The sequence below is a fragment of the Halorhabdus utahensis DSM 12940 genome (assembly GCF_000023945.1).
Taxonomy (GTDB): Archaea; Halobacteriota; Halobacteria; order Halobacteriales; family Haloarculaceae; genus Halorhabdus; species Halorhabdus utahensis.
The window spans coordinates 2,766,846-3,116,795 of the sequence record NC_013158.1; the positions used below are offsets into that span (position 1 = coordinate 2,766,846).

Annotated in this window: 326 protein-coding genes, 6 tRNA genes and 1 pseudogene (1 of these 333 cut by a window edge); 169 read left to right on the forward strand and 164 right to left on the reverse strand. The window is 62.9% G+C overall.

Annotation, left to right across the window (positions count from 1 at the left end; genetic code table 11):
• Nucleotides 1-1,329: the 5' portion of a glycoside hydrolase family 43 protein gene (locus tag HUTA_RS13230; protein ID WP_015790422.1), read on the reverse strand. Its footprint begins 162 nt before the window's first position; 1,329 of the gene's 1,491 nt are visible here — the first part of the coding sequence; the start codon lies at nt 1,327-1,329; its stop codon lies off the left edge, out of view.
• Between the two features lie 419 nt (nt 1,330-1,748).
• On the opposite strand from HUTA_RS13230, the gene HUTA_RS13235 reads away from it, so the two are divergent.
• Nucleotides 1,749-4,103, forward strand: a complete 2,355-nt coding sequence (locus HUTA_RS13235) for a glycoside hydrolase family 95 protein (protein ID WP_015790423.1) — start codon at nt 1,749-1,751, stop codon at nt 4,101-4,103.
• 93 nt (nt 4,104-4,196) lie between these two features.
• The gene (locus HUTA_RS13240; protein WP_015790424.1) at nt 4,197-5,174 is read left to right on the forward strand and encodes an aldo/keto reductase; all 978 of its coding nucleotides are present in this window, start codon (nt 4,197-4,199) and stop codon (nt 5,172-5,174) included.
• A gap of 120 nt (nt 5,175-5,294) precedes the next feature.
• Here HUTA_RS13240 and HUTA_RS13245 read toward each other — a convergent pair whose 3' ends face one another.
• From HUTA_RS13245 to HUTA_RS13265, 5 genes are all read right to left on the reverse strand, one after another.
• Nucleotides 5,295-6,119, reverse strand: a complete 825-nt coding sequence (locus HUTA_RS13245) for an endonuclease III domain-containing protein (RefSeq protein ID WP_015790425.1) — start codon at nt 6,117-6,119, stop codon at nt 5,295-5,297.
• 53 nt (nt 6,120-6,172) lie between these two features.
• On the reverse strand, nt 6,173-6,586 hold the full coding sequence (locus tag HUTA_RS13250) for a DUF371 domain-containing protein (RefSeq protein ID WP_015790426.1): 414 nt from the start codon (nt 6,584-6,586) through the stop codon (nt 6,173-6,175).
• A gap of 84 nt (nt 6,587-6,670) precedes the next feature.
• Nucleotides 6,671-7,816 carry a DUF373 family protein gene (locus HUTA_RS13255; protein ID WP_049941355.1) on the reverse strand — a complete coding sequence of 382 codons (1,146 nt, stop codon included), beginning with the start codon at nt 7,814-7,816 and terminating at the stop codon, nt 6,671-6,673.
• A gap of 69 nt (nt 7,817-7,885) precedes the next feature.
• Nucleotides 7,886-8,776: a coiled-coil protein gene (locus tag HUTA_RS13260; protein ID WP_015790428.1), complete on the reverse strand. Its 891-nt coding sequence runs from the start codon at nt 8,774-8,776 to the stop codon at nt 7,886-7,888.
• A 248-nt stretch (nt 8,777-9,024) separates the two neighbouring features.
• Entirely contained in the window at nt 9,025-10,872 is a 1,848-nt protein-coding gene (locus HUTA_RS13265) for a glycosyl hydrolase 2 galactose-binding domain-containing protein (protein ID WP_049941356.1), read from the reverse strand.
• A 144-nt stretch (nt 10,873-11,016) separates the two neighbouring features.
• On the opposite strand from HUTA_RS13265, the gene HUTA_RS15685 reads away from it, so the two are divergent.
• Both HUTA_RS15685 and HUTA_RS13270 read left to right on the forward strand, forming a co-directional pair.
• Nucleotides 11,017-11,169 carry a hypothetical protein gene (locus HUTA_RS15685; RefSeq protein ID WP_015790431.1) on the forward strand — a complete coding sequence of 51 codons (153 nt, stop codon included), beginning with the start codon at nt 11,017-11,019 and terminating at the stop codon, nt 11,167-11,169.
• 73 nt (nt 11,170-11,242) lie between these two features.
• Nucleotides 11,243-11,971 (forward strand): diphthine--ammonia ligase, encoded by a 729-nt coding sequence (locus HUTA_RS13270; protein ID WP_015790432.1) that lies wholly within the window; start codon nt 11,243-11,245, stop codon nt 11,969-11,971.
• Between the two features lie 86 nt (nt 11,972-12,057).
• On the opposite strand, the gene HUTA_RS13275 is transcribed toward HUTA_RS13270, so the two are convergent.
• Complete coding sequence (locus tag HUTA_RS13275; protein WP_015790433.1) at nt 12,058-13,026, reverse strand: sugar phosphate nucleotidyltransferase; 969 nt, start codon at nt 13,024-13,026, stop codon at nt 12,058-12,060.
• Between the two features lie 164 nt (nt 13,027-13,190).
• On the opposite strand from HUTA_RS13275, the gene HUTA_RS13280 reads away from it, so the two are divergent.
• The 7 genes from HUTA_RS13280 (at nt 13,191) to HUTA_RS13310 (ending at nt 20,210) form a co-directional block, all read left to right on the forward strand.
• The gene (locus HUTA_RS13280; protein ID WP_015790434.1) at nt 13,191-13,829 is read left to right on the forward strand and encodes a helix-turn-helix domain-containing protein; all 639 of its coding nucleotides are present in this window, start codon (nt 13,191-13,193) and stop codon (nt 13,827-13,829) included.
• A 116-nt stretch (nt 13,830-13,945) separates the two neighbouring features.
• Nucleotides 13,946-14,860, forward strand: coding sequence for a cysteine synthase A (gene cysK / locus HUTA_RS13285; RefSeq protein ID WP_015790435.1), 915 nt, complete (start codon nt 13,946-13,948; stop codon nt 14,858-14,860).
• A 100-nt stretch (nt 14,861-14,960) separates the two neighbouring features.
• Complete coding sequence (locus HUTA_RS13290; protein ID WP_015790436.1) at nt 14,961-16,532, forward strand: DUF1508 domain-containing protein; 1,572 nt, start codon at nt 14,961-14,963, stop codon at nt 16,530-16,532.
• A gap of 147 nt (nt 16,533-16,679) precedes the next feature.
• Nucleotides 16,680-17,267 carry a dCTP deaminase gene (dcd, locus tag HUTA_RS13295; protein WP_015790437.1) on the forward strand — a complete coding sequence of 196 codons (588 nt, stop codon included), beginning with the start codon at nt 16,680-16,682 and terminating at the stop codon, nt 17,265-17,267.
• Nucleotides 17,264-18,163: a thiamine-phosphate synthase family protein gene (locus HUTA_RS13300; protein WP_015790438.1), complete on the forward strand. Its 900-nt coding sequence runs from the start codon at nt 17,264-17,266 to the stop codon at nt 18,161-18,163. The genes dcd and HUTA_RS13300 overlap by 4 nt, the downstream gene beginning before the upstream one ends.
• 3 nt (nt 18,164-18,166) lie before the next feature.
• Nucleotides 18,167-18,832 carry a class I SAM-dependent methyltransferase gene (locus HUTA_RS13305; protein WP_015790439.1) on the forward strand — a complete coding sequence of 222 codons (666 nt, stop codon included), beginning with the start codon at nt 18,167-18,169 and terminating at the stop codon, nt 18,830-18,832.
• 139 nt (nt 18,833-18,971) lie between these two features.
• Nucleotides 18,972-20,210 carry a hypothetical protein gene (locus HUTA_RS13310; protein WP_015790440.1) on the forward strand — a complete coding sequence of 413 codons (1,239 nt, stop codon included), beginning with the start codon at nt 18,972-18,974 and terminating at the stop codon, nt 20,208-20,210.
• A gap of 24 nt (nt 20,211-20,234) precedes the next feature.
• Here the strand turns inward: HUTA_RS13310 and HUTA_RS13315 are convergent, their stop codons facing one another.
• The 5 genes from HUTA_RS13315 to HUTA_RS13335 form a co-directional block, all read right to left on the reverse strand.
• On the reverse strand, nt 20,235-21,155 hold the full coding sequence (locus tag HUTA_RS13315) for a sulfide-dependent adenosine diphosphate thiazole synthase (RefSeq protein WP_049941357.1): 921 nt from the start codon (nt 21,153-21,155) through the stop codon (nt 20,235-20,237).
• A gap of 102 nt (nt 21,156-21,257) precedes the next feature.
• Nucleotides 21,258-21,881, reverse strand: a complete 624-nt coding sequence (locus HUTA_RS13320) for a trimeric intracellular cation channel family protein (RefSeq protein WP_049941467.1) — start codon at nt 21,879-21,881, stop codon at nt 21,258-21,260.
• Nucleotides 21,882-21,998: 117 nt separating this feature from the next.
• Nucleotides 21,999-22,652, reverse strand: a complete 654-nt coding sequence (locus HUTA_RS13325; protein WP_015790443.1) for a chemotaxis protein CheC — start codon at nt 22,650-22,652, stop codon at nt 21,999-22,001.
• Nucleotides 22,653-22,713: 61 nt separating this feature from the next.
• Nucleotides 22,714-23,463 carry a 4-phosphopantoate--beta-alanine ligase gene (locus tag HUTA_RS13330; RefSeq protein ID WP_015790444.1) on the reverse strand — a complete coding sequence of 250 codons (750 nt, stop codon included), beginning with the start codon at nt 23,461-23,463 and terminating at the stop codon, nt 22,714-22,716.
• Nucleotides 23,464-23,498: 35 nt separating this feature from the next.
• A complete protein-coding gene (locus tag HUTA_RS13335; protein WP_015790445.1) occupies nt 23,499-24,380 on the reverse strand; it encodes a pantoate kinase in 882 nt (293 codons plus the stop codon).
• Nucleotides 24,381-24,477: 97 nt separating this feature from the next.
• Here HUTA_RS13335 and HUTA_RS13340 point away from each other — a divergent pair, with 97 nt between their 5' ends.
• The 3 genes from HUTA_RS13340 (at nt 24,478) to HUTA_RS13350 (ending at nt 26,552) form a co-directional block, all read left to right on the forward strand.
• On the forward strand, nt 24,478-24,780 hold the full coding sequence (locus HUTA_RS13340; RefSeq protein ID WP_015790446.1) for a UPF0175 family protein: 303 nt from the start codon (nt 24,478-24,480) through the stop codon (nt 24,778-24,780).
• Nucleotides 24,777-25,307, forward strand: coding sequence for a hypothetical protein (locus HUTA_RS13345; protein WP_015790447.1), 531 nt, complete (start codon nt 24,777-24,779; stop codon nt 25,305-25,307). Before HUTA_RS13340 ends, HUTA_RS13345 begins: the two co-directional genes overlap by 4 nt.
• Before the next feature lie 315 nt (nt 25,308-25,622).
• Nucleotides 25,623-26,552, forward strand: coding sequence for a lipase family protein (locus HUTA_RS13350; protein ID WP_169304902.1), 930 nt, complete (start codon nt 25,623-25,625; stop codon nt 26,550-26,552).
• Between the two features lie 85 nt (nt 26,553-26,637).
• Here the strand turns inward: HUTA_RS13350 and HUTA_RS13355 are convergent, their stop codons facing one another.
• Nucleotides 26,638-27,054, reverse strand: a complete 417-nt coding sequence (locus tag HUTA_RS13355; RefSeq protein WP_015790449.1) for a hypothetical protein — start codon at nt 27,052-27,054, stop codon at nt 26,638-26,640.
• A 223-nt stretch (nt 27,055-27,277) separates the two neighbouring features.
• Nucleotides 27,278-28,582 carry an aspartate--tRNA(Asn) ligase gene (aspS, locus tag HUTA_RS13360; RefSeq protein ID WP_015790450.1) on the reverse strand — a complete coding sequence of 435 codons (1,305 nt, stop codon included), beginning with the start codon at nt 28,580-28,582 and terminating at the stop codon, nt 27,278-27,280.
• Nucleotides 28,583-28,716: 134 nt separating this feature from the next.
• Here aspS and HUTA_RS13365 point away from each other — a divergent pair, with 134 nt between their 5' ends.
• The 3 genes from HUTA_RS13365 (at nt 28,717) to HUTA_RS13375 (ending at nt 32,041) form a co-directional block, all read left to right on the forward strand.
• Nucleotides 28,717-29,187, forward strand: a complete 471-nt coding sequence (locus HUTA_RS13365; RefSeq protein WP_015790451.1) for an Lrp/AsnC family transcriptional regulator — start codon at nt 28,717-28,719, stop codon at nt 29,185-29,187.
• A gap of 260 nt (nt 29,188-29,447) precedes the next feature.
• The gene (locus tag HUTA_RS13370; RefSeq protein ID WP_143920387.1) at nt 29,448-29,858 is read left to right on the forward strand and encodes an NAD-binding protein; all 411 of its coding nucleotides are present in this window, start codon (nt 29,448-29,450) and stop codon (nt 29,856-29,858) included.
• A 5-nt stretch (nt 29,859-29,863) separates the two neighbouring features.
• Nucleotides 29,864-32,041, forward strand: a complete 2,178-nt coding sequence (locus HUTA_RS13375; protein ID WP_015790453.1) for an amino acid permease — start codon at nt 29,864-29,866, stop codon at nt 32,039-32,041.
• Between the two features lie 182 nt (nt 32,042-32,223).
• Here HUTA_RS13375 and HUTA_RS13380 read toward each other — a convergent pair whose 3' ends face one another.
• Together HUTA_RS13380 and HUTA_RS13385 are read right to left on the reverse strand one after the other, a co-directional pair.
• Nucleotides 32,224-34,758 (reverse strand): DNA topoisomerase I, encoded by a 2,535-nt coding sequence (locus HUTA_RS13380; RefSeq protein WP_015790454.1) that lies wholly within the window; start codon nt 34,756-34,758, stop codon nt 32,224-32,226.
• A gap of 179 nt (nt 34,759-34,937) precedes the next feature.
• Nucleotides 34,938-35,105 (reverse strand): transcriptional regulator, encoded by a 168-nt coding sequence (locus tag HUTA_RS13385; protein WP_143920444.1) that lies wholly within the window; start codon nt 35,103-35,105, stop codon nt 34,938-34,940.
• Between the two features lie 86 nt (nt 35,106-35,191).
• Here HUTA_RS13385 and HUTA_RS13390 point away from each other — a divergent pair, with 86 nt between their 5' ends.
• A complete protein-coding gene (locus tag HUTA_RS13390) occupies nt 35,192-35,791 on the forward strand; it encodes a DUF5789 family protein (RefSeq protein ID WP_015790456.1) in 600 nt (199 codons plus the stop codon).
• Here HUTA_RS13390 and gatB read toward each other — a convergent pair.
• Nucleotides 35,788-37,275, reverse strand: a complete 1,488-nt coding sequence (gene gatB, locus HUTA_RS13395; RefSeq protein WP_015790457.1) for an Asp-tRNA(Asn)/Glu-tRNA(Gln) amidotransferase subunit GatB — start codon at nt 37,273-37,275, stop codon at nt 35,788-35,790. The genes HUTA_RS13390 and gatB overlap by 4 nt on opposite strands.
• Before the next feature lie 141 nt (nt 37,276-37,416).
• Between gatB and HUTA_RS13400 the strand changes: the two genes are divergently transcribed.
• Genes HUTA_RS13400 through HUTA_RS13410 form a run of 3 tightly spaced genes read left to right on the forward strand, consistent with a single transcriptional unit; the run spans nt 37,417 to nt 42,205 of the window.
• Entirely contained in the window at nt 37,417-37,692 is a 276-nt protein-coding gene (locus HUTA_RS13400) for a DUF7518 family protein (protein WP_015790458.1), read from the forward strand.
• A 54-nt stretch (nt 37,693-37,746) separates the two neighbouring features.
• Nucleotides 37,747-41,313, forward strand: coding sequence for a chromosome segregation protein SMC (gene smc, locus HUTA_RS13405; protein WP_015790459.1), 3,567 nt, complete (start codon nt 37,747-37,749; stop codon nt 41,311-41,313).
• Complete coding sequence (locus HUTA_RS13410; RefSeq protein WP_015790460.1) at nt 41,306-42,205, forward strand: segregation and condensation protein A; 900 nt, start codon at nt 41,306-41,308, stop codon at nt 42,203-42,205. Before smc ends, HUTA_RS13410 begins: the two co-directional genes overlap by 8 nt.
• A 229-nt stretch (nt 42,206-42,434) precedes the next feature.
• Here the strand turns inward: HUTA_RS13410 and HUTA_RS13415 are convergent, their stop codons facing one another.
• Both HUTA_RS13415 and HUTA_RS13420 read right to left on the reverse strand, forming a co-directional pair.
• A complete protein-coding gene (locus tag HUTA_RS13415) occupies nt 42,435-43,403 on the reverse strand; it encodes an AEC family transporter (protein WP_015790462.1) in 969 nt (322 codons plus the stop codon).
• Between the two features lie 75 nt (nt 43,404-43,478).
• On the reverse strand, nt 43,479-44,180 hold the full coding sequence (locus HUTA_RS13420) for a phosphoribosyltransferase (protein WP_015790463.1): 702 nt from the start codon (nt 44,178-44,180) through the stop codon (nt 43,479-43,481).
• Nucleotides 44,181-44,299: 119 nt separating this feature from the next.
• Between HUTA_RS13420 and HUTA_RS13425 the strand changes: the two genes are divergently transcribed.
• From HUTA_RS13425 to HUTA_RS13440, 4 genes are all read left to right on the forward strand, one after another.
• A complete protein-coding gene (locus tag HUTA_RS13425; protein ID WP_015790464.1) occupies nt 44,300-45,796 on the forward strand; it encodes an alpha/beta fold hydrolase in 1,497 nt (498 codons plus the stop codon).
• Between the two features lie 51 nt (nt 45,797-45,847).
• Complete coding sequence (locus tag HUTA_RS13430; RefSeq protein WP_015790465.1) at nt 45,848-46,747, forward strand: PhzF family phenazine biosynthesis protein; 900 nt, start codon at nt 45,848-45,850, stop codon at nt 46,745-46,747.
• Between the two features lie 77 nt (nt 46,748-46,824).
• Nucleotides 46,825-47,874 carry a tyrosine decarboxylase MfnA gene (mfnA, locus tag HUTA_RS13435; protein WP_015790466.1) on the forward strand — a complete coding sequence of 350 codons (1,050 nt, stop codon included), beginning with the start codon at nt 46,825-46,827 and terminating at the stop codon, nt 47,872-47,874.
• Nucleotides 47,875-47,972: 98 nt separating this feature from the next.
• Nucleotides 47,973-48,539 (forward strand): YqaA family protein, encoded by a 567-nt coding sequence (locus HUTA_RS13440; RefSeq protein ID WP_245529174.1) that lies wholly within the window; start codon nt 47,973-47,975, stop codon nt 48,537-48,539.
• A gap of 485 nt (nt 48,540-49,024) precedes the next feature.
• On the opposite strand, the gene HUTA_RS13445 is transcribed toward HUTA_RS13440, so the two are convergent.
• Complete coding sequence (locus tag HUTA_RS13445) at nt 49,025-49,987, reverse strand: cation diffusion facilitator family transporter (RefSeq protein WP_049941359.1); 963 nt, start codon at nt 49,985-49,987, stop codon at nt 49,025-49,027.
• A 194-nt stretch (nt 49,988-50,181) separates the two neighbouring features.
• Complete coding sequence (locus tag HUTA_RS13450) at nt 50,182-51,429, reverse strand: glycosyltransferase (RefSeq protein WP_049941468.1); 1,248 nt, start codon at nt 51,427-51,429, stop codon at nt 50,182-50,184.
• 338 nt (nt 51,430-51,767) lie between these two features.
• Between HUTA_RS13450 and HUTA_RS13455 the strand changes: the two genes are divergently transcribed.
• Nucleotides 51,768-52,889, forward strand: a complete 1,122-nt coding sequence (locus tag HUTA_RS13455) for a DUF4382 domain-containing protein (RefSeq protein ID WP_015790470.1) — start codon at nt 51,768-51,770, stop codon at nt 52,887-52,889.
• Between the two features lie 209 nt (nt 52,890-53,098).
• On the opposite strand, the gene HUTA_RS13460 is transcribed toward HUTA_RS13455, so the two are convergent.
• Nucleotides 53,099-53,173, reverse strand: a tRNA-Glu gene (locus HUTA_RS13460).
• Between the two features lie 138 nt (nt 53,174-53,311).
• Between HUTA_RS13460 and HUTA_RS13465 the strand changes: the two genes are divergently transcribed.
• Together HUTA_RS13465 and HUTA_RS13470 are read left to right on the forward strand one after the other, a co-directional pair.
• A complete protein-coding gene (locus tag HUTA_RS13465; protein WP_015790471.1) occupies nt 53,312-53,758 on the forward strand; it encodes an NYN domain-containing protein in 447 nt (148 codons plus the stop codon).
• Nucleotides 53,759-53,819: 61 nt separating this feature from the next.
• On the forward strand, nt 53,820-54,662 hold the full coding sequence (locus HUTA_RS13470; RefSeq protein WP_015790472.1) for a TatD family hydrolase: 843 nt from the start codon (nt 53,820-53,822) through the stop codon (nt 54,660-54,662).
• Nucleotides 54,663-54,690: 28 nt separating this feature from the next.
• Here HUTA_RS13470 and HUTA_RS13475 read toward each other — a convergent pair whose 3' ends face one another.
• A complete protein-coding gene (locus HUTA_RS13475; protein ID WP_015790473.1) occupies nt 54,691-55,404 on the reverse strand; it encodes a metal-dependent hydrolase in 714 nt (237 codons plus the stop codon).
• Nucleotides 55,405-55,632: 228 nt separating this feature from the next.
• Between HUTA_RS13475 and HUTA_RS13480 the strand changes: the two genes are divergently transcribed.
• Nucleotides 55,633-56,757, forward strand: coding sequence for a S1C family serine protease (locus HUTA_RS13480; protein ID WP_143920388.1), 1,125 nt, complete (start codon nt 55,633-55,635; stop codon nt 56,755-56,757).
• Nucleotides 56,758-56,824: 67 nt separating this feature from the next.
• On the opposite strand, the gene HUTA_RS13485 is transcribed toward HUTA_RS13480, so the two are convergent.
• From HUTA_RS13485 to HUTA_RS13495, 3 genes are all read right to left on the reverse strand, one after another.
• The gene (locus HUTA_RS13485; RefSeq protein ID WP_015790475.1) at nt 56,825-57,748 is read right to left on the reverse strand and encodes a DNA replication complex subunit Gins51; all 924 of its coding nucleotides are present in this window, start codon (nt 57,746-57,748) and stop codon (nt 56,825-56,827) included.
• Nucleotides 57,749-57,767: 19 nt separating this feature from the next.
• Nucleotides 57,768-58,928: a DNA primase small subunit PriS gene (gene priS, locus HUTA_RS13490; protein WP_015790476.1), complete on the reverse strand. Its 1,161-nt coding sequence runs from the start codon at nt 58,926-58,928 to the stop codon at nt 57,768-57,770.
• 108 nt (nt 58,929-59,036) lie between these two features.
• Nucleotides 59,037-59,522, reverse strand: coding sequence for a GNAT family N-acetyltransferase (locus HUTA_RS13495; protein ID WP_015790477.1), 486 nt, complete (start codon nt 59,520-59,522; stop codon nt 59,037-59,039).
• Nucleotides 59,523-59,702: 180 nt separating this feature from the next.
• Here HUTA_RS13495 and HUTA_RS13500 point away from each other — a divergent pair, with 180 nt between their 5' ends.
• The 4 genes from HUTA_RS13500 to HUTA_RS13515 all read left to right on the forward strand — a co-directional run bounded on the left by HUTA_RS13500 (nt 59,703) and on the right by HUTA_RS13515 (nt 64,861).
• Nucleotides 59,703-60,512, forward strand: a complete 810-nt coding sequence (locus tag HUTA_RS13500; protein WP_015790478.1) for a DUF502 domain-containing protein — start codon at nt 59,703-59,705, stop codon at nt 60,510-60,512.
• Nucleotides 60,509-60,919, forward strand: a complete 411-nt coding sequence (locus HUTA_RS13505; protein WP_015790479.1) for an archease — start codon at nt 60,509-60,511, stop codon at nt 60,917-60,919. Before HUTA_RS13500 ends, HUTA_RS13505 begins: the two co-directional genes overlap by 4 nt.
• A gap of 262 nt (nt 60,920-61,181) precedes the next feature.
• Nucleotides 61,182-63,314, forward strand: coding sequence for a catalase/peroxidase HPI (gene katG / locus HUTA_RS13510; protein ID WP_049941360.1), 2,133 nt, complete (start codon nt 61,182-61,184; stop codon nt 63,312-63,314).
• Between the two features lie 86 nt (nt 63,315-63,400).
• Nucleotides 63,401-64,861 (forward strand): RtcB family protein, encoded by a 1,461-nt coding sequence (locus HUTA_RS13515; protein WP_015790481.1) that lies wholly within the window; start codon nt 63,401-63,403, stop codon nt 64,859-64,861.
• Between the two features lie 12 nt (nt 64,862-64,873).
• Here the strand turns inward: HUTA_RS13515 and HUTA_RS13520 are convergent, their stop codons facing one another.
• Entirely contained in the window at nt 64,874-65,326 is a 453-nt protein-coding gene (locus tag HUTA_RS13520) for a type IV pilin (protein WP_015790482.1), read from the reverse strand.
• Between the two features lie 134 nt (nt 65,327-65,460).
• Here HUTA_RS13520 and HUTA_RS13525 point away from each other — a divergent pair, with 134 nt between their 5' ends.
• Nucleotides 65,461-66,495 (forward strand): mechanosensitive ion channel family protein, encoded by a 1,035-nt coding sequence (locus HUTA_RS13525; RefSeq protein WP_015790483.1) that lies wholly within the window; start codon nt 65,461-65,463, stop codon nt 66,493-66,495.
• A gap of 44 nt (nt 66,496-66,539) precedes the next feature.
• Here the strand turns inward: HUTA_RS13525 and HUTA_RS13530 are convergent, their stop codons facing one another.
• A complete protein-coding gene (locus HUTA_RS13530; protein WP_015790484.1) occupies nt 66,540-66,944 on the reverse strand; it encodes a universal stress protein in 405 nt (134 codons plus the stop codon).
• A gap of 264 nt (nt 66,945-67,208) precedes the next feature.
• Between HUTA_RS13530 and HUTA_RS13535 the strand changes: the two genes are divergently transcribed.
• The 6 genes and pseudogenes from HUTA_RS13535 to hmgB all read left to right on the forward strand — a co-directional run bounded on the left by HUTA_RS13535 (nt 67,209) and on the right by hmgB (nt 73,761).
• Nucleotides 67,209-67,409, forward strand: coding sequence for a dodecin (locus HUTA_RS13535; RefSeq protein ID WP_015790485.1), 201 nt, complete (start codon nt 67,209-67,211; stop codon nt 67,407-67,409).
• Nucleotides 67,410-67,498: 89 nt separating this feature from the next.
• The gene (locus tag HUTA_RS13540) at nt 67,499-68,080 is read left to right on the forward strand and encodes a DUF2150 family protein (RefSeq protein ID WP_015790486.1); all 582 of its coding nucleotides are present in this window, start codon (nt 67,499-67,501) and stop codon (nt 68,078-68,080) included.
• Nucleotides 68,077-71,418 carry a PKD domain-containing protein gene (locus HUTA_RS13545; RefSeq protein ID WP_169304903.1) on the forward strand — a complete coding sequence of 1,114 codons (3,342 nt, stop codon included), beginning with the start codon at nt 68,077-68,079 and terminating at the stop codon, nt 71,416-71,418. The genes HUTA_RS13540 and HUTA_RS13545 overlap by 4 nt, the downstream gene beginning before the upstream one ends.
• Before the next feature lie 107 nt (nt 71,419-71,525).
• Nucleotides 71,526-71,773 (forward strand): annotated as a pseudogene (locus tag HUTA_RS15175) (IS1595 family transposase); the annotation flags it as partial.
• 112 nt (nt 71,774-71,885) lie between these two features.
• The gene (locus HUTA_RS13550; protein WP_015790488.1) at nt 71,886-72,332 is read left to right on the forward strand and encodes a type IV pilin N-terminal domain-containing protein; all 447 of its coding nucleotides are present in this window, start codon (nt 71,886-71,888) and stop codon (nt 72,330-72,332) included.
• Between the two features lie 94 nt (nt 72,333-72,426).
• On the forward strand, nt 72,427-73,761 hold the full coding sequence (hmgB, locus tag HUTA_RS13555; protein ID WP_015790489.1) for a hydroxymethylglutaryl-CoA synthase: 1,335 nt from the start codon (nt 72,427-72,429) through the stop codon (nt 73,759-73,761).
• Nucleotides 73,762-73,901: 140 nt separating this feature from the next.
• Here hmgB and HUTA_RS13560 read toward each other — a convergent pair whose 3' ends face one another.
• Nucleotides 73,902-74,612: a helix-turn-helix domain-containing protein gene (locus HUTA_RS13560; protein ID WP_015790490.1), complete on the reverse strand. Its 711-nt coding sequence runs from the start codon at nt 74,610-74,612 to the stop codon at nt 73,902-73,904.
• 127 nt (nt 74,613-74,739) lie between these two features.
• Between HUTA_RS13560 and HUTA_RS13565 the strand changes: the two genes are divergently transcribed.
• On the forward strand, nt 74,740-75,402 hold the full coding sequence (locus HUTA_RS13565; protein ID WP_049941361.1) for a metal-dependent hydrolase: 663 nt from the start codon (nt 74,740-74,742) through the stop codon (nt 75,400-75,402).
• 34 nt (nt 75,403-75,436) lie between these two features.
• Here HUTA_RS13565 and HUTA_RS13570 read toward each other — a convergent pair whose 3' ends face one another.
• Both HUTA_RS13570 and HUTA_RS13575 read right to left on the reverse strand, forming a co-directional pair.
• Nucleotides 75,437-76,678 carry an ABC transporter permease gene (locus HUTA_RS13570; RefSeq protein WP_015790492.1) on the reverse strand — a complete coding sequence of 414 codons (1,242 nt, stop codon included), beginning with the start codon at nt 76,676-76,678 and terminating at the stop codon, nt 75,437-75,439.
• Nucleotides 76,675-77,634, reverse strand: a complete 960-nt coding sequence (locus tag HUTA_RS13575) for an ABC transporter ATP-binding protein (protein WP_015790493.1) — start codon at nt 77,632-77,634, stop codon at nt 76,675-76,677. Before HUTA_RS13575 ends, HUTA_RS13570 begins: the two co-directional genes overlap by 4 nt.
• Before the next feature lie 300 nt (nt 77,635-77,934).
• Here HUTA_RS13575 and HUTA_RS13580 point away from each other — a divergent pair, with 300 nt between their 5' ends.
• Nucleotides 77,935-78,468, forward strand: a complete 534-nt coding sequence (locus HUTA_RS13580; RefSeq protein WP_015790494.1) for an Rrf2 family transcriptional regulator — start codon at nt 77,935-77,937, stop codon at nt 78,466-78,468.
• 136 nt (nt 78,469-78,604) lie between these two features.
• Nucleotides 78,605-79,768 carry an NAD(P)/FAD-dependent oxidoreductase gene (locus HUTA_RS13585; protein ID WP_015790495.1) on the forward strand — a complete coding sequence of 388 codons (1,164 nt, stop codon included), beginning with the start codon at nt 78,605-78,607 and terminating at the stop codon, nt 79,766-79,768.
• Nucleotides 79,769-79,885: 117 nt separating this feature from the next.
• Here HUTA_RS13585 and HUTA_RS15690 read toward each other — a convergent pair whose 3' ends face one another.
• Nucleotides 79,886-80,062: a hypothetical protein gene (locus HUTA_RS15690; protein ID WP_015790496.1), complete on the reverse strand. Its 177-nt coding sequence runs from the start codon at nt 80,060-80,062 to the stop codon at nt 79,886-79,888.
• 304 nt (nt 80,063-80,366) lie between these two features.
• On the opposite strand from HUTA_RS15690, the gene HUTA_RS13590 reads away from it, so the two are divergent.
• From HUTA_RS13590 to dinB, 3 genes are all read left to right on the forward strand, one after another.
• Nucleotides 80,367-80,741, forward strand: coding sequence for a DUF555 domain-containing protein (locus HUTA_RS13590; RefSeq protein ID WP_015790497.1), 375 nt, complete (start codon nt 80,367-80,369; stop codon nt 80,739-80,741).
• Between the two features lie 86 nt (nt 80,742-80,827).
• Nucleotides 80,828-81,370, forward strand: a complete 543-nt coding sequence (locus HUTA_RS13595; RefSeq protein WP_015790498.1) for a CBS domain-containing protein — start codon at nt 80,828-80,830, stop codon at nt 81,368-81,370.
• A 311-nt stretch (nt 81,371-81,681) separates the two neighbouring features.
• Nucleotides 81,682-82,935, forward strand: a complete 1,254-nt coding sequence (gene dinB, locus HUTA_RS13600; protein WP_015790499.1) for a DNA polymerase IV — start codon at nt 81,682-81,684, stop codon at nt 82,933-82,935.
• A gap of 7 nt (nt 82,936-82,942) precedes the next feature.
• Here the strand turns inward: dinB and HUTA_RS13605 are convergent, their stop codons facing one another.
• Nucleotides 82,943-83,296: a hypothetical protein gene (locus tag HUTA_RS13605; protein ID WP_015790500.1), complete on the reverse strand. Its 354-nt coding sequence runs from the start codon at nt 83,294-83,296 to the stop codon at nt 82,943-82,945.
• A 150-nt stretch (nt 83,297-83,446) separates the two neighbouring features.
• Here HUTA_RS13605 and HUTA_RS13610 point away from each other — a divergent pair, with 150 nt between their 5' ends.
• A complete protein-coding gene (locus HUTA_RS13610) occupies nt 83,447-85,189 on the forward strand; it encodes a helicase HerA domain-containing protein (RefSeq protein ID WP_015790501.1) in 1,743 nt (580 codons plus the stop codon).
• A 37-nt stretch (nt 85,190-85,226) separates the two neighbouring features.
• On the opposite strand, the gene HUTA_RS13615 is transcribed toward HUTA_RS13610, so the two are convergent.
• Nucleotides 85,227-85,643: a type IV pilin N-terminal domain-containing protein gene (locus HUTA_RS13615; protein ID WP_015790502.1), complete on the reverse strand. Its 417-nt coding sequence runs from the start codon at nt 85,641-85,643 to the stop codon at nt 85,227-85,229.
• A gap of 767 nt (nt 85,644-86,410) precedes the next feature.
• Here HUTA_RS13615 and HUTA_RS13620 point away from each other — a divergent pair.
• A complete protein-coding gene (locus tag HUTA_RS13620; protein WP_049941362.1) occupies nt 86,411-87,427 on the forward strand; it encodes an SGNH/GDSL hydrolase family protein in 1,017 nt (338 codons plus the stop codon).
• Between the two features lie 171 nt (nt 87,428-87,598).
• Here HUTA_RS13620 and HUTA_RS15425 read toward each other — a convergent pair.
• The 3 genes from HUTA_RS15425 to HUTA_RS13630 all read right to left on the reverse strand — a co-directional run bounded on the left by HUTA_RS15425 (nt 87,599) and on the right by HUTA_RS13630 (nt 89,021).
• Nucleotides 87,599-87,775, reverse strand: a tRNA-Trp gene (locus tag HUTA_RS15425).
• A gap of 41 nt (nt 87,776-87,816) precedes the next feature.
• Nucleotides 87,817-88,044, reverse strand: coding sequence for a DUF5795 family protein (locus tag HUTA_RS13625; protein ID WP_015790505.1), 228 nt, complete (start codon nt 88,042-88,044; stop codon nt 87,817-87,819).
• A gap of 107 nt (nt 88,045-88,151) precedes the next feature.
• The gene (locus HUTA_RS13630; protein WP_015790506.1) at nt 88,152-89,021 is read right to left on the reverse strand and encodes a DUF5794 domain-containing protein; all 870 of its coding nucleotides are present in this window, start codon (nt 89,019-89,021) and stop codon (nt 88,152-88,154) included.
• A gap of 498 nt (nt 89,022-89,519) precedes the next feature.
• On the opposite strand from HUTA_RS13630, the gene guaB reads away from it, so the two are divergent.
• Nucleotides 89,520-91,007 (forward strand): IMP dehydrogenase, encoded by a 1,488-nt coding sequence (gene guaB, locus HUTA_RS13635; protein ID WP_015790507.1) that lies wholly within the window; start codon nt 89,520-89,522, stop codon nt 91,005-91,007.
• Nucleotides 91,008-91,097: 90 nt separating this feature from the next.
• Here guaB and HUTA_RS13640 read toward each other — a convergent pair whose 3' ends face one another.
• Both HUTA_RS13640 and HUTA_RS13645 read right to left on the reverse strand, forming a co-directional pair.
• Entirely contained in the window at nt 91,098-92,105 is a 1,008-nt protein-coding gene (locus HUTA_RS13640; protein WP_015790508.1) for an NAD(P)/FAD-dependent oxidoreductase, read from the reverse strand.
• 806 nt (nt 92,106-92,911) lie between these two features.
• Nucleotides 92,912-92,986 (reverse strand) — tRNA-Met (locus tag HUTA_RS13645).
• A gap of 245 nt (nt 92,987-93,231) precedes the next feature.
• Here HUTA_RS13645 and HUTA_RS13650 point away from each other — a divergent pair.
• Nucleotides 93,232-95,580 (forward strand): DUF2298 domain-containing protein, encoded by a 2,349-nt coding sequence (locus HUTA_RS13650; protein ID WP_079891716.1) that lies wholly within the window; start codon nt 93,232-93,234, stop codon nt 95,578-95,580.
• On the opposite strand, the gene HUTA_RS13655 is transcribed toward HUTA_RS13650, so the two are convergent.
• The gene (locus HUTA_RS13655) at nt 95,558-95,809 is read right to left on the reverse strand and encodes an HAH_0734 family protein (RefSeq protein ID WP_015790510.1); all 252 of its coding nucleotides are present in this window, start codon (nt 95,807-95,809) and stop codon (nt 95,558-95,560) included. The two genes, HUTA_RS13650 and HUTA_RS13655, sit on opposite strands and share 23 nt — an antisense overlap.
• Before the next feature lie 173 nt (nt 95,810-95,982).
• Here HUTA_RS13655 and HUTA_RS13660 point away from each other — a divergent pair, with 173 nt between their 5' ends.
• From HUTA_RS13660 to HUTA_RS13675, 5 genes are read left to right on the forward strand one after another with little or no spacing between them, the layout of a single operon-like run.
• Complete coding sequence (locus tag HUTA_RS13660) at nt 95,983-96,264, forward strand: 50S ribosomal protein L44e (protein WP_015790511.1); 282 nt, start codon at nt 95,983-95,985, stop codon at nt 96,262-96,264.
• Between the two features lie 2 nt (nt 96,265-96,266).
• Nucleotides 96,267-96,440, forward strand: coding sequence for a 30S ribosomal protein S27e (locus HUTA_RS13665; protein WP_015790512.1), 174 nt, complete (start codon nt 96,267-96,269; stop codon nt 96,438-96,440).
• On the forward strand, nt 96,437-97,237 hold the full coding sequence (locus HUTA_RS13670; RefSeq protein ID WP_015790513.1) for a translation initiation factor IF-2 subunit alpha: 801 nt from the start codon (nt 96,437-96,439) through the stop codon (nt 97,235-97,237). The genes HUTA_RS13665 and HUTA_RS13670 overlap by 4 nt, the downstream gene beginning before the upstream one ends.
• Entirely contained in the window at nt 97,234-97,416 is a 183-nt protein-coding gene (locus HUTA_RS15180; protein WP_015790514.1) for an RNA-protein complex protein Nop10, read from the forward strand. The genes HUTA_RS13670 and HUTA_RS15180 overlap by 4 nt, the downstream gene beginning before the upstream one ends.
• Nucleotides 97,417-97,421: 5 nt before the next feature.
• Complete coding sequence (locus tag HUTA_RS13675; RefSeq protein WP_015790515.1) at nt 97,422-98,174, forward strand: proteasome assembly chaperone family protein; 753 nt, start codon at nt 97,422-97,424, stop codon at nt 98,172-98,174.
• Nucleotides 98,175-98,194: 20 nt separating this feature from the next.
• Here the strand turns inward: HUTA_RS13675 and HUTA_RS13680 are convergent, their stop codons facing one another.
• Complete coding sequence (locus HUTA_RS13680) at nt 98,195-99,370, reverse strand: pyridoxal-phosphate dependent enzyme (protein ID WP_015790516.1); 1,176 nt, start codon at nt 99,368-99,370, stop codon at nt 98,195-98,197.
• A 119-nt stretch (nt 99,371-99,489) separates the two neighbouring features.
• Here HUTA_RS13680 and HUTA_RS13685 point away from each other — a divergent pair, with 119 nt between their 5' ends.
• Nucleotides 99,490-100,785: an NAD(P)/FAD-dependent oxidoreductase gene (locus HUTA_RS13685; RefSeq protein WP_015790517.1), complete on the forward strand. Its 1,296-nt coding sequence runs from the start codon at nt 99,490-99,492 to the stop codon at nt 100,783-100,785.
• Between the two features lie 13 nt (nt 100,786-100,798).
• Here the strand turns inward: HUTA_RS13685 and HUTA_RS16020 are convergent, their stop codons facing one another.
• Together HUTA_RS16020 and HUTA_RS13690 are read right to left on the reverse strand one after the other, a co-directional pair.
• Nucleotides 100,799-100,924, reverse strand: a complete 126-nt coding sequence (locus tag HUTA_RS16020) for a hypothetical protein (RefSeq protein ID WP_015790518.1) — start codon at nt 100,922-100,924, stop codon at nt 100,799-100,801.
• 73 nt (nt 100,925-100,997) lie between these two features.
• Nucleotides 100,998-101,684, reverse strand: a complete 687-nt coding sequence (locus HUTA_RS13690) for a metallophosphoesterase (protein ID WP_015790519.1) — start codon at nt 101,682-101,684, stop codon at nt 100,998-101,000.
• 120 nt (nt 101,685-101,804) lie between these two features.
• On the opposite strand from HUTA_RS13690, the gene HUTA_RS13695 reads away from it, so the two are divergent.
• The 6 genes from HUTA_RS13695 to psmA all read left to right on the forward strand — a co-directional run bounded on the left by HUTA_RS13695 (nt 101,805) and on the right by psmA (nt 105,975).
• Nucleotides 101,805-102,569 carry a DUF7839 domain-containing protein gene (locus HUTA_RS13695; protein WP_015790520.1) on the forward strand — a complete coding sequence of 255 codons (765 nt, stop codon included), beginning with the start codon at nt 101,805-101,807 and terminating at the stop codon, nt 102,567-102,569.
• A gap of 43 nt (nt 102,570-102,612) precedes the next feature.
• Nucleotides 102,613-102,759 (forward strand): hypothetical protein, encoded by a 147-nt coding sequence (locus HUTA_RS15695; protein ID WP_015790521.1) that lies wholly within the window; start codon nt 102,613-102,615, stop codon nt 102,757-102,759.
• A 146-nt stretch (nt 102,760-102,905) separates the two neighbouring features.
• Entirely contained in the window at nt 102,906-103,955 is a 1,050-nt protein-coding gene (gene dph2, locus HUTA_RS13700) for a diphthamide biosynthesis enzyme Dph2 (RefSeq protein WP_015790522.1), read from the forward strand.
• Between the two features lie 87 nt (nt 103,956-104,042).
• The gene (locus tag HUTA_RS13705; RefSeq protein ID WP_015790523.1) at nt 104,043-104,681 is read left to right on the forward strand and encodes a class I SAM-dependent methyltransferase; all 639 of its coding nucleotides are present in this window, start codon (nt 104,043-104,045) and stop codon (nt 104,679-104,681) included.
• Nucleotides 104,678-105,157 carry an Rpp14/Pop5 family protein gene (locus tag HUTA_RS13710; protein ID WP_015790524.1) on the forward strand — a complete coding sequence of 160 codons (480 nt, stop codon included), beginning with the start codon at nt 104,678-104,680 and terminating at the stop codon, nt 105,155-105,157. The genes HUTA_RS13705 and HUTA_RS13710 overlap by 4 nt, the downstream gene beginning before the upstream one ends.
• 2 nt (nt 105,158-105,159) lie before the next feature.
• On the forward strand, nt 105,160-105,975 hold the full coding sequence (gene psmA, locus HUTA_RS13715; protein ID WP_015790525.1) for an archaeal proteasome endopeptidase complex subunit alpha: 816 nt from the start codon (nt 105,160-105,162) through the stop codon (nt 105,973-105,975).
• Between the two features lie 80 nt (nt 105,976-106,055).
• Here the strand turns inward: psmA and HUTA_RS13720 are convergent, their stop codons facing one another.
• Complete coding sequence (locus HUTA_RS13720; RefSeq protein WP_079891717.1) at nt 106,056-108,173, reverse strand: DUF4397 domain-containing protein; 2,118 nt, start codon at nt 108,171-108,173, stop codon at nt 106,056-106,058.
• 305 nt (nt 108,174-108,478) lie between these two features.
• Between HUTA_RS13720 and HUTA_RS13725 the strand changes: the two genes are divergently transcribed.
• The 8 genes from HUTA_RS13725 (at nt 108,479) to HUTA_RS13760 (ending at nt 117,385) form a co-directional block, all read left to right on the forward strand.
• Nucleotides 108,479-108,757, forward strand: coding sequence for an ArsR/SmtB family transcription factor (locus tag HUTA_RS13725; RefSeq protein WP_015790527.1), 279 nt, complete (start codon nt 108,479-108,481; stop codon nt 108,755-108,757).
• Between the two features lie 52 nt (nt 108,758-108,809).
• A complete protein-coding gene (locus HUTA_RS13730; protein ID WP_015790528.1) occupies nt 108,810-109,094 on the forward strand; it encodes a hypothetical protein in 285 nt (94 codons plus the stop codon).
• 75 nt (nt 109,095-109,169) lie between these two features.
• The gene (locus tag HUTA_RS13735; protein WP_015790529.1) at nt 109,170-109,895 is read left to right on the forward strand and encodes a ribosome assembly factor SBDS; all 726 of its coding nucleotides are present in this window, start codon (nt 109,170-109,172) and stop codon (nt 109,893-109,895) included.
• 66 nt (nt 109,896-109,961) lie between these two features.
• On the forward strand, nt 109,962-110,804 hold the full coding sequence (locus HUTA_RS13740; protein WP_015790530.1) for a hypothetical protein: 843 nt from the start codon (nt 109,962-109,964) through the stop codon (nt 110,802-110,804).
• Between the two features lie 175 nt (nt 110,805-110,979).
• The gene (locus HUTA_RS13745; protein WP_015790531.1) at nt 110,980-114,117 is read left to right on the forward strand and encodes an oligosaccharyl transferase, archaeosortase A system-associated; all 3,138 of its coding nucleotides are present in this window, start codon (nt 110,980-110,982) and stop codon (nt 114,115-114,117) included.
• 81 nt (nt 114,118-114,198) lie between these two features.
• Nucleotides 114,199-115,092 carry a DUF368 domain-containing protein gene (locus HUTA_RS13750; protein ID WP_079891734.1) on the forward strand — a complete coding sequence of 298 codons (894 nt, stop codon included), beginning with the start codon at nt 114,199-114,201 and terminating at the stop codon, nt 115,090-115,092.
• Between the two features lie 64 nt (nt 115,093-115,156).
• Entirely contained in the window at nt 115,157-116,227 is a 1,071-nt protein-coding gene (locus tag HUTA_RS13755) for a glycosyltransferase family 4 protein (RefSeq protein ID WP_015790533.1), read from the forward strand.
• A gap of 141 nt (nt 116,228-116,368) precedes the next feature.
• Nucleotides 116,369-117,385, forward strand: coding sequence for a hypothetical protein (locus HUTA_RS13760; protein WP_015790534.1), 1,017 nt, complete (start codon nt 116,369-116,371; stop codon nt 117,383-117,385).
• 19 nt (nt 117,386-117,404) lie between these two features.
• On the opposite strand, the gene HUTA_RS15700 is transcribed toward HUTA_RS13760, so the two are convergent.
• Nucleotides 117,405-117,575 (reverse strand): HEWD family protein, encoded by a 171-nt coding sequence (locus HUTA_RS15700; RefSeq protein WP_015790535.1) that lies wholly within the window; start codon nt 117,573-117,575, stop codon nt 117,405-117,407.
• Nucleotides 117,576-117,626: 51 nt separating this feature from the next.
• Nucleotides 117,627-118,055: a DUF5793 family protein gene (locus tag HUTA_RS13765; RefSeq protein ID WP_015790536.1), complete on the reverse strand. Its 429-nt coding sequence runs from the start codon at nt 118,053-118,055 to the stop codon at nt 117,627-117,629.
• A 228-nt stretch (nt 118,056-118,283) separates the two neighbouring features.
• Between HUTA_RS13765 and HUTA_RS13770 the strand changes: the two genes are divergently transcribed.
• The 3 genes from HUTA_RS13770 (at nt 118,284) to HUTA_RS13780 (ending at nt 123,531) form a co-directional block, all read left to right on the forward strand.
• Complete coding sequence (locus tag HUTA_RS13770; protein ID WP_015790537.1) at nt 118,284-119,954, forward strand: type II/IV secretion system ATPase subunit; 1,671 nt, start codon at nt 118,284-118,286, stop codon at nt 119,952-119,954.
• Between the two features lies 1 nt (nt 119,955).
• Complete coding sequence (locus tag HUTA_RS13775; protein WP_015790538.1) at nt 119,956-122,364, forward strand: type II secretion system F family protein; 2,409 nt, start codon at nt 119,956-119,958, stop codon at nt 122,362-122,364.
• Between the two features lie 237 nt (nt 122,365-122,601).
• Nucleotides 122,602-123,531: a ring-cleaving dioxygenase gene (locus tag HUTA_RS13780; RefSeq protein ID WP_049941364.1), complete on the forward strand. Its 930-nt coding sequence runs from the start codon at nt 122,602-122,604 to the stop codon at nt 123,529-123,531.
• A gap of 20 nt (nt 123,532-123,551) precedes the next feature.
• Here the strand turns inward: HUTA_RS13780 and HUTA_RS13785 are convergent, their stop codons facing one another.
• Complete coding sequence (locus HUTA_RS13785) at nt 123,552-123,968, reverse strand: DoxX family protein (RefSeq protein ID WP_015790540.1); 417 nt, start codon at nt 123,966-123,968, stop codon at nt 123,552-123,554.
• Nucleotides 123,969-124,107: 139 nt separating this feature from the next.
• Here HUTA_RS13785 and HUTA_RS13790 point away from each other — a divergent pair, with 139 nt between their 5' ends.
• A complete protein-coding gene (locus tag HUTA_RS13790; RefSeq protein WP_015790541.1) occupies nt 124,108-124,461 on the forward strand; it encodes a winged helix-turn-helix transcriptional regulator in 354 nt (117 codons plus the stop codon).
• 45 nt (nt 124,462-124,506) lie between these two features.
• Here the strand turns inward: HUTA_RS13790 and HUTA_RS13795 are convergent, their stop codons facing one another.
• The 10 genes from HUTA_RS13795 to HUTA_RS13840 all read right to left on the reverse strand — a co-directional run bounded on the left by HUTA_RS13795 (nt 124,507) and on the right by HUTA_RS13840 (nt 133,784).
• Nucleotides 124,507-127,254 (reverse strand): ATP-dependent helicase, encoded by a 2,748-nt coding sequence (locus HUTA_RS13795; protein ID WP_015790542.1) that lies wholly within the window; start codon nt 127,252-127,254, stop codon nt 124,507-124,509.
• Nucleotides 127,255-127,308: 54 nt separating this feature from the next.
• A complete protein-coding gene (locus HUTA_RS13800) occupies nt 127,309-128,244 on the reverse strand; it encodes a metal-dependent hydrolase (RefSeq protein WP_015790543.1) in 936 nt (311 codons plus the stop codon).
• Between the two features lie 31 nt (nt 128,245-128,275).
• A complete protein-coding gene (locus HUTA_RS13805; protein WP_015790544.1) occupies nt 128,276-128,950 on the reverse strand; it encodes a hypothetical protein in 675 nt (224 codons plus the stop codon).
• Complete coding sequence (locus HUTA_RS13810) at nt 128,947-129,567, reverse strand: hypothetical protein (RefSeq protein WP_015790545.1); 621 nt, start codon at nt 129,565-129,567, stop codon at nt 128,947-128,949. The genes HUTA_RS13805 and HUTA_RS13810 overlap by 4 nt, the downstream gene beginning before the upstream one ends.
• Before the next feature lie 67 nt (nt 129,568-129,634).
• A complete protein-coding gene (locus HUTA_RS13815) occupies nt 129,635-130,969 on the reverse strand; it encodes an FG-GAP repeat protein (RefSeq protein ID WP_015790546.1) in 1,335 nt (444 codons plus the stop codon).
• 66 nt (nt 130,970-131,035) lie between these two features.
• Complete coding sequence (locus tag HUTA_RS13820; protein ID WP_049941470.1) at nt 131,036-131,314, reverse strand: 4a-hydroxytetrahydrobiopterin dehydratase; 279 nt, start codon at nt 131,312-131,314, stop codon at nt 131,036-131,038.
• 87 nt (nt 131,315-131,401) lie between these two features.
• Nucleotides 131,402-132,721 carry a glutamyl-tRNA reductase gene (hemA, locus tag HUTA_RS13825; RefSeq protein ID WP_169304908.1) on the reverse strand — a complete coding sequence of 440 codons (1,320 nt, stop codon included), beginning with the start codon at nt 132,719-132,721 and terminating at the stop codon, nt 131,402-131,404.
• A 124-nt stretch (nt 132,722-132,845) separates the two neighbouring features.
• Nucleotides 132,846-133,244, reverse strand: coding sequence for a DUF5778 family protein (locus HUTA_RS13830; RefSeq protein ID WP_015790549.1), 399 nt, complete (start codon nt 133,242-133,244; stop codon nt 132,846-132,848).
• Between the two features lie 148 nt (nt 133,245-133,392).
• Nucleotides 133,393-133,587, reverse strand: a complete 195-nt coding sequence (locus HUTA_RS13835) for a cold-shock protein (RefSeq protein WP_015790550.1) — start codon at nt 133,585-133,587, stop codon at nt 133,393-133,395.
• A 2-nt stretch (nt 133,588-133,589) separates the two neighbouring features.
• Entirely contained in the window at nt 133,590-133,784 is a 195-nt protein-coding gene (locus HUTA_RS13840; protein ID WP_015790551.1) for a cold-shock protein, read from the reverse strand.
• 108 nt (nt 133,785-133,892) lie between these two features.
• On the opposite strand from HUTA_RS13840, the gene uppS reads away from it, so the two are divergent.
• A complete protein-coding gene (uppS, locus tag HUTA_RS13845) occupies nt 133,893-134,822 on the forward strand; it encodes a polyprenyl diphosphate synthase (protein ID WP_015790552.1) in 930 nt (309 codons plus the stop codon).
• Nucleotides 134,823-134,861: 39 nt separating this feature from the next.
• Here uppS and HUTA_RS13850 read toward each other — a convergent pair whose 3' ends face one another.
• Together HUTA_RS13850 and HUTA_RS13855 are read right to left on the reverse strand one after the other, a co-directional pair.
• Nucleotides 134,862-136,001 (reverse strand): aldo/keto reductase, encoded by a 1,140-nt coding sequence (locus HUTA_RS13850; protein WP_015790553.1) that lies wholly within the window; start codon nt 135,999-136,001, stop codon nt 134,862-134,864.
• A gap of 117 nt (nt 136,002-136,118) precedes the next feature.
• Nucleotides 136,119-136,370, reverse strand: a complete 252-nt coding sequence (locus HUTA_RS13855; protein ID WP_015790554.1) for a hypothetical protein — start codon at nt 136,368-136,370, stop codon at nt 136,119-136,121.
• 413 nt (nt 136,371-136,783) lie between these two features.
• Here HUTA_RS13855 and HUTA_RS13860 point away from each other — a divergent pair.
• A tRNA-Leu gene (locus tag HUTA_RS13860) sits at nt 136,784-136,868 on the forward strand.
• Nucleotides 136,869-137,588: 720 nt separating this feature from the next.
• Here HUTA_RS13860 and HUTA_RS13865 read toward each other — a convergent pair.
• From HUTA_RS13865 to HUTA_RS13885, 5 genes are all read right to left on the reverse strand, one after another.
• Nucleotides 137,589-139,418, reverse strand: coding sequence for an FAD-binding protein (locus HUTA_RS13865; protein ID WP_015790555.1), 1,830 nt, complete (start codon nt 139,416-139,418; stop codon nt 137,589-137,591).
• A 4-nt stretch (nt 139,419-139,422) separates the two neighbouring features.
• Nucleotides 139,423-140,352 (reverse strand): succinate dehydrogenase/fumarate reductase iron-sulfur subunit, encoded by a 930-nt coding sequence (locus HUTA_RS13870; protein WP_015790556.1) that lies wholly within the window; start codon nt 140,350-140,352, stop codon nt 139,423-139,425.
• Nucleotides 140,349-140,717 (reverse strand): succinate dehydrogenase hydrophobic membrane anchor subunit, encoded by a 369-nt coding sequence (locus HUTA_RS13875; protein ID WP_015790557.1) that lies wholly within the window; start codon nt 140,715-140,717, stop codon nt 140,349-140,351. The genes HUTA_RS13870 and HUTA_RS13875 overlap by 4 nt, the downstream gene beginning before the upstream one ends.
• Nucleotides 140,718-140,720: 3 nt before the next feature.
• Entirely contained in the window at nt 140,721-141,110 is a 390-nt protein-coding gene (gene sdhC / locus HUTA_RS13880; RefSeq protein WP_015790558.1) for a succinate dehydrogenase, cytochrome b556 subunit, read from the reverse strand.
• A gap of 95 nt (nt 141,111-141,205) precedes the next feature.
• Nucleotides 141,206-143,479, reverse strand: coding sequence for a beta-glucosidase family protein (locus HUTA_RS13885; protein WP_015790559.1), 2,274 nt, complete (start codon nt 143,477-143,479; stop codon nt 141,206-141,208).
• 389 nt (nt 143,480-143,868) lie between these two features.
• Between HUTA_RS13885 and HUTA_RS13890 the strand changes: the two genes are divergently transcribed.
• Nucleotides 143,869-144,969 carry a mechanosensitive ion channel family protein gene (locus HUTA_RS13890; protein ID WP_015790560.1) on the forward strand — a complete coding sequence of 367 codons (1,101 nt, stop codon included), beginning with the start codon at nt 143,869-143,871 and terminating at the stop codon, nt 144,967-144,969.
• 225 nt (nt 144,970-145,194) lie between these two features.
• Here the strand turns inward: HUTA_RS13890 and HUTA_RS13895 are convergent, their stop codons facing one another.
• From HUTA_RS13895 to HUTA_RS13905, 3 genes are all read right to left on the reverse strand, one after another.
• Nucleotides 145,195-145,482, reverse strand: coding sequence for a type II toxin-antitoxin system RelE family toxin (locus HUTA_RS13895; protein ID WP_015790561.1), 288 nt, complete (start codon nt 145,480-145,482; stop codon nt 145,195-145,197).
• Nucleotides 145,472-145,747, reverse strand: a complete 276-nt coding sequence (locus tag HUTA_RS13900; protein WP_015790562.1) for a ribbon-helix-helix domain-containing protein — start codon at nt 145,745-145,747, stop codon at nt 145,472-145,474. Before HUTA_RS13900 ends, HUTA_RS13895 begins: the two co-directional genes overlap by 11 nt.
• A gap of 607 nt (nt 145,748-146,354) precedes the next feature.
• Nucleotides 146,355-146,438 (reverse strand) — tRNA-Leu (locus HUTA_RS13905).
• A gap of 122 nt (nt 146,439-146,560) precedes the next feature.
• Between HUTA_RS13905 and HUTA_RS13910 the strand changes: the two genes are divergently transcribed.
• The gene (locus HUTA_RS13910; RefSeq protein ID WP_015790563.1) at nt 146,561-147,043 is read left to right on the forward strand and encodes a DUF309 domain-containing protein; all 483 of its coding nucleotides are present in this window, start codon (nt 146,561-146,563) and stop codon (nt 147,041-147,043) included.
• A gap of 7 nt (nt 147,044-147,050) precedes the next feature.
• Here the strand turns inward: HUTA_RS13910 and HUTA_RS13915 are convergent, their stop codons facing one another.
• Nucleotides 147,051-147,311: a hypothetical protein gene (locus HUTA_RS13915; RefSeq protein WP_015790564.1), complete on the reverse strand. Its 261-nt coding sequence runs from the start codon at nt 147,309-147,311 to the stop codon at nt 147,051-147,053.
• A 311-nt stretch (nt 147,312-147,622) separates the two neighbouring features.
• Here HUTA_RS13915 and HUTA_RS13920 point away from each other — a divergent pair, with 311 nt between their 5' ends.
• The gene (locus HUTA_RS13920) at nt 147,623-149,329 is read left to right on the forward strand and encodes a glycoside hydrolase family 2 protein (protein WP_015790565.1); all 1,707 of its coding nucleotides are present in this window, start codon (nt 147,623-147,625) and stop codon (nt 149,327-149,329) included.
• Between the two features lie 12 nt (nt 149,330-149,341).
• Here HUTA_RS13920 and HUTA_RS13925 read toward each other — a convergent pair whose 3' ends face one another.
• The 7 genes from HUTA_RS13925 to HUTA_RS13955 form a co-directional block, all read right to left on the reverse strand.
• Entirely contained in the window at nt 149,342-150,142 is an 801-nt protein-coding gene (locus tag HUTA_RS13925) for a CBS domain-containing protein (protein WP_049941365.1), read from the reverse strand.
• 49 nt (nt 150,143-150,191) lie between these two features.
• The gene (locus tag HUTA_RS13930; RefSeq protein ID WP_015790567.1) at nt 150,192-151,835 is read right to left on the reverse strand and encodes a DHH family phosphoesterase; all 1,644 of its coding nucleotides are present in this window, start codon (nt 151,833-151,835) and stop codon (nt 150,192-150,194) included.
• Nucleotides 151,836-151,967: 132 nt separating this feature from the next.
• Complete coding sequence (gene acs / locus HUTA_RS13935) at nt 151,968-153,983, reverse strand: acetate--CoA ligase (RefSeq protein WP_015790568.1); 2,016 nt, start codon at nt 153,981-153,983, stop codon at nt 151,968-151,970.
• Nucleotides 153,984-154,106: 123 nt separating this feature from the next.
• Nucleotides 154,107-154,535, reverse strand: a complete 429-nt coding sequence (lrpA1, locus tag HUTA_RS13940; protein ID WP_015790569.1) for an HTH-type transcriptional regulator LrpA1 — start codon at nt 154,533-154,535, stop codon at nt 154,107-154,109.
• Between the two features lie 99 nt (nt 154,536-154,634).
• On the reverse strand, nt 154,635-155,570 hold the full coding sequence (locus HUTA_RS13945; protein ID WP_015790570.1) for a thiamine pyrophosphate-dependent enzyme: 936 nt from the start codon (nt 155,568-155,570) through the stop codon (nt 154,635-154,637).
• 2 nt (nt 155,571-155,572) lie between these two features.
• Entirely contained in the window at nt 155,573-157,468 is a 1,896-nt protein-coding gene (locus HUTA_RS13950) for a 2-oxoacid:acceptor oxidoreductase subunit alpha (RefSeq protein ID WP_015790571.1), read from the reverse strand.
• A 258-nt stretch (nt 157,469-157,726) separates the two neighbouring features.
• Entirely contained in the window at nt 157,727-158,797 is a 1,071-nt protein-coding gene (locus HUTA_RS13955) for a Gfo/Idh/MocA family protein (protein WP_015790572.1), read from the reverse strand.
• A gap of 115 nt (nt 158,798-158,912) precedes the next feature.
• On the opposite strand from HUTA_RS13955, the gene HUTA_RS13960 reads away from it, so the two are divergent.
• Together HUTA_RS13960 and HUTA_RS13965 are read left to right on the forward strand one after the other, a co-directional pair.
• Nucleotides 158,913-159,944 (forward strand): sensor histidine kinase, encoded by a 1,032-nt coding sequence (locus tag HUTA_RS13960; RefSeq protein ID WP_015790573.1) that lies wholly within the window; start codon nt 158,913-158,915, stop codon nt 159,942-159,944.
• A gap of 81 nt (nt 159,945-160,025) precedes the next feature.
• On the forward strand, nt 160,026-160,439 hold the full coding sequence (locus tag HUTA_RS13965) for a universal stress protein (RefSeq protein ID WP_015790574.1): 414 nt from the start codon (nt 160,026-160,028) through the stop codon (nt 160,437-160,439).
• A 99-nt stretch (nt 160,440-160,538) separates the two neighbouring features.
• Here the strand turns inward: HUTA_RS13965 and HUTA_RS13970 are convergent, their stop codons facing one another.
• The 5 genes from HUTA_RS13970 to HUTA_RS13990 form a co-directional block, all read right to left on the reverse strand.
• On the reverse strand, nt 160,539-161,141 hold the full coding sequence (locus HUTA_RS13970) for a chemotaxis protein CheC (RefSeq protein WP_015790575.1): 603 nt from the start codon (nt 161,139-161,141) through the stop codon (nt 160,539-160,541).
• Nucleotides 161,142-161,237: 96 nt separating this feature from the next.
• Nucleotides 161,238-161,900: an O-methyltransferase gene (locus HUTA_RS13975; RefSeq protein ID WP_015790576.1), complete on the reverse strand. Its 663-nt coding sequence runs from the start codon at nt 161,898-161,900 to the stop codon at nt 161,238-161,240.
• A gap of 63 nt (nt 161,901-161,963) precedes the next feature.
• Nucleotides 161,964-162,908: a mechanosensitive ion channel family protein gene (locus HUTA_RS13980; protein WP_015790577.1), complete on the reverse strand. Its 945-nt coding sequence runs from the start codon at nt 162,906-162,908 to the stop codon at nt 161,964-161,966.
• A 91-nt stretch (nt 162,909-162,999) separates the two neighbouring features.
• The gene (locus tag HUTA_RS13985) at nt 163,000-163,581 is read right to left on the reverse strand and encodes a thioredoxin family protein (protein ID WP_015790578.1); all 582 of its coding nucleotides are present in this window, start codon (nt 163,579-163,581) and stop codon (nt 163,000-163,002) included.
• Between the two features lie 58 nt (nt 163,582-163,639).
• Nucleotides 163,640-163,954, reverse strand: a complete 315-nt coding sequence (locus tag HUTA_RS13990) for a hypothetical protein (RefSeq protein ID WP_015790579.1) — start codon at nt 163,952-163,954, stop codon at nt 163,640-163,642.
• Nucleotides 163,955-164,065: 111 nt separating this feature from the next.
• Here HUTA_RS13990 and HUTA_RS13995 point away from each other — a divergent pair, with 111 nt between their 5' ends.
• The 4 genes from HUTA_RS13995 to HUTA_RS14010 all read left to right on the forward strand — a co-directional run bounded on the left by HUTA_RS13995 (nt 164,066) and on the right by HUTA_RS14010 (nt 170,381).
• Nucleotides 164,066-164,554, forward strand: a complete 489-nt coding sequence (locus HUTA_RS13995) for an Lrp/AsnC family transcriptional regulator (protein ID WP_015790580.1) — start codon at nt 164,066-164,068, stop codon at nt 164,552-164,554.
• Entirely contained in the window at nt 164,551-165,696 is a 1,146-nt protein-coding gene (locus HUTA_RS14000) for a pyridoxal phosphate-dependent aminotransferase (RefSeq protein WP_015790581.1), read from the forward strand. Before HUTA_RS13995 ends, HUTA_RS14000 begins: the two co-directional genes overlap by 4 nt.
• Nucleotides 165,697-165,804: 108 nt before the next feature.
• A complete protein-coding gene (locus tag HUTA_RS14005) occupies nt 165,805-168,348 on the forward strand; it encodes a type II/IV secretion system ATPase subunit (RefSeq protein ID WP_015790582.1) in 2,544 nt (847 codons plus the stop codon).
• The gene (locus tag HUTA_RS14010; protein ID WP_015790583.1) at nt 168,345-170,381 is read left to right on the forward strand and encodes a type II secretion system F family protein; all 2,037 of its coding nucleotides are present in this window, start codon (nt 168,345-168,347) and stop codon (nt 170,379-170,381) included. Before HUTA_RS14005 ends, HUTA_RS14010 begins: the two co-directional genes overlap by 4 nt.
• 12 nt (nt 170,382-170,393) lie before the next feature.
• Here HUTA_RS14010 and HUTA_RS14015 read toward each other — a convergent pair whose 3' ends face one another.
• Genes HUTA_RS14015 through HUTA_RS14035 form a run of 5 tightly spaced genes read right to left on the reverse strand, consistent with a single transcriptional unit; the run spans nt 170,394 to nt 173,667 of the window.
• Nucleotides 170,394-171,254, reverse strand: a complete 861-nt coding sequence (locus HUTA_RS14015) for a DUF7289 family protein (RefSeq protein ID WP_015790584.1) — start codon at nt 171,252-171,254, stop codon at nt 170,394-170,396.
• On the reverse strand, nt 171,254-171,754 hold the full coding sequence (locus HUTA_RS14020) for a DUF7266 family protein (protein ID WP_015790585.1): 501 nt from the start codon (nt 171,752-171,754) through the stop codon (nt 171,254-171,256). Before HUTA_RS14020 ends, HUTA_RS14015 begins: the two co-directional genes overlap by 1 nt.
• On the reverse strand, nt 171,751-172,653 hold the full coding sequence (locus tag HUTA_RS14025) for a DUF7261 family protein (RefSeq protein ID WP_015790586.1): 903 nt from the start codon (nt 172,651-172,653) through the stop codon (nt 171,751-171,753). The genes HUTA_RS14020 and HUTA_RS14025 overlap by 4 nt, the downstream gene beginning before the upstream one ends.
• Complete coding sequence (locus HUTA_RS14030) at nt 172,647-173,219, reverse strand: DUF7288 family protein (protein WP_015790587.1); 573 nt, start codon at nt 173,217-173,219, stop codon at nt 172,647-172,649. Before HUTA_RS14030 ends, HUTA_RS14025 begins: the two co-directional genes overlap by 7 nt.
• A 1-nt stretch (nt 173,220) precedes the next feature.
• On the reverse strand, nt 173,221-173,667 hold the full coding sequence (locus HUTA_RS14035) for a DUF7287 family protein (RefSeq protein WP_015790588.1): 447 nt from the start codon (nt 173,665-173,667) through the stop codon (nt 173,221-173,223).
• A gap of 510 nt (nt 173,668-174,177) precedes the next feature.
• Here HUTA_RS14035 and HUTA_RS14040 point away from each other — a divergent pair.
• The 6 genes from HUTA_RS14040 to HUTA_RS15410 all read left to right on the forward strand — a co-directional run bounded on the left by HUTA_RS14040 (nt 174,178) and on the right by HUTA_RS15410 (nt 184,841).
• Entirely contained in the window at nt 174,178-180,981 is a 6,804-nt protein-coding gene (locus HUTA_RS14040) for a CARDB domain-containing protein (RefSeq protein ID WP_015790589.1), read from the forward strand.
• Nucleotides 180,982-181,445: 464 nt separating this feature from the next.
• Nucleotides 181,446-182,141, forward strand: coding sequence for a DUF7287 family protein (locus HUTA_RS14045; RefSeq protein ID WP_015790590.1), 696 nt, complete (start codon nt 181,446-181,448; stop codon nt 182,139-182,141).
• A gap of 1 nt (nt 182,142) precedes the next feature.
• On the forward strand, nt 182,143-182,760 hold the full coding sequence (locus HUTA_RS14050; RefSeq protein WP_015790591.1) for a DUF7288 family protein: 618 nt from the start codon (nt 182,143-182,145) through the stop codon (nt 182,758-182,760).
• Entirely contained in the window at nt 182,748-183,605 is an 858-nt protein-coding gene (locus tag HUTA_RS14055) for a DUF7261 family protein (RefSeq protein ID WP_015790592.1), read from the forward strand. Before HUTA_RS14050 ends, HUTA_RS14055 begins: the two co-directional genes overlap by 13 nt.
• Nucleotides 183,602-184,084 carry a DUF7266 family protein gene (locus HUTA_RS14060; RefSeq protein WP_049941366.1) on the forward strand — a complete coding sequence of 161 codons (483 nt, stop codon included), beginning with the start codon at nt 183,602-183,604 and terminating at the stop codon, nt 184,082-184,084. The genes HUTA_RS14055 and HUTA_RS14060 overlap by 4 nt, the downstream gene beginning before the upstream one ends.
• Nucleotides 184,077-184,841, forward strand: a complete 765-nt coding sequence (locus HUTA_RS15410) for a DUF7289 family protein (RefSeq protein ID WP_015790594.1) — start codon at nt 184,077-184,079, stop codon at nt 184,839-184,841. The genes HUTA_RS14060 and HUTA_RS15410 overlap by 8 nt, the downstream gene beginning before the upstream one ends.
• 38 nt (nt 184,842-184,879) lie before the next feature.
• Here the strand turns inward: HUTA_RS15410 and HUTA_RS14065 are convergent, their stop codons facing one another.
• Nucleotides 184,880-186,982, reverse strand: a complete 2,103-nt coding sequence (locus HUTA_RS14065; RefSeq protein ID WP_015790595.1) for a DUF7289 family protein — start codon at nt 186,980-186,982, stop codon at nt 184,880-184,882.
• Nucleotides 186,983-187,085: 103 nt separating this feature from the next.
• On the reverse strand, nt 187,086-187,835 hold the full coding sequence (locus HUTA_RS14070) for a DUF5781 family protein (protein ID WP_015790596.1): 750 nt from the start codon (nt 187,833-187,835) through the stop codon (nt 187,086-187,088).
• Nucleotides 187,836-188,047: 212 nt separating this feature from the next.
• Between HUTA_RS14070 and HUTA_RS14075 the strand changes: the two genes are divergently transcribed.
• The 4 genes from HUTA_RS14075 (at nt 188,048) to HUTA_RS14090 (ending at nt 192,273) form a co-directional block, all read left to right on the forward strand.
• Nucleotides 188,048-190,237, forward strand: a complete 2,190-nt coding sequence (locus tag HUTA_RS14075) for an elongation factor EF-2 (protein ID WP_015790597.1) — start codon at nt 188,048-188,050, stop codon at nt 190,235-190,237.
• Between the two features lie 307 nt (nt 190,238-190,544).
• Nucleotides 190,545-191,516, forward strand: coding sequence for an aldo/keto reductase (locus HUTA_RS14080; RefSeq protein ID WP_015790598.1), 972 nt, complete (start codon nt 190,545-190,547; stop codon nt 191,514-191,516).
• Between the two features lie 180 nt (nt 191,517-191,696).
• Nucleotides 191,697-191,912, forward strand: coding sequence for a ribbon-helix-helix domain-containing protein (locus HUTA_RS14085; RefSeq protein ID WP_015790599.1), 216 nt, complete (start codon nt 191,697-191,699; stop codon nt 191,910-191,912).
• Nucleotides 191,913-191,994: 82 nt separating this feature from the next.
• Nucleotides 191,995-192,273: a UPF0058 family protein gene (locus HUTA_RS14090; protein WP_015790600.1), complete on the forward strand. Its 279-nt coding sequence runs from the start codon at nt 191,995-191,997 to the stop codon at nt 192,271-192,273.
• Between the two features lie 106 nt (nt 192,274-192,379).
• Here HUTA_RS14090 and HUTA_RS14095 read toward each other — a convergent pair whose 3' ends face one another.
• A complete protein-coding gene (locus tag HUTA_RS14095) occupies nt 192,380-193,162 on the reverse strand; it encodes an enoyl-CoA hydratase/isomerase family protein (protein ID WP_015790601.1) in 783 nt (260 codons plus the stop codon).
• Nucleotides 193,163-193,266: 104 nt separating this feature from the next.
• On the opposite strand from HUTA_RS14095, the gene HUTA_RS14100 reads away from it, so the two are divergent.
• Together HUTA_RS14100 and sod are read left to right on the forward strand one after the other, a co-directional pair.
• Nucleotides 193,267-194,679, forward strand: a complete 1,413-nt coding sequence (locus HUTA_RS14100; RefSeq protein WP_015790602.1) for a cryptochrome/photolyase family protein — start codon at nt 193,267-193,269, stop codon at nt 194,677-194,679.
• A 244-nt stretch (nt 194,680-194,923) separates the two neighbouring features.
• Nucleotides 194,924-195,535 carry a superoxide dismutase gene (sod, locus tag HUTA_RS14105; protein WP_015790603.1) on the forward strand — a complete coding sequence of 204 codons (612 nt, stop codon included), beginning with the start codon at nt 194,924-194,926 and terminating at the stop codon, nt 195,533-195,535.
• Between the two features lie 109 nt (nt 195,536-195,644).
• On the opposite strand, the gene HUTA_RS14110 is transcribed toward sod, so the two are convergent.
• Nucleotides 195,645-197,357 (reverse strand): histidine kinase N-terminal 7TM domain-containing protein, encoded by a 1,713-nt coding sequence (locus tag HUTA_RS14110; RefSeq protein ID WP_015790604.1) that lies wholly within the window; start codon nt 197,355-197,357, stop codon nt 195,645-195,647.
• Between the two features lie 115 nt (nt 197,358-197,472).
• On the opposite strand from HUTA_RS14110, the gene HUTA_RS14115 reads away from it, so the two are divergent.
• The gene (locus HUTA_RS14115) at nt 197,473-197,745 is read left to right on the forward strand and encodes a DUF5827 family protein (RefSeq protein ID WP_015790605.1); all 273 of its coding nucleotides are present in this window, start codon (nt 197,473-197,475) and stop codon (nt 197,743-197,745) included.
• Nucleotides 197,742-198,545 carry an ATPase gene (locus HUTA_RS14120; RefSeq protein ID WP_015790606.1) on the forward strand — a complete coding sequence of 268 codons (804 nt, stop codon included), beginning with the start codon at nt 197,742-197,744 and terminating at the stop codon, nt 198,543-198,545. Before HUTA_RS14115 ends, HUTA_RS14120 begins: the two co-directional genes overlap by 4 nt.
• A gap of 17 nt (nt 198,546-198,562) precedes the next feature.
• On the opposite strand, the gene HUTA_RS14125 is transcribed toward HUTA_RS14120, so the two are convergent.
• The gene (locus HUTA_RS14125; protein ID WP_015790607.1) at nt 198,563-199,138 is read right to left on the reverse strand and encodes an MBL fold metallo-hydrolase; all 576 of its coding nucleotides are present in this window, start codon (nt 199,136-199,138) and stop codon (nt 198,563-198,565) included.
• 147 nt (nt 199,139-199,285) lie between these two features.
• Between HUTA_RS14125 and HUTA_RS14130 the strand changes: the two genes are divergently transcribed.
• Complete coding sequence (locus HUTA_RS14130) at nt 199,286-199,870, forward strand: response regulator transcription factor (RefSeq protein ID WP_015790608.1); 585 nt, start codon at nt 199,286-199,288, stop codon at nt 199,868-199,870.
• Nucleotides 199,854-200,540: an RAD55 family ATPase gene (locus HUTA_RS14135; RefSeq protein ID WP_015790609.1), complete on the forward strand. Its 687-nt coding sequence runs from the start codon at nt 199,854-199,856 to the stop codon at nt 200,538-200,540. The genes HUTA_RS14130 and HUTA_RS14135 overlap by 17 nt, the downstream gene beginning before the upstream one ends.
• A 30-nt stretch (nt 200,541-200,570) precedes the next feature.
• Here the strand turns inward: HUTA_RS14135 and HUTA_RS14140 are convergent, their stop codons facing one another.
• On the reverse strand, nt 200,571-201,005 hold the full coding sequence (locus tag HUTA_RS14140) for a DUF5788 family protein (protein ID WP_015790610.1): 435 nt from the start codon (nt 201,003-201,005) through the stop codon (nt 200,571-200,573).
• A gap of 88 nt (nt 201,006-201,093) precedes the next feature.
• Between HUTA_RS14140 and HUTA_RS14145 the strand changes: the two genes are divergently transcribed.
• The 6 genes from HUTA_RS14145 (at nt 201,094) to HUTA_RS14170 (ending at nt 206,746) form a co-directional block, all read left to right on the forward strand.
• Nucleotides 201,094-201,291 carry a hypothetical protein gene (locus HUTA_RS14145; RefSeq protein ID WP_015790611.1) on the forward strand — a complete coding sequence of 66 codons (198 nt, stop codon included), beginning with the start codon at nt 201,094-201,096 and terminating at the stop codon, nt 201,289-201,291.
• 18 nt (nt 201,292-201,309) lie between these two features.
• Complete coding sequence (locus HUTA_RS14150) at nt 201,310-201,729, forward strand: type II toxin-antitoxin system VapC family toxin (protein WP_015790612.1); 420 nt, start codon at nt 201,310-201,312, stop codon at nt 201,727-201,729.
• A gap of 123 nt (nt 201,730-201,852) precedes the next feature.
• On the forward strand, nt 201,853-202,602 hold the full coding sequence (gene thyX / locus HUTA_RS14155) for an FAD-dependent thymidylate synthase (RefSeq protein WP_015790613.1): 750 nt from the start codon (nt 201,853-201,855) through the stop codon (nt 202,600-202,602).
• Nucleotides 202,603-202,683: 81 nt separating this feature from the next.
• The gene (locus HUTA_RS14160; protein ID WP_015790614.1) at nt 202,684-203,808 is read left to right on the forward strand and encodes an acetate and sugar kinases/Hsc70/actin family protein; all 1,125 of its coding nucleotides are present in this window, start codon (nt 202,684-202,686) and stop codon (nt 203,806-203,808) included.
• A gap of 418 nt (nt 203,809-204,226) precedes the next feature.
• A complete protein-coding gene (locus HUTA_RS14165; RefSeq protein WP_015790615.1) occupies nt 204,227-206,206 on the forward strand; it encodes a restriction endonuclease in 1,980 nt (659 codons plus the stop codon).
• Between the two features lie 75 nt (nt 206,207-206,281).
• Nucleotides 206,282-206,746, forward strand: coding sequence for an MGMT family protein (locus HUTA_RS14170; protein WP_049941473.1), 465 nt, complete (start codon nt 206,282-206,284; stop codon nt 206,744-206,746).
• Nucleotides 206,747-206,877: 131 nt separating this feature from the next.
• On the opposite strand, the gene HUTA_RS14175 is transcribed toward HUTA_RS14170, so the two are convergent.
• Entirely contained in the window at nt 206,878-208,215 is a 1,338-nt protein-coding gene (locus HUTA_RS14175) for an outer membrane protein assembly factor BamB family protein (protein WP_079891720.1), read from the reverse strand.
• 105 nt (nt 208,216-208,320) lie between these two features.
• Between HUTA_RS14175 and HUTA_RS14180 the strand changes: the two genes are divergently transcribed.
• Nucleotides 208,321-209,697: an acyl-CoA thioester hydrolase/BAAT C-terminal domain-containing protein gene (locus HUTA_RS14180; protein WP_015790618.1), complete on the forward strand. Its 1,377-nt coding sequence runs from the start codon at nt 208,321-208,323 to the stop codon at nt 209,695-209,697.
• Nucleotides 209,698-209,732: 35 nt separating this feature from the next.
• Here HUTA_RS14180 and HUTA_RS14185 read toward each other — a convergent pair whose 3' ends face one another.
• Complete coding sequence (locus tag HUTA_RS14185) at nt 209,733-210,572, reverse strand: CPBP family intramembrane glutamic endopeptidase (protein WP_015790619.1); 840 nt, start codon at nt 210,570-210,572, stop codon at nt 209,733-209,735.
• Nucleotides 210,573-210,574: 2 nt separating this feature from the next.
• Nucleotides 210,575-212,710, reverse strand: a complete 2,136-nt coding sequence (gene lonB / locus HUTA_RS14190) for an ATP-dependent protease LonB (RefSeq protein ID WP_015790620.1) — start codon at nt 212,708-212,710, stop codon at nt 210,575-210,577.
• 171 nt (nt 212,711-212,881) lie between these two features.
• On the opposite strand from lonB, the gene HUTA_RS14195 reads away from it, so the two are divergent.
• Nucleotides 212,882-213,439 carry a nicotinamide-nucleotide adenylyltransferase gene (locus tag HUTA_RS14195; RefSeq protein WP_015790621.1) on the forward strand — a complete coding sequence of 186 codons (558 nt, stop codon included), beginning with the start codon at nt 212,882-212,884 and terminating at the stop codon, nt 213,437-213,439.
• Between the two features lie 63 nt (nt 213,440-213,502).
• Nucleotides 213,503-214,282: an SAM hydrolase/SAM-dependent halogenase family protein gene (locus tag HUTA_RS14200; protein WP_015790622.1), complete on the forward strand. Its 780-nt coding sequence runs from the start codon at nt 213,503-213,505 to the stop codon at nt 214,280-214,282.
• A gap of 33 nt (nt 214,283-214,315) precedes the next feature.
• Here the strand turns inward: HUTA_RS14200 and HUTA_RS14205 are convergent, their stop codons facing one another.
• From HUTA_RS14205 to thsA, 3 genes are all read right to left on the reverse strand, one after another.
• On the reverse strand, nt 214,316-214,786 hold the full coding sequence (locus HUTA_RS14205; RefSeq protein ID WP_015790623.1) for a carotenoid biosynthesis protein: 471 nt from the start codon (nt 214,784-214,786) through the stop codon (nt 214,316-214,318).
• 121 nt (nt 214,787-214,907) lie between these two features.
• Entirely contained in the window at nt 214,908-215,348 is a 441-nt protein-coding gene (locus HUTA_RS14210) for a hypothetical protein (protein WP_015790624.1), read from the reverse strand.
• 113 nt (nt 215,349-215,461) lie between these two features.
• Entirely contained in the window at nt 215,462-217,015 is a 1,554-nt protein-coding gene (thsA, locus tag HUTA_RS14215; protein ID WP_049941367.1) for a thermosome subunit alpha, read from the reverse strand.
• Between the two features lie 318 nt (nt 217,016-217,333).
• Between thsA and HUTA_RS14220 the strand changes: the two genes are divergently transcribed.
• On the forward strand, nt 217,334-218,143 hold the full coding sequence (locus HUTA_RS14220; RefSeq protein WP_049941368.1) for an amidohydrolase family protein: 810 nt from the start codon (nt 217,334-217,336) through the stop codon (nt 218,141-218,143).
• On the opposite strand, the gene HUTA_RS14225 is transcribed toward HUTA_RS14220, so the two are convergent.
• Both HUTA_RS14225 and HUTA_RS14230 read right to left on the reverse strand, forming a co-directional pair.
• Nucleotides 218,144-219,046, reverse strand: coding sequence for a glycosyltransferase family 2 protein (locus HUTA_RS14225; protein WP_015790627.1), 903 nt, complete (start codon nt 219,044-219,046; stop codon nt 218,144-218,146).
• A 70-nt stretch (nt 219,047-219,116) separates the two neighbouring features.
• Entirely contained in the window at nt 219,117-219,821 is a 705-nt protein-coding gene (locus HUTA_RS14230) for a class I SAM-dependent methyltransferase (RefSeq protein WP_015790628.1), read from the reverse strand.
• A gap of 142 nt (nt 219,822-219,963) precedes the next feature.
• On the opposite strand from HUTA_RS14230, the gene HUTA_RS14235 reads away from it, so the two are divergent.
• The 4 genes from HUTA_RS14235 (at nt 219,964) to HUTA_RS14250 (ending at nt 221,857) form a co-directional block, all read left to right on the forward strand.
• Entirely contained in the window at nt 219,964-220,242 is a 279-nt protein-coding gene (locus tag HUTA_RS14235) for a helix-turn-helix domain-containing protein (protein WP_015790629.1), read from the forward strand.
• Between the two features lie 88 nt (nt 220,243-220,330).
• Nucleotides 220,331-220,987, forward strand: a complete 657-nt coding sequence (locus tag HUTA_RS14240; RefSeq protein WP_015790630.1) for a YkgJ family cysteine cluster protein — start codon at nt 220,331-220,333, stop codon at nt 220,985-220,987.
• A gap of 69 nt (nt 220,988-221,056) precedes the next feature.
• Nucleotides 221,057-221,455, forward strand: a complete 399-nt coding sequence (locus HUTA_RS14245; RefSeq protein WP_015790631.1) for a TRAM domain-containing protein — start codon at nt 221,057-221,059, stop codon at nt 221,453-221,455.
• A gap of 153 nt (nt 221,456-221,608) precedes the next feature.
• Nucleotides 221,609-221,857 carry a DUF7123 family protein gene (locus tag HUTA_RS14250; RefSeq protein ID WP_015790632.1) on the forward strand — a complete coding sequence of 83 codons (249 nt, stop codon included), beginning with the start codon at nt 221,609-221,611 and terminating at the stop codon, nt 221,855-221,857.
• A gap of 24 nt (nt 221,858-221,881) precedes the next feature.
• On the opposite strand, the gene HUTA_RS14255 is transcribed toward HUTA_RS14250, so the two are convergent.
• The 7 genes from HUTA_RS14255 to HUTA_RS15755 all read right to left on the reverse strand — a co-directional run bounded on the left by HUTA_RS14255 (nt 221,882) and on the right by HUTA_RS15755 (nt 230,745).
• Nucleotides 221,882-222,484, reverse strand: a complete 603-nt coding sequence (locus HUTA_RS14255; RefSeq protein ID WP_015790633.1) for a winged helix-turn-helix transcriptional regulator — start codon at nt 222,482-222,484, stop codon at nt 221,882-221,884.
• A 129-nt stretch (nt 222,485-222,613) separates the two neighbouring features.
• Nucleotides 222,614-223,744, reverse strand: a complete 1,131-nt coding sequence (locus tag HUTA_RS14260; protein WP_015790634.1) for an SPFH domain-containing protein — start codon at nt 223,742-223,744, stop codon at nt 222,614-222,616.
• Between the two features lie 78 nt (nt 223,745-223,822).
• The gene (locus HUTA_RS14265) at nt 223,823-224,452 is read right to left on the reverse strand and encodes an NfeD family protein (RefSeq protein WP_015790635.1); all 630 of its coding nucleotides are present in this window, start codon (nt 224,450-224,452) and stop codon (nt 223,823-223,825) included.
• A 125-nt stretch (nt 224,453-224,577) separates the two neighbouring features.
• A complete protein-coding gene (locus HUTA_RS14270; protein ID WP_015790636.1) occupies nt 224,578-224,853 on the reverse strand; it encodes a DUF7312 domain-containing protein in 276 nt (91 codons plus the stop codon).
• A 67-nt stretch (nt 224,854-224,920) separates the two neighbouring features.
• The gene (gene metG / locus HUTA_RS14275; protein WP_015790637.1) at nt 224,921-227,014 is read right to left on the reverse strand and encodes a methionine--tRNA ligase; all 2,094 of its coding nucleotides are present in this window, start codon (nt 227,012-227,014) and stop codon (nt 224,921-224,923) included.
• Nucleotides 227,015-227,309: 295 nt separating this feature from the next.
• Complete coding sequence (locus HUTA_RS14280) at nt 227,310-227,993, reverse strand: LiaF transmembrane domain-containing protein (protein ID WP_015790638.1); 684 nt, start codon at nt 227,991-227,993, stop codon at nt 227,310-227,312.
• A 157-nt stretch (nt 227,994-228,150) separates the two neighbouring features.
• Nucleotides 228,151-230,745 (reverse strand): peptidoglycan-binding domain-containing protein, encoded by a 2,595-nt coding sequence (locus HUTA_RS15755; protein WP_015790639.1) that lies wholly within the window; start codon nt 230,743-230,745, stop codon nt 228,151-228,153.
• A 428-nt stretch (nt 230,746-231,173) separates the two neighbouring features.
• Here HUTA_RS15755 and glmU point away from each other — a divergent pair, with 428 nt between their 5' ends.
• Nucleotides 231,174-232,355 (forward strand): bifunctional sugar-1-phosphate nucleotidylyltransferase/acetyltransferase, encoded by a 1,182-nt coding sequence (gene glmU / locus HUTA_RS14290; RefSeq protein WP_049941369.1) that lies wholly within the window; start codon nt 231,174-231,176, stop codon nt 232,353-232,355.
• Between the two features lie 33 nt (nt 232,356-232,388).
• Here glmU and HUTA_RS14295 read toward each other — a convergent pair whose 3' ends face one another.
• On the reverse strand, nt 232,389-236,003 hold the full coding sequence (locus HUTA_RS14295) for an MMPL family transporter (protein WP_015790641.1): 3,615 nt from the start codon (nt 236,001-236,003) through the stop codon (nt 232,389-232,391).
• A 265-nt stretch (nt 236,004-236,268) separates the two neighbouring features.
• On the opposite strand from HUTA_RS14295, the gene HUTA_RS14300 reads away from it, so the two are divergent.
• On the forward strand, nt 236,269-236,880 hold the full coding sequence (locus tag HUTA_RS14300; RefSeq protein ID WP_015790642.1) for a TetR/AcrR family transcriptional regulator: 612 nt from the start codon (nt 236,269-236,271) through the stop codon (nt 236,878-236,880).
• 7 nt (nt 236,881-236,887) lie between these two features.
• Here the strand turns inward: HUTA_RS14300 and leuS are convergent, their stop codons facing one another.
• On the reverse strand, nt 236,888-239,584 hold the full coding sequence (gene leuS / locus HUTA_RS14305) for a leucine--tRNA ligase (protein WP_015790643.1): 2,697 nt from the start codon (nt 239,582-239,584) through the stop codon (nt 236,888-236,890).
• 110 nt (nt 239,585-239,694) lie between these two features.
• Between leuS and HUTA_RS14310 the strand changes: the two genes are divergently transcribed.
• Nucleotides 239,695-240,450, forward strand: coding sequence for an MBL fold metallo-hydrolase (locus HUTA_RS14310; protein WP_015790644.1), 756 nt, complete (start codon nt 239,695-239,697; stop codon nt 240,448-240,450).
• An 11-nt stretch (nt 240,451-240,461) separates the two neighbouring features.
• Here the strand turns inward: HUTA_RS14310 and HUTA_RS14315 are convergent, their stop codons facing one another.
• The 4 genes from HUTA_RS14315 to HUTA_RS14330 form a co-directional block, all read right to left on the reverse strand.
• Entirely contained in the window at nt 240,462-240,866 is a 405-nt protein-coding gene (locus HUTA_RS14315) for a PPOX class F420-dependent oxidoreductase (protein WP_015790645.1), read from the reverse strand.
• Nucleotides 240,867-240,932: 66 nt separating this feature from the next.
• The gene (locus tag HUTA_RS14320; RefSeq protein ID WP_015790646.1) at nt 240,933-242,090 is read right to left on the reverse strand and encodes a sensor histidine kinase; all 1,158 of its coding nucleotides are present in this window, start codon (nt 242,088-242,090) and stop codon (nt 240,933-240,935) included.
• Between the two features lie 68 nt (nt 242,091-242,158).
• Nucleotides 242,159-243,229, reverse strand: coding sequence for an mRNA surveillance protein pelota (locus HUTA_RS14325; protein WP_015790647.1), 1,071 nt, complete (start codon nt 243,227-243,229; stop codon nt 242,159-242,161).
• A gap of 66 nt (nt 243,230-243,295) precedes the next feature.
• A complete protein-coding gene (locus HUTA_RS14330; protein ID WP_049941370.1) occupies nt 243,296-244,201 on the reverse strand; it encodes a DUF7351 domain-containing protein in 906 nt (301 codons plus the stop codon).
• Nucleotides 244,202-244,318: 117 nt separating this feature from the next.
• Here HUTA_RS14330 and HUTA_RS14335 point away from each other — a divergent pair, with 117 nt between their 5' ends.
• On the forward strand, nt 244,319-245,827 hold the full coding sequence (locus tag HUTA_RS14335; RefSeq protein WP_015790649.1) for a M23 family metallopeptidase: 1,509 nt from the start codon (nt 244,319-244,321) through the stop codon (nt 245,825-245,827).
• A 117-nt stretch (nt 245,828-245,944) separates the two neighbouring features.
• Here HUTA_RS14335 and HUTA_RS14340 read toward each other — a convergent pair whose 3' ends face one another.
• Together HUTA_RS14340 and rqcH are read right to left on the reverse strand one after the other, a co-directional pair.
• Complete coding sequence (locus HUTA_RS14340) at nt 245,945-246,787, reverse strand: carotenoid biosynthesis protein (protein WP_015790650.1); 843 nt, start codon at nt 246,785-246,787, stop codon at nt 245,945-245,947.
• A gap of 49 nt (nt 246,788-246,836) precedes the next feature.
• Nucleotides 246,837-248,960, reverse strand: coding sequence for a ribosome rescue protein RqcH (rqcH, locus tag HUTA_RS14345; protein WP_015790651.1), 2,124 nt, complete (start codon nt 248,958-248,960; stop codon nt 246,837-246,839).
• 109 nt (nt 248,961-249,069) lie between these two features.
• On the opposite strand from rqcH, the gene HUTA_RS14350 reads away from it, so the two are divergent.
• The gene (locus tag HUTA_RS14350; protein ID WP_015790652.1) at nt 249,070-249,306 is read left to right on the forward strand and encodes a hypothetical protein; all 237 of its coding nucleotides are present in this window, start codon (nt 249,070-249,072) and stop codon (nt 249,304-249,306) included.
• A 141-nt stretch (nt 249,307-249,447) separates the two neighbouring features.
• Here the strand turns inward: HUTA_RS14350 and HUTA_RS14355 are convergent, their stop codons facing one another.
• From HUTA_RS14355 to HUTA_RS14375, 5 genes are all read right to left on the reverse strand, one after another.
• A complete protein-coding gene (locus tag HUTA_RS14355; RefSeq protein ID WP_015790653.1) occupies nt 249,448-251,112 on the reverse strand; it encodes a tRNA uridine(34) 5-carboxymethylaminomethyl modification radical SAM/GNAT enzyme Elp3 in 1,665 nt (554 codons plus the stop codon).
• An 80-nt stretch (nt 251,113-251,192) separates the two neighbouring features.
• Nucleotides 251,193-253,385 (reverse strand): OB-fold nucleic acid binding domain-containing protein, encoded by a 2,193-nt coding sequence (locus HUTA_RS14360; RefSeq protein WP_015790654.1) that lies wholly within the window; start codon nt 253,383-253,385, stop codon nt 251,193-251,195.
• 73 nt (nt 253,386-253,458) lie between these two features.
• A complete protein-coding gene (locus tag HUTA_RS14365; RefSeq protein WP_049941372.1) occupies nt 253,459-254,043 on the reverse strand; it encodes a YIP1 family protein in 585 nt (194 codons plus the stop codon).
• Between the two features lie 85 nt (nt 254,044-254,128).
• A complete protein-coding gene (locus tag HUTA_RS14370) occupies nt 254,129-254,707 on the reverse strand; it encodes an NADPH-dependent FMN reductase (RefSeq protein WP_015790656.1) in 579 nt (192 codons plus the stop codon).
• Between the two features lie 82 nt (nt 254,708-254,789).
• Entirely contained in the window at nt 254,790-255,767 is a 978-nt protein-coding gene (locus HUTA_RS14375; protein WP_245529111.1) for a branched-chain amino acid transaminase, read from the reverse strand.
• A gap of 141 nt (nt 255,768-255,908) precedes the next feature.
• Here HUTA_RS14375 and HUTA_RS14380 point away from each other — a divergent pair, with 141 nt between their 5' ends.
• Both HUTA_RS14380 and HUTA_RS14385 read left to right on the forward strand, forming a co-directional pair.
• Nucleotides 255,909-256,172: a helix-turn-helix domain-containing protein gene (locus tag HUTA_RS14380; RefSeq protein ID WP_015790658.1), complete on the forward strand. Its 264-nt coding sequence runs from the start codon at nt 255,909-255,911 to the stop codon at nt 256,170-256,172.
• A 112-nt stretch (nt 256,173-256,284) separates the two neighbouring features.
• Nucleotides 256,285-258,201 carry an ABC transporter ATP-binding protein gene (locus tag HUTA_RS14385; RefSeq protein ID WP_015790659.1) on the forward strand — a complete coding sequence of 639 codons (1,917 nt, stop codon included), beginning with the start codon at nt 256,285-256,287 and terminating at the stop codon, nt 258,199-258,201.
• Between the two features lie 42 nt (nt 258,202-258,243).
• Here HUTA_RS14385 and HUTA_RS14390 read toward each other — a convergent pair whose 3' ends face one another.
• The 3 genes from HUTA_RS14390 to HUTA_RS14400 all read right to left on the reverse strand — a co-directional run bounded on the left by HUTA_RS14390 (nt 258,244) and on the right by HUTA_RS14400 (nt 260,974).
• Nucleotides 258,244-259,053: a nucleotidyl transferase AbiEii/AbiGii toxin family protein gene (locus HUTA_RS14390; protein WP_015790660.1), complete on the reverse strand. Its 810-nt coding sequence runs from the start codon at nt 259,051-259,053 to the stop codon at nt 258,244-258,246.
• Entirely contained in the window at nt 259,050-259,883 is an 834-nt protein-coding gene (locus tag HUTA_RS14395; protein ID WP_015790661.1) for a type IV toxin-antitoxin system AbiEi family antitoxin domain-containing protein, read from the reverse strand. Before HUTA_RS14395 ends, HUTA_RS14390 begins: the two co-directional genes overlap by 4 nt.
• Before the next feature lie 170 nt (nt 259,884-260,053).
• Nucleotides 260,054-260,974, reverse strand: coding sequence for an HhH-GPD family protein (locus HUTA_RS14400; RefSeq protein WP_015790662.1), 921 nt, complete (start codon nt 260,972-260,974; stop codon nt 260,054-260,056).
• Nucleotides 260,975-261,106: 132 nt separating this feature from the next.
• Here HUTA_RS14400 and HUTA_RS14405 point away from each other — a divergent pair, with 132 nt between their 5' ends.
• Entirely contained in the window at nt 261,107-261,436 is a 330-nt protein-coding gene (locus tag HUTA_RS14405) for a hypothetical protein (protein ID WP_015790663.1), read from the forward strand.
• Nucleotides 261,437-261,461: 25 nt separating this feature from the next.
• Here HUTA_RS14405 and HUTA_RS14410 read toward each other — a convergent pair whose 3' ends face one another.
• Nucleotides 261,462-261,737, reverse strand: a complete 276-nt coding sequence (locus HUTA_RS14410; RefSeq protein WP_015790664.1) for a PadR family transcriptional regulator — start codon at nt 261,735-261,737, stop codon at nt 261,462-261,464.
• 521 nt (nt 261,738-262,258) lie between these two features.
• Here HUTA_RS14410 and HUTA_RS14415 point away from each other — a divergent pair.
• On the forward strand, nt 262,259-262,978 hold the full coding sequence (locus HUTA_RS14415; RefSeq protein WP_015790665.1) for a DUF7117 family protein: 720 nt from the start codon (nt 262,259-262,261) through the stop codon (nt 262,976-262,978).
• 18 nt (nt 262,979-262,996) lie between these two features.
• On the opposite strand, the gene HUTA_RS14420 is transcribed toward HUTA_RS14415, so the two are convergent.
• Entirely contained in the window at nt 262,997-263,890 is an 894-nt protein-coding gene (locus HUTA_RS14420; RefSeq protein ID WP_015790666.1) for a bifunctional methylenetetrahydrofolate dehydrogenase/methenyltetrahydrofolate cyclohydrolase, read from the reverse strand.
• A gap of 179 nt (nt 263,891-264,069) precedes the next feature.
• Nucleotides 264,070-264,207, reverse strand: a complete 138-nt coding sequence (locus HUTA_RS15710) for a hypothetical protein (RefSeq protein WP_015790667.1) — start codon at nt 264,205-264,207, stop codon at nt 264,070-264,072.
• A 56-nt stretch (nt 264,208-264,263) separates the two neighbouring features.
• Here HUTA_RS15710 and HUTA_RS14425 point away from each other — a divergent pair, with 56 nt between their 5' ends.
• Entirely contained in the window at nt 264,264-265,616 is a 1,353-nt protein-coding gene (locus HUTA_RS14425; protein ID WP_015790668.1) for an IS200/IS605 family transposase, read from the forward strand.
• Nucleotides 265,617-265,672: 56 nt separating this feature from the next.
• On the opposite strand, the gene HUTA_RS14430 is transcribed toward HUTA_RS14425, so the two are convergent.
• Both HUTA_RS14430 and glyA read right to left on the reverse strand, forming a co-directional pair.
• On the reverse strand, nt 265,673-268,165 hold the full coding sequence (locus HUTA_RS14430) for a hypothetical protein (RefSeq protein WP_015790669.1): 2,493 nt from the start codon (nt 268,163-268,165) through the stop codon (nt 265,673-265,675).
• Nucleotides 268,166-268,312: 147 nt separating this feature from the next.
• Nucleotides 268,313-269,563 carry a serine hydroxymethyltransferase gene (gene glyA, locus HUTA_RS14435; RefSeq protein WP_015790670.1) on the reverse strand — a complete coding sequence of 417 codons (1,251 nt, stop codon included), beginning with the start codon at nt 269,561-269,563 and terminating at the stop codon, nt 268,313-268,315.
• Nucleotides 269,564-269,722: 159 nt separating this feature from the next.
• Here glyA and tbsP point away from each other — a divergent pair, with 159 nt between their 5' ends.
• Both tbsP and HUTA_RS14445 read left to right on the forward strand, forming a co-directional pair.
• Nucleotides 269,723-270,541, forward strand: coding sequence for a transcriptional regulator TbsP (gene tbsP, locus HUTA_RS14440; protein WP_015790671.1), 819 nt, complete (start codon nt 269,723-269,725; stop codon nt 270,539-270,541).
• A gap of 37 nt (nt 270,542-270,578) precedes the next feature.
• Nucleotides 270,579-272,291 (forward strand): YcaO-like family protein, encoded by a 1,713-nt coding sequence (locus HUTA_RS14445; RefSeq protein WP_015790672.1) that lies wholly within the window; start codon nt 270,579-270,581, stop codon nt 272,289-272,291.
• 34 nt (nt 272,292-272,325) lie between these two features.
• Here the strand turns inward: HUTA_RS14445 and HUTA_RS14450 are convergent, their stop codons facing one another.
• Nucleotides 272,326-273,477: a DUF63 family protein gene (locus HUTA_RS14450; protein ID WP_015790673.1), complete on the reverse strand. Its 1,152-nt coding sequence runs from the start codon at nt 273,475-273,477 to the stop codon at nt 272,326-272,328.
• 112 nt (nt 273,478-273,589) lie between these two features.
• On the opposite strand from HUTA_RS14450, the gene HUTA_RS14455 reads away from it, so the two are divergent.
• The gene (locus HUTA_RS14455) at nt 273,590-274,345 is read left to right on the forward strand and encodes a hypothetical protein (RefSeq protein WP_015790674.1); all 756 of its coding nucleotides are present in this window, start codon (nt 273,590-273,592) and stop codon (nt 274,343-274,345) included.
• 20 nt (nt 274,346-274,365) lie between these two features.
• Here the strand turns inward: HUTA_RS14455 and HUTA_RS14460 are convergent, their stop codons facing one another.
• The 3 genes from HUTA_RS14460 to HUTA_RS14470 all read right to left on the reverse strand — a co-directional run bounded on the left by HUTA_RS14460 (nt 274,366) and on the right by HUTA_RS14470 (nt 277,431).
• A complete protein-coding gene (locus HUTA_RS14460; RefSeq protein WP_015790675.1) occupies nt 274,366-275,103 on the reverse strand; it encodes a hypothetical protein in 738 nt (245 codons plus the stop codon).
• Between the two features lie 61 nt (nt 275,104-275,164).
• Entirely contained in the window at nt 275,165-275,986 is an 822-nt protein-coding gene (locus tag HUTA_RS14465; protein WP_015790676.1) for an aldo/keto reductase, read from the reverse strand.
• A gap of 71 nt (nt 275,987-276,057) precedes the next feature.
• Complete coding sequence (locus HUTA_RS14470; RefSeq protein ID WP_015790677.1) at nt 276,058-277,431, reverse strand: geranylgeranyl reductase family protein; 1,374 nt, start codon at nt 277,429-277,431, stop codon at nt 276,058-276,060.
• Nucleotides 277,432-277,645: 214 nt separating this feature from the next.
• Between HUTA_RS14470 and HUTA_RS14475 the strand changes: the two genes are divergently transcribed.
• From HUTA_RS14475 to HUTA_RS14500, 6 genes are all read left to right on the forward strand, one after another.
• On the forward strand, nt 277,646-278,902 hold the full coding sequence (locus HUTA_RS14475; RefSeq protein WP_015790678.1) for a hypothetical protein: 1,257 nt from the start codon (nt 277,646-277,648) through the stop codon (nt 278,900-278,902).
• 74 nt (nt 278,903-278,976) lie between these two features.
• Entirely contained in the window at nt 278,977-279,903 is a 927-nt protein-coding gene (locus tag HUTA_RS14480) for a polyprenyl synthetase family protein (RefSeq protein WP_015790679.1), read from the forward strand.
• A 76-nt stretch (nt 279,904-279,979) separates the two neighbouring features.
• Nucleotides 279,980-280,447, forward strand: coding sequence for a hypothetical protein (locus HUTA_RS14485; RefSeq protein WP_015790680.1), 468 nt, complete (start codon nt 279,980-279,982; stop codon nt 280,445-280,447).
• A 1-nt stretch (nt 280,448) separates the two neighbouring features.
• Nucleotides 280,449-280,937 carry a hypothetical protein gene (locus HUTA_RS14490; protein WP_015790681.1) on the forward strand — a complete coding sequence of 163 codons (489 nt, stop codon included), beginning with the start codon at nt 280,449-280,451 and terminating at the stop codon, nt 280,935-280,937.
• Between the two features lie 83 nt (nt 280,938-281,020).
• Nucleotides 281,021-282,565 carry a hypothetical protein gene (locus tag HUTA_RS14495; RefSeq protein WP_015790682.1) on the forward strand — a complete coding sequence of 515 codons (1,545 nt, stop codon included), beginning with the start codon at nt 281,021-281,023 and terminating at the stop codon, nt 282,563-282,565.
• 93 nt (nt 282,566-282,658) lie between these two features.
• Entirely contained in the window at nt 282,659-283,933 is a 1,275-nt protein-coding gene (locus HUTA_RS14500; RefSeq protein WP_015790683.1) for a heptaprenylglyceryl phosphate synthase, read from the forward strand.
• 28 nt (nt 283,934-283,961) lie between these two features.
• Here HUTA_RS14500 and HUTA_RS14505 read toward each other — a convergent pair whose 3' ends face one another.
• From HUTA_RS14505 to HUTA_RS14520, 4 genes are read right to left on the reverse strand one after another with little or no spacing between them, the layout of a single operon-like run.
• On the reverse strand, nt 283,962-284,624 hold the full coding sequence (locus HUTA_RS14505; protein ID WP_015790684.1) for a DUF420 domain-containing protein: 663 nt from the start codon (nt 284,622-284,624) through the stop codon (nt 283,962-283,964).
• Between the two features lie 48 nt (nt 284,625-284,672).
• Entirely contained in the window at nt 284,673-285,347 is a 675-nt protein-coding gene (locus HUTA_RS14510) for a cytochrome c biogenesis CcdA family protein (protein WP_015790685.1), read from the reverse strand.
• Nucleotides 285,344-285,856: a TlpA family protein disulfide reductase gene (locus HUTA_RS14515; protein ID WP_015790686.1), complete on the reverse strand. Its 513-nt coding sequence runs from the start codon at nt 285,854-285,856 to the stop codon at nt 285,344-285,346. The genes HUTA_RS14510 and HUTA_RS14515 overlap by 4 nt, the downstream gene beginning before the upstream one ends.
• Nucleotides 285,857-285,858: 2 nt before the next feature.
• Nucleotides 285,859-286,557 (reverse strand): SCO family protein, encoded by a 699-nt coding sequence (locus HUTA_RS14520; RefSeq protein WP_015790687.1) that lies wholly within the window; start codon nt 286,555-286,557, stop codon nt 285,859-285,861.
• Between the two features lie 101 nt (nt 286,558-286,658).
• Here HUTA_RS14520 and HUTA_RS14525 point away from each other — a divergent pair, with 101 nt between their 5' ends.
• The 5 genes from HUTA_RS14525 to HUTA_RS14545 all read left to right on the forward strand — a co-directional run bounded on the left by HUTA_RS14525 (nt 286,659) and on the right by HUTA_RS14545 (nt 291,886).
• Complete coding sequence (locus tag HUTA_RS14525) at nt 286,659-287,318, forward strand: nitrous oxide reductase accessory protein NosL (RefSeq protein WP_143920390.1); 660 nt, start codon at nt 286,659-286,661, stop codon at nt 287,316-287,318.
• Nucleotides 287,319-287,320: 2 nt separating this feature from the next.
• On the forward strand, nt 287,321-289,222 hold the full coding sequence (locus HUTA_RS14530; protein ID WP_015790689.1) for a NosD domain-containing protein: 1,902 nt from the start codon (nt 287,321-287,323) through the stop codon (nt 289,220-289,222).
• The gene (locus HUTA_RS14535; protein ID WP_015790690.1) at nt 289,219-290,019 is read left to right on the forward strand and encodes an ABC transporter ATP-binding protein; all 801 of its coding nucleotides are present in this window, start codon (nt 289,219-289,221) and stop codon (nt 290,017-290,019) included. The genes HUTA_RS14530 and HUTA_RS14535 overlap by 4 nt, the downstream gene beginning before the upstream one ends.
• 22 nt (nt 290,020-290,041) lie before the next feature.
• Nucleotides 290,042-290,866, forward strand: a complete 825-nt coding sequence (locus tag HUTA_RS14540) for an ABC transporter permease (protein WP_015790691.1) — start codon at nt 290,042-290,044, stop codon at nt 290,864-290,866.
• Nucleotides 290,867-290,929: 63 nt separating this feature from the next.
• Nucleotides 290,930-291,886 (forward strand): alpha/beta fold hydrolase, encoded by a 957-nt coding sequence (locus HUTA_RS14545; RefSeq protein ID WP_049941373.1) that lies wholly within the window; start codon nt 290,930-290,932, stop codon nt 291,884-291,886.
• Nucleotides 291,887-291,919: 33 nt separating this feature from the next.
• Here the strand turns inward: HUTA_RS14545 and HUTA_RS14550 are convergent, their stop codons facing one another.
• Nucleotides 291,920-292,195 (reverse strand): DUF7111 family protein, encoded by a 276-nt coding sequence (locus tag HUTA_RS14550; protein WP_015790693.1) that lies wholly within the window; start codon nt 292,193-292,195, stop codon nt 291,920-291,922.
• Between the two features lie 362 nt (nt 292,196-292,557).
• Here HUTA_RS14550 and HUTA_RS14560 point away from each other — a divergent pair, with 362 nt between their 5' ends.
• The 4 genes from HUTA_RS14560 (at nt 292,558) to HUTA_RS14575 (ending at nt 296,657) form a co-directional block, all read left to right on the forward strand.
• Nucleotides 292,558-293,985, forward strand: a complete 1,428-nt coding sequence (locus HUTA_RS14560) for a flippase (RefSeq protein WP_015790694.1) — start codon at nt 292,558-292,560, stop codon at nt 293,983-293,985.
• A 104-nt stretch (nt 293,986-294,089) separates the two neighbouring features.
• The gene (locus HUTA_RS14565) at nt 294,090-294,917 is read left to right on the forward strand and encodes an inositol monophosphatase family protein (protein WP_015790695.1); all 828 of its coding nucleotides are present in this window, start codon (nt 294,090-294,092) and stop codon (nt 294,915-294,917) included.
• 39 nt (nt 294,918-294,956) lie between these two features.
• Entirely contained in the window at nt 294,957-295,961 is a 1,005-nt protein-coding gene (locus tag HUTA_RS14570) for a DUF5784 family protein (protein WP_049941375.1), read from the forward strand.
• A 69-nt stretch (nt 295,962-296,030) separates the two neighbouring features.
• A complete protein-coding gene (locus HUTA_RS14575; protein WP_218915299.1) occupies nt 296,031-296,657 on the forward strand; it encodes a uracil-DNA glycosylase family protein in 627 nt (208 codons plus the stop codon).
• 154 nt (nt 296,658-296,811) lie between these two features.
• Here HUTA_RS14575 and HUTA_RS14580 read toward each other — a convergent pair whose 3' ends face one another.
• The 5 genes from HUTA_RS14580 to HUTA_RS14595 all read right to left on the reverse strand — a co-directional run bounded on the left by HUTA_RS14580 (nt 296,812) and on the right by HUTA_RS14595 (nt 301,612).
• Nucleotides 296,812-298,278 carry a sodium-dependent transporter gene (locus HUTA_RS14580; RefSeq protein ID WP_015790698.1) on the reverse strand — a complete coding sequence of 489 codons (1,467 nt, stop codon included), beginning with the start codon at nt 298,276-298,278 and terminating at the stop codon, nt 296,812-296,814.
• Complete coding sequence (locus HUTA_RS15415; protein ID WP_015790699.1) at nt 298,271-298,429, reverse strand: MetS family NSS transporter small subunit; 159 nt, start codon at nt 298,427-298,429, stop codon at nt 298,271-298,273. Before HUTA_RS15415 ends, HUTA_RS14580 begins: the two co-directional genes overlap by 8 nt.
• The gene (locus HUTA_RS14585; protein WP_015790700.1) at nt 298,426-299,907 is read right to left on the reverse strand and encodes a sodium-dependent transporter; all 1,482 of its coding nucleotides are present in this window, start codon (nt 299,905-299,907) and stop codon (nt 298,426-298,428) included. The genes HUTA_RS15415 and HUTA_RS14585 overlap by 4 nt, the downstream gene beginning before the upstream one ends.
• 169 nt (nt 299,908-300,076) lie before the next feature.
• Entirely contained in the window at nt 300,077-300,790 is a 714-nt protein-coding gene (locus HUTA_RS14590) for an SDR family oxidoreductase (RefSeq protein ID WP_015790701.1), read from the reverse strand.
• 54 nt (nt 300,791-300,844) lie between these two features.
• On the reverse strand, nt 300,845-301,612 hold the full coding sequence (locus tag HUTA_RS14595) for an SDR family oxidoreductase (RefSeq protein ID WP_015790702.1): 768 nt from the start codon (nt 301,610-301,612) through the stop codon (nt 300,845-300,847).
• A gap of 250 nt (nt 301,613-301,862) precedes the next feature.
• Between HUTA_RS14595 and HUTA_RS14600 the strand changes: the two genes are divergently transcribed.
• The 4 genes from HUTA_RS14600 to HUTA_RS14615 are packed head-to-tail and all read left to right on the forward strand — an operon-like array spanning nt 301,863 to nt 306,953.
• Nucleotides 301,863-302,783: an ABC transporter ATP-binding protein gene (locus tag HUTA_RS14600; protein WP_015790703.1), complete on the forward strand. Its 921-nt coding sequence runs from the start codon at nt 301,863-301,865 to the stop codon at nt 302,781-302,783.
• Nucleotides 302,784-302,785: 2 nt separating this feature from the next.
• Nucleotides 302,786-304,633 carry an ABC transporter permease family protein gene (locus tag HUTA_RS14605; RefSeq protein ID WP_015790704.1) on the forward strand — a complete coding sequence of 616 codons (1,848 nt, stop codon included), beginning with the start codon at nt 302,786-302,788 and terminating at the stop codon, nt 304,631-304,633.
• The gene (locus tag HUTA_RS14610; RefSeq protein ID WP_015790705.1) at nt 304,626-305,711 is read left to right on the forward strand and encodes an ABC transporter permease; all 1,086 of its coding nucleotides are present in this window, start codon (nt 304,626-304,628) and stop codon (nt 305,709-305,711) included. The genes HUTA_RS14605 and HUTA_RS14610 overlap by 8 nt, the downstream gene beginning before the upstream one ends.
• Before the next feature lie 57 nt (nt 305,712-305,768).
• On the forward strand, nt 305,769-306,953 hold the full coding sequence (locus HUTA_RS14615; RefSeq protein ID WP_015790706.1) for a radical SAM protein: 1,185 nt from the start codon (nt 305,769-305,771) through the stop codon (nt 306,951-306,953).
• Nucleotides 306,954-306,976: 23 nt separating this feature from the next.
• On the opposite strand, the gene HUTA_RS14620 is transcribed toward HUTA_RS14615, so the two are convergent.
• Together HUTA_RS14620 and HUTA_RS14625 are read right to left on the reverse strand one after the other, a co-directional pair.
• Nucleotides 306,977-307,951, reverse strand: a complete 975-nt coding sequence (locus HUTA_RS14620; protein ID WP_015790707.1) for an oxidoreductase — start codon at nt 307,949-307,951, stop codon at nt 306,977-306,979.
• 82 nt (nt 307,952-308,033) lie between these two features.
• On the reverse strand, nt 308,034-308,246 hold the full coding sequence (locus HUTA_RS14625; protein ID WP_015790708.1) for a hypothetical protein: 213 nt from the start codon (nt 308,244-308,246) through the stop codon (nt 308,034-308,036).
• Nucleotides 308,247-308,388: 142 nt separating this feature from the next.
• Here HUTA_RS14625 and HUTA_RS14630 point away from each other — a divergent pair, with 142 nt between their 5' ends.
• The gene (locus tag HUTA_RS14630; RefSeq protein ID WP_015790709.1) at nt 308,389-309,732 is read left to right on the forward strand and encodes an FAD-dependent oxidoreductase; all 1,344 of its coding nucleotides are present in this window, start codon (nt 308,389-308,391) and stop codon (nt 309,730-309,732) included.
• A gap of 56 nt (nt 309,733-309,788) precedes the next feature.
• Here HUTA_RS14630 and HUTA_RS14635 read toward each other — a convergent pair whose 3' ends face one another.
• The 4 genes from HUTA_RS14635 to HUTA_RS14650 all read right to left on the reverse strand — a co-directional run bounded on the left by HUTA_RS14635 (nt 309,789) and on the right by HUTA_RS14650 (nt 311,560).
• Nucleotides 309,789-310,295 (reverse strand): hypothetical protein, encoded by a 507-nt coding sequence (locus HUTA_RS14635; RefSeq protein WP_015790710.1) that lies wholly within the window; start codon nt 310,293-310,295, stop codon nt 309,789-309,791.
• A complete protein-coding gene (locus tag HUTA_RS15735) occupies nt 310,295-310,834 on the reverse strand; it encodes a winged helix-turn-helix domain-containing protein (RefSeq protein WP_015790711.1) in 540 nt (179 codons plus the stop codon). The genes HUTA_RS14635 and HUTA_RS15735 overlap by 1 nt, the downstream gene beginning before the upstream one ends.
• 106 nt (nt 310,835-310,940) lie before the next feature.
• The gene (locus HUTA_RS14645) at nt 310,941-311,276 is read right to left on the reverse strand and encodes a DUF5615 family PIN-like protein (RefSeq protein WP_015790712.1); all 336 of its coding nucleotides are present in this window, start codon (nt 311,274-311,276) and stop codon (nt 310,941-310,943) included.
• Entirely contained in the window at nt 311,273-311,560 is a 288-nt protein-coding gene (locus HUTA_RS14650; protein WP_015790713.1) for a DUF433 domain-containing protein, read from the reverse strand. The genes HUTA_RS14645 and HUTA_RS14650 overlap by 4 nt, the downstream gene beginning before the upstream one ends.
• A 115-nt stretch (nt 311,561-311,675) precedes the next feature.
• Here HUTA_RS14650 and HUTA_RS14655 point away from each other — a divergent pair, with 115 nt between their 5' ends.
• From HUTA_RS14655 to amrB, 4 genes are all read left to right on the forward strand, one after another.
• Nucleotides 311,676-312,653: an aldo/keto reductase gene (locus HUTA_RS14655; RefSeq protein ID WP_015790714.1), complete on the forward strand. Its 978-nt coding sequence runs from the start codon at nt 311,676-311,678 to the stop codon at nt 312,651-312,653.
• Between the two features lie 80 nt (nt 312,654-312,733).
• Complete coding sequence (locus HUTA_RS15715; protein ID WP_015790715.1) at nt 312,734-312,895, forward strand: hypothetical protein; 162 nt, start codon at nt 312,734-312,736, stop codon at nt 312,893-312,895.
• Between the two features lie 77 nt (nt 312,896-312,972).
• On the forward strand, nt 312,973-314,721 hold the full coding sequence (locus HUTA_RS14660; RefSeq protein ID WP_015790716.1) for a hypothetical protein: 1,749 nt from the start codon (nt 312,973-312,975) through the stop codon (nt 314,719-314,721).
• Between the two features lie 141 nt (nt 314,722-314,862).
• Nucleotides 314,863-315,714 carry an AmmeMemoRadiSam system protein B gene (gene amrB / locus HUTA_RS14665; RefSeq protein ID WP_015790717.1) on the forward strand — a complete coding sequence of 284 codons (852 nt, stop codon included), beginning with the start codon at nt 314,863-314,865 and terminating at the stop codon, nt 315,712-315,714.
• Here the strand turns inward: amrB and HUTA_RS14670 are convergent, their stop codons facing one another.
• The gene (locus tag HUTA_RS14670) at nt 315,715-316,989 is read right to left on the reverse strand and encodes a tRNA (N(6)-L-threonylcarbamoyladenosine(37)-C(2))-methylthiotransferase (protein ID WP_015790718.1); all 1,275 of its coding nucleotides are present in this window, start codon (nt 316,987-316,989) and stop codon (nt 315,715-315,717) included.
• A 252-nt stretch (nt 316,990-317,241) separates the two neighbouring features.
• Between HUTA_RS14670 and HUTA_RS14675 the strand changes: the two genes are divergently transcribed.
• The 3 genes from HUTA_RS14675 (at nt 317,242) to HUTA_RS14685 (ending at nt 321,944) form a co-directional block, all read left to right on the forward strand.
• On the forward strand, nt 317,242-319,191 hold the full coding sequence (locus HUTA_RS14675; protein ID WP_245529114.1) for a PGF-CTERM sorting domain-containing protein: 1,950 nt from the start codon (nt 317,242-317,244) through the stop codon (nt 319,189-319,191).
• Between the two features lie 263 nt (nt 319,192-319,454).
• Complete coding sequence (locus HUTA_RS14680) at nt 319,455-320,297, forward strand: DUF63 family protein (protein WP_015790720.1); 843 nt, start codon at nt 319,455-319,457, stop codon at nt 320,295-320,297.
• Nucleotides 320,298-320,414: 117 nt separating this feature from the next.
• A complete protein-coding gene (locus tag HUTA_RS14685; RefSeq protein ID WP_015790721.1) occupies nt 320,415-321,944 on the forward strand; it encodes an HPP family protein in 1,530 nt (509 codons plus the stop codon).
• A gap of 44 nt (nt 321,945-321,988) precedes the next feature.
• Here the strand turns inward: HUTA_RS14685 and HUTA_RS14690 are convergent, their stop codons facing one another.
• Nucleotides 321,989-323,155, reverse strand: a complete 1,167-nt coding sequence (locus tag HUTA_RS14690; RefSeq protein WP_015790722.1) for an NAD-binding protein — start codon at nt 323,153-323,155, stop codon at nt 321,989-321,991.
• 111 nt (nt 323,156-323,266) lie between these two features.
• Here HUTA_RS14690 and HUTA_RS14695 point away from each other — a divergent pair, with 111 nt between their 5' ends.
• Both HUTA_RS14695 and HUTA_RS14700 read left to right on the forward strand, forming a co-directional pair.
• Nucleotides 323,267-324,502: a potassium channel family protein gene (locus tag HUTA_RS14695; protein WP_143920392.1), complete on the forward strand. Its 1,236-nt coding sequence runs from the start codon at nt 323,267-323,269 to the stop codon at nt 324,500-324,502.
• Complete coding sequence (locus HUTA_RS14700; protein WP_015790724.1) at nt 324,499-326,088, forward strand: hypothetical protein; 1,590 nt, start codon at nt 324,499-324,501, stop codon at nt 326,086-326,088. Before HUTA_RS14695 ends, HUTA_RS14700 begins: the two co-directional genes overlap by 4 nt.
• Nucleotides 326,089-326,243: 155 nt before the next feature.
• Here HUTA_RS14700 and HUTA_RS14705 read toward each other — a convergent pair whose 3' ends face one another.
• Both HUTA_RS14705 and gatD read right to left on the reverse strand, forming a co-directional pair.
• Entirely contained in the window at nt 326,244-327,242 is a 999-nt protein-coding gene (locus HUTA_RS14705; RefSeq protein WP_015790725.1) for a hypothetical protein, read from the reverse strand.
• A 64-nt stretch (nt 327,243-327,306) separates the two neighbouring features.
• A complete protein-coding gene (gatD, locus tag HUTA_RS14710; protein WP_015790726.1) occupies nt 327,307-328,548 on the reverse strand; it encodes a Glu-tRNA(Gln) amidotransferase subunit GatD in 1,242 nt (413 codons plus the stop codon).
• Between the two features lie 84 nt (nt 328,549-328,632).
• Here gatD and HUTA_RS14715 point away from each other — a divergent pair, with 84 nt between their 5' ends.
• On the forward strand, nt 328,633-329,214 hold the full coding sequence (locus HUTA_RS14715; RefSeq protein WP_015790727.1) for a hypothetical protein: 582 nt from the start codon (nt 328,633-328,635) through the stop codon (nt 329,212-329,214).
• A gap of 1 nt (nt 329,215) precedes the next feature.
• Here the strand turns inward: HUTA_RS14715 and HUTA_RS14720 are convergent, their stop codons facing one another.
• On the reverse strand, nt 329,216-329,866 hold the full coding sequence (locus HUTA_RS14720) for an ArsR/SmtB family transcription factor (RefSeq protein WP_015790728.1): 651 nt from the start codon (nt 329,864-329,866) through the stop codon (nt 329,216-329,218).
• Nucleotides 329,867-330,040: 174 nt separating this feature from the next.
• On the reverse strand, nt 330,041-331,153 hold the full coding sequence (locus HUTA_RS14725) for an ICP22 family protein (protein ID WP_015790729.1): 1,113 nt from the start codon (nt 331,151-331,153) through the stop codon (nt 330,041-330,043).
• A 214-nt stretch (nt 331,154-331,367) separates the two neighbouring features.
• Between HUTA_RS14725 and HUTA_RS14730 the strand changes: the two genes are divergently transcribed.
• The 5 genes from HUTA_RS14730 (at nt 331,368) to HUTA_RS14750 (ending at nt 334,987) form a co-directional block, all read left to right on the forward strand.
• Entirely contained in the window at nt 331,368-331,766 is a 399-nt protein-coding gene (locus tag HUTA_RS14730) for a DUF5802 family protein (protein ID WP_049941376.1), read from the forward strand.
• 26 nt (nt 331,767-331,792) lie between these two features.
• Entirely contained in the window at nt 331,793-332,683 is an 891-nt protein-coding gene (locus HUTA_RS14735; protein WP_015790731.1) for a Vms1/Ankzf1 family peptidyl-tRNA hydrolase, read from the forward strand.
• A 117-nt stretch (nt 332,684-332,800) separates the two neighbouring features.
• Nucleotides 332,801-333,031 (forward strand): AbrB/MazE/SpoVT family DNA-binding domain-containing protein, encoded by a 231-nt coding sequence (locus tag HUTA_RS14740; protein WP_015790732.1) that lies wholly within the window; start codon nt 332,801-332,803, stop codon nt 333,029-333,031.
• Complete coding sequence (locus HUTA_RS14745) at nt 333,032-333,406, forward strand: type II toxin-antitoxin system VapC family toxin (RefSeq protein ID WP_015790733.1); 375 nt, start codon at nt 333,032-333,034, stop codon at nt 333,404-333,406.
• Nucleotides 333,407-333,463: 57 nt separating this feature from the next.
• Nucleotides 333,464-334,987 (forward strand): replication factor C large subunit, encoded by a 1,524-nt coding sequence (locus HUTA_RS14750; RefSeq protein WP_015790734.1) that lies wholly within the window; start codon nt 333,464-333,466, stop codon nt 334,985-334,987.
• A 155-nt stretch (nt 334,988-335,142) separates the two neighbouring features.
• Here the strand turns inward: HUTA_RS14750 and HUTA_RS14755 are convergent, their stop codons facing one another.
• Both HUTA_RS14755 and HUTA_RS14760 read right to left on the reverse strand, forming a co-directional pair.
• Entirely contained in the window at nt 335,143-336,339 is a 1,197-nt protein-coding gene (locus HUTA_RS14755) for a PQQ-binding-like beta-propeller repeat protein (protein WP_245529115.1), read from the reverse strand.
• 154 nt (nt 336,340-336,493) lie between these two features.
• Complete coding sequence (locus HUTA_RS14760) at nt 336,494-337,297, reverse strand: COX15/CtaA family protein (protein WP_015790736.1); 804 nt, start codon at nt 337,295-337,297, stop codon at nt 336,494-336,496.
• Nucleotides 337,298-337,431: 134 nt separating this feature from the next.
• Here HUTA_RS14760 and HUTA_RS14765 point away from each other — a divergent pair, with 134 nt between their 5' ends.
• Nucleotides 337,432-339,687: an NADP-dependent malic enzyme gene (locus HUTA_RS14765; RefSeq protein WP_015790737.1), complete on the forward strand. Its 2,256-nt coding sequence runs from the start codon at nt 337,432-337,434 to the stop codon at nt 339,685-339,687.
• Nucleotides 339,688-339,698: 11 nt separating this feature from the next.
• On the opposite strand, the gene HUTA_RS14770 is transcribed toward HUTA_RS14765, so the two are convergent.
• Nucleotides 339,699-340,322 carry a ribonuclease H family protein gene (locus tag HUTA_RS14770; RefSeq protein WP_015790738.1) on the reverse strand — a complete coding sequence of 208 codons (624 nt, stop codon included), beginning with the start codon at nt 340,320-340,322 and terminating at the stop codon, nt 339,699-339,701.
• Nucleotides 340,323-340,468: 146 nt separating this feature from the next.
• Between HUTA_RS14770 and HUTA_RS14775 the strand changes: the two genes are divergently transcribed.
• Together HUTA_RS14775 and HUTA_RS14780 are read left to right on the forward strand one after the other, a co-directional pair.
• Complete coding sequence (locus tag HUTA_RS14775; protein WP_015790739.1) at nt 340,469-341,566, forward strand: NADH:flavin oxidoreductase/NADH oxidase; 1,098 nt, start codon at nt 340,469-340,471, stop codon at nt 341,564-341,566.
• Between the two features lie 82 nt (nt 341,567-341,648).
• Entirely contained in the window at nt 341,649-342,494 is an 846-nt protein-coding gene (locus tag HUTA_RS14780) for a universal stress protein (protein ID WP_015790740.1), read from the forward strand.
• Nucleotides 342,495-342,530: 36 nt separating this feature from the next.
• On the opposite strand, the gene HUTA_RS14785 is transcribed toward HUTA_RS14780, so the two are convergent.
• On the reverse strand, nt 342,531-343,616 hold the full coding sequence (locus tag HUTA_RS14785) for a galactokinase (RefSeq protein ID WP_015790741.1): 1,086 nt from the start codon (nt 343,614-343,616) through the stop codon (nt 342,531-342,533).
• 134 nt (nt 343,617-343,750) lie between these two features.
• Here HUTA_RS14785 and HUTA_RS14790 point away from each other — a divergent pair, with 134 nt between their 5' ends.
• A complete protein-coding gene (locus tag HUTA_RS14790) occupies nt 343,751-344,698 on the forward strand; it encodes an NAD-dependent epimerase/dehydratase family protein (protein WP_049941377.1) in 948 nt (315 codons plus the stop codon).
• 167 nt (nt 344,699-344,865) lie between these two features.
• Here HUTA_RS14790 and HUTA_RS14795 read toward each other — a convergent pair whose 3' ends face one another.
• From HUTA_RS14795 to HUTA_RS14810, 4 genes are all read right to left on the reverse strand, one after another.
• A complete protein-coding gene (locus tag HUTA_RS14795; protein WP_015790743.1) occupies nt 344,866-346,317 on the reverse strand; it encodes an ATP-binding protein in 1,452 nt (483 codons plus the stop codon).
• Between the two features lie 186 nt (nt 346,318-346,503).
• Nucleotides 346,504-346,578, reverse strand: a tRNA-Val gene (locus HUTA_RS14800).
• Nucleotides 346,579-346,626: 48 nt separating this feature from the next.
• Nucleotides 346,627-346,884, reverse strand: coding sequence for a DUF7553 family protein (locus tag HUTA_RS14805; RefSeq protein ID WP_015790744.1), 258 nt, complete (start codon nt 346,882-346,884; stop codon nt 346,627-346,629).
• A 51-nt stretch (nt 346,885-346,935) separates the two neighbouring features.
• On the reverse strand, nt 346,936-347,475 hold the full coding sequence (locus HUTA_RS14810) for a cob(I)yrinic acid a,c-diamide adenosyltransferase (protein ID WP_015790745.1): 540 nt from the start codon (nt 347,473-347,475) through the stop codon (nt 346,936-346,938).
• A 217-nt stretch (nt 347,476-347,692) separates the two neighbouring features.
• On the opposite strand from HUTA_RS14810, the gene HUTA_RS14815 reads away from it, so the two are divergent.
• On the forward strand, nt 347,693-348,082 hold the full coding sequence (locus HUTA_RS14815) for a response regulator (protein ID WP_015790746.1): 390 nt from the start codon (nt 347,693-347,695) through the stop codon (nt 348,080-348,082).
• 18 nt (nt 348,083-348,100) lie between these two features.
• On the opposite strand, the gene HUTA_RS14820 is transcribed toward HUTA_RS14815, so the two are convergent.
• Together HUTA_RS14820 and HUTA_RS14825 are read right to left on the reverse strand one after the other, a co-directional pair.
• Nucleotides 348,101-348,406 (reverse strand): chorismate mutase, encoded by a 306-nt coding sequence (locus HUTA_RS14820; protein ID WP_015790747.1) that lies wholly within the window; start codon nt 348,404-348,406, stop codon nt 348,101-348,103.
• Nucleotides 348,364-349,215, reverse strand: coding sequence for a shikimate kinase (locus tag HUTA_RS14825; RefSeq protein WP_015790748.1), 852 nt, complete (start codon nt 349,213-349,215; stop codon nt 348,364-348,366). Before HUTA_RS14825 ends, HUTA_RS14820 begins: the two co-directional genes overlap by 43 nt.
• 90 nt (nt 349,216-349,305) lie before the next feature.
• Between HUTA_RS14825 and HUTA_RS14830 the strand changes: the two genes are divergently transcribed.
• On the forward strand, nt 349,306-349,743 hold the full coding sequence (locus HUTA_RS14830) for a DUF5796 family protein (RefSeq protein ID WP_015790749.1): 438 nt from the start codon (nt 349,306-349,308) through the stop codon (nt 349,741-349,743).
• A 43-nt stretch (nt 349,744-349,786) separates the two neighbouring features.
• On the opposite strand, the gene HUTA_RS16025 is transcribed toward HUTA_RS14830, so the two are convergent.
• Nucleotides 349,787-349,921 carry a DUF7128 family protein gene (locus tag HUTA_RS16025; protein WP_015790750.1) on the reverse strand — a complete coding sequence of 45 codons (135 nt, stop codon included), beginning with the start codon at nt 349,919-349,921 and terminating at the stop codon, nt 349,787-349,789.
• Nucleotides 349,922-349,950: the final 29 nt, after the last annotated feature.

Genomic DNA, 349,950 nt, shown 5'->3' on the forward strand with positions numbered 1-349,950 from the left:
CACGAGGAAGCGATACGTCTGCGTGTCAGCCTCGACGGCGAGGTCGGCGGTCGTCCCGACCGGAGTGCGACCGACCACCTCCGTCGCGTCACCGATCCGGAGGCGCACGACGGCTTCCCGGCGGCCGTCCTGCTGGGTCACCCCGACCTGGTAGTGGTGGTCCTCGTTCATCACGAGGGCGAGGCCGGCCTCCTCGTCCTCGTCGGGATCGAAGGCGAGCGTCGCTTCGGCGGAACAGTCGAAGGCGGTCTGTCGGCGACCGACGAACGTGGCCCCGGGTTCGTCCAGGGTCTCCGGGCCGCCGTGGAGGGTGAGTCCGTCCGGCCCCGTCTCGTAGCGCTCGCGGTCGGGGTTGCGGCGGAACTCCCACTCGACACCGAGACCGTCGGCGAAGGTCGTGTCGGTGCGATCGACCGACGTCACATCGCCTCGGGGCTCGCCCGGGAGCGGGGCATCCATCTCGGTGGTGACCGGATCGCCGTCGTTAACGACCGGCCAGCCGTCCGCCCAGGAGACGGGCGCAAGGAAGGTCTCGCGGCCGAGGTGGTGAAAGCGCGGCCACATGCTGTGCTGGCGGATGCCGAGGAAGACGAGCCACCACTGCCCCTCAGTGTCGACGGTGAGGTCGGCGTGGCCGGTCGCGCGGATTTCGTCACGCGGGCGACCCCAGTGAGTCAGGACCGGATTGTCGGGACAGCCTTCGTAGGGACCGGCAGGGTCGTCGGCGCGCGCCGCGACGACCATGTGGCCGGCGTGGGTGCCGCCCTCGGCGACGAGCAGGTAGTAGGTCCCGTCGCGCTCGATGACGTGCGGGGCCTCGGCGTAGGGATCGCGGAACCCCTCCCAGACAGGGTAGGGCTCGCCGAGTTCCCCCGTCTCCAGGTCGAGTTCGGCCTGTTTGATGGGTGCGTCGGGGTCGTCGGCGTGGTAGGTGAAGTAGCAGGTGTCGCCCTCGAAGAAGAGATCCGGGTCGATCCCCGGCGCGTCGACCCACGTCGGGTCGGACCATTCGCCGGCCGGATCGTCAGCGGTGACAAAGAAGTGCCCGCCGTTGGTGACGTTCGTGGTGACGAGATAGAAGGTCCCGTCGTGGTGGCGCAACGTCGGTGCGAAAATCCCCATCGAGGAGCGGGCACCCTCCAGGGGCAGCTGGGCGTCGCGGGTGAGTGCGTGCCCGATCGGTTCCCAGTCGACGAGGTTCTGACTCCGATACAGCGGGACGCCAGGGAAGTACTCGAAGGAACTTGTTGCGAGGTAGAACGTCTCTCCGACCCGGCAGATCGTCGGATCGGGGTGAAAGCCCGGGATGATGGGGTTTTCGTACTGCATGAATGGGGACACTCGAAGCGAAATATTAGTCCTGTCGGTGTCGTGGCTGATGGTGTTCAGATAAGAGATCTAAACTGGAGACAATGCACCGAAAGCCCTCGTGCAGTTCCGGTCCCGCGGCTCGTTGCGGTCCTCACTGCGTTGCGGTCCTTACGTCGCCGGGGTTCCCGGAACTGCACTCGCCCTTTCATCCGCCAGGAGTCAGATTGTGAGACCGTCTACGTGCCTGGTGGATGAAATGGCGAGCGGGGCTCGAACCCTCCTGGACGATGCAAGCACCGACGGAGCGCAGCGAGTCCCGGAGCGGTCGAGCCCCGCGAGGGCTTTCGGCGTCTGCCCTCCAGCAGTCGGTGCTTATCTGAACACCGCCGTATTGTCACTCCATGCGGTTTTAAGTGATTTCTCACGCTTGGCGAACCATGACTCTCGACTTCGATCCGCGGACCACCACGTGGTACGACGAACCGGCGTCGGCGTGGCTCGAAGCACTACCGATCGGGAACGGCCGCCTCGGCGGGATGATCTTCGGCCGCCCCGGGTGTGAGCGGGTGCAGTTCAACGCCGACACGCTCTGGGCGGGTGGCCACGAGGATAGAACCAATCCGGACGCTCGGGAACATGTCGAGGAAGTCCGCCGGCTCCTCTTCGACGGCGAAGTCCAGCGCGCACAAGCCCTCGCCGACGAGAAACTGATGGGCGACCCCATTCGCCTGCGGCCCTACCAGACGTTCGGTGACCTCTCCATCGACGTTGGCCACGACGCCGTCACCGATTACCGGCGTGAACTCGACCTCTCAGCCGGCGTGGCGCGGGTCCGCTACGACCACGAGGGGACGACCTACGTCCGGGAGTACTTCGCTTCCGCTCCGGACGATGCGATCGTGATTCGGCTTACGGCGGAGGAACCCGGGGCCGTCACTGCGACGGTCGGACTCGACCGAGAGCAGGACGCCGACGACAGTGTTCGCGACGGGACGCTTCAACTCCGGGGACGAGTCGTCGACGACCCTGACGACGACCGCGGTGCTGGCGGCGAGGGGATGGCCTTCGAGGCTCGAGCCAGCGTGACCGCCGACGCCGGGAACGTACAGCGAGTGACCGGCGCGGACGCGCCGGAGGAGTCGAGTGTCGGCTTCAGGGCTGAAGCAGCCGATGCGATGACGATCGTGCTAACCGGCTTCACCGGCCACGAGACGGAGGATCCGGGTGCGGCATGTGAATCGGTCCTCGACGCGGTAGCGGACCAGTCATATGACGACCTGCGGGATACCCACGTCGCCGACCACCGGGAGCTCTTCGATCGCGTGGAACTGGATCTGGGCGAGCCCCTCGACCGGCCGACCGACGAGCGCCTCGATCGGGTCGCTACGGGCGAGGCAGACCCGAACCTTACGGCGCTGTACGCCCAGTTTGGCCGGTATCTCCTCATCGCGAGTTCCCGACCCGGGACCGAACCCGCCAACCTCCAGGGGGTCTGGAACCAGGAGTTCGACCCGCCGTGGAACAGCGGCTATACGCTGAACATCAACCTCGAGATGAACTACTGGCCAGCGTTGCAGACGAACCTCGCGGAGTGTGCGGCCCCGCTGTACGACTTCGTCGATGACCTGCGGGAGCCTGGCCGACGCGTCGCCGAGACCCACTACGACTGTGCGGGCTTCGCCGTCCACCACAACTCGGATCTCTGGCGGAACGCCGCGCCGGTCGACGGCGCTCACTGGGGGCTCTGGCCGATGGGCGCGGCGTGGCTCTCCCGGCTGGTGTTCGACCACTACGCGTTCACCCGTGACGAGGATCACCTCCGGGAGACGGCCGAGCCGATTCTGCGGGAGGCGGCAGCGTTCGTGGCCGACTTCCTCGTCGAGCACCCTGCGGAAGAAGGGGAGGCGGAGGACTGGCTGGTGACCGCGCCCTCGAACTCGCCGGAGAACGCCTACGTGACTGATGACGGTCAGGAAGCGACGGTCACCTACGCGCCGACGATGGATGTCCAGTTGACCCGCGACCTCTTCGAGCACACTATCGCCGCCGCGGAGATTCTCGAGGTCGAAGACGAGTTCCACGACGATCTGCGGGCCGCCCTCGATCGGCTCCCGCCGATGCAGGTCGGCGAACACGGCCAGTTACAGGAGTGGATCGAGGACTATGACGAGGCCGACCCGGGGCATCGCCACATTTCGCACCTGTACGGCGCGCATCCGAGCGACCAGATCACATCCCGGAATACCCCGAAGCTCGCGGACGCGGTCGAAACCACCCTCGACCGCCGCCTCGAACACGGTGGCGGTCACACCGGCTGGAGCGCTGCGTGGCTGGTCAACCAGTTCGCCCGGCTGGAAGACGCCGAACGGGCTCACGAATGGGTCAGGACGCTGCTCGCCGACTCGACGGCCCCGAACCTCTTCGATCTCCATCCGCCGTTCCAGATCGACGGGAACTTCGGGGCTACGGCGGGTATCACCGAGATGCTGCTGGGGAGCCACGCTGACGAGATTCGCCTCCTGCCCGCACTGCCCGACGCGTGGGCCGAGGGGTCGGTCTCGGGACTCCGGGCCCGCGGCGATTTCGGGGTCGACATCGAGTGGTCCGGTGGCAGTCTCGATAGCGCGACAATCCGGTCGGGGTCCGGCGAGCGCTGTCGGGTGCGGGCGACATCGGCGGTTCGTGTCGCGACAGCGGATGGCACGCCCGTTGACACGGATCGCGATGACGGCACCGTTGCCTTCGAGACGACGCCGGGCGAGCGCTACCACGTGACTGCACTCTCGGGGTGACTCGGCGACAGTCGAGACGCCCGCGGCGGGCACTCGGAACACGGTACGAACTATCACATCGGACTTATACGCGAGGGACGCTACCCTCTATTCATGGAGTACGTCAGACTCGGAGAGACTGGACTCGAAGTATCGCCGATCGCGCTCGGGACGTGGCGTTTCGGGCTGGAACACGAGGAGACGGGTGTCGTCGAGACGGACCGCGAGGACGCCCATGAGCTTCTGGACGCTTACGCCGAGGCGGGCGGGAACTTCATCGACACGGCCAACGGCTACGGCGGCGGCGACAGCGAACGCTGGATCGGCGAGTGGCTCGACGACCGGGATCGCGAGGACTTCGTGATCGCCTCGAAGTGCTTCTGGTCGGATGTCTCGCGCTTCCAGGAGAACCTCTCGGCGAAGAACGTCCGCGCGGAGGTCGAAGGCTCCCTTGAGAAACTCGACACGGACTACCTCGACATCCTCTATCTTCACCGCTTCGACGACGAGACGCCGATCGAGAAGACACTACGGACTATCGACGACCTGATCAGCGAGGGCAAGGTCCACTACGTCGGCCTCTCGACGGCCGACGCCTGGAAACTCACCAAGGGGCTCTGGAAGGCCGACGTCAACAACTACGAGGCCTTCACCGTCACCCAGCCACAGTACTCGGCGGTCCACCGCGAGCCCGTCGCCGAATATCTGGACGTCTGTGCAGACCAGAACATCGCTGTCTGTCCGTATTCGCCGCTGCACGGCGGCTTCCTCACCGGCAAGTACGAACGCGTCGGCGAGAGCGAGGTCGAGGCTCCCGACGGCTCGCGTGGCGACATCGACGAGCACTTCGCGGACTGGTACCTCCGAGAGGAGGCCTGGGACGTCCTCGACGAGATCCGTGCGGTCGCCGAGGAAGTCGACGCCTCCCCCGCCCAGGTCTCGCTGGCCTGGTTGCTGGCTCACGAGGACCTCACCGTCGTCCCGATCATCGGCGCGCGGACGACCGACCAGCTCGAGGAGAACCTCGGCGCGATCGAGGTCGAGCTCACCGACGAACAGTTCGAGCGGATCGACGCCGCGATCGAAGCGTAATCCGGGGTTTGCGTCGGAGGGGACAGCAATTCGCCTGACTCTTCGTTCGATACATTGGGCGACCGCGAGCGACCGGCCCCTTTCGATACCTCCCGTGTCGGCCAAGGGTCTCCCGTTCTCTCAACGTTCAACTGTCTCAGCCGGATCGACGACATCGCCGCTCGCCGGCTCGATACCGACGCGATCACAGAGATCGTACAGCGGGCACGCCTCGGGACCGTCGAGACACGCCGGCTCCCGGGCGCTGCAGTACTCCCGGCCGAACTGGATGCTCGCGGTGTGACCGAAGCCACATTTCCCCTCGGGCACTTTCTTTTCGAGCACCTCGCGGACTGCCTCGTGATCGGCCCCCGGCGGGGCGATACCGAGGCGGCGGTAGATCCGGTGGACGTGCGTGTCGACGGGGAAGACGCCGTCGCGCCCACCAGCAAAGAGGAGGACACAGTCGGCGGTCTTGGGGCCGACGCCGTTCATCGCGAGCAGTGTTTCCCGGACTGCCTCGGCGGGCTCCTCGCGGACGAACGCGTCGAAGTCGTCTTCGCCGCCGTACTCCTCGCGGATGCGTTGGGCGATCTCGATGATCCGGGCGGACTTCTGGTTGTAGAGGCCGGCCCCGGAGATCGTCTCTGCGAGTTCGGCCTGTTCGGCGTCGGCGAGCGCGTCGACGAGATCGACTTCCTCCTCATCCTCGGACCCGTATCGGTCCATCAACGCGTCGTGGGCCGGCTGGCTCGCCACGTCGCTCGTGTTCTGGCTGAGTATCGTCCGGACGAGACACTCGAAGGCGTCCTGGCCGCCGTAGGTCTTCTGCCAGTACAGTTCGCCCAGGCGGTCGACCACCTTGGCAGCCCGCGTGTCGGCGTCGCTCGGCTCGAAGGTATCCATCGAGCCGCCGCTGCCGGGGCCACCGCTGATGTTCTCGACCGGTTCGGCGTCCTCGCTCATACTGGGGTGTGGGTCGCGGCTTGTCAAAAACGGCCGGCTTCCGTACCGAGCGATCACTCGACGGTGAGGCGCATCGTCACCGACGCCCCGGCGGCCAGCGCGTCGACGAGTTCGCGATCCAGATCCGCCGCAGCGGCGTCGGCGTCGATCATGACCGTTCGGTCGTCGACGTATTCGCTGGTCCGGATCACCAGCGAACGGTCGTTCTCGAAGGAGAGGCCCGGGTGGCCTCGACCGGTGATCCGGGCCTCCTGGTCGGCTGTCGAAAGCGTGGCCGTGATCTCCGCGGTGGCGTCCTGACACGCCTCGACGAACGCCGGATCGAAATCCGCGGGAACGCGATCGGCCTCGATCCCGACGATGCAGTCCCCGGCCGGGGTGAGGAAGTCGTCGCTCGTGAGTTCGAGCGTGCTTTCGTGGGTCGCTGTGACGTGCTCGTGACCGGTGGCGTGAATCACTTCGTCCATACTCGCCGGTTCGGTTCGGCGTACTTCAGCCGTCTGATCCGGCTGCCCGTCTCCGAACACAGCGTGGTTTCACGAGGAGAGGCCTTACTCAGCCGCCCGCTCATCGACCAGTTCCTCCTCGATGTTCGTCTCGCTGAAGTAGGCGGCAAAGCGGACGCCGACGAGACTGACGACGATCCCGGCGATGAGGAACACCGCGAGTCGCGTCCCCGGCGTGAGCGTGAATCCCTCGATGGAGATGATCCCGAGATCGACCGATGAGACCGACATCGACGCGAACACGTCGGCGCGTTCGAGGAAGTATCCGCTGACACCCCGGACGACGAGACCGACCGCGACGACGCCGAACGGAAGGTTGAGATATGCGTTTCTGACGCCGTCCCGGCGGAGCAACTCGTCGAGTAACCGACCGGAGCTCGCTGCCAGGGCAGCTGCCGTCAGCCAGGGTACAGCGTCGAACCCGAACCGCATTGCCAGGATCAGGACGCTGTCGGAGGCCGTCGCCGAGACGCCGAGTGCCCCCACGAACAGGCCGATCAGTCCGAGCCCCGCGGCGACGACGTACGTGACGAGGGACACCTGTCCGGAGTACAGCGCGTTGTGTATCTGGCCGGGCAGCGTCTCGACGTACTCGTCGATCCCCAGTCCCTTGTACAACAGGAGCAGGCCGACGGCCGCGGCGATCGCGCCCAGCGCCATCGTGACGCTGTTGACGACCAGAAGGAGGATCGGCATCGCAAGCAGCGCGGCTCCGATCGGCACCAGGACGGTCTCCCGGAGCTCCTCGTCGGCCAGGAACTGCTTGAGCAGGTAGTACGTCGACTCGATGTCCCGGGCTTGCCGGACCACGACCCGATCGACGGCGTCGACGGCTACCCGGCTCTCGATGATCGGGACGAGGCGTTCGTCCTCCGTACTGTCGGTGACGACGATCGCCGAATCGGGCTCGTGGGCCGAGAGCAACTGCTCGGTCTGTCTGGCGACCGATCGGCTCACGCCGACCGTCTCACCGCTCCCCGAGATGACGGCGACAGTGACCGCTTCGCCGTCGGCTTCGAGATCGCGGGCGACACGCAGCCCTTCAAGCAGGCAGTTGACCCGGCTGTCCTCCGGGTCGTCGATGCCGAACTCGGTGACGAGCGATTCGACTGCGTCGGTCCCGACGATCGGCGGCTCCGCAACGCTCGCCAGGTCACCCCCGCGGTCCAGGCACACCACCAGTGTGCTCACGTCTCATCAGACGCTGCCGATCCATAAAAATCCCAAGCAATCCGGGGTAGAGAGTGAACGAGGTAAAACTTACAGCAGTCCCGTCTTCTGGAGCTTCATCAGGTCCTCGGTGTCGAGGGTCTCGCCGTCTTTGAACTCCTGGTAGATCTCCTCGGCTTCCTCGCGAGCGGCTTCCTGTTTCTCCTCGCGGCGCGACCGTTCTTCCTCTTCCTCTTCCTTGTCGAGTTCGCGAAGTCGCTTCTGGACGCGCACGAAGTCCTCGTGATGCTGGTCGGCCGCTTCCTGGGCCTCGACGAACTTCTCGTGCATCTCGTCGGCCTCGTCGCGGATCTCGTCGGCCTCGCGATAGGCCTCGATCATCTCGTTGTGATGTTCCTGGGCCTCGTCGGCGAGCTCGGTCACCTTCTGGTGGTGTTTGCTCGCCTCGGATCGGATCTCCTGGGCCTCCGCTTTGATCTCGTCGATGTCGTCGGTCTGTTCGAGCTTCTCCTTGCGCTCGGCGAGTTTCTCGCGCTTTTGCTCGATCTTCTCGATGAGTTCCTGCTCGTCCTCGGAGCTCAGGACCTCAGTCTGCTGTTTGAACTCGAGATCCTCGATCTCGTCTTCGAGCTGGTCGACGCTTTTGCCCTCGTCGAGCTCCATCTCCTCTTTCTTGTCCTCGACCTGCTCGAAGAGCTCGTTGGCCTCCGCGTTGAGCTCGTTTCGCTTCTCCTTGTGTTCCTGGACCTGCTCGTTGAGCTCGTCGCGCTTCTCGCGGTGTTCCTGGGCTTCGTCGACCTTCTCGCGGGTCTTGGCGTTGAGATCGTCGCGCTGTGAGGCACGCTCGCTCGCCATCTGGTTGAGGTCGTTTCGTCGATCCCGCAGTTGCCCGGCGAGTTTGATGAGCTCGCCCTTCGATTTGGTCTCGAGATCCTCGTCTGTTACCGATACGTTCTTTGATTCTTCAATCGAGTCTGTCATGATTACTCCTCTGTGCCATTCCCGCTCCGGCGTTCGACAGTACAGTCGCTACCGACTTGCTTTCGCCTTATAACTAGATTCCCTGTCATGTTGGGCGTCGCACGATACTGCCGAACGCACGGGGCGTTCAGGTATTTCGTATTACAGGAGACACTCATTTAAGTATTCCGGTGGATCCAGTCCATGAGTCGGCGTATCACACGTCTCAGGTCCCCTCTCGGGGGGATGTGAACCCGTCACATGAACCTTTATAACTGATATGTGTTTGAGACTGAGTGGCCGGCCAGCGACAGCGTGATCGTCTCGGCATCTTGCGGAATCGAGATCGACGTCACTGTCTCACTGCTCGCAGCGCCGATGGCGACGTCGGCTTCTCCGGTTTCACCGCCAACCTCCCAGGTGAGGCGGTCGGTGACGTCGGTTGGCAGGTCGTTGTGGACGACGACGTCCGATTCTCCACCCGCACGCGGATCGGCAAGCATCGCTTGCACTGGCTCGAAGGCGCTGGCGAGTGCGTCGTGTGCATCCTTGGGTGTACCGTCGCGCGCCAGGACGCCCATGCCGGCGTCGCCAAGATCACGGAGCGATCCAGCCACGAGTACGTCCGTCCCCCGCAGGCGAAGTCGTTCGGTGACCGTCGCGATCACGGACCGCTGGTAGGCCTGGGAGTCCTCGACGCCCCCGGAGACGTGATAGTCGTGAACCTCACGATCGAACCCGTCGACGTCGACGGGGTCTTCGACGCCCAGCGATCCCGCACCGTACTCCCCAACCACGGAATCGAGCGAGGGATTCCGCTCCAGTAGCTGATCGACGTCCACCGCCTGGCCGTATCTCCAGCCGGGATACAGCGACGTCGCGTCCGGCTCGATCCCGGGTGGCCCGACGACTGGCAGCGTGACGATACCGTCGGGAACCTCGGCGGCGACGGTTTCGGCGGGTTCGTGATCGTAGTCCGCCCGAAAACGCCGCCACCGGAGACGCAACCGGTCGAGGAACCCGGACCCGAGCGGTCCGTCACTCACCGTGACCGGATCGTCGTGGACGCTGATCGCGGCGAAGCCGGGGTGATGTTCGTACGCTGAGACGAGTCGACCGGTCAGGTCCCGGCCACGCTCGATGTCGAACGGGCCCGGCCCGGTCAGCGGGAGGTCCTGCCAGACCAAGACGCCGGCCTCGTCGGCCGCCTCGTAGACGGCCGGCGACGGGACGTGAGCGTGTGCCCGGACCAGGTTGGCGTTGAGGTCGACCGCTCGTTCGATGTCCTCTGGCTCGGCTGCGAGGAGACCAACGCCACGGGCCGTCATCGGCGTGTCGTTGACCCGGAGCCCATCGCTTTCGTCGTCGTCGACCGAGCACAGCCCCGTGGTCAGCGTGCGTTCGTCGTCGTCGAGCTTCGCCCGGATGACGTAGCGGTTCTGCTCGCCGAGGTCGTGGGGCCACCACAGGGCGGGATCCCGGATATCGATCGTGTATTCGACCGTCGTCCGTTCGCCGGCATCCGCCTCGATCGCCGTGCGATCCATCATTCCCCGACCACGGCGTGACCCCTCGGGCTTGACGGAGAACGTCAGCCGATCGTCGAGCGCTGTCTCGGCGAGGACGGTCGCCCGGACGTCGAAGCGCGCATCCTCGTCGTCGACCCGCGGGCGGGCCGAGAGATCGAGGATGTGGTGGTCCGTGTATGTCTCGACATCGACATCCCACCAGATACCGGGGACCGCGAGTTCGTCGGGGACCTCGTCGGTTTCGTAACTCCCACCGAAACGGTCCTCCGGCGGTCGGCATTCGACAAGCAGCTCGTTTTCGGCAGCGAGCGCGGCGTCGAGGCGGAGTCGGAGCGGCTCGAAGTAGGCGTCGTGTTCACCCAGAAACGTGTCGTTGAGCCAGACGCGAGCGTGCGCGTAGACTCCTTCCAGGACGAGCGTCGCGTGTTCGTCTTCCGCTGTCGGATCCGCGAACGTCGATCGGTAGGCCACGGCGTCAGCGCCAGCAAATGCCGCCGGCCGCCCCGGCACCTCGACCGGCTCCCAGGTCGCCGGATCGGGCCGGTCGCCGCCCGGCTCGACTCTCGCCGCCCGCCACTCGTTCATCATACGTGTGGCGGGGGCCGCCGCGGGCATATCCTTTACGTCCGCCGACGCCCCTCCTCTGTCTCGTCCCCGGATCGTCGTCTGTCACTTTCAGTTTCACTCCGGGGTTGGCTTGCCTTCATGCTCCTTGGGGGACACTGCTGATACATGCTCGAATCACTCACGCCGACCTGTGAAGCCGAGGGGTGTGATCGGGGGCTCCGCGACGACGATCGGCAGATCGTCTACGATTCGCCGGGCGGCACCCGTCACGTCTACGAGTGTGCGTGTGGGGCCGTCACGGTCACCGTCACGCGCTAGTCGTCGCCGTTTGCCCGCCGTCAGCGCCGGGGACGACCGCAACACTCAACCACCCGGTTCGACTAGCCGGCACATGACCGACACCGCCGACAGCGCGTGGGTGAGTCTCTTCTCCGGCGGCAAGGATTCGTCGTGGGCGCTGTATCGCGCGCTCGAAGACGGCCTGCCCGTTGAGCGACTCGTCACGGTCCACCCAGCCGGGGATTCGTACATGTATCACGTCCCGGCGACAGACCTGGCTCGTCTGGCTGCCGAGAGCATCGACATTCCGCTTCTGGAGATCGAGCCCGATGACTTCGGGGCCGGGGATGTGAGAGACGCCGGCGTGCAGGGCGACCGCGAACTCGAACCTCTGGAGGGTGCCCTGGCGGAACTCGACGACGAACTCGACGGTGGCGTAGCTGGCCTTGTTGCGGGTGCTGTCGAGAGCGAGTTTCAGACCAGTCGCATCGAGGGACTGTCCGACCGGCTCGACGCGGAACTGTTCGCCCCGCTGTGGCAGCGAGATCCCGTCGACCTCGCGGAATCGATGCTCGATGCCGGCTTCGAGATCCGGATCGTCAGCGTCTCGGCGGCCGGTCTCGACGAGACGTGGCTCGGGCGTCGACTCGACGCCGACGCGCTTGCGGACCTCCGGGAACTCAATGCCGAATACGGCGTGCACGTCCTGGGCGAAGGTGGTGAATTCGAGACGCTGGTTACGGACGGCCCGCACATGGATCGGCCGATCGAACTCGACTACGTGACCGACTGGGATGGGACCAGGGGATCGATCCGGATCGAGGATGCGTGGCTCGGCTAGCCCTTCTCGCAGTTAATCCGACAGATCCGGGACACGACGGTGTTTTTGCGCCCGCTGAGGCAGTACTATGGTCCGCTTGGACAGTGTTATGGCCCGTTGGTTATCTCCGTGTGCGCCCCGATGAGCGCCCCGGCGAGGTCGAGATGCTCGACGTGTGTGTTCTCGTCGATGATCGAGTTCCGGATTTCACAGTCCCGAATGGTTGCGTCGGCGAAGACGATCGAGTCCTCGACGGTCGAATCCACGATCTCCGCGTCGGGGAGGATGTGGACGTTGCCGCCGATCTCGGCGTTCTCGACGGTCGCCGAGTTGGCGATCACGCTATCACCGTCCAGGGCCCACTGGATCGCCTCGAGATAGCTGTCGGGCGTCCCGATGTCGAACCACGCCCCGTCGAAAGTAAAGGCATTGACGTCACCGCGGTCGACCAGCCACTCGATGAACCAGCCCGGTTCGTCCGGGTTGTTGCCGCCGTCGAGGTACTCCTCGAACCGGACATCCTCGGCCGGGAACGCGTAACACGCGATCGAGACGAGCGTGCTGTCGGGATCCTCGGGTTTCTCCTGGAAGTCGACGACCCGGTCGCCATCGACGGTGATGAGTCCGTACGCCTTCGCCCGCTCGCGCGAACCGACGTCGTAGGCGGCCAACGTCGGTGCGTCGTTTCGCTCGAAGGCATCGACGAACTCGCTCAGGTCGAAGCTGATGAGGTTGTCGCCGGCGACGACCAGCAGATCGTCGTCGGCCAGCCCCTCGCGGTCGACGAGCTGGGCCAGTGCTCCGATGACGCCGAACTTTTCGTCTTCCTCGACTGTCTCTTCGACGGAGAGCCTCGGTTTCTCGAAGTCGGTCTCGGCGATGTGATCGAGAAAGTCGTCGGCGAAGCGTTCGTTCGTGGAGACGTAGACGTCCTCGATCCGATCGTCGGATTCGAGTTCGCCGAGGACACGATCGATGACGGTCGTGTCACCGATCGGGAGGAGCATTTTCGGGCGATGACGGGTCACCGGCCACAGGCGAGTTGCGTACCCGCCTGCGAGGACGACGGCTTGCATGTCCAACCACTGGTGGCCCCCTGCCAAGTTCTTTTTCCATTCGTTCGCATTTCGATGCGGTATTTCCGGACGCTATTGCCGGATTACCGGCCACGCCGTTCGTTTTCACTGGTTGAGAATGGCCCGTTGGATTATCCCGACAGTTCCCCTATGTGTAGACAGCAATGCCCGGTATGCGCGCGGAGATCGAAGTCCTGTCCCCGGAAGCCTGTCCAGTCGCCGGACTCTCCGAACAGGCGGACGACCCACTGACGTCCGTTTCCCGGGCCGGTAACGCCGAAGGCACGGTCACCGAGGAGTTTACGGTCAGCGGTGACGCGACCCTCACCGACGACCGACTCAGCCAGTTGTTCGAGTACCGCTCTGCGAGCGTCTACCGGTTTCACCACGAGTCCCTGGACTGTGTCTGTGAGTTCGTCGAGGACCACGACCATCCCATCTCGGAGATCCGCGCCCAGGATGGGTCGCTCGTCCTCTCGCTGCACCTGACGACGATCCAGGACCTGCGTGACCTCGTGACGGACCTCCGGGAACGGTACGGGGCCGTCCGGATCCGGTATCTCCTCCAGGTCGAGAGCGACGAGGAGGGCAGTACCGACGTGATCCCGATCGATCGCAGTCGGTTGACTGACCGTCAAAAAGAGGTCCTCGAGACGGCCTACCGGATGGGCTACTTCTCGTACCCACGAGACGCGAACGCGACCGACGTCGCCGCCGAACTCGACATCGACGGGTCGACGTTCACGGAACACCTTGCGGCCGCCCAGTCGAAGCTGATGGACGAACTCCTCGCGGAGATGTGAGCTATCGTCGACGACAGTCGCTTGATCTCGAATCCGTCTCATCCGGGTATTCGAATTCTCGAAGGCTGAGAGTTTCGGCCGGCCTTATTTGTACAGACGGCGGAGCGCCATCCACGATGCACGTCGCAGACGACGTTACCGAGTTCATCGGGGACACACCGCTGCTTCGACTCGATGACGGAACCGGGACGACCGTCCTGGCCAAGGTCGAATCGTTGAATCCCTATTCGGTCAAGGATCGGATCGGCAAGTCGATGATCGAAGCCGCCGAGGACGCCGGGGAGCTCACTGACGACACCGTCGTGATCGAACCGACAAGCGGGAACACGGGGATCGCACTCGCGAGTGTCTGTGCCGCCAAGGGGTACGACCTCGTACTCACGATGCCCGAGTCGATGACCGAGGAACGGAGGCAGTTGCTCGCCGGCCTCGGCGCGGAACTCGAACTCACTGACGCCGACGGTGGGATGAGTGGTGCGATCGACCGTGCCCACGAACTCGCCGCGGAACACGACGACGCCTTCGTCCCCCAGCAGTTCGAGAACCCTGCGAACCCGGCCGCCCACCGCGAGGGAACCGGCCCGGAGCTGTGGGCGGACACCGACGGCGAACTCGACGCGTTCGTCGCCGGGATCGGTACCGGCGGCACGATCACCGGTGTCGGGCAGTTCCTCCAGGAAGATGTCGAGGCCGATGTGGACGTGATCGGCGTCGAACCCGCGGATTCGGCCGTCCTCTCCGGTGAAGAGGCCGGCAGCCACGGTATTCAGGGGATCGGTGCCGGCTTCGTGCCGGACATCCTCGAGATGGATCTCCTGGACGATGTCGTGACTGTGGATCGCGAGGAGTCGATCGCTGAAGCCCGCCGGATCGCCAGCGAAGAGGGACTTGCAGTCGGCATCTCCTGTGGCGCAGCGGCCCACGCAGCCAGAGAGGTTGCGGCCGATTACCCGGACGACGCCGTCGTGGCGACGGTGTTACCCGACACGGGCGAACGGTACCTCTCGACTGATCTGTACGCCGACTCGTAGGCCCCGGACAGTTCTCATCCGTCGTTTTTGGCCTGCCACCGTCCGGTGGTCCGCACCAATTTATAAGTATCTGCCATGTATTTAATCAGACGGATATACTATGGCAGCTGACTCTTCACAGAATACGCGACTCGTGGAGTGGTACGAGGAACGGATCGGACAGCCAGGTACCGACGACGAAGTGACGGGTTACTGGATCTTCGTCCTCGGGCTGTTGCTCGGCATCCTCGGAATCTTCATGGTGATCATCAGCGAGCCAGCCTCCGTGCTCAGGGGCTGGGGGATCGTCGCCGGGGCGATCGCGCTGGCGTTGATCATCGCCGGCCCGCTGGTCCGTCTCCCGCTCGATCAGTACGCTTCGATACTGATTCTGGTCGGGTTGGTCGTCAGTATCGTCGGCGTCCTGTGGTTTACCATGGCGTACCCGGACAACTGGCGAGTGCAATCCAGCCCGATCATCGCGGTGTATGGGGTCGGCCTCCTGATCATGGCCGTCGGGGGCGTCTTCGCCCCGCTGTTGACGACCCGCTCCGAAGCGGAAGCCAGTCGTCTCCGGGACGAACTCGCCGACGCGATCCAGGACGAGACTGACCTGGCGGGCGTCGTCGACGACCTGCGGGCCGCACTCGCGGACGCCGACGCGGACGAGGCCGATCTCGCCGGTGAGATCGACCGCCTCCGGGCGGAGCTGACCGATACTGCCGCAGACGAGGACGATCTGTCCCGCCAGCTTCGGACGCTCCGAACGAGCCAGTCGCGGTTCGAACTCTACGAGGACGCCGGCGGGCAGTGGCGCTGGCGACTCCGCCATCGGAACGGCAACCTGATCGCCAACGGTGGCGAGGGCTACACCCGGAAACACAACGCCCAGAAGGGGATCGCGGGCGTCCGCCGGGACGCCCTCGGTGCGGAACTCCTGTTGATCGAAGCCGAGGAAGACCTCCCGGCCGAAGACGAGACCTTCGAACCGGTGGCGGTCGCCGAGAGCCAGGCCACCTTCGAGGTGTACACTGACAACGCGGGTGAACACCGGTGGCGGCTCCGGCACGACAACGAAAACGTTCTCTGTGATTCCGGTGAGGGGTATGATTCCCGGAGTAACCTCAAGCGGGCGATCGACCGAGTCAAAACATACGCCGGGTCGGCGGCGTACCTCCGGTTCGATCCGACCGGCTTCGAGATCTACGAGGACAACGCCGGCGAGTATCGCTGGCGGTTGGTCCACCGCAACGGGAACGTCCTCGCCGACGGCGGGCAGGGCTACTCGCGGTATCACGACGCCCGACGGGCCGTTGATCGGCTCCGTGAGGATCTCGATGATTACGAGTTCGAGATCTACGAGGACAACGCCGGCCAGTTCCGCTGGCGGCTGACGGCCAGCAACGACCGGATCGTCGCCGACAGCGGCCAGGGATACAACGACCGCGACGAGGCAGAATCGGCGGTCGAGCGGGTCGAGACGTACGCGCCCGACGCTGATGCCCTCGACGTGGGGCCGGCTGCCTTCGAGATCTACGAGGATGCTGGTGGCAAGTGGCGCTGGCGGCTCCGTCACCGCAACGGCAATATCCTCGCCGACAGCGGCCAGGGATACGACGACCGTTCGGGTGCACGCGACGGGATCGAGAGCGTCAAGCGCAACGGCCCGAACGCGGATACTGAAGACGTCTGAGAAACGGGAACGTGGACGTTGAGGGACGTCGCGGAATTTTCGACCGCCGGTTTTCGGATCACGCTGCCATGTCTGCCCGTCGCTGATTTTCGGCGTTCACCGACCCAGACCGTGGTCTTTTATTCGCGTCGGCTCCGAGACGCCGGTATGATCCTCTCAGACGCGGACATCCTCGACCGGCTCGAAGCGGGCGACCTCGTGGTCGAGCCGCTCGACGAACCGGACCTCCAGATCCAGCCTGCCAGCGTCGATCTCCGACTCGGCCGGGAGTTCCTCGAATTCCAGCATGCGAACATCCCGTGTATCCACCCGACGAGCGAGCAGGAGGTCGCCGAATACGTCGAGGAGACTGTCGTCGACGAGGGGGGCGAGTTTATCCTCCACCCCGGCGATTTCGTCCTCGGCACGACCGTCGAGACCGTCGAGATCCCCGACGACCTGATCGCCCACGTCGAGGGGCGTTCGTCGCTTGGCCGTCTTGCGGTTGTGGTGCATGCCACTGCGGGGCTGGCCGATCCGGGGTACCGGGGCCAGATCACGCTCGAACTCTCGAATCTCGGCACCGCCCCGGTCGCGCTCACGCCAGGCATGCGCATCTCTCAGCTGACCTTCACCGAGTTGAGCAGTCCCGCGGAGCGCCCCTACGGCGAGGAGCGCGGCTCGAAGTATCAGGGTCAGGAAGGGCCACAGGCGTCCCGGATCCAGGGCGACAGGGAATTTGGGGGGGACCAATGAAATTCATCGAGGAGGTGGTCGTCGAGGAGTTCCTGCCGACGTTTCGGTCGATGCTGGCCGAGCGTCTACGGGATCGCGGACTGACCCAACTCGAAGTCGCTGATCAACTCGGGATCAGCCAGAGCGCCGTCTCGAAGTACGCACATGGTGAGGTCGATCGCAACGAGCGGCTGCTCGAAGACGAGCGACTCCAGGAGCTGACTGACCGTCTCGCCGACGGACTGGCTGCAGGCGATGTCAGCCCGGTCCAAGCGCTGGCCGAGGCGGAAGTGTTCGTTCGGCAACTCGAGCAGGGAGACCTCCTGGCTCAACTGCACGAGGAGTCGTTTTCACCGCTCGCGGAGCACGCCGGCACGCTCGCGATTCACGATCCCGAAAGTCGGGTGCGCCAGTCCGAACAGGTCCGGTCGTCCGTGCGGCGGGGGCTGGGGATGCTCGAAAACGCCAGCGGGTTCGCCCGGTTGATCCCGGCGGTCGGGTCGAATCTGGTCGAGTGCGTCCCGGATGCCGAGGGGATCGACGACGTGGTGGCCGTCCCGGGCCGGATCCTCGACGTCAAGGGGCGGGCGGCAGTGCCGGGCGACCCCGAGTTCGGCGTCAGCGAACACGTCGCGAACGTCCTCCTCACCGCACGCCGCCAGGGGAGCGACGCGCGCGCAACGCTGAACGTCGCCTACGACCCGTCGGTCGTCACTGCGCTGGAGGCACAGGGTCACGTGGCTGTCGAATTCGATGCCGATACCGACCTCGATGCCGCCTTCGAGGCGATTGACGCCGCCGCCGCAGACGTGCTCTATCAGACTGGTGGGTTCGGCGTCGAGCCGATCGTCTACGTTCTGGGGCCCGATGCACCCACGACTGTCTCGCGGGTCCGGGAGATTCTCGAGCAGGTGTGACGGATGGTCGACGTCGACGCTGTACGCCGGTTCTACGGCCGCTGGGCGAGGTATTACGACGTCCTTGCTGACACGGCACTCGTCGGTTCCTGGCGGCGGCGCGTCGTCGACGGGCTCGATCTCGAAACAGGTGACCTGGTGGTCGAGATGGGGTGTGGGACCGGGGCGAACCTCCCGCTATTGCGAGAGCGGGTTGGTCCCTCGGGCACAGTGATCGGCGTCGATCTCACGCGTGGCATGCTTCGAAAGGCACACCGACGAGTCGAGCGCGGCGGCTGGTCGAACGTGCATCTCGTTGCGGGTGACGCGACTCACCCCCCGACCACCGCCGACATCGATGCCATTCTCGGGACGTTTGTCGTGGGGCTGTTCGACGACCCGGCGGCTGTGGTCGACGAGTGGGTGGATCTGCTCGCCCCGGGTGGCCGTCTCGGCGTCCTCGAAGCCGGGCCGAGCGACCGACCGATCGCGAGACCGATGAACGTCGCATTCCGGGCGTTCACACGGTTCTCCGCCCCGTCTGGCCGCCGAGCTATCGAATCGCCGGCCAGGTCGCTACACCGTCGAATTCAGGACGTGCGTGATCGGCTCGATACCCGGACGACCGACACCAGTCACGACGAGTTCGGGCTCGGGTTCCTGTTCTGTTCGGTCGGCCGTCGTCCGTGAGTCCCTCTGCCTGGCTGGGTCTGACTCATCGTCGGTGAGTCCCGCCAGTCCGGCCGGGGCTGTACACGTGCCCACGGGTTGCCACCGTCTGTCGGGGACCTGAACGTTTATGCGGTCAGCCGACTGCAGTTGCGGGTAGATGGGTTCTCGAGTGGTTCTCACGGTAAGCGTGCTGTTGCTTTTCCTGACAGCTGGCTGTCTCGGGCTTGGGGATGATCCCGATGTCCCGACTGTCACGCCGGCTGCGGTACCGGACGAGGGGACACCGGAGCAAGTTGTTCCGACGGCCGTGACGACTGAGCAGCCGGCCACGTTCACGCCCGAGAACCTCCCGACTGCTGGCCCACTGCAGATGAGCAACCAGGCCTCGACCCCGGTCGCACTGTGGCGACTTCGATCGCTGCTTTCGGTTACGGCCATCGAGCCGACGGTCGACTATCGACTCGGCCCGATGATCGATCCAGGCCCGGACCCGCTCTCGCTTTCGGATTCTATCACGGCGGCCCTCGGACCGGATGTCTCGGCGGACGGCGGGACCCTGTACGGTCGCGTCGACAGCGCCAACGCGACGATCCATCTCGTCAAGGGCATGCACGGGTCAGCCCAGATCGAGTATCACCTTGCGTATTTCCACACACAGGTACTCCAGGAGCGGCTGGGCTGGACAGCGTCGATCCCCAGCCAGGCGAACAGCACGCTCGACGAGCGACTGGTTGCGTTCGGATTGCGTCGTGGGGCTGCCGCGCTTGCGGCAGACGCCTACGCCGAGGAGTACTCGCTTTCGATCGAGGAGCAGATCCGTGAGTGGGACTTTGCCTGGCAGGAGTCGTCCTGGCTCGCACGTGGCGCACTCGATGCCGGATACGATTATGCCGAGGGGCGGACCACTTCGCCAGATTCCCTCGCGGGCGTCTACGCCAATCCACCGAACACGACTGAACAACTCCGCTACGGCCTCCCGCCGGAAAGCGAACCACCGCGACCACTCAACGTGACCGTCTCCGGCGATGGCGACTGGGAACGGACGGCGACCGAGCGGTTCGGTGAGCTCGGCATCCGTGCGTTGCTGTCGACACGGCTGGACCGTGAGGCGGCCGGCCGGGCGGTCAGAGGCTGGGGAACCGACCGCTTGCTCGCGTTCGAAAACGGGACCGCATCCGGGGTTGTCTGGGTTACGACCTGGGATCAGGCCAGCTACGCGGACCAATTCGCCGCCGGATTCGAGCGGTACGCCGCGGCGGGCGATCCGCCACAGGCGTCCCAGCGTACGCGTTCAGGGCCGAAAACGGTCGTCGTCACAGCGGGGTCACCGGCCTTCGTCGATGGCGTTGCGGTGGCAGGCGACAACGAGTCGGTTTCGATCTCACTGCCGGATTGAGGCCTGCCCGTTCTGGTTGTGGCTTCAGTCGTCGGCCGGCGCGGGTGTCGTCATGTCGACCGGGTCGGCGTCAACGCCGAGTTCGTCTAGGGCAACCTGCGCGCCGCGCTTTCCTGACAGCAACATTGCACCGAAGGTCGGTCCCATCCGCGGGAGACCGTGGGCCGTGGCGACCGCCATCCCGGTCGCGATGAGGCCGTCGTGGACGAGGCCAGTGTGCTCGACGACGGCGTCCTCGCTTTCGGCGACCCACATCGAGTCGTGGCCCGGCGAGTCGTGGCCCGGCGCGCCGTAGCTCTCGTCGCCGGTCGCGTCCATGCCGGTGTCGCCTTCCTCGGCGATTCCGTCGGTCTCCAGGACGCCACGCTCGTCGAGTTTCTTGATCGCTAAGGCCTCGTGACCGGTCGCGTCGATCACGAGTTTAGACTCGACGGCGATCGGGTCGACGCAAGTGATCTCCCGTGGCAACGCGTGGACGGGCGTCCAGTTCATCACGATGCCGCCGACGCGGTGGTCTTCGCGGACCACGATGTCGGTGAACTCCGTCATGTTCTGCATCTTCGCACCGGCATCACAGGTCGCCTTGATGAGCCCGGAGGTCGCTTCAGGGCCGTTTGCGACGTACAGTCCGTCTTCCTGTTCGGATTGGGTATACTCGACGTCGAGCTCGTCGAGAACGCTCTGGGCCGGATCGCGGACCGTGACCTTGTTCATCAGGAAGCCACCGAGCCAGAACCCACCGCCGAGATAGTTGTTCTTCTCGACGACCATGGTCTTGACTCCCCGCTCGGAGAGTTCCTTCGCGGCCATCAACCCGGACGGCCCACCGCCGATGATGATGACGTCACTCTCGGTGAAGTCCATGAACTCGTCTGTCCACTCCTCGGTGATCGCGCGGGTGACTGCTGCTTCGCCGACATCGCTGAACTGATCGAACTCGCTCACTTGCATACCACTTAGTGGTACTACTGATAAATATTAAAGTGTTACGATCGCTACACCTGCGTGGCTGGATCGGTCTCTCACAAACGGTGCAAACGGGCTGGTCTATTCTGAGCCGTCGACGTCACGCGCCAGCCCGAGCGTCTGGGCCGTCGGGAGATGCCATCCCCGTGAGACAGCGACCAGGCGGGTTCCAACGGTGACGGTCGCACACATGGCCGCCGCGGGGGCGACCGTCCAGCCAACTGTCGTCACTGCCCAAAACGAGAGGCCGCCAAGCACGGCGGGGCTGGCGTAGAAGTCCTCAAAGAGGATAAACGGGGAGCGATCGAGCAGGATGTCGGCGTACGCACCGCCGCCGACCGCGTTGATGGTGGCGACGGCGACCACACCGAAGGAGGGAATTCCGGCCTCGGTCGCGACGATCGCTCCCGCCGTGGCGAAGGCGGCCAGCCCGATCGCGTCGGCCACGAGCGTGATCGGGTGATCGTCCGGCGAGTCGAGCAGAAAACTCAGCGCCAGTGCGAGACTCACGCCGAGGGTCCCGAGCGCGATCTCGCCGACGTTCTGCAGCGCCAGTGGAATCCGACCCACCAGTACGTCGCGGGTTGCGCCGCCGCCGAAGGCGACCACGAGGCCGACGACCAGGATGCCGAAGACGTCGAAACGCTCGCGGATCGCCTTCGCCGCCCCCACCAGGGCGAACGCGACCAGCCCGATCGTGTTCATCACCGCGAACGGATCGATCAGCACTTCGCCGAGGAACGTTTCGACCACTGACTGACACAACGACGAGTGGGGTCTTGAGCCCTCCGTTCTTCGCAAGTCCCGTCGCTTTCGGCCGGATTACATTTCGTCCGTGATGTCCGTGGACACTGTCGTGTCCTCGCCGACAACCGTCGAGACGTCGATGCCCTGGATCAACTCGACGAGATCGACCAACTTCGGGAAGGTGTAGATCGTCAGCGAGACGTCGTTGTCGCCGTCGCCAGCCGTGATGCGTGAGTCGATGACGAACGCGATGTCCTCGTCGGGCCAGCCCCCCATCTTGTCGACGATGCCGTCAGCTGGCCCGTACGCGAACGACGGCGTCGACATGCCGATCGTCGTATCGAGGACGTTCGCCCACCCGTCGATGTACCCGGAGGTCATGATGTTGCCGATCTCCTGGATCGCCGATCGTTCCATGTCGGTAAACCCGTCGGCGTCGTCGCCACCGCCACCCACGAGCATCCCCGCAAGATCCTTCGCGTCGGCGGGTTCGAGCATAAAGAGGACGTAGCCGTAGGGTGATTCGGTCAGCTCGACGAAGATCCCGACGCGATCCCCGCTGCCCATGTGGGTTCGAACGTCTTCGATGTCGAGGAAGTTGATCTTCGAGACCGCAATTTCGGTCGAAAGCCCCGCCATCTGGTTGAGGTGATCCGAGACTTTCTCCGAGCCCTCCTTTGCGATCTTGTTGAACAGATCGAGTTTCCGGATGTCGACTTCGAGACTCATGTGGGCTCTTTTTCGGTGCGTTCACGTAAGTACTCTGCTGGTCACCGGGTACCGCGCGGGGTTACTCCAGTTCGCCGGATCTAATCGCTTCCTCGGCAGCGCCGAGTGCCTGCGCTGGATCAAAGTCGTCGACTATCTGCTGGAGGGCATCCGCCGGGGTGTCCTGTAGCGATCGGGCATGCGCTGTCATATTTGGCACGGCCCGGAGCACGTTGTCGATGATCGGCACCGCCGCGACCTGTGCCGATCGGGACAGCGGATTGAGGTCGATCACGATCTCCGTTTTCCCCATCTCACCGAGTGCTTCGGCCCGATCGCCGTCCTCAAGTGGAACCACGACCGTGTCGGCATTGTAAATCCCGTCTGCGTCGACCTTCGCGCGTTCGTGATCGAGTCCGGGGATGCGTGCGTCAGCCGTCAGTCCCTTCACCTCGTTTGCGCCGTGCTCGCGGAGGTGGTCGGCGATCGCTTCGATCCGCTGCTCAGTACGATTGAACAGGTTGACCTCCAGGTCGGCTCCCGTCACCGCAGCCAGCTCGACGACTTCCCCGGGGACGAGCGCGGCGACGTTCCCGTTGACCGAGAGCACTGGGTGGTCGGCGAGCAGAAGGTGTGCGGCCCCAACCCGCTCGGCCCGGTCGGCGCTCTCGATGGTCCGCTCGCCCAGCAGGTAATCGAATGCTTCGCCCCGCCCTTGGGCGATGAGACCCTGCTGGCTCGTGATCCCCTTCTCGACGCCGGTTTCGATACGATGGCGGGTCAACAGCGATTCGTACCGTGGGTGACTCTCCGGGACGTCAACCTCGCTCATGGCTCCCGATCGGACCCAGACAGTGAAAAACGTCGCTACTGCGACGCGTTACTCGACAGGGTGGAATTCTCTGTGCCCGCGTGCCTGCCATCGACCAGCGTCGCTCCCGTTGGGTCGACTCGACAGACTGCAGGATCGTATCCTGCCGCCGACAGTCCCTCACCGGTCGCAAAGACTGTCTCCCCGAGCATCGCCATCGAGGCCTCACCGTCGGCCGCTGCGACGTCCATAATCACGTCCCGGACCGTCTCAGTCAGGAGTCCGGCTTCACGAGCGAACCGCCGGGATGCGTACATGAACTGCTCGACGGTCGGCTCTCCGACGACGGTCGAAACCCCCTCGTTTCCAGCTTCCGTCAGCCGGTCGGTGTCACCGCCGATGACTGTGGCCGTGTCGAGTTCGCCGAAGGTGACGTACTCGATTCGAGACTGCGCGGGAATCGCGTCGAGGCGGTTTTCCATGGGTCCACCCGGCTCCAGTCGGAGGCTGATTCCGCCGGCTGCCTGCGCGACGACGTCGCCAAGGCCTGTCCCGGCCTGCACCTCCGCACCGTGGGCGATCGTCACGAGTTCGTCCCGCGAGAGTCGCCGGTCGAACGCGCTATTGGCGGCGAGTGCCGTCCCGAGTGCCATCGCCCCGGAGACCCCGAACCCCGCACCGATCGGCAGATCGGTCTCGCCGGTCACCGCCGCCTCGACTTCCAGGGCGTCGAGAACCCGTTCGACCGCTTCGATCTGAACGGGCTCTCCATCGAGCGTCACCGTCGTCTCGGGTGCGGATTCGACGGTCACTCTGACGCCGTCTGAGAGCGCGATCCCGCCACCGCGTGATCCCGTCGTCGTCGGGTCATCCGTCCGCACGACGGAGAAAAATCCCGTCACGTGCCCCGGGACGAAGGCACTCGCTTTCTCGGTCATCACCCGGGTTTCGGCTGCCGCCCGCTAGAACCCTTCGGGACGCGTCCGGGAAGCCGCCAGATTGATGGGTGTTTACGCTGTCTTCGGACGTATACACATGCCCACAGTCAGTGTCCGGCTTCCCGACGAAGAGAAGGACGAACTCGAAGCCGTCGCCGACCTGCTCGAGGAGGATTGGAGCACGATCATCCGGAAGTCGTTGCGTGATGGTCTGCATGATCTTCGGGTTCGCCACGCGGTCGAGCGCTACCAGTCCGGCGAGGTCGCGGTGAACGAGGCGGCCAGGCTGGCAAACGTCACCGTGGCCGAGTGGCTCGAAATCAGTCGGGAGAAGAATCTGACCGTGCAGTTCCGGCGCGAGGATCTCGAGCGCGAGGTCGAGGCGGCCCACGAACTATGACCCGGATCTACGTCGGGCCAGGCCCACTGGTCGACCTCGGGACGGTCGGCGAGACAACGTTACTCAGGGCGTTCGATGGCGAAATCGTGATTCCTGAGGCGGTCGCCGAACACGTCTCGACCGAACCGGCGAAGACGAACATGGAGAAGCTGATCGCCGACGGTGTCGCGACCCGCGAAGCGGCCGAGACCGAGTTCGAAGCGCAGGCGACGGGTATGCTCGGTGTCGAAGCGCCAGTGGTCGAGAGTCGGCTACTGGAACCCGTTTTGGCGGCAACTGACGATCCATCTGACGACCCACGGGACGACGATCCGACGATCGGACTCGTCACCGACGACCGCCGCCTCCGGACGGTTGCTGCGGGCTTGGGGGCGACTGTCACTGGTACCTTCGGTGTCGTCGTCCGGGCTGCAAGCGAAGACAAGTACCTCAAGACGACACAGGCAAAGCGGATCGTCCGTCGGATCGACAGTCATGGGCTCCATCTCACTGGCGAACTCCGCGCACAGGCTGTCGGTGGTCTCTGATCGACGTCGGCCGTGGGTTTTCCGATTCGATCGAGGTGAATTTGCCACAAGACATCTGAGAACAATTACAATAGATTTATTTTACAGAACGCATTTGACTTTCAATTGGGGGGTAGAATGAGCGAACAGACGAATCATACGTTTAGCGACTCGAATAGCACGGAAGATACAATTTCCCGACGTTCGTTGCTGAAAGCGGCACCGGCAGCGGTGGTCGGGACGGCGGGGCTCGCGACGGAAAGTGAGCCCGCAGCAGCACAGTTTGGGGGATTTGGAGGAATCCCGGAACTGGATTTCTCGAGTGGGACTCCGTCAGTGGACGAAGCGCCGCAGGGCGTTGCTGAAATAGTTTTCAACATCCACGGATTGGGGGCGGGCTCAGTCAGTACGAGTCAGGCTGCCCAGTTCGCCGGGACTGCCGAAAGTGTCGGCTACGACGAGTCTGTGGCTGCGGTGACGTGGTCCGGGTTCATCTCGGGGGCCAGAAACGGCGGCGAGCGGTTCGGCGCGTGGCTCGATGAATACACGCAAGCGAATCCCGAGACGACCATCCGGGTGGTCGGTCACTCCATGGGCGCGGTCGCCTCGATGGCGGCGCTCGACACGGTCGAGGAGACGAACATCGACACGATCGCGCTGATCGGCGGGTATCTGAGCCCCGGCGCGGTCTGTGAGGGTGGGCAATATTACGACGCCATCCGGAACTCGGCGGGCGGGGTGTACAATTATCATTCCCAAAACGACTCCATCGCCACGATCGGCAGCAGTGGAGCGAATTGTGACGGTGGTTTGGGGATCGGCGGTGGCTTTAGCCTCGGCGATAGCAGTAGTTCGGCGGGGGAAGACGATAGTGGCTGGAGCCTCGGTGATGGCAGTGGCTGGAGCTTCGGCGATAGCAGTGGCTGGAGCCTCGGTGACAGCAGTTGGGACTGGGGAGACGGTGACAGCGGTTGGGACTGGGGAGACAGTGACAGCAGTTGGGACTGGGGAGACAGTGACAGCAGCTGGGACTGGGGAGACAGTGACAGCAGTTGGGACTGGGGAGACGATGACAGCGGCTGGGACTGGGGAGACGATGACGGATCCGATTCTGGAGATGATGACGGGTCCGGAGACGTGGGAGTGAGTCCCGATGGGACGCCAGCCAACTATTACGATGTCGACGTGACTGACTCGGTCAGCAGCCACGTCGGCTACAAATCCAGCGAGGAGTGTGTCTCACAGATCGTGGAAAACTTCAATTGAGATACTGGCCCGCGGCGGCATGTGTCGCCTGAGGTCTCCACGGCGACACATCACATTCTCATAGCCTGTCGGATGGCGACGGTGACTAGTACCGTCCGCCCGGTCCGAGTTTGGACTTTTCCAGGATTTCGTCGCCTCCGATCACGTCCGAGACTGTTGCTACCGTCCACGCGAAAAAGACCAACGCCATGACCACTGTCACGGGCCCGATCAACGCCCAACCGAATGGGTCGACGGCGACAAGTCCGAGGGTCACCACGACGAGTGTTGATAGTCCAGCGCGAACGGTTCGTCCCTCGTTGACGGTCTTTCCGACCGCGCTGATGAAGGCAAACACGAACATCGACACCGCCAGTCGCTCGGTCGAGATCAAATTTACAACGGTGACGCCCAGGAGGCTTCCCACGGCGAGGATCCCGCCACTGACGAAGAGAACCCGGTATCCGATTCGGAGGTGTGAGTGCATACGGGGATCGGTTTCGCGTTGTTCGTCTGTATTCATCTATCGTAGTGATCGACACGCTGATACCTTAATGATTGGTGGTTCCCGTCCGCTGTTCTTGTAGTCCCCCACAAAACCGCTGCCAGAATCACTCTCGTTGGCTCTCAACGGTTTCGCCGCTCCCGTGTCGCTTCGCTCCCGCTCGCAACCGAGACCTCCTCGCGGTCGGTCTCGCTACGGACTCAGCCGTTTCGATCTTTGACCGCTGCGAGATCGAGCGACTCTACGGAGAGAGTCGCTGGCGATCTCGCGGGAAGATCACGGCTTCGCGGATGTTCTCCAGACCGAGCATCGTCATGACGAGCCGTTCGCCACCCAGGCCCCAGCCGGCGTGGGGCGGCATGCCGTACTTGAACATCTTGGTGTAGTACTCGAAGGCACCCGGATCCAGACCCTGCTGTTCGAATCCCTCGACGAGGTGGTCGTGGCGATGTTCACGCTGCCCGCCCGAAACGAGTTCCATCGACGGGTGCATCATGTCGAAGCCCGTCGAGAGCTCGGGATCGTCGTCGTGATCCTTGATGTAGAAGGGCTTGATCTCGCTCGGCCAGTCGGTGATGAAGTAGTGCTCGCCGACGTCCTGGCCGAGCGCGTGTTCGGCCTCTGTCGAGAGGTCGTCACCCCACACCAGCACGTCGTCGATCTCGCCCGTGGCGTTGATCCGCTCGATGGCTTCTTCGTAGGTGAGCCGCGGGAAGTCGCCCTCGGGAGCCGAGAAGACCTCGGTAAGGCCGAGCGTTTCGAGTTCGTCGGCGCAGTTCCCTGCGACGCCTTCGTAGGCCGCTTTGACGACCGTCTCGCAGGCGTCCATCGCCTCGGTGTGGTCGTAGAAGGCCGACTCGAAGTCGATCGAGGTGGCCTCGTTGAGGTGCCGGGGCGTGTTGTGCTCCTCGGCGCGGAAGATCGGCCCGATCTCGAAGACTCGCTCGAGCCCGGAACCGACCATCAGCTGCTTGAACAGCTGTGGACTCTGGTTCATGAATGCCTCGCGGCCGAAGTAGGTGATCGGGAACAGCTCCGTCCCGCCCTCGGTGCCCGTGGCGACGATCTTCGGCGTGTTGATCTCAGTCGCATCCAGGTTCCGGAAGGCTTCCCGGACCGAGCGCAGGACTTCCGCGCGGATCTCGAAGATGGCTTTGACTTCGGGCTTGCGGAGGTCAAGCGTCCGGTTGTCCAGTCGTGTCGGGAGTTCGGCGTCGACCTTCCCGGATGGGTCAAGCGGGAGTTCGGGGTCGGCAGGGGCGATCACCTCGATGTCGTCGGGCGTGACCTCGACGCCCGTCGGCGCGCGTTCCTCTTCCTCGACGTCGCCCTCGACCCGGAGGACGCTCTCGCGGTGGACGTCGAGCGCCGTCTCGACGAGCGCCTCGTCGAGTTCGTCCTTCTCGATTTTGACCTGGATCTTCCCGGTCGTATCTCTGAGGATCAGGAAGGCAATACCGCCGAGGTCCCGGATCTCGTGGACCCAGCCCGCGACGGTCGCACTCGTCCCGGGATCGGCGTCAGCAGCGTACGTACGGTCCTGCATACCTCGGTGTTTTTCGCCCGGGGATTAAACTCCGTTTATTCGATTCGAGGGAGGGGGTCGATCGCTGTGGCTGCAGGGGTCCGCTCCCGTCGCCGACCAAAACGCTTCTGTCAGTTCCCCCGAAACACCGAGCAATGGCCGTTCACGAACTCGACGATCTCGACAAGGCGATCCTCTATGCACTCCAGGACAACGCCCGGAAAACCTCGACGAGCACGATCGCCGAGCGCATGGACGTCGCCCCGAGTACGGTGCGGACCCGGATCCAGGCGCTGGAAGCCGACGGCATTCTGACTGGATATCACGCCGAGATCGACTACGAACAGACTGGCCTCCAGTTGCACACGTTGCTCGTCTGTACGGCACCTGTCCCCGACCGGGAGGAACTCGCCGAACGGGCCCAGGAAGTCAGCGGCGTCGTGGCCGTCCGGGAGGTCATGACCGGCCACGAGAACGTCCACATCGAGGCGATCGGCCGCGACGGGGACGATCTCAGCCGGATCGGTCGCGAACTCGACGAGATCGGCCTCACCATCGAGGACGAGGACCTCATCCGCAACGAGTACGAAACGCCGTTCGACGGATTCAGCGTCGAACGGGCCTGATTGTCTGTTTGCGTTGTCGCCGTTTGACCGAGCTGGCCAGCTCTCACAGGACTGTCGTCGTTCGGGGGACTGACACGAATTCAGACGTATCGGATCGTTTTGCCGGGTTTAGATGACGTAACGTCAAAATAATCGACTAACTTATGACGTTCCGTGATTTAGTGTGGGTGTATGGAACGACATCGTCCGTCCACGACAGCAGGGCATCGACGCGCGCGAACGAAGGGCCTGTCGCCGATTTCAGGGGGTTGTGCGCCGGGATGACCGAGGACGTGCTTTCCTCCGTCGACGTGGTGGTCATCGGGACGACCAGCGGCGTCAGAGCAGTTGCAGAGGAACTTGATAGCTCCCACGCGGTCGTCTTCGTCACGGATCGACACAATCAGGCACGGGTGGCCGAGCGTGCCGGAGTGCCGACCCATCGGACGACGTTCGACACGGGCCTTGACCCGGAGGCGATCTCGGCAAAGACCGCGTTCGTCGCGACCGACAGGGACGCGGTCAACCTGCTCGTGGCCCAGCGCCTGCGAATTCACGGTGACGTCGAGACAGTGATCATCAGGGTCAACGATTCGGATCGAACGGCCGCCTTCGATGGGATAGCCACCGAGACGGTGACGCCAGCCGAAGCGAGCGTGCAAGCGGTTCAGGACTCGCTGGAGGCACTCTAATCCCGATGCCGAAGGAACTCGAACGCGATCTCGGACTGTTTTCGGTGCTGGCGATCAGTATCGGTGCGATGGTCGGCAGTGGCATCTTCATCCTGCCGGCGCTCGCCCTCGAGATGGCCGGACCGGCGGTGATCCTGGCGTACGTTCTGGCAGCACTGATCGTCCTCCCGGCAGCACTGAGCAAGGCCGAGATGGCGACGGCGATGCCCGAGGCCGGCGGGACCTACCTCTACATCGAACGGGGGATGGGACCGTTGCTCGGGACCATCGCGGGTATCGGGACCTGGTTCGCGCTCTCGTTTAAGGGCGCGCTCGCGCTCGTTGGCGGCGTCCCGTACCTCTTGTGGTACTTCGAACTCCCGATCAAGCCGGTCGCGCTCGTGCTCGCGGCCGTCCTCATCCTGGTCAACCTCCTGGGCGCGAAACAGACGGGTCGCCTGCAGGTCGGGATCGTGGCGATCATGCTGGCCGCGATGATCTGGTTCGTCGGCGGCAGTGCGGGTTCGATCCAGAGCGCCTCCTTTGATGGATTCCTGGCCTCGGGTGCGGGCGGCATCCTCGAAGCGACCGGCTTCGTGTTCGTCTCCTATGCGGGGGTGACGAAGATCGCGAGCGTCGCCGAGGAGATCGAGGATCCTGATCGGGTGATACCCCGGGGGATGATCTGGTCGCTCGGGTTCACGACGCTGCTGTACGTCCTCGTCGTGATCGTGATCGTCGGCGTCGATCCGTCGGGGATCGTCGGCTCGAACACCCCCGTCGCCGACGTGGCCGAAGCGACGATGTCGACGCCCGGCGTGGCCGCCGTCGTCATCGCTGCAATGCTCGCGCTGATCAGTACCGCCAACGCCGGCCTCCTCTCGTCGTCGCGGTACCCCTTCGCGATGAGCCGCGACGACCTCGCGCCGCCGACGTTCGCGGCCGTCAGTGACCGCTTTGGAACACCGGTCACAGCAATCGCACTGACGGGTCTCGTCATGCTGGCACTGATCGCGTTCGTCCCGATCATGAGCATCGCCAAACTCGCGAGTGCGTTCCAGATCCTCGTGTTCGTGTTGATCAACGTGGCCCTGATCGCCTTCAGGGAGAGTGACATCGCCTACGACCCGAGTTACAAATCGCCGCTGTATCCCTGGATGCAGGGCTTTGGCGTCCTGGGCGGCCTCGTGTTGCTGACCCAGATGGGACTGATCCCGTTCGTGGGGGCGATCGTCATCATTCTCGGGAGCGTCGGCTGGTACTTCGCGTACGCCCACCGCAACGTCTCCCGGGAGGGCGCACTCACGGACGCGATCCGTCGCGGCATGGATCGACGCGCCGTCGATGAGACCCGATCGGTCTGTCACGACGCCGACGAGTCCGACGTGCTCGTGGCGCTCACCGAGGACACGACCGCGGCGGCAGAGGAACGACTCCTCGACGTGGCGATTCCGATCGCTCGCGCCCGGGACGGGACGGTCACTGTCGTCCAGTTCGATCAGGTGCCGGACCAGACGCCATTGTCCTACGCCGAGTCGACCCTCTCGACGGCCGACAAAGCCTTCGAGGAACGGACGGCTGCGCTCGCCCGGGACGCGAGTGTCCCCGTCGAGTACGGCGAGATCGTCAGCCACGACATCGATCGGGCGGTCGAGAACGTCGCCGACCTCCACGGCTACGACTTGGTCGTCGTCGACGAGTCCGGCCCGACCTTCAGCGAGAACCTTTCGGACGTCATCTTCGGACCGACCCGCTCGTTTGACGTTCTGGGCGTCGAGGCAGAGAGCCTGGATGACATCGACCGGATCGCGCTGGTCGACGACGGCGGGCCGTTCGATCCCGAAAAAGTCCGGATTGCGAACCTGCTCGCGACGGCCAACGATGCGACGATCGAACTCGTCCACGGGATCGAGCCGGACGCGACGCCGGAACGGCGTGATTCGGTCGATCGGTACCACGCCGAGTTGGCGGATCTCTGCTCGGCCCCGACCGAGTCGGCGATCGTCGAGGGTGACGACACAGCCGCGCTGGTCCGTGCGACGGACGACGCCGACGTCGTCGTTGTTGCTGACACCGTGGGCGCAGTGCTCCGGGATGGTCCGGGAGACGCCGTCGCGAAACGCGGGAACGCCCTCGTGTTGCATCCGGGAAGCGACGGACAACCCGGGCTGATCGGTCGGCTCGTTCAGCGCGTCGTGTACTGAGTCAGTACACGCCCCGCGTTGGAACTATCGCGTTGTCGGTTCGAAGCGTCACGATACCGGTTCAAAGGGTTAGGGTACTGGTCCGAACAGACACGATACTGGTTCGAAGGGGTACGATACCGGTTCGAAGGGGTACGATATCTGCTCGACGGGTCAATATGTCAAGTCGACAACGCCCACCATCAGGCGGCCAACTCGTCTTGCCATTCCCGGATGCGATCGGCACTGACGCCCTGGACCTCGCCGGCGACGGCGTCCGGGTCCACCTCGTGGAGGTCCTCGGGGTCCGCTACGCCAGCGTCCTGTAGTTTCTCCGCCGTCGCCGGGCCGACCCCGTCGAGGTCCTCCAAGTTTTCGACGGCGTTGCGCGCCTGGAACTCCTCGTAGTTGCAGATCGGACAGCCCAGTTCCCAGGGATCGTCGTCATCGCCGTCGTGGATTTCGATGTGGGGCAGGTCGTGGTCCTCGCAACGCTCGTCGGTCACGACGATCTCACCACGACGGGGGAGCGGGAGCGAGTAATCACAGTCCGGATAGCGCGTACAGCCGACTAGTCGCGAACCCGAGCGAAGGTGTTTGATCGCGAGCTTGCCGCCCTCCCCTTCGGCGGCTTCGCCGCCTTCGTTTCGCTGTCCCTCCGGCGCAGCGCTATCTCCACATTCGGGACAGTGCCCGATCACCTCGTCCTCGCTCTCGTCGGCTGCCTCCGCTTTGCACCGCGGACAGCCGTGGACGAACGTGTCCCGGCCCGCGAGCATCTTGACGTGCCGAAGATCGTGATCCTCGCAAGTTTCGTCGGTCACCTGTGGTTCGCCCGTGCTCGGCAGTGGAAGGGTGAACCGACACTCTGGGAAGCCGTCACACCCGACGAAGTACGATCCCTGGCGACTCCGGCGAACCAGCAGATCCTCGCCACACTCCGGACAGGGCCCGAGCGTTCGGTCGGCCTTCAGCGACTCCTGGAGGAACTCGCCGATCTCCGTGCGGGACTCGCGTAGTTCCTCGAAGATCTCGCCGAGCATCTCCCGGGATTCCGCGGTCACCTCTTCCAAGGTCGCCTCCCCCTCGGCGATGGCGGTCATGTCGGCCTCCAGCTGGGCGGTCATCTCCTCGCTGACGACGTGATCGGCGTACTCCTCGGCGGCGGAAACCACTGCCTCGGCGAGTTTGGTCGGCCGCGGTGGATCGTCCTCGACGTACCCGCGATCGTAGAGTTTCTCGACGATGTTGTGCCGGGTCGCTTTCGTCCCGATGCCCATCTCCTCCATATGCTGGATGAGCCGCGACTGGCCGTAGCGGCGCGGCGGCTGGGTCTGTTTGGCCTCCAGTTCGACCGCGTCGATCGAGAGCTTGTCGCCCTCGCTGACCTCGGGAACGAACGTTTCGCCGGCGGAGGAGTAGGGATAGACCGCGTGGTACCCCTCCTCGAGCAGGCGCTTGCCGTTGGCCTTCAGCGACCGGCCCGCCGCCTCGGCGACGACCCGCAGGTGCGCCCAGGTCGCCGGCTCGGCCACGGTCGCGAAGAACCGCCGGACGACGAGCTCGTAGATCTCCCAGGCGTCCGCGCCGACCTCGTCGCGATCCGGCAGTTCGCCGGTCGGATGGATCGGCGGGTGGTCGGTCGATTCGGTCTCGCCACGGGTCGGCTCGATTTCGTCCTGATCGAGCAACGACGCCGCGTCGTCGCCGAACTCGTAACTGCCTTCGAAGGCACCCAACAGCTCTTCGGGATCGAGATCGTCGGGATAGACGGTGTTGTCCGTCCGTGGGTAGGTCAGGTAGCCGTCCGTGTAGAGTTCCTCGGCCAGCGACATGGCGCGCTGGGCGGAGTAGCCGAGCGAACTCGCCGCGGAGATGAACGCGGTCGTGTTGAACGGCGCGGGCGGGTCGTCGGTACGCGTTCGCCGCCGAACTTCGGTGACGGTGGCCGTCCCGGATTCGGAGAGATCCGCGTAGGCAGCTTCGGCGGCCGCTTCGTCCCAGACCCGCTCGGCTTCGCTGCCGTCGTCGTCGTAGAAGTACTGGGCCTCGAAGCCCTGGCCGTCCTTCGCGAGGTCGGCGAGGATCTCCCAGTAGTCGTCGGGATCGAAGGCCTCGATCTCGCGTTCGCGGTCGACGATCAGCTTCAGTGTCGGGCTCTGGACACGGCCGACAGAGATGAAGTCGTTGCCGAGCTGTTTGGCAGACAGCGAGAGGAAGCGGGTCAGTGCCGCGCCCCAGATCAGGTCGACGATCTGGCGGGCTTCGCCTGCGGCGGCGAGGTCGAAGTCGATCTCGTCGGGATTCTCGAAGGCCTTCTGGACTTCTCGTTCGGTAATCGAGGAGAAGCGAACGCGCTCTACCGGCGCGTCGGTTTCCTCGCGGATCAACTCGTAGGCTTCCTTCCCGATGAGTTCGCCCTCGCGGTCGTAGTCGGTCGCGATCACGACCTCGTCGGCCTTTCTGGCGAGGCTACGGAGTGTCGCGACGATGTTCTCCCGCGTGGGCGTTGTAACGACATCGGCGTCGATCAACTCGGCCGGTTCGACGTCGCGCCACTCGGCGTATTCCGGCGGGAAGTCGACGCCGACGACGTGTCCGGAGAGGCCGACGACGCGCTGGCCGCCCCACTTGTAGACGTTGACGCCATTTCGCCGCTCACCACTCGCCGAGTCGTCGCTGAGGATCTCGGCGATCCGCCTGGCGGCGTTGTCCTTCTCGGTGACGATCAGGCGCACGCCCGATCACCACCGTCTGGCTCGTGACTCATTGTCTCTCGCTACGCGGAGAGCGTCCCATATGTCTTTCGGCGTGTAATCGCAAGAGGGAAGGAGGACAAGGCGCGCACGCGTCGCCCGCTCGCGCTCGGGTGGTCTACGTATCGGCAACAGTCGCTGAACCGCATACCCCGTCGGCGTTACCCCTCGATATCGTCCGTACTCATCCCTCGTCGAATGGCGTTTCTGTGGTTTCTGGCGATCGGTTCAGCAATCCCATTGAGTGGGACGGTCCCCTCACGTCCGGGACTCGTGTCCGCGACGAGCCTGTCCATTCGCTTGATGATCTCGTCAGGTTCGGTTGTCATTTCTTCGGAGTTCTGTCGCATGTCTATTCAATCTAACGTCATATTCGGGCAATAAGTCTATCCGCCTGGGGTTCCAACAGTTAGGAATGGCAGACGACAAGCGAGGCCGGGACAAACAGGCCCACGACGAGGAGCGACGACAGCGCGAGCGCGACCTCGAAACGGAACTACAGCGGCGTGACGAACCGGAGCCACCGATCCCGGCGACCGAACTCGGTGAACTGGAGGACGAACTCGAAACGGTGGCCTTCCCCGCGACCGCGGCCGAGGTGGTCGAGACGGTCGGCGACCGCGAGATTGAATCGCCCGAGGGCACTTACCGGCTCGAAGAACTGCTGCCGAAGTCAGACGCCGAGACCTTCGACTCGCCCGCCGCTGTCAGTGTCCAGGTTCAGCGGCCGACCGTCGCCGCGGCGATGAAGCGCATCATCGAGGCGAGTGACGAACTACAGGAAGCCGACTTCGGCGGTTCACGCCGCGACGCGTATAAAAAGACGCTCAAAGCACTCGCGGCGATCGAGGCGGATGACGACGACGAGGGGATCGACGTCATCACCGAGTGGATCGTCGCGCAGATCGACGAGAAGGGAAAACTCCCCGGCTCGCGGGCGGTTCGCCGCGAGGCCGCGAAATTCTGCCGTTCCAGTGGCTACGAGGTCGGCGTCGACGAGTGGCTCGGAATCTAGTCCTCTAGCTCGGCCCGCAACAGCTGGTTGACGTCACCGGGATCCGCACTCCCGCCGGTCTTTTGCATCACCTGGCCGACGAGGAAGTTGATCGCGCCGCCGCCGCCGTCGTGATAGTCTGAAACGGCGTCGGGGTTCTCCTCGATAGCTTCCTCGACGGCACCCTGAAGTTCGTCGCGTTGGGTCTTGCCGAGTCCCTCGCGGTCGACGATCGTGTCGGGATCGTCGCCGTCGTCGAGCATCCCGCGGAGGACGGTCTCGCGGGCGTTCTTGGCGGTGATTTCCTCGCTTGCGACGAGTTCGACCAGGCGTTCGATCTCGTCGAGTCGATCCGTCACGTCGGTGATTTCCATGTCGCGGTAGTTGAGTTCGCCCAGGAGTTCGTCGGCCACCCACGTCGCCACGAGATCGGGATCGAACTCGCTTGCCAGGTCCTCGTAGAAGTCCGCGACCTGCTTGGTCGTGGTGAGCTTCGAGGCGGCCTCCTCGTTGAGCCCGTATTCCTCGCCGAAACGCTCACGGCGGGCGTCGGGGAGTTCGGGGATCGATAACTCTTCCTTCCAATGGCTGACCTCCAGGGGCGGCAGGTCGGCCTCCCGGAAGTAGCGGTAGTCCTTCTCCTCCTCCTTCGAGCGCATCGAGACCGTGATCCCCCTCGACTCGTCCCAGTGGCGGGTCTCCTGTTCGACCTCGCGGCCACGCTGAACGGCGTTTTTCTGTCGCTGGGCCTCGTAGGCCAGGGCTTTCTGCGCCCCTTTGTGACTGGAGATGTTCTTGACCTCGGTCCGGTTGGCGTCTTCGAGGACATCCTGGTCGATGGAGCCATCGTCGTCGACGTCCGCGGCGTCGACCAGCGAGAGGTTGGCGTCGATCCGGAGCGAGCCGTCCCGCGTCGCATCGAAGATGCCCAGGTACTCGAGGACTTCCTCCAGTTTCGCGAGGAAGGCCCGGACCTCCGTCGCGTCCCGGAAGTCCGGTTCGGTGACGATCTCCATCAGCGGGACGCCGGCGCGGTTGTAGTTCACGAGCGTGTAGTCGGCGGTGTCGATGTTCCCGCCGGCGTGCTGGAGGCTCCCGGGGTCCTCTTCGAGGTGGGCGCGCTCGATCCCGACCGTCCGGCGCTCGCCTTCGACACTGAATTCCAGTTCGCCATCCTGACAGATCGGCGCGTCGTACTGGCTGATCTGGAAGTTCTTCGGCAGGTCGGGGTAGTAGTAGTTCTTCCGGTGAAAGCGGGTTTGCTCGGGAATGTCGGCGTCGATGGCCTTCCCAACCCTGACGGCGGCCTCGACGGCCCCCTCGTTGAGTACCGGTAGCGATCCGGGGAGGCCGAGACACACCGGGCAGGTGTGGGTGTTCGGGTCGGCGTCTTCGAGATCGGTCGAACAGCCACAGAAGATCTTCGTCGCGGTTTCGAGCTGGACGTGGACTTCCAGCCCGATCACGACGGTAAGATCGCGTTCCTGAATGGCTTGGGCAGTCATTGTCCGAATATCCGGCGCGCCGCGATTAAATCCCTCGGTCGCACTCGGGCGTGCCTTCGGGGCCGTCCACGCGGGAGACGTATCAGACATAATGTGAATGTCTGACGTAGGTTTAAGCGGGGCGAGACAGGTTGTCGTGGTATGAGCGACAATCGCGTGGAGGAACTCGAAGCGAAAGTCCGCGACCTGGAAGCGACCGTCGAAGGCCTCACGGACGAACTCGTCGAATCGAAAGTCCGACTGCGTGAACTCGAAAACGCCGTCGACGACGAACTCGGCTTCGAGAAGCCGGTCAACATCGAGACTGACGTCGAGGACGAGACGGAATCGGTTTCGGCCTCGGCCGAAGCCACTAAATCCCAGGAGGTCGAGGACACGGACGACCAAGAGGCCGAATCGGACATCATCATCGCCTGACGGACACCGGGTGCCCACGACCGTCGAGGCGAAACAGCCGCCGAACCCAACCACATGTACATTACAGAGGTCGTCCTCGACAACTTCAAGAGCTTCGGACGGAAGACGCGCATCCCCTTCTACGAGGACTTTACGACCATCAGCGGCCCGAACGGGTCGGGCAAGTCAAACATCGTCGACGCGATCCTCTTCGCGTTAGGGCTGGCCCGTACCTCTGGGATACGCGCCGAGAAGCTGACCGACCTCATCTACAACCCCGGCCATCAGGACGGCGAATCACCGGATCGCGAACGCGAGGCGAGCGTCGAAGTCGTACTGGACAACAGCGACCGGACGCTTTCGCGGTCGCAAGTCGTCAGTGCTGCCGGGAGCGAGAACGTCGGCGACGTCGAGGAGATCACGATCAAGCGCCGGGTCAAGGAGACCGACGACAACTACTACTCCTATTACTACATCAACGGCCGCTCGGTCAACCTCGGGGACATCCAGGACTTACTCGCCCAGGCCGGCGTCGCGCCCGAGGGATACAACGTCGTCATGCAGGGCGACGTTACGGAGATCATCAACATGACTGCGGGCGCTCGCCGGGAGATCATCGACGAGATCGCGGGCGTCGCGGAGTTCGACCAGAAGAAGGCCCAGGCCTTCGAGGAGTTGGAGGTCGTCGAGGACCGGATCGACGAGGCCGACCTCCGGATCGAGGAGAAGGAGACCCGCCTCGAACAACTCGAAGACGAACGCGAGACGGCCCTGGAGTACCAGGAACTCAGAGACGAGAAAGAGGAGTACGAGGCCTACCGGAAGGCCGCCGAACTCGAGGACAAGCGCGACGACCTGGCGGCAGTCCGGGAGGAGATCGCCGAGCTGGAGGAGACGCTTGAGGATCGACAGCGCGAACTCGACGAGCGTGAGGGCAAGGTCGTCCGGCTGGAGGACGAACTCGCCGAGTTGAACGCCGAGATCGAACGCAAGGGCGAGGACGAGCAGCTCGCACTCAAACGCGAGATCGAGGAGATCAAAGGCGAGATCGCCCGACTCGAGGACGCTATCGAGAGCGCCGAGGAGAAGCGTGACGAGGCAGAGGCACGGCGGCGCGAGGCCTTCGTCGAGATCGACCGCAAGCAGGAGACCATCGACGATCTGGAAGCCGATATTCGCGAGACGAAAGTCGAGAAGTCCTCGGTGAAAGCCGAGATCGACGATCTCGAGGTCGATCTCGCTGCCGTCCAGGAGGAGATCGAAGAAGTCGGCGCGGAGTTCGAGGAGGTCCGGGACGAACTCGAAACAAAGAAGGCGAGCCTCGAAGACGCAAAGGAGCGCCGCAACGACCTCCAGCGCGAGCAGGATCGGCTGCTCGACGAGGCACGGCGGCGCTCGAACCAGCAACGCGACCTCGAATCCACGATCGAGGATCTCCAGGAGTCGATCCCCGAACTCGACGCCGAGATCGCGGATCTCGAAGAGGAGCGCCGGAAGGCCGAGCAGAACCGCGAGACGATCACGGACGTCATCGACGATCTCGCCGCGGAGAAACGCGACCTCCAGGCCGAAATCGAAGCGATCGACGACGATCTGGAGGCCGCCCGACAGGAGTACGCCGAGCTCGAAGCCCGGGCCGCGGAGTCCGGCGACGCCTCATATGGTCGGGCGGTCACAACGGTCCTCGATGGGGATCTCGACGGCGTCCACGGAACGGTCGGGCAACTCGGCGGCGTCGATCCGACCTACGCGACGGCGTGTGAGACAGCGGCTGGCGGCCGACTCGCGAACGTCGTCGTCGACGACGACGGCATCGGCCAGCGGTGTATCGAGTATCTCAAGAACCGCAACGCCGGCCGGGCGACGTTCCTCCCGCTGACGGAGATGGACAACCGGTCACTGCCGTCGCTACCCGATCACGATGGTGTCGTCGACTTCGCGTACAACCTCGTGGATTTCGAGCCCGAGTATTCGGGCGTGTTCAGTTACGTCCTCGGGGACACGCTGGTCGTCGAGGACATGGCCACGGCCCGGGAGTTGATGGGACGCTACCGGTTGGTCACCCTCGACGGTGAACTCGTCGAGAAGAGCGGCGCGATGACGGGCGGTTCCTCCAGCGGGTCGCGATATTCCTTTTCGGACAGCGAGGGGCAACTCCAGCGGGTCGCCGAACGGATCACCGAACTCGAAGACGAGCGCCAGGAATATCGTGAAGAGCTATCGGGCGTCGAAGAGCGACTCGAGGACGCTCGCGATCGAAAGTCCGAGGCCGCCGATCAGGTCCGGGAGATCCAGGCCGAGATCGAGCGCCGCGAGCGCGAACGCGAGGAGACCGAGGAGCGCATCGAACAGCGCCGCGAGGAACTCGCGGAGATCGAGGACGAACGGGAAGCTGTCTCCGAGGAGATGGACGAGATCGAGGCCGACATCGAGGCCGTCGAGAGCGAGATCGCCGACCTGGAAGCTGAGATCGCCGACCTGGAAGCCGATATCGAGGACTCACAACTGCCCGAACTGACCGACGAGGCCGAATCCCTCGAGGGCGAGATCGACGAGCGCGAGGACGAACTCGACGATCTGGACGCGGCGCTGAACGAACTCCAGCTCGAAAAACAGTACGCCGAGGACGCGATCGACGATCTCCACGACCAGATCGAGACGGCACAGAACCGCAAGGCCGAACAGGGCGACCGCATCGAGGAACTGAACGGGAACGTCGCCGACGAGGAGTCGAAACTGGCCGACAAACAGGAGGCCGTCGCCGAACTCGAAGCCGAACTCGCCGATCTCAAAGGGGATCGCGAAGACCTCCGCGAGGAACTCAACGCGGCCCAGCAGGCACGTGACGAGCAGAAGGAGCGGGTCAACCAGATCGACTCACAACTCGACGGGAAACGCGAGACCGAGTCCCGCCTGGAGTGGGAGATCGACGAACTCGAAGACGCTGTCGGGGAGTACGATCCCGAGGAGATCCCCGACCACCACACGGTCCAGACCCGGATCGGCCAACTGGAGGCCGAGATGGAGCGGCTAGAGCCGGTCAACATGCTCGCCATCGAGGAGTACGACGAGGTCGCGGCCGACCTCTCGGAGTTAGAGGACAAACGCGGGACACTCGTCGAGGAAGCCGACGGGATCCGTGAGCGGATCGACTCCTACGAGGCGAAGAAAAAGGAGACGTTCATGGACGCCTTCGAGACGATCGACGCGCAGTTTCAGGACATCTTCGAGCGACTCTCGAACGGGACGGGGCGACTCCACCTCGAAAACGAGGACGATCCCTTCGACGGTGGGCTGACGATGAAGGCCCAGCCCGGCGACAAGCCGATCCAGCGGCTGAACGCGATGAGTGGCGGCGAGAAGTCCCTGACTGCGCTGGCCTTTATTTTCGCGATCCAGCGACACAACCCGGCTCCGTTCTATGCCCTGGACGAGGTCGACGCGTTTCTCGACGCCGCCAATGCCGATCTCGTCGGCGAGATGGTCGACGAACTCGCCGGTGACGCCCAGTTCGTCGTCGTCTCCCATCGCTCGGCGATGCTGGAGCGCTCCGAGCGAGCCATCGGCGTCACGATGCAGGGCGATAACGTGAGTAGCGTGACGGGGATCGATCTCACCGAGGAGGTGCCCGCGGATGACTGAGGAGGAATTGATGAGTGAGAACAAACAAGTAGACACTGAGAAGGGGGAACAGACACGGCCGGACGGCGGGACAGATGTGATGACGGGGTCCGGGGGATTTACCCAGCCGTCACTGGATGCGGACGGTGAGGTCGAACCCGTCGAAGTCCTGGTCGGGCTGGCGGAGGACGACGAGATCGACCCGTGGGACATCGACGTGGTGCGAGTGACCGACAAGTTCCTCGAACGTCTCGACGAGGCCGACCTCCGGACGTCCGGGCGGGCGCTGTTCTACGCGAGTGTCCTGTTGCGGCTGAAAAGCGACGCGCTGCTGGAAGACGACGACCCTGCCGAGGAACCTGCGGTGGACGAACTGGCCGATCCGTTCGCCGCCGGCGATCTTTCGGGGGGAGATAGCGATCCGTTCGACGCCTTAGAGGACGAGATGGACCGGCGACTCGACCGCAAACGGGCACGCGGGACGCCCGACACGCTCGAAGACCTCGTCCGCGAGCTTCGGGAGGCCGAGCGGTCCGCCGACTGGAAGGAGTCCAGGGAGTACGACACCAGCGACTCCCCGCGTGGATTCCGCCGCGGGACCCAGGAACTCGACTACCGGATGGACGACGACATGCGGGAGGACGCCGAGCCCACTGTCGAGGACGTGACCGGGACGGCCCACGGCGAGAACGTCGAGGAACTCGTCGAGTCCGTCGCCACGAAGATCGAGACGCAGTTCGACGCCGGGCGCGACGCGGTGTTGTTTGCCGAAGTCGACGGTGCCGCCGGCTCACGCATCGAGTCGTTCCTGGGCCTGCTCTTTCTGTCAAACCAGGGCCGGATCGTCCTCGAGCAGGACGAGTACTTCGGGGACCTGTGGATCCAACCCCCCGAATCGACGGCGGCCGAGTGAACTGCCAACCATTTGTGGCACTTTTCGTCAGCGGATCTGGGGGGCAGTCCCCTCACATTTTGGATGAAAAACCATTATGTTAGTGTGGCTCATACTCACAACCATGACGCCGGAGCGAATCAGCGAGCGCATCGCCGCGAGCGAGGATCGGTTCGACCGGGACCGGTACTACGCGGCGTTGCGATACGTTCACGACGACGGCCGGAAGCGGCGACCCTGACGGGGCCGCCTAGATCACGACGCCGCCCCTGAGGAGTGCGATCAGGACGGTCAGTATCGGGATGCTCAGCAGTGTCGACGTCAGGATCGCGGTGCTGGCGAACTCCGCGGGGCCGATCGGCCCGTCGCCGTGCTCGCTGAATTCGCCCAGCAGAATGATCGGCGTGACTGCGGTGGGGCCAGCTGATTCGAGGATGAATACACGCGCGACCGTCTGATCTTCGAAGCCCAGGACGAACGCGATTCCGACGGCGACGACCGGTGCGACCGTGAGTTTGAGCAGGTTCGAGAGCCCCACCTGGCCGATGGCTGCGCCGTAGTCCGTCCCCGAGAGCTGGATCCCGAGGATGAGTAGCATGACCGGGATCGAGGAGTCGCCGACGAGCCGGAGCGTCTCCATGGCCGATGAACCGGCCGCCGGGGCGAGGCCGAGCCAGCGGACGCCGAGCGCGACGACGACCACGTACACCAGCGGGATCCGGGCCGCGCGACGGACGCCGGCGAGCGCCCCGCCGCTGCCCCGCGCTGCGACGTACGTCCCGAGGGTGTACAGGAGCACGCCCTGGACCGCCGCGTAGAGCACCGCCGTGCTCTCGCCGAACTCGCCGAAGGCAAACTTCGAGAGCGGGATGCCGAAGTTCCCCGAGTTGGCGAAGGCGGCCGACAGGACGAACGCCCCCAGCAGGGGCTCGGTCCGGCCCGCGAGCCGCCCGACCCCGCCGGCGATGGCCAGCATGACCAGCGTCACGGCGAGGACGCCGACGGCGACGAGCAGGACCGTCTCGCCGTCCATCGGCGTCATCACCAGGGTATGAAAGACCAGCGCGGGCACCAGCACGTAGACCGTGATGGTGTTCAGCGGGCCGGCCTCGACGTCTTTGACCCGCCCGAGGACGAACCCGGCGGCTGCGATGGCGATGATCGGCAGGATAGCCGTCCCGAAGATGCCCAGCAGCGAACTCGGTTGGATGCCGAACACTGACGGCTGATTCGTCGGGGGTGATCACAATCCCTTCGACTTCGCTCGAAGCTGTGCGGTCGACCGCGAGCGGCGTCAGTCCTCCGCAGCGAGCCGCCAGGCGTCCTCGCCGGCATACTCGATCACGCCGCGACGTTCCATCTCCGTGAGCACCTCGGCCATGCGGTCGGGCTGGGCGATCTCCATCTCTATCGGATCGACCTCGTGATAGGAACGCAACAGCGACCGGACGTCCTCCTCGCTGAAGGTTTCGGCGTCGGCCTTCGCCATGACGCTACTGATCAGATCGGTCATGTCCTCGATGAAGTTCCAGGGGTAGACGACCCAGACCCACTCCGCCAGGCGTTCGCCGACGAAGTCCGGCTCGAACTCGCTGGTCTGGAGCAACTGCAACGTGGCGGTTCGGACGGCGTTCGGATCGCGCTCGCTCACGTATTCGTAGGCGTGTTCGAGCGACTGGCCGGTGTCGGCGATGTCGTCGACGATCAGGACGTCCTTGCCAGCGACCGAGCCTTCTGGCATCGGGTAGCGAACCTCGGGCTCCTGGCTCTTGGCCGCGGTCCCGACGTAGTGTTCGATCTTGAGGCTCGTGAGGTCGTCCAGTCCGAGAAAGTCACACAGCGTCCGACCGGCGAACCAGCCGCCACGGGCCAGCGACACGACGACGTCGGGCTCGAAGTCGTCGGCCTTGACGTCGTCGCTGACATCCCGGCACAGCCCGTAGATGTACTCCCAGTTCGTGATGGTACAGGGGAATTCCTCCGGCAGGTCGGCCATTCAGGTAGTCACCGGGCGAAGCCAGGGGACGGCCACAATTAGGGTTTTACATGCGAGTCGGCTTCAGCCACTGTAGCTTGGGACATCCGCTTAAGAGGTTCGCCGACGGATGGCTCCGTATGCGAACTCGCCGCCGTTTCCTCCAGACGTGCATTGCCCTCTCCGGGGCGTCGCTGGCCGGCTGTTCGGAGGACGACGAATCGACGACACCGACGAGCACCACGACGACAGCGGTGTCCACGACAGCCTCGACGCCGGAAACCGACACGGCGACACCGGAACCGAGCGAGTCGACAGCGACCGACGAGCCCACAGAAACGACCGAACCGACTGAGACGGAATCCATCGATCCGGAGACACTCAAAGAGACCGGACGGGCGTTCGTCAACCAACTCGCTGCCGGCGAGTACGCCGCGATCATGGACGACTACGCGTTTTCCGAACAGTTCGCCGCCCAGGTTGACGCCGAGCAGCTCGAATCGATCTGGACCACCCAGACTGCGTCCCTCGGGCAGTTCGTCGAACTCGCCGGAGCGGAGTACAGCCGATCGGACGGGTATCACGTCACCGTGGTCCTCGCGCGCTTCACCGGCGGTCGACAGGCGGTCCGGCTCGTCTTCGACGACACCGCAACGATCGTCGGGCTGTTTTTCCCGGCGTCGGGCGGCTCCTATTCCCCGCCGGAGTACGTCAACCAGTCGGCGTTCGAGGAAGTCGATCGAACGATCGCGGCCACCGAAACCTGCTCACTCCCCGCAAAGCTCACGCTCCCGACAGGCGAGGAGTCGATCCCCGGCGTCGTCCTCGTCCACGGATCAGGCCCCAACGACATGGACGAGACGCTGGGGCCGAACAAACCGTTCAAGGATCTCGCGTGGGGGCTGGCGAGCCGTGGCGTCGCCGTCCTCCGGTATGACAAGCGAACGCATGCCTGTGACGTCGATCGGGCCGCGCTCACGCTCGACGAGAAGGTCACTGACGACGCGTTGACGGCGCTTGGCGTCCTCCGTGAACACCCCCGGATCGACCCCTCCCGAACTGTCGTCGTCGGTCACTCCATCGGCGCGATGACTGCACCGCGGATCGCCGACCGCGACGGCTCGGTTGCGGGTGCAGTCATGCTGGCTGGCAACGCTCGCCCACTACTGGACGTCATTCCGGAGCAACAGGAGTACCTGTTCCGTCTGGACGGGGAACTCAGCGACGAGGAGGCGACCCAACTCCAGGCGGTCGAACAAACGGTCGAACGAATTCGGTCGCTGGACATCAGTGAGGATGAGATCCGCTTCGGCCTCGGCGGGCGTCCCTTCTGGCGGACTGTCCAGGAATACGATCAGGTGGCGACGGCCAAGGAACTCGACGTGCCCCTCGCCATTTTCCAGGGCGAGCGTGATTACCAGGTCACGGTCGAGAATGGATACAACCAGTGGCAGCAGGCCCTCGGTGACCGGGAGAACGTCACCTTCCGGTCCTACGCCGACCTGAACCATCTCTTCATGCCGGGCGAGGGCCAGCCGTCACCGGCCGAGTACTTCCAGCCGAACAACGTCTCCCGCGCAGTCGTCGAGGACGTTGCGTCGTGGGTGCGACGGGTGACGGGCGAGGACAATCAGTAGCGCCGGACTGACGTCGGTGGACATATCCCCCTGGTGGTCCCAGCACGTGGTATGTCAACCGAATCGCTCGACGTTTCGCTCGTCGACGCGTTCGCGACGGAGTCCTTCGCCGGGAATCCGGCCGGCGTCGTTCCCGACGGCGAGGACCTGACCGACGATCAGATGCAAGCTATCGCCGCGGAACTCGGCGCGAGCGAGACGGCTTTCGTCCGCTCGGCCGAGGATGCCGACCGGACGCTTCGATATTTCACGCCCGAGAACGAGGTCGATCTCTGTGGACACGCGACGATCGCCGCTCACGCTCGGCTGTTCGAGCAGGGCGACCTCGGCGCCGGCGACCACTCGATTTCGACGAACCTCGGGACGCTCTCTATCGAGATCGAAGCCGACGGCACGGTTTGGATGGCGGGCGACGACCCCGACGTTCGGTCGGTCGACATCGGCTATGACCGGCTGGCCGAGATCCTCGGATTGACCGAGACAGCGTTCGCCGGCGTCGGCATGGATCTCCCGATCGCCCGGGCGTCGACGGGGATGCCATTTCTCGTCGTCCCCGTCAACTACTTCGAGCAGTTGGGTGACATCGCGCCCAACCTGGCGGCGATCGAGCGCCTCTGTGACGAACACGACGCGACCGGGCTGTACGCGTTCACGTTCGACACCCTCGATCGAGAGTCGACAGTGCATGGCCGGCTGTTCGCGCCGGGCGTCGGCGTCGACGAAGATCCCGTTACTGGGACGGCAAGCGGTGCGGTCGCGGCGTATCTTGACCGGTTCGCCGAGATCGACGCCACCACGGTCCGGTGTGAACAGGGGGACTTCCTGGATCGTCCCGGGCGGGTGCAGGTTCGCGTCGAAGACGGCGTCTTCGTCGGCGGGCAGGCCGTGACGACACTGACCGGCGACATTTCCATTCCGGACATCGAGGACGGGGACATCATCGAAGTCTGACCCATCGGTGCGGAGCTGACACCGACAGTACTGCGACGAGCGGAACGGATAAACCGATCAAGCCCGAATATGTGCCCATGCAGCGAGCCGAGCCGCAGGATTTCGAACGCGTTCTCTCCTCGATGTGTACTGAACCACATCCAGCGGCTCGCGAGGCAGCGCAACGATTCCTCGCGACGAACCCGGGCGATCCCGGGACCTACCAGACGGTCACCGACCTCGAACGTCGGGCCGTCGAGCTGTTGGGGGAGATCACCGGTCTCGGCGACCCCACGGGCTACGTCACCAGCGGCGGGACCGAGGCCAACGTTCAGGCAGTCAGGATCGCGCGTAACCGGGCGGAGACAACTGACCCGAACGTCGTCGTGCCCGACAGCGCCCACTTCAGTTTCACGAAGGCCGCCGAAATGCTGGACGTTGAATTGCGCCGGATTCCGACGACGGACTACCGGGCCGACGTCGAGGCGATGGCCGACGCGATCGACGACGACACTGTCGCCGTCGTCGGTGTCGCGGGCACCACCGAGTACGGCCACGTCGACCCGATCCCCGCACTCGCCGACCTGGCCGACGAGGCCGGCGCGTTGATGCACGTCGACGCCGCTTTCGGTGGCTTCTTCCTGCCGTTCACGGACTTCGCGTGGCATTTCGGCCACGCCGAGATCGACACCATGACGATCGACCCACATAAAGCGGGCCAGGCAGTGGTCCCCGCCGGTGGCTTCCTCGCGCGTTCGAGTGATCTCCTCGACGAGCTGGCGATCGACACGCCGTATCTGGAGTCGCGCTCGCAAGTCACCCTGACCGGGACCAGAAGCGGCGCGGGCGTCGCCAGCGCAGTCGCTGCCATGGAGGCGCTGTGGCCCGAGGGCTATCGTCGACAGTACCACGCGTCGATGGACAACGCCGAGTGGCTCGCCGACGCACTCGCCGATCGCGGCTATACGGTCGTCGGCCCCGAACTCCCACTGCTGGCTGCCGACGTTTCGCTCTCGCTGATCGAGCAGTTACGCGACCGTGGCTGGCGAGTCACGAAGACCGGGTCCGGCGAGATGCGCGTCGTGTGTATGCCTCACGTCACGCGATCGATGCTCCGCTCGTTCGTCGCCGATCTCGACTGGTATTGATCCGGCGGGGCTCGTCCGGAACATTAAGGTTTACGACAGTTGACGCGTAAGCGTTCGCCGTGACTGCCGCCCTCCCGCTCGTCGTCACCGGTGACGTCATCGTCGGACTGCTGGCCCCGCTCTGGGATTTCCTCGCGTCCAGCGGTGGGCTGGCCGTTCTCGAGGATATGGTGCGCTCGGCGACCGGGCCGATCGGACTGGTCGTGATCGCGATCTACTCGTTTCTGATCGCCTTCGTGTTGCCACTCCCTAGCGAAATCGTCCTGGTGCCGGCCAGCCACATGCGACTCGGACTGTCGTCCAACTGGACCCTGGCTGTCATCATCCTCGTCAGCGGACTCGGCAAAGCAGCCGGGAGCGTCTTCGCGTTCCATATCGGCCAGGAAGCCAAAGAGTACGGCCCGCTCGTCAAATGGATCCAGGAGTCCCGATTCGACGTCATCGAGTGGTCCGAACGCAAGACGGTCCAGCTCGCCAGGGAGTTCGGCTATGTCGGCCTCGCCCTCGCGCTGTCGGTACCCGGATTTCCGGACACGATCTCGATTTACGCGTTTACCATCCTCGAACGTGACTACGGACGGTTCGCGCTGGCGACGTTCGCCGGGAGTGTGGGTCGACTGGTCGTGACTGTTGGGTTCTTCGGCGGCGCGTTCTACTTGTTCTGAGATGGATTGGCCATGGCGGATACGGTCGCTCTTCGAGAGTCGAGAATCGGAACGGCCTTCGGCATCTCGACCATCATCTCTCAGTTCCAGGAGGGCGTCTTCCGGCCTCCACTCACCAATCTCACGAAGCGCGCCAAACCGCTACGACAGGGCTCCTGTCCTGGTATTATCGCAAAGAACCCACTGGCGTTCGGGCATTGCTCACGACAGTTTGCTGGTGTCTGATCGTGAGGACCATCCGTCCTGAAGCGGCGGGTCGCGTGGGATCTGGTATCGTCTCCGGCTCCATATGACGAGTGACGGGTAAAACAACGCGATACGCTCCACTCCCGTTGCTCGCATCGTACGGCAACACGCTGTCGCCACTGCTATCCATGACTCTGGGAGGCACTTCGGTCTCGACAGGAAATCGGCTGTCGCCAAGACCGGTTCAGAGATCGTGGGCTAGTTTCCCCATTCACACGCCAAAACTACGTCCCCAACAGTCAGTCGTCTTGTGATGGTTTCGTCTCGGGTTCGATGTACACTTTCCGGATATCCGGATACGCGTCGATAATGGCGTTTTCCATGTCCGTGATGTGCGTATCGATCTCGCTGGTGTCGAGGCCGGAACCGAAGGCCACGTCACTGGAGACAAGCACGTTTTCGGGGCCGAAGTAGACGGTCCGAAAATCGACGATTTCGGCGACGCCGTCCCACTCTCGGATGATCTTCCGGAGGCGTTTCTCTTCGGACTCCGGGAGGCTCTCGCCCAACAACAGGCGTTTGTTCTCCCAGGCCAGGGCGATGGCAAAGCCCATGAGCATGAGGCCGATGAGCAGGGCAGCGGTCGCGTCGAACAGCGGATTCCCTGTGAAATCTGTGAGGAACACACCACCGAGGGCTAACACCAACCCGATCAGCGCGATCGTGTCCTCGGTGAACGCCGTGAGCGTCGTCACGTTCGACGTTTTCCGGAACGCCTCGAGGAACCCGTTCCATCCGTATTCGTCGATGTCGGATTGCATACCTGCATATGCCTTGCTAAAGGCCCATCCCTCGAAGAGGATTCCACCGACGAGGACGGTGTAGTTCACCCATATCGCGGGGACCGTCATTCCGAACTGTGTCACGGTGCCGGACAGCGCAGCCGCCTCGTGGTGCATAATCGCGTTGAACCCGTGTTTGGCGCTCTCCCACCCCGCGATGCCGAACAGGAGCACCGACACGAGGAAACTATAGAAGAACTGGGCTTTCCCGTAGCCGAATGGATGCGCCCGGGATGCCGACTTTTTGCCGTACCGGATGCCAACGAGCAGGAACACCTGGTTGCCCGTGTCGGAAATGCTGTGATACGTCTCCGAGAGCATTGCTGGGCTTTGCGTGAGCAGAAAGCCGATGAACTTCAGGATAGCGATTGCCCCGTTCGCAAAGAGCGCAGCGAGGACGACGGATCTACTGTTTGCCACTGACCGACCATTGTCTGTCCCGCTGAAATACCTTTTCAGACCTATCGGATCCCATTTACTTCTCAGCGTTCGGTTCGAGGGCAATCCATGAATCCTGGTGGGGAGTGGTGGGGCTCTGTGGCGTGGCATTCCGAAGCGGACTGCTCGGCAGGATCGATGTGTGTGGCCGAATCCATCGAACGGATCGAGATTGCCTACCCGGAACCGACTTTCGTGGTCACACGGAACCCTTCTGGCGGACTGAGGATTCCCAGGACGGTCCCCAGCGCGTGGACAACCGTGACAAGGGGTGCCAGTGGGAGCGCGAGCATCCAGACGTGGTAGTCCTCGCCGTAGTAGACGACCCCGCGGATAAACCAGAATGCAGTGAACAGCGCCAACCCCAGTGACGCCGCGAGAAAGGCCCCGCTGTGTCCCACGGACGCGCCGAGGGCCGACAGCGGCACCACGACCAGCATGACGATCGGCGACAGCCCCCACGTGTAGTTTCGAACGCGCGTCAGGAGTTCATAGCGGAGGGGGAGAATCTTCGCCGTCTGGAGGTTTCCGGCCGACCACCGGCGACGTTGCTGGAAGAGATCGTACAACGACGGCGGGGCCTCGTTTCGACAGACTGCCGCCGACAACGCGAAATCGAAATCGTGATCCTGGAACGCCGTCCAGACGAAGGCCGTGTCTTCGACGAGCGTCTCGCGATCCCAGGTGACAGTGTCTTCGACCTCGGTTCGGACAGCGATGCCGCCGCCCCAGGCGAACAGCGGGATCGACAGGCGGGCGAACGCTCGCTGTTCGATCTGAACGCCCATGCGGTAGACGTCAGCCAGAAAACTCAGGCTGGAACCAGTCCGTCGGGGCTTCTCACGCAACTGGACGACATCGGCGTCGGGCAACCCGTCGAAGGACTCGACGATGCTGTCCTCGTCCAGGTAGAGGACGAATTCACGATCGGTCGAGAGCGCCCGGCGGGCCCACTCCTGAGCGCGCCCCTTCCGAACGGCCTGACACGCAAAGTCGTCAGGGACGACGTGCACCGTCGCTCCTCTCACGTCGATGGGCTTTTCGGCGATCACGTGAACGTCTGTCAGCTCGTCCGGCACGGAATCGACCGTCTCCTGGACGACCGCTGTGGCGTCGACGGTCATGATTCTCACCTGTACGTCTTCCAGTCCGTACTCGTTCGACGGCGGTTCGTATCCCGATCCAAACACGTAGGTCAGCACAGTCCACAGGAGAGCGGTGCCCCCGAAGAGAACAGTAACGCCCCAAAGCGTGAGACCGAACAACGACCCGAGGCCGCCGTCCGCAGTCGTCGTGGTGGTCACACTGGCTTCCGCCGGTGCGCGCCCAGGTCCTGTCACGATCGTCGGTGCGAGTATGGTAGCGACCCCACCGACGACCAGCAACAGGGTGACGCCGATCAGTCCGATTCGCTCGGTGTTCATCATCGCTGGTTTCGCACTGTGATACCTTGAACCGCCCAGACGCTCCAAATTCGTTTTCACGATTCAGATCGTTCGTGACCCTATCCTCGGTGTCCCAACCAGCGCTTCTTCGAGCACCGCGCCGGGTGTCCCCGTTTCGATCATAGCGCCCATCTCCTGACGGCACACGCGCTGATACGATCGAGCAATCTCAATCGAACGGAGGTTCCGCGATCCAGCGAAACGGAATGAGAGACTGGAAAACGGCGGACGTGGTCGAGTAAACGGAATTAAACAGACGAAACTGAGATGGACGGTCGGCCCGATTCAAATATCGCAGGACCATTCACTCGAGTTGTATGAGACAACATACCCTTCACGCACTGGTTGTCGCTGGTGTTCTCCTCGTGGCTGGCTGTGCCGGTGGGCTCTCCGGCACCCCCGAAAGCGCGACCACGGGTGCGAGTCAGGTCAGTGACTCGCCGACGGGAGCGCCAACTGGCGGTGGATCGGTGGCCTTCTACATCAGTGACGAACAGAACGCGATGGGGGACTTCCAGCACCTCAACGTCACAGTCACGCGCGTCGGCTTCGAACGTGCGGCCGAAGACAAGGGCGGCTGGGTCGAACGTGACGTCGACAACGCGACTGTTGATCTGACCGCGCTCCAGGGACCGAACGCCACACTCATCGGCCAGTACAACCTCTCGAACGGCACCTACTCCACGGTGTTTGTCCACGTCGGTAACGTGAATGCGACGTTGCAGAATGGCGAAGAAGTCCGCGTGAAACTCCCGAGTGAGAAACTCCAGATCCAGAAACCCTTCACGGTCGACAATGGATCGACGGTAGACTTCGTCTTCGACATCACCGTGCACAAGGCCGGCAAGAGCGGAAAGTACATCCTCAAACCGGTCATCGGCGAATCCGGCACGGACGTCCCGATCGAACCGACGGATGACGACGAACGGGAAGACGAACTACAAGCGACGTTCCTCGGCAACGTCACTCGGGGGGACAACGCCACGATCGACGTCAAACGCGGCGGCGAACCGGTCGCCAACGCCACGGTCCTCGTCAACGGCAACACGGTCGAACCGACCGATGCAGACGGACGGACCACTTTCGAGGTCCCGGACGCGGACGAGGTGGCGATCGAAATGACGGCCGGAGACGCCGAGACGGAACTCGAGGCCGAATTCGAAACCCATGAGGCGGACTCAGAGGCCGATACTGCCGACGACGAACTGACTGCGACGTTCGTCGGGACCGTCTCACAGAACGCGACAGTCTCCGTGATGCGGGGCGGCAATCCCGTCGAGAATGCGACGGTCGTCGTGAACGACGAACCGGTCGGGACGACTGGCGTCGACGGCCAACGCACGTTCGAAGTCCCGGACGCGGAATCGCTGACGGTGACTGTTCAGGTCGGTGACGAAGAGATCGAACTCGAACGGGGACTCGAACCTTCCGAAGGGTAACTACCGCTGGACGGTGTGGTGACCGAATCGCACCTGCTGTCCGACACAACGAACTGAGAGTATGGCGCCGCTATTCGGCGTGAGTGTCCGGATGCTTCCCGGCAGGGATTTGAACCCGATGCCAGACCTCGCTTCACTCGGTCTGCCGTGGTTCAAATCCGTTCCTGCGCGTGGATGGTTCTCGCTCACGTTGTTCGCTCGAAAATCCATGCTCGGTCAGGGATTTGAACCCTGGTCCTCGGCTCGAAAGGCCAAGATGATTGGCCGGACTACACCAACCGAGCGTGTCCGAACTACACTCGGATCGACGGACTGGACCCTAATAAATGCCGTCAATTCGTCCCGGGACTGTGCCGTGTTATGCTCACCCAGGAACCGGCCGAGACGGAACCTCCAAGTTCGGCCCCGTCGTCGGGAGGGATATGAGTCTGTTGGGCCGTTTCCGGGGTGACCGAGCGGACGGCGTCGGACTGTACGTCGACGGACCGAACGTCCTCCGGGAGGAGTTCGACGTCGACCTCGACGACCTGCGCGCGATCGCCACCGAATACGGTCGTATTGGGGCGGCCCGGCTCTATCTCGACGAACATGCCACCCCGGGCCTGATCCAGGCCGGCGAAGCCCGCGGCTTTGCGGTCGTCACAACCAGCGGCGACGTCGACGTCAAACTCGCCGTCGACGCGACGAGAGCCGCAAGCGAGGCTCGCATCGAAACGCTGGTGATCGCTTCCCGAGACACTGATTTCAAACCTGCGCTGGAGGTCGCGGCCGATCGGGGCTGTCGAACGGTTGCGATCGCGCCGGGCGAACACGGACGCTCCGATGCGCTGTCGAACACTGCCCACGAGAGCCATTCGCTCGAGGGCTGACGGCGTCGGCCAGACACCCGGAGACGAACGCCTTTTGGATCAAACACCCACAGGGTAGGACATGACCGACGAGCCCGACACGCCGATCCTGGATGATCATCTCCACCTCGATCCCGCGCACGGTCGTGGAATCGACGCCGTCGAGGACTTCGTCAATGCCGGCGGCACGCATCTGCTGGTCGTCAACAAACCCTCCTGGATGCTGGAAGACGTCGGCGACGACGAATCGATCTTCCGGGCGGTGTTCGAGACGACGATCGACGTCGTCGAACGAGCCACCGAGGTCCTGCCGGGCCGTGCTTGGCCGGTCCTCGGTGTCCATCCCGCGCTGATATCGAAGCTGACGGGACGGGGGTACACCCCCGACGAAGCCCGCGATATCATGCAAGCGGGCCTCGACATCGCGGCCGAGTACGTCGCCGAGGGTCCGGCACTCGCCCTCAAATCCGGTCGGCCGCACTACGACGTGGGCGATCCTGTCTGGGAAGCCTCGAACGACGTGATGAAACACGCCTTCGAGTTGGGTGCCGAAACCGGCTGTGCGGTCCAGCTCCACACGGAGGGCGGCCAGGACTTCACCGAGGTCGCCGAGTGGGCCGAAAACCGTGGTTTGCCGGCTGACCGCGTCGTCAAGCACTACTCGGAAGGCCGCCTCGACGGGCCGACCAAGAGCGTCCTCTCGAACAAGGACGAGCTGGAGATTGCCGTCGAAGCGGATGAGCCGTTCCTGATGGAGACCGACTTCATCGACGATCCCGATCGACCAGGGGCGGTGCTCGGCCCGAAGACTGTCCCCCGGCGGGTCGAATGGATGCGGGCGGAAGGCTACGACGATGCGATCCGCACAGCCCACGTCGAGACGCCCGCCGCAGTCTACGGGATCGACACCGAAGCGACGCTGTGACCGGTCGACGGGTGAGCCGTTTTGCTGTTCAGAGCTCGAAGGTCTCGTCGCCGTCGAGAACGTGAACGTCGGCGTCGCTGCCGACGGCTTTGACCTCGCGGGCGAACGCCTCGGCGTCCTGCTCGATCGGCGGGAACGTGTCGTAGTGCATCGGGAAGGCGTCCTCGACGTCGAGCCAGTCGACGGCGACGGCGGCCTGCTCCGGCCCCATCGTGAAGTGATCGCCGATCGGGATCGCCGCGGCGTCGGGTTCGAGGAACGGGGCGATCACGTCGCGCATCTCCGTCATCAGCCCGGTGTCGCCGGCGTGGTAGAACGCCGTCGTCTCGTCGTCGCTCTTTCGGGTCGGTTCGGCGTCGGAGATCACGAAGCCGGCGGGCATCCCCGCCGACCCGATCTCGTAGCCCGTGTTGATGCCGTTGGTGTGATCGGCCCGATGCATCGTCACGAACGCCTCGCCGGCCGCGACTGTCCCGCCGAGGTTCATCCCGACGGTCTCGTTGCCGTGTTCGGCTTCGATATAACTGGCTAGCTCCGGCGTCGCGACGACGGTCGCGTCCGGGAACGCGCCGACGTTTGCGATGTGGTCGGCGTGGCCGTGGGTCAACAGGACGAAGTCGGGGCGCTCGACGTCCGTGGGCGACAGCGACGTCTTCGGGTTGTCGAAGAAGGGATCGATCAGCAAGCGGGTGTCTGCAACCTCGACGCTCCAGGTTGAATGACCATACCAGGTGAGTTCCATGGGTCAGACGGGTTTACTCGCGTCGCACACTTAATCTTGCAGCTGCCGGAACGGTCGATGGATGGGTCGGTAATTGTTGCGTTACCCGAATCGGGACGACCGCCGCGCCCGCGATGAGGCCAGCGCGATGCTGGCTGCCTGGGGTGTTGTCGTCCTCGATGAAACCATGCTGCAGACGGCCGGAGGAGTCAGCCAAGCGTTTATCCGGCGAGATACCGTTGGCTACGTATGCTCGCTGATCGCCCTTCTCGACGGCGGTTTCTGCACTCTCTCGGTGCCATGGCCGTGCTCGGTCTCGCTGGCTGCGTCGAGTCACCGACCGGAGATGTCGCCACGTCTGCGTCCGAGCAGTCGGCACCGACGACGAACACTACCGTCGAAAACCAGGTTGACGAGCCCGCGACCGATGATCGGTCACGGTACGCCGACGTCTACCGATCAGTTAGCGATTCGGTTGTCCAGATCAGGGTCATCACGCCCTTTGGGACGGCGGGAACCGGCAGCGGGTTCGTCTACGACGAGCGCCACCTCGTGACGAACGAACACGTGGTTTCGAACGCCGAGGAACTGTACGTCCGCTATCCTTCGACCGGGTGGCGGGAGGCGTCTGTCGTCGGCACGGACAGCGATAGCGACCTTGCGGTCTTGTCCGTTGACGAGCACCCACCCGCCGCCGGTTCGTTGTCGCTCGTCGAAGACGAACCGGCTGTCGGAACCGAAGTGGTTGCGATCGGGAATCCATATGGACTCTCGGGGTCAGTCTCGGCGGGCATTGTCAGCGGTGTCGACCGGACACTGTCGAGCCCAGGCGAGTTCTCGATCCCCGATACGATTCAGACCGACGCAGCCGTGAATCCGGGCAACAGCGGAGGGCCGCTCGTCAACCTGGAGGGAGAGGTCGTCGGCGTCATCAGCGCCGGCCAGGGTGACAATATCGGACTGGCCATCTCCAGTGCGTTGACACGCAACGTCGTCCCGGCGTTGATCGAGACGGGTTCGTACGAGCATCCCTACCTCGGTATCCGGCTGCTCGACGTCACCCCAGCAGTGGCAGAAGCTAACGACCTTTCGGAAGCCTCGGGTGTCTACGTGACGGAGACCATCGAGGGCGATCCGTCGGACGGTGTTCTGCAAGGCGCGACCGAAGAAACGGTCGTCAATGGCCAATCGATACCCGTCGGCGGCGACGTGATCACGCATATCGAAGGCGAACCGACGCCGACCAGCCAGCAGTTGGGGAGCGTCCTCGCACTCGAAACCCAGGTCGGACAGCCGGCCACGATTCGGGTCCTTCGGGATGGTGCGACCGAGACGCTGGAAGTGACGATCGGATCTCGGAGCGAGGCGGAGTGATCCCGATACGAAGGGCTCTTCGAATAGTGTCGCAACCGCTCGGAAAATAGCCAGCCATTCACGACGTTTACCGGAGCGTCTCCGCAGCCCCGCGCTCGACGAGGGGCTCGGCGTTGGTCGCCGGCAGCGTGACCACGTCTTCGGCCACGAGATCGTAGGTACGCTCGTCGACACCGAGTATCTCGCCGACATCGCTCGTGATCCGGACGGTCGTCCGTTCGACATCGGCCGTTGTGGACGCCGAGCCGTCCCCGTCTTCGGCCACAGAACCGGGCGGACCGCCGTCCCGTCGCGTCGTCGGATCGGGTCCATCGCCCCCAGCCGCCGGCACTTTCGTGTCGTCGGCTGGTGCTGACGACGCTCCAGTATCCGGATCCGTTTGTCCACCGTCGGCTGTCGAACTCCCACGCATCAAGTCGGCCGCGGGCACCTCGTCGTCAGTGGCTGCTGAGCGACTCTCCGCTGGCTCAGGCGGCGCTCCGGTCGAATCCGACGCGTCCGTCGATGACGCTGTCGAGGGCGGGCGCTCCCCAGTTGTTCCTTCCGAGGCGGCCGACGGGTCATCATCGACCGGGGACTCGGTCTGGCCGGCGACAGCCATGGATTCGCCGTCGAGGACGTCGAACACGCGCTGGCGGTTCGATTCGATCGAATCCACAAGATCCTCGAAAAGATCCCGCTCCTCGGTTGTGAGTCCCTCTTCCTCGGTGGGCATGTCCGCGGCCGCGAGCGATGCCATTTTGACGACCTTGCCGACGCGGCGTTCGTAGATGGCCTGCAGCGTCTGTTCGGCCGTGTCGATGTCGTCCGAGAGACGGGCGACTTTCGGAGAGTCGAACGGATCCTCGGCGGCCTCGGCCGCGCGCTCGCGCTCGGCCCGCAACGAGCGGACGAACTGCCCGGCTTCCTCGTAAAACGAATCGCGAAGCTGCTGGAGGCTGTCGGTCTGGCGCTCGCGACTCTGTACCGATTGGATCTCGTCTAAGTCCATGATGTTCGGCGGTTCTCCCTCACTCTTGGCCCTTCTCGGCGCGTCCACGACTCATGAGGAACACGCCGAGGTACTCCGGAACGGAAGTAACTCCCTCCGGGAGTGTAAAGCTATCGCCACCGAGTTCAACGGTTCCAGGAGCTGTCACTTCGACGGTGATCTCGTGGCCGACAAACGTCTCCGGGACGGCATCGACGAGCGGATCGAACTCCGCAAGTTCGTCCCGGGACAGCTTCCGGACGGCAAGGCCACTCCCGCCGTGAAGGCTGCCCGGCAGTCGGATGAGTCGGTTCGTGTCGGTCGTGACCGGTTCGTCGATCGGTGCGTTTTGCCCCTCGATGACGTCCCCGGTGATCGCCTCGACGAGCTTGCGGATCCCCGGCCCGCCCGCCTCCATGTTTCCGTCTTCGATCGCCTCGCGGTTTTCCTCGATCGCGCCACGGATTGTCTTCGCCCGCCCCTCGCCGATCCCCTCCAGGTCCTGGAGTCTGGTCATGGCCTGTTCCTCAGGGAGTGCTTCGACTTCGTCGACGAAGGCAAGCAGTGCCTCGTGGACGCGCTTGCCCCATCCCCCCTCGGTTCGGAGTGTGCGCGCGGTCACATTCCCGCGCATCTCGGTCGTCACGAGCCCGTCCAGATCGAGTCCGATCCCGCGTACGTAATCGACAATCTCGCGTCTGGCTTCGCGTTCGAGCTGTTGAATCCCGTCGTCGCGAACGTGAACGTGATAACCGCGACCGCCCGAGAACACGATCGTCAGGTCCTCGAACCCGAAGTCGTTCTCCAGAAAGTCAAGCAGGCGAAAGAGTGCATCCTTGCAGGCAGCGAGCATCTCGGCGTAGGTGGCCTGGGTGGGATCGACCGACGGCAGGTGGTCGGCGTCCAGATCGAAGACGACGTCCGAGCCGCGCCAGTCCTTGGCGCTCATCGACCCGGCGCCGGGGTCCGTGTACCGGCCGGCCGAGAAGTAGACGTGCCGTGGTCGTTCCCTGGCGAGGAACGATTCGAGGTCGCCCATATCCAGCAGCGACTGGTGGCGAACCATCGTTTCGCCGGGGCTGTCGGTCCAGGGGATGTAGCCCCATTCGCGTTCGTGGGCGTCCGGCGGCGGTAGCGGTTCGGTCCGTCGATAGTAGTCGCCGAACCGGCCCCGAAGATACGCGCGAGTTCGCTCCTCCATCGCTCCCGGGTTCGCGGAGGGGACGAAAATGATTGTCGGTCGGCCAAAGTCCCCGACAGGGAACGACAGCAGGTGCTGGGAGTCGTCAGTGTGGGATCTGCGTTCGCTTCAGCGAGTGAGAAGACCCTGCAACCGATCGATGATGCCGTCGTCGTCCCCGAGCGTGAGGTAGTAGGCGTCGCCACCGTCCTCGTAGTAGTTGTCGATCCGTCGTTTGATCTCGAAGCCGATGTGGCGATAGAACTGCATGGCGGACTGATTGGTCGTCCGTGCGTGACAGGAGACTGATTGGTGATCCTCGGCTGTCCGAGCGATGAGACGCTTGCCGAATCCTTCGTCACGATAGGTCGGATCGACCGCCAGAAAGAGAATGTACCCGTCTCGTCGAACGGCAGCGAACCCGATCAACTCCGAATTGTGTCCCCGGTCGTAGTAGACGTAGACCGTCGAGCGCCGGTAGGCGTTCTCGAAGAACCGGCGTCGTTGTCGCAGAATCCCTTCCTCGGCCCTGATGTGTTCTTTGAGATTCCACGCGGCGTCGACGAACTCGTCGTCGCCGCGTTCGACCCGTGTCGCTTCGACGGTGACGCTCACTGCTGTACAGTATGATCTTGATCCATTTAACTTTTAAGGGGATTTGGGCACGAGCGGCCGCACTCAGTCGGGCCGGCTGGCAACTGCCGGAGCGGGGACCCGATCCGGTCATCCGGGCGGCACTGGGACACTCGATCTGCAGCCACAACGCTTTCAATCACTGCAACAGAGTGTTTTCGTATGTCTGAGCGAATCCAGCCGCCGCATGGGACAGACGTCCGCGAGCGGCTGAAACAGTCGCTGGTGACTGGATTGACGCTGACGGTGCCGCTTTTGATCACTGTATTGGTGGTGAGCTTCATCTGGGGATTCATCTTCGGGACGCTCCAGCCGCTGACGGGGTCGCTCCAACGTGTGCTCGGTCTCAGCGGCGATACCCCGGAGATACTGCTCCAGATCATCTCTGTCGTGGTGGTGCTGGTGTTTCTGGTGATCGTCGGATGGATCGCCGAGTCATATTCGGGTGCCAAGGCGGTCGAACGTCGATTCGACCGCGCGATGGGGACCATCCCGGGTATCGGCAGCGTCTATCAGACGTTCAACGAGATGAGCGAACTGGTACTGGACGCCGACACGGAGAGCTTTCAGGAGATCAAACTCGTGGAGTTTCCGACGGAAGGGTCCTACGCCACGGGGTTCGTGACGGCCGAGACGCCCGACCAGATCCAACAGGACACTGGCCACGAAGGGATGTTGACGATCTACGTCCCGCTGGCTCCGAACCCGCTCATGGGTGGATACGTCCTCCACGTCACACCGGATCGATGTATCGATGTCGATATGAGCGTCGAGGAGGGGCTCAAGGCGATCATGACTAGCGGCGTCGCCGTCGGTGATACCGCGACCGCCGATGTGGAGTCAATCGAGTACCCGGACAGCCTGCCGGACGGGATCGTCGGGACCGAGTGGCTCTCGGGGACGACGGCTGAGGACGAAGCACCTGGAGCGGAACCGTCCCGGACCGACGACGGCCAAGAGGACCAGCCGTGAGCTTCGACCTGCGGGATCACACGGCGGACGTGGCAGTCGAGTCCACGGGCGAAACTATCGGTGACGTGTTTGGCGCGACAGCCGACGGCCTGGCCGCGGCGATGTGTGAAGACGTCCCCTCGAACGGCGACCGATTCGAGCTGTCCGTCACTGCTGAGAGTCGGGAGTCCGTCCTGTTCGATTATCTGGACGAACTCATCTACGAGCGCGACGTTCGGGGCGTCCTTCCGGTCGACAACCGGGCGACGGTCGACCACACCGGCGAGGAGTGGTCAGTCGAAGCCAGCGCTCGGGGCGTCCCACTTGACGCCATCACCGCCCGCGAGGTCAAGGCCGTCACGTATTCCGAGATGGCTCTCGAAGCAACTGACGACGGCTGGCACGCCTACGTCGTCTTCGATGTCTGATCGGAGCGATGCATGCCGGCTGTCCGTTGTTGATCGACGACTTGTCGACATGAGACCGGTCGCCGTCGAAATCCATCCCGCATCAGTTCCAGCACCGACAGAGAGACGACGAGGACGGCGGAATTTTCGGCGGCACTTCTCCCGGACGGGGGAAGAGCCAACCGATGGCGAGGATTATTAAACAGCGTGTATTTCTTTGGGCTCGGCGAAGACAACCTCGCCAAAGCCAAAATTAATGTGCGCCAGGCCCGTTCATCTGATGATGCGAAGGAGTACTCAAGACTGGTGGCCAAACCAGTTGGATCTGACAATTCTCGACCAGAACGCTCGCGACGTCAGTCCGTATGACGCGGACTACGACTACGCCGAAGCGTTCGAAGAACTCGATCTCGAAGCGGTCAAGGAAGATCTCGAAGAGCTGATGACCGATTCGAAGGACTGGTGGCCGGCCGATTACGGCCATTATGGTCCCCTCTTCATCCGGATGGCCTGGCACAGTGCCGGCACGTACCGCACCACGGACGGCCGTGGTGGGGCCGCGGGCGGCAGACAGCGGTTCCCGCCGCTTGACAGCTGGCCGGACAACGCGAACCTGGATAAGGCACGGCGACTGCTCTGGCCGATCAAGCAAAAGTACGGCCGGAAGCTCTCGTGGGCTGACCTGATCGTTCTGGCCGGCAACGTCGCCATGGAGTCGATGGGCTTCGAGACGTTCGGCTTCGCCGGCGGCCGCGAGGACGACTTCGCCCCCGACGAGTCGGTCGACTGGGGGCCGGAAATGGAGATGGAGTCCTCCGAACGCTTCGAGGACGGCGAACTCGAGAACCCCCTCGGCGCGACCGTCATGGGCCTCATCTACGTGAACCCGGAAGGCCCGGACGGCGAACCGGCCCCGGAAGCCTCGGCGGAGAACATCCGGGAGTCCTTCAGCCGGATGGCGATGAACGACGAGGAGACGGTCGCGCTCATCGCCGGCGGCCACACGTTCGGGAAAGTCCACGGTGCCGACTCCGGTGACCACCTCGGTCCCGAGCCCGCGGATGCCCCAATCGAGGAACAGGGCCTCGGCTGGGACAATGAGTACGGCTCGGGCAAGGGCGCGGACACTATCACCAGCGGAATCGAGGGGCCCTGGAACACCACGCCGACCGAGTGGGACATGGGCTACATCGACAACCTTCTCGAGTACCAGTGGTGGCCCGAGAAGGGCCCCGGCGGCGCGTGGCAGTGGACCACCCAGAACGGCGAACTCGACGAGTCCGCCCCCGGCGTCGAGGACCCCGACGACAAGGAGGACGTGATGATGCTCACGACCGACATCGCGCTGAAGCGCGATCCGGATTACCGGGAGATCCTCGAACGCTACCAGGACAACATGATGGAGTTCGGGATCAACTTCGCGAAGGCGTGGTACAAGCTGATCCACCGCGACATGGGTCCGCCCGAGCGTTTCCTCGGTCCGGAAGTACCCGACGAGACCATGATCTGGCAGGATCCCCTGCCGGACGCCGACTACGATCTGGTCGGCGACAGCGAGGTCGCGGATCTCAAGGGGACGATCCTCGACTCGGATCTCTCCCGCTCCCAGCTGGTCAAGACCGCCTGGGCCGCTGCCTCGACGTACCGCGACAGCGACAAGCGGGGCGGTGCCAACGGTGCTCGGATCCGACTGGAACCCCAGAAGAGCTGGGCGGTCAACGAGCCCGACGAGCTGGAGACGGTCCTCTCGACGTACGAGGACATCCAGGCCGAGTTCAACGACTCCCGGTCCGACGACGTCCGTGTCTCGCTCGCGGACCTGATCGTCCTCGGTGGGAACGCGGCCATCGAGGAGGCCGCTGCGGACGCCGGCTACGACGTGACGGTGCCCTTCGAGCCCGGCCGAACCGACGCCGAGCCCGAACAGACTGACGTCGAGTCCTTCGAGGCGCTGAAGCCCGAAGCCGACGGCTTCCGCAATTACGTCGGCGAAGAGGCCGACCGCAAGCCCGAAGAGATCCTGGTGGACAACGCCGAGTTGTTGAACCTGACCGTCCCCGAGATGACGGTCCTCCTCGGCGGCATGCGCCAGTTGGGCGCGACCTACGGCGACACCGAGAAGGGCGTTTTCACCGATCAGCCCGGCACGCTCACGAATGACTTCTTCGTGAACGTCCTCGACATGGACTACGAGTGGGAAGGGACCGACGACGAGAACGTCTACGAGATCCGTGACCGCGAGACGGGTGCGGTCGAGTGGACAGGCTCGCGTGTCGATCTCATTTTCGGGTCGAACGCCCGACTTCGTGCCGTCTCGCAGGCGTACGCCGCCGAGGACGGCGAGGAGCAGTTCGTCTCGGACTTCGTCGACACCTGGAGCAAGGTCATGCAGCTTGACCGCTTCGATCTCGAATAACGGCCGTCTCGCCGCCGCGTTTCTGTCGATCCGACGCCGTCTCCCGCTTCGAACCTTACTTGCTGCCACAGGTTGTACCCACGTGTATGACTACCTACGACGCCGGTGAGTTCACCCTGGAGAAGGTACGGGAGTACGTCTGGGAGATGCCACAGGAAGGCGACATGCGCGTTCCCGCGCGGGTCCTCGCCAGCGAGGAACTCCTCGACGAGATCAGCGACGATCTCTCCTTGCAGCAACTCAAGAACACTACCCACCTCCCCGGGATCCAGCAGTACGCCCTGGCGATGCCCGACGCCCACCAGGGGTATGGGTTCCCGGTCGGCGGCGTCGCCGGCATCGACGCCGAAACCGGCGTTATATCGCCTGGAGCGGTTGGTTACGATATTAATTGCGGCGTAAGGATGTTGAAAACTAACCTTACGTACAGCGACATTCAGGGTCGCGAAGAGCAACTCGTCGACGCGCTGTTCGAGGCGATCCCGTCGGGGTTGGGCGGCGGTGGTGTCGTCCAGACCGACGTCGACACACTGGAGGAAGTCCTCACACGCGGCGTCGAGTGGGCGCTCGACGAGGGCTACGCCGTCGAAGACGATCTCGCCCACTGCGAGGACGAGGGGGTCCGGCCGGGGGCAGACCCCGACGCAGTCTCGAAGAAAGCAAAGGACAGGGGCCGCCAGCAACTCGGGAGTCTGGGCAGCGGGAATCACTTCCTCGAAGTCCAGCGCGTCACGGACGTCTATCGCGAGGACGTCGCCGAATCTTTCGGTCTCAGCGAAGACCAGATCGTCGTCCTGATTCACTGTGGCTCACGCGGCCTGGGCCACCAGGTCTGTACCGACTACCTTCGGGATATCGAGCAGGCCCATCAGGGACTCCTAGAGCAGTTGCCGGACAAGGAACTCGCGGCCGCGCCCGCCGGGAGCCATCTCGCCGAGGCGTACTACGGGGCGATGAACGCCGCGATCAACTTCGCGTGGGTCAACCGCCAGTTGATCATGCACCGAACCCGGGAGGTCTTTGCCGACGTCTTCGACCGCGACTGGCGCGATATGGAGATGGAACTGTTGTACGACGTTGCCCACAACATCGCCAAGAAGGAGACCCATACCATTGAGGGCCAGGATCGCGAACTCTTCGTCCACCGGAAGGGCGCGACGCGCGCGTTTCCCGCCGGTCACCCGGAAATCCCGGCCGCCTACCGCGACGTCGGCCAGCCGGTCATCATCCCCGGGAGCATGGGGGCCGGGAGTTACGTCCTCCGTGGCGGCGAGCATTCGATGGCGGAGACGTTCGGTTCGACGGCCCACGGCGCGGGCCGGCTCATGTCCCGGACGGAAGCCAAGAACACCTACTGGGGCGAGGATGTCCAGGACGACCTCCGCGATCAGGAGCAGATCTACGTCAAAGCCGAGAGCGGCGCGACCGTCGCCGAGGAGGCCCCGGGCGTCTACAAGGACGTCGACGAGGTCGTGCGCATCTCCGACGAACTCGGGATCGGCGATCGGGTCGCCCGGACGTTTCCGGTCTGTAATATCAAAGGGTGATCGCTGCCCGGCCTAGATGCCCGTGTCACCGTTCCAGCGTGAGAGGACGGTCGATTGGTTCAGTGTGGCGTTGTGGTAGATGATCTCGAGGCGGCTGCTCGAGCGGATCCGGTCCCCGTAGGCATTTTGTTCACTGACCGGGACCGTATCGCCCGGCGTCACCAGGGCCGATTCGTTTGATTCGGCCAGTGCAGCCCACGTGACGTTGTTGTTTGAACCCGCGATATAGAGATCACCGCTCCTGAATTCGTCTCCACGATCGTGCTCGATGATGAGAAAGCCACCCTGTTCGTTGAACGTGTACGTGAAGTTGGCCTGGGGTGGCCCGGATGTATCGCCCACAAACAGGAACGCACTGATCCCCACTCCGGCCACGAGAATGAACGCGATGCCGACGAGCGTGACGACCGCAGTCATCTCCGAGATCCCGCGTTCGTCCCAACCCGTCGCAGTGGCCGGTTCCATCACAGGTTCCCTTGTACCCGTGGCGATAAAAAGACTGTTCGCCCTGCTTGCCAGATAGATGCCAGTGCCCCTTGCTCTCGATTCCAGTACCCGTCAACACAACCCTTTTCAGCTATCGGGGTGTCGATTTTCGCATGCAACCGGTGGCCGTCGGGTGGATCGACGTGCTTGGAGCCACGACCACCGAGGCCGCCAATCCGGTCCAGGCATTGGAGTGGGTCCCCGCGTGGATCCCCGACTGGACCCTCGACGTGGTTTCCGTCGTCATTGTCCTCGGACTTGCCTGGGCCGCTAGCCGATTCCTGATCGGATTGCTCGGTCGGCGCATCGCTCGCCGGTTTCGCCGCCCCAGTCTCACTCGGGCGTTCATCCGTGGGATTCGCGCGGGTGTGTTTGGCCTTGCACTGCTGGTAATTCTGCGTATCTTCGGATTAGAGCTTGGAGATATCGCGCTCTCAGTGACCGTGTTTTCGGCGGTGATCGGTGTCATCCTCGCGCCGATCGTTGGCAGTGTCATCAGCGGGATCTTCCTGCTGGCTGACCAGCCCTACGAGATCGGCGACATGGTTGAACTCGCCGACACGGGCCAGCGTGGATTCGTCGAGGACATCACCCTTCGATATACCAAGATATTCACACTCGACAATACGTTTCTGGTCATCCCGAACGGCACGATTCGCGAACGTGACGTCATCAACTACTCCGCGGAAGACAGCCGGGTCCGGGAGTCTATCGACGTCGTCGTTACCTACGAGGGGGATCTCGAAACCGCTCGCGACCGGTTCATCCAGGCTGCCCGGTCGGTCGACGGTGTCATCGGCGGCGGCCCGGACATCCGGGTCGGAGCCGCACGGTATCCGGCGAGCCCAGTGTGTCATATCGGCGAGTTCGGCGATCACGGAATCCGACTGACCCTTCGGTACTGGATCGAGGTGCCTTATCGAATGCAGGCGATCCGGTCACAAATACAGACCGCGATCTGGGAGGCGATCGATGATCTGGATGTCGAGATCGCCTATCCCCACTCGCATCTGGTGTTTGATGATACGAGTGGCCAGTTGCGGGTCAGTCACGACGAAGGGGTCTCGGAGTCACCGGGAAGACAGTCCCCATCTAGGGACGCGGTTGTCGACGACGAACAGTACGAACATCGTGACCGCGCTGAGTGATTACTGTGCAGGCGTTTGCAGTTCGGTCGAAGTACGTTGATTGGCTAATCGACCGAGGCGGTGACGATTCGACAGTCGAGTTCGTTGCTCAGGTACGTCGAGACGTCGGGATCATCGATCAGTCGGCGGACCATCCGTCGCCAACGCCCCACCTGTTTCTTCCCGATCACGACCACGTCAGCCCCTTCGGCAGCGACTTCTTCGAGGATGGTCTCCTCGACGAGCAGCCCGGTCCGGATCGCATATCGCGTCCGTGGCAGCTGACCGAACTCGGACTCGACCGCGGACTTGAGATCCGCCCGCGTGACGTGACCGTTATGTTGATACAGATTGACGTGCAAGATCGTCAGATCCGCGTCCTCCTCGTCGGCGACGTCGATTGCCCTCGCAAGCGTCGCTCGCGAGTGTTCGCTCAATGGAAACCTGACCGGAACCATCACCGTTGTCATCTGGAGTCTACTCGGTCTCCGGGACGCGTCAACGTTTCGTATCGGGACGTCTCTCGGCTCGATGCGTGGTTTCCTGTCATCTCATCCACGCACTGAACCGTGATCGTTGTATGGCATCTCTGAACCGTGATCGTTGTATGGCACGATCTCCCAGCACCGTCGGCAGAGTGCCGGGCAACAATTACAGGGAGGGGGGTCGTTGGGCTACTGTACGGGTGCGTGCTTCCCGGAGAGGCAACGTCCCCGCAACACCAACAGAGCAACATGGTATTCAAGAAAGTTACCCTCGTGGGAACGAGTCCGGACGGCTTCGATGCGGCCACAGACGATGCGATCGATCGAGCACAGGACACCTTAGAGAACGTCCAGTGGATCGAGGTCGACGAACTGGGCGTCGAAGTAGCGACCGCAGACGATCGCGAGTACCAGGCCGAAGTGACTGTGGCATTTGAACTTCAGGACTGAGCGACGTCGGTCGCTCTCGACCGACGTGGTGGTTTCTCGAACGTGATCGCTAGCGAAAGCCATATCCCCCGAGACACGAACGGAGAGGTATGAGCGCTCCGCCGGGGGAGTACTACACAGAGGAACGGTGGCAGAACTGGATTCAGCGGATCGAATCGGAAGATATCGATCCGGAGCAGGAGGATTCGGCCCGTCTCCTGTTGAACCTCCAGGACGATACAGCGATCGCCGTCGCCAAGATCGTCACTGACTACGAGGACGGCGAACTCGAGGCCGAAGCGGCACTCGAAGAGCTCCAGGGCGTTCGCGAGATCGTCCTCGAGGAGGTGGACATCGCCGACGAGGAGAAGCTGATGGTCGTCGACGGCGTCCAGACCTCGCTTGTTTGTGTCTTTTTCGCCGCCGAGGAGTACGTCGCCGGCGGCGTCGCCGAGGCCCCGATCGCGGATCTCATCGCTGCGGCAAGCGAGGCGGAGTCCGAGGAGAACATGGACGCTGCGCTGGGGTACTGCGCTCAGGCTGGGACGCGGATCATCGCCGACGAGGCGGAACTCCCGAGAGACGTCGTCGACGACCTGGAGTTCGGACTGGTCGCCGAATGGGTCAACGGGTTAGACAGCCTGCAAACGGCGATGAGCGACCCGGAAGTCGTCGAAGAAGACGACGAGTGAGCGCGGCCGGATCAGCCACGTTCAGTTCGCTCCGGTGGAGGCGGCAGACAAACTTTTACCCGCGGCCGGCCCACCTAGAGATAATGTCCTTCTGGGGCGACGAGCGCGCGCAAGCGATTCAAATCGGTGCTGTACTGCTGTTCGCTGTTCTCGTGATCTCGTTCTCGCTGTACCAGGCGTTCGTCGTCCCGAACCAGAACGCGGGGATCGAGCTCAACCACAACTCTGAGGTCCAATCACAACTCCAGGAGCTGCGCAACGCCATTCATGGGATCGCGGGCGGGAACCCGGGTTCGGGAGTTACGGTCAATCTGGGCACGACCTATCCCACTCGAGTGGTCGCACTGAATCCTCCACCGCCGTCCGGACGGCTGTATACGGATGGGACGAGGAACCCGTCAGTGAATTTCACGATCGTCAATGCGACCGCTGACGGGGAGACCGGTGATCTCTGGAACGGGTCAGCCCGACCGTACAACACGGGGGGAATCATGTACGCACCCGATTATAACGAGTACCGGTCCCCGCCGACGACGATCTACGAGAACTCGCTGGTCTACAACCAGTTCGAGAGCCAAACGCTGTCGTTGACGGATCAGTCGCTGATCTCCGGAGATCGGATCTCGATCGTAACTCTCAACGGCTCGTTCGATCGGTCCGGATCCCGGTCGATGACCGTCGATCCTGAGCCGATCAGCACCTCCGACCGGACGATATCGGTGGCCGATGGAACCGGCCCGATCACTCTCAACATCACCACGCGACTCTCGGTCGATCGATGGCAGACGCTGTTGAACGACGAGGACAACGTCCTGACGGCCGATATCCGAACTGCCCCCGATACTGACTCGGTTCCGGATCCGTTTCGACGCGTGCTGATCCCATTGAACCGGAGCGAGACCTACACTCTCGGGATGACGAAAGTCGGGGTCGGCTCGGGAGTGAGTGAGGAATCCGGTGAGTACCTCACACTAGTTGATCGGCCGAGTCGGTCGATAAGAAATGGGTCGAGTCACTTCATCACGCTTGAAGTTCGTGATCGATTCAACAATCCCGTATCGGGCTTTCCAGTGAACGCTATGGTGTCCGGAGGCGGGCAGTTCGAAAGCGGCGGAACAAGCGCGTCAACCATCACAAATCCCGCAGGGCAAGCAGTCTTCAACTACACTGCACCGGCAGGCGAGCAATCACCAACCCTCCAGTTCAATATTACTGAGGGGACACCCCAAGCTTACGAGGAAGTGTCGTTCGGTCTCGAAACGTACCTGACTGGCGAGGGTGAAAGTGGTAACGCAACAGCCTCGGTAGACGCGACCTATGGAGGACTTTCAGATTTCGCTTCGCAGTATGATGGGGCCACGAACAGTGCTGAAGAGCTTTTCACACAAGCGAACGGTAAGTGGACGAATGTCAATCAGACTGGGAGTCTGAACCTCAGCGCTGCCGAACCAATCTTGCAAGAAAGTACGGGGCACGACCGACTTGATATCGCCTTCACGCTGCGGGGCGGGTCCACTCCACAGTACAATTACTCCCTCGCGGTCACTGCCGAGATCGCGGCTGACGGCAGTATCAACAGTCGATCGGTGTCACTCCGAAACACGACTGGGACGACAAATTCCCAAAGCAGCGGCTCACTGTCCGATAGTGCCGTTCGAAAATTGCTCGATGGCGGATCCGTCAATCTCCTCGATTCGGGCTCATATTTGAGCTCACCGTCGTGGCTATCGGAAATTCAGCGGCTGGAGACGGCGTCTCCGATCACCTGGCTGACGAACCGGATGGAGGGACGCGTCAACGTGACGTGGCAGAACGCTCCGCCGGTCGCGGATGCTGGTTCGCCGAGCGACATCGAGGAGGGATCGAGCCAAACACTCGATGCGAGTGCAAGCTCCGATCCCGACTTGGATACGCCATTCACCTACTCTTGGACGGTTATCAGTGGACCAGGGAGTATTTCAGGTACTGGTCCGACCCCGACATACAACGCACCAGCAGACGTGGGCAGCGACCAATCTGTCACCATCGAGGTCACGGTTACTGACGCCGACGGCGATTCGAGTACGGATCAAGCCACCTTCACCGTAGAGGATGTCCCTGATAATATCTCACCGACTGCTGAAGCCGGAACATATGCAGACATCGACGAGGGAGGGAGTATTAGTCTCGACGGATCAAGTAGTTCCGACGCGGACGGGACTATTTCGACCTACGATTGGGCTGTCGCTACCGGGCCAGGCTCGATCTCCGACTCAGATAGCTCAACACCGGGTGCGACATACAACGCACCGTCGGACGTGACAAGCGACCAGTCCGTCACCGTCGAACTGACCGTCACGGATAACGAGAGTGCCACCGACACCGACACCGCGACGTTCACCGTTCGCGATAATGCGGAGCCGGCAGCGAATGCTGGTGGCCCGTACACGGTAAACGAAAGTGATTCAGTGACCCTCGATGGGACTGCATCATCAGACGATACCGGGATTACGAGTTACTCTTGGGCAATTACGGACAACGCCTCTGCGGGGAGTCTTTCGAACAGTAACACGGCGTCGCCAGAATTCATCGCCACTTCGACAAGTGGGGGTACGATTGTCACGGTCGAACTTACGGTGACGGACGACGCTGGACAGACCGATACCGATACTGCTACGATCACGATCAACGACCCGCCCGTCGCGAACTTCACGTACTCGCCGAGTTCACCTGGACCAGGCGAGCAGATCTCCTTCGACGGATCAAGTTCGAGTGACTCTGACGGCAATATCAGCACGTACGAGTGGGACTGGACTGGCGATGGGACGACGGACGATACCGGTCAGACTGCGACCCACACATACGATAGCAGTGGGACCTACGACGTGACGCTCCGGGTGACCGACAATGATGGGGCTCAGAACACGACGACCCGGACGATCTCAGTCACGCAAGCAAATATTCTACAGAACGTGGAAGCAGAAGCCCAGACCTCAGGAAACAGCGGAAAAGCGTCTTTCGTGCTTAGCAATAACGGATCCGCTACCGTGACCGTGTCTGGTATACTCTTCAATAGTTCCAATAGTTCGACGTATGTGGAAGCAAACAATCAGAATACGCCGGAGATTGAGGACGATAAGGCATCAACGCCAAGTCCTATCCTCAATGTCCCCGGACAAATGAACTTCAACCAACAGTACTCGTTCAATAACTCCGTTCCGATTGATCCGGGGGAGTCGATTCAATTCAACATTGATCGGTTCAGAAATGATGGGAACATGCAAAGTGCAACACTGACCTTTACCATCTACCTAAACGACGGAAGTCAGGAAACCTACGACATCACATTCTCTAATTAATTATTATTTAAAATATATTAATATTTGTGAAGAAAAATAATCGCGAGAAAGTAGTTTACTGGCAGAGTCAGGGACATTGTTTGACCAGTGACCAAAATATGGGGGACGATCCGTTTAAGAACGACAAGGAGTTTGACCGCGAATACGTCGTCCACGGCGACGGGGTACGTTGATGGAGATGTCCACATCGACATCTGCAAGAACCACGCGTCGCTGGCTTAACCGTGGCTCTCGCCGCACGAGGAGTCTCAAAAGACAAGCTCACACCCTGCTTCAGAGCGTTTCAGTTTCGCAAACGTGACCGCCGGAAACCCGGGGGGACGCACTCAAACCTATCCTCGATACCGCGCTATGACGCCACCAACAATCGCTTACCTATGAGCGACACTATAGTATTATCGGGTCTCCAACAGCAGGGACTGTGAGCGAGAACTGAAGGCTGAAATTTCACAAATGGGTTTGTATTGATGTCACGATTCGCCCGCGCCCAATCCGACGTGATCGGAATCGTCCTCTTGACTGCGGTAGTTGTGATTCTCATGGCACTTGTCGGAACCACGATCCTCGCCACCGTCGATACACAAGAGCGACCGACGGCGGACCTCAAAGTATCGGTCAACGGTACGAGCGGGACCATCACGAACGTCTCCATCGCACACCACGGCGGAACAAGCCTCACGGCCGATGAGGTAACGGTCGCATTTCGGGCGAATTCGACAGATCGCGTCCCACTGACCGACTTTACCGAGCAGCAAGGAGACAGTGACAGTATATTCAACCCGGGAGAACGCTGGGGCTACAATCTCACGACTTCGGAACTGCTTCGCGTCGTTATCGCTCATGGTCCGACCAGTACGGTTCTCGCTGATCACGAGTGTGACGTGCCGACTACTGTCGGCTACACGCGTTGCTGAGTTGTTGTCCCCTGTCCAATCACCGAACTTCGACAATTGACGAATTCACAGTCGACAAAAACATAAGGGGCCTCTCCGTTTCCGGGAACGAATCATGACTACAGTGGGCATCGACGCTGTCGAGATCCGCACTGGGAATCTCAAACTCGACCTGGCGGAGACGTTCGCCCCCGCCAAGGACGAAGACCCGGCGAAATATACCAAAGGCCTCGGCTTGCATTCGAGTTCGTTCCCGGACGTCTACGAGGACATCGTCACGATGGGCGCGAACGCGGGCAAGCGTCTGATGGATCGAAAGGGGCTCGAACCTGACGATATCGGCCGGATCGACGTGGCGACCGAGAGCGCGTTCGATCACTCCAAGCCGGCTTCGACGTATATCGCCGGGTGTCTCGAAGACGTCTACGAGGGGGACTTCCATCACGCGAACAAGGGTGAACGGAAGTTCGCCTGCGTCGCCGGCACCCAGGCGATCGACGACGCGGTCAACTGGATCGGTTCCGGGAAGAACCGCGGGCGAGCGGCACTCGTGATCGCCACCGACACTGCGCTCTATGCACGGGGAGATTCCGGCGAGGCGACACAGGGTGCTGGCGCGGTCGCCATGCTGATCGACGAGGATCCGAGTCTCGTCTCGGTCGATCCCGTCCAGGGCTTTGGCAGCGCCGACGAGACGGACTTCCTCAAACCCAACCAGCAGTTCCCGAGCGTCGACGGCAAGCGCTCGATGCAGGTCTACCTCGCGCGGATGCGCGAAGCACTGACGGACGTCGAACGCCAGCGTGATCTCCACCCGGATGACTTCGCCGTCGTGCCGTTCCACATCCCCTTCCCCGGGATGGTCCGGAAGGGTGCGGCACTCGGCTATCGCCACATCTCTCGCGGGACGGACGTCGAGGAGGAGCTCGCCGAGGAGATCGGAATGCAGCCACGGCGGGAGGACTTCGAGGACGACGAGGCCTTCCGTGACGCGCTGACGGAGTACACGGATAGCCTGACCGAGACCGATCGCTATCGCGAGTGGTACGACCGCACGGTCGAGCCAACGCTTGGTATCTCCCGGCACGTCGGCAACTGGTACACCGGCTCGGTCCACCTGGCGCGGGCATCGGCACTCAAAGAAGCCAGAGAGAGCGGCCGTGATCTCGACGACGAAGAGATGCTGGTCTGTTCGTACGGCAGCGGTGCGCAGGCCGAGATCCACATCGAGACCGTCCAGCCCGGCTGGGAGGACGAGATCGCCGCGCTCAACGTCGACGAACAGCTCCGGGATCGCTACGATATCACTTTCGCCGAATACGAGCAGATCCACGAGGTTCACAACTACGACGAGACCACCGACATCGACGCGTTCACCACGCCCGAAGCGGAGTTCGTCTTCGACGGCTGGGGGCGCATGGGCGAGCGCAAGTACACCTACGTCGAATAGGCCAGGTAGCTTCCAATTCGGTCAATAGACCAGAATCGGCCGATTTCCGTTGGTCCGTGGTTTCGGACCGATAGCGGGAACGGGATGTGGCCGTGGCTGGCCCATCGTGTTCGCGGCCGCATCCCCTCGCTGTCTTCTCTTCAGAACTGCTCGGCCAGTCGGTCGAGCATCGCATCCAGGTCCAGCGTCGTCGCCGCCAGTGCGAACCCGTCGACGCGGGCCAGATCCGCGGCTCGCTCCCAGACGTCCTCGGACTCGATCCCGTGAAGGACGACGGCGTTCGGCGTCGGGTTCACGACCCGCATGGCGACCAGCGGCGACTCACCCCGGGTGACGTTCGTGAACACGAGTGCGCGGTTCGAGCTTTGGCCATAGAGACGGTAGAACTCCTCACTGGAGAGCCGGGTGATCGCCTCGATGCTGTCGATCACTGTGTGGCCCACGACAGTTTCCCGAGAGCCGTCAGCGAGTTTCGTCGCCTCGATGGCCTCGAAATATCGGTCGATCGGGACCGCCGCCGAGAACTCCCGGAGATCCGAAACGATGGTATTGTCGAAGCCGGCCGAGATGACCCGGGCGTGCTGGCGGATGTGTCGACCACCGCGACGCTGGTCGATCGCGAGCAGCGCCGTGACTGTCCGGTCGACTACGGCGATACCGGGATTGTCCCGTCGTCCGCTCTCGTAATCCGAAACCACCGATGGCGAAACGTCGAGTTCGGCGGCGAGTTCCGATTGGGCGATCTCGAAGTCCGTCCGCCACTTGCTGATCGTCTCGCCCGGCCGATCACTCGTCGCGATCTCGCCCGCGATCCGATTCGCGAGCCGGTCGCGGTCCGACCCTCTGTCCATACTGGATAGTGCGCGGTCGTCCCCATAAATCCCGTCGAAGTACGCTTCGACAGGCGACGAATTCCGTGCTCGCTTTCGTCGTCGGTCGCGACACAATTCCTATCTTTATCCGGGACGTCGCATGTGTATGCCCTCGACCGTGGTACACCTTGCCCTGGCTGGGCTGATCGCAGCGGCGCTGCTCGGGCATGCGTTCGACTGGCGTGCCCTCGCCATCGTACTCGCGCTGGTGGTGATCCCCGACCTGGATGCCTTCGGTGGTCTCATCGTTCCGGGTGGGCATCGGGCACTGCTTCACACGCTGTTGGTCCCGGTCGGGCTGGCCGCACTGGTCTATTTTGACACCAGCGTTCGGTCGTCGTCCTGGCTCGCCGATCGGCTCGGTGGACACGGCCCCCGGGTCGCCTGGGTCGGAATCCTGGCGATCGGCTTCGCGGGGATCGGCCCGGATCTGTTCGGAGCCGGGGCGAACATTTTCTACCCGGTCCACGATCAGTTCTACGCGTTCAACGGGAAACTCGAACTCTCGACCCAACGCGGTCTCGTCCAGACGTTCGTCGACCTTGCGCCGGACGCGACCGACGGTGGCGGAACCGCGGTCGGCTCGACCCAGGAGGTCCACATCAGCTCCGGTGTCGATCCGGTACGCGGCCCGGAACCTGCAACCGTCGATCGCGTCTTCCCGATCGCACGGTCGGGTACCAAACTGCTGCTCGTGCTCACCAGTATCGTTGTCGTCGGGATACGGCTGGTCGAAACTCGGCTGGCTGAAACCGATCCCGCGAAGTGATCGCGGTCGCCGAAACCCGACCAGCCGCATGATCTCAATCGCCGAAATCCTGCCAGCGTGTCAGCCGAATGGCGAGGAGCACGAAGACGACGGCCATCCCGCCCAACATGGCGAACGCTGGCCACACGCCCTCGGTGGTTTCGACGATCATGAGCTGGCGGAGTCCGCGATGGAACTGATAGAGCGGCATGAGCCGGCCGATCGTCTGTAACGTCTCGGGCATGATGTCGATCTCCCAGAAGACGCCCGAGAGGAACATCATCGGGAACGCGATCGACCCGCCGAGACTGCTGGCTGCGTCAGGGTTCGGCAGGAGGCTTCCGAGGGTCATTCCGAGCGCCGAAAACGCGATCGCCCCGAGCAAGACGAGCGCGATCGAGAGCGGCCCGGGAATCACGGTCACGCCGAAGAGCATCGCTGCGACGACCAGCATCACCCCAGAAAGCAGGAGGGCGAGCAACGATTGCTGGACGATGTTCGCGATGATCCAGTCGCGCTTTCGCAGGGGTGTCGCCACGAGCCGCTTGAGCGTCCCGTCCTGGTTGAACCCGGCGATCACCCCGGGGACCGTCATCACGCCGTTGATCAACACCAGCGTGGCGATGAACGCCGGCAGGTAGTAGTCGGTCGACGTCAGCCCGGCCGACCCGATCGTTCCCGAATCCAGACTGACGGGCGGTTCGTCGATACCGAGTGACTCCTGATTGAACTCGGCGATGACAGTCGAGAGGATCCCACGGACGACGGGTGCCGACTGGTCGTCCGGTGGAGCGTAAAACGCCAGTGTGGCACCGGTCGCGTTCGTCGCGTTCTGCTGGCTTGCCTGGTCTAAGCCCCGCTCAATGTTCGCTCGCTCGCTCTCGTTCATGTCATCCTGAAACCGGGCGACGGTATCCCGGATGATCGCGATGCGAGCGCGGCCGCTCTGAGCCCGGACCTCCTCGGCGAAGCCGTCGGGGAGAACCAGCACACGACCACCGCCGTCGCTCTCCTGGCTCCATTCGGTCAGGTTCCGATCGGCGTTGAGGTGCTGAACGTCCAGGGGCTCGATCCCCGCCAGATTCTCGACAAAGGTCGAGGAGAGGTTCGTCGCTTCGCCCCCAGCCCCGATGTCCTGGTTCTGGACGACCAGTGCGAACGACGGCGCACTGGACGCAAAGACGGTACTGAAGATCACCAGCAGGATGATCGGAAACAGCACGACAAAGAAGACAGTCTCCCGGGAACGCGACCAATCGCGCAACAGCGCATTGAGCAACGCGGCGATTCGCTTCATTCGATCTCACCCCCGGCGTCCGGCGTCGCCCCGGCCAGTTGCAGGAAGACATCCTCCATCCCGGCACTGATGAGGTCGATCGCCCGGCCCTCGCCCGCTTCCTGGAGGCGACTGTACGTCTCCTGTGCGTGGTCGCGATCCTCGAAGTGGCCGACGAGATCGCCGGTGTCCGTCCGATAGACCTCACTCGCGGCGTCTTCGAGGATTGTTTCAATCACTTCGTCCTCGGCAGGCTCACCCGTGCTCTTGACGACGACCTTGATCGCCCCGCCGTAGCGCTCGATCAGATTCGGCACGGTGTCGATAGCTTCGATCGTCCCGTCGAGGAGCAGTGCGGCGCGATCGGCCAGCCGCTCGACCTCCTCCATGTAGTGGGTCGTGAGGACGACGGTCGTGCCGCGGTCGGCGAGTCCCCGGATCTGTTCCCAGGTCGTGCGGCGTGCGTCGGGATCGAGACCGGTCGTCGGCTCGTCCAGGAAGAGGACTGCGGGATCGCTGACAAGGGCCATCGCCATGCCTGTCCGTCGCTGCAAGCCGCCAGATAGCGACTGGAACGGTGTTTCCGCCCACTCGGTGAGATCGAGTTCTTCGAGTACCGTCTCGACGGCAAGCCCATCGTCGTACAGCCGCCGGATGAGCGCGACGTTCTCCCGGACTGAGAGACGATCGAACGTGTGAAACGACTGTGGGACGACGCCGATATCCGCCTTGATCGAGCGGGCGTCCGTGGTTACGTTCTGGCCGAGGACGGTCGCTGAACCCGCCGTCGGCGTCCGGAGGCATTCGAGCATCTCGACTGTCGTCGTCTTGCCCGCCCCGTTGGGGCCGACCAGCGCGAAGACTTCCTCGGCCCGGATGTCGAACGTCACGCCATCGACGGCGACCGTCTCGCCGTAGGTCTTCCGGAGATCCATCACTTCGATGACTTTCTCGGCCTGATCTTGGGGGGTACTCATGTATCCATTGGTACCGGCACTTCAGTGGGACGTTTGATAAAATATACTATTATCTGAAACGTCCGGCCAGCCCCTGGCGACACCGACGATTTCGGGCGGACGGCCTGCAAAACAAGCAGACTGTCCCGATCACCGTCAGCCCGAACCGAATTCATTTCTTCCGCCTTACATATGGTGCGTGCCCCCTTTCCCGCGAGGGGCATATATCCGGCATTGCCACTGTTTACCCTGGTAAGCCCGGAAGTCACGTCGCCGTCATCCACCGCCGCATTTAATACAGGCTATCACGAAAAATAAGTCATGTCATCAATCGAACTCACGCCGAGTCAGAAAAACATCCTGCAGGAACTCGTCAACCTCTACCGTGACTCCGAAAGTGCGGTAAAGGGCGAGGAAATCGCCGAGCGAGTCAACCGGAATCCCGGCACGATCCGCAACCAGATGCAGAGTCTGAAGGCGCTCCAGCTCGTCGAGGGGGTCCCCGGGCCGAAGGGCGGATACAAACCGACTGCGACCGCCTACGATGCGTTGCAGATCCAGGACATGGACCACGCCGCGGAGGTTCCGCTGTTTCACAACGGTGAACAGATCGAGGAGGCAAACGTCGCCGAGATCAACCTCGCGAGCGTCCATCATCCCGAGAACTGCCGCGCGGAGGTCACTCTCCAGGGCTCGCTCGCCGATTACGACGAAGGCGACAGCGTTACAGTCGGCCCGACGCCGCTGTCGAAACTCCAGATCGTCGGCACGCTCGACGGCAAAGACGACACCAGCAACAAGCTCATTCTCACGATCGACGACATGGTCGCCCCGGCCGAAGCGCCGGAACACTGACGCCACCTCGGTCACGAGCGTTTCTCGAATCTTCGAATCGGTCTCCACGGCGGACCTGATCACGTGACACGCTCGCATGCAACTTCCGCGGCGTGATTTCAAAGGGTTTGTATCCCGGCCTCGCTGAACGACGGATATGACTGAGTCGGTGGTCGTTCTCGGTTCCGGGTACGCCGGCGCGGGCGCGATCCAGCGCCTCGAGTCGGAACTCGGTGATCGGGCCGACCTCACGTGGGTATCTGATCAACCGTATCATCTCGTCCTCCACGAAGTCCATCGCTGCATCCGTGATCCGTCCGTCAAAGAGCACGTGACGATCCCGGTCGACGAGATCAAGTCCCCCTCGACGACGTTCATCGAGGGTCGTGTCGAGACCATCGACGTCGAACATCGAACGGTCGGATTTGCAGACGGCGAGTCGATCGCGTACGATCACCTGTTAGTTGCCATCGGCAGCCAGACTGCCTTTTTCCGCATCGACGGACTCGAGGAAAACGCACTCACGCTGAAAAGTCTCGACGATGCGCTCGCCATCCACGACGCAGTCGAGTCGGAAGCCGACGACGCAACGATGGCCGATCCCGCTCGGGTCGTCGTCGGCGGGGCCGGCCAGACTGGCGTCCAGGTCGCCGGCGAGGTAGCAGCCTACCGTGCGGAGATGTCGGCACCGATAGACGTCGTTCTGGTCGAAGGGCTCGAATCCGTCCTCCCCGGAGCCAACAGTGCCTTCCAGTCAGCGATCCGTGACCGACTCGATAAGCGCTCGGTCGATGTCCAGACGGGCAACTTCGTCAGCAGCGTCGACGACGACGCCGTCTACTTCGACGACGGTCGTGACCTCGCCTACGATGTCCTCGTCTGGACCGGCGGGATCACCGGGCAGCGTGCCATGGAGGACGTCCGCGTCACGAAAGATCACAAGAGCAACCGTCTCAAAACCACGACGACGTTCCAGACCGACGACGAGCGAGTTTTCGCCCTCGGTGACGCGGCACTGGTCGACCAGCCGGGCGAGGATCCGGCCCCGCCGAACGCCCAGGCGGCCTGGCAGGCAGCCGACGTCGCCGCCGAGAACATCGCACGGTCGATCCGCGGCCAGCCACTGACGGAGTGGCGCTACGAGAACAAGGGGACGGTCGTCTCCGTCGGTGACGAGGCAGTCGCGACCGACGTACTGTACAGTCCAATCGAGACGTTCAATGGTCTGGGTGCGGAGTTGTTGAAGAAAGTCATCGCCGCCCGATGGATCGCCGACGTCAGCTCGTTCTCCCGGGCGTTCTCAGCCTGGCCGAACATGTAATGTTGACGCTGTCGTCAACCGGGACCGTCGTCTCCGAGCTGGGTTTTTCTCTCCGCTGAGAAACTCACTTACTGGGGACGGTGGGCCGCCTGCGGTGTCTCCTGTCTCTACCGGCGTTCAGGCCTCGGTCGCCGCTCGATCGTACGCGTTCTTCAGCGAGCCCAGGAACCGGTGGTACGGCAGCGGAACCCCGATCTGACGGGCGAGCAGCGCGACTGGCAACAGCATGATCCCGACGAGCAGCGTCACGTGGTACAGCACTGACAGACCGGCGCGGTACAGGTACGTTTCCATTTGTCCTCTCTTCAGGGTGGTCCGTTTCGAGTATATAAAGGTTGCTGAAGGATATATTATAGTATCGTAGATTATTATAATTCAATACGGCTACGTCATGCGATTCAAGTGGGATTGAACTATGTCCAATCACACAGGATACTGATCGGCCGAAAACATAACAGGCTCGTTGGAACCACGCGGCGTACTCATAAGTTATGGCCATTATCGAGGTGACGTGCGCACGGCCGAGTCGAGAACCTCGTGTCGGGATCGCCATCAGAAAATCATAAAGCACGAATAGGCTCGACGGTAGCATAGAAGTATGAACTACCTCGTGGCATTGGAAGCAGCCTGGCTGGTACGTGATGTAGAGAACATCGACGACGCGATCGGTGTGGCCGTCAGCGAGGCTGGCAAGCGCCTCAACGACCAGGACATGGACTACGTCGAAGTCGAAGTCGGTGCCACGACCTGCCCCGCCTGCGCGGAACCGTTCGACTCGGCGTTCATCGCGGCCGACACCGCCCTGGTCGGACTCGTCCTCGAAATGAAGGTGTTCAACGCCGAGAGCACCGAACACGCCCAGCGGATCGCCAAAAGTGAGATCGGTGGCGCGTTGCGGGACGTCCCGCTGAAGATCGTCGAGACGATCGAGTACGCCGAAGACGAGGACCCACCGACCGAACCGAGCGAGTGACGCGGCCCGCGTGACTGCCCGGCCCGGGCGAGCATCGACCCGGGAGAGCCGGTGGCTTTTTGTATTACCAATGGTTATCACGCGGTATGGAACTGCCGACCCCAGCGGACCTGCGTGAGCGCCGGACGGATCTCGGACTCACCCAGAGTGAGCTCGCCGACCGCGCCGACGTCTCCCAGCCGTTGATCGCCAGGATCGAAGGTGGCGACGTCGATCCGCGACTCTCGACGCTCCGGCGGATCGTCAACGCACTCCAGGAAGCGGAAGGTGGGATTCTTCGGGCCGGTGATCTGATGAACTCGCCCATCGTCAGCGTCGCGCCCGACGACAGCGTCCACGAGGCGAAACAGTTGATGGACAGCGAAGGCTACTCGCAGGTTCCGGTCATCCGCAACGGCCGGCCGGACGGTCTCATCGGCAACACTGACATCCGCCAGCGTTCGGAGGACAACGTCGGGGAACTCCCCGTCGCCGAAGTGATGCACGAGTCGATCACGACCGTCGAACCGGACGCGACGCTGGAGGAAATCGACACCTATCTGGACCATCACGACGCCGTGCTGGTCGTCGAGAGCGGTGAGACTGTCGGGATCATTACCGACGCCGATATCGCCGCCAACGTCAGCTGATTTTTGTCCGGATTCCATGGCATGTTCGTCTGCCGTGCGTACTGGTGTTTTCGACGTCGTCCGTGCTGTCGCTGGGTGATCGCTTCCGGAGAAAACGTTAAGTACTACCATGTGTAACGTTAGCGTGGAACCGCGCCGGGTGGTTCCCGACGGGAACGACCGTCGTGAACGTCCGGGAGACGCACCGTGCGCAAACGACGAGTATCTCCGCCGATTCTCCGGCGGAGTTTCCGTTTTCACCTGCCCAACAGCTCCGACTGTGTCTCTGCCGGTGTGAGAACCTTGGTATGGCTTCGGAGCGAACCCCGTGTATGTCCAGGCCCGGCCGGTTGCCGGTCGAGTCCACACGCGAGGACCGGATCGTGTGCCACGTCGACATGGACTGTTTTTACGCTGCGTGTGAACGGCTCCGGGAGCCCGCGCTGCGGGACGAACCAGTAATCGTCGGGATGGGATACGAGCCGGGCGAGACGTCGGGCGCAGTGGCGACCGCGAGCTACGAGGCACGCGAACACGGTGTTGAGAGCGCACAGTCGATCGAACAGGCGCTCGAACTCCTGCCCCGGCGCGAGACTGCCGATCCGGACGCGGAGCCGACCGCCTACTACCGGCCCGTCGATATGCCGTATTATGAGGACGTAAGTGAGCAGGTCCGATCCATCCTCGCGGAATACGCCGACGTGCTTCGTGCTGTCAGCATCGACGAGGCGTATCTCGACGTGACCGACCGGACCGACTGGGAGTCCGTCGAGACCTTCGCCACTGAACTGAAGGACGAGATCGCCGAGACGGTCGGTGTCGAAGCGAGCGTCGGTGTCGCGCCGACGATGAGCGCCGCGAAGATCGCAAGCGATTACGACAAACCTGACGGACTCACGGTCGTCGAACCCGGTGATGTCCGATCGTTTCTGGCTCCCCTCCCCGTCGCGGCCGTCCACGAGGTCGGCCCGAAGACAGCAACCGAACTCGCCGAGATGGGGATCGAGACGGCCGGCGACCTCGCGGCGGCCGATCCGGCGGCACTCGCCGATCGCTTCGGTGAACGCGGACGAGCGATTTACCGGTACGCGCGTGGTGAGGACGACCGTGACGTGACGCCGGTCGGGCGACCGAAGAGTCTCTCCCGGGAGTCGTCGTTAGCGCCCGCGGAGGGAGACACGGAGACCGTCCGCGAGCAGGTTCGTACGCTCGCCGAAGCAGTGGCCGACCGGGCGAACCGCCGCGACGCGCTCTATCGGACCATCGGAATCAAAGTCGTCTCCCCGCCCTTCGACATCCACACGCGCGAACGATCGCTGTCCGGGCCAGTCGATCGCCCGGACCTCGTTCGTTCCGTCGCGCTCGACCTCCTTTCGGCGTTCGCTGACCGCGAGGTTCGGAAGGTCGGCGTGTTCGTCTCCGGACTTTCCTTTTCGGCGGGTGACCAGGCGAGTCTCGGCGAGTGGGACGACGCTGGCGGCGACACGGAGACGGTGGCCCACGACGACGAAACGGCCACCAGCTTCCGGTCGCCGTCCGGGAACCAGCGGCTCTCCGGGCAGACGACGCTTGCGGACTTCCGGTGAGTCGGGCTCACTCGAGGCCGCTGTCGAGGTTCTCCAGGAGTTTCCCGGCGAACAGCCCCAGCCGTGGCGAGATGGCGTCGGGATCGTCCGATGGAGCGTCGACCGGATGCGTCTCGAGCGCGCGAACGAACTGCTCGCCGTGAGTCATCGCCGCCATCATGTCGACGACGTCGACGGTCAGGCCCTCGTCGGAAGTGTCCATCTCCGGGTGGCGCTCTTTCTCTTCGGACGTGTAGGCGATGGTCCAGGACGGCCCGCCGACGAGATCGAGGACCGCATCGACGCCACCGACCTCGACGCGATCGCCGTCGCTGGCGACGTAGACGGTCCCGTCCTCGATGATTGTCTCGTACCGGGTCATCGCTGGGTGTCTTCACCCTGAAATGACGGCCTACTCGGATATATACCCTCACGTCCAGTCCCGCAGAACTATTCTCACCTGTCGGTCGCGTCGGACCCGCGTCTGACGATGAATTATGGGTGTCGAGGTCCTGGGCTAGAAAAGAAACGCATGGCTGACAGCGATCAGCGGACGATCACCGTCGCGGAACGCAGCGACGGGCACGGCGGGACTGGTGACGTGGGCCGGCCGGTTTCGCTGCCAGTCGTCGAACTGCTCACCGGGCGCGGGTTCATCACCGGGAAATCGGGCAGCGGGAAGAGCAACTCCGCCTCCGTCGTCGCCGAGAAGCTGCTCGACAACGGCTTTGGACTCCTCATCGTCGACATCGACGGCGAGTACTACGGCCTCAAAGAGGAGTACGAGATCCTCCACGCCGGGGCCGATGACGAGTGTGACATCCAGGTCACGACCGATCACGCCGAGAAACTCGCCACCCTCGCCCTCGAACAGAACGTCCCCATCATCCTCGACATTTCGAGTTATCTCGACGAGGACAAGGCCCGGGAGGTGCTGACGGCCGTTGCCCGCCAGCTGTTCGCGAAGGCCAAAAAGTGCAAACAGCCCTTCCTGTTGCTGGTCGAGGAGATCCACGAGTACATCCCGGAGAAGGGCGGCGTCGACGAGTGTGGGAAGATGCTGATCAAGATCGGCAAGCGCGGGCGCAAACACGGCCTGGGGATCGTCGGCATCAGCCAGCGACCGGCCGACGTCAAGAAGGACTTCATTACTCAGTGTGACTGGCTAGTCTGGCACCGGCTCACCTGGAACAACGACACCAAGGTCGTCAGTCGTATCCTCGATGGCGCATATGCCGACGCTGTCGAGGACTTAGCTGACGGCGAAGCGTTCCTGATGACTGACTGGGCCGAAGCAGTCGAGCGCGTCCAGTTTTATCGGAAGAAGACCTTCGACGCGGGCGCGACGCCTGGTCTGGAAGACTTCGAGCGCCCGGATCTCAAGTCCGTCAGCGACGACCTCGTCTCCGAACTGAAGTCGATCACCGACGAGCGTGCGGAGACCGAGGACCGGATCGCCGAACTCCGGGCGGAACTCGACCGCAAGAACTCCCGGATCGCCGAACTCGAACGTGAACTCCAGGACGCCCGTGACATGAGCCGGATGGCTGACCAGTTCGTCGATGCGCTGGTCGAGCACGTCGATGGGCCGAATCCGGGTCGGACCGAACAGGCAAAGCTTCGGGACAGTCATGCACGCAAGCAGAGCCAGGACGCGGACGACACCGACGACGGGCAAGCTACGTTCGGGCCCGACAGCCCCACGGACGACGTCACAGCCGACGGGTCAGGGACAGCCACGCCGGACGGTGCGGGCGGGAACGGCACGGAAGCAACTGTCGCCGATGCCTTCGAGTCCTTTGGGGACTTCGTCCCTGCGGAAGCGTCCGTCGATTCCACCACCGTGACTGACGCAAGTGACGCCCCCGCAGAGGCCGGCGATACCACTGCTGGCGCTAGCGACAACGAGGACACGGCAACGAGCCAGGAAGTCTCGATCGACGAGGTCCCCGACTTCGTGGGCCGACTCCGGGCTGAAGTCCGCTCGCTCGAACCCAAGACCCAGAAGATGCTGTCGTACTATCGCGACCAGGGACCGGCGTCGCCGTTGGACGCCCACTTCGTTGCCGGGGGCTCGGGCGATCGAACCCACGCCTACGCCCGCAATCGGACGCTCCGGACAGCCGAGTTGATCGAACACGTCGGCCAGGGTGCCTACGACTACCGCCTGCCAGCACTCCTCGAAGAGCGCGCCAAGCGTGCGCCCGAGGATGTCGACGACGCGGATCTCGACACCTACGTCGACGTGATCGAAGCGACCGTCGACGAGTTCTGATCCTTGCAAAACGACGGTTCCCGAAGCGGTGACTCGACTACGGCTCCCACGTCGTCAGTGGCTGCGTCTGCGAAGACGTGGGCGACTTCCAGATGAGTTTGACTGCTTCCACATCGCTCAAGCTGTGGGAGGAGGAAGCGTCGAAGTAGTTCGACACCGGCGGACTCCCACTGCCAAAGTAGATTGCCCACGAGTCAGTCGCCGAAATCGATGAAGTGCTCCCGTAGGCCGAGGATCCGTCGGCAAACGCATACCGCTCCTCGCTGCCTGTGTACGAGACCAACGCAACGAGTGTCCCTGCATCCGCAGCCTCCCCACCGTCGTGTTCGATCACCACGGCGTCTGACTGCGCTGAAATGTCCCAACTGGTGCTAGGCGGCTGGTTCTCCGGCATGTCCATGTTCATCACGAACGTGCCGACCACAGCCGCGAGTAACACCGTGATCGCAACCATTAGAATCACTCCAATGACTGGCGATACCCCCCGGTCGTCTACCCCATGGTTCGCGCGCATCGCAATCCGTAATACATTCCGCTAATACAAATATTTTTATATTTATTCATGGAGTATATGGCGCGGTAATAGCTCTGGCGTTTCATTCTGGAATTACTTGGATCCAGGCCGTCACTGCGTGGACGCGATAAGCCGGCCACGGTGGCTGAGTCCGCCGAAATATCGAGGATTTGGACTCGATCGTCCGATAGATCTATTGAATGCGAATATGTTTGTTTCCGCACTACCAGGGTGGTTTGTTATGTGTATGTCTATGAATATTTATAATATACTGCCAACAGCATTTCAATCACGTATGGCAGTATTTTCCGTTTACGTGTGAAAATTACAATATAATTTGGATGGAAGATATTTTGAATGGTATAGTCTTTTACAATATTTGTGTTGAAAATATACGGAAAGTATACATTCACTACAATCATCATATATGATTGGGTCGGTCGTCGCCGACCCAGGCGATACGCCACGGTCCTCGTTTCCCCCGACGTGGACTGACTGTGTGTATCTGGACGACCGGATGCCATTTTCCCCCTCTCCGGTCGTCCATGTTTCCGCCAATCCTCCCCTGTTGGCAGTGGTTGATGGCCCAAGAATCAACGCCCCTGCATCGAATCGGTCTGCCTGATTTTCATTGCCATCGGAGCGTCACCCGCGGTTGCTAGCCAACAGAACCATGTGCTCACACCGTAACTGGTACCATGACGCACATGGACTTTGATCAGTATCCCTCGGTTTCGTTGCACAACGTCGCGGAGATTGAACCTGCCGGGTGGGTTCCGGACGGTGATCGCCTTTGCCGGGTGCCGGCGGCGTACGGCAAAGAGATGAACGAGGATGCAGCACACCGGGTTCGCCATGCCACGGCCAGCGAGGTCCGGTTCGTCCCGACCGAAGAAGACGCGGAGATCGAAGTGACACTTTCGGCGGTCGAAGACACACAATTTCGGACTTTCTGGGGCGTCTTCCAACCGTGGCAGCCGACCGAGGTCGGCCAGACACCGGAAACGTTCACGTTCACCATTCCGGAGCGACTCCGCGAGATCGTGACCACCGATGACACCGGACGCTTCGATCCAGCAGTCTGCCGGATTCGCTTCGAGCGCCGGACTGCGGTCGCGATCCACGACGTCTCCGGCGACTGTCGACCCCCGAAGCCGGATGAACTGCCGGACCAGCGCTATCTGGCCTACGGAACCTCGATCACGGAAGGGGCGGCCGCATCAGCGCTCCACACGGACTACGTGACTCACGTCGCCCGTGATCTGGGGGCCGATCTGCTCAACTTCGGCTGCTCGGGATCAGCCTACGCCGACGCGGCGATGGCAGACTACATCGCTACCCGTGACGATTGGGACTTCGCAACGCTCGAGCTCTCGGTGAACATGGCCAACGCGGATTTCACGCCGGCCGAGTTCCACGAGCGCGTCGAGTATTTCGTCAATACGATCGCGGATGCACACCCGGAGAAACCGATCGCGTGTATCACGCTGTTCCCGTACTTCGACGACCTCGCGGAGTCGGGCGATCAAGACCACGCCACCGCGTTCCGCAATGCGGTGCGCGATGTGGTCGCTGACGCCGCACACGAGAATCTCCACGTGGTCGAGGGGACTGATCTCAACGATATCACCGGGTTGACCGCTGATCTGCTTCACCCCGGGGATGCCGGAATGGAACGGATCGGAACCCGACTGGCCGACCGTCTCGAAGAAATCCTCGACTGAAAGACATCGGCGTCGGCTCGCTATGGCCTGCTATCGCTATTGAACAGGTTCGTTTTCGTAAACGGAATGGCGTCGGAGAGATTGTGAACCACGGTCGCAGCATGCTGCTCCCTGCTTCAAATCCATCCGAATTTCATTGCTGGTGCTCGCGGGTTTGCTCGCAGCAAGAAATGGGGTCGGAGAGATTTGAACTCCCGATCGACTGATATCTCCGGTTGCGCCTCGGAACTCCAGAGGGTCATCAAGGCGTCCGGTGATCAGCCGGTCGCTCAGTATATCAGTCTGGAGTGTCGTCCCGGGCGCGGTGCCTCTGGAGTCAGTCGCCATGCCGGACTTGGCCACGACCCCGCGACTCGTCGTTAGACGATTTCCCCTAAAGGGATTTCGATTCACTCCCTGTCGGTCGTTGCCCATTCACAGTCCTGGCACTTCTCTCCGGTCACGAACTCGGTGATGGAGGGCATATATCCGACTTCCAGGACGTCGCCACCGCACTCGGGGCATGTACGGTCCGCGTCTGCGATCGATTCGGCGTCCATGACGTCGTCGTCCTCGATAAGTTCTGCCAGTTTGACGGCGGTCACCATCCGTCCCTGGACGACTCTATTTTCGGCCATGGAGGATCCAGGCCATCGACACTTCTAAACATTGCCGTCCAGGCAGGATCTCGGTTGTGGCAGCTTCTATCCGACGTGCGATGTCATTCTCTGCCGAATACCGTCCGCTACAGCCACGGAGATCGGTCGTCGCTGTTCTTCGTGTCAGTTCCAACCGTATTGGGTGCGTCGGACTGATCGCCGCCGTCAGGCAGCGACGCTTCGTTTTCTGGCTCTCTACCAGCGTCGTCGGCCGGAAACAGCAGGTCACGATCCGGGTCGAACGCCAGTAGCCCGGCCATCGCAAGGACGGCAAGCGAGAGCGGGGCATCACTGGGGACGAGGCCGTACACTGACAGCGCGAGCACGCCAAGCGCGACGGCACTGCCAAAGCGGAACCGGTCGAGGTCGACGCTCGCTCGCAGCCATGGACCGGTCAGCGCAACCAGGAGCGCAAACCCGACGCCGACCAGCGCCGCTGCCGTCCCGTTGATGACGAGTCCGGGATCCGTTGCGACGGAGAATTCTGCACCGTTGAGATCGAGGCTGGCGACCAGCCCGAACCCGACGATCACAGCCGGCCGTGGGATCACGTCCGCAAGTTGGGAACTGGCCGTCTGGGCGGCGATCGCCAGGATGACCAACCCGGCGAAGCGCTCGAAGATCGCCAGATCGAGCACGCTCGCGATCGTCGGCGCGAGGGCCGCTTCCAGCGCTGCAATGGGGAGCAGGACGACCCCGACGCCAGCGACAGTGAGCGCCTGCTCGCGTGGACTCCCGTCCATGTCGGCGAGGATGACCGCCACCGTGGCACTCCCGCCGAAGACCAGCAACCCGACCTCGAAAATGCCGGAGAAACTCCCGACTGCACCTGCGAGGATGAGTGCCGGAAAGACGCCATCGACCAGCGGGAGACACATCACCGTCGCGAGGAGGCGCCCGTCACCACCGACCCGCCGCTCGATGGCGAGCGCGATCGGATGTTGGGAGCTACTCATCAGCGACGCGGGCCATCTCCCGTGGCCAGTGGGTACTGGGACCGTCTCCGGTATCGTCGCGCGATACCGTGACGGTCGTGCTCCGCCGGCTGACTGGTGCCGTCAGCGCCAAAATTGAACGTTGTCCCCATCGACTTCCATGTATTCGTCACACCGGAGACTGCACGCTGCTCACTGGCGGTCCGCGAACTGATGGGGATGGCGGAAGCCATATGATAAACCACGAAGGATAGAAGTAAAAACGTTGTGTGAGAAGCGCCCGCAAGCGTCGCGTTCCGTGAGAATGACGCGCATAATACGCGCAATTTCGAAAAGTATCGGAGACTCCCGTTCAAATGTAAACGTTCTCCGGCCGAATACGTATCAGCTTCTCATATATTAACGTTTGATTATGAGGTATGGGGATCCCCTGCCGGTCGTGTCGTTTCACGGACGTTGGACCGACATCGAACAGCGACAACTCGCAACGTTTTTGGGCCGGGCTGAACGACCGATTACATGGCGAAGAACAATCGACCGTTTTCGGCGAAACTTGAGGTACCGGAGGCGCTGACGTTCGACGACGTACTGTTGCGACCGAAGGAGAGTCGCGTCGAGCCTGACGATGCGACGACCGAGACCCATGTTTCGAAGAACGTCTCGCTGAACGTTCCCGTTCTCTCGGCGGCGATGGACACTGTCACCGAGAGTGACATGGCGATCGCGATGGCTCGTCACGGTGGCCTTGGCGTCATCCACCGGAATATGGACGTCGACCGGATGGTCACCGAGATCGAGCGCGTCAAGCGCGCCGACGAACTCATCATCCGTGACGTTGTCACGGCCGATCCGGACCAGACTGTCCGTGATGTCGACGCGATGATGCAACGACAGGGTGTCAGCGGTGCCCCCGTGGTGGGTGACGACGACGAGGTGCTCGGTATCATCTCGGCGACGGACATCCGACCGTACCTCGAAGTCGGCGATTCCGACGCTGTCCGGGAAGCCATGACTGACGAAGTCATCACGACGGAAGCTGATGTCTCCCCGCGTGAGGCGCTCGAACTCATGTACGAGCACAAGATCGAGCGCGTCCCGATCGTCGACGAGGAGAATCGACTCATCGGGCTCGTGACGATGCAGGGGATCCTCCAGCGCCGTGAATACGATCAGGCCGCTCGTGACGGGAACGGTCGCCTCCGATGTGGCGTCGCCGTCGGTCCCTTCGAGACGGAGCGGGCCATCGCAGCTGACGACGCAGGTGCGGACGTCATCTTCATCGACTGCGCACACGCACACAACCTCGATGTCGTCGACACCGCTCGCGATATCAAAGCGGAAATCGACGCGGACATCGTCGTCGGAAACATCGGCACCCGGGAAGCCGCCGAGGACCTCGTCGACTTCGCCGACGGACTCAAGGTGGGCATCGGCCCGGGCAGTATCTGTACGACGCGAATCGTCTCCGGTTCGGGGATGCCCCAGCTTTCGGCCGTCGCCGAGGTTGCCGACGTGGCCGCCGACCACGACGTGCCCGTCATCGCGGACGGCGGTATCCGGTACTCAGGCGACGCAATCAAGGCCATCGGGGCCGGCGCGGACGCCGTGATGCTCGGGTCGTACTTCGCGGGCACCGACGAGGCTCCAGGTCGCATCATCACGCGCAACGGCAAGAAGTACAAGCAGTACCGTGGCATGGGCAGCGTCGGCGCGATGAAATCAGGCGGCGGCGAGCGGTATCTCAAGGACGTCGAAGACCAGGAAGAGGAGGACTACGTCCCGGAGGGCGTCGAGGCCGCGACGCCGTACCAGGGACCGGTCGAGAACGAACTCCACCAGATGGTCGGCGGAATGCAGTCCGGCATGGGGTACGTCGGAGCCGAGTCGGTCCCGGAGTTCCAGGAGCGCGCGGAGTTCGTTCGTGTCTCCAGTGCCGGCCAGCAGGAGAACCATCCACACGACGTGCTCATCACCGACGAAGCACCGAACTACAGCCCCGGCGAATGAGGATCGTGCGATAATCACGCACGTCAACTGCTGTTTTTCACCCTGTCCTCTGTCGGAGAAATTCAGGAGGCCACACCGCAAGCATTCGATTTATTGGAGATTTCGACCGGCTTTGAGCCCACTCCGAAGGGCCGATCGCGTCCGGCCGATCCCGGTAACCCAGTCGCCAGCGATCGCCAGATCCGAATCGAGGGCTTGCTCGATGAGTTCCTCGTCAGGACTCCGCGTCGGGATCGCATCGCCCCAGCGCTGGTACTCCCACCAGTTCGGATCGACGAGCCGATCATCGCCGATGAGCTCCCTGGCCCGGTGGGTCGCCGCTTCGGAGGCAGCGGCCGGTGACGTCTGTGGGTGAGTCACGACCCAGCTCGGACCGAACTGAACGACGATCACCGTCTCGCCATCCGGGACGTGGCCGGGCTTGTGGCGTTCGTTCGACACCCACGCGACGTCGTAGACGCTCTCTTCGCTGACGAGCCCGAAGTACGGCGTCTCCAGCTCGAAGGCAAAGTGGAGGGCAACCGTATCCATCGTCCGGTAGGGGATCTGGTTGATCTCGATCGCGAGTTCCTCCCGCAGTGGCGCGTCCCAGTCGGCGGTTTCGAGCAGCACGGACGCCGATGCCGTCGGGACTGCGAGCACGATGGCGTCGAACTCCCGTTCACCTGCTTCGGTCGTGACGCGCCACCCATCGTCAAGTCGTTCGAGGTGCGTGACGCCGACCCCGTCTTCGAGTGTCGCGCCGCTCGCATTGATCATGCCTCGAACGATCTCATCCAGACCACCGCGGCCCGTCCAGCGCGAGTTCTGTGGCGTATCGCCCGGCGTGATCTCCCCGGCGGCATCGAATCGCCAGACTGGCGGTTCGATCTCGACGAGTTTCTCCCCTGCGGCGTCTTCGATCACCTCCTCGAGATCCGGGTCGGCGACTTCGAGATAGTTCGCACCAAAGTCAAAGACACAGCCGTTCCGTCGTCGACTCGCCATCCGCCCCCCGACGGTGTCCATTTCGTAGACGGTGACGTCAGCGTCCGCTAACGCATAGGCCGCCCCAGCTCCAGCGATGCCGCCACCGACGATCCCAATTTCTTCGCGCATACTCGCCCTTCACTGGGGAGTACCTAAAAGTCGGGCTTGCAGGCAGGTACTGTCCCATTCCGTCCGGAACCTGCTGTTGTGACCATGCAACGCCAGAAGTATGGCTGGAGGTGGATTTGAACTACGCTCAGACGTGCTCGCTCACGCCGATCGCTATGCGCGACTGGTTCAAATTAAATTATTATGTCTTTCGCATACGGCGAGCGAAGCGAGCCGTTTCACTCGACCGAGCGTCGCGAGGCTCGAACAAAGTGAGAGCCTCGGTATTACGAACGGCGACCAGCGGGAGCCGTGAGTAGCGAGGTCGAGTCTTTTTGGTCCAGCTTTTTCGAGTCGAGCGGGACCTTCGGTCCCGCTGACCGTGCGAACGGACGCGAGGCGTCCGTGAGCAGAGAGTGGTCGCCGAAGGCGACCCGACGATGAAAAAGGTGGTATAGCGGGAGGTGGATTTGAACCGCGGTCGTTCCGCTTCGCTCCACTTCCTGCTTCAAATCCACTACGGCGACAGCACAGCGAGGATGGCGCAGAGATACACCTCTGCGCCGTAAATTCGCTGAGAAGTAGCGGGAGGTGGATTTGAACTACGCGAAACGCTCGCTACGCTCGCGTTTCTCTATTTCAAATCCACTCTATACGGCTTTTGGCGACGCTGAACTCGTCGCTTCGCTCCTCGTTATTTCGCCGCCAAAAAGTAGCGGGAGGTGGATTTGAACCACGCCCACTTCGGTCGCTTCGCTCCCTCGTGGTCTACTTCAAATCACCGTGACCGATATTCGCCGCTCGCGAGTTTGCGAGCGGCAGAAGTATAGCGGGAGGTGGATTTGAACCACCGATCTGCGGGTTATGAGCCCGCCGGAATCTCCTAGCTATCCCATCCCGCTACCTATCTGTACCCTCGGTCGTCAATTAAGGGTTGTGATTCGGATGCCGTCCGTTAATTCCTACCGTGCCTGGCCAGCCAGTTCGACGGAGCCATTCCGTCGGATACCCGCCAGTGAGCTGATCGGCCCTCGAACTGACGCCAACCCTGCTGTCGACTGGGCGAATCCACGACGAGACTGCCGGTTTCGGGCGTCAGCGGACGATGACACAAGACCTTTGAGGGGGTTGTCCGTTCCCCTGGATGATGGAGCTCGGACTCGTCGCACTGTGGCTGGGGCTGTACCTCCTGTTGCTGTTTGTCGGTCTGACGATCTCGCGTCGAATACTGCCCGGGCTGGCAGACGAAGGAGCCGGGATCGCCATCCCACTCACGCTGACCATCGTCTGGGTGGTCACTTTCCTGGTTGGCCACGCCTCGATCGTTCTCGGGCTCTGGGCGGGGCTGCTCGTGCTTGGACTCGTCGCGGGTGCCGCCCGGTACCGACAGGGGGGCGTGGACACCCGGATCTACCTGGAGACGGCTGCAGTGTTTTCGATCGCGTTCTGCTTCGTCGTGGCGATCAGGGCTGTCGACCCGGCCGTCCACGCTATCGCCGGTGAGAAATTTCTCGACTTCGGGCTGCTCCAGACGTTGCTGCGGGCCGAAAGCCTGCCCCCCGAGGACATGTGGTTCGCCGGCGAACCCGTCCAGTACTACTACGGCGGCCACCTCCTCGCGTCGCTGCTTGCCCGCATGACGGACACTGCCGGTCGGTTCGCCTACAATCTCAACGTCGCCGGTTTTTACGCCATGTTCGTCACGGCTGCCTACGGCCTCGCGAAGAACGTCGCTGCCGATCGCGATCTTCCGGCCCGCCTCGCCGGCGTGTTCGCGGCCGTCTTCGTCGGGTTCGCGAGCAACCTCGTCTCGGCGGTCCACGTGATCGTTTTGATGCTCCCCGACGACGTCGCAACGCAACTCGCGGCGGTCGCCGGCCACGAACTCGACGGCCTGGGGACCGGATTCGCCAACTTCAGTTACTGGACGGCGAGCCGGGTCATCTCGGGGACGATCAACGAGTTCCCGCTGTTCGCGTGGCTCAACGGCGACCTCCATCCTCACATGTTGAGTCCGGCGTTCCTGTTGCTCGCGGCGACGCTCCTCTATGGCTATTACCGAACGCCAGCCAGCCACCGCGCTCGGCGGATCGCGCTGCTTGTCGCCCTCGGTCCGATCGCGGCGCAACTCGCCGCCAGCAACACCTGGTCGTTCCCCTCGATCGGTGGACTCACGATCCTGACCGTCGCACTGGCACCGGCGAGTCCGGTGACCCTCCTGCCGTCGTCAGTCCAGGCCCGCCTCGACGCTCGGAGCCGGATGCGACGGGAAGTGTGGCGACACGCTCTCGCCGGGGTCCTGGGAATGTCGGTTCTCCTGCTCGGCGGGCTCCTGTCGCTGCCGTTCTGGCTGCAATCCGTGAGTAGCCAACAGCACCTGGCACTGTTCCCGGAGCGGAGTGGACTCGGCCCACTCCTGCTGGTTCACGGGGCCTTCCTGGCGGCGTTCGTCTGCTATTACGTCCGATACACGCGTCCGCACGGGACACGACGAATCCGGAGATTGCTGTTGGTGGGTGTGATCGGTCTCTGTGCCGTCTTGGCACCGTTCGATCTGTCCGCAATCGCTCTGTTCGGGCCACTGATCCTGTTGGGCTGGTTCCTCCGTCGCGTCGAGGCGTACGAGGAGGTCCCGACGCCGGGATACGAGACCGTCTTGATCGTGGCCGGGGCTGGGCTCGTGGTGCTCGTCGAGTTCGTCTACGTGAGTGAACAGGCCGGTCCGGGACGGATGAACACCGTGTTCAAGTTCTACGCGCAGGTGTGGGCGCTCTGGTCGGTTGCCATCGGTGTCGTCCTCGTCGAACTCCTTGCTGATCAGCGTCCATCCCTCGGTCTCTCCAGTGACGACTGGCACCGTGGGCTTCGGGTCCTCGTTGCCGTGTTGCTGGTCTCGACGTCGATCTACGGTGCGTTGGCCCTCTCCCAGCACTTCTCGGGATCGTCGGGGACAGCACCACCGGACGAACCGACGCTTGACGCGCTTGCGTTTCTCGAGACACACCATCCGAACGAAGCTCCGGCGATCCACTGGCTGAACGACAACGTCGACGGGCAACCCACCCTGCTGTCCCGACCAACAACCGGGTCGCTGAGTGGGTATTGTACCGCCGACCGGGACCTCCCGAACGGCGTCACGCCGTGGGATTGGGACGTCTACCACTGGGGCAACGCCCCGTCGACGATGACCGGGATTCCGACGGTCGCCGGCTGGAGTCACGAGGTCGGCTATCGCGACGCCTCGGTGTACTGTGACCGCGTCCAGGACACCATCCAGCTGTTCACTGGTGACCCCACAAATCAGCGCCAACTGCTCGCCCGATACGATGTCACGTACGTCTACGTCGGCCCGCTCGAACGGGGGGCCTTCCCGGAGATAACGATCCAGGAACTCGACGTCGTGACGGTCGAAAAGCAGTGGGACGACGTGACGATCTACCGCGTCAACCAGTCGATGCTCGGCTCGAACTATCTCAGGCCGACTCGACGACAGTAATCGCGTCGGCGTCCGCAGAGAGTGTCTCCATGTGCATCGGGATGTAGTTCCGGAGCTCGAAGGTCTCGCGTTCGTCCTCGCTGCCGACCGTACACCACAGCTGGGGTTCGGCCGGGCCATGCCAGTCGCCCTGTTTATTGATCCCGAAGCAGACGTATTCCTCGCCATCGTGCTCGATCACGGCGTCCTTGCGGATGCCGGGGTCGCCGTGGATGATGAGACGCTTCATGTACACCCGAGTTCGACCATTCCGGCATTAAGCGCTTCGGAGCCTGCAGTCTGGGTTCGGGAATAGGGCCGTCACCGGGTCGTGAGAGTCGCTCACGTTCCACAGACGGCGCTCGTGTGGAACCAAACGGGTTTTAAGCCGGGCTGTCTAACCCTCCGGCAAGGTAGATATCCATGCAGATGCCACGCCGATTTAACACCTACTGTCCGAACTGCAACGAGCACCACGAGCACGAAGTCGAGCGGGTCCGACAGGGTCGCTCCACCGGCATGACGAAAGTCAACGGCCGCCAGCGCGAGCGCCAGTCCGGGATCGGGAACGACGGCAAGTTCTCGAAGGTCCCCGGTGGCGACAAGCCGACGAAGAAGACCAACCTCACGTACCGTTGCTCGGAATGTGGCAACGCTCACCTCCGCGAGGGATGGCGCGCCGGCCGGATCGAGTTCCAGGAATAACGATGACAGGAAACTTCTACAGCGTTCGATGTCCGGACTGTGAGAACGAACAGGTCGTCTTCGGCAAGGCGGCGAGTGACGTCGTCTGTGCCGTCTGCGGGAACACGCTCGTTCGTCCGACCGGTGGGAAGGCCACCATCGAGGGCGAGGTACTCGAGACGGTCGAGCAACGATGAAGTTCAGTGGCTGGCCCGAACCCGGCGAACTCGTCGTCGGACGCGTCGACGAGATCGAGGACTTCGGCGTGTTCGTCGACCTCCTGGAGTACGAGGACAAGCGCGGGCTGGCCCACATCAGCGAGGTCGCCTCCGGGTGGATCAAGAACGTCCGCGACCACGTCAACGAGGGCCAGACCGTCGTCGCGAAGGTGCTCGACGTCGATAAGGACGCCCAGCAGATCGATCTCTCGATCAAGGACGTCAACGACCACCAGCGTAAGGACACCATCCAGGAGTGGAAAAACGAGCAGAAGGCCGACAACTGGATGACCATCGCCTTCGGCGAGGACCTCGAAGACGACCGCTACGCCGACATCGCCGAGGAACTAATCGCCGGGTTCGGGTCGATGTACGATGGCTTTGAGCAGGCGGCCATCCACGGCACGGAACCGCTCGAAGAGACAGACCTCGCTGAGGACGAGGTTGACGCGATCGTCGAGGCGGCACGCGAGAACGTCTCCGTCCCGTACGTCAACGTCACGGGCTACGTCGATCTGACGTGCCCCGAGAGTGACGGCGTTGATGCAATCAAGGAAGCGATGCAGGCTGCCGAGGGCAACGGTGAAGTACCAGAGGAGATCGAACTCGACGTCACCTACGTCGGGGCTCCCGAATACCGGATCGAAGTGCAGGCTCCGGATTACAAGACGGCCGAGTCCCAACTCGAGGCGAGTGCCGACCGCGCCACGGCGGCCATCGAAGAACGCGGTGGCTCCGCCGAGTACCACCGTGAGCGGACCACCGACGAGGAATGAAGTCCGACATCCGGGTGTGTTCGGCGTGGCGCGAAGCACACGACCGCCCGGTGTACACGCTCGATGACGCCTGTCCTGACTGTGGGGCATCGGCCAAAAACGCCGTTCCAGCCCCGTTTTCTCCAGAAGACCCGAACGGCGAGTATCGACGCGCTCTTAAACGACGACACCGGCAGTAGGCGGTATGGACGAATACGAGACCGAAGTTCTTGCTGACGTCGACCTCGAGGAGCCGGTTCTGGTTGAGGGATTGCCGGGCGTCGGTCACGTCGGGAAACTGGCCGCCGAGCACTTACTCGAAGAACTCGACAGCACGCCGGTCCGGCGTGTCTACTCCCAGCACTTTCCGCCGCAGGTCAGCGTCGAGGATGGCATCGAACTCGCCAGTGCAACCTTCCACGCAGTCACCCCCGAGGACGGCCAGGATATGCTCGTTCTCTCGGGCGACCACCAGGCCCAGGACAACGTCGGTCACTACGGCCTCGTCGAGACCTTCCTCGACGTCGCTGCGGACTTCGACGTCGAACGCATCGTCGCGTTGGGCGGGGTCCCGACGGGCGAACTCATCGAGGAGTACGACGTCATCGGGGCGGTCACGACCGAGGATCTGGAGACGGAACTCGAGGACGCCGGCGTCGACTTCCGCGAGAACGAGCCAGCCGGGGGCATCGTCGGGGTCTCGGGCCTGCTGCTCGGGATGGGCCAGCGTCGGGAGTGGCCGGCAGCCTGTCTGATGGGCGAGACCTCGGGCTACCTCGTCGATCCCAAGAGCGCCCAGGCGGTCCTCGAAATCCTGCAGGACCTCCTCGGCTTCGAGGTCGACTATGCCTCCCTGGAAGAGCGTGCCGACGACATGGAGGAAGTCGTCCGCAAGATCCAGGAGATGGAGCAAGGTGCACCCAGCAGTCCCGACGAGGATCTCCGGTATATCGGCTGAACGAACGGCTTTTTCGCCCTTCAGATCCCGCGGCTCATCAACTGACTGCGGAGGATGTCGCTCTCGGCAGCGACGGCGAGCGGATCGACGACTAAGACTGACCCATCGGGTTCGATCTCTCCTCGTTCGGCCAGTTCAGAAGTCCCGGCCAGCGCGACACCGCCGGTCGCACTGACCTCGACGCCGGTCGCCGCGTTGGCGTCGACGGCAGCAGCGAGAGCATCGTCGTCCGTCACGGCCACTGCACCGCCGCCGCTGGCCGCGAGTGCGTCGAGGGCGCGCGATCCGACGGCCGGGTCGGGGATTTCTAGGGGACCGATCACGCTGTCCGGTGTCTCCCAGGTCTCGACCTCCCCGCCGTTCTGGTAAGCGGTGACGATCGGCGCACATCCCGCCGGCTGAGCGGCGTACAGCTGCGGAACTGAGCCGACTCGACCGCCCGCCTCGAGCGCTTGCAGCCCGGCGAAGAAGCCAGCGAGTCGCGTGCCGTGGCCGACCGGCAGGACGATAGCGTCTGGCGACGATCCGTCCTGTCCAAAGAGATCCAGCGCAAGCGTGGCCGCACCGAGTTGCCGGAACGGCGAGGCCGGCCCGACCGGGAAACCGTCGGTGTCGGCATCGTCGTAGGCGGCTGCCGCGTCGCGATACCGTCCCTCGACGACCGAGAGCTCGCCGCCGTGGACGTTTGTCATCGCCTTCTCGACGAAGGGTGTCCGGGAGGGGACGTAGGACAGCGATTCGAGGTCGGCGCGGCCGGCGTAGGCGGCTGCCGACCGTGCCGCATTGCCCGTCGATGGCAGAATGATCTGCTCGGCGTCACGTTCAGCGGCGACTGAGACGGCCACGGCCAACTCTCGATCCACGGCACTGCCGGTGGGATTGCGTCCCTCGTCGGCGATCCGGACGCGGTCGACGCCGAGTTCGGCAGCCAGTGAGGGGGCGTCGATGACAGTCTTTCCGCCCGCACCGAGCGAGACGAGCCCCGCAGCCGGGTCGAATCCAAGCGCCGGGGCGAAACGGTCGATTCCGGTTGCGTTGTCCGTTTCAGCCGCAACCACGTCTGTGAGTGCATCGGCGTCGAACACCGGTGTGACAGGGTCGCCACACTCGGGGCAAGTCGTCTCGACGTCCTCCGGGGCGAGGGTGGTTTCGCAGGTCTGGCAATCGAAGCCGTCGATTCCGCCGTCAGTGTGCATACCACGCCGTCAGTCCGCCCCGCTAAAGTGTGGTCCGGTCACGGAGGGGTTCGTTCTCGACAGTCCCATCGCCCACAGCCGACCGGGAGGTTTTGGCCATCCCCGCCGTAGGCAACGACATGACTGACGTGATCGTCGCTGGCGGCGGCCTCGCCGGACTGGTTGCCGCACGCCATCTCGCCGAAGACGGACTGGACGTGACCGCCTTCGAGGCAGATTCGAGCGTTGGCGGTCGAGTCCACACCCACAAAGACGACGGATTTACCTACGATCGGGGGTTCCAGGTCGTCTTCGACAGCTATCCGGCAGTCAAGCGCGAACTCGACGTGGACGCGCTCGACCTGCGGCGATTCGCACCGGGCGCGACGCTCGCACGGCCGGGCGAACGGAGCGTCATCGCTGACCCGCTTCGGGACCCACGGACCGTGACCCAAACGCTGTTCAACCGCGAGATCCCCTTCGGCGACAAGCTTCGCGTCCTCAAACTCCGTCAGGAACTCGCTGGGCGTGATGAAGGCGATATCTTCGATCCGACACGGCCGGATCGGACCATCGAGGCGGCGCTGGCCGACCGTGGGTTCTCCCAAGCTTTCGGCGAGCGGTTCGTCGCGCCGTTCTACGGCGGGATCACGCTGGATCGCACGCTGTCGATGGATGCCCGGATCTTCGAGTACACGTTCGCCAGACTGATCGAGGGGTCGGCGGCGGTCCCGGCTGACGGGATGGCGGCGATTCCGAAGCAACTGGCCCGTCGTGCCCGTGACGCCGGCGCACGGATCGAAACGGGGGTGACGGTCGAGTCGATCGACGCGGATGCTGGTGAGACCGGCGAAACGGGAGACAGCGTGAGGGTGACCGTCGACGGCGAGACCATCACGGCGGCCGGCGCGGTCGTCGCGACCGATCCCGGGACGGCCGGCGAGCTTACGGGCGTCGAGACGCCGACGGAGTATCGGGGGTGTGCCACTGTCTACGCGTCGTTGCCCTCCGAAACGCAACTCGATACGGGCAAACGCCTCCTGTTGAACGTCGCGGACGACCGGCCAAATCAGGTTGCGCCCATGTCGGCAGTGGCTCCCGAGTACGCACCGGACGGCCAGCAGTTTCTCGCCGCGACGTTCCTCGGTGTGCCGGCTGCTGACGACGAAACGCTGTTCGAAGAGACGAGAGATACCCTCTCACAGTGGTATCCCGAGCGGTCGTTCGCGGCGCTCGAACATCGCCGTACTGAACGGGTCCCCTTCGCCCAGATCGACCAGCCGCCAGGGTTCCAGTCGGGGCTGCCCGATCCGGACGACCCGGACGGCCCCGTTGTCCTGGCCGGCGATTACACTCGCTGGAGTTCGATACAGAGTGCTCTCCAGAGCGGTCGAATCGCCGCTGAGACACTCCTAGACGGGCCGGGACTCCCCTGACTGCCCGGCCGACTCAGTGACCGCCGGCGTGATCAGTCGACTCTTCGGCGAGTGCTTTCGGGACGAGCCACCGGGTCAACACGAGCAACACACCGAGTGCAAGCAGGCTCACCAGCAGTAGGATGACGGCAGCTTCCATAGTAACGGGTTCGACGCCCCTGAACAAAACACTGGTGGGTACTGGGGGCAGTCGGTACTGGGTGGCGAGGTCTTCACAGCATCTCCCGAAGCGAGCCAAGCGGCGGGAACTCCAGGGTTTCGGCGGCTTTCTCGTCACGGACGATCGGCCGAAACGCGCCCGCGTTCCGGATGAACGGCGAGTGAAAGTCGGCGGCACGCATCTGGTTTATCCGGACGCCGGCGACGAGTTCGTTGAACGACGGCAGGACGACGACGTCACTCCCGCGGTAGGCGTCGACGCCATGGAGATAACACGGCCGCCTTTGGCCCTCGATCTCGATGGCCGGGTGATCATGGCCGATCAGGTACCGGTCAGCCGATCGTTCGGGCGGGTCGTCACCGTGGAGAACGACGGTCTCCCCGTCTGCGAGGGCGTAGCTGTCGGGTGTCGGCCCGTCCCAGACAGCATCGAGCAGCACGTCGTGGTTCCCGGGCGTGATGATTAGCTCTGTGCCGTGTTCGGCGACGGACTCCCGGAGGTCCGCAAACGCATTCGCGACGCCCGGCGGAAGCGAATCGAAGGAGTGCAACGCGTCGCCGGCGATCACGACTTCCGCGGGATCGTGTGCCTCCAGCAGTGTCTCGATTCGATCACACATGGACGCGTCCGAACCGAGCGATAGCTCGACGTTCGAGGATCGTTCCCGGCCGAAATGCAGATCCGCGACGACGAGCGTCTCGCCGACGATCACGGCCCGGTCCCGAAACGTCGGTTCCATCACTACGCCATCGGCGACCCACGGGCGTAAGGGTGTCGTCGGGATTCGACCGAGCCGAAACGGGAATCGCTCGGGGACGCAACTCCGGGGTTTTTTACCCAGCGCTCCCAGGGTTCGGACATGATCGACGTCCTCGACAACAAGCGGACGGCGACCCGCTTTCGGATCCTCGTCGAGATCGCCGAACGCCAGCCTGCGGTAAGCCAGGGCGAGATCGCCGACGCCGTCGGCGTGACGAGTCAGGCGGTCAGCGAGTACATTCGCGAACTAGTCGAGGACGGCTTCGTCGAGAAAGAGGGGCGCTCGCGCTATCGGGTCACCAACGAGGGCGTCGACTGGCTGTTCGGCGCGGCGACGGACGTCCGGCGCTTCGCCGACCACGTGACCGATGACGTCCTCGGGAGCGTTCAGGAGGACGCCGCGATCGCCCTCAAGCCCGTCAACGAAGGCCAGACCGTTACGCTCTCGATCGCCGATGGCCTCCTCCAGGCGCGGCCGGGCGACGGCGAGGCGACTGGTGTGGCAACGACGGACGCCGAGGCGGGCGAGGTCGTGGGCGTCACTGGGTTCGAGGGCGTCATCGATCTCGAACCGGGGGAGGTCACTATCCTGCAGGTGCCGCCGATCCGTTCGGACGAGGACCCGCCGCTCGATCGGCTCACGGACGCGGTCGAGACTGCTGACCTCGTCGCCGCGGCGGGTGTCGAAGCCGTCGGCGCGCTCCGTCGGATCGACCACGAACCGGCGACACACTTCGGGGCCGGGGAGGTCGCCGCCGACGCAGCGAGTCGCGGCCTCGATGTCGTCGTCGTCGCCACGACTGACGCGGTCGGGCGGGTAACCGATGCCCTCCGTGACAGCGACGTTTCCTACTCGGTCACATAGCTGGTTCCAAAGCCTTGAGAGGCGTCGAACCGATGGCTGTGGTATGAGTGATATCGAAGCTGCGGTCGACGAATTCCTCGATGAGTACGACGCCGCGCGCGAGGACTACGACCGCGGGTACACTGACGCTGATGCCACGCTCAGACTGATCGAATCGCACGTCGAGGAGTTACGCGACGCTGTCGAGTGACGCCCGGGATATCGCGCGACACTGTCGAATGACGCCCGAGATACTCGCGGTGCGAACCCGGTCGCTCGTGCCGCGTGATACCACGGAAACCGGCGTGAGTGCCGGAAGCGCCGTCGTTTTACGGACTGATCCGCTATCGGCTTTCAATGAGTCAGGAGAGCGAGCGTTCCCCCGGCGATCTGACTGCGACGGGGATGGCGCTCAGACACGACCGCGAGTGGGACTACGAACTCGACCGGATCAGCGAGGCCGTCGAGGAGCGAAACGCCAACAGCGTCGGCTTGCAGTTCCCCGAGGGACTCAAGCGCCGCGGCCCCGCCGTGGCCGACGACCTCCGGCGGACCCTCCCGGATGACGTGACGGTCATGCTCTCGGGCGAACCCTGCTACGGGGCCTGTGATCTGGACACCGAACTGATGCGCCACAGTGAGGTGTTCGTCCACTTCGGGCACAGCCCGATGAACGAATCCGAACAGATAATCTACGTACCCCTGTTCTCGAACGTCGACGTCTTCCCGATCATGGAGGAGTCCCTCGCGGAGTTCGAGGACCCCGAGGAAGACGAGGACATCGGGCTGGTCACGACGGCCCAGCACATGAACAAGTTCGAGGAGATGCGCGAATTCCTCGAAGAACGGGGCTATACGGTCCACACCCGGCGTGGCGACGAGCGATTGACCCACGAGGGCCAGGTGCTCGGCTGTAACTACGCCTCGGCTGACGTCGAGGCCGACCAGATGCTCTACGTCGGCGGCGGGAAGTTCCACCCGCTGGGGCTCGCGATGGACCATCCCGAGAAACGCGTCGTCATCGCCGACCCCGTCAACAACGTGGTCGACATCGCGGACGCCGACGCGCTGATCAAACAGCGTTACGGCGCGATCCATCGCGCCATGGACGCCGAGACGTGGGGCATCATCTACTCGACGAAGATCGGCCAGGGCCGCCTCGAACGGGCTCGCCAAATCGTCGAGGACAACGACGACGCCTACCTGTTGACGATGAACAACGTCACGCCCCAGAAGCTCACTAACTTCGGGCTGGACGCCTACGTCAACACTGCTTGCCCGCGGATCACGACCGACGACGGCCCGCAGTTCAAACAGCCCATGCTGACGCCCGGCGAGTACGAGATCGCGATGGGTGAGAAACCGATGGACTCGCTCAGCTTCGACACGTTCCACGGCACCTGGTGAGCCGGTCGGCGAGACGCTGCAGTCCTCTTCTCTGCGTGACCGGAGACACGTCGTGGAGTACTTCACGGGCCCGCCCGAACGAGGCCCATGAAACGAACGCTCGAAGAACACGCCGCCCGGTTCGACGAGCAGGCCGACTCCTACGACGACGGCAACTCCCCCGAGTACCGGGCGTGTGCTAATCTGGTGATCGAACACGCCGATCCCGACGATGGCGATACCGTGCTCGACTTGGGGACGGGCACCGGCGCGATTGCCCTCGCACTGGCTCCAGCGGCCGGCCGCGTTATCGGCCGCGATATCAGCGAGGGAATGCGCGAGCGGGCCCGACAGAAGGCCGCCGATCGCGGTTTGGAAAACACCGAGTTCGGTGAGGGTCGCTTTCGCGAGCCCAACCTGCCCGAAGACGCCGACGTGGATGTCGTCGTCTCGAACTTCGCCCTGCACCACCTCAGCGACGCCGAGAAACGCGAGGCGATCGAGACCATCGCCGGTCTGGACCCGGCGCGGTTCGTTCTCGGCGACGTGCTGTTCTTCGGGATGCCGGACCCCGACGAGCCGTTTTACTCGCCAGCAGTCGACGATCCGGCGACCGTCGGGACGCTGGTCGACGCGTTCACTGATGTCGGGTTCGCCCTCACGGTTGTCGAGCGCGTCCACGACCAGGTCGGCGTGCTGGTCGGCGAGCGAGTGCCAACGGGGACAACTGGCGAGGGCGGCCAATGAAACACCTTCCGAAGCACTTCCGGCAGCGCTGGCGATATCTCGCAGTCGAACTCGAAACCTGGCCGGACGCCGACTTCGACCGCGGGGATTTCCAGCGCCACCTCTGGTTTGCGGCCCAGAACCTGCTCGGAGATGTCGGCTCTGCGGCGGTCGATCTTTCGGTCGTCCGCTTCGAGCAAGCGGGGCCAACCGGCACAGCGATCATCCGAACACGCCGGGGGGAGGTCTCCCAAGCGCGGGCAGTTCTCGCCACGCTCGAATCCGTCGACGCCGACCCAGTCGGCCTCCGTGTCCGAGGCGTCAGTGGCACCGTGCGTGCGTGTGAGGAAAAGTATTTAGGAGGGCGTCCGGAATCCACCGAGCACGACGACGTCGCCTTTGCGGGAACCGATCGACCTGCAGTGATCCGGGCTGGCCGGGTAGATGTACACGTCGACGACGGCTTCATCGGGGCGACGCAACGCGACCTCTCATAACGATGCAAGGACAAAATCAACAGCAGGCCTACGATCGTGGTATCACCATCTTCTCACCCGACGGCCGACTCTACCAGGTCGAGTACGCCCGGGAAGCGGTCAAACGCGGGACAGCGAGCATCGGTGTTCGAACTGCCGACGGCGTCGTCCTCGCGGTGGACAAGCGTATCCGCTCGCCGTTGATGGAGCGCGACTCCGTCGAGAAGATTCACAAGGCCGACGACCACATCGGCATCGCCAGCGCCGGCCATGTCGCCGACGCACGCCAACTCATTGATTTTTCGCGCCGGCAGGCACAGGTCAATCGCCTCCGATACGACGAGGCGATCGGCGTCGAGACGCTCACGAAGCAGGTCACCGATCACGTCCAGCAGTACACCCAGATCGGCGGCGCGCGCCCGTTCGGCGTCGCGCTGATGATCGCCGGCGTCAGCGACGGCGAGCCGTCTCTCTACGAGACCGACCCCTCGGGGACGCCCTACGAGTGGAAGGCACTCGCGATCGGTGCCGACCGGGGGGACATTCGGGAGTATCTCGAAGCCAACTACGACGAGGAGATGACCCTTGAGGCCGGCGTCGGGCTGGCACTGAAAGCGCTGGAATCAGTCGCCGAAGGCGGACTGACGCCTGAGGGTGTCGGAATCGCGACCATCCCCGTCGAGGACGCGGAGTTCCACGAACTCACTGACGCCGAGACGGAGGCGTACCTCAGCGATCTGGACTTGCTCGCTACAGACGAGGATGACGCGACCGCGGACGACGATACAGACACGACGGCAGACGAGGGCGACACTGACGACGATTCGGTCGACGAGTAATCGACCGAGGGGAGTTTTGAATTCACGCGATCACGACGGACTCACGAAGCGGTGGGCCGAAGCGACGGTTCCCGCGGGACTTACATGCTGTTGTCTTGGGCGACGAGCAGGTCGAACGGTGTGTCGGCTGGCTCGTCATCCGGTGTGAGGTAGCCAGCCGCGAAGGCCGTATACACCGTGCCGCCGTCGAGACTGACGTCGAAGTCGGCGGCGACGTCGCCGTCGTTAGTATCGGTATCGCCACGGATCTCGACCGTGTAGTCACCGGCTCCGACAGTCGTGTAGCCAGATCCCCCGAACGGCACGCCGTCGAACAGCACGACGTCGCCACCCGCTGCTGTCACGTCGACAGCGGGCGCATCCGGGGAGGCATGAACGACCCTGAGGCGCGCCTCGTCGTCAGCAACGTCGGAGTTGTCGTCCTCCAGCACGAGCGGGGCGAACGGTTCGTCCGCATCCTCGCCGATCTCCCCTGTCGCAGCGACGGTGTAGTCAGTGTCCTCGGCAACGGTGACCGCCCCCGAGAAGACTTCGGTATCGGGGGAGCCAGCGGGCGTGATCGTCACGTCGTGTTCCTGAGCCGGGACCGACAGGTACGTGCTGACTGCCCCGAAGGGCACATCCCCAAGTGCGACGTCGCCGTTGAGGTAGACGTCGACGTTCGGCGCGTTCGGGGACAGGTGTGCGACGCGAAGTCGTCCCTCGGCTGGCGCAGGTTCCGGGGCGGCTCCCCGACCACTGGGCGTGGTGACGAGAAGGTTGAAAGGCGTCGCGGCTGGCTCGTCGTCGGGGGTGAGATAGCCCCCCGCGAAGGCCGTGTAGCTCTGTCCGCCCTCGAGAGTGACATCGAATTCAGCAGCGATGTCGCCGTCATTCCCGTCAGTATCGCCACGGATTTCGACGGTGTACTCGCCGGCATCGACGGTCGTGGTTCCGCCTGCGCCGAACGGGACACCGTCAAACAGCACAACGTCACCGTCGCCAGCAGTCACGTCGACGGCGGGTGCGTCCGGGGACGCGTGAACGACCGTGAGACGAGCCTCATCGTCGGCAACGTCGGAGGTGTCGTCTTCGAGTAGTAGCGGTGCGAACGGCTCGTCGGCGTCGTCGCCGACTTCACCCGTGGCGGCGACGGTGTAGGCGGTGTCGGCCGCGACGGTTACAGACCCGTTGAAGACTTCGGTGTCCGGCGACCCAGTCGGTGTGATCGTCACCGTATGCTCTGTAGCAGGCACAGAGAGATACTGGCTGACCGCCCCAAAGGGAACATCTTCGAGTGCGACTTCGTCGTTGAGGTAGACGTCGACATTGGGCGCGTTTGGCGACATATGTGCGACGCGAAGTTGCCCGTCGCCCGGCTCGGGTTCCGGGGCGGCACCGCGGCCACTGGGTGTGGTCACGAGGAGGTCGAAGGGCGTCATTGCGGGTTCGTCGTCGGGCGTGAGATAGCCCGCTGCGAACGCGGTGTACGTTTCGCCGCCTTCGAGCGTGACGTCGAAGTCGGCAGCGACATCGCCATCGTTTTCGTCCGTATCGCCACGGATCTCGACGGTGTACTCGCCAGCGCCGACGGTCGTGTATCCGGACCCACCGAAGGACACACCGTCGAACAGCACGACGTCGCCGCCCGCAGCGGTTACGTCGACTGCGGGGGCGTCCGGCGACGCATGCACGACTCTGAGTCGTGCTTCGTCATCGCCGACTTCAGACGTATCGTCCTCCAGTACGAGCGGTGCGAACGGTTCGTCGGCGTCGTCGCCGACCTCGCCCGTCGCGGCGACAGTATAGTCCGTCTCGGCTGCGACGGTCACGGAGCCGCTGAACACTTCCGTGTCCGGCGAGCCCGCCGGCGTGATCGTGACTGTATGATCCTGGGCGGGGACCGAGAGGTACTGGCTGACTGCGCCGAACGGGACGTCCTCGAGGACGGCTTCCCCGTTGAGGTAGATGTCGACGTTCGGCGCGTTCGGCGACATGTGGGCGACACGGAGTCGTCCCTCTCCCGGATCGGACGCCGTCATGTCCGGATCGGATTCGGTCATCCCCGAATCCGTCTCCGTTGGCTCGGGGCCGGCATCGGTCATTGCGTCGTCCATCGTCGTCTCGTCGTCCCCGTCGCTACAACCGGCGAGACCGACCGTCGTTGCCGCGCCCATGCTCAACAGGAGTCGTCGTCGTGTCTGCGTTCGATCCGTCATGTGCGTCTCTGTCTGAGACTGACAGTACATTAACAATTTTCGTGATTTAGGCTCAATTTCGTCGAGAATCTCTCGAAATTCCGTTCGGTGGAGCCTCTCTGTGCCGAATTACTTTCGGGAGATTTGAGTCCAAGTTACCAAAATCCCTATTTCGCTGGTTCGGGTACATCGAGTAATGAGGACAACGCACCGTCGGGCAACCACCGCCCTCTCAGGCGGAACAGCTCTGTGTTACCGCAATGTCGGGCGATCTGTGGGTGTGCGACCGGTGGATTATTCTATCGTGGCGTCGAACCAACGGGCGTATGGAGGCGGTGCTCTGGCAGACGCTCGCAGGGACGCGCGGCGGCCCGAACAGAGTCCGTATCCTCAGCGCGCTCGACGACCGGCCACGGAACGCAAACCGCCTCGCCGACGATCTCGACCTGGCCTACAACACGATCAGGCATCATCTCGACGTCCTGGAGGACAACGATATCGTCACGAGTGCCGACGAGAGCTATGGGACGGTTTATCTGCCGAGCGAGCGAGCGCGACGACACTGGGAGACGATCGAGGACATCATTTCGCAGGTGGAACAATGAACCAACGACAGAGACACGGGAGCATGGCATGGCGACCGGGCGGAGGTGACAGATGACGCTCGTACTCGACGTCGCACGGCTGGCAGCGGTGACAAACATCATCCTGTTGAGCGCGCTGATCGCCGTGTGGGGCCAACTGTACCGCGAGATCAGATCCACGTTTACGCTCGGGTCGATCGTCTTCGCCGTGTTCTTGCTCGCCGAAAACGTTCTGGCGCTGTGGTATTACTTCAATCCGACGCCGGGATTGCCACCGTTCGCCGTCGAGATCATGATGGTCCTTCAGGTGCTGGAAGCCCTCGCCATCGCGACGCTGCTGTATATCACCTGGCAGTAAGTTCGAGCGGTCGGCGTCTCTCAGCCGGCAGTGCGTTCGGAAACACCTTTTACCCGTCCCGAACAGGAGTAAGATATGATATCCCTTGACGAGGCTGTGACGGCCCGTCTGGAAACCCACGGCGAGCGCTTCGAGGTACTGGTCGATCCCGACGCGGCCCTGTCGATGAAGCGTGACGACTTCGACGGTGATCTCGAGGACGTCATCGCCGCCGAGGACGTCTTCGAGAACGCCTCGCGCGGTGACCGCCCGCCGGAGAACGCCCTCGAAGAGGTTTTCGGGACGACCGAACCCTTAGAGATCATTCCAGAGGTCATCCAGGACGGGGAGATCCAGATCACCGCCGACCAGCGCCGGGAGATGCAGGAGCGCAAACACCGCGAACTCGTCCAGCGCATCACCCGGAATGCGGTCAATCCCCAGATGGACGACGCGCCCCATCCCCCGGACCGGATCGAGTCGGCCCTGGAGGAAGCTGGATTCCAGATCGATCCAATGGAACCCGTCGAAACCCAGGTCGACGATGCACTCGATGCACTCAGACCGGTGATCCCCATTCGGTTCGACGAGGTGACTGTCGCGGTTCAGCTCCCCCCTGATTACGCGGGGAGCGGGCAGGCGAAGATCCGGGAGTTCGGCGATCTTGAGAGCGAGGAATGGCAAAGCGACGGCTCCTGGGTCGGCGTGTTGACGTTCCCAGCCGGACTCCAAAACGACTTTTTCGAACTCGCAAACGAGGTTTCCAGTGGTGAAGCCGAAACTCGCATCATCAAGGACGAAGACGACATCAAAACCCGGTAGCTATCTCTCGATTCGAGTTTCTGGCTTGCTCGATTCGATACCACCGCCCTCGAAAACGACAGAGCGATGAATTCCATCTTCCTCGATCGATATCGACGGTCCGAGTACACCGGTAGCAACCGGTGTCTGCCGTGTACGCTGGTCAACACTATCATCGCGGTCGTGATCGCCAATACGGCGTTCATCTGTCTGCTGCGTCTGAACTACCGTCCGGCTCACGCAGCCATCGCCGCGGTTGCGATGCTCGGGATTGCAGCCATCCAGATCTGGCTTCGCGGCTACCTGATTCCGGGGACGCCACGGCTCACCAGACGGTACTTTCCTCCGTGGGTGCTCCGTGCGTTCGGCAAAGAGCCGTTTGTGATCGACGGCGGGCGCGCCGAAAGTGATCTCGATGTCGAACACCACCTCGAGGCGGCGAACGCGGTTACATCCGCGGATACCGCTGCGAACATCGAACTCACGGACAGTTTCGCGGAGGCGTGGCGAAGCGCGATCGAAGACATCGCCTCCGTTGATTCGGCTGTCCGGGACGTCTTTGACGTCGACGGCGTGGTACAGGTGGACGATACCGACCGCTCTGTCAGGGTCTCACTCGATTCCCGTCCGTTCGGTCGGTGGGTCTCGCGGGCCGCGTTGCTCGCCGATCTCGGCGCTGGCCGGGTGTTCGCCGACCAGTATGACGCCTGGCCGGAAGCCTCGACGGCCGAGCGCGGGCAGCTCCTCGGCGGGTTGCGCCGACACATCGCGATCTGTCCCATGTGTGCGGCCGAGACAACGTTCGATGCGGCGACGGTGACTGGCTGTTGTGGGGACGTCCGGGTTGGGATTGTCTCATGTGGGGATTGTGGCGTCCGGCTGTACGAAGTCCCGCTCGAGGGCGGGCCGACGACGGAAGGCTGGTCCTGATCTGTCCAGCCACAGCGCGTACTGTCGATTTGTACTCGGTCGTGGCAGTGTCTGTCAACTCTCCGTGATCCGGTCTGCTTTGAGACCGTCGAGTCAAATCGTTCGTAACTTCATAAGGCTTATGCGCGCGTTGGCAGTTTCCATGCCTAATGAGCGTTCGGAGGGTTCCCGTCGCATGAGTGTATTAGACGAGTATGTCTCTGAGGATTCATCAGCCAGTCGTGCCGCCGAATGGCTCTTCACGTGGGGCCATGGGTTGCTCATCGCCGGCCTGTTTGGCTTCATGTTCTGGGTCCGGGCCAGAACGTGGAACCGATTCGTCGTTGACGGAAAGATTCTGCTCAGTGGCAACGACGCGTGGTATCATCTGCGCCAGATCTCGTATACTGTCTCGAACTGGCCGTCGACGATGCCGTTTGACCCCTGGACGGAGTTCCCAACCGGCACGTTCGTCGGCCAGTTCGGGACGATCATGGATCAACTGATCGCCACGGCCGCACTCATCGTCGGCCTGGGGAGTCCGAGCGAAGAGCTGATTCGGCTCGTCACGCTGTTCTCGCCGGTTGTCTTCGGCTCGGCTATTATCGTGCCGACGTACTATCTCGGCAAGCGGATGGGTGGTCGCCTCGGTGGCATCATCGCCGCAATCGTCCTCGCGCTGTCATCCGGCGTCCTCCTCCAGCGGAGTCTCGTTGGGATTGCCGACCACCAGGTCGCCGAAGCCCTGTTTCAGGCGGTCGCAGTGCTCGGCATCGTGATTGCCGTTCGCGTTGCACAGGAAGAGAAGCCAGTGTATGAACTGTTCGCCGAGCGAAACTGGGGGGCGCTTCGGCGTCCGCTGGGGTGGGGCGCGGTGGGTGGCGTCGGACTGGCGCTGTATCTGTGGCTCTGGCCGCCGGCGATCCTCTTGATCGGGGTTCTTGGCGTGTACGTCACGATCCAACTCCCCATCGTCTACCTCCGGGGCGAAAGTCCCGAACACGTCGGGATCGTTACGGCGACGATTTTCGCTGTGGCTGGCGTCCTCTCGTTACTCTCTATTCAAGCGGTCAATTTCAACATGGTCCAACTTTCGCTGGCCCAGCCCGGACTCTCCTTTGCGGGAGCTGCGTGGTCGCTCGGGCTGGCCTGGCTCGCGCGTGAGTGGGATCGTCGTGAGCTGTCGGCCTGGCAGTATCCGGCAACGGTTTTCGGTGGGCTTGGTGTGGGAGTCGTCCTGTTCGTCCTCGTCTTGCCGGACCTCTTCTGGTACTTCTTCGATCAGATTCTCCGGTTCGTCGGTTTCGCGTTCAATCCACACTCGGATTCAGCCGGCACTGTCGCTGAGGTCACGCCATTACCAGGGGGTATCGATTCACTCTTGCGGTATTACGGCGCTGTTCCACTCATTGCCGGTGCAGGCGTCGGTATTTCTGTCATCCACCAGTATTTCAGCGACGAACTCAAACCGGAGTTGCTGTTCGTCGGGGTGTGGTTTGTGTTCATGCTTGCTGCCACACTCACGCAAAGTCGGTTTGCCGTTTACTTCCCCGTTCCTGCCGCGACACTGAGCGCGCTGGTGGTCACATGGCTGTTCCAGCGGCTTCGATCGGTCTCCGAAAGTAGTGACCTCGAAACGTATCAGGTGCTGACCATACTTGGCGTCGTTACCGGACTCGTCTTGCCGATGGTTCTCGCCTCCCCAACCGTGCTGGAAACGTCAGGCCAAAACAATCCCGGAGGCGTTGCCGGTTGGGAGAGCAGTCTCGACTGGATGAACGAGAACACGCCCGCCGTTGGCAACTACGGTGGGGCCGGCAACGCAGACGAGCTTGACTTCTATGGCACGTACGAGCGCACTGATGACTTCGAGTATCCGGACGGTGCCTACGGCGTGATCTCGTGGTGGGACTACGGCCACTGGATCACGCAGGAAGCTGAGCGGATCCCGGTCGCGAATCCGTTCCAGGGCAATGCCGAGGAGGCTGCGGCGTTCCTCATGGCAACGAACGAATCCCAGGCCGGTGACGCATTGGAAATCGTGAGTGAAAACGAGTCAGATGCAACGACGCAATACGCGATGGTCGACTGGAAAATGGCCACGGCCAACGGAGGCTTCCAATCCTATCGCTGGGGGAAGTTCGGTGCCCCATCGGCGTTCTTGGATAACGTCTCGGCGTCGACGTATTACCGAGTGATCAGAGGGCAGGCACAAGCTGGCGATAGTCGTCCCTCTGTCCTCCAGCAGTGGTATACTGTTCAGAAACAGGCCTTCTACGAGTCGATGGCTGTCAGGCTCTATCGCTACCACGGCAGTGCCGCGTCGACGACTGACGTCCCGGGCATCAACACGAGAGGTCGGATTCCAGTCGTCGACTGGGAGCAAACACAGCTTCTCAACCGAAGAACCGGTGAGACGGAACTGGCAAACGTACCAGCGAGAAACCAGAACGGAACGGCCCAGGCACTCCGATGGTTCAACAGCCGTGAGGAAGCCGAGGCCTACGTTGCTGAGGACGGGACGGCCCAGATTGGCGGCCTCGGCAAGATACCGAGCGAACCCGTCTCCGCACTCAAGCACTATCGCCTGGTACAGGTGAGCGAGCAGAATCAGGGGTCCGTTGTTGCAAGCCAGCCGGGCTTGGGCCTGCTCGTCCAACGGAACCTACAGAATGAGCAGGTGCAGTACCAGACCGGTGTGAATTGGCGAACCCTGCTGAGTGGAACCCTTTCGGAGCCCTACAGCGCCTGGACGAAGACCTTCGAGCGCGTCCCCGGCGCGACCGTCGAAGGAACCGGTCCGGCCAACACGAACGTCACGGCGTCCGTCGAGATGGAGATGCCAAACGCCAACAAGACGTTCACCTACCGCCAGCACGCCGAGACCGGCGAGGACGGCGAGTTCACGATGACGCTGCCGTACTCGACGACGGACTACGACGCGGTGAGCACCGAGGACGGGTACACGAACGTCAGCGTGCGGGCGAACGGCTCCTACGAGTTCGCCACGTCGCCGACACTGGAGACGACCAACGAGACGATGACCCAGTACGTCTACAACGACACCGCCGAAGTGTCCGAGGAGCAGGTCATCGGGACCGACGACTCGGTGGTCGAGGCCGACTTGACGAAATCCGTCATGCTCGAACGGGATATCAACACGACGGCGAGTGATTCGACGAACGAAACGGGCCAGAACACGACAGATGGGTCCGACACGGGCGGGACGGACGACGGCTCGACGAACGAGACCGGGGAGGACACATCTGGCTCGCTGGCACCGGTCGTCGCCAGTGACTCCTCGACCGTTCGACCCGTCACCACTGGAACCTAAACCGTGTCCGCTCCCGAACAATCCCGGCCTGCGTCGACTGACGTTCGCGCCTGGTTAGTGATCTATCTCAAGGGCGTCGCGATGGGGGCAGCCGACTCGGTTCCGGGCGTCTCCGGCGGGACGATCGCCTTCATCACTGGCATTTACGAGCGGCTGATCAGCGCCATCGCCACGCTCGATCCCCGTGCGGCCAGACACCTCCTGCGGATCCACCGGACGAGTGGCCGCCAGGCGCTGGTTCGCCGGCTGCTTGCGATGGATGTGCCGTTTCTGATCGTCCTCGGCTCGGGCGTCATGACGGCGCTCGTGCTCGTCTCGCGGGTAATGCACGCCGCGTTGAACGGAGCCCGTGCACTCACCTTCGCCTTTTTCTTCGGGTTGATCGCTGCCTCGGCGGTGGTGCTCTACGAAAACGTTTCCTTCGGGACGATCGGCCGGATCGGGGCTGCTGTAGCCGGCTTTGGCCTGGCGTTTCTGGTCTCGGGCGTGACCGCTGGCGCGACCCAGTCCCACGCGCTGCCGATCCTGTTCGTCACGGGGGCGATCATGATCACCGCGATGATTCTGCCCGGTATCTCAGGTGCCTTCATGCTATTGTTGCTCGGGCAGTACGATCATCTGACGACCGTCCTCAAACGCTTCGTCGACAGTCTGCTCGGGTTAGTCACAGGGGACGCCTCCTTCGGCCTCGTGGTCGATCTGGGAACGACGGTCGTCGTCGTCGGCATCGGCGCGATGGTCGGCCTGCTCTCGTTCGCACGGGTCATCCGATGGGCGCTGGCGAACTACCGGGCAGCCACGCTCACCTTCCTCGTCAGCCTCATGGTTGGGGCCCTACGACTCCCCGTCGAAGAAGTCCTGGATAACACCGCTGCCTGGGGGCCGACGACCACGGGTCTGACGGTGCTTGCGGCGGGTGTCGGGGCCGGGGCGGTCCTCGTCCTCGATCACTACACCGGGTCGCTTTCGTATTGACGGGCGCTGTTGGCCCGAACCGGGAGTCGGTAGCGTTTTGCCCCCGCTGGGCCTGACAGAGCGTATGCGCGTTCTCAACTATCTCGAACTCGAACGCTATCTCGGTCCGAGCGGCATTCGCACCGCCGCCTCCCAGCAGCGCGCCGCGCTCGAAACGACGGATGTCGACGTGGTGACGTCACCGTGGGACGGGCGAAATCCGGCGACAGCGGCCGCAACGAATCTCGGCAACGGGTCGCTGTGGGCTGATTTTGACGTTGTCCATGCCAACCTCATCGGTCCTGGTACGATCGCCGTCGCGAAGCACGCCAGGCGTCACGATATCCCGCTGATCTTGCACGCTCACGTCACCCGTGAGGACTTCCAGGAGAGCTTTCGGGGGTCGAACCTGGTTTCGAAGCCGCTTGGTTGGTATCTCCGGTGGTTTTACTCCCAGGCCGACCTCGTGCTCTGTCCCAGTGAGTACACGCGCCGCGTCCTCGAATCGTACCCCGTCTCGGCCCCTATCCGGCCGATGACAAACGGCGTCGACCTGGCGAGTCTGGAAGGGTACGGGAAGTTCCGGGCCTCCGCCAGAGAGAAACACGACCTCGACGGCGTCGTCGTCTTCGCCGTCGGGCAGGTTTTCGAGCGCAAAGGATTGAGCACGTTCTGTCGAGTTGCCCAGCAGACCCCCTACGATTTCGCGTGGTTCGGGCCATACAGTACGAGTCCGCTGGCATCGAAGACGGTGAAGCGCTGGACAGAGGACCCGCCGGAGAACGTCACGTTCACTGGCTGGGTCGACGACATTCGGGAGGCCTACGGTGCGGGCGACATCTATCTGTTCCCCACGAAGACCGAGAACCAGGGGATCGCCGTCCTCGAAGCCATGGCCGCCGAGAAGGCAGTGGTTATCCGGGACATCCCGGTCTTCGAGGAGTTCTTCACCGACGGCGAGGACTGTCTGAAAGCCGAGACGGACGCCGAGTTCCGCGAGGCGGTCGAACGCCTCGCCGAGGATCCCGAACTCCGGGAGCGCCTGGGGGAGAACGCCCGTGAGACGGCCGAGGAACACAGTCTCGATCGCGTCGGCGAGGAACTCGTCTCGGTCTACGAGGCACTCCTCGATGGACGCGATCCGATCGAAGACTGATCATCGCTTTCCCCGTGGCGTGTCCCTGTTGGGTCCGTCTGATTCCAACAGTACTACTAACTACACCCGCACAGACAGGGGTACGCATGGATCGATATTCGGACGGCCGGCCGGGAACTCGACGGACAGGAGCGTGGAAGCATGGTCGCTGAGGCGGGGTATTTCGCGATCGAGATGCTGGTGGTCGCTTTCGCCGGCGGCGCGATCGGGGCCGCCATCGGCGGGATGGCGGCGCTTTCGCTCTCGGGGCTGGCACTCGTCGTCGGCGAGGTCGCCAATGCTGCCAGCGGGGCCGCAACCGGCAGCCCCGCCGCGTTCGAACTCACGTCGCTGGTCGGCTACGGGCCGGCGCTCGGCCCGCACGTCGCCTTCGCCGGCGGCGTCGCGGCCGCGGCATATCTCGGCAGACACGAGGAGTCCGACTCGTTCCCCTATCACCGGGCGAAAGACATCTTCACACCGAACGGCGCACAGGTCGATGCGCTGCTCGCTGGCGGGGCCTTTGGCGTGATCGGCTACTGGCTGGCTGCACTCGCGCGGACGTTCACGTTGCCGGTCGATCCGGTCATGGCGAGCGTCGTCGTCTCGGGGCTGTTGGCACGTATCGCCTTCGGGTATCCGCTCGTCGGTTCGATTCGGGACGGGCTTCTCGACATGTCGCCCTACGAGCGTCGCGAGATACGGACCGCACTCGAGGGCCACGAGGACGATGAGGGCACCCGGCTGGCGGTCGAGCCGTGGGCCCCACAGCAACACCGGTGGCTCCAGACGGTACTCCTGGGGCTGGTGGTTGGGATTTTCGCTGCTTACGTGACGTACGTTACCCAGCGCTATTACCTCGCGTTCGGTATCACACTGGTCTTGCTCGGCCTTTCCGTCGCGGGCGTCGATCGCCTACCGATCCTCCACCATATCGCGTTTCCGGCCAGTATCGTCGCGTTGTCGATGCCAGGGTTCGGGATCGAAGTCGCGCTCGGCCTCGGTGCCGGGTTCGGCCTCGCCAGCGCACTGCTCGCTGAATTCGGTGGCCGCGTTCTCTACGCGCACGCCGACACGCACGTCGATCCGCCTGCGATCGCCATCGTGGTGACGACTCTCGCGATCGGTGTCCTCACGACCGCTGGTATCTTCGAACAGGGACTCATTCCAGCGATCTAGGTGGCGGACACTGTCGTCTTCATTCTTCGACGGGATTGTACGCCCCGTTGATGTCCCACTCGTGGAGACAGTGCGGGCTACCGGGTTGGCCGTCGTCGCGCCCGGTCCAGACGCCCCGATCGTCGTCCCAGACTTCCAGGCGTCCACACCGCTCGCATTCACGTTCGTTCGGGGGGACGATTTGAATCATAGACGGATCGAGGGGACCCGCCACCAAGAATGTCTCGGGTCCCCGAGGCGGTCACAGCTCGACGCTGCCCGGGATCAGGCTACAGGATCGACGCAACTGTCCGGTGTCGTCGTACACCAGTAGGGTTTGCTTCTCGAAGCGTATCCGTTCGTCCCCGACGACGAGTTCGATCCGATAGCGGTCGTCGGTGGCTTCGGCGGCATCGACGACACGTTTGACGTCCGCGATGTCGGCCTCGAGCTCGCAGATGAACGCGCCCGTGAGACGGTCTGCGATGCTCAATACGCCGGTTTCCTGTTCGCGCTTTCGAAACGCCACGTCGACTGCGTCCCCCTCGAGTGTCGCCCCATCGTCGTCTGTCAGTCGGTCACGAAGCGGGGCAGCGGCCCCGCTGTGGGTGATCCGAAGCGTCGGGACGTCGGGGGCGTCGGGTTTCTCGCCGGCCCGGACGGCAGTCAGGCTGAAGTGTTCGCGCTTCATCCGGTATATTATGGTATGTGTTGGAATAGCATGAAGGTGACGACGACGTCAGCTTCAGCCGGTTGGCCGTGGTACATGAGCGATCGGCCACCCAGCGGGTTTCGGGACGCGACTGTGGTGTTGCTCACCCACTGGGAGCAACTGGGTCGCTGTGGCGTCTTGATTTAAGTAGCTGGACTCGCAATCCGCAACAAGCACCGGTGTCGCATGCGCCCCACGTGACCGACCATGTCTGAACCCCATCGTCGTACTGATCAGGAGGCGGGAACGCTGTCGGGAACAGCCACAAGCACGGCCGAAGCGGACGAATCGGTCGGCCGCCTGGGTTCGGCGAAAGAGTGGCTCGTCCGGGTCGCGCGCGTCCTCGCCGGATCGCAGGTCGCCGTCGAGAACTACGATCCGCGAAGGCACGATCACCTGACGGATTTCGGCGGGCTTGCGGGGATGGACGAGATCGACCGGTACTGGCTCAACGCCCCGTATGCGTTCGCCTCGATCAACTACGATCCCGAGCGCGACGAACACCGGTATCACGTCGTCGAACCCGGACTCGACGATTTCGAACGTGACCTGCTGGACCGACTGTTCGAGGACGTCCGTGATCCGCTGCTCTATCGCGCCGACGTCGACGAGGACCCGGAAGGGGCCCTGCTTGCGGAACTCCGGGACCGCCTCGAAGAGTACGGCGTCGACGTCCGGATCGAGACGGTCCATCGACTGTTCTATTATCTCTTCAGGGAGTTCCAGGGCTACGGCAAGATCGACCCGCTGATGCACGATCCTGCGATCGAGGACATCTCGTGTGACGGCGCGAGTTTGCCGATCTTCGTCTATCACGACGCTTACACTGACGTCGAGACGAACATCACATACGACGAGTCCGAACTCGAAAATCTCGTGGTTCAACTCGCCCAGCGGTCGGGTCGGCATATCAGCGTCGCCGATCCCGTCGTCTCGACGACGCTGCCGGACGGCTCCCGGATCGAACTCGCCCTGGGGACGGAAGTAACTCCGCGCGGGTCGGCCTTTACCATCCGGAAGTACGCGGAGGACCCGTTCACACCGATCGACCTCCTCAAGTACGGAACCTTCAACCGGGAGATGCTCGCGTATCTCTGGCTCGCGATCGAGCACAACAAGTCGCTGCTGTTCGCCGGCGGGACCGCAGCCGGGAAGACGACGTCGATGAACGCGGTCTCGATGTTCATCCCTCCGCGGGCGAAAGTACTCACCATCGAGGACACGCGGGAACTCTCGCTGTATCACGACAACTGGCTGTCCTCGGTCACCCGCGAGCGCTTCGACGAGGACGACATCTCGATGTACGACCTGCTGCGGTCGGCACTCCGGCACCGTCCGGAGTACATCGTGGTCGGCGAGGTGCGTGGCGAGGAAGCGATCACGCTGTTCCAGGCGATGAACACGGGCCACACGACGTTCTCGACGATGCACGCCGACTCGGTCCAGACGGTCATCAATCGCCTGGAGAACGAGCCGATCAACGTGCCCCGGCCGATGGTCCAGAGCCTGGACATTCTGGCCGTCCAGGTGTTGACGCGTCAGGGCGACGAGCGGGTTCGCCGGGCGAAGACGCTGGCCGAGATCGAAGGCATCGACCAGCGAACGGGCGAACTCGATTACGCCAACGCCTACGAGTGGCAACCGACCGCGGACGGCTACGCGGAGCGTGATTCTTCGCTGCTCGAAGATATCCGTGAGGAACGCGGCTGGAGTCAGGCCGAACTCCTTCGGGAACTCGAGGATCGTGAACGCTTCCTCGCCTATCTCCTGGAGGAAGACGTCACGGACTATCGCCGGTTTACGTCGTTCGTGAACCGATACTACGCCGATAAGGACGCTGTCCTCTCGACGATCGAGGCGCAGCCGGACACGGAGTGATATGAGTCTCACGGGATACCTGCCGCTGATCGGCGCACTCGCGCTGGCTGGAATGCTTGGGCTGACCCGCGTCAGTCCCCATGCCGACAGAGTGTTCACCCGTGTCGCCCGCCAGTATTTCAGCCAGCACATCGAGGAGTCACCGGTCCGCAAGCGTCTGCTGGCGTCGGCATACGTCGAGACGACCTATCGCGTATACGCGGCCAAGACGTACCTCTACACCGCGCTCGCGGCCCTCATCGGCGGTGTCGTCGGGGTCTATGTCGTTGGCGGAGCGCTGGTGGTCATTCCGACGATCGCCGCCGTCCTCGCGGATCTCCCGTCGGTCATGGGCGACGCCCTGGGTAACCGGAATCTCGAGATCGTTCTCCCGGCCGACCAGGTGTTTATCGTCCTGACCGCCGGTGGCGTCGTGCTCGGAGCGCTTTCGGCGGTCGTGACCTACGTGGCACGCTGGCAACTCCCGGCAGGGACCGCCGAGGTTCGCCGTCGCGGCATCAACGAAGCGCTCCCTCGGACGGTCGCGTTCACCTACGCCCTCTCCAGGGGTGGGCTCGCGTTCCCGGACGTGATGCGGACACTCGGACGCAACCGGGAAATCTACGGGGACGCGGCCGACGAGGTGAGCGTCGCCGTCCGGGAGATGGACGTCTTCGGGACGGACATGATCTCGGCGATCAGGCGCACGGCCCACCGGAGTCCGAGCGACACGTTCCGGACGTTCGGCGAGAACCTCGCGAGCGTGCTCGCCAGCGGGCAACACATCCCCGCGTTCCTCGAAGACCAGTACGACCGCCTTCAGGAGGAGGCCGAACAGCGCCAGGAAGAGGTCCTGGAACTGCTCGCAACGATTGCCGAGGCGTACGTCACGACGCTCGTGGCCGGTGTCCTGTTTTTGCTCACGATCCTGCTGGTGTTCGGGCTGACGGTGACCGAAACGCTGCCCTTCCTGCAGTTGCTCACGTATCTCATCATTCCGCTGTCGAATGCCCTGTTCGTCGTCTTTCTCGTCCAGAAACTCGAGGAACTCGGTGTCGCCCGCGAGAGTGGCGTCGCCGCACTCGAGGGTGGCTCCCCGGACCAGAACGCCCCTCAGACGCCGACTGCGACCGCGGATGGGGGTCATCTCAGGCGGTTGTCGGCCGGCCGATCACAGCTCGCCCTGTACGACCGAATCAGTCGATTCAAGCGCGTGCTTCGCCGTCCAGCCCAGACTATCATCTGGAACCCAACCCGGATTTTCTACCTGACCGTTCCGATCGCACTGGTGTGGGTGGCTCTTCGTGCACCGGGGACGATCACGGGCTACGGCTTCAATCTCAGGCTGGCCGACGACCTGCTCGTCCAGACCACGCTCTTTCTGATCGGGACCTTCGCCGTCGTCCGTGAGATCTACTCCCGGCGGATCGATCGGATTGAGGCCGCCACGCCCGAGTTGCTCGAACGCCTGGCGAGTCTCAACGAGGCGGGGATGTCCTTCGTCGAAAGTCTCGACCGGGTGCGTGACTCGGATCTCGGTGTGCTGACTGACGAGGTCGATCGCATCTGGACGGACATTTCGATGGGTGCCAATTCGCCCGACGCCCTCCGACGCTTCGGCCAGCGCGTCAGGACCGCATCGATCGCTCGGGTCGTCACCCTTCTCATGCACGCGATGCGGGCGAGCGGTCGCCTGGGTCCCGTGCTCCGGATCGCGTCCTCCCAGGCCCGTTCGGATCTCGAACTCCGGCGGGAACGTCGCCAGCAGATGTTCACCTACCTGGTCGTGATCTACGTCTCGTTTTTCGTCTTTCTGGTCATCATCTTCGCCGTCGAGGAGGTGCTCGTCCCGAGTCTGCCGGATAACGTCCCGGTCCCCGAATCCAATCGCCTGGGCGTCGACGTCAGCGCGTTCGCCCGCCTCGGGCAGGTCAACAAGCCGGCCTACACGTTGATTTTTCTGCACGCCGCGTTGATTCAGGCCGTCCTCTCGGGATTGGTTGCTGGACTCCTCGGCGAGGGTACCATCAAGGATGGCGCGAAACACGCCGCGATACTGCTCGGGATCGCGTACGTCGCGATCCTGGTCGCGACCTCGCCCGTGGCCTCGCTGACGATGCAGAGCCAGGAGACGCTCGGCGATGGCGTCACGATCGGCTCGGTCTCGACGTCTGAAGGTGGGTTCGTCGTGATCCACGAGCGGACCGCCGATGGCGATATCGTTGGTCACACCGGCTACCTGCCGTCGGGCGAACACACGAACGTCCGTGTCCAACTCGACGAGACGTTACAGCGCCAGACCACGCTCGTGGCCGTGCCGTATCTCGATAGCGACGGCGACGGGCGCTTCACCGTCGGTACCGACCAGCCCTACGCGACGGGCGGCGACCCAGTGGCTGTCGACGCAGACATCACACCGGTCGAAACGTGACGCGAGTCAGTCTCTCGTGAGTAGCGCGGGGGTCGGCCATGTTTGCAGAGCGTTCCGCGGTCGGGACTGCCCCCGCCTGCCCACGACTGCCGTTGCCAGGAACCGCCGGGTAGCCCTCGTCTTGCTCGCCGGGGTCCGCTCGTTTTTCCGCCGGAATCCGCTCGGTTTGCTCGCCGGTCCGGAGTCAGTTTCGCCGGTGGCCGAACGGCTATGAGCGAGAGACCCTTATCGATATCCATGACCGAGACTCCGGGAATTCATCACGTGACTGCCATCGCGAGCGATCCCCAGCAGAACCTCGAGTTTTACACCGACACGCTTGGCCTTCGACTGGTCAAGCAAAGCGTCAACCAGGACGACACGTCCGTCTATCACCTCTTCTACGGCGACCGCACGGGTTCGCCGGGCACCAGCATGACGTTCTTCCCGTACCCGGGAGCGCGGCCCGGTCAGGTTGGGACCGGCCAGGTGAGTACCACGGCGTTCACGATCCCGGCCGACGCCGTCGAGTACTGGGTCGACCGACTCGAGGAGGCGGGCGTCGACGCTGACGAACCCCGCGAGCGCTTCGGCGAGACCGTGATCCCGTTCCGTGATCCCGACGGCCTCCCGCTGGAACTCGTCGGCGTCGCGGACGCGCCGGCAGGCGACCCGCCCGCCGGATCAGTCCCGCCCGAGCGAGCGATCCGTGGGTTCTATGGGGTTGCGCTCTCGCTCGAAGACACCGAAAGCACGGTCAGGCTCCTCGAAGAGATGGGGTACGAGGCCACGGACGAGGAGGGTGAACGGACGCGCTACGAGGCACCCGTCGATCTCGGGGCCGTCGTCGACCTCGTCGCCGAGCCCGACCGCGGCCGTGGGCAGCCGGGGGCGGGGACCGTCCACCACGTCGCCTTTCGCGTAACTCGCGACACGCAGGCTGACTGGCGCGACCAACTCCAACGTCTCGGGCTTCGCCCGACCGAGATTGTCGATCGAAAATGGTTCGAGTCGGTGTACACCCGGACGCCGGGCGGCGTGCTCTTCGAGTACGCGACGGCGGAGCCGGGCTACACCGTCGACGAGGACGTCGAGGAACTGGGCGAGCGACTCGTCCTCCCGGAGTGGTTCGAGGACCGCCGTGAGGAGATCGAGGCCGGGCTACCGACACTGTCGATCGACGAGTGAGAAGCGTCGCTTGAAAGGGTTCAGAACAGCCCGATACCGACGCTATAGGCCCACGACTGGGTTCCCGCGGCTGCGACGACGAGCGCGCCGCCAGCCATCACGAAGTTCTTCAGAAACGCCGTCATCTCGTCTTGCTGGTCTTCCTCGGGGACGGCCCAGAAGTCGTGCATCGTGACGGCCGAAATCAGGAGGAACCCGGCGAGTGCGACCGCGCCGACCACCGGGTAGACGCCGGCGAGAACGCCCACTCCACCAGCGATCAACACGATGCCCGAGGCGATTACCGAGAACCCCGGCGCAGGAAGTCCCTTGTATTCAGCATAGCCTGTCATCTGCTCGCGCTGCATGAAGTGATTGAGCCCCATGAACGCAAGCACAATCCCGAACAGTATCCGTCCGGCGAGTAGTACGATCCCCTCGGTGCCGGTGAACGCCATCAGGCGCGCACCCCCAGTGAGACGGTCGCAGTCTGAGGCCGATCGAGTTTCGATCCACAACCTGGTATCATTGCGTTAGGTAGTTCGAATCCGAACCTACTTATGAATTCGGCGATAAGAAGGTGATCAAGTAACACCGATGTCACCGACGACAGTAGCCGACGAGAAGACGGTCGAGGAGCAAAACGCCGCGGCCTGTCCGGTCGTCGAAGCGGTCGAAGCGATCGGTTCGGAGTGGCGACTCATCGTCCTCCACGAACTCGTGGGCGGCGAGCAACGGTTCAACGAACTCAAGCGATCGACGGGCGCGAGCTCGCGGACACTCTCGCGTGTCCTCGACGACCTGGAGGAAACGGGACTCGTCGACCGCCGCGTCGAGGAGAAGCCGATCGCGACCTACTACTCGCTGACCGACCGGGGACAGGCGCTATGTCCCGTCTTCGACGAACTCGAAGCGTGGGCAGACGAGTGGATCGACGGCATCGAGGCGTAGTTCGGCTGTTTCGCGGGTGGCGTCCTGGGAGCCGATCCGTTCCGCTCACTCGGTGACCGACACGTCTCCAGCCGACTCGCCGATCGCGTCCGTCACTCGCTCGTGGAACTCCTTGAGGACGGCCGACTCGTCTTCCGCCAGAACCACGTCGCTGGCCATCAGCGTCGCCAGCCCGAACGCCCGGGGCGTCGGTGAGTCCACACGGTGATGCACGACCTCGATGTTGCCGGCGTCGATCGCGCCGAGTACGTCCTCGATCGCGTCGACGTTGAGTTTGTCCTCCAGTATTTCCCGATAGGTTTCCTCGATTACCGCGAAGTCCTCGAGATCCTGGGCGAACCCAAGCAACATCTCGCTGTTGACCTGTTGCTCGCTGGCGGACTTCTCGTAGCCCTTGTAGCGTTTGAGGATCATCAGCGACCGCGTCGCGTTGATCCGGAAATAGCGATCGAGCAGGTCAGTTCCGTCGAGACTGGCTCTGAGGTCCGCCCGGACGTCGACCGGGTCGATCGATTCCAGCACGCCCGCCACGTCGACTTTCCGATTGAGCGGCATCGAGAGCGTAAAGCCGTGGTCGGCGACGGCGACCTGGACGTTCGCCGTCGCCTGCTGGGCGACGCGGTAGGCCAGCAACCGTGAGAGCCCGTCGTTGAATCGGCGACCGTAGTTCGAGTGGACGTAGTACCGGCGTTCGTACGATTCGCGATCGCGCTCCTCCTCGATGACGAGCCGTTCGTCGGTGCTGACGCTCTCCGGACCGGCATAGCGCACCTGCTGATCGAACATCTCGACGATGGCGCGGACGCTGTGCTCGTCGAGCGGGAACTCCCGGAGCCAGAGTCGAGCAGCCGATTGGCCGCCTCGCTGCAGTCTGGCGAGCAACTCCCGTTGGAAGGAAAGCACCTCGCGGCCGAGATCGTAGCTGAGGGGCAGCCGCTCGGAATACCAGGAGGGAACGGTCGGTCGCGCGCTGGTATGATCGACGTATACCTTCGATCCCCGGCGATAGCGATACTCGTATCGATCACCCCCCAGCACGAACACGTCGCCCGTCTCCAGGGTATCGAGATAGGACTCGTCGAGTTGTCCGACCCACTCGCTGTCGCCCCGGGTCAGCACGTCACAGGTGAACGAATCGGGGATCGTCCCGATGTTGGTCATGTAGATGACCCGTGCCAGCCGGCCGCGCTTGCCGATCAGCGGCTCGCCGACCGGGAACTCGTCGTAGTGGTACTCCCCGTCCGGTGGGTCGTTTTCGTCCCGCCAGATCTTCGCGTAGACGTTTTCGTCTTCCATGCCCGGATAGTCAGCGGTCAGATACCGGAGCAGTGCTTCCCAGTCGTCGTCCGTGTACGTCCGGTAGGGGTACGCACGCCGGAGGATGCCAGTGACCTCGGATTCGGGGCGGACGTCGTTGATCGCCATGCCGTAGACGTGCTGGGTGGCTACGTCGTGGGCGTTTTCCGGAACGAACACCCGGTCGACGAAGCCTTCCGCGGCCTTCTTGAGCATGACCGCACATTCGATCAGTTCGTCGCGGTCGAGCGCGACGACGCGGCCGGCGACCGTCTCGCCGAGCTGGTGGCCGGCGCGACCGACCCGTTGAAGGAGTGCGGCAACTGATTTGGGCGACCCCACCTGGACCACCAGGTCGATGTGGGGCATGTCGATCCCGAGTTCGAGGCTCGTCGAGGTCGTCACCACGTCTACGTCGCCGGATTTCAGATCGGACTCTATCGCCTCGCGTTTGTCCTTCGAGAGGCTGCCGTGGTGACACCCGGAGTTGTCCTCGTCGTAGGCGTCAAAGCGTTCCCGGAGGTTGTGGAGGACGCGTTCGGCTCCCGAGCGCGTGTTCGTGAACACGAGCGTGTTCATGTGATCGCCGATCAGGTCGTGTAGCTGATCGTAAAACCGGTCGTTGATCGTCGATTGGGACGTGTGGATCAGGTCGTCAGTCGGCGTTGTAAGCTCCATGTCGAACTCGCGGGCGAAGCGAGCGTCGACGACCTCGTAGTCACGGGGATCGCCGCCTGGATCTTCCCGGCCGACCAGAAATTCCGCCATCGTATCCAGCGGTTCGACCGTCGCCGAGCAGCCGATCCGCGTCGGCGATGTCTCGGCCATCGCTTCGAGCCGTTCCAGCGAGACCGAGAGGTGCGTGCCCCGCTTGTTCGCCGCGAGGCTGTGGATCTCGTCGACGATGACGTACTCGACCGTCTCCAGCTTCTTGTTGAACTTCGGGGAGTTCAGCAGGATCGCCAGCGTTTCGGGCGTCGTGTTGAGGATATGGGGCGTCTCTTCGAGCATCGCCTGGCGATCGCTATCGGACGTGTCGCCGTGGCGGATCGCGTGGCGGATCTCGACGTCCTCGCCACGATCCTCGAGGGTCGCCGTGATCTCCGAGAGCGGGACTTCGAGATTCCGGTGGATGTCGTTGGCGAGGCTCTTCAACGGCGAGATATAGAGGCAGTAGACGGCATTCTCGAGTCCGTCGTCGCGGTCCCGGCGGAACAACTCGTTGATGATGGCCGCGAAACTGGCCTGGGTCTTGCCCGAGCCGGTCGGCGCGGCGATGAGCGCGTTCTCGCCGTCGTGGATGTGCGGGATCGCCGCTTTCTGTGGCGGCGTGAAGAACCCGCCGTTGTCCGGGACGTACGGGCCGAAGGTCTCGACCCACCATTCCCGAACGACCGGCTCGAACAGCGCCAGGACATCCCCGTCGTCGATTGACACGGATTCGGGATCGAAACCGAGATCCACGTCCACCCCCTCCAGCAGTTCCCGTCCTCCCATAGAGTGGGTCTATCTAATGATCTGGAGCGTCTTGTGTACTCGGATTGGCAGTGATCAGGCGGCAACCACGAATGCGACGCCGAACCCGAACCAGGCGGCCGTGATCGCCGCGAGCCCGGTAAGCACGACCGTCACGACGCGGTCGCCCGTCAATTGCCGTTTCACGCCGACGAGACCGATCGCGCTGACCGGGAGGATCGTCCCGACGAACCACGCGGCGTTATCGACGCTCGGGCTGTCTAAAACGAACGCCATCGGCGCATAGCCGACACCGAGCATGGCAGCAACGTGGACGTGCTGCCGTGGGTCGATCCCGCGAAGCGCCAAGCCCACTACAATCCCGAACCAGATGACGCCGATCTCAGCCCCGAACGCAACCAGAAGATTCAGCGTCACGTCCGTGAACGGTTCGATCCGGCCGGCAAACACCGTGATTTCCCAGGGCGAGAAAAACGACGGCGGCACGCCCGTCAGCAGATCAGTGAAGGGGTGGACGGCCAGTCCGAGTGCTGCCGTGGCGAAAACCGAACGCGAGGACAGTCCGATTCGGGTCGCGCCGATCGTGATCAGGACGCCAGCGACGCCAAACAGTGCCATGACACCGCCACCGACCACGCCGCCCGTGAGTGCTGCGATGGCGATGACACCGGTCAGGATGATCGCGCCAGCCCACCGCCTGACGGTCCAGACGGCGAAGCCCGCACTCGCGAGAACGGCGACGACCAGCGAGTGGGTCGTCGTCCGGTGGCGCTCGCCCGTCGCCGTCCAGAAGTGATCGAACGCTGTCGACCCCTCCGGGAGCGTGACGACCTGAAAGGCGGCGTGGGCGACATCGACGTCCGGGAGTGAGGCGAACAGTGCGGCCGCCAGCCCGGCGACGACGGCGTACCGGACGGTCACGCCACGGAGTGACAGACGTTCAGCGGGACCGAAACGCCGAGCGAGTACGGCGACGATCCCAAAGGCGAGGAAGGCGTGACCGACGAACACGATGATCTTTGGCGACGGGCGTATATGAACGTCACTCTCCCGGCGGCTCGGACTCTGTCTCGCCGCCCAACACTGTCAGGAGCTGCGTGATGAAGTCGTTGAGGTAGACGGTTCCCCACGTCGCCACGATGACAGCCCCGATGGTGTTGAAGATCAGATCCTTCATCGTGTCCTCGATCCCGTACTGGGTCAACACCGGCGACCCGCCGATGGCGGTCGCGGCGGCGCTCGTGGTGAACTCGATGACTTCCCAGAAGACACCGAACGCGAGGACGAACATCAGGATGAACACGAAGACGAACCGATCCGGGAGATGCACGTCGTTCCAGTGCTCGTCCAGCGCACGGATTGTCGCGTAGCCGGCCCCGGCGACGACCGATGCCGACAGCGCGTGGGTCAGGTGATCGTACCCGGGGATCGACTGATAGAAGCCGGATCCGCCAGGGACGCCGACGGTTCCCAGGGAGTGTAAGAAGACTGCTGTCGTGATCCACAGCGTCAGTCGCGGGTCCATCGGAACGCTGTAGTCCCGTTCGAGCAGCGGCGGGATCTGCAACACGATGAGGCCGATTGCCGCATTGATCGAGATACCGACCGATCGGCGTTCGAGGCCGATAAAGAAGAGACCGGTCAGGACGAATTCCATCACCTTGGTGAGTTGCTGCTGGCGATACGTGCTGAGTCGGAGGCGTGAACGTAGACTCATGCGTTCTCACCACCGTCACGACGGACGCTTGCGTACCGGCGCACGTACAGTTCGAAGACGACCCCGGCGAGCAGGCCCGCGACCGCCGAGGCGACGAACTCCCACATGAGTTGCTCCTCGATAGCGTCATCACTGAGCATGGGATCGAGCAGCAGTGTCGTCCCGAGATGCAGATCAGAGAGCCACCGGGAGACGGCCCACAGCCCCGCGAAGGCCAGCGTCGACACGACGACGAACAGCAGCGCGAACTGGTAGTTCATCTCGACGTTCGTAAAGAGTTGCAACTCGACGGCGACGATCAGGGCCAGCGCAGCCACCGAGAGATACGTCGCGACCTCCCGGAAGGCGACGTTCACGCCGAAGGTGTACCCGAGCAACGGCAACGCGGCGAGGACGAACACCTCCCAGGGGATCATCACCAGCGGGTCGCGGCGGGCAACTGGCGGGAGCACCGCCAGCCCGCCCACGACTGCGGCGAAGCCAGCCCACAAGAAGTTCCCCAGAACGAGGTTCCCGAGGGCCGTCAGCGCGATGATGCCGACCAGCCCCCAGCCGAGTGCCGCATTGATCCGCGACTGACGCAACAACGACGCCAGATTCGACGGGGTTGGTTCCATAGTATTTCTCTCGAACCCCCAAGGGAAAAGCTCCTCCCTCGGATCTGATTGGCGACCCGTTGCGGACTCAATCGAAGACGTATACTGTACCGGAACCGGCCGTCGTGTCCCCGCCCGGCGCACCCACGACTGCCGTAGTCCCGTCGCCGGACAGCGCCAGGGCATCGCCGTACCGACTGCCTCGCCGACTGCTCTCTGCCGTGAGTGCCGTTTTTGCTGTCCAGGACCCCACAGCGTGGGTGAAGACGTGGACGCCGACCGCATTCGAGTCCGAGTCCGTCAGTCCCGGGATGATCGCCGTTTCCCCGTCGCCGGCCATCGCAACCGACGGTCCGAATTTCTGGGTGTGATCGAGGGACAGTTCCGACCGGGACCACGATCCGTCTGCCCGATCGAAGACGATTGCCGATCCGCCAGTATCGTCGCCCGGACTGTTCCCAACGATCACCCTCGACCCGTCGTTCGAAACGCCGATTGCCTCGTCCAGTGGAACCGCTACGCCGTCTGCAAGCGGGAGCGTCGTCGTCTCGGTCCAGGACCCGCCGGCCCGGGTGAACACCGAAACTGTATTTCGCCCGTTCGCACAGATGACGGCCGTCGATCCGCGATCCGCCAGCGCGACGCTCGATCCCAGACCGACCCGTCCATCGGGGTCCTCGGGTCTAACCGTCGCTTCCCGGGACCACTCGCCGTCGGATCGCTCGAACGCGAACGCTGCGCCCGGGACGCGCGCGAGCGTCGATCGGGGAGCGGCGACGACATCCGCCGTGGTTGACCCCCCGGGAAGTGACGCTGTCCCGGCAGTGTCGTCGGACCCATCGACGTACTGTGGCGCGCCGACCAGCGCCGTCTTCCCGTCGTCAGCGATGGCGACGGCCGCGCCGAAGGCGTCGAAATACTGTCCTTGCGCGGGCGTGAACGCCGTGTCGACACTGAGTCGCGCATCCTGGGTCCACCCGTCGTCGGAGCGCTCGAAGACGTACGCCGCGCCGGACACCAGTCCGTCCGTGCGCTCGTCGCCCGTACATCCGATGACGGCCGTTTTCCCGTCGCCCGACAGTGCGACGCTGGTCCCGAACCCACTGAACTCGGCTGTATCCGTGGGCGTGAGGGTTGCTGTCCGGGACCACGAGTCGCCCGCCCGCTCGAAGACGGACACGACACCGGACTCGACCCCGGCGGCAGTGGCCGCCGGCGCGCCGACGATGATCGTCGATCCATCGTTCGACACAGCGATCGAGTCGCCGAACTGGTCCCCGCTGGTGCCGTCTTCCGCGGTCAGTGTCGCCCGCTGTGACCATGATTTCCCCCCGCCCGGGGCGGCGATGCTTCCACATCCGGCAAGGCCCGTTACACCCGCCGCGCCGACGAGTCTGAGGGCGTCCCGGCGGTGTAGATCCATAGTCCCGAATCAACAACGAATGGGAAAAAGCTAGGTGTTCTGGCGGACAGTGGCACAGCCGGCCACTCACTCCCGAAGGTCGTTGAATCGCCCGGCGAGTTCGAGATCGGCGTCAGTGATTCCGTCGGCCTCGTGAGTCGTCAATCGGACCTCGACCTCGCGCCAGCCGATCGTCATCTCGGGGTGGTGAAACGCTTCCTGGGCGAGGCCGCCCGCGGCCGCCGCGAAGCCGACGCCGTCGAGATAGGCGTCGAACTCGAAGGTCCGGACGATCTCGTCTCCGTCGCGCTCCCAACCAGCCGGGAGTCGATCGTCGATCTCGTCGTCGTCGAGTACGTCTGTCATGCGTGGACACACGTCACGCCAGGGGAAGAACGTTCGGACGGGGGCGAAAGCACCCGGATCGGCGAGCTGCTCGCGAACCAGCGTCACTCAGTCGTCGGCGTCGACGAGCCTCGAGAAGCGATCCGGTACGTCTGCATCGACGTCGGCGACACTCGGGGGAAATTCCGTCTCGCCGAAATCGGGATCGAACAGCGCAAGCGCCGTATCGATGGTGGCCCAGTCGTCGGCTTCGGCGGCGTCTCTGAGCGATTTCGTCGGCGCGGCGAGCAACTGGTTGACCAGCGAGTCGGCCATCGCCTCGACGACCTCGCGCTCCTCGTCGTCGAGATCGAGCGATCCGAGCGCCTGCTCGACCTCGCGGGCCTTGACGCGCTCGGCGCTCTCGTACATGGTCGAGATCACGTCGTCGGCTCGCGTCCGTTTGTATCTGGTAAGCAAATGGGCGAGTTCGTCCTCGACGATGTCCTCGACCCTGGCGGCGGCCGCCTCCCGGTTGGCCCGCGTTTCGGCCGTCACGGCTTCCAGGTCGTCGAGATCGAAGACGTCGGTGCCGGGTTGCTCGTCGACGATCGGCGGGATGTCCCGCGGTTGACCGATGTCGATCACCACAGTGTCGCCGGTCGTCTCGAACGCCGCCGGTTCGACGATCGGGTCGGCACTGCCAGTCGCCGAGACCACGAGATCGGCACGGTCGACGACCGACGCCACGTCGTCCAGCCCGATCGCACTCGCCGCCACGTCGACGATGGACGTCACGTGTTCGGCGTGTGGGACGGTCCGGTTGGCCACGTAGAGGTGGGCAACGTCGCTCCGTGCGTCCACCGCTTTGGCCGCAAGCGTCCCGATTTCGCCGGCACCGATGACCAGTGCTGTCGCCGCCTCGAGATCACGTTCGCGTTCGGCGAGTTCAACGGCTGCGCTGCCGAGCGAGACGACGCCCTCGTTGATCGCCGTCTCAGTCCGGGCGCGCTCGCCGACGTGGATCGCCTTTGTCACGGCCTCCTCGAGCACTGGCCCGAGCCCGTCGACGTGGCGGGCGTCCTCGTAGGCGTCCCGTACCTGTCCGAGAATCTGGTCCTCGCCGGGGACGAGTGATTCCAGGCCGGCTGCGACCCGCAGCAAGTGACGAAGGCTCTCCTCGTGACCCAGCGTGCGGACCGTCGAGTCCACCTCGTCGGGCATCGCTGCCTGCAGCGCCGCCCGGCCCGCTTCAGGGTCGTCGCTGACGACGTAGCGTTCGGCACGGTTGCACGTCTGGAGGACGAACGCCTCGGTCACGTGGGGGGCTTCCAGTAACTGTTCGACGCCAGCCAGCTGGCTGTCGGCCGCGGCCGCGTCGATGTCCTCGACGCTCCCGTGTTGATGAGCGACGCTCGCGGCCGTGATGTAGCCAGGTTCCTTCACGATGTATCACCAGTCACGTCCCAGATCACACTTCAGCTATCTCGTGGGTATTGGTCCTGCGGGTATCTAAAGCCTTCCTAACCCGGCCCCCTTTGACGTCATTCTGGTTCGTAACTCTCCCTGGCGGTCACGGTGATTCGACGTCCTCGACGTCGTAGCCCTTCGCCCGGAGGTCGGCCAGGATCGCATCCGTATCGGCGGTGTCCTCGTAGTAGAACACGACGTCGAACGTCCCGTCGCGCATCAGTTGTTGGCACTCCCAGACGAACTCCTCGCCCTCGATCGTTCGCCCCTGATGCTGATTCAGGCCGAACTCGGGATCGTCGGTCCCGGAGTAGACGTACGTGTCGGCGTCCGTCTCGGCATGCTCGGCGATGACGTCACCGATCTCGATCGTCAGGCGATTGAGTTCCGGCTCCTGATCGTTTGCTACGTCCGTCCGGACGATCAGTCCCCGCAGTTCGATCTCGCCCGGCTCGAGTAGTGCTTTCGTCTGTTCGGAGAGGTCGTCGCCCATCGCGTCCATGTATTGATCTCCGGGTCGTCGGTAATACGACTCACGGTATTCGCTCGTCGGATCGACAGTCCAATGGCTCACTGTCGCGAGTGCGGAAGAAAGCGGGGGATCCCGCTTGCCCCGTGTTTATTCGCGTACGGACCGCCCGGGACTGTGCTTACAGTCGGGTGAGGTTCGTCGCACGCGGGCCTTTCTCGGCTTCTTCGATCTCGAATTCGACTTCCTGGCCCTCTTCCAGGTCAGGGCCGCCGACGTCTTCCATGTGGAAGAACACGTCATCGTCGGCGTCGTCGGTCTCGATGAACCCGTAGCCGCCCGTATCGTTGAAGAAGTCCACGGTGCCTGTCGCCATGCTTACAGCCTCGTGAGATTCTTCGCACGCGGGCCCTTCTCGGCCTCTTCGATCTCGAACTCAACCTCTTGGCCTTCCTCGAGGTCAGGACCGCCGACGTCTTCCATGTGGAAGAATACGTCTTCGTCCGCGTCCTCAGTCTCGATGAAACCGTACCCGCCAGTGTCGTTGAAGAAATCAACCGTACCGGTCGCCATTGCAACCTATGCCATGTGGTCAATGTATTAAAACCCTGCGGCTGGACGCCGGGGTGTGGAGGGGCCGGAACGGAAGACTCATGCGGGACGACGACGATCAGCTGACATATGCGCTCGTGGATCCGCAAGCAGGCAACCAGCGTCTACGAGCGCCTGCTGAAACGCGAGATCGACGGGGGACCGACCCACATCGCCGTCATTCAGGACGGGAACCGTCGATACGCCCGCAAGGAGGGCCAAGAGACGTCTGCGGGCCATCGGGAAGGGGCTGAAACGACCGAGGCGTTGCTGGAGTGGTGTGACGAACTCGGTATCGAAGAGCTGACATTGTATGCCTTTTCGACGGAGAACTTCGATCGACCGGCCGACCAGCGTGCAGTCCTGTTCGACCTCATCGAGGACAAACTCTATGACTTCGCGGACAGCGACCGCGTCCACGAGGCGGGCGTTCGAATCAGGGCGATCGGCGAGACTCACCGACTCCCGGAACGGGTGCGGGAGGCGATCGACTACGCCGAGGCCCAAACGCGTGGGTACGACCAGTTTCATCTGAACATCGCCCTTGCCTACGGCGGCCGGGCCGAGTTACTCGGGGCGGTCAAAGATCTGGCAGCGGACGTCGACCGCGGCGACCTCGATCCGGCTACCATCGACGTCGAGACGGTCGAGAACCGTCTGTACGAAGGGCCAACTCGGGACGTCGATCTCATCATCCGGACCGGTGGTGACGAGCGAACGTCGAACTTCCTGCCGTGGCATGCAAACGGCAACGAGGCCGCAGCCTACTTCTGTGCGCCCTACTGGCCCGAGTTCCGCAAGATCGACTTCCTTCGGGCGATCCGGACGTACGAACATCGCGAGGATTCCTGGCGACAGACCAGAGCCAGGCGGGCGCTCACGCTGGTGCGGGCGGTCAGCGACCGCGAACTTCACCACGCAAAGAGCGTCCTCAGACGGTTCCGGGACTCGCTTCCCTCGCGTGAACTCGAAGAAGTCGACGTCTCTATTGACACCGAACACGATCCGGGCGGCGATTGACCCCTCCGGCGAGGGTATATTGACTGCTTGACCCGTAGACTACGCCCTGGCTGCCTCGATATTCGCGTGGGTGTCTTCGAGCAGCGAGATGATCTCCAGGTTCTGGGGACAGGCGTCTTCACACTCCCCGCAAGCGACACAGGCGTCCGCACGTGCCTCAGCGTCCAGATCATCGTACGCGGAGACGACGGCTTCCGGATCGTCACCCATCTCGAGGCGGTTGTACAGGTCGAAGTTGCGCGGGATCTGGACCCCGCTCGGACACGGCATGCAGTAGTCACATCCGGTACAGTCGACGGCCATCAACGCCCGGAACCGGTCACGAGCCCGTGTGACGGCCGTCCGATCGTCAGCAGTAAATTGATTGACGCCGGATCGTGACGCGATCTCGACGTTCTCACGTACCTGCGCCATCGTCGACATGCCGCTCAACACCAGCGAGACCTCGGGCTGATCCCAGAGCCACTGTAGCGCCCATTCCACGGGCGAGCGATCGGTCTCGGCCGCGTCGAACGCCTCGGTCACTGGATCAGGAAGGTCTGTCGCGAGGCGGCCGCCCCGAAGTGGTTCCATGACGATGACGCCGAGGCCCTGGTCGGCCGCGTACTTCAGGCCTTCACGGCCAGCCTGGAACGCTTCGTCGAGGTAGTTGTACTGGATCTGGCAGAAATCCCAGTCGTAGGCGTCGACGATCTCCCGAAAGAGATCGGGGTCGTCGTGGAACGAAAAGCCGATCTGCTCGATCTTTCCCGCGTCGCGAACCGCCTCGAGCCACTCGAAGACATCGACTGACTGGTAAGTATCCCAGAAACCCTGGCCCAGTGCGTGCAGCAGATAGCAGTCGATGGACTCGACGCCCAGTCGGTCGAGTTGGGCGTCGAGGTACTCGTCAAGGTCGTCCTGTGTTTCGATCTCCCAGGATGGCATCTTCGTGGCGAGGTGGATGTCCTCGCGATAGCCGTCTTCGAGCGCGCGGCCGACGACGCGTTCGCTCTCACCGTCGTGATACGGCCAGGCAGTGTCGACGTAGTTGACCCCGTTGTCGATCGCCGTTCGGATCATCTCGATCGCGCGGTCATCGTCGACAGCGCCATCCTCGTCGGTGGGCAGTCGCATCGCGCCGAACCCGAGTGCCGAGGGCTCCCAGTCTATTGATTGACCGAAGTCACGGCATTGCATAGCGTTAGAAGTCCATGCAAGTATTGCCTCTTGAGTGTTTGGGTGCCTGTCGATCACTCTGTTCAAATATCGAACGCTCGGGAAAATCCGTCCAGCAATCGATCAGCGTTTGGCCGATCAGATGTCCTGGCCGCTGTTCTGTCGGAGGCGTTCGTACATGTCGTCCGGCGGGTCGACACTCGCAGTCACGTTCGTTCCGTCGAAGTCGGAGACCCGGAGGAGCTCGGGCCCGTTCGGGCCGATCTGCCAGTAAAACGTATAGCGTTTGGTCTGGGTCAAGAGCGCGTCCTCGGCGGTCTCGTCGGTCGACAGCTGTGTCGTGGTAAACGAGGCTTCGGAGGGCTGGGATGATCGTGATTTGCAGCTCATGTCTATATTTTCCTAAACACCTCTAGACGTATAAGTACCTAGATCCAGATAGCAATAACAGGCGTGTTATCGTTGACCGTGTGACTGATTATACTGGTTATATGCGGACTAAGAGCCAATTTTGCATTATCTTGGAGGAAAAGACAGACACTTTAATACTTTATACATAATATATCAATCAAGTATAGTAGACCATTATAGACAGATATCTTACTAATTTTCGCTGTTGTCGAGTATATAAATCGGCGGGAGATGCGTGACGGGAACAAGCCATCTGAGAGAGACATTCGGGTGGTGATGTGGCTGTGTGGGTGCCACATCGTGGGTCGCATTGGTCGGGGAGAGCCACGTGACGAATCGACAGTCATTTTAATCCCCGTCCACCACGTTGGGATGGAGTTAATCGCAAGAGCGCGTGGGTAGCCAAGCCAGGCCAACGGCGCAGCGTTGAGGGCGCTGTCCCGTAGGGGTCCGCCGGTTCAAATCCGGTCCCACGCACTTCTATCGCGAGCAAAACCGCGAGCGATTGCTGTGCTGATGAGGATTGGTGGGGATGAAGATTCGCCGGCGGGTTCTGACCCTGATCGGCGTAGGTTTCGACTGAGTTCGCTGCAAGACAGCGTCAGGCCCGTCGCGGTCGGCCGTGTTCCACCGTTTGACGGACCGGCAGTACTCCACAGTCACTTCGGAGGGACACAGGAACTGCTGTCGATCGATCCGCAGCTGTGATACAGCCCTTCATCTGTGACAGGCCCTCTCTCATACCTAAAATTTGCCACGTAGTGCGGGCAGTCAAAACCGCACTATTGGAGTATCAGTCTTGATAGCAGATTTCCCGAACCCACTCGCTATCGACGCAACTGAGATCCAAGCCGCTTTCGATACCGAGATCGCGGGAAGCAACGGAATGTGCACTTCGGTATCGGCCTCAGAAGCTTTTCGCTCAACATACCAGGCTCCATTAAAGAATCATAGTTGATAATTCTGGGAAAAGGTTTATTATTGTGCAGCAATGAGCTTTGATTGTGGCACCGCAAGGTGCCCAACTTTCCCACCCCCCACCCCCACCCCTATTCGTTCAGTAGATCACTCGTTGGCTACTGGCAGTTCTCCCAATCCTGTCGATCCTACATCGAACGAGAACGGCGGACCTGATCGACGGGACATCAACAGGCCGTTTTTACGAAACAAGACTCAATAGGAACGAAACTGGACGGCTCAGTAACTTCGATCGACGGGTTCGTAGGTCTTGTTCTCGCCGTCGAGGATGACCGGGACGAAGTAGAGATCGAGGTCGCCGTCGTCCCACGCGATCATGGTGTGTTTGAGCCACTCATCGTCCTTGCGGGTCTGGTGTTCGGCTCGCCAGTGAGCGCCGCGGAATTCCGTCCGGGCAAGCGCACCGAGCGCGATCGTCTCCGCGAGGTCGATGATGTTTCGCGTCTCTAACGTGTGGATGAGATCCGTGTTGAACGTCCGTGACGGGTCCTCGACGGCGACGTCCTGGTATGCTCGGCGGGCTTTCTGGAGTTCTTCGAGGGCGGTTTCCAACCCGTCTTCGGTCCGAAAGACGTTGACGTGCTCGGTCATCGTCTCCTGGACCTCGGCCCGGACCTCGGCGTGGTTGGTGCCGTCGCGTTCGAGCAGGCCCTCGATCCGTTCGCGTTCAGTTTCGACCTCTCGCTCGACGACAGCCGTCGGGTCGGCGGTGACGCCCCCATCGGCGGCCACGTCGTCGCTCGCGCCTTCGACTGTCCCGGGATCGACGGCGGGTGACACGTCGCTGGTTTCGGTGCGGGCGGAGGGGCCGACAGGAATCTCCGCGGCCTTCATGTCCCGGCCTGCGGCGTGATATCCGGCGCGTTTCCCGAAGACGAACAGTTCGGGCAGGGCGTTGCCACCCAGTCGATTCGCGCCGTGCACCGAGACACAGGCACACTCCCCAGCTGCGTACAGCCCCTCGATGCACGTTTCGCCGTTCTCGTTGGTCTCGATGCCGCCCATCTGGTAGTGCTGGCCGGGCTTGACCGGAATCGGCTCTTCGAGCGCGTCGACGCCTTCGAAGTCTGCGGCCAGGTGAACCATGTTCTCCAGGCGATCCATGATGCGCTCCTCGCCGAGGTGACGCATGTCGAGGTGGATGTACTCGTCGTCGATCCCCCGTCCGTCGTTGACCTCGGTAAGCTCCGCGCGCGAGACGACGTCACGGGAGGCGAGTTCGCCTTCGTTGTTCGCGTAGCCGTACTCGAACATGAACCGCTCGCCGTCGTCGTTGTAGAGGATCCCACCTTCGCCCCGGACGGCCTCCGAGATGAGCACGCCAGTCGAGGGCAGCGACGTGGGGTGGAACTGGACGAATTCCATATCTTCGAGCGGCACGCCCGCGCGGTAGGCCATCGCTTGCCCGTCTCCCGTGTTGGCGACGGCGTTGGTCGTGTGATCGAACACCTGGCCGAGTCCACCGGTCGCAAGGATGACCGCCTCGCGCGCCCGGAAGCCTTCGACTTCGCCGGTCTTGATGTCGTAGGCGGCGACGCCATGGCAGGTCCGGTCTTCCGGATCATCGTCGTCAGTCACGGCGAGGTCCGTCACGTACCACTCCTCGTAGACTTCGATGCCACGTTTGACCACCTGCTCGTACATCGTATGCAGCAGATGATGGCCGGTCTCCGCGCCGGCGTAGGTCGTCCGCGGGTACGACAGGCCGCCGAACGGTCGCTGTGAGACTGTGCCGTCCTCCTCGCGGGAGAACGGCATCCCCCAGTGATCGAGCTGGATGACGTCCTCCGGCGCGTCGCTCGCGAGCGTCTCGATGGCCGGCGCGTCCCCGAGGAAGTCCGACCCTTTCATCGTATCGTAGGCGTGATCCTGCCAGGAGTCCTCGTCCTGGAGCGCGGCATTTATGCCGCCCTCGGCCGCTCCAGTATGGCTGCGAACCGGGTGGAGTTTCGTGACGAGGGCCACGTCGGCCCCCTCTTCTTTGGCCGCGATGGCCGCTCGGAGCCCTGCGCCGCCCGCACCGACGACGATGACGTCGTGTTCGTACATAGTATCACCAGAATTTGATGTCTTCCTTGATCGCTTCGCGCTTGAGTTCCTGGATGTGTTCGGTCAGGGGGATGTCCTTCGGACACACCTCCGTACAGGAGAACTGGGTCTGGCACCGCCAGACGCCGTGTTCGTCCTCGACGATTTCGAGGCGCTCTTCCCGCCGCTCGCCGCCTTCCCGCTCGTCCATGATGAACCGGTAGGCCTTGTTGAGTGCCGCCGGGCCGAGATACTTGTTGTCGCCCGCAGCGACGTTACAGGAGGACGCACAGGCCCCACACTGGATGCATCGCGTCGAGAGTTTGATCTTCTCGCGGTTCTCTCGGGTCTGGCGCTGCTCTTCGAGTTCGTCCTCGGGCAACTCGTCGGGCTCGAAGTACGGCTCGACGGCGTCCATCTGCTCGTAGAAGTGCTGCATGTCGACCACCAGGTCCTTGACGACGTCCTGGTGGGGCAGCGGTTCGATCCGGACCGGCTCGTCGAACTCGTTCAACTGGGTCTTACAGCCCAGATACTGCGAGCCGTTGACGAACAGCGCGTCAGAGCCACAGACGCCCTGTTGACAGGAGTGACGAAAGGTCAGCGTCGAATCGAAGTGATCGCGTGCGTAAATCAACGCGTCGAGGACAGTCATCCCCTGCTCGTAGGGGACCTGAAAGTCGTCGAACCGGGGCTCGCTCTTCCCCTCGACCTCGGGATCGTACCGAAAGATCCGGAGGTGGGTCGTCTCCCCGTCGGTCTCGGCAGCCGCCGCTGCTTGTGCATCGCGTTCGGCCATCCCTTCGCGCTTTTCGTCCATCCGACGTTGTTGATGGGACGAGATGTCCGGTTCTGGGACCGCCGGCTCGGCATCGGCGTCAGTCCCCGATTCGACATCCGTCTCGGCCGTCGATTCGGCGTCGGTGCCCGTCTCGGCGTTTGAATCAGTACTCATAGTGTAATCCCTGCCATGGCGAATGCGACACGAATGCCCTGTCCGATCAACAGCACTCCGGCGAGCGTGAGCCCGTATTTTGCGACGCGTTTGGGCGTCCCGGAGATGCCCTGGTTGAGCAGGGCGTTGTAGATCCCGTTGACGCCGTGGAAGGTCGCTGCCACCAGGAAGACGACCATCGTCGTAAAGTAGCCAACCTGACTCATGCGGGCCTGTGTGCCCGCAAGCTCGATCTCGGCAGCGTGGTTGACGAAGTGCAACAGGAAGAAGTGAAAGGCAAGCGTCCCGATCAGAATGACTGCTGTGATCCGCTGGAGGAACCACCGCGTGCCGCCGGATTCGAACGACGAATAGTATTCCGCCATGGATTACAGTCCTCCGAGGAACGTCGGGACGCTGGCGACGGCGATGGCCCCAGTGATCACCAGCGACGCATAGAAGCTCTGATCCTGTCGTTCCAGACCGAGTCCTAGATCGATGAACAGCAGCCGGATCCCGTTCAGAATGTGGAAGACGGCGACAGCTAACAGACCGACTTCGAGTAACCGCACGATCGCCAGTGCTTCGAGTCCCTGCAATGTCGCGTTATACAGCTCCTCGCCGCCCGTCGCCGTACTCAACACGGCGATGTGCGTGAACAGGTAGCCGACGAGCACCCAGCCGGTGAACTTGTGGAGCAGCCAGGCCCACATCCCGGCCGAGAACTCCCGCCACCGACCGAAGTCCTCGACGGCCCCACGGTCGTACGTTTGCGCCATACTGCCATACGACGGTCCGGACTATCATAGTTGTTGTCCCCGGGTAACGATTCGCCGGTTTCCGCGATCGATTGCCGGTATCGGTGCCTCGCGTCCTACTCGACGATCGTCGATTCCTCGATGGCTATTGTCTCTTCGTCGACAATATCCTGGGCGGAGCGACCGACAAGAACAGTGTATTCCCCTTCAGTTGCGACCCACTCGCCCGCCTCGACGTCGTAGTACGCGAACGCTCTCGCGTCGATGGAAAGCGTGACTGTTGTCGTCTCGCCCGCGTCGAGTGTGATGGGTTCGAAGCCGGCAAGCGCTTTCGGCGGTCGTTCGACTGCGGCCTCGGCCGGGCCGAGATACACCTGTACGACATCCCGACCCGGACGGTCACCGACGTTCTCGACTGTCACCTCGACACTCACGCCCGGTTCGTCGCCGCCCTCGATGGTTGCGCCTTCTTCGCCGTCAGCCTCGACTGTCACGTCGGAATACGTGAAGTCGGTGTAGCTCAGCCCGTGCCCGAACGCGAACTGAGGTTCGATCCCCTCGTCGTCGAAGTGACGATAGCCGACGAAGACGCCTTCGTCATACTCGGCTTCTAGCCCGACCCCCGGATACCGTTCCTCGGTCGCCGCCGGGTAGTCGTCGAGTCGCCGACCGAAGGTGACCGGCAACCGGCCGCCGGGATCGCTGTCGCCGAAGAGAATCGCCGCCGTGGCGTGTCCGTCCTCCTGGCCGGGATACCACATCTCGACAATCCCGTCGACATCTTCGGCCCAGGGCATCCGGATCGGGCCGGCGGTGTTACAGACGACGACGGTCCGGTCGGCGGCGTCGGCGACGGCAGCGACGAGTCGATCCTGCTCGCCCGGCAGCCAGAGCGATCGATCCTCGCCCTCGGTCGCGTCGTCCTGGACTACCACCACGGCGACATCCGCCTGCCGGGCAGCAATGACGGCATCGTCACGTTCCGGTGTGTCGTTGCCCAGCACGGTGTCGACCGCTGGCGTTTCCGAAGCCGACAGCGAGAGATCGACGATCGACTCCGAAGCGTCGTGATGATCCTCGATCCGTTCGGTCCCACGGGCGAACGCAACCCGGGTGTCGCCGTCGACGCGCTCACGGACCCCTGCCAGTGGACTGACCGTCGAAGACGGCGTGACCGCGGAACTCCCGCCGCCGCCGATCTTGGCCGTGTCGGCGTTCGGGCCGATCACGGCGATCGAGTCGATCTCGGGCGACAGTGGGAGCACCTCGTCGTCGTTCTGGAGGACGACTGCCCCGCGCTCGGCGACGCGCCGTGACCGGTCGCGATGCTCGGCTGCGTCGACGGCCCCCTCGGGTTGCTCATCGTCGAACAACCCGAAACGGTTCATCTGTCCGAGGACCCGTCTGATCTTCTCGTCTAGCGTCGACTCGGCCACCTGTCCGTGTTCGACGGCGTCCCGCAGCTGCACTTCGAAGGGACTTCGATCGAAGAGGTTCGGATTCACGTTCTCCGGCAACCACGGCGTCGAGACGAGTTTGGCAATCGATCGCTTCGGGAGGGCGTCAGGGAGCCCCTCGATCACGTCGTGGATTCGATTCTCCGTGACGTGCCATTGCGGTACCGGAATCCCCGGCATGTCGACATCGAGGCCGGCGTTGGCGGCTGCCACGCCATCGGTCGTCGCCCACCAGTCGCTGACGACGTAGCCCGAAAAGCCCCACTCGTCTTTGAGGACGTCGCTCAACAGCCACTCGTGTTCGGTCGCGTATGTCCCGTTGATCCGGTTGTAGGCGGCCATCACCGAGCCGACCTCGCCCTCCGTGACCGCCGCCTCGAAGGCCGGCAGGTAGATCTCTCGCAGTGCGCGCTCGCTCACTTCGGCGCTTACCTCGTGACGGTCCTGCTCCTGGTTGTTGGCGACGAAGTGCTTGGCGGTGGCGATCGCGCCGGCGTCCTTTTGGACGCCGTCGATGGTCCCGACGGCGAGTCGACTCGACAGGTACGGGTCCTCGCTGTAGTACTCGAAGCTGCGACCGCACTGGGGCACTCGGATGATGTTGAACCCCGGTGCGAGCAGAACGTCCTGGTCGGCACCCAGCACCTCCCGACCGAGTGCCGCGCCCTGTTCACGGGCGAGATCGACGTCCCACGAGGCGGCCAGGGCGATCGACGCCGGGAACGCGGTCGCCGTCCCCGGTCGGACGCCCAGCGGCCCGTCGACCATCGAGAGCGATGGGATATCGAGCCGCTCGACGCCCGGGAGGAACCCTGTCGCCCGTTCGTCCGGATCGTCCTCACCGTGGACGAAGTCTATTTTCTCTTCGAGCGTGAGCCGGTCGATCAGTGATTCGATCCGATCAGTCGTCGTGTCTGGGTCTTGGGTTGCCATGGCGATTGTCCTGTCGTGGTCCGGACTGACCGCGATCCGTTCCGGGCCACTGACGATAGCTGTACATACCACAGCACCCTACTAGTAGCTGTTGTACTTTCTCTTCGGAGATTATAGCGGGAAAGATAGCGGCGGCCTGCCGGCGCTACACATGACTATGCTCCCCTAATTCGAGATGTGTTGGGGGCGAAGACGTCCGGGCAGGACGAAGTGCTACCGCACAAACAGCATCTGAGAGAGACACAACACCCGTGGATAGCTGTTTTTGACCCGTACGTCGACATACTCTTCCAATTCTCTATTGGGGGGTCGAGTCGCGACTGTTGATTTTCGAACGACGTGATTCGGAGAAACGGACCTGTTAAGGGGACTGATTGCCTCCTTGCCGTATGTATTCCTGGCTCAACGAACTCATCGAAGGGCTGTCGCTACTCGAGGCGACGGTCCTCATCGTTGGCGGCTCCTTCGCTGTCGCGTTCCTCTTCGAGGTCGGGCTCATACGCGGAATACGCGTGTTGGTCCGGCGGACCGAGACGGAACTCGACGACGTCGTGCTCAAATCGCTCCGTTGGCCCGTCGTGATCACTATCGGCCTCGCCGGGATCTGGGGGTTCAGCCAGACGCCCGTCGCGACGGAGACGTTGCTCGACCAGGCGATCCTCGACGCGGTGTTCGCCCGGCCGACGCTCTCGATCATCGTCGTCGCCTGGACCTGGTCGTTTCACCGGGTCGTCGAGCGAGGGCTCGACGTCCTCCAGTCGACGGACCGGCACTTCGACGCTGCTCCAGTGTTCTCGAACGTCTGGACCCTGGCCATGGCAGTCACAGCTATTGGTCTGCTGTTGACCATCTGGGGTATCGAGATCTCCCCGCTCCTCGGTGCCGCCGGTATCGCGGGCATCGCCATCGGGTTCGCGGCCAAGGACACCGTCGCGAACTTCTTCGGCGGCATCGCGCTCTTCTTCGATGATACGTACAAGCTCGGTGACTTCGTGGTCCTCGAAAGCGGTGACAGCGGGTCCGTCGTCAAGATCGGCATCCGCTCGACGACGTTGCTTTCCCGGGACAACGTGATGGTGACGGTCCCGAACTCGATGTTGAACGCCGGGAAGGTCGTCAACGAGTCCGCCCCCCAGAGCCGTCGGCGCATCAAGATCCCCATCGGCGTGGCCTACGGCACGGATCTCGACGCGTTCGAGTCGGCTGTCCTCGACGTCGCCACGGGAAGCGATCACGTGATCGGCAAGCCCGAGCCACGGATGCGGTTCCGGGATTTCGGCGAATCCGCGCTGGAGTACGAGTTGCTCTGCTGGGTCCGAGGCCCAAAGCGGACTGGCCGTGCGAGACACTACCTCCTCCGTGGGATCGATGCCGCCCTTCGAGACGCCGACATCGAGATCCCCTACCCGAAGCGCGATGTCCAAGTCAGTGATCGGTCGATGGATGCCGGGGGTGAGCCAGTGGAAGAGGCGGCCACGGACGGCGACTGATCGGCGAACACGACTTCCGAGCTCTCTCGTTCGCTCCGCTCACGGCTTCCTCTCGCGGGCGCTGAGCGCCCGCTCGAATGGTCCGCGGAACTTCGTTCCGCGCTATCGCCGTTCGCATTTCCGAGACGCTCCCGACGGTCGCGTCTCGCCTCTCACGAGGACCCTACGGGAGCGGAGCTTGCGTCCGTCGCCGTTTCCAGGCTCCACGATAGATCTGCCGAGTTTTCAGTCGTCGGCTGTGTATGCCCCGTCTCGGGCGCGAACGCTCTCGACGCGGAGCAGGCGCTTCTCGTCCAAGAGCCGGCAACCCAAGCGATAGTCACCGACGCGGAGTTTCTTGAATGGAGAGTTCGTCAGCGGTTCCAGATAGTCACCGGGTTCGCGCCACTCCGAAGAGACCACTTCGTCGAGTTTGTCCATGATTCGCTGCTGGGTGTCGTCGTCGAGCTGGGCGAACTGATCCTCCGCACGTGAGGAGAACGCCCAGTCCCACGCGTCGTCGTCACTCGTCATCGTGGCCGTAGGTCGCCCGCATTTCCTCGCTGGAGATCGCCTCACCATCGGTAAGGTCTGCCTCGCTGATCGCCAGGTCTTTCCAGAACCCCGCCCCTTCGGGGTGGTTGACCGCGTCGCGGAGTGCATAGCGAATGAACTCGCTCCGACTGTTGAACCCTCGTTCGCGCCAGGACTCGTCGACGACCTCGAGGAACGACCGCGAGATCCGGAGGTTGATCCGGTCGATCTCGGGGTCGGGATCGTTGGCGTCGGCTTCTGACATACGTGCGTGTGTCGGTCACGCGTACAGAAAGCTGTTTTGGGTGCCCTGCGGGGAGATCGCAAGTCCGTCGCCGTTTCCAGGCTTGACTATCCGTTCACTTCCCTATAAGTAGATTTTGCGAGGGAAGACCGCTCCAGCTCACGGCGCGACGCGCCGTTCGCTTCGAGGTCGCTTCGCGACCTCGCCGATCTTCCTGCACTGTTTGCGAGGGGCCGCGTGGGCCCAGCAGTGCGAGGGATGCGATTTGAACGCATGGACCACCGGAAGACTCACTCTGCTCGCGGTTACACCGCTCGCATTGAGGCGCTCCCTCTGGTCGCGCCTCGCACCGTTCGACTTCCGAGCCCTCGTTCGCCTCGCTCGCGGCTTTGCCGCTCGCTCAAGCCGAGGGCTTACTCCGTTCGCCCTCGCGGCTCACGAGGGCCCTACGGGAGCGGATCTTGAGTCCGCTCTCGTGGATAGATTCAACTACTCGGTTTGTTCCATCGAGAGTTTTGCGAGGGAAGACCGCTCCAGCTCACGGCGCGACGCGCCGTTCGCTTCGAGGTCGCTTCGCGACCTCGCCGATCTTCCTGCACTGTTGCGAGGGGCCGCGTGGGCCCAGCAGTGCGAGGGATGCGATTTGAACGCATGGACCCCTACGGGAGCGGATCTTGAGTCCGCCGCCGTTTCCAGGCTTGGCTACCCTCGCACGCATCCGAATCCAGTCCGTTCTGGGGGTTAAATGGCCCGGTTTCGATCGGGGACGGCGGCGGTCGTTGGGAGTTGTCACAGCCGACGGAATTACTTGTTCGTGCGACGTTTGACCGGGTGATGGACGAGCACACGCGCGACGACAGCGTCGGCCCGCCGGCGGGGTCGCCGACGGGGTGGGACCCCGACGCCGAGCAGTGGGAGCACGCGACCCTCCGGCGTGCGGTCGTCCACGGCGTCGCGCTGTACAACGACGGCGCGTTCCACGAATCGCATGACTGCTTCGAGGACGAGTGGTATAATTATGGGCGTGGGACCACCGAGAGTGCGTTCCTCCACGGGATGGTCCAGGTCGCGGCGGGCGCGTACAAACACGACGACTTTGAGAATGACGATGGCATGCGGAGTCTTTTCGAGACTGCCTTGCAGTATCTGCAGGACGTTCCGCGCGACTACTACGGCGTTGCCATTCTCGACGTGCGGACCACCGTCACGAACGCCATCGCCGATCCGACTGTGCTGGATGGGTGGGTCATTACCCTTGACGGCGAAGCCCCTGAGGCCCGGGACGCCGATTATCAGTACGCCGAAAGCCTTGAGTGAGGAGCGATCAGTCGTCGTCCTCGTCGCCGGGTATGCGCCGAATTGCCTTTCGCCAGTTGTCTTTGGCTATCTCTCCTGGCGAGAGCGGATTGTACGCGACATCCGCCGCGGTCCGGGGATGCTCGTCGTCCCTGTCGGTTAGCTTTCGCCATACGCCAACGACAGCGATGATTGCCAACGACCCGAAGAAGATGACTAACGGCAAGTCGGCCACCCCTTCGACCTGCGGTATCATGATGAGCGTGATCGCGACGAGCGGACCCGCCATGACGACGAAAATGAGAGACCAGATGAGCGAGTTACGCGATATTCCAAACCCACGATTCATTCCTACGCTGGTGCTTCTATATCGAGTCGTATGTTTCCACTGATTTGTGATTTCCATATGATGATAACTCACTTGCTTCGCGCCGATATCGATCAGTCGATGTCAGTAAGGGGGTTGATCAACTGGTCCCCTTCGAGCGATACCGCAAATCGTGCGGCATGAGGCGCTTCAGCGTTCGCTTTGGGGAACCGTCCTCGACAGTCAGCCCCCGGCGAAACCATCAAGTCATGTCTCCGAGATCATCCTGGAGTATGTATCTCCACACCGAGAGCCGCGAAACGACCACACTCGACGGGACCTGGCAGGCGATCCCGGACCCCTACCGATCGTTCCAGGACGGGTGGTTCGACGACCGGGACGTTCCCCTCCTCGAAGACCCGCACGCACCCGCCGATTACGACGTCGATGACGGGTTCCCGGTCGAGGTGCCGGGCTGCGTCGGCGAGCAGCTCCCGGAGTTCGAGTACTACGAGGGGATGGTCTGGCACACCAGACGCTTCGACCGGGAGGACAACGGCAACCGGCTCTTCCTGCGCTTTGGCGCGGTCAACTACGAGGCCGACGTCTGGTTGAACGGCGAGCACCTCCTGACCCACGAGGGAGGATACACCCCCTTTTCGGTGGAAATCACCGACGCGGTATCTCGCGAAGACAACCTTCTGGTCGTCGGTGTCGATAACGAACGACGCGAGGACGGAATCCCAGGCATGCAGACCGACTGGTTCAACTTCGGCGGTATCTCTCGGTCCGTGGATCTTCTCGCCACCCCGGAGACGTTCGTTCGGAACGTGAACGTCGAGACCAGCGTCGACGAGACTGTGACGGCGTCGATCACCGCCTGGATCGACGGGCCGGAACCGGGCGATGTCCACGCGACGATACCGGGCCTGGGTGCAGAGGCCCCGCTCGAACCAGACGATTCCGATGGAGCGGTTACCCGACTCACCGGCGAGATCACGCTCGACCGGGACGACGTCGAGCTGTGGCACCCCGACGGCCCGCGGCTTTACGATGTCTGCGTCGAATCGGAGAGTGACGCCGTCGAAGTACGGACCGGCTTTCGTGCGGTCGACGTCGAGGGCAGCGACATTTTGGTCAACGGTGAGTCGATCGAGATCCGTGGGATCTCGATGCACGAAGAGGCCGCCGGACGCGGGCGGGCGCTGACTCCCGGCGATATCGATCAGCGATTCGAGTGGGTGGCTGAACTCGGCTGTAACTTCGTTCGGCTCGCCCATTATCCACACACGGCGGCGATGGCTCGCCGGGCCGACGAGGAGGGGATCCTGCTGTGGGAGGAGGTCCCGGCCTACTGGGACATCGATTTCGGCGACAAAGACGTCCAGGCGCTGTATCGCCAGCAACTCCGCGAGTTGATCCAGCGTGACTGGAACCGGCCGTCGGTCGCCCTGTGGTCGATCGCAAACGAGACCGATCCCGAGGGCGAAGTGCGAAATCGCGTCCTCCCCGAAATGGCCTCGTTCGCCCGGGAACTCGACGATACGCGGCTCGTGACTGCCGCCTGCTGGTTCGACGAGACTGACGACGGGCTGGCGTTGCTCGATCCGCTGGTCGAGCATCTCGATGTCGTTGGAATCAACGAGTACTACGGCTGGTACGTCGGCGACGCGGGCGACGTTCGTTCGTTCGTCGACGATCCGACGGGCCCGCCGGTCATCGTCTCGGAAACGGGCGCGGGAGCGAAGTGGGGCAATCACGGCGACGAGGACGACCGCTGGACGGAGGAGTTCCAGGCTGCCTACTATCGCGAATCGCTCGAAGCGATCGAGAGCGTCGAGCAGATCGTCGGGACAACTCCGTGGATCCTCTTTGACTTCAAGAGCCCCCGCCGGATGAATCCACACCAGCGGGGCTACAATCGCAAAGGGCTCCTCGACGAACACGGTCGAAAGAAGCGTGCGTTCTCGGTGCTGCGCGATCACTACTGCGACCCGTAGGCGGTGAGTGTGTCACTCGCTGCCCGTCTCGCGTTGGGTCGATTCGACGAGCGGGTGGCGCGCATAGTCGACGATCGTGATGTCGTCGATCGACTGCAGATCTTCCTCGGTCGCGGTCTTGGCCATCTCCAAGTCGACGGGTTCCTCGACGACGATGACGTAGGCGTCCATCTCTTCGATGCCGAGTTCGGCGGCCGCCGTGGTCCGGTGGTGGCCGTCCGCCAGCAGGAGGTCCCCGGCGTTGTCGATCACGACCAGGGGTTCGGCCAGGCCGCGTTCGAGTTCGTACATCCGGCCCTCGAGTTCGTCGCCGTAGACCTTCGTCTGGGTCGGCGTGAGGTCGCCGAGATCGACGACGCGGCGCTCCTGGCGCGCTTCGACGTCGTGGACGTCCTCGATGGTGTCCAGGAGCTGTTCGACCTTGTCGGGCGTCGCCCGTTCGATCTGACTCCGGATGACGTCGGCGTTCGAGATGATCCCGATAAGTTGGCCGTCGTCGTCGAGGACGGGGAGCCGCTGGATCCCCGACCGGAGGATGACCCGTGCCACGTCGTCGAGATCCATGTCGGGATGGGCCACCATCAGATCCGTCGACATCACCTCGGTGACCGGCAGGTCATCGTCGACGAGCAGGAGGTCGCTCGCGCTCACGAACCCCTGTACGTCTCGGTCGTGGCAGACCGGAAACCCGGTGTGGCCACCGCTGTCCGCGATCCGACTCGCGACGTCCGCGACCGTGTCGTCCGGCGCGACCGTCGAGACCTCGTGGGTCATGTAGTCCTCGACAGTCAAAGACTCCTCGGAACTGGCCATCACTATCGGTGAGAGGTCCGCAGGTAAAAATCCCTCGTTGGCAACCGCGTCACGTCCCGTCGTTGTCGTCGCCGACGGTGTCCGAACCATCAGTGGAGCGGGTTTCTGTTTCCCCGTCGGTGTCGTCCACCCGATACCGATCGACCGTGTCCTCGGGCCGGTTCTCAGCCACGCCGTTCCGACGGCCGCTGCCGAGTTGGGGAGACACTGGTGCGGCGTCATCTGGCAGTTCTGTGCCCTCTCCGTATGATTCAGACGGTAGCTGGGACGGATAGACCTCCATCGCGTCCAGGAATCGGTCCGTGACAATCTCCTCGACGATCGCTTCGAGATCATCGTCGTCGCTGATCGTCTCCATGACTCCGAGATCGAGCTGTGCGCCGGCCATGTCGGCGTGGCCGCCAGCACTGCCGATCTGCCCGAACGCGGCTCGCAGCGTTTCGCCGAGGTCGAGATCCGTCCCACGCGACCGGGCCGAAATATAGATCGTGCCGGCGTTGATGCCGTACACCAGCGTGGTCGTCACGCCGTCCATGGCGAGCAATCGATCTGCGGCCTGTGCGAGTGTGTCCCGGTCCCGTAACTCGCCAACGCCGCTCAAAAGCACGGTTCCGTGGCGGTCCCGGTTGTGGATCGCGTCGGCGATCGTCTCGAAGGTGTCCGAACTCATGCTCGGGTCCTCGATCCGTTCAAGCATCCCCAGGTCCGCCTCTCGGAGCAGGAACGCACCGGCCTCGAAATCCGCGACCGAAACCTCGCGGCTGAACTCGTTCGTGTCAACGCGGATTCCGAACAGCAGTGCCGTCGCGACCGTCTCCTCGATGTCGACGTCGAACCGTCTGAGATAGTCCACCAGCAGCGTACTCGTCGCGCCGACGTCACTCCGGAGGTCGGTGAACGCGGCGGTGACTGGCCCCCGTGGGGGATGGTGATCGATCACGATGTCGACGGCTGTGTCTCCGGGAAGCCCGTCGTTCACCCCGGGCCGGGCGTGATCGACAAGCGCGAACCCGCCGTACACATCGAGGTCGGCGTCGGGCTCTAGGGACGTCAGATCGAGATCGAGCAGGTTGACGAACGCACGGTTTTGCTGGTGGTTGATCGACCCATAATAACAGGCTTCGGCCGAACACCCCAGCCGCTCGGCAATCTGCACCAGCGCGATGGCGCTCGCGATGGCGTCCGGATCGGGATTGTCGTGCATGACGACCGCAAGCGTTCCATCGACGTCTTCGAGGACCCGTCTGAATTCGTGGATCGAAATCCCGCCCGTCTCGATTCGATCCTCGAGATAGGAGTCCAAGACCGTGCCGGGGTCGACGACCCGGTCGGCGACAGACCGAAGCTCGGCGAGTCTCTCCGCACGCTGTCCGATCCGGTCATCCTGCACGGTAGCGCCCGCGTATACCAACAGAAAGGCCGACGGAAACGCCCGGCGGGCCGCCCGTGCCACAACCAGATTTTCGGCGGGATTGTCGCTCGCAACGACGACTGTCTCGACGTCCGCCTCGACCTCAGCGAGTTGTGAGTGAACCGTCGGATCGACCGCAAGCACCTCGACAGCGCCGTTCTCACGGAGCGAATCCTCTCGCTCGTCGGATCCAGTGGCCAACAGACGGCCGGGTCGTTCACACAGCGAGCCGATGACAGCGCGTGCGATCGACCCCGATCCCACCACCAACCGGGTGCGCATGTCCCGACCATCGGGCCAGGGGACCTAAAACCCCTGTCTCATCGGTTCAGCTGGTCTCCGGGTTCGTGGCTTTTCGGCGTGCTGGGGATGATGGCCCGCTGTGGCCATTCCGGCGATGGAGTCCCGCTGTGGCTACGAGCGTGGGGACTCGCCACCGTTGGTCTGGATTTGCTCGCGGATCTGATCCGGGACGGACGGGTCACGGAGCGTCGTCGTATCGCCGAGGTCCTCCTTGTTCGAGATGTTTTCGAGGACGCGACGCATGATCTTCCCCGAGCGGGTCTTCGGGAGATCCGAGACAAACAGGACGCGATCGGGGCGGGCGAACGCGCCGATCTCGTCCTCGACGGACGCGATGACCTGCTTCCGGACGTCGTCGCTGGCCTCGACGCCGTCTCTGAGCACGACGTAGACGTCCGGGACGTGTCCTCGCTCTCGATCCTCGCGGGCGACGACGGCAGCCTCGGCGATCGCCTCGACCTCGGCGACGGCGCTTTCCAGTTCCATCGTCCCGAGGCGATGGCCGGCGACGTTCATGACGTCGTCGAGCCGGCCGAGGACGCGATAGTAGCCGTCCTGGCCGTGGACGGCCCCGTCGCCGGTCTTGTACACCCAGTCGCGCCAGTCGTCGCTGTCGGTATCCGAGAAGCGCCGCCAGTACTCGTCGATGAACCGGTCGTCGTCGCCGTAGACCGTCTGGAGCATCCCCGGCCAGGGGCGCTCGATCACGAGGTTGCCGGCCCGACCACTCGCCGCTTCGATCTCCGTGCCGTCGTCCTCGTAGAGTGCCGGTTCGATCCCGGGACACGGTCGGCCTGCACTGCCCGGTTTCATGTCCTCGAGGGCTGGGAGGTTGGTGATGAGGTGGCCGCCGGTCTCGGTCTGCCACCAGGTGTCGACGATGACCGCATCCTCGTCGCCGACATGGTCGTAGTACCACTGCCAGGCTTCGGGCTGGATCGGTTCGCCGACGGTCGTCAGGTGCCGGAAGTCGAAGTCATGGCCCGCGAGGTGCTCCTCGCCCCACTTCATGAACTGCCGGATCGCTGTCGGCGAAGTGTGGAAGATGTCGACGTCGTAGCGCTCGGCGATCTCCCAGAGCCGCGAGCGGTCTGGATAGTCCGGCGTCCCCTCGTACATGACGCTCGTCGTGCCCAGGGCGAGCGGGCCGTAGACGATGTAGGAGTGGCCGGTGATCCAGCCGATGTCCGCCGCACACCAGTAGGTGTCCGTCGTCTTGATGTCGAGGACGTACTTTGAGGTGCCCGCGGCGTACGCCAGGTAGCCCCCAGTTCGATGTTGACAGCCCTTCGGCTTGCCCGTCGTGCCCGAGGTATACATCAAAAAGAGGGGGTCCTCGGCGTCGCGGGCGACGGGTTCGACGTGGGCACCCTGCTTGCCGGCGAGCACATCGTCGACGAGGACGTACGGGTCCTCGCCGGTGAGTTCGACGTCCTCGTGAAGTTCGTCGTGACGCGACCACAGCAGTGCCGTTTCGACGCTGGTTTCCTCGGCCTCGACCGCCTCGTCGGCCTTCGCCTTGTGATCGAGCCACTCGCCACGACGATAATACCCGTCGATCGAGACGACAACGTCACTATCTGCGTCGACGAGGCGGTCCGCCAGCGCGTTCGCCGAGAAACCCGCGAAGACGACCGAGTGGACGGCACCGATCCGGGCACACGCGAGCATCGTGATGGGCAACGCCGGGACCATCGGGAGGTGCAGCGTGACCACGTCGTCCTCCTCGACGCCTACCTCACGCAGGACCGCCGCCATTTCGTTCACTTGCCGGTGGAGATCCTGATACGTGATCGTGCGCTGTTCCCCGCCTTCGCCTTCCCAGATGAGTGCCGCCTGGTTCTTTCGCTCCGCGAGGTGTCGGTCCACGCAGTTGACCGAGGCGTTCAGCGAGCCGCCGACGAACCACTCGAAGAACGGCGGGTCACTCCCGTCGAACGTCTCGTCCCAGCGTTCCTCCCAGGTGAGCAACTCGGCGTACTCACTGAACCCGTCGGGAAACTCGTCGAACCGGTCATACACGTCGGGGTCGGTGACGTTCGCCCCCCCGACGAACTTCGCCGGCGGTCGATAGTAGTCCTGATCGGGCAACCGGGCTTCCAATTCAAGATCTTCATTTTCGTTCATGTTGTACGCACGACCGGGACGTGTACGCTGTCCAACGTGAACGTGCGTGAAGAGGCGACATTACCCTCTATTGGGCGGATATCGAGACAGAGCGGCTGGCTTGTGTATTCTCACTCGAACACTCTACTTCAGTCGCTCCTGCAGAAACGACGGGTGGACGGCAGCAACGCCATCGAGCGAGCCGATCTCCTCGTTGATGACGTCTCCGAGCGCGTCCCCGTCCGGGGCGCGCATCTCGGCCATCAGCGTGTGATCGCCACTGGAAGTGTACAACGCTTCGATGGCTGCAACGTCTTTCAGTGCCCGCGAGACATCGACGTACGCTTCGCTTTCGACGTCGACGCCGACGATGGCGATGGTTTCGCCGGGGAGTTTCTTTGGGTCGACGTCGGCCGAGTAACCCACGATGACGCCTTCCGCTTCGAGTTGCTCGATATACTTTCGGACAGTCGGCTTCGATACACCCACCTGGTCAGCAATCTCGGCGTAGGAGGCCTGCGCGTCCTCCTCGAGAACGTCGAGAATGCGCTCTTCCGTCGCTTCGGCGCTCATGCATGTTCCTTTCCGTTACGTCGAAAAATATCTTCCGAACGTGAAAGAAGTATCCGGCTTCGGACGAGGGGGCCGGTCGGTCGACGGCAGTGAGTGGTGTTACGTGTGGCGTTCGAGGAGATCGTAGCTCCGATCCCACTCGGCGTCCGCGTCGAAGTACTTCTCGGCCAGTGGCTCCTCCGGCATTTCGCCGATCGCCTGCTTTTCCTCGGTGTAGGACGGGCGGTCCTCATCGACGTAGAACCGACCGGTGAGGATCTCGCCCTCGTAGAGTTTGTCCTCGACCTCGTGCATCATCTCGCCGGCTTCCCGGCGGTCGGTGATGTCGAAGTCGTAGTCATCGGAGTCCTGAACGTCAGTGTAGGGGACGTACTGCTTTGCGTCCTTGTTCCAGGTCGGACACTGCGTGAGGAAGTCGACGTGGGCGAACCCGTCGTGTTCGATCGCTTCCACGAGGATCTCCTTCGCCTGGTTGGGATTGACCGCGGCCGTCCGGGCGATGTACGAGGCCCCGGAGGTCAGCGCCAGGCTCAGCGGTCGGATCGGGGACTTGGCACTGCCCGACGGTTGGGTCTTTGACTTGTGACCCTTCGGACTGGTCGGGGAGGTCTGACCCTTCGTCAGCCCGAAGATCTCGTTGTTGAACACGATGTACGTCATATCGTGGTTCTCCCGGGCGGTGTGCATGAAGTGGTTGCCGCCGATGCCGTAGCCGTCGCCGTCGCCGCCCGCCGCGATCACTTCGAGGTCGGGGTTGGCGAGTTTGGCGGCCCGGGCGATCGGGAGCGACCGGCCGTGAATCGAGTGGAATCCGTAGGAGTCGAAGTACGAATTGAGCTTGCTCGAACAGCCGATCCCGGTTACCGTCAGGACTTCCTCGGGCGTGCGGCCGACTTCGGGCATCGCCTGCTTGAGCGCCTTGAGGACGCTGAAGTCCCCACACCCGGGACACCAGGTGGCCTGCGGCTCGATGCCGGGGGTATACTCCTCGCTGTCTATCTCGCGATCCTCGCCGATTGCGCTGAATGCACTCATGATTAGTCACCTGCCGCTGGGACGAACGTGGTCGAATTGCCGGGGAGGTCGGTCTCCTCGTCGATGCTGGCTTCGAAGCCCTCGACGATCTCGGCCGGCTCGAACGGATTGCCGTTGTATTTCAGGAGACTCGAGAGTTTGTCGCCGAAGCGACCGAGTTCCTTCTGGGTCAGCCCCTTGAACTGCCCGCTGGCGTTCATCTCGACGACGATCGCCTCCTCGACGCTCTCTAAGAATTCGGTCATCTCGGCCTCGGGGTAGGGCATGAGGTCGCTGACGCCGATGGCCTTCACCGAGTGGCCTTCGTCGTTGAGGCGGTCGACCGCCTCGAAGACCGTGCCCTGCTGGCTGCCCCACGTGACGATCCCGTAGCGGGCGTCCTCGGGGCCGCGATACGCCTGGTTGGTTTCGCCCTCGTCGAGATCGCCGCGAATGGTATCGAGTTTCTCGAGGCGACGGGACATGTGGGCGACCCGGTTGTCCGGGTCCTCGTCGATGTGCCCGTAGTCGTTGGTCTCGTTACCCGACGTGAGGTGGCGACCGCCCTTCTGGCCAGGGACCGTCCGCGGGCTGACGCCGTCCTCGGCGTTCGGGTCGAAGCGCTGGAACGCGCCCGACTCGTGGTGGGCCGCTTCCTTGATCTCCTCTTCGGAGAGGACCTTCCCGAGGTCGGGGTTGGGCTCCCGATCGAAGAGATCGACCGGAACCGACCGGAGTTCACCCTCGATCTTCTGGTCGTAGACGACGATCGCCGGGATCTGGTAGTCGTAGGCGATCTCGAAGGCTGTCCGGGTCTGTTCGTATGCCTCCTTGACGCCCGCCGGCGCGAAGACGACGCGGGCGGAGTCGCCCTGGCTCGTATACAGGACGTGTTCGAGGTCGCCCTGTTCGGGTTTGGTGGGCATCCCGGTCGACGGACCGGCCCGCATCGCTTCGAGCAGGACGATCGGCGTCTCGGTCATCTCGGCGAGGCCGAGGGGCTCGGACATCAGCGCGAACCCGCCACCGGACGACCCGGACATCGCCTTGACGCCGGCGTGGCTCGCACCGAGCGCCATCGCGGCGGCGGCGATCTCGTCTTCGACCTGTTCGGAGACGCCCCCGAACTTACCCATGTGCTGGGACATGATCGTGAACACTTCGGTCCAGGGCGTCATGGGGTAGCCGGCGATGAACCGACAGCCCTCGTCGATCGCGCCGTAGGCGATCGACTGGGAGCCGTTCATCAGCGCCAGTTCCTGGTCGTTCTCGCCCGTCGGGACTTCCAGATCGTGGGTGAACTCGAACGCCTGGGCCTGCTCGTAGGCGTCGGCCAGCACGTTCAGGTTGTCCTCCTGGATGTCGCCGGACATGTTCTGGGTGATGAGCTCCTCGAAGTAGGAGACGTCCATCCCCAGCAGGGCGGCGGTGATGCCGACCCCGGCCGTGTTCCGCATGACGTCACGGCCGTGTTCCCGGGCGATCTCACGGAGATTGACCGGATACACGTGCCAATTGTTCTCTTCGGCCCGTTCCTCGAGGTTCAACTCGGCGACCTCGTCCTCGTCGAAGAGTCCGGTGTCGTAGACGATGACCCCGCCCTCCCGGAGTTCGTCGAGGTTCTCTCCGAGCGGTTTGCGTTCCTCGTTGCCGTAGTAGGCGTCCTCCGCGGGGTTCCGGGCGAAACTGTCGCCAAGCGACAGCAGGAAGTTATACCCGTCACCGCGCGAGGTGACTTCCTCGTCTTTGGCCCGTACTTCGACGTACGTGTGACCACCGCGAATCCGCGATGGATAGTGGCGGTGTGTGAAAATGTTGAGCCCCGCTCGCATCAGGGCTTTGGCGAAGTTCTGACTCGTCGAGGCGATCCCGTCTCCGGACCCGCCCGCAATTCGCCAGATGAGTTCGGTGTCTGTCATTGGTAAATCATCGGCCCCAGGTGGTGCCGTATTCGTTTCTGGGGTGGACTCACCAAAAGGGTTTCTGTTGTGTCAATTCTGGAATAATTGTGATAATTCCCACGTGAGAATTACGAGATGGTCCCGAAGCCACTAGCGGTGACCGTAAAACGGGCCTCGTGACGGCAAGAACTCGGCTCCGAACACGACTGCGCCCTCGGAACATACCCAAATCTGACAGGTTCGCGCCGGTCAGGCGCTCTCGGGCTGGCGGGCCCCTCAGCCGTCGGGTGTGGTGGCTTCCGGAACCTGGCCCGACCGAACGGCGTCGACGGAAACCGTCGCCTCGCGTCGTGCGGCGGCTTCGGCGGCGAGAATCACGTCGACCGCCCGTCTGGCTTCCCTGCCCGGGACGGCCGGCTCGCGATTCTCACGAACGGCTTCAACGAAGTCGGCCACCCCGCGAACGTGTCCGGCCCCCCATTCGAGTGACTCGACGTCTTCGTCGATGGCTGTCGTCTCTGCCCCGTAGTGGGTCTGTTCGCCCGTGCCGACCTCGAAAGCGACGATGTCTCCACCGGCGAGCGCGATCGAGCCCTCGGTCCCGTTGATCTCGATCCGATCGTCGCCACCTTTCGTCGCCGTCGTCGCCGAGATGGTCCCCAGCGCGCCGTTCTCGAACCGGACGGCCAGCGCGGCCGTCGTTTCACACCCCGCCGCGAGATCGCGGTCGTGCGAGTCGGTCACGGCCCGCACCGATTCGATCCCGCCCACGAGCCACTGCAACCGGTCGATCGTGTGGATCGCCTGACTCATGAGGACACCGCCGTCCAGGTCGCGCGTCCCCTTCCACGTCGCGTCGTCGTAGTACGCCTGCGGGCGGAACCACTTGACCTGGGCGTCGCCCAGCACCGGTTGGCCGAGTTCGCCGGCGTCGATCGCCGCTTTGGCCCGTCGCGTGGCGGGCTGAAACCGCTCCTGGAAGACGCCGGCCAGTGTGACGTCGGCCGCCTCACATGCGTCGATCATCCGATCCATTCGGTCGGCGTAGACGTCCAGTGGCTTCTCACAGAGGACGTCCGCGCCGGCCTGGGCGGCCTCGATCGTGACGTCCGCGTGGGTCCCACTCGGTGTGCAAACACTGACGGCGTCGAGGTCGCTGTCCTCGATCATCGCCGTCACACTGGTGTACCAGGCGTCGAGGCCGTGGTCGTCGGCGAACACGCGCGCACCCGCTTTCGACCGGTTCGCACAGGCCACGAGCGTTGCACCGTCGGCTGACCTGACGGCCTCGGCGTGTGTCGCCCCGATCCCGCCACAGCCGACGATCCCGTATCGAATCTGCGCCATGGGCTGGATCAGTGTGACACAGCCATGAGTGTTCTGACGGCGAGTGCGCGCGTGGGCTCACCACGTGCGTGACCTCGGCGTCACAGTTATCCAGATGTCCGTTCAATCAATCGCTATGGATTTCATCCGTCTCGGCAGCGGGGCGTCGGTGAGCGCGACCGGCGTGTTGGTCTTCGCCATCGCGCTGTCGGTCGTCTGGAACGGCGCGGTCTCGCTGTACGACGTCGCACTGGTCGGCATCGCCCTCGTCGTCGGACTCACACTGGTCGCGGCCGGCGCGGCACTTGTCGTCCTCGACGCACTCCGGACCGATCACGTCCTCCGTGTCGCGGGCTGGAACGCGCTCGGCGTTGTCGTTCTCGGTATCGTCCTCGCCCTGGTCAGCGCCAGCCCGTCGGTGTCGTTGCCACCCGTCGTCGTTGCAGACGTCCTCGGTGTCAGCGCCGTCGCACACGTGCTGATCGGCGTCAACGATGTCCGACGGATCAGAGTCGGTGAGCTGGCCCGGGAGCGACAGAAGCTGGCTGTCCTCAACCGCATCGTCCGGCACAACCTCCGCAACGACGCTCAGGTCCTGCTTGGCAACGCCGAGGCACTGCTCGGGGAACTCGACGACGACCGCCACCGTGGCATGGCCGACTCCATTGCCGGGAAAGCGACCTCGCTTGCCTCGATGAACGAGAAGTTGGGGAAATTCCAGGCCGCGATCGAACACGATTCGTCCGACGAGCGTGCTGTTGATCTCGACGATTTGATCGAGTCCGTCGTCGAAGAGCTGCGTGAGTCCTTTCCCGAGGCGACCATCGAGACTGACGTCCCTGCCGGACTGGCTGTCGAGGCTGACGACAAACTCGGGGATGCCCTCTCGGAAGCGATCGAGAACGCTATTCTCCACGGTGGTGGGGAGGTGCGGGTAGGTGCGACGCGACACGGTGGAGACGTGGATATCACTGTCACCGACGAGGGGCCCGGCATTCCGGAGCACGAACTCTCGTCGATCGCCGCGGACGCAGAGATCACGCAACTCGACCACGGAACCGGTGTCGGCCTCTGGGTTGTCCGGACGGTCGTCGACGCCTACGACGGGACGCTCACCTTCGACACCGAGGGTGGCACCACGATGACGATTCGACTCACTGCTGGCTGACCGGGCAGTGCCCGAATCTATAATTATTAATCGTAAGGTATATGCCCTCCGGGGTTGTAGAGTGCATACAGTGAGCGGAGTATGGGAACAGAAATACTCATTCCGACGGACTGCACGGATCGGTCAGGCCAGCGGCTACGGCGAGCGCTCGACGTCGCACGCCGGAAGGACGCGACGGTCCACGCGCTGTACGTGGTCGACACCCAGCGGTACGGGGAGCCGGCCCTGAGCAGCACCGAAGTGTTGATCGAATGCTTCGAGGACGAGGGACGAGACCATCTCCGCTCGCTCGTAGAGGAAGGCAAGCGCCAGGGCGTCGCCGTCGATGGGCACTGTCGGCGTGGCGATCCGGCCACGGAAGTCGCCCGGGCGGCCGAGGAGTTCTCGGTCGACCTCGTGATCCCGTGTCTGTCGGGTGTCACCGCGTCTCAGCTCCGACACAAAGGCCTCGATGCCGACCGAATCGCCGATCCCCGAGCCCCGGTCACGGCCTGACAATGACACGGCGGACCAGTGCGTAGCTTTCCAGGTCACAGTAGCCTTCGAGGTCACATTTTCGACGCCCGCTCCGGAAGTCAGTGACCGTCCTGGCGCTCAGACTTCGATCTCCTGCATCAGCTCGACGAGTTCGTCGAGTTCGGGGAAGGTATAGACTTTCACGTCGATGTCGGAGTCCAGCGCCTGGACGCGGGAGTCGAACATCAGCGCCATCTCGGAGTCACGCTCGCCGACGAGTTCGTCGACCATCCCGCTTCCCGGGCCGTACGTGAACGTCGGCGTCGAGATGTCGATGGTGGTCTCCAGGACGTTGGCCCACCCGTCGATGAAGCCCGAGGTCATGATGTTGCCGATCTCCTGGATGGCCGATCGTTCCATCTCGGTGAACCCATCCTGTTCCGGATCGCTGCCGCCCATGTCGCCGATCATGCCGCGAGCGAGATCCTTGGCGCTGTCGGCGTTCAGGAGAAAGAGGATGTGGCCGTGGGGCGGCTCTTCCAGCTCGATGCTGATGCCGATCTGTTTGTTGTCGCCGACGTGAGTCTTGATGTCGGGGACGTCGATGAAGTTGATCTTGGTGATCTCCATCTCCGTTTCCATCCCCGTCATCGTACTCAGATGCTCGGCAACAGTGTTGCCACCCTCCTTGGCCATCTTGTTGAACAACGCGAGCTTCCGAATGTCGATCATCAAACTCATGGATAGAGTGAACGTTACCCTCCCCTTCCCCGCCCTGCCTAATAAGTGGTGCACCCGTCGTTCTCAGCGACGAGAACGACACCGTGATCGGACGGGTCAGTCGACCCGAGTGGCGACGACGACTCCTTCGCCGACTGGCAACAGCGACCCAGCGAACCGAGGGTCACCGTGTATTGCCCGAACGAACGAGGCGATCCCCTCGGTCGTCTCGTTGGCCGCCTCGCGCTCGCCAGTCAACAGTTCGCGGACCGCGTCTGCGTCGATCCCGCCGCCGGCGATCGCGTTGTCGGCGACGACGATCCCACCGGGGGCGACTTTCTCGCGAACGGCCTCGAATGCCTCCCGGTATCGGGTCTTCTCGTTGTCGATCAGGACGATGTCGAAGGGGCCGTCGTACGCCTCGACGATGTCGATGGCGTCGCCGTGCTCGTAGTGGATTGTCGTGTCGAAGTCCCCGCGCGCGAGATAGTCTCTCGCAAGTTTCAGCTCGTCTTCGTCGACCTCCGTGAGGACGATTTCCCCGTCGGCAGCGAGACCGCGGGCGAACCAGTACGCCGAATAGCCATACCCCGACCCGAACTCGAAGACCGACTCGGCGTCGACCATGCGGGCGAACTGTTCGAGCCAGCCGCCGACCGCCGGCCCGACGGTCGGGAATCCTTCTGCCGCGGCGTACTCGTCCATCTCTTCGATGACGTCGTCGGGCTCCGGGCCGACGACCATCGCGTAGTCTTCGATCCACGCTGGGACGGTTGGCATATGCTACACCTGGGCTATGTGCGCTAAAACAGCGTCGGTCACTTTGAGACGGTCGGCGGACCGTTACCGGCTCCGGCTGACCGGAAACGCCACGCGGTCGGGATTCTCGTTGAATCGATCGAGGATCGTCTCGTACATGGCGTTGCGAGCGCGGGTTCCTCGACGCGGGTGGACGAGATATCGCAGGCGCAATTCCACCCAGGACTCCGCCTGGCTGATGTTGACTGTCGGCTCCTCGACCACGTCGAGTTCGACGGGCGTTTCGGCGAGGCGATCGCGATACTTCCCGATCTCTTGGGCCATCTCCTCGCCGAGGTGTTCGGTCGCGACGTCGATCATCACCTCGGTCGCGAAGTCCAGCTCTGTCTCGTAGGCGACTTGCACCGATAGCTCGTTCCAGACGTACGGGACGCCCTCGCCGTAGAAGTTGACGACGTGACTCGAGAGGACGACGCTGTTCGGGACGGTGATGATCCGGCCCGACGGCTGGTTCGTGGAGACCAGGTCGCCGTCGATCTCCCAGACCTCAGTGACGAAAAAGCCGATCGAGACGACATCGCCACGCGTGTCCTCGATGGCGATCCGGTCGCCGACCTGGTAGGGACGGTTGACCAGGATGTAGAACCACCCGATCAGCGAGAACAGGGGCTGCTGGAGGGCGAAGGTGACGGCGAACCCGACGACGCCCAGCGAGACGAGCATGCCGACCCACTGGTCGGTCAGCGCGCCCAGCGTCGCGACGGTCGCGACGATCCCGAAGGTGAGCCGAAGCACGTTCCGGGCGTCGTGTCGGCGGCGCTTGTCCACAGCGTGGCCCGAGAGATACGCCAGGACGAGCCAGTACCCGCCGAAGGCAGCCGAGAGGATCGTGACGATCGTCAGCGCCTCGACGAACAAGGCTTCCCCGGCCGGGTCGAACCACGGCACGCCGATCCGACCGACGGCGAGAGCGGAACTCGCGCTGGCGACCGCAAGGAAGACGAGCGCGTACGGAAGTCGTCGCGTCACACACCGCAACTCACAGGGCAGCGGGAAAACCGTTGCCCCGCGGGGCGGCGACCGTCGTCTGGAGTCGGGCACCTTCCGCGGTCGGAGGCGCTCACTCGGGCCGGACGCTGCCGTCCGTCCACTTGATGTTGCACCCGCGCGAAGGCCGGAACTCGTCGGTGAGCTCCCGGCCCGCGAGGAGGTCCTCGACGACGTTTCGCATCTCGAAGGTCTCGGGTTCTTCGTCGGGACTCATCGCGTCGTCGATCCGGCCGTGGTAGGCCAGCCGGAACGCGCCGCCGTCGTTTTCCAGCAGGAATGGGTCGGGCGTACAGACAGCGCCATACGCGCGGGCGATATCTTGGGATTCGTCACGGAGGTACGCGTCGTAGGCGATCGTGCCGTCCTCGACGAGTTCGACCATCTTCTCGAAGGAGTCATCGGGATACTCGTCGCTATCGTTGGCGTTGATGCCGACGACGGCGAGGTCGTCGTATTCGGCCGCTAGTTCGTTCAGCGGGTCAAATTTCGCCACGGCGTACGGGCAGTGATTGCAGGTGAACACCACCAGCACGGCCTCGTGGTCGGTGAAGTCCGCGAGGGCGTGGGTCTCGCCGTCGGTTCCGGGGAGTTCGAAGTCCGGGGCAACCTCGCCGCGTTCGATGGCCTCGCGTTCGGAGTCGAGTGCAGTCATGAGTCGATGACAGTTACTGGCCCGGCATACAAAAACGTGGAGTCACCGGCGAGCAACGTCAGTCCCCGACGAGCCGTTCGGTCGCCATCTCCTCGAAGCGGGCCGCGGCTTCGAGGACCTCGCTCCCCTCGTTGACCGTATAGACGGGCTCGGACTCGGAGTCGACGGCTTCGAGGACGCCGAGGTCGACGAGCTCGGAGACCGTGTCTTCGAGGTATAGTCGCTTCATCGGGACGTCGGCCGCCGTCGCGAGCTCCGAGCGGGTGACGTGTTCGTCCGGATCGAGCTCGACTGTGGCACGAATAAGCGACGCGGCGGCCTCCCTGGTCGCGACGAACTCCCAGCCGGAGGGCGAGTGATTAGCCTGCTGCATGCTCGACGGGTAGGGCAGTCGGCACCTTAAACCGACGGTCTCCGGTCGCCACGCTTGCGGGCCCCGTATGAGACAGCAAACCTTATTGGCCATCCTCGCCGGATCCCGTGTATGGACAGTCGCGACGAACTCCTGGAGTTACTCCGAGAGAACGCCCGCTACTCGACGACCGAGCTGGCGCGGATGGCGGACATGGACGAAGACGCCGTCGAGGAGACGATCGCGGACCTCGAAGCAGCCGGCGCACTCCGGGGCTACCAGGCCGTCGTCGACTGGAACGGTCTCGACCGCGAGCGCGTCCGTGCGACGGTCGAACTCAACGTCACCTTGGACCGGGAGACCAGCTACGGCGACATCGCCGATCGGATCGCCAAGTTCCCGGAAGTCACGACACTGCGGCTGATGAGCGGTGACTACGACTTCCTGATGGAGGTCGAGGGCGACTCGATGAGCGAGGTGTCGTGGTTCATCAGCGAGAAGGTCGCGCCGATCCCCGAGATCACCCAGACCGTCACCCACTACGTGATGGACTCCTACAAGGAGAGCGGCATCGAGTTCGGGGACGGCGACGAGGACGACCGTCTCTCGATCTCACCATGACCATCGAGCTATCCGAGCGGGCCCGGACCATCCCACCGTCGGGTATCCGGCGGTTCTTCGAACTCGCCGAGCAGCAGGACGACATCATCTCCCTGGGCGTGGGCGAACCGGACTTCTCCGCGCCCTGGAGTGCACGGGAAGCGGCCATCGCCTCCCTGGAACAGGGCAAGACCTCCTACACGGCCAATCGGGGCAAACTCGAACTCCGGGAGGCGATCGCGGGCCACGTCGCTGATGCGTTCGACCTCACGTACGATCCCGACGACGAGATCCTGGTGACGACGGGCGTTAGCGAGGCCGTCGATCTGGCCCTGCGGGCGATCGTCGATCCCGGCGACACCGTCGCCGTGGCCAAGCCCGCCTATATCTCCTACGTCCCGGGCGCGATCTTCGCCGGCGGCGACCCCCTCGACGTGGTGACCCGGCGGGACGACGAGTTCAAACTCACTCGGGAGGTGCTCGAAGCCAGCGGGGCGGCCGAGGCCGACGTGCTCGTGATGAACTACCCGAACAACCCCACGGGCGCGACGATGAACCGGGCGGAACTCCAGCCGGTCGCCGAATTCGCGCGCGAGCACGATCTCACGGTCCTGAGCGACGAGGTGTACGCCCAACTGAGCTACGAACACGACCACACCTCGATCGCAACGCTGCCGGGCATGCGCGAGCGGACCATCGTCTTCAACGGCTTCTCGAAGGCCTACGCGATGACGGGCCTTCGGCTGGGGTACGCGATGGGGCCGCCGGACGTGATCGCCGCGATGAACCGGATCCACCAGTACACGATGTTGTCGGCCCCGACCACGCCCCAGTATGCGGCCATCGAGGCGCTTGAACGCTGTGAGGACGACGTCGCCGAGATGCGCAACCAGTACAACCGGCGACGCCGGTTCGTCCTCTCCCGGTTCGAGGAGATGGGCGTCGACTGCTTCCCCGCGAGCGGTGCCTTCTATGCCTTCCCGGAATCGCCCTGGGATGACAGTGACGCCTTCGCCGAAGCACTCCTCGAAGAAGCAGGCGTCGCGGTCGTCCCGGGTAACGTCTTCGGCGATGCCGGCGAGGGCCACCTTCGCGTCTCGTACGCGACAGGGCTTGGCGACCTCAAGGAAGCACTGGCTCGCTTCGAGGAATTTATTTCGTAACGCGGTTGGCAGTTCATGACAGCCGGTGGGATGGTAGTCGTCGTCTGACGGGAACGTGACACGCGTCTTACGTAAGCTTTTTTCGTACGAGTGAGAGAATATTGGACAATGGCAATTGATGACAAAGATGGTGGGGACGGATCACTTCGTTCACGGGCCACCTCGCTGTTTGGGGACAGCGACGACGAGCAACCTGCCGAAGCGGAGGAGGAAGATGCCTACAACTGGGTGGACTTTCGGCGGGAGTTCCACGACGGGGGTGCCTTCGATCGGAGCGAATACCTCGGCTTCGACCCACATCGGACTGCGGCGGTACTCAGAGAGCGCGCGAGTGATGCGGAGACGTTAAACACACACTGGCAGGCCTTCGCCGACCCCGAGACCACACCGGTTCGCAAGGGGGAGTATTACTGGGAACACTTCAAACGGGAGTACTATTACGAGTCCGACGGGTCCGTCCCGCACGACGACGCGGGCGAGAAGATCCCGTTCGAGGAAAGCGACCATCTCGGGTTCGAGCCGGACGAGCTAGCGGGGCGGATGAGCCACGGCCAGAACCTGGCCGAGGAACTCGTCGACCTCGTCGACGAACGGACGGTCGACGTCAACGAGGAGTTAGACGAGGACGCCTTCTTCTCGACGGTCGAGGGCAACACGACGGTCGTCAATCGCTACGACCTCGAACGGGCCGTCCCGATGGAGAAAAAGCGCCACTTCGAGGAAGTCGAGCGCTACTGGGTCAACAAACCCTACGCCTGTGTCGTGCTCTTTCACTCGAAAAAGGAGAACGAGCGCAAGTACTACGTCATCGAGCCCGCGCTCAACGACATCGAGCGCGAACTCAAGGGGTTCCTGGGCAACAAACTCAAGACGGCGATCAAGTACGCCGAGGAGGGTGTCGGCGTCGAAGACGGGGAAGCCGACCGGGCCGCAGTCATCGAACGCGAGGCTCAGGATCTCCTCAAGCGATACGATATCTACGAGGACGCCATCGAGTCGGGGGCGGGAACGGGGTCGACCGACTGGCTCAAGGAGCTGGTGGGCATGGACACCGAGACGGATGCGATCGAGCCGGCAGAGGAGTCCTCGGCGCTTGCGGGCATCGCGGCGCGGCCGGAACCCGCGATCATCGAGGAGGACCCCGACACGCTCACCGAATATCAGGTCGAGAAACTCCTGTACCTGCTCAAACGGGACTACATCGGCTACGGCAAGATCGACCCGATCAAACACGACATCAACGTCGAGGACGTTTCGTGTGACGGGTACAACTCCCGGGTGTTCGTCTATCACACCGACTACGAGCAGATCATCTCCAACGTCGAGCACGGCGAGTCCGACCTCGACGACTTCGTGGTGAAACTCGCCCAACGATCCGGAAAGGGCATCTCCAAGCGCCAGCCGCAAGTCGACGCCACCCTGCCGGACGGGTCGCGTGCCCAACTCACCCTCGGTCGGGAGGTCTCCGATCACGGGACCAACTACACCATCCGGCAGTTCAAGGACGTCCCGTTCACGCCGGTGGACCTGATCAACTGGAACACGTTCTCGTTGGACGAGATGGCGTTCCTCTGGCTCGCGATCGAGAACAACAAGTCGATGATCTTCGCCGGCGGGACGGCATCCGGGAAGACGACCTCGCTGAACGCGATCTCGCTTTTCATCCCCAGCAACGCCAAGATCGTCTCCATCGAGGACACGCGCGAGGTCGAACTCCCCCAGCGCAACTGGGTTGCGTCGGTGACTCGCCCCTCTTTCGGGGAGGACCAGACGGGAGACATCGACGAGTTCGACCTGCTGGAAGCGGCACTCCGCCAGCGGCCGGACTACATCGTCATGGGCGAGGTCCGTGGCGAGGAAGGGCGTGACCTCTTCCAGGTCATGTCGACCGGTCACACCGGGTACTCGACGTTCCACGCCGACACGGTCGGTGAGGTCATCAAACGGTTCACGACCGACCCGATCAACGTCTCGAAGACGCTCTTTACGGCGCTGGATCTCGTCTCGATCCAGACCCAGACCCGGGTGCAGGGCCGGAAAGTCCGCCGGAACAAGACCCTGACCGAGATCAACGAGTACTCCCCGGAGAACGACGAGATCAACGTCAGGGACGTCTACCAGTGGCAGGCCGAGTCCGACGAGTTCCTCCAGATGGGGTCTTCGAGCACCTTAGAGGAGATCAAATTCGACCGCGGGTGGGATCAGGACACCCTCGACGAGGAACTGTTCATGCGAAAGGTCGTCCTTGCGTACCTCATCGAGCAGGGCCTGAACACCTACACCGAAGTGGCGGCGACGCTACAGGCGTTCATCAACGATCCGAAGACGATCATGACGCTGATCGCTAACGATCAACTCGATCACAGCCTGGAGGACCTCCGGGAAATGGAATCCGTCCAGATCACGGTCGACCCGGCAAAGGAGGAGATGGTCCCACGACCGGATCCGCCGGACGAGCTCTTGAGTGAGGCGACGGACGTCCTCGAGAACGCGACGCCGTTGTTTGACCGATACAAAGAACAGGCACGGACGGACATCGTGAGCGCGCTGGCCGACGTCGAAAGTGACGACGCGCTCGCTGAGGACGATGACGACGTTGACTTCGGTCGGTTCGTACCGAAAGCAGGGACTGACGGGGTCGAGGGAGAATGAGCCTGGAGCGCCGGCGCGCGGGGTCACCCATCGGTGAAGCGGGGGGACTCGGCGATACGTTCTACCCACTGTTCGGCCGTCTATTCAACGAAGACGGCGATTTCGTCGCAAACGTCGAAACGAAACTGGCCGAAGCCCGGATGGCGGACAACGTCGAGATGTTCCTCTCGCGGGCCCTGGCTGTCGGGTCCATCGCCGGCACGTCGTTGTGGCTCGTCGGCATGTTGCTCGGCTATCTGCTGGTCGCGACGGTCCTCGCCGGTCAGGTACCGTCCTTTCTGGGGCTGGGCTTCCCGAAGAGCGTGCTCCCGGTTATTCAGGCGCTGAAGCTGCCCTTCCTGATGATCGTTTCGGGCCTGTTGTTCGGCACGATCGGCTTTGCCGTCGGGTTCGGATCGCTGGTTTCGATCCCGTACTTCCGGGCCAGTGCCCGTGAACGCCAGATCAACGTGATGCTTTCGGACGCCGTCTCGTTCATGTACGCGCTGTCGGTCGGTGGCCTCAACCAGCTCGACATTCTCGAGGCGATCGCGGCCGCCGACGACACCTACGGCGAGGTCGCAAAGGAATTCCAGAGTATCGTCCTGGAGACGACGTACTTCGATACGGACTACCGCACAGCGATCCGGAACCAGGCCATCCAGACGCCCAGCGACGAGTTGAGTCAGTTCCTGACGGACATGCTCTCGATCGTCGACTCCGGCGGGGACATGACGTCGTTCCTCGAAGATCAGAAGAACAAGTACATGCGCACGAGCAAGCAGACCCAGGAGCGCATGCTCGAAACCCTCGAGCTGTTCGGGGAGATGTACATGACGCTGTCTTTGTTCCCGCTTCTGTTGATCATCATCCTCGTCGTGATGAGCATGATGGGCAACGCGAGCACCCAGCTCATGTACATCACCGTCTACGGGCTGATCCCGATGATCAACGTCGCCTTCCTGGTGCTCGTCTCGACTGTCACTTCCGATGAGAGCAGCGATGGGTTCTTGCTCCCTGACGATCCAAAGATGCGCGCCCAGATCGAAGGGGAAACGAACCTGTTCAGCCTCGGTCTGATCGAGCAGTACACGGGGAGCTACGACATCTTCGATCGGATCAACGACCGCGAAGGGACCCACCAGGTCATTGATATACTGAAAGCACCGCACATTTTCCTGCGCGACAATCCGCCGTACGTGCTTGCCGTGACGATCCCCATCACGCTGGTTGCTCTGGTGCTCGCCGTGTTGATGGGGTGGGCACCCACCTCTCTGGATGGGATGATCGCCGACCCCCTTCAGGGAACGTTCTTCTGGCTGTACGTGCCGGCGTACATCAATTTCATCCCCCTTGCGATCTTCCACGAGTGGAACGTCCAGTACCGACACTCGATCATCGGGAAGCTCTCGGAGAACCTCCGAAAGCTCTCGAGTGCCAACGAGACGGGGATGACGTTGCTCGAGTCGCTGAATATCGTCGCTCGGACGTCCTCCGGTCGGCTGGCCGACGAGTTCTCGATCATGCACCGGAAAGTCCAGTACGGGACGAACCTCAAGCAGGCACTCCGGGAGTTCAACAACAAGTATCACGTCCCGCGGCTGAGTCGAACGGTCAAACTCATCAGCGAGGCCCAGGAGGCCTCCAACCAGATCCAGGACGTGCTCTCGACGGCCGCCCAGGCCAGTGAAAACCAGGACGACATCGATCGTGACCGCAAGTCCCGGACGCGGATGCAGGTCGTCATCATCATCATGACGTTCCTGACGCTTTTGGGCGTCATCGCCATGCTGAAGGTCCAGTTCTTCGAGACGATGGCCGGTCTCTCACAAACAGCCGACACCGGGGAGTCGATCGGCGGCCAGCAATTCGGTTCGAGCATGCCCAGCAACGACCTGCTCTCGATGCTGTTCTTCCACGCAGTCTCGTTGCAAGCCATCTTCTCGGCGATCATCGCCGGTTACATCAGAAACGTCCGGATCATCTCGGGACTGAAGTACGCCATTGCGCTGATGACGATCTCGCTCGTGGTGTGGATGGCCATCGGCGGGTGATCAGCCGCCGACCTAGTCCAGGGGCTTGCTGAGTTTGATCGTGACGACCCGGATCAACACGTCATCGTTGTTGAGGCATTCTCCTTGCGTGGCTCCGCCGTTCCAACCCCATCCGTTGGCATTCTCGAAGAACCGTTCCCACTGCTCGGGATGGGCCGTCTCCGAGACATCGAGTTTGAGGTCAAGGGTTGTGCTGGCGTCTCGAATCTGTTGGTGGTCGACGCGCTCGGCCTCGAAGGTCGCGTACTCGTTGTTTCCGCTGAAGGGCACCGAGTCTGGGACGTTCGATGGCTTGATCACGATGTCGTTGTTGAACGCTCCTGCCTCGTATATCGAATTGTCTGTCGTCAGATTGACCAGCGAGACGATCGTGGTGCCATCGGGTGAACACGTGATCGAAGGCCCGTACCTCGGCGTGGCGTAGTCCGTTCGAAAGACCCCGCCGCCCTCGTAGGCGACGTAGATCGTCCGATCCGAGCGCTCGAAGCGTGTCTCCAGCGCACCGATCGGGATCTCGGCAGTGTCCGGGTTCCCGTCGAGCGCCGATAGATCGATCTGGGAACTCTTGATAGTGACTTTCGTCTGATTGAAAAACAGGTTCCCGTCACCCGGTGAGATGTCGAACTGTCGGTAGGCGTCGCCGCTTCGGTGGATGTTGTCAAGTGTCGAGGCGACGGCCTGGGTGCCACGGTCGTTGTTCTGGACGTGCTGTGAGCCGGCGAGATCGACGAGTGAGCCGACCGCGAACATCGAGACCAGGGCAACGCTGACGATGATGATCGAGAAGGTGAGTGTGAACGCGACGACGTCGGAAAGCGCTCGCTCGTCGTCCGGACCCCCGTCAGTGTCGCGAGTCAAACGTCGTGGCTCCATCAGGGACACCCCCCGAGCGTGATCGACTCATCACACAGCGAGACGGTGACGTTCGACCCTGTCACCCGTCCCGGGACGATGTCCGCGTCGGTGTCGATCTTCCGGGTGACAGATTGGTCGAGCCGACTCACACTCACTTCGAGCACCCCCTGGCCACTGCCATCCGTTCGTAGCTCAATCCGATAGTTATGGGAGTCGATGATCCGATCGGGATAGTCGAGGGTCAGCGTCATGCTGACGTTTTGGCCGGTCGCTGCGAGACGGTCGACTGTATTGATGTGTGACATCACGTCCCCATTGATCTCCGAGAGCTGGTCGTGACTGATTCGCTCTTCCTGCGTCTCCAACAGGGTTCCCGACGCACTGAGTAAACCGATCAGGAGGACGCCCGTGATCGCAATGGTGAGTCCGTGTGTGATCGCGACCGACACGCCCCGGGTGTCCCGGGCGAAGGACCTGCTTCGCCCGGTGAGCGCGACTAGCACCCTCCAGTCTCTCATGAGTCAGTCACCTCGAATACCGTGATGTTCCCTTCGTAGGTTACGCTTGGATCCGCTGTCTTGAGGATGAACGTCGGCATGAGGTCGATGCCGGACTTATCGACGCAGTCCACTCCGCTTGCCCCACAGTCGGCCTCCACGGCTGAGATTTCGATTGTCGAGCCATTGATGTCCGCACTGTTATGGAGCGTCACGTTGTTGAAATCACCATAGTCGACGCTGAGGTTCCCACAGAAGTCATCGTCCGTGCTGATCTCGCCGGTCCCGTTGTAAAGATCGACCTGGACTACACTACTGCCGGTGAAGTCACAGAGATCACTGCCCTCAAATTCAACGTCACTGTTAGTCACATTCAGGAACCTGGTGCCAGCGTCGGTGTCGTTGAATTCGAGCGCGACTTCCTCTGTGGGTCCCAGCGTCGCGTTCACCGAGACCAGCGGTGCCTCACCAGCCGCATTTTCGAGGAGTCGTTGCGTCCCGCTCAATGATGTGCTCCCGGTGTGAGACACGATCGCCCCCTCAACCGCTGCGCTGTCGTTGTACGTGGCGTTGACGACCATTGCCCGATCACTGGTGAGGAGTTCGTTGTACTCGGTCCCGAACGTTTCGACAACCGTCTTGAAATACTGCTGGTCGACGAACGCGACCCGGTTGTCGTTCGTTGCGATGTCGCTGGCATTGGTGGCAAGAAACGCGGTTCGGAGCTCGTCACGGAGTTCCATCGTGCTTCGTTCTGTCTCGGCGAGACTCGACGCGTCGGAACTGACGGCGACCTCGGGCGAGGAGTGGACTGAGTTGAGCAGGACAACGCTGCCGAGCACCGTCAGCGCGATCATGAGGGCAGCGATTACGACTAGTTGGCCCCGGTCGTCGCCACGGCCGTTCCCGGGCGTCACCATACGATCACCTTGAGTTTGACCATGCCGTAGATCTCACTGTCCGTGTCGTGATCGTCCAGATAGAACTCGTCGCTACTGGCATTCTCGAGTGTCTTCCCCGTTGGGGTGCACGTCCCTCCGGTCCGGACTGGGTCACTATCGTACAGCATCACCTGATCGATGACGGTCCCTGACGCACGCTGTGGGACCGACCGGCTCGACAACGACTCGGTCTGGATGGTCCCGCTGGAGTTGATATACTCGAGGGTGATCGTATACGTTCCTCGGTTCTCCAGGGTCTCTTCCAGCAGCGTTTCGAACGCTGTGTCGGGCGGATCACCGGGATCGAGCATCGCCGGTTCGCCGTCGGTGTCGACACAGGTTGCCGTCGAGCGAAGGAGATTGTCCTCTCTGGCGAGGCTCATCACGTCGGCTGCCTGTGTCTCGATCTCCCTGAGATGGTCGCCGTCGTTGTCCGCCGGCGCGACGTCAACGATCTGCATTCCCAGGATGAGCGCGATCCCGATGATGAGCACGCCGATGACGCCTTCGAGTGCGTAGGCTTGCCCTCTGGTGGTTCCCGTCATGTTACCACACCCTGACGACCAGGTCACAGGCGGTCGTACAGTTGCTGATATCGCTGTTTTGGGTTATCCGGACGGTTCGAACGCTTGTTGCGAGTGGCGCGTCGGACGGCTCGCCTGGACCGGCACTCGCTTCGATCCGTCCGTCTTTGCGGAGCGAAATATTGATCTTGCGCAGGTCCGGGACACCACTCCGGTCACGCAGTTCGCTGACGTAATCGGCATCGAACGTGCCTGTACTCACGTTGAGGGTGCGTTCTCCGGTTATGGTGGCGTTCGTCTCGATGGCTTCGGCCGCGACCTGATCGGCCATGTCATCGCGATCCCCCGACACCGGATCGAAGAACGGATCGAACACCTGGGGAAACAACCAGAAGACTGCCGTTACCGCGATCAGTACCAGCGAGATGCCGAGCAGATAGTCGTATGTCGTCTGGCCGCGGCTACTCATGGTACCTCCGCAGCCGAGGGCGTAGCTGCCGCCAGCCCACCCGGTCGTTTCGTCTTTCTGTTTCCCCCGGATCTAGCTCTTCCGTCAAGTCCCGTACGTTCACGTGTATTACCCCAATCGTTGCGTGACGACGCCCAGAATGCGTTGAACCCGGATGTACTGTCCAATGTGGCTATTCGACACGAAATCCGGATTCCCCCGCTGCATCCGTGTCACGTATATGCGTGTCAATATGTCGACTCCATACTTTAATCCTCCTATCGGGTATTTGTCCAGTCGGTTCGTATTATCTCGTCGTCAGCGTCATCCGACCGATGTTGCGGTACGTGGCCCCTGATTCAGGCAGGCAACATGCTCATTTCTGTCGGTACCGCTTTGACCGAAAGAAGGGGGCGGATCCGGCATTTTCTGAGACTACGATAAAATCACATTTTAAAAGGGCGTAAAAAATACACGTATAGTAAAATAAATAACGTTTATATTTCTACACTGTGTACTGTATTAACTAATATGGGGAATCGAGCAGCCGGGGGACTTTATCGTAAGATCCGTGCAGACGAGCGTAGTGTTTCGGAGATACTCGGGACGGTCCTGATATTTTCGTTCGTAATCTTCCTGTCGGTCGGTCTGATCGTCATCGGGCTCAGCGCCTTCCAGGGCGCGACCGCACAGACCGAGGACCGACTCGCACAGGACTCCATGCAGGAGATGGGCGACCGGTTGCATTCGCTGACTGGCAGTCAGATCGACACCGCAACCGAGTTCGAATTCCCGACCGGAACCGGGGACGATATCAACGCACTTGACGAAGGGGTCGTCAACATCACGATCGAAACACATTCGGATTATGTCGGACTCGTCGAGGCAAGTGATGCCTCGAATTCCACAGAAATAGACCTCGGCACCATCGAGCACGAAGCGGAGGATGGCACGATCACTGCCTATCAAGGCGGGGCACTGTTCGAGAGGCAGGGCGATCTCATCGAGATCCTCCAGGAGCCGACGTTCGATTATCGGGGTGACGCGATCGATCTCTCCTTCCACTCGGTGGACATCGATCAGATTTCGGATGCGGAGTCTATCACGGCAAAACGGCTGCGCAAACAGTCCGAGGACCAGTCCGAAAAGCTTCGGGAGATGATGCGGCCACACTGGAATCTGACGGGCTATAGCGACATCATGGCACCGGTCACGATCACGGTCACGATCGAAAGTGAGTACGCCGACGCCTGGCAGATGTACGCCCAAAACCGGATGACGGAGACGCCCACTGTCAATCGGAATGGAAACGAAGTCGAAGTCGTTTTTGACAAGTTCGACGGGGGGCTTACGTTCAATACGAATCAGACCTTCGACGACGATGTCTTCTATTCGGGAGAGGCAGCATTGACCGGCCTGGTCAACGTCTCGAACGCGACGATCGGTGGTTCGGGCGGGGAAGTCGAGGTCGCCGAAATCGACGGTCATGGTGCAGCATCCCCGAGCCCACATTACATACTGGGCGTATACAACGAAACGGCCAGTGAGTGGATGATATATAATACGACTGATGGTACTGTTCGAACTCTTACGGGAGATGTCGTGACGAACCCGGACTTTCTTGATAGTCCACCTACCCTAAGCAACAACGACACGTACCAGATCGACCCGAAAGACACGTGGACCTGCGTCGTTGATGGGGATCCGAGTAAAACGGATCACGAGGAGTTTGTCGACTACGTCGACACATCCGGTGAGGGCTGTCTCTCGGAGCCGCTGGTCGGGGACGCGCCCGATGATTCGGTGGCCAGTCCACATTTCAACGTGTCGTTCGACGACGTCAGGTTGGCCGGGTCGAAGAACATCAACACTGACGACGTCGTCGCCGGACAGGACAAGATCGAGCTCGATTGGACTGTCGAAAACGACTACGTCAGCAACGGAACGACGCCGGTCGTCCTGCTGTTCAGTGAAAAGGGTTCGAGTGACTGGATCCCGCTTGAGAAGGCGGACGTCACTCTCAACGGGACCGGGGATACCGCATCGGACACGTTCACAGTCAACGCGACGGGGAGCGCCAACGTGACTTTCCAGGTCGCCACGTTGGATACGAACGACAAGTCCCAAGAAATCGAGATCGTCAAACGACCGGAGCGAGGGAAGTTCCAGATCGACAGTCTCTCCGTGAACAAGAATACACTCACCGCCGGCGAGGATCTCCAAGTCGATGTCGAGATCAACAACACCGCATCGATCAGCGACACCCAACTGGTCGAGTTGCAGTTCGACGACAACAGTGGTCCGGCGGCAGTCGCCTGGAAGAAAGTGAGCGTGAACGCCGGAACGACGAAGACGGTGTCGATCAACTGGACGACTACGAACGCTTTCAACACGTCCAACGGCGAGGTGATCGCCGAGACGTATTACGACAACGAATCGGAAACAAACATTACAATCGAAGAGGACACGGGGGCCAACGCCTCTTTCGACGTCACAATTGGAAACGTCAGTCCCGATCCAGCCACGGACGGAGATACCGTCACGGTGGCGACAAACGTCACGAACGTCGGCAACGAGACGTCTGAACAGGACATTGCACTTCTGGCAAACGGAAACATTGCCGACGTTAAACTCAATCAAAATCTTACCAGCAACCAGTCGAAAACCGTCTCTCTGAAATGGGACAGTATTGGATACGGTGGCGAGAATATCATTTTGACTGTGGCCAGTGCCGACGATACGAACCAGACCACAATCTCAGTTCAGGAACTCGAACCGGCGGAATTCCTGATCGACAGCCTTACTGTTCCTAAGACGAACCTCACGGCCAGCGAAGACTTGCAGGCCACCGCCGAAATCAACAACACTGCGAGCCGAAACGAGACGCAGATCGTCGAGATGCAGTTCGACGGGACGCCGGTCGCCTGGAACGAAGTGTCCCTCTCAGCTAACGCAGTTCAGTCGGTGTCTCTCAACTGGACGACGACAAACGCCTTCGAGACCTCCTACGGCACGGTGACCGTCGAGACGTACGATGACAGCGCCGCGGAATCGCCGATCGAGATTCAGAAGGGAATGGAGACGAACGCGACCTTCGCGGTCGATATCGAGAACGTCACGCAACCGATTCACGACGGCGATATCGTCACCGTGGAAGCCAACGTCACGAACGTCGGCAATGAGACGACCGCCCAGGACATCGCGCTCCTCGCGGACGGGAACATCGCTAACGCCACGCTCAACCAATCGCTCTCCCCTGGCCAGTCGACGACGCTCTCTCTGAAGTGGGACAGTAGCAATCGCGGCGGTGAGAATGTCACACTGACTGTGGCGAGTGCTGACGATACGGACAGCGAAACGGTGTCGGTCACGGCGGTCGATCCACCGGATTACAATATTGCCATCGACGACGTGACCGTCGACGGCGATCCGAACGGCGCGGTCGATCCGGGTAATTCCACCGTCACTGTCGAGGCGACCGTCTCCAACAGCGGCGACAGCGAATCCCCGATCGTCTGGCTCGAAGACTTCGAGGATCGCGTCGTGGCGGTCGATGACTCGGTAGGGATAATCGGGATGCGTGCGAGCGATCCTGACAGTACGTCGGTGACGCTCCAGTGGAACGTTCCGTCAGACGTCAATACGACCGACCCGGAGATCACGGTCGCCGTCGATGGTGACGAGGACTCAGAGGAACTCGACATCGAATCCAGGTTTGTGGTTGAGGATATTCAGACGACAAAGGTGAAGAGCTCGGCGTTCAGTGAACTTCAGATCGAAGACGACTCAACTTCTGGAGGGTTTTGGACCTCGGATGAGAGTGAGTTTACCGTCGATTACGAAGTAAATCCGACCTCTGATTTCGACAATGTCACAATTGTGTTCGATGGTGACGGAGGCGTATATGACGAACAAGTATCAACGACTACAGACGGTACTGTGACTCATTCCCGGAATGGGGAATACGGCTCGACGTACGACATTACCGCTCAGATCATGGACGACGGGTCGGTCGTCGAAACAGTCACGAGAGGTGGCGAGGTTGCCGACGGTGACGATCCAGACATGTCTGAGCGGTCCGGTAATCTCGTCGACTCCGTCACTTTCGAGGCTACCATTGAGAATATCGGCGACACGACCGTTTCCGACACTGTCCAGCTATTTGATCCAGCTGGAAACGAGATCGGTGATACGTCAGTTTCCCTTGATGGAGGTGACGATACAACAGTGGTCTTCAATTGGGTTGGTCCTGACCGCACGGGATCAGTGGAGGTCACGACCAAAGACGACTCGGCATCAGAACGCGTGATAATCGAACGCGACGGCCCTGTCTGTGAAGCAGTCTCTTACACCGAAGATTCGGAGGGGCGCTACGAGATCAGCAACGTCGATCAACTGCAGTGTATTAACGAGCACGGCCTCGATGAAGAGTACGTCCTCGTCGACGATATCGACGCTTCAGGAACCGAACACTGGAACGACGGGAAAGGGTTTGACCCGATCGGCCCCGAGGGGCACGATTCTATAAGCATTCCAGAGGATGACCCGTGGGAAACCTTCAGTGGTGAATTCGACGGGAACGGACATACTATTGAAGGACTCTACATCGATCGACCGAGCGAGAACTACGTTGGGCTCTTTGGCGCAACAGATCGCCCGTATGACGATGTACCAGTTGGATACGGTTCGACAGTTGAGAACGTAATACTCGAAGACGTTCACGTCGTCGGAAATATGTACGTGGGCGGACTTGCGGGACAAGCTGGTGGTGAGATTATCAACGCACGTGCTGAGGGTTACGTCGAAGCTGACAAACAGCTGGTCGGTGGACTCATTGGTCTCGGAGCACACGCTGATATAGACAACCGGATCGTTGCTGATGTGGAAGTTGTCGGCGGAAATGTACCGAGCCACCTCAGTGGTGTGCAGGAAGGGAACGCAAAGGGGATCGGTGGGTTGATCGGTCGCGCTGCGTGGGGAACAGAAATCGCCACGGGCTACAGCACAGGAGACGTCACGGGCCCAGTTAATGTTGGTGGGATTATGGGTAGTTCTTCACTGGTCGATTCCGAGTTCGAAGAGATGTACTCGGCTTCCACAGTAACGGCAACTGCTCCTGGTGCTGAGGGCGGTTCAATTGTTGGCATTGTACAGTCTGACGGTGATCGATTTAACGAGGACATGTATTACGATGAGGCTCTCGAGTCTTCTGCCTGGGGAGAAGCAGAAAGATGGACTGGATATTCCATTGTCGACATGGATATTGATGAGGTTGAGCAGACTGACTGGATCGGTCGAACGACCACCGAAATGCAGGGTCTTGACGTGAACGAGCCAGGTCGGTTAGGCAACCTTGACTTCGAAGAAGACGGTGGCCCCTGGGTAGCAGTCCTCGGTGACTATCCCCGCTTCCAGTGGGAGCTTGAGGCCGAAGGCCAGGTCGGAGTCGACATCGACGAAGACAACCTCGATCCCGTCGTGGCAGGTCAGTCACTGACAGTCCCGGTGACACTCACCAACAGCAACTACGAGAACGTTACCCAGACGATCCGGCTCCTCAGTGACGGGACGCCAGTCGATAGCACGAGTGTGACAATCACAGAGCGTACGCCCGGTGGCAATTCCACGACCAAAAACGTCTCTCTCACCTGGAACACGAACGAGGACGACGTCGGACCGACCTCCCTCGAAGTGCGAAGCGAGGACGATACCGATCAGGAAACGATCGAGATTGACGCGCCCGCTGTCGGCGATTACCTTGTCGACTCCGTCAGCGCCAACGATCCGACGACTGCCGGTGACGTTCTCACGGTCACCGCCGACATCAGGTACAACGGCTCAACGAGTCCCAGTCCTGAACTCGTGACCCTCCAGAACTTCGCCGGTGGCGTCGTCGATAGTACGAATGTCACCGGGAACACGACGGTAGCTCTCACGTGGGACACGAGTGAGGGATTGATCTCGGGCGGAAACATCACGGATTCGATCACTGTCGGGACGAGTGACGACACCAATACCACCCAGGTGACGATCGAAGCGGCCGGCGATGGCGAGTTCAACGTGACTGCCGTCTCGACGAACGCTCCCATCACGGAAGGCGAGTCCCTGAACGTCACCGCCGAAATCGAAAACACCGGTACCGAAACCGGCACCCAGGAAGTATTGCTCTGGGACTTCGACGGCAACGCGGTCGATATCGGTGTGGTCAGCCTGAACGCGGGTGACTCGACGACGGTCGATCTCACCTGGCAGACGGCCGTCGGCGACAACGGAACAGGCACAATCGAAGTCATCACCGGCGACGACACGAGGACAGCGACGGTCGACATTACTCCGGCCGGCACCAAGCAATACACCTTCGAACACACCTCAGTCGACGATCCGACCACCGCCGGTGAAACGCTAAATGTTACGGCTGAAGTCTCCTACAACGGCACAGTCTCACCTCCTCCCTCTGAGCCCGTGACGCTTCAGGACTTCGACGGCAATGTTGTCGATCATGAAACAGTCAGCGGAAACAATACCGTGACCCTCCAGTGGGATACCAGCGAGAACCTGGTCACGAGCGGGAGTATCAGCGACGACATCACTGTCGGGACGAGTGACGATATCGAAACGGAGGAGGTTACGATCAACGCCGCAGGCGACGGTGACTTCCAGATTCAGAACCTCGCCACGAACGACCCGGTCACGGAGGGCGATACGCTGGACGTCACCGCTACCGTGGAAAACGTCGGTTCGGAAAACGGCACCCAGAACGTCCTCCTCCGGGACCACGGGGACAACGCAGTCGATATCACATCCGTCTCGCTGGATGCGGGCAATTCGACGACCGTCACGCTCAACTGGAATACGACCGTCGGCGACAACGGTCAGGACGATATCACGGTAACCACCATGGACGACACGGCGACGCAACAGGTCACCATCGAGGAGCAGCCCGAGGAGCAACTCGACGTTGCAATCACGGAAGTGCGGTACAATGGCTCGCAGATCACCAGCGGGACGACGGTAGAGGCAGGAGCCACCCTCGAAGCCGACGTGACAGTCAGCAACGCGACCCAGCAAGTCACGAAGCCGGTGTGGCTCGAGTTCGACGGTGACACGGTTGCGTTCAACTCCGGCGTTACTGTCAATGCAGGTTCGAACACAGACGTAACTCTGACGTGGAGCGTTCACGAGGCGATGAATGGTTCGGATCTCGTTGCGAAGACAGGCCACGATAGTGATCTCTTCGACCTGACGATCGAGCGTGTCCAGACGTCGACGAAGCCGCTGACGTCACCCAGCGGGGAGCCGATCGACGTCGATCTGGAGAAAATCGCGGTCGGGTAATCCTCACCGAATCGAGTTGCCGTTGTGAGGTATTTAGGTGTGAATTCATCTCCGATTCGTCTGATGTACTCTCAGTTGCAAGTTCGAACGGTGTCGCACCCGTCCGATTAGTTGATTCCCGGTGGAGGACATCATCAGCAGAGACAGTCAATCTAAGCTGTCAAAATATCTCAGAAATGTGAATTTTGATAGATCTATGGGGACGATGTTGGGAGTCACTGTTCCGGGTTTTGATTCTGTTCTGTCTGTTTCGTAGTAATCCGATGCTTTTTGCCGCTCCCTCCGGTAGCAGTTGGTAAGCATGGGTCCACGTGAGAATATCACACTGTATAATGCGCCATTTATTGAATTTCATGAAATCATATGAGAGAGTATGACTTTCGAAGGGCTTCGAAAGACGCTCTCTACGGACGACCTTCCTGTCCGTTCCGTTTTATGGAACTCAGTGACTGAGGCTCATACAGATGCAATTCGCAGAGACTATCGTCCCAACGCCGAACTATTCGGGTTGCAAGGCCGGGCGTAGCAGTGCCATCAAGTCAATTCTCGCATTGAGGATCGCTATTACGCGGTTGATTGGGGCCCTCGGAACCCGGATACCGGGAGGCGGACGTGTTCAGCTGCCCTGGGTTGCGGAGCGATCGGCTGTCGAGGACCGTCGTGGTCAGACGAATCTCGACTTTATTCTCGGGGTGACTATTCTAGTCGTCGCCGTTGTATTCGTCTGGTTGTTTTTGCCGAATCTATTCGGCCCGTTCGTCGACGGTGATACCCACAGCGATTCCCTCGCGGCTGAACGGGCAGCAAACAACCTGGCCGAAGACGCGCTCAAGACCCAGCCCGGGGCCGACGAACTTGACGAGGACTGTGTGGTGGCGTTCTTCATGGGAAGCTCATCCGCCCCTGGGTGTGGCTTTTCGGGGAGTACGCTCACGGAACAGATCGGGCTGGGTGAACTCCACTTCGCCAACGTTTCTGCCGAATTCACTAACGGCACGGTCCTTGCGTGGCACGGTCCCGGAGCTGGCGGGTTCAGTGATTCGGGGACGCCGAAACTCAGCAGAGGCGGCACTCACGGGAGTACCAGCGATGTGAGCGTGGCCAGACGCGTTGTTTCGATCGACGGCCAGCGAGCAGTACTCGTTGTAAGGGTGTGGTAACATGGATCGAGGCCAACTGTACACACTCGAAGGTGTGATCGCCGGGATGCTTCTGTTACTGTCATTGCTGTTCGTGGTCCAGGCGCTGGCTGTCACCCCGCAGTCCGTCAACGGTGGGAGCCAGGAGGCCATCAACCAACAGCGAGCAGTCGCGGATACCACACTCCAGTCGATAAACGAGACCACGCTTCGGCGGGCCGTCACGTACTGGGACAGTAGTGATGGCTTCCACTGTACCCCCAGCGATGTCAAATTCTATCCGGGCTACGCCGACACGTCGTCGTGTAACCCGCCGAATCCCGATGCGCTCCCGCCGAATCGATTTGGTGCGATACTGAACGCATCACTCGGGAGCGGCTACAGTTACAATATCGTTGTGTCGTCACAAGACACCTCGAACAATGTCCTGCGTCAGCGAATGGTCTACCAGGGCCAGCCGGGGAGTGGCGCAGTCAGGGCGTCCCGATCGATCCTCGTTTTCGACGACGACCCACTGATTGCAGCAGACGGCTCGGAGAGCGGAACCCAGGCACAGGGTAACCTCTATGGCACCGATAGTCACCCCTCGAACAGCATGTATAACCTTCTGCGTGTGGAGGTGATTGTATGGCGCGGGTGACCGATCGTCGCGGCCAGATGATCCTGATCGGCGGCGTCTTGCTCGCCGTCACGATCATCGCCCTGGCGGTCGTTTTCAACAGTGCGATCTATACCACGGTTCTGGCCGGCGAGAGCCAGGATGATGTTTCGAGCCGTGAACCGCTCGGATTCCAACAGGAAGTCCGCCAACTGGTCGGTGCCACCGTCGAACGCGCGGTACAGCAAAGAAGTTCACTCAATAAGCAAAAGGATTATGTCACGAACAACCTTTCGGCCGTGAGAGAAAATCTCCGTCGGTATCAGGCAGATGCAAACCGTCTTGTTGACGTCTCGGTGGCTTCCAATATTTCCGGTGCATTTATTTATAACTCAACTGGTTCCTTTGTGAACGAAACTGGCCACGATGATTGGGAGGTTGGAACTGGCCTCCGCGTTCGAAACATGTCGTTTGACGTATCTTCGACCTCGGGATTCATTGTCGAGATAACCGGCGATGGTGGAGACGCATACGAGCTCGACATCGGTTCAGACGTCGCTGTGACTGGACCGACTACGTCGAAGACGTGCTCCTGGTCCGGGTCTGGGCACGTCAATATCACTGAAAGCACAATAAACGGTGATCGGTGCAACGCTTTGGACTTCTTCGAGCGTCTCGAAGCACCGTACGACATCCAGTTTCGACAGGGGAGCAATGCTCAGGGCCGATACAGTTTGCTCGTTACGCCATCGGGATCGATTTCAAGTGACGTGGCGAGTCAGGACCGGACTGACCGACTGTTCGGTGTCGATGTTGCGACAGAGTATGTCACCACCGAGATCGACTGGGAAACAACTCTCAGGGTCGCCCCGGGTGAGCCGCCATGACCCCACGACCAGAGAGACGAAAGAAGTGTCGAACGCTCTCCACGGACGACCGCGGCGTCTCCCGGATGATCAGCTACATGCTGACTGTCGGGATCGCGATGGTCCTCATCACCGGATTGTTCACGGCCGGGAGTGCGATTGTCGAGGACCAGCAGGACCAAACGGCCCGGACGCAACTGTCGATCGTCGGCCAGCAGGTCGCCGGGTCGGTCGAAGTCGCTGACCAACTGGTTCGCTCGACTGCTGCCAGGCCGTCTCAGCTTGTCGTGACGCGGTCGCTGCCGGAACGGATCGCTGGATCGGGGTATCGCATCGAAGTTTCCGGCGGTGATACTGTCATTTTGCGCCTGATGGGCGATGATTTGGCTGTCAGTACCCATATCGACGCTGAAACGACAGTGACGGGCAGTGCCCAGGGGGGCACGATCGAAATTGTGCATCAAACTTCAAGCGGAAATCTGGTGATTCAAAATGGGTGAATTTCGCGATCGGGAGCGTGCCGTCAGCGAAGTCTTCGGGTTCATCCTGCTGTTTTCGATCGTCATCTTGTCGATCGGAGCCGTCTCGATTTTCGGTGTGAATAGTCTGAATGAAGGACGAGACGCGGCGCTGATGGATAATATGGAGCGCGGTTTCGAAGGGATGGCGTCCACAATCGATGATCTTGAACCCGGAATGTCACGATCGACGAGTTTGCGTTTGGAGAGTGGGCAGTTACGGATCGGTGAGGAGACTTGGATCAATGTATCAGTTGGAGGGACAAAAGAGATCAAAAACAGCGTCTCCCCGTTGCTCTATACCTTTGACGATGAACGAATAATCTACGTCTCTTCCACAGTATTTCGAGTATCTGAGGAAAGTGGAGTCATCGTCCGGCCACCGGCTTTTGAACTGAGCCAAAGCGGAACTATCATCTCTGTCCAAAATACGATCCCATCACGAGCAATTTCCATTGGTGGTGGAACTGCACAGATGAGATTTACCGCTCAGGCCCCGAAAAACCCTACCGTTGATACAGGTAACTCAGTAGAGATTGATATCGATGCGCCCTCTGAAGCACAAGCAAGTCTGTGGGAATCGGCCTTGGTAGAGCGACTGGTTCGGGGTGGGATGTCAGAATCCACGGCGGAATCTAAATGTAGTCGAGCCGGTAGCAAGGTAGAATGTGTTTACAATGTCAATTCTGGAGAAGATACACTGGTTAGATCAGTCGTGGTATCGGTTGAACTCAGATGAGCAGTTCTCCACACCATCTTCTCCGATGCTATCGTGACTTACTCCTCTTGCACTTCGACTGTCGGATTAGTCACTCGAAGGTAATCAATCTCGTTTGCTCCCGATCCAGAAGAGCCACTACCACCACTACCGCCGCCAGATCGTAATGCGTTGTCAAAGTGGAATTGTGCGTCTTTCGTGATACTGTCAAAGTTTCCGATCATTCCCCCGTAGATGACGGGATCAGCGCTTCCGCTTTTCATCTTCAAGTCGGCATTCGGCGCATCAACCAATCCCGTGAATGTGGAAGCTTTTATACGGAAAGTTTCAGACGGGGGTAAATACCAGGTGAGTGAAGAAGCGGACTGCCTTGGGTTCCTCGTTACGACTTCACTATCCTTATGAATATCCACTTCTCCGTTGGAGTAGATCTCTGCACCGTTCGATCCATTGATTGTGAGGTTCGCTTCTTTCACATCAGTTGGGCCATTTACAAACAGTTGAATAGGGCCATCAGATGTATCAAGTATGATTTTTTCATTTTTTGTCAGATCGATTTCGTCAACGTAGTAATCCCCGGCTTCAAGTTCACATGGACTACAGCCACCATTTTCGATAGCAGAAATATCACCTGATTCGGCAGTGTTGTCGTTTGTGGGGTTCGAAAGTTCGTTGTTTTTCTGGCTGATCAGGTTAGCGTTGTGCTGAATCGAGCTGATGCCCGGGTCTAGTGGGGAATCCGGGGACGAGCTATCTTTTGAAATCGAACCGGAGCTACCACCGACATGAACCTGTCCAGCTACGTTGAGATTACTGGGCTGGCCAGTGATGGATCCGGCCACATGAAGATCTCCCTGAACTCCGACAGTTCCTGGCCCAATATCCAGGTTGTCGCCGGATTCGTCACCGACATAGAAGTCGCCTTGGAACACTTTTCGCTTGTTCGAGGATAGCTCGAGACTACCTTCCGTACTGAAATCGCCATTGACAGTCACTGCTGCCCTCATTTTCGAGTCATCGTCGGACGACGAGATGAGGTCGCCTGCGAAAGTCAGATCACCGCTTCCCGTGATATCCACTTTTCCGGTCGTGAGTACGTGTGAATTGAACGTGTCTCCAGAGCCATCGGCACGAGGATCGAAACTTCCACGAGCGATCGCAGTTGGTAGACCACCATCCCCCTGAGAAGCCGAATACGGACCAACCGTCGAATCGTAGTAATCCATACCCGATTCTGGATCCATCCCAACAGACCCAGTTGACGAGATGGGACCGCTCACTACTGACGGGGTTTTGGGCGACGTCAGCGTCAATTTGACTGTTTTTGAACCAGTTTTGGTTACGTCACCGTCCGCTCTTTTGTTTAAGTACCTCGCCCATCCGTCTGCATACTTGCTATGAACCGTAATCTGAACCTCATTTCCTGGATCTATCGGACCTCTGGGTAGCGTATCTGCCGAAATATTGTTGGATCGGTTGGCAGCGATGCTGTATGATCTCCCCGTCGCGTTCACCCCTTCCAGGGACGTAATCGGAAACGAAAGCGTGGGATTCGGGCCACCCGCATACTCGAAGTCAGGTGGCGACACCATTACGAAGTTCTCGCCGTCGCCCCGCCAGACACCGCCGCCCTGGTACGCAACTTCCTGGCCGTCACGTTCGTACGCATATTTTCCAAGCGTGATCTTCCCCGTCTGATTTTGGACGGTACCCGACGAATCCGTGATTTCGATCTGTATCCAGCCGGAGTTGACGTATTCCCCATCGTCCGGAAGTTTGATAGATGCCTGACTCCCGGAGTGGCCCCGAATAGACGATATCGTCGCGTCGACGTCATTCATCGCTGTCACGGCACTCTCCATCGAAACCACAGACTGGGACTCACTGAGAGAGACTGCCCCGACGCTGACGATGACCATCGACCCCGCAATGACCATGCCAAAAACGAGGGCAAACCCCATCACGCTCGACAGCCCCCGGGACTCTCCCGAACCGTCCGAGGAAAGCCCCATTTTGGAACTCACTATATCAATTACGATAGTCGCCAAGAAATATATTTCGGTGATTGTAGCGGTCTCAAATTCGATTTCGACAAAAATACACTGCTGATAATTTAGGCGTGATGGCTTCCCGGGACTGGTCTCGACTTTCACAGCGGCCATTCGAGATCAGTGTCTCTGACGTGATCGTCCCTCAGTTTCTTCGTGAGCGATATCATTCCGTGCTGCAGTCTGTCCGATGCGACTCCCGGATGCTCGTTTGGCGTCAGTCTGCGACTCGTGTGGTCCGACTCGCGTAAGTGCGGACGAGATCAACCAGTTCCGCGCGGAACTCACTCTCCGTTGGATCGCGGGACAGGGATCGAAAACGCTCCCGGAACTCGTCGAAGCCGATGTGCGGGGCGTCCGTCTCGGCCGCGTATGCCAGGTCGTACAGCCGGTGATCGTCGCCCACGAGTCCGTGGCGTTCGACCAGTGCCAGTGCGAACGCGGCGTTGACCGCGGTGATGTCCGGATCACTCGTAGCCGAAACGCGCTCCCAGGTCACCGAATCGGGCTGGCGATCCGCGACTGCAGCGGCGACACCCGCTTCGAGAAAGTCCACCAGCTTTGCCGCGGGCGCGACGTCGATCCAGACGTCGTCGGCGTAGATGTCCCGTGCGTGATTGGCGATCTGATAACATTGGGTCACCGTGCGTCGTTCGACGCTTCGGCCGGACAGCGCAAGGAACAGTACCTCCTCGGTCGACAGCGAGTGAGAGGGATGGCCCCGCTCTGCGTGATGCATATGTGCAAACTCGTGGAGGATGATCTCTCTCGCCAACGCGCTCGTTGCGGCGTGTCGGGAAATCGTGAGTTGATGCCCATCGGCGTCGTGACTGACGCGCGTTCGCTCGTCAGGCTCACTGGTGATCCGAACTGTCACGGGCCGGTCGAGATCGTGCTCCGTTCGAAAGAGGTCCCGTGCTCCCAGAAACGGGGCTGTCGGCCCTGTGCCGTCGAACTGCAGGTCCATGTGGATAATTACCAAGGGTTTGCTGCGTATGACTCTTCGGGTAGCAGTCGGTCCGCCGGGTTGGGGTCTGCCGACTATCGAAACAGTCGGTGTGTCCGCCGATCTCTCGCTCGGGGGACGCTGTCACCTGGATTTGACCGTTCGCGTGTCTTTGACACGCTTCACGCGGAAACACTACCCTTTTACCGTGCCTGCCGATAGAATCGGGTATCATGGGCCGACGTAAGAAAATCGTACAGGAATGTGAGACACTGATGGACAAGCCGGAGAACATCCGGAACATCGCCATCGCGGCTCACGTCGACCACGGAAAGACGACACTGACTGACAATCTCCTCGCTGGCGCGGGCATGATCTCCGACGAGACCGCCGGAGAACAGCTCGCGATGGACACCGAGGAGGACGAACAGGAACGCGGCATCACCATCGACGCGGCGAACGTTTCGATGACCCACGAGTACGAGGACACTAACCACCTCATCAACCTCATCGACACACCCGGCCACGTCGACTTCGGCGGGGACGTCACCCGCGCGATGCGGGCTGTCGACGGCGCGCTGGTGGTTGTCGACGCCGTCGAAGGGGCAATGCCCCAGACTGAGACGGTTCTCCGGCAGGCACTCCGTGAGGGTGTCAAACCGACCCTGTTCATCAACAAGGTCGATCGCCTCATCTCGGAGCTTCAGGAAGGGCCCGAGGAGATGCAGGAGCGACTCGTCTCTGTCATCCGCGACGTCAACGAACTCATTCGCGGGATGACCGAGGAAATGGACGACATCAACGATGACTGGACGGTCTCCGTCGAAGAGGGCACCGTCGGGTTCGGTTCGGCGCTGTACAAGTGGGGCGTCTCGATGCCCTCGATGCAGCGTACCGGGATGGACTTCGGCGAGATCATGGAGCTCGAACGCGCCGACAAGCGCCAGGAACTCCACGAGCGGACGCCACTCAGCGACGTCGTGCTCGACATGGTGTGCGAGCACTTCCCGAATCCCGTCGACGCACAGCCCCGACGTATTCCGCGTATCTGGCGTGGCGACGCTGACAGTGAGGTTGCCGAGCAGATGCAGCTGGTCGATGAGGATGGCGATGTCGTGCTGATGGTTACTGACATCGGTGTCGACCCCCACGCCGGCGAAGTCGCCGCCGGGCGTGTCTTCTCCGGGACGATCGAGGAGGGCCAGGAGCTGTACGTCTCCGGGACTGCGGGCAAGAACCGCGTCCAGAGTGTCGGGGTCTACATGGGCGGCGAGCGCGAGGAAGTTGAGGAGGTCCCGGCCGGCAACATCGCCGCCGTCACCGGCCTGAAGGACGCCATCGCCGGTTCGACCGTCTCCAGCCTTGAGATGACGCCGTTCGAGTCGATCGAGCACATCTCCGAGCCGGTCATCACCAAGAGCGTCGAGGCCCAGCGGATGGACGACCTGCCGAAGCTCATCGAGACGCTCCAGCAGGTCAGTAAGGAGGACCCGACCATCGAGATCGAGATCAACGAGGACACCGGCGAGCACCTCATCTCCGGGCAGGGCGAACTTCACCTCGAAGTCGTCACCCAGCGCATCGAGCGCAACCAGGGCATCCCGATCACGACCGGCGAACCGATCGTCGTCTTCCGGGAAGCCCCCCAGGAGTCCAGCCGCGAGGTTGAGGGCATCTCGCCGAACCGCCACAACCGCTTCTACATCACCGTCGAGCCACTCGAGGAGGACATCGTCGACGCGATCCAGCTCGGCGAGGCCTCGATGGACATGCCCGAACTGGAGCGCCGTGAAGCACTCCAGGAGGCCGGCATGGACAAGGACACGTCCCAGAACGTCGAGCACATCCACGGGACGAACGTCATCATCGACGACACGAAGGGGATCCAGCACTTGAACGAGACGATGGAACTGGTCCTCGAAGGCTTCGAGGAGGCCCTCAACGACGGGCCGCTGGCTGCCGAGCCGGTCCAGGGCTCGCTCATCCGGCTGCACGACGCCCGCCTCCACGAGGACGCCATCCACCGCGGTCCGGCCCAGGTCATCCCGGCCGTCCGCCAGTCGCTGCACAACGCCCTGATCGACGCCGAGATCCGCCTGCTTGAACCGATCCAGGACGTCCGCATCGACGTGCCCAACGAACACATGGGCGCGGCGAGCGGCGAGGTCCAGGGTCGTCGTGGCCGCGTCGACGACATGTACCAGGAAGGCGATCTGATGGTCGTCGAGGGCATCGCGCCCGTCGAGGAGATGATCGGCTTCTCCTCAGACATCCGGAGTGCGACCGAGGGCCGTGCCTCCTGGAACACGGAGAACGCCGGCTTCCGCGTCATGGCCGACAACCTCCAGCCCGAGACGATCACGCAGATCCGCGAGCGCAAGGGCATGAAGACGGAGCTACCCGAAACGATCGATTACTTCTAGAGACGACCTTTTTACTTCGTCGGGGTCGCGCAAAGCGCGACCCACTCCTCGCAAAAAGCTCGGCCAAAAACATCTGCGAGCGAGTCGGCGACTCGCTCGCAGGGTTCTCGTGAGCGACAGCGAACGAGAGCTCGTCAGAGCTCTGCTCTGACGGTGAAACGACGGCGCAAGCGCCGTCGTATGCAGGCCGACGATTCCGTTCCATTGATTGCAGAGTCCTTCCGATTGTGTCCCGTTGTCTCTTCTCGGAACCTCACCTTGTTCACGCCAGTAGATATATTTCATCGGACATCGTGTGTGGTATGGCATGGAGTACACGACACTCGGTTCGACCGGGATGGAAGTCTCAAAGATCGCGCTGGGCTGTATGAGCTTCGGGAGTCAGGACGACTGGATGCTGGATGCGGAGGAAGGGCGGGAACTCGTCGAGCGGGCGATCGACCTGGGCGTGAACTTTTTCGATACGGCAAACACCTACTCTTCGGGCGAGAGCGAGGAGATTCTCGGGGACGTGCTGGCTGAGTACGACCGGGACGAGCAGGTAGTGGCGACGAAGGTCCGCTTCTCGGGCGCGACGGAACACCGCAATGCGGAGGGGCTCTCACGGAAGACCATCGAGCAGGAACTCGAGCACAGTCTCGACCGACTGGGGATGGACACCGTGGATCTCTACCAGATCCATCGCTGGGACTACGACACGCCGATCGAGACGACGTTACGGGCACTCGACGATGCGGTTCGTCGTGGGAAGGTCCGCCACATCGGCGCCTCCTCGATGTGGGCCCACCAGTTCCAGGAGGCCCTCCACGTCAGCGATCGGGAGGGTCTGGCCCGTTTTGAGACGATGCAGAACCTCTATCACCTGACCTATCGCGAGGAGGAACGCGAGATGTATCCCGTCTGCGAGAAGGAGGACATCGGCGTGCTCCCGTGGTCGCCGCTGGCGGCGGGCTATCTCACGCGCCCGCACGACGAGTTCACGGCGACGACGCGTGGCGAACACGAACTCGACTACGGAACGCCGTATCACGAGGGGCCCGGCAGCGAGGAGATCAACCACCGGGTCGCCGAACTCGCCGCCGACTACGGCGTGACGATGGCCCAGATCGCGCTCGCGTGGCACTTCCAGAACGATCACGTCGACGCGCCGATCGTCGGCACGTCGAGCATCGACCACCTCGAAGATGCGGTCGCGGCCCTGGACATCTCCCTCAGCGCTTCGGACGTCGAGTATCTGGAAGAACCCTACGAGCCGGTGGCAGTGTTCGGATTCGAGTGACAGGGCTGGATCGGCGATCACTCCATCGAACGAAATCTCATCGTGATCGGACCTGTCAACGACCGTGGATTGGTGCGACCGGGGTCGTGAACGGCGAAATCGATCGTTTCTGGCGAGAATTTTTCCTGATACGTAGCCCGTCAGGCTTAACTCCCCCTCCGTCGAAGCCCGGATATTCCGATGCCAGAAGTAGAGATCACGATTCCGGATCATCTCGAGATGCAGATCGCGCAGCTCGTCGAAGAAGGTGAGTTTCTCAACCGTGAGGAGGCGATCGAAGACCTCCTCTCGACGGGACTGAAGGCGTACAAAACCAGCGGCCCGATCGACGACGAGGAGGACCCGGGCCTGGAAGAAGACGGAATGATGGGCCACGACGATGAATACGTGTTCTGAGAGTGGTTCCCGCGGTTCGGCACGTCTGGTAGTTGTTCCCGAGTAATCCTTATGCCGCGCTCCCCCCTACGTGGCCCTAAGAATGCACAAAGACGAACTTCTGGAGCTTCACGAGGAGATGGTGACGATCATGGAGTATTTCGACCGACAGGAAAGTGTCGACAGTGAACTCTTCGAACCCTACAAGGAAATCGACGTCACCCCGGCCGACGTCCACATGTCTAAAAGCGAACACAAGCATGCCGTGTTCGTCCTCGGGAACGCGCTGGCGAACGCGATGAGCGAAGACGAGTTCTCGGACGCCGGTCGTGTCGGCAAGCGCATGAAAGAACTCGCCGAGGACGCCGAGAGCAAGCTATAGCTGTCTGTCGGTTTTGTCCACGGACGTCCCAAGCCGAGTGGTTGCCGGTCGATGGCCGACCGTCTGTGGCGGCCGTTTTCCAGACAACGGATCGACCGACTCCTCCTCAGTCCTGTTTGAATGCCGGTTCACGCTGATCGAGAAAGGCCGACACGCCTTCGACGTGTTCTCTCGTCCCGAATCGCCGCCGCCGGGCAGCGCGTTCGGCTGCCATCGCAGCACGGAGTGACTGTTCAGTGTTTTTGGCGAGCAATCGTCCGGTTTCACTCGTTGCGTTGGTTGGGCCAGCGGCGATCGTTTCGAGGAGTGCGTCGAGCCCACGCTCGAATTCGGCTGGCGGTACCACCCGATTGAACAGCCCCAACGCATCCGCGCGTTCGGCGTCGAGCAACTCGCCAGTATAGAGGAGTTCCGCGGCCGTCGACTCGCCGACGACCCGTGGGAGAAGCGCCGAAACGCCGGCCCCGACGGGGAGTCCGAGGCGGTGAAACCCAAACCCGATCGACCCGTCGTCGCTCGCGACGACTATGTCACAGGCAAGTGCGAGTGCCCCACCGGCACCGAACGCTGGGCCATCGACAGCGGCGATCGTCGGTGCCGAAAACCCGTGGAGGCGCTCGATGAGGGCGTCGATCCGCTCGAGACGATCCATGAACGCGTCTTCGGAAAGCTCGCCCCGTGCGCCGGCGATGACGCCTGCCAGATCACCACCTGCACAGAACGCGTCTCCTTCACCCCGGACGAGCAGACAGTCGACGTCGTTGGCGTCGTCGAGAGCGCTGTGTGCCGCCGTGACGACGTCCGGGGAGAGAGTGTTGCGTGCGTCGGCGTTCGTGACCGTTAGCGTCGCGATGCCGCCCTCGCGCGTCCACTCGACCCCTTCGCTCATGGGTCAGCCTAGCGCGGACGGGTCAAAAGCGTCACTGCTGGACCGGAACTCGCGCCCGCGAAACTCGCCCGTGGATTGACGTGAGTCCCGACCCAGGTCCACGTATGCGCATCCACTGGCATCGGCGGGACCTCCGGCTCGCCGACAACCGGGCGCTCGCCGGCGACGGGATCGAGACGAACGACGAGCAAGTGCTGGGTGTGTTCGTTTTCGACCCCGCCGTGCTCGAACACGCTGGTCCGGCCCGCGTCGTCGCGCTCCTCGACGCCGTAGCGGCCCTTCGGGAGGCTTACCGCGAACGGGGGAGCGATCTCGTCCTCGCGAGTGGCGATCCGGTCGCGGAACTGCCGACACTCGCGACAACGTACGGGGCCGAGCTGGTCACCTGGAACCGCGAGTACAGCCCGCTCGCCCGCGATCGTGATGCGGCTGTCCGGGCGTCACTGGACGACGCAGGTATCGGACGGGACGCCGTTCACGACGCCGTCCTCCACGAGCCGGGGACGATCCGGACCAACGACGGCGACCCCTATCAGGTGTTCACGTACTTCTGGCGGAAGTGGCGCGATCGGAGGAAATCAGCACCGATTGCCCCACCCGATGCGGATTCGCTGGGGGACGTAACCGACGACACGCCGGTTCCGACCTGGGCGGACCTCGACGTGGAGGAGCCGACTGCGTCGATACCGGGCGTCACGCCGGCGGCCGCCCGCGAGCGTCTCGATTCGTTCTGTGCGGGGGACATCTATCGCTACGAGGATCGTCGGGACTACCCGGCCGAGGACTGCACGTCCCGTCTGTCACACCATCTCAAGTACGGCACGATCGGCATTCGCGCGGTGTATGCGGCCACCGAGCGCGCCTGCGAGCGTGGGGAGACAGCGGACGACCGCGCGTCCGTCAGGGAGTTCCAGTCCCAGCTCGCCTGGCGGGAGTTCTACACACAGGTCCTGTGGTTCAATCCGTCGGTGGTCACCGAGAACTTCAAGTCCTACGAGAATCCGATCGAGTGGCGGACGGATCCGGAGGGCTTGCAGGCCTGGAAGGACGGGGAGACCGGGTATCCGATCGTCGACGCCGGGATGCGCCAGCTCGAGACGGCGGCGTACATGCACAACCGCGTCCGGATGATCGTCGCATCGTTCCTGACGAAGGACCTGCTGATCGACTGGCGAGAGGGGTACGACTGGTTCCGGGCGAAACTGGTCGATCACGATACGGCCAACGATAACGGCGGGTGGCAGTGGGCCGCCTCGACCGGCACCGACGCCCAACCGTACTTCCGGATCTTCAATCCAATGACGCAGGGCGAGCGGTACGATCCCGACGCTGCATACATTCGGGAGTACGTTCCGGAACTCGATGGTGTGCCGGCTGACGTCATTCACTCGTGGCACGAACTCGATCCCGGGGCTCGCGAGATGCACGCGCCCGACTATCCTGCCCCGATCGTCGATCACGCCGACCGCCGGGAGCAGGCCCTGGCGATGTTCGAGCGTGCCCGTGGTGATGAGTAGCGATGGGGAGTATTAGCACTGCCCACCGTTTGTACTTGCTTCTGTCGCCAACGTAGACGGTGTCGTCATATCGTCTGTCCTCTATCTATCCGACCACATCCCGGTTGGGAGTCAGTCGAGCACGTCCCCACCCTTCCCGTGTTAGTCGACGCTGTGGACGCTCCCCAACTATGTGGTATGTTACCGAACGTTTCCTCAAGCTTTAACAGATATCCCGCCGTCATGAAACATGGAGGAATTTGACATGTCCGAACACTCAAACCCCGAACTGCCGTCCTTGCCGTACGACTACGACGCCCTCGAGCCGCACATCTCCGAGCAGGTCCTGGAGTGGCATCACGACACCCATCACCAGGGCTACGTGAACGGGCTTGGTGCAGCCGAGGAGACGCTCGCGGAGAACCGCGCGTCGGGCGACCACGGAACGACCGGTGGTGCCCTAGGCAATGTCACCCACAACGGGTCCGGCCACTATCTGCACACGCTGTTCTGGGAGAACATGTCCCCGAACGGCGGTGGCAAGCCTGAGGGCGCTCTCCTGGAACGCATCGAGGAAGACTTCGGCTCCTACGACGCCTGGAAGGCCGAGTTCGAGGCCGCCGCGGGTGCCGCCGGTGGCTGGGCGCTGCTGGTCTATGACCCTGTCGCCAAGCAACTCCGGAACGTCGCGGTCGACAAACACGACAACGGCGCGCTGTGGGGTAGCCACCCGATTCTGGCCCTGGACGTCTGGGAACACTCCTACTACTACGACTACGGGCCGGATCGCGGCAGCTTCATCGACGCCTTCTTCGAGGTCGTCAACTGGGAGACGGTCGCCGACGAGTATCAGAAGTGCCTCGACCACTTCGAGTAACGACGAGTCAGTCTACCGCCGACGTATTTTTCGACTGTGGGTCAGTGCCCCCGCCTCGATGACGGTTCGTTAGGTCCCCCCTGGGCGTACCGTGGTGGTTCGATCGGAGCTACGCCGGTTCCCCGTCGGTTACAACTTCGATCCGCGCGCCGCCCCCCTCCGCGTTGGTGGCCGAAACCGACCAGCCGTGCTGGGTGGCGATCTCCGCGACGATGGAGAGGCCGAACCCGGTCCCGTCTCGGGTCGTCGTGTAGCCGTCCGCAAACACCTTCTCGGTGTCCGCGTCACCGAATCCCGGGCCATCATCCGTGACTGCGAACCCCCGGCGGTCGGGGAGGCACTCGACGGTGACGGTCACACCTTCGCCCCCATGTTCGACGGCGTCCTGACGAGCCTGCGAGTCAGGGCTCGTGGAACCATGTTCCACGGCGTTCCGAAAGAGGTTCTCGAACAACTGGCTCAATCGATCCGGGTCGGCCACAACCGTGAAGTCATCCACAGCGAGTTCGAGCGTCCCGTCAGCAATCTCGACGTAGGACCACGCTGACTCCGCGACTGTCCCCAGTTCGATCCGCTCGCGGTCGAGATCTTCGTCCTGGCGGGCGAGCGCGAGCAGATCCTCGATGAGTCGTTCCATCCTGTCGTGAGCGCGCTCGACCGCCTCGAAGTGTTCCTCGTCGCCGTCTCGGCGCGCGTGTTCGAGCCGGCCAGCCGCTACCTGTAATGGGTTCCGCAGATCGTGGGAGACGACGCCGACGAACCGATCGAGCTGTTCGTTTCGCCGGGTTAGTTCGGCCTCGCGAGCGCGCTCCTCGGTCAGATCGACCATGATGAGTGCGTGACCGACGACATCCCCACGGCGGTCGACCAGCGGCGAGCCCTCGATCCTGATAGAGCGCTCGCCGATGGAGAGGTCACGCGTCCCGGTGTCGTGACCGTCAGTGACCGATTCGTAGACTGGGACGGCGTCTGGAACGGATGTGAGCTGCGTCTGGATCCGCGTGCCGACGGCGTCGTCGTCGATGCCGAGTAACGTTCGAGCGCTCTCGTTGATGTCGACGATGCGGTCCGACGCGTCCACGACGACGACGGCCGTGTCGATGCGGTCGAAGACCACCTCGGTTGCGATGGGCGTGATATCGAGGAACTCCTCGCGGACGACTGCCCAGGTGAACGCGACCCCGGTGACAGTGAAGGCGATGGGTGTGAGGTCGTATTCCAGCCCGAGCGCCAGCGACACGGCGTTGGCTCCCCAGGGAACCAGCGTCGCGACCACGATAGCCATGACCTGTCGCTGGTAGAAATACCGGGACCGGAGCGCGAAAACGACGATCAACAACACGGCGACCGAAAGCAAAAGATACGAATAGGCGGTGTGGACGCCGAACAGTGGCCCGTTGACGGTTTCGAGACCGCGCGGTCCCGTCCCGTCGGCACGCAGCGTTTCCCACACCAGCCTGTGGGCTCCGTTCGTCCAGACCAGCGCCGTGAAGACGATCGGTTCGACCGACAACGCGGCGAGAAGCCGGCGGGTGACCAGCGACTCGCGGCCGGTGTACTCCAGAGCAAACACCAGGAGCGCGGGCACGAGGACGACAACGCCAGCCAGGAGTGCCTTGTTGGCAGCGAGTGCGATGTCCGTCCCCGGAACGACCGTCGTGACCAGGATCGCCACGGCCCAGCCGATCTCAGCCACGAGGACGGCCGTGAGTGGTGTCCCGCCACGCTCGTCGCGATGGCGCCACGCGAGCCCGGCCGCCACGATCGACACCGCGATCGCGACGACGAGTCCCACCTGATACACCAGCAACCAGGCATCCATGCTGACATGTTACACACTCATGGTAATAAAAGTGGAACCGTGACGGCCGAGTGCGCCCGCCAGGGTCGAGCAGTGTTTCGAGGGATTTAGGCGCCGACGAGCGTTAGGACCTGCTATGCCACGACCGAGATCTGACTTCGACGACTTGCGACCCCTGGAGTTTCGTGACCCCGAGGAGGTCCTTGCGGCCGATAGGATGTACACGATCTACGAGATCGCACGGCTGCTACAGGGCGTCGATCCCGACGCAGAACTTGACGTCGAGACCGAGAACGTCCTGCTGGACTGGGCGATCCCCTGGGTGTTGAACCACGCCGATGCGTTCGTCTTCGCCGAGCCGTCGGGCGATACCGAACCGGGCTATTACGGTCTCGCCGCCGATTCATGAACCTACTCGTCGCGGGGGCCGACCGCGTCGACGCCGGCAAGACCACGTTTTCGACTGGCTTGATCGAACACACGGGTGCGCCAGGGTTCAAACCACGGGCGGGCAACGACTACTGGTTCGACCACGACGACTACCGGCAGGCAACCGAATCCGGTCGACTTTACGGGAAGGACGCCAGACGCCTCGCCGATGCCAGTCCCGGCGATCACCGTCCGGAGTCACTGAACCCGATGCACCGACTCTGGCGACCGAAGCCCGGCAGTGGCTCGGGAATGCTGGGCCGATCCGATCGGGAGTTCCTGCTGGATCGCGTCGGGGACCGGTACGTCCGCAATGGGACGGTGGAGTTGCCGGCGTCGGCACGCGAGAACCTTCCCCTCTCCGACGCTATCTCGGTCGCATCCCTCAAGGAGTTCAACGCCGTCATGCAGCGGACGCATCTCCCGGCGCTGGACTCGATCCGCGAGACGATCGCGTCGCGTGACCGCGCCGTCGTCGAATCGTATAGCGACATCGCCCGACCGCTCTCTGACTTCCAGCCCGACGCGGTCGCCGTCGTCGAGCCGCGCCGTGCCCGCATCTACCCGGGACGCCGGTACGAGAAGGCCTGTCGGGTCGCCTCGGGCTCGGCTACCGACGGGCAACTCGAGGAGCGTGTCCCCGCGGTGACTGATCTCATCGAGCCCGTCGCCAGCGTTGGGCTGCCCGCACTCGGCACTGCCAGACGGGATGATCCCGCGAGCGTGGCCGAGGCGTACGACCACGCCTACGACGCCCTCCTGGCTGCGGCCTTCGAGTGACCGCCTCGGAGAGCCCCTCAGAACCTGGCGGCCTGGGCGGCGAGTTCGATATTTCGATACGGGTCGGTCTGGATGCTCCGGCCGTGGCCGGTGTGCATCACTGCCAGGTCTGCATCGACAGTGTCGAGGACCCGCCGGATACTTTCGACGAGGAGCGATCGATCGCCTTCTTCGAGGTCAGTCCGGCCGAACCCGCCGTTCTCGAAGACCAGGTCCCCCGCAAAGAGGATGCCAGACCCGGCGGCGTACAGACAGACGTGGTCGTCCTTGTGCCCCGGCGTGTGCAGGGCCGTGTAGGTGTGATCCCCCATGTCTACGGTGTCTCCGTCATCGATTGCCTGCTCGACGCCGGAGGCATCGGGATCGTACCCCACGACGGGTGCGTCGAAGGCCTCGGTGACGGCGTCGAGATTCCCGACGTGGTCGGGATGGGTGTGCGTCAGGACAACGGCGTCGAGGTCCTCGACGTGTTCGCGGACGCGAGCCACGACGTCGAAATCGTTGCCGACGTCGACGAGCACTTGTCGGTCGCCAGTCACGAGAAACACGTTGCTGGTGAACCCGCCGGCATCGGCGGCGACATTGTGGATCATACAGGTGACCAACGCGTCGAGACGCTTGAGCCGTTCGGGTCTGTGGTCCAGCACGATCACCGCCCGAAAATATCAAGCCGGCGAGGTCGTCCACCCAGACCCACAGGGCTATGTAGCAGGAGGTTATTATCACCAGATAGATGGCCGATGTCAGGTTCCGAACCACCAGTCGTCCTCATCGTTGAAGACGAGCCGGACGTCGCTGAGACGTACAATCTCTGGCTTCAGGACGAATACGAGGTTCGTATGGCCGAAAGCGGGTCCGAGGCACTGGAGATGCTCGATGAGTCTGTAGATGTGGTATTGCTCGATCGGATGATGCCGGGGTTGTCGGGCGACGAAGTGCTGGAGCGGATTCGAGGGAGCGAGAGCAGCTGCCGGGTCGCGATGGTGACCGCTGTCGAGCCGGACTTCGACATCCTCGAGATGGGATTCGACTCGTATCTGACCAAACCGATCCGGAGTGACGAACTCCATGACACCGTCTCGAACTTGTTGGAACGATCGACCTACGATGGTCTGCTCCAGGAGTACTATTCGCTGGTCGAGAAACAGGCGACACTCGAGGCGACGAAGAGTCACGCCGAACTCGCCGAAAGTGACGAATACCAGCAACTTTCCACGCGGGTCGACGATCTCAACGACGAGCTTTCAGAGACACTCGGCGGCGTCGAAGACGACGAGGACTTTATCGCAACGCTTCGGGAGTTGAGCAATGGCGACGAACACTGATCAACCTGGGACAATGTACGATCTCTCATCAGTACTCGACGTAGAGCCCCTCCAGGCTGTCAGGCCCGGCTCCAGCATCCTGATAACCGGTCCTGCGATGACTGGCAAGCAGGGCCTGGCGTACGACATCCTGGCGGACGGCGTCTCCGTGAATCAGGGAGCCATTATCGTTTCGACAGGGGACCGGGCCGAGACCGTCATCGACGAGTTCGCCGGTCGGGTCGGTAGCGACGAGTTCGATCTCGGTGTCATCGACTGTGCCGGCGATCAACAGACCACCGCACCGAACACGGACATCAATGCGTTCACCCACCACGTGGGCTCGCCCGGTGATCTGACCGGTATCGGTATCGGGATCACGGAAGCTCTCGAGGCGCTCCACGGTCGCGGCGCGGATCGGGGACGACTCGCCCTCTCGTCGCTCTCGACGATGTTGACCTACACCGACCGCAAGACGGTCTTCAAGTTCTGTCACGTGCTTTCCTCGCGTCTGGAGGCAGCGGAGTATCTGGGCCTGTTCACCATCGATGCCAGCGCACACGACGAACAGACCCTTCAGGTTATCAAGCAGGCCTTCGACGGCATGATCGAAATCCGCGAGACGGACGGACAGCGAGAAGCGCGCGTCCGCGGATTGACGTCCGAGCCCAGCGAATGGGTCGAACTCTAGGTGTGGACACCACGACGGGACCGGCCCTGTTCAGTCCAGAATATTGTCCAGAAACGAGACCCACCGTCGCGAACTCTCGACTTCGGCCTGTCGGGCGCTGTCCGCGAGGTCCGGCTCGTGGAGGTTTTGCAGCGCCGAGATGGCTCGATCGATGCCGACGATCGACTGGGCGAGGTCCTCGGCTTCTTTCTCCGGCAGGTCGGCCGACTCCAGTCGTTGCTTGCGGTCTTTGCGCTCGGCTGTGAGTTTCGCCCGCACCTCACGGACGCGGTCACGCAACTCCGGTGGGACGGTCCCCTGGCGTTTGGTCTCCCAGACGAACTCTTTTAAATTCATCTCCGTCCCCTGGATCTCGACGGATTCGGGCAACTGCTGACCGACCGTGGCGGATTTTCGCTGGACGCGGTCCAGTAGCTCCTGCCGCCGTTTATGGCTGAGTGGCTTGTCGTCCCCGGTGTCGTCCATACGGGGACTCGGATCTCCGGTGTCGGATATCTTTTGGTCTGGTTTTCTATTCCGAACAGATTTAAGAATCGGTCGACAAGGATATTTTATGAGTGACAAATTTGACGAAATCACGTTTCACGGAGAGCAATTGCTTCGTAAGACACGGACGGATTCACTCAGGGGGCAGATGCGTGCATTTATTTCGAACGTAGAAGATTTTGACCTCAAAGATCGTCGGTCCAGTGTCTCGCGTGGGGAGCAACTTTCCAATATTGTCACGGCGGATCGCGACGAGCGACTCTGACAATGCAATTACTATTCTTTGATACCTCTGCTCTGGCCGCTATATTACGAGGAGCCAGGTACCGAGACTGTCGATGAGTTACTTGAAGATAATCGTACAGTTGTCATATCTTCGCTCGCGGTCATCGAGACGCTTTCGGCGTTTCGTCGGAAGTACAACCGCGGGGAGATCGGAGAGAATGATATGAACGCGTTGTTGGCATCATTTTTTCGTGAAGCGCTAGACGACTTTGTTATTGTGCCCATGGATGAATCTATCCAGCAATTCTCCTTTGACTTGATTCTGGAGGATGATTTGCGAACACTTGACAGTCTACAGCTATCTGCTGCACTCTCGACATCCGGTGAAGACATTGAAGTCGTGTTCGTATCGGCGGACAGGGAGCTCGTGTCTGTCGCCGACAATTGGGGACTCGGAACAGTCGTGCCGTCAAGCTGACCCAAAATATCTCAACCATACTGTTCATCTAATTAATATTTAACCGATCGACGACTTGTCTAACGTACGCTCACTGAGCGGACGAAAAGTGGATTTATCTACCTGCCGGCCGGCCGAGTCTACATGGACGTTCAGTTGCTCGAAGCCACCGAAGATCCCGAGGAACTCATCTGTACGGCCGCCCGAAACGATTACCTCTCGGAGTTCGTCGGCGACAGTTCCTTCGAAGAGATCATGGATTCCGTCGGTGGCGACACCCTCGATGAAAAGAAGGAGACGATCATCCACCACTTGCTCGAACACGGTCACTACGGCCCCTTCGAGCATCCCCACGCCACCTTCGCTATCGAGGGCGTCAGCCGCTCGTGTATGGCACAGATCACGCGCCATCGTCACGTCACCTTCGACATCCAGTCGATGCGGTACGTCTCCTTCGACGAGAAAAACCCGGAGCCGGGCGAGGCGGTCGTCGAAATCCCTGGCCTCTCCGATCCTGGCCTGACTGGCCGAAATGCCGACTTCGCCGCGGAATACGAGGGCCTCGACGACGAAGCCGTCCTGGAGAAACGGGAGAACGCCTACCGGGACGCGCTGCAACAGTCGTTCGAATCGTATCGCGAACTCCTGGACCTCGGCGTGCCGGCCCAGGATGCCCGGATGGTGTTGCCGATCGGCACGAAGGTCAACATCGTGATGACGATGAACGCCCGGATGTTGATGCATATCGGGGACATGCGCGCCGCGGCCGATGCCCAGTGGGAGATCCGGGAGATGACCGAAGACATTCTGGACCTTGCCGCCGAGTGGGCACCGATCACCTTCGCATACTACAACGAACACATGAAAAACCGCAAGAACCGGCTCGCACCCTGATTGTTCGGCACCCGACGCCAGTATCGTTCCTGAGACCAGCGACAGTAAGTATATACTGTCGGAAAGTGAAGCCGGCAGCGTATGAGTGACGACGACGAAACCGACGACGATCCGCCATCTGACGCCGAGGAAACGACTGACGAATCGGCCGACGCCACGGACGAGTCGACTGACGAAGACGCCGAGACGTTGCCTGTCGGCGTCAAACTCGGTAGTACGCGGACTGTCATCTCCTATCCCGGCGACGACGGCGAGATGGAAACGATCCGGACGTTGACCTGTCTGGCCACGTACGAGGATGCGCTCACTGGCGAGGAACGCGTCCTCTACGGTGAGGAAGCCGCCGAAGAGTATCCCGATCGCGTTCAGTTCATGCTCCGGTCGGGGCTGCCCGAGGACGAGGACGGCGCAGCCCTGACCGAGCGCTTCTTCGAGTCGCTTGTCGAAGTACACGACATCCCCGAGGACAGCGGCGTCGTCTACGCCATCCCGACCATCGACAACGAGGCAGGACTGGCCAACCTCCGGTCGGTCGTCGAGAACAGCGCCATCGGCGGGGCTTTCATCGAAAGCTATCCCGAGTCACTGTGCGGCGCGATCCCCGCCTTCGGCGACGATCTCGAGGCCATCAACGAGATCTTCATCGCGATCAACATGGGCTCGACGAACCTCGAAGCCTCCGCCTACCGGCGGGGCGAACAACTCGCGCCGTTTACCACCGGCGCGGTGACCGGCAACGAAGTCGACAGACAGATCACGAATTACGTCGAGGCAGAGACCCAGGGCCGAGTCAACATCGACACCCAGACGGCCCGTGAATACAAAGAGGAACACGCCGACTTCGAGGGCTTCGAGCCGTTTACGGACGTCATCCAGCAACCGGGCGGTGGCTCCCACGAGTTCACGATCGAGCGCAGCGTCATGGACGCCGTTGACGAGTATGTCGACGAGGTGGTCGACGAGTTCGCCAACACGTTCCTGCCCGAACTCGCCAACGACCACATGAAGGTCTATCAACTCGCGCTCGATCGCCCGATCGTCCTGACCGGCGGGATGGCCTGCATTCCCGGGATCGTCGATGAATTTGCCGAGCGAGTGAGCGAGGCGCTGAATCGTGACGTCGAAGTGATCGCCTCCGAGAACCCGGATCTGGCCGCGACTGTCGGTGCCCAGCGGATCGCTACGAGACTCGCTGACTCTCAGTAACGTTCTCTTCGCTTTCGTCTGATTTCCCCGCACTCCAGCACGCGAGCCACGATTCGATCGGTGGCGGCTCGTCCCCTGCATCGTCGGATGCTGGCCGATCACGGCCCGCCCATTCGAATACCGACCGCCAACTGCCCGACGACCGGGAACTGTTGCCCTGAGCCGAACCGAGTTCCGCCGGGAGTGAGAGTGCAAGCCGAGGCATTGACCGTAAGATTTCGACACGGGCTACGTAAATGCCAGTCAGACGTTCGTCAGTCGCTCGACGCACGGCGTCCCAGCCGGCCGCTGACTCTGTTCCATCGACCCCGAGCCAAACGATCGCTCAAACAATGGGGGTCCCCGGCCGGATCCGTCTCTCACCATTACCGTTCCATTCCCCTCATCATTTATTACAGTCCGACGTGAATGCGGATCCATGGCAACCGACGACGAGGGGATCGTCGGCGAAGAACTACTGACCAAGACCGGGAGTGGAGGGCTATTCAGCAGTGGGTATCTCGCCGGAGAGCCGATCGAATCGTATCTCGACCCCAGCGAACAGCCACGGGTCGTCTTCGCAACCGACGGTCGAGGCATCATCGAGGAGAGTCCTCGCGGCCAGACCACGTACGAACCAGGATCGGACTATCGAACGCTGGGGGCCCTGACGACCCGTCGCGTCATCCTCGTCGTCGGCGGTGGGGCAGCCGACGACGGTGACCGCTTCGTCGAGATCGATCTGACCGAGATCGACCATGTCGAGACGGATTCGGAATCGCGGCGGTCGGTCCTCCGGATGTGGGTCGGCGATCACGTCTGGGAACTCTCGCCCGAGACGACCGACCTCCAGACCATCGAAACGTATCTCTCGGCGGCGTCCCAGACTCGAATCCGGTTTGACCGGTTGCTCGGGGACGCCAGAGACGCCATCGTCGACGTCGCCCGATACATACGGTCCGGGCAGTTGGAGTCCGCCGCGGATGCACTCGACCGGGCTGACCGATCGCTCCACGATGCGAGTGAGGCAGCCGAATCCTTCCCTGCGGATGTCCCGGCGATGTCCGATCGGCTCGAAACCCACCGTGATCGGTACCGGACAGAGCAACGGCGCTTGTTACTGGCTCGCGTCGAAGACATGCGTGCGCGTGCCCGGGAGAAGTGGCGGGCGGCGGCCTACGAGCAGGCCGCCGACCGCTATCAGCGAGCGTCCGAAGCCTGTGAGACCTTGCTTGATCGGGGCGACCTCCCGCCGGCGGTAACCGCGGAACTTCGTGAGACCCGTTCCGGCATCGAACGCGACCTCGATCGGCTCAGTGTCGCCCCGCTGGAAGTCGCACGGACATATCATCGCGTAGCGATGGATGCGTCGCTTCCCGAGGACCGTGCCGAGCGCTTCCGGACGGCGTACGAACGTTACCGGACAGTGCTCGAACTGGACTGGGGACGGCCGAATCCACGTTTTGCCGGTGAGACCGATGTGATCATTGATCGACTGGCGACGATCGCGTCCGCGTTGCTGACCGCGCGCTCGCGAGCGGCCGCCCAACACCGACGGGTCGCAATCCGACTCACGCGGATCGGAGCCACCGCCAGCGCTGGGGCGGCGTATGCCGACGCTCGGGACCACCTCGAGGCGGCAATCGAGACAGCGCGGGAGCTGGACCCGGACGCTCTGGAGGCGTTCCGCGAGCGGCTCCAGGTCGTCGAGGATCGGATCGAATCGGTCCCGGAAGACGACGATCGGGGCGGGAGCGCTGACCACGTGTTGGGGGACGTCGCCACCCCGATCCGTCCACTTGCCGACGGCGAACCCTGCGATATTCGGCCGGTTCGAACGGAGGAGGTGCTCCCGGCCGTCCCCAAACGTCCCGCCGATGGTGATACCACACTTGCCGTTGGGACTCCCACGGACGAGCCTCCTCGCACGTTGGCTGTCCGCCAGCCGTATCAGGATTGTAATGGGACGCTTGCTGTTCCACACGCCATTTTCACGCCACGAACCGGGTTCGTTCAGCAGGTTCAGACACTTCAGGACGCAGCACTCATCGACAGCGTGCGGACGATCTGGGAAGCACTCGGCTGGACGGTCGAACGGACCGATTCCGAAGACATGGCACTGCTGGGGACGAGACCGGATGCCGCGACCAGGTTGCGCTTGCGGATTCGTCGTCGCGGGGACCCAGTCGATCCATCGGTTGTCAGCGACCTCGCGCCGGATCGAGACGGACCCGAAAGCGATCTCTGTCCAGTACTCGTGACGACCGATCCCGTCCAGCCAGCGGCCTACGAGACCGCGGCCTCGGCCGGTGTCACGATCGTCGATCGGCACCGTCTGGCCGACCTCTGGTATCTGACGACGGAGAGAGCTGACAGGACGGGCGACGAGCAGGAGCGCGAAGCGCCCCCGCCCTCTTGACTCTGGTGGGAACCCTCGCCGGTCGCCATCGACGTGACGGACATCTTCAAGTCGGTGTCGGTCGTTCGGGAGGATATGGACGAACCAGCCGGCATCTACGCCCGGAGAATCGACTATCTCGACCGAGATGTCCAGCTCGGCGTCGCCGGCGACCGGGTGATCGCGGTCTCGTTCCCGGAGACGCCGGCTGCCGACGCCGGGGACGACCACCCACTCCTGGACCGGATCGAGGCCTACTTCGAGGGGGAGACAGTTGCGTTCGAATCGACGACGGTGGCGCTGACGATGGCGAGCGACCATCGCGAGGTCCTGGAGACGCTGCGGTCGATCCCGTATGGTGAGGGCATCACCGTCGAGCAACTCGTACGGATGACGCCGGGACTCGATCCAGATTCTGACGAGGACATCCGTCTCGTGCGCACGGCACTCGCGGAAAATCCAGCCCCACTCCTGCTCCCCGACCACCGGGTTCGAGACGGTCCAAGCGCCGCGCCGCCAGCGGTCGAGCAGAAACTGCGCTCGATCGAAGGGCTGGCCTGAGGGAGTGATCTGCGAACTGGGCTGCGATCACCGGGGCGACTCCGGGTGACGTCGGTGGTCGTCTGCGATTCGGACCCGTTCGTATCGGCGAGAAAACGAAAAAGCCTCGACCCACTTGGACGGCGACGGCGCTACGAATCGCCGGTCGGGGTGGCTTCATGCGGCGTCGTCTGCCAGTGAACCGATTCGTCGTCGATGTCGATCGCATAGACGTTTCCAGCGGCGTCGCCGACGTAACACAGGCCGTCTTCGACTGCCGGTGGGGAACCCATTTCTAATTCGCCTTCGCTCTCGACGGTGAAGGAGATTTCAGACGCCAGCGTCTCCTCCTCGGTGTCCAACACGTGGAGCCGCCCGGTATTGAACGTATAGTCGTACGTGGCGACGTAGAGGGTTCCATCGTCGAGAAGAAGGCCTGCAGGATCACCAGTGATGCTTTCTCCCCAGGCTTTCGACCCCATGGCCGGGTCGAACGCCACGACCTCGGACGGGTTAGACGTGCAAGTATACACCCGGTCGGCGACGGCGATGTCTTGGGGGGTGCCGTTGCTCTCGCCGGTCCACTCGACGTCCCCGGTATCGAACGAGAGTGCCTTGACGCCGGTTGTGGCCGCCACGTACAGCCAGTCGCTATCGGTCGCTAGCGGGTCATTTGTATACTCGATCGGATCGCTCGTCCAGTAGGTCTCCTGGGCGGCCAGGTCGAGCGCGAACACCCCTCGTCGATTGGTGGCGAAGAGGGCGCCGTCCATCACGACCGGTTCCGTGATGAAAAGAGAGCCTTGATCGAACGTGTGCGACCAGTTCTGAGCGCCGTCCTCGGTCGCGAGCGTGTGGACGCCATCGTCAAGTGCCGCGTAGTGCACAACGTCGTCTCGCACCACCGGCGTGTTGAGCGGCATGCCGCTCACGTCGGTCTCCCAGATGGCCTCCCCGCTGTGACGGTCGACTGCGTATGCGGTTCCGTTACTCTCCCGGATCTCGTTGGAGGTCGCCCCCGGACCGTAATCGCCGGTGTAGACGACGTCGCCTGTGACGGTCGGGGCTTGCACCGTTCCGTCCATTTCGAACCGCCACTCGACGGATCCGCTCTCGCGGTCGAGCGCGTACAGATCGCCGTGCGTTTCGACGACGTACACCAGATCGCCGGCGACCACCGGTCTTCCCTGGATGTTCCGTCTTATCGACGCGATATAAGACTCGCTGTTCCTCCACGAGGTTTCGGTCCCCGTTTCGGTTGGTGTATCAGTAGTTTCATTCTCCGACCCCCCGAACACACTCGAACAACCGGCGACGCCGATTGTTGCGACGGCGACCCCACTTCGTCGGAGGAAGCTTCTTCGTGTTGCCATACAAGCAACGTAATGTCGATCCGATATAAATCCCTGGGACTGTGTGTTCCAGAAGAATACCGTGACCCCGACTCCGGATGGTCGATCACGCCATTCCCGACAGACGGGCGCCAGCATCAATCCCCGCCGAACTCACAACGAAGTCGTTCCGGTTTGGTTCCCGTACCTCCGTTGTGGATCGCTATCACGAACTCTTAACTACCAGCGGTCGCAGCGACCGGCATGGAAGCGGTGACTCGGCGTCAGGTCCTCGGATCGATCGGCGCAGTCGGGGTGGGCACGCTGGCTGGCTGTAATCAATCCGGGGAGGGGTCGGACTGTGGGTTGCGGGGGACGGCTGCCGAGGAGCCGACCGTGCAGGTCGAGGGGGAGTCATTGGTCGGTGACCCGTTTCTCGTTCGACTCGCTGGCTTTCAGTCGAATACTGACGTGACACTCACGTACAGCGCTGTGGACGGGAAGGACACCGAGTTCGAACTCGAGTCGACGCTGACGACGGACAATTCCGGCACCGTGGAGACGGACGCGTGCTCGCCGGGACGGAGTCGGATGATGCTCGACGAGCTCTCGCCGAAAGCGGACGACGGTCAGGACATATTCGTCGCTGGCTCCAAGCAGGTATTCCCGATCGATATCACCGCGAGCGTCGATGACAAGCAGGTCGCGTCCGCGCAAGCCGAGCGACGGTATCGCGATCTCGGGATCGCCGAAACGACGCTGCGGGTCGCCGACGATGGGATCGCCGGTCGCTACTTCAAGCCGCCCGGCGACGGGCCGTTCCCCGGCGTCGTCACGCTTCACGGATCCGGGGCAAACCGTACTGACAGGGAGAGTCAACTACTCGCGACGCAGGGCTACGCCAGCCTCGCGCTCCAGTATTTCGGCACGGCGGGCGTCCCCGCGCAACTGATCGACGTACCACTCTCGTATTTTCAGGACGGAATTGAGTGGTTGCTCGATCGGCCAGCTGTCCGTTCCGAGGGTGTCGGCTTGGTAGGGGTTTCCCGCGGTGTCGAACCGGCGCTTTTCGCCGCCGCGGACTACGACGGCCCGACGGCAGTCGTGGGATATGCCGGCAGCGGGATCGCCTACTCGTCGCCGGATGCGCTGAACTGGGCGTCACCGTGGACGCGGAACGGGGAGCCGCTTCTCACCGACGAGCGGTATCGTCGGCTCTTCAGGGTCGATTACGACTGTGGTGGCTCGTCGTGTGACTATACCGACCCGTCACAGGCGTGTGAATGGGTGAATTGCATGTACGAGACGATGGCGGACCGCGCGCCGGACGCGCTCGATATGGCCATGCCGGCCGTCGAGAACATCGACGGTCCGGTCCTGTTACACACCGGGAAAGCTGATGAAATCTGGGCAGCGCCACGGTGGTCTGAGCTGCTCATCGCTCGGTTTGACGCTGCCGACTTCGAGAACGACTACGCCCACCACGTGTATTCCGGTGCCGGACACATCATCACGCTTCCATACTGGCCGTACCAGTCACTGTCGGACGATCGGTTCGGCGGGACACCGACGGCCAACAACCGTGCCGCGATAACCGCGTGGCCCCGCACCCTCGATCATCTCGATCAGGGGTTGCGATGATACGAAGTACGCCCAGCGGCGGGTGAGTGCCACAGTTACCCCGCTATCGGATCGACGCCCCTCCGCTCGTGAACGAGAAACTCCGTCGCGTTGAGCACGTAGTGGGCGACGATCACCACCAGGAGGCTTCCCGTGGCGATGTACACGCTTGCCAGCGCCAGCCCGAGAACGCCCGTCACGACCACACCGGCCCGACCCTGTGCGCCGTGAGCCACGCCGAACGCGAGCGAGGAGACGACCGCGAGCGCCCACGGCGAGGCGTCGAGTCCGGCCGCCGGGACGCCGATGGCGGCCGCCCGGAAGATGAACTCCTCGCTGGCGGCGACGATCGGCAGGACGACGCCCAAAAGGAGGACCCACTCACCCCGCGTCGTCGGCGTCAGCATGGCTCGCACCCCCTGGTCGTAATCGATATCCGCCCAATCGGCCACCGCGACAGCGAGTTCACTCCCGATCCAGAGTCCGATGCCGAGACCGATGCCGAGACCGACCGCCGGAGCGAGCGCGCCGAGCGATGCAGGACCGACGCCGAACGCCGAGAGCGGGATCGAAAACACGAGCGCACCGACCAGGAGCACGCCGCCGAAAACGCCCTGCGTGAGCACCACGTTGACGAACAGGGCAACGGTGGGGATCGACGCCGGCGAGGCGCGTGGCGACGTGGTTCCGCCAGTCGGCGTCGATCGACCGGCCGGCCGAACCCGAACCCATCGCGACCGCGTGACGGCGGGGTCCAGTCCCGTCGGCTGTAACCGGACGGTCGAGCGTCGGGCCGAAGGCTCCGCGTCGAGGAGCCGTTGGGTGAGGAAAGCAAGAACGACGACGAGGGAAACGACAACGCCGGTGAGGCCGACGAAGGCGGCCCAGCGAGTCACGCTTACTGCAGGCTGGGGTTCGTCTGGCCGATCTTCCGTTCGAGTGCCTGGCCGGTGATCGACTTCAGCCGATCGACCAGGCTGTCCTTTTCGGGTTCGCCAGCCAGCGCGACTTCCAGCACTTCCGAGAGGTGGCTGACGGGGATGATCTCGATCTGGTCCTCGTACTCGTCCTCGATCATCACGTCCTGTTCGTTGGCCTTCGGGATGATCACCGTGTCGAGGCCGGTCTTGGCGGCGGCCTCGATCTTGTGGGTGACACCGCCGACGGGCAGGACGTCACCGCGAACCGACAGCGAGCCGGTCATCGCGAGGTTCTGCTCGACGGGGATGTTCTCTAAGGCGGAGATGACGGCCGTCGCGACCGTCACCGACGCGGAGTCGCCCTCGACGCCCTCGTAGGACTGGACGAACTGGATGTGGATGTCCTTCTCTGAGATGTCCTCGTCTGAGAACTTCTTGATGATCGCGCTGACGTTCTGGACGGCCTCCATCGCGATCTCCTGGAGCTTTCCGGTCGCGATGACCTCGCCGGGACCCTGGGAGGGCGCGACCTCGGCCATGACGGGCATGACGATCCCGCTGTCCTCGCCCATGACGGCCAGGCCGTTGACGCGACCGACGGCGCTGCCCTCGTTGACGGTCATCTTGTAGTCCTTGCGGCGCTCGATGTAGTTGTCCGCGAGCTGTTGTTCGATCGAACGCGAGCGATCCTTGGCCTGCAGCACGTCTTCGCGTTCGGTGAACTCCTTGTCCGCTGCGCGGGCGATGTCGCCGGCGACACGGACGAGTCCGCCGAGGTTCCGGAGTTTCAGCGAGAGGTGCTCCTTGCGGCCGGCCCGGCGACGCGCTTCGAGGATGATCTCCTCGACGGCGTCCTCGGTGAAGTGCGGGAGCCGCCCGTCCTTCTCGACCTCCTGGGCGACGAAGCGGGCGTACTTCCGGCGCATCTCCGGGTCGTCTTCGATGGTATCGTCCATGTAGACTTCGTACCCGTAGCCCTTGATCCGGTCGCGAAGCGCCGGGTGCATGTTCTCCATCGCGTCCATGTTCCCCGCCGCGACCATGATGAAGTCAGTCGGAACGGGTTCGGTCTGGACCATCGCGCCGGAGGAGCGTTCGCTCTGGCCAGTGATCGAGAACTCGCCCTCCTGGATTGCGGTCATCAGCTTCTGCTGGGAACGGATGTCCAGCGTGTTGATCTCGTCGACGAACAGCACGCCCTTGTTGGCCTTGTGGATCGCACCAGCCTCGACGCGGTCGTGGCTGGGCGTCTCCATGCCGCCGGACTGGAAGGGGTCGTGGCGGACGTCGCCGAGCAGTGCACCGGCGTGGGCACCCGTCGCCTCCTCGAAGGGCGCGGTCTGCTCGTTGGCGTTGTTGATCAGCAGGTTCGGGATCATCGAATCGCCACCACGCGCCCCGTAGCGGAACGCCAGATAGATGACGCCCGCTGCGAGCACGCCCAGCAGCGGATTGCCGGCGAACAGCGCGTACCCGATCACGATCGCGATGATGATCCACATCAGGAACGACCGCATCTGGTTGCGCTTGCGGGCCTCCTCCTTGTGGGCGTCGACGATCTGCTCGCCCTTGCCCGCGGGGACCGTCCGGACTTTCGGCTCGTTGCCGTCGTCGGGGTTGTGATAGACCAGAACGTCCTGGAGGTCCTCTTTGGGGAGGAGCTGGCTCATCGCCTTTGCGAGCATCGACTTGCCCGTCCCGGGCGAGCCGATCATCATCACGTGGCGGCGCTGTTTGGCCGCCTTCAGGACGATGTCACGGGCGTGACTCTGCCCGATGACCTGATCGACCAACCGCTCGGGCACCTCGATATCCTCGGTCGAGTCGATGTTCAATCCACCTAGTACATCGTCTTCGTCGTCGACGACTGTGGACTCCTCGTCGTCGAGTGTGACGTCGCTCCCGAGATCGGCCACTTCGTCGTCGGTATCCGACTCCTCGGCCACGTCCGCAGCGTCGGTCTCTTCGACGGGCCGGTCGTCCGTCCCAATGCTGGACGCACCCGTCGATCGCTCGGCCGACGCGTCGGACCCGTCCGTCTGGCCGTCGTCCGAGACGGTAGCCTCCTCGTGCTCGGGCGGCGCATCGTCGGCAGTATCCTTGTTTTCGCTCATTCTAACGGGTCAAGTACGAGAATCCAGGGACTGTCGATTGATATACTTTCTCCTCACGACCGGGTTTGCCGGTCGCTGAAAAACCGACAGATAGCGTACGGATTAGTGGTGAAAATCCGTCGAGCGAGGACTCGCCGGGTTTATGAAAGGCCACGTCCTGGAAGTGGATATATGACACGCGGATTCTACATCGGCCGCTTTCAGCCCTATCACAACGGCCATCACACGATGGTCGAACGTATCGCGGCCGACGGCGAGGTCGATGAACTCGTCCTCGGGATCGGGAGCGCCGGGGACTCCCACACTGTCCACGATCCGTTTACCGCCGGCGAGCGCATCATGATGGTCAACAAGGCCGTCGCCGAATTCGACCTCCCGACCTACGTCGTCCCCATCGAGGACCTCGATCGGCACTCCGTGTGGGTCAGTCACGTCCAGAGCATGTGTCCGAACTTCGATCTCGCGTACTCGAACAACCCGCTGGTGGTCCAGCTGTTCGAGGAAGCTGGCATCGAGGTCCGTCAGTCACGGATGTTCGACCGCGAGCGCCTGGAGGGCAGCGAGATCCGCGAGCGCATCATCGAGGGCGATCAGTGGCGCGACCGGGTGCCCGACGCCGTCGTCGAAGTCCTCGAAGAGTGCAACGGCGTCGAGCGCCTCCGAACGATTTCCCAGTCCGACGTCGTCGAACGCTGGGAGGCGAAAACGAACGACCGCCCGAGCGACTGATCTCGGCCCCGCGACACCCGGAACGCCCGATCCCTTTTATTCGCTCTTCCCTACGACCCAGTGATGATTACGCTCAGCTCGGACTTCGGGACGCCGTATCCAGCAGCGATGAAGGGCGTCCTCGCATCCGGAACTGATGCCCGTTTGATCGACGTCTCCCACGAATTCCCTCGCCAGGACGTCCGGGCGGCCGCATTCTGGCTCCGTGAAGTGCTGCCACACTTCCCGCCGGCGGTTCACCTCGTCGTGGTCGATCCCGGCGTCGGCACAGACCGTGCGGCCCTGGCGATCCGCGCCGGTGAGCACGTCCTCGTCGGCCCCGACAACGGTGTCCTGCTTCCGGCCGCCCGTAAACTCGCTGACGCGGCCGACTCCGAAGCCGATGCGATCGAGGGGTTCGAATACGCATACGACGATCCCGAAAGCGTCACCTTTCACGGTCGTGACGTGTTCGCACCGGCGGCGGCGACGATCCACGAGGCGGGCCGGTCCCAGTTCGAAGCCGGCGATCGATTCGGGCCCGTCGAAGCATACGAGGGCCTGACGTTCCCCGACCCCACGATCCGCGAGGACGGTGCCGACGGCGAAGTCCTGGTCGTCGATGACTTCGGCAACGCGATCACGAACGTTCCGGGCGAGATTCTCACTGAACGCTTCGGCGAGGCCGTGACCGTCAACGGCGTCTGGGCACCGGCCAAGCGGACGTATGCCATGGTCGAAGCCGACAACCGACTCGTCACTGTCGGCAGTCACGGCAACGTCGAACTCGCCGTCAACCAGGGGCGTGGCGACGAACGGTTCAGCGTCTCGACAGGGTCGCGGATTCGGTTGCGATGGACGTGACTCGTGTGATGGCACTCAATATAGGCCATCAACTTACAGAAACGGCAGGGCGACAGCGGCGGTCACCGAACTGACGACAACCCAGCCCGCGTAATTCCACCACGGGACCGCACGGAAGCGCGGGCCGGGTACGTCGTCCGTGTACGTCCAGAGTCCCAGTTCGACACCGCGATGGTCACTACTCACGTCGGCGGCCGTCGCCAGCAATGCCGCCAATACGACTGCAGACGGGCCATCAGTCGCCAGCAACGCAAGCCGAAACGCAACGTAGACCGTCCCGGTCCAGCTCAGGAGGACGTATACCGGGACTCCACGAATCTGCGGATCGACGTGGTGCTCCAGCCAACCCAATTCGATGACGGCGATCTCGGCGACGAACGCGATGAGTGCGCCGCCAGCGAACAGCGAGACCGTCGCCCGCGCCGGCCAGGTGAGCGCGGCGTGGACGAATGCGACCACCCCGATACCGGCGGCGTTGGCGACGAACAGGCGAGCCTGTTGCATGCATCGACCACCGAGACGAGTTCAAAAAGGATACGGGTGACCCGATCGCCTTGCCGTGAGCGCGCGGTCGACGAGCGCAGCGTTTCTGCAGGCTACCGGCACCCCATTTGTGAAATGACGGTCACGTTCGTTCGATTTCAACCTGTAGATCGACCGTTGTCCGTTGGTCGGCGTCGATGAACATCGACCCGCCGCCGTCGGGGTACTCGACGGTTGCCTCGAACGTCGATTCCGCGGATACCGTTTCGATCGTCGATGTCGGCACTCGCGCTCGTTTGATTTGCTCCTCGGAGAAGTAGATGCTCACGGGTCCACCGTCGAGAATTTCGCCGGAGGCGTGGGCGCGCTTCGGGTGGATGTCCGATAAGAGCCACCCGATCGGCTCGCCTTCCAGAATGGTCACTTCACCGTCGAACCGGAAGGGATACGGTGGCGTGACGTGCCAGACGTCCGTCGCGGGCGGAAAGGACGAGACGGGTGTCGACTCGTCGATCGACGAGAGGCTGGTGCACCCGGCGAACAGGGTCGTCCCGGCGACGGCGAGGAACTCACGGCGGCGCATACCGCTTCAAACCAATGCGTGCCGAAAAACCCTCCGTTGCCGTCCGAATATCGACGGATCGTTGCTCGGTAGCCGAAATCGTGGAGACCCAAGAATACCGCTGGACTCTCTGATCAGTTCGCGGCGATGACGTCGTCGATGCGGACGATCATGGTCGCGGCTTCGGTCGCGCTGTCGACCGCTTCACGCTTGACTGCGGCGGGGTCGAGGACGCCTGCCTCGAGGGGATCGGCGATATCGCCGCTTTGCCCGGACGACAGGACGCCCGAGAGCGTGCCGTTTTCGTAGGCGGCCCGGAGATCCACCAGCGCGTCGATGGGATCCATGCCCGTGTTGCTCGCGAGCGTCCGTGGGAGGACGTCGACGGCGTCGGCGAAGGCTTCGACGGCGAGCTGTTTGCGGCCTTCGACGCCGGCCGCGTGGTCGCGAACGTGATCGGCGATGACGATCTCCGTTGCACCGGCACCGGGGACGACACCGCCGCGTTCGATCGCGGCCGTGACGACGTCGAGTGCGTCCCGGATCGATCGCTCGAGTTCGTCGACGACGTGTTCGGTACCACCACGGGCGAAGATCGTGACCGCCTTCGCGGCAGTCCCGCCCTCGATGAAGGTGAGGTCGTCGTCGCCGTAGGACCGGACCGAGATGGACTCGGCGTTGCCGAGTTCGTCGGCTTCGAGGTCCTCGACCGAGGAGGCACGACTCGCGCCCGTCGCGTTGATGATCGCGCCGAGGTCGGAGACGTCGTCGATCGCCAGGACGCCGTCCTTGGCGAGGTAGGAGGCGACCCGGTCCTCGATGTCACCGCTGGCGAACAGCACGTCGGCCCCGAGGTCGACAACATGCTGGGCGCGTTCCCGGAGTTCCGCTTCCTCGGATTCGATCGCGGCGTTGAGCTGGTCGACGTTGTTGACGTTGTACTCGGCGTCGATGTTGCTTTCCTTGAGGTCGAGATCGCCGTCGATTACTGCGATCGACGCGTCCTCGACTGACCGCGGCATATTGTCGTGGACTGGTTCCTCGTCGACGATGACGCCCTCGATCAGGTCCGTCGCGCTGGAACTCGAGCCGACCTGTGCGTTGATCGTGATACTGTCGCGGTCGACACTGCCATCGTCCGTCCGGACGTGGTCGACGGCCTCGACGACCGTTTCCGCGAGCGGGCCGGCAGCGACGTCGCCTGTCCCCTTGCCCGTCATGCTCGATTCGGCGACCGTGATCAGGTCCTCGGCGTCGAGATCGCCGTCGAGGACGAGGTCGTCGATCGCCTCGCGGGCGAGCGAGGACGCCTCGTGATATCCTTCGACGATCGTCGTCGGATGAACGTCGTCGTCGAGTAACTCCTCGGCCTTGCTCAGGAGTTCGCCCGCCAGCACGGAGGCAGTCGTCGTGCCGTCGCCGACCTCCTCTTCCTGGGTCTGGGCGACTTCGACGAGCATGTTGGCTGCCGGATGCTCGATCTCCATCTCGTCCAGGATCGTCGCGCCGTCGTTGGTGATGACGACGTCGCCGTCCGCGACGAGCATCTTGTCCATCCCGCGTGGGCCAAGCGTCGTCCGTACGGCCTCGCTGATGGCCTTGCCCGCGGAGATGTTCGAACTCTGTGCGTCGTCTCCCTGTGTCCGCTGAGAGTCCTCGCTGAGAATGAACATGGGCGATCCACCCATGCGCTGCTGACCGGATTGTGACATATGTGTAGCCTCACTTTATCCGTCGTTTGCGGTTCTATATAAATGTTACTAAGCTGTCGGCGGTGCTCCGATGCGGGGAGATACCCGGTCGGCCACCACGGGAAACTTCCGCAGGCAGACAGATCGATCAGTCACGGCGGTCGTCGGTTGTTCCGGAACTGAGACCGGGAGGCCACCGATCCACGCAACGACTGTCCAGTGTCTTTCTGCCTGGCTGGTAGCTTGGTTCTGTCAATGTGGAAGTCAGTACCCGGAGCGGTGATTTAATAGGAAGACCACTCGATGGTTCGTTCGATGCTGGAGTTGGAGCACGGGTTCAGGGTCGTCGATACGCACGTCCGCCTCGAACCCGAGGCCGACCAGCGGTCGGGAGACGGGCCAGGAACGCCTGAACGTCTCGAACGGGAGATGCACCAGGCCGGGATCGTCCGATCGCTCGTCTATCCGAGTGCGCGCGAGGGATCGTATCTGAAGGCCAACAACGCGATCGCCCGTATGAGCGTGGGCCGGCCGTTCGTCGCGCTGGCTCGCCTCAGCGGCCCCCGTGACCCCGATAGTGGCACGGGCGCGCGACTCCGGAACCTGACCGCCAGCCGTAACGAGGACCATACGGCACCCGGCGAGATCGAACAGTTCGCCTACGACGACCGCTTCGTCGGGTTCAAACTGCATCCGGCGAAGGATGGCCTTCCCGACGAAGCCGTCATCGACGCGCTCGAGTCGGTGGGACTCCCGGTGCTCGTCCACGGTGGCGAGGAGTTTGGGCCGAAAGCGATCGAGCGGACACTGGCGACCGCCGACGTTCCGACGATCGTCGCCCACTTCGGTGGGTATCCCCTCGACCGTGAACGGATGGATCGGACGATCGACCTCCTTGGGGCATACGACGATCTGTACCTCGATACGAGCTTTGTCAGATTTCGGGAGCCCCTCGAACGCGCACTCCGGGAACATCCGGATCGGATTCTCTTCGGCAGCGGCGCACCCAGTGCCCACCCGAGCGTGGCGATCATGGAGATCCTCACGCTCGACGTTCCGGAGGACGCAATGCGAAAAGCCTTCTCGAACAATCCGGGTCGCGTGATCGACGCACTCGCCCCGTAGTCACCGGGAGTCGTAGACTGCTACCGCTCGATTCCGTCTGGTCGACTGGCCACGTGGATTCCGGCGATCGCTCCGATCACGGGCTCTGGCGGCGAGACCGTCTTTGAACCCGACTGGAACCCCAGCCACCACGCCGCGACCCGAACTGAACCAGTCGGTAGCCGGTTTCTCTCCGGCAAAAACATCCCTCAGTGCACTTCTGGCGTCCGACAGGGCACGTTGGGTGATACTTGCGATCACGGCCGGCCGGAGCCCGTAGTTTTTGGCCAGGCGATACGCGACTGATCGATACTCCCGGTTCCAGTCCGTCTCAGTCGTGCCGCCGTCAGCACCCATCGGCCGCTCGACAGCCATGTCGGACCGCCAGGAGACTGCCCGATTCATCCCGGCTGCCCGGTGGGAGAGGTCGCGCGCGTCGTCGACTGTCAGGTACTCGTCGAAGCCGTCCAGATCTGTGAGAACGCGCTGTGTCAGCACCACGTTGTCGGGATTGACGTAGGTGACTGTCCGTCCGGCCACCGTTTGGGCCTCCGTGCACTCGGTCGTTTTGCCGGCCCGCACGCGCCGGTGTGTGGGCCCGGTCACGATCGGGGCTTCCCTGAGGCCCGCCCGGATCGCCCGTTCCCACTCGTCGGTCACGGCCGATCCCTGATTGACGAACGCGATCGCGTCCCCCGTCGCATGATCGATCCCCGCGTTGCGTGCCGCGTTCGTCGGTCGATCCGCGATCTCGACGAGCACGTCGACGTCTTCCCGATCGCGGACCATCCCGGTTGTCCCATCCGCCGAAGGGCCGTTCACGACGATCACCTCGGTCCCGGCGACGTGTTCGCTGACGGAGTCGAGCGTGCGGGCGAGTTGCTCTCGTCCGTTGAGCGTCGGGACGACTACCGAGAGTTCCATATACGTCTATAGGGATTCGGGTAACTAAAAACGTCGCGAGATCGTCCGCCACTGACAATTGAGAGTTATTTCATCCCTGACAGTGCCAGTACGAGACCGATGAGAGCCGCCCGCCACCCGGAACCCGACCGACTGACTGGTCGACTGTCCTGAACGCCGAGGCCAGACTGTCGGGGATCGCTCGATACAGTCCGTACGGAAAGACGAAATCATGCGTCGCGTCGACCAGTTCGAGGTCGGCTTCCCCGAGTAGCCGGTTGACTTCCCACCGGGAATACAACCGCGACCCCATGGGCAACGCCCAGTTGTAGATCGACCGGGTGCTAAAGCGATTGAACGTATCGAAGAACACGACTTCCTTCGAGACGCGTCGCATCTCTGCGAGATACGATGCCGGCGTGTCCGCGAGATGGAAAAACCGCATCGCGATGACGGCATCGAAGTGGTCGTCAGGGAAGGGCAGCCGCCCGGCATCGCCCCGCATGAATTCCAGATGGGACTGTACCCCCGCGGAGCGAGCCTTCTCGCGGCCCTGCTTGAGCATCGCCGAGGAGATGTCGAGACCGACCACGTCCGCGCCTCGCTCGGCCAACATTACCGTGAACCGGCCGGTCCCGCAGGCGATCTCGAGGACGCGCGAATCTTCGACCGGCCCGATGGCGTTCAGTACCGCCTGTTTCTCCCGGCGGTCGATGAGTCGACCCCCACCGGAAAATCGCTTCTCCTCGTAGGCCTCGGCGATCTCGTCGGCCTGGTACCACTCCTGTCCTTTCACGCTATCACTTGTTCACCACGGGGTGATTAAAACGGTATTGGATCCATCCGTGACCGGTGATATAAGGACATCCCATCCAATATTAGGAATCATATTCTCCATATAGCCAATACTTATCAGTTGCTTCCGACTCCGGTAATATATGAGCACAACCATCGAAGACGGGTCGCGGACGGAGATCATTCTCACGAAGGGGGAGTTTCGTGAACGACTTCGTGAGTTGCCGCCGAGTGCGAAACTGATCGCGAAGGTACTCGAGACGGACCAGCCACTCTCCCAGGGCCAACTCGCCACCGAGTCGCTGCTTCCGGATCGAACGGTTCGGTACGCACTCAACCGGCTGGAAGATGCCGATCTCGTCTCCTCGCGATATAGCTACCGCGACGCCCGCAAGCAAGTGTACTACCTGACGACCGAGTGACTGTCGACCGCGTGAGACGGTAGTTGCTGGTCGATTCCTTCGGTGCATACCTCGATGGCCTTTTTGCCCACGCCACGGTAGCCAGTCCATGGATCTCGAAGCCGAGCTCGCAGCCGCCCGTGCCCTCGATGTCGCCGCCATCGCGGACGCGATCGAGTCGATCGGTTTTGAGTGTACCCGCTGTGGACATTGCTGTCGCGGCACCGACGAGGCGGACCATACGGCGACGGTCTTCCCGGACGAGATCAGGACGATTCAGGACGGGGACGAGTACGACTGGCGGGACGTCGCTCGCCCGATGCCGTTCGGACTCACTGAGCCGGACGACGGACCGGCAACCGGCGAGACGTTCGAGTGGGCACTCGCGACCGACGCGTGTGGGGACTGTACGTTCTACGACCGGGAAGGCGAGGCGTGTTCGATCTACGAACGCCGGCCGCTCATCTGTCGCACGTACCCGTTTAGCCTGGCGATCGAGGACGACGGGGCTGAACTGAGCGCACCGATGGGTGAGGTCGTCGATCGTGAAGGGGCAGTCCAGGCTCACGAATGTGAGGGGCTGGGACGCGACATCTCACGGGCGGACGCGATCGAACTCGCTGAAACACTCAAGCGACGCGCCGTTCGGGAGCTGCAGGAAGCTATCGGGGTTCGCGACAACTACGAGCCGACGGATATCGACGGCATCGTGGTTCACGATTCGGAAGGACAGAAGCGCCCAGACGGTACACGGATCCGGGAGTAGCGTCTGACTCGGATGGCGGTCGATAAGTTCTTTAGGGTGGCCTTCGACGCCCGGAACGGTGGTTTAACCTTGGAAATCTCAGAGAAACTCCTCTGTCTGTTCAGTGCGGACGTCACTGCTGAGGACGACCGGTACGTCGTCGAAGTACCGCGACGGGAAATCGAAACGGGGTCGATCGAGCCCGGCGAAACCTATCGGATCGCGCTCATCTCGGGCGATGAGGAATCGACAGACGAGCAACCGAGCACCGACAGCGTCCCGAACGAGCCACAGCCGCCGGTCGAGACCGGCGAGATCCGCTACGTCGAGATCGAAGACATCGGCAAACAGGGCGACGGTATCGCTCGGGTCGAGCGGGGCTACGTCATCATCGTGCCCGGCGCGGAGATCAACGACCGCGTCAAGGTCGAAGTCTCCGAAGTCAAATCGAACTTCGCGGTGGGCGAGATCATCGAAGAAGACATCTGAACGACGGCGTCTTTTCCCGGTCGTACCATTTCCCGGCCGTTCGGGCAACTCCCGGCGGCCCCAGTGACCGTTTCTGAGAGATAATCGCGAGACTGCGGCCGATTAACCGACCATACCAAACCACCTATATCCGTCTCGTTCCATCATCGAAACATGAGCACGAGTGCGGCGGCGACCCAGGACGACGGCCCGCTCTCGAAGAAGCAGCGTCGGATACTCAAATATCTGCGAGCCAACGCTGACGAGCAGACCTACTTCAAATCCCGGCTCATCGGCGAGGAACTCGGCCTCTCGGCGAAAGAAGTCGGGACGAACATGGCTGCCCTCCAGGAGGGCGAATACGATCTGACTGTCGAAAAGTGGGGCTATTCGTCCTCGACGACGTGGATGGTCGACGCGTAGCACGTCTCCGTCGACTGATTCTCCTCACCCGTCGTAGGCGACGTGTTCGTCAGCCTCGGCGGCGAACTCGATCGCGTTCTCGCCGAAGGATTCGGCGTACCTGACCACCAGCATCAACAACGTTTCGGGCTGTCGAAGCCCGTACCCGCTTTCCCTGGTGAGCAGGCCGGCTTCCTCTAGCTGTGTCGCGTGTTTGCTGATTGTCGGGTTCGAGACGTCGAGTCGGTCGGCCAGTTCCTTGGCCGTCGCGCTCGGATCCCTGAGGAGTTCGACGATCATCCCGCGGGCGGTGTCTCGACGAAGATAGCCGAGTGCCGTTCGTTCGAATTCGCTGAACCGATCTGCCGGAAAAAACCGTCGATACTCGCCGTCTCGCTGGCTCTCGATCGCGTCCTCCTGTAACAGCGTTCGGAGGTGATGTTGTGTTTCCCCGGTTCCCAACTGGAGGTCGTCGCGGAGTTTCGAGAAGTGCGCCCCCGGGGTCGCCGAGAGATAGCCGGCGATCGCCCCTGGCGCGGTGCTGTCGCTACTTGAATCTGCCAGTCGAACGAGTGGACTGGCAGCCCCCAATGCGGCGAACCGACGGAGCGTCGCGCGCTTGCTCTCGTCGACACCATCCCCTGGCATTGTCCAAGCCAATGGTACCGAGTTACAAAACGGCTTCGTTATTTTTCTATTACACGATGGCGCAATTGCTTCCGTGCAACGGCACGAAACCGGCGTGTCGCAGAAAACCGGGGTCGAACAGTCTCCGGATTACTCGTCCGTGTTGAACTCGTTGTCCATCTCCTCGATGACCTCGTCGGGGTCTCTGATATCGGCCGTCTCCTTGCCGGATTTGACCGCCTGGGCCTGCTCTTCCATCTCCGCGACGTCGACCTCGGCCTCCTGGTCGATCTGGCCGAGGATCTTCTCGATGTCGTCGAGGCCGAGCATCTCGCGGGTCTCGTCGTCGAAGTCGAGGCCTTCGAGGGCCGATTCGCCGTCCGTCTGGACGTCACTGCCGGTAAGGTGCTTGCCGTACCGGCCGACGAGCGACGTCAGTTCCTGGGGCAGGACGAACTTCGTCGACTCGCCCTTGCCGATCTCCTCTAAGGTCTCCATGCCACGCTCGATGACCGCGCGCTCGCCCATCGCTTCGGCGGATTTGGCGCGCAACACGGTCGAGATGGCGTCACCCTGTGCTTCGAGGATCTGGCTCTGCTTTTCACCCTGGGCGCGGATGATGTTCGATTGCTTCTCACCCTGGGCCTCCTCGACGGCGGAACGACGCTCACCCTGCGCCTCGAGGATCATGGCACGGCGACGGCGCTCGGCGGAGGTCTGTTGCTCCATGGCCTGTTGGACGTCTTTGCTCGGGTTGACTTCCCGAACTTCCACACTCTCGACGCGAATCCCCCACTCGTCGGTGGGTTCGTCGAGTTCCTTGCGGATCTTGGCGTTGATCTCCTGGCGCTTGTTGAGCGTGTCGTCGAGTTCCATGTCGCCAAGCACCGCACGGAGTGTCGTCTGTGCGAGGTTCGAGACGGCGCGCTTGTAGTTGTCGACTTCGAGGTAGGCCTTCTTTGCGTCCATCACCTTGATGTAGACGACGGCGTCGGCGGTCACCGGCGAGTTGTCACGCGTGATCGCCTCCTGTCGTGGCACGTCCAACGTCTGTGTCCGCATGTCGAACGTGTGGGTCGCGGAAACGAACGGCGGGACGAACGCGATCCCGGGTTCGAGCAGCTTTCGATACTCTCCGAGGACGGTGAGGGCTTTCTTCTCCGTGGCGTCGGTGATGACCACCATCTGCCAGACGGTCACCACGGCGATCGCCAACAATACGAGGGCGACGATGGGGAACAGTTCTGCACCCCCCAGTTGTAGCGGGATAGTTCCGAGCATACGCATTTGCGTTGGCAGGAACACAACAAAAGTGTTGGGCTAGTGTTGGAAACTCGGCCCGTCCGGCAGAGCCGGTCTTCAGGCAGACTCCGTTTCGTGATCGAACTCGCCTGTTGGCTCCCCGACGCCCCCGTCTGATGTCTCGCGGGTCGGCGATTCTGCGTCGTCTGCGTGTGTCTCGTCGGTTTCCTCGCGGCCACGGTCGAGTTCCGCTTCGATATCGTCGGTACTCAACGTTGCCATGGATTCGACGGTGACCACGTTGCCACCGCCCGGATCCACCACCATGACTTCTTCACCTTCGGGAATGTCCTCGTCGAACGCCCGCGCCTGATAATGCGGGTTGAATCCACCGCTGTCGAGTTTGACCTCGCCTCCGGTCCCGGTGACGCGCTCGGTCACCCGGCCGGTTTTTCCTTTCAGCGAGTCCGAATCGCTCGTCCGGCCGGTCCCTTTCCCACCGTAGAAGTCGAACTGGCGATAGGCGTACAGTGCCATGCTCCCGACACCCAGTACGAGACCGGCCATGATGACGACCGCGAAAATGCCGAGCGACGGCGGCAAGGCAAGTCCCACGAGACCCGCGACCAGCAGCGCGATTCCGAGGACAATGAAGTGTGCACCTGGCGCGAACGCTTCGCCGATGACGAGTAACGCCCCCACTAACAGCAACAGCAGCGAGAGGTCAGCACCCAGGACGGTTACCATGCGGGCGAGTTAGACCTGAACCGGGTTAACAGTTCGGTCACCTGTTCGGTGAGAAAACGACCGTACTTTCGATCTCTTGGTCGCCGTGAACGGTGATTCTCACTGGGACGAGACAGCCACGACGGTCAGGGGAGTAACTGCCAGATGGCGATCAGTCCCAGGGCGAAACCAAGGGCGACGAACACCGCGTGCTCCGCCGAGGGTGAACCGGCTTTGACCTCGCCATACAGCGAGAGCCCATCGGCGTTGTCTCCCTCCTCGTCGTCCTCTAGATCCGCAAGTGAGAACCGCCACTCGCTGTCGGTCGCCGCGTCGTCTTCGTCTGCTCTCTCGGTATCTGGTCCGTCCGTGGGATCAGTTCCCCACTCGGTCCGGTCGTCGCCCCACTCGTCGTCAGCCATACATCTCCTACCGGATCAGGCGTCTAAAGTGCTCGGTCCGTGATCGGGGTGCCGATCAACGATGCCGTTACTTGATCTTCGATCCGAGCGGTGCATCCTCGTGTGTCGTCAACAGATCGGCCTCCTCGCTGGCGGCGAGCACCATACCGTTTGACTCGTAGCCGAACAGCTCGGCTTTCTCCATGTTCGCAAGCAGGACGACGCGCGTCCCCGGGAGCGTTTCGACGTCGTGGAGTTGCTTGATTCCGGCGACGACTTGCCGCGTTTCGAGGCCGATATCGACGTCCAGGCGGACGAGGTCGTCACTGTCCTTGATGGGTTCCGCGTCGACGATTTTCCCGACGCGAATGTCTAACTCCTGGAAATCATCGAAGCCGATCCGATCCGCGGCGAGCGGTTCGAGGTCCATGTCCGCGGTTTCGGCCTCCTCGGAGTCGTCGCTTTCGGTTTCGCCGTCTGCGTCGTCGCTGTCGGTCGCCTCCGCGACGCGGGCTTCGAGCTTCTCGTTGAGCGCTTCGACGCGTTCAGCGGGAATCTTCTCGAAGAGCTCCGTCGGTTCGCCGAACTCGGCAGGCGGCGATTCGAGCGCGGCATCGAGGGTCACGTCCGCGATCGACCCGTCCTCGTCGAGTTGTGCCCAGAGACGCCGGGACGTGTCGGGTGTCGTCGGCTGGAGCAAGACGGCGACGGCCTTGGCGATCTGGACGCAGTCGCGGATGATCGGTGCCGCTTCGTCGTCGTCCAGATTCCACGGTTCGTGGCGCTGGATGTACTCGTTGCCGAAGCTCGCCAGCTCGACGGCGGCCTGGGTTGCTTTCCGGATCGAATAGTCGTTGACGCCGGCCTCGAAGTCCTCGATTGCGTCCTCGATGCGGTCCTCGACATCCGGTGAGAGATCGGCGTCGGGCGTGCCACCGTAGTTGCGGTCGGCAAAGAGCAGCGACCGGTAGGCGAAGTTGCCGACCGTCCCGACGAGTTCGCCGTTGACGCGCTCGCGGAAGCGATCCCACGAAAAGTCGATGTCGTCCTGGAACCCGCCGACGGTCGTGAGGTAGTACCGGAGGAGATCCGGATGGAAGCCCTCATCGAGGTACTCCCGCGCCCAGATCGCGCGGTTGCGGCTCGTCGAGAAGGCATCACCGTCCAGACTCATGAACCCGCTGGCGACGACGGCGCGTGGCTCGTTGAACTCGGCGACGTGGAGCATCGCGGGCCAGAAGATCGTGTGATGCTGGATGATGTCCCGTCCGATGACGTGGATGATCTCCCCGCTCTCTTTCCAGGTTTCGGCCCAGTCGTAGGCCTCGGGACCGACACGGTCGGTGTACTGCTTCGTCGAGGCGATGTACTCGATCGGCGCGTCGACCCAGACGTACAGGACGAGGTCTTCGGCAGTGTCGTCGCCCGTGTCGTCAACCTCCGGATAGTCGAATCCCCAGTCCATGTCCCGAGTGATACACCAGTCCTGGAGCCCCTCTTCGATCCACTGGCGGGGCTGATTTTTCGCGTTGGCGGTCCCCTCCAGTCGGTCGAGGAACCCAGAGAGATAGTCGGCGAGTTTCGAGACTTCGAAGAACTTGTGCGTGCGCTCGCGGTACTCCGCGGGGTTGCCGGAGATCTTCGAAACGGGATCCTCGATCTCGCCAGGTTCGAGGTGGCGACCACAGCCCTCGTCACACTCGTCACCGCGGGCGGTCTCGCCACAGTAGGGGCAGGTTCCCACCACGTAGCGATCAGGCAGGGGCTGGTCGTCTTCGGGATCCCAGGCGACCTTGATCTCCTGTTCGTCGACGTAGCCCGCCGCCTCCAGGGCCTCGACGATCTCGTGGGTCAACTCCCGGTTGGTCTCCTGGTGGGTGTGGCCGTAGTTGTCGAAGTCGACGTCGAACTCCGGAAACGTCTCCTCGTACTGTTCGTGGTACTCCAGGGCGAACGCTTCGGGGTCGATGTCGTCCTCGATGGCCTGGACTGCAATCGGCGTCCCGTGCATGTCCGACCCGGAGACGAAGGCCGTCTGCTGGCCGAGTTTCTCCAGGGAACGGGTCAACACGTCGCCGCCGACGTAGGTTCGCAGGTGACCGATGTGCAGATCGCCGTTGGCGTATGGCAACCCGCAGGTCACCACTGCGGGATTCTCCGTCGGGAATTCGTCGTGACTCATGCTACGGTGTACCTCCAGTGGACTCATTAACGCGATGGTTTGGGGTCATCGGTATCGATAGATTTCGACTGTGAGTGTATTCATGCGTCGTTACTTTCGACGAACGGAAGGAGTCGAGACGATCGACCGCCGGGCATTCCCGGATCGCGCCGCCCGGGACGGCCCCGGGATCGGATCATGAATCCACCACGGCGAGAAGGGTTCACCCGGCGCTAGGGACGCAGCATACGCATACAACAGGTGGGCGAGTCTCGGATCACACGCGTGGATTCGCACGCAGAGACAAAAACGTTGCTCAATCCGTAACGCTGACGCCACCGAACGCGGCGAACCCGGTCACGACAAGATCGATCTCGTCGTGATTGCGCTCGCGGCGCTTGCGTTCGTCCTCAGCACCACCGAAGATCGGCAGGACATCTATCCGGACGTTCCACTCGGGCGGGACGGCGATCTCACAGCCACCGAACATCGCCGTCGCGTTGATCGTCGCCGGCCGATCCTCGATGCCCGCATCCCGGAGGTCGAGTTCGACGCCGCCGAATATCGCGGTCAGATCCGCGCTCTCGAAGGCGGCCGCCGTCGAGCGCTGCCCGCTGCCGCCGAAGACGCCGATCGCACTGATGGATGCGTCGGATATCTCCCGTGACTGCGATCGTGATCGATAGTGGTTGATGATGAGCGAGAGACCGAAGGCCACGACGAGCAGGGGCCAAAGCTCCGTGATCGCTTCGGCCTGGACGTACTCAAGCGTGACCAGTTGCCAGGCGGCGGCCACGACGATGACGGCGATCGGGCCAAAGAGGTTCCGGAAGCCACTGACGACGAGGGCGTACACTCCGAGGAGGACGAACAACGACGGCACGTATTGCAGGAGGATTTCCGCGTCGTAGACGTCTGTCGTCTCGACCAGCAACGCGAGACCGACGACGATCACGATCGCACCGAAAACGACCTGACTCGTGAGGTTGCGGCGTTTCATGCCGGATAGATCACAGCCAGACCGTATAAACCTACCTCGCGCGGGGGTGTGGGATCCGGCATCTGGCTCCGAACGGGGGTGACCACCGTTCGTCGGGATCCTGCCGGCCGCAGGGGGACCGTCGGTCGCAACGAGCAGTGGGCGAGGACGCCCGCGCTTACCCGTCGTTCGAACTGTCCTCGTCCGAGTCACTTCCGGAGCCGTTCCCATCGTCGTCCTCATCATCCCCAGTCACAATCTTCTGGTTGGCCGCGAGGAGACAGAAGCCTTCGGAGTCACCCGAGTGATGGCCGCCGTAGTGATTGTTGACGATCGTATTGTCGTAGACGGTCATGCTAACGGTGTACCCACAGGGGTTCATCCGGCCGACCGTGCCATTCTCCCAGTCTGTTTTGAGTTCCCAGGTCCCGTCGCCGCCGCCACGGTCCAGTACTTTCGTTCCCGATGTCTCTTCGACGCTGGCATCGTCGGCTTCTTCGTCGGGGTCAAGGTCGAAAGAATACCCTTTCAGACGCTTGTCGTCGGCCCTGAACGTTCCCTCGATGGTGTTTCCGACCTTGAAGAAGCCACAGTCGCCGGCCTTGCCCCCCGATGTGGACCCGGACTTGACGCCCGTTATCGAGATCGAGGCCGTGGGGTCGGTGTTGTCTAACCGGATGAGCATCTTCCGGTCGGTCGTGCCGTCCGGCTCGAACACGACATCGGTGTGGACCGGATCGCCGTCACCCCGCTTTGCCTCGACCTTCAGTTCGTAGAGACCGTCGTCGCTGGTGTACCACTTCGCGAGGACGTCGTTGATCACCTTCGGCACGTACGTATAGAAGCCGTCACTGTCGACCTGCATCCGCCTGTTGATTCGGGGGGCGTCGTAACTCCGGACGGTGAACTCGTTGGAGACCCGTTTCCAGGGGTTGGCGGCGTCGCTAACACCCGGTTTGTAGGGCCGCACCGACACCCGGTACTTGAGGGCATCGGCTCCGCTGGCGTCCGGGTCGATTCCGTCCATCGGCCGGCCGGTGATCGTCACCAACCCGCCGAAGGGTGCCTGTTTGGCCTGGAACCCGCCCATGACGGCCTGGCCGGTAGCGGTCCCGGTGTCGTCGGCGTCTGGCGGCGTCTGTTTGACGTCCGCGGGGAAGATGTTCCCGACACTGCCGACAGCGAGCCGGCCTTCCTCGATCGCCTCGGCACCGGGGGAAACCTGGACGATCGTCTCGTGGTGGTTGCCCCAGGTCGGTGCGAAGTTGGGGTTGCTCTTTGGCGGCTTGTCCTCCCAGGAGAGCACGGCGCGAATACGAACCAGGCTCGGCCCGTCGTGACATGGCTGTCGATGATGACTGAGATCGACGGGCAGGTGGACCGCATACTGGAGACCGTCGCCCGGAATCGAGGGGATGTCATAGACGTTGACCGAGCCGGTCCCGAGGTAGTTCCAGGTCCCGCCCGAGACATCCTTCTCCCAGAACGCGACGTATTCGGTGCTTCCCTGCGTACAGAGCCCACCGGAGTACCCGGCCGGCCGCTTGACGGTGAACACGCCCGTGAGTAGCCCGGATCGATAGCCAACACAGCCGAGCTCTTCGTAACCCGTGTTCTCGAACGTTTCGTCGAGGTTTTCCAGAACCTCGCCGATCTCGATGTCGAGTTCCGGCGGGATGTCGATGGGAACCTCGGGGACTGGTTCAGGGTCGGGTATCGGAATGGGGTCGGGTTCTGGCTCGGGAATCGGAACCGGTTCGGGCTCCGGATCGGGTATCGGGATCGGATCAGGGACGGGATCCGAGAGGGAGATGTCCCCGGGTTGCAGCGCCGACGTGGTGAGATCAAGGCCGGCGGTCGCGGGCTCACGTACGACGGACTTGAACGCGGTGAATCCGCCGCGATGAGGCGGGACGCTGGTGTTCTGGTACGTGAGCAGTGACTGGGACGGACTCAGCTGTGGTGGATCGACCGGGTCCCCTTCGCCCGCGTCGATCCCGTCGATGACCGATTCGGGGAGCGCAGTGTCGACGAGGTCAGGGATGGTCGGCCACTGAGGTTCGATCTGGATGTCGGCATCCAGCCGGTTACCCCACACGGGGAGCTTCTCGGGTTTGTCCTTCGGCTTGCTGTTCCAGCTCAACACCGCTCGGATCCGCGGGAGATATGGCTCCCCGCAGGGCTGTTCGTCCTCGTCGAGTTCGAGCGTGACTGTATACGCGACCGGCTTGGGTCCCGGCAGGTCGTGGACCCGGGTCGAGCCGACGCCGAGGTTCTCCCAGTCACCGTTGCGCTCGCGGTCGATGAAAAATCGGACGAACTCGACGGACCCGTCAGTACAGAGGTCGCCCCCGTACCCGTGGTCACGTTTGACCGAGACAACTGCTTCAAGTTGCTCGGCGGCGGGATCGTACCCCACGTAGGTTAGTTCCTCGAAATCGGTGTTGCTGGTGATGTCGAGGACTGGTTCGTACTCCAGCTCCGGGTGGTTGCCGAAGTAGTTAGGGTTCTCGGCGAGCAACTGCTTGTACTTCGCGCGTTCCGGCGGCACCGCCGGCATGTCGAAGTCGACATCGAGGTCAAGTTCCTCGGCGGTGTCCGGCCCGACCGATCCCGTCGGTTCCAATCCTTGTTCGCGCTGGAACGAGGCCACGGCATCCCTCGTCCGGCGGCCGTACTCGCCGTCGATCTCGCCGACGTCGTACCCGCGCTCCGCGAGCAGTTCCTGGAGTTGCTGTACCGCTTCGCCGTCCGCACCGAGTGTGAGATGCATTGGTGTTCTCCGGCGGCGCAGTCATGGTCTCCAGTGACCGTCCGATACTGACACCCGAGCCCACTAACCCGCGCCTGAGACACAGCAACGGAAGGCGGCTACTAAAATATTCAGGAATATTGACCATAACGGAATATATAATTTTCATATATGACTAATTAGTTTTCACCCCCACGATCACGAAACGGGAGACGGTACGTCATTGAGTACCACGCGGTTGGGACGCATCGAGAGCCCCATGGAAAACACGGTGTCCGATCAGTCACACGCCGGAGTCGTCTGTTAAGCCGATGTGGAAGGCAAAACCGCTCCCGGCGGTTCATGACGTCTCCCCTCTTGCCGAGATGATGACTATTCCGCTCATCCCTGTCGGCGTCCGAGCTGTGCAAGACGACACTGTTAATGGTTGGCCGGTGAACAGATCGACCATGCAGACAGTCATTCTCGCCGCCGGGCAGGGGACTCGGATGGGGCCGCTGACGGAGTCGACGCCGAAGCCGATGCTACCCGTCGCCGGTCGTCCATTAGTCGCACACGTGGCGGACGCGGCCGTGGACGCCGGTGCGTCGGAACTCGTCGTCGTCGTGGGCTACGAGGCCGAGGCAGTCCGGTCGTTCTTCGGCGATACGTATCGCGATGTGCCAGTCACGTTCGCCGTCCAGGCGGAACAGGCGGGCACCGCGGACGCCGTCCGGGCCGCACGCCCGGAACTCGACGGCGCGTTCGCGGTGTTGAACGGCGACAACCTCTATGATCCCGCAGCGGTCGAACAACTGTTCGAAAGCGCTCCCTCACTGGCGACCTACGAGGTCGACGATCCATCGAACTACGGTGTCGTGTCGATCACAGACGGCATCGTCACCGACATCGTCGAGAAACCGGCGGATCCGCCCACGACGTACGCGAACACCGGCGCGTACGTCTTCCCGGAAGCGGCGATCGACTGGCTCGACGTCCCCGAAAGTGAACGCGGCGAGTACGAGATCACGGACGTCGTCGCCCAGGTGATCGACGCCCACGAGGTGACGCCGGTGCCCCTCTCACGCTGGCGAGACGTGGGCCGCCCATGGGAGCTGCTCGAAGCCAACGAGACCCTGCTTGCGGAACTCGATGGGACGGTCGACGGGACCGTCAGCGACGACGCGGAACTGCGGGGGACGGTCGTCGTCGAGGCCGGCGCGACCATCGAACCGGGCGTCGTGATCGAAGGGCCAGTGTACGTCAGTCGCGGTGCGTCGGTCGGCCCGAACGCGTACCTTCGCGGGGGGACCTTTCTGGGAGCGGACGTTCACGTCGGCAACGGCGTCGAGATCAAAAACAGCGTGATCCGCCGCGGGACGAACGTTCCGCATCTCTCCTACGTCGGCGACAGCGTCCTCGGCCAGGACGTCAACTTCGGGGCCGGGACGAACGTCGCCAATCTTCGCCACGACGGTGCGACCGTTCACCTGACAGTCAAAGGCGATCGGATCTCGACGGGACGGCGCAAGTTCGGCGTCGTCGTCGGCGACGGCGTCAAAACCGGCATCAACACGAGCCTGGAGCCTGGCGTCACGCTGTCGGGCGGGACGGTCACCGAACCCGGCGAGCGCGTGCGTCGCGATCGGTGAGAGACCCGCTGATCACTCGCGCCGGCGAGTGTCTCACGCTGGATCCGTCTCGACCCACCGCTCACAGACGGCTTCGAACTCAGCGTCGGTGAGCTGGCCGGTCGCGAAGTGATCGGCGGCGAGGCGAAGGTCGTCGTCGGAGACCTCGTCCCTGGATACCACACGCTCGACGATGTCAGTCTCCACTGTGACGGAATCAGGCCCGTCGATCGGGATGGTTTCGCCATCGACGAACACCGTCCCGTCGAACGACAGCGTGCTCCCGTCGGTGGTGTCCGCGGCGATCGTCGCGTCGTATTCGATAACGATCCGGTCCTCGACGCCCTCGAAGGCCAAAAACAGCGTCGAACCTTGCCCGACGAACTCCGTCGGCTCGGGTGTCACGGAGTACACTGCGAGCTCGCTGCCGGGCAATCGCTCCCGTACGGCGAGTCGATCGGCCGGGTTGTCGACACTGAGTGTCACTGCGACGGTCCCGCCCGGAGCCTGGTGGCTGGGTGCGAGTGTGCGGCTGGCACTCGCTGGGTCGGTATCGGCCGTGTCCATCGTCCCGCTGTCGCCGTCAGCATCGTCAGCGTCGTCCGACGACTCGCCGCCGCCGAACACGTCTTCGGGGCCGAACAGGCGCGTCCAGACCACGAGCAGGCTCGGGAGGACGAGGACGCTCGCGAGGAACGCATAGATGATCGTCAGGCCGGTGATCAGCCCGAACTGCTGGAGCGGCGGCAGGATGGCGAACACGAGGACGCCAAACCCACCGACTGTCGTTGCGGCACTACCCAGCAGTGCCCCGCCGGTCCCGGTGACTGCCCGATCAAGCGCTTCGAAGGCCGAACCGGTTTCTTCGAGCTCCTGGTTGTATCGTTCGCTGAGGTGGATACTGTAGGCGACCCCGAGCCCGACAGTCAGGCTCGTGATCATCCCCGTCATCACGTTGAAAGGGATGCCGAAGGCGTACATCGTCCCGAGGATCCACGCCACGCTGAGGACGACCGGGAGCAGCGTCACGAACCCGAGGGTCGCACTGCCATCACTGATCCGATAGACGACCATCAGGAACGCGAAGACGGCCACGAGCGTGATCAACAGACTCTGGATCACCGTCTCCAGGAGCTGATTCTGGACGATTTCGAAGATGATCGTCTGACCCGTCGCCGACGTTTCCAACCCGTTTGCCGAGAGCGAATCAGCGACCGACCGCATCTGGTCGGTCACGTCAGTACTCGATGCGGTCCCCTGTATCGTCACGACGATCCGGGCAGCCGCGTACTCCCCGTCGTCCCGATAGAGGACTGCCTGGGCCTGCTGGGGGGCGACGTCATAGAGCGTATCGTAGACGCCGGCGACGTTCTCGTCCGGGACGCGGTCATTGTCGGTGTCCGCAGCGGATAACGTCGCATTGAACGTCTCGTTTTGGGCGGCAACGGCCTCTATTACCGACAGCGGTGACTGCACATCGGGTTGACCGCCGGGGAGTTTCTGAGTGACGTCCTTCTCGGCGATCGTCTCACGTGCCTCGGCCAGTTGTTCAGTCCCGTCGGCTGTCGCGACATCATCGCGTATCAGCAACTGGGCCTGTGAGTCTTCCCGGACGAATCGGTCGTTGACGTACTGGAGATTGTTCTTTGCGGTGTATTCACCGGGTTTGAACGGCTCGGGAAGCTCTTCCATCCATCCCGGTGGATCCTCGGCGAGGAAGTCTTCCTGAGCAAAGCTCGTGTCGACCTGTGTCCCTGCGTAGGCACCGCCGACCGAGAGCAACACGGCGAGGACGATAATGATGTACGGGGCCTTCCGTGCGCCGATCGATCCGACTTTGAGTAGTTGACTGAGTCGGCCGCCACCGGTTCCGATCGCTCGCTTGCGGCGGTCGATCCCGAAGCCTTCGAGAACCTCGTCGAGTTCGACTTTGAGCGCCGGGATCAACACGCCAAAGACCAACAGCGCAGCCACGATTCCGACGGAGCTCACGATACCGAAGTCCTGAATCGGGGGGACCGGGCTCGTCAGGTTCGAGAGGAAGCCGATGACTGTCGTCGCGGTCACCAGCGTGAGCGCGACCCCGACGCCGCCGAGAGCGACCCGCATCGCCTCGCGTGGACCGCGGTCCGCGTCGTTGCGTCGCTCGCGATGGCGCATGAAGATGTGGATCGCGTAGTCGATCGAGAGCCCGATCAACAGTACGGGCACGGCGATGAAGATCTGGTTGAAGCTGATGTCGGCCCAGCCCATGAACCCGAACGTCCAGATCAGGACCGCACCGATACCGAATAGACCGAGTACGATGTCGAGAATGTCACGGTACCCGATCGCCAGCGCTGCCAGAACGAAGATCAGCGCGAGCGGACCGACGATCAGCATGCTGTCGGTCATCGAGCGGTTGATCTCGTCGGTGATCAACCCGCTCCCGAAGACCAGATACTCCTCGTCGAAGTCCCCACCGAGGTCCTGCATCGCAAGCTGGGAGTCGACGATCCGGTCGGAGACAGTCCCGCCGGGCGCGACAGCGCTGTCGGTCCGCTGGGTGACCAGCAGCATCGTCGCCTCGGCGGTCGTCGATCCCTGCTCGTACTCCGAGGACATGAGCCCCAGGACGCCGTTCCCGCCGCCGTTCTCGCCACCAAGGACGAGTTCGATCGTCGATTCGAGCTCGGTGGCGTTCATCGACTGCAGTTGGGCGATCTGTTCGTCGAGGCTGATCGCGGAGACGTTCTCGAGGGCTGCACGCTGTTCCTGGAGTTGCGCGCCGAGTTCCTCGAGGCGTTCTCCTTGCTGACGAAGTGACGCACCTTGCTCTTGTAAGGCGGTTCCCCGTTGCTGGAGTGCCTCTCCCCAGGCACGGAGGGACTGCTCTCGTTCACCGAGGGCCTGATATTGCGCCGAAAGCACGCCCCGGGTGCCGAGTTCGTAAGCGGCCTGAATGGACTCCTGGTCGGTTGCATTCCGGAGGTTCTGAGCCGCTGTCCGGAAGGTGACGTAGTGCGTCTCGTTGAGCGTGACCGGTGTGTTCTGTGCGACGGCATCGAACTGATCGCGGACACTCGCCGACGGGTCCTGGCGGAGTGTTGTGAGCGCGCTTTGGAGGCTCTCGGCCGTAGCATTAAGCCGCTGGGCCCGTGTTTCGAGTTGGCGGCGCGACTGATTGAACTCGGTCCGGTTTTGCTGGAGCGCGGTACGTTCGGCCTGAAGTTGTTGCCGTTGCTCCTGGACGGTCGCGTTCAGCGTCTGGAATTCAGCGAGCGTGGCCTGTAACTCGGCCCCGCGCTCGCGCTGGATCGCCGCCGTCGCGATCGCGTTAGCGACGCCGGCTGTCGGCGACGCTCCGGACAGGGTTGGACCGACAGTCGAATTGTCCTTGAGTGTTTGTTGATACTCTAGCGTCTCGATCAGTGTACTGTTGCTGAGGACGTTCTCACCACGAACGATGATCTGCGCGGTGGTCGTGTTGTCCGGTCCTGTTGAGAAGTTTCGCTCGATGTAATCGAGATCCTCCGCTTCTGGTGTGTCTGACTGGAACTGGTCGAGCGAGGACGTCTGCTCGACTTCAGCGGCCCCCGCCCCGATAAGCACAGTCAGAACGAGCATCACCGCGATCGCTGCCTTCGTGTGGTCGGTGATCGCGTCGACGACCCTGTCCGTCAGACTCATTGTGTCCCTCCAAAGCGAAATCTGAAACCGGTCATTCGTTGTACCGCTGTTCCGGCCGAGTCGGTTATAGGCTTTCCGGAATTTACTGAATGTTCGTTCAAATATCGCCGGTTCGGCGATCGGCTGGATCGACAATTTGGGCTTGCTGGCCGTGACCGGGCAGTACACGCGCCGAACCAATCCAAAGATTCATGATTGATCAACCGTTCAATCACCGGCATGGCTCCCGGATTTCGGAATCGAACCGTTCGAAGAGGACGGCACGATGACTGAATGGTTCGACTCGGTCGAGTCGACCGATGAAGCGATCATGGCGGCAACCTACCGGGCACTCTGTACGCATGGCTACGCCGGGACGACGATCTCACGGATCGGCGAGGAATTCGAGAAGAGCCAGTCACTGCTGTACTATCACTACGACGATAAGGACGACTTGCTGGCGGACTTTCTGACCTATCTGCTCGACCGACTCGAAGCCGAGTTATCGGATTGCCAGGCTACTGCTCCTCGGGAGTGTCTCACGTCACTCCTCGAGAAGCTAGCGCCACGCGACCCGGGCGAAGAGCGTCGACAGTTCTTTCAGGCGCTGCTCGAGATGCGCGCCCAGACAGCCCACAAACCCGCCTATCGAGATCAATTCGAACGCTCCGATGCAGTCATCGTGGTCGAATTCACCGAGACGATCGAGGCGGGCATCGAACAGGGCGTCTTCGCCGATGTCGACGCAGAACGGGCGGCAGAGTTCATCTATTCGACGCTGTACGGTGCGCTCGATCGGTCCGTCTCGCTGGACCGGTGGGATCCGCTCGATCGGACCCGCCAGGAACTGGATCGGTACCTCGAATCCCATCTGCTTGCCGCCGGACCGGGCGCGTGAAGGTCACTCACCCGATGTGGATCGCGGGCTTGCCCGGTTGTGCACGCTCGAGTAAGTCCTCGTCTGTCGTCGCGTCGGCCGTCTGGACGCTGACTGGTGCGTCGAACTCCGCACGGAGCAGCCACGCCGCCCGTTCGAGGATGGCTTGCTCCGCGTCGGGCGAGAGGACGGGTTCCAGCGATCGGCGGCGGTCCTGGAGGTCGGCGAGGTACGGACCGGCCACGTCCCGATTGTCGGCCACGAGATCGTCTTCGAAGGCCTGGCTGACGACGGCTCCTTCAGGGTCGGCCCGTCGAACGGTCTCGTAGGCACGGTACTTCCACTCGGGAGCGACGACGAGCGTGATTTCTCCGGGGTCATCGATACCGGCGACCTCACAGATGTCCCGAACGTCCGCTCGTGTCGTGTCGATCAATGCCCGCTCGATCCGGTAGTCACTCACGTTGTCGGCCGGCTCCGGCCACTCGGCCTCGACGGCCAACCCATCACACCGCAGCAGGTTCCAGAGTTCCTCGGCCAGGTACGGCGTGATCGGCGCGATCAGTGCCGTGAGCGTCTTGAGCCCGCGACGGTAGACGGCCTCGTGAACCGGTCCCGCTTCGACGTACTGCCCGAGGACGCCCGCAAGCGATCGAATCTCCGAGATCGCTCGATGGAAGCGGAAGGCGTCGAACTCCTCGGTCGTCGCGGCGATCGTCCGGTCGATCTCGCGATCGAGGTAGTCGTCTCTGGGCTCGCGCTCGCTCCGTCCGGCATCGGCCTCGGTAAACGCCCGGACCATGTCATAGAGTTGCTGTTGAAGGTCGTAGGCTGAACTCACGTCCTTGGCGGTCCACTCGAAGTCCTGTCGGGGGTGGGCCGCCCCGAGGACGAACAGTCGCGTCGTCTCCGGGCCGTACTCGTGGGGCGTAATGACGTTTCCCTTCGCCGTCGACATCTTCTCGCCGCCGTGCAGCACCGTCCCCTGGTTGACGAGCCGCTGGACGGGCTCCGGCTCGTCGAGGAGCCCGAGATCGGCCAGGACGTGGGCGAAAAACCGAATGTACAGCAGGTGGAGGACGGCGTGTTCCTCGCCGCCGACGTAGACGTCGACGGGGAGCCACTCATCGGCCTGTGCCGTATCGAAGGGCGCGTCCCCGTGATCCGCCGTGAGGAATCGCAGGTAGTACCACGACGAGTCGACGAAGGTGTCCATCGTGTCCGTCTCCCGGCGGGCGGCCGCGCCACACTCCGGACACGTGGTCTCGACGAACGCCTCGTTCTCGGCGAGTGGGTTCCCGGCTGTCGGCTCGTATTCGGGCAGCTCCACGGGCAACTCCTCTTCCGGGACCAGGACGGGACCGCACTCCTCACAGTGGACGACCGGGATCGGCGTCCCCCAGTACCGTTGCCGGGAGATGAGCCAGTCGCGAAGCCGGTAGGTGACCGACGACTCGGCACACTCGAGATCGGCGAGCAACTGCTCGCGGGCCCGTTCGGTATCGAGTCCACCGTACTCCCCGCTGTTTTCGAGCGTGCCTTCGCCGGTGTAGGCAGTTGCGCTGAAGTCATGTTCCGCCGAGTTCGATGGACGCACGACCGGCGTGATCGCGAGATCGTGTTCGCTCGCGAAGGCGTGATCGCGCTCGTTGTGCGCGGGGACGCCCATGACGGCGCCGGTCCCCACGTTGTCAAGGACGTATTCGGCGACGTAGACCGGGAGCTCCTCGCCAGTCAGTGGATGGATCGCACGGACGCCGGTGTCGACCCCACTGGCCGTCGACCGTCGCTCAGCATCTGATCGCCCCCGCGTCCCGTCGAGGTAGGCGTCGACCCTATCGATATCCGTAGCCAGGTCCCGGGCGAGATCGTGACCCGGCGATATCGCGAGGAACGTCGCGCCGTAGAGTGTATCCAGCCGTGTCGTGAACGCCTCGATATCGCCGTCCTCGGGCACATCGAAGGTGACGCTCGCTCCCTCCTGCTTGCCGATCCAGTTGCGCTGGATCTCCCGAACGCTCTCGGGCCACCCCTCCAGATCGTCGAGGCCATCCAGCAGTTCCTCGGCGTAGTCGGTGATCGAAAAGAACCACTGATCGAGTTCGCGGGTCTCGACCGGCGTCTCACATCGCCAGCAGACCCCCTGGCTCGAAATCGGCCCACCGACGCCGTCCCTGTCGTGGTCGTCCTCGTCGTCGTCCACTGACTCGACCTGGGCGTCCGCCAGCACGGTCTCGCAGTTGGGACACCAGTTGACAGCGGCGGCCTCGTACTCGACGAGCCCTTCCTCGTAGAAGCGCTCGAAGAACCACTGGTTCCACTGGTAGTATTCGGGGTCGCTAGTCGTGAACTCCCGGTTCCAGTCGTAGCCAAAGCCCATCGCTTCCATCTCTTCGCGCATGTCCTCGATGCACGTGTCCGTCCAGGACTGGGGGTCTGACAGCTGGCGCTCCGCGGCGTTTTCCGCTGGCAACCCGAAGGCGTCCCACCCCATCGGCTGGAGCACCTCGTCGCCGCACATCCGCCGATATCGGGCGTACGCGTCAGTGATTGCGTAGTTGCGCACGTGGCCCATGTGGAGGTTGCCGGACGTGTACGGGAACATGCCCAGCACGTAGGTCGGATCTTCGGTGTCAGCCGGACATGTGTAGACATCTTTGCGATCCCACTCGAACTGCCAGATATCCTGGACGGCTTGGGACGAGTACCGATCTCGATGAGCCATTTCTTGAGTCGTCTTTACCGGAGTCGGGACAAAAACCTGCGGGAGGATCCCTCGATCAATCCACCCGCGTCTGGAGGAAGACTTTTGCCCCGGTGGGCGTACCCATCGCCATGCAACTGACGTTTCTGGGTACCGGCAGCGCCATGCCGACCGGCAATCGGCATCAGACCGGGTTGCTACTGGAAGCCGAGGGCAACCGACTGTTGATCGACTGTGGCAGCGGCGTCCTCGACGCCCTCGCGGCGACCGAACGAGGGTACATTGACCTCGACGCCGTCCTCCTCACCCATCACCATCTCGATCACGTCGCCGACTTGCTCCCGCTGGTGAAGGCTCGCTGGCTGGCCGGGGCGTCCGATCTCTGCATCGCCGGGCCGCCCGGGACTCGCGACCTGCTCGACGAACTGCTCGACGTTCACACGTATCTTCGGAAACATGTCGATCCGGATGCCACCGATATCGAACCCGGAGCAACGACGCTCGCTGGCTTCGACGTGGTTGCTCGGGCGGTACAGCATTCGATGGCCGGCTTTGGCTACCGGGTTTCGCCGGCGGGTGCGGACGCCCCCACGGTCGTCGTCAGCGGCGATACCCGGGCGTTCCCGGCGTTCCTCTCGACGGCCGACGGAGCCGAGGTGCTGGTCCACGACTGTTCGTTCCCCGACGACGTCGAGACCGACACCCATGCGACGCCGGGATCACTCGGCGAGGCGCTGGCGGCGGCCGAAGCGTCCATCGGGACCGTCTATCTCACACACCTGTATCCCCACACTGATGGCCGACACGAGGACATGATCGCGTCGGTTCACGAGCACTACGCCGGTGCTGTGGCAGTCGCGAGCGACGGGCTGTGCGTCGAGGTGTAGGTCGGAAAGCGTCACTCCACGTCGCCCGTAATGACCTCTTTGGCCCGAATTCGGAGGATGACTCGCTCGGTCTCGACCGGCGTGGGATACTCGTCCTCGCCCAGATAGCGCTGTGCGAGGGCGTCGATGTGGTCGCGTGCTCCCTCGGTCGTCGTCGATTCGACCACTCCAGTCACCGATAGAAAACGGTAGGGGTTGTCCGGGTCGACCATGCTCACCGAGACTGTTGGGTCGCGGGCCACGTTCCGTTCCTTGCGTCGGCCGCGCTCGGTGTTGACCAGAATCAGGTCATCGTCGGCGTCGTAGTCGATCCAGACGGGTGTCGTGTGTGGCTCTCCGTCCGCCGTCATCGTCGTCAGGTGGGCGAACGTCTGTTTCTCGAAGAGATCGTGAAATGCTGCGGGAATACTCGCCATGGCTCGACGTTCGCGTCCGAGCGGATAAAGCGTATGGCTGTGAGCCAATCTGCCACCTTTCGTCACTCAGGCGCGTTCGAGCACGACCCGGAAGTCGGCTCCGCCTGCTTCGCTCTCCCTGACTTCGACCGTGCCGCCGTACGATTCAGTTAGCGCGCGAACGAATCCCAGTCCGAGACCGGTCCCCTCACTTTCCGGTCCCTTTCGCCCCATCTCGAAGATCTCGTCACGGACTGCCTCGGGAACGCCCGACCCGTCGTCAGCGAAGCCGACGACGATGGTCTCGGCGTTCGGCTGTTCGAGGTAGATCGAAACCGTCACCGGGTCGTCGTTGTGGATCGCGGCGTTCGAGAGGATGTTTGTGAACACTGAATCGAGCAGGTCGCCACCGTACACCTGGTACTCGAAGTCCGCCGGATCGAACTCGACGGTCAACTCGTCGAACTGTGTGTCGACGGTCGTGACCGTTTCATCGAGTTCCCGCCGGAGCGGTTTCGGTTCGGGTTCGTCTGCCTCTTCCAGCGTCGAGACGATGTCGCCCACTCGCTCGATGAGGTCGGCCGCGTCGTCGGCAGCGTGCTTGATGCGTTCGACGTAATCAAGTGTGTCACCGTCGACGCTGTCCGCAACGAAGTCAGTGAACCCGGAGATCACCTGCAGATCGTTGCCGAGATCGTGTCTGAGGAGGCGGTCGTACAGCTCGACCATCTCCTTGCGCGTCTCGAGGTCCTGGCGTGCGCGTTCGAGTTGCTCCCGCGACCGGATGTTACTGATCGCCGTCGCGGCGTGCGAGGCGAGGATCTCGAGCGGTTCGGCGTGCTCTGCGCCGATCTCGTCGATCGACGTCGCACGCGTCACTAAAACCACCATGACCTCGTCAACGATACTGGCCGGCACGGCAAGCGTAGCAGTTACGTCCGAATCCTCGACAACACCGGCCTCCGCACCCGTGCGACGAACCGTCTCGCCGGATTCGATGGCCTGGGTTACCACATCAGTCACTTCGTCACCTGGTTCGAAGTGGGGGTTCGTGCTGTCAGCCACCTCCGGATGGCCGTTACCGACCACGACGAACGAGGCGTATGGAAAGTCAAACAGCAGTGACACCGCTTCGAGCGTGAGCGAGACGACTTCGTCGACGCTCTCACAGCTGTTGAGTGCCTGCCCGTATCGGTTCAGGTCAGCAACCTGGCTGGCGAAGTCCGGTTGATTTTCGAAAGACATTCGCGGTGAGTATGCTCCGTCGAATAGGAATCACACCCACATCAAAAAACCGTTTTGGAAATTTCCTATCACGATTCGAGGCGATATCGTAACAGTGCCGCGATCCCACCGAGATTCGAGAGTTGCTGGCCCGGGTCGAACTCCCGTGAGAAGACGGTCACTTCACCCCCCTGCTGTTCGGTCCGCTCGATGACGCGATCGACATCGATATCCCAGTTGTCTCCCTCGTCACGCGCCCGACGGAGCGGTTCATCGAGGACGAGTAAGTGCTCGATGGCTCCATACTCGGCGGCTTCAGCCACTGCGTCCGGTCCGTAGGATACTTTCGCGCCGGTCGCGATCCGTTCCATCAACTCGTCGATCAGCGTCGCCTCCTCGGCAATGCGGGTCTCCTCCTGGACGTCCTCGACGGCCCCGCGCTTGAGCACCTCGTGGACACCCCGATCGCCGACGGCGCTGGTGTCGACCGTCCGGATCGAGTCAGCTACCGCCGGTGCCTCGTCTTCGATGTAGGCGAGCGCGTCCTGCTTGGTGAAACCCGGCCCGGCGAGGATGATCGCGTCGGCGTCCGTTCGCTTGAGCACGTCCGTGAGTTCCCCGAACAACTCTTCACGGGGTCTGGCGTATTCGCCTTTGCCGGTCGGCCCCGCAATCGACGCCCGTTCCTCGGTGCCGTACTGTTCGACGGTGTGGACGTAGGCCTGGGCCTCCTCGACGGTCACGATGGCAACGTCCGGGACGTCGGTCGCCTCGACGGCCTCCTCGATCCGATCCATCTGGTCGGGCTTCCACGTCTTCTCGACGTCGAGTTCGTCGTGTTGCTCGACGTTGATCGTGTGATGCTGGCCGAGTTGATCCTCCCGGGAACAGTCACCGATCACGCCGCTGACCCGGAGCCGATCGGCGAAGCGGGCGAACTCGACGTCGTCGACGTCGAGGGCTGCCCAGATGTGTTCTCGCTCCCCGCCCGTGTCCCGCATCTGGTCGTCGTTGCGCTGGATGCGCCGGGTGGTGTCGCCGGCCACCCGGTCGCCCGGCTCGATCACGTAGGTGAGATGCCAGAGGTCGTCGAGGCTCTCGGGGACGAGCGTCAGGCGCTCACGTCCACCCTCGACGCGCTCCCGCTCGGCAATTCGCATACCCGCTTTCGGGCAGCATGCGACAAGTGCCTGCCGTTTCCGCTCGCCGTGCTGCCCTGGCAGAGCTCAGTCTGTGGTCGTCTCGACGGCGCGGACCTCGAGGCCCTCCCCGACCGATATCTCGGCGATGGCCCCCTCGTGTGGAACGGTGACCGTCGCGGAAAACGGCTCCCTTGACTCGACCCGGCCGGTGACGGCCGGGAGGACGCGTTCGGTCGCCCGCAGGCTACTGGTCTCCTCGCGCGGTACCCCGATCTCCACCAGCGCACTCGTCACTCGCGGTTCGAACTGGAGGGCGCTGATGACGTCGACGGTCGCGAGCCAGGAACACGTCCCACACGTCATCTCGACCGTCGGGGTTGACTCACCGTCCAGGCGGTCCCACGGCAGCGTCACGCCCGTGATCCCCGCACAGGACGGACACTGTCCCGTCCGGGCGAGGCCGACGTGGTACATCATTCGATCGTACAGGGCCTCGTAGACGTCGACACCTTCCCGGACGGCGACGCCGTGCTTCGGGAACCGGTAGGTCGCGCCCCAGAAGATGTCGCAGGCCGGGCACTCGACGGTGAGAAACTCCTGTTCGTACTCGCCGTGCAGGTCGGCGTCGCAGTTCGGACAGGTCGCCTCGACAGTGACGTCGGCCGGAACCGACTCAGTCGGGCGGTTCGCGATCATTGCCTCGTACAGCGCGATCGCGCCGGCCGTCGGGACGTATTCCCCGTCCACCGCCTCGACGTACGCGCCGCGGAGTTTCTCCAGATGGTAGTTGAACTTGCCGCTGTCCTGCACGCCGGTGGCATCCATCAGTTCCGCGTACGACAGCGTTCGCCGGTCGCGTAGCTCCGGGCCCGAGGTCGGATCGATCGGCTCGTACCGGTCGAAGAGGGCCCGGAGGATGTCGAGTCTGATCTCGTGACCGAGCAGCGCGAAGGCGTCCTCGGCGACGGCACTCCCCTGGTCGTCAGCCATCGGACGCACGTGGTCCCACACCGCCATTGAATCCAGGTTTCCGGCGAAGTGTGTGGGTCACCGTGTGAAATCAGCTTCACAGAACGCTTACACCGTCGAACGCCCTGTACACCGGTAATGACCGAAACGCGATCCCCTCCAGAGGCGGGGACAGTTGTGGACCGTCTCCGCGAACGGCTTGCTTCGATCAGTCCGCTCTCCCTGGGGATGTTGGGCTTTCTCGGCATCCCCGGAGAGGTCGTGCCCGGCCTCGAAGTACTCAAGCTGTTCTCCGTCTTCTGGCTGTTCTGGCTGTGGCCGTTCGTCGCCATGCTGATCGGCGCTGTGAGGCAGTCACTCGGCGACGACGAGTCGGCTGCGGGCCCGCGTGACTGGCTCGAGATGGACAGTGGCTGGCGTGGGCTGTTCGCCATGCTGTATGGACTTTCGCTGTCGGTGCTGAATCCCCTGATGGGACGCCAGGACGTGATGCAACTGCTGGGCAGCGCCGTCGCCGTCGTGCGACATCGCGGCTCCTTGCCGGCCCCCGAATCGTTCACCCAATCTGGTCAGTACCGACTGCCGGTCGAGGGGGCCTGGACGGTCGTCAACGGCAGTCCGATCAAGGAGCACTCCCACTCGTGGTACCCGGCGACCCAGCGCTACGCCTACGACCTCGTGATCACCGACGACGACGGGCGGACGCGCCCGGCGGAGGCGGACACGAGCGTCGAGAACTACTACTGCTACGACAAGCCGGTCCTCGCGCCCGCCGACGGGGTCGTCGTCGACGTCCGCGACGGCGATCCGGAACTGGGCCGGGCCGGCGGGTTCTCTCATCCCGGCAAGCGCTCGATCACCGGCAACGCCGTCACGATCCGCCACGCCGAGGGTGAGTACAGCAGCCTCGTCCACCTCGTTCCCGGGAGTATCGTGGTCGAACCCGGCGAGCGGGTCGACCGGGGCCAGGAGATCGGTCGGTGTGGCCACTCGGGCAACTCCAGCGAGCCCCACCTCCACGTCCAGCTACAGGATCACCCCACCTTCGAGTTCGCGGCCGGATTGCCGATCAGATTCGAGAACGTGGCCGTCGAGACGCCGGGCGTCGACGTCACCGAAGCGACCGGCTGGGACGCCCCCGAGGGAACTGGGCAGTATATTCACGTCGGCCAGCGCGTCACCCACGTCGCCGACGGGCAGACCGACAGGGCTGACGACGGGTCACGTGACCCCGAGCCAGCGACCGCCCCGGCACTCGGCGGCGTTCGACGGGTCGCCGGACTCGCCAACGGGATCGCGGTCGGTGGGTTCGTCACCGTTCTGGCGGGCGTCGTCGGCGCGTCACTCACGACCGCCGCACTCCTCGTCGGGGGGCTGGCAGGTCTCGGACTGGCGTCGCTGGGCGCGAGGCTAGTGGTCGGGAACGGTAGCGTCCACTCGGCGTCGGTCGGGACGGTCGGCGGCGTGGGCCTGGCGGCACTCGCGGTTGGCGCCTTCGCCGGCCTCTCCGCCCTGCCGACGGTCGCCCCGGTCGCGCTCGGTGCGGGACTGTTTCTGACGGGGGCAGTGCTGTACGGCGGTAGCTGGGAGTACGGTCGCTGGCGCGGGTTTCAGCACGCGGTTCGGTCGACCGTCGCGACCGAGTGACCCGTTGCACCCTTTGAGAACTCCGGTGAGAGTGCGGATCGGAGCTCCGGAGATTCTTCGAGTGGGAGAAGACGGAACAACGACGACCGGCCGGCATTTCGGTTCCGGAACGGGACTTCACCCCTCTCGAAGGCCGCTGAGTGATTTCGGCGGCAGATGGACGAGTACCGAAACCATGAGCATCACGAGACCGATAGCGATGAGTCCGCGGCCGTACCCGAGCCACAGGGCGACGCCGAGAAAGAACACGTGCGTGACGACAGGAATCGCAGCGATCGGTGTCGGCGGGGCGTGGGGCTGCCAGCCCGCTCGCATCACGATGGCAATCGCCAGCGCCACGGTCCCGGCGGTCCCGGCGAGGAGTCCCGCTGTCGGGAACACCAGGACATCGTACACTGCCAGGGTCACCATCAATCCGCCTGTCGGCACGACGATACCACCGACGACGGCCGCCCCAGTGGCCATCCGGCTGAGATCCGGCCACTGACGTTCGACGAACCACCACCAACCCCCGTAGGCGACGGCGACCCAGAACCAGCCCACGAAGTTACCCAGTGGCACGCCGAACCATTCGCCCCATCGTCCCCATTCCCAGTAGGGGACGCGGATCGCGACGGCGTCGATCGCCAGGTCGACGTGCAACGCGAACAGCGCGACGAACAGCGCGGCCGCGATTCCGGTCAGTCCACCGTTCCGCGCGCTCACGTACCCGGCATACAGAACCGACGCCCACAGCAGACCGATCGCCAGCGGCACATTGGCCAGCGTGACGAGGTACTCGCCGACCGGATAGCTGTAGGCTTCGTAGGCGAGGATCGTCAACTGCTCTAAGAGTAGCCCGTAGGCCAGTCCGGACACGACCATCGTCGTTCGACGTCGGTCGGGCCAGGCGTGGGACAGTGCCAGCCCGAAGATCAGCGCGCCAAAAAGCGTGAACGCAGGATAAGCCCACTCGACCATGACCGTGACAGGATAGCGATACGACAAAACGTCACCGGTTCGTCGCCGTTCACTCCTCGACCATCCGGCTGCCACCCGCCGGGAGGAACTCCTGGATCAAATCCGGACTGGCGACCTTCCGGACGAAGGTATCGTCAGCGAAGCGCCCCTTGAATTCCCGGTACAGTCGCTTGGCGATGTCGTTCTGTGCATACCGCCCCGGTTCGACTTCGATCGTGGTCTCGGCCTGCCCGTCGATTGCGCTCGGCGGGCCGCCGATGACGCGCGTCTCAGGTTCGCAGGTGATTCCGACGGCGACGCCGACCGGCGTGTCGTCGTAGTAGGTCCGATCGCCCCGGATGGCGAAGCTCCCCTTCTCCAGATACTCGCCGCTCTCGGGCGTCTTGGTGACCTGGTCGGGGCCGACGCAGTAGACGTCTCCCGCATATTTTCCCTCCTTCCAGAGCGTCGAGTAGGAGATGGCGAACTGGGCGGCCTCCTCCCGACTCGACTCCGGAATCGAGATGTCGTCCGGTGGCGCTTCGCTCGGCCCGGTCGCTTTCAGGATCGTCGCCGGCGCGCCGTGGGCCTGCGTGTGGAAGAACAGATCGCCGCGATCGAGATACTTCTTGACGAGTTCCTCGTTCTGGTCGGCGTTTCGGCCGCCGATCACGAGAAAGCCATCGCTCGTCGTAAACCACCGGAACCGTTCGTACCACTCCTCGCTCGTCCGGATCGGGATCGATTCGCGAGTCAGCCAGTCGACGTCTTCCTGGTCGTCCTCGTGGGTTTCTCCGCTCCCGTCACCGCCATCGTCCCCGTCGCTGGCTTCCCACGCCTCACGCCGTTGTTTGACGGCTTCGAGTTGCTCACGGGTGTTCGCGATCGCCTCCTCCGCGCCGGCCTTCTTCCCCTCGATGCGCTTTGCCTCCTGATAGAGGCGGTCAGCGTTCTTCTCGACGCCGGTATCGGCGTCGAGTTCGATGTGGTGGTCGTCGATCTGCACCGTCACCGTCCCCTCGCTGCCGTCGACATCGCGGACGGCCTCGGCGGCCGGGATCCCCTGGTCCTTGCCAGCCGAAAGCGTCGCCTCGATCTCGTCCCAGGGTGTTTCGGCCGCTCTGGCGTCCTGGACCGTCGAAAGCACCTCGTCGACGAGGTCGTAGTTCGCATAGAGGAGTTCGGCTTTCTCGCGTTCGGCCTCGGCGTCTTCCTCGAAGTCTTCGATGGCCCCTTCCTGCTGTTGGATAATCCGCTTTTGTTTCTCGATCTCCGCCTCGAAGTCCGGTCGATTCGATCCGGTTTCCTCCTCGTCGGGCTCCTGTTCCAGACCGAGGAAGTACGCTTCGAGGGCGTCGTTGAACGAGTCGAAGGACTCGCCTGGCGTGTCTTCGTACTCGACCAGCGGCACCGGCGTCACGTCGACGGGCGTCTCCTGCTCGTCCGTCTCGAAGTAGAGTCGCGGGTCGAGATCGCCCTCGCGGAGTCGTGTCGAGAGGTCATTCACTGCGTCGTACAGCGCCTCGAACTCCGCGTCGGTGGTCTCCCCGATGGCCTGGTTGTAGGGAACGCCGGCCCGCGAGCAGAGTTCCTCGCCGTAGAGCCCGCCGAAGTTGAGCTGGGTCGCCAGCGTCCGCACCACGTCTGCGTCTGACTGTCGCATCCGCTCGACGAACGTCTCGTACTCGACGGTGAGCGGGTTGAATCGCGCTGACGGAAACTCGTATTGAGAGCCCGGCGTGACCGTTCTGGATTGCAGGCGCACCGTCTCCAGGGAATCGATGACGGTGTCTGTCTCGTCGAGCACGGCGAGGTTGCCATCGCCGAATAGCTCGGCGATGATCGTCGTGTGGTCGTCGCTGCGTTCGAAGCGCAACTGGAGGATGCGGTCGAACTCGAACTGCTCGACGCTCTCGAGTTGTGCTCCTTCCAGCCGGTTCCGGAGCATCATCGCGAAATTGGGCGGCCGCTCGGGCGCGTTGGGAACCCGATCCGGAGTGATCGTGTGCACGCGCTTGGGGTCGTCGACCTCGATCAGGAGTTCGATCCGGCCGAAGTTCGGGCCGCTCAGCTTGAGGCGAAGCAGATCGTCGTCGTAGAGATAGGATTTCTCGTGGTACGCGCCGACGAACGCCCGGAGTTCCCCGGCGAGTGCGGCACAGTCCACGCTGGTGAGTTCCCGCTTGCGGTCCATGCCCGGACTGGTCGGGCGCGCGCCGTAAGCGTGTCGCTCGTCGTCCAGCAGTGGCTGCAGATAGTGATTCACCAATTGATTTAACTTTTCTCCGGCTATGGATACTCACATGTCCGTGCCCTCCGGCCTCCAGAAGCGCTACGAGCAGTACCAACAGCTTGAGGGCTATCTCGAGGAACACACACCGATTCAGTGGCTGGTTCTGGTGGCGATTCCCGGAGGGACGTATGCGGTTGCACATATGCTGATCAGCAGTGGCTCTCTCACTGACGCAATCGCTCTCGGTCTTGTGTTCGGTGTCGTATTTGCAACGCTGAAGGTCTTGTTTCAGCGAACCAGCCGCTGACTGTCCTTCCAAGCTGCCGGTAGGCGCTCAGAGCGTCACGAGGTTGTCGAGCGACTCTGGCTTTCGGTTTCCTCCTTTTCCGCGGGTGGTATACAAATCGAAACAAATCGAGCGACGGCAGCATATCGAGAAGTTGCTGGCTCAATCGAGTCGCTTGCTCACGTACGGGCCGTCCTGGCAATACCCGAGTTGGTCGCGGTAGTACTCCCGCGCGCCTATCCCGCTGAGGACGGCAATTTTCCCGTAGCCGGCGTCGGCAGCGAGTGCCTCGGCGCGCTCGATGAGACGCTTCCCGTAGCCCTGGTGTTGCCAGTCGTCGCCGTCCTCGCCTGCCTCGCCGATCGGGATCTCGCTGCCGTAGACGTGTAGCTCTCGGATGACAGCCGCCTCTTCGAGTTCGGGCCGGACGACCTCGCCGGGGAACCGGAGACGTGAGAACCCGACCAGCAGATCCCGGTCACGATCCTCGAAGCTGATGAAGTGCTCCGTACCACCGGCAACCTCGTATTTCTCGACGTCCAGCGTGACTTCATCGGGTTCCTCGTCGCTGTGGCCGACCTCTCGACACCGGATGCACGAACACGACTCGCCGCGGGACTCCATGCGTTGTCGGGCGAGCTGGCGAAGGTTGGATTTCTGGACGCCGGCCTCGATGAGTGGCGCGGGGATATCGCGCTGGACGCGCTGGAGGCGCGTGTACTCCGGGATCATCGGCTTGACGTCGGCGACGAGCTCGGCGGCCTCCTCGCTGGTGAGGGGTTCGAACTCGTCGCGGCGGTGCATATCGTACGTGACGGTCCCGCCGACGACGAGCGTCGGATAGATCTTGAGGTAGTCCGGCCGCCACTCGGGCTGTTCGAACAGCCGCCGGAAGTCCTCCCGGACCATCTCCTCGGTCATGCCGGGCTGACCCGGCATCATGTGGAAGCCGACCTTGAACCCCGCGTCCCGAAGACGCCGGTTGGCCTCGATGGAGGCGTCGACGCCGTGACCGCGGTGCATCTCGCGGTTGATCGACTCGTAGGTCGTCTGGACGCCGACCTCGACCTTCGTCCCGCCGAGCCGAAGCATCCGGTCGACCTGTTCGGGGCCACACCAGTCGGGCTTGGTCTCGAAGGTGGTGGCGACGTTGCGGATCGATCCCGTCTCGTTGTCGGCGATGACGTCCTCGAGATAGCGGAAGTCGTACGCATCGGGATCCTGGGCGAAGCTCTCGGTTTCGGAGGGCTGGGGATCGCAGTCGGGATCGTACTCGTTCATCGCCTGCAGCGCGCGCTTGACGAACCACTCCTGATAGTCGTGACTCCGTGCGGTCATCGTCCCGCCCATGAGGATGAGTTCGACCTTCTCGATCGGGTGGCCGATCTTCCGGAGCTGGTGGAGCCGCAGCGTCACCTGCCCGTAGGGGTCGTAGTCGTTTTGCACCCCGCGAGCAGCGGCGGGTTCCTGGCCGGTGTAGCTCTGGGAACTCTCGAACTCCGAATCCGGCCCGCCCGGGCAGTAGAGACACTTCCCGTGTGGACAGCGTTCGGGCGAGGTCATGATCGCGACCGGCGAGACACCCGAGGCGGTCCGCATCGGCTTGCGACGCACGACGGCCGCCAGCTCATCGCGGCGACCGTCCGGCGCACGGTCGAGCAGATCCGAGTTCTTCGGCACTTTCGGCGAGGAGTGCTTCGAGCAGACGTCCCGCTTGGCGGCTTCGAGGCCGTCGCGATCGAGATCGCCCTCGAGAATCCGTTCGATCAACTCCTCACAGGCGCGTTCGAACGGATCCTCGACTGCCTCGGGCGCGTCGGTGCTCATTGCGTGGCTCAACGTCGCCGTTTCGACCGAATAAGCGTGTCGCTACGGGCGATAGCGAACGGAAGAGAAAGCAGCCGCGATCAGACGCTGTCGACGATCGCGTCGAGCACGGCGTCGACGACCGTCGAGCGCTGGCCGGCGAGGAACTCGATGCGATGCGAGCGGGTGCTGAGCGGTTCGAGGTCGGCCCCCTCGACAGTCTCGTCGGCCGCGTCGACGAGTTCGCGCACGTCGAGTTCGTGGCCGCTCCGGACGTGGAGTTCGTCCTCGTCGACGCCGACGATCGCTGTCAGATCGTCACTCCGGCGGTAGAGTTCGTCGAGCAGCAGCGTCGCCGGCGGGAAGTCATACGTGTGGGTGAAGCGATCGATGTCAAGCACACCGATCGTTTCGTCGCCGACACTGCGTCGGTCGAGGTTCTCCTGGGCGGTCTCGACGGCGACGTCGAGCTTTTCGCGGAACTGCTCGCTGACGTGACTCGCCAGCCCGCGCACGTCGGCGTCGGTCGTCTCGCGGCCGCCAAAGAGCAGGTCCGTGACGAGTTCGCGCTTGTCCTCGTAGGACTGGTAATAGGCTTCAAGCGCAACTGCCTCGCGGATCTCGCTGACGGCCGTCCCATCGTAGCCCGCCTCGGCGGCGGCCGCGGCGTAGGCCTCGGGGACCTCGCCCCAGTAACTCACAGCCGGCAGGTGCGCCAGATCGGGTCGGACGTCTTCCTCGACGTGGGCACCGACCGTCGCCGCAAGCGCGCTCGCGGTCGGCCCGCGGGTCGTTCCGTCGGCGATGGCGACCGAGGTCGCGTCGGCCTTCGGAGCGAGTGCCGCGTCGACCGTGTCCACGATGGTCGATTCGGCGACGGTGTCGATGACCACTTTCGACGCGTCGTAGACATCAAGCAGTTCGAATCCGTCGAGCGACTCTTCGGTGCCACCGGCGGCGACGAACACCAGTAGCGGCAGATTCTCGTCGTGACGCTCGCGGTCTCCGAGCATCCGCGTCACGTCGGTGGTCGCGTCGTCGAGGCCATAGACGTCGCCCTCAATGGGCCGTCGATCGATGTAGTGGTACTCCGCGTCACGACGGTCGTGGCGATCGCGAACCAGCGGCAGGACGGCGCGCTCGATCGCCGCGCCCCCGACGTATCCGTCAGTCGTGGCGCTGTGGCGGACGATCACCGGGCGATCCTCAAGGACGGCCCGCCGGATCTCGCCGACGACGTCCCGGATCGATTCGCTCTCGGCGGCGACCGCCTCGTCGGCGACGAGCGGGTCGATCTCGTCGGGCCGGGCGCGCTCGCTGAGCGTCGCCTCGATCTCTTCGAGGACTGCCTCGCGTTTGTCCTCGTCGAACAGTTCCAGTTCCTCGGTCTCGACCTGGAGCTCGCCGCGACGTTCGCGGACTTCGCCGTCGATCTCGACGACGGCACCTTCCTCGACACTCGGATACGCGCGGACGCCGGCCTCGACGAAGGCCGCACAGTCGACGCTGCCGGTGCCGTCCCGGAGTTCGAACACCGTCGGCCCACTCGTCTGGCGGGCGTCGACGATCTCGCCGGTGATCCGGACGGTGTCGCCGATCCACCCCTCGAGGTCGCCGACGTCGACGCTCGGCGGTTCGGGCGTCCGTTCGGCTTCTGCTGGCTCATCTTCGACGTCTTCGTCGGCAGTTCCTTCGACGTCCGCTGACCCAGCCGAGGCCGATTCGTCCGCAGCTGATGCCGACTCAGACTCTTCGAGGCCGACGGCTCCGCCGCCGGTCTGTGAGTCTTCTCGCGTCCGCACAGCGCCTGTTGTCGTCGCGTCAGTTTGTTTCGAGTCCGTCGATTCGGACTCGGTTGATTCAGGACTCTCGTCGGGCGTCGACTGTTCGTCTATCGGCTCGTCGGTCTCTTCGGGCAACAACTCGTGATCCTCGTCCGGGTCGTCGATCAAGACGCCACGGAACTCGTCGTCGGCCTGCCGGATCGACCAGCTGAGGTCGACGTTACCGTTGTCGCGCACGTTCGTGACGCGCACGTAGACGGTATCGCCGGGTTGCCAGCTGAGACTTTCAAGTCGACTATCCAGTTCGCTCTCGTGTAACAGTCCAGTGACGCTATCGCCGATGTCGACGAAGACGCCGAACTCGGCGAAGCCGTCGACCGTACCGCGGTAGTATCGACCCGGCGTCAGTTCGTCGGGTGTACTCCCGCGAAACTCGAAGACTGCGTCTTCTTCGTGGATGTCACAGATGTGCCCTTCGACAGACGTACCGCAGATGATACACGAACCCATTGATGTCAGAAAACGGGTCCGGCCTAAAACGGTTGTCGAAACGTCGCTGACCCAGACTGACAACCGCAAACACTCAAACGATCGCGCCGACCGCATCGAACCCACCGAAGGCGACGCCATACAGCAGCGCAGCCGGTATCGCGCCGGCGAGCATACCCTTCAGTTGGTTGATGCCATGGACCGTCGACAGGCCCGCGACCAGCAACAGAGATCCGTACCCGGTAGCGGCTACTTGGAGTGGCGGCCACGGGATCCCGGCCACCACGCACGGGGCAGTAGCGTAGGCCAGCACTTGGACTGTCTCGCTGATCCCGGCCCGATCCTCGGTGATCGGCCACAGCAGGATTGTCTGAATCGCCGCCAGAAGGTGGAGTCCGGTCGGCGCGATCAGCACGACCGTCACGAGGACGGCGAGGACAGCTGTCGCCACTGGTCGGTCACTTAGAACGGGCGCCGCGCCCGGAACCAGGGCGTACCGCACGCTCTCTTCGATCGCGACGATCCCGGTCAGAAACACCAGCCCGGGTGCCTGATCACCAGGTGCGACTGCGTTCTGGAAGAACTCACGGGGAGTGGTCATCACCCCGAGCCACGCACGGAGCAATCCCATCGGTCCCCGTTCGCGACCGCGTCCCGTCGGGTCGACCCACTGCGTCACGACACGACCTTGTCCGCCCGGGACTTTGTCGGTTTGGTTCCCGTCAACGTGCCCTTTTCAAGCCGCGCCGACCAGGACGAACTCATCAGTCATCAGCGCCGACGTTCTCGCCGCTCTCGAAGGACGCCGGATCGGGTTCGATGTGGGCGTACTGGACCGCCTCTGCACCGAGGACCTCAATCATCTCTCGAAGTTCATCGTCGACCAGCTTGCCGTCCTCGTAAGCACTCGACGCCCGCGGGATCGCAACCTGATGGGGGATGACCCAGGCATCCAGTGCGCGAGAAACTGTCCGAAGCTGTTCGAGCGCGGTGATCGGGAAGCGCCCGCCGGCGACCGCGAGCAGGCCGATCGTCGTGTCTTCGAACTCGTCGAACCCACAGTAATCGAGCGCGTTCTTCAGCGGTGCGCTGAACGAGCCGTGATAGACCGGCGTGCCGAGGATGACCGAGTCCGCCGCACGCACTCGCTCGCGAAACGCTTCGGCGTCGCCTGCATCGCCCCTGTCGGCGTCGAACACCGGCAACTCCCACTCCCGGAGGTCGAGCAACTCAGTACTCGCGCCGGCGTTCTCGGCCGCTTCGAGCGCGATTCGGAGTGATTTTCGGGTGTGACTATTGTCTCTCAGACTGCCACAGATCGCGACGACGCGCGTTTCGCTCATGATGGCTCACACTGAGGCGTCCGTGAAAGGTTTCGCGATTGCGTACTGAGATGCCGGCATCTACCCGGCGACATCGCAAGCATCAGTGCACGCGCGTGAACCACGCCTCGTGGGTGTCGACCGGTCCCGACACGAGATCGAAAAACCGCGTTTGCAAGTCGTCGGTCACCGGCCCTTTCGATCCCGCGCCGATCGCGCGGTCGTCGACCGACCGGATCGGCGTCACCTCGGCGGCCGTCCCGGTGAAGAACAGTTCGTCCGCCGTATAGAGCTCGCCGCGGCCGATCCGGGCGTCGTCGTGGACGGTGTATCCCGCCTCGCGAGCGAGTTCGATGACGCTTTGGCGTGTGATGCCATCGAGTGCATCCTCGGCGAGGCCGGGTGTGTAGATCTCCCCGTCATCGACGAGAAAGAGATTTTCGCCCGGTCCCTCGGCGACGTTACCCTCGCTGTTGAGCACGATCGCCTCGTCGTAGCCGTTGCGGGCCGCTTCGTCGGTCGCGAGCACGCCGTTGACGTACGCACCGGTGGTCTTTGCCGTCGGCGGGATCTGGTCGTGGCCGTACTTTCGCCACGAGGAGACACCGGCGTCGATCCCGTCTTCCAGGGCCGATTCTCCCAGGTATGATTCCCACGGCCAGGCGGCAATCGCGACACGCTCGGGGAGTTTCGTCGGCGTCGTCGGACTCACCCCAAGTCGGTCGTAGCCGTAGAAGGCGATCGGCCGGACGTAACAGCCCCCGAGGTCCTGGCGTGCCAGAAGTTCCAGCGTTGCCGTCGTCAGCTCTTCGCGGTCGAAGCCGATGTCCAGATCGTACATGGCAGCCGAGTTGTAGAGCCGGTCCAGGTGGGCATCCCACCGGAACAGTGCCGGACCGTCGGCTGTCTCGTAACACCGGACGCCCTCGAAGACGCTCGTCCCGTAATGGAGCGCGTGGGAAAGCACGTGAATCGTCGCGTCTTCCCACGGTATGAACTCCCCGTCCATCCAGATGGTGTCCAGCGTGTCGGACGCCTCGCGTTTTGCCTCGAAGCCAGTCGGCATTGTCCCGTCGGACATGCCCTGGCCGAATCCCGACGGGGTGAAAGTGATTTCGGCCATCTGCGTAAAATGTGCAGATAGAAGCAGCTATCGGCCCGAATTTCGCCCAAAAATCCGAAAACCATCGGCCTTATCTGTTCGTATTGAATAGATGCACTCATGCCGGCACCGATCGACGACGCGACGCGCGCCGATATCGTCTTCCGGGCGGCCCGCGGTGCCACCCGATCGGAGATCGCCGAGGCGCTCGACCTTTCCCGGACGACAGTGCGAAAGTACCTGGAGCGGACCGACTCGGCCGTCGAGGAGAGCGATCGCCCTCGCGAGACGCTGTGTGCCATTATTCGGAACGAATACGACTGGGATCGCGGGGACGGCGAGGCGGATCTCGACATCGACGGCGTCGACTTCATGTCGATGTAGGTGTCCTCGTCTCCGCCCCTCAACCGGTCGATTGCTCGTGATTCTGCGGCTACGAGTCGCGAAAGTGTTAACGGGGGCCTGCTCGGAGAGAGGGGCGTCTCTCTGACCCAGAATGAGCACAGACGATCACGTGGACATCGAGTACATCGAACGATATCGTGACGCGGTCGAACACCCGCTGTGGCAGCTGTTCCAGCGTTACGGCCACGGGAGTCGCCGATGGTTCCTTGTCGGAATCCTGGCGTCGATCGGCTCCCGGTTCGCCTCCCTCGTCCCACCTGTCCTTCTCGGCGTGGCGCTCGATGCTATCTTCGGGAGCGAATCCTTCGCGCTGCCCCTGATTCCAGGGACGGTGCTCCCAAACGAGACGATGGATCAGTTCTGGTTCGTGATCGCCCTCATGGCCGTGTTTATGATCGGCCAGGCCATCCTCAACTTCGTCCGGGCGTCGTCGCTGAACCTCTTCTCCCACCGCGTCAAGCATGAGGTCCGGACCGCGACGTACCAGCGGATGCAACGGCTGGACATGGAGTTTTTCAACGAGGTCCAGACTGGCGAACTCATGTCGATCCTCTCGAACGACACCAACCGCCTGGAGCGCTTTCTCGACAACATGTTCGGGGAGTCGATCCAGCTCGGCGTCCTCATCGTCGGCATCTCCCTCATTCTGTTCTGGTTCAACGGCCAACTCGCCGTGGTCACGCTCGCGGTCATCCCGCTTGCAGCCGTGTTCACGTACTGGTTCATGCGACTGGCCGAGGAACGCTACACCGACGTCCGCCAGTCCGTCGGCGACCTCAACAGCCGCCTGGAGAACAACTTGAACGGCATCGAGGTCATCAAGTCCGCCAACACCGAGGACCACGAGGACAAGCGCGTGCGCGAGCATTCCTATCAGTACTTCCGGCTCGATTGGCTCGCCCTCCGGCTGAACTTCATCTACCGGCCCGGCCTCCAGGCGCTAACCTCCATCTCGTTCATCGCGACGTTTGTCGTCGGCGGGGTCTGGATCCTGGAGGGACCGCCGGGGCCACTCACCGGCGATCTCTCGGAGGGGACCCTCGTGATCTTCCTCCTGCTCACCCAGCGCCTGGTCGAGCCCCTCGCCCAGATGAGCACCATCATCGACCGCTACGAGGACGCCCGCGCCTCGACCAAGCGCATCCTCGGCATCATGAACCTGCCCGTCGACATCCAGGACGCTGAGGACGCGATCGAACTCGAAGCCGTCGAGGGCCACGTCCAGTTCGACGACGTGACCTTCGGCTACGCGGAGCAGGCCGTTCTCGAGGACATCGACGTCGACGTCGAACCGGGCGAGACCGTCGGCCTCGTCGGGCCGACGGGCGCGGGCAAGACCACCTTCGTCAAGCTCCTCCTCCGGCTCTACGACGTCGACGAGGGCGCGGTGCGGGTCGACGGCCACGACGTCCGGGACGTGACGTTATCGAGCCTCCGAAACTCCATCGGCTACGTCGGCCAGGAGAACTTCCTGTTCGACGGTACGGTCGCCGAGAACATCAAGTACGGCGCGTTCGACGCCGACCGCGAGGCCGTGATCGAGGCGGCCAAACGCGCCCAGGCTCACGAGTTCATTACCAACATGCCGGAGGGCTACGACACCGAGGTCGGCGAGCGCGGCGTGAAGCTCTCGGGCGGCCAGCGCCAGCGCGTCGCCATCGCCCGGACCCTGCTCCAGGGCCCGGCGATCACGGTCTTCGACGAGGCGACCAGCGCCGTCGACACCGAGACGGAACTGCTCATCCAACAATCCATCGACGACGTCGCAGCCGACCGGACGACGTTCGTCATCGCCCATCGGCTCTCGACGGTCCGGGACGCCGATACGATCCTCGTCGTCGAGGACGGCCGGATCGTCGAGCGCGGCACCCACGACGACCTGATCGACGCCGACGGCCTCTACGCCAACCTCTGGCGGGTGCAGGCGGGCGAGATCGGGTCGCTGCCGGCGGAATTCATCGAGGAGGCCAGCCAGCGCGTCGCCCAGCAGGGACTGGACGGTGAGTGAACGTGACCGGATTACAGTGACCCATCGAACGCCGATACATTCTCACCGAAGTGATCCGCCGCTTGCCAGCGAATCGACGTAGTCCTCGAGGACGTTGTAAACAGGACCGACTTCGGGGAGATCCCCAACAAGGTCGGGGAGCGTATTCTGCCAGCCGTCGCGGATTTCGTCCCGTTTCTCCCCGGGAAGTCCATCTCCGAGGTTGATGTCCAGACCGTCGTGTTCACACTTTCGCGTGAATGCCGGACGGATAACCGAGTCATCAACGTCTGCCTCGGTAATCATCCGATAGAGATCGTAGTGGTCACGAGCCTTTGATCGCTGATAGAGCGCTCGCAACTTCTCTGCGAAAATCTCCTCTACGCTGTACGCGGTCAACTCGAATTCGGGGACATCCTCGTAGCTGTGCCGATGGTTTACCGAATCGAACACCACGTATTCATCGATCATAACGTCCAGACTCGTTGTGTTCTTGTGGCCGAGAACAGCGTTGTACTGGATATCGATATCGACGTAGTGTGTCGGATACGCTTCTTTCTGTAGCTCGCGGTGTTTGGTCACCTCGAAGTCGATACCGGAGGCTCTGGTAGCGTCTTCCAATACATCTCGCAACTCCACTTCGCTCCCTTGGTACTCTCCCTCGACACCGAAATCAAGATCCTCCGAATAGCGCCACGTCTCCGGGAAGTACAACTTACTGAGCGCAGTGCCGCCCTTGAACAGCAGGTTATCGCCGTACTGGCTCGTGTAGATCGCCCAGAGGATCCACGAATTGACGTAGTTCTTCTCCGCGTAGCCGAGGCGAACGTCCCGCTCTCTGGCCAGCTGTCGGAGTTGCGCTTCGGAAATCACGAGAAGTCCTCCGGCTGGAACGACTCGGGTTCGATGTTCAGGCGGAGCTGGTACGTGCTGTCGCGGGTCCCCGTCGCTTCTCTCGTCGGATCGAGCAACGGGTACCCAGTCGTGAAGTCCGCAACGATCTCGTCGTACTCCGGAAGCACGAGGTCCAACTGGTCGGCGAGGTAGACGATTCGTTTCGTCGCGGCACCGTTCCCGACTCGACGCAGATACTCGACGACCCGCTCCCAGGAACATCGCATTTCTGCTGCGTTCTGCATTGCCTTTGCAAGCTCGTCGATGCCTCCACAGAACTCCGGATGGTCCGCGCAATCCACCAGCGTTTTCTCGATACTCGAGATATTCACCTGGTTTGACCCGACTGCAGTCGGTTGATAACCGAAGAACTTCTGCGTAGTAACTGTCACCGGTCGATAGGTAACCCCGTGGATCTCGCGTTCTTGGGCGCGTTCTGTCGTCACGATGTACACAGTACGGGGCAGCTGCTCTGTAAGCCCATGCTGGTTCATCGCACTCCAGTACCCGATGTACATCGGCTCGACGAGTGCGGACGCGATCACGAACTCGTGTTCGGTATACACGGCGTTCTCACCCGCAGCGAGCGGCAGGATGAGATACTTCCCGTACGCGATCCGCTCAAGCCAGCCTTTCTCCTTGAGCGCATACGCCATGTCTTTAGCCGACTCCCGGGGGATGTCGAGGACATCCGCGATGTCACTGATGGTGATGATCTGTCGGCCCTCACTCGCGAGCCGTGAGAGTGCCTGGGACTCACGCATCGACAGGCTCTTTCTTTGAGTCTCCCCCTCGTTTGTAGGCTCCATAGCCGCTCAGCGTACATAGAATCTAAATCCGAACGGAAATAAAGGTATTCGTTGAGAGTTCGTTCCTGAAAAATCCCTTCTCTGGTCGCTCACAGTACATAGACTCTAAATAGCATGTGAAAAATTCTATTTTCAGCCGTCAGGCGTCGTCCGACAAATCACTGGGCCGGCTATCGGAGTCGAGCGATCGGTTGATCGCTCCCTTCCTCGATCTCGACAAGCCCATCATCGGCTAGGTCTTCGAGGAGGTCCCGGAGCCACTCCCGATCGGCCTCGGCGTCAGCCTCCGGCGCGTAGTCAACTCGCACTTTCGGGCCGAGGTTGTCGATCGCGAGGTGATCGTGTTCCTTTAACGCGGCGATCACCCGCCCGCGCATCTGGCGGCGACTCCCTTCGAAGGTCGACTGTTCGGGCACGTCGGGTGCCGAAAAGTCCCCGTTCGCGTAGGCGTCACACCACTCTCGCCAGGGACAGCCCGCCGCGTCACAGCGCGGCGTCTTCTCGCAGGCCACGCCGCCGAGTTCCATGATCGCGTTGTTCCAGACCCGGGACTCTCCCTCCGACATGAGCGTGCTTGCAGCGTCCTCGAAAGCCGCGTCCTCGTCGGGGATCGAAAAGGCCCGATACAGCACCCGCTTGACGTTGGTGTCGACGACAGCGTCGCCGTTGTTGAACGCGAAACTCGCGACCGCGTTGGCGGTGTAGGGACCGACGCCCATGAGTTCGGACAGTTCGTCGGGCGACTCGGGGAACGCGCCGTCGTACTCCTCGACGATCTGGGTCGCGGCCTCGTGGAGGTACTTCGCCCGATTGTTGTACCCGAGGCTGTGATCCGACCAGAAGCCCACCACATCGGCTCGGTCGGCATCTGCGAGGTCTGCGACCGTGGGCCAGCGATCGAGGAAGTCGTCCCAGGCGTCGACGACACGATCGAGTTGTGTCTGCTGGCTCATGACCTCCGAGACGAGGATCGCGTAGGGGTCATCCGTCTCCCGCCAAGGGTACTCGCGGTGGTCGTCCTGGTACCACTCGATAAGCGCACGCTGGATAGCACCCTGATCGGCTGGTAGATTCTCGAGGGCCTCACTCATCGACGTGTCGTAGGCAATTCCGGCGTTTACTTCTGGCGTCACCGGCAGTCCCCTGGTGGAAAATCCGTCCCGAGTAGTAGTCACCTACCGCCGAGCCGAAAGGCGTTTGCCGGCGGCTCGAGTGGCTCCGATATGACGCTCGACGCGCTGTCCGACGATGTCACTGCTGAGTACGGTGCACTCGGTGAGGAGATCGCCGTCGATCTGGACCGCGAGACCCGCAACGAACTCGCGATGCTCGAGACCGCCCTCGAACCGGAATCGACCGACGAACTCCTCCGGCGTGCAGTCCACATGCTCTTTCAAAGCACTGTCGACACTGGCACGCTCGACTTCCACCTTCGAAGTAGCTACGACGTCACCTACGATGAGTATCTCTCCGGGATGACTTACGACGAGATGACTGGCGCGAACCAGTTCCCCCAGCAAGGCGATCCCGACGACCGCCGCTACCAGTTTTGAACGCCGACGGGTGCAGTACTGCCCTTCAAAGGTCGACGTACTGTCCTTCCCAGTCGCGTCGTGCCTCGATCTCACGGCGACCGCGGCGCGTCAGACTGTAGTAGTTCGTCCGGCGGTCGCGTTGGCCCTTCTCGACGAGGCCCTTGTCGACGAGTGTATCGAGATTGGGATACAGACGGCCGTGATGGATCTCCTTCTCGTAGTAGTCTTCGAGCTCTTCTTTGATCGCCAGCCCGTGCGGTTCCTCCTCCCCCGCGATGACATATAGGAGGTCACGCTGGAATCCTGTCAGGTCGTACATCGGTAAAGTACACATGACGGTTATTATCGAGTTGATATAAATATACCGCTTCGTTCACCAGTATGACCCGCTTTCACCTCGGTATCGCCGGTGACATACGGCCTTTGGAATAGTAAGGAATGTGAGACTTACGATCTATCTTGTGAATCGATGACACTGGCATCTCTCACCAGAAAGCCGACTGGTAAGTTACGTCATTCGATACCGACGGGACGAGTGTGACTGATCGATAATGGTGTCGCTACTATCGTATTAGTCCGAAAGAGTGGAAAGCGATTCACGCGGGGAAAAGCCCGCGTGAACGCTTGCCGCCCTGAATTGGTCCCCGCTGACGCTTCGGCCCTCCAAGCGAAGCGTCATCACATACTCACCGATGGATGAACTTAAAAGTACCGACCTGGAGGGGGAATCTCCGGTCCGAAATCTCAATTTACGATAGATTTAGGCACCTACTACCTGGTTCGGTCGGTCTCGGACCGTGTAGCAGGCCCGTTTTATACTGGGGTCTACATGTTCCACGTATGCGGATTCGCGGCGAACGTGAATGTCAAAACTGTGGCAGCCGGTGGACGTACTACGAGACTGGCAGCGTCGAGTGCCCCGATTGTGGCAGTGTGCGGAGCGTCGGCGTCGACGAACGGACGCGCCACACTGCCAGTCCGGTCACGCTTGAGCTGACTCCCGCTCGCGAGATGATCGACGTCGAACCGCCGGAGAGGGTGGCTGATCGGGCCGCCGAATGTGCAGCCGAGTTCGTCCGCCGCGATGGCTTCATCGACGCAGGTGATCTCCAACCACTTGGGGCCACGTTTGTCGCTGCGATGGAACTCAAACACGTCGGGCGGGCTATCGCCCGATCGATGACAGTCACTGACGACGAGGAACGGTTTTTGCTCGCACTGCTGGATGGCGCAGCATCCGGACAGCGGCCGGCCCCCGACTCAGTCCCCGAGACGCTGGTGCCGGTCCGCGGACTCGCAGCCGCGGCGACCGTCTCCGAGTATCGGCGGGATCTCCGTCAGTATCTCGACGACGACCCCGACGAACGGGCCCGAACCGTTCTCGGGGCCGTCGAAGACCACCGGACGCGGGTGGCTGCTCTCGATGGGGACGTCTCCCCTGCACAGGCCGAGGCGCTGATCGAGGCTGCCCGGGCAGTCGGGACTCATCTCATCGAGGACGATCCGGACGCGCTCGACCGCGCTCGCGACCATCTTTCGGAACTCGATCCGGAACGATAGCGTCAAGCAGTCCGGCGCTCAGGGAAGCGGGACGTCGACGCCGTGCTGGAGACCAGCCGCTTTGACAGTATTGTACAGCAACATGGCTCGAGTCATCGGACCGACGCCGCCGGGGACCGGCGTGATCGCGGTCGCTTTCTCGGTTGCACTGTCGAAGTCGACGTCACCGACGAGTTCGTAGCCCTTCTCGGTGTCTGCATCCACCCGATTGATTCCGACGTCGATGACCGTGACTCCCTCGCTGAGCATGTCGCCGTCGATCATTTCGGGGACGCCCGCGGCCGCAACGACGATATCCGCCGCACGGGTTTTCGCCGCGAGGTCATCGGTCCGGGAGTGACAGACCGTCACGGTCGCGTTGCCGCCGTCCGCTTTCTGCAGCAGGAGATTCGCCATCGGCTTGCCGACGATATCCGATCGACCGACGATGACGGCGTCTTTCCCTTCCGGATCGACGCCGGCGTCATCAAGCAGCAGCTGGATGCCGTGTGGCGTACAGGGCTTGTACCGGGCGTCGCCCGCGACCAGTCGACCGACGTTCTCGGGATGGAACCCGTCGACGTCCTTCTCGGGGTCGATCCGACGCAGGACGGCCTGTTTGTCGACGTGATCGGGGACCGGCATCTGGACCAGAATCCCGTTGACGTTCTCGTCGGCGTTGAGTCGGTCGATCTCGTCGAACAATTCGTCGGCGGGCGCATCGGGGTCGATCTCGACGTCGATCGCTTCGATGCCGACCTCTGCACAGTCGTCCTGTTTCATCGAGACGTAGGTCTCACTGGCCGGATCGTCGCTCATCAGCACCGTCGCCAGCGTCGGTGTTACGCGTTCGTCTTCGAGCGTGTCGATCGCGTCGCCGAGATCGTCCCGGATCGACTGTGCTACTGCATTGCCGTCGATAACGTCTGCCATTACGGATACCAGGGAAGCCGTGGAACATAAAAGACAGTATCCGGACCGGGACTCCGGATCGTCCAGAGGGCGAGCGCCGACGCTTCAGAGAACGCAGGAGAGAGCCCACGACTTTAGTCGTGGGGTGAATCCGTCACTTGTGAATCAAACCACGGTGTCCGCCCGTGGGATGTCCCACGCTACAATTCCTCTTCTTCGATCCGCTTCATGCCCTGTACCAGCAACCCTCTCCACGTCAACCCGTGCTTGTCCTTGAGCCGCTGCATTTTGTCATACTGCTCGTCGTCATCGACCTCGATGTGGATGTTGTTGGTCATACAGTAATAGATAAAACATAGATATTTATATCTGTAGGAAGAATAATAGAACAGCGATGAAGCGCACCAACACGTTCGCCGTGCGCTCGCTCTCCCCCACGGGAGAGCAACTGCTACGGGATCTGTTGGATGCGTCTGCCGCACTCTGGAACGAAACCAACTACGAACGCCTCATCCGATACGACGACGAAGACGGGTACAAAAACGAAGACGTGTGGGACGCCGATACTGGCACTCTCGAAGGCAAATATAAAGCCACCCTCGGCGCATCCACCGCCCAACAAGTGATCCGAAAGAACTCGGAGGCGTGGCGAGGGTTCTTCAGAAACAAGGAGAAGTACCACGATGAGTCAGATACATCGGTCACGGAACACCCTACCCCGCCGGGGTTCTGGGGGAACAAAGACGATGGCCGAAAACTCCATACCGTCATCCGTAACACGTCGTACACCGTCGAATGGGGCGAGCGATCCAGACTTGAAATACTGGTCGGGTCCGAGTTGAAAGACCGGTACGATCACACTGGACGACTCAGATTGGAAATCGCTGGCGAGCCACACTGGCCCGAGTACGAGACGCAGGGCCGGTTGGACCTGTGGTTCGACGAGACCGATGACACCTTCAGAGCTTCGCAGCCCGTGACTGTTTCTGCTGATGCACGGGCAACTCCGCTGGCTGATGAAACAGCCGCTCTGGACATTGGTGCCAACAACCTTGTCGCCTGCACCACGACAACCGGTTCCCAGTACCTGTACGACGGCATCCGTCCGTTCGAACGGTTCCGTGCGACGACCGAACGAATCGCGGAGTTGCAGGCGAAACTCGACGACCAGCGGCGAACAAGTGAGCGGATCGACCACTTGTACGATACGATGTATGCACGGCGCGATCACGCCCAAGACGCACTCGTCCGCGACCTCGTCGAGCGCCTGTACGACGAGGGCGTTTCAACCGTGTACGTCGGCGACATCCGAGACGTACTGGAAACGCACTGGATGCCCGAAGTGAACAGGAAAACGCACAACTTTTGGGCATACCGTCGGTTCATCGACCGCCTCGAATGTGTCTGCGAAGAGTATGGGATAGAGGTCGTCGAAGAGCCTGAGTCGTGGACGACCCAAGAGTGTCCAGAGTGTGGCGAACGCGAGGATACGGAGCGGAACGGCGACCTGTTCCGCTGTGTTTGTGGGTTCGAGGGGCACGCCGATCTCAAGGCGAGTCAACTGTTCCTCGAACGCGAGACTGGTATGATAGTCGGGCTGATGGCCCAGCCCGTGTGCTTCGAGTGGGACGACCACGAATGGTCAGAGAGATCATCCTCTCCCGCGAGGGCAAGTCCCAAAGAAGATCACACAGACCGGAGTACCCACCGTACGGTGGGAAAAGTTGCCTCCGTGGAGTCGGCATAGTCCGACATCCCGACGGAGGAATCCCACGACTTCAGTCGTGGGAGGAGGTCAAGTGTTCATTCCAGGTCTTCGTGGACGTAGACGTTCCAGGACTCGTGTTCGACCGCTACCCCTTCGATAGCGGACACTGACAGGGTGATCGAATCACCGCTTTCGACGACGTCGTACGCATCGGCCCAGGCGTCGGGATACTCCGGTCTGTCCTCATCGCGAAGGACGACGACAACGAGTTTGCTGGGATCGAGTTTCGCCGCAGTGTTCGAGGTGATCGTCAGCGATTCATCCCCCTCGTCGTATTCGAAGGTGAACTCAAGCGGCGGATGGATCGTCTCCGAGAACACTGTTGTCGGATTATCGGCTCCGGTCCACTGGACTCCGACAGTTGACCCGGTTTCAGCGCTCAAGTCGATGCTGTCGCCGTTCGTGATCGTTCCTGTGAAACCTGAAATCGATTCGTCGTCGACGGTAACACTGACCTCCTCGGCGGGCCATTTGCCCCGCCCCGTAAACACCAGCGAGGAGCCATCGAGTTCGAACTGGAGCATATCGCGCACGTGGAGCCAGGTGTAGGTAGTCGGCTCGTCCGGTTCCATCCAGTAGAGGTTGATCGTCCCCAGCTGATCGAGTTCGACTGCCACACTGTCGCCCTTTTCGAGGGTGTCGTATTCCGCGGCGAAGATCGGATCGAACTCGCCGTCGCCGGTCCGAATGGCAAAGGCGTCGGCGTCGTAGGGCTCCTCGCCACCGTAGACGATTTCGAACCCGTTCGTGGTGCGTCTTAACTCGAAGGACGCCGGCGGTTCGACGTATTCGCTGAGCGCTTCCGCCGGCCCGCCCTCGCCGACCCACTCGACGACGACTTCCTCGCTCGGTTCGGCCTTGATCTCCAGCGTGTCCTCCGGTTCGAGGGTATCGTATTTCTCGGTAAACCCATTCGAGAGTTCCTCGCCGTCGACAGTCACCCGGAAGTTCGCCGGGTCGCGAGTTTCTCGCCCGTAATAGGTCAGCGTCGGCGTCTCACCGCTTTCGAGTCGGAACCGACCCGGAATGCGTGCACGGAAGGTATGGACGCTCGACGACATCGATCCGCTGGTGCTCCCTCGCTCATAGGAGTACGTAGCCATCAATGTCACTCGATCACCGAATGTGACGCCCTCGATCGTGATCTCGTCGCCCCTGGTCAGCTGTTCGTACCGGTCTGCCAGCGGTTCGGTCGTCTCCTCGCCGCTTCCGAACCTGTCTTCCGCGCCCTCCCAGTGATTGATCTCGACGCGATCGGTTCGCTCGATCGGCTCGGAACCGGTGTAGGTCATCGTCAGTGTTTTCGATTCGATGTCGTATTCGTTCTCGAAGGTGACGCCCCTGGAGAGCACCTCGTGGAAGACTATCTGTTCGTACTCGGCGTTCTGTGGATCGGTCCACTCGACCATGACCACCGAGAGCGGGTCGGCGTCGACTGCGATCGAACTCCCCGGCTGCATCGGCTCGCCGTTCCAGGCGTTCTCGACCGGTTCGTCGTCGACGGACAGCGTCAACGACTCCGTTTCGAGTGGTTCCTCGCCAAAGTTGTGGATTTCAGCCGACCCAGCCTCCTGGTCGTACTCGACACTGAGGCTCGGATCCGGAGATCGTTCGCGAATCTCCTGGGACGGAGCCTGCACGGTGAGCGTTCCGATACCGACGCGGCCGTCGCGCTCGACCGTCATGTCGTCAGTGTTGCCCGTGCCGACGTTTTTGGCGAGCGTCCTGAATTCCCCGGTGTCGAAGTCCGATTGCTCGGTGTAGACGACCGTGATCGAGATGCGTGCCGTCATCGGATCGAGCCGATCCCCACCGAAGGCGAAGGCCTCGATCACGTCGGTGTTGACCCCGTCGAGCTGCCCAGTCTCGTCCGCAGGGATCGATGGCAGCAACTGGATGACGGCTGACTCGCTGACCTGTGATAACGCGAGTCGGGCGTCCTCGGACAGCGGAAGCTCGCCGTCGTCAGCCGCCTCGGTCGCCGCCGTTACCCCGTTCTTCCAGCCGTCTTTGGTGTCGTCCATCGCCACGATCAAACGGCCGTCCTCGCGATGGAGCTGTTCGATCGGGACATCTTCGGGCAGCGTCGGCTTTTCGGCGTCGAACGAACCGACCATCGTGACGATCTGTGTCTGATAGTCGCCGTATCTGGCAGCCGCGGCACGATCGATCTCGTCCAGTTCGAGACCGATCTGTGACACTGATCCGAACGCCGGCAACCGATTGAAGCTTTCGTCGTTGTCCGGGGATGGGGCAGTGCTCCGGATCCGAGACACCGACGTGCCGTCGACTGATTCCGGGAGCGGATCAAGCACCGCAACCAGATCCTCGGGCAGGGAAATCTCGTCCGCCTCGGGCGTCGGCGTGTCGGTCGCTGTCGGTGTCGGTTCATCCGTCGAGGTTTGCGAATCGGTCTCGTCGGGTGTCGATGCGGGAGGGGCTTCGGAGGGCTCGGCGGCGTCCATACAGCCGGCCAGGGCGGTCGTGGTGACGCCGGCGAGCAGTCGCCGGCGGGTTAGGTCCACCATACCAGTGTGGTTGTGCAAGTTATCGAATAAGCATTTCGAATAGACACAAGTTCGCAAAAACGCTCTCTGCCGCTCCGTGACGCTGTTTCGACGGGGGAATTCGTCGGCGGGATTCCTTGGAACCCGCCAGTCGATAGATTCGCTTTCTCAGTCGTCGTACAGCGGGTATTCGTCGGTCAACTCGTCGACGCGCTCGGACACCTCGGCGATGACGCCCTCGTCGTCGGGTGCGTCGACGACCTCGTAGATCAGGTCGGCGACCTCGCGGCACGCGTCCTCGTCGAAGCCACGGGTCGTCAGGCCGGGTGTCCCGGCACGGATACCCGACGGATTGAACGCCGAGCGTGTCTCGCCGGGGACAGTGTTGGCGTTGAGGACGATCCCGGCGTCTTCGAGTGCTTCTTCGACATCTTTGCCCGGCGTATCGGGATGTGACGGCCGGAGGTCGATCAACACGAGGTGGTTGTCGGTCCCGCCGGAGACGAGTTCGAGGCCGTGTTCCTGGAGGCGGTCCGCGAGGGCCGCCGCGTTGTCGACCGTCTGCTGGGCGTATTCCTCGAAGTCGGCGTCCAGCGCCTCGCCGAATCCGACGGCCTTGCCGGCGATGTTGTGCATCAGTGGGCCGCCCTGCATACCGGGGAAGACGGCTGAATCGATGTCGTCGGCGTATTCGTCGTCGCACATGATGACGCCACCGCGACCGGCCCGGATCGTCTTGTGCGTCGACCCGGTCACGAAGTCCGCCACGCCGACCGGCGAGGAGTGAACGCCAGCCGCCACGAGGCCGGTGATGTGGGCGATGTCCGCGAGGTGGTAGGCATCGGCCCCGTCGGCGACGTCCTGGATGCGTTCCCACTCGACTTCGCGGGGATACGCCGAGTAGCCCGAGACGATCATGTCGGGCTCGAATTCCGCAGCCGTCTCGGCCAGGCCCTCGTAGTCGAGATAGCCCGTCTCGGCGTCGACCTCGTACTGCTCGACCTCGTAGATCTGGCCGGCGAAGTTCGCCGGGTGGCCGTGGCTGAGGTGACCGCCGTGGGTCAGGTCGAGCGAAAGGATCTTGTCACCGGGTTCGAGGACGGCCAGGTAGACGCCCATGTTGGCCTGACTGCCCGAGTGCGGCTGGACGTTGACGTGGTCGGCGCCCCACAGTTCCTTCGCACGGTCGATCGCCAACTGTTCGACGTCGTCGGCGTATTCACAGCCGGCGTAGTAGCGCTTGCCCGGATAGCCTTCGGCGTAAATGTTCGTCAGCGTCGACCCCTGCGCTTCGAGAACGGCCTCGCTGACGTGGTTCTCGCTTGCGATCATCGCCAACGTGTCTTCCTGTCTGTTCCGTTCGCCATCGAGGGCGTCAGCGACGGCCGGATCCGTCTGACGGACGCTGTCTTCGTCCATATCTGTTCCTGGATGGCCACTCTTGAATAAGCTACTCTTTCGCCGTCGCGCCCGTGAGGCCGCTCCCCAGGATTGTGCGAGGGGAGGCGACGGTCGGTGAACGGTATATCTCACTGCCGATACTCTTAAATATAAGTGGCGTATACGACACGTCAGTCTATGTCAACTGACAATCTAATCGCCACCGACATCAGAACAGTCCTTGAGGCGGCTGTGCCGGCTACCGATCGAGTGACGGTCGTCAATCCGGCTCCGGAAACGATTGTTGCACTGGTCTCGACACTCGAAGATCACGATTCAGCTCCGTCTGTCCGTCTTCTCTCCCCGGAGCACGCGCTCAAGCAGGTCATGGGTGATTTCCTCGTCGCGAGTTCGGCGGCGGATCTCATCGACGACGGCACACTATCGTTGCGTGTGCTCGACGAGCAGCCGGTCAACTCGCTCGTCGTAACTGACGACGCTGTCGTCTCGCTGGTGACAGCCACCGACGCGGCGGCCGGACTCACGACCGACGACGGGGAGTTCGTCGCGTCGACCGTCGCATTCTACGACGATGTGTGGGAGACCGCTAGCGAATTCTCGCTTCGGACGCCGCCGCTGTCGCGGGTCCGTTCGACGCTCGCTGCAGAGATCAGCGAAGACGCGCGAGCCGATTTCGATGCGGTACTCGATTCGCTGTCGACCGCCCGTAGCGACGATGGCGGGATCGACGAGGTGACGATCAGTCTCCTCGTCGCCGCACGAAACCGGGAGTTGCTCTATGATATCAGCAAGTGGGGGGAGGATGTCGGCTTGGCGAGCAAAGCGACGTTCTCACGGACGAAGACCCAACTCGAAGACAAGGGACTCCTCGACACCGAGAAGGTCCCGATCGACGTCGGTCGGCCACGTCTGCGTCTCCTCTTGGGCGAGCAGCGACTCCAGGACGCCGACGCGGATGAACTCGCCGACGTCGCCATCGAGTTGCTTTCGAGCTAGCGCGACCTTTTTGCCACTCGGGCATCCACTGGGGAGCATGACTGTTGGTCTCGTGGGTGCCGGTCCAGCCGCAGACGCGGTCGAATCGGCGCTCTCGGACGTCGAGGGCGCTGTGGAGACGGCGGCCCCCGACGAAATCGACGAGTACGAACTGGCTATCGTGATCGAGGTCGCCGGTGCAAACGCCTTCGAGCAGGCAAACCAGCGGGCGATCCAGACAGGCACGTCCTGGATCGCGATCGAACTCGGCGGCGTTGGCGGCGTCCCGGTCGTCGATGCCGCGATCACTGGCTTCGGCCCCGAAACGGCCTGCTACGAGTGTCTTCGCAAGCGGGTCAGGGCGAACGTCGATCCGACCGAGGAGCCGACGAAAGCGCCACCGCCAACCACGGCACGGTTCGCCGGTGCGGTCGCCGGGCGGGCGGCCGCCAGTACACTGGATCGGTCGGTCGACGGTCCCGAGGTGGTCGGATTCGTGAGGGAGATTCCGGACGCGACCCGGCGATTGTTGTCCGTCCCTCACTGTGAGTGCGGTTCGGAACCGTCCCGTACTATCGACCGGACGACGGCCGACCGAGATCTGGAAGCCACCATCGGCCGGGCCGAACAGGGACTCGACGACCGGGTCGGGATCGTCCAGGAGGTCGGCGAGATCGAATCCTTCCCCGCGCCCTACTATCTCGCACGAAACGGCGACACTGAGGGGTTCAGCGACGTGTCATCGACCGGTCCGGCCGCGGGTGTCGACGTCGACTGGAACGGCGCGCTGATGAAGGCACTGGGGGAGGCCTACGAACGGTACAGTGCGGGCGTCTATCGAACGGATCGGCTACAGACAGCGTCGGTCGAGGAGCTGGACAATCCGATCGCGCCGTCCGCGTTCGTGACCCCCGAGCCACCCGAATCGGACTCCATCGAGTGGATCGAGGGCGAGAATCTGGCGACGAGCCAGTCAGTACAGGTGCCGGCGTCCGTGGCGATGTATCCTCCCGCCGGGGATCGGTTCCGACCCGCGAACACGACCGGGCTCGGGTTCGGTAACGCGACAGTCGAGGCGTTGCTGTCGGGACTCTACGAGGTGATCGAGCGGGACGCGGCGATGCTCTCGTGGTATTCGACGTTCGAGCCCCTGGCACTCGACGTCGGCGACGGGGCCTTCGAGACGCTTGCCCGGCGGGTGCGGACTGAGGGACTGTCGGTCACGCCGCTCCTTCTCACACAGGACGTCGACGTTCCGGTCGTGGCTGTCGCTGTCCACCGGGCGGACGGCGACTGGCCCCGGTTCGCCCTGGGTTCGGGAGCACATCTTGATCCGGCTGCCGCCGCCCGATCGGCACTAGCGGAGGCCGTCCAGAACTGGTTCGAACTCCGGCAGATGGGGCCGGACGGCGCAGCCGATGCCGGCGGGGCGATCGGCGAGTACGCGGCCTTCCCCGATATCGTCGCCGACTTCGTCGACGCCGCAGGGACCGTCTCGGCCGACGCTGTCGCGCCCGACGAGCCACTTGCGGGTTCCGAGGCCCTGTCGACTGTGGTCGATCGAGTCACCGCGGCCGGGCTCTCGCCGTACGCCGTCCGGCTCACGCCGCGGGACGTCGAGGCGATGGGATTCGAGGCCGTTCGCGTGCTCGTCCCATCGGCCCAGCCGCTGTTCCTCGGGGAGCCGTACTTTGGCGACCGACTGGAGACGGTCTCGGACCGCCTCGGCTTCGAGGCGCGACCTGACCGACCGTTCCATCCGTTCCCCTGAAAAATAGCGCGACGATGCTCCGGCTCGAATCAGCTCAGATCCCGAAGGCGGCCCGGAGCATGTCACGTGACCCGGGACCGAGTCCGACGGCGACGACTCCCACGAGAAGGACGTAGCTGTATCGTGGATTCTCCTCGATGAACGCCTCGTCGAACAGCCAGACGATGCCCAGGGCCATGCCAAGTTTCACCACCAGGAACGGCCACGCGCTCCCGATCGCGTCGAAGATGCCGGCCGGCAGAACGGCTTCGGTCACGTTCATGATGATTTCGTTGGCCGGATGTTTTGGGTAGTACGAGACGGGCAATCCGAGTGCGTCCGCCCAGTCGGTGATGAGGACGTTCGCGACGCCATCGATCGCATGCGCCCAGAGGACGACCAGTCCGACGTAGCCGGTCCCGCTGTTGATGTAGGGTGCGAACCGATCGGCAAGGACGTAGACGCCGTAGGCAGCCACCGTTGCGCCGCCGACGATGATGAGGAGAACGTGCGGCAGGAAGTCGACGTGCTCGACGGTGAGGCCGAGGACTGTCAGATACCCGAACGTCACGCCGAAGGCGACGGCACCGACCGTGCCCAGTGCCCGCTCGGCCGAGGCGACCACGCCACGATCGGCAAGTCGCAGACTTCCGACGAGGGCGGCGATAGCGAACCCGAACACGGTAAAGTAGACCAGCGGGCTGATGAACAGCGTATTGAACGGGTAGGAGAGCACCGGCTCGACACCGGCCTCCACGGCCGCGTCACTGGCGTCCTCGACGACACGGACGACCCCGCCAAACAACATGAACGGGAACAGTGCGTAGAAGAACTCCCGATCAAGGTCGATGTCGAGGTTCTTCAACAGCAGGTAAACCCCGATCAGGAAGAACAACCCGAGGACCATGTAGCCCGCTTCCGAGACGAGGGTATAGCCCGGTTCGGCGACGATGTGGCCCTGTTCGACGGCGATCCCGCAGTTCTCGGCGAATCCGCTGCCACCCAGGAGTGTCTGGCCCCCCTCCTTGATCGCACAGCCGGCGTTGTGGGCGTCGGCGTAGACCGGCCCCCAGAAGTACTGCCAGATGAATTCGTCCCAGACTGTCCGTGTGAACGCGATCGACGCGCCGACGATCGTGACGACTCCGGCCGCGAACACCGCGAGCCACGCTCGTCCCGGCGTGAGATCGAACCCAGTCTCGTCCATGTTCACCCAGCCGTCAGCCGTCGTGGTTAGCGTTTCGGTCGCGGTTCTCGAATATCCGTGATCGCGCCCGCTCGTCGCGAACCCTTTTGGCGTTCGCCCGCCAACCCGACCCATGGACGGAGCGGTGATCGGCGATCTCACGGCCCCATCACGGCGGAGCGACGATCTCGCGTACCGCGTCGCCGACGACCGGGCACGATCACACACGTACGACAGCGTCTGTTCGACGGCCTGGAAGACCGCGAACCTGCTGCGGCTCTACGGCGTCCACGAGGGCTCGACCGTCGGCGTCGTGGATGCGCCGAAACACCCCGCCGCCGATCCAGGAGTGACACCTCAGCGGACGGGCGAGACGCCGATCCCGGAAGTCATCTTCACGTTTCTCGGCGCGGCGTGTCTCGGCGCGACGGTCCGGTTCGATCCGTCGCCGGCTCTCGAAGCCGACGCCCTGGTCGGCCCCGCCGCCTGGATGGATCACTACGACTCGGGGCCGACATGTACCTCGATCGCCTACGGCGGTCCGCCGGAGAACCCCTCGATCGTGCACTTCGAGACGGAGGTCTGGAGCGAGACGCCGATCGCCCCGCCGGAGACGGTCGAACCGGGCGTTGCTGTCCTTGTCAGTGACGACCGGGCGTTCGACCATCGGCAGTTGCTCGACGCTGCCGAGCTCTTCATCGATCAGCAGGGCCTCACCGCCGACGACAGCGTCGCCGTGGCGGCGTCACTTTCCGAACCGGGTACCGTCGTCGGTGGCATCCTCGCCCCGCTGGCGGTCGGCGGAACCATATTGGTCGGACGTGACGAGGAGACGATCCGGATCGGCGGGGACGGGATCGACCCGGAGTCGATCCATCTCGACGGGTGACGGCGGCGAACGCGATCCTCTCAGCGACCAGGCCGGACGTAATTCGCCAGCGTGACCACGATCCCGAGCAGCCAGCCGACGGGGATCGAAATGCCGAACCACATGGCCGCGTGGGCGATCCCGCGGAGGTCGTACGTACGTCGGAGTCGGTCGTTGATCCCGTAGACGTCGAGGACCGTGTCGTTGATCCAGCGGGCGACGGCCTCGCTTTGGGAAAAGATAGATTCGGCGAGGGTCGGCGAGTACAGCGCGGCAATGACTGGCGGCAAAAGGAGTGCGGTCACGCCGAACGGATACGCCAAGACGACGGTCGTGACCCGCCCGCCGAGGCGGCTGAACACGTACGCCAGGATGCCGGCGATGATCGCCACCACGCTCGCCGCAACGACCGCGATGAATCCGCTCGTCGAGAACTGGTATCTGGCGAACGCACTCAGTGCCCCCCACAGGACGACCAGCACGACGAACACTCCGAGCGCCCCGATTCTGGCCGCCGCCAGGTCGATGCGTCTGGTTTGGGCCCTGAAAACGTAGCCGAGCAATACAAGCGGGTACAGCAGTCCCACTGCGAGCGCGCCGATGGCCCCCCACAGCCGGTAGGTAATCCAGCCACGCCGTGAGTTGGGCGTCCACTTACCGAGGACGGTATCTTCGGCGTTCCGCTGGCGTGGATAGACGACTTCCATCCACGTTTCGTGGAGTCGCTTGAGGTCGATGCGAATTCCGGCGACGAGTCCCGGCGCTGTCCCGCCCGACATGTACATCCAATTCAGTGCGGGTGCGTATAATTGCTACGAGCCTCGACCGGACCGTCTCCGGTCACCAGGAATCCGGTGCCCAGTCAGGGTGAATCTGCCGGTCGGTCCGGTCGATGGCGTCGATCGCGGCGATATCCGCATCGTCGAGATCCAGCGAGACACTCTCGAAGTTGTCCTGGATGTGTGCCTCGCTCGTGGCTTTCGGGATCGCCGTGACGTCCTTCTCTCGCAACCACGCCAGGCTGACCTGTGCCACGCTCGCGTCGTGTTTGGCAGCGATTTCGGCGAGCGTGTCGTCGTCGAGCACGGTCCCGCGCCCGAGCGGCGAGTAGGCAACGAGGTTGAGATCGTCCTCGGCTGCGAACGCCCGTAGTTCCTCTTGTTTCAGGTAGGGATGCATCTCGACCTGATTTGCGAAGAGGGGTGCATCGAGGACTTCCTGGGCACGTTCGATCTGTTCGGGAGTGAAGTTGCTCACGCCCACCCGATCGATGACGCCACGATCGAGCAGTTCGTCGAAGGCTGGGAGGGTCTCTTCAGGGTCGTAGGCGTGAGACGGCCAGTGAATATACAGGAGATCGATCGTCTCGACGCCGAGGCGCTCGGCGCTTTCGATGACGTCCTCATAGGCGAGGTCGCCCGCCCAGACCTTCGTCGCAAGGAAGACCTCCTCGCGTGGGACAGCAGCGGCGGCGATGCCGTCACCGACAGCTGACTCGTTGTGGTACGCCTTGGCCGTGTCGACGTGGCGATATCCCATCTCGAGGGCAGCCCGGACGCTTTCGGTACACTGTTCGGGATCCTCGTTTTGCCAGGTCCCGAGCCCGAGCATCGGCATGGCACCGGCGGCCGGCACGTCGTCGTGCGTTGTCTGGCCTGTCATCGATTGCCCGTAGACGGTGCACCGAAAAAAGGATGCGGATCCGTCGCTCGCAGTCGCCCCGTAGCCGGCAGTCAGTACTTCGGATCGGCACCGAACTCCGCGTAGAAGTCCTCCATGAACCCGTCACGTTTCGCCCGCCACTCCTCGAACCCGCTGGGTGTGGTCGGATACTCGTCGTAGATCGCCTTCAACTCCGAGGCGCGCTTGTTGACCTTGTAGGCGTCGTACAGCGTGCCCCAGTGGCCGAACGTCTGGACCATCGTCTTGAGCTTCAGTCCCAGCCCCATCGAGGACGTCCCGCTCCGTCCGAGGATGTCGATGAGTTGCTGGGCGGGCAGCGCTGCGAGGACGTCCGAGATGTCCTCGACGGTGAGTGTCGTTCCGAAGATGTTGTACAGGTCCATCGCCGCAAACCGCTTGCCGAAATCCGTCAGTACGCGGTGGTTGTACTCCCACAGCGAGGCCTCGCTGACGTCGCCGGCGGCGATGGCATCGGCAGCTACCTCGGCTGCCCAGTGGCCGGCTTTAGCCGCCCCCGGAATCCCGCCACCAGTGGTCGGGTTGACGTGACCCGCAGCGTCGCCGACCGCGATGAATCCCGGCGCAGTCCCTGAGTCGTACGGCCGGCGAGTCGGCAGCGCCGCGCCGAGTTTGTCCGTGACAGTTGCGTTCTGGAACTCCTCGCGGTTCTCGATGTCGTCTCTGAGCGTATCGACCAGTTCCATCGGTTCCTGGTCCATCTGAAAGCCGAGGCCGACGTTGATTTCCGTCGGCGTCCGGGGGAAGTACCACAGATACCCCAGCTCCTCGGTCGGCTTGAACACGATTGCGTCGTCGAAGTCGACGGGTTCCTCGACCTCGATGATCTCTCGATAGGCCGAACAGAACTGCCGATGCGTGACGTTCGTATCGAAGGTCGCCTCGGCCAGGTCGGCCTTGTCCTGGAGAAGCGACAGCGCGCCGGCGGCGTCGATGACGACGTCCGCTGGGTACTCCCGTCGTTCGCCCTTCCGGGTTGCCGTCACACCTTCGACGTGCCCGTCGTCAGTCTGGACGACGTCCTGGACGACCGTATCGAAGTGTAATTCCGCGCCGACGCGGTCGGCCTCTTCGAGCAACACTTCACCGTAGCGCTTCCGATCGACGATCGAGCCAGACCCTGTCGCGAAGGGGTATTCGATAGTCTCGCCGCCCGGTACCTCGAATTGCGCCCGCTGGATGTTCTGGTTGGTGAACGCTTCCTCCCGGAGGTAATCCAGGTCGATCACTTCCGGGAACGTACTTTTCCCCTTGATCGCGTCGCCACACGCGATATGCCCTGCCTCTTGCTCGGATTTTCGCTCCAGAAGGACGACATCGAGGTCCTGCTGGGCGGCACTGGCGGCGGCGAACGCCCCAGCTGTCCCACCACCCACGACCACGATGTCGTACGCGTCTGTCGACATTGACCATGGGTAATCTTGGGGGTCACAAAAAACTGCCGTGTAGCGGCAGGGGATTCGGGGTATTTGACTGCCGGCATACATATTTGTTCCCAGACAGTTCGGCTCGGATCGTCGACGGACTGGAGGGCTGTGACGAAAGGATCATAATCACACCGGCCAGAAACCCACCAATGTGCCGGCGACGATCGAGCCGGATTCCATCGGTGATCTTATAATGAGGACGACACTTCGACGGCGGCTTGCCGGCTGGCTGGCAGAACGGAACAAACTTCCGACGACGGGACAGGCTGTGCTGGGCTATTATGCCGATTCCGGCGTGTTTGATCGGGAAAGCATCCAGCTCAAGCGGATCGTCGATCGGCGGACCCAAGCGATGATCGCTGACGCCTTCGATCCGGTCGAAGACGCGATAGCCAAGGAGTTCGATATCGATCCCGCGGAGGTCTCGTTCAGCTACGATACCAAGCTGACGATGCCGGCCGAGTTGACGCTCGGCCAGATCTACCGGACGGCGAGACACCGTGCAAGCGACGGTGCCGACCCCGTGGCCCTGAGTATGTGGGAGAGCGACCGGGAAACGGCAAGTGATCTTGCGGAAAACGACGTTGCTGGGCCCGTCAGCTTCCGTAAATCCATTTCCGACGCGCAGTGGCAGGCCGGTCCGACGTCCCCGCAGGATCTCGTCGACGGCGGGGACTACCTTACTCGCCTCGTTCTTGCGGCGCTGATCGATGGCGACATGCGAGATGCGATTAACGACGCAGAGTTCGAAGACTTCTCCGTGGCGTTCACGGTTACTCCCGACGAGCGACGCCGGGTCGCCGAGGTCGCCCAGAAGACCCTGGAAGCCGAACTCGAGGACACCTTCGACCGACTGCCCGACGAAGTCCGGGAGATCTACGACTGGGCTGTCGACCTTTCGGAACGACACCAGGATCGCGATCCGCACTTCCGGGAGCTCTTCGAGGCCGCTCGCGATGGTGATTCGGCCGCTCGTGACCGGATCAAGGCGGAGTACCGTGACGTCTCGCTTTCGGCATTCGACGCCGATATCGATCTCTTCGAGGGGGTCGAGACACTCCCGTATCTCAAAACCCAGTACGCGCGCGTCGGCGTGATCTACGACGGGATGATCGAGATGTACCGTCGCGCCGGTCTGCCCGTCGACGAAGCGTTCAAGCGCTCGATCGTGCTGGCGATCATCGGCGCGCAGATCTGGCTCGACGATGTCGACGACTACGCCGACGATCGCGTCGACGGGCAACTCACGCCCGTCACCGCCGAGTATATCCTCGCGGAAAACACCGAGACTGCCTACGATCGGATCGTCTCGATCAGCGAGCAGTACTTCGATCTCGCTGAACGGTTCGCCACCCAGACTGACTCGCCGTTGACCGGTATCGCCACGGAGTACATCTACCGCTCCGGCGACCCCGGCGTATTGCCCGGTGCCGTCGCCGGTGAGGAGTGATCAGGCCCCCATCCAACGGGATCGACCGTCATCGACCGAAAGACCGAGGTTCCCCGCGCCTGACGGTGCAGGTAATGACTGACAGAGATGACGTCTTCGAGTGGCTCCAGGACGAGGTCAAACCGACAGTCGACGATCGGATCCAGCAATGGCTCGAGGAGTTCGAGTACGCCGAGCGGCTCTGGTATCCGATCGATACCGGCGGCAAGCGCATTCGACCGGGACTCGTGTTTCTCATCTCGGAGATGGTCGACGTCCCACGTGAGGACGCACTCGACATCGCCGCGGGTGTCGAACTCCTCCACAACTTCACACTCGTCCACGACGATATCATCGACGGCGACGAGTATCGCCGCGACGAACCCACGCTGTGGGCCAAGTATGGTGAGGGCAGCGCGATCAACCTCGGCGACATGATGTTCGCGAAGGCGATCCTATGTTTCCCACCGGAGACCCGTGATCTCGCGCTCGATACGGTCATCACCGTCACCAACGGCGAGCAGATGGACATCGACTTCGCCGAACGCCGGGATATCACCGTCGAGGAGTACATGACGATGGTTCGGCGCAAGACCGGTGCGCTGCTCGAACTCTGTGTCGACGCCCCGCTCGCGCTCGCCGAAACGGACCTCGACCTCTCGGGGTTCACGTCGCTGGGCCCGGCCTTCCAGATCCGCGACGACCTGCTGGACTTCCAGGAGGGCAAGGGCCGCGAGAAGATCGGCAACGACGTCCGCGCGGGCAAGCGGACGCTGATGGTCGTCCACGCCGACGACGACCGCGTCTACGACATCCTCGACAAACCGTTCGACGAGACGACTGACGAGGATGTTCGCGAGGTCATGCAGATTCTGCAAGCCGAGGGGAGCATGGAGTTCGCCGAACAGCGGATGAACGCCCTCATCGAGGAAGCACGCACGGCCATTGCCGACCTTCCGGACTCACCAGGTCAAGAGAAACTCGAGGCGCTCGGGCGCTTCATCACTGAACGGGACGTCTAACTGTTCAGTTGAGTGAACCGCGGCCAAACTACGTGAGAGCGGTGGCTTTATGGTGATTTGCCGGCGTGACTCGTGCATGCTTCCGGATGCGGAAGAGCTGTTCTGGGCACTGGCCGGAAACCTGATCATCGGCATCGGCGCGGGGACGGCGACGCTGTCGGCGTTCTCGCCGTCGCTGCCGTTGGTTCCCGGGTCGAACCCTGCCGTCAGGGTCGGGGTCGTTTCGATCGGGTTCGCGATCTTCTTTGCGGGCTATCACTTCACCCAGGTCGGCACGTATCTCGGTCCAGACGAATCGTTCACTTCGGCGTTCCTCCCCGCTCCCGATGCCGACTCCGACGCGACTGACTCGGGTGGCGTCGACGGCGTCCTCCTGGCTCGGGGTGGGTTTGTTGTGCTCGGGGTCGTCGGCCTTGGCGCGGGAATGCGGCTGTTCGCGCTCACGATCCAGTCCTGGAGCGCGAAGCTGGGCGTCGCGGCCGGCGTGGTCTGTATCGGCGGGTACATCTTCGGCCACATCGGGATCAACGGGGTGACGCTCTGAGATGGCAGTCGAGACGCACGCTGGCGAGTCACCGCTCGGCCGCGTCGGGAGTGCCATCGGACTGATTGTCGGTCTCGCCATCACGGCTGCCTCGATGTCTTCCGGCTTCATCTGGGCAAGCCAGGGCCAGGTGCTGCTGGTCTATGTCGCCGGGTTCACGTCGTGGTCGGGGTATCTCATTGCCCATTACGCCGAGGAGGGTGTCTTCGTCGACGACATGAGCGAGGAGCGTACCGATAGCCCGACGATGAACGGGGCCGACGTGAGCGAGGCCGACGGCGATGGCATCCTTGGACAGCTCCGGGCGATCCTGCCGGATGGACCGGCGGCGTTCGGCTTCCTTGCGGGGATCGCGATTCTCGTGTCCGGGATCGCGATCCTGGCGTGGTACGTCCGCATGGAGAATCACCTCCTCGGTAACCTTGGCAGTGGGATGTTCCTCGGCGGCTATGTGTTCGCCCACTACTTCGACTCCGGGAAATTCCTATAATTTAATCTATCATATCAATTCCCTTCAAGTCGGTTGGTTCACAGGAACTTTTTTCACAGCGCACGCAGGATAGCTCCCTACGAATGGGCGAGTCGGACGCGACCGGCGAGACGACGGGGCGCGAACACTGGCGTGCTGACCGGCCGGCCGACGACGAACTCCTCGGGTCGCTGTGGATCCGCTGGACAGACGGCGGGAGCGACATGCATCTCCACCGGATCTGTGAAATCGTCCCCCAGCTCACGCGAACAGACACGTTCCCGTTTCTGGCGATCAAACCGGAATCGGGAAACCGACCGACGTTCGAGCGGGTCGAGCGTGATTCGGACGGAACCTACCGCGAGACCGGCGCGGAGGCACAGTTCGCCTTCATCGATGGGATTCCACGACAGTTGCTACGGCACGCACCGCTCGTCATCGCCGTGGCGACTGCGCTGCTCGTTGCCGGCGCGTGGCTTGACCCGTCGGTCGGTCCGGTCACCGACCTGTTCCCGTCGATCGCGGGCCCGGACGCGGGACTGTTCGCGCTTTACCTCGCCATCACGCCGGTGTTGGTCTGGCTGCTGTCGATGGTTGACGTCGTCGAATATCGGGAGTTCCCCTCGGCACTGGCCATCTATGGGCTCGTTGGGGCGCTCGTGGCCGGCGTCGGGATGTCGGTCTTCCTGACGGTTACTGCCGACCACCCCAGTGCCATCGAACCGAACGTTGTGTTCGTTTCGGGATACCTCCTCCTGTTACTCGTTGCCGGCCAGTTCCTCTACGAGGCGACGCTCCGTATCGAACATCTCTTTGTCACGCTCGGCGCCAGATCGAACGACATCGTCGGGGACGAACTGGCCTACCGGCACTTCCTGACTGACCTCCACGACAGCCTCCGGCTGAGGGTCTATGGGCTTTCCCCGTCCCGGGTGTTCGGCGTGCTCGTGGCTGCCCAGTTCGCCATCATCTGGCTGATCGGGAACGGCCCACAGGAACTCGATTACGGGCTCGGGCTCCTCGTCAACGCCTCGTTGAACGCCATTCTCGGCACGGCAGCCTTTCAGTTTCTCGTCGTCGTGCGATACTTCAACCGGCTGTTGAACGCCAGCGGCGAGTACAGCGATGTCGAGTTGACTTACGAGCCGTTTCACGTCGACGGCTACGGCGGCTTTCGTGACCTGGGCCGGTTTGCGATCCGGATCAACATGATTCTCACCATGGCCGGGCTGTATCTGGTTTACCGGTTGTACGTTGTCGGCGGCCGGGCGATTCCGCGCGGGGGAGTCATGGCGATCGGTGATCCGCTGTCGACGGCTGTCTGGCTCATCAGCTTCGTCGGTCCGGTCGTCGGGTACGCCCTTGGAGCCGGCGCTTGGGGGTATTACTCCTTCTGGTCGATGCACGCCAAGATGGTCAGGGACAAACACCGGATCGCCCGGAAATACCAGGGCACGGCGCGTGAGGTCGACAATGACCGGACGCCGGCGGCGGGCGACCGTATCGAGTCCTTCGACGACTCGGAAGGACCAGCATGGGCTGCCCTCCAGGCGGCTCCGACCTGGCCGCTCGAGGTCAACAAGATGGCCAGTCTCCTCTCCTCGAACGTCCTCCCGTTGCTGTTTCCGGTCTCGAACGTCCTGTTTTGAGGGGTGATCCCGGCCATTCGCCTCGACCGGTGGAGTGTGACGCACGGTCGATAGCAGGAGGTATAATAGCGGGGCGGTTCCAATCAGCTACCAATGCCGAGTTTCGACGCTATCGCCCGTACTTTCGAGTCGGCGACGAGAACGATATCGCTGGCCGGACGAACCGTCTTACCTGTTGACACGAACCCCGTGCCGGCGGAGTGGGAGCACATCACGAAGATCGACCCGGAGGAAGCGAAGAAACTCCCGCTGTTGTTTCCGCTCTATCTTCAACACACCGGCGCGCTGGAGGTCGGGGGCTCGAAAGACGTGACCGGACAGAACACCGAAGAGACGCTCGAACTGGTTTCGGGGCGACCGCGCCCCGCGATCCAGGAGCCAAGCGGCGTCCGACAGGTCACCGAACGGACCCGCGAACAGGCCGATTACTTCGCCGTTCCCCAGGTGCTCAACGGCGACACGGAGGCCATTGTCGGGACGCTCGGCTCCGGAATCGAGTACCTCAGGGAGGAACTCGGTCCGGAGTACCTCGACGACAAGCTCCCGATCCCGCTCGGAGAGGGGCTCGAACGGCGGGTCGTCTCGCTGTTCTCGGCGTGGACGCTTCAGGAAGCCGTCTTCGAGGCGTACATCATCATGAACCTCGACAGTGCTGCGGCCCGGGAGGCCTCGGTGACCGAGGACGATCTGCTCAGTCCGCAGGAAGCCAAACAGCGGGCGATGGTTGCCGAGACGGTCTTCGAATCTGAGATCGTGTATCTCGAGTATTCGGGGACGTTCGGCGGCGAGGAAGCCGTCGAGATCCTCGAGGACGTCTCGGATGCGCTGTCGTGGTCGCGGCTCTGGTACGGTGGCGGGCTCGACTCCCGCGAGAACGTCGAGGCTGTCCTCGAAGCCGGCGCGGACGCCGTCGTCGTCGGTAACGTCTTCCACGAGATCGCCGACGAAGAAGCCGATCTGTGTGCCGACGCTGTCGAGGCGCTCTCGGCCGACGCCACGCATGGCGACATCGAGTCCTGGTTGAGCGACGAGTGCGATGTCGCGGAGACGAGTGCGGCCGAGTACCTCTCGACGATCCCGTCGCTGTCGAATCCGACCGCCAGGGCCCGGGAGTATCTGGTGTCGACCATCGAGGCCGCGCTTGCACTGGAGGCCCTCCGGTCCGAGCTGGACGGCGAGGTGACGAGCGAAGCCGAGCTCGCTACTGCGCTGGATCGACGCGACGAACTACCCGGTGGTATCGAACTCTCGAACGTCCTGGGAGACGACGAGCAGTCGTTCCCACGCGATCTCGTGGCCGGCCTGCTCGCCGAAGACCTCGATCTCGACGCCGAGGCGCTGCCGGTCGAGCACATCAGCGTCGCTTGACATCCTCCCGTTCTCGTCGGTTTCGCACCTATTCGCGACCGCCGGATTCCCCGCCCAGATCCCATACCGGCCGTGGCACGGCAACCAGCAGGAGCATTGATTCGCGGGGCACCCAGCCGTAGACGTGGTTCAGCATGACGTAGGTCACGATCCCGAGAAAGAGACTGATCGACCAGGCGGCGACGGCGATCCGGCCGACCCGGGCGTGGGCCGTCGATCGGAGTTCGGCCGGCGTGTGCGTGAGTCCGAGAATCACCGCATAGAGGACGACCGGGACCGCCACCACCGAGAGGATGATGTGGACGGCCAGCATCAGCAGGTAGGCGATCTCCGGGGGGCCGGTGACGGTGATCGACTTCTCGAAGCCGCCGCCGACCTTCCAGAGATAGAGCACCAGGAAGACGGCGATGAGGGCGAACGCCGTCAGCATCGCCGCGCGGTGTTTTTCGACTTCGTCGTGCTTGATGAAGTAGACGCCGGCGAGGATCGCGCTCAGCGCGCTCGCGTTGACGACGGCGATGAGGTGACCAAAGAGGTTGACTGTCGACCGGTCGAGCGGCGGAAACAGCGGGATCGCCCCCGCGAACGCGCCCGCCACGAGGGCGTACCCGATCGCCGAAAGGACGGCTGTCACGCCGAGGGGCCGCTCCCGAGCTACTCGTCGGAGCCAGGAGCCTGAATCTGTCTGCATACGCGACCCTGGACCGCCGGCGGCTTTTGTGTTCGGCTTCCGGCACGCCTAGACGCTGTAGACGAACAGCGCGAGGGCGATCTGGGCGAGGCCTGCCGCGACGAGAATCCCGCCCGCAATCGGCGTCATGCGGTCGGCCAATCCCGCGAACCGATCCGTCGTGATCTCGACGCCGACCGCGACTGCAACGGTGGCTCCGATCATCAGCACCGCCATCCCGGCGGCGTATCCACCCAGGACTGCGGCTGTCCCAGCCGGCCCGAACGTCAGTGCCTGGGAGACGACAGCCAGAAAGACGGGGGCGACGCACCCCGTCGCCGCGATCGCGTAGAGTCCCCCGAACCCGACGAATCCACTGATCGACGTGGTTCTCTCGGGCAGTCGCGCGTGCCAGCCGACCGTCCGGCCTGACAGCGTCACCAGTCCGAACAACATCAGCAGGACGCCGACGACCAGTTCGAGCGTTGAGAGGTGTGCCTGGAGCGGCCGGCCGACCGTGATCGCCGCGACGGCCAACAGCCCGAAGGTCACCAACACGCCGACGCTCGCTGCCAGGCCGCGGACCAGAGCCCCAGTGAGTAGCGCGCCTCCCTCCCTGGACTCGGCCTGCATGTAGTAGCCGACGTACCCCGGGAGTAACGGATAGGCACAGGGCGCGAAAAACGTCGTCGCGCCCGTCGTGACTGCGAACGCGACGGTCGCGCCAAAAGTAAGTCCGCTCATGGCCGGGCGTCGGCGATCGCTTGGCTCACTCGTTCCGGGTCCGGGACGCCCGTCTCCGCCCAGACGACTCGGCCACTCGGGTCCACCACAGCCGTGTATGGCAACGTCGATGCTCCGAGACTCGCCAGCAGGCCCCCCTCGGGGTCGTGGCCGACGGGCCAGGCCCCGCCGTACGCGTCCCACCACGCGAGCACGTCGTCTCTGGAGAGTTCTCCGCCCAGCACTTCGTTGGTGACGGAGACGAACGCGATGTCAGTGGTTTCCGCCTGGACCGTCCTGAGCGCGTCGAGAGCGGGCTTGCACGGTTGACACCACGTCGCGAACAGGTCGACGACGGTGACCTCCCCATTGACTGGAACCCGCAACTCGGCCCCCGCGGTGGTCGACGTATCGAACAGGTCGATGACGGTGGGGTCGATTCGCTCCTCACCGGCAGTGAGTGCCAGATAGCCGCCCGCTCCCACGACGGCGGCGCCGCCGACGCCGGCCAGGAGTTCGCGTCGTCGCATCGTCAGCCTTCCCGGCGCCGAAGCGTCCGGAGGTCCTCGTCGATCGACTGCCACGACGGTGTCGAGTCGGTGTAGGATCGTTCGACGTATCCATCGGCATTGACCAGCAGGATGAGCGCGCGGTGGGAAAACATGTACATCTCCATCTCTTCGGGGTGCGTCCGCTCGAATCGGACGCCGAACTCGTCCATGACGATGTCCTTGGCGTCGTCGGGCGACTCCGGGCGGAGGAACCGCCAATTCTCGTCCAGAGCGACGTTCATCCGGTCGGCGTATCCGCGCAGTCGATCCGCGTCGTCGCGTTCGGGGTCGAAGGTGACCGCCTGGAAGGCCGTCGTGTCGATGCGGTCGTCCTCGATTGCCTTCGCCTGTACGTTCCGCAGGGCAGAGATCAACCGGGGACAGACCGTCCGACAATGACTGTAGAAGAACGTCACCAGCGTGTCACGGCCGTCAGCACCGATCGAAACGTCCTCGTCGGCAATGGGATCCGATAGCGTGACCGCCGGAAGCGACTGTCCGTAGACTGGATACGGGAGACTCTCCGGCTCGGCCCGCAGATCCGGCCTGTCGAGATAGGTGTTCGATGCGTCGATCGAACGCTCGCTCGTCACTGTGGTATCCGACTCGGCGGCCGAACACCCGGCCGTCAGCGCGGCAATCCCACCCGCGACTGTCCCCAGATACGCTCTCCTGTTCACGTACTCGACATTGTGTCGGACGCACTAAACCGTTCCCGAACGCGAAGGATTTGCTGGGAGAGACCACCGGATTAATTGTAGAAGGCTCCCAATACTGAGTAATGGTCGATAGCGAACAGCACGGAGTCGGCGGTTCCTGGGACTCTGCGTCGGGTGGCCGCGTTGGGGATGTCGACTCTCACTGTGACGGCGGCGGTGTTCGGCACGGATGTACCCGACGGCGAGTCCTGTCGGCGGCTGCAACGAGCGGCGTCCTCAGCATGGCGGGCTGTCTCTCCGGTCCCACCCCAGATCCTGTCACCCTGGGGTCCGACGACGTCTGTGACGTGTGTGGCATGATCATCCCACAACATCCCGGACCAACTACCGAGGTGTTCTACCGAAACAACGACCCCTCCGGCCACGACAACCCGGCGCGCTTCGACAGCACCTGGGAGGCATTCCAGTACGATTTCGAGCGCCGCGATCGTGGCTGGACGCGCGCGGCGTTCTACGTGACCGACTATTCGAGCGTCGACTACGAGATCCGCACCGATGCCGGCACGACGTTCATCTCGACCCACCCCGAAGCCGCGGCGTTCGCCGACGCGTCTGCCGTTACGTTCGTCGTTGGGTCGTCCGTCGAGGGCGCGATGGGGCGGGATCTCATTGCGTTCTCCAGCGACGACGACGCAACGGCCTTTGCCGACGAGTACGGCGGCTCGACGGCACAGTTTGCAGACGTCACCAGGTCCATGATCGGTAGCCTGGCCCAGACCTAACGATGCGAGTCACGCTCGTTCTGGCCGGTCTCGCTGTCGTGCTCGCGGGGGCCAGCCTGGCGTTCGCCGCTGATCCGGGCGCGAGCGCGAGTGCAGAGCCGGTTCCGTTCTCCGATACCCTCACGACCGGGCTTGCGGGTGTCGATGTCCAGCAAGCCTACGCCGCCGGCCACGAGATCCCCCGCGTCGAAGTGTTCTACTCGCACTATCAGTACGTCGTGGGCTACTATGGGGTAGCGTCTGCGGTCACGGCAGTCGATCGCGAGGAGACGACCCGGCAGTTCGGTCGCCCCATCGGGATATACGTGAGCGACTACTCCGGTGCCGGCCCTCGGCTCACTGACGAGGGTTATCTCACCGTCACGTCCGATCCCGCAGTCGGGTGGACGCGAGCCAGCGAGGCTTCGTTCGTCGTCGGAAGCGGCGCACGGACCCCTGGCAGTCCGGCGGTTGTCCCGTTCAGTGACGCGGCTGACGCGAGCGACTTCGCCGAGCGCTACGGAGGAGCCGTCCGCGAGTGGGGGGCGCTCGAGCCCCGCGAAGACGAACCGAGGGCATCGTGGCTACGTGAGGCGGCGAGCGATCGCAAAGCGTGGGCCGACCGGACCGTGCAGGATCGTCGACCCCTCCTGGATCGGCCGGTCTCGATCACGGTGGGTGGCGACGTTCCGACGCTCGCCGCGGCGATCGAGGCCGCACCGCCGAACACCACCGTTCGACTCCCGCCCGGAACCTACGACGGAAACGTCACCATCGGGAAGCCGCTCACGGTCCAGGGAGCAGGCGAACGGACGCACGTCGTCGGTGATAACGGAACCGTGCTTCGAGTGACCGCGCCGCGGGTCGGTCTCGCCGATCTGTCGATCAGTGGCGTGGGTAAGTCGAACACGGGCACGCCGGCCAACGCCTCCGAAACAGCCGACGACTGGGACGAGAGCATCCGGACAACCTACGGGTATGGCGATGCCGGGGTCGTCTTCGACGGGGCGAACCGATCGCTGGTGTCCCGGGTCACCATTCAGACACCAGCGAGCGGCGCGATCGTCCGAGACAGCGATGGCGTCGTCGTCGAGAACCTCTCGATCGACGGTACCGCCGACTGGCAGGACGGATTCATGGGCGTCCTTGCGATGGACTCCCGGATCGTGGTTCAGCACAGCACGTTCACCGGCGGCCGGGACGCGGTCTACACCCACCACGCCGATGGACTCGTGGTGCGGGATAACCGAATGACTGGCATGCGATTTGCGGTCCACGAGATGTACACATCCGAGACACTGGTGGCGAACAACACCGCCCGCGATACCGATATCGGGATCGTCGTCATGACGCGGCCGCGATCGAACGTGATCATCGAAAACCGGGTTTCCGCGAGCGACGTCGGGATCTCAGTCGGCGGGAGTAGCTCACTCGCGGCCAACAACACGCTCGTCGCCAACCGCTACGGGATGGACCTCGGTGCCCAGCGATCGACCTTCGCGCACAACGTCCTGGTCGGCAACGAGGTCGGACTGCGAACGGGCACGATCGTTCCGACAAACCGCGTGACGGACAACGACCTCGTGGACAACGACCGCTACGTCGACACCGGACGTGGGCCGGTCCGGGTGTGGACGGGCAATCACTGGGGCACCCTCCCGGGCCGCGATACCGATGCCGACGGTCGGATCGATCGCGCGTTCCGCCCGACTGGACCGGTCGATAGCGTCGTCGGGCGCTCCGACGGGGCCGCAACGCTCGCGACGTCGCCCGCCGTCACCATGTTACGGCAGTTCCAGGCGGCGGTTCCGGGATTGCGATCCGCGAACGTGATCGACGACGAGCCGCGGACCGATCCGGTCCATCCCGACCGGGTCGCGGCGGCACAGAATGCTACCGCCGCTGGTGCGGGGGTTTCGCCATGACCGGTGACGATTCCCGCAACGGCAAAGAGGTCGCTGACGCCCAGACAGCCGATGACGAAGCGGCCTCCGGGGACTCCGTTTTAACTCTGGAAGCCGTCCGGCAGTCCTTCGGCGACGTCTCGGTCCTCGAGGGTGTCTCGCTCGATGTCCGGGCCGAGTCGGTGACGTGCTTGCTCGGGCCGAACGGCTCGGGGAAGTCGACGCTGCTCTCGATCGCGGCGGGCCTTCGAACCCCGGACGAGGGGACGGTCACCGGAGAGATCGACGCCGCGCGTGACGTCGGCTATCTGCCCCAGCGCCCGGCGTTTCGGCCCCACTTCACGGTCGCCGAAACGATCGGATTCTACGGATCGCTCGTCCCGACACCGATCGACGAGGCCGCGACCCTGGAGCGGGTGGGACTCGCTGCCGTCGCCGATCGGCGGGTCGAGCATCTTTCGGGCGGGATGGTTCGGCTCCTCGGGCTGGCACAGGCGACCGTCGGTTCGCCGCCGGTCGTCGTGCTCGACGAACCCGCCAGCGGCCTCGATCCCCAGATTCGCCACCGTATTGCGGACGTCATCGCCGATCTTGCAGCCGATGGCGCGGCGGTGCTCATGGCGACCCACGATCTCGACGCGGCCGAGCGCATCGCCGACCAGGTCCGCATTCTTGACGACGGCGAGTTCGTCGCCGGCGGATCGCCGTCGGAAATCCAGTCCGAAACTGCTGCTGAATCGCTCGGGGGCGCAATCGATGCGCTGATCGACCGCGAAGACGCTATCGGCGTCCGGGCCGGGACGGGTGATCGGCGATGATGGGGTCGACAGGTGATTGCGGATGAACGAATCCTGGGAGCGGACGGTCGCCGTGGCTCAGCGCGCCTTCGATGCGACGCTCCGGAGTCGGGCGCTACTCGCTGTCGCCGCGGGCTACGCCTTTGTCGTCCTCGCCCTCGCCTGGACGACCCGGGGTAGTGGCTATCTCTCGCTCTCGCTCTCCGTGCTCACGCCGCTGGAAGTGCTGGTGCCGGTAGTGGCGTTTGCGGTCGGGTACCGGTCGATTCTCGACGATCGCCTGCGGGGCGAACTCGCCGTCTTCCGGACGTATCCGCTGTCCGCGCGGTCGTACGTCCTCGGCGTGTTCCTGGGTCGGCTCGCGACAGTCCTTATGGTCGTTCTCGTCCCTCTGCTGATCGCCGGTGGATCAGTTCTCGCGTTTCGCGAGGAGTCCATTTCGGTTCTGGCGACCCACGCCACCGCCGATTCACCCCTGGTCTACCTGCGGCTGGTCGTTTTGACGGCGGTGTTCGCGCCGGTGGCGCTTGCGGTCGCTATCGCCGTCTCGGCGATCGCACGGACGACCCGGAATGCGATCGGGCTGGCGATCGGGGGCGTCGTGATCCTTGTTGTCGGGCTGGATCTCGGTTTCGTGGCCGGGCTCGCCGGTGGGGTCGTCCCCCCGGAGGCACTCTCGACGCTTTCCGCTGTGAGTCCACTCTCGGCGTTCCGCGGCCTCGTCCTCGAAGTCGCTATCGGGCCAGTAGCCGGCGATACGATCGCGGGTGGCGTGGAGCCGCTGGCCGCCCTGCTTGGACTGGTGGGGTGGACGGCGGGGGCACTCGCCGTCGCGATTCACTGGGTGTATCGGCCAGGGCCGCCGTAGTCCGAACGACAGTCGGGGACAGTGGGCATCACCTATATGCCGGCCACGCCCCTGGTGTTAGATATGAAACTCCGGAACCTCCTCACGACGGCTGTCGGCACTGCCGGCGTGATCGCTGGCGTCAATCGCATCCTCACGACCCGTGCCGGTGACCTCGAAGCCCCGCTCGTGGGCTCGGAGGGCACCTACCGCTGGCGTGGCTTCGACGTCGCCTACACCGAAGCGGGCGATCCGAGCGACCCTGATCTGCTCCTTGTGCATGGCATATCGGCGGCCTCTTCGAGCCGAGAGTTCGCCGAAGTGTTCGAGGACCTCTCCCGGGAGTACCACGTCATCGCCCCTGACCTCCCCGGCTTTGGCCGATCGGACCGCCCGCCGTTGCTGTACTCGGGGTCGCTGTATGAGACATTTCTCCGGGATGCCATTCGGGATCTCGCCGATGAGCCCACGGTCGTCGCGTCGTCGCTATCGGGTGCCTACGCCGCCTGTGGCGCGTCCGACGCGGCCGTCGAGTCGCTCGTGTTGATCGCGCCGACGGACACGACGATGAGCGAGACGCCCCGGTCATGGCTCCGGTCGGTGTTTCGCGCGCCGCTCGTGGGTTCGGGGCTGTTCAACCTGCTGGTCAGCAAGCCGGGGATCAAGCATTTCCACCGGGACCACGGCTACGCGGACATGGACAATCTGACCGACGAGACCCTCGAATATCAATGGAAGTCGGCCCACCAGCCCGGCGCACGCTACGCCCCGGCGTCGTTCGTCAGTGGGTATCTCGATCCCGAGACGGAGCTTGAAGATATGCTTGCCGACGTCGACGCCCCGGTCACGCTCGTCTGGGGGCGCGACGCCGAGATCACGCCGGTGTCGGCGGGTCGTGCACTGGCGAAAAAGACCGACTCCCGACTGGTCGTCTTCGACGACGCGAAACTCCTTCCGCACGTCGAGCATCCGGCAGCGTTCGTCGGGGTCGTTGCCGACGACATCGACGAAGCGCCCTCAACGGCTGTTTCGACCGCTTGAGCGCGTTCCCATCCGCTTTACAGCGGCAATCGGCTACATCCCCATGTCTTCGGCCGATTCGGGGATCGGCAACTGTGCCGGATCGACGCCGAGTAGCTCCGCGGCGTGATCGAGTGCCATGTCGAACCCGTAGTAGCGTTCGAGTTCGTCGCCGTCAGCGGTCGGTCGAACTTTCAACATGGCGTAGCCCTCCCGGTTTTGTGCGATCGCTGCTGTCTGTCCGTTGACCTCGAAGACGAGCACGCGTTCGGCGTCCGTCTCCTCGTAGGTGGCGGTGATGCCGTCCGCCGTCCGCTCCGTCGCTGTCATACGCCCCGTTCGGACGCCAGCGTGTCGAAGGTGTCGGTCCGGTCTTCGCCCCATTGTGGCGTCGGTCCGGCCGCCGCACCCGTTTCACGACGGTCCGGCCGCCGCACCCGTTTCACGTCGGTCCGGCCGCCACACCCTTTTGGCGTCGAACCCGCCGGTCCATCTCGAAAGATATAGGAAGGCGTGACGGCGACCACTTTGCGTGTTACTGTCGACGCGTCGTGGCAAAACGCGGAGGTATCGGCCGTGAAGCAGGGGACGACTGCGTGGGGGCAGCGGATCGCGTACTCACGAAGTGACCGTCTCACCCGGTCGTGGCCGCTGGGGGCCAACGACCGGCGACACCAGCGGGGGGCCTGACGATGGACTTCACGCGCTCCAGCCTCAAGCTGTTCGCGAGCAACGTCGGCCGGACTACGATCCGGTTTCTCGGGATCGCGGTGTTCGCCCGGGCGCTCGGGGCCTCGGAGATGGGGATGTTCTTCCTGTTTCAGGCACTGCTGGGTATGATCGCGATTCCGGCTGACTTTGGCTTCCGGGGAGCCATCGAGAAGCGGATCAGCGAGGGACGCGAGCAGAGTACGTATCTCACGAGCGCGCTGGCGGTCAAACTCGTCCCGATGGCGCTGGTGGTGGGGCTCATTCTCCTCTTTCAGGACGCCATCAACGGCTACATCGGGGCCGAGTTCGCGGTCTTTCTCGCCGTCGCGATCGTGATTCAGGACGTCTCGCGGCTGTCGACCATCGTCCTCCGGGGCGAACTTCGGGTCGGCGAGACGGCGATCCTCCGGGTGACCCGGTGGGTCGTCTGGTTTGCCGTCAGCGGACTGTTGGTCTCCCAGGGCATGGGGGTCGAGGCGCTGATCTACGGCCTGCTCGCCGGGTTGAGCGTGATGCTCATCTGGGGCTGGTACCGGGTGTCGATTCCACTCGGGCGCGTCTCGCTCGATCACGCCAGGTCGCTGTTCGAGTACGGCCGCTGGGGCGTCATCTCGCGGGTCGGCTGGTACTTCTACTCCTGGATGGACGTCGCGATCATCGGCTTGCTCATGACCCAGGCCGACGTCGGGGCCTACGAGATCGCCTGGCGGGTGACGCTCGTCGTGATGCTGTTGAGCCGATCGATCGCGACGACGCTGTTCCCCCAGGCCAGCCGCTGGGACGCCGAGGAGGCCTACGAGCGCATCGAGGACATGATCCGGAAGACGATCACGCCCTCGATGGCGCTGGTGATCCCCTCGTTCTTCATCACGCTGGTCTACGCGAAGGAGATCCTGGGGCTGGTCTTCGGGCCGGAGTATACCGTCGCATGGGTCGTGTTGATCATTCTGATGGGCGAGAAACTCCTCCAGTCGGTGCATACGATCCTCGGCCGGTCGCTCCAGGCGCTCGACCGCCCGGATCTGGCGGCGTACGCGACGGTCGCCTCCATCACCGTCAATCTCGTCCTGAACGTCGTGCTCATCCTCGAGTTCGGCATCGCCGGCGCGGCGGTCGCAACGGCTTCGTCGTTCGTCCTCAACACCGTCCTGCACGCCTACTTCCTCTCGCGGTTCGTGACGATCGAGTTCCCGTGGGTCGAGATCGCGTGGTTGACCGGTGCGGCCGCCGTGATGGCCGGGGCCATTCACGCCATCGGTGTGGTCGTCCCGATCGACACGCTCCCGCGTTTGCTCGGCATTCTCGTGGTGGGCGTCGTCGTCTACGGACTCCTCACCCTGGCAAACCCCTCGATGCGCCGGAAGTTCGTCGGCGAGATGCAGTCGCTGGCTCGTGGCGTCGCCGAGTGAGGCGGCGTCCGAACGGAGGCGTCCTGATGGCTATGCTCGCACCGCTTCACAGCGGCCCGACCGTGGAACGTCAGGGCTAACCTACCGCGGGAGCAACCGAACGCATGGACGCGACCGAGGAACTTCAGGTTGCCATCCGAGCGGCCCGCGAGGCCGGATCGATCGCCGCCGAACACGCTGGCCGTGACTTCCGGACGGCCGAGGACACCGAATCCAAGCGCAGCGGGAACGATCTGGTCACTGCCGTCGACCGGGAGTGCGAACAGCGGGTCACGGACGTGATCGGGGCGGCCTTCCCCGCGGACAGCGTCGTCGGGGAGGAGAACCCGACGGCACTCACCGGCGAAGGTCGGGAGTGGATCGTCGATCCGATCGACGGGACATCGAACTTCGCGACCGGGTATCCCTATTACTGCGTCTCGGTCGGCCTCCGGATCGCCGGCGAGGGGGTCGTCGGCGTCGTCCACTCGCCCGACACCGCTCTGGGGCGGACGTGGTACGCCGCCGCCGGCGAGGGTGCTTATCGAAGCGAGGACCACACGCTCGACGGCGAACCGATCACCGTCTCCGGGCACGATACGCTCGCCGGCAGTCTGGTGTTCGCCCGCCTGAGCGAGCGGAGTCGCGCCTGGCTCGCGTCGGATCTCGCCGTCGCGAGTTCGCTGCTCGAACGCGAGAGCATGGTCCGGCGACCGGGGAGTTCCGCCCTGAACATGTGCCAGATCGCCGACGGCAGCGCCGACGCCTACGTCGTGCTGTCGATCAACGACTGGGACGTCGCGGCGGGGGAGGTCATCCTTCGTGAGGCGGGCGGGACAGTACGGGATCGGGCGCTTTCGGACGGCACCCGCCAGGTAATCGCCTCGAACGGCTCGATCCAGGCCGACCTCGAAACCTTCGTCGACACCGTCGTTGGGGACCGGTACGATTGACACCAAACACGTAAAGCAGTCACTCACGTATCGAATCACGTGGCGAAGCCGCTTCGATTCCGGCGCTCGAACGAGCGCTGGACCGCCGATCGCGTTCGATCCGCCCTCTATCAGTCACTGAACCAGGCCATCGGTGCGACGATGGGACGCCCATGGTTCCGCCAGCCCGAGGGATACGATGCCCGTCGTTTCGACATGGATAACGGCGACGTGGCATTGTTCACCTGGTCCGACGACGTCGCCTACTGGATGGGCAACACCGAGACCCCGAAGGCGCTCTGGCAGACCGAGAAGTACACCTTCGACGAGGTGCCCGACGCCGTGGCCGAGTGGGCCGAACGGGAACTCCTCGCGACGCTACACGAGGAAGCCCCCTGGCTCGCCGAGTACCCGACCATCTCGTGGTTTTTCCTGCCGGTCTTGCTCTCGAAGGACGGCCGACACACCTCCCGGGAGTTCTTCCGGGATCACGCCGCCGGATTCCCGGAGTGCGATCGGGAGACGGCCCTCTCCTATTACGAGGAGTTACTGGAGGGCGGCGTCTTTCCGGACCGCTATGAGATGGCCGCGAAACTCGGGACGGCCGAACGGCTCAACCTGACGCGGATGAGCGCGACCATGAGCGAGTTCACTGTCGCCAAATTGCTCGACGACGCCGGCTACGACCTCGCCCCGGAGAACGAGGTGTCTTCGGGCCACTCGATCGACTTTCGGGTCGACGGCGACGAACAGACGGGTCGACTCGTGGAAGTGACGCGACCGCTGCCACCCTCGGAACGGTCGGCCGGGTCGGCCGTCGCCGCGATCAAGGAAACTGTCGCGACCAAGACCGGCGGGCAACTCGCCGACCACGGCGGTGGCGTGACGCTGCTCGTCGACTGTTCCTCCTTCGACGACGGTGAGTGGTCCCGCATTCTCGACGCCCAGCCCGAGATCGGTCACCGGCCGGCCGTCGTCTTCCGCGTGCGACCTGGTGGGAACACTGCAGCCTACACGCTCGGGTCCGTGCCGATCGACTTGCCGGCGTACGTCGACGTGGCCTGAGTCGTCGCTGGTCCGTCCAGTTTGTCCGTGATCGAGGGATTCATGCAACCCAGGTGCCGAGGGCACGATGTGACCTACGTATCGGACGCGGAGTTCAATCCATTCGGCTTCGATCCGGACGGTGAACGCTTCGTCCCCGGCTTTGGCGATGTCGAGGCGGATTTCCAGATCATCGGGGACCATCCTGGTATCCACGGCGGCGTCACAACCAGTGTCCCCTTCACGGAAACGGACGGTGCGAAACGCCTCCAGGATGCGCTTTTGCAAGGCGGACTCCTCCGGAAAGCTGGCGCTCCGCCGACGGTCGATTCGACCTACCTCTCGTATCTCCATCCGAGCGTCCCCGAGCAAGCGCCGACCGACGACGATTACACTCGCGAGGAGACGTTCGTCGAGGCAGAAGTCCGTGCCATCGCGGCCCACGTCCTGTTGCCCGTCGGCGAGCGCGCGACGCGATGGGTCCTCGAAAACATGACGACGGAACCCAGCGATGACCTCGATATGGCGGCGCTACATGGAAGAGAGATCGTCGGCAGCGGGTGGCTCGTTGTGCCCATTGCCGATCCGGACTCTTGGGACGAAGACGACGGGAGAGAACTGTCTGATGCACTCACCGAACTTCGGAAACAGGATTATCGACGAGAGGCCGATCTGGGTCGGCTCGCCGGTGGGGGCGAGCCCTATTACGTCCGATGATCCACGATTCGACTGGGCGACTGGCGCGTTTCAGACCCGGTGGCACGGAATTTTGTAAGTCTGTCCGCATGAACTGGCGGTCCTCGACCCCGAGCACCGGTGAACGGCCGAGCATGCTGACAACCTCGGACCAACCGACGTGACTCTGGCCCGCTCACTGGGCCAGCGCAGTGATCTCTTCCCGGAAGACCAGCGCGTGGGCGAGGCCGATCACGACGATCGCGCCGGCAAGATATCCCCATGCGGGGACCCCTCCAAGCATCTCACCGAGCGTCGCCAGCGCGGCTGGCAGGCCGCTGAGGATCGTGAACGCCAGGAAGATCGGGAGCACCGTGGCGATCAGTATGGCCCAGGGGCGCGCGAGCGCGTCGGTGACTGCTCCGCCGCCGAGGCGCAGTTCCTCGGTCGCCTCATCACGCAGGATCCATACCGCAAAGAGCAGGAAGGCCAGCAGGCCGCTCGCGAGGCCGAGGTTTGCGAGATTGTCCGCGAACAGCGCGAACACGTCGCTTCTGAGCGCACAGACCGTCCCGGTCGCCGCGAACAACAGCGTGATGCCGACCGCCGCGCGTTCGCGCTCGATCGCGTGTTCGTCGACGAGGTACGCGACGAGCACCTCCATGATGGAGATCGCACTCGACAGCGCCGCCATCGCGAGCACGAGATAGAAGACTGCGCCGAGCGCCCGCCCGAAGGGCAACTGACTGAACGCCTGGGCGAGGCTGACGAAGATCACGCCGGGACCGCCCGTCCCCGCCTCGATCGAGCCGAAGGAGTAGATGATCGGGAAGACGACAAAGCCGGCGAGGACCCCGATCGCGGTGTTGAGCACGGCGATCGAGCCCCCGTCGATGAACAGCGACCGATCCTCATCGAGATAGGAGGCATAGGTCAACATGACGCCCGCGCCCACTGAAAGGGTGAACAGGGCCTGTCCGGTTGCGGCCTCGACGACCGACACGAAGTTATTCGCCAAATAGTCAAGGTCCGGTGAGAGGTAATACGAGAGGCCAGCGCCAGCCCCCTCCAGGGTGAACGCCCACACGGCGAGCCCGATCAACAGGGCGACGATCCCCGGCACCATCACCTTCGTCGCGCGTTCGATCCCGTCGGCGATACCGAAATAGACGATCCCGCCGGTGAAGCCGATGAAGACGAAATGCGCGATCAGCGCGGCTGGACCGAACGAAATCGCCCCGAAGTGGGCTCCCGGCGCACCGAACGCGGTAGTCTGGGCGAGACCCGCGCCTTTCAGGAGGATGTCGCCACCCAGGCTGTCGAAGACGTACCGGAGCACCCACCCGCCGGCGACGCTGTAGAACGTCAGGACGATCAGCGACGTGAGCACAGCGATCCAGCCGATGGGTCGCCACGATGACGATTGGAGTCGTTCGAACGTGCCGACGGGATTGCGCTCCCCGCGCCGGCCGACGACGAACTCGCCGATCAGGCCCGGGAGTGCGATCGCGAACACGATCACGAGATAGACGCCCAGGAACGCACTCCCGCCGTTCTCGGCGGTCATCCACGGGAACCGCCAGACGTTCCCCAGGCCGACAGCCGATCCCACGGCCGCGAGGATGAACCCGATCCGGGTCGTCCAGGCGTCGCGCTCACTCATCGCCCTCTCCTCCCTGGTCGTCGTCTACCGACTGGCCGTCGCCATACCCGCCCGACTGGAAGGCGATCCACAGCGTCACGGCGAGGCCGCCGAACAGGAACACGAAACCGAACACGGCCATCGCGAGTGCCCCCGGGTCGATCGCAGTCATGCGTCGTCACCTCCGTTCGCGGCAACGGTGTCTGCCCGTTGCGTGACGTAGGAGGATATCGCCGCGGAGAAGACAATCACCAGCGGCGCGATGAGGCCGGTCTTTCCATCCACCACGATCTGGGAGAGGATCGTATAACCCAGCGCCGTCGGCACGACGATCTGGAGGACGACCGCATACAGCCGCGGGGGGATCGAGAAGTCGCTGACAGCGTTGGCGGCCTCGGCGATCCGTTGGCCGCCGTCGAACGCGCCGACGCCGTAGACCCATCCGAAGATCAACGTCTCGCCCAGCGCGATCATCGGCAGCGTGTAGGTCGCACTCGAGGTATCGAACATCGAGAGCAACTGCAGCGAATCGCCGACCGCCTCGCCACTGCCAAGCAGTCCGAGTGGCCCCTCGAGCGCGATCACGAGGCTCAGGGTGACGCCCGCCAGTGCCACGGCGTTGACGGTTTTCGCCCGGCTGAGGCCGAGTTTCTGCCGCAGCGGTCCCACCTGCGCTTCCGCAAGTGATAGCGACGAAGAGAGTCCTGCAAGCGTCAACAGGAGGAAGAATACCGCGCCGACGATCGGCGTGAACGGAATCGTCTGGAACGCTTTCGGGAGCACGACGAACGCGAGGCCGATGCTGTCGGTCGCCGTGGCGTCCGCCGCGAGCAGATACGGGAAGATCGCAAAGCCAGCGAGGAAGGCAAAGCCACAGTTCGCGAAGGCGATGATGAAGGCGTTGTTGGTGATGTCCTGGTCCTCTGGCTGATAGGACGCGTACGTGATCATGATCCCCAAAGCGACGCTGAGTGTGAAGTAGATCTGTCCGAACGCACTGATCCAGATGCTCGGATCGGTCAACGCCTCAAAGTCCGGCGTCAGATAGAACTCCAGGCCATCCAGACCACTGGGCAGCAGCATCCCCCGCACGGCGAGCAGGATGACAAGCACCCAGATGAACGGGACGAACAGCTTGTTCGCCCGTTCGAGACCGTCTTCGATGCCCAACCGAAGGATGACATAGTTGATCGCCCATACCACGATGACGCCAGCGACCGGATACCACGACGTCAGAAACGCCTTGAACGCCGTGAACAGATCGCCAGTCGGCAGTGTGGACCCGTGGGTGAGTGCGAACACGATGAATGCTGCCGACCACCCCAGGATGACGACGTAGTAGGCGTTGACGATGAAGCCATTTAGCACGGCCCACCAGCCGAGGAATTCGCTCTCTTTGAACTTCTCTCGAATCGCGAGCGGCGTCGTCAGTCCGGTTTCACTGCCGAGCCAGACCTCGACGAGGAGCACCGGGATGCCCGCCAGGAGCAACGCAGCGAAATACGGTATCAGGAAGGCGCCGCCGCCGTTGGCGTGGACCTGATACGGGAACCGCCAGATGTTCCCGAGTCCGATTGCCGATCCCACGGCCGCGAGGATGAACCCGATCCGCGTCGACCACGATCCTCCATCGGTTTCGTCGACACTCATACGTGGCCTCGTTTCATATACTCCCAAATTAAAACGTCGATATTTGCCGGGAGTTGTCAGAGTCGGAGTGTGACGTTTTCACCGAGATTTAGAAGGGAGATACACAATCGGGCAGATTCACTGCAGGTGCCGACATTCCTATTTGCTTTCTGAATATCTAATAGTGTGGTCAGGTCTGGCCAGAGACGGGGATCGATCCACCGTTGACCGGGGCCGCTGCCTCGCTGCAGAGGAACTGAATCACGTCGGCGATGTCGGCGGGATCGACCCATTCGTCGTGATTCGCATCCGGCATCATGTCGCGATTCGCCGGTGTATCGATCACGTCCGGAAGGATGGCGTTCGCCCTGACCGTCCCTTCGTTCTCGACAGCGATCGATTCGGTGAGCAATCGAACACCGGCCTTCGAGGCACGGTAGAGGGCGTCACCGCTCCCGCCTTCGAGTGAGGACTTCGAGGAAACGGTGACGATTGAACCCCCCGTTTCCCGCAGGTGTGGGAGGGCGTGTTTCGTGGCGAGAAACGCCGTTCGGAGGTTCACATCGACGAGAACATCGAACGTGTCAGTCCCGGTTTTGTCGACAGGATTGCCCCCTTGCCAGGTCCCCGCGACGCACACCAGCGCGTCTAGCCGCCCATGATCGGCGAGGATCGTTTCGACGAGCGCCTGGACGGCTGGCTCGTCGGTGAAATCAGCCTGGTAGGTCTGGAGACCTTCCTGCTCAGCGGCAAGCAGATAGCCATCAGCGGACGGGGCGATCACGTCCGCGGCACACACGGTTGCGCCCGCGTCGAGGAATGCCTCGGCCGTTGCACTCCCGAGCGCACCGCCTGCACCGGTCACTAGCACGACGTGGTCACTGAAATCGAAACTGATTGCCATACCGACCGTTGGCGCGTTTCACCGATAAAAACTGCCCCGCGAGTCTCGACGCCGTTACTTTACCGTGAAGCCGCTGTCGACGGTGAGTGCCTCGCCGTTGGTGAAGGAGGCACCGTCCGAACACAGCCACAGGACGGCGTCGGCGATCTCCTCGGGCTGGCCGAGGCGACCTTCGGAGTGCATCCCGGCGATCCAGTCGCGAACGTCCTCGTTGGTCGTGATCCCGGCGTCGTCCAGCATCTGGGTCTCGATGAACCCGGGACAGACCGCGTTGACCCGGACCCCTTCCTCGGCGTATTCCCAGGCGGACGTTTTCGTCAGTCCGAGTACACCGTGTTTCGAGGAGACGTACGCTGCAGAGTTCTCGAAGCCAACTTTCCCGAGGACCGAGGCCATGTTGATGATGACACCGCCGTCGTCCTGGTCGGTCATCGCACCGAGTTCGGCCTTCATCGAGCGCCAGACACCGTTCAGGTTGATGTCGATGGTGCGCTCGAATCCGTCCTCCTCGACGTCGCCAGTCGGGACCTGGTCGCCACCGACGCCCGCGCTGTTGACCGCGTAATCGAGTTGACCGAACTCCTCGACGGCCGTCTCGACCATCGTCTCGACGTCGTCCATACTTGTTACGTCCGTATGCACAAAGACGGCGTCACCGCCAGCCTCCTCGATCTCGGCGACGACATCCTCACCGGCGTCGTCGACGTCCGCAACCACGACCGCGGCGCCGTTCTCGGCGAACTGAATCGCTGTCTCTCGGCCGATTCCAGATGCGGCACCGGTGATGGCCGCGACGCGGCCTTCGAAGTCATACTGTGTCATTACGGTCTCCGCTTACACCTCCAATCATATAATCAACGCGTCCACAGTCTCAGTACTCGGGAAACACACCATCATTTACATATCTTGGGAGCTAAATTCCAGTTTCAGACGCTCTTTGTTCGGGTCAGGGAAGAGTACGGCCTCCTCGATGGTCTGTCGCGGTCGAACTCCCGAATCCAAGCCAATCGAGCTATCAGATTTGATCCGCGGAGCCAACATATAGGTTCGTCCGACCGCAAGGGGTGGATGAATGATCGAGGTTCGGGACCTTCGCAAGGAGTACGGCGGCTTTGCCGCCGTTGAGGGGAGTACGTTTTCCGTCGACCGCGGGGAGGTGTTCGGTATCATCGGCCCGAACGGCGCGGGCAAGACGACGACGCTGAAGATGCTCGCCGGCCTGATCGAACCGACCGCCGGCGACGTCCAGATCGCCGGGCTCGCTGCCGACGATTCAGCGATGCGACGACGCCTGGGGTTTCTCCCCGAGGAATCGCCGCTCTACGAGGAGATGACGCCCATCTCCTATCTCACCTTCTTCGCCGACCTCTACGATGTACCCGAAAACCAGGCGATCACGCGCATCCACGACACGCTCGACAGACTGGATCTCCAGCACCGCGATCGGCCGTTGGGTGACATGTCCAAGGGGATGAAACGCAAAGTCGCCATCGCCAGATCGCTGATCAACGATCCCGACGTGTTGGTCTACGACGAACCCGCGAGCGGTCTCGACCCGCTGACGACGAACTTCATCATCGACTTCACAACCGAACTCGCCGAGGCGGGTAAGACGATCGTCTTCAGTGCGCACAACCTGTATCACGTCGAGAGCATCTGTGATCGCGTCGCGATCATGAACCAGGGATCGATCGTGGCCCGCGGTCCCCTGGAGACCCTTCGAGAAGAACACGGTGAGACGACCTATCACGTCTATACGACGATCGAACTTCCGGGGAGCGAACAGCAGAATGGCCGATACGTCCGAAGCGTGAATTCGATGGGCGAGGTCGAAGCGACCCGTGAAGACGCCGCCGAACGCGGGGGCGAGGTCGTCGACATCCGGACCGAAGAGGCGAGTCTCGAAGAAGTATTCTTGAACGTCGCCGACGAACCCGCCCAGGCCGCCGCGACCGGGACGACGGGGACGGGGACCGTCGATCCGGGTGAGTAAGCGTGCGTCTCAAGAAGGTACTCCGGATCGGCTGGTGGGAGGTAACGAAGAACGCCGGCGGGATCGACCGCCGGACTGCGGCTGTAACGATCGGTGCCATCGTCGTTCTCGGCGCGCTCGCCCCGCTGATCGCCAGTCAGGGCGTTGCACTCGATGCCGGCCTGTATCGCGTCGGCGTCGACGAGACGAGCCCCTATTACGGTGTCGTCGACCGCGATCCGACGTTTGCCGTCGAGCCCCCGACTCGCGACGGCGTCTCCTCGGGGCAGGTCGAACTGCTGATCGAGGGATCATCTGTCGTCGACGTTGCCGACTCCCCGAAAGGAAACGCTGCACTGACCGAGTTGCGAAGTTCGGTACAGGCGTATAACGACTGGCTGATGGACCAGGAGAAAAACCAGACTGCCGCCTATCCGGTTTCGGTGACGACTGACCCCGTCGATCGTGGGTCGCTTGGGCCGTCAGGAACCGATGACGGAAGTCCCAACGGTGGGACGTCCGATGGGGGCGACACGGGAACGAACGGCGACACGGGCGGTGACAGCCCGGGCACGGGCGGGCCCGGTACTGGTGGTACTACGGGCGATAGCACGGACAGCGGCGGCGGTGGGCTCCCCGGCGGCCTCGGCGGGTTTGCCGGGAGTCTCGGGGGCGGGAGTACGACCGGATCACCATCGGACCTTGCGCCGCCGTTCCCGTTTGGCTCGCTCGTGCTGGCGTTCGTGTTCGTCCTGCCGCTGAACTTCGTGATCCAGGCCTACGGGAGTTCGATACTCAGCGAGCGACTCAATCGCCGTGGGGAACTCATGCTCGTCTCGCCGGTCACGCGAGGTGATATCATCGCCGGGAAGACGCTGCCGTACTTCCTCGGCGCGATGATTTTCGAAGTACTGCTAACTGCCGGTCTGGTCGTGTTTGCTGCAGACGGGGCGAGCGGGTTCGTCTCGATACTGGCAGTGATCCCGCTCGTGTTGCTCTTTCTCGGGGCGACGTTCCTCGCGGGAATGTTCGCCCGGTCGTTCAAGGAACTCACGTTCCTGACGGTCACGATCACGGTCTCACTGACGAGTTACGCGTTCGTCCCCGCGATTTTCACCGACGTGACACCGATCGCCCTCATCTCGCCGCTGACGATCGTCGTCCGGGATATCCAGGGCCAGGCGATCGGCCTCGTCGAGTTCGTGTTCTCGACGCTCCCGCCGCTGTTGACGGCGGGTGTCCTCTTCGGACTGGGTGCCGGCCTGTACCGCGAGGAGGACATGTTCACCCAGCGGCCGGTTCCGCTGAAAGTCCTCGACTCGCTTTCCGGCCGGATCAAACGGCCGACGAGCGCGGCGAAGCTGTCGATCATCCTGTTGCCGTTCATCCTCGTGACCGAACTGGTCGCCGTCGCGATGGCCTATCCGATATGGCTCGGCGCGCCCGAGGTGGCGGTCTTTTTCGTGCTGGTCGCTGTCGCCGTCATCGAGGAGATCGCCAAGAGCATCCACATCTACGCGGGATTCGTCCACCGGAAGTACGAACGCACAGTTGCGAGTGCTGTCCTCGTCGGATCGCTGTCGGGACTCGGGTTCTTCCTCGCGGAGAAACTCGGCCTCATCGCGCAGTTGCTCGGCTCCGATCTGCCCGACGTACAGCAGGCAGCCTTGACGACTGGGGGCGCGGAGTACGGCGTCTCACCGCTGCTTGCCCTCGGCCTCCTGCTCGCGCCGTTTGCGCTACATGCGGTGACGGCGACGATCTCGGCTCTCGGTGCGGTTCGGAGTCGTCGTGGATACGCCGTCGGACTCGTTCTCGCGATCATGATCCATCTAGCGTACAACCTCACGGTGGTGAGTTTCCTTGTCTGATCAAAACGCCGAAGCGAACGGATCGCTCCTGGCAGACAGCCGACTGACGATCGCTCGCCGGGACATCGCCTCGCTCTCCCGGGAGAAGACGATCGTCCTTGCGCTCATCATCCAGCTATTCATCGCTGCGTTCTCGTCGTTTCTCGTCGTCGGGCTGACGTCGCTGTACGATCCTGGCTCCGTTGAGGCCAGCGGGATCGACGTGGGTGTCTCCGGTGACGTGACGGCGGAACTCGAAGACGCGGCGGCAGCCGTCGACGGGATCGAACTCACGCCCTATACCAGCAAGGACCAGGCGATGGAGCGCTTCCAGGATCGGTCCGTCCAGGGGGTATTACATGCCGAGACTGTCGACGGGCAGATACAGGTGACGGCCACCGTTCCCCAGGGGAGCATCGAATCGACGCTCGTGATCGTCCAGCTCAGGTCCGTCCTGGAGGAGCTCGAACGGACCGAGCGGATCGACCGAAGCGAGTTCCTCGAATCGCCACCCGTCTCGCTTCCAGCGGAGACGAGTTCGAGTCCGTACTTCGGGTTCACCTACACGGTGCTCGTTCCCCTCCTGCTGTTCTTGCCGCCGTTCATCAGCGGGTCGATCGCCGTCGACGCGATCACCGAGGAGATCGAACGCGGCACGCTCGAACTCCTGCGGGTCGCGCCGGTCTCTCTGAGTGATATCGTCGACGGCAAGGCACTCGGCATGGCGATCCTGGCACCGCTCCAGGCGATCCTCTGGATCGTATTGCTGGGTGCCAACGGCATTGCGATCCGGAACGTCCCGGCACTCGTACTCCTGGTGGCGGCCACCGCCGTGCTCGTCGTCGTCTTCGGGATCGTCCTCGGTCTGTTGACTGGGAAGCGACAGCAAGCACAGCTTCTGTATTCGGTGCTGGTCATCGGCGCGTTCGGCGCACTCGCGCTGTTGCCCGAACACTTAGCGACCGTCGCCGCGAAGCTCGCGGTCGGGAGCGCAACGACGGTGACGACCGCGACCGTCGCTGGCGTGGCTGTGGCTGCGGTCGTCGGCTATGCCACGATGCGCCGGTACGTGACACGAATCGACCCCGAACGATTCTGACCGGTGAGAATCGTCCGTGGGCTTTTGCCCATCTGGGACGACGATCCGTTGAGACGAATGACCGAGGACCACCCACACGGTGATGGCCAGTCACCGGAAGCAGGCCACCCCGGCGGCCATCCTGGATCGTCGGCCCCGGGTCACGACGGTGGCTCCCCGGGGACGACGGATTCGGGCCATCCGGGCGGTCATCTTGGAACCCGGAACTACGACGAGCGACCGTTGATCGTCACCTGGGAAGTCACCCAAGCCTGCGAACTCGAATGTGATCATTGCCGGGCAGAGGCCCAACCCGAGCGTGATCCAGCGGAACTGTCGATCGAGGAAGGGAGAGCATTCATCGATTCCATCACTGATTTCGGTCGGCCACAGCCAATTCTCGTCTTCTCCGGTGGTGACCCCCTGGAGCGCCCCGATCTCTTCGAGTTGCTGGATCACGCCGCTGATCGTGACGTCACGACAGCCGTCACCCCCGCGCCGACGGACAATCTGACCGAGGCCGTGATCGGCAAACTCGCCGACGCTGGCGTCGAGCGGATCGCGCTCTCACTGGACGGGGCAACCCCGGAAGCCCACGACGAGTTCCGCGGCGAGGAGGGATCGTTCGCCCGCGTCGAGCAGGCTGCCCGGCAGGCTCGGGAGGCCGGGATGGAGATCCAGATCAACACGACCGTCACGGCGAACACCGTCGAGTATCTGCCCGAGATCGCCGCCATGGTCGAAGCGTTCGACGCCGCAATGTGGGAGGTGTTCTTCCTCGTCCCCATCGGCCGCGGCGAGGAACTGGCCCAGCTCGATCCAGGCCGGACGGTTGACGTGATGGAGTGGCTCTATCGACGTGGCCGCGATGCCCCGTATCGAGTGATCACCGTCGAAGCACCGCACTATCGGCGGGTCGCCGACGAATTCGAACGTCGCGAATCAAGCGAGGGGGTCCGCGTCGGCTCGACGCGGGCGGGCAAGGGCTTCGTGTTCGTCAGCTACGAGGGCGAGGTCTACCCGTCGGGATTTCTCCCGCAGCGCGGTGGGAACGTCACGGACCGGAGCCTGGTGGACATCTACCGCAATGCCGACCTGTTCCGGCGACTCCGGGACACTGAGCAGTTCGTCGGCTCCTGTTCGCGCTGTGACTATTTAGACGTCTGTGGCGGTTCCCGGTCACGTGCCCATGCTGTCACAGGCAATCCGCTCGCGAGCGACCCGCTGTGTCCGTGGGTCGAGCGGGTGGATGACGCCACATGATCGTCGCGGTAGGGCCCCGCCGATCAGTTCGCAGACGTAGCATCCGGTGCCTGGGGATCTGGCAAATCGTATGAAACCCCAGTGAGATCGACCGAGACGTCCCAGAGTTGCCTGGCAAGTTCGTCGTCGTACGATCGGTCACTTGATCGTTGGATCACGGGAGCACCGCGCATGTTCATCAACCCGCCCGGGCCGACGTATTCCCCGCCAGCGACGTCGGCGTCGGTCCCAGCCATCAGCATCGGGAGTGCTCCCGTGGCTGCGGACTGGGCGAACACCGCATTCGCGAGCTTCATCATCCACAGCCGGAGTTTCGACCCAGCGAGTTCGGGACCCCGACGCTGGAGGTTCGTCGCGGCGAACCCAGGATGGCAAGCGACGCTCGTGACCTCCGCATTTGCCGCCCGGAGTCGCCGGTCGAGTTCGTAGGCGAACAGCACGTTCGCGAGTTTCGACTGGGCGTAGGCGTCGAACCGGTCGTAGGATTGTTCGCCGTGAAGGTCAGCGAAGTCGATCTCCCCACGTTCGTGGAGGCCACTGCTCTGCGTGACGATCCGCGTCTCGCCTGCAGTCTCCCGAAGGCGGTCGAGAAGGAGGCCCGTGAGCGCGAAGTGGCCGAGGTGGTTGACGCCGAACTGCGTCTCAAATCCGTCCTCGGTCTCGCTCCGTGGGATCGCCATCACGCCGGCGTTGTTAGACAGGACGTGCAGATCCGAATACTCCGTTCGAAACGTCTCAGCGAATGACCGCACCGAATCCAGATCGGCCAAATCGAGTTCCATGACCGAAAGCGACGGATCGGCCACGGCGGCACGGATCTCCTCACTGGCCGCGTTCCCGCGGTCGAGGCTTCGGCAGGCCATGACCACGCGAGCACCATTCTCGGCGAACGCTTTCGTCACCTCGAAACCGATCCCGCTGTTGGCTCCCGTGACGACGACAGTCTTCTCCGACTGGTCGCCCATCGCCTCCGGACCCCATGTTTCGGAACTCATCATGTACCGAACGGCTGTCACGCCGATAAGTGGATCGCCGCCACAGGCGGATTCGCTCTGATCACATTCGGTCGAATCGGTCCGCCTATGCGTCCCAGCGGACGTCTACGATCTTCTGCCGGTCGTCACCGGCCACGACCGTGCCGATGACGTCGCCGTCGTCTCGCTGCGCGACGTCGATCTGTTCGTATCCGTCTGTCACGATCTCGCGGACGTCCGCCTCCAGATCGTCGGCCTTCTCGACGCCGAGTCGATTTTGACCACCGATCTCCCGAACGACGATCGGATATTCTGGCATGATTGCACTGTAGGCAGATCGCCGATAAGTGTCTGTCGTCGCACCCGCCAGTCACAGCAATCCGCAAATCGGTGTCGAGGCAGTGGCTTCCCCGGCCAGATAACTCAAGTGTCCGTGACCCGTCCGTGTGGACACTTCTATCATGCAAGGCGAATACGACCTGATCATCGTCGGCGGGGGTATCAGTGGCGCATCACTGCTGTATACCGTCTCGAAATTCACCGACCTCGAGTCGGTCGCACTCTTCGAGAAAGAACCGGAAATCGCGGCGATCAACTCCCACCATACGAACAACTCTCAGACGCTCCACTTCGGGGACATCGAGACGAATTACTCCCTGGAGAAGGCCGAGGAAGTCAAGGAGGGGGCCGAGATGGTCGCTGGCTATCTCGAAGCCAACGATTCCGACCGAGAGATGCACGCAAAGCGGAGCAAGATGGCCCTTGCGGTGGGTGACGAGGAAGTCGACCGTCTCGATGATCGCTATCACGAGAAGGGCTTTGGCGACCTCTTCCCGAAACTCGACGCGATCGGTCGCGAGGAGATCGCGGAGATCGAACCGAAAGTCGTCGAAGGCCGCGAGCCCGACACCGACATGCTCGCCCTCCAGACGCCCGACGGCTACACGGTTGATTACGGCGAACTCGCGACGGACTTCGTCCGCGAAGTCGAGGGCGAGGAAGGCGTCGATGTCTTCACGGGAACCGAAGTCGAGTCGGTCAACGAGACCGACGAGGAGTTCCTGGTCGAGACCGAACGTGGCTGGTACCAGAGCGACGCAACAATCGTCGCCGCTGGCTCCCACAGTCTCCAGATCGCCAAGGAGATGGGCTATGGCGAACACATGTCGCTGCTCCCGGTCGCCGGGAGTTTCTTTGTCGCCGAGGAGGGGCTGCTCAACGGCAAGGTCTACACCCTCCAGATGGCAAAACTTCCCTTCGCGGCGGTCCACGGCGACGCCGAGGTCCACGACCAGGGACTGACACGCTTCGGCCCGACGGCGAAGGTCGTGCCCGCCCTGGAACGCGGGCGGCTCTCGACGGTCGCCGACTTCTTCGACGTTTTCGAACTCTCGCCGGACTCGTTCCTCAGCTACGCGAACATCCTCGCCGATCGGACGCTGTTGCCGTACGTCCTCGAGAACCTGCTCTATGACCTGCCGGCCGTCGGCAAGCGGGCCTTCCTCCCGCACGTCCAGAAAGTTGTCCCAACCGTCGAAGCGAGTGACATCGAGCGCGCGAAGGGGTACGGCGGCGTCCGCCCACAGATCGTCAACACGGAGACGAAGTCCCTGGACATGGGCGAGGCCAAGATCACCGGCGATGACGTGATCTTCAACGTCACTCCTTCGCCCGGTGCCTCGACGTGTCTGAAGAACGCGATGCGCGACGCCGAACAGCTGAGCGAGTGGCTCGACGTCGACTTCGACGAGGACTCCTTCCGCGAGGCGACGATCGGGAACTTCCCGCGCGGGTCGGCCGAATAGAGCTGTTTCAGGGACCGTTTCGCGCTATCCGTGGACGCTCACCACTTCTCCAAGAGTCAGAGCGACTCGACGGCGGTGTCTAAACCGACTGGCCGTCCATCATCCCATTCGACAGCAATGACGAGATCGGACAACGCGTCGAGCCGACGTTCGAGTATGTCCAGTGGATGCGTATCGAGAAACCGGGCCGGTCTGTGCTCGACAGTCCTCGATCCGTCATTCACCTGAACGTGGACGGGGCCGAGATCGTCGTGCGTGTCGTCCTGATGCCACCCGACCAGTAGGTCGCGATCCGGTTCGATCCAGTTGCACCAGTAGTGTTCGGACGGGTCGCCCGTCCGGAGACGGAACCCGACTTCGATCCGTGCCGTCGTTGCGGGATAGTCTGGATCGTCGAGAAATTGCCGAGGATCCACCTCACCGATCACGCGGTACTGGCCAGCATCTCGCGGTTCGGTTCGCCGCCGTCGCACGTCGGTAAGTTCGCCGTCGAGTCGATTGTGGATCCGATCGTGGAGGCGCTTGCTCTGGAGGTTCCCTCGGTTTGCGAGAAAGACGACCATTATGCGAAGGTGGAGGGAACGTCAGTCCGTGGTGAAGACAGTTCGACAACGTCGTCGTACAACTGGAGGGCGTGCCTGACGAGCCGCTGTTCCGTCTCGATGGCTTTCCAGGTCTCGATGACGTTGCGACGCTCGCGTATCTCCGCCGCACTCAATTCCGCCTCCGCCAGCTGATCCCGAAATTCCGACAGCGAGTCGGCATCGAACTCCGCCGCTAACTGTTCTCGCTCCTCGGTCAACTCGGCGAGCTGTGATTCGAGTTCCTCCCGCGAATGCTCGTCAATGCGGTCCGTCACCTCGTCGAAGAGCAGGCGGACAGGGTTCAGATCGTACGCTTTGGTCCCCTCGACTGTCGTTTCACTGACCCAGTCGTCGTCCGCAAGCTGTTCGAGTTCGTCGTCGGCCGTCGCCCGGGAGACGTCCGCCCTGTCGGCGATTTCCCCCACCGGTGTCGCCCCCTCCAGCGTCTCGGCGACTCGGCGCACGCGCTCACGGCCACTGAGCGTCTCCGTCCACGTTCGCTGATCCGATTCGCCCATCTCTATGCGTGGTTGCCGCCGCTCGTTCAAATAATTTGGCCTCGGTAAAATATACAAATCTCTGGCCGAATTTCACTGTAGGTCCCAATGGAGTAACTGAACACATTCACAGCCAATTGCCCGGCACGAAAAAGACAGTGCCCATGAGACCGTCGGCAAACGCTTCGATCCGTCGAACTGCTGTGGCAATCTCTCCTGGCGTCGCGGCCGTGTCACACGCGAGGACGCCGGGATGGTCCCCGACCTTGCGTTCAGGATCGGCTCCCCGGAAGTCTGTGTCTTCACTCAAGATTACTCGATCTGTCTCACGGGCATATGCCAACAGCGTCGTATCCTCTGCACCCAGTGCAATCTCGTCACCGACGGTCACGATATCGTGTCCTTCGCCCCGGAGCGCAGAAACGTACGCTGGCGGAATGTGTTCGTCAGCCAGCACCCTCATGCCTGTTGCTGTGCCTCTTCGTCGAGATCGTCCGGACCGCGAACGACAGTGAGATCGTCCGAGACGGAATTCGTCTGCACCTCGCGCATTTCGTCCGGGTGGTCGTAGTAGTAGACGAGAGCGCGGTGGACATCAGCGATGTCAAGGTCGTAGTCAGCAGCGACCTGTTCCGTGGACTCACCGGCGTCAATGATTCGTTTGGCGATGTGGTGGACGCCAATGCGTCTCCCCTCGATACGGGGAGCACCATCAAGCACGTCAGCCGTCGTCACGATTTCACTCATTGTGTCATTGTAGGCCGTGATCGCTAATAAAGTCTGGTCGGGAAGCTGTCTCAGTCGACTGTCACCCGGGTCTCCACGACCGAACCCTTTTCTCTTCGCCGGACCTGCCCCGGCCATGGAGTACACGACCCTCGGCTCGACTGGTATGGAGGTCAGCCGGATCTGTCTCGGCTGTATGAGCTTCGGGAGCAGCGACTGGCGCGAGTGGGTCCTCGACGAGGAGGGGAGTCGCGAAATCATCGAGCGCGCGATCGACCTTGGAATCAACTTCTTCGATACGGCCAACATGTACTCCTTGGGCGAGTCCGAGCGCGTCCTCGGGAACGTCCTTTCCGAGTACGACCGTGACGAGCAGGTCGTGGCCACGAAGGGGTTCTTCCAGATGGACGACGACAACCCGAACTCGGGCGGACTCTCCCGGAAGGCCATCGAGCAGGAACTCGCAAACAGCCTCGACCGACTCGGGATGGAGACGGTCGACCTCTATCAGACCCACCGCTGGGATTACGACACGCCGATCGACGAGACCCTCGCCGCCCTCGACGCCGCCGTCCGCCGCGGGCAGGCCCGTCACGTCGGCACCTCCTCGATGTGGGCCCACCAGTTCGCCGACGCCCTGGCGACCAGCGAGCGCGAGGGACTCGAGCGCTTCCAGACGATGCAGAACCACTACAACTTGCTGTACCGCGAGGAGGAACGCGAGATGCTCCCGCTCTGTGAACGGGAGGGAGTCGGCGTCATTCCCTGGAGTCCGCTGGCGCGTGGCTATCTCACCCGGCCACACGAGGAATTCGACGCGACGACGCGCGGCGAGACCGACGACTACGCCCGCGAACACCCCTACTTCGAGGGTGGTGGCCGCGAGATCAACGAACGCGTCGCCGAACTCGCTGCCGACTACGGCGTGACGATGGCTCAGATCGCGCTGGCGTGGCTGCTCCATCAGGACGCCGTCGACGCGCCGATCGTCGGCACGACGAGCGTCGAGCATCTCGAAGACGCCGTCGAAGCCCTGGAGATCGACCTCAGCGAATCCGATCAGGCCTATCTGGAAGAACCGTACGAGCCAGTTCCGGTTTCCGGGCACGAGTAATCGTTTCGAGGCGTGGGACCACGGCGTACGGCGTGGTCGAGATATCAAGTTATTTCAGAGATCCGACTCTGGATCGACGTATGGTCCTGCAGTTCGTCCTCCCTGCCGTGTTCGTGTTCGCGTTCATCATGGTTTCGGCGTACGCTGGCGCGCTTCGCGCGCTGGAAGTGTACTTCGATCCCGACGCCGACAGCATCTTTCTCTCAGATGAGGCCGAACCGCCGCGTGTTCGACGGGAGTAATCGGAATCCCGGTAAGGAAGAACTCGACGATCCGGACAACCCATAGTATTTAATCGAACCGGCCGTGTCAGGGACATATGGCTGAAATCGACATTTCCGGTGACGACGATGGGTCCGACGTGGATGCCCCGTCGTCCGGATCCCCGCTCCCGTACTTCCTGGGAAAACGAGTGGTGATACTGGCAATCATCGTCGGCATCGCCTTCCTGGTCCGGCCGTTGGTCCACGGTGTGGTCTACGCCGCGCTGTTCTCTCCCTCCGGACTGGTCCTGATTGGCGGTGGCACCGTCACGGCGCTGATACTGTGGTTTTACCCGCCCTGGCGACTCGAACGTGCGAAACGAGAATCGAACCTTGTCTCGATGCTGTTCGAGGACGACCAGACGTCAGTCGACGGGATTGTCGTGGGTGGTGGATCGGCGATGCGAAAACTCCGGATTTTCGGCGGCGTCCTCAGCATACTGTTCGTGCTCTCGATCCTCGTGAGCGTGCCGGCGGCGGCACTCGAACAGCGAACGCTGGCCCAACAGACGATGGCCGACGCGACCGAGGTAGAAGAGTTCCCACAGGCCAATGCGAACAACCCGCGTGTTATTCCGCGTGAAGTCTCGGACGTGACGACCCGCGGGTCGGTGTCCTACCGAACGCACCGTCTCGGGACGAGCGATATCGCCAGACAGGAAGACGGCTCGCTGGCGTGGTCCTATCCCATCGAACCGGACGGCGCCCGGAACAAGCTACTGGACAACCAGCGCGGCGTCCTCGTCGCCAACATGACGTCGATGGACGCCCAACAGATCAACGTCTACGAAGAAGACTTCACGTACGGCGAAGGGATGTGGCTGCACCGGTCGGCACGGTGGAACGTCAAACTCGGCGGGTTCTTCTCGAAGTACAACGACGATGCCGTCGAGTTCAGCCACGACGGCACGCCGTATCTGTACTACCCGAAGACGGGCCACGAGTGGCACCTCCTTCCGTTCCCGCACACGACGCCGAAGTGGAACGGCGGGGCCCTGGTCCATCCCGACGGCACCATCGAACATCTCACACCTGAGGAGGCACAGGCGAACGAGATTCTCGATGGCCAGCGCCTCTATCCGATGACGTTGACGCGCTCGGAGACGGGTTCGCTCGGGTACCGCGAAGGAATCATCAATCAGATGCCGGTCATCGGCGCACACGAGGGACAAATTGAGGTCGCTCATCTGCCGGAGGGTGCCGACAACGAACAGCCGTTCGTGATCGATCTCGAGGGCGAGCAGATGTCCTACGTCACGGCCATGGAACCCTACGGCGAGGACACCCGCGGCCTCGACGAGGTGTGGTTCGCCGACGCCGACACCGGCGAGTACACCTACTTCGGCACCGACGAGGAGACGCTGACGGGGCCAGAAAAAGCGATGGGAATGGCCCGGAACGCAGATTCCCAGACTGGTTGGGGAGATAACTTCGTGGTCACTGAGCCAGTACCGGTGACTGTCGACGGCGACCTCTGGTGGCACATCAAGGTCGCGCCGGTCGACTTCACAGACGTGACCCGTAGCGTCTTCGTCAACGCCGATGCCAACAATGCGATCGAACTCAATGATGACGCGGCGATCCGGAAGTTCCTCCGCGGCGACATCGACGATAGCGACCTCACACCCGGCGAGAACGGGACCGATGTCGAACCGGCACCGGACGACGAGAACATCCTCTACTACGTCCTCATCACTGACGAGAACGGCGACATCGTCGATCGTATCCCGGTCGAACGCGGCCAGGACACCCAGATCGTCGCACCGGACGACGAACGAGTCTTGGGTAACGAAAGTAGCCCCTGAACGCATCCGGGCTGTTTGACACCGTTTCGAGATTTCTCACAAACGTTGAACTACTGGCGGTTGTATTGGCTCGTATGATACAGCGACACATTGCTATCACCGGGTTGCATTGTCCCGACGGACCGGCCGGAGGTGAGCGAGATGGCTAGCACCCGCCACCCCGCGGTCGCCGGTCGGTTTTACGTCCGCACCGAACCATCCCTCCGCGAGCAGATCGAAGCCGCCTTCACTCACGAAATCGGGCCTGGGTCGGTACCGACGGCGACGGCCGGCCCGCCAGCTATCACTGGACTCGTCGCGCCACATGCCGGCCTGCCGTTCTCCGGTCCACTCGCCGCCCACAGCTACGCGGCGCTCGCAAAGTCGGGGACGCCTGAGACAGTCGTCATCATTGGGCCGAATCACACGGGCGTCGGTGCTGCCGTTGCCGTTCCCGGCGACGACGAGTGGCGAACGCCGCTGGGCTCAGTTCCGATCGACAACGGCCTCCGCGATCGAACTGTCGCCGAAACCGACGCAAGTGTTGATGACCGTGCCCACGCGAGCGAGCACGCCGCTGAGGTCCAACTCCCCTTCCTGCAACACCTCTACGACGATTTTGCGGTACTCCCGATCTCCCTCCGACGACAGGATGCCGACGTGGCCCAAGCACTCGGTGACGTCCTCGAAACACATGCCGGCGAGGGGGCGGTCGTGATCGCCTCGAGTGACTTCACCCACTACGAGCCACACGATACGGCGATCGGGCGTGACGAACTGGCGCTGGATCGGATCGACGCGACCGATCCGGCGGGGCTGATCGAGACCGTCGAGCGTGAGGGACTGTCGGTGTGTGGCTACGGGGCCATCGCCGCGATGCTCTGGGCGAGTGGTGCTGACAGTCAGGTCGACGTGCTCGCACACGCCACCAGCGGCGACACCGCCGGCTCGCGAGACGAAGTAGTCGGGTATGCGTCGGTCGCCGTCCGTGGTGGAGTCGACGACGAAGTCTGATCAGGCCGTCTTCGCGACGGCGCGGATCGGTTCGCCGAGCGCGTAGACGGTGTTGTGACCGGTGATCTCGACGTCGACGAAGTCCCCCAACTCCAGCCCCATCGATTCGGCCTCCGGGATGGCGACCTGGCGGTGGGCCTCGTCGTAGCCAACCAGCGAGTCCTCGGTGCCGTCCTGGGTCAGCAACACCGTGTGCTCCTCGCCGACCATCGCGTCGTGGGCCGCCCCGACGACGTCCATCTTCAGGTCGGTCATCGCCGAGGACCGCTCCTTCTTGATCGTCCCGCCGAGGCCGTCCAGCTCGGCGGCGTCCGTCCCTGGACGCTTCGAGAAGCGTGTTACGTTGACCTTCTCGGGTTCGACGTCGCGGAGCAGGTCCAGCGACTGCTGGAAGTCCGCGTCGGTTTCGGTCGGGAAGCCGACGATGAAGTCGGTCGCGAGCGTCCAGTACTCCAGTCTTTCGTCAAAGGCCGCGACGATCTCCTTGAATTCCGGCGTCCGGTGACGGCGGCGCATGTCCACGAGGACATCGTCGCTGCCTGACTGAACCGGCGCATGTAGGAAATTGTAGAGTTCGTCGTGTTCGGCGAAGACGTCGGCGAGTTCCTCGTGCATGCCGTAGACGCCCTTCGGGTTCGCCATGCCGACTCGGACGCGGAACTCGCCCGGGAGCTCACAGATGCGGGTGAGCAGTTCCGGGAGCTTTCGCTCGCCGTTTTCGAGGCCGTACACACCGGTGTCCTGCCCGGTGATCCGGAGTTCGCGCGCGCCAGCGTCTAAGAGTTCCCGGGCCTTCTGGACGTTCTCTTCGACCGGTGGGGAGTCGATCGTCCCGGTCGCCTGCTTGGTGATACAATACGAGCAATCCGATAGACACCCACGAGCGATCGGGAGAATACCGGTCACGTCGTCGAGCACAACGTCGGTGTCCGGCGTCGCAGTCGGACACTCGCCGTTCCGGACGTACTCGGCAACCTCGTCCCAGTGGAGGATTTCGGCGTCGACGGCGGCATCGTCGAACGCCTCGCCCTGGGCGAGTGCCATACAACCGGTGATCACGAGGTCGGCTGGCGTTTCCTCGTCGAGTTCCGCTGCCCGTCGAAGCATGTTCCGTTCGGTCTTCTCGACGACAGTGCAGGTGTTGAGGATCGCGACGTCGGCCCGCGAAGGGTCATCGACAGGATAGTGGCCGCCCTGGCGGAGCCGCCGCTCGATGGCCTGGCTCTCGCCCCGATTGGACGTACACCCATACGTTTCGATGTGATAGCGGGCCATCCGTAGCTATGACTACGGTCCGGGAGTCAAAAGGACGGCGAAAGCGGTGGCCTCAGGCAGCCTTGATTGGTAATTGTTTACACGTTGTTTCTCCCCAGGTATCGTGTCGTAACAATTATTGGGCCGATTACAGTACACCTAGACGCAACGATGACGAAACGAAACCTTGCCGTCCTGATAGTGGTCGCGGCGTGTGTACTCGCTGGCACCGCCGTCGCGGCTGCGGACAATGGGGACCCAGGCGTACCGCCAATGAACGATACGGACTCCGCCGACGAAGCGTATGTCAGTGACGATGGGAGCGTCATACTGGCATCGCACGGTGGGAGTGCTGCTGAGACTGCTGGCGAGTTCGGCATGAACGTCTCCGACGGGCTTGTGTTTGGAAGCTTCCAGCAGCCGGTCGAGACGAACGTGACAGGCGCGTTCAGCATGGCCGCCAACCAGTCGCAGGTCAACGCGTCGGGTTCGCTCGCGATGCCACGGCCTGAAACTCTCCAGTCACTGGACGTGACCGTCGACAGTGAGACCTCGGCCGAAAACTCGCGAGCCGATATGGACCTCCAAACGACCGTCGCCCTCCCGGAGGACTCCCAGCAGCTTGCGATGATGTTCGACCAGTTCACGACCGCCGGCTCGGCCACGATGACCGGGTCGTCCTTCGAGACGCAGGGCAGCGCCGAATGGTCGGCGATGACCGGCATGGAGGCCCAGGAACACTCCCTTGACCTCCAGGCGACTGACCAGGGCCACGTTCTCGAGGTCAGCCAGTCCTACAACGTCAGCTCGTTCGCCGCAGAGCAATGGAACACCCGCGAGAAAGCGGTCCAGACACTCGAAGGGCAGTTCATGATGGTCGCACAGATGGTCAACGGGTCCGCCGACTTCACGATGGACTCGTACAACTTCGAGTCGGGCGATTCCGGTGGCCATCTCGACGTGGAATATACCGTCGAACTGCGTGGTATCCACGACTTCCTCCGCCAGGGGCTGCTCGAGTCCCTCGCACAGAGCGGCGCATTCGGTGAGACCACCACTGAGGATCTCGATGTCCAGCTCGACGACGTCGCGATCGAGCGAGTGGCCGTTGACGTCGAGATCAACCAGGGCTCCGGAGCTGCGAGCTGGAACGTCTCTGTTGATGGGTACGACCAGCTGGCTCTCGCGTACATGGACGCCGTTGCACGTGCCGACGACAGCGGTATGCTCGAAAACCAGTCCGAGCAATTCGAAAAACAGTTCGCCGCCATGGAGGCGGCAGATCTCTCACAGACTGGAACCTGGGACGTCACCGTGTCGACGACATCCGATGGTGCTGTGCAGGCAGACGCCTCGATGCAACAGCGGACCGAGAACTGGCAAGCGTACGTGAGTGAACGGAACGCCCGCGATCTGCCGGCGATCGGTACCCAGCAGTTCAGCTTCGACGCGGCGACTGAGGGCGAGCAGGTCGTGATGGACGGCTCGTTCCTGGTCCATCAGGAGGACATGCTCGATCAGACCCTCCAGAGCTTCGAGCAGAGTTTCCAGCAATCCTCGTCGATGACGGGGATAGAGATGAATCCGTTCGCACGACTCAGCGCGGCCGAGTTCGTCGGCTCACAGTTCGACGTCTCGGTCAATGAAACACTCGTGACTGCCGACGGGTACGCCGAGTTCGGCAACCTCTCGGCGCTCACGTCGCTGATGGATGAAGAGGTGGCCGCCGGCTCGATGCAACAGATCTACGTCGATGCGGAAGATGAGACCCCGACGACGTACCTCCGTATGGAGAACATGGTCGACTCCGATAATCCCGACGAGGCGACGCTCCGAGAACACGAGATGATCACCGAGGAGACGACCATCTACCTCCCCGGCGAGTGGGAGACCCAGTCGCAGTCTGTGATGGTTGGCGACTCGGGCACGGAAACGTCGATGCTGCTGCCGATGGCGGACGACGACAGTCAGCAGTCCGACGACGGGACGCAGACCGACGAAGACACGGAAACGACCGAATCCTCATCTGATGATTCGACTGACGAACCGACCGACGAAATGACCGATGGAGAGACGGAGACGACGGCAGACACGAACGAGGGCGAGACGGAAACGACCGAGCAAGCCCCTGACTCGACTACGACCGGTGGCCCCGGGTTCGGGATTGCCGTCAGCGTCGTTGCCCTCATCGCGGTCGCGCTGATCGGATCGCGTCGCAACTGACGTCTCATCTCGTTCCGACGGTTTTCGGTTTTCTGTCTGGAGATTCTCGGACACTTGCATTACTGCCCCTTCCTCAGTCATTGCTCGATCCGATGGACTGCAGCCGCGTCAGCTGGCTGTTGGATCTGTTCGAAGTTGGGATAAATCAGCCACAGACTGCTCTGTATCGCGTTCGGATATATCGACTCGGCAGAGAATACGGCTGAGTGAGGAGACACGCCCGGACCGCAACGTTTTCCACGGATGCCTAAGTCAGACAACATATGGCACTCCTTCCAAGTGGGCTCGTCGTTCCGGCGCTCCCATATCTGTTGGTACTTGGGCTCGGGACCCTTTTGACGACACTTCTGTTGTTGGGGTTTGAACCCCCGGTGGGGAAACTGCACGTCCTGGCATTACTTCCGTGGATGGCAATCGGGGGGATGGCTCACGGCTTCTATCAGATACCGCAGCCGCCTGGACTGTATCCGGAGTGGGTAGGGCCACTGTTCGGTGCTCCCGCCGTCTACGTGACGACGTACGTCGTCGTCGCCGCCGTCTGGCTGTTGTTGATCCTGCTCGGGACAGCTATCGGCAAGCTGGATCGTGTCGTGACGTATCTCGGCGCGACTGGTGTCGGTGTCCTGATCGTCTTTCTCGGGGCGATGGTCTGGCAGGGGATCGGTCCAGGGCTGTCGTTTACGCCACTCTGGCCAACCGTCGCGTTCCTCATCTCGCTTGCGCTCACGGCAGTCATATACTTCCTGGTGAGTCTCCGCTGGACGGGCGTCGTCGCACGGACCGGGATCGCCGGCGCAGTTGTCCTGTTCGCGCATACATTCGACGGCGTGATTACGATGATCGGCAAGGACGTTCTGGAAGGCGGCGAACGAACGCCGATCCCGGCGATGATCATGGACGTTGCGGGCTCGCTCCCGACAGCCCCCTATCTGGGCTCCGGATGGCTGTTCTTGCTTGTCAAGGTCCTCCTGGCCACGTTGGTCATCATCACCTTCGCCGAATACATCGAGGAGCGCCCGGCCCGCGGGCACCTCTTGCTCGTCATCATCACGGCCGTCGGTGCCGGCCCGGCGGTGAACAATTTCGTCCTGTTCACGCTCGGTTAATCACCACGTCGCGTGGCGGGCTAACGGTGGCCCGGATCGATGACGTGGGACCAGTGCTTGGGTGGAGAGTGATCGAATCGGATGAGTTTTCATACACGGACGAGATAGCTACCACAAATGAGTGGGCGCGCAGGCTCGGCCTATCGTGGACTCCGGCGGCGCTTGCGTCAGCAGGCTGGAGCCTTCCGTCGCTGGGTCGAACACACACGGAATCTCGTCCACCTGTCGGTACTGTTCGCGATCCCGCTGTTGATGGGTGTGGTGACGTATCTCTCGAACTCCCTTGCCGTACTCCCGTATCTCTTGTTCCCGCCGCTTGCTTCCGGTTCGTATTCACTGTTCACGAACCCGGAGAGTCCCGCGTCCGCCCCACGTCGGTTCATCGGTGGCCTGACAGCTGGCGCGCTGTGTGGCTGGGTCGCGCTCGCCGTGACGGCTCGCTACTGGTATCAGGTACCGCCGGGGCAGTATCAGGTCCACGCGGGGGCGGTTGCGCTGGGTCTCTTTCTGACCGGTGCTGTCACGTGGGTACTTGATTTGCGGGAGGCATCGGCGTATTCGACGGCCCTGCTCGTTCACGTCACTGGGACGGCACAGATCGAGTACGTCCTGAGTGTCTTTCTGTCCGCGACGATCGTCGCCGGTGTCTTCGTTGCCTGGCGTCGTGGCGTCTACGAGAACCGGGCGGACCTCCTCTACGATTCGATCCGTGGCGACGACCGCGTTCTCGTTCCGTTGCTTGCCGAAGAGGCTGACGCGACAGCGATGCTCGCTGCGAGACTCGCTGGCGCACACGACGCAGGGAAGGTCGTCTTACTCGACATCGTTGACGACGAGGCTGTCGCCAGCGTCGAACGCGAACTCATCGACACCGACGCGACTTACAGTGGCGATGCGGAGTGGCTGGCGAACTCGACCGACCAGCCCTTGACACAAGCGGATCGCGATGATCTCGAAGCGGCCGACTTCGATACCGAGACCCTCGACGATATCGCCGAGAAACATGCCGTTTCGGCCGCGGCGGATCGCCTCGAAACCGATGCTGCCCGTATCGAGACGAAAGTCGGCGTCCCCTGTGACGTGATCGTCGCCGCTGACGGCGACTCGCCGGCAGACACGATCTCCCGCACCGCCAAGCAGGCAAACTGCGACCTGATCGCCGTTCCATATCAGGAACGCCACGGCGGTCTCTCCCCGACAGTCAAACAGCTGTTCGTTGGGGATATTGACGTGCTGGTGCATCGATCCCAGTCAGGGAGAACGCGATGGCGGCGGATTCTGGTTCCGGCCCGGACGAAAGGCGTTGCACACAGCATGATCGACTTCGCGACGCGACTCGCTGGACGGACCGGCCACGTCAGCGTGTGCCATTGTATCGACGCCGAGGGCAAGCGTCGGGAGGCCGAAGAGTTGCTCGCTGACCTCGTCGAGACGTTTACCGGTCGGATCGAGACCCGTGTCGCGGCCGAGGGCCTGCAGTCGTTTCTCGCGGAGAACGCCCCTGGGTACGATCTGATCATCATCGGCTCCAGCCAGGATCGGAGTCCGACGTCGCGGTTCATCTCACCGCCGACATTCGAGCGCCTCGAGGATATCGAGACGGATATCGCGATCGTTGATCGCAATTACGTCGACGATCGGCTGTGACGGCAACGACACGCCCTCGCGACGAATTGCGCAGAGACCGCCCCTCAGAGATCGTCCTCGTTCTCGACGGCGAGCAATCGATCGGCGATCGATTCCATGCCGTCCCCACCCATCGCTGACTGGACGAGGAGATGTCCGCCGATCACTGCCGGGCTGATAACCGAGTCCGCGCCGGCACGCCGCAGCTTTTCGATGTTCTCTCGATCGGTGGCGGCGGCGACGATCCGTGCGTCCGGATTGAGCTGGCTGGCAGTCAGGATTGCGAGTGCGTCCTGGGCGTCGTCGTTGGTCGCCACCAGCACCGCACGGGCGCGGTCGATGCCGGCCCGCTGGAGGGGTTCGTCGTCGCTGGGATCGCCGACGATCGCGTTGATGTTCCGATTGCCGAGGGCGGTCGCCGCGTCGTCGTCGGGTGTGACGACGATAAAGTCCGTCTCGGACTGGAGTTCTTCGAGAATCGGTTCCGTGAGGTCGCCGTAACCGAGCACGAGGACGTGACCCTCGAGCTGGTCGAGTTGTGAGCGTGTCATCGTACCGAGTGCGCGGGCGAATCTGGCCTGGATCATCGGGCCGATCAGCGAGCCGAGGGCGAGCGCGAACGACGCCGTCCCGAGAACGACGACCGACAGCGCGAACAGCCGAGCGCCGTCGGAACTGGACGGAATTACGTCGCCATAGCCGACAGTCGAGGCCGTCACGACCGTGTAGTACAGTGCGTCAGTGAGTGTTTCGACCTGCGCGAACTCCTCGCGTAACGCATAGGTGCCGACAGTGCCGTAGGTCATCGTTCCGAGGAGCGCGGCCAGCGCTGCAAGCTGGGAAAGCGATAGATCGATCTTCCGGTCGAATCGCCGGTAACTCAACAGGACTGTCGGCACCGACAGCACCGAGAGGACGATCAGGGGTACCGAGACGACTGCCGACTGGACGAGGCCCTGGAAGGCGGTCACGGGCAACAGCAGAACCGTCGAGAACCACGCGATTCGCAGTCGTCGTCGGAGACCGAACACCGACGCGAGCATGAGAAAGCCGGTCAGCGAGCCGGTGAACCCGGCGGTCCGCTGGACAGCCGGCGGGATCAACTCGGCGAGCGGCCCGGAGATCGACGCCGCGCCGACGTTGATCAACCCTGTCGCGACCGACAGGACAGCCACGACTGACGTCAGATAGATCGCGGGCTTTGGGCCCAACCAATCCCGGAACTCGTCCATGTCCCATACACCGCAGGCCGGGAGTAAAGTCTGCCGGGACAGCGGACGCATGCCAGGGTGGCCGGGATGGTCGCCGGTACTGATTTGACCGAGGGCCGTTCATCAGCGTATATGCCATCGCTGCCGGTCGCGCTGTTGTTCGGCGTCTACCTGGGTGTACTCACCGGGATCATCCCGGCGCTGGTCGCCTGGGTGCTCGGGTTCCTGTTCAAATATCTCACCGGCGTCACGCTGCCGGGGTTCGGCGTCGTCGTCCTCGGTGTCGCGCTGGCTGGCGTCAACGGAGGGCTACTCGCACTTGCCGATCCATCGATCACCGGGTCGGCCAACGCGCCGACGATCCTCGTCGCCCTGCTGGTGATCATGATGATGGTCCTGTACGCCCACAGCAAGGGCGACCACCTCGGCGCGACGATGCCACGGAAGCTCTCTCTTCGGAAACTCGGCGAACGGACGCTTGCGCTCGATCTGATCGAATCCGTCGGCAGCAACGAGGTTCGGGTACGCGTGACCGGCGAGGTGGCCGACGTGGAGGGATACCCCCCGCTGCCGGACGATCTCCGGGCGGAGATCCGGGCCGGCGAGTGGACGTTTCCGGCGGATCTCGACTTGCCGGCACTGGAGCGTCGACTGGCCGAGCGCCTCACCAACGAGTACGACCTCGGGGACGTCTCGGTCGCCATCGACGAGCGCGGCCGCGCGACCATTGCCGCCGCGCCGCCGTTCTCGGGGCTCTCCAAGCGCGTCGAGTCCGGCAAACGCGCCGTCTCCGTCGACGCTCTGGTGCCGACTGGATTGGCCCGCGGCGACGTTGTGACGGTCGTGACTGCAGACGCTCAGATCCGCGGTACCGTGTTGAGTGGCCGGTCAGAACGCGGTGGCGGCGGCTCACCCTCACAGAACACACCGGCCGACGCCGCGGAAGCTGCCCCCGAGACGGAGCCACAACTCCCACAGTCGGTCCGGGCACCGACGACGACGGGTGGTGACGGCCAGGTCACTGTGTCAGTCGGTCGAACCGACGCCGAAGCTCTGCTTCGGTCGGATTGGGCGACGATCATCGTCGAGGCACGGGGGACTCGCCGGGAGTACGCTCTCATCTCGTTGCTTCGGCGGGCCGGCAAGCGGTTTCGTCGGATCACCGTCCGGGCCGGCAGCGAACTCACCGGACAGTCGCTCGGGACGGCAGGACTCCGAGATCGGTTCGGCGTCGTCGTGTTGGCAGCCAGGGACGGCAGCGGCTGGGAGTTCGATCCTCCGGGAACCTGCTCGCTCGATCCGGGGACGGAACTGTATGCGGTCGGGACGCGTGACGCGCTCGACGAACTCGGGGAGGCGATAGCATGATCGCGGTCCCGTTGCAGTTCTCCGTCCGAACGAGCACCGTGCTGGCTGGCGCTGCGGAGATCGGCGGGCTCGCGGTCCTGGCCGCGGCGGTGGCCGGAGCCGCCGCCATCGCATATCGGTGGTACGCTCGCGAGCGCGTTTCGAACCCGCCGGCAGTGCTGATTGCGCTCGCCACAGTCGCCTTCTTCCTCCACGCGATGACTGCCCTCGGACAGGTCATGGACGGGGCCGATCCGCTGACCGTTCGGGCCGCCGCCTTCAACGTGAGTGCACTCGCGGTCGGCACCGTCGCGGCCATGCTCGGCATCGCGGTAGGTGATCATCTGGCAAGGACTGTTCTCGGCGGGACCGAGCAGGTCGCTCTCGACGATTCGGTAAGCCGAGTCGTTCGGGCCGTCGGTCGGGTCATCACTGTCGAACTCCCCGCGGAGATCGACGACGTTCCGGGGTACGATCCCGTCGACGCCGATACGAAGGCCGCTCTCGAGGGGAAGACGTTCGTCTTTCCGCGCGGCCTCACCGTCGACGCTTTGCGCGACCGACTCACCCGCCGTCTGCGGGAGGACTACCGCGTCGGGCACGTCGACATCGAGATCGGCGAAGACGGGACGGTCACCCACCTCGGTCTCGGCGCCCGTGCGGCGGGACTCGGCCCCACGCTTCCGCCCGAGAGCGCGGCGATGGCGATCCGCGCCGATCCCGCCTACGCAGCCAGCGCCGGCGACCTCGTCCAGGTGTGGGAGCGCGGCCCAAAGCGCCGACTCCTAAACGCCGAGGTCCGGGGAACGGCCGGCGACGTCGTCACGCTCGCGATCGACGCCGCCGACGCCTCGAAGCTGTCGACCGACGACCGATACAAACTTGCCACCCTCCCCGTCGAGGAACGGGCCGATCGTGAACTCACGGAACTCCTTCGGGCAGCCGAGGAGACGCTCGGCGTCGTCGAGATCGCCGACGGGAGCCCACTGGCCGGGGTGCCGGTCGGAGCGCTCGAGGCCACCGTCATCGCGATTCACGCCGGTGGCCCGAACGATCACATCGAGACACTACCGGCCAGCGATCGCGTCATCTCGGGTGGGGATTCGGTGTACGTCATCGCCCGGCCGGACGCTATCCGCCGGATCGAGGCGGCCGGGACATCGGATGGCGGCGGTGAGCACGCTTCGAGCACGATATCCGAAGATGGTGCTGGAAACGTGAATCAAGCGGTCGATACCGGCAGAGCCGGCCAAGCGGTCGCTGCCGGTGGGGAGGACGAGCAGGCCCATGCCAGCGGAGAGGACCAAACAGTCGACACTGGGCGTGAGACTCCTGAGGGTGATCCGACGGAGGTGGGGCAGGCGGATACTGAACGGGCTGCTCACGAGGATGAAATCGATGGGAAGGATATGACGGACGATACAGCGGACGAGGGAGAAGCGGTTGCTACCGAGGGCGAGGAGATACCGAACGGTACCGATGGCGAAAACGAGGTCGACGATGGCGAGCAAGAGAGTCGGAAGGAAGATACTGGTGGAGATGATCCGGAGGCCGATGATTCGGCCGAGCCGTCCGATAATGGGTCCGTCGACCGTAGCCCCGAATGAGTGTTCGCTGAAGTGGTTCCTCTGTGCGTTCACATGACGTTGCAACGCCATTCTACACTGTAGACGACTCGGTCGAGACGTTCTACCTGACGGAAGGGGCTCAGAGAGTTGGTGCGCTGTCTTCAGCGATGCAGAAGACCACGGCGTGATTCAATTCAGTCCCCAGCCGACATGGTTCGATTGCGAACGAACTCGACGATCCGATCGGCGAGAAACCAGCCGACACCACCGGCCAGCAGTGGGAGGGCGGCTGATCCGAGCAACCAGAGCCACCGCAATGCCGTAAACAGCACGAACGATCGTGTGACTGTCACCAGCAACGAGAGACTTCCTCCCAGAATTCCAGCAAATGCGCCGGCAACCGCAAGCATTCGTTGCGCTGGCTGAAGCTTGAGTGTTCGTAAGGCACTGTCAGGATCACCACGTGTGAAAATCCCGAACGCGAGCGCAGCGTATCCGAACAGAATCATCGAGTAGATCACGAAGAAAATTATTGCGAACCCGCCGGCCACGTCGCCGGAGTATGTGGTAGTACGAATATCGATCAGGCCGTAGATCCCGAGCCCACCGACGATTGTACCGATACCCGCTGCAATCACTCGAATGGATCCACTATACTGTCGGTTTGTCACGGATTGGATGCCATAGACGAAGCCGGTGACGATAGTGACGATAGGTGTTGTTACCACAGTCACTGGGGCCGGAGTCGGGAGCGACATGGCCACTCCGGCCACCACGAGTCCGACTCCAAATACCGGGCCATACCCGGGGAAATTTCCAAACCCGAGCAGAGACGATACTCCCCACCAGCCGATCACGGATCTCCCCAGCGAGACGACGATATTCGCGAGCCACATGGCACTTCCAGCGAGTAACACGATCCGGGTTTCCACGGTGACTTCAGCTTTTGACACTCCCGGGAAGACAGCAGTCCCTCCAGCGATCGTCCCGATCGAGAATGCGACGGGGCCGACGATGAGTATTCCAGTGAACAGCGGGGCTGGAACAGTACGTGCAATACTGTTGATCGCCCTGAGCAGTTCTGAGAGGTGGGCGATCGAGAAACTGTACATCGCGACGAGATACATCGTCACGATGCCGCCCAGAATGACGCTTGCCCCCGACAGTGCGTCACGTATGGACCCCCGATCCATACACTAGGAACTCACAATGGGGACAAATAAGTGCGGTTGCCAGTCCCACTCTCTGAAAACGCCGTCACTCCCAGGGCGTCGACCGCTCGGTGATCTCGCCGGCCAGCGGTTCGCCCATGGCTGCCGCCGGATCGTCGCGGTTGGCCAGCACCCACATGAGCTTGACCATTGCCGTTCCCGGGAGCATATCCTCACCCTCTATCACGCCGGCGTCAAGGAGATCGCGACCGGTGTCGTAGACGCGATCGCAGACCCGCCCGTCGATGCACTGGCTGGTCATCACGACCGCCGTCCCGTCCTCGACCAACGCGTCGATCCGGTCGATCCAGTCCGTGTTGACGTGGCCCAGGCCGGTCCCTTCGATCACGACGCCGGCCGCCCCCTCGACGGGGTCGAGCATCGATGGCCCCGCACCGGGCGTGAATTTCACGAGGTCAACGTCGGTTTCCAGATCGTCCTGGAGTGCGAGATCCGTCTCGCCGCGCTCGGCGTACTCCCGGCGGAACGTGACCGTCCGGGAGTCGTAGTCGACTTCCCCCAGTGGTGCCCGGCTGATCGTCTCGAAGGCGTCCCGCCGGGAGGTGTGGTTCTTCCGGGCGCGGGTCCCGCGGTGGAGCGCACAGGCGTCGTCGCTCTCGGTTGCGTGCATGCAGATCATGACCTCCGCGGCGTCACTTTTGGCGGCCTCGACGGCACTTACCGCGTTCATCACGTTGTCCGAGGAGGGGCGATCGGCCGAGCGCTGGCTGCCGGTGAAGACGATGGGGACGGGAGTTTCGAGCATGAACGCCATGGCGCTCGCGGAGAACTGCATCGTGTCTGTGCCGTGCATGACGACGACGCCGTCGGCCCCCGCTTCGATCTCCTCGTGGATAGCTTCGGCGAGGTCGACCCACACGTCAGGGGTCATGTTCTCGCTGAGGATGTTCGCGACGACGCGCCCACGGTAGTTGGCCAGGCCGGCGAGTTCGGGGACGGCCCGGAGCACGTCCTCGGCGTCGAACTGGGCGGTGACCGCGCCGGTGCGGTAGTCGACCGTCGAGGCGATGGTGCCGCCCGTCGAGATGAGTGATATCGTCGGGAGGTCTTCGTCGAACTCGATCTTCGATTCCTCGCTCGCCTCGCCGGGTTCGATGTCGTAGACGTCCGATTCCAGAACGTCGGCTTCGGCAGCTTCGCGATCGACCCCGACGTTGTAGCCGCTCGGAAGCTTGACGACGAGCGTCTCCGTGTCCGTCGAGGGGAGTAACACGCCCTCGAACGTCCGCTCGCCATCCTCGACTGCCACGCGATCTCCTGGGTTCATGCTCCGGGCTACCGGACCGGTGGACTTGAAACCATCTTTCTGTCACAGGAAAAGGCCCATGTCTCTGGCCGTCCCAGCGAACGTATGGCCGAGCGCTCCGACCAGCGAACGCGCGAGCGATCGCAGCTCGATACCGAGGAACTCGAAGAGCTCCTCGACACTGGCCCTGACAGTGACGACGTTGGGACGGGATCGACTGAAGAGGCAATCTCGGCGGACGCCGACTCGGGCTTGCTATCGGGACTCGGCGACCGGCTTGGATCGATGGTCACCCGAACGATCTCGCGTCCGTTCGCCGGCATTCGATCGCGACTGGGTCAGCTCTTCTCCGTGCGGACGTTTGGAGTCGCACTCCTCGCCAGTATCGTCGCGGCGTTCGCGTTCGCGTTCGTCATCCCGTTCGTCGACACGCTCGGAGCGATCGCCGGCATCTTCGCGGTCGGGCTTGGATTCGGGCTCGTGGGTGAGCGCCGGCAGTACCTCGAAGTCGGCCTCGCGGGAGCAACCGCTGCTGCACTGGGAGCCGTCATGGACTTTCTGGTTGTCGCACTGGCCGGCCGTGGTGATCTCATCCTCCTGTTCGGTGTCGGCAGCGGCTTGCTCGCTGGCGTGATCGGACACTACGTCGGTCGGGATCTCCGTTCCGGGCTGACGCGGGACATCTGAATCAGCGCCCCAGCACCCACTGGTCGCCGTCACGCTCGACCACGCCACGCGATTGCAGCGATCCGAGAATGTCCTCGACGACCGGCGGCGGCACTTCCACCTGTCGGCTGATGGACTCCAGATCGGCACCGCCGTCGGCGATGGCCCCCATCACTTCGACGTAGAGCCGATCGTCGCTGTCGTCGATCTCGTCGCTGACCTGTTCCATGACGTCCGTCAATCGACCCTGTACCCATCGCTGAGCGAGCGAGAGTTCGTTTCGAAGCCGTCGTAACCGGCGCATCTCGACGGCGAGTTCCGGCAACTCGGACGCGCCGTCGGGGTCGACGTCGATAGAGAGATGCTTACACGAAGTGATGTCCAGCCCGGAACTGGCGGGATACGCCGTTTTGGTCCCGAAGTCGTACGGCGATGCGGTGACTTCGAGCCGGAAACCCCGGGAGATGTAAAAGTACTTGCGGCGACGTTCGTCGGTTCGGCTCTCGACGAGGCCAGCCTCTTCGAGTTGTCGCAGGTGATCGATGACGGCCTTCGGGCTCACGCCGAGGTAGTCGCTGATCTCCGTGACGTAACAGGGCTTGCGAGCAAGCAGACGCAAGATGCGTCGACGGTTCGCATTCCCCAGGAGATCGAGTAACTCGGCGGATTCCATTCACGTGACGTTAGTGGTTCTAGCGTATAAATTTTCCTTTTACTTCCACCGACGCCCGGGTGTATTCCCAGGGAGTCCAACGAACAGAACTGACGGACAAAAGCCGATTACGGTGCCAGGATCGTCGAGGACGTTCGAGCCAGCGCCGTGCAGTCTTGCGGGTCGATCACGGGGTCAAACCAGTCGGCGTCTCAGCGGTTCGCTGATTGTCTCGGGGCCGTCTCCGGTCGCCGATCCGATGTTGTCGTTTCCGCCCGACGACCCGCCGGATCGATGGTCTGAATTATCGCTTCCGCCGGGTGTTCGTGTCTCGTTTCCCGCTGTGGGTCCGCGTCGGTCCGGGCCAGTTTCGTCAGGCCCTCCCACCGCGGATGAACTGTTGTCTGATCCGGTGGTTGCATCGTCCGACGACCCCACGGAGCCCGTCTGCTGTCCGGGTGTCTCGCTGTCACTGCCGTTCGAACCGGGGCTCGTTTCGTTTGCTTCAGGTGCCCCATCCTTCGGCCCGGCTGGGGTCGGACCGATTGAGCCGGGTCCGGTTTTGCTGTCCGTCTCGTTCGGGCCAGGTGTCGTCGTGCCATCCGCCCCGTTCGGGCCTGCGGGGCCGTGCTGTCCGCTGGGGCCAACACTATCTGGTTTGCCGGATCGGCCGGGTGGGTCAGCCGGTGGCCCGTTCGAGGCCCATGGAGGTGGGCCGGCGGAGAGGTTACGGGCCATTGCTGCGACCTGATGGCCACTCATATTCGACGCGTGTGATCGGAGGGCGTCGAGTCGGGTCGTGTTAACACCCACCGAACGAGCTGTGCGGTCGGTTTCGTTGATCGACCGTTCCAGTGCCTCGATGCGAGCCGAGAGACGCGCGACGGTCGCTGCGGCGTTCGGGTTCCGCAGGTCGACACTGTCGTTTTCGGCGGCGGCGAGTCGATCCTCGAGTCGCTGGAGTCGGCGTTCGAGCGACTGCGTCCGTTGCTCGACCGCGTTTCGTTTCTCCGACGTGTTCGCCCGTGCTACCCCTGCGTTCCACATCCCGTCATCGACAGACGCATCGGCCGAGACGGTACTGGACTGCATGAACGCACTCATCTTACTCCCGAGCGTCGGCGTTGTACTCCCGTTCGTCGGCGAGACGCTGCCATTGGTCGTCGCATTGGCGACCGGGTCCGCCGACAGCCCGTCGGACGGCGCAGCCACTGGCGTCTCTGGCGCGGCGACTGCACCTGCCAGAGTCGGTCCCACTGCAAACCCGATCGCCAGCAACACCACGGCAACGGGAACCCGATATCTCATACTCGGACATTGGTGGCGTCTCCGTATAAACCCAAACAGTCGTTCGGACCGTTCAGTTGTCGGCCACAGTCCCTCAAATCGTCCAATTGCGTTTATAGCTCCGTCCAAGGCGGTCTCATGCGGTCTTATCACTCTCGCTGACAGTGCGGTACTGTGGGACGAACCGCCTGCCGAAGATTTATGTTCGACAGTGTGGTGTATGTTATTGTATAGCATGTTCGAAGCATTCTCGGGATCGTACTACCTCGGACGGTTGTACGTCGAGCCACGGAACGGAACGGAGCCGGCGATGTCACGACGACAGTACGAGACAGTTCACCGCCAGCTCTATGATGTGGACGGCAACGACCAACCACTGGTGATGAAACTCGACCAGCGACACTTTCCGGTCACCGGTGTCGAGTCCGTGCCGGCGGACACACTTGCAGTGCCCCCCGAGATACTTTCGGACTCTCGCGTCGAGAACCCGCCGTCGTTGCGAGAGGTGCTGCTTGCGACGGCGGACCGGGCCGACCAGCTGCTGTCACTCACCGGCGGTGGCGGCCGACCGGAGGCAGCGAGTGAGCAGTCAGCGGGGCTCGGGTCCAACGACGGGCGACCCACCGGGATTTAAGCCACCGGGCTCGCCGACTTCCAGTAATGCTCGACGAGCTACTCGGTCGCGCTCGACTCAGAGAGCGTATCGAGGAACTCGAAGACGAAAACCGCCACCTAACGCGCCAGCTCGACGCCGAGTCCGACCGGCGAGCCGACGTCGAGACGGAGCGCCAGGCGGCCGAACGCCGCGCGAACCGGCTCGATGACCGGGTTCAGGAACTGGAAGATCGCGTCGAACGGCTCTCGGGCTCCGAGCAGGAGCTATCCGTTCGGCGTCGTGAAACGCTCTGCGGTGACCGTCTCACGACGATTCTGGACCGTCTCGAATCCGTCGAAACTGATCCGGAAGGCGCACTGTCGGCGTTCGTCGGCGACGCGCCGCTCCCGGACGCTGTCAGCGATGCCTTCGGCGACCGTTCGAGCCTCGTCTCGCGGGTCGCCCCCTGCTTCGCGTTCACCGACGACGCCCGCCTCCTCAGCGTGGCGCTGGACCCGCCGATCGAGCCCGACCCGTTCGTCACCTGGGATGACGGTGCTGTCTTCGATCGATCGCATTTCGAGCCGACGGGGGAATTCACCCTGGCGCTGGTCCGTTCTGACCTCTTTGCCATGGGAGAGTACCACGGGCGCGAACGGATCGCATTTCACGGCTTCGACAGTGATCTGGGGCGCAATCATTCGAAAGGCGGCTTCTCGCAGGCGCGCTTTGAACGCCTTCGCGACGAGCAGATCGACTCACACCTCGAACGGTGCCTGGTAGCCCTCGAGGAGCGCTCGACCGACCGGCTGTACGTCGTCGGTGAGCAAACCGTGCTGGACGCGTTCGAAGAGGCGGCTGACGCGACGGCGACTGTCGACGCCACTGGCGATCCCGAACCGGCGCTGGACGATGCGTTCTATGACTTCTGGACGACGACGCTGTGGGCGATCTGATTGGTAGAGGCTGGGTTGCCGTCCATCTATGCCAGCACTGGTGGGTAAATAGTAATTTTTTGGGTGTAGGTGGTCATCTGGGGAATATTTATTGACTCGCCCCTCGTAGTAGCGAACATGACCCAAGCGACGCTTGACGACCGGGGGCGGTTGACGTTGCCAAAAGAAGTGCGTGAAGAGTATGGTGAGACGTACTACGTTGTTTCTCTCCATGACGGTATCAAGCTGGTTCCCGTCGCGGACGATCCGCTCGCGGCGCTTCGAGACGAGTTTTCGGACGTAGAGAAGACGGCCAGTGAACTTCGTGAGGAGGCACGGGCGGGTGCCATCGAGGAGGCCGGTCGGTGAATGTACGTCGAGGCTGACTTTCTGCTCGCACTGATCAAGGACGACGACTGGTTAGGAGAGGCTGCCGAGGAGGTGTATACCACTCACCGTGAGGACCTCTGGACATCTCAGCTGACACTTATTGAACTGCTCCTCGTCGCGTACCGCGAAGATCGGGAGGCAGAGCGAGTCGTGACGAACGCTGCCGCGCTTGTTGAGGTTGACGGCGACGTCGAAACGGTCGTGACCGCGGCAACGTACGTCGATGACTACGGATTTACACCGTTTGATGCGCTCCACTATATCGAGTCAGACGGCGAGACAATCGTCTCCAGCGACGACACCTACGATCAAGTCACATCCCGACTCGATCTGAGGACAGTTCTCGAAGAGTGACTCACTCTTCCGGCCGTCACCGCAGAAGCTAAACGCCGGTCGCACCTTGCCCCGACAATGACCGACTGGACGGAGATTCATCGTCCTTCGACGCTCGCGGAGGTGCGGGGCAACGACAAGGCCCGCGACGCCCTTCGGGAGTGGGCCGAGTCCTGGCCCGACCACCGCGAGGCAGTCGTCCTCTATGGCTCGCCGGGCATCGGGAAGACCTCGGCGGCCCACGCGCTCGCCAACGACATGGACTGGCCGACGATCGAACTCAACGCCAGCGACTCCCGGACCAAAGACGTCATCGAGCAGGTCGCGGGCGAGGCTGCCAAAAGCGGTACGCTCGCCCAGGGTGGTTCGGGCCGGCGACTCGTCATCCTGGACGAGGCCGACAACCTCCACGGCAACGTCGACCGCGGCGGGACGCGGGCGATCACATCCCTGGTCAAGGAGGCCCAACAGCCGATCGTCCTCATCGCCAACGAGTTCTACGAGATGAGCAAGGGCCTCCGGAACGCCTGCCGGGACATCGAGTTTCGGGACGTCTCCACCCGGTCGATCGTCCCTGTCCTCCGTGATATCTGCCGACAGGAGGATGTCGGCTTCGAGAAGGAGGCACTCCGAAAGATCGCGGAGATGAACGACGGTGATCTTCGGGGAGCGATCAACGATCTGCAGGCCATCGCGGAGGGCCGGGACACGGTGACCGAAGACGACGTCGTGACCAGCGAACGCGACCGGACAACTGACATCTTTTCGTTTCTCGATACCGTCCTGAAGGAAGCAGACGCACAGGAAGCCCTCGAAGCGTCCTACGACGTCGACGAGACGCCCGACGACCTCATCTCCTGGATCGAGGACAACGTGCCCAAGGACTACGAGGGCGCGGAACTGGCACGTGCGTATCGGTCGCTCGCGAACGCCGACCGGTGGCTCGGCCGGGTGCGAGCCACGCAGAACTACACCTTTTGGCGATACGCCTCCGATGCGATGACAGCCGGTGTCGCGGCCGCACGCAGCGGTGAGAAGGGGGGCTGGACGCGCTATGGCCCGCCGAGTTACTGGTCGAAACTCGGCCGAACCAGGGGCGCACGGGACACGCGTGACGACGTGGCTCGGGCCATTGCGACGACCAGCGGCGTCAGCATGTCCACCGCGCGCCGCGAGGTGTTGCCGTATCTGGAGACGATGACCCACCACTGCAAGAACCGCGAGTTGACGGTTTCGATGACGGCGGCCTACGATCTCGACGCCGACCACGTGGCGTTTATCACTGGCAGCGGTGCGGACACGAACAAGATCGCTTCGATCATCGAGGACGCGGCAGAACGCCGGGAAACGGCCGCCGTCGACGCCTCGGAAGGCGCGTTCGACCCGGGTGAAACCGACAGTTCGTCGGCAAGTGGCGATGAGCAAGGGGACGACCAGGCGGAGAGGGCCGAGGGGGCGACGCTTGGATCCCAGCCGGCGGACGGCGGCGACGATGCTTCCATGGACGAGGCTGCAATGAGCGCCGAAGACGAGGAGGGCGCGAGGAGCGGCGAAGAGGAGGATGCCAACGACCAACAGACCGGGCTTGGCGATTTCGTGTAATCAGCGTGTCATAGGACTCCTGAAACCGTCTGCTATCTGATCCTTGTCAGGCCCTGAGTGCAGGTACGGCAACAAACAGCACAGCTGATTCTACTCAGCTGGACGGGTTTAACTGGAAGCGCTTTCCGATGGGATCGTTAGTTTGTCGGTGAAACTTACTGTGCTTGAAGCGCATAGAGATCACCGGGGGCCGTGGCGACATACACGATGTCCTCAACGACGGCAATGCCACTGTTAATCCCGCCTGCCTGGTAGTCACCGAACAGTATTGCCCTTGTTTCGAACTGCCAGCCCTCGTCGCCGTTACTCACGTCGAAGGTGTACAGCGTCTGGCCTGCAACGACGTACACTAAATCACCAGCGACGACAGGCGGTCCCGCGAGCGTCGCACTGACGGAGCGCCTCCACTTTTCGTGCCCATCAGACGCACTCAACGCTATCAAAGCCTGTTCCCGGCCTGGGACGAACACGGTTCCATCAGCGACGGCGACAGAACCAACAAAGCCGGCCCTAAGGCTACGTCGCCACACGTCTGATCCATCGTCGGCATCGAGGGCAAGGATCTCTCCCTCACCTGCACCGAGATACAGCAATCCGTCCCAGATGACTGGAATCGAACGCATGATATCGACCGATGGGGATCGACGCCACTGTTCTTCCCCGTTGGTCGCGGTAATGGCGTAGATTGTCGACGTTTCGTCGATGCAGTAGACCGTTTCGTCGGCGACCGCCAGCGGGGATAGACCCTCTCTGTCGAGTTCGAATCGCCAGCGTTCCTCCCCGCTCGATGCATCGACCGCGTAGATAGTCGGATCGTCGAATTGACCTCGCGTGTATACTGTCCCGTCTTCGATGGCTGGAGTCGCCAGCCCACCGCTATCACTCTCGGTCTCGAACGTCCAATCACGGTCGCCAGTCGCCGCGTCAAGTGCGAGTAAATCGTGCGCACCAACGTATAGTCGTCCGTTGTCGAACGTCGGTGTACTGGCGTGGGGGTCCCACTCACCACCGACCGTGCGGCCCGTCCGCCCGTCAACGACGAGGCCACCGGCAGAGACACGTCCGTTGTGGACGACGGCACCGGATTTGGCTTCTGTACACCCCGGATATCGCCAGGCCACCTCGACACCGTCTTTCGGACCGCTCGCCTCCGGATTGTGCCCGGTGTTCGCCGAGTCGTACTGGTACGATGGCCACGATGCTGCCTGGTCAAGATCGGCGTCAGATTCGTGAACCAACTCCTCGTCGGAACAGTCCGCTGGAGGGTGGTCTGAGGGGAATGAACAGCCTGCCAGACCAGCCATAGCGATGGCACTTCCCTGGAGGAACCGCCGACGGGAGGGTCTGTTCATGATCAAATCGTATTCGCATTATCATATAGGTTTTCTGTGGAATACAGACACGAATGAATTGGTCACTCATCAGACTTGCTGCGCGGCTGAATCACAGATATTGCGATGAAATGAAGTGGTTGTCCGTGCTGAACTCACTTCCCATTCAAATACTCTATGTGCGAGATCCGGCCCGGAACAGTCCGACAGCACTCCCGACCAGTCCGCCATAGACGACGAGACCGGCGAGCAGATACGCCGTCTGGTGGAGTGGTGAGGCGGCGATCAGATGGCGGCCGAGATAGACCGCGACCGGCAACGCGGCCAGGGAAGCGAGCGGCGCGTGTCGGAACGTGCCGGACAATTTCTCGCGGCCCACGACGACGAGGACAAGCACAGCAAGGACCAACACGAGCAACACCGCGTACTGCAGGGTGCCCAGAACGGGCGTGTAGCTGCTGATGAACGGTGGCGTCAACAGGACGTTGGCCGGAAAGAGCACGAGCCCCCCGACCGCAGCGGCGGTGAGGTGGCTCGACCGGATCGAGTCCGCCCAGGTCGCGACGAAGGCGAAGGCGAACGCCCCAAAGATGGTGAAGGCGGTCCAGAAGTGCGCCGTCAGTACCTCGGACATCCCGAAATTGGTGACCGTCTGCTGGCCGAGCAGCACCTGCAGCGGCGTCAACAGCGCACCGAGGGTCAGTGCGTACCGGATCCTCGTGGGCGTCTCACGACGCCAGGATTCGATGGCGGACCCGACGATGAACAGCCCGCCGATGCCGGCCACGACCCGGTGGATCCACTCGAAGAAACTCGGGAACGATTCCGGAAACAGATTCAGGAGTCCGCCGTCACAGACCGGCCAGCGCGCCTGACAGGCCAGGCCAGCGCCGTAGGACTTCGTGGCGACGCCCAGCAATATCGTCGCGAAGACGAACAGTAGCGTCGTGGCGACGAGAGAGCGAAATCGACGGTTCATGGCGTCCCCTTCGTTCGGAACTCACTTAGCCTCCGTCATTCCGGCGACCGCACGTCGCCCCGGCCGTTCTTGCGCCTTCGCAAGATTTGGCTCCGGCCCCCCTCCTTTTTATCCGTGGCTGAGAGGGGCTCCGTATGGGTCTCGAAGAGGACGCACTCGATTACCATCAGCGGGAACCGCCCGGCAAACTGGAGATCGCCACGACGAAGCCGACCAACACCCAGCGGGATCTCAGCCTCGCGTATTCACCCGGGGTCGCTGGTCCCTGCCGGGAGATCGACGCGGATCCCGCCGACGCCTTCGAGTACACGGCAAAGGGCAACCTCGTCGCCGTTGTCTCGGACGGCAGTGCCACGCTCGGACTGGGCGACATCGGCCCGCTCGCATCCAAACCGGTGATGGAGGGCAAGGGAGTGCTGTTCAAGCGCTTTGCCGACATCGATGTCTTCGATCTGGAGGTCGACGCTGACGATCCCGAACGGATGATCGACGTCGTCGAGGCACTCGAGCCCACGTTCGGCGGCGTCAACCTGGAAGACATCGGCGCGCCGGCGTGTTTTACCATCGAGAAACGACTGCAGGAGTCGTTGTCGATCCCGGTGTTTCACGACGACCAACACGGGACGGCCATCATCACCGGCGCGGCACTGTTGAACGCCATCGATATCCTCGGAAAGGACCTTTCGGAGCTGGAGGTCGTCTTTTCGGGCGCTGGCGCGAGTGCCATCGCGACCGCCCGCTTTTTCGAATCGCTCGGCGTCCCCGGATCGGCGATCACGATGGTCGACTCCGGCGGGATCGTCACCGACGAACGGGTCGACGCCGGCGACGTCAACGAGTACAAGGCCGAGTTTGCGACCGAAGGGCCGGCGGGTGACCTGGCCGACGCGATGGCTGGCGCGGATGTCTTCGTTGGCCTCTCGGTCAGTGGGATCGTCGACGGGGCGATGGTCGCCTCGATGGCCGCGGATCCGATCGTCTTTCCGATGGCGAATCCGGACCCGGAGATCGATTACGACGACGCCAAAGCCGCCGGGGAGGGCACCACCATCGTCGCGACCGGTCGCTCGGACTACCCGAACCAGGTCAACAACGTCCTCGGCTTCCCGTTCATTTTCCGCGGCGCACTGGACGCCCGTGCCCGGACGATCAACGAGGAGATGAAGGTGGCTGCCGCCGAGGCACTGGCGGCACTCGCCCGGGAGGACGTCCCGGACGCCGTCGTGAAAGCTTACGGCGACGAGCCGATCCAGTTCGGTCCGGAGTACGTCATCCCGAAGCCCCTCGATCCCCGCGTTCTCTTCGAGGTCGCCCCCGCCGTCGCCCGGGCCGCTATCGAGTCCGGTGTGTCACGTAGAGAGCCAGACCTCGATACATACGTCGAGTCCCTGGAAGCGCGTCTCGGCAAGGCTCGGGAAATGATGCGGATCATCCTCAACAAAGCCAAGAGCGATCCACAACGGGTTGTCCTCGCGGAGGGCGCTGACGATACGATGATTCGCGCCGCCTACCAGCTTCTCGACCGTGGGATCGCCGATCCAATTCTCGTCGGTGATCGGACGGAGATCCGATCCAGCGCCGACAGACTCGGGCTCTCGTTCGATCCGACGATCGTCGATCCCGGTGGCGATGCCGTCGATTGCTATGCCGACAGGCTGTACGAACTTCGCAAACGGAAGGGCGTCACCCGAGACGAGGCTCGTGAACTGTTGACCGACGGCAACTATCTCGCGAGTGCGATGGTCGAAACTGGCGACGCCGACGCCATGCTGACGGGTGCGACCGATCACTACCCCTCGGCGCTCAGACCGCTACTCGAAGTCGTCGGAACGGCTCCCGACGCCGAGTTCGCCGCCGGCGTGTACATGCTCACCTTCCGTAACCGTGTCATTTTCGTGGCCGATGCGACAGTCAATCCGGATCCGGACGCGGCCGTGCTGGCCGAGGTGACGAAGCATACGGCCGACGTGGCTCGCCAATTCAACGTCGAACCCCGCGCGGCCTTGCTATCGTATAGTGACTTCGGCAGTGTCGAGGACGATCAGACGGCGATCCCTCGGGAAGCTACCCGTCGCCTCCGGGATGATCCCTCGGTCACCTTCCCGGTCGACGGTGAAATGCAGGCTGATACGGCGGTCCTAGAAGACGCCCTGACGGACACCTACGAGTTTGCCGACCTCGACGAACCGGCGAACGTCCTGATCTTCCCGAACCTCGAAGCCGGCAACGTCGCGTACAAACTTCTCCAGCAACTCGGCGGTGCTGACGCCGTCGGCCCGATGCTGGCCGGGATGGACCGTCCCGTGCACGTCGTCCAGCGCGGCGACGACGTCGAAGACATCGTCAATCTGGCGGGCGTTGCAGTGGTCGATGCGCAGTCAGAACCCTAGCCGGCTGGCGATCAGTCGTCGGCCGGCCGATCCGACCGTGACGGTGGTGGCACGCGCTCGCCGACCGCCGTGACCGGATCCGGTCGCAGACACTGCTCGCGCTCGTCGTTGACGTGGGCGTACTTCTCGGGCGCGTTCGCCAGGGGATGGGCCGGGTTGACGTCGCTCTCGATCCGGGCCACTCTGATCTCATGAAACCCTCGGATTCGCGCCTGGATCCCTCGCCAATGGTTGGTCGTGGCCGGCGGGATCTCGGTCCGGTGTGGGGATTCGACGCACGGGGCGTCGAGATCGAGCATCGTCGCGTTGACGTTGGCCGCCAGTTCGTCGTGATCGACCAGGACGCCCACCCGCGAGTAGGGCGGTGTCCGCGCCGCGAGGACGTCCAGCCCGAAGTGGAGTGCGCGATACTCCGCGACGTTGTTGTCCGGAACGACGTCCGGGACCGACAGGCGAGCGACACACTCGCCGTCGCGGGTCTCGATCACGACGCCGAGCCCACCCTCCCCGCCGTGGAAGGACCCGTCCGTGGCGAGATAGAAATCCCGATGATGGGTCTGTGGCGGGTGAGCGATGTGTGGCGTCGGAGAATCGTCGAACAGGTCTCTGAGGCTCGGCCGGCCGTATGCGGCCATACCTATGCTACGCGGACGAACCGTTTTAAATCTTCCTTGGATGCCAATCGTTGCCAAACATATCCGGTAAGCGATAGCAATAGCGGGATCAGCCGGTCTCGGCCGAGTCGAGACGTTCTTCACGCCCGCAACCGAAGCTATGGGTGATGACACCCGACCTTTTCTCGCCGCTCGAAATGCGCGACGTGACTGCCCCGAATCGCGTGATGGTCTCGCCGATGTGTCAGTATTCCTGTGATGACCGTGATGGTCTCCCGACCGACTGGCACCGCGTCCACCTCGGCAGCCGAGCCGTCGGCGGTGCGGGGATCGTCATGACCGAGGCGACTGCCGTCGAGCCGCGGGGACGGATCTCCCCCGAAGATACCGGAATCTGGTCGGACGAACACGTCCGGGCCTGGCAGCCGATCACAGACATCATCGCCGACCAGGGCTCGATTCCGGCGATTCAACTCGCCCACGCCGGTCGGAAGGCCTCCAAGAGCCGACCCTGGGACGGCAGCGCACCCGTTCGACCGGACGCCGGTGGCTGGGAGACGATCGGCCCGAGCGGGACCGCCTGGCCGTACGACGCCGAGGCCCCACCGCATCGACGGATGGATACCGACGATATCGAGGCCGTCGTCGAGTCCTTCCGGGCCGGGGCCAAGCGGTCACTCGCCGCGGGCTTCGAGATCGCCGAAGTCCACGCCGCCCACGGCTATCTCCTCCACGAGTTTCTCTCGCCGGCCACGAACGATCGTACCGACGAGTACGGGGGTAGTTTCGAGGATCGGACCCGACTACTCCGGGAGGTTGTCACTGCGGTCAGGGATGTCTGGCCCGACGACAAGCCAGTCTTCGTCCGGATCTCCGCGACCGACTGGATCGACGATGGCGAATCCTGGACGGTCGAACAGTCGGTCCGACTCGCCGGCGATCTCTTCGAGGCCGGCGTCGATCTGATCGACGTGAGTTCCGGCGGGATCCGGCCGGGTTCGTATCCCGACGCGGACGGCCCGAACTATCAGGTGCCGTTCGCGGAGCGGATCAACGAGCACACGCCAGCGGGACTTCGTGTTGGGGCTGTCGGAAAGATCACGACACCCGAGCAGGCCGACGCCATCGTCGCCAACGGCCGTGCGGATCTCGCGATCGTGGGTCGAGAGCTCCTCAGAGACCCATACTTCACCATCCGCGCTGCCGATGCACTCGATGCGCTGGATCGCGTTGCCGTTCCACCGCAGTACGACCGGGCGTTCTGAGACGACTGTCGCTTCCTGCATTGTGCCCCGACTGCGCAGTACCCTACGCTTTTGCCGCCACCTGCCGATAGTCATTATAGACATGGTAGATCGACTGCTTTTCCCGACCGATGGGAGTGCGGGGGCGATGTCGACGCTCGAACATGCCCTGGATCTCGCTGCCGACCACGACGCGAGCGTCCACGTACTGACCGTTCAGGACGAGAAGACGGCGGCCGACTCGGAGAAGCCTGCCGGGACCGAGCTGGTCGAGCTGGCGGCCGATCGCGTCCGCGAGCGCGGACTCGACCCCGTGACGGCGATTCGGTCGGGCCGCCCCTATCAGCGGATTCTGGAATACGCCGACGTGGAAGACGTCGACCTCATCGTGATGCCGACACACGGGCGGACAGGGCTGGAGCGCCTCCTTCTCGGCAGCGTGACGGCACGTGTCATCCGGCTTGCGGATGTCCCCGTGCTGACTGCCTGCCCTGATTCCGAGTTGCGTTATCCCTACCGCCGCGTGCTGGTCCCAACCGACGGTAGTCGATCTGCCAACGCTGCACTGGACGTCGCTGTCGAACTTGCCAGCGTGGCGAAGGTCCCATTGACTGCACTCTCTGTCATCGAGCCCTCACGGCAGGACGCCAACGTCCGCTCGTCGGTGAGTCGCGATCGAATGGACGAACTCGCTCACGACGCCGTCGAGACCGCTGGTGACGTGGCAAGGGAGGCGTCGATTTCCGACGTCTCGACGACCGTCGTTCGCGGTTCCTCCGTCCACGCAGAGATCGATTCGTACGTCGCGGCGAACCCGATCGATCTGATCGTCGTCGGAACCCACGGCCGGACCGGGATCGACCGGTATCTCTTCGGTGGCGTCACCGAGAAACTGGTTCGGACCGCCGACGTCCCGGTACTCACCGTCCGCGAACCCGACGGTGAGTGACGCCGCCCCCACGATCGATCACGGTACGGCTGTCGGTCAACCAGTGTGTGTCACTCGGACGCCGTCCGCAGCTTCGATGCGGTAGTAGTGGGGATCGTGTTCCGGGAACTGTTCTCGATACGCCGCTTCGATGGACGTGGCGACCGATTCGACGGTTTCAGTGTCGACGACGGCGATCGCCGCCCCACCCCACCCAGCACCAGTCAATCGTGCCCCGTAGGCTCCAGCCTCGAGGGCCGTCTCGACGACGAAATCCAGTTCTTTACAGCTGGCGTCGTAGTGGTCGGCGATGTCCCGGTGTGCGGAGAGAAGTATCTCCCCGAACGTCTGAATCTCCCCGTCTTCGAGTGCCGCCTGCGCCCGTTGGACGCGAGCGTTCTCCCGGACGACGTACCCGAGTCGCTCTCGCTCCAGCGGATCAAGCCCGTGCAGATCCCCCTCCGAAACGTCTTTCGACGAATCGACGTCCAGCTTCTCGAGCGCACCCTCGACGGTCTCCCGACGCTGGTTGTAGGCCGACTCGACCAATCCCCGGGAGACACCGGTGTGAAAGACCAGGATCTCGATTCCGTCCGGAAACGGGACTGGCGTGTACGTCAGTGTTTCAGTGTCGATCGAGAGTGCGTGGCCGTCCTGCCCGAGTGCCACGGCAAACTGGTCCATGATCCCACAGGCCACCCCGACGTAGTCGTTCTCGACACGCTGACTCAGCCGCGCCATTCGCTCCCGCGAGAGGCCAAGGTCGTATGCCTCGTTCAACAGTGCCATGACCGCAAGCTCCAGGCTCGCCGAGGAACTCAACCCGGCCCCGATCGGCAGTTTCGTGGTGATGTCGCCGCGAAAGCCGCCGGGATCGTATCCCGCCGCCTGTAAGATAGCATAACAGCCTTTGACGTAGTCGACCCAGTCCTCGACTGGTTCCAGATCGTCGGTCGCGAACGAATAGCTCGATTCGACCGCGGTCGAAGACACGTGTACGTCCTCGCTCTCGGTCGCTTCGAGTCGCGTCTGCAGATCCGTCGCCAGTGGCATCACGTACCCGAGTGTGTAGTCAGTGTGGCCCCCGATCAGATTGACGCGACCCGGGGAACGGACAGTATAGTCCCCTTCGAAATCGACCATGTACCTCTCTGTTTGACTCGACCAGCAAAAAGGCCGCCGTGGGAATGTCGCGGACTGCACGAACGGCTCAGGGAAAGCCCCCTCGGCCATGGCCACTCCGATATGTTTTTCCAGCTATGCCCTGGCTTGGGGATATGGAGCTGACTGACAAGCAAGTCGTCGTGACCGGCGGTGCCGGACTGATCGGTGCGGCACTCACCCGGCGACTGGTGGCGGACAACGACGTTGTGGTCGTCGACAATCTCTCGAACGGCATCCGGTCGTCCGTGCCTGACGAAGCGACCTTCATCGAGGGTGATCTGACCGACGAGGCGGTCGTCGCTGACGCTATTACGGACGAGGTCGACCTTGTGTTTCATCTCGCAGCGGACAAATACGTCAACGCCGACGCGCCTCGCGAGCAGTTCGAAGCCAACGGCGAGATGACCTACAACGTCCTCGAACGCATGGACGACGTTGGCGTCGAGTCGATTGCGTTCACGTCTTCCTCGACTGTCTACGGCGAAGCGCCGCGACCCACGCCCGAGGATTTCGCCCCCCTCGAACCGATCAGCGAGTACGGCGCGGCGAAGCTATCCGAGGAGAGTCTCCTGTCGGTGTACGCCCACAGCCACGACTTCTCGGTCTGGAACTTCCGGTTTGCCAACATCGTCGGCCCGCGATACGGCGCAGGCGTCGTCCCCGACTTCATTTATAAACTCACCGAGGATCCGGAGACGCTGACCATCCGGGGCAACGGCCGCCAGGAGAAGTCCTACATGACGCTTGCGAACTGTCTCGACGCGATGTGCTACGTCGTCGAGCACGCCGACGACCCCGTCAACACGTACAATTTGGGCACCCGCACGACAACCTCCGTCAATCGTATCGCGGACATCGTCAGCGACGAGATGGACGTCGATCCCGACTACGAGTACACCGGGGGCGACCGCGGCTGGACTGGCGACGTCCCCAAGATGCGCCTCTCGATCGAAAAACTCGCCGCGCTGGGATGGGAACCGTCCGCATCCAGTGACGAGGCCATCCGCCAGGGTGTCCGTGATCTCCTCGATAACCCCGAGAACGAACCGCATCTGGGCTGATCTGCCGATTCCGCTCTTCACTGTCCACAACTGGACGGCATTGGATTCAGGTTGGGACTGCCTCGGCCCGATCAGGCGTTCGTTTCCGAAATGTTCGACGCACGCCTCCGAGGAGCCATCGAAGGCCCTTCGCCGATCGCTCGCGTGGGTGTCGACCGGATCCGCGCTCAGACGTGTTTCTGGAGTTCGACCGTGAATACACAGCCGGTGGCGTCTTCAACCACAGTCGCGTCCGCTCCCTCGGGTTGTTCTGGGGTGTTTTCGACGCTCACGTGGCCGCCAAACTGATCGACGATGGTGTGGACCAGATACAGACCGATTCCGGTTCCGGGGCTCTCGGGACCCATCTCCCCTTTACCGAAGATGCTGTCGAGATTCGACTCGGGGATACCGGGGCCGTTGTCGGCGAGGGACACGCGCACGTCCGTTTCGTCCATCTCAACGCGGATCGTCACTTGCGGGTCTTCCCCATCGTGGTGACGGACGGCGTTGCTCAAGAGGTTCCCGAACACCGACGACAGAAGTTCGTTCCCCCTCACGGAGACATTTGGAACCTCCCCCTCGATCGTCACGCGGAGGTTCTCGTATCGGCGGTCGGCTTTCTCGACTTCGGACTCGAGAATGTAGGGGAGATTCACGCTCGAGTATTCCAAGTCCGTGTCGCTCCCGATCGATTCGACGAAATCACGGGTGATATTCGTCAACTCCGAGATGTGGTCGCAGGTGTCCTGGATGCGCGCCAAGTACTCCTGGCCGTCATCGTCGACGTGGTCGCTGACCCCATCAGCCCACGCAATGAGCAATTGAATATCGTTCTTGATGTCGTGACGGACGAGACGATTGATGACCGCCAACTTCTCCGTTCGGTCTTCGAGTTGCTGTTCGCGCCGCTTCTGTTGGGTGATGTCCCGTGTGATCAGCTGAAACGAATCGGCTTCGCTGCCGACTCTGACTGGTACGGCGACGTTGTGGAAGTGGCGATACCCGACGCTGTCCTGGAACGTAACCGCCGAGTTGATCGCCAGTGCTCTCCGACCTTCCTTTAAGCGCCCAGCCGCCGTCTCTTTCGGCAAAATATCAGTCAGGTGTTGGCCGACAAGAGCCGTTTTGGTCGTGTCGAACGATCGTCCAGCCGCCTCGTTGGCCGCCATGATCGTCCCGTCGTGGGTGACCTGTGATATCTCGTCGGGTGTGTTGTTCACCAGCAGTTCGTACTTCTCGCGAGCCTGTCGCTGGGCGACGACGTTCTGAATCCGGTTCGCGAGCAGGTCCAACTGTCCGCTCTCGGCGATCTCTTCTTTTCGCAGATAGTCGTCGACGCCGGTGCCGATCGCCCGACTGGCAGTTTCCTCGTCGCCCTGGCCGGTCAGTAACACGAACGGCAAGCCGTACTCCGCTTCGACACGTTCGTACAGTTCGAGGCCGGTCATCTCCGGCATCTCGAAGTCACTCACCACGCAATCGATTGCCTCTCGGTCGAGTATCTCCAGCGCTTCCGGCCCGGAACTCGCCTTTCGCACCGACAGTGCCTCCCAGCCGGCAAGCTTGTCGGAGACGACAGTTCGAAAGAATCCACTGTCGTCGACGAGTAACACGTCGATCGACGACGGCTCATTCATATCCCGCCTAGCATCGAGACGGTAATATATCTGCCTCCGAGGTTCTCGAATCCGATACTCTTCGTTCTAATCGGGAGATAGTACTCTTCGCAGTGCAATATCCGATGACCAGTCGATCTCACTGGGTACACTACTGCATTCGAACTGCCTGAATTACACCCGTTCACGGATTGTTCGCGGCAAAAGTGGGTTGGGGCAGATTCGAACTGCCGACTTCCTCCGTGTGAAGGAGGTATCATAACCGGACTAGATCACCAACCCGCATCAATCGCTACTGGCAGGGCGAACTTAAGAATTGCTTTACCGCTTTCAGTCCTTGCGGTAGTCGTCGATCTTTTCCCGGGCGTCCCCGATGGCTTCCTTGGCCTCACCCTCGGCGTTTGCCTGCACTTCCTTGAGGTCTGCCCGGATCTTCTCTAAGCGACCCGGCTCCGGTTCCGGCTCGTCTTCCCCGGTGAGTTCCGTGAATCGCTCTCGGACCGGTTCGAGTTCCTCCTCGACACCTTTCTTTGCGGTTTCGCCGGCGCGCTTGAGGTAGTACCGTGCGTCTTCGAAGTGCTTGTTCATATCTATTGATAGGGCGACCAGCGATAAAACCATTGTGGCGGTGCCGGCGGGTCAGTATGTCGGGGCCGGTTCCGTGACGTCCGCACGGTGGTTAAGTATCCGGGCAAGCACGAACAACAGGTCCGACAATCGATTGAGGTAGACCAGGGGTGGCTCCCGGACGTCCTCGGCTGCTGAATGACCGAGTGCGACTGCTCGCCGCTCCGCGCGTCGACAGACTGTCCGGGCGTGATGGAGCGCGCTCGCCCCGTCGCACCCGCCGGGGAGGACGAACGATTCCAGTGCTGGCAGGTCGGCGTCGAACCCGTCGATCCAGGTTTCGAGCTGTTCGACGTCTTCGCGCTCGATCCGCGGCCCGTCGCGCTCGCTCTCCGGCGTGGCGAACTCCGCCTGTATCACGTGCAGGTGGTTCTGGACGCTTCTGAGGACGTCACCGATGTCCTGGTAGTCGGTCGGATGGATCGTCCCGAGCAGCGCGTTGAGTTCGTCGATTGTCCCGTAGGCCTCGATGCGGGGACTGGCCTTCGAGACTCGCTCGCCAGTGTGGAGATCCGTCTTTCCCTCGTCGCCTCGGCCAGTGTAGAGTGACATACCTCCAGTAGGCTGCCCACGCCCTTGAAGATTAGAGCAAGGACAGCGGCGTGTCCACCGAATCCACTGAGCGGTGTGTGCACCGAATCCACTGGTCGGCGTGTGCACAGAATCCACAGTTGATACTGTACCCGCGCAGTACTCCCATAAAATTATCAACTATGATAATTTGGCCGGGGCATTACTTAGGAAAGCGAGCGAAGGTCCGGACAGTGCGATGCCAGATGAGATAACTGTCTTCCTTGTCGACGAAGACCCGGACATCCTCGAGGTCACGGCGACGTTCCTCGAGCGTGCCGACGATGAGATCGAAGTGGCAACGTACACGAGTGCCACGGCGGCACTTCAGGAGATCCGGTCCGACCCGGACGTTGCCGACTGTATCATCAGCGATTATACGATGCCGGAACTCAGCGGTGTCGACTTGCTACAAGCCGTCCGAGAGATCGACCCGGAGATGCCGTTTTTCGTCTTCACCGGTCGCGAGCGCGAGGACATCGAGGCCGAACTCGATGCCGAGTCCTTCACTGGCTACGTCAAGAAGGGGGCCGGGACAGATCAGTACGGGCAACTCGCCGTCGAGATCCGGGATGCACTCGAGAAGTGACTCTCCCGCTTTCGATCGCTATCTGTTTTCTCGCTGTTCGACCTTGTTCAACTCGATCAACAGTCGGAAGATGGCCTTCACCAGGTTGGCGTCGACGTCGAACTGTTCCGCGTTCGCTCCCGCTCGGTCCATCACGCGCTGTTCCTGGCGCTCGTCGGTCGTCGGCAGGTCACGATCCGCCTTGACCGCAGCGATCGTGTCGGCCACGTAGGTCCGTCGCGCGATCAATTCCACGAGCTCCCGATCGATCGATTCGATCTCCTCACGGAGCTCGTCGAGACTCATCTCGTCCGGGTACCGTCGGTCTGTGTCGTTGTTAGCCATGTCGTGCCCTCTCGTTGTTCCCAGATTGCGCGGACGCGTTCTAAATCGTCCCGGTTCCCGACTGCCGTCACGCTCGGCCCGGTCCCCGATAGCGAGACGCCCGCGACGTGGGGCATCGCCTCGAGCAGCGGTTCGGCCGAAAACCCCAGTGCCGCCGTGAACGCCAGGCCGTTGACTGTCATCGCTCGCTCGTATGCGCCATCGAGCGCGAGGTCGGCAACCAGCTCGGCCATCGGGGCGACTTGCTGACAGCGCTCGATGTCCGCCTCGGCACTGTAGGCCCGCTCGGGCGGCGTCCAGACGAGCACGTCCCACTCGACGGTCTCGCGGGCGAGCAGTTCGTCCTCGTGGTTGTTCGTCACAGTCACGCCCCCGAGCATGCTCGCACTCGCGTCGTCGAACGCACCGGTCGCGGTGACGCCGGCGTCTCTGGCCGCCTGGACGCCGATGCGTGCGGCGTCAACTCGGGACACCGCCGAGTCGGCATCGAGCGCCGACAGCGTTGCCAGCACGGTCGCGTTTGCCGCCGCGCTCGAACTCTTCAGGCCGGCAGCCAGCGGAATATCGCTCTCCGTGCGGACGCTCCCGCCCTCACCATCGCCGAATCGCTCGGTGACCAGCTCGACGCAATGTTCGATCAAGGCCGTGTCGGCATCGGGCTCGCCTGCGATCGTCCCGCTGACCCCGCCGTCCGCTTCGAGGGTTACCTCGGCGCGCAACTCCGCGTCGATGGCGAACGCCGACCCCGTGCCCGTCGCGAGGGCGTTGAGGACCGTCCCGGCGGCCGGTGCGACAGCCGTCCCTTCCATGTACGCTGTGGTCTCCGTGGCGATATTTACGTGTGCTGGTTCGACTGCCCCCAACGGGGTGCTTTTCCATCCGGGGTTCCCAGCACGGATATGAGCATTCGGACAGACGTCCCGCCGGAAACAATCGGCGTCGAGTTGACCGATGAGGGGGTTGTCGTCGAATACGCTGACGGGCGAGAAACGTTCTATCACGGGATTCCGAACCGAGCAGAAGGGGCAGTCAGGACGATGCCCGGCAAACAGGTTCACGTTCTCGTGACGGATGAGAGCGAAACGGCAGGGGTGCTGGTGTACGTCAACGACCGCATCACTGAAGCCGAGATCCTCGAGTCGACTGGCGTCGGCCGGGTCGTCCTCGAACCGGGAGAGAAAACGACAGTCTTCCCCGGCGTGCGAGCGGCCAACGACGCACGGCGCATCGTCGTCGAGGCGGATTTCGATGCCGTTGATGGCCGCGTCTTCGTCTTCGAGGAGGACGAGATGGGCGAGCGATCGTTCGAACTCGTCCCCGAGGGCCGGGGCGAATAAGGCATCCGCGGACGAGTGCCCCCTCGAGCCGCGTCCGAGCCACCTACTGGATATACGAGGGGTCCTCGGCGTCGCAGTTGTCTTCGTGTTGTGTCGCATCCTCCCGCGCGTCGAAGAGCATCCCGCAGACCTCACACTGATACCACGTCATGCCGTCGCGTTCGGTCTCGGTTACCATATCGACTAGTCATTCGTCTGTGAATATAG

Excerpts from the sequence above, each read along its gene's own strand:
- HUTA_RS13235 (WP_015790423.1), top strand. The coding sequence starts at position 1,749 with ATGACTCTCGACTTCGATCCGCGGACCACCACGTGGTACGACGAACCG.
- HUTA_RS13240 (WP_015790424.1), top strand. The coding sequence starts at position 4,197 with ATGGAGTACGTCAGACTCGGAGAGACTGGACTCGAAGTATCGCCGATC.
- HUTA_RS13245 (WP_015790425.1), bottom strand. The coding sequence starts at position 6,119 with ATGAGCGAGGACGCCGAACCGGTCGAGAACATCAGCGGTGGCCCCGGC.
- HUTA_RS13250 (WP_015790426.1), bottom strand. The coding sequence starts at position 6,586 with ATGGACGAAGTGATTCACGCCACCGGTCACGAGCACGTCACAGCGACC.
- HUTA_RS13260 (WP_015790428.1), bottom strand. The coding sequence starts at position 8,776 with ATGACAGACTCGATTGAAGAATCAAAGAACGTATCGGTAACAGACGAG.
- HUTA_RS13265 (WP_049941356.1), bottom strand. The coding sequence starts at position 10,872 with ATGATGAACGAGTGGCGGGCGGCGAGAGTCGAGCCGGGCGGCGACCGG.
- HUTA_RS15685 (WP_015790431.1), top strand. The coding sequence starts at position 11,017 with ATGCTCGAATCACTCACGCCGACCTGTGAAGCCGAGGGGTGTGATCGG.
- HUTA_RS13270 (WP_015790432.1), top strand. The coding sequence starts at position 11,243 with ATGACCGACACCGCCGACAGCGCGTGGGTGAGTCTCTTCTCCGGCGGC.
- HUTA_RS13275 (WP_015790433.1), bottom strand. The coding sequence starts at position 13,026 with ATGCAAGCCGTCGTCCTCGCAGGCGGGTACGCAACTCGCCTGTGGCCG.
- HUTA_RS13280 (WP_015790434.1), top strand. The coding sequence starts at position 13,191 with ATGCCCGGTATGCGCGCGGAGATCGAAGTCCTGTCCCCGGAAGCCTGT.
- cysK (WP_015790435.1), top strand. The coding sequence starts at position 13,946 with ATGCACGTCGCAGACGACGTTACCGAGTTCATCGGGGACACACCGCTG.
- HUTA_RS13290 (WP_015790436.1), top strand. The coding sequence starts at position 14,961 with ATGGCAGCTGACTCTTCACAGAATACGCGACTCGTGGAGTGGTACGAG.
- dcd (WP_015790437.1), top strand. The coding sequence starts at position 16,680 with ATGATCCTCTCAGACGCGGACATCCTCGACCGGCTCGAAGCGGGCGAC.
- HUTA_RS13300 (WP_015790438.1), top strand. The coding sequence starts at position 17,264 with ATGAAATTCATCGAGGAGGTGGTCGTCGAGGAGTTCCTGCCGACGTTT.
- HUTA_RS13305 (WP_015790439.1), top strand. The coding sequence starts at position 18,167 with ATGGTCGACGTCGACGCTGTACGCCGGTTCTACGGCCGCTGGGCGAGG.
- HUTA_RS13310 (WP_015790440.1), top strand. The coding sequence starts at position 18,972 with ATGGGTTCTCGAGTGGTTCTCACGGTAAGCGTGCTGTTGCTTTTCCTG.
- HUTA_RS13320 (WP_049941467.1), bottom strand. The coding sequence starts at position 21,881 with ATGAACACGATCGGGCTGGTCGCGTTCGCCCTGGTGGGGGCGGCGAAG.
- HUTA_RS13325 (WP_015790443.1), bottom strand. The coding sequence starts at position 22,652 with ATGAGTCTCGAAGTCGACATCCGGAAACTCGATCTGTTCAACAAGATC.
- HUTA_RS13330 (WP_015790444.1), bottom strand. The coding sequence starts at position 23,463 with ATGAGCGAGGTTGACGTCCCGGAGAGTCACCCACGGTACGAATCGCTG.
- HUTA_RS13335 (WP_015790445.1), bottom strand. The coding sequence starts at position 24,380 with ATGACCGAGAAAGCGAGTGCCTTCGTCCCGGGGCACGTGACGGGATTT.
- HUTA_RS13340 (WP_015790446.1), top strand. The coding sequence starts at position 24,478 with ATGCCCACAGTCAGTGTCCGGCTTCCCGACGAAGAGAAGGACGAACTC.
- HUTA_RS13345 (WP_015790447.1), top strand. The coding sequence starts at position 24,777 with ATGACCCGGATCTACGTCGGGCCAGGCCCACTGGTCGACCTCGGGACG.
- HUTA_RS13355 (WP_015790449.1), bottom strand. The coding sequence starts at position 27,054 with ATGAATACAGACGAACAACGCGAAACCGATCCCCGTATGCACTCACAC.
- aspS (WP_015790450.1), bottom strand. The coding sequence starts at position 28,582 with ATGCAGGACCGTACGTACGCTGCTGACGCCGATCCCGGGACGAGTGCG.
- HUTA_RS13365 (WP_015790451.1), top strand. The coding sequence starts at position 28,717 with ATGGCCGTTCACGAACTCGACGATCTCGACAAGGCGATCCTCTATGCA.
- HUTA_RS13370 (WP_143920387.1), top strand. The coding sequence starts at position 29,448 with ATGACCGAGGACGTGCTTTCCTCCGTCGACGTGGTGGTCATCGGGACG.
- HUTA_RS13375 (WP_015790453.1), top strand. The coding sequence starts at position 29,864 with ATGCCGAAGGAACTCGAACGCGATCTCGGACTGTTTTCGGTGCTGGCG.
- HUTA_RS13385 (WP_143920444.1), bottom strand. The coding sequence starts at position 35,105 with ATGACAACCGAACCTGACGAGATCATCAAGCGAATGGACAGGCTCGTC.
- HUTA_RS13390 (WP_015790456.1), top strand. The coding sequence starts at position 35,192 with ATGGCAGACGACAAGCGAGGCCGGGACAAACAGGCCCACGACGAGGAG.
- gatB (WP_015790457.1), bottom strand. The coding sequence starts at position 37,275 with ATGACTGCCCAAGCCATTCAGGAACGCGATCTTACCGTCGTGATCGGG.
- HUTA_RS13400 (WP_015790458.1), top strand. The coding sequence starts at position 37,417 with ATGAGCGACAATCGCGTGGAGGAACTCGAAGCGAAAGTCCGCGACCTG.
- smc (WP_015790459.1), top strand. The coding sequence starts at position 37,747 with ATGTACATTACAGAGGTCGTCCTCGACAACTTCAAGAGCTTCGGACGG.
- HUTA_RS13410 (WP_015790460.1), top strand. The coding sequence starts at position 41,306 with ATGACTGAGGAGGAATTGATGAGTGAGAACAAACAAGTAGACACTGAG.
- HUTA_RS13420 (WP_015790463.1), bottom strand. The coding sequence starts at position 44,180 with ATGGCCGACCTGCCGGAGGAATTCCCCTGTACCATCACGAACTGGGAG.
- HUTA_RS13425 (WP_015790464.1), top strand. The coding sequence starts at position 44,300 with ATGCGAACTCGCCGCCGTTTCCTCCAGACGTGCATTGCCCTCTCCGGG.
- HUTA_RS13430 (WP_015790465.1), top strand. The coding sequence starts at position 45,848 with ATGTCAACCGAATCGCTCGACGTTTCGCTCGTCGACGCGTTCGCGACG.
- mfnA (WP_015790466.1), top strand. The coding sequence starts at position 46,825 with ATGCAGCGAGCCGAGCCGCAGGATTTCGAACGCGTTCTCTCCTCGATG.
- HUTA_RS13450 (WP_049941468.1), bottom strand. The coding sequence starts at position 51,429 with ATGAACACCGAGCGAATCGGACTGATCGGCGTCACCCTGTTGCTGGTC.
- HUTA_RS13455 (WP_015790470.1), top strand. The coding sequence starts at position 51,768 with ATGAGACAACATACCCTTCACGCACTGGTTGTCGCTGGTGTTCTCCTC.
- HUTA_RS13465 (WP_015790471.1), top strand. The coding sequence starts at position 53,312 with ATGAGTCTGTTGGGCCGTTTCCGGGGTGACCGAGCGGACGGCGTCGGA.
- HUTA_RS13470 (WP_015790472.1), top strand. The coding sequence starts at position 53,820 with ATGACCGACGAGCCCGACACGCCGATCCTGGATGATCATCTCCACCTC.
- HUTA_RS13475 (WP_015790473.1), bottom strand. The coding sequence starts at position 55,404 with ATGGAACTCACCTGGTATGGTCATTCAACCTGGAGCGTCGAGGTTGCA.
- HUTA_RS13480 (WP_143920388.1), top strand. The coding sequence starts at position 55,633 with ATGCTCGCTGATCGCCCTTCTCGACGGCGGTTTCTGCACTCTCTCGGT.
- HUTA_RS13485 (WP_015790475.1), bottom strand. The coding sequence starts at position 57,748 with ATGGACTTAGACGAGATCCAATCGGTACAGAGTCGCGAGCGCCAGACC.
- priS (WP_015790476.1), bottom strand. The coding sequence starts at position 58,928 with ATGGAGGAGCGAACTCGCGCGTATCTTCGGGGCCGGTTCGGCGACTAC.
- HUTA_RS13500 (WP_015790478.1), top strand. The coding sequence starts at position 59,703 with ATGTCTGAGCGAATCCAGCCGCCGCATGGGACAGACGTCCGCGAGCGG.
- katG (WP_049941360.1), top strand. The coding sequence starts at position 61,182 with ATGCGAAGGAGTACTCAAGACTGGTGGCCAAACCAGTTGGATCTGACA.
- HUTA_RS13515 (WP_015790481.1), top strand. The coding sequence starts at position 63,401 with ATGACTACCTACGACGCCGGTGAGTTCACCCTGGAGAAGGTACGGGAG.
- HUTA_RS13520 (WP_015790482.1), bottom strand. The coding sequence starts at position 65,326 with ATGGAACCGGCCACTGCGACGGGTTGGGACGAACGCGGGATCTCGGAG.
- HUTA_RS13525 (WP_015790483.1), top strand. The coding sequence starts at position 65,461 with ATGCAACCGGTGGCCGTCGGGTGGATCGACGTGCTTGGAGCCACGACC.
- HUTA_RS13530 (WP_015790484.1), bottom strand. The coding sequence starts at position 66,944 with ATGACAACGGTGATGGTTCCGGTCAGGTTTCCATTGAGCGAACACTCG.
- HUTA_RS13535 (WP_015790485.1), top strand. The coding sequence starts at position 67,209 with ATGGTATTCAAGAAAGTTACCCTCGTGGGAACGAGTCCGGACGGCTTC.
- HUTA_RS13540 (WP_015790486.1), top strand. The coding sequence starts at position 67,499 with ATGAGCGCTCCGCCGGGGGAGTACTACACAGAGGAACGGTGGCAGAAC.
- HUTA_RS13550 (WP_015790488.1), top strand. The coding sequence starts at position 71,886 with ATGTCACGATTCGCCCGCGCCCAATCCGACGTGATCGGAATCGTCCTC.
- hmgB (WP_015790489.1), top strand. The coding sequence starts at position 72,427 with ATGACTACAGTGGGCATCGACGCTGTCGAGATCCGCACTGGGAATCTC.
- HUTA_RS13560 (WP_015790490.1), bottom strand. The coding sequence starts at position 74,612 with ATGGACAGAGGGTCGGACCGCGACCGGCTCGCGAATCGGATCGCGGGC.
- HUTA_RS13565 (WP_049941361.1), top strand. The coding sequence starts at position 74,740 with ATGCCCTCGACCGTGGTACACCTTGCCCTGGCTGGGCTGATCGCAGCG.
- HUTA_RS13570 (WP_015790492.1), bottom strand. The coding sequence starts at position 76,678 with ATGAAGCGAATCGCCGCGTTGCTCAATGCGCTGTTGCGCGATTGGTCG.
- HUTA_RS13575 (WP_015790493.1), bottom strand. The coding sequence starts at position 77,634 with ATGAGTACCCCCCAAGATCAGGCCGAGAAAGTCATCGAAGTGATGGAT.
- HUTA_RS13580 (WP_015790494.1), top strand. The coding sequence starts at position 77,935 with ATGTCATCAATCGAACTCACGCCGAGTCAGAAAAACATCCTGCAGGAA.
- HUTA_RS13585 (WP_015790495.1), top strand. The coding sequence starts at position 78,605 with ATGACTGAGTCGGTGGTCGTTCTCGGTTCCGGGTACGCCGGCGCGGGC.
- HUTA_RS15690 (WP_015790496.1), bottom strand. The coding sequence starts at position 80,062 with ATGGAAACGTACCTGTACCGCGCCGGTCTGTCAGTGCTGTACCACGTG.
- HUTA_RS13590 (WP_015790497.1), top strand. The coding sequence starts at position 80,367 with ATGAACTACCTCGTGGCATTGGAAGCAGCCTGGCTGGTACGTGATGTA.
- HUTA_RS13595 (WP_015790498.1), top strand. The coding sequence starts at position 80,828 with ATGGAACTGCCGACCCCAGCGGACCTGCGTGAGCGCCGGACGGATCTC.
- dinB (WP_015790499.1), top strand. The coding sequence starts at position 81,682 with ATGTCCAGGCCCGGCCGGTTGCCGGTCGAGTCCACACGCGAGGACCGG.
- HUTA_RS13605 (WP_015790500.1), bottom strand. The coding sequence starts at position 83,296 with ATGACCCGGTACGAGACAATCATCGAGGACGGGACCGTCTACGTCGCC.
- HUTA_RS13610 (WP_015790501.1), top strand. The coding sequence starts at position 83,447 with ATGGCTGACAGCGATCAGCGGACGATCACCGTCGCGGAACGCAGCGAC.
- HUTA_RS13615 (WP_015790502.1), bottom strand. The coding sequence starts at position 85,643 with ATGGTTGCGATCACGGTGTTACTCGCGGCTGTGGTCGGCACGTTCGTG.
- HUTA_RS13620 (WP_049941362.1), top strand. The coding sequence starts at position 86,411 with ATGGACTTTGATCAGTATCCCTCGGTTTCGTTGCACAACGTCGCGGAG.
- HUTA_RS13625 (WP_015790505.1), bottom strand. The coding sequence starts at position 88,044 with ATGGCCGAAAATAGAGTCGTCCAGGGACGGATGGTGACCGCCGTCAAA.
- HUTA_RS13630 (WP_015790506.1), bottom strand. The coding sequence starts at position 89,021 with ATGAGTAGCTCCCAACATCCGATCGCGCTCGCCATCGAGCGGCGGGTC.
- guaB (WP_015790507.1), top strand. The coding sequence starts at position 89,520 with ATGGCGAAGAACAATCGACCGTTTTCGGCGAAACTTGAGGTACCGGAG.
- HUTA_RS13640 (WP_015790508.1), bottom strand. The coding sequence starts at position 92,105 with ATGCGCGAAGAAATTGGGATCGTCGGTGGCGGCATCGCTGGAGCTGGG.
- HUTA_RS13650 (WP_079891716.1), top strand. The coding sequence starts at position 93,232 with ATGGAGCTCGGACTCGTCGCACTGTGGCTGGGGCTGTACCTCCTGTTG.
- HUTA_RS13655 (WP_015790510.1), bottom strand. The coding sequence starts at position 95,809 with ATGAAGCGTCTCATCATCCACGGCGACCCCGGCATCCGCAAGGACGCC.
- HUTA_RS13660 (WP_015790511.1), top strand. The coding sequence starts at position 95,983 with ATGCAGATGCCACGCCGATTTAACACCTACTGTCCGAACTGCAACGAG.
- HUTA_RS13665 (WP_015790512.1), top strand. The coding sequence starts at position 96,267 with ATGACAGGAAACTTCTACAGCGTTCGATGTCCGGACTGTGAGAACGAA.
- HUTA_RS13670 (WP_015790513.1), top strand. The coding sequence starts at position 96,437 with ATGAAGTTCAGTGGCTGGCCCGAACCCGGCGAACTCGTCGTCGGACGC.
- HUTA_RS15180 (WP_015790514.1), top strand. The coding sequence starts at position 97,234 with ATGAAGTCCGACATCCGGGTGTGTTCGGCGTGGCGCGAAGCACACGAC.
- HUTA_RS13675 (WP_015790515.1), top strand. The coding sequence starts at position 97,422 with ATGGACGAATACGAGACCGAAGTTCTTGCTGACGTCGACCTCGAGGAG.
- HUTA_RS13680 (WP_015790516.1), bottom strand. The coding sequence starts at position 99,370 with ATGCACACTGACGGCGGAATCGACGGCTTCGATTGCCAGACCTGCGAA.
- HUTA_RS13685 (WP_015790517.1), top strand. The coding sequence starts at position 99,490 with ATGACTGACGTGATCGTCGCTGGCGGCGGCCTCGCCGGACTGGTTGCC.
- HUTA_RS16020 (WP_015790518.1), bottom strand. The coding sequence starts at position 100,924 with ATGGAAGCTGCCGTCATCCTACTGCTGGTGAGCCTGCTTGCACTCGGT.
- HUTA_RS13690 (WP_015790519.1), bottom strand. The coding sequence starts at position 101,684 with ATGGAACCGACGTTTCGGGACCGGGCCGTGATCGTCGGCGAGACGCTC.
- HUTA_RS13695 (WP_015790520.1), top strand. The coding sequence starts at position 101,805 with ATGATCGACGTCCTCGACAACAAGCGGACGGCGACCCGCTTTCGGATC.
- HUTA_RS15695 (WP_015790521.1), top strand. The coding sequence starts at position 102,613 with ATGAGTGATATCGAAGCTGCGGTCGACGAATTCCTCGATGAGTACGAC.
- dph2 (WP_015790522.1), top strand. The coding sequence starts at position 102,906 with ATGAGTCAGGAGAGCGAGCGTTCCCCCGGCGATCTGACTGCGACGGGG.
- HUTA_RS13705 (WP_015790523.1), top strand. The coding sequence starts at position 104,043 with ATGAAACGAACGCTCGAAGAACACGCCGCCCGGTTCGACGAGCAGGCC.
- HUTA_RS13710 (WP_015790524.1), top strand. The coding sequence starts at position 104,678 with ATGAAACACCTTCCGAAGCACTTCCGGCAGCGCTGGCGATATCTCGCA.
- psmA (WP_015790525.1), top strand. The coding sequence starts at position 105,160 with ATGCAAGGACAAAATCAACAGCAGGCCTACGATCGTGGTATCACCATC.
- HUTA_RS13720 (WP_079891717.1), bottom strand. The coding sequence starts at position 108,173 with ATGACGGATCGAACGCAGACACGACGACGACTCCTGTTGAGCATGGGC.
- HUTA_RS13725 (WP_015790527.1), top strand. The coding sequence starts at position 108,479 with ATGGAGGCGGTGCTCTGGCAGACGCTCGCAGGGACGCGCGGCGGCCCG.
- HUTA_RS13730 (WP_015790528.1), top strand. The coding sequence starts at position 108,810 with ATGACGCTCGTACTCGACGTCGCACGGCTGGCAGCGGTGACAAACATC.
- HUTA_RS13735 (WP_015790529.1), top strand. The coding sequence starts at position 109,170 with ATGATATCCCTTGACGAGGCTGTGACGGCCCGTCTGGAAACCCACGGC.
- HUTA_RS13740 (WP_015790530.1), top strand. The coding sequence starts at position 109,962 with ATGAATTCCATCTTCCTCGATCGATATCGACGGTCCGAGTACACCGGT.
- HUTA_RS13745 (WP_015790531.1), top strand. The coding sequence starts at position 110,980 with ATGAGTGTATTAGACGAGTATGTCTCTGAGGATTCATCAGCCAGTCGT.
- HUTA_RS13750 (WP_079891734.1), top strand. The coding sequence starts at position 114,199 with ATGGGGGCAGCCGACTCGGTTCCGGGCGTCTCCGGCGGGACGATCGCC.
- HUTA_RS13755 (WP_015790533.1), top strand. The coding sequence starts at position 115,157 with ATGCGCGTTCTCAACTATCTCGAACTCGAACGCTATCTCGGTCCGAGC.
- HUTA_RS13760 (WP_015790534.1), top strand. The coding sequence starts at position 116,369 with ATGGTCGCTGAGGCGGGGTATTTCGCGATCGAGATGCTGGTGGTCGCT.
- HUTA_RS15700 (WP_015790535.1), bottom strand. The coding sequence starts at position 117,575 with ATGATTCAAATCGTCCCCCCGAACGAACGTGAATGCGAGCGGTGTGGA.
- HUTA_RS13765 (WP_015790536.1), bottom strand. The coding sequence starts at position 118,055 with ATGAAGCGCGAACACTTCAGCCTGACTGCCGTCCGGGCCGGCGAGAAA.
- HUTA_RS13770 (WP_015790537.1), top strand. The coding sequence starts at position 118,284 with ATGTCTGAACCCCATCGTCGTACTGATCAGGAGGCGGGAACGCTGTCG.
- HUTA_RS13775 (WP_015790538.1), top strand. The coding sequence starts at position 119,956 with ATGAGTCTCACGGGATACCTGCCGCTGATCGGCGCACTCGCGCTGGCT.
- HUTA_RS13780 (WP_049941364.1), top strand. The coding sequence starts at position 122,602 with ATGACCGAGACTCCGGGAATTCATCACGTGACTGCCATCGCGAGCGAT.
- HUTA_RS13785 (WP_015790540.1), bottom strand. The coding sequence starts at position 123,968 with ATGGCGTTCACCGGCACCGAGGGGATCGTACTACTCGCCGGACGGATA.
- HUTA_RS13790 (WP_015790541.1), top strand. The coding sequence starts at position 124,108 with ATGTCACCGACGACAGTAGCCGACGAGAAGACGGTCGAGGAGCAAAAC.
- HUTA_RS13795 (WP_015790542.1), bottom strand. The coding sequence starts at position 127,254 with ATGGGAGGACGGGAACTGCTGGAGGGGGTGGACGTGGATCTCGGTTTC.
- HUTA_RS13805 (WP_015790544.1), bottom strand. The coding sequence starts at position 128,950 with ATGAGTCTACGTTCACGCCTCCGACTCAGCACGTATCGCCAGCAGCAA.
- HUTA_RS13810 (WP_015790545.1), bottom strand. The coding sequence starts at position 129,567 with ATGGAACCAACCCCGTCGAATCTGGCGTCGTTGTTGCGTCAGTCGCGG.
- HUTA_RS13815 (WP_015790546.1), bottom strand. The coding sequence starts at position 130,969 with ATGGATCTACACCGCCGGGACGCCCTCAGACTCGTCGGCGCGGCGGGT.
- HUTA_RS13820 (WP_049941470.1), bottom strand. The coding sequence starts at position 131,314 with ATGACAGACGTACTCGACGACGACGAGATCGACGATCGACTCCCGGCT.
- HUTA_RS13830 (WP_015790549.1), bottom strand. The coding sequence starts at position 133,244 with ATGGACGCGATGGGCGACGACCTCTCCGAACAGACGAAAGCACTACTC.
- HUTA_RS13835 (WP_015790550.1), bottom strand. The coding sequence starts at position 133,587 with ATGGCGACAGGCACCGTGGACTTCTTCAACGATACGGGCGGCTACGGG.
- HUTA_RS13840 (WP_015790551.1), bottom strand. The coding sequence starts at position 133,784 with ATGGCGACCGGTACGGTTGATTTCTTCAACGACACTGGCGGGTACGGT.
- uppS (WP_015790552.1), top strand. The coding sequence starts at position 133,893 with ATGCGCTCGTGGATCCGCAAGCAGGCAACCAGCGTCTACGAGCGCCTG.
- HUTA_RS13850 (WP_015790553.1), bottom strand. The coding sequence starts at position 136,001 with ATGCAATGCCGTGACTTCGGTCAATCAATAGACTGGGAGCCCTCGGCA.
- HUTA_RS13855 (WP_015790554.1), bottom strand. The coding sequence starts at position 136,370 with ATGAGCTGCAAATCACGATCATCCCAGCCCTCCGAAGCCTCGTTTACC.
- HUTA_RS13865 (WP_015790555.1), bottom strand. The coding sequence starts at position 139,418 with ATGTACGAACACGACGTCATCGTCGTCGGTGCGGGCGGCGCAGGGCTC.
- HUTA_RS13870 (WP_015790556.1), bottom strand. The coding sequence starts at position 140,352 with ATGAGTACTGATTCAAACGCCGAGACGGGCACCGACGCCGAATCGACG.
- HUTA_RS13875 (WP_015790557.1), bottom strand. The coding sequence starts at position 140,717 with ATGGCGGAATACTATTCGTCGTTCGAATCCGGCGGCACGCGGTGGTTC.
- sdhC (WP_015790558.1), bottom strand. The coding sequence starts at position 141,110 with ATGGCGCAAACGTACGACCGTGGGGCCGTCGAGGACTTCGGTCGGTGG.
- HUTA_RS13885 (WP_015790559.1), bottom strand. The coding sequence starts at position 143,479 with ATGGCAACCCAAGACCCAGACACGACGACTGATCGGATCGAATCACTG.
- HUTA_RS13890 (WP_015790560.1), top strand. The coding sequence starts at position 143,869 with ATGTATTCCTGGCTCAACGAACTCATCGAAGGGCTGTCGCTACTCGAG.
- HUTA_RS13895 (WP_015790561.1), bottom strand. The coding sequence starts at position 145,482 with ATGACGAGTGACGACGACGCGTGGGACTGGGCGTTCTCCTCACGTGCG.
- HUTA_RS13900 (WP_015790562.1), bottom strand. The coding sequence starts at position 145,747 with ATGTCAGAAGCCGACGCCAACGATCCCGACCCCGAGATCGACCGGATC.
- HUTA_RS13910 (WP_015790563.1), top strand. The coding sequence starts at position 146,561 with ATGGACGAGCACACGCGCGACGACAGCGTCGGCCCGCCGGCGGGGTCG.
- HUTA_RS13915 (WP_015790564.1), bottom strand. The coding sequence starts at position 147,311 with ATGGCGGGTCCGCTCGTCGCGATCACGCTCATCATGATACCGCAGGTC.
- HUTA_RS13920 (WP_015790565.1), top strand. The coding sequence starts at position 147,623 with ATGTATCTCCACACCGAGAGCCGCGAAACGACCACACTCGACGGGACC.
- HUTA_RS13925 (WP_049941365.1), bottom strand. The coding sequence starts at position 150,142 with ATGGCCAGTTCCGAGGAGTCTTTGACTGTCGAGGACTACATGACCCAC.
- HUTA_RS13930 (WP_015790567.1), bottom strand. The coding sequence starts at position 151,835 with ATGCGCACCCGGTTGGTGGTGGGATCGGGGTCGATCGCACGCGCTGTC.
- acs (WP_015790568.1), bottom strand. The coding sequence starts at position 153,983 with ATGAACGAAAATGAAGATCTTGAATTGGAAGCCCGGTTGCCCGATCAG.
- lrpA1 (WP_015790569.1), bottom strand. The coding sequence starts at position 154,535 with ATGAGCGCCGAAGCGACGGAAGAGCGCATTCTCGACGTTCTCGAGGAG.
- HUTA_RS13945 (WP_015790570.1), bottom strand. The coding sequence starts at position 155,570 with ATGAGTGCATTCAGCGCAATCGGCGAGGATCGCGAGATAGACAGCGAG.
- HUTA_RS13950 (WP_015790571.1), bottom strand. The coding sequence starts at position 157,468 with ATGACAGACACCGAACTCATCTGGCGAATTGCGGGCGGGTCCGGAGAC.
- HUTA_RS13955 (WP_015790572.1), bottom strand. The coding sequence starts at position 158,797 with ATGGCGCAGATTCGATACGGGATCGTCGGCTGTGGCGGGATCGGGGCG.
- HUTA_RS13960 (WP_015790573.1), top strand. The coding sequence starts at position 158,913 with ATGGATTTCATCCGTCTCGGCAGCGGGGCGTCGGTGAGCGCGACCGGC.
- HUTA_RS13965 (WP_015790574.1), top strand. The coding sequence starts at position 160,026 with ATGGGAACAGAAATACTCATTCCGACGGACTGCACGGATCGGTCAGGC.
- HUTA_RS13970 (WP_015790575.1), bottom strand. The coding sequence starts at position 161,141 with ATGAGTTTGATGATCGACATTCGGAAGCTCGCGTTGTTCAACAAGATG.
- HUTA_RS13975 (WP_015790576.1), bottom strand. The coding sequence starts at position 161,900 with ATGCCAACCGTCCCAGCGTGGATCGAAGACTACGCGATGGTCGTCGGC.
- HUTA_RS13985 (WP_015790578.1), bottom strand. The coding sequence starts at position 163,581 with ATGACTGCACTCGACTCCGAACGCGAGGCCATCGAACGCGGCGAGGTT.
- HUTA_RS13990 (WP_015790579.1), bottom strand. The coding sequence starts at position 163,954 with ATGCAGCAGGCTAATCACTCGCCCTCCGGCTGGGAGTTCGTCGCGACC.
- HUTA_RS13995 (WP_015790580.1), top strand. The coding sequence starts at position 164,066 with ATGGACAGTCGCGACGAACTCCTGGAGTTACTCCGAGAGAACGCCCGC.
- HUTA_RS14000 (WP_015790581.1), top strand. The coding sequence starts at position 164,551 with ATGACCATCGAGCTATCCGAGCGGGCCCGGACCATCCCACCGTCGGGT.
- HUTA_RS14005 (WP_015790582.1), top strand. The coding sequence starts at position 165,805 with ATGGCAATTGATGACAAAGATGGTGGGGACGGATCACTTCGTTCACGG.
- HUTA_RS14010 (WP_015790583.1), top strand. The coding sequence starts at position 168,345 with ATGAGCCTGGAGCGCCGGCGCGCGGGGTCACCCATCGGTGAAGCGGGG.
- HUTA_RS14015 (WP_015790584.1), bottom strand. The coding sequence starts at position 171,254 with ATGGAGCCACGACGTTTGACTCGCGACACTGACGGGGGTCCGGACGAC.
- HUTA_RS14020 (WP_015790585.1), bottom strand. The coding sequence starts at position 171,754 with ATGAGAGACTGGAGGGTGCTAGTCGCGCTCACCGGGCGAAGCAGGTCC.
- HUTA_RS14025 (WP_015790586.1), bottom strand. The coding sequence starts at position 172,653 with ATGGTGACGCCCGGGAACGGCCGTGGCGACGACCGGGGCCAACTAGTC.
- HUTA_RS14030 (WP_015790587.1), bottom strand. The coding sequence starts at position 173,219 with ATGACGGGAACCACCAGAGGGCAAGCCTACGCACTCGAAGGCGTCATC.
- HUTA_RS14035 (WP_015790588.1), bottom strand. The coding sequence starts at position 173,667 with ATGAGTAGCCGCGGCCAGACGACATACGACTATCTGCTCGGCATCTCG.
- HUTA_RS14040 (WP_015790589.1), top strand. The coding sequence starts at position 174,178 with ATGGGGAATCGAGCAGCCGGGGGACTTTATCGTAAGATCCGTGCAGAC.
- HUTA_RS14045 (WP_015790590.1), top strand. The coding sequence starts at position 181,446 with ATGCAATTCGCAGAGACTATCGTCCCAACGCCGAACTATTCGGGTTGC.
- HUTA_RS14050 (WP_015790591.1), top strand. The coding sequence starts at position 182,143 with ATGGATCGAGGCCAACTGTACACACTCGAAGGTGTGATCGCCGGGATG.
- HUTA_RS14055 (WP_015790592.1), top strand. The coding sequence starts at position 182,748 with ATGGCGCGGGTGACCGATCGTCGCGGCCAGATGATCCTGATCGGCGGC.
- HUTA_RS14060 (WP_049941366.1), top strand. The coding sequence starts at position 183,602 with ATGACCCCACGACCAGAGAGACGAAAGAAGTGTCGAACGCTCTCCACG.
- HUTA_RS15410 (WP_015790594.1), top strand. The coding sequence starts at position 184,077 with ATGGGTGAATTTCGCGATCGGGAGCGTGCCGTCAGCGAAGTCTTCGGG.
- HUTA_RS14065 (WP_015790595.1), bottom strand. The coding sequence starts at position 186,982 with ATGGCCGCTGTGAAAGTCGAGACCAGTCCCGGGAAGCCATCACGCCTA.
- HUTA_RS14070 (WP_015790596.1), bottom strand. The coding sequence starts at position 187,835 with ATGGACCTGCAGTTCGACGGCACAGGGCCGACAGCCCCGTTTCTGGGA.
- HUTA_RS14075 (WP_015790597.1), top strand. The coding sequence starts at position 188,048 with ATGGGCCGACGTAAGAAAATCGTACAGGAATGTGAGACACTGATGGAC.
- HUTA_RS14080 (WP_015790598.1), top strand. The coding sequence starts at position 190,545 with ATGGAGTACACGACACTCGGTTCGACCGGGATGGAAGTCTCAAAGATC.
- HUTA_RS14085 (WP_015790599.1), top strand. The coding sequence starts at position 191,697 with ATGCCAGAAGTAGAGATCACGATTCCGGATCATCTCGAGATGCAGATC.
- HUTA_RS14090 (WP_015790600.1), top strand. The coding sequence starts at position 191,995 with ATGCACAAAGACGAACTTCTGGAGCTTCACGAGGAGATGGTGACGATC.
- HUTA_RS14095 (WP_015790601.1), bottom strand. The coding sequence starts at position 193,162 with ATGAGCGAAGGGGTCGAGTGGACGCGCGAGGGCGGCATCGCGACGCTA.
- HUTA_RS14100 (WP_015790602.1), top strand. The coding sequence starts at position 193,267 with ATGCGCATCCACTGGCATCGGCGGGACCTCCGGCTCGCCGACAACCGG.
- sod (WP_015790603.1), top strand. The coding sequence starts at position 194,924 with ATGTCCGAACACTCAAACCCCGAACTGCCGTCCTTGCCGTACGACTAC.
- HUTA_RS14110 (WP_015790604.1), bottom strand. The coding sequence starts at position 197,357 with ATGGATGCCTGGTTGCTGGTGTATCAGGTGGGACTCGTCGTCGCGATC.
- HUTA_RS14115 (WP_015790605.1), top strand. The coding sequence starts at position 197,473 with ATGCCACGACCGAGATCTGACTTCGACGACTTGCGACCCCTGGAGTTT.
- HUTA_RS14120 (WP_015790606.1), top strand. The coding sequence starts at position 197,742 with ATGAACCTACTCGTCGCGGGGGCCGACCGCGTCGACGCCGGCAAGACC.
- HUTA_RS14125 (WP_015790607.1), bottom strand. The coding sequence starts at position 199,138 with ATGATCCACAATGTCGCCGCCGATGCCGGCGGGTTCACCAGCAACGTG.
- HUTA_RS14130 (WP_015790608.1), top strand. The coding sequence starts at position 199,286 with ATGTCAGGTTCCGAACCACCAGTCGTCCTCATCGTTGAAGACGAGCCG.
- HUTA_RS14135 (WP_015790609.1), top strand. The coding sequence starts at position 199,854 with ATGGCGACGAACACTGATCAACCTGGGACAATGTACGATCTCTCATCA.
- HUTA_RS14140 (WP_015790610.1), bottom strand. The coding sequence starts at position 201,005 with ATGGACGACACCGGGGACGACAAGCCACTCAGCCATAAACGGCGGCAG.
- HUTA_RS14145 (WP_015790611.1), top strand. The coding sequence starts at position 201,094 with ATGAGTGACAAATTTGACGAAATCACGTTTCACGGAGAGCAATTGCTT.
- thyX (WP_015790613.1), top strand. The coding sequence starts at position 201,853 with ATGGACGTTCAGTTGCTCGAAGCCACCGAAGATCCCGAGGAACTCATC.
- HUTA_RS14160 (WP_015790614.1), top strand. The coding sequence starts at position 202,684 with ATGAGTGACGACGACGAAACCGACGACGATCCGCCATCTGACGCCGAG.
- HUTA_RS14165 (WP_015790615.1), top strand. The coding sequence starts at position 204,227 with ATGGCAACCGACGACGAGGGGATCGTCGGCGAAGAACTACTGACCAAG.
- HUTA_RS14170 (WP_049941473.1), top strand. The coding sequence starts at position 206,282 with ATGGACGAACCAGCCGGCATCTACGCCCGGAGAATCGACTATCTCGAC.
- HUTA_RS14175 (WP_079891720.1), bottom strand. The coding sequence starts at position 208,215 with ATGCTGGCGCCCGTCTGTCGGGAATGGCGTGATCGACCATCCGGAGTC.
- HUTA_RS14180 (WP_015790618.1), top strand. The coding sequence starts at position 208,321 with ATGGAAGCGGTGACTCGGCGTCAGGTCCTCGGATCGATCGGCGCAGTC.
- lonB (WP_015790620.1), bottom strand. The coding sequence starts at position 212,710 with ATGAGCGAAAACAAGGATACTGCCGACGATGCGCCGCCCGAGCACGAG.
- HUTA_RS14195 (WP_015790621.1), top strand. The coding sequence starts at position 212,882 with ATGACACGCGGATTCTACATCGGCCGCTTTCAGCCCTATCACAACGGC.
- HUTA_RS14200 (WP_015790622.1), top strand. The coding sequence starts at position 213,503 with ATGATTACGCTCAGCTCGGACTTCGGGACGCCGTATCCAGCAGCGATG.
- HUTA_RS14205 (WP_015790623.1), bottom strand. The coding sequence starts at position 214,786 with ATGCAACAGGCTCGCCTGTTCGTCGCCAACGCCGCCGGTATCGGGGTG.
- HUTA_RS14210 (WP_015790624.1), bottom strand. The coding sequence starts at position 215,348 with ATGCGCCGCCGTGAGTTCCTCGCCGTCGCCGGGACGACCCTGTTCGCC.
- thsA (WP_049941367.1), bottom strand. The coding sequence starts at position 217,015 with ATGGGTGGATCGCCCATGTTCATTCTCAGCGAGGACTCTCAGCGGACA.
- HUTA_RS14220 (WP_049941368.1), top strand. The coding sequence starts at position 217,334 with ATGCTGGAGTTGGAGCACGGGTTCAGGGTCGTCGATACGCACGTCCGC.
- HUTA_RS14225 (WP_015790627.1), bottom strand. The coding sequence starts at position 219,046 with ATGGAACTCTCGGTAGTCGTCCCGACGCTCAACGGACGAGAGCAACTC.
- HUTA_RS14235 (WP_015790629.1), top strand. The coding sequence starts at position 219,964 with ATGAGCACAACCATCGAAGACGGGTCGCGGACGGAGATCATTCTCACG.
- HUTA_RS14240 (WP_015790630.1), top strand. The coding sequence starts at position 220,331 with ATGGATCTCGAAGCCGAGCTCGCAGCCGCCCGTGCCCTCGATGTCGCC.
- HUTA_RS14250 (WP_015790632.1), top strand. The coding sequence starts at position 221,609 with ATGAGCACGAGTGCGGCGGCGACCCAGGACGACGGCCCGCTCTCGAAG.
- HUTA_RS14255 (WP_015790633.1), bottom strand. The coding sequence starts at position 222,484 with ATGCCAGGGGATGGTGTCGACGAGAGCAAGCGCGCGACGCTCCGTCGG.
- HUTA_RS14260 (WP_015790634.1), bottom strand. The coding sequence starts at position 223,744 with ATGCTCGGAACTATCCCGCTACAACTGGGGGGTGCAGAACTGTTCCCC.
- HUTA_RS14265 (WP_015790635.1), bottom strand. The coding sequence starts at position 224,452 with ATGGTAACCGTCCTGGGTGCTGACCTCTCGCTGCTGTTGCTGTTAGTG.
- HUTA_RS14270 (WP_015790636.1), bottom strand. The coding sequence starts at position 224,853 with ATGGCTGACGACGAGTGGGGCGACGACCGGACCGAGTGGGGAACTGAT.
- metG (WP_015790637.1), bottom strand. The coding sequence starts at position 227,014 with ATGAGTCACGACGAATTCCCGACGGAGAATCCCGCAGTGGTGACCTGC.
- HUTA_RS14280 (WP_015790638.1), bottom strand. The coding sequence starts at position 227,993 with ATGAAACGCCGCAACCTCACGAGTCAGGTCGTTTTCGGTGCGATCGTG.
- HUTA_RS15755 (WP_015790639.1), bottom strand. The coding sequence starts at position 230,745 with ATGCATCTCACACTCGGTGCGGACGGCGAAGCGGTACAGCAACTCCAG.
- glmU (WP_049941369.1), top strand. The coding sequence starts at position 231,174 with ATGCAGACAGTCATTCTCGCCGCCGGGCAGGGGACTCGGATGGGGCCG.
- HUTA_RS14295 (WP_015790641.1), bottom strand. The coding sequence starts at position 236,003 with ATGAGTCTGACGGACAGGGTCGTCGACGCGATCACCGACCACACGAAG.
- HUTA_RS14300 (WP_015790642.1), top strand. The coding sequence starts at position 236,269 with ATGACTGAATGGTTCGACTCGGTCGAGTCGACCGATGAAGCGATCATG.
- leuS (WP_015790643.1), bottom strand. The coding sequence starts at position 239,584 with ATGGCTCATCGAGATCGGTACTCGTCCCAAGCCGTCCAGGATATCTGG.
- HUTA_RS14310 (WP_015790644.1), top strand. The coding sequence starts at position 239,695 with ATGCAACTGACGTTTCTGGGTACCGGCAGCGCCATGCCGACCGGCAAT.
- HUTA_RS14315 (WP_015790645.1), bottom strand. The coding sequence starts at position 240,866 with ATGGCGAGTATTCCCGCAGCATTTCACGATCTCTTCGAGAAACAGACG.
- HUTA_RS14320 (WP_015790646.1), bottom strand. The coding sequence starts at position 242,090 with ATGTCTTTCGAAAATCAACCGGACTTCGCCAGCCAGGTTGCTGACCTG.
- HUTA_RS14325 (WP_015790647.1), bottom strand. The coding sequence starts at position 243,229 with ATGCGAATTGCCGAGCGGGAGCGCGTCGAGGGTGGACGTGAGCGCCTG.
- HUTA_RS14330 (WP_049941370.1), bottom strand. The coding sequence starts at position 244,201 with ATGGCTGACGACCAGGGGAGTGCCGTCGCCGAGGACGCCTTCGCGCTG.
- HUTA_RS14335 (WP_015790649.1), top strand. The coding sequence starts at position 244,319 with ATGACCGAAACGCGATCCCCTCCAGAGGCGGGGACAGTTGTGGACCGT.
- HUTA_RS14340 (WP_015790650.1), bottom strand. The coding sequence starts at position 246,787 with ATGGTCGAGTGGGCTTATCCTGCGTTCACGCTTTTTGGCGCGCTGATC.
- rqcH (WP_015790651.1), bottom strand. The coding sequence starts at position 248,960 with ATGGACCGCAAGCGGGAACTCACCAGCGTGGACTGTGCCGCACTCGCC.
- HUTA_RS14350 (WP_015790652.1), top strand. The coding sequence starts at position 249,070 with ATGTCCGTGCCCTCCGGCCTCCAGAAGCGCTACGAGCAGTACCAACAG.
- HUTA_RS14355 (WP_015790653.1), bottom strand. The coding sequence starts at position 251,112 with ATGAGCACCGACGCGCCCGAGGCAGTCGAGGATCCGTTCGAACGCGCC.
- HUTA_RS14360 (WP_015790654.1), bottom strand. The coding sequence starts at position 253,385 with ATGGGTTCGTGTATCATCTGCGGTACGTCTGTCGAAGGGCACATCTGT.
- HUTA_RS14370 (WP_015790656.1), bottom strand. The coding sequence starts at position 254,707 with ATGAGCGAAACGCGCGTCGTCGCGATCTGTGGCAGTCTGAGAGACAAT.
- HUTA_RS14375 (WP_245529111.1), bottom strand. The coding sequence starts at position 255,767 with ATGTCCGACGGGACAATGCCGACTGGCTTCGAGGCAAAACGCGAGGCG.
- HUTA_RS14380 (WP_015790658.1), top strand. The coding sequence starts at position 255,909 with ATGCCGGCACCGATCGACGACGCGACGCGCGCCGATATCGTCTTCCGG.
- HUTA_RS14385 (WP_015790659.1), top strand. The coding sequence starts at position 256,285 with ATGAGCACAGACGATCACGTGGACATCGAGTACATCGAACGATATCGT.
- HUTA_RS14395 (WP_015790661.1), bottom strand. The coding sequence starts at position 259,883 with ATGGAGCCTACAAACGAGGGGGAGACTCAAAGAAAGAGCCTGTCGATG.
- HUTA_RS14400 (WP_015790662.1), bottom strand. The coding sequence starts at position 260,974 with ATGAGTGAGGCCCTCGAGAATCTACCAGCCGATCAGGGTGCTATCCAG.
- HUTA_RS14405 (WP_015790663.1), top strand. The coding sequence starts at position 261,107 with ATGACGCTCGACGCGCTGTCCGACGATGTCACTGCTGAGTACGGTGCA.
- HUTA_RS14410 (WP_015790664.1), bottom strand. The coding sequence starts at position 261,737 with ATGTACGACCTGACAGGATTCCAGCGTGACCTCCTATATGTCATCGCG.
- HUTA_RS14415 (WP_015790665.1), top strand. The coding sequence starts at position 262,259 with ATGCGGATTCGCGGCGAACGTGAATGTCAAAACTGTGGCAGCCGGTGG.
- HUTA_RS14420 (WP_015790666.1), bottom strand. The coding sequence starts at position 263,890 with ATGGCAGACGTTATCGACGGCAATGCAGTAGCACAGTCGATCCGGGAC.
- HUTA_RS15710 (WP_015790667.1), bottom strand. The coding sequence starts at position 264,207 with ATGACCAACAACATCCACATCGAGGTCGATGACGACGAGCAGTATGAC.
- HUTA_RS14425 (WP_015790668.1), top strand. The coding sequence starts at position 264,264 with ATGAAGCGCACCAACACGTTCGCCGTGCGCTCGCTCTCCCCCACGGGA.
- HUTA_RS14430 (WP_015790669.1), bottom strand. The coding sequence starts at position 268,165 with ATGGTGGACCTAACCCGCCGGCGACTGCTCGCCGGCGTCACCACGACC.
- glyA (WP_015790670.1), bottom strand. The coding sequence starts at position 269,563 with ATGGACGAAGACAGCGTCCGTCAGACGGATCCGGCCGTCGCTGACGCC.
- tbsP (WP_015790671.1), top strand. The coding sequence starts at position 269,723 with ATGTCAACTGACAATCTAATCGCCACCGACATCAGAACAGTCCTTGAG.
- HUTA_RS14445 (WP_015790672.1), top strand. The coding sequence starts at position 270,579 with ATGACTGTTGGTCTCGTGGGTGCCGGTCCAGCCGCAGACGCGGTCGAA.
- HUTA_RS14450 (WP_015790673.1), bottom strand. The coding sequence starts at position 273,477 with ATGGACGAGACTGGGTTCGATCTCACGCCGGGACGAGCGTGGCTCGCG.
- HUTA_RS14455 (WP_015790674.1), top strand. The coding sequence starts at position 273,590 with ATGGACGGAGCGGTGATCGGCGATCTCACGGCCCCATCACGGCGGAGC.
- HUTA_RS14460 (WP_015790675.1), bottom strand. The coding sequence starts at position 275,103 with ATGTCGGGCGGGACAGCGCCGGGACTCGTCGCCGGAATTCGCATCGAC.
- HUTA_RS14465 (WP_015790676.1), bottom strand. The coding sequence starts at position 275,986 with ATGACAGGCCAGACAACGCACGACGACGTGCCGGCCGCCGGTGCCATG.
- HUTA_RS14470 (WP_015790677.1), bottom strand. The coding sequence starts at position 277,431 with ATGTCGACAGACGCGTACGACATCGTGGTCGTGGGTGGTGGGACAGCT.
- HUTA_RS14475 (WP_015790678.1), top strand. The coding sequence starts at position 277,646 with ATGAGGACGACACTTCGACGGCGGCTTGCCGGCTGGCTGGCAGAACGG.
- HUTA_RS14480 (WP_015790679.1), top strand. The coding sequence starts at position 278,977 with ATGACTGACAGAGATGACGTCTTCGAGTGGCTCCAGGACGAGGTCAAA.
- HUTA_RS14485 (WP_015790680.1), top strand. The coding sequence starts at position 279,980 with ATGCTTCCGGATGCGGAAGAGCTGTTCTGGGCACTGGCCGGAAACCTG.
- HUTA_RS14490 (WP_015790681.1), top strand. The coding sequence starts at position 280,449 with ATGGCAGTCGAGACGCACGCTGGCGAGTCACCGCTCGGCCGCGTCGGG.
- HUTA_RS14495 (WP_015790682.1), top strand. The coding sequence starts at position 281,021 with ATGGGCGAGTCGGACGCGACCGGCGAGACGACGGGGCGCGAACACTGG.
- HUTA_RS14500 (WP_015790683.1), top strand. The coding sequence starts at position 282,659 with ATGCCGAGTTTCGACGCTATCGCCCGTACTTTCGAGTCGGCGACGAGA.
- HUTA_RS14505 (WP_015790684.1), bottom strand. The coding sequence starts at position 284,624 with ATGCAGACAGATTCAGGCTCCTGGCTCCGACGAGTAGCTCGGGAGCGG.
- HUTA_RS14510 (WP_015790685.1), bottom strand. The coding sequence starts at position 285,347 with ATGAGCGGACTTACTTTTGGCGCGACCGTCGCGTTCGCAGTCACGACG.
- HUTA_RS14515 (WP_015790686.1), bottom strand. The coding sequence starts at position 285,856 with ATGCGACGACGCGAACTCCTGGCCGGCGTCGGCGGCGCCGCCGTCGTG.
- HUTA_RS14525 (WP_143920390.1), top strand. The coding sequence starts at position 286,659 with ATGGTCGATAGCGAACAGCACGGAGTCGGCGGTTCCTGGGACTCTGCG.
- HUTA_RS14530 (WP_015790689.1), top strand. The coding sequence starts at position 287,321 with ATGCGAGTCACGCTCGTTCTGGCCGGTCTCGCTGTCGTGCTCGCGGGG.
- HUTA_RS14535 (WP_015790690.1), top strand. The coding sequence starts at position 289,219 with ATGACCGGTGACGATTCCCGCAACGGCAAAGAGGTCGCTGACGCCCAG.
- HUTA_RS14540 (WP_015790691.1), top strand. The coding sequence starts at position 290,042 with ATGAACGAATCCTGGGAGCGGACGGTCGCCGTGGCTCAGCGCGCCTTC.
- HUTA_RS14545 (WP_049941373.1), top strand. The coding sequence starts at position 290,930 with ATGAAACTCCGGAACCTCCTCACGACGGCTGTCGGCACTGCCGGCGTG.
- HUTA_RS14550 (WP_015790693.1), bottom strand. The coding sequence starts at position 292,195 with ATGACAGCGACGGAGCGGACGGCGGACGGCATCACCGCCACCTACGAG.
- HUTA_RS14560 (WP_015790694.1), top strand. The coding sequence starts at position 292,558 with ATGGACTTCACGCGCTCCAGCCTCAAGCTGTTCGCGAGCAACGTCGGC.
- HUTA_RS14565 (WP_015790695.1), top strand. The coding sequence starts at position 294,090 with ATGGACGCGACCGAGGAACTTCAGGTTGCCATCCGAGCGGCCCGCGAG.
- HUTA_RS14580 (WP_015790698.1), bottom strand. The coding sequence starts at position 298,278 with ATGAGTGAGCGCGACGCCTGGACGACCCGGATCGGGTTCATCCTCGCG.
- HUTA_RS15415 (WP_015790699.1), bottom strand. The coding sequence starts at position 298,429 with ATGACTGCGATCGACCCGGGGGCACTCGCGATGGCCGTGTTCGGTTTC.
- HUTA_RS14585 (WP_015790700.1), bottom strand. The coding sequence starts at position 299,907 with ATGAGTGTCGACGAAACCGATGGAGGATCGTGGTCGACGCGGATCGGG.
- HUTA_RS14590 (WP_015790701.1), bottom strand. The coding sequence starts at position 300,790 with ATGGCAATCAGTTTCGATTTCAGTGACCACGTCGTGCTAGTGACCGGT.
- HUTA_RS14595 (WP_015790702.1), bottom strand. The coding sequence starts at position 301,612 with ATGACACAGTATGACTTCGAAGGCCGCGTCGCGGCCATCACCGGTGCC.
- HUTA_RS14600 (WP_015790703.1), top strand. The coding sequence starts at position 301,863 with ATGATCGAGGTTCGGGACCTTCGCAAGGAGTACGGCGGCTTTGCCGCC.
- HUTA_RS14615 (WP_015790706.1), top strand. The coding sequence starts at position 305,769 with ATGACCGAGGACCACCCACACGGTGATGGCCAGTCACCGGAAGCAGGC.
- HUTA_RS14620 (WP_015790707.1), bottom strand. The coding sequence starts at position 307,951 with ATGATGAGTTCCGAAACATGGGGTCCGGAGGCGATGGGCGACCAGTCG.
- HUTA_RS14625 (WP_015790708.1), bottom strand. The coding sequence starts at position 308,246 with ATGCCAGAATATCCGATCGTCGTTCGGGAGATCGGTGGTCAAAATCGA.
- HUTA_RS14630 (WP_015790709.1), top strand. The coding sequence starts at position 308,389 with ATGCAAGGCGAATACGACCTGATCATCGTCGGCGGGGGTATCAGTGGC.
- HUTA_RS14635 (WP_015790710.1), bottom strand. The coding sequence starts at position 310,295 with ATGGTCGTCTTTCTCGCAAACCGAGGGAACCTCCAGAGCAAGCGCCTC.
- HUTA_RS15735 (WP_015790711.1), bottom strand. The coding sequence starts at position 310,834 with ATGGGCGAATCGGATCAGCGAACGTGGACGGAGACGCTCAGTGGCCGT.
- HUTA_RS14645 (WP_015790712.1), bottom strand. The coding sequence starts at position 311,276 with ATGAGGGTGCTGGCTGACGAACACATTCCGCCAGCGTACGTTTCTGCG.
- HUTA_RS14650 (WP_015790713.1), bottom strand. The coding sequence starts at position 311,560 with ATGAGTGAAATCGTGACGACGGCTGACGTGCTTGATGGTGCTCCCCGT.
- HUTA_RS14655 (WP_015790714.1), top strand. The coding sequence starts at position 311,676 with ATGGAGTACACGACCCTCGGCTCGACTGGTATGGAGGTCAGCCGGATC.
- HUTA_RS15715 (WP_015790715.1), top strand. The coding sequence starts at position 312,734 with ATGGTCCTGCAGTTCGTCCTCCCTGCCGTGTTCGTGTTCGCGTTCATC.
- HUTA_RS14660 (WP_015790716.1), top strand. The coding sequence starts at position 312,973 with ATGGCTGAAATCGACATTTCCGGTGACGACGATGGGTCCGACGTGGAT.
- amrB (WP_015790717.1), top strand. The coding sequence starts at position 314,863 with ATGGCTAGCACCCGCCACCCCGCGGTCGCCGGTCGGTTTTACGTCCGC.
- HUTA_RS14670 (WP_015790718.1), bottom strand. The coding sequence starts at position 316,989 with ATGGCCCGCTATCACATCGAAACGTATGGGTGTACGTCCAATCGGGGC.
- HUTA_RS14675 (WP_245529114.1), top strand. The coding sequence starts at position 317,242 with ATGAACGATACGGACTCCGCCGACGAAGCGTATGTCAGTGACGATGGG.
- HUTA_RS14680 (WP_015790720.1), top strand. The coding sequence starts at position 319,455 with ATGGCACTCCTTCCAAGTGGGCTCGTCGTTCCGGCGCTCCCATATCTG.
- HUTA_RS14685 (WP_015790721.1), top strand. The coding sequence starts at position 320,415 with ATGAGTGGGCGCGCAGGCTCGGCCTATCGTGGACTCCGGCGGCGCTTG.
- HUTA_RS14690 (WP_015790722.1), bottom strand. The coding sequence starts at position 323,155 with ATGGACGAGTTCCGGGATTGGTTGGGCCCAAAGCCCGCGATCTATCTG.
- HUTA_RS14695 (WP_143920392.1), top strand. The coding sequence starts at position 323,267 with ATGCCATCGCTGCCGGTCGCGCTGTTGTTCGGCGTCTACCTGGGTGTA.
- HUTA_RS14700 (WP_015790724.1), top strand. The coding sequence starts at position 324,499 with ATGATCGCGGTCCCGTTGCAGTTCTCCGTCCGAACGAGCACCGTGCTG.
- HUTA_RS14705 (WP_015790725.1), bottom strand. The coding sequence starts at position 327,242 with ATGGATCGGGGGTCCATACGTGACGCACTGTCGGGGGCAAGCGTCATT.
- gatD (WP_015790726.1), bottom strand. The coding sequence starts at position 328,548 with ATGAACCCAGGAGATCGCGTGGCAGTCGAGGATGGCGAGCGGACGTTC.
- HUTA_RS14715 (WP_015790727.1), top strand. The coding sequence starts at position 328,633 with ATGGCCGAGCGCTCCGACCAGCGAACGCGCGAGCGATCGCAGCTCGAT.
- HUTA_RS14720 (WP_015790728.1), bottom strand. The coding sequence starts at position 329,866 with ATGGAATCCGCCGAGTTACTCGATCTCCTGGGGAATGCGAACCGTCGA.
- HUTA_RS14725 (WP_015790729.1), bottom strand. The coding sequence starts at position 331,153 with ATGAGATATCGGGTTCCCGTTGCCGTGGTGTTGCTGGCGATCGGGTTT.
- HUTA_RS14730 (WP_049941376.1), top strand. The coding sequence starts at position 331,368 with ATGTTCGAAGCATTCTCGGGATCGTACTACCTCGGACGGTTGTACGTC.
- HUTA_RS14735 (WP_015790731.1), top strand. The coding sequence starts at position 331,793 with ATGCTCGACGAGCTACTCGGTCGCGCTCGACTCAGAGAGCGTATCGAG.
- HUTA_RS14740 (WP_015790732.1), top strand. The coding sequence starts at position 332,801 with ATGACCCAAGCGACGCTTGACGACCGGGGGCGGTTGACGTTGCCAAAA.
- HUTA_RS14745 (WP_015790733.1), top strand. The coding sequence starts at position 333,032 with ATGTACGTCGAGGCTGACTTTCTGCTCGCACTGATCAAGGACGACGAC.
- HUTA_RS14750 (WP_015790734.1), top strand. The coding sequence starts at position 333,464 with ATGACCGACTGGACGGAGATTCATCGTCCTTCGACGCTCGCGGAGGTG.
- HUTA_RS14755 (WP_245529115.1), bottom strand. The coding sequence starts at position 336,339 with ATGAACAGACCCTCCCGTCGGCGGTTCCTCCAGGGAAGTGCCATCGCT.
- HUTA_RS14760 (WP_015790736.1), bottom strand. The coding sequence starts at position 337,297 with ATGAACCGTCGATTTCGCTCTCTCGTCGCCACGACGCTACTGTTCGTC.
- HUTA_RS14765 (WP_015790737.1), top strand. The coding sequence starts at position 337,432 with ATGGGTCTCGAAGAGGACGCACTCGATTACCATCAGCGGGAACCGCCC.
- HUTA_RS14770 (WP_015790738.1), bottom strand. The coding sequence starts at position 340,322 with ATGGCCGCATACGGCCGGCCGAGCCTCAGAGACCTGTTCGACGATTCT.
- HUTA_RS14775 (WP_015790739.1), top strand. The coding sequence starts at position 340,469 with ATGACACCCGACCTTTTCTCGCCGCTCGAAATGCGCGACGTGACTGCC.
- HUTA_RS14780 (WP_015790740.1), top strand. The coding sequence starts at position 341,649 with ATGGTAGATCGACTGCTTTTCCCGACCGATGGGAGTGCGGGGGCGATG.
- HUTA_RS14785 (WP_015790741.1), bottom strand. The coding sequence starts at position 343,616 with ATGGTCGATTTCGAAGGGGACTATACTGTCCGTTCCCCGGGTCGCGTC.
- HUTA_RS14790 (WP_049941377.1), top strand. The coding sequence starts at position 343,751 with ATGGAGCTGACTGACAAGCAAGTCGTCGTGACCGGCGGTGCCGGACTG.
- HUTA_RS14795 (WP_015790743.1), bottom strand. The coding sequence starts at position 346,317 with ATGAATGAGCCGTCGTCGATCGACGTGTTACTCGTCGACGACAGTGGA.
- HUTA_RS14805 (WP_015790744.1), bottom strand. The coding sequence starts at position 346,884 with ATGAACAAGCACTTCGAAGACGCACGGTACTACCTCAAGCGCGCCGGC.
- HUTA_RS14810 (WP_015790745.1), bottom strand. The coding sequence starts at position 347,475 with ATGTCACTCTACACTGGCCGAGGCGACGAGGGAAAGACGGATCTCCAC.
- HUTA_RS14815 (WP_015790746.1), top strand. The coding sequence starts at position 347,693 with ATGCCAGATGAGATAACTGTCTTCCTTGTCGACGAAGACCCGGACATC.
- HUTA_RS14820 (WP_015790747.1), bottom strand. The coding sequence starts at position 348,406 with ATGGCTAACAACGACACAGACCGACGGTACCCGGACGAGATGAGTCTC.
- HUTA_RS14825 (WP_015790748.1), bottom strand. The coding sequence starts at position 349,215 with ATGGAAGGGACGGCTGTCGCACCGGCCGCCGGGACGGTCCTCAACGCC.
- HUTA_RS14830 (WP_015790749.1), top strand. The coding sequence starts at position 349,306 with ATGAGCATTCGGACAGACGTCCCGCCGGAAACAATCGGCGTCGAGTTG.
- HUTA_RS16025 (WP_015790750.1), bottom strand. The coding sequence starts at position 349,921 with ATGGTAACCGAGACCGAACGCGACGGCATGACGTGGTATCAGTGTGAG.